This is a genomic window from Reichenbachiella carrageenanivorans (assembly GCF_025639805.1).
GTDB lineage: Bacteria > Bacteroidota > Bacteroidia > Cytophagales > Cyclobacteriaceae > Reichenbachiella > Reichenbachiella carrageenanivorans.
On sequence record NZ_CP106735.1, the window covers coordinates 2,904,216 to 3,365,588 of the forward strand.

Sequence of the window (461,373 nt, forward strand, 5' to 3'; positions counted from 1 at the left end):
GATATTTTCGCCATCAAAATTCACGGATACTTCGGCATCATTATTAGAGGCTAATCGATACGTGAGTGATCGCTGTCCAAACTGAATTGCATCACCTACTTGACCTGTTTCACCAAATTGAGTTACTTCACTTTGGCTGAGTCTTAGTCTGACGAAATTGCCGTTGATTCTGATTTTCATATCCTACTGCTTTACTTGTTGAGTTTCTAAAATTACATTTTCTTTTCCTGAGTAGATATTAAATGAATCTTTTTTCAAGAATCCAATGATTGTGATGTGCTGTTGCTGGGCTAGTTCGATGGCCAAACTCGATGGTGCGCCGAGTGCAACAATAGTTTTGATACCAATCATGGCTGATTTTTGAACCATTTCGAATCCCATTCGGCCACTGAGCCAGAGTATTTTATCTGAAAAATCCATTTGTCTCATGCCACACACACCAATAAGCTTGTCGAGAGCATTGTGTCTACCTATGTCTTCTCGTAAGATCAAAAGCTTGCCCTCTTGATCGAATAGCGTGGCAGCATGGAGTCCTCCGGTATACTTGAAAGTATTTTGATGTGCTTTTAGTTGATCGTTAAGATTGAGGATCATGTTTTGATGAATTTGTGGAGAAGTGCCCGAAGGAGTAGGTAGTTCACTCGAGATCGCTTCGAGCACGGCTTTGCCACACACCCCACAGCTCGATGTGGCGTAAAAATTTCGCTGGAATTTTTTGGGGTCAAATAAAATCTCGGTGTTTAATTCTACTTTTAGCGTGTTTTCGGGGTGTTTGGCTTGCATACAGTATTTGGCAGCAAGTATGTCTGTATTTGATTTTACGATGCCTTCCGACAATAAAAAACCTCTAGCCAGCTCTTCGTCTGCGCCTGGCGTACGCATGGTGACGGCTAAGGAAAACTCCTTTCGTTGAGTGCCTAGGCCATAGCCTACTCGGATTTCTAAGGGCTCTTCGCGTACGATTAGGTCGTTGACTTCTGTTGTCTTAGTGTTTACCTTTAGTATTTTGGCTGTAGATATGCCTAATGTGCTCATGCGTGTACAATTTGAAGGATAAAGTTAATGAGCTTGGGCATAACTATTCAATCAATCCATATCTTTGAAATTCAATGACTGAAATACAAATCAAAGTAGTGGCTTTTGGTATCGCTAGAGATATCATCGGAGGTAGGGGGGTAGATCTAAATCTGGCTTCAGGCTCGACAGTCGCCCAGGCTATGAACCTGCTGAAAGATAGATATCCAGCTTTTGAGCAGTTGGCTTCGCTGCAGTTAGCCATCAACGAAGAATATGTGCCTTCGGATCGTGAGATTCTGGCTGGTGATGAATTAGTACTTATTCCACCCGTGAGTGGCGGTTGAAACCTTAAGGAAAAGCAATGATTGAAATTACCAAAGATAAGATAGAGGTAGCGAAATTGATCGCTGCTGTATCAGATGAAGGAGCTGGTGCTACAGACGTGTTTGTAGGTACTACGAGAAACAAAACTTCTGATAAGCCCGTCGTTAAGTTGGATTTTGAAGCTTACGAACCGATGGCAATCAAGGAACTCCAAAAGATAGTAAATCGAGCCAAAAGCCAATGGCCAATTTTAAAGTATGCTATCTCGCATCGAGTGGGAGTAGTAGAGATCGGTGAGGAGGCGGTAGTAATAGCTGTGTCTACACCACATCGCAAGGCGGCTTTTGAATCCTGCAAATTTATAATCGACGAACTCAAAAAGACGGTGCCTATCTGGAAGAAAGAAATATTCGAAGATGGCGATGTCTGGGTTGCTGCACATCCATAATCGGAGTTAACCCAAAATCTTTAGTGCCTCATTATACTCTTCTGGCGTATTTACATTTTTCAATACAGACGCGTCGTCTAGGTGTATCATTTCAATGTCTTCGTTGATCAAAACTTTGCGTGGGCAAGAATATCCCAAACTCAAGTAATGCAACAGATGTCCATATGCCTTGGGCTCCCAAAGCGTAATCAATGGCTCGGGAAAATCCGTTTCAGGATTGTAAAAAGCTGTCGCTATTTTCGATGGGTTTCGTTTTGAGGTAAGGAGTGCCAGAGTCTCTTTGGTGAGAAAAGGCTGGTCGCAGGCTGTCACTAGCCATGCCGCATTGGGATCGGAGCGGAAGGCTGATAAAATGGCGCCATAAGGTCCAAGACCCGTAAACGTATCTGCAATTTGATTGCTGGTGCCGTTTGTCAATTGATCAGCTCTAACTGAATAATAGGCTTCGTCGGTAGTTTTTGTTAATAAGTCAAACATAAAATCCTTTTGACTTTTACCGAAATAGTTGATTTCACTTTTGTCTCGCATCATTCGGGTGCTTTGCCCTCCAGCGAGCACAAGACCTTTTATATTGGGTGCCGACAGTTTCATCTCTCTTTGGAGAAAAGCATGAATGCCATGGGTATCGTCTATACTGAGCTGAGGGATGTTGTCGAAATCAAATAGGTGCGTTTGGATATAATCAGGCGCTTCTACTTCTTCTATTTGAAAGAGTATCAGCGCCACGTTGGTGAGCTTGTGAAGTTTTTTCTCCAGAGACTTTCTAGAGTCGATGACCAAAATTTGCTTCTGACCTTCGAAATGATTGCCATTGACGAGTATCAGGTCTTGGTCTGCAAATTTGCGTTTATAGTCAAATGGAGTGAGTTCACCCATTTGATCGAACCGGTGAAAATCAATCTTATCAACGTACTCTAAGTGGTTGCCGTACTGTAGCGAACTACCGTCGAGGCTAGAGGCATCGTCTGCGCTTTTGTGGTCGGCATCTACGTAGGCGATTTTGTGCTGACTGGCTAGTCCTTCGCTGATTTGCTTGGCTAGTTTTTTTATTTCCCCGCATGGGGTGCCTAGTATGGCATATTCATTTCTGCCGAATGTGCCCAGGTCAGGACGAGCAATTTTTGCGTGTTTTTGATGTTTTTTAGCCATTGTGTTTGAAGTCTTTTTTGCCGCCTGTTTTAGCTATAAGTCTGGTTTCGGTGATTACTATATCATGAGAGAGTGCTTTGCACATGTCATAGATTGTGAGTGCTGCTAGTGAAGCTCCTGTTAGGGCTTCCATTTCTACGCCAGTTTTGGCTGATATCCATGAGGTACATTCGATCTCTACTTCGAGTCCATTTACTTTGATGGCGAAGTCGCAACCGTCTAGTCCGATCGGGTGACACAGTGGAATCAACTCTCCTGTTTTCTTGGCAGCCATAGTGCCAGCTATGATCGCAGTCTGAAATACAGGGCCTTTTTTTGAGTGAATTTCTCCCTCTTCTAGTCCTTTCATAATCTCTGCAGTCAGCCGTACGATACTTCGTGCAGTGGCCGTACGTAGGGTGATTTTTTTGTTAGATACGTTGACCATTGCAGGGTTGTTGCTAGCATCTATGTGAGAAAATTTTTCGTTTTTCATCTTTCTTAGTGAGATAGGAGGAGAGTTGTTTTTAATTTACAAACGAGTGATAAAATTAGAGAATCTGATATGATATCTGTAGATGAAGCCAAGAATATTATTGATTCACAGTCTATTCAGTGGGGGGCTATTAGCCTGCCTATAGAGGAGTGTATGGGCGAGGTGCTTGCAGAGGACATCTGTGCGGATCGAGATTTTCCTCCGTTCGATCGGGTGGCGATGGATGGTATTGCGGTTAGTTTTGATGCTTATGCTACAGGGTGTCGCACCTTTCAGGTACAAGAGGCACAGTTGGCAGGAGTGCCTGCTGTTTCGCTGAAAAGCGATCGATATGCCATAGAGATAATGACAGGAGCAGTATTGAGTGGCAATTGTGATTTGGTGATCCGTTATGAAGACTTGGAGTTTTATGAACAAGATAGGACTAAGTGGGTGAGAGTTTTGGATGAAGGAGCCAGCCGATGGAAAAATATACATCGTCAAGGCAGTGATCAGCAAAAGGGAGAGTTATTGATTGCAAAAGGTGTGGTAGTTACTGCCGCTGAGGTTGCTATCATGGCTACTGTGGGGCGTAGTATGGTATTGGCCAACAAGAAGCCAAAAGTCGCCATAGTATCTACTGGTGATGAGTTGGTGGAAGTAGCCGAAGTGCCATTGTCTTATCAGATCCGAATGTCCAATTCAATAGCTATACAGGCTTCATTGTGTCAAGTTCGTATACCAAATCAGCGTTTTCATTTGCCAGATAGTAAGGAGCAATTGCAGGCTAAGGTGGAAACAATTCTACAGGAATTTGATATAGTTCTTTTAAGTGGTGGCGTGTCTAAAGGAAAGGCGGATTATTTGCCAGAAGTGTTAGAAGTACTGGGTGTAAGGAAGATGTTTCATAGAGTAGCCCAAAAACCAGGCAAGCCGTTTTGGTTTGGGATGCATACAACAGGCAAGCCAGTGTTTGCTTTTCCGGGCAACCCTATTTCTACTTATCTTTGTTTTAGGGTGTACTTTTTGCCATTCCTTATGCAGAGACTGGGAAGTCCAATGCATGAGAAATGGGCACTTTTACAGGAGGAGGTGACTTTCAATCCTGATTTAGGGTATTTTGTACAGGTTAGGAGTGAGGTCAGGCCTGACGGCACAGTGGCTGTTTGGCCTGAGACAGGTAATGGTTCAGGGGATTTGGCTAATTTGGCTAAGAGTGATGCCTTCTTATATCTGCCTGCTAAACAAAGTAGATACCTAGTGGGCGAATTCTATCCGTATTATTCGTTTGATATATCTAGTTTGGCGTAGATCAGATCTGCCGTTTTGAATGGGTTGAATGAGGCCATCTCTTCTTTACATCCTAATAGACTTAGGAATAAAACGTAAAACGAGAAGCTAAATGCAAATCTTTTGTAACGTACTAAGTTATTCATCTCCAAATATTTATATTCTCCCAACCCTCTTTCGTTTGGGCTCAAACGAAATTGATTGGTTTAAACATAATATTTTTCCCTAATAAGATAAATGCTGCTGCGTATTGATCAATACGCAGCAAAAGTACAGTGCCTAGGCATATTCACCAACTTTTATGTTGGGATATATCTCAGCGTATGTCTTGATTTGTTCTTGATTGATTCTTCTATACACGTGATGCCTTTTGATTTTACCGATAGCATTTACTCCAGTTGCTCCCATAAACTCGACAAAGCTATTGACCGTTTCATTATGAAATTTGGCTACACGCACTTTTTTGTCGGTAACATTAAGTCCTTTTATCAAATGATTTTGTTGGGTGGCAATTCCTGTTGGGCAGTGGTTGCTATGGCACTCAAGTGCTTGTATGCAACCCAAAGCTAGCATCATGCCACGGGCACTATAACATGCATCAGCACCTAGAGCAAAAGCTCTGAAAACATGAAATCCAGTGAGAATTTTGCCTGACGCAAGGACTTTAATTTCCTTTTTTAAATCATACCCTCTCAAAGAGTCGCAAACAAAAGCAAGTCCGTCTCTAAGTGGCATTCCGATACTGTTGGAAAATTCTAGGGGTGCAGCACCTGTGCCTCCTTCACCACCATCTACAGTGATAAAGTCTGGTGTAATGCCTGTGTTTTGCATGGCAATGCACAAATCAGTGAATTCAATTTTATTACCAACACAAAGTTTAAACCCTACAGGTTTCCCATCAGAAAGATCTCTTAGTTTTTTGATGAAATGCATCAATTCTATTGGATTGCTAAATGCACTGTGCGCAGGAGGTGAATCTACTCTCGTATGTGGTTCTACGGCACGAATAGCTGCTATTTCTTTGGTGTTTTTAATGGCAGGAAGGATACCGCCATGGCCTGGTTTTGCGCCTTGAGACATTTTGATTTCAATCATTTTGACCTGCTCTTGTGTGGCCTTTTCTTTAAACATGTCCTCGTTGAAAGTACCATCTTTATTGCGGCAGCCAAAGTACCCTGTGCCAATCTGCCAGATTAGATCTCCTCCGTGTTTAAGGTGAAACTGGCTGATGCTCCCTTCTCCAGTATTGTGTGCAAAGTTGCCAAGCTTGGCTCCACCGTTTAGAGCTTCAATTGCACGATTGCTCAAGGCTCCATAGCTCATGGCGGATACATTGAGGATGCTAGAGCTGTAGGGTTGTTTGCAGTCAGATCCACCGATCAATACCCTGGGGTGTTCGTCTAACTCAGTATGGTTTATTGGGTGCATGGAGTGGTTGGCCCATTCATAGCCATCCTGGTAGACGTCTATCTTAGTGCCGAATGGATTGGTAGAAAGTGCTCCTTTTGCTCTTTGATATACAATAGAACGGTACATTCGATTGATGGGAGCACCGTCTGTTTCTGATTCGATGAAATATTGATAAATCTTGGGCCGAAGATCCTCCATGACATAGCGTAGTGCGCCGAGTACAGGGAAGTTATTTCTTAAGGTATGTTTTTTGTCTAAAAGGTCGGAAATACCGAGGGCAATAACAGGCCCAACTAGCGCAAAACTCCACCACACCCAAGGGAAATATAACGAGAGAATAATGAGGGCTAGGGAGGTTACAATGGCAAGTCCAATGAATTGATTTCGCATAAGTAGAGGTTATAAATGATTAAAGTCAAATTAGTCAAATTATCCCTCTCATGCACAAGATGTGCGGAAATTATATATAATCGAGTTAATTTCAAAATAGATGCAACCCTACTTAAATTAGGTAGTCTATAAGTTAGAATTTCGATAATCATTGGAAATAGGAAATAAGGACATTCATTATCATTTGGTAGAGGCAGCAAAGTGCCAAGACCAAGCAGCTCAATTTGAACTTTACAACTTGTATGTAAAAGCTATGTTGAATGTGAGTTATCGGATTGTGAATGATCGTGACGAAGCTGAAGATGTGATTCAGGAGGCTTTTATCAATGTGTTTAAAAACATTGATAAATATAGAGGAGATTCTACTTTTGGAGCTTGGGTCAAGCGTATTGTTATCAATGCATCGATCAATGTACTCAAGAAAAGGAAGTTGGATTTTGTGGAAATGGAGCAGGCAGATGGCGCTATAGATGAATCGGAAGAGGAGGTGGAAATAGCCTTGGATTTGTCTGCTATCAAATTGACCATTCAGGAACTGCCAGAAGGTTTTAGAACTGTGTTGACGCTCTACCTGTTGGAAGGTTACGATCACAAGGAAATAGGAACAGTATTAGGTATTACAGAGTCGACTTCAAAATCGCAGTTTAATCGTGCAAAAAAAAGGTTGAGGGAGATTCTAAAAGAAAGATATCAGTATGAAAGATAAATTAGAAACATTCATTCAATCGCATCGGGCCGAGTTCGATGATTTGGAACCAAGACCAACTACCTGGCACAAGATCCAACAGGAATTGGCACCAGTCCAAGCGAAGAAGGAGTATGCTTGGTTGTGGAAGGCGGCAGCAATTGTATTTCTGTGTATCTCTGTGGGCTTGGCTATAGAGCGAACTATGCAGACAGCGACGAATACCATGCCCGTAGCTCAGCAGACCACGAAAAATCCATCTGCAGAATTGAGAGAAGTGGAAGGCTACTATACCCAACTCATTTCACAAAAGCGAGCAGAAATTAAAAGTGTGATTGCTCAAAAGGGACTTGCAGATGTTGATCTTTTGGAGGATATGGAGCAGTTGGACCAAATGTATGCCAAGCTTAAAAAGGATTTGAAAAAAAACCAGAATGATGAGCGAGTGATCAATGCCATGATTCAAAATCTACAATTGAGAGTTGAAATTCTAAGTAAACAATTGAGGGTTTTAGAACGAATAAGTAAACACGAGAAAGATGGAAAAATTAGCGTATAGCCTTGTTATAGGGGTGGTCTCAATAGGACTGCTTGTACAGACGGCAGTAGGAGGTGGGTTGGACTACGAAAAAAGTCGTGAAATCTCGAAGAGCTATCAGGTAAACTCGGAGGTGAAGTTGGAAATCAGCAATACCTTTGGTCGGGTACATATCAATACCTGGGACAAAAACGAAATCACGGTAGACATAGAAGTGATTGCTAGGATGAATAGTGAGAGCCGAGCACAAGACTTGCTGGATAAGATCACAATAGATATTGAACAAAGCCCATCACAGATCTCGTTTGATACCCGTCTGGGTAAACTGAAAAACAGAGATAGAGAGGAATTTGAGATCAACTATCAGGTGAATATGCCAAAAGCTAATCCGCTCAAATTGAAAAATAGCTTTGGTGCCAACTATATTGGCAATCGCACAGGAACTAACGAAATCGACATCTCATACGGAGAACTACGAATCGAAGAACTGCTGGGTGAGACGGATATCAAAATCTCGTTTAGCGATGGGTTTATTCAGAATATTCAAAAAGGGGAATTGGAGATTAAGTATTCTGAAGTAGACATAGAAGAACTCGGCATGGTCAAGATGGAGCAAGGTTTTTCTGATGTGGAAATAGAAAAAATAGAAACCATAGATCTGACTAGCAAATATGGAGATATGGAGATAGGTACGGTAAAAGGGATCAAGGGCTATGTCGGGTATTCGGATTTTTCCATTCGTAGGCTAGAAATAGAGATGGACATAGAATCGGCCTATAGTGGCGATTTTACAATTGATGAAGTGGCTAAGGGTTTTAGTGAGATCTTGATCGATGGTAAGTTTGGAGACTACCGTATATCCTTCGAAGACGGTGCTAGTTTCAAGTTTGATGTGGCCTTGAGTTTTAGTGATTTCAGTTACTCTGGTCTACCATTAGATTTTGATTATAAGATCAAAGAGGATTTTAAAGCACAATACAAAGGAAAAATGGGCAACGGACAGTCAGGCTATATCAAAATAGACACCAGTTACGGAGACGTTCGGTTCCGATAAAAAAACAACAACTCACAAACTCAATTTGCGTAAGATGAATCTTATGCACAGATTGAGTTTTTTTATTCTCGCCTTCCTTATTTATACGTTTCTTGACTACTACGTCTTTCAGGCGGTTAAAGTAGTAGTAGCTCATTTTTCCTCAATGGGAAAACTATTAATCTATGTGCTTTATTGGTCACTCACCGTTTTTTCCTTTGCAGCCTTATTTGCTTTTGGTTTGGTAGACCCTTCTAAATATCACAACCTTCGTGTTTTTTTGGCTACTGCAGTGTTTATGAATGTTTTGGCAAAACTGGCTGCAGGTCTTTTTGTATTTGCCGATGATATCATTCGACTTGGGAGGTATGTATATCAAGGGGTGTTTCAAAATGGAGTGCCTAACCCAAGTGCCGAAAACGGGATGTCTCGTTCCGATTTTTTATCAAAATCTGCACTGATTGCTGGGACTGTGCCTATTGCGGCGATGAGTTATGGTATCATATCAGGAGCTTACGACTATCGAGTACGGAGGCGAACGGTCGCCCTGCCCAATTTGCCCAAGGCATTTGATGGTATTCGAATCGGACAACTATCGGATATCCACAGTGGTAGTTTTTACAATAAAACTGCTGTGCAAGGAGGTGTAGATATGCTCAATGCCGAAAAGCCGGATTTATTCTTTTTTACAGGCGATTTGGTCAATAATGAATCGAAAGAAGTGGCTGATTATCTTCATATTTTCTCCAAAGTACAGGCCCCTGTAGGTAAATTTTCTGTTTTGGGTAATCACGATTATGGAGACTACAAAGCATGGGCTTCCTCATCAGAGAAGCAGAAAAACCTAGCTCAACTCATCCAATCACACAAAGATATGGGCTGGGATATTTTGCTCAACGAGCATCGTTACCTTGAAGTAGACGGAGATCGATTGGCCATTTTGGGTGTAGAAAACTGGGGTGCCAGAGGTTTTGCTAAATATGGAAATCTGGCCAAGGCGACCCAATATGTAGAAGCCGACACTAAAATCTTATTGTCGCACGACCCGAGTCATTGGGATGCGCAAATCAGGCCTCAATATGGAGATATTGACCTTACTTTGGCGGGGCATACGCATGGGTTTCAGTTTGGAGTAGAGATCGGCAACTTTCGGTGGAGTCCATCGCAATATTTATATAAGCAATGGGCAGATCTCTACACAGAAGGCAACCAGCATTTGTATGTCAATCGTGGCTTTGGTTTTCTGGGCTATCCAGGTCGAGTGGGTATATTGCCAGAGATTACTATTTTAGAGTTGAAAAGAGGATAGTATTTTCCTTTGTATTTAATTCTTGATTTTTTGAGCAATCATGCAATCTTATTTGTTGGATCTGAAATATAATCGTAATATTGCGATATAATATTTTCAGATTATATAAAACGAGCAGGTATACACTATGAAAATCTACGAATCCTTACGTGAGACTATCGCTTCATTGAAGCCAGAAGACGTAACAGAAGAGCGTAAGCAAACTTTGCAGCCATTAGTTGCTTATATCCAAGAAAAAGTAACGGCCAAAGAAGAAATTAGAATCAATTTTATCTGCACGCACAACTCCCGCAGAAGTCATTTGTCTCAAGTCTGGGCACAGACCATGGCTGCACATTTCGAAATTGCCAACGTGTTTTGTTATTCTGGAGGCACAGAAGCTACGGCGCTTTTTCCAGTAGTGGCCGAGACTTTGAAAGAAACAGGTTTTCAAATACAGACTTTGTCTAACGAAAACAATCCCGTGTATAGCATCAAGTATTCAGATAATGAACATCCAATCATTGGGTTTTCGAAGAAATTGGACGATGCTTTCAATCCGACTTCTGGATTTGCAGCGATCATGACTTGTTCGCAGGCAGATGGCGGGTGTCCATTTATCGCTGGCGCGGAAAAGCGGATTCCGATTACTTTCGACGATCCTAAGGCATTTGATGGTACACCACAACAAGCCGAAAAATATATGGAGCGCAGTATGCAAATCGCTACTGAGTTATGTTATGTCTTTTCTCAAATCAATTTATAAACATGGAATCAGGTAAAAAATTAAGTTTTTTAGATAACTATCTTACCCTTTGGATCTTTTTGGCGATGATATTGGGTGTAGGTATTGGGTATTTTGTACCCTCTTTTCCTATGAAGATCAATGCCATGAGCAGTGGGGCTACCAATATACCGATTGCCATAGGGCTGATTTTGATGATGTATCCTCCTTTGGCCAAAGTAAATTATGCGCTACTGCCCAAGGTGTTTCGTAATACTAAAATCTTATCGATATCGCTGATTCTCAACTGGGTGATAGGGCCCGTGCTGATGTTTGTATTGGCGATCACATTTCTTCGAGATTATCCAGAGTATATGGTGGGTTTGATTTTGATAGGTCTGGCTAGATGCATCGCGATGGTGCTCGTATGGAATGACTTGGCCGAAGGGAGCAGCGAGTATGGTGCTGGTTTGGTTGCGCTCAATAGTATTTTTCAGGTCTTCGCCTACAGTTTTTATGCATGGATATTCATTACTATACTACCGCCGTATTTCGGATTCGAAGGTGCGATTGTAGATATATCGATAGCGACGATAGCAGAGAGTGTGGCTATTTATCTGGGTATACCATTTTTGTTAGGTATTCTGAGTCGTACCTTTTTAGTGAAATGGAAAGGAGAGTCTTGGTATCAAGAAAAATTTATTTCCACTATTTCTCCTCTCACACTTATCGCTTTGCTGTTTACTATCGTCATCATGTTTTCGCTCAAAGGCGAGTTGATTGTAGAAATTCCTATGGATGTGCTAATTATAGCTGTTCCGCTACTGGTATATTTTACCTTGATGTTTATCATTGGATTCTTTTTTACCAAAGCCATGGGTGCTACCTATGACAAAACAGCTTCAGTGGCTTTTACGGCTGCGGGCAATAATTTTGAATTGGCTATTGCAGTATCGATTGCTGTCTTTGGGTTGAATTCAGGGCAAGCCTTTGCAGGGGTAGTAGGGCCTTTAGTGGAGGTGCCAGCACTTATATTCTTAGTCAGAATGTCCTTTTGGTTGCGTAAAAAATATTTTGGAGCGGTCGAGGCTTAAGGCTTCGCCGCTTATGGCTATCTATTTTTGATAGAGTACTTTTCCATTCACGATGGTGTATTCTATTTCAGTGGTCAAAATCTCTTGTGCAGGTACTTTCATGATGTCTTTAGAGAAGATCGTGAAGTCTGCCAACTTGCCAATTTCTACAGAGCCTTTGATGTTTTCTTCGAAAGCACCATAGGCATTGTTGATCGTGTAGGCTTGTAGGGCTTGCTCCCTTGTCATGCGCTGGTCAGGTTCGTAGCCATTATCGGGTTTTCCATCTAGTGTTTGTCGGGTCACAGAGGCATAAAAACTGGCCAATGGATTGACTGGTTCCACGGGGGCGTCAGTGCCGTTCATTACGTTAGCACCTCCTTCGATCAAGGACTGCCACATATAGGCACTTTCTACAATTCGGCGTTCACCTAATCGATCGATGGCCCATGAGCGATCGGAGCTCATGTGAATGGCTTGCATAGATGGTATCACGCCAAGTGCCCCAAATCTGATAATGTCATCTGGGGCAACATGCTGTGCGTGCTCGATTCTAAACCTAGGGTTAGTCTTTGTAGTGTCGGATTTCAATACGATTTCATACATGTCCAATACTTCATGGTTGGCCCGGTCACCAATGCAGTGGGTGCAAATTTGGAATCCATTTTTGGTGCCTTGTTCGGTTACTCGCATGATGTGATCTGCAGGAGTGATTCTTAAACCTTGTACGCCAGGGGCATCGGTGTAGTCTTCTAATAACAGAGCGCCTCTAGATCCCAAAGCACCGTCCGCATATAGTTTGATCGACCGGATAGTCAAAAAATGATCGCCAAGGCCAATTTGAGGACCTGTAGTATACCATTCTTTTAGCAATTCTTTTTGACTGCCATCGAGCATCACATATAGTCTGATTTTAAGTAATCCATTTTTTAAGAAAGATTCGTATAGGTCTATTGTCTTTTGTCCCACACCTGCGTCATGAAAACTGGTAATGCCATTTTTAAGACAGGCTTCTATCGCCATATTGAGCATTTGTATACGACGCTCGTCTGATTCTTCGGGTACTACTTTTTTTATTAGGTCTTGTGCCGTTTCGTTTAGCATTCCAGTAGGGTTTCCTCCTAAATCTTTGTAGATATCTCCTCCATCAGGGTTTGCTGTTTTTTTATCTATCCCAGCTAGTTTCATGGCTTTTTCATTGGCTAGCAAGGCGTGTCCACTGGCATGACGAAGGAGTACGGGGTTGTTAGGGGAAATGTCAGAAAGCTTGTGATGGGTAGGGAAGCCATCTATCATGTTTTCGGGAAGAACAAACCATTTGTCTTGATGCCAGCCTCGGCCGATAATCCATTCTCCTTTTTTTGCTGTTTCTACTTTGGCTTTTACTAGTTCTACTATTTCGTCATAGCTTCTGGTATTCATTAGGTCGAGATTGAGCAGGTTGGCACCTATGCCCATCAAGTGTCCATGCCCTTCTATAAAGCCAGGGGTTACTGTTTTGCCTTCAAGGTCTATAATTTGAGTGGTGTCTGCTACCCATTGGTTGGCATTCACGTTGTTGCCTACATACACGATTTTTCCATCAGTCACTGCTACTGCTTCGGCTTTGGGTTCTGTCTGGTTTAATGTATATATGTTGCCATTAAAAAGGACTAAATCAGCCTTTGGGTGCTTGTCTGTGCACGAAAACTCAAGACATATAGCTACTAGGGCTATCAGATGAAAGGTAGAGCGCATTTTGCTGCTTAAAATTTGAACTAATCAAAAGGGTTAGAACATTAAGTTTACCATTTTTGTGGCTAATAATCAAAAAAATATTGAGCTACATTTAAAACTCAAAGATGAAGGTATATACAAAAACAGGAGACAAAGGAACGACAGGACTGCTTGGAGGTACTAGAGTTTCAAAATCGGCTTTGAGAATAGAGTCTTACGGGACAGTAGATGAGCTCAATAGTCATATGGGTATGGTTCGAGATCAGCCAGTTAATGCCTCACTTGTAGATGAATTGATAAACATCCAAAACACACTTTTTGTGATTGGGTCACATTTGGCATCAGATCCTGAAAAGTCTAAGGTGGTGATTCCTGATATAGAAAATAGTCAGATTGAAAAATTAGAAAAAGCTATTGATCGCATGGATGCAGAATTGCCTGAAATGCGAAACTTCGTTCTGCCAGGTGGACATATATCGGTTTCTACTGGTCATATTGCCAGGTGTGTGTGTAGACGTGCAGAGCGAATTGTTACTGGACTAGCAGCGCAGGAACCAGTGGAGGATGGTGTGACTATATATTTAAACAGGCTGTCTGATTACTTGTTTGTGTTGTGTAGATGGATGACACATCGCCTTAATGCACCAGAAGTACCCTGGAAACCTTGAAAAAAATTATAGCCTATTCAATAGTCAAATTCTTTATACGACAAGTATTAGAATGTCATTTTCATTAAATTTGCTATAATCAATGCCAAAAAAATAAATAGCAAAAAGATGACTGAAACGGCAGAATTTGAAATTAAGAAAATCGCAAAATCGCGAATAAGTGAGGTTGATTTTAATGATATTCCATTTGGAAAAGTCTATGCAGATCACATGTTTGTGGCTGACTTCGAAGACGGTGAATGGAAAAACATGAGAATAGAGCCTTATGGTAATCTATCGATTAGCCCTGCCAATGCAACTTTACACTACGGTCAGTCAGTTTTTGAGGGTTTAAAAGCGTATAAAAATAAAGCAGGTGAAATTTTGGTTTTTAGACCAGAGGCCAATGCCAAAAGAATGATCATCAGCGCGGAGCGTATGTGTATTCCGCCGATATCAGAAGAATTTTTTATGACGGCTTTGCGTGCTTTGTTGAAGTTGGACAGTGCTTGGATTCCTGGATTGGCAGATACGTCACTTTATATCAGGCCTGTCATATTTGCGGATGATCCGTATGTGGGTATTCGGCCGTCGTTGACCTATAAATTTCTCATTTTTACAGCACCAGTGGGTGCTTACTACTCTGAACCAGTCAATGTAAAAATTGAAACAAAATACACCAGAGCAGTTGCGGGTGGCGTAGGCTATGCCAAGACTGCGGGCAACTATGCTGCATCTTTGTACCCTGCGTTGCAGGCACAAAAGGAAGGATATCACCAGTTGATATGGACAGATGGACAGACTCATGAGTTTATCGAAGAAGCAGGCACTATGAATTTGCTGTTTTTGATCAATGACACTTTGATCACAGCACCTACTGGAGATTCCATCCTGAATGGTATTACCAGAGATAGCGTGCTGACTTTGGCCCGAGATTGGGGAATGAAAGTAGAAGAGAAAAGGTTGAGCGTGAAAGAGCTCGAAGCTGCCTTGAAAGCAGGGGAGGTAAAAGAAGCCTTTGGAGCAGGCACAGCGGCTACTATCGCTAAGATTCACAAGATCGGTTATAATGGTACTGATTATGTGTTGCCAGAAGAAAAGCCATTGTCTGACAAACTTTTTGATACGTTGGACAAGATCAAATTAGGAGAAGTAGAAGACACACACGGGTGGGTGTGTAAAATGTAATGCCAGCATTACGATATGAAACAAAAAAGTCCCAACCTATGGGACTTTTTTATGCTTTACATTGAAGTATTTTGTTTGTTCTTGAAATCTAAAAATTGACTCGGGCAAAAGCCATCCTTTCGACAATTTCAAATCCTCTATAGCGAGCTGGGTGCCATTTAGGGCCGTTTAGAAGGAGTTGTTTTGCATGATCGTTTAAGGTGGGGTGCAAGCTTCTAGTGACTACTATTTCGTGAATACTACCATCTGTTCTTACACTAAATTTCAGCTCTACATAGTCTTGAAATTCATCTGATTTCATTTGATTATTGGACTCAAAGTACTCAATCAATTTCTCAAACCCTCCTTCTGGATATGGCCATTCGGTTTGTTCATCATATCGATATACGTTGCCAAGTGTATCATAAGAAATGCCGTAATCAAGATCACCTTTATTGTGATATTCTATGAAATAAGGTTGGCCGTCTTCATAATATGCTTCATGTATGCCATGATTCAGACCTCCCTCAATTGTTCTTTTGTATGCAGTAGTCCCATTGCTATGAAAACCAATATCGATGCCTTTGCCATCTTTAACTAATTGATTTCCTAGAGAGTCAAAAATATTTACGATATAGGAATAATTGCCAATATATTTGATTTCGGATGCCAGCTTATTTCCAGAATAATAGTATTCCCACTTACCAACATTTTCATCGTTTTTAAAGCAGCCAGCTGATGAAATTGTCCCATCTTTGTTGTAATAAATGAATATACCCTGTTTGAGACTTCGATGGTAGGTGCCAGTCATCTGAGGAGTATCATCGACATAGTAGTCTACAATTTGTCCATGCCAATTGTTTAAGCTATCCTTTGTGCCTATTCTGTAATATTTGGCTTTATAGACAAGTGGGGTTGGATCCCAATTTTCATCATAGTACTCTCTTTCCTGTTTTAGACCTACATTATTGATGTTTATTACTTTACTGTTATCATCATTATAATTGAACCCTAGGGCATATTGAGGTCTTGCAGCGCCCATCAGTTTTTTATTGATGTACAGTATGCTATCCTTGTACAGATAAGAGTCATTCTCTAATAATTTCAAGAAATAATATATTTGTTGAGATCTATAATTAAAGAAATTATTAATAATCGCAGTATCCGACTGTAAGGCTAGTGGTAGATTTTCTATTCTTGAAAATTTGATTTTAATGGAATCAGGTAAGTTTTTTACTACGTTTATTTTTTCGGCTTGCTCTTGATGACTGAGATAGTCTGAGTTTAAGGCAGATCGGATATGACCGTCTTTGAGTTGCATATATTCGTAGGCTTCATAATATGTGCGCTGCGTCTGAGGAGCTATGAAGTAAAAAAATGCTGGCAATACCCAAAGGAGCCATTTTGAAATAGAAAATTGCTGAATATAGGTGAGTGAATAAACGCCCAATCCACCAAAAAAGCCACCGAGGTGAGCATACTGATCAATATTGAGTCGTTGGCCGATGCTGAGATTGATAATTAGAAAGACAATGAAGTTTATAATCATTGATTTTTTTTCAGCTTGTTTTCGTTTCCATTCATCCCAAAATTGATAGGCATAAAGACCGAATATAGCTCCACTCGCCCCTACGCTAACAATGAATAAATTCAAGTAGCAACTTGTAAGAGAAGCAATGACTCCGGAGAAAAAGTATAAATTTATAAATTCCCAAAAGCCAATTCTTTCTTCGATAATCCTCCCGATATAAAACAGGCTATAAATATTAATTAATAGGTGGAAAAAATTGCTATGAAGAAAAAGGGAAGTAATTAATCGATGGGGCTGGTGAGCCAAAGAATATGGAGCAAAATTAGCGCCTTCAGAAAGGAGACTGATATGAGTTATTTCATCTGATTGAAAATCAAATGAGATAATATTGATTAGGATTAGTAGGTAAGTTCCTTTGTGTGCTTTTAAGTTTTGTAGGCTTAGTTTAGGTATAGCTGGTTTTGCCATTTACTTATTATTAATAATGCCCACTCAATTCAAATTCCTCTTTATTAGAATCTAACAATTTACCGTCTTCGCACTTGAGCGTTCGGTGTGGGTAGTTGTTGATGAAATTGTGATTGTGAGTGGCCATGAGAATAGCTGTGCCGTTTCGGTTGATTTCTAAAAACAGATTGAAAATACCGTCGGCTACCTCTGGGTCGAGGTTTCCAGTAGGCTCATCTGCAATCAAGATCACTGGTTCGTTGATTAGGGCACGAGCGATTACCACACGCTGTTGCTCTCCTCCAGAGAGTTGATGAGGCTGTTTGTCTGCTGCTGCGCCTAAACCTACTCGCATTAATACTTCTGCTAGTCTGGTTTTGATTTTCACTTTGTCTTTCCAGCCAGTGGCCTTCATTACAAAAATGAGATTTTCGGCAACGGTTCGGTCTGCGAATAGCTGAAAATCCTGAAAGATGATGCCTATTTTTCTACGGAGGTAGGGCACATTTTTTGATTTCAAGGAGCTGATATCGAACCCTGCGACTTCGGCTGTGCCAGTGCGTAAATCAAGGTCTGCATATAAGGTTTTGAGGAGTGATGATTTGCCACTACCTGTTCGGCCTACCAGATAAACAAATTCGCCCTTGCCGATCTCAAAGCTGATCGAATGAAGTACGGCCTGATTTTCCTGATAGATGGTTGCCTCTTTTACTTCTACCACAGGGTTCGCACTAAATTCCATTGTACTTATATGTTTAAGGGTTGTATTTTTCCGAAAGGAAGTGAGTCAATCACTTGTTTGAGAGCTTCTTCCTTGCCCTCTAGACCATATTTGTCTAGTTTTTTTAAGGGCCGATCTGCTCGAAAATAGGCAATTAAAACGAAATCATCATCCCGTAGTTGGATATAGTCTGGTATTTTGGCTTTCCCTTTTACCTTAATGATATGCATTAGATAGTTGGCTGCGAGATGATGAATAGATGCGATTAGTTTCCTTTGCTGTGATCCGCTAGAAACTGTGCTAGTCCGCTGTCAGTCAGTGGGTGTTTGAGTAGTCCTGTGATTACTTTGAGAGGGCAAGTGGCCACATCGGCACCTATTTCTGCGCAGTGAATCAAATGCATGTTGTGTCTCACAGAAGCAGCAAGTACTTCAGTTTGAAGTTCTGGGTAGTTGCCATAAATATGCACGATTTGTTCGATCAATTGCAAGCCATCTACAGAGATGTCATCCAATCGCCCGATGAATGGGGATACATATGAAGCTCCAGCTTTGGCTGCCAATAAGGCTTGTCCAGCATTGAAGATCAAAGTGCAATTGGTTCTGATACCTTCACTGCTCAATGCTTTGATCGTTTTGATGCCGTCTTTGATCATTGGTACTTTTACCACGATTTTGTCATCGATTTTTGCAAGCACGTGCGCTTCTTTCATCATCGTTTCGTAGTCAGTGGCAATTACTTCTGCACTTACGTTGTTGTCTACGATATCACAGATTTTTTTGTAATGCGCCAAGATGTTGTCCTGACCAGTGATGCCTTCTTTGGCCATCAAAGATGGGTTGGTTGTCACGCCATCCAATACGCCTAAGTCGTACGCTTCTTGAATTTCGTCAAGATTGGCCGTGTCGATGAAAAATTTCATATTTTCTGTTTGTTTAGTGTGAATGAAATTGCTGTTGCAACAAAATTATATAGAAAAGGATCAATGAAATAGTGAACGAAGGAATTAATAGAATGGCTTTAATAGAAAAAGGCACTTAGAAATTCTAAGTGCCTTATAGTAGTAGCGGGAGCTAGACTTTTTAATCATTTGAAAATCATTTGGTTACAATAAATTAATAACATAAATAGAGTAAAAATGGAAGTATCAAAAACTAAAAAACAGCTTCAAATTCAGTCACTTGAAAAGCTAGACGAAATTCTTGATAATTATCAAGATCACTCTTTTTCACAACGGTTTCTTGTTTTAAACAGGGTACTGTTAAATTCAATTGAGGATCAGACAATTTCAGACCGTGAAGCATTAAATCTTGCTTGGCTGTTAGAAGAACTGCATGCTTGTATGTCTTCGAGACTTAAGGAGAGAGCCCTTTGCTTTGATATGAAAATACCAAGAGAAGCATAGTGATCTGATTGGCCATTGCCTCCCACACAAAACAATATTCAAATAAATTTTACCAGTTAACCGATTACTAAATATAAGGTTTCTATCAAAATTAAAGGCCTAAGTCTTCCATGATATCATCTATCTGATCCATGACCAAACGAGCTGTTCCTATCTTTCTTTCAATGTCTCTAAAAAAGACTTCTTTGGGATTTTCACAATTAAAAAATGTATCCTTTTGTAGTCTCATTTCCTTTCCTTCCTTAGAGTTGGCCTCTATCCTTAATCCTTTTACTTTCCCTGTTCTGTCTTTGCCATATCCAGCGAGAATAAGTCTTTCTTGATCACCATCAACGCGATAAACAATGCTGTGGCGACATTTGGAATCAAAAGAGCCATCTGGATTTTCCCATGCTACCCAACAGAGAACTACATCACCAACTTGATATCGTGCCAATTAGCAGTATAGTTTCTCGTAGATATCTAATTCTGGATCCCGCAGTTCTGGCATGTCCTCGAATGTTTTTGCAAGTCTCTCAAGGTCAAGCTGACTTGGTTTTTTCCCTAAGTCTGGGTAAATGTGTTTTTTGAGTTTTGATTCCATCTCATATACCAGGTGGTAAGTTGAGAATGCCTTATTTGCTAAGGGTCGAGATAAAAGAGTGGCTTTTGAAGGGTTGTAATTATTTTCTATTCTTCTTAAGAATAGAACCTTGTCTTCTAATAATAAATGGTAATCAATTAAAAAGTCTTCACTACAATTCACAATATCTCTGTCCAAATCCATAAATGCTTTTTTTACAATCCGGTGAGAGAAATATAACGCAATGTGTGCTATGAGCATCAAAGGCAATGTTATAGGTAACAGCATTATTTGTCCTACTATACCAAGCAAATAGTCTGCTACTTTATTAATAAACTCTATTGCTTGGGGTAGAAAATTTGTTATTGGATTAAGACCGAAATTCGAATCCAATCCATTTGAATATGTGCTGTGAAGAGCGTTCATTTCAATTGTGTCTATTTCTGCTGCTGATTCAATACTAACGTAAAGTTAGGTAAAAAGTATGTTTTTTATCAAAATATTGAAAAACGCTTTGTGTTTTCTGAATTCATGCATGGCCATCTACCTCACGCATGAATACCTTAAATATACCTCAATTTTTCAATTAAATGTGGTTTTAAATTAGTCTTGTAGCGTGTGCCATAGTGTGTGCTTTATTTTGCCACGACCCACCACGCTCCAAATTAGCAACAAAAAATGGGGGCTGATTTCAGTCCCCATCATTACAATATAAAATTACCAATCACTAATTATTTTACTTCTATAGATTCTGATTTTCCTCCACCCCGAATGGGATTCAGAGGAAATTTTTTTGTTTCTGAGTTATCTGGCATCACTCCCCATATCAGCGTGCCTGCTGCCAATAAACCAAGTACGCCAATAAAGATTTTGTTATTACTACCTGCGGTAAGTATGTTTCCTCCTGACCCCGACACGCTTACTGGCTTGTAGTTGTTGATTTGGGCGGCTTGTTGTTGAGCAATGATTTGTTTTTGTTGAGCTTCAGCGATCTTTTTTGCTGCGGCTGCTTGGGATTTTTGCTGCTCTATCTGTTTTATTTTGATATCGGCTTCCACTTTTTGTGCTGCTTTGATATACTCATCCAGTTGTGCCTGATATTCCTTGCTTATAACTACGGCTGCATCGTAGTATTTTCCTCTAAAAACAGCCCATGGCCCGTCCATTTTTTTCCATAATTCATTTTTGGAAAGTGCTTTTTCTAGTGTTTTAATTTTCAAATCCCTTAATTTGAATGGAGTTTGAGGAACTGTGATTTCAGCAATTTTTTCTAAAACACGTAACTCTTGTTCTACCTCTGTCGCTGCATTTTTTAGTTGTCTGGAATAATCTTCAACCTGTTCAATCTGCGCTGTTGTAGGATTAGGTTTGTTGCCTAATATTTTTCCTCCAATGGAAAGAATATTTACGCCAAGAGATATAGGGTCTAGACTACCTAACCCAGAAGAACCAGATAGCCCCCTTGTTTCTACGGAACTAATGTCCATCAATTCATTGTAGGTCATAGCTAGTCGATTTGCTTTTCTGATCCAATTTTAGGCAGATTACACTTTTTTTCTTTCCAGAAACTTTCGTCAACTCGAATTTTTAGCTCAGTCAAATAATTCCTGATCTGATCGATTTTTTCAATGTCTTCTCCTAATTCATCCAGGTCTTCTTCTACAAGTGACTCGAGGGTCTCTTGAGCGGTCTCTAGCATGCCTTCCATTGTTTGAAGATCATCTATATCAACTTGTCTGCCATCAAACCCATTAAGCCCATTAAGAGTGCTTTGGATGGTGTCGGCTGCTAGCTCTTTTTCGAATTTACAATTGTCAAATTCTACATTCCTCAGGTCGTTGATTTCTAATGCCTGATCGAGTAGATGGATTTTCGGACGTGCCCAATCAAAAACGAATGAATAACCTGGTCCAGATTCTTTAAGCTGTTCGAATTCATCTTGAAGAATACCTAGAATTTGAAAAACGGAATTTGTTTCGGTAACATCATCATTAAATTCAAAATGCTCTTCAATACGCCCTTTTAAATCCTCTATTTTGGATGCAACTTTTTCAACCTCTTCGAAATTCCATTTAGAACCCTCAACGTGCTCACGGATTCCTTCGCATAGATTTTGAAAATCTTTTATAAGGATCCTGTTGTCCTTCTCTTTTTGTACTGCTTCTTTTCGATCCAGACGCTCCAGTTCTTTTCTCTTGAGCTGATTGCTTTCGTGAATGGCACCAAGGGTAGAAGTGAAGGACTCTTCGTCTTCTTCAGTTATACCGGCTAGAGATAGACTTGCTTCGTGTTGTTCGATCCATCGTTTGACTGTGGCCTGTTTGACTTCGACGCTTTCTGCGATGTCTTCTAGTGAGTACCCTTCGTTATGCAGTTGTATGGCTTCTATAAATTCTGTTTTCATGATATTGTTGTTTGAATTTGCAATACTTAACGAATCTTTATAGCTGGGGCTACAAGACTTGGCCGCTTGCCGCACTTTTCCGTAGTTTACCTGCTGATAAAGTTTAAATAAATCATTCTTGCCGTATTCGAGGCCAGCCTAGTACGTCAAAAACCATTTCTACTTGCCTTAGAGTAAGTAGCTTAACGTTTCCTAAGTTTTTTTTCAGTTTTGGGTATCGACCTATCATATCACGCAATGATCTAGGGGAAACATCATATAGTTCTGCCAGATCCGCTTTGAAGTATGGTTTTAATTGGACACGGGTGCTATCGGTTCGTTCGTTGTTCTTCGATGGCATGAGTTCTTAGTATTTATTTTGGTTTGAATCCTCTAAAAATTTAATTGGTTGATCGATGGCTTGTTTTCCATCGGGGTTTGACAATTTTTTCTTCGTCCAGTTGAAAGCATAGTCTTTCCATTCGTCTGGGGTTTTTTCCAAATCAGACCTGAAGGATTTAGGGAAGTCGGAGAGTTTGCGTTTGATAGCTCCCTCGGAGGCATTAGTAGCCGAAATTAGATCTTTGATTAATTGTTCATTTTCAAGAATATCAATCTTAATCTCTGTGTACATATACTTTCCTTTCCTATCCTTTACTTTACTATCCTTTACTTTACTGGCTTGGGCAGTGGTATGAGCAGCGTTCTTAGCGTTGGTTGAAGGGGTGGTTGAAGCACTGCTTGAATTAGGTTTAATTTTGTTTTTTTTTTTCTACTCTCAGCGGATTTTAAACCTCCTTCTTTACCATGGCGAGATTGCATTTCTCTATAATCTTGTATCCCCTCCATATCTGCTTTAAGATCATGATGATAAAACTGATTCTCATCCAAGACAAAAATCTCGTATTTAGTTATAATTGATTTGCAAACTCTAATATCGATAGCATTGCGTTTGCACCATGCATTAATTTGCGCCAGAGTCAAAGAGAAACTTTTTTGCTTTGCTAATAATTCAAGCACTGCCATGAAAATACCATAACCTTCCCATCCGTGCTTTTCCATCATTTGTATGATGTTCATGCTTTCTAACATGTTCAGATGATGTTTGAAGTAGTAGGTGTGTAGTTTGGTAGCGTCAGACATATTGCCCCCCCTCCAATGGTTCAGATATAAAAGATGCGTGGAAGTGGGTGTGCTTGCGTGCATAGAAAAGTGCACGCATACCGTAAAAGTGTCTAAAATTGCTTAAATTAGCCATAATTGTTTTGTGATGGCGTGGTACTGGTAATACCACGCATAAGAAATCATAAAAGTGGAAAGTCGCCTATTTGGGCGGCTTTATTTGTTGGTAGGGGTCTTTAGGAATCGTTCGATTGACTCTCTCGTGATGTAGGCTCTTCGATCTCGTTTCACTCGATCCAGGCGGGCATCATTTATGAGTTGATGTATTTTGGTTTTCCCGAAATTGGTATCTGTGATAGGAAAATTAGGCTGATCTGGTAGCTCTTGCACGGCCATAGGTTCCTTTTGGACATGATGCCAGTCGCCTGATTGATCTTGCCATTTGGTGTATTGTCCTAAGAACTGTAGCCAGGCACTGCCTAGTCGTCCGTTTCTGTTTTTGGCAATGATTACCTCTCCTATTCCAGCGGTGGGGTATCCTTCCTCTGTTTCCATGATCTCGTAATATTCTGGGCGGTAGAGAAACATAACCTTATCCGCATCTTGCTCGATTGATCCAGACTCTCTGAGGTCTGATAGCTGTGGGCGTTTGTTTCCCCCGCGTGTTTCTACTGCGCGGCTGAGTTGAGATAGTGCTATTACGGGTATGTCTAGCTCTTTAGCAATGTTTTTAAGCCCTCTTGATATACTGGCTATTTCTTGCTCTCTATTGCCTCCTTGGTTTCCTTCTCCGAGTTGCATATAGTCTACGATCAGTAGTTTGATGTCGTGTTTTTTCTTGAGCATCCTGGCTTTGGTACGCATTTGGAATATTGATAGAGCTGCACTGTCGTCTACATAGATGGGCTTGTCTATCATGTTGCCAGATTTATGAAGTATTCGTTCTAGTTCGTATTCTTTTATGTTTCCGTTTCTCAAGCTCTCTAGCATGACTTCACTGTGCATGGCTATCATGCGTATGCCTATCTCTGTCCAGCTCATTTCTAATGAAAACATACCTACTGCCTGCCCAAACTCTGCGCAATTTTTCATAATACTGGCTACCATCGCGGACTTACCCATGGCGGGTCGTGCAGCTATGATGATGAGTTCTGAACTTCTAAAACCGCCTGTGATTCGGTCTAGTTCGGATAGTCCACACGGTACACCTATCACTTCATTGTTTAGATAGGCTTCTCGCGAGGCTTCTATTTGATCTACTAGAGATTTTACTACTTTTTTAGACCCCATGTCTACGTATGAGGAACTAGACAGCGTGGCCGATAGCTTGTATAGCTGCTGGTCTGTCCGCTCAATTAAATCAAATACGTCTTCTGTTTCATTGTAGGCCAGATTCACTATCTCCGATCCTAATTTTATTAAAGCGCGTTTGAGTGCCTGCTCTTTTATGATTTTAGAATGTGCATCTATATTGGCAGCGCTATTTACTCGAGTAGTAAGTGATACTACTGCGTGTGCGCCGCCTACAGTTTCTATATTTCCGTCTTCTCTGAGCTGTGCTACTACGGTCATTATATCCACTGGTTCACTTTTCCCAAAGAGTGTAAGTATGGCCTTGAATATTAGTCCGTGTGCGGGGCTGTAGAAGTCTTCTGCTTCGAGAAAACCTACCACGTGGTTGATGCTATCTTTTTCTAACATCATCGCTCCTAGTACTACTTGTTCCATATCTAGGTTTTGCGGTGGTACCTTTCCCAAAAGTTCGGTGTTATTGTTTTGCTTGGTCATTTTTTATTTTGGTTTGAATCCTCTGAAAAATTTAATTGGTTGATCGATGGCTTGTTTTCCATCGGGGTTTGACAATTTTTTCTTCGTCCAGTTGAAAGCATAGTCTTTCCATTCGTCTGGGGTTTTTTCCAAATCAGACCTGAAGGATTTAGGGAAGTCGGAGAGTTTGCGTTTGATAGCTCCCTCGGAGGCATTAGTAGCCGAAATTAGATCTTTGATTAATTGTTCATTTTCAAGAATATCAATCTTAATCTCTGTGTACATATACTTTCCTTTCCTATCCTTTACTTTACTATCCTTTACTTTACTGGCTTGGGCAGTGGTATGAGCAGCGTTCTTAGCGTTGGTTGAAGGGGTGGTTGAAGCACTGCTTGAATTAGGTTTAATTTTGTTTTTTTTTTTCTACTCTCAGCGGATTTTAAACCTCCTTCTTTACCATGGCGAGATTGCATTTCTCTATAATCTTGTATCCCCTCCATATCTGCTTTAAGATCATGATGATAAAACTGATTCTCATCCAAGACAAAAATCTCGTATTTAGTTATAATTGATTTGCAAACTCTAATATCGATAGCATTGCGTTTGCACCATGCATTAATTTGCGCCAGAGTCAAAGAGAAACTTTTTTGCTTTGCTAATAATTCAAGCACTGCCATGAAAATACCATAACCTTCCCATCCGTGCTTTTCCATCATTTGTATGATGTTCATGCTTTCTAACATGTTCAGATGATGTTTGAAGTAGTAGGTGTGTAGTTTGGTAGCGTCAGACATATTGCCCCCCCTCCAATGGTTCAGATATAAAAGATGCGTGGAAGTGGGTGTGCTTGCGTGCATAGAAAAGTGCACGCATACCGTAAAAGTGTCTAAAATTGCTTAAATTAGCCATAATTGTTTTGTGATGGCGTGGTACTGGTAATACCACGCATAAGAAATCATAAAAGTGGAAAGTCGCCTATTTGGGCGGCTTTATTTGTTGGTAGGGGTCTTTAGGAATCGTTCGATTGACTCTCTCGTGATGTAGGCTCTTCGATCTCGTTTCACTCGATCTAGGCGGGTTTCGTTGATGAGTTTGTGGATTTTAGTCCTTCCAAAATTTAGAATACTACATGTCTCTTTGATACTTAAGTATTCTTTTTGAAGAACATTATTCTCTCGAAGAATCAAATGCTTTATTTCTGCTATATCAGATTTCATGAGTTGAATCTCTTGATAAGCCTCTTTGGGAATTGCTATTAATGTATGTTCCATTTTCTCTGCTTTAATTTTACAAAGCAAGAGTAACGTTCAGTGTTGTTTGGATGCAAGAAAAAGTTGTGTTTGCAAGTCTCTTGCAATGTTTATAAATGTTTTGCAAGGAATTATTTTTTATAGCGCCAAGAATTGAAGACTTCCTTTAAATAATCTTGAAGATCTGGGTCAAGATTTCCTTTTTTTGGAATTTTGTTCCTTAACCCTGCTTCATTGATGAACCTATTATAGGTATCATAGCTGGTGTTTAAAACCTGGTTAGCAAAATCTTTTCTTTTTAGCGGGACAGGCTTTTTTTCGTTCTCTATGTGTTTCAGAGCTTCATTTATTTTCCAAATATCTATCTGTTTTGCATCGAGAATTTCTAAATAATGCAAAAGCCATTTTTGTGCCTTTTCATTAAATCTATAAAAGTCACCTAAATCTTTAAAAAGGTTTGGGTTAAGCAGTTGATCTTCTGGAGTGTATTCATCAACATTGAAGTAGGTTTTTATAATTTCTATTAAGTAATTGTTTTGATAGGATGATGTAAGTAATTCTAAATTGGGGATTATGTCCTCAACACGAAAAAATCTTTTTCCTGTTTCTTCAATAGATATTTGATCATAAAAAAGTGGACGTCCTTGTGAGAAAATATAATTTATCTTTCTTAATGCCTGAAGCCATTCAATGGCTTCATTATGGACGAAGGTTCGGGTTATGACTTTCATTACATCTAGTTGAAAGTCTTCATATATATTATCAAAATATTCGCTTTTATAGAAACCAATTTTTTTATTTCTTTCAATATCTTCTTTTATACCTATTATCTTTTTGTTCATAATTTTAAATCTATCCATCCACGCATGGCATTCGCTTTGCTCTGACGACCGTAGATCTCAGTTGTCGATGTTTTTTGATGACCGAGAGCTCTACCTACCTTTTTTATGGGTACCCCAAGTGATACCATCATTTCTGTAAAACTGTGTCGTGCGACTTTTGCACTTATTTCTTTATCTATTTCCAACTGACTCGCAATTGACTTTAGTTTTAAGTTGAATTTTTGATCAGAGATGAGCTCCTTGAACAATAGTATTTTACTTGGTTTCTTATCCTTATTCCAGGAGGAAAAACGATCTAGAATCTTTTGAGTGTCTGGAAAGATTGGAATAACGAATTCTTCATCATTCTTAGACCTGTGTCCTGCTATATACCTAACTGATTCTTCATTGTCTTCAAGTTTTATTTCTTCAATATTGGCGTGAGTAAGGTTTCGAATGTCCGAATAGTATAGCCCGGTCAGACAGCCAAAGAGAAATATGTTTTTGAAAAATTCATCTCTGGGATCAGGCAATGTAGTGTCTCGTAAAGCGCGAAGCTCAGCCTGGGTGAGTGATACCCTACGACTCTTTTCTTGTTTAATTTTAAGATCATCAAACATCAATTTCACATCCAATTTCACCAGACCTTCTTTTAAAGCTGCTCTATAGCATATTTTGAACTTATCAAAATGTTTGACACGTGTAACACCACGTAGTTTGCAATCCACGGCAAGAAAGCGCTCAAATTCGTAAATAAATGTAGGTGTGAGGTCGTCAAATCGAATGTCTGGTCTAAACTCATTGAGCCTTACTTCAAAACTCCTGTATGTCTGTACAGTGAGTGGTGAAAGTTTTTCTTCGTCACTTTTGCGCTTATTGATATGACGAATGTATCTATCAATAAATTCGTTGAAAGTTTCATTGGTTTTGGATAGCTGAAGATGTTCCTTGATTTCTTTTACAGTTAATGGATGTCCCATTAAGATTCTATCCTGAACCCAGTCTCTTGTATGGAAAAGAATATCTCGGATGATACGGTTGATTTCGGGCTTTAACACATACAAGTCTTGATGTGTGTCTCCAATCCAATCCCGTTTGTGAATAGGAGGGACTATGTCGAGCAGTGCATAATCTGTTTTTCCTTTGTGATATATTCGTAGATATACAGGGGATAGCCCTGATTTGGACTTGTAATTAAGTCTGTTGTGTACAACTGATATGGAAGGATATTTTTTCAATGCACTTTTTTATTAATAATAAAATTAATAACAAAAATGCGAATTTCCACGTATATTAGTGAACAATAAAAAACCCTAAAGCTCTAATGTATAGTGCTTTAGGGTTTGGTGAGATTCGTTAAAATCCTCTCTAGTAGCGGGAGCTAGACTCGAACTAGCGACCTTCGGGTTATGAGCCCGACGAGCTACCAACTGCTCCATCCCGCGATGTTTGTATTTGTGTTGAATCAAGGCTAGAAAGTCATAAATTCACTAGTTTTTCCCTCAATTGCGATGCAAAAGTAGAAGTCTATTGATTAAAAAACAAGTACCTTTGGGTTTATTTTCTAATATGAGCGAAACTAATTTTAAGTCAGGCTATGTGAGCATCGTGGGTAAGCCTAATGTAGGAAAATCTACTTTGATGAATGCATTAGTAGGTGATAATTTATCCATCATCACATCCAAAGCACAAACCACCCGACATCGGATAATGGGTATACTTACTGGAGACAATTTTCAAGTAGTTTATTCAGATACGCCTGGTTTATTGAAGCCGCAATATACCCTGCAAGAATCTATGATGAAGTTCGTAAGTGCTTCCTTAGAAGATGCGGATTTGGTGCTTTATGTGGTGGAGCTGATGGAAAAGCAAGAGGACGAGGAGATGCTAGATCGTATCATTGCCAGCGGTTCTCCAGTGATCATGGTGATCAACAAGTCTGACCTCAACAAAGGTTCTCGCCTTACTGATAAAATCGACTATTGGCAATTGCTATATCCAGAGGTGGAAATAATGAGCGTGTCTGCTCTGAATAAAGAAAACATAGACCTACTGTTTGCTCGGATATTAGAATTGATGCCAGAGCATCCTGCTTATTTCCCAGGGGATACCCTGACGGATAAGCCAGAGAAATTTTTTGCTTCTGAGATCATTAGAGAGCAGATATTTAAAAATTATAAACAAGAAGTGCCCTACAGTACAGAGGTTGAGATTGAGTCTTTCAAAGAAGACGAGGAGATCATTCGCCTGCGTGCGGAAATATATGTAGAGCGAAAATCGCAAAAGGGAATCATCATAGGTAAAGGGGGAGAGGCCATTAAAAAGGTGGGGACAGAAGCTCGATTGCAAATGGAGAAATTTTTCGGCAAGAAGGTCTTTTTGGAGACTTTTGTGAAAGTGGCTACCGACTGGCGCAAGAAAGATAGCTTACTCAAAAAATTTGGCTATAAAGGCTAAATCACTTTACATCTTTTCTTAGATCTAATAGCTTTGCGCGCAGTTGTTATGCACCAAATGAATTCAGATAAAGTAAAAACTAAGCCTTTCCGATTGATTGTAAATAGACTTTATGTCCTTTATGTGGGCTTGGTTTTTATACTCACTTTCTTGCTGGGTACACCTATAGTTTTACTTGCTTTTTTGTTAAAGACAGATCGATTGGCATTGTTGGTCAATCACTACTGGGCGCATATTTTCTTTTTGCTTATTGGCGTCCCGATTCAGGTTGTCCGTAAAGGCAAGCTAGATCATCAGGCTAATTATATCTTTTGTCCCAATCATTTTTCTTTTCTGGATATTGCTACCATGCCTTTTGTACCTGTGCCATTCAAGTTTGTGGGAAAGGTGTCTATTGTGAAAGTGCCCTTGCTGGGGCTTGTGTTTAAGCGATTTCATATCACTGTAGATAGGACTAGGTTGAGAGATCGGTATGCCACCTATCAGAAAAGCATCGATGCACTTCGGTCGGGGTTTTCCTTAACCGTTTTTCCAGAAGGGGGGATAAGGGCCAGCCAGCCTCCTCAGATGGAAAATTTTAAAGAAGGACCATTTCGTATGGCTATTGAGACAGGAACGGCTTTGGTGCCAGTCACATTAGCCGATAATTGGCATATCTTCCCCGACGACGGGCAGTTTCTGCTGAAAAGGAAAAAATGTAGAATGGTCATTCATGAACCCATCGACCCTAGAGGCTATACACTAGATCAGTTGCAAGATTTTCAAAATGACGTACATCACATCATTCAATCAGAATTAGACCGATTGAATTCCTGATTCCAATAGGATTGATGGCTGTGATTGTTATATTTATTTTTTGGTTGAATTCAGCCCAATACTCCATTTTATAATAGAAGAATGATCATAGATCTAAGAAGTGATACCGTAACTAAACCATCTGATGAAATGCTACAAGTCATGATGGCTGCCGAAGTGGGAGATGATGTGTTTGGCGAAGATCCTACCATTTTGATGTTAGAAAATAAAATTGCCAAATATTTCGGTAAAGAAGCAGCTATGTTTTGTCCTTCTGGTACCATGGCTAATCAAATAGCTTTGAGGATCAATACGCAGCCACAGGATGAGATCCTATGTGATCGAACTTCTCATATTTATAATTATGAAGGAGGAGGAGCAGCATACAATTCTATGGTGTCTATCAAATTACTGCATGGAGATTTGGGCCGCTTTACAGCTAATGATGTGAAAAAGAATATCAATCCTGATGACATTCATTATGCGCGTACTTCTTTGATCGCTATTGAAAATACTGTAAACAAAGGTGGGGGTAGTGTTTTTCCGCTAGATGTCATCAAAGAGATTGCCAAAGTGGCCGTAGCTAATAAGTTGAAAATGCATTTGGATGGTGCACGGATTTTTAATGCGCTGGTGAGCTCAGGCGAAAGCGCCCTAGATCATGGTAAATGTTTTCATACACTTTCGGTTTGTTTCTCCAAAGGATTGGGTGCGCCAGTAGGATCTGCTTTAATTGGTTCTAAAGAGGCTATCGGTCGTGCACGTCGGGTCAGGAAAGTAATGGGGGGAGGTATGAGACAGGCAGGCTATTTGGCCGCAGCTTGTATATATGCTTTGGAAAACAATGTGGATCGCCTTAAAGACGACCATCGGAGAGCCACGCAATTGGCCAATTTGTTTGAGGATAAAATGTATGTGGAAAATATCGTGTCTGCAGGGACTAATATCGTTATAGTGACTCTGGCTAAAGATAAGCCTATGAAGCAACTGCTTGAGGCATGGAAAAAGCGAGGCTTACTGGCTGTGCCGTTTGGTCCTAATGAAGTGCGCCTAGTGACACATCTCAACTATACCGATGATATGCTTCAAAAAACGATGGAAATATTGGCTTAACTTTCTGTTGCTTCAGCAAAAGTCTTGAATTGATTCATAAACTTAAGCGTCTGTTTAGGAAAAGCACTTTTCATAAAAAAGCCGATCAATTTCATAAATCCAGAAAATTGAAACTCATTTTCAGAGACCCATTGGGTTTGATGATCACTGGTGGCCACAAACCTATTAGAAATGAGGTTATACACTCCTTTGGTTTCGTAGGTAGCTACAAGCTCTTCTGGTAGCGTGTTTTTAGCAATGGTCTCTATCATCTCTACTTCTCGTTTGCCCATTTTATAGTGTAATTTGGCTTTGGATCCAGGCTGACTGGGTGCTCCACTCAATGGCTCAAAACTAACCAAGTCTGGCTGCCATTTGGGCATGAGTTCTGGGTTGTCGAACAGTTCGATGACTTTCGCTCTTGGTAGGTCTATGAGTATGTCAACAGTGTATTTCATGAGTAGTGTATTTGTTTAACCAATATAACTATTCATGCGTCAAAATAAAAGCGGCACACTGATCAGATCCATGTGCCGCTTTTGTTATTTTATAGCCAGATTATACAACCACATTGATGATTCGTTTCGGTACGATAATCATCTTTTTGGGTGGTTTGCCTTCTGTCCACTTGAGCACGGCTTCGTGTGCCAATACTTCTGCTTCTATTTCTTCTTTTGACTTGTCTATCGGGAAGGAGATTTTAGCTCTCACTTTGCCATTGATTGATATCGGATATTCATGTGAGCTCTCTGTTAAGAAGCTTTCGTCAAATGCAGGGAATTGTGCCAAACTCACGCCGCCAGTATGTCCTAGCTGCTCCCATAATTCCTCGGCTAGGTGAGGAGCAAAGGGAGATAGCGCAATCACCAATTTCTCCAGCACTTCTCGCTTGTTGCATTTCAATGAAGTCAGTTCATTCACAGCAATCATGAGCGTACTTACCGAAGTGTTGAGCGACAGGTTGTTGATATCTTCTTCTACTTTCTTGATCGTCCTATGGATGATTTTTTGTTCCTCTTGTGTAGGCTTGTCGTCAGATACGGCGAAGTTTTCTTCACTGTCGTGAAATAGCCTCCAAAACTTCCTTAGAAATTTGAATACGCCATCGATGCCGTGTGTATTCCAAGGCTTGAATTGCTCTAAAGGCCCCAAGAACATTTCGTACATGCGGAGTGTGTCAGCGCCGTATTTCTCTATGATGTCATCAGGATTCACTACGTTGTATTTCGATTTCGACATCTTTTCTACTTCGTAGCCACACAGGTACTTGCCATTTTCTAGGACAAACTCTGCATCCTTCAAGTCAGGTCTCCACGCTTTGAATGCTTCGGTGTCGAGCACATCATTATTTACTAAACTGACATCTACGTGCATTGGCGTGGTGTCGTGCTGGTCTTTTAAGTTTAAGGATGCAAATTTGTTGGTGCCTTTCACACGATAAACAAAATTTGATCGTCCCTGAATCATGCCTTGATTCACCAGTTTTTTAAATGGTTCCTCTTCCTTTGCAAATCCTTTGTCGCATAGAAATTTGTTCCAAAATCTAGAGTAGAGTAGGTGGCCTGTGGCGTGCTCAGTGCCGCCAATATATAAATCCACATCTTTCCAGTAGTTCTGAGCTTCGTCCGATACAAATTGTCCGTCGTTTTGTGCATCCATGTATCTGTACCAATACCAGCTCGACCCTGCCCAACCAGGCATCGTACTCATTTCTAGTGGATAAGCTTCGCTAGATCCTTTCGGTGTATAGGTAAATCCTTCGGCTCTAGCCAATGGAGGATCGCCATCTTCGGTAGGTAAGTATTTGTCGATCTCTGGCAATACGATTGGAAGGTCTTCTTGTGCCACAGGATATGGAATACCATCCTTGAAATAGATCGGAACAGGTTCTCCCCAATATCTCTGTCGAGCAAAGATGGCGTCTCTGATTCTGTAATTGATTTTGCCACTACCAATGCTATTTTCTTCCAGGTAAGCAATTGCCTTGTCAGTTGCCTCTTGAAAAGTAAGGCCTTCCAATATGCCTTTGTTGATGATCTTGCCTTCCTTGGTAGGGTCAGCTATTTCGCTTACATCCATTCCGTCATATACAGGAAGTATGGGCAGGTCAAAATGTTTGGCAAAGTCAAAATCTCTCTGGTCACCACCAGGTACCGCCATTACTGCGCCAGTACCATATCCAGCGAGTACATAGTCTGCGATCCAGATTGGCATACGTTCATTGTTGAACGGGTTGATGGCGTACGCACCTGTAAATGCACCAGAGACAGTCTTCACGTTGGTCATGCGATCACGCTCAGATTTGTTTTTGGCCACTTCTACATAGTCTTGTACATGTTTGCGCTGCTCGTCTGTTGTGATTTTTTGGATCAAATCCAACTCTGGGGCAAGTACCAGAAAAGTCACTCCGCATACGGTATCAATTCGAGTAGTGAATACTGTGATTTTATCCTCATGCCCTTCTATGGCAAAGTCCATTTCAGCTCCTTTGGATTTGCCTATCCAGTTGCGCTGCATTTCTTTGAGTGGCTCAGGCCAATTGACTGTACTGAGTCCTTCGAGTAGACGCTCGGCGTAGGCAGTGATGCGCATGCTCCACTGCTTCATGTTTTTTCTTACTACAGGAAACCCGCCTCTTTCAGAAAAGCCATCTTTCACTTCGTCGTTGGATAGCACGGTTCCCATTTCTGGGCACCAGTTTACAGTGGTTTCGGATAGATAAGTGAGTCGGTACCGTAGTAATATCTCTTGTTGTTGAGCTTCTGAGTATCCAGTCCAATCTTCAGCAGAAAAATGAGTTATGTCCTCATCGCAAGCCGCATTTACGCCCGTGTTTCCGTTTTGTGCGAATAGTGTAGTAAGCTCATCTATGGCTCTGGCTTTGTTTGTATTGTAGTCATACCAGCTATCAAAGAGCTGGAGAAAAATCCACTGTGTCCATTTATAGTAGTTAGGATCGCAGGTTTGTACTTCTTTGCTCCAGTCGAAGGAGAAGCCTATATTTTTTAATTGTTCCTTGTATCGAGCGATGTTTTCTTCGGTCGTTACGGCTGGGTGCTGCCCCGTTTGGATGGCGTATTGTTCGGCAGGCAAGCCAAAAGCATCAAAGCCCATAGGATGTAGGACGTTGAATCCTTTGGACCTTTTGAACCTACAGACAATATCGGAAGCAATATAGCCCAGAGGGTGGCCTACGTGTAGCCCTGCTCCAGATGGATAAGGAAACATATCCAAAGCGTAAAATTTTGGTTGGTCTGGTTTTACTTCAGCCTTAAAAGACTGCTGCTCTTGCCAGTATTGTTGCCATTTTTTCTCAATGGTTTGGAACTCGTATGATGCCATTTGTCTGTTGGTACTGTTTGGTATAAGTGCGCAAAATTAATAGGTTTATTGAATTTATTGGTTAGATTATGCTTGTAGTCTAGCGTAGGTGTTTGGGTGGTTTTTAATGCCACCTTCTGGTGCTAATTCTAGCTTATATGATCTTCCAGTGGATTCAATAAAATGAAAAAGGCAGTTGCCTAATTAAAGGAACTGCCTTCTGAATCTAGTAGCGAAGACGGGAGTTGAACCCGTGACCTCAGGGTTATGAATCCTGCGCTCTAACCAACTGAGCTACCTCGCCGTGTGATTTTTCGAGGTGCAAATCTAGCCATTGTTTGTTTATTAGCAAGTCTTTGTAAAAACTTTTGATACATTCGTATAAAATTAATACATTGAGAACATTAGAAATTGATATTTAGAATATGAGCAAGTTCAAATTTGTAGGGGAATATGAGATTAGAGCATCGAAAAAAATGCTATATCCATACTTGTCAACAGCAAGTGGGCTCGCCCAGTGGTTTGCTGACGATGTAAATATTGATGAAGACAAAACCTTTACCATTATTTGGGACGGGGAGGAGAATAAAGCTAAGATGGTTTCGCATCGAACCAATTCTCAAGTAAAATTTGAATTTGTATCGGATGATGAAGAGCCTAGTTATGTGGAGTTCAAAGTAGATATGAATGAGATGACCCAATCCGTGTTTATCAGAGTGACCGATTACTCAGATATGGATGATGAAAATGAACTCCAAGACTTATGGGAGAGTCTAATGACTAATCTTCGGGAAATAGTAGGTGGATAGTCTAAGCGTGTTCGAGACGAACCACAATCCCATCACAAACCGCGCATTTCCCAGCGAATAAGCCTGGTTTGCCATGTTCTTCTTGGCATTTTACACACCAATATCTTCCGCATGATCGGCAATGTAGAGTAGCTCTTTTCTCACATTTATTACAGTTATGCATGATTCCTCTTGTTTGTTCTAAATATAATAAATAATTGGAAACACATCTTTTTTGTTCGTGTAGATTAAATGTGTTTTGATGAAATAATTTAAAACAAAAGGAACTTTCATAAGGGAATGGTAGTATTAGGGTATGAGTGCTTTATAAAAATTAGTAGCTTTGTGAAGCTCGGTTTTACAAAAAATATCAAGTAATGAAGAAGACTTTTCTATTGAGTATCGGTTTAGTAGTAGTTGGTGTGTTAGCAGTATTAGAAGCTGCAGCTCAAGACAGCAAGGGTTTTGTAGCTTCTCCCAATGAAGGATGGATGGTGAATGTAGAGGAGGCTTATAAGTTGTCGGAAAAGACAAACAAGCCTATTCTTGCTAATTTTACAGGGAGTGACTGGTGTGGTTGGTGCAAAAAATTGAAAAGTGAAGTCTTTAGTAAACCTGAGTTTAAATCATGGGCTAAAGAGAATGTAATTCTGTTAGAATTGGATTACCCAAGAAGAGCCGCATTACCTGAAGCCCAAGTGAAGCAAAATGCTGAATTGCAACAAGCCTTTCGTGTGACAGGTTTTCCTACGATTTGGATGTTTGATTTGGATAGACCCGATGGCGAGCGTTTTCAAATCGAAGCATATGGAAAAACTGGGTATGCTGCTGGTGGACCTAATGCATATATCAAAAATTTGGATAAAATGATTGCACTCAAGCAGAAGAGTGTCAAATAAACGCTAGTAGTTTATCTAGCGTTGAATCCTCTCAGTTTTATTTGAGTCAATTTCCTTTTGGTATCGAGAGGAAAATCGCCCTTCATCATCCAGTCGTAGTAGCCAGGTTCTGCTTTGAGAATATCTTCTACGGGCTTGTGGCGGTGCTTTCCAAAGTTGAATACCTCTACGCCCTTGTCGTTGGTCACGAATCTGCCTGCTAGATCTACCATGTTTGCTGCAGATACTTCGTGGAGGCTTTTCATGTCATTGGAGATTTTGCCAATTACTTTGCCCATAGGGTTTACTACTTCTTGTCCGTCGTATTTTTCTATTTGAGCTTTGATGACTGCTGCTGTAGCTAAGGTGTCTGCTTCGGCACTATGTGCGCCATCAAGAGATTTGTCACAATAGAACTTGTAAGCGGCTGTTAGTGTCCGTTTTTCCATCATGTGGAAAATCTTTTGTGCATCTACAAATTTTCTATTAGAGGTATCAAATTCTACATCTACCCTTAAAAATTCTTCCACCAAAAGCGGAATGTCGAATTTTAAACAATTGAATCCACCCAAGTCACAACCTTGAAGAAATTCAGATAGACTTTTAGAAATGGATTTGAAAGTAGGGGCGTCCTTTACGTCTTTGTCGTATATGCCATGAATCATGCTGGTTTCGACAGGAATAGGAATCGTAGGGTTGATTTTCATCGTCTTGATGATTTCTTCGCCATCAGGCATGATTTTCACCACAGAGATCTCAACAATGCGGTCGGTAGATATGTTGGTTCCTGTTGTTTCCAAATCGAAAACTGCCAGTGGATTTTTTAGATTTAATTGCATTGCTGTTAGTTATATGATGGTGAATCAGTATGTCTGATTATTTAGTAATAGTGTTGGCGATAGAGCCTAAGTCTAACCCGCCAAATGTGCCAGAACTCATGAAAATCAAATTCTGGTTTTTCCAGTCTTTACGGAGTAAATGTGCCTGTAGTTGGGTGCTATCGGTAAATACCTGAATGTCTTTTCTATTAAAGGCTTTTCTGATATCTTCTTCGTTGATGGCAGTATAGTTTTTTTCTTCGATTAGCTTTTGGTCAAAGAATACAATGGCTTCGTTTGGTGCCTTAAATGTGTCTTTGTAATTGCCTAGGAAAGCTTTGTTTAGACTGCTGAAAGTATGTAATTCATAACAGGCGATGAGGTTTCTATTAGGGTGCAGCTCTTTGAGTGCGTTTGCAGTAGCCTCTAGTTTAGATGGCGCATGGGCAAAATCAGTATAAACAGCAGTATTTGAATTTTCAGACAGTAGGTTGTTCCTTTTGTATGCTCCTTCGAAGGAGGCTATTGCTTCGTAGAATTGTGCGCGACTGATGCCTATTCTCTTGAGTAGTGTTCTGGCTCCCTCAAGGTTTTGCATGTTGTGTTTGCCAAAGAGTTTGACAGGAGTTTCTTCATTCAAATAAAACCGCCCATTTTTCACTTTGTAATTGGGCGTTTCATATGGGTCAGCTTTTACATCAGTGCGCTCTTTGGTAGCTATTTTTTTTGCATACGCATCTTCTGTGCAGTAGATCAATGATCCTGCTTTAGGTGTCTGATTAGCAAGTTTTTCGAATTGAGCAAGGTAGCTATCTTCGGTAGGGTACACATTGATGTGATCCCATGCAGTACCACTGATCAAGGCAATGTGATGGTCGTATTTTAAAAATTTGGGTTCTAGGTCTAGTGGGGAAGTGAAGTATTCATCACCTTCTATTACGATGATTGGCGCATCAGAAAGTTTGATTGTCTCTTCAATGCCTTTGATTTTGGCTCCTACTACATAGTCGAAATCTCGATTCCAGTAATTTAATACATGGATGATGGAACCTGTGATGGTAGTTTTGCCATGACTGCCTGCGATTACGATTCTTTGTTTGTCGTCAGACTGTGATCGGATAAATGCAGGGTAAGACCAAATTTTAATGCCGAGTGCCTGTGCTTTGAGTAGTTCGGGGTTGTCTGCTTTGGCGTGCATGCCCACGATCACAGCGTCTAGCGAATTGTCGATCAGATTGGCGTTCCATCCCATTTGTGTGGGTAGCAAGCCGTTCTCATTTAATAAAGAAGCCGCAGGGTCATATATCTTGTCGTCGGAGCCGCTTACCGTCATGCCCTTCTTTTTTAGGGCTATAGCCAAACTGCTCATAACTGCGCCTCCAATGGCAATAATGTGAATTTTTTGATGAATTTGACTCATGCAGGTTTTGAATTTTTTCAAAAATAAGACAATTAGTAAGGTGTACAAATTAAACCTCTCCTTAAAATTTCATCAACAATATTATGATTGTATTACGTTTATTAATGGACTAGCTGGTTCAAATGATATGTTTTAGTGGCTTAGGCATTAGTCTGCCATTTTATGGTTTGCTTCCATAGTAGATAGGTTTTCAATGACTTAAGTAGATGATGTTTCTTGTCTAAGTGGGGTTAGCAATGGAATGATATACGTTGTGAAATTCATTGTGGAAATGTTGTTATTAAACCACCCTAGGTTTTGAGAGAATACATCATCTGTTTGCATAAGTTTGCTTTTCGAATACACACTAGAAATTAATCCTAGATTTCTTTTATAAACAATTATGGCCAATATAGATTCTCCAGATCAAGGAAATGTCAGAAGTAAAGCAGGTGCTAGAAAGAGCAACTCGTCCAAAGCGGGTTTAGTACCACTGGGGAAATTGCAGCCTCAGGCTGTAGATATAGAGGAGACGGTGCTAGGTGCATTGATGTTAGAAAAAGATGCTTTGACCACAGTCATTGATATTCTCAAGCCACAAAGTTTCTACGATGATCGACATGCCAAAATATATGAAGCTATTGTTCAGCTTTTTAATAAGTCAGAACCAGTAGATATCATGACTGTTACGGCTCAATTGCGTAAGAATGGCACGTTGGAGATGGCAGGAGGAGCTTATCATATTGCTAACCTGACGACAAGAGTCAACTCAGCAGCTAATATAGAATATCACGCCAGAATCATCACTGAGCAGGCGATCAAAAGAGATTTGATTAGAATCTCGGCTAAGATTCAAGAAGATGCATTTGAGGATACAGAGGATGTATTTGAGCTATTGGATAGGACAGAACAGGCCTTGTTTGAGATTTCGGAATCCAATATAAAAAAGAATTATGCTGGAATGCAGCAGTTGATGCATGAGGCTATTATGGAAATAGAAGCCAGAAAAGAGCATAAAGATGGTTTGACTGGTGTACCTAGTGGTTTTACAGAGCTCGACCGGGTGACTGCAGGGTGGCAACCTTCGGATTTGGTGATTATAGCAGCCCGTCCTGCCATGGGTAAGACGGCCTTTGTCGTCTCGGCTATGAGAAATGCAGCAGTGGATTTTGGCGAGGGAGTAGCTATTTTCTCTTTGGAGATGTCTGCTATTCAGTTGGTCAATAGACTTATTTCTGCAGAAGCAGAATTGGAGAGTGATAAAATCAAGAAAGGTAACCTGGCAGATCACGAGTGGGAGCAGCTGGTTCACAAAACAGCCAGACTCACAGAAGCCCCCATATTTATAGATGATACGCCAGGTTTGAGTATTCTTGAATTGCGAGCGAAGTGTAGACGACTAAAGGCTCAGCATGACATCAAGATGATTATTATTGATTACTTGCAACTGATGTCTGGTGATTCTTCGAAAGCGGGTGGTGGTCCTGGAAATAGGGAGCAGGAAATTGCTTCTATATCAAGAGCACTTAAAGGAATAGCAAAAGAATTGAATGTGCCAGTGATCGCACTGTCACAGCTTAGTAGAGCCGTAGAAACCAGAGGTGGAGATAAGCGTCCTCAGTTGTCGGATTTGAGGGAGTCAGGATCTATCGAGCAGGATGCTGATATGGTAATGTTCCTTTATCGCCCAGAGTATTATGATATCACAGAGGATGAGGATGGTTTGCCTACAGCAGGTACTGGAGAAGTGATCATAGCTAAGCACAGGAATGGCTCGCTAGAAAATGTAAAATTGAAGTTTATTGGTCGATTCACCAAGTTTGCAGATCTGGATGGGTCTATCATGGGCGGGGATTATAGCGGAGGAGGATTCCCTTCTGCAGGTATTCCAGCGGAGTTTGATAGCGTACCTAATACCGTAACATTCCCTTCCAAAGCCAATGATGGAGATGGTGCTGCGTCTTCGGGAGATGCTCCTTTTTAAGTGTGAAAAATAGAATTGATTTAGTCCTTTTTTAGTTTTCTAGAATTAGAAATTCAACCCTTCTGTTTAATGCTTGGTTTTGCGGGCTGTTGTTGGGTACGATGGGTTGATTGCTGCCATATCCTTTGTACTCCAGTCTGAATTCATTCAGGCCTTTGGCAACCAGATAGTCTACCACTGCTTTTGCGCGAGCCTCGGAAAGCAATAGATTATATTCTCGCGACCCCACATTATCAGTATGTCCTTCTATTTCAATTTTCACCCTTCGGTGTTTTTCTAAATAAGTCAAAAGCTTGTTGAGCTCCAGATAAGACGACCTGAGAAGAGTTGCTTGGTCAAATTCGAAATAGATGTTTTGTAAGGTGAATTTCTTTCCGACTTCTGCAGGACCAAAATAGTCATCTTCTGGCTCGGTGATGGAAATTTGAGGGTCAGGATAAATAGACTCCATTGGATCTACGGGTCTTACCAATATATCGTCTATGAAATAATAAGCAATTTGAGGTTGCAAGTGTTTTGGGGTGCGTTTGTCACGTACCTGTGAGAATTTTCGTTTGGTTTTTTTAATCTTTAGTGATGAGTCTGGGGCAAATGTACCAATAGTAAGTGCAAGCTCGTCGCCCTCTGCTGTGAATGTACCAGAAACCTTAGTCCATCCCTCATGATCGTCTATCATGCGGTCTTTAGGGTTAGTGATTTGGGGTTTGTAATGATTGAAGTTCATAGCTTGCCAGTCAAAATTGGGCATATCTCTAGTAAAATACATGCCGATACTGTTGATGGCAAACTCACAGTTGTCGGCTAGGTTTACCCACATTTCCGCATAATATTTATGACCAGCTACTAGTGGCTTGGTGAGTTGAATCATGGCATATTCTCGGTGATTTTCGGGTACGTGCCAGCCTCTGCCACTTTTTGAGGTGAGGTAAGAAATTAAGCCAATATAAGCCTCGCCACCATGCGCAGGTTGTTCACCGAATACATTTTCAGGTGTACCCATAAAATCATTGATGCAGCAAGAATGAAAAAAGTCAGGAGATGGATCTGCTGTACCAAATGGAAACCAAGATTTAGTGAATTTGAGTTGATTCATGGTGAATGGGCATTCCCAGATTTCTTCGAAACCAGAGTTGATCACCATATTCTGACCCTGTGCTGATACGATCAGTAGGAGCCATAATGCTCCCAATAAAGTTCCATTTTTGACCATAAATGCAATATACCCATCGGGTACTATTTATAAAGCATCTCAATATTTGTTTTATTTATTCTTGTGAAAATTGTATTGAAAATGCAAGGTCAGATATAGCTCCAGTTTGTTGTTTAAACTTTGAATTGAAGCGACTGATTTGAAGTGATTTATGCTTGTAATAGATTTTCTAATGACGATTTTGGGTTTATGTTTGCAGCATGATAAGTACCACATCTTTGATGAAAAAGAAAAGTATAGGAATACTTCTGATGTATGCACTTGCTGTTGTCTTTTTTGTGGCTTGTGAAGAAGAGGTTGAGCCACTAATCAGCGACCCTTCGGTTAGTATTTTCTTTTTGAATAAAGACAGTCTAGATCAGGTTAATGTGATTATTGATTCTCTGTCCGAAGAGCAAGTGAAGTATGATACTGTAATTACTAACTTGGAAACTAGTGCCGACCAGTTGGTGGATAGATTGATTGTTATTACGGATTCCATTGCGAATGGAGGAGATTTGGATCAAGAGAGAGAACAGATTATTCATGATTTGGATACTTTGAACCTGTATTTGACAGGAATAGAACGAGAAGATTCAGTGGTGAATGCAACGAAGAGTGGTTGGAACTCTACAGCAGCTACTATTTCATCAGGGTTTCTGAAAGTGACTTCTATTGAGAATACTAAAAAGAGGCGCAGTATTGTATATGAAGAAAGTTCCTCTAATTGGAAATTGCCATTGGATATGCGAGCGAATGATGTTGATCTGGATATTAAAATTGCTGACCGTACATATCGGTTGGCAGTGGGTTATAGTAGGTCTACCGTTACGGATGAAAAGAATAAAGTAATTATTAGAACTTCGGATTTTGAAATTATATCGACGACTTTTAATTCTGCAAGCGTGACTTGTGGAGATTGTATCGATAGCCAAACGACCATATATGTCGAATTCTAAATGCATATCATTTGTCATATTGTTGCTGACAGCTTCGCTTGCGCAGGCACAGGAGGCTGCGTTGGCTAAAGAGACACTCGTAACTGAAGAAATGACCGAGAAGAAGATGCCTCTGTTTTCGTCTGTGGCCGTCTCGCTAGATTATGGAAAATTGTTTGGACAATTTTTAAAGACAGAATCTAAGTTTGAGTTTGGAGGACAGTTGGAGTTTAGAAATAAGTTGATCCTAGTAGGAGAATATGGATTTGCTACGCTCAACCCGAATGGAGCGTATCAAAATACTGACTATCAGTCAGAGGGCAATTATTTCCGAGTAGGGCTTGGGTATAAAATTGACATGAGTGCTAAAAATAACATCTATTTCTCCGCTCGTTATGCAAGAGCAGCCTATAGTGATAAAGGTACGATCGACATCGCGAGTGCTTCGGGTATTTATGACGATCTCATGGAGTCTTTTTATAGAAGAGATCTTTCTGCTCAATGGTTTGAAGTGGCTATGAGTTCGGAGGCTAGGTTATGGAAAGGGCTGTATGCAGGGTTTCATTTGCGCCTACGCATTATGGATAAATACGATGAACAGGAGCCGTTGGATGTTTATTCTATTCCTGGTTATGGGCGTACGTTCGATCGATCTATTCCTGCTCTCAATCTGTATTTGAAGTATGCCTTGGAGCGTTTTTGATAGCTCCTTGATTACTTGAATTAAAAAAGCTTAAACTTAATTGACCAGACCACTTGCAGGTCTGTTTTGCTGTGTTAATTTTGCGCATGGCAGAAAAGATTATCATCCTCGATTTCGGTTCTCAATACACCCAATTGATCGCACGTCGCGTCAGAGAGCTGAATGTTTATTGTGAAATACACCCCTTTAGTAAAATCCCTGAATTTGACGATTCTGTAAAAGGCTTGATCCTTTCAGGAAGTCCTTGCTCTGTGCGGCAAGAAGATCATCCAGATATCAATTTAGGAGCGTTAATTGGTGAAGTGCCCATTTTGGGCGTTTGCTATGGTGCTCAGCTGATCGCTCATAAATCTGGAGGCGAGATTATGCCGTCCAAGATTCGTGAATACGGACGTGCAAACCTGTCTAAGGTAGATTCAACTAATGAATTGCTCAAAGAGGTAGATATCAATTCTCAAGTATGGATGTCTCATAGTGATACGATCAAAAGTATTCCTGACAATTTTGAAGTCATTGCCAGTACACCGCATGTAGAAGTGGCTGCATTTCATAGCAAATCTCACCCTGTTTGGTGTATTCAGTTTCACCCAGAAGTGACGCATTCTACGGAGGGCAAAATCATTTTAAGAAATTTTGTCGTCCACATCTGCAAGTGTAGCCAAGATTGGACGCCAGACATCTTTGTGGATGCTACAGTGGCTGAGTTGAAAGACCAGTTGGGCAATGACCAAGTGGTACTTGGATTGTCTGGAGGCGTGGACTCTTCTGTGGCTGCCATGCTGATCCATCATGCGATAGGTAAGAACTTGCATTGCATTTTTGTAGACAATGGTTTGTTGAGAAAAAATGAGTTTGAAGATGTTCTGAAATCGTACGAAGGTATGGGACTCAATGTGAAGGGAGTCAATGCAGCGAAGGAGTTTTACAAGGCATTAGAAGGGCTTACAGATCCGGAAGAAAAGCGCAAAGCGATCGGTCGTGTTTTTATTGAAGTATTCGACGCCGAAGCTAAGAAAATTAAGAATGTAAAATGGTTGGGGCAGGGTACGATCTATCCAGATGTAATTGAGTCTGTTTCGGTGAATGGACCTTCTGTTACCATCAAGTCTCATCACAACGTAGGAGGTCTTCCTGCTAAGATGAATTTGAAGGTTGTGGAGCCTCTCAATACCCTCTTCAAAGACGAGGTAAGAAGGGTAGGTAGAGCACTCGAAATTGATGAAAAAATATTAGGTCGTCATCCATTTCCAGGGCCAGGATTAGGTATCAGAATTTTGGGAGATATCACAGCAGAAAAGGTGGAGATTCTACAGGAGGTTGATCATATTTTTATCAATGGACTGAAGGACAAAGGACTTTATAATGACGTATGGCAAGCAGGGGCTATGCTGCTGCCTATTCAGTCTGTAGGAGTGATGGGCGACGAGCGGACTTACGAACGAGTAGTGGCGCTAAGGGCGGTCTCTAGTGTGGATGGAATGACTGCCGATTGGTGTCATTTGCCATACGATTTTTTGGCAGATATTTCGAACCAAATTATCAACAAAGTAAAGGGAGTCAACCGTGTGGTGTACGACATCAGTTCAAAGCCGCCAGCTACGATCGAGTGGGAATAAACCCTGGTAAATATTAGAACTGATCTGATTGGATTAGTTCATTCAATTCTTTCAAAATCAAATCGCAGAGTTCTCGTAGCTCTGCGATTTGTTTTGGTATCATCTCTATATTTCTTGGTGCTTTGGCATTGGCTTCTAGTTCGCGAATGTGCGCTGATACTCCATCAATGTTTAGGAGCAAAAGCGAGGGTTTTAGCTTGTGCATCAGCCGCCCTACCTCATGCCACTTTTCAGCTTTCCCTTCCCGCTCTATGTCTTGGATCATCTCGGGTGTGTTCTTCACGATGGTCATGATCATTTCATAAATGAATTCTCTATCGTGATCACTGATTTCATATAGATAGGAGAGGTCAAGCGGAAGTTCGATTTTGACAGATGCCATTTTTACTGATGATATGTATGTGAAAATATGAAACTACAAAATAAATAGAATTCCTCATTTGATTGCTAAAAAGCATGATAAATGAATGGTATGATTTTGTTCGTTTTTACTGATAGATAAAATCTATCATTAGTGTTTATTGATTTATTAATCAGTTGTTTATCTCTTTTATATTAAACTATAAGTTGCATATTTTTTCGCCAGTTTTTTTGATAAGCAAAACCTCGGTAAGCTTTATAAGCTGTCTTTGCTTTGGTGGTTAAAAGCCTGCCGCTACACTTTCATTTCGAGTGATGTCAGGGGCACCTTCTATGGAGCCATCTTTATGTACCATGATACATTCTAGTTTGCCTAAGGCTTTACGAAATTCGATTTGGTGCCCTAGACTAGCTATTGAATCTAAAAGTGGTTGATCGAATTTTCCTTGCTCAAAATATACTTTGTCGGGCAACCATTGACTGTGAAATTTTGGAGCATTCACCGCTTGCTGCATGGTCATCTGATGATCTATAGTATTGAGTATGGTTTGATATACTGAGGTGATAATGGTGGACCCTCCGGGTGTGCCTAATACCATTTTAATTTTGCCTTCTTTTTCAACGATTGTAGGAGTCATAGAACTGAGCATTCTCTTCTCTGGTTCGATCGCATTTGCGGCTGTGCTGATCAGACCAAACTGGTTGGGTACGCCTGGCTTAGCACTGAAGTCATCCATCTCATTGTTGAGGAAAAAACCAGCGCCTTGTACGACTACTTTCGACCCAAAGTAGCTGTTTAAAGTAGTGGTAATTGCAATCGCATTTCCAGCTTGATCTAGTATGGAAAAGTGTGTGGTCTCCATACTCTCTATGACCTCTACTTGTCCTTCTTTTATTTGTGACGAGGGTGTTGCAAGGGACGGGTCAATGTTGGAGAATTTGGATTGATTATAGGCAGTACTAAGCAGTCGGTCAAGAGGCATCTCGACAAAAGCAGGATCACCTAAATAGGTCGATCGATCAGCATATGCACGGCGTTCTATTTCAATCATTTTATGGATGGTTTCACTTGTATTATAACCTGATTTTTCTAGGTCGTAAAACTCAGATCCTTGGAGCATTTGTAGTAAAGTAATGCCACCAGCAGAGGGAGGTGGCATGGTGATTATTTTGTGGTTTTTGTAAGTGCCAACGAGTGGTTTTCTCCATTTAGATTCGTATCTGTTAAGGTCTGCTTGAGTAAGTAATCCGTGACCTTTTTTGCTTTCAGAAATGATGCTGGCGGCGACCCACCCTTTATAGAATCCACTGCGTCCGTAATCTCTGATTGCGGTTAATGTTTTAGCAAGGTCTTGATTGATTAGTGTGTCTCCTTGGTTCCAATTTTCTTCTTTCGAATATGGTGTTTGCCTTTGATTTACTTGCAGGAAAGTAGTTTTAAATCGATTGAGTTCTTTTGCTAATGTTTTGTTGATGGCATGACCGTTTTTAGCTAAATCGATAGCAGGTTGAAGAATGGTAGCCAGTGGAAGAAGGCCATATTTTTCATGGATTTTGAGTAGTCCATCTACGGACCCAGGTACGCCTACGGCCAAATGTCCGACTAAACTTTTGTTAGGTACTACCTGGCCAGTGGAATCTTGATACATGTTTTTTGTGGCTGCTAGAGGTGCTTTTTCTCTGAAATCTAGCGTGCCTATTTCTCCATCATTGAGTCGGTATACGGCAAATCCACCACCGCCTAAGTTGCCAGCTTGTGGGTATACGACCGCAAGGGTGAAATGTGTAGCGACTGCAGCATCGAAAGCATTGCCGCCAGCTAGGAGGGCTTGCTTGCCTGCCTCAGATGCTAAGGAGTGGGCAGAGACCACCATTGCATTTTTGGTTAGCAGACCTGTTTCGGGTTGAGTTGTGTCTATTGTTGTGCACGAAGCATAAAGCCATGCGGTGATGGAAAAGAGGAGTATTTGTATTTTCATTCTGTGTATGGATTATTGATGCTCTAATTTAAACATTTGGAATATGGATGCGGAAGGATTATGTGCGAACCTAAATTGCGAAGGAAATCCTATTACTAAACTTAGGTAATGGGTAAATTGCCTCTCTAATAAATTTAGAATTATGAATAGACCTGATTTCGACGATATCTATATGGAACTGGCAGTCAACTTGGCTAAGCGTTCTCATTGTATCAAACGACACGTAGGAGCGGTACTGGTGAAAGAGACTAGAATTATTTCAATAGGTTATAATGGGCCTCCAGCCCATACGCACAACTGTGATGAAGAATTTCCTGAAAAAGGTTGTGACCGTGATTCGAAAGGCAGCTGTACGCTAGCTATCCATGCAGAACAAAATGCAATTTTGTATGCGGTAAAGAATAATGCATCGGTAGAAGGGTCGAAATTGTACGTGACTCTCTCGCCTTGTCTGTCTTGTGCCAGAATTATCTATTCTATGGGGATTTCAGAAGTGGTGTATCTTAAGTCCTATGCGGAATACAAAGGATTGAAATCAGATGAAGGAATAGATTTTCTTGAAAAATTTGGAGTTAGCTGTAAAAAATATGAAGGGGAGATCGCAAACCTGACGGCGCTTATTTAAAAACTAGGAAGGCTTAAAAAAAGGAAGGGGCTGCCTTTTGACGTGCAACCCCTAAACCAACCTAACCTAAACTTACCTCAACAACCTTAAATGTTGTAATTGAATGCTATATCTGATGTAACGATTATCGTGCCAAAAAGATTAAGCAATTCGAAAATATTTTTCTTTCTTTCGAAATTGTGATACAAAGATAATAAGCTGTAGCTACACACAAAACTATTGTGGGTAAAAATGTAATTTTTACGGATTTCTACTATTTATTAGGGGAATTACCTAGTTGGACGGAAGTATATTGGGTTGAATGGAACTATATCCTCCGTTATTATATTTTAGTCTTGAAAATAGCTTTTTAACTACTGCCTAATAATGGCTTATGCAAGAACAAAAACGTGTTGTAATAATTGGTAATGGGATAGCGGGTATCACTGCTGCTCGGCATATTCGCAAGCAGAGTGATTGTGAAATCTTGGTGATCTCAGGAGAGAGTGATTATTTTTTTTCAAGAACAGCACTCATGTATGTATACATGGGGCATATGGAATTCGAACATACGCAACCTTATGAAAACTGGTTTTGGGAGAAAAATAGAATTGAATTGCTCAAAGGCTGGGTGAGAAAGATTGATTTCGAATCTAAAACACTACATATCGATGAGGATAAAACATTGCCCTATGACACACTTGTCATAGCGACAGGGTCGGTACCCAATAAATTTGGGTGGCCAGGTCAAGATGCAGTAGGAGTGAGCGGCTTATACCATGCGCAAGACTTGGGATATATAGAGCAGCATACAAGAGAGGCTAAACATGCGGTAGTTGTAGGTGGGGGACTAATAGGTGTTGAATTGGCTGAAATGCTTCATTCCAGAAATATATCAGTCACTTTTCTGGTGAGGGAAAATAATTTTTGGGATACAGTGATGCCCGAAGAGGAAGCGAAGATGATCAATCAAGAGATTTTGGATCATCACATAGATTTGCGCCTTGAGACAGAGCTGAAAGAAATAACCACTGATGGAGAGGGAAAGGTGACAGGTGTAATAACTAGTACGGGCGAAAATATAGCCTGTCAATTTGTGGGACTGACAGTTGGAGTGTCCCCAAATGTCAACTGGCTTAAGGATTCTGGTTTAGAGATCAATCGTGGTGTATTGGTGAATGAATACCTTGAAACAAATAAGCCAGATGTGTATGCTATTGGAGATTGTGCTGAGCGCCGTACGCCTACTGAGGGAAGAAGGCCGCTGGAGCAAGTATGGTACACTGGTCGTATGATGGGTGAAGTAGTGGCTCGAACGATCACAGGAGATCGAACGGCTTACCGTCCAGGCATATGGTTCAATTCTGCTAAGTTTTTTAACATAGAGTATCAAACTTACGGAAGGGTGAAGCCACAATTGAAAAGTGGTCAGGAACAATTCTTTTGGCAATCAAAGGATCAAAAAAAATCACTTCGAATCGTATTCGATGAGCAGACGATGGCCGTACTAGGTGTGAATGTATTGGGGATTAGAATGAGACACGAAATTTGGGATCAGTGGATAGCTGCGGGCCGTAAAATCAACCAAGTGATGGCCGAGTTGGAAAGTGCCAATTTCGACCCTGAGTTTTTCAAGGCCTACGAATACGATATTCGTCAAGTGTTTAATCGTGAGTTTGAGTATATGACTGTACCAAATAAAAAAGCATCCCTTCTAAAAAGACTATTCGCATGAATTATAAATTAATCCAAAATATAGGTCTGATTATTTTTTTAGTTGGGTTTGGAGCCTTTCTTATCAGTTTTGGCAGTGAAAAGTATCAGCTCACTAAGCAAACTATAGATCAGGTAATCTCAGATCCTACCAAAGCAGGATTGGTGAAGTCATTTGGCGAAAGCCAACTGTTACGTTCCTACCCGAATGCTTTCATGTTCAATAGTGAACTTGAGATCCTGTTTAATAAAATCAATGATTTTCAGTTGGATCGATTTGGTCTGAGCAATGATAGAATCCATCAAATTGTGGAGGCGAATCAGGATGGAAATTTCACTATGGATCAGGCACAGCATGCTTTCCGAACGAAGGATGCCATTACAGGTTTTCAGTGGGAGTCTTTTCAGACTTATGGGAGTTGGCTCGATGGTCGGTCATTCGGTAGTACAGACGAGCTTAGAGAGGCCTTGCAGTCCGTGCAGCACAATATCGCACAGTATGGTGTACTCAATCAGAAAGGGTTCAATACTTACGAGATAAAAGAGCTTAAATTTCAGTTGACCAAGGCTTCTTCTGTAGGTTGGGTTTCTGCCAACAAAACGCTGGCTCTAGTCATTGTCTATGGCTTGAGTATTTTGGGTGCGCTGATGTATATCCTACCAAACAAAAAGATCTTAGGCCCTCCAGGTATTAAGAATGACGGTACTTTTCATAGTAAGACCAAAAATATCGGTTGGATTGGGATATTGTTGGGAAGCTTTTTGATTCTCTTTTATGTAGTGCTGTATTTCTATCCCGAATACATGACGAGCTGGATATTGATGGTAGACCCTGTGAGCCAGTGGCTCAAGGGAGCAGACGCAGGTCGTTTTTTCCTTTATGGATTCATTTATACTTTGGCTATTTTGGTCATGGGTGTGCGGATGACAATCAAATACCGCCATAGTAAGTATCAGCTTTGGAGAACCACTTCGGTTATGTTTTTTCAGTTGGCTTTTGCTTTTCTCATTCCTGAAATTCTCATGCGATTGAATCAGCCTTATTTTGATTTTAAGAATATATGGCCATTAGACTATGATTTCTTTTTTGATAATGAGTTGAATGCGTTGATCAATCATGGAGGATTGGGTTTGTTTATGCTTGGTTGGGGAGTAGGGCTTACCGTGTTGGGCGTGCCTATAATGGTTTATTTCTTTGGTAAGCGGTGGTATTGTTCATGGGTGTGCGGGTGTGGCGGCTTAGCCGAAACATTAGGAGATCCTTTTAGACAATTATCTGATAAGTCATTGAAAGCCTGGCGATTCGAGCGAATATCCATACATAGTGTATTGGTGTTTGCCGTCTTGATGACTGTAGCGGTATTGTACACGTACTGGACAGGCGAAAGTGAATTGCTGGGAGTGAGTTCATACAAGCTTCGGGCTATTTATGGTAGCTGGATAGGGGCAGGATTTGCAGGTGTGGTCGGTACAGGTTTTTATCCCCTAATGGGAAATAGAGTGTGGTGTCGTTTTGGTTGTCCTTTGGCTGCCTATTTAGGCTTGGTACAGCGGTTCCAGTCTAGGTTTAGAATCACCACCAACGGTGGTCAGTGCATCTCATGCGGCAATTGCTCTACCTACTGTGAGATGGGGATAGATGTGCGAGCATATGCTCAACGAGGAGAGAACATCGTAAGATCGTCGTGTGTAGGTTGTGGCGTTTGTTCTTCAGTGTGCCCTAGAGGGGTACTCAATTTAGAGAATCGTGCGGATAACAATCGATTCGAGACGGCGGGGTTGATTGGTAATGACAGCTTTCCTGAAATAAAAAAATAGCCGGGGAGGTGATCCACGGCTATCAAATGTTTTTGGTTTGAAAAACTTTAAACTGCGAAGCTTTCGCCACAGCCACACGTACGGGTGGCATTTGGATTTACAAACTGAAAGCCTTTTCCATTGAGGCCATCTGAAAAATCTAAAGTAGTGTCTAATAGATAAAAAAGACTTTTTTTGTCTACAATGACTTTAACTCCGTTAGCACCTTCAAAGACATCGTCTTTGTCAGTAATCTGATCGTCGAATGCAAGATCGTACATCAAGCCTGAGCAACCACCACCTTTGACGGATACGCGTAGGTTGTGATTATCTGTATGGCCTTCAGCCTTCTTCAATTCAACAATTCTGTTTTGCGCTTTTTCTGATACGTTCAACATAGTTTTTATATTTCTAATGGTATTTTGAATACCGATTTGAATGTCTATTTATAAAAGTACAAAACTCTTCGTGATACAGAAAAGTTTCACTTTTTTTGCAAATCTAACGATTTATTTAGAATCGGTTTAAATAATTAAGACCCAAAAATGAAACTAGAGCACATTGGTATTGCGGTGAAAAACCTAAAGGATTCAAACCTGCTTTTTGAACGGTTGTTTGGTCAGCCGAGTTATAAAGTGGAGCGTGTGGATTCCGAAAATGTATCTACTTCATTTTTTGAGGTGGGCGAATCCAAAGTGGAGCTACTAGAAGCTACCAATGAGGACAGCACCATAACTAAGTTTATAGAGAAGAACGGAGAAGGTATTCATCACATGGCTTTTGAAGTGGAGGATATCCATGCCGAGATGAAGCGGCTTGAAGGAGAAGGTTTTCAGTTGATTAATAAGGAACCCAAACGAGGAGCAGACAATAAATTGGTGTGTTTTTTACACCCCAAGTCGAGCAATGGTGTATTAGTGGAGTTGTGTCAAGAAATTAAAGTATAAGCATGTCAGAGCAAAAAAGAACAGAAATAGGCGAAATCGGAGAGTTTGGATTGATCGATCAGATCAGTGCCAAGTTTGCCACCAAGAATGAAACTACACTCAAAGGTATTGGTGACGACGCTGCTGTTTTTGGTTCGGGAGATTCTTTGCAATTGATTTCTACTGATATGCTCCTAGAAGGTGTACACTTCGATTTGTCGTATATGCCACTACAGCATTTGGGATATAAAGCCGTATCGGTCAATGTGTCTGATATTGCAGCTATGAATGGTCTACCTAAGCAAATCACGGTTAGTCTAGGGCTGAGTAATCGCTTTTCAGTGGAGGCGGTAGAAGAGCTGTACAAAGGGATTCAATTTGCTTGCGAGGACTATTCAGTGGATTTGGTAGGTGGTGATACGACATCATCGCCGTCAGGCTTAGTGATATCGATTTCTGTGATCGGGGAAGTAGCCAAAGACAAAGTAGTTTACCGAAAAAACGCTGAGGAAAATGACATTATCTGTGTGACTGGCGATTTAGGAGGTGCCTTTTTGGGGTTGCAAGTGTTGGAGAGAGAAAAGGCTGTTTTCAAGGCAAATCCAGACATGCAGCCTGATTTGGAAAAATACGATTTGATTGTGAAAAGACAGCTTAAGCCATCGGCGCGTATGGATGTGATTCATGAGTTGGGAGACCTTGGGCTGGTACCTACTGCTATGATCGATATTTCGGATGGACTGGCTTCTGAGTTGTTTCATATTGCAAAGCAATCGGAAGTGGGGGTGACGATCTATGAAGACAAGTTGCCAATAGCCAAGATGGCCTATGATACTGCTGTAGAATTCAATATGGATCCGATGACGTGTGCATTAAACGGCGGAGAAGATTATGAATTACTGTTTACTATTGGGCAGACAGATTTTGAAAAAATCAAAAATCACCCAGACATTGCTACCATTGGGTATATAGATAAGAAAGCCAACGGGTTGAAAATGGTGACTAAAAACAATAACACAGTAGCGTTAAAGGCACAGGGATGGAAGCATTTTTAGGCGTTTTAGCCTAGGTCATGCTTTAGGGCATATTTGACTAATCCAGCAGTGTTTTTTACGTCAAGTTTAGAAAGTAGATTCTTGCGGTGTGAGTTTACTGTATGATCGCTGATGTGTAGCTGTGTAGCAATCTCTGAGGTAGTGAACTCTGCAGTGATCAGTCTTATGATTTCTTTTTCTCTTTTGGTAAGAATCGGTACTTGCGTTTTTTTCTTGTCAGAAAACATCGTCGTCATAAACTTATCCTTTACTTCTTGAGAAAAGTATTTGTCGCCCTCGAATACAGTAGATATGGCAAGAAATAGTTCTTTCGGGTCTGCATTTTTGAGCAGATAGCCATCTACATCATTTTTAATCAGCTGCATCACCATTTCAGAGTCGCTGTGGGTGCTTACTACGATAGTTTTGGTCTTAGGGTACTTGCTTTTGATGTTTTTATTGAGGACGAGCCCGTCCATATTAGGCATACTCAAGTCTGTGATGACTATGTCGATAGGGGTTGATTTGATCAAATCAAGTACACCTAATCCATCCTTTGCTGTTCCTACGATATCAATGTGATCCTCTTTCTCTATGAGCACTTTGAGTCCTTCGAGAAACATGCTATGATCATCTGCTATTACCAATCTTATTTTTTTATCCATTGTCATGTGTTACTACGCTTTGGAGGAGGGGCACGTCTATACTTACGGTAGTGCCATGTCCAGGACTGGAGTCTATATGGATTTGTCCGTTAACTTGATTCACTCTGGAAGTGATGCTTTTCAGGCCAATTCCCAGGCTCATTTTCTTTGGGTCAAATCCATTGCCGTCGTCTTCGACCATTAGGTTGATTTCTGATTGGTTTTCGTTGAGTTGAATATCTACATGGGTGGGGTGTGCATGCTTGATGATATTACTCAATAATTCCTGAGTGACTCGGTAGAGTTCAAGTTTAGTATGGCTGGATAGCTGGTCTATCGCTTCTCTTTGCTGACAAATAAAGTCGATGGTAAAATCCACTCCCATGCGAAGCTCGTTGAGGTAGTTGTCTATCAATGTGGGCAGAGAAGAGTCTTTGACGGAGGGTGGCATCAGATGATGCGATAGGGTACGTACTTGGTCGTAGGTATTGTCGATTTGCGACAATACTTGCGTTATCGATGCTGAAACAGAAGCTTCGGGTATGCCGCTCAGGTTAAGTTTTATACTGGCTAGGTTTCCTGCTATGCCATCGTGTAGTTCTTGGGCGATGCGTTTCCTTTCTAATTCTTGCCCTTCTATATTGGCTTTCGAAGCTTTTAGTTCATTTTCCCGGATTAGTTCTTTTGTTTTTTGGGTATTAATTTCTTTTTGCTTTTGAGTGAGCGTATGTTGAACTTTTATTTTTTGAACATAAATATCTCTAATGAAGAGCAAGACGAGCAGGGCAATGATTACGCCAGCAATGGCTATGTTTCGGATGAGCGTTTGTTTGTTGAGTTCGGATTCTTGCAACTCTTTCTCTTTTTGTAATAGTAGAATGGCTTGTTCTTTTTTTTCGCTGTCAAATTGTGCCAATAGCTCATTGGTGTGTCGTTGATTTTCTTCGTTGCTCAGGCTGTCTCGCGTGTGTTCGAATCTCCAAAGGTGCTTCACTGCAGATTGGTAGTTTCCTAATCCTTCGTATGATAAGGCGATGTTGGCATGAATATAAGGCAGCATGCTGGGTTTGATGTAATCGTTTAGAGAGAGGCAATACTCAAAATAGGTGAGCGCGTGTTCGAAATCTTCCAGATTAAGGTAAATCAGCCCAATTTGATTGTATGAGTTCACTATACTAGCTTTTGAGTTTTCTTTTTTTCTCCTTTCCAGTACGTCAAGTCCATATATCAAAGCTCTTTCATATGACTGGCTTTCGATGTACGTTTGGGTGATTAGCTCCAAGGGTGAAATATCGCAATTTGGATTGTTTGTTAGCTCACAGAGCTTTATACTGTAGTCGAGGGTTTGAAGAGCCAAATCATACTGCTGTGTCCTGATATATACCAACGCTAAATTCGTGTTGCAAACAGACTTGGTATAAGGGTCGGTCATATTATTCAAACTCATTTGATAGTAGTAGATCGCTTGATCGTACTGATTTTGATCTAAAAAAATAGAAGCAATATTTTGGGTCAAATTAGGAATTTGATCAGTGTATTGTATTTTTTCAGCTAGAGCGAGTGCTTCCTGATATTCCTTCAGACTGCCTTGAAAATCGGATTGATAACGTAGAAATGTTCCCATCCACTTCTTACACAGTACCAAGTGGGTCGTATCTTTAGATACCAAACTAAGTCTAATGCCTTCTCGGAAATGTGACGCAGCTGAATCAAGCCCCAAATTGAAAAAGTAAGCCCTGCCAGTACTATAATGACCACGGATAATCCCCGACATATAAGCAATAGATTCACTCAATTGTAATGCTTGTCGTGTGAGAAGGGCGGCACTGTCAGGGGCAGTGCTGATAATCGATTCATAGTGGTCGTACATGGAGTCGATCTGAGTAGGTTTTAGATCGAGACCCTCTGCAGACCATACGGTATGATGCAGGAGTAATCCTATAAGTAAAATAAATACTGATAATCGCATAGCTGACCAGACTAACTGGAACGGAAAATTAATTGGATTTGCTCGATAATACACAGAAGAGGGGGAGCAATCTCTAATTTTTATCCCTAAAAGTAGTGAGATTAAAATTGGTGATTTTTAGGGGTTACGTAGGGTATTTTTCTCTTTTACCTTTGTAGGTATACATACACGGTCTGACCTAGATTGTTTTTTTATTTTCTACATCTTAAAATGTAATAATAATGACTCGTGATTTTTTGAACCTAAGAGATGATGAAATTGAATTGCTGTACGAAGCACCTGCTTTGGTTGCCTTGCTTATCGCAGGGGCAGATGGCAAAATAGATAGCAAAGAACTCAAAGCGGCTACAAAGTTTGTAACTGAACCTCGAGATTTTTGGGTTTCATATTTTTTAGAAGTAGGCGAAAGAATGCCAGTGATATTAAATCGCTGGACAGCTGCGGCTTCGAATGAAATGGATATGACCATGGCTAGAATTACTGTAGCCTTGAGACAGTTGAATGGCGTATTGTCCAAATTAGATGTAAAAGACTCAGTGAGATACTATGACTTTTTGCTTCAATTGTCGGAGAAGGTGGCAAGCGCATCTGGTGGAGTTTTTGGGTTTAATAAAATCAGCAAAGAGGAAGCAGCCTTATTGAATCTTCCGATGCTAGATAATCCTGTTCGCTATCAATTTTCCTAAGCAGACATATACGTGTTAAATTTCTATTTAAGAATATTTTTATTTCGGAATTAATAAAATGGCAGGCTCATTCTGCTATTTTTTTAAAATGCGTTTAACTTTGTTGACACTGAGTTAATGGGAGCATCAAGGGAATATGAATACATCAATAGAAATACCGAAAGATTCGAAGGTTTATTTGAATAAACCATATGTGCAGGTTTTTTGGAATCCCTTGAATAAGATCCTAACTAGCAGATGGACAGGATTTTGTACTTATGATGAGATCAAAGCCGTAGCTCAGCGCATTATTGATGCTGTCTTGTTTGAGGGAGCACGTAAAGTACTCTACGATGCTAGAGAAATCGAAGTGCTAGACGAAAATTCACAAAAGTATATAGCGGGCAATTTCACCAAAGAAATGATCAAAGTGGGAATTGAATACTCTGCTACAGTATTGCCAGTAGATATTTTTGCTAAATTTTCCGTCGACGATATTCAAAGTTCTATCAAAATCCCTGAAGCTTCACACAATAGGTTTTTTCAAAATATTGATGACGCTTCCGAATGGCTTAAAAGCAAATCTGCTTAACAATCATTAACGCCTCTTTTTTTAACTTCTCCTTTATTCCTTCGTAATTTCACATACGAAAAAATAAACGCGTACCTATGTCAAAGTATATCAAAACAGGGCTCGTCGCCTTTTTATCTGCAGGAATGGGAGTTTGGGTTTCTTTAGAATACATCAAATTCGAAGAGCTAAAGCAAGGTCATGAAGAACAAAACGTAGCAGCCCACCATCCATCAAACCATGCTAATTTCGTGAATGATCAAGCAGGATATGCCAATGTGCTGCCTGTGGAGGACTTTGTAGATGCCTCTGCACATTCTACCAATAGCGTGGTGTTTATCAAAAATCAAAGCGTAATCAATTACCGCACGGGACATTGGATGGATTGGTTCTTTGAGCCACGTTCTTCGCAGCGTGTCAGTACAGGGTCTGGTGTGATTCTGTCTGATGATGGCTACATTATTACCAACAACCACGTGATAGAGGGAGCTGATGAGATCGAAGTGGTGCACAAAAAGAGAAGCTACAAAGGGCATCTGGTGGGGGCAGACCCATCTACGGACTTGGCCGTGATCAAAGTGGACGTAGAAAATCTCCCTGCCATATCTATGGGGAGTTCAGCGGATCTCAATGTAGGAGAATGGGTACTTGCAGTGGGCAATCCTTTCAATTTAACCTCTACAGTCACCGCAGGAATTGTATCTGCCAAAGGTAGAAATATCCATATTCTTAAAGATAAATTTCCTATAGAGTCTTTTATACAGACAGATGCTGCGATTAATCCTGGTAATAGTGGCGGCGCACTAGTGAACCGTAATGGAGAACTTATTGGTATCAATACGGCCATATTATCTATGACAGGGTCATACGCAGGATATGGATTTGCTGTGCCGGTAGATATTGTAAAAAAGGTGTTTAATGATATCGTGCAATATGGAGAAGTACAAAAAGCATTCTTCGGTGCAGAGTTTGCCGATATAGACAATGAGGTGGCAAAGGAGCTAAATATCAATAGTCTCAATGGTGTGATTATCACTCATGTGCAAAAAGGCTGGGCGGCAGACAAGGCTGATTTAGAAAAAGGCGATATCATCACTGAGGTAAACGGCGAACCACTGTACGACAAAGTTCAGCTAGAAGAAATGATTGGCTACAAATATCCAGGGGATTTGATTCAGCTTTCTCTGAAACGTGGGAATAAGCAGGTGATCAAAACACTAGAGTTTACCAATAGAGAAGGAACCAAGGAGATACTGAAGCGATCGATATATGAGTCGCAATCTTTGCAAGCATCTTTCGAAGCGATTTCAAAAGCGGAGCGCGACCTGATGGGTATTGAGTCTGGTATCAGAGTGATCGAAGTGGGTAATGGTTTTTTTAGGAAATTGGACATTCCTGAAGGTTTTGTTATTACAGATATCAATCACAGCAAAATAACTACTCCTTCGGAGCTAGAAGATATCCTTGAAAAGATACGAGGCAAAGTAATTATTTCTGGAATTACTACGGGAGGACGTAAGATTTATTACCCTTTCCTATTCTAAGGGAGGGAGCGTAAAAAAAAATGAAAGCCTATATGGCTTTCATTTTAAATTTCTTTTTCAACTCTGAGAAGGAGGACCTAAATCGAGCGTCGGTATCAAGCATATCGTTGACCGACTGTAGGGCATGAATGACAGTGCTGTGATCTCTGCCTCCAAAATGGCTGCCGATGCTTTTGAGTGAGTGATTGGTGTAGTCTTTAGAAAAGTACATGGCCAGCTGTCTGGCGATCACAATCTCTTTCTTACGTGTCTTCGCTTTCAAATCGTCAGATGACACATTGAAATATTCAGAAACAGTTTTTTGGATGTAATCTATACCTACTTCTGATTCGATATTTTTCACGATCGATTTCAAAGTTTGCTTAGCCAACTCCAAATCAATATCTGTCTTATTAAGCGACGAGTGTGCGACCAAAGAGATCAGTACGCCTTCGAGTTCTCTGATGTTGGTGTCTACACTATACGCTAAGTATTCCAATACTTTGTCGTCAATGATCAAACCATCATCTTGCAGTTTTTTCTGAATGATAGCCAATCTGGTTTCAAAGTCAGGGTTTTGCAAGTCCGCAGTCAATCCCCACTTGAACCTGGAAACCAATCTTTCTTGAAGTCCTTGCAATTCGGTAGGAGGTCTGTCACTTGACATCACGATCTGCTTGCCGTTTTGGTGCAGGTGATTGAAGATGTGAAAGAAAATCTCTTGAGTTTTTACTTTATCCTTAAAGAATTGTACGTCGTCTATAATCAGTGTATCTACATTGAGATAGTAATTCGTAAAATCTTGAAGGTTGTTATTTTTGAGTGCTTCTATGAATTGGTTAGCAAATTTTTCAGAGGCTACATAGAGAACAAAATTGTCTGGGGTTTCCTCTTTTATTTTGTTTCCAATGGCTTGTACCAAGTGTGTTTTACCAAGTCCCACTCCTCCATATATCATGAGAGGGTTGAATGAAGTTACACCTGGTTTGGTCGCTACAGCATACCCAGCTGATCTGGCCAGTCTGTTGCAGTCGCCTTCTATATAGGTGTCAAAGGTGTTTTCTGGATTTAGGTTGGATTTCTGGTAGCACCCATCAATGGCCTGTAGAGCAAAAGGGCTTGCAAAACGTTGATTTTGATCCCCCTTGATTTGTCCAAATTTAGAAACACCATTTTTTTGAGCCAAATTAACGGTATATGGCTGATTAGACGAATTCCCTTTGTCTACGATCACGGAGTACTCTAATTTGCCTTCAGGGCCAATTTCGGATTGAATAGCTGCTTTAAGTACTTGAACGTAATTGTCTTCTAACCACTCGTAAAAGAATTGCGAAGGAACCTGTATCGTAAGTACCGGATGTGCGAACTTTATAGGAATAATCGGCTCAAACCACGTTTTGAAGCTCTGCTCGGGTAGTTTTGACCCGATGTATTCTAAGCACTTATCCCATATTCTTACATGCATTCGTTTAAATTCGTTGGTGGTTAAAAACTGATTTTTTTAACGTTTCTCTCTATAGCGGACATCAAATTTGAGAAAAAAATAGTTAACAAAAAAATCGAATGTATATTGACTTTTTGGAATGTCGGTCTATTTAATAGAGTAGCTAGTTTTTTTTTAATATTCTTTAAAAAATGCAATTTGTTGCAAGTTGTGAATAATTGCTTGTACGCTCTGGAATCAACGATTTATAAGAATTAATTCTCATTTTTTTCTTCTTCGTTTCGAACCGCTTAAATTGCTAATACAACCCCAAAATTATGATAAAGCAATACCGTTTTGACGAGTTTGACAAAGCGTCTAAATCCCAATGGACAGACAAACTCAATCAAGATCTTGGTGCTGATTTGGCACGGCGTATTTCTAGCTGGACTAGTGAGCGCAATCTAACACTTTCCGCCTATTATGATCAAGAAGATGTAGGGAAGGATATAAACGTCCCAGTAAGGCCTGTTGAGGGATGGAAATACATTGAGCCATTACATCCAGAACGTACCAATGCACAAGTTTTGGATGCGCTGATGAGCGGGGCAGATGGTTTGATGTTGACGGATAGCCATGTGAGACGGCTGAATAAAGTATTGGGCCAAGTAGCCCCTGAATACTGTACGTTAGCACTGAAGGCATCAGGTTTTCCTATTTATCATCAATTTGTGGAGTGGTGGATAGACCGACATCCCGAAAATGGGCAAGGAGAGGTATTGTTGTTTGGAGACAAGCAAAGAGCGGAGCAGTTCAGTATTATCTCAAAAGCATTTGATATAGGACATGCGCTTGGACATCGAACAATTCATATAGATGGTGCTTGGGTACAGACTCAGGGAGGCTCTAGTCATTTGGAACTCGGCTATATACTTTCGCAAAGTGTATATTATATCAATAGCCTTTTGGATTTGGGTTATGATATTCAGGTTATTGCTCGTGGTATGTTTGTGGCTACTAGCATGGGCTCAAGCTATTTTTTAGCATTGACCAAACTCAGAAGTATACGCTTATTGATAAGTCAATTGTTTAAGTTGTACGGCTTGTCAGAGGTATATACGCCTATTCATGCATCTACTTCTCTTTTTACAAAGTCGGCCTTGGATTCAAATACTAATTTTCTGAGATGCACATCAGAAGCGATGTCGGCGGTGCTGGGCGGAGCTGATTATATAAGTATCACTCCCGCACACGAATTGAAATCAGCCGATCGTATTGCAAGAAATATTTCCAATTTGATGAAAGAAGAATCATTGTTGGACAAGGTAACCGACCCGGCAGCGGGCTCATACTATTTAGATTATTTGACTGATTTGTTGAGCCAGCAAGCTTGGAATACTTTTCAACAAGTGGAAAAACGAGGAGGTTATGAAGTGGCCACTAAGGAGAAGTACTTTGAAAAAGAAATACAAAAGGATCTGGAATTTCAGCAAAGTAGATTAGCCTCAGGGCGGAGAAAAATGGTAGGAGTAAATGATTTTGGCAATCAGAGTGAAAAGGTTTCTTTAGCTACTTTGGACAATGACCGTACGACTATTTCTAAGAATTTTGAAGAAGTGAGAAAGCAGGTCGAAGCCTCTGTGGAAGGTCAAGGCGAAGCGTATAGGCCGGTAGTCTATCTACTGCCTGTAGGTACCAATGCTAAAATGATCACGGCTAGACACACTTTTGTATCTAATTTTTTCAATTGGGCTGGTTTTATAGTAAAACCTTATCAAGATGAGATATCTACTCCAATGATGGGGGTGGTTGCCTGTTGTGGTGCCGACGAAGATTATACAAAAGAGCAAATCGATAGCGCATTGAATGGAATAGATACAGCTTGTATCCTTATTGCAGCAGGCAACATCACCGAGGGATCGTCTTCAAAAATATCGACTTGGATTCACGCGAAAACCGATCGTTTGGAGGGGGTAATCAATATTTTGAACCAAATGGGTATCACATCAAATAGTTTACAGTCATGATCAAGCCAGATTTTTCAAAAATAGACTTCGATCAATTGGATTGGGGTAAAGCAGGACAGCAAGTATCGCCTGAAAGTTTTATGTCAGGAGAAGGACTTCCCATTCAGTCACGATATACTGCCGAAGATATTAAAGGAGCTCAGCACATAGGTTTTAGCGCTGGTTTGCCGCCTTTTTTGCGTGGGCCATATGCTGCTATGTATGCCTCTAGACCATGGACAATCAGGCAGTATGCAGGTTTTTCTACTGCAGAGGAGTCAAATGCGTTTTATAGGAGAAACTTAGCCTCTGGGCAAAAGGGGCTTTCGATTGCTTTTGACTTGGCTACTCACCGTGGCTATGACTCAGATCATGAACGAGTTACTGGGGATGTGGGCAAAGCTGGCGTGGCTGTAGATTCTATTTTGGACATGGAGATTTTGTTTGATCAGATCCCATTGGATCAGATGTCTGTGTCTATGACTATGAATGGTGCAGTGTTGCCCATTATGGCCTTTTATATTGTAGCGGCTGAAGAGCAAGGTGTTGAGCGTTCACAGCTTAGTGGTACTATTCAAAATGACATTTTAAAGGAGTTTATGGTGCGAAATACTTTTGTATATCCTCCAAAACCTTCTATGAGAATTATCTCAGATATATTCAAGTACACTTCTGAGCATATGCCCAAATTCAATTCGATTAGTATTAGCGGTTATCATATGCAAGAGGCTGGGGCAACGGCTGATTTGGAATTGGCTTTTACGTTGGCTGATGGGTTGGAATATCTCAGGACAGGAGTAAACGCTGGCATAGATGTAGACGTGCTCGCTCCACGATTATCTTTCTTTTGGGCCATTGGCATGAATCATTTTATGGAAATAGCCAAAATGAGAGCTGCTCGAGTTTTATGGGCCAAAATAGTGAAGACCTTTAATCCCAAAAACCCAAAATCGATGGCTTTGCGTACGCATAGCCAAACCTCAGGGTGGAGCCTCACAGCTCAAGATCCGTATAACAACGTTGCAAGGACGTGCATCGAAGCTATGGCCGCAGCGTTTGGTCATACCCAGTCCTTACATACCAATGCATTAGATGAGGCGATTGCGTTGCCTACTGATTTTTCAGCTCGGATTGCACGCAATACTCAAATCTACCTGCAAGAAGAAACGGACATTACTAAAGTCGTAGACCCTTGGGCGGGCTCGTATTATGTAGAGTCACTTACTGATCAATTGGCTCGTAAGGCATGGGATATCATCAATGAGATAGAAGAAATGGGCGGCATGGCTAAAGCCATAGAAACGGGTATGCCTAAGCTCAAAATAGAAGAGGCGGCTGCCAGAAAACAAGCCAGAATAGACACAAATAAAGAAGTAATTGTTGGGGTAAATAAATATATTACTAAGGAAGAGACGGATATTGAGTTGCTAGAAGTGGACAATGATGCCGTGCGTAAGTCACAGATTGAAAGACTTCACAAGTTAAGAGCTAATCGTAATCAAGCCGCTGTAAATCATGCACTTGAGCAACTTACTCATTGTGCTCGCACGGGGGAAGGCAACTTACTCGACTTATCGGTGAAAGCAGCAAGGGTAAGGGCTTCGTTGGGAGAAATATCTTCGGCAATGGAGGCTGCTTTCGGCAGGCATGTGCCTAAAACCTCAGCTGTATCTGGTGTATTTGCTAAAGAAGTGAAAGACGACAAAGACATATTAAAAGTAAAAGACCTAGTGGAGAAGTTTGAATCCTTAGATGGACGAAGACCGCGTATCATAGTCGCTAAAATGGGGCAAGATGGTCACGACCGTGGGGCTAAGGTAATTGCCACTAGTTTTGCTGATTTAGGCTTTGATGTGGATATTGGTCCATTGTTTCAAACGCCAGAAGAAGTGGCTAAACAAGCTGCTGAAAATGATGTGCACGTGATTGGAGCGTCAAGTTTGGCAGCTGGTCATAAGACGCTAGTACCTTCTTTGATAGCTGCACTCAAGAAATTGGGTAGGGAAGATATTATGGTAATCGCGGGAGGCGTAATACCTCCCAAAGATTACCAATTTTTATTTGATGCTGGGGTGTCTGGGGTTTTTGGGCCGGGCACTAAAATAGCCAATGCCGCTACAGACATCTTGCAAAAGTTGATTGATGACGTACAGCAATAATTATCGCTGTACGTACATGATTTCTTTTACAGCTTTTACCGTTCTTGCTACATTTGGAAGGATCTCTTCGATTAACGTAGGGGCGTAAGGTAGCGGCACATCTTTGTTAGTTATTCTGTGAATAGGAGCATCTAAGTAATCAAATGCTTTTCTCTGTACATAGTGACTGATCTCAGAAGAGATAGAGGCCAATGGCCAAGCTTCTTCTACGATAACCAGTCTGTTAGTTTTCTTTACTGATTCGATGATTGTTTGATAATCAATCGGTCTCACGGTTTTCAAATCAATTACTTCTGCATTGATGCCTTCTTTGGCTAATGCATCAGCAGATTCGTTGGCTACTTTCATGAATTTACCGAAAGAAACGATTGTTACATCACTACCTTGTTTTACTACTTCAGCTACACCGATTGGAGTCAAGTATTCTCCTTCTGGTACAAGTCCCTTGTCTCCATACATCAATTCTGACTCCATAAAGATGACAGGATCATTGTCTCTGATCGAAGCTTTCAACAAGCCTTTAGCATCTGCTGGGTTAGAAGGAACGACCACTTTAAGGCCAGGGCAGTTTGCATACCAATTTTCAAAGTTTTGAGAATGTTGAGAGCTCAACATTCCAGCGTTTCCTGTAGGGCCTCTGAATACGATAGGTACATTGATCTGACCACCTGACATCGACATCATCTTAGCTGCACCGTTGATCACCTGATCGATAGCAACTAGAGAGAAGTTGAAAGTCATGAATTCAATGATCGGGCGTAGGCCGTTCATTGCTGACCCTACACCAATACCAGCAAAACCAAGCTCAGCAATAGGAGTGTCAATTACTCGTTTCGCGCCGAATTCGTCTAACATGCCTTGGCTCACCTTATATGCACCATTATACTCGGCTACTTCTTCTCCCATGAGATATACGGATTCATCTCTTCGCATTTCTTCACTCATGGCCTCCCTTAGGGCTTCTCTGAATTGTAATTCTTTCATCGGAATTTATTTAACGTTTATAGCTTGGGTGCGTCGTTTGGTATTTTTCGCAATTCACCCCTAGTGAATTTTAAGATCGCTAAATTATGACAATGGGCTCAATATCGCAATCAAACAGAGATAAATAGGCGAGGGGATTAATAAAAAAAAGTCTCACTTCAATTAAGAAGTGAGACTTTTCATTCAAATGATTTGAAATCTTAGTTCAATGCTTCAGCAACTTGAGTTGCATAGTTAGCAAATTCTAGGTCGTTCAATGCTTTTTCCTTTAATTCAGGATCTATTTCGATAGCTGATTTTAAGCTAGCTAGCATGTCAGCATCGTTTCGTAGTCTTGCAGAAGCGATTGCAGAAGCATAGTATGCTTTTGCGAATTCAGCATCTTGCTCAGTTGCATTACCAAATCCAGTAACAGCATTCTCATAATCTTTGTTGAGCAATAAAGCCAATCCTCTGTTGAAAGCTACGCTTGTAGATTCGTTAGCAGTTTTCAAAGTTTCGAAAGCCTCATCGTACTCTCCTCTCTTGATTTCCAAAGAACCTTTTACTGCATTCATACCAGCAGCATGATCTGCAGATGGGCTTTTAGCTAGTCCGGCTACGATAGCATCGTAAGCCTGAGCTTTGTCACCTTGTAGTGTGTAAGCAGTTGCCATGTTGGCTTGTACTTCTGCAGCATCTTTCTTGTTGGCAGCAATTTCCAACTGAGTGATAGCCATTTCGATTTTAGAAGTTTTTTCATCACCTTCAGCAGCAATAGCCATTTCTAGATATAGTGCGCCTAAGTTGTTGTGTGCTTGCCAGCTACCGTCTTTTTTAGTTACTGCCAAGAAGATCGCTTCTCTTTCAGTCAAAGAAGGAGTTTGCATAGCTGCAAACATCAACTCTGGAGTAGATAATGTGTCAGCGCTAGCAGTACCTTCAGCTACTTGCTTTGCCAAGATGGCGATTTCAGCGTTTGACTTTTTCACTTTTACTGTCAAGACTTCAGTTTTAGCAGCTCTCAAGCCTGGGTAGATGTCTTTGAAGATTGCTTTATAAGAATCTAAGTTTTGCAAAGCTTTTTCTTTGTCGGCAAATACACCTGTTCCATTTACTACTTTCAAGATTTCTGATTTCTGTGTGTCAGATACGCCTTCGTATGCGCTCAAAGCGTCTTTGAAAGCGGTCCAGTCTTCAACTACAGGCTTCAAAATGAAGTTGATAGAATCAGCCAAGTCTTTGTAGTCATATCTTCTCATTTGGCTTCTGTAGTACTTTTCGATAGACTTAGCTCTATCTTCAGATAGATCAGAGTTTACTGTTTCAGTACCTTCAGGAGAGTGAGTACCTGTAATAGTTACTGTTCTAGTCACGTTTTTGTCAGCGATAAATGCTGCAAAGTCTTTTCCTTTTTGACTTCTAGTCTCAGAGCTTTTCAATAGAGAGCTGCCTTGATCGAAGAAGAAATCAACGTTAGTTGGTTCTAGTTCTTCTTTGTCGTTGTAACCGTGAAAAGCATAAGCAGGATATAATTCGTCTTCTACCAAAGTAGAAGTTGTGATGATTCCTTTGGCAACCTCAGCTCTTGGAGCTTCTTTGGTTTTGCCTTTTTGATCTACAGCTACACCTTGTACTTCCAACACACCTTGACTAGTTGCTGGATCGTATAGAAAGCTGTAAGAATCGCTTTTTCTTGAAGTGGTGGTTTTGCTGTCTGGAAAATCAGCAGCATCAAAAGTCATTTTACCTACTTCAACGTCGCTTTCGCCAGACTTGTAGTAAGTGGTTAGATTATATACGTATTTCTGTGGGAGCATTTTCGCAGGTAGTACTACAGACATGTCAACTTTAACAGAGTCGCCATGCAGTTCAAGTGGATTAGGTACTACGTCGACCTGCTGGGTCTCAGCAAGCTTTACCATGTTGTTCAGGGAACTACATCCTGATAACATTGTTAAGCCAACACATAAGGCTATTACAATATTCGATTTTCTCATTTGAATAATTGGTTTATTAAAATTGATATAACTTTTTGTACTTATTTTCGGAATAATTGCAATAATAGGGAAAAAATAAATATATCCTAAACTTATAGAAGACAAATAAATTGAGCGTTTTACCTTAATTTTGCAGCATTATGAAAGGAATACAGGATTTTTTTGAGAAATATGCTTTCGGGGTTTGTGCCAAGCTGGGGGAGAAGTTAAGGATTCCTACATCTAGCATTCGGCTATTCTTTATTTATGCGTCATTTTTGACTTTTGGATCCCCTTTGATTGTTTATTTGATGTTGGCTTTTGTGATGAATTTCAGAAAGCATTTGAGACGTAGACATTCACTTTGGTACTATTAATCGTAGACATTACTCTATGCCTTTGTATTTCTGTTGAGATAAACTGATTCTGGCAGACCTTCAATTAGGAATTTATTTTTAGGTTTGCACCTCAAATTTCACCATTACTCTATGCTATTAGAATTTGAAAAGCCTATCGCAGAGCTTGAAGAAAAATTGGCTGATATGAAAATGCTTGCTTCCAACACAGATGTGGATGTAGCAGAAGCCGTCAAGTCATTGGAAAATAAAATAAAAAAACTAAAAAAGGAAACGTTCGAGAACCTCACCCGCTGGCAGCGCGTGCAGTTGTCTCGTCACCCTGATAGACCATATACACTTGATTACATTTATGAAATCACAGATGAGTTTATTGAAATCCATGGTGATCGTACTGTAAAAGATGACAAGGCCATGGTTGGTGGGTTTGCCTCTATGGATGGTCAAACAGTGATGATCATTGGACAACAAAAGGGTAGAAATACGAAACAACGCCAGATGCGTAATTTTGGTATGGCAAACCCAGAGGGCTACAGAAAAGCCCTTCGACTGATGAAAATGGCTGAGAAATTTAATAAGCCTATCGTGTGTTTGATTGACACTCCAGGTGCTTTTCCAGGGTTAGAAGCTGAAGAAAGAGGGCAGGGAGAAGCGATCGCTCGTAATCTCAAAGAAATGTTTATGCTGAAAGTGCCTGTGATCTGTGTGATTATAGGTGAAGGTGCTTCTGGTGGTGCATTGGGTATCGGTATTGGAGATCGCGTGTTGATGATGGAAAATTCTTGGTATTCTGTGATTTCTCCTGAAAATTGCTCTACCATTCTATGGAGAAGCTGGGACTATAAAGAGCAAGCTGCGGAAGCTTTGAAGCCTACTGCCAAAGATATGATGGCTAATGGTATGGTGGATGGCGTGATTAAAGAACCTATAGGTGGTGCGCATGTGGATACTACAGCAGCAGCTAAAGAACTCAAGAAGGAGCTGCTATCAAGCCTGAAAGTGCTTGACAAACTGTCGCCAGAAGAACGCATCAGTCAACGTATTGATAAATTCAGTAAAATGGGTGTAGTAGCCTAATCCACTGAAACGATGATCAGATTTCTCGCTAAATTTATTTTCATTACTCTTCTAGGATGGAAGATCAAAGGGAGCATCTCTGATAAAACCAAAAAATGTGTAATCGCAATAGCTCCTCATACGAGCTATTGGGATTTTTTTATTGGTATAGTCGTTCGGCCAATCAATAACCTCCGTTCTTCTTTTTTGGTGAAAAAAGAAGTTTTCAAATTTGCCCCTATGGGCTGGGTAGTGAAACGCATGGGAGGTATTGCTGTTGATAGGGGTAAAAACAACAGTAGTTTGATTGATCAAGTTATTAGAATATTCAAAGAAAGAGAGGTGATGCGTTTGGCGATCACGCCTGAAGGTACTCGGTCTAAGGTAACGGAATGGAAAACGGGTTTTTACCGCATTGCAGTAGCCGCTAATGTGCCTATTATCTTGGTTAGTTTCGATTTCGCTAAGAAAGAAGTTGAATTCAAGGAAGAATTCCATCCGACAGGCGATATGACTGCCGATATTGATTATATCAAAAGCCAGTTTGTGGGGGTACAAGGCAAACATCCCGAACTCGGATAGACAGACTTCGATAACAGTACCAAACCCCAAATGGTATGACATTAATTATTTTTTTCCTTGCTGGTGCAGTATTACTACAAATAGGCATTCTGGTTTATTCGAGAAAGCTAAAAAAGAGTTGGAATAAAGAGGATGTACTCCATAAATATAATATCAAATCCAGAAGCGAACTTTTTGCTGCGTTAAATCGTCAGGACATATCAAAAGAAGATTTAATTAAGCTCAACGATATTTACATCAGGCAGAGCCACCAGCATGAAAGATTTTATTAAAAAAATTTTCTTGATCCCGATATGGATATATCAGTATAGTATATCTCCATTGTTACCATCAGCGTGTCGATTTTCTCCCACGTGCTCACAGTACACTAAGGAAGCTATCGAAAAACATGGGGTTTGGAAAGGCTTTAAACTAGGAGTAGCAAGAATAGCTAAATGCCATCCATGGGGCGGAAGTGGCTATGACCCTGTACCCTGATTTTTATCATGGAATATAATTAGCCAATACTTTTCAAAAGTAAAAACAACCTTATCTTTGTGATTCAAAAAATACCAAAGCACATTGGAAAAGAAGAACGGGTTTTATTGGTCGGATGAAAGAGAGCCGCATTTCAAGAGACGAAAAGAAATCATCGCTAAGCATCCAGAGGTAAAAGAACTGTATGGTATAGATAAGGGGCTCAAGTACAAAACACTTGGTTTAGTTATCTTCCAGTTGGCTACTGCACCATTTATTGCAGAACTGGCTTGGTACTGGTACCTTCCCCTAGCCTATATTTTTGGCGCTTCGGTGAGTCATACTATTTTCTTGGCTATACACGAGTTGAGTCATGACTTAGCTTTTAAGAAGAAGGTTTACAATCAATGGCTAGCCTTGGTGGCTAATATTCCAATTGTCGTGCCTTATGCCATGTCTTTTAAAACATATCATCTCAAGCATCATTGGGAGCAAGGAGATGAAAACAACGATACGGATTTGCCAACAACGGGCGAAGCCAATGTGTTTAAAGGATTTGTGGGTAAAATACTGTGGGCAACTAATCAGATTTTGTTCTATGCCTTTAGACCTATGTTTGTGCATCCAATCAAAATGGAAAAATGGCACATTTATAATATCATCTTCCAACTAGCTGCCATTAGTGTGTATTGGTATTTTGTAGGTACAGGAGCTATCCTTTACTTGTTGCTATCTATATTTCTTGCGGGGAGTTTACATCCTTTAGCTGCTCATTTTATTGCAGAGCATTATGTGTTTAAAGAAGGACAGGAGACGTATAGTTATTATGGTTTTCTTAATAAGCTGGCCTTGAATGTGGGGTATCACAATGAGCATCACGACTTTCCTAATATTCCAGGTACTCGATTGCCCAAACTCAAGGAAATGGCACCTAGTTTTTACGATAATCTATTTGTGCATAAATCTTGGATAAATGTGATTGTACAATTCATCGCTAACCCTAAGATCAGCCTAAATAGTCGAATCAAGCGAAACAATAGCATCTAGTAGGTTAAGATTATACTGACTAGAATAGATTCTCTCCACTAATCCGACTAATTTCGAGTTTAGAAATAAGCGATAAATTATGCGGATAGTTTTTATGGGTACACCTGAATTTGCGGTGCCCAGTCTACAAATTTTACATGAAAATGGCTACGATATTGTAGGTGTCATTACAGCACCCGATAAGCCAAAAGGTAGGGGGAAGAAAATGCAGGGTACCCCTGTGAAAGAATATGCAGAAAGTGTAGGACTTCACCTCTTACAACCTACCAATTTAAAATCTGAAGCATTTTTATCCGAGCTTAAATCATTAAATGCTGATTTACAAATAGTGGTAGCATTTCGAATGCTGCCAGAGGTCGTTTGGAATATGCCAGCAGGAGGCACTTTCAACCTTCATGGTTCATTACTGCCGCAGTATAGAGGTGCTGCGCCGATCAACTGGGCTATTATGAATGGAGAGACAGAAACAGGTGTGACTACATTTTTCCTCAAGCACGAGATAGATACAGGTAGTGTCATAATGCAAGAAAAGGAGGTGATAGCTAAAGAAGATACGGTAGGAGATGTATACGAGCGGCTTATGATCAAAGGGGCTAAGCTGGTATTGAAAACGGTACAGGCTATAGATGTGGGAACAGTATCCCTGTCTCCACAGATAGAATCGCCAGACTTAAAGGCTGCTCCCAAAATTCATAAAGAAACATGCGAGATCAAGTGGTCTCAAGAGAGTGAAACCATCAGAAATTTTATCAGGGGACTTTCTCCGTATCCAGCTGCATGGACAACACTGGGAGAAAAAAAATTCAAAATATATAAAACTAAAATTTCAGAACAATCGGCTGATGATAAGCCTATCGGTAATTATATCACCGATAATAAAACACACTTGTCTGTGAAGACAGGAGATGGGTGGCTCGACTTGCTAGAGCTGCAAATGGAAGGTAAGAAACGCATGATGGTGGAAGATTTGCTCAGAGGTTTTAAATTTGATTGATATGAAGATAGCACTGATAGCAGCGATGTCCAGAAACCGTGTGATCGGGATCAATAATGACTTGCCTTGGCATTTGCCTGACGACATGAAGTATTTTATGGAGACTACCAGAGATCATGTAGTGATCATGGGGCGCAAAAATTTTGATTCACTACCGCCTAAGTTTAAGCCGCTGCCCAATCGAACCAATGTAATTTTGACCAGACAGAAAGGCTATGAAGTGCCTGGTTGTACTGTTTTTCATGACATGAAAGACGCTTATGCCTTTGCAGAATCTCACGGAGAAAAAGAGCTTTTTGTAATTGGTGGTGGTCAAATTTATCAAATGGCAATCGCACAAGCAGATGTGATTTACCTGACAGAAATTGACGCAGATATAGAAAATGGGGAGGTTTTCTTTCCTGTAATGGGTGGCGAATGGAAAGAAGTTTCCAGAATTCATCATGGACAAGACGAGCGCCATGTCTACGCTTTTGATTACGTGAGATACGAAAGAGTATAAGGCCATTAATGATAGACTACCCCTTAATAAAATGAGCATGTTGAAATATTTTGAAAATAGAAATATCTGGATCACGGGAGCCTCTAGCGGTATTGGTGAAGGTTTGGTTAGGCATTTGAGCCAAGTGAAATGTAATTTGATTATCTCGGCTAGGAGAGAAGAAGAATTGGTTCGGGTGAAAAATGAGAATCAAAATGCAGCCACTATCGAAGTGCTTCCATTGGATCTCGCAGATGGGCCTTCGCTAGAAGCGAAGACCAAAGCTGCTGAGGCATTTTTTGGAGGAGTCGACATTCTATTTAATAACGGTGGGATCAGTCAGCGTGATAAAGTGATTCATACATCCATGGAAGTGCAACGTCAGATCATGGAGGTCAATTACTTTGGGACTATTGCTCTGTCTAAATATGTCTTGCCAGGTATGGTAAAACGCAAATTTGGGCATCATGTGACCGTCACTAGTGCAGTGGGGATTATCAGTACACCGTTGAGGTCGGGGTACTCTGCATCAAAGCATGCGGTACACGGATTTTTTGATGCGTTGCGTTCGGAGCATTTCGAAGACGGTATCAAAGTCACGCTTATACTGCCTGGCTATGTGAATACCCAGATCTCTTACAATGCTTTGATGGGGGATGGTACGCAGCAAAATAAATTGGACAAAGCGCAGGCGGCAGGGTTGACTGTAGATCAGCTTGTACATAAGATGTTGAAAAAGGTGGCTGCGCAGAAGGAGGAAAGTTACATTGGAGGTTTCAAGGAGGTGATGGGTATCTATATGAAAAGATTTTTCCCTAGTATATTTTCTATCCTTGTTCGCAAAATGGCCGTTACCTAAAGATAACCAGCCAGCTTGTAAGCTAGAATACCTACCCACTCCTTTGTGAGCGTGGTCCATACATTTAAAGCATTGAGTGAGGGAATAATGAGCTCCTCCGGTGTATACCTCAACGACCTTCCGTAGTGATCTGTAGGGAAAGGGACAACATGCAGTCCTACTTTTTTAAAACACTTTTTAGACCGATACATATGAAAAGCGGAGGTAATGAGGAGTATTTCGTCTTGCGTTTGTTTTAGTAAATCGGCGGTGTAAATCGCATTTTCTCGTGTGTTTCTTGCTTGATCTTCTATGTTTATATCTGTTTCTGGTATGCCACAGCTTAGTGCAAAACCTCTAAGTGCATGGCTTTCCTTATGACCTTCGAAGGTAATAGCTGCTGTTCCTCCAGTGATGACAATCTGATCAATAATCCCTTTTTGATAAAGATCAATTGCATGCACGATTCGATCTGATCCTTTATTGAACTGTACACGGTCAAATGGCGGACGATCTGGATTTGTGATACCAGACAATACAACACCATAGCGATAGTGACCATCAAGTTGATTATATGGGATGGCCTCTGGTTCCCAGCTGTTGATAATCAAAATAGAGAGCAATGGGTTGGTGAAAAATAAAAGCAAGAATACAGCGGAAGTATGTAACAGTTGACGGTACTTCTTTTGCTTCACCACCAGCGAACCGATCGCCACCCAAGCAATAAGGCTGACGGGCATTATCAGCCAATAGATGATTTTGGATAGGATGAAAAACATAGGCTTTTATTTGCCAAAGCTATTCACTACTTTTCTAAACCAATCAAAATAAAGCGATACAACGAGCAATAGTGACATCAGCCAGATCACTATTACGTTGAAGTAGAGCGTGTCGTAGTAGTTGCCCATAAAGTACTTCTGCGGTGCATAGAAATGTGATCTCATATCCAGTGCATGTTGAGGAAGTGCCACATAGTATATGGGGTATATTTTCTGAATGAGCTCCTTTTTGGTTTCCAAAAGTCGGTTTTCAGCTGTGCTGTTTTTCAAAAAGAAAGTAATGGCTTCATTTTCATTCCCTTTTCTCAATTCAGCAAAAGCGGCAGCCTTCTCTTCGGTATCAGTCATGGACTTTATTAAGGCATCACGATCAGCAGAGGCTTGCTTTAAGCGATTGTTATAGATCTTGCGCATGATTTGAACAAATCGCTTGGTGGCATCATAGGTGGATGTGTCGAACTTGCTAAGGGAGATGTTCTCTAATTCCCTGAACTTGTCTTTGGGGATACGAGCCAATTCCATTTCTTTTCTAAGCTCATTCTGGATAAGCTTTAACTTGTCATCTACCATTTGTTTTTTGTCGCTATCAGTAGATCCAAAGTTGGAATGTACATAGTCAAGATTAGCTTCTATAGCCGAGTAGAAGTATACACTTTTAAACTCTGAGTTGGCAATTGTTTGGTCGTATTCGAAAAGATGTTTTTCGTAGGCATTGTCTTTGAATTGTGTAACGGCAAGTGCTTCATAGCCCCATTTGGAAGCCATCAGTTCACCTATTATAGGTACTTTCTTTGAATTGCTTAGCCATGGGTGTAGCTTATCAAAATTTACCACTACACCACTCAAAATAAGCTGAGGGATAATCAATAATGGAATAAGGATGTAGATCGTTACGGCAGAATTGAAGGCTGAGGATATATTCAGTCCCATGATGTTGGCAAAACATGAGACACTAAACATGACCAGCCAAAACGAAAATGTCATGCCGTGGATGCCTAATATAGCATCTCCTATTACGACAAACATTAAGGACTGTAGGGCAGAGAGACCAAAGAGAATGGCCATTTTAGATACGAGATAACTCCATCTACTGAGGTTGAGAAAAGACTCTCTTTTCAATATTTTTCGATCCTTGAAAATTTCTTCGGCACTCACTGTCAATCCCATAAAAAGCGATACAATAATGGCCATGAAGAAGAAGGCAGGGATGTTTGGGTTCTCTTTGAATACATATTCGCTAGACCCTTCGGGTACATATCTAATAATAAAAGCCAAGATAAGCGCCAACAAAGGAGCTTCAAGTAAGTTGATCGCTAGATATTGTTTGTTGCTTATTTTGGAAGCAATATCTCGACTGGCAAAAATCACAAGTTGTTTGAATCTGCTTGGAATTTTGAGTGTTTTTTCGGGTTCTTCATCCGATTCTTTGGCCGGTTTGATGTTTACTCTCTCGGTGAAATATCCGTTCCAGTCTTGCGGCGATATTTTACGTTGGTCAGTGAGTTTGCCATATTCATCTACCACTTTGGTCTCTATGATATTGAATATTTGCTCCGAATTCACATTGCCACATTCTATACAGGAGCCTGCTTCTTTGTCTATGAGATCTACAATGTTTTTGAAATAGATGACAGCTTCTACAGGATTGCCATAGTAAATCTGGTAACCACCTACATCGAGTATGACTAGTTTGTCAAACATCTTGAAAATCTCAGACGAAGGCTGGTGAATGACCACAAAGATCATTTTGCCTTTGAGCGAAAGCTCTTTGAGTAGATCCATGATGTTTTCAGAATCTCTGGATGAAAGCCCAGATGTAGGTTCGTCTACAAACATGACCGAAGGTTCACGAAGGAGTTCCAAGCCTATGTTGAGTCGCTTTCGCTGCCCACCACTGATGGTTTTCTGTAGCGGCGAGCCTACTTTTAAGTTTCTTGTTTCGCTCAGGCCAAGCGCAGATAAGGTCTTGTCGACCAATTCATTCAGTTCCTTATCATTCTTATTGGCAAAGCAAAGTTTGGCAGCGTAGTAGAGGTTTTCGGATACGCTGAGTTCTTCTACCAGCAAGTCGTCTTGTGGTACATAGCCTATGACTCCTTCTACTTTGCTTTTGTCTTTGTTGATATCAATGCCATTGATCCGGACAGAGCCATGCGAAGGTTTTTCATTGCCATTCAATACATTGAGTAGGGTGGACTTGCCTGCTCCACTGCCGCCCATCAACCCGATGAGTTTGCCAGAGCTTTCTGCTATCGTGATGTCTCTTAGTCCTTGGTGCCCGTTAGGGAAAGTGAACCCTAAATTTTCTGCTACAAAGGAGATTTTGGCTTGAGAACCTTCTTCTCTGAAAGCCGACACCACATCGCTATAGTAAATGGGGTCTATTTTACTGCTTCTGATGGTGCTACCAGAAGAGAAGACAATGATTTTATTTTTTCTTACATGTATGCCATTGAGTGTAAGGGCAGATTCTCCCATGTATTTCATAAAATACATTTCTAGTGCGGGAAGCCTAAAGAAAGCGAGATAACCAGATAGAAAAGCACGTTTGATGTGCTTTGATGACGAATTGAGGCCTCCATTTTGACTGTCGTCTATGATTAGAATATTCTCTGCATTGAGCTGAGAACGTTCTTTGGTGACTACAAATGATTTGATGTGATCTACTGCTTTGTTTGAGAAGTGGAAGGCCTCACCAATGAGAAGTAGTAGCTCTTGTTCTCTGTCGGATATCTCACCATCGGCCATGATGACTTCAAGTACTTTTAAGATAACGACGATTTTTTGCTGCTGAGTGAGCTCTTGATTGACCTGTTTGGCTAGTATAGATATTTCTTTCTTTTCGCTGAAAGAAACAGCCCGTTCACTAGACATATGGCTAGTCATCTGATCGAAGAGTTGCATGTATTTGAGACTATCGCCTTTGCTGAGGTTTTCGAGCAAAAAGTCTTCGATTGAATTTCTTTCGTCCTCGGTGACGTCGTCCTCTTTAGCCACTATCGCCAATAAGTGGATGATGGCTTTTAACAGTTGTTCACTCATAGTTTAGATCGAGTTATTGAGATGGTTTTGATCAATAAATATAGGTCAAATTGGGGCATAAATAAAAAAAGCATTGAATGTATAGTTCAATGCTTTTTACTCCGGTAGAATGGCGGATTATCTTACCATTTCGGCTCTGATTCTTTTTACCTCTGCGATGATGTCTACCAACATGTCTTTGTTCAAAGTGAAGTTAGGATCACCTTCAGCAATTTTTTTGTCGATTTCAGCAAGATCTTCTTGATACAATACTCTCAAGATGTCGAATTCTGCTACTACACCAGCAATGGTGTCATCGCTTTTTAAGTCTTTCAAAAGTTTAACTACATCGTTCAAAGGCTCTTTTTGATCGATGATGATTTTTACCAATGGCTCCAAAATCAAGTTTCTGCTCGCTTCAGGGAGTAGATCTTCAGGGTAGGTGTCGATCACCATTACTGACAAGTACAATCCTTCGATGTAGCTACCAGAAAGAATCAAAGCAACCGTTTGTAATCTATCTGTTGCTTCCAGTTTTTCTTCTGCTACTTCCATCGCATAGTTGATCAGGTTAGCCAAAGAGTCTTTGTTGCCCAAGTTTTTTTCAAATCTTTCCATCAAGTCCAATTCGAAAGCTGATGCAATGCCGATTTGATCTGCCAGCTTTTGACATGCTTCCATGTATTTTAAAGCATCTTGTACTTGATCATAAGAAGATAAATACCCAATGTCAGTAGCATACGCACCCAGGTTCATAGCTGCTTTATCAGCTACATTTTCGTATTTAGATACGTTGTCAATACTATTGATTAAATCTCCGTTAAAATCAGATCCAGTAGCCTGAAGCATATAAGGTACTTCTGATGGAGGGGGCATGTCGTGCACCACTTTGTCAATTTCATTGAGGAGTTGATTTTCAGCCTTCTCAAATGCCTCAGCTTCTGCTTCAGCAGCTACTTTTTTGGAATTGCTTCCGCAAGAACAAATGAAAACTGTCAACGCCACGGCAAAGCATAGGTTGATGGATTGTTTATAGTTGATCATTAGTTTGTGTTTTATGAATTTCTCAATGCCAATTTTAATATATTTTTGACTGGATATAAAGCGCAGTATCAATTAATTTGAGCAGAACAGCTGTGATCTTTCGTTTTCTTATGAAAATAAAACTATACATCATAATGACTGTCTTGATAAGTGGGGTATACAAACCCGCAATGACTCAAGAACTAACACAATATTTTTACTCAGACGGTGCGTTGAGCTCCGAAGGCGTGCAAGATGCTACGGGCAAACAAGGAGAGTGGAAATTCTATTATGCTGAAGGGCAGATCAATGTAGTTGAGAATTATAAAGCCAACGAGCTAGAAGGGGTGTCGCTTTCATATTATCAAAACGGGCAGTTGAAGAGTGAAGAGAATTGGCACCTTGGACTGCAGGAAGATAGCGCATACTATTATTATGAGACAGGGCAGCTACACCGAAAAGGTATGTATATAGCCAGTTTGTATACGGGGATTTGGCTCTCTTACCACGAAAATGGCAGATTGAAAAGTAAAGGAGGGTATGCCATGGGACTACCCGATGGGTTGTGGGAGGTCTATGCTGAAGATGGTCTAATATTGCAAAAAGGCTACTACAAAGAAGGAAAGGAGCATGGATATTGGGAGTTTTATGATGGCAACGGACGGATCAATTTTTCAGGTAGTTACCAAAACGGTAAAGAAATAGGTGAGTGGTACGAGTATTCTCGCAAGGGGAAAAAGAGGCTTTATTATGACTACTCTGAAAAATAACGCATGACGGTAAAGGACTTGGAAAGACAGTACTTCAACTTGTACAATTAATCTCCTGCATATCTTTCATACTGACTAATAACCTGATTAAAATCATTGATTAGTGAATTGGCCATCTGGTTAATCTCATGGGTGCTTATGGAAGAAAGTTCTGAGCAGAATCTTTGCCATTTTTGTTCTATGTGTAGGATTGTCGATTGGGCATTGGATGTATTGATTTTGGAGCTTTTGATTTCCTCTAGCTGTTGGCTAAATAGGCTGATACATTGTTTAATGGTCACCTGATCGTCCAGCATATGTGCATTTACTATTTTCATCAAAAGCATGCGCTGACTACCCGTCTTATTGATCAATATGGACAAGGCTGTAATCTCATTTACTAGCCCATTGAGCTCACCTAATTTGTCTATGGATTGCGCACTCATGTTTTGAATTTCGCTGACTAATACTCGGAAAGGAGCACCTTGCGAGCTGTTAAGTTTGCTGGCATGGATAGCGGCGTTTATTGCTACGATGTTGGTTCTTTTTGAGAAATCATTGATGCTGCCGATTACACTATTGAGACTGTTTTTTATGGACATAACAAGCTGGATGACTACGTAATTATTGAACGCAATCATAGCCAAAATACTTAGTTTATATTTCTTTACTACTTTGTATCTTGTGTTATTAGTGGTTAATGCATGTTGATATATGCGGTATGACAGAAATGTACGAATTGGACTACGTAGTTTTTCTGTAAGTTCCTTAAGGCTTTTATTGAGTTGGGTGTGTTTGAGCCAATTGATTGATCCTTTTTTAGAGTTTTAGAATGTTAGCTCAGAGTGCGCCTTTGCCTAATTTGTCGATATTAGCTATTCGAAAAGATTGTTTGCCCTCGATAGGGGAAGTACTGGTTTTGTTTGACCTAATGATAAACCAATTGTAAGAAATCAAATCCTGAACTCATGCATCAACAAGCCAAACTTCTCTTTCTTTTTATGTTTCTATGGCTCGTGTCCAAGGCGCAAGGCCAAAATGGAAAACGAACCGAAAATACCGTTTTGAAATTGGACAAGGGAGAAAATCCTTATTCAAAAAGAAAGTCTGCCTGGCTGGTGAAAAATGGCTTTGATGTGGACGTCTATGATTGGCAAAACAAAGAAATCAATCAGCAGTTGAAAGGAGCCTTTGATCAGCGAACCTCAGCTTATGTCTGGGGTGTTGTGGGACTGGCTAGTGCTGTGCAGTTGGGAAACCAAATGATCAACAATGATGAGGGGAGGGGCTTTTGGTTCACCGCATCAGTTACGTCAGGGGTCATTGCTTCCATTCAATCTTTCAAGGCAAAGAAGAGAGTGAAGCAGGTCAATATTTGGCATCAAAATTTGGATAGTGTCAATCAAGACAGCGTTTCTGCACTATCAATCCATAAGCATTATCACCTACCAAGCCCATACAAGCCTTCAAAAAACAAATATTTATTAAAAAATGATTTTGATCTCTATGCTTATCATTGGGACAATGAAGAAATCAATTTGCAGTTGGACAAGGCCTTTGAGTTAAGAAGTACAGGGCAGGTTTTGCTTGGCGTGTCTTTGGGGAGTTTTTTTCTGGGCGCATTATACAAACTTGCAGGAATGCTTGCAGATGAAAACGACAAGGGGGGGAGTGCTGGTAGAATAGGCACTGGTCTATACATAGCATCGGGAGCCATGGTTACAGGTTCGATCGTCCTGACTAGTTTGGCTCAAGGCAAAGTACGAAAGGCTGAGCAGCAAAGAATTCTATTATCTACCCAGTAAAAAGTGATTGCTTGTTGTTGAGGACTACGCAATCACCTTGTACTGAACTTCATCCATTGCTTCCAATTTTTCTAGTAGACCATTGTTGGGCTCAATCTTTACTTTTCTGGAGAGTAAGTTTACTTGCATATTGGCTTCCTCATCTACGATGTCAAGCTTGAGCAAGCTATTGCCTGCATATTGGGTGGTTAGTTTTTTGATTTCAACGATTAGGTTTTCATTTACGTCTTTGAGATTGATTCTTAAGTTCAAACCCTTAGTTTTTTCATCTCTGATTTCAGTGAGCAGGTGCATGGATTTTACTTTCAGCTCTAGTTCTTCACCTTTCCAGCGGTTTTGTACGCCACATTGAAAATAAAGGAACCAACCTGTTTCGAAATATTCTTTGAATTTGATGTAATCGTCTGAAAACAAGAAAAAAGTAAAAGAATCTGTAAAATCCTCCAAAGTAATGGTGCCAAAGGGTTTGCCTGTCTTAGTTACACGATGACCGACAGCTGAGACTTGCCCGCCTATTTTGATACTGCCTTTCTTTTGTAATTCAGCCAGATCGCCGTTGAGCTCTTTGATGGTGGTGTTGCAAAATTGTTCAATTTCAAACTTGAACTGATCCAATGGATGGCCAGAGATGTATAGCCCGACTACTTCTTTTTCGATCCTTAGTTTTTCTAACTCACTAAATGGCTCTACAGCTGACACCGTAGGTGTAGGTACAGATACGCCAGATTCGCCACCGAAGAGTGATGCCTGTGCGCTGGCTTCTTCCTGTTCCATTTTGTTGGCATACTTAACGGCTTTTTCGATCAGGCTAGGTTCGCCGTCGTCAGTGATCAGATATTGGCGTCTATGGTAGCTTTCAAAGCAGTCAAATCCTCCTGATTGCGCTAGCGCCTCGAGCGTTTTCTTATTTACAGAGCGTAGATTGATTCGAGTAACGAAATCAAAGAAGTCTTTAAATTTCCCATTGGCTTCTCGTTCTTCAATGATCGAGAGGGCGGCTGCCTCACCTGCACCTTTGATGGCTCCCATGCCAAATCTAATCTGCCCTTCAGTGTTGACTTGAAAAAAAACACCTGATTCGTTTACGTCAGGGCCAAGTACTGGTATTTTACGTACCCGACATTCCTCCATAAAGAAGCTGACTTTCTCTATGTTGTTTTGGTTGTGCGTGAGTACGGCTGCCATGTATTCGGCAGGGTAGTGGGCTTTGAGGTATGCGGTATGGTAGGCCACTACCGAGTAGCAAGTTGAGTGAGACTTGTTGAAGGCATAGGCAGCAAAAGCTTCCCAGTCTTTCCAAACCTTCTGTATCATTTTCTCCTCGTGTCCGCGTTCGAGACACCCCTCTACAAACTTGGGTTTTAGCTGATCTAGGATGGCCTGGATCTTCTTACCCATCGCTTTTCTAAGCATGTCGGCTTCACCTTTGGTAAATCCAGCTAGCTTCTGAGAAAGTCGCATTACTTGCTCCTGATAGACGGTAATGCCATAAGTCTCGGCTAAGTATTCTTCCATCCCTTCGAGGTCATAGACGATCTCCTCAGTGCCCATTTTTCTGGCAATAAAGTTAGGGATGTACTCCATTGGTCCTGGTCGATAGAGTGCGTTCATTGCGATCAAATCCTCGAATCTATCCGGCTTCAGCGAGCGCAAATGCTTCTGCATGCCGGGCGACTCAAACTGAAACGTACCGTTGGTCTCGCCACGCTGGTACAGTTCGTAAGTTTTTTTGTCGTCGAGCGGAATGTCGTCGGGAATGATCTCTATACCATGTCGTTTTTTCACGTTGGCGCAAGCTGTCTTGATGATCGATAGGGTTTTGAGTCCCAAAAAGTCCATCTTCAACATGCCCGCACTTTCGACTACACTGTTGTCGAATTGAGTGACAAGCAGATCTGAATCTTTGGCTACACCTACAGGCACGTGTAGTGTAATGTCGCTTGGCGTGATGATAACCCCACAGGCATGAATACCTGTATTTCTCACAGATCCTTCGAGTACCCTTGCTTGCTGTATCACTTCAGATTTCAATCCATGACCTGTTTCCATGGATTGGAGTTCTTTCACTTCTTTAAAGGCCTTGTCTAAGCTGATTCCAGGCCTTTCGGGAATGAGCTTGGCAATAGAATCCGTTTCAGATAAGGGCAGCTCCATCACACGACCAGAATCACGAATGGAGGATTTGGCAGCCATGGTGCCGTAGGTGATGATTTGTGCGACTTGTGTTTTGCCATATTTATCGATCACGTATTGGATGACTTTGTCGCGTCCTTCGTCGTCAAAGTCAATATCAATATCGGGTAGTGATACACGGTCAGGATTTAGAAAACGCTCAAAAAGTAGATCGTAAGCGATCGGATCTACATTGGTGATGCCGATACAGTAGGCAACAGCCGATCCTGCAGCCGATCCACGACCAGGACCTACGGATACACCCATCTCTCTCGATTTGGTGGTAAAATCCTGCACAATTAAGAAATAGCCTGGATAACCAGAGTTTTCAATGGTTTTTAGTTCAAAATCAAGTCTTTCTGTAATTTCATCTGTGATTTCACCATAGCGCTTTTTGGCACCCTCGTAGGTGAGGTGGCGAAGAAAATTGTTCTCGCCTCGTTTGCCTCCATCTTCTTCATCTTTGGCGTCTTTAAATTCGTTAGGGATATCGAAGGCAGGCAATAATACATCTCTAGACAATCGATATTCTTCTACCGAATCAATAAGTCCTTGGATATTCTCAATTGCTTCAGGGATATCTGCAAAGAGGGCTTTCATTTCCTCTTGGGTTTTGAAATAATACTGGTCGTTGGGCAGGGCATCTCTATAAGCTCGTCCTCTGCCTACTTCGTCATTGATACTCTTTCCATCTTTGATGCAGAGTAGCACGTCGTGTGCTTTGGATTCATGCTTGTCCAGATAGTGTACATGATTAGAGGCAATGAGTTTGATGTCATGCTTCTTCGCAAACCCTTGGAGAATATCATTGAGGTGGTTTTCCTCATCGAGACCGTGTCTATTGAGCTCGATATATAGATCCGCACCGAATAGCTCTTTCCACCATAAAAGAGCCTTTTCTGCTTGTTCTTCTCCTTGGTTCAATGCTAGAGAAGGGACTTCACACATCAATCCGCCAGTGAGGCAAATCAAGTCATCTTTGTATTGCTTGATTAGTTCTTTGTCAATCCGAGGATAGAAGCCATAGAGGCCTTCCATGTGTCCTAGAGAGGAAAGTTTGGCTAGGTTGTGATAGCCTTTTTTGTTTTTTGCCATGAGTACAATTCTGGTCATTCGATCAGGACTGTCCTTGGTGAATTTGAGTGTTTGACGCTCTTCTGAAATAAAAAATTCCTGGCCAAGAATAGGTTTGATACCTTCTTTGATGGCTCCTTCTACAAAGTGATAACCACCATACATGTTGCCCAAGTCTGTGAGCCCTACTGCGGGCATGCCCAGCTCTTTGGCTTTGGCAATGAGTGGTTTGATCTTTGGGGTGGCCTGCAAGACCGAAAACTGCGAATGAACATGGAGGTGGCAGTAAGGAGACGTGATTTCTTTGGCGGCATCTAGGTCGATGTCTATGCCTTGTTTTTTGTCCTTTACGGCAAAGTTGGCGGCAGCTAAGTCTGGTGCCTCATATTTGATATCCTCCTTGGTCGTATCGTCCAATGGCGCGATCACGCCTTCGGTCACTAGCCCAAAGAAACACTTGGCGGTAGCATCTACATCGTAGGCGGCATCGTGCGCATCGTCGAAGCCTACCCCAAAGAGTTTGGTATGTAGCTCGGTGAGGGTAGGCCATTTGAATTTGCCACCTCGGCCGGGGATGGCTACAAATTCTGTAGACTCATCTTTGGTGTCGATAGCGTCTACAGTAGATAAGTCATTGTTCCTTTCCTTACGCAGGTATTCTGCGCCCACGATGTTGAGGTCAAACTCTACATTGTGCCCAATTACTGCTTTGATTTTCGTCAGGTCTTCGGAGAAGATGCTGAGGACTTCATTTAGATCATGCCCTTCTTCTTCGGCTCTTTTGGTAGAGATACCGTGAATTTTTTGCGCATTGAAGGGAATGGTGTATCCCTCTGGCTTGATGATGTAGTTTTTGTCGCTGATGAGCGAACCGTCATTTGCATGTACTTGCCAGGCCAGTTGTACCAATCGAGGCCAGTTATCTAAGTCCTCTAAAGGTGCATTGTAGTTTTTGGGTAAGCCAGTGGTCTCAGTATCAAATATCAGGTACATGGGTGCTCTTTGTTTTTTGTCATTTCGACCAGAGAGAAAAATCTAAACGGTAATGATTGGTGAATCTATGGTTAGATTTCTTCCTGCATTCGAAATGATATGGTGGTATTTCGTAAGTGCGAATCGGACTTTAAAACTAGAAATTTTGGCTGGATATACGCTGGATATTGGGAGGAAGTTTTCCACAGTGGATAGAACTTTTCTGCAGTGATGACTTTTAGGAAAGGCCTATATCTAATTAACCTGCTATGATATAATTTTCACCTTCTGTATACTTTTTGGTATTAAGGAAACTTCTCACTTCATCTCGCCGACCTCTGTTGGTAATGTAACTAAGGATGAACGGCTGATCAGACAGGGAGATTTGCTCAAAATGCACGCAGGGATAGTGCGCCAGTTGTTTGGTCTTTTTGATGTCGATGTAGCCTGCTATTGTTATTCCTTCTTGAAGGAGGAGTTGGCTTCTTTTGAAGCCTAGCTTGCCAGCACCCCAGATCCAAACTTCTTCTTGATTGATGCTTATCAGATGTTGAGCCAAGTACTTAGTTTTGATGTTGAAAAAGGCATCTGTATCGTAGCGGTCATCGGTGCGAGTGAGTCGATGTGGGCTGTCGTGCCAATCGAGTAGGGGGAGGGGCAATTTTTCGATTTTGTGATTTTTAGAGGTAGTGCGGAGAAACCACTCGTAATCTTCAGGAAAGTTTCCTTCTCTTAGATAGCCAACCTCATCGAGAATAGATTTTCTAAACATAAGCGTAGGGTTGACTATAGGAAATTCTACGAATCGATTGTGGTAAATATTGTCCCATGAGATTAGGCTATTGCTCCATTGTACGAAGTGCTCAAAGTCATCTGGTGTATCTTTTTCTGATTGGTATTTGACTTGTGTGGCGGAGATGGAGAGGGAAAGATTGGATTCAAGGTGGTTAAATTGTCTTTCGAGTCTTTCTGGGTGAGCGACATCATCGGCATCCATGCGGGCGATGTATTTGCCAATGGCGGCTGCCATGCCTGTGTTGGCAGCGAAGACTACGCCTTGGCATGGTTCAGTAAGTAGTTTGATTCTCGGGTCGCTGCTGGCTAATTGTTTGGCGATTTCAGTGCTGTGGTCGGTCGAGTTGTTGTCGATCAGAAGCAGCTCGAAGTCTGAGTAGGTTTGATTGAGGATGCTTTGGGTGGCTTCCTTTAGCGTGTGTGCGGCGTTGTAGTAGGGTAGGATGACGGATAGATTCATCATTTTTATATGAAACAAAAAAAGATTCACCTCGCTGAGATGAATCTTTTTTTATTGGTTAACAAAGGGTATTACTTATTGAAGAGAAATGCCACAAGCATCAGCAAATTCTAACAACTTGGCAAGGTCACCTAAGTCAAAATCATCGTCTTGGAAAGCATCATATTCATATTCTCTGGATACTTTTCCAATAAAGCATTCGCAATCTTCCTTGTCTGTACCTTCTTCAACGCAGTCGCTTACAGCTTCATCTACTTGTTCTTGAGTCCATTTAGAATCATCGTCATCATCTCCACAAGAAGTTGCGATAAATAAAACTGGCAGAATGAATGCTGCCATCATAAGTGCATTTTTAAACTTATTCATAGTTTGATTTAGTTGAAAGTTGACTGGGAGCTGTTTTGAAACTCCAGTATTAAGTGAAAAAAAACTGTTTCAAAATGATGTCAGTATATTTTTCTATAAACAGTTCTCCTTTTATGAGAAATACTAACTTTTGAAACAGTCTTTTTAAAAGTGCCTCTTAGATGTTATCCGACGAAGCCTTAGCTGCTAGATATTCTCTATTCAACCTTGCAATGTGAGTCACGCTGATCTCTTTAGGACAAACGGCCTCACAAGCTTGGGTATTGGTACAGTTGCCAAAACCTTCTTCTTCCATCTGAGCTACCATGGCTTCTACTCTTGAATGCCTTTCTACTTGTCCTTGTGGCAATAAAGCCAGTTGAGAAACTTTGGCTGCCGTAAACAGCATCGCAGATGCGTTTTTGCAAGCGGCTACACAAGCGCCACATCCGATACACTGTGCGGCATCCATGGCTTCATCGGCGATCACTTTAGGAATCGCGATTTCGTTGGCATCAGGCACGCCACCTGTATTTACATTTACATAACCACCCGCTTGGATGATTCTGTCGAATGAACTGCGGTCTACCACCAAATCCTTGTGCACAGGGAAGGCAGAGGCTCTCCATGGTTCGATCACGATGATATCACCATCCTTGAAGCTTCTCATGTGAAGCTGACAAGTGGTTACGGCATCTTTAGGGCCGTGAGGTTTTCCATTGATGTATAGTGAACACATACCGCATATGCCTTCTCTACAATCATGATCAAAGTGTACAGGATCCTTTCCTTCTCTAGAAAGGTTTTCGTTCAACACGTCAAGCATTTCAAGAAATGACATGTCAGGGGACACGTCCGAAACATCGTATGATTCGAATGCACCTTTATCTTCAGCGTTTTTCTGTCTCCAGATTTTTAATTTCAGATTCATATCAGTTCTTATTTATAGCTTCTTTGAGTCAATTTCACATTTTCGAATTCGAGTTGCTCTTTGTGTAGTTCTTCTTCTTGGTCTTCGCCTTTGTATTCCCAAGCGGCTACATAAGAGAACTCATCGTCAATTCTGAGTGCTTCTCCTTCAGGGGTTTGTGACTCTTCACGGAAGTGACCACCACAAGATTCCTTACGGTTCTGAGCATCGTCGATCATCAATTCTCCTAGTTCAATGAAATCAGCTACTCGATTTGCTTTCTCCAAAGACATATTCATTTCTTCGTTTTCGCCAAGCACTTTCACATTGCTCCAAAACTCTTTTTTGAGCGCTTTGATCTTTTCTTTAGCAATTTTCAAACCTTCTTCGTTTCGTGCCATCCCACAGTATTCCCACATGATGTGGCCCAGTTCCTTATGGAAATCATCTACCGTCTTGTCTCCATTGATGTTGAGCAGGGTGTTGATCCTTTCTTTGACGGCAGTCTCTGCTTTTTGGAATTCTTCGTGATCCGTAGAGATCTTGTCATATGGCATGTCTGCCAGATAATCACCAATAGTATATGGCAATACGAAGTAGCCATCCGCCAATCCTTGCATCAAAGCACTCGCGCCTAGTCTATTGGCGCCGTGGTCTGAGAAGTTGGCTTCACCAGCAGCGTATAATCCCGGAACGGTAGTCATCAGGTTGTAATCTACCCAAAGTCCGCCCATGGTATAGTGTACCGCAGGGTAGATCATCATCGGCATTTCGTATGGGTTGTCACCTGTGATCTGTTCGTACATATCGAACAGGTTGCCATATTTTCCTTTGATGGTTTCTAAACCATCTCTTTTGATTGCGTCTTTGAAGTCTAGGAATACTGCGAGTCCGCTAGGGCCTACGCCACGGCCTTCATCGCACATTTGCTTGGCATTTCTCGAAGCCACATCTCGTGGTACCAAGTTGCCAAAGGCAGGGTATTTCCTTTCTAGGTAGTAATCTCTGTCTTCTTCGGTGATCTTAGCTGCGTCTGCTGCTTTCAATCCCTTTACGGCTGTCTTAGGTACCCAGATTCTTCCGTCGTTTCTTAGAGATTCAGACATCAAGGTCAACTTAGACTGATGATCGCCTGATACAGGAATACAAGTAGGGTGGATCTGGGTGTAGCATGGGTTGCCAAAGAATGCGCCTTTTTTGTGCGCTCTCCAGGCAGCGGTCACGTTAGATCCCATGGCATTGGTAGATAGGAAGAATACGTTGCCGTACCCACCTGTGGCTAATACCACGGCATGGGCGCTGTGTGATTCGATTTTGCCTGTAATCAGGTTTCTAGTAACGATACCTCTGGCCTGGCCATTTACAATCACTACGTCCAACATCTCTGTTCTGGCATGTAGCTGTACTTTGCCAGATGCTACTTGTCTGCTGAGTGCACTATAAGCACCGAGTAGTAATTGCTGTCCTGTTTGGCCTCTTGCATAGAATGTACGAGAGACTTGTGCACCACCAAAAGATCGGTTGGACAAGGTGCCTCCATATTCTCTAGCGAAAGGTACGCCTTGTGCTACGCATTGATCTATGATGTTGACCGATACTTCAGCCAGACGGTGAATGTTGGCTTCCCGACCTCTATAGTCACCACCTTTGATGGTGTCATAGAATAGTCTGAATACTGAATCACCATCGTTTTGATAATTTTTTGCAGCATTGATACCGCCCTGAGCGGCAATACTGTGTGCCCGTCTTGGGCTATCTTGAAAACAGAAGGACTTGACGTTGTAGCCGAGCTCACCAAAAGAGGCAGCAGCGGCGGCACCAGCTAGTCCAGTACCTACTACGATTACGTCATATTTTCTTTTGTTGGCAGGGTTGACCAGCTTGCTTTTGAATTTGTGCTTGGTCCACTTCTCAGCTAACGGTCCTTCAGGTATTTTGGAATCTAAAGCCATTATATATAGGTCTTAATTTTTTCTAAATTGATTTATCCTCTTAAAAACATGATGATCGGAATGCTCGCAAATCCTAATGGAATCAGGATAGAGTAAAGCAAACCAAGCTTCGTGATGAAAGGAGTGTACTTTTTGTGATTAAGCCCCATGGACTGAAAAGCACTAGAGAAGCCATGCGAAAGGTGCAAGCCTAAGAAGATCATACAGATCACATAAAAACCAGCAAATAGTGGCTGCGCGTAAGTAGCGGCTACGATCTGATATACGTCTTTGTATTCTACGCCGTCATAGGTAGTAAATGGGATGGCTCCGAATTTGAATTCAAACCAAAATCCTTTGAGGTGAGCGATGATAAAGATCAGAGTAATGATCCCTAGCAATGCCATGTTTTTGGATGCCCAACTACTCTTAGAGTCTTTGGTAGGTACTTTGTATCTTACATTTCTAGCGGCTTTGTTCTTCATCGTAAGTATAATGCCATCGATGATGTGCACTATGATAAAGAAGAAGTTGCCATAAGAAACGACCTTAATGAAGGGGTTGTGAGCCATGCTCGTCGCGTAGATATTAAACGCCTTACCGCCATCATTAAAAAGTAGCTGTAGGTTTCCAGCCAAGTGTATGACTAGAAATAAAATTAGAAATAGCCCAGTCAGTGCCATCAAGAGTTTTTTGCCGACGCTGCCTGAAAGTGTTTTTGTAAACCAACTCATACTTCGATTGTTGAAAATTTAGATGCTAATGATGCCCCAAATATATAGTTGGGGCGCATACCAAGCAATGGAATGCAATATTCAGTTTTAGTATTTAGACTAATTATAAATTAGGATGAGGGAGTGTTGTGAAAATCAAAATTTTGAGGCCAAATAATTTAGAGATTGCTAGATCATTTTCGACTACAATGCCGTTTATCTTATATCTTTAAACCCAAAGATTCTTTTGCTATTGGATGATCATGGTGCTCAATGGCTAGGGGATGAGGCAAAATGATTGTTTCAGCAATGAATTTGAATAAAAAACTGACTTTAATGAATTACCATTCGATACTTAAAATTGCAGGGCTATTTTTTATCTCAGTATTTTTTTGTTTGGAAAAATCATATGCTACCCATATTAGGGCAGGGGAGATCATTGCCATAAGAAGTTCTAATACTACACTCACGTATCAGTTTACGGTTAAAGGATATACAGATACAGGCTCTACAGTTATATTTGGTGGGGGAGAGTTGGATTTTGGAGATGGTACGATAGTCACACTATCCGAGGCCTCCTCTAGCAATGGTACAGTACTACTAGAAGATGAAGTAGCTTATAACTTCTTCGAAATTTCACATACCTTTTCTGCTCCAGGAAAATATACCATCCGCTATGTAGAGCAAAACAGAAATGCAGGAGTTCAAAACATGTCTAATTCTGTAGATACTCCTTTTTATATCGAAACGACTATTTTGATTGATCCATTCATTGGGTTGAATAATACACCAGTATTTCTCGTGCCTCCGATAGATAAAGGAGCAGTAGGGGCTGCATTTTTGCATAATCCTGGTGCTTACGATAGCGACGGAGATAGTTTGTCTTATCGCCTGACTGTACCTAAGCAAGCGCTAGGACGTGAAGTGAATAATTATATGTCGCCTGCCGATCCTTCGTTTTACGATGATTATTTGCATGGCAATGAAGAGCTTACGGATGTTCCAGTGTTTAATATTAATCCCATTACAGGGAGTTTGACTTGGGATGCACCAGGAAGCGCCTGGGGAATACAATATTGCTTTTATAGTAGATGAATGGCGATTAAAAGAAGGCGCTTGGTTCTTGTTGGGTTCGCTTACGCGCGATATGCAGATCATCATAGAAGATACTGACAATGAACGGCCAGAAATAACCCCGCCACCAGATTTGTGCGTGGAGGCTGGTACGACCATCAATGAGACGATTACTGCCATGGATCCTGATGGACATAAGGTGAAAATAGAAGCTTTTGGTGGCCCATTTGAACAGGGAGAAAACAGTGCGAAAATTACTCCAGAGGGGGTGTTTCAAAATTCGCCTGCAAGTGTATCTTTTCAGTGGAATACGACCTGCGAGTCTGTGAGAGAAAGGCCATATGAAGTGCAGTTGAAAGCGACTGATCTACCTGAATTAGGGCCAAAGTTGGTGGACTTCAAAACATGGAATATAACGGTGGTGGCGCCGGCACCTACTGGCTTGATGGCTGACATACAGCCAGGTAGGACAGTACAACTGGATTGGGATTCTTATGCAGGATGTATAGGAGCGAGCAAGATGCAGATATGGCGTCGTGTAGATTCGTATGATTTTCTAGCCCAAGATTGTAATGTAGGGCTTCCCGAATCTGCTGGCTACCAGTTGATAGATACAGTAGCCATTGCAAATACCTCGTACTTTGATGACAATCATGGGATGAGGCTCGCACCAGGAGCCAAGTACTGTTATCGGATTGTAGCGATCTTTCCAAGTCCTGCTGGTGGTGAGAGTTATGCCTCCACGGAGGTTTGTGTCGAGATGGGACTCACGGCTCCAATCATCATAGAAGTGGATGTAGAAAAAACTAAAGAAACTGATGGACAGATTTTCGTGAAGTGGCAGTTGCCAGAGGATTTGGATTTGAATGACTATGAATACGAAATCGTACGATTTACGGGAAAGAGTGGGTTTAGCAATCCAGATACTTTGCAGTCGGCCATACAGTATGTTCCACCAATCAATACGCTATCTTATACCGATACAGGGCTAAACACCCAATCGAATGCTTATCATTATGTAATCAATATGATGCTAAAGGGAGAAACAACTCCTATTGATTGGTCTGCGTCAGCTTCGTCGGCATGGTTGGAGGTGAGTGCTACTACTGAGGCCATTATTTTGAACTGGGAAGCCATAGCTCCATGGTCCAACATTGTACAACCAGATGTGACTGATCCTGTCGATAAATATTATCATACCATATATAGGTATGAAGATGATGGATTTATAAATCCAGCGAATTTGACTTTGGCAGATTTCGACTCATTAGTAAGTATGGATGTGACTCAGGAGGGGTTGCATTACGAAGACATTAATGATGCAGCTGATAATCCCTTGAATTCTGATTTGGTTTACTATTATTATGTAGTGACTAGAGGGAGTTATGGTAATGATTTGATAGAAGACCCAATAGTAAACAAATCTCAGTTCAACTCAGCACAGCTCGATGATGGTGTTGCGCCTAATTGTGCCCCAGTGTTGACGTTTGATGCAGATTTCGATTGTACTACTTATTTGGCTAATCAAAAGTGCTCGTTTTCTAATTTCTTTAGAGATCTCAATTGGGATTATGATTTTGGTGCATGCGACAATGATGTAAAATCATATAGAATTTATTTTTCAGAAGATGGATCGGAGGAAGGATTTGGAGAGAAGGGGCAAGATTATGTGGCTGAAGTGCTAGGTACTTCTTACACCCATACAGGTTTGGCTTCGTTCAAGGGCTGTTATAGAATAACAGCTGTAGATAAGGCAGGCAACGAAGGTGACTGGGATGTGGAGCAGACTATTTGTGCTGATAATTGCCCAAATTATGTGTTGCCAAATGCATTCTCGCCAGACAATGATAGCCAGTCTATCAACGAAACATTTACTCCCTACAATGACGTGGTGAATAATAAAGACGTCGCCAACTTCGACTATTCCCTATGTCCACGTTTTGTGGAGCATGTCGAGTTCAAAGTTTTTGATCGTGCAGGAGGAGTCATTTTTGATTTCAATTCTGCCACTACGGGTGGAGAAGGACAAAGTGTGAATAGTATTTTGATTAATTGGGATGGTGCTACCAATACTGGACGTGAATTGCCCGCAGGCGTGTATTTTTATGGCGCAGATGTGACATTCGATTTATTGGATCAAGAAGACAACAAAAAGACATTTAAGGGATGGATACAAATACTCAAATAAATCCACTTGTGCTTTACGATGGTGTTTGTACTTTTTGCAATAGCTCAGTCAATTTTATTCTGGATCATGAGCGCAATTCTTCCTTGCACTTTGCACCGCTACAGTCCGAAACTGGCCAGGCGATCCTCAAAGCTCATAATCTTCCGCTGGACTATACGGATAGCTTACTCTATGCAGTAAATGGACAACTTTCGACGCATGCCAAGGCGGCGTTTAAAATAGCTACTTATCTAAAATCGCCATGGCGATGGGTAGCTGGTTTTGGAATTTTACCACCGTTTATTACCAATTTTTTCTATAACCTAGTAGCCAAGCATCGGTACAAATTGATGGGGCAAGCCGATGCCTGTATACTTCCTTCTCCAGCAGTCAGAGGTCGGTTTTTAGATTGATTTGTTTTTGGTTTAAGTTTGCGACCAAATTTTTAATCAATTACAAAATGAAAGCATACGTATTCCCAGGACAAGGCGCTCAGTTTACCGGTATGGGTAAAGATTTATATGAGAGCTCAAGCAAAGCCAAAATACTTTTCGATAGTGCAGATCAAATTTTAGGTTTTAATATTACTAAAATCATGTTTGAAGGTTCTGCAGATGAGTTGAAAGAGACAAAGGTGACTCAGCCAGCTGTTTTTATTCACTCAGTGGTTTCTGCTTTGGTCAATGATGACTTTAAACCAGAAATGGTAGCAGGACATTCTTTGGGAGAATTTTCAGCCTTGGTGGCCAACGGTACATTGACTTTCGAAGACGGTTTGAAATTGGTCTCGCAGCGCGCACAGGCCATGCAGAAAGCTTGTGAGCTGAATCCATCTACGATGGCAGCTATTCTAGGATTGGAAGATGATAAAGTAGAAGAAATTTGCGCTAGCATAGAAGATGTGGTAGTAGCGGCCAACTACAACTGCCCAGGCCAATTAGTAATATCAGGGTCCAATGCAGGTATCGAACTGGCGTGTGAAAAGATGAAAGAAGCAGGTGCTAAAAGAGCCTTGCCATTGCCGGTAGGTGGAGCGTTTCACTCTCCACTCATGGAGCCTGCCAGAGAGCAATTGGCTGCTGCGATCGAAGCAACTGTATTTTCTCAGCCGATTTGCCCAGTGTACCAAAACGTGGATGCCAAGGCACATAGCAGTGTAGACGAGATTAAAGCTAATTTGATTGCGCAGCTCACGGCACCTGTACGATGGACGCAGTCAGTAGAGCAGATGGTCGCCGACGGCGCCACAGCATTTGTCGAATGTGGGCCAGGGAAAGTGCTTCAAGGGCTGGTAAAAAAGATACACAGAGAAGCTGAGGTAAGCGGAATCTAATCAGAGGTCTTTTGTCTACTTCCGATTGAGGAGAATAAGCAGCTCTTTAAAAGTCATCGGACATTATAAATGTTCGATGACTTTTTTATATGGTATTGGGCTGCCTCATTCGTAGCCTTTACATATCAATAGTAGCCACGCATTTCAGTTCTATGGCGATTGGTGTGGGAAGGTTATTAATTTCTACCGTGGTTCGGCAAGGTTGATTATCCTTGAAGTACTCTGCATAGATCTCATTATAGACTTTGAAATCATCTTTCATATTGGTGAGAAATACCGTCACATCTACGAGCTGATCCCAAGACGAACCAGCAGCCTCTAGTATCAAACGAATGTTTTTGAATACCGAATGACATTGAGCCGCTATGTCATAGGATTTGATATTGCCTTCGGAATCAAGCGTAACACCAGGTATTTGTTTAGAACCTCTTTGGCGAGGGCCTACACCAGATAGGAACAGGAGGTTGCCCACTTTTCGGGCATGAGGGTAGAGTCCTACTGGTTCTGGAGCTTCGTTGGCGTTTTTTATAGATTCGTTGTTCATCTTTTTGGGGGAGATTTAGGCGTTCATTAAGCTTTCTATTTCTTCTGCATGTATAGGGATGTTTTTCATCAGGTTGCGGTGTCCGTCTTTAGTGATCACAATATTGTCTTCTAGACGAATTCCAATTTGTTCTTCTGGGATATAAATACCTGGCTCTACGGTAAATACCATGCCTGGTACGAATTTTTTATAAACGCTAGCCACATCATGTACATTGAGTCCTAAGTGGTGTGAGGTGCCGTGCATAAAATACTTCTTGTAGGCAGGCCAGTCCGGATCTTGCTTTTGTATGTCTGTTTTGCTGATGAGCCCAAGTGTTATGAGCTCTTTTTCCATGATTTCGCCAACGGCCTTGTGATATTCTGGTATGGTGTTGCTAGGGGTGAGGAGTTCAGTCGCCTCATTTTTCACGCGTAAGACTGCATCATATACTTGTCGCTGTCTTTTGGTAAACTGCCATTCGTAGGAATGACTCGTGTCATATCCGCATTGTAGTTGGCATATGATGCCGCTACGTCGAATAAAATCACATCTCCGTCATGGCATTGTTTGTTGTTTTCCACATAATGCAATACACAAGAATTGGCGCCAGCTGCTATGATGGGGTCATAAGCGAATCCTGTAGCCCGATTTCGTAAGAACTCATAGGAAAGTTCTGCCTCTAATTCATATTCCCACACACCAGGTTTTGTAAATTCTAAAACCCTTCTAAATCCAATCTCAGTAATGTCGCAGGCATGCTGGATCAATTCTATTTCTCGAGGTTCTTTTACACTGCGGAGGTCGTAGAGGTGTGGGGCCAGTCGTTCGTATCGATGGAGTGGAAAATTGGCCTGACACCATTTTACAAATCGATCTGTACGTGTTTCTACTTGTGAGCCATTGCGGATGTGTTCGTTGGTGTCTAGGTAGATGTATTCGCTTTCTGCCAAAATGATGTTCAAAGCTGCTTCAAATTCGCTGAGCCACTTTACGGTTTTGATGCCAGAGGTTTCTTCTGCTTCTTGTTTGGTGTATTTATGACCTTCCCAGACGGCTATTTCTTCATTGGTTTCCCGCAAAAAGAGGACTTCTCTGTATCGTTCGTCGGGAAAATCGGGAGCGAGCAATAAGATTGATTCTTCTTGATCGATTCCTGTTAGGTAAAATAAATTGGCATCTTGTCTGAACGGCATAGTACCGTCTGCAGAGGTGGGCATGATATCGCTGGAGTTGAGTATCGCTACTGCCCTAGGTTTTAGCTTGGCGCTAATTTTTTTTCGATTGGCAATGAATAGGTCTTGTCCTATAGGTAGATATTTCATGGTTGTATCATTTTTGTTTTTGGATAAACAGGTTGCAATTACTAGCTGTGAGTAGCATGTGAATTACATAGGTAAATCTAACTTTTCTTACGATCGAAAACGGGCACGTAATACTTTTTTTGGCTTTTCTGTTGAACTAGTCTGACACTTGGTATACGAACCCAGTATAACCGTGCAAAAATATTGAATCATTCATTTCGAATGATCGGCCATTTCTCGCTTGCAAAATGTATAGCTTTGTGCCTTCGAATTGAGTTATATGATGGATTACGAGTTGTGGGAATTGCCCAATGGGATCAGGGTGGTTCATAGACAAGTTTCAAATACTAAAATTGCCCACTGTGCACTGATGCTAGATATCGGTAGCAGAGACGAAGAACCTCACCAGCAGGGGATTGCTCACTTTTGGGAGCACATGGCTTTCAAAGGTACACAGCGTAGAAAAGCCTTTCATATTATCAATCGTCTCGAATCACTAGGAGGTGAATTGAACGCCTATACTACTAAGGAAAAAATTTGTTTTTATGCCGCCGTGCTGGACAATCACTTGGACAAGGCCGTGGACTTGCTGACAGATATTACCTTCAATTCTATTTTTCCAGATGCTCAGATCAATAAGGAGCGTCAAGTTATCCTAGAAGAGATGTCTATGTATGCAGATAGTCCAGAAGATGCGATTCAAGATCAGTTGGACTGCTTAGTGTTTAAAGACCATCAGTTGGGTAATAATATCCTAGGCAATTCGGAAAGTGTCAAGTCTTTCAATCAAAGAGATTTTCTAGACTTTGTCAGTGAAAACATCGATACTCATCGGATGGTATTTTCTTCCGTGGGTAATTATTCTTTGAAAAAACTGAAGAAAATCATAGAGAAAAACCTCCTGTCTATAGATGCTATATCCTGTGTGCGCGACCGGAAATTAGTAAACGGCTACAGTCCTCAAAATGAAGACTTGAAAAAAGATATTTCGCAAGCACATGTTGGTATAGGTTGTCGCTCGTTCAATATTTACTCAGAGCAAAAAGTGCCTTTCTTTGTGTTAAACAATATTTTAGGAGGCAATGCGATGAATTCGAGACTCAATTTGTCTTTGAGGGAAAACTATGGCATGGTTTACAATATTGAATCTAATTTTCAAGCGTTTACCGATACAGGTATGTTTTCCATTTTTTACGCTACTGAGCCTGCCAATTTGGAAAAATCCTTGCAACTCGTACAGAAAGAAATAAATAAACTCATGGAGGTGGAGCTGGGTTCTAAACAACTTCAAACTGCCAAAAATCAGATCAAAGGTCAGTTGGCTATGTCAGAAGAAAACCATCAGAATTTTATGCTGATGATGGCCAAAAGTATTTTGGACTATGGGAAGATAGAGGGACTAGATAGCGTCTTTGGAAAAGTGGATCGAGTCACTCGCTCACAACTTCGACAGCTGGCCAACGAACAGCTGAATTTCGATCAAATGAGTATCCTCAAATATTTGCCGAGCATAGGAGACTAGACCGTTTGGATTGGTTATTTAAATATTTAAATTTCAAAGGAGAAATTGTAATAGATATTTATGAACTACTGGCTAATCAAATCAGAACCTAATACTTACTCTTGGGACGATTTTGTGAAATTGGGACGAGATCATTGGGATGGTGTACGCAACTATGCAGCTCGAAAGCATATGCGAGAGATGGAAGAAGGCGATATGGCTTTGTTTTATCACAGCGTCAATGATAAGTGTGTGGTAGGTGTAGCCAAGGTGGTACGAGAGCATTACCCAGATCCTACGACCGACGATGACCGCTGGGTAGTCGTAGATCTAATGCCCGAATTCAAACTAGATAATCCTGTTACATTAGAGCAAATCAAAAATGATAGCCGCTTGTCTGAAATGGTGTTGGTCAATAACTCACGCCTTTCTGTACAGCCAGTCAAAAGAGAAGAATTTGATCTGATATTATCATTAGGTCAAAAATAACCGTATAGGGTAGAAGCAGGCTTGAAGGTTTGCACGGAGAGAAAAACAAATGAATAGAGCCACATATATAACGGTGTTATTGATCCTCGGACTTCAAACTTTGGCGCTAGGCCAAAAAAAGAAAAAGGATGCTGTGCAGGATACAACCGAACAAGAATCGTTCATTGTACAGCCTAAACGTATAGAGTTTGAAATAGGAAATAAAGATGAGGATTTTATAGTCATCTCTGCACAGGAAAAAGGGCTCCTAGTAGTAAAGCAAACAACTAACCGGACGGAGACGGGTTTTGTTTGGGAAATGTATTTGGTGGATAGTGCGTTGAGTGTGGTTTGGAATCGTGCTTTGTCTATCAATTATGGATCGGTATTTTTGGGTTACGACTATAGTGATCATGGTTTTTTCTTGCTTTTTGGCAAGTCTCAATACAAGCTCGATGATATGACTGTCTATCAAATGGGGCTGGCAGGCGAAGAAATATTGTCTTATAAAGTGAATTTGGCCTTGCCATTAGAACTAAGTCATTTCGAGGTGGTAGCCAATAGTTTGATTTTTGGAGGATATTCTAATATGCGTCCTGTTATCACAGTTATAGATCTGGACGACCCAAAACCCAAAGTAATGCCGGGTATTTACAATAACAACAGTAGCATCATTGATGTAAGAACGGATAAGAAAACCAACAATTTCACAGTGGTGATGAGTGAGCAAACACAAAGTAAACAAGTGACTGTGTCGCTAAAGACCTTTACCGAAAAGGGTGAAATTGTACATACAGAAACACTCGATACCGAGTATGAAAAAAGCCTAGTCGACGGTGTATCTACTAGTTTTGATAATGGTACCCAGTACGTGGCAGGTACATATTCAAAACGCAAGTCGGAGTATTCTAGGGGGCTGTATCTAGCCAAACTGAATTTGGGTAAGCAGGAGTTTATCAATTATTATGATTATGCTGAGTTAGGAAATTTCTTTTCCTATATGCGAGCCAAAAGAGAAAAAAGAGTAAAAGAAAAAATAGAAAGAAAGAAGGTGAAAGGGCAGAAAGCCAAGTTCAACTACAGGCTACTTATCAACGATATCATACAGAAGGATGATGAGTATGTTCTGATAGGGGAGGCTTATTATCCAAAATATTCCAGTTATGGTAATAATAACTTTTATAACCAGAATGGTTTTGGTGCTAGTAATGGTTTTGCCAACCCTAATTTCATTGGCTATAAATATACCCACGCAGTAGTGGTGGGCTTTAGTAAAAAAGGAGAGTTGCTTTGGGATAATAGCTTTGAAATCAACGACTTACTGAGTTATTCACTTAAAGAAAATGTGCAAATCAGCGTGGAGGATGAACGAATTGTTTTACTCTATGTATATGAAAATGTCATTCGTTCTAAAATCATTCAAAATGATGAGATTTTGGAAGGTAAAAGTTTTGACCCTATTGAGTTACATTTTAAATCTGATGAAATCAGAGAAAATGACAAAGAAATGGAAGGGTTGGAGAAGTGGTATGAAGGTAATTTTTATGCCTATGGTATTCAGCATATCAAAAACCTGAAAGACAAAGATGTAAAATTAAATCGTCGCGTTTTCTATATCAATAAGGTGCAATATCAATAATCTGAAATCTTCTCATAGAAATACTTTTATATGTGAATGGCTAATTTCTATATTTGCATAATCAAAGACACATGCAAAAGAGACTCCTTCTTAATAGCCAACACCTCAGTATCACCATCTCTCGTCTTTGCTATCAATTAATTGAAAATCATAATCAGTTTGAAAATACCGTATTGCTAGGTTTGCAGCCCAAGGGTATTTATGTGGCAGAGCGTATCAAAGCGAAGTTGGAAGAGGTGATCAAGAAACCCATTTCATTAGGATATTTGGATATCACTTTCTACCGAGATGATTTTCGTAGACGGGAAGAGCCATTGGCTCCTAACGAAACCAAGGTGCCTTTTATTATCGAAGATAAGCATGTGGTTCTGATCGATGATGTATTGTATACTGGTCGGTCGGTAAAGTCTGCCATGGATGCCATGGGAGCCTTTGGAAGGCCTGCTAAAGTAGAATTTTTAGCTTTGATAGATCGTGCCTATAGTCGCGATATTCCTGTGGAAGCTACTTATATTGGTAAGCAGGTCAATACTGTGCTGTCGCAAAAAGTCCTTGTAGAGCTTACTGAGCAAGGCAAGAAAGAAGATAAAATTTGGTTGATAGATAATTCGAAGAAATGAGTCAGTTGAGTAGCAAACATTTATTGGGTATCAAGGATCTTACACCTGATGATATCCAGTTGATTTTTGAAACAGCGGACAATTTCAAGGATGTGATCAATAGGCCGATCAAGAAAGTACCTTCGCTCAGAGATATTACCATCGCCAATGTTTTTTTTGAAAATTCTACAAGAACCAAACTTTCGTTTGAACTAGCAGAGAAGAGATTGTCCGCTGATGTGATCAATTTTTCCTCTTCGGGTAGTTCTGTCAAGAAAGGGGAGACTCTACTGGATACAGTAAACAATATCCTAGCGATGAAAGTGGATATGATCGTGATGAGACACTCTTCTCCAGGAGCACCGCATTTCCTCTCCAAGCATATCGATGCCAACATTGTGAATGCAGGAGATGGTACGCATGAGCACCCTACACAGGCTTTACTTGATGCGTTCTCGATGAGAGAAAAACTAGGAGATTTGGCAGGAAAGAAGATTGCTATCATTGGTGATATTATTCATTCCAGAGTAGCACTGTCCAATGTGTTTGCACTACAAAAAATGGGTGCAGAAGTGATGATATGTGGTCCAGCTACGCTGGTGCCTAAATACATTACATCGCTTGGTGTGCAAGTGGTGACTGATGTGTTTGAGGCTTTGCAATGGTGCGATGTAGCCAATATTCTTCGTATTCAATTGGAAAGGCAACATATCAAATATTTTCCATCTTTGAGAGAATACTCGCTCTACTTCGGAGTCAATAAACAAATGCTCGATCGCTTAGATAAAGAAATTGTAATTATGCACCCAGGGCCTATCAATAGAGGAGTAGAGATTACTAGTGATGTGGCAGATTCTCAGCATTCCATTATTCTCAATCAGGTCGAAAACGGAGTGGCTATACGTATGGCTGTATTGTATCTCCTCGCAGGAGCCAATAGATAAAAAAAGCTCTGAGGTTAGTCAGAGCTTTCGTGGTCAATAATAAGTTCTATTTTTATTTCTCTTCTATTTGACTGAGTCCATTTCTAATCAAAAACTCACCATAGAGCATTTTGAAATCTTCTACCTCTGGCGCTTGTTCTAGAATCCCTTCATATTGAGTAATGGCATCTAGAATAAGACCATTGTCTTCGAAGTACGAAGCAAGTACCAATTTGCCTAATGGCGTATCACTAGCTACTTCCGTTTTTAATTGTGATAAAGTGCCATTGATTTCGGTGATTTGCTCGTCAGAAAGTCGTTCTATGCCATAGTCTGGTGAAAACAAATCAGAGTTGTCTTTTACCTTAATATTGACAATCACCAGTTCTTCGTTGGCTAGATTCTCATCGTTCAAGTTGATCTGGATGTAAGGCTTAGTAGTTTCTGCTGTGATCAATTCTTCGTCAAAAATATTTTTCACGGTTACAATATAATAGGCGTCTTCTCCCACACTATTCCAACGGATAACAGCTGCTGGGTTTAGTACGCTTACCGAGTTTGGAAGCATAGCTGAAATAGCAGTGCTGCTCGATCTTTCTACTGCACCAGTAGCCTTCATGTTGGCTCTGTAATTAGAATTGGTATTTACGCCGTCATCATTGATTTTTTGAAGTACATAGTTTGCATACTTATTGGCTACAGATGTTTTAGCATTGGCTAGTTGAGTTTCCAGATCTACAATTTTAGTTACACCTGCCGTTCTTAGTTCTATGGTCTTGCCTGTTCTGTGCATCAATCCGATATAGGCCCCGTTCGAAGCTATGATTTCATCGTTTTGCATTAAGGTAAGACCTGGACGAAGAAATACTTCTTGTCCATTATCGGCTTTGTGTACTTTATTTGCGCCCTTGTTTGCCAAAACTCGAAATACATAGTTTTTAGACGTTTGTGCAAGCCCGAAGTGGCATATGGCGATAAAAAATACGGTAACAATGGCTCTCATAAACTTATAGTTTAACGATTTTAAGGAATAAAGTTATTGGTTGTTGAATATAGCGCAGTCTGTATTCAAAAGTATAGAATTTTCAATAAAAAAGGCCATACCGCTTTTGGTATGGCCTTGAATCTTAAAATCCTATTTTCTTATAGCAATCCATTCTTAATTAAGAAATCGTCGTATATTGTTTTGAAATCTTCTACTTCAGGAGAAGCCTTCAATGCTTTTTCGTATTGCGTCATGGCATCCAAGAGTAAGTTGTTTTCTTCGTAGAATGAAGCAAAGATCAAATTGTTTAGAGGGCTGTCGTCAGTGATTTCTGATTTTAATGCTTCTAGGTTTTCATTGATAGAAGCAGCATCGTCGGCAGACATTCTTTTGATACCGTAGTCTCCAGACTTGAGTTCAGCATTGTCTTTTACTTTTACGTTCAAGATCACTAGTCTCTCATTAGCCAATTGGTCGTCTTCGAAGTTGATGCTCAAGCTAGTATCAGTAGTTTCAGCGCTATAAATTTCTTCATCGAAGATGTTTTTGATGCTTATTACATATGAGGGGTTTTCTACCTGATCGGCTCCTTCCCATCTGATGATAGCTTCAGGATTCAATATATCTACTGAGCTAGGTAGTAATACGTTTAGAGAAGAACTGCTTGTTGCACGTTCTACAGCTCCAGTAGCCTTCATGTTTCGTCTGTAATTTGAACTAAGGTCTCCACCGTCATCACTCATTTTGTTCATTACAAATTGAGCGTATTTGTTGGCTACACTAGATTGATTGCTTGCAAGTTTAGTTTCAAGATCCGTGATTTTCGTTACGCCAGGGTTTCTTACCTCAATAGTTCTACCTGTTTTGTGCATCAATCCAATGTATGCACCTGATGCAGCTATTAGCTCATCACCAGACATTAATGTGGCTCCCGTTTTTAACGGAATGGTTTCGCCAGTTTGTCCCTTTTTTACCTGATTGGCTCCTTTGCTTGCCAATACTCTAAAAACAAAACTTTGTCCGTAGCTGGTATTGACTAGAAAGAATATCAGAAGAGAAGATGTTATGAATAATTTAGTTCTCATGATATATAGATTTATAGATTACAAATTTACAATTTCTTTAATTCGCGCAATTCGTTTCTGCCTTCTTTTGTAAACAGGTTAACAAATACGCCAAAGAATACTTCGAGCGCATCTCCAGCAATAAGGACTGCAAAAATGGTCCATGTCACATCTACTTTTAAATTGAAGTAGATGAATATAACCAAGCTAAGCGTAAATATTGCTGCTGCTTCGATCAACTGTATTAGTTTAGTCAATCCATCGTACCATTTGGGTACTACTTTATAGATGACAGTAAACAATACAATATTCAAATACAATATAATAAGTGCCAGTATGTAAGCATAATTCTCTCCCCATGCATTGATATAGTCTTCAGACATAATCATTGAAAATACATTGGCATGAACTACGCCTCCAAACATATCGGCATGCGTTTTGCCGACGTAATTTTTGTTGAGCGGTGTAAAATACACATCATCATTAGTTTTTCTATCTCCAAGTTCACTTCCAAGAAAACAGAAAATAACCGCCTTGCCTTCGATTAGGTCTGGAGCAAATTCCATTCCTAAAACTTGATACCAATCCAAAGCGAAGTAAGCAATTGGCGATTGTGTAGCTCCATAATCGAAGATGCTTCCTCGATAGTTAATGGTTTCCACATCATTACCACGCTCCAAAAATCGTTCCACTTTTTCAGGAGCCATATATTGGGCTATTTTTACAGCAAATGCCAGTTGTTCCTGACCATTTACTTTTTCTCTTACAGCAAACTCACGACACATTTTAAGGTCATCCTGATCTGCTGCGCCTGTGATGAAGTTGACAAATGCAGTTTCTCCATAGTCGAATAGAGGAGGGTAAGACACTTCTAAAGTATCAAAGTCGTCATCATCGTCTAGGTTCACTAATTTGCTATACATGACTAGGTTTTCTACTCGAGAAAAGGCATCGGCCAATTTTAGATCGCCAAGCGTGTCTTCTTTAGGGTTTCTAAAAAGCATATCCATGCCGATTACCTTTGGGTTGGCAGCATTGATGATATTAACCATTTCAGCTATGCCTGCCCGGTCAAGGTCTCCAATGTTTACTAGCACCAAATCCTCTTCACCCATGGGATCTTCTCGCAATTGGGAAAACACAATGTCCGTACTTTCCATATCGGCAAATACTTCTCCAATAGGGTCAAATACATCAAAGACTTTGAAGGCAATTACTTGATTAATGATAAAGGCGAGTAGGAGGATGAAAAAAAATGCATATATGGTCTCAAGCCAGAATTTTTTGAACATGTCAGTTTGTTATGATTAGTAAGAGTTATCTTTTGAATTTATGATTTAGATAATTGGTAGCCCCTTTCTCTTTCAAAAATAAAGCTATATTAATCTTGAATTAATTCAATTATTAATCGACCAACCTATCCAAATTATCTATAAACATAGGAAATCCAAGTATAAGAATTATTCCGATTCTTAAATTTTTGATAATTAGTAAACGGCTATGTTTTGATTGTTATCTTTATTTTTCACACAGACCTAATGAATGAAACGATTCGACCTTGATTATTACCTCAATGGCTTGAAAGCTGAAAATACAGTAGTATTGGCGCAAGCAATCACATTGATAGAAAGTAAAAGAAGATCTGATCAGGATTTAGGTGATTTGATACTCACAGAAATACTCAAAGAGGCAGAACCCTCTATTAGAATAGGAATTACGGGGACTCCAGGTGTAGGCAAATCGAGTTTTATTGAAGGATTTGGAAGTTTCTTAATTAGTCAAGGTAAAAAAGTGGCTGTGTTAGCTATTGACCCAAGTAGCCAGCGTACGGGAGGAAGTATCTTAGGTGATAAGACCCGAATGGAAATGCTGAGCAAGAATCCGAAGGCCTATATTCGCCCTTCGGCCTCTGGGAGTGCGCTGGGCGGTGTCAACAACCGTACGCGTGAATCGATATTGCTTTGTGAAGCAGCTGGGTTTGATGCCATTATTGTGGAGACGGTAGGTGTAGGTCAATCCGAAACGTTAGTAAATAATATGGTAGATTTCTTTTTGCTGATGATACAGCCGGGGTCAGGCGATGATCTGCAAGGCATCAAAAAAGGAATCATGGAAATGGCGAATGGTATCGTGATCAACAAAGCTGATGGCGATCAGGCCAAACTGGCCAAACGATCTAAAACAGACTTGCTAAGTGCACTTCATCTTTTTGCGATAAGTGATTCGGGCTGGCAGACGCAAGTTGAACTATGTTCCGCACTAGAGCATAAAGGGTTTGATAAGGTGTGGTCGATGATTTCTTCGTTTGAAAAGCAAATGAAAGGCAATGGATTATTTGCTCAAAATAGGTGTAGCCAAAATGTGACTTGGTTTGAGGATCGTGTAAATTTAGGGTTGTTGCAAGTACTCACCAGTCAGCCTGAATTGACTCGGCTACACCAGCAACTCAAATATAAAGTGCAGGAAAATGAGTGTTCGGTGTCTCAGGCAACAGCTGAGTTATTGGCACTGGCTAGACAACTGCTCGCTTAGCAAGAGTCAAATCTGCAAATTCGAAGGCCGTTTTGACTTCCTCACCAGATTTTAGTTTGTGTTCATAAGTATGAACGATGGTTTCATTGACCGTTATACTTATAGGTGTATTGAATATAGGGCCATCAAAAGCATAGGAATGAAATTCACCATTTTCACCACAAGGGTCTACTTGTGTGTCGAAAGCTTCGAGCATGGCTTGACTATACGTTTTGCCACAGATACTTTCAGGGAAAAGTGATTGCTTGGCGCAGCAAATTAGGGTTTTAAAATTTTGGTCTAGAAAATAATTAGCCAAGTCTTTAGTTTCTTTTTTCCATAAAGGATAGATACCTATGAGGCCATTGTCATGCAATAGTTGATCGCGGTAAGCTTTGAGGTCTTCTAAAAAAATATCACCAAACCCTATGTGATGAATTCCTTGTGATTTCAGATTTGAATAATACTGATTCAATGCCTTTTCATAGTTGGCATTGGTTGAGGCTGGCTCGATCGAGATGAAGTGAATGGGCAGTCCGATAGATTCCGCTTGAGCGCGAATGAGCTCTTGAGATACACCATGCATGGATACCCGGCCTGTTTCGCTAGAGATGGCTGTGTGTAGTTCTACGATTTCGTATTGCTCGTCGTTCATCAGCTGATGTAGCATCATGCTCGAATCTTTGCCGCCACTCCAACTGATAGCGATTGGTGTTTGGGTCATTTTTTATTGATATAATCGATAGAGTAAGTAGCGTCGTTTAAGCTGATTTTGGTCACGCTACCATAATCTATTTTGATAGTGAAGGTGTCTTTGAGAGATAAGTTGAGCACATGAGACAGAATGGCTCGGATGGGGCCAGCATGTGTGATGATCCCTGTGCAGGTTCTGTTTTGTGAAATAATGCCTTTGAAAATCTCTACCACTCGGGATTTAAGTTGTTCGTAGGATTCTCCTTTGGGAGGGCCTTGCGTCACGTATTTTTCCATCCAGAGGTTTAGAGCAGACTGTGGGATGCTCTTCCATTTTTTCATTTCCCAATCACCAAAGTTCAGCTCCATGAGTCGGTTCTCTTGTTGTACGGTAGTTTCAAATGTGTTGGCCAGCTGTGTGCATCTTTTCAGCGGACTGGAAAATATGTAATCAAAAGGCTTGTCTATGTTTTGATGAACTTGTTGGCTCTCAGATTCAAACTGAGCCGTAAGAGCAAGGTCGCTTTGTCCATAACAGACGCCAGGTTCAATTTTAGGCGTGGTATGTCTGATTAAATATATTTCCATAATATCAATATCGTCAAATAAATAGCTATCTCGGAGGTTTGCTGCACAGTACCTAGGCAATCGCCTGTATAGCCACCAATCCATTTTTTGAAGTAGCGAGACAAATACAATTTAACTAAAATAAGTACAGGAATGACTGACAAGAAATATAGATTTTGGAAATAGATCATTGGTGCAAGCCCAATGATAAGCGCCATCACAAAACTGCTGGTTTTCATCTGCTTGGCGACGGGTTTGGCCTTGGCGTCTTCATTGTCGCGGGCATATTCGTCGGTAAATATCATGTAGACGGCATTGGCTCGGCTGATGCTGTGCGCAGCAAATAGCACCATAGCGTTTTCGATCAGAGTGAGCGTGCGGCTCAGCTCCCACAGCAGGAGAAATTTAAAAATAATTATGAGTAGCATACCCAATGCGCCGTATGCACCTATGGCTGAGTCTTTCATGATTTTTAGAATCTTCTCTTTGGTCCAGCCACCGCCAAATCCGTCGCACACATCGGCAAATCCATCCTCGTGAAACGCTCCTGTGAGCAGGATGCTAGCGATCATAGACAAGACCACAGCAATACTTGTGGGCACGAAATGAGCTGCTCCAAAGTAAACGAGGCAAGCAAATCCGCCTACTACCCAGCCGATCAGCGGAAAGTATTTGGTGGCCTTGTTGAGCATGTCGGCCGAATGATCGACCCATTTAGGGCAGGGGATGCGGGTGTAAAACATAACCGCAGTCAGGAAGATGGACCATTCTCTTTTCATTACTTAATCTTTGTTGGATACGCCAGCGCTTTCGAAGCTAGCCATTTTGTTGATAAAATCTACGCTCGATTGTAAGAGCGGATAGGCCAATGCACAGCCTGTGCCTTCACCCAGCCGAAGATTCATTTTGAGAAGAGGATCAGCATCAATAAACTCCAACATCTGCTGGTGTCCAGATTCATCAGACTGATGACAAAAGATTGCATAATGTTGGATGTTGGGTTCGAGGGTCTGTGCGCACAGGTAGGCAGATGTGGAGATAAATCCATCTACCAACACGACCATGCCCAAAGCGGCAGCTTGCAGCATAGCACCTATCATCATGGTGATTTCAAAGCCACCTACCGCTTGCAATAAGGCAGCGGTGTCAGCTAGATGAGCATGTTTTTGTTGGACTTGCTTGAGTATGTCTAGTTTTTTTTGCCAGCCATCATCGTCTACACCAGTGCCACGTCCCACACATTTTTCTATTGGGATTTGGCAGATGTGACTCATGATCAGGCTTGCCGCCGAGGTGTTGCCGATGCCCATCTCACCAAAGCCGATGATGTTAGACCCTTTGGATTGAATGTCCCTTACGATTTCTGCTCCTTTGTTGATGGCATTGGTTAGCTGTTCTTTGCTCATGGCATTTTCTACAAGCGCATTGCCTGTGCCCATTGCTATTTTGGCATGGATCAGGTTTGGGCTATCGCCAAAATCGAAATTGACACCTGCATCCACGATGCTCAAGTCGATGCCTTGCTGCTCGCTGAATACATTGATGGCCGCTCCACCACCCAAAAAATTGAGCACCATCTGGTGAGTCACTTCTTGCGGATAGGCGCTTACGCCTTCTTTGGCCAGCCCGTGATCTGCGGCGAATACCACGATCGAGGGCTTCGTGAGTACGGGAGTCAAAGTCTGCTGAATCTGACAAATTTGTTTGGCTAGGCTTTCGAGCTGACCGAGTGCGCCCAGGGGCTTGGTTTTGAAGTTGATTTTGTGTGCAATCGCATCGTCTAGTTCGGTAGTAGGTTTAGGGATATCGTATGTAGTCATTATTTCAATTTTATAGGAAGACCAGATACCATGAAATAGGCAGTATTGGCAGCTTGAGCTATGTGCTGATTGATCCAGCCTTGCACTTCTACAAAATCGCGCCCGATCTGGGTGTCGCCATGCAAGCCCATGCCGATTTCGTTGGAGATGAAAATCAAGTGTCCTGAGTAGTTTAAAAGCTTGTTGAATTCGGCTTTGGCTAATGCCAATGCTTCGTTGCGATTCGACTTGGTTTTTGAGAAGAAATTGGAGAGCCAAAGGGTGACACAGTCGATCACGACTATGCGGTCTGAGGGCAAAACACTACTCAGGTCGAATTGCTCTTCGATATTGGTCCAGCGCTCGTCGCGCTCAGCTTGATGCCTTTTGATGCGCTCTTCGAAGTTGCTGTCGTGGGCTTTGGCTGTAGCCAGATAGATCGGGTGATCCGATAGCTCCAATGCCATGCACTGCGCATAGCTGGACTTGCCTGATCGCTCGCCGCCTGAGATGTAGGTGATCATATCGTTTGATTTTTTATTGCAAAATAAAAAGCAAGCTACTAATCCCAACAGGAATAGTAGCTCGAAATAGTTTGTTTAGTTGAAAGCGGCACTATTGGGGCCTATTCCAACTTCAAATTCGTCTAGTTTAGAACCATCAGCATTGTATCGTGCCATTTGACCTGCCGAAGAAAAATCTGGAGCTACAAATACGAGAAAATCATCTGTGGAAGGATCTATAGAAAAACCGTACATAGCCACCTCAATCACTCTGGTGATTTTCTTGGTGTCTTCAGTGGCGTCGGTGGGCAAAGTATAGATACCGTCATGGTACTTGAAGTAGAGCTGCGTGCTGGCTTGATTGATTTGAATGCTGCTTGCGCCGTACGATTTTTCACTCATGGCTAAAGAGAACTCGACTTCATCGTCTGTGTTGATTTTACTTAGGCTAGCTGCAGTTGAGTTTTCTAAATCTATACTCCAGTCTGCGTTGTATGCCGTGCTGCCAGACGAAGCTACCCAGATATTGCCCTTGTTGTCTGCTACTAGACTGTTTGGGTTGTCTCCTACAGTAATAGCACCCGTTTTCTCATCGGTATGGGTATCTATGATTGCTATGGTATTGTCATAGCCCCATCCGCCACTGTTTGCTGCATAGACTTTAGTGCCTACAAGGATCATTCGATTGGTGCCTTGTCCCACACTGATCGATTTTGTGATCTTGTTTGTACTCAGATCCAATACTTGGATGGTGCCTGACACGCCATCTGCACCCCAGTCAGATATATAAGCTTTGTTTTCATTGATACCTAAAAAATACCGAGGAGAAGCAATTCCATCTTCGGTATCTATAGTGGCCGTGTTGGTGTAGAGATCTTCCTCAAGCAGGCTAATCACCTCTACTTTTGCTGAGTTTTGTACGACGATGTATCCCTTGTCGTTGAATACCGCCATAGACTGCGCCTGATCTCCTAGAGGTTTTTCGTTGTTGGTGTCATAAAAAAGATCATTGGTGACTTTTTCAGTTTCTTTGTCAAAGTAGGAGAGGCTGGCATTTGCATTCCCAAAAGCACCTTCATTGACGATGAAAAAACCATCAGTTCCAGGTAATACGTTCGGCGAAGGGTTGTCGTCCGAACAAGAAGTCCATAAAATGGCTGATAACAAGATCAGCGAAAGCGACTTTAGTACATTAAATTTCATACTTACTTGTGTTATTTGAATTGATAGGTAATTGTTAATTTATAATTTCTTCCAGGCATGGGGTAGGCACTTCGGTTTTCGTAGGCCATATCCCATATATTGCTGACCTGCGCTATTGCAGAAAGGTCATGATTTTGGTTTTTCCACACCAGATATTTGAAGGTGAGATCACCTACTTGATATTTATCAAGGGCAAACCGTTCGCTGTTGTTGTCGTCGGTGTATTGCTTGCTGGTAAGCCTGTGGGTGTATTGAATTAGATATTTTTTGGCCTGATAGCCCAATGTTCCGTTGAATTGATGCACGGGTGTGTAGGGTAGCTGAAGACGATCGAATGAAATTGGAAACTTGCCTTCTGCGGGCTCCTTGGTCGCTTTTAGATAGTTGTACCCGTAGTTGAAATGAATTTTTTGTTGATTTGGAATTTCTAATTCAAAGTGACCTCGATACTCCAATCCGAAAGACCAAATCTCATTGACATTGATAGGAGTCCATCCAGAAGCCGAGATAGGTCTCCATTGAATCCAGTTAGAAATATTGTTGTAAAAAAGTGTAAGATCAGTCGTATGCATGCCATGCGATCCGAGTTTTGATTTTATCAAGCCGCCAATATCTAGGCTATGTCCATTTTCAGGCAATAAGTCAGGGTTGCCATGACTGTTGCCATGCCAATACAAATCATTGAAGGTGGGTAGTCTAAAGCTTTTAGCCCACTTGATTCGGAGTTGAGTATTAGCGTTGACATTGTATAAACCATTGATAGAGTATGAGATAGGGGTAGTGTCTGTGCCATCCAGTGTTTCTCCTACCGAAAGTCCAATATTGAGTTGGTCTGAAATCTCGAATGTGTTGGTTAATGAAAGCGAGGTCATTTGTCTGGAAGGTTTATTTGAGCCGTAGCTACTTGTTTCAGCTTGAGCAGCGTTGAAATTGATGGCTGATTCCAGATTCCAAAAAGGGAGCACTTCAGTATTGAATAGTATTTCTGAAATGGTGGAAAAAGAGTTGTTTTTGGATGGAGAATCAAATCCGTTGTTGTAATCGAGGTCATACCAAAAAGCGCCCGTTTTTATACTTAAAAAGCTTTTTTTACTGGCATATTCATACTTCAATGTAGCGCGGTGAAATTGGTCTGTTTGAACAGCCAAAGACCCTCCTCCAGCGGAGACTGGCCCTGGTATTTCTACTGCATTATCTTGAAACCAGTACTTGAAAGAAAGTATTTTGTTGGATCTGAACTGCCATGAAGATTCGGCAAGAACACCCCATTTATCAAAGCCTGCATTGGCCAGTGATTCGTTTTTTTGAGTATATCGGTTGAAATAAGGATAGTCATTGTCGGCTACTTGTTTGAATACTCTGATTTTAGAGAAATACTTGTCATTGGACGATTCTAGATTTATCCCGAGTAGTTTAGATCCAAAACTTCCGATTTGGCTGTTTAGTTGGATGCCTATGGGTTTGTGCTCAAATGTGGGTTTCGAAGAATTGATGTTGATAGAGCCTCCCATGGTTCCAGACCCGTTTATTGAACTGCTGCCTCCGTATTGTAAGGTGACATCATCGATAAATGTAGCAGGGAGTAAGTTTAAATCTGCACTACCATTCATGATGCTCTGCAGATTGTACCCATCCCAGAGGAGCGCGGAATGACTGCTGCCCGTACCCCTAAATGAGGGAGTGGCTAGCCCTGATTGACCATAGGATCTAATGTTGATTCCGGCATGTGCGGTGAGCACTTCGGCTAGTGTATAGCCAGGATTAAGCGCCAGCTGGGTCTTGTCTATAGTCTCTAGCTTGTCACCTTTTATGTTTTTCACCAGGCGTCCTTCCATTATTTGGACCTCCCGCAAAACAATGGTGGTATCAGTCTGAGCCATTGCCTCAACCGCGCCAAATAAACCAATAAAACAGACAGAAATAAAACGTCTAAACATCTTTGATAACTTATGTTATCAAAACCTCTTAGGACTGGTAAATGATGAGTAAATCCCGAAACACCATGAACTTCAATCCCCGAAAGCTCTGAATAATTAAGTTATTGGCAGGTCTCCTGGCTCTTCGAGATTTTTTTGATCGGCCTTCCCATGCGTGTGACGGCACAGTGGCTGTGGTGGATCAAAAATGACAACCCTTAAGGTCGTCCTCGAATTACAGTTGCGGGAACAGCTTCGGACTTTGCGCTAAGCGCCTCACCGAATTCCCTTTTAATTCCTGAGGATCCAATTCCTTAGGAAACCAATAATTGCCGCAAAGCTAGAGAATTAATCGAGGATCAAAAACAATTGGTAGAAACTAAATTTTCTGGAACCGAAAGCACCATGATTGTGCGTATTCGGGAAGAGTCATGTGTGAGAGCTGAATTAGAAGAAGATGTATCTTCTATTCCTGAAAATCTAGTACTTCTGAGTATGAGATAAAACTCAAATGATTAGCCTTACGCCTCCCATCTCTTCGATGCGATAAGGGAAACGGTCTCCTGGCGACCCTATAAACATGAAGTTGATCGGGATATTCCATTTGGACGACAGTTTTTTGATGAGTGTAGGTCCAAATTCGTCATGAATTTGAATGAATTCGATTTTGATTTCGGGATATTCTCGGTCAAGTACGTCTATATCTCTAAGGAATTCAGCGGGTAGGTTTTCCCCTTTATCCAAAACGGATACCACTTTCAAAGTACGTGTGTGCTCATTTTGTTTGATGTAGAGCATCACTTTGTTGAGCGTGGCTACGTCATCGTCTTTGGTGAAGTAGACAAACTTTTGAGAGTTGATTTTGTCTATACTTCTGTGAATGCCGCGATGTGCCGAACCGACTAAGTTTTCTATCGGCTTGAAAATGTATTTGATGATGTTGAGCAATAGCCGGAGTAGAAAAATTCTATTGAGCATGATGCCTACGATCAGTATCGTCGGGATGAAATACTCGAAGAATACCGTAAGGTAAGACGGGTTCATGATGGCATTGCCTATCGCTGCAGCGATCACCATACCTATGGCTACCAATAAGCCCAGCCAGGTGGAGTGCTCAGGTCGAGGTAAGTTTTTCCGTCTCACTTTCAGTAGGATATTGCCAATGCCAAAGAGTATCATTACTGACAAGAAGGCAATCGTATACACACCTGCTAAGGCTCCTAAATCACCCTGAGTGATAAAGAGAATGGATGTGCATAGTAGAAAAAACATAATGGAAATTCTGTATGTACTCCCTTTTTTGTTCCTTTTGAGTAAGAAGGGAGGCAGTATTCGGTCTAGCGTCATTCGCTCGGTAAGTCCGCCCACTCCAATAAACGAGGTAAGCACGGCACCGCTCAATACCAAAGCAGCATCCGTGGAGATGAGTACAGAGAGCCAGCCTCCTCCAGCTACGTTCCCCATGTGCGAAAGCAGGGCTTCCTGGTGTTCGGCTATCTCACCCATAGGGATGATTGCCAAGGCCATAAAAGCCATAAGAGGATTGAATACACTCACCACGATCCACATATTTCGTAATGTTTTTCTGAATACGCCTTCTCCTTGCTCCTCTACAAAATTGGCAGAGCTCTCGAATCCGGAAATCCCCAACATAGCGGCGCAAAATCCAAAAAATAAGGCGTTGATCAACCCTTCCTCGGTGGGTAGGGCATGATTGGCTTGGAATACTGACAAGCCGTTGTTGAACAAATACCAACCGCAGAAAGAGGACAAAAGGATTAGCGAAGTGAGGTGAAATAGAAAGATAACCACGGCGACTTTAGAAGACTCACCGATACCCATAATGGTAATGCCCATAAATAGCGCTAGCAAAATCACGGTAGCGATGACCACAGGCCAAGCCTCCCACAACTCATGTACATAGTGCATGGCTTCTGAGGCAGAGATCACAGCCGTAGCCATGTAGGAGAGGATGGTGAGTGTAGCGGCCAGCGAAGCTACAGATTTGCTGGTAGTGTTGAGTAGGGCATTGTAAGCACCTCCATTGAGCGGAAGTGCACCCACTACTTCTCCATATATTTTGCGAAACAGGAATAATACTGCGCCTACTGTAAGTAATGAAATCCAAGCGTATTGTCCAGCATATACAATAGTGAGGGCTGAAACATAGAGACAAGAGGAGCTGATGTCATTGCCACAAATGGCGGTAGCTGGCAATTCGTTTAGTTTTTTGGGAGTTGGTTTCACGGTGTTTGGATTGCTTTGAATGAAAGATAGCAGATATAGAAACCTTAGCAAAGGTTGATGAGCCTATATTTTTGATTATTCAAAGGGAGCAAATGGTTGTTTGACCAGAAGGAATGTAGTGATTCATTATACCTTTCGTAATATTTTCAACTTTTATGCAACTATTATTAGATACTGTACATCTACTAATTGTGAAACCGTAAGGTTTATGATACGTCTAGTTAGGATACATTACAAAAAAACCAAAGATCAAAACTTACACCATGGGACTATTAGGGCTGTTTAAAAAAGAAAAAAAAGGCAAAAAGGCTGCGCAATGTAGCGTATGTAAAGCACACATGGAACGAAACGAAGGCTATGCACTGACTACCACTCAAGTGATCACGAGCAAAACCTATTGGGATCATAAAATGGTAGAGCCAGAAACGATGTCTTATACCACCCAGCACTTCAAAGACAAAGACGAAAACGCGACTAAGATGCGAGGCATTATTTTCGAGAAGACGGCGGAGAAAGATCATACTTGGATCACCTGCGATACTTGTATCAAGCATTTTGATGTAGATCATGCAGAAACGCAGAGCCTGGCTGGCGAATGGTGGAATGCTGAAAATGGTCACAAAATACCCAATACTGGCAAAGCCATAGATCATTTGCCTGGCGAGGCATATGAGTCTATCAAACAATATGCAACTATGGAAGCTGGTGCTTCTTTGATTAGATTGTAAGCTTAGAATTTTATTTTTCTAAAAGGATAGGTGTTTATTTGTGTGATGAATAAACACCTATCCTTTTTTTTATGTCTGGCTTTTTTTAGTGCTTGTACCAGTAGCTCCAAGACTGAGACGACTGTCGCATCAGGTCAGATTTCGGAGATCAAGCAAGCTGAGCGTTTTCAGATTAGCTATGCGCATGGCGTGAAGGTAATCACCATAGACAAGCCATGGCAGGGTAGCAAAAAGCCTATTCAGTATGTGCTATATAAGGATTCTGTGCCTTCCGTTTTTCAGTCAGATGATTCATATATCAAAATCAAAACTCCTGTCAAAAGTATTGTTTCTAATCTGACCACCCAATTGGCACTGATGGAAGATCTAGGAGTGGCTGATCGGCTGATTGGCTTTGCGCAAACGCAGTTTATTTATTCCCCTTCGATTCTTGAAAAAGTGAAAAGTGGTGAAGTGAAAGAAGTAGGGCCAGATGGTAGTTTGGATATCGAAAGTATTCTAAATCTCAACCCTGATATTGTATTGGCATTCAATGCCAGTGCTGAAAACAGGCAATTACAAAAACTGGAAGAATTAGGTCTGAAAATAGTAATGAATGCGGGCTATATGGAAACCTCTTTACTTGGAAGGTTTGAGTGGATCAAGTTGTTGGGGCACCTTACGGGTACTGAAAGTTTAGCTAATGATATTTTTGATAAAAAAGCCTTGATTTATGATTCGTTGGTACAGTTGGTGAAAGGTATGCCTCAGCCTACTGTGATCACGGGTACTTTGTATGGTGGCACGTGGTTTATGCCAGCAGGTGATAACTATGGTGCTAATATTGTGACAGCCGCTGGTGGTGACTACCTCTGGAAAGAAGATAAAAATGCGGGCTGGTTGAGCATGGATTTTGAATCCGTCTACGAGCGTGGGTACAATGCCGACTATTGGATCGGCGTGGCTAGTTATACCTCGTTGGATCAGCTGAAGGCCGCAGATGAGCGTTATGCTGAATTCGAGGCGTTCAAAAATGGGCGAGTATATTCTTACATGGCGCGTGTAAACGAGCAGGGCGCCAATGATTATTTTGAGTCTGGCAATGTGAACCCAGAGAAGCTATTGGCCGATCATATCAAGATTATGCACCCAGAGTTATTACCCGATTATGAGCTCTATTATTACATGAAATTGGAATAGCCTCTTCATATACTTTAATTTCGCTCCCTAACTGTACGAATTTCCATTGAATAAACCCCTGATAATACTTCTCATTGTTTTTGTTTTCGCATTCTTGTTGGATGTGATGTTTGGGTCTGTGTTGATACCTGTGGGAGCCCTGTGGGACATTTTTAGGGGCGAGCCTGTGGCTCATCCAGCCTGGGAAGCTATTGTATTCAACTATCGATTGCCCAGAGCCATCGCTGGCGTGTTGGCAGGGAGTGGTCTAGGCCTAAGTGGCCTTTATATGCAGACTTTTTTTAGGAATCCACTGGCAGGGCCTTATGTACTTGGTATCAGTGCTGGTGCAAGTCTCGGAGTCGCTTTGGTGGTCTTTGGTGAGTCTATATGGTTGCTGTTTGGGTGGCAGTTTATGTCGGGGCTGTCCATGGCTTTAGGTGCTATTGTGGGATCGTTTTTGGTGTTTGCAGTTGTTTTGTTTTTCTCTTCCAAAGTACGAGACAATACTTCATTACTTATCATTGGGCTTATGTTTAGTAGTGCTACCAGTGCTATTGTGAGCATCTTGCAGTTTTTCAGTAACCCCGAAGACGTACAGTCTTATCTCATCTGGACTTTTGGAGATTTGGGTAGTGTCACCGTCAGTGAGTTGCAGGTATTAGTGCCACTCATTGTGTTGGGCTGGGTTGGGTCAGTCTTTTTGATCAAACCCCTCAATATTTTTCTTTTGGGAAACCAATATGCCAAAAATGCAGGTTTGAATATGACTTTGGCCAAATACAGTGTGATCAGTATTACGGCGCTTTTGTCTGGTACCATCACGGCCTACTGTGGGCCTATTGCTTTTGTAGGATTGGCCACACCGCACGTCGCACGGATGATCTTGGATACCTCAGATCATCGTCTGTTGATCCCGTTTGTAGGATTTCTAGGTGCCATTATTTTAATGCTTTGTGATGTCATTTCGCGTATGCCAGGTTTCTCTCATTCGCTTCCGCTTAATGCGATCACGTCGATATTGGGAGGGCCATTGGTGATTTGGCTCATTGTGAAACGAGGAAACATTTCTAAAAGCTTCTGATGACTTCACTCCATATCAACGACCTCAGTGTAGGCTACGCTACCAAAACCATAGCGAAGGATATTAACTTGACGCTCGGCGGAGGCAAGCTGGTCTGTTTGCTTGGGCAAAACGGAGTGGGGAAGTCCACACTTCTACGGACGCTTTCCAATCTGCAAGCGCCCCTTTCGGGGAATATTCACTTAGGAGAAAAAGACATTGAAAGTCTAGATAGGCGAGAACTAGCTACCAAATTAGGGATCATTACTACGGAGAAAATAGGAATGTCTAATATGACCGTGCGTGAGTTGGTAGCCTTGGGACGCTATCCATATACCAATTGGATCGGGCAGGAATCAGAAGAGGACACGCAGAAGATAGAAGAGGCTATCTCACGCTGTAGGATCAACTATATAGAACAGTCTAAACTCGCTGCGATCAGCGATGGGCAGTTTCAGAAGGCTATGGTGGCGCGCGTATTAGCACAGGATACAGACATCATTTTGATGGACGAGCCCACAGCTCATCTTGATGTCGTCAACCGGGTAGAGATGTTTCAATTGCTACAGGCCATCAAAAACGAGACAGGCAAATCTATTTTGATTTCTACGCACGAGTTGGATCTATCCATGCAGTTTGCCGATGAATTGTGGTTGATGAATTTTAACGCTCCGATCCTTACTGGTACACCTGAGGATTTGGGTTTGTCGGGAGAGATTGAAAAGGTGTTTTTTCATGAAGAATTTATATTGGACAGCCGTACTGGACAGGTGAAATTGAAACTCCAGCCTGAGAAGGAATACCATGTAGTGGGCGAAGAAAAACCTGCACAATGGGTGCAAAAAGCCTTGGAACGGAAAGGTTATGGCCTGAGTATAGATGGAGAGGTCATTGTTGTTGAGACAAAAGCACAAAGGCTTCATTGGAAAGTGGGAGCAATGGAAGGACATACTATTGCTCATTTGCTAGAGGTACTTGAGCAATCAAACTATAGAGATAAGTAATGAATCAAATACGAACCATTAGAGAAGAAGAAATAGTGCTGGCCAAGCATCTGCTGACTTTGGCTGGAAAGAACCCAGAGGAATTTATTTTTCCTGCGAAAGTGGATGATTATGAAGGAGGTGTGATGGGGAGTATCAATTTTACGCTTGGCGATTCTGGGGATTACGCTGGAGATATCATTCAGGTAGAATACACCGATCAAGATCGTATCCGAGTGGTCATCACATTGACACAAAATAGTAAAGGGGAATTGCTGGATATGGATTTTTGGAAAGAGAATTTCACCAAGCTGCTACAATATCCAAAACCCGATCAGGTCAGTATCAACACTAGGGGGATATAGATTCCTAAAGTGTTAGACGGGCAAACCCCTTAGGCCGACTTTCGTTTCTTTCTTTACTTTCTTACTTTTAGAAAGTGTCAAAAAACTTCAAAATATAAAGTTATGATCAAGCTAAAGGATATAGATAAATACGTCGATTCCAAGTTTCAGCGCTCATTTATTCTCAAGGGTATCGATCTTGAAGTAAAGGAAGGAGAGTTTGTGAGCATCATGGGGCCGTCAGGTTCTGGTAAGTCTACTTTGCTCAACGTCATTGGCATGCTCGATAGACCGTCGGCGGGAGAGTATTACTTTCGCGACGAACCAGTGCACAAATTCAACGAAAGAAAAACTTCAAACCTTCACAAAGAATACATTGGGTTTGTATTTCAGGCCTATCATCTCATAGATGAGTTGAACGTGTATGAAAACATAGAAACGCCACTGCTTTACCGTGGAGTTAAGAGCAAAGAGAGAGCCGCCTTGGTGGCCGAAATGCTCGACAAGTTTAGGATAGTGGCTAAGAAAGATTTGTTTCCCGAGCAGCTTTCAGGTGGGCAACAGCAGTTGGTAGGTATAGCTAGAGCATTGATAGGAAGACCCAAACTGCTACTTGCCGATGAGCCCACGGGCAATTTGCATTCTGAGCAAGGGGAAGAAATTATGCAGCTTTTCAAAAAACTAAATGATGAGGGCATGACGATTATTCAAGTGACACATGCTGAAAAGTGTGCCGAATATGGTTCGAGAATTGTTCGGCTCGAAGATGGCGCCATCATTAGTGATGGAAAATAGATGAAGCAAACAAACACAAAAAAACCGAAGTCACTCGCTTCGGTTTTTTTGTGCCTGATTGGGTCTGCCATGCTAGCTTGCCTATATTTGATTTTGTACGAAAAAAGGAGAACATTGAAAAAATATTCCATGATTAAGGAAGGAAAAATCAAGAAGATTATTAGTTGTGTAGCCTTGTGTAGCATGGTGTATTTTCAGGCTCAGGGACAAATGCCAGAGGAGGATCAGAAGCAGTTTGATGAAGCAATGAGCTGGATCGAAACAAATTTGGAGTATGTTTATCAAAACCCCTCTACTGGACAATGGTGGCATAATAAGTTTTTTTACAACCCTAAAAATGGTGAAATCAACATCAAAAATTCCAGTTCGGACGTACCTAATGCTACAGACAAGGAAGTGTATTTCGATCGAGTGGTGAGTCTTAGGGAACTGGATTTGACTTCGGTACATATAGAAGAGGTCAAAGAAAACAAAGGCCGTGTGGTGAAAGGAAAAGTGCTGCATATAGATGCCATTGGCAAAGCGCAGCGTATTCAGAAATTGTACAATGGCAAGCCTTCTTTTAAAGAGTTTTTTTTACAAATTCCGATTCCTAAATCCAATGCTGATTTTATTGCGCAAGCAGAAGACTGTAAGCGCCATTTTGAGACAGTGATCAGGCTGTCAGCCGAGGTATACCCTAAAACTGACTCGTTACAAAATACGGATGCTATTTTTGATCTTATGCCTGGCAAATACAACGGAACAGATCAGAGTACTTGCGAGATAGAAGTTTTATTTCCGTACACGATGGAATTAAGGTTTTTTCGGAAAGATCAGTTGTACAAAAAAAGTGTCATTACTTACGACAAGACCAATCATCATTTTGTGTATTGGATGGTTAATGTGGCTGGGAGTAGCCATTTTGATCTCAATTTGAGTTATGAAAGTCAAATAACCTTGGAAGCCAATACGCAGAGTTATACACTTGCTATGCCCAATAGCAATTACTTTTCGATCAGAGATGAAGGGACAACGATCAGCTATCATCGGGCTGATTTTTAATTAGGGCAGAGCCGGTTTTTGTTGTTTGTAAAAGGAATGATTTAAACTATAAACCATACAAATATGAAACTAGGCGCATTTTCTGTGAGCTTGAGCGTAAAGGACCTCAAGGTATCCAGAGTATTTTATGAGAATCTGGGTTTTGCTGTTTTTGCTGGAGGCATGGAGCAGAATTACCTGATTATGAAAAATGAACAAACTTTAATAGGATTGTTCCAAGGTATGTTTGAAGGGAATTTACTCACTTTCAATCCAGGTTGGAATCAGGAAGCTACGCCATTGGAGTCGTTCGACGATGTGAGGGCTATTCAGCAAAAGCTGAAGGAAAGCGGAGCTGATCTTATACAGGAGGCAGATGATAAAACCCAAGGTCCTGCGAGTATGATGGTGATGGATCCAGATGGCAATATGATCTTAGTGGATCAACATGTCTAAAGACTAGCCAGCTGAGTGAGGAGAAACGATGGAGAAGTCTCCAAGGGCTTATCCGTTGGTGACTCCTCGATTCGTTTGTTTATTTAACTTTCCGACTTTGGCAAAATGTTGGTCACGATTTTGACACGCTCAGGGTTGTTGGTTGCATTGCTCATGACGGTGATCACCTTGTTTTGGTGACCGATTTTTCCTGTGCTATTGAAAGTCACGTCTATTTTGCTGGATCCTCCTGGAGCTATTGGTTCTCTAGGCCAGCTAGAAGCTGTGCAGCCACAAGTAGTTAGTACATTGGTAATGACTACTGGAGCATCGCCAGTATTGGTAAACTCAAAAGTGTAGGCTACTTTTTCGCCTTGCTCGATATCGCCAAAGTCATGCGACATTTCAGAAAACTTGATGAATGGTCCCGGAGGGGTAGGAGCTACCAATTCTGCATCTTGTGCAGTGGCAGCGAACGATAGGCTAATCAAAACAGCCAAGGCTAATACATATTTCATTGTTAGTTATTTAGTTTTTTAACTCAACGTAATTCTAAAAGAATTTGGTGTCAAAATTAACGAGAAAAAGTTCATTTTTTGCTCGTGTGATGGCTGTGTATGTCCAACGGATAAAATCATTGTTGATTTCAGCATCGCCCAGATAGCCCTGATCCACAAATACGGCATCCCATTGCCCCCCTTGACTTTTGTGGCAAGTGAGCGCATAGGCGTATTTTACTTGTAGCGCATTTAGGTATTTGTCTTCCTTCATGGCTTCTTTTTGTTGCCTTTTGGGCATGCCCGCATAGTCAATCAATACGCTTTTGTAAAGGGCTTGATTTTGTTCTTGTGTGAGGGCAGGTGTATAGCTATGCAAGCCATCGAGTATGATCTTGGCTTCGAATGGCTCCGAATCGGGGTAGTCTGTTAGTCGGATTTCTACATCGGCAAACCGGAGCCCGTGTAGTTCTTCGGTTCTTTTTATTTTTAATACTTCCACAAAATCTCCATTGGCCAAAAAGCCAGAAGGCACCTGATCCGTAGCGAAGTTGTAGTTGTTCCGTGCGATCATGAGCAGATCTCCAGCGTCCAACTCATCCTCTTTGTAGAAAAGTGAATTTCGAATGTAGTGGTTGTACATCACAGCATTTTTATTGGATCGGCATATGATAAGGGTGTTTTCTAGCCCGTATTTGTCGTGTGCATAGCGGAGGCCGTCTTCCAGTTTTTCTCCCGTCATGCGGAAAATGTCTTTGTGCGATTTAGTGTTGAAATGAACTTTCTTTTCTTTTTTAGAAAGGCAATCTCGGAGGCTTGTCGCATTTAATAAAATACCGCTGTTTTCAGCCTGGCGGGTAATCTCAGTCAGCACACTTTCGATGGTATCTAGTCCATAGGTATCTGTCAGGTGCTCACGATCTAGCGCCATGCTTTTGTCTTGATGTACGGGAGGAAGCTGTGCTGTGTCGCCTACGAGCAGTAGTTTGTTGTCTTCATTCTCAAAAACGAACTGAATCAAGTCGTTGAGTAGGCTTTTGCTTTTGAAATCGGCCTCAGAGCTAATCATCGACGCCTCGTCTACAATAAATATGGTGTTGGATTGGTAGTTTTTGGTTTGACTAAATACAGGGCCTGTAGATTCTTGGTTAGACTTGGCTTTGTAGATTCTCTTATGAATAGTATAGGCTGTTTTCTTGGCATACTGGCTAATCACTTTTGCTGCTCGACCAGTAGGGGCTAACAGGACAAATTTGTAATTGAATAGTGGGAGCACCTTTACTAGCGTAGCTACGATCGAAGTCTTGCCTGTACCTGCGTATCCTTTCAGAATCATAGTTGGCTTGGTCGTCTTAGCAGCTATAAATTGGTCAATAGCTAAAAATGCATTGGCCTGACTGTCCGTCGGTTGGTGTTCAAACTTGTTTCTTAATATTTCGGAGGGTAGTGGCAAGAGTATTTGATTATTTTAGCGCAAGTATAGCCACCTCAGAGAATGGGATCAGAAGAAATCAAAAGTATTTTTGGAAATCAAGTGCGTGTCCGTGTCATGGGGGTCTTGGTTCAGAATGGACAAATACTTTTGTTGAATCATACTGGATTGAATAAAGAAGATGAATTGTGGTTGCCGCCTGGTGGAGGGGTGCAAGTAGGAGAATCGGCGACTGAGGCTTTGGTCAGGGAGTTTGAAGAGGAGGTAGGCTTGCAGGTTCAACCAAGTGCATTCTTGGGTGTGAATGAGTTTATAGCGCCGCCATTGCATGCTGTCGAATTATTCTTTGCAGTAGAACAAATTGGTGGTAGCTTACGGCTAGGTTTAGATCCCGAAATGAAAGGCCGCACTATATTGGAGGAGGCTCGATGGATGGGCGAAGAAGAGCTTAAATTGCTCAATAAAAACTGTCTCCATCGGTTGTTGCACGACATTGAATCGATGGATGAACTTTTTAAGATTCGAGGATTTTTTAATATTGGAAAGAATCCTTAAAATAGCATTTGCTTTAAGGCAGAATTACTCTAAAAAATATTTATACTTGCAAAAAATCGAAATTTAAGCATGGAGAAGACAAGAATAATCTCAATAAGTTTTTTAGTCCTATCGCTTTTCTTGGCGGGGTTTTTAGGCAACAGCATTTACAAATCGATTGATGATGCTGATAGAATAGCCACAATGGAACGCCAAATTATTGATAAGCTGATCATGATTAGAGAAGCGCAAATTGCCTACCAAGCAGTCAATGGTCAATATACTAGTGATTGGGATAAGCTGAAGAGCTTTGTGGATTCAGGTCAATTCTTTTTAACCTCAAAAATTGAACATATCATTACCTTAGATTATGGTGCAGATAGTGTTTATGTAGAAATAGATACATTAGGCACTGTAGCTGTAAAAGATTCATTGTTCTCTGCTGATAAGTATCCAAACTTTGATTTAGTAACGATGTCTATCGTACCTGGTACTACAGACAAAGAATTTGCTATGTGGGCAGACAAAATTGAAAAGAGTAACGTTAGAGTGGATGTAGTAGAAGTGTGGAATACCGCACCTGTTGATCCTAAGAGAAAAGAAGACAATGAAGCTAGAACCAAAAAGCCATTGAGATTTGGATCTAGAACAAGTATCACCACAGCAGGAAACTGGGAATAATATAAGATTTGGAAGCTATACATAGCGCAACATACAAACTCGTAAAAAGAATCAAAGACAGTAATTTTGATGTAGACCAACTACATAATTACTGTCTTTCGATGCAAATAGGGATTCGTGATTTTCAACTTTGCGTCACGGATACCCGTAACCACGCATGTCTATTGCTGGAGGATTATATCCTTCAGGATGTGAAGACGATCAATGCGAGGTTACAGGTATTAGCCAAATTATTTGAAAACCACCATTTGCTGATGGCTGGTTTTTGGCATTCTATTAAAGTCTCCCTAAAGAGTCATAAATTTTCATTGGTACCAGCCACACATTTTGTAGAGGATTCGGTCAGAGATTATTTGACGCTCAACTGTACCATCAATGAAAGTGTAGAGGGAGAATATACCTACAAACACAGTGCCTCTAACGTGGTCAATGCATTTGCTGGAGATAAGCGAATGGTCAATTGGATCAATTCTTTGTACCCTAATAAAGAAATTGAAGTGATTCACCAAGGTAGTGCTTTGATCGAAGGAATTTTGAAGTACAATACGCAGAGCGATACTAAAATCGTGTATTGTATTTTGGACCGTGGTATCATGCATATTTTTGTGTCAGAGAATCACAAATTGCATTACTATAATCAGTTCTCAATAAAGGAAGCCAAGGATTATTTAAAATATGTGATGCTGGTATTCAAGGAATTTAACTTGAATCAACGAACACAGAAAGTAATCCTATGGGGGAATATTGTACAAGGGTCTGATCACCACAAGATGTTTGCTAAGTATATCGGTAATATCTCTTTTGGTAAACGCCCTTCTAATCTCAAATTTAATTACCACTTCGATGAGGTAGCTGATCACCAGTATTTTGACTTGCTGAGTGTCTATCTCTGCGACTAAACCCTAGCGAGATAGATGGCGGACAAGAAAACTGCTCTTTTTCCAGGTTCTTTTGACCCATTTACCAAAGGACACGAAGATATTGTGCGCCGAGCCTTGAAGCTTTTTGATGAGGTTATTATTGCCATAGGGTACAACAGTGCTAAATCGCGTTATTTCGAAGTAGAGTATATGGTAGATCGAGTGAAATCCGCTTTTTCACCAGGCGACAATATTTCTGTGATTGTTTATAATGAGCTGACAGCCGACTTGGCTAAGAAAACGGATGCGACTTTCTTGATCCGTGGGTTGAGAAATACTACAGATTTTGAATACGAGAATAGCATTTCACAGGTCAATAGATACTTGAATGCAGAACTTGAAACCGTTTTCTTAATCACTTCGCCAGAGTATGCACACATCAGCTCTACGATTATTCGCGAAGTACACAAATACGACGGGGACATTAGCCCATTTATTCCATACGAGCTTTAATCTGCCGTTTGAAGTATACGAGCTCTGTATTTTTCAATTACACGTTCTATGGTTTTGTAAGAATGGAGTAAGGCTACGTCTACTTCCTTGTCTGTCATCCAGACGGTTTTTTGGATGTTTTCCTCCTTTTGTGGAGTCATTTGAGTGTCGTCCAGACAAGTCATGCGGTACCAAGATGTTTTCTTCAGTACATATTTTTTGTTGCGAATATACGTGTGCCAAGTAGCGCATATTTTTTCTTCCAACTGCACTTTTACACCAGTTTCCTCTTCTACTTCTCGGACAGCTCCTTCGTGTCGTTTTTCTTTCTTTTCTAGTTTGCCTTTAGGAATATCCCAGAGATCATTTCTGAGTATTAATAGGATTTTTCCATCTTTCTCTACGACTCCACCCGCAGCCTGTACGATATCGAATTTTCCCTTTAGGTATTCTTGTGCTTTGACTTTGTTTTTTACTCTGATTTCGATTTGCTTAATCTTAGTGTACTTCTTGTCGGTCATGATTTTGAGAAGCTTATTGATTGCTTCGTTCGACTTTTCTTTGATCAAAATCTTACCTTTAAGTTTGATGGCTTGTATATCGTCCACGTCACTATCGAGTACTACGTCAAATTTTTTATTAGACTCGCGTTCTCTGTCGCGAATCCTCACAGGAATATCGTTGATGTATATTTTCATTTCAATAAGAAGTACTTGCGAACATGGTTAAAAATCCTTGAGATTCACAATTTCACCCATTAATTTTTCTTCAATTTTTATAATTCATGAGTGCGGAGGAATCTTGATTTAAAATATTACTAATTTCGCCACATGATGAATAACGAATCAAATCTTCCACTAAGTGCTCAGATAGCCACAGAATTACTAGAGATCAAAGCCATCAAACTGCAACCAAAGGATCCATTTACATGGGCGTCAGGTTGGAAGTCGCCTATCTACTGCGACAATCGTATGACACTGTCGTACCCAGCATTGCGTACGTTGATTAAAAATGCTTTTGTGAAGGAGATTAAGGCCAAGTATCCCAATACTGAAATTATAGCTGGAGTAGCTACCGCAGGGATTCCTCAGGGTGCTTTGATTGCCGAGGAGATGGGATTGCCATTCATCTATGTGAGAGACAAAGCCAAGTCGCATGGTCGTACCAATCGCATAGAAGGGCAGGTACAGGAAGGTAAAAATGTATTTGTTATTGAAGATTTGATTTCTACAGGAGGAAGCTCGATTAGAGCGATTGAAGCTTTGAGAGAAGCAGGAATGAAAGTGCTTGGATTGGGCGCCATCTTTACTTATGGTTTTCCTCACGCAGATCGCAATTTGATGCAGGCTAAAGTTCCTCATTTTAGCTTGTCGGATTATCATTCACTATTGGATATTGCGGTGTCTTCGGATTTGATCCAAAGTGACGAATTGGATTCGCTCAACTCTTGGAGGATGGAGCCAGAAAACTGGAGAGGCTAGGCCGAACAAGTCCTCCTAGTAAAAGGAAGGATTCAGTAAACGTAAGATTCTACTCCAAAGGCTCAGTGCTAAAAAATCTTATTAGTTATTCATCAAATAAGAACATATAGAGTCCATTCACGCCAGTGAATATGATGCGACTCTTGTGAGTCTTTATGCTCAATTACCAAGTCTTCTGCTAGGTTTGTTTGGCTCAAGTAGGCAACCCCAAAGGGCTTTTCTCAAAGTCAATTTGGTGGTATGCTCTAATCTATATATTAAGGGATTTATGGAAGTATCCACTTAATACGTTGGTCAATGGTTCAATTCCTGTCATTACAATTTCAGCTCTTTACAAAAGGTTTAATCTACCAACAGAAAAATCATTATTTAAAACAAGCCGTTTAAGTGCTTTGAGGCCTGTTTTTTCGCTTTTCTGACTGATGGCTACATTGTCCTTATTGCTAGCTACATACTCCGAGGGCTAAAAATCAACATTTACATTGGTATAAATGAGAACCATAGATAGATTTTGTAAAGATGGTAAAAGAGACACGGAGAGTTTTGTTGATCGGGTTGGCGATAGGTAGTTTAGGCATCATAAGTTTTTTGAATGTCGGTCAAATCTCAAGAAAAATTCAATTCGATACGAGTATATCGAAGGATGCTACTGCAGCAGTTTTGCAGCAGTTTTTAGCTTACGACGAAAAACCATTTACCAAAGTCACTTTCGAAAAAGGTACTTATCATTTTTATCCAGATAAAGGGCTTGAATCTTTTTGCCATATATCTAATCATGATGATGTGTTGATAAGCACTGCATTTCCGATCACAAACAAAAAAAATATTACGATCGATGGACAGGGGTCTACTTTTATTTTTCATGGTAGGATGGTGCCATTTCTTATCGAGCATTCAGAGTATATCTCATTACAAAATTTGTCTATCGATTGGGCTCAGACATTTCACAGCGAAGCAGAAGTAGTCGCTATAGATGAGGCAAACCACACTTTTGATATTCAGATTTCAGACGAATACCCATATGAGATAAGAAATGGACAGGTGTATTTTATTAAAGAATATTATGAGCATACAATTGGTCAGTCTATTCTGTATGATCCTATGAGAAATGCTATTGCTTTTGATACAGAATCTTACACACCAGTAACCTCTTATACTAAGTTGCCAGTAGCTCAAAGAGCTACACCGATTATTCATAAATATAAGGCCGATCACAATGCGCCACCATTGAAACAGCTCAATAGGGAGTGGCAACTTGAAATGACCGAAGTGGCACCTGGTCGGGTACGTATTGCTAACCACAAAAAGAAACTACCACCAGTAGGAATGATTTTGGCAGCCAAAGGTGAGCAAAGTCAAAATCGAATAGCACCTGCTATTCGAATCACGCACACGGTAGGATTCAGTGCGAATCAGGTGAATGTACATCATGCTGGAGGCATGGGGTTGATTGCTGAAAATTCAGAAAACCTCACCCTCGACAATTTCAACGTGATACCTTCCAATGGCAGAATGGTGTCTGCTACTGCCGATGCTACGCATTTTGTAGGTTGTCGTGGGCAGGTAACGCTAAAAAATTGCACACTCAATAACCAGCTGGATGATGGTCTTAATGTGCACGGAACCTACCAAGAGGTTATGGATGTTTTAGGAGATCGACAGGTAGGCATACGTATTGGTCATTATCAGCAGCTAGGGTTTGAGATCGGAAGGCCAGGAGATCAATTAGGGCTGCTGAAGCTGGATGAATCCTTTTTCCCTTATGCTCAGCTTACTTTAGAAAATATAGAGGTATTGAATGGTAGGTATCAAATACTGACATTCAAAGAAAAACTGCCAGAGGATTTAGAATCAGGAGATTTATTAGAAAATCTAGATGCCTATCCAGAGCTGTTAGTAGAAAACTGTGACATCGGCAGCAACAGAGCGCGAGGTTTACTCATTTCTACACCTAAAAAATCTGTGGTAAGAAACAATAAGTTTCATACTGAAATGGAAGCTATTCTACTGCCAGTAGAGAGTAGCCATTGGTACGAATCGGGTAGTGCTTCTTCATTATTGATTACGGGTAATACTTTTCAAGATTGTACTCATAGTGGACAAAATAGGGGTGTTATTCGGTTGGTTACCGACGATGATAACGAAAATGTGGCTTTTAAAAACATCACTGTCACCCACAATACATTCAATCAATTTGATAATCTGATTTTAGAAATCAACAATACTGAAAAGTTTGAGTTTTCAGAAAATGAAATTAACAACTCAGGCACATTTCCTCAGCTTTTCCCAGAAAACCCTGTAGTTAAGGTGAGGTCTTCTAGCCAATTGGTATTTGAAAATAACATATATAGAGGTCGTGCGACTACTCTTTTCGAATCAGATGAAGAGGGAGCAGGCCTTACTTTTTAATAAAAATTCTAACGTAAATGAATAACATATGAATGAACACTTTACATTATTTTATTGGGCACTACGAATCGGATTCTTTTAAATGAGTGCTATTGCTAAGGCTGGTGGCTGTACGCCATGATTAAAAAAACAATAACAAAGACACTTAACAATATTATGGAACACAAATATTTACTTAACAAGCGTAAGCTTGTGAGCAGCACCTTGCTTATGGGACTGTTGATGCTCCTGACGGTACTTGGAGCTGTGGCTCAGGAGATGGTGGTAAAAGGTGTAGTGATGGATTCGGAAGATGGATCTACTATACCTGGTGTAAGTATCATCGTGAAAGGCTCACAAAAAGGAACGGTGACCAATATCGAAGGTAATTTTTCGATACAAGCAAACAAAGGAGACGTACTTCAGTTTTCTTTTATAGGGATGCTCTCTCAAGAACTGGAAGTAACAGGCAATACCATAAGCCTTAAAATGGAACCAGATGTAGAAACACTGGATGAGGTGATCGTAGTAGGGTACGGTACACAGAAGAAGAAGGAAGTGACAGGTGCAGTAGCACACCTTAAGGGATCAGAAATCAATGGCATCGTAGCATCAGATATTGGCGTAGCCTTGCAGGGGCGTATTGCTGGGGTCAACGTAGTCGCTAGCTCAGGTGAGCCAGGAGCTGCTTCTAACATCCTTATCAGAGGCGTAACCTCTATCAACGGTTCTAATACGCCACTATACGTGGTGGATGGTGTGCCACAAGATGGTGATCCCAGAATCCCAAACAATGAAATAGAGTCTATCGATGTGCTCAAAGATGCCGCTTCTGCTGCTATCTATGGTACGAGAGGTTCCGCGGGTGTGATTCTCATCACGACTAAATCTGGAGAAGCAGGGGTCACCAAGATCGATTTTAGCTCTACTTATGGCGTCAACAAGATTTACAACGAACTGCCATTGATGAATACAGATCAGGCTTTGTATTTCGAACAAAACTTGGACAAGTATTCGCCTGGAACCAAAGGCTCAGATATTGCGAAAAACCCAGCTTGGTTGCTCAATGATACAGACCTTCGGGATTTGGTACAGGTGGACAATGCCGCTACCATGACCTACAATTTGAGCGTGTCAGGTGGGCAAAAGGATTTTTCCTACAGTGCCAATTTTGGCTACTACGATCAGGAAGGTGTACTGGTCAACTCATTCTTCGAGCGGTACAATGGTCGGCTGACGACCCTATACAAAGGGGAAAAGCTATCGGTAAGATCGAGTTTGGCTTATACACATGAAAACAACGACCGCACGGGAGCAGGGCTATTGACCTACGCCATCAAATACGAGCCATATCAGCCATATATCGACAAAGATACCGAGTCAGTAGAGGTCGCTGGTGGTCCTTCGGAGACTAGAGTCAATAGCGTATTGCAAAGACTAAAAAGAGAAGACAATATCAAAACTGATCGGTTCAACGGAAGTTTGGATATCAATTATGAAATCATAAAAGGGTTGACGATAGGTTCTGTAGTAGGGGTAGGAGTGACCAATAGACTTTTTGATTCTTTTGTTCCACCCTATAGTGTCACCAATGTGCAAACTGGAGAGGAAGAAGTAGACCCCACCAAGTCGCTGGTACAAATGCGAACAGTGAGACAGACCAATTGGGCATGGACTGGTTTGACCAGATACAATAAGCGTGTAGGCAAACACAATTTCACTGCTTTGGCATCATTCACTTGGGATGAGCGTACCAATGAAGATTTTACCGCATATAGAGAAGGACTTACAGATCCCGAAATCAGCGTGCTCAACAATGGTACAATTTCCGAACGAGCCACCTCAGGGGTCAATTATACCATCCGAAGCTTCGGTTTGATCGGTAGACTCAACTATGATTATAAAAGTAAGTATCTGCTAAGTGCTAGTGTTCGTCGTGATGGTTCTTCCAAATTTGGCTCGGATAATCGCTGGGGAGTATTCCCCTCTGTATCTGTAGGTTGGAATGTGTCCGAGGAAGCATTTTGGGCACCTGTATCGGCAGTAGCCAATGCTTTCAAAATCAGAGCTAGTTATGGTACTGCAGGTAACGAAAGTTTTGCACCCTATGCCTATAGTCCGATCATCGAGTTTGGTACCGATTATGTGTACGGCACGGATATTAGTTATGGTGGTTCGCAAAAGGCTTACGCCAATGCTTTGGTACAATGGGAAACCAGTATTCAGTCCAACCTTGGAGTAGACTTAGGTTTGTTCAATGGCAAACTGACCGTGACTGCGGATTACTACGATACCAAGAAAAAGGACATGTTGTTTCCGATACGATTGGCACCATCCAATGGTGTGCCATCTCACTCTGGAACCAACCCTTCTAATCCTAACGTAATCCTAAATGTAGGTGATATGACCAACAGAGGATATGAACTGGCCGCCACTTATCGACTGATGAGAGGCCCATTCAAATTGAATATGGGGATGACCTTTGCTCAAAATAGAAACGAAATCACGACTATCAATGGCGAGTCAACAGTGATCTTCAATAATGGAGGAACTACCGTGACTGGTGATCCCAACTCTCAAGTATCTGCGACAGCAGTAGGGCATGAGGCTGGTTCTTTCTTCTTGCACAAGACGGACGGTGTCATCAATACGCCAGAAGAACTTGCGGCCTATCAAGAGATAGTAGGAACGGCAAAAATGGGAGATCTCAAATACGTGGATGTCAATGGTGACAGTGTCATCAATGTAGAGGATCAAGTCTATGCAGGTAGCGGTTTGCCAGATTATGAAATAGGTTTCAATATGAACGCTTCGTACAAAGGCTTCGATTTTGCCATGCAGTGGTACGCTTCTGTAGGGCATGAAGTCATCAATGGCAACGATGCCTTTGCCTATTCGGAAGGACGACACCAAGGGCTGATGAACATGTGGACACCCGTCAATACTTCGGCAGATTTGCCAATCTATAGAGGCCAAAGCAAAGCGCATCCCAACTACGGAGGTACGACTGACCTATGGTTAGAAGATGGTACCTACCTCAGACTCAAATTGGTAACGCTAGGCTATTCCTTGCCAAAATCTATCACAGACAAAGTGGGTCTAAGCCGAGCACGTATCTATGCTTCTGGTCAAAATGTGCTGACATTCACCAACTATACAGGGTATGATCCAGAAGTAGGTGGTAATAATATCAACCAAAGAGGAATGGATGTAGGTGTATATCCGGTGAGTGCTATGCTGCTCATGGGTATAGAAATTGGATTCTAAAATGATATCAGATATGAAAAATCAATTAGTAAAAAATATATTCATGATCCTCTGCAGTATAGCTGTATGGTCATGTAGCGATGAGGATTTTGGACTAGAACAAGTCAATCCTAATGGGCCGTCTACCGATAACTATTGGAGTAATTTAGATAGAACCGAAAGCACACTTATTTCTGCTTACAGTGGTCTCTTGCATCATGATTTATTGGGTATTATCCAAGAATCAGTGAGATCAGACTTGGCTTTTGCAACCATACGAACCAATCCATCTGGGCCGCTTACACAATGGTACTATCAGCAATTTTTGAATTCCGACCCTTCGTCTACCAAAAGGTGGGAGTCACAGTACAAGGTTATTTTCTTTGCCAATCAGGTCATCGAAGGGTTAGAAAATTTGCCTGAAGAGGAGAAGGCAGACCAAGCACGCTGGACAAACCAAATGGCACAAGCTAGGTTTTTGAGAGGACTCATGCATTTCTATTTGCACTCAGGGTTCAATAATGGCGAAATTATTATCAGAGATTATGTACCTACCTCGTTAGAGGATTTCAATTTGGAAACGTCTTCTTCAGAGGAGGTGGTCAAGTTTTTTAGAGCGGATTTGAAATACGCCTATCAAAACTTGCCTGCCCAAAACGACGATGGATCGGGTGCCTATAAAGCGACTGCTGGTGCGGCAGCTACGGCATTGGGTACCAGCTATTTGTATCAGGCAGAGTATGATTCGGCAATTACCGTTTTCAAGGATGTAATCAATAATGCAGATTATGGTTACCAGTTGGAGGATCATTCGGTGTTGTTTACAGAAGCAGGGGAGAACAATCGTGAAGCGATATTCGAAATCAATTATACGGTAGATTTCAAATTGGATGAGTCTCAATGGACTGAAGAGAGTTTATCTAGTCGTCTGGCTAGAGCTAGTGTGAATACTGGAAATGAAAGGTTTTCTCCTTCTGCTTGGATCACAGATGCCTATCAAAAAGAGCCACTCAATACTCAAGATGCTAGAAATTTCGTAAATGGAAATTTGAGACCTGTGTCGTTGAGAGCCTCGCAAATGATCGCTTTGGTACAGGACACAGTGACCTCATACTATCTCAAATCATCCGTGCCTCAGGGCATCGCTTTCAACAGTTTGACACCTTCTTATTGGAAAAAGTACACCAATCATGACATAGCGGCGTCTGAAGGTGATACTGGAGGTACCGATTGGAAATCAGGAAGAAACGTCACCGTGATGAGACTGGCAGATGTTCACTTGATGTTGGCAGAAGCGCTGATCCAGCAAAACAATGATATCGCTGGAGCCATCACGCATATAAACAAAATCAGAGATCGATGGGCACTCCAACTGATAGGGCCTGATCAGGCCACAGGCGACGATTATGACGGCGTGACGTATGATGCTACCACGCTTATGGAGCACCTGATGTACATTGAGCGACCACTGGAGCTATCTGCCGAAGGTCATGCCATTCGTACCATCGATTTGAGAAGATGGGGAGTCACCAAGCAGCGATTCGAAGAATTGGCTCAAGAGACTTATTATTTGACTGAGTTTGAATATAAAGACGAGGCTGGAGGAATTGCCAAACGCAACAAAGCCTACTTGAACAAAGGAGTCGCTCCAGGCAATGAAGAAGTGATCGACTACGAGTATGATCTGGCAGCGTCCAACTACATCGAGTCAGTACATGGTTACCTGCCGATTCCTTTGGAAGAAGAAAGAAACAACAGTTCACAATAATTTTAAAAGAGAACAAAATGAAGAATATATTTAAAATATCAGTTCTTATGTTTTCCCTATTCATAATGAGCTGTGAAGAAGAAGAGGACTTCAGTCCTCAGTACAGTGACATAAGTTGGTTTACTGGACAGCAGGGTGTGGCTACATTCAATTTGAGTGTCAATAATTATCTCACCTTTATGGACTTGTCGCAAAATGCCTTATCACACAAATGGGTAATTACTGACAGTAGCTATTTCTTAACACCAGAATTTACAGAAAAGGATTCGGTATATGATAAGTTTATCATTCCCAATGCAGGGTTGGAATCTGAGTCTTCAGATGTACATGTCTTGTTTTCTAAACCTGGGCAGCAAACCGTTCAGCTATACAATACCTTCGAGGATTCAGTGGCTTGGTTTTCTCTAGATACCGATACCTTGTATGCAGAGCAAATTGACGGCCTTTGGGTTATCGATACCACTTTTGTTGTCGACGTATTTGCTGATCTTGCACCAGCATTCAAGGTATATGCCGACGACGTAGAAGTGCTCAGCGTATCAGAAGACGACATGCCATCGCTGGCAGATACGGCCTCATGGCCTATGGTCAATGTAGAGGTAGGCGGTACACTCAAGTATGAGTCGGTGTCTACTACAGGTAGACCTACTGGCACCACATGGACACTCACATCTGGAGATGTCTCTGAGGAGAAAAGGGGCAACGAAGTAACGTTTCTATACACCAAATTGGGAGAATACTATGCAGGTGAGATGACCTCCAATCGAAGCGGTGATTTTATGCCTAGTGCAAATGCAAGCAAAATCATTCCTTTGAAAATCAAGGGTATTCCTTCGAGTCAGCCGTTTGTGTATTCAGGCAATCTGGTCGAGAATGGGGATGGAGCTATTACTTTTTCTGTGAGTGGAGAAGTCACTGAAAATTCTGTGAAAGGTACCGCAGGCAATTTTACTGTACATGTCAAGAATGGTGCGTTTGATCAAGATATTGACGTGTTAGATGTTACACTAGATCCCAACGACATGACTTCGATTGTATTGGCACTTACCGCTCCGATCTACAACACTGATACAGTCAAAGTATCATACGATGGATTAGGTAGTATCCAGTCAGTAGATACACGAGAACTGGAAGCATTTGGCCCAGAGTCATTGGCGCCGAGTTTTGAAGCAGGTGTATTGCCAGATTATTTCTCTGGGTTTGAGACCTTCAAGGACAACGTTAAAAATGCCTATTGTGAAGGGTATTTCGTAGGCAACAATAACGTACCCTTTGCCTGGTGGAACCGTGTGGAAGATATCACGCATTCTGGTTTGGCTGCTATGAAATTTGAGTCGCCAGCTACGGGGATGGATGGTAATAACATCATTCTCCAAGGTACCAATGTTAGAGACAAAGTCTTACCAGCACAGGCTTACCGTGCGTGCGTGTGGGTGTATATACCTACGGGTACCACACTGACCACACTATCACTAAAAAGTGCGAAGTATGGAGGGACACCTATAGTAGAGGCTGTTGATATCGCATCCGTGCCACGAAATACTTGGACACAGTTGTGCATAGATATTTCTTTTGATCTGGATACAGATAATCAAACGAGATTGGATTATGTATTTACACCAGGTCTGAACCCTGCTGATGCTGTGACACAGACCGTGTATCTCGATGATTGGAACCTCATTCCACTAGAGACAAGACCTTAATAGTTGATTTTAGTTGGTAAACTCTCATTCAGTTATTGAATGAGAGTTTACTGTTTTATTAAAAATAGAATTAAAGGAAACCACCTCAGTGATACAGGGGGAAAACTACAGATGAAAAGATATTATACATTGATAAATGCGTACGGAGTATGGTCTGCGCTATTTTCACTTCTTATGGTGTCGGCTACAGCATGTAGTCAGCAGCAACATGCCACTACAAAGGCCTCCCGGCCTAATATTATCTATATTTTGGCCGACGATTTAGGATATGGAGACTTGAGTGTCTATGGTCAGAAAAAGTTTCAAACCCCTCACTTGGATGCCTTGGCTCAGCATGGGATGAGATTTACACAGCACTATAGTGGATCGGCCGTATGTGCGCCTTCGAGGTCGTCATTACTTACGGGTGAGCATACAGGTCATACACCCATTAGAGGAAATAAAGAATTGGGTACTGAAGGTCAAATTCCTTTACCTGAGGCTTCTATTACCATAGCCGAAATGTTGCAAAATGCAGGGTACAAGACAGGCGCTTTTGGTAAATGGGGATTAGGTTTTGTGGGCACTGAAGGAGACCCAAATAAGCAGGGATTTGACGAGTTTTATGGATACAATTGTCAGCGAATGGCCCATAGGTATTATCCATCATACCTGTGGCACAATCAAGAAAAAGTATATCTCGAAGGGAATGATTACACACAAACGGTCACTTACGCTCCAGACAAAATTCAGGAAGCTACTCTTCAGTTTATAGAAGATCATAAGGATGAGCCCTTTTTTGCTTATGTGCCATTTGTGTTGCCACACGCCGAATTGATCTCACCAAACGATAGTGTTTTGGCGAGGTTTGAAGGCAGGTATATCGAAGACAAACCTTTTGAAATGCCACATGATTACCTGTCGGATTATGGGCCAGATATAGTACCCAAAAAATATTGTTCGCAGGCTACTCCTCATGCTGTCTATGCTACCATGGTCACACGCATAGACCAGTATGTAGCACAAATCATGGACAAATTGGAAGAACTGAATTTATCGGACAACACCATAGTGATATTCACAAGTGATAATGGGCCTGCAGTAGAAGGCGGTGCTGACCCTGATTTTTTTGATGGTACAGCAGGACTTAGAGGATACAAACGAGATTTGTACGAAGGGGGTATTCGTGCACCCTTTATAGCAGTTTGGCCTGGGCATATACCCGCAGGAGCCACTTCTACCCATGTGTCTACTTTTTGGGATATGATGCCTACCTTCGCCGAACTAGTCGGAGTGGAGGTACCAAGCCATACAGATGGTATTTCTTTTCTGCCTACACTACTGGGAAAAAGCGGCCAAGAAGTGCACGAATACCTGTATTGGGAATTTCCAGCGGCAGGTGGTCGCAAAGCCATTCGGATGGGACAATGGAAAGGTGTGGCTTATAACTTGACAAAGGGCAAGAAACGCAATTTTGAATTGTATAATCTATCCTCGGATCCAGCGGAAGCTCATGACTTGTCGGCAGATCACCCAGAGATAGTTGCCAAACTACAAGCAGCCATGCAGTCGGCTAGCTTACCTTCAGAACTTTTTCCTTTCGAAGACAAATAATTGATTGTTGTCAGGCTTAAACCGCCGATTGGTTCACACCTATTCTGGTTAGGTAGTTCTTGATCTTTCATTAGAATTATTAAGAAATAATACTATTTTTAGGTGTGAACAATCAATTCATGATATAATGGGAGAAAGGCATGTTGACGTGCGATTTTTTTTAATATTATTCCTGTCAATCGTTGGGATAGAAGTAGTAGCACAGCCATTAGATGCCAAGCTCACTTCTACACAAAACCTATCGATTTCGGACGGGTTGGCTCATAATGGAGTCACCGATATATATGAAGACTCTCGGGGGTTTGTTTGGGTCGCCACCTATGATGGCCTCAATCGGTATGATGGTTATGAGTTTAGAAAATATAAAAACACCCTTGATGAAGACTATTTGATCAGTAATAGAGTAAGGGCTCTCAATGAAGACAAGCGGGGGAAGTTGTGGATAGGTACCGACGATGGGATCACACTTTATGACTTTAGAAAGGATAAATTTGAGCACTTGTTTTCTAATGAAAACCCTGACGGTAGCAAGACCCGAACAGTGATTAGAAAGATATGGATAGGACAAGAAAATGACCCCATTATTTGTACTACTGAAGGAAATGGGATTCTATTATTCAATACAGACTACAAACTCACAGATCATGTACTACCTCAGGCAGAACTTGGCAAAGATCTCTTGATACTGGATGTGATCAAGGTGAATGGAGAGCAATATGTTTTGGCTACAAGCAAAGGACTCATACGCTTTGATCTGAGTAAAAATGAATTCACTAGAGTAGCTAAAGGCGTACAATACGCTAGTTCATTTTGGCCATTGGATGATACCTCTTTTGTAGTGACTACACCTGACGGATTGGTGTTTGTAGACCACAAATCTACAGAAGATAGTTTTGACGTATTAGCCATTACCAGAAGACTGGAGGGGTATAATTTCAATAGTGTGCAGATAGACCAGAATGGAAACCTCTGGGCAAGTATGTTGCATAATAGTATGTTGAAAGTAACAGATGCACGATCGCTCAAAGCAGGCGAAAAGTATTCTGTAGCTATAGCCCAAGAAAAAGAGGGCCTGAGAGCAAGTACGGTGTTTATTTCACCAAAAAATGGTTGTTGGTTAGGGACTTTCAACTTGGGTATTTATAGGTTCAACCTTCAGCCCAACCCGTTCATAAGCTACGTCGTGGACAAGAACAATCCGTATGGCATCCGAACCAATTTTATTTCGAGTGTTCTGCCATATGACGACAAGCGTGTTTTTATCTCTGCTGTTCGTGGGGGCATCGGGCTTTTCAATACAGAAAGTTTCGAATTTGAACCATTGCCATTCGACTTTCCCAAAAGAACTAACCAATTTATAGGTCATTTACTTATGGATTCTCATCAAGATATTTGGATGAAAATCAGTAACCTGGGAGTAGTAGTAGTAAGGCATGGGCAGCGCAAACTTGAGGTTATAGATGTAGGAGATTTCAAAGAGCTCAAAAATGGAGCCTCTCGTGGGTTTGTAGAAGATAGCCTTGGGAATATTTGGATAGGGGGACAAGACGATCTCTATAGGCTGTCGCTTGATAAAGACCGGAAAGTAAAAAACATAGAGTCTATCAATGCTCACCCTGCCTTAGAAAAAAACAAAATTTCAATCATACGTACCGTTTATGCCGACCCCCTTTTAGATTGTATATGGGTAGGTACGAGTGAGGATGGTTTGTACCGTATTTGGTTGGCAGGAGACAAACCATTGGAAGACCATGTTATAGAAAGGTATAAGCACGACAATAAAGATACTCATTCGCTGTCGAGCGACTTTGTGACATCCATCTTACGATTGCCAAACAACGATCTGTGGATAGGTACTGAGCGAGGAGGTATATGCAAGGTCATCAATAGTGAGACAAACCCAACCTTTGTGTCCTATTCGGAAAAACACGGATTATCAAACAATGTGGTGAAATCTATATTGTATGATGAGGAATACAACCTTTGGATATCCACTAATATTGGCCTCAATAAATTTGATACCAAAAGCAATACTTTTCGAGTATTCAGAAAAGAAGATGGTCTGCCGTTCGAGGATTTCAATTACCCTTCGGCCAGTATGAATAACGGAATCATGGTTATTTCTAGTCAGCGAGGGTTTATTACCTTCAATCCCAAGGACATACCCATTGTCGAAGAATTGCCACAGTTAGAATTCGGAGATTTCCGATTGTATAATCAAAGAATTTTGCCAGGTGATACGGTCAATAATTATGTGCTTATAGACGAGACTCTAGCATACAAACCTGAGATAGTGCTTCAATACAACGAAAATGTATTTTCTATAGAAGTATTGTCTCTTCACTTTTCTAACCCAAGTAATCACTACCTCAAGTACAAACTGGCTCCTATCAATGAAGAGTGGATAGAAGTGCCTTCTAGTCAAAACCATATTGCCTATAATGGTTTACAGCCAGGAAAATATGAACTTGATGTAATGGCTTCTAATACGTCTAACAACTGGACGGTTCCTAAAAAATTACAAATAGTCATCACTCCGCCCATCTGGAAGACACCAATTGCCTATGTGTTGTATTTCGTGCTTTTTGCCTTAGCCTGTTATATAGTGATCTATGTGATCACGAGGATCCAGTCGCTCAATCACAAGTTGCATATTGATCAATTGGAAATAGATAAAGTGAAAGAGGTCAATGAAGCCAAGCTTCGCTTTTTCTCTAATATTTCTCATGAGATCAAAACACCTCTAACGCTTATTTCAGGGCCTGTCAATATGCTGTTTGAACAGTTTAGAGATAATGAAAAAGTAAATGGAAAATTAGAGATTGTACGAAGACAGTCAAAAAAGATATTGCAGTTAGTCGATCAGGTACACGATTTTCAACGAGCAGATGTGAATCTCTTGAAAATGAATTACACATTATTTTCGTTCAACCAGTTTGTAGAAAGCTTAATGGCTGATTTTGAGTTTATGGCCTCTAGCGAAAATAAAAAACTGTCCGTACAATGTGGTGAAGATGAAATTTTTGTGTGGGCAGATCAAGACAAGTTGGGTAAGGTTTTGGATAATCTACTGAGCAATGCCTTCAAATACACAGTAAAAAACGATACGATTGTCATTTCATATTTCCGAAAAGGAGAGCACCTTATCCTTTCAGTAAAGGACTCGGGAAAGGGTATAGATACCGAAGACTTGCCTCATATTTTTGAGAGATTTTATCAGTCGCATGCTAAAAACAAGATATACTCTGGTGGATCAGGAATAGGTTTGGCTTTTTCCAAAAGGCTCATAGATATGCACTATGGCTATATCAGCGCCGAAAGCGAGCTGGGTCAAGGCACTACGATCACGGTGCGTTTGCCTGTTATTAGCGAGCAGACCTCAGAAGTGCAACACCAGTTAGAAAGGGAGGTATTGCAGATAGAAGAGAGTTATCAAAGAAAGGGGCTTGCATTTGAAGAGGTAGATCTTTCTGGTGTGGAGCTAGACAAGGAATGTGCAGACGCCGTCATTTTTTTTGCAGAGGACAATACCGATATGAGAGCCTTTGTGTCCAGTATTTTAGAGAATTTTTTTCAACTCAAAACTTTTACTAACGGACAAGAGTGTCTGGATGCCTTGGAAACAGAGTGGCCAGACCTAGTTATTAGCGATGTACTCATGCCTGAACTTAATGGTTTCGAATTGTGCAAAAGCATCAAAGAAGACATTAAAACCAGTCATATTCCTGTGATTTTGCTCACGGCTTGTTCTACCCTCGAAGATCAAATCAAAGGGATCAATAAGGGAGCGGATGCTTATATCAATAAGCCATTTGATGTACAGTACCTAGTCTCCACTGTCACGGGACTACTCAAGTCGCGCAAGCAACTGCATGAACGATTTCAGGTCGATTTGCCTCTGCGATTAGAGCGTACTCAGACCACAGGCAAAGACCATGCGTTTCTAGAAAAACTCTATAGCCTTTTGGCCGAAAATTTGGACAATGAAGAACTAGACATTAACAGTTTTGCTAAGGAGCTTTACCTCAACCGTACGCTTTTTTACCAAAAGGTAAAAGCGTTGACCAATCAGACGCCATTCGAACTGTTGAAAATGTATCGCTTGAAAAAGGCTGCTGAGTTTTTATTGCAAAAAAATTATTCAGTGAATGAGGTACATGCCAAGACTGGCTTTAAAAGCCGTACACACTTTGCCAAGTTGTTTAAAGCTAAATACGGAGTTTCTCCAGGAAAATACGCCACAGAGACCTTGAACAAATACTCAGGCACGTCTGAAAAAAACAATTAGAAACAAGGGCATATAGTGGGGCAAGAGGATCTCCATATCACCACTTAAGCCTGTGTGATTGGTGTTTTTTTACTTGTACTTACTCCAGACAACATCAAACGAACTATTAAATACAAATCTGGACAGTCTACATAGAATATTTGAATACAAAACAAAACTTAGAAAGCCCTTGTTGAGAGAGGCTTATGTTTAAATACTGATATGAAAAGACAAATAACACTAATGGTACTGGCTGTATTGTACAGCTTTACGATTTTAGGGCAAGGCCGTAAAAAACCTAATCTCATCATCGTGCATACGGATGAACACAATTTTAGAACTTTGAGCTGCTATCAAAAGTTACTTGCTGAAGATCAGGCTTTTGTATGGGGCAAGGGCAATAATGTGAATACCACAAATATTGATAAGCTAGCCGAAGAGGGGGCAATATGTACCAGCTACTATGCATCCTCTCCTGTATGTACACCCTCTCGTGCCTCCTTGGTTACTGGCTTGTATCCACAGGCGACGGGAGCTCCCAAGAATGGACTTCACTTGAGTGAAAATGTAACCACATTTGCTCAAGTATTAGAGGAACAAGGGTATGCCACTTCTTATGTAGGAAAATGGCACTTGGCAGGACACGATAAGTATAAATTTAATATTGCTTACAAGGCGGGTTTTTCGGACAATCGCTTCATGATGACAGGTGGGCATACCCCATATTTTCTACAGACCGCAAATGGAGTAAAACCAATAGGGGAAAGGGAGTTTGAAAAACTGGCAGATACAGATCGTAAAAATGCAGTGCATGTTACAGATTATTTTACTGATAAAACCCTTGAAATTCTAGAAAGAGATAAAGACAAACCTTTTTGTGTGATGCTGTCGATACCAGACCCTCATACACCAGATGTGGCTCCGGCACCTTACGACAAGATGTATGAAGCTATGAATCCTACTGCCCCGAAGACCATGTCTCCAGCGTTGGCAGCCAAGCGTCCTGCTTGGGGCAAAGCTACTTCTGACGATAAAAACGAAGGGAATAAGTTTGATGGTGAAGCGCTCAAACAATACTTTGGGATGGTGAAAAAAATAGACGATAGTGTGGGTAAAATATTAGACTTTTTAGAAGTTAATGGTCTCACAGATAATACCATCGTAGTATTTACCTCTGATCATGGAGATATGTTTTTCGAACACAATAGAAGAAATAAAGGTGTACCATATGAGTCTTCTGCCCGAATCCCATTTGTGATCAGGTACCCAGACAAGATTCCGTCAGGCAAGGTCATAGAGACCGCCTATACCAATGTGGATTTTGCGCCTACAATTTTAGGATTGATGGGAGCGAAAAATGAGATTCCGTTTCATGGGATCAATGCAGCAGCAGATTTTACTAGCAAAGACAAAAAGGTGGTTTCGGATCGTATCACATACTACGCCAAGTCTGGAGGATGGTGGGTAGCCGCTGTAGATCATCGGTATAAACTTGTGATTGACAAGAAGGAAGGACCTTGGCTGCTAGACTTAGAAAAAGATCCTGATGAGGTTATCAATTTCTATCACGACAAAAATTATGCAGCCACGGCAGACAAAATGCAAAAGGAACTATTTGTTCAGCTAGAAAAGTTTAAAGAGCCAGGTCTCGCTTCATCTAGCAAGCCCTTTATTGTAAAATAGGACCCGACAAAAAAGCGACGAAGTGGGGTGGAAAGTACCCCCACTTCTCTTTCTCATACAGAAGGCCGCTACTCTTCTTTCATTCTAGTAGGATGTTTTTGTGTGACTTGAGCCTGTCTTTTGACGCTCGAATACATCAAACGTATCTACAGAAACAAATCCTAGATAAGGATGAATCAATTTACATGGCTTGAAGTCACCAAATGGTACTGACCTTTTGTGATCTCGATTAGATACAAACCAGATGAAAATAGGAATAAAAAATTTACGATATGCTTGGCTTGTGGGACTGGTGTGTAGGTGTTTTTTTGCCCAAGCACAAAACATGAGTGATTTTTATACGGAAAAAAATCATCTGGTAGATGTGACAGTGTCAGTACTCAGCTATGGAGCAGATGGTACTGATACAGCCGAAGATAGCCAAGCTTTTCAAGAGGCTATAGACGCCGTTACCCAGCAGCCCAATGGTGGCGTAATACAAGTACCTGCAGGGACTTATTATGTGATGGATATATCGATGAAATCCAATGTGCATTTTGAAATCGACCATGAGGTCATTATTAAGCCACCCAAACGCACCGACACTAAAAACTATGGCATTTTTGATTTTGATGGCAATAATGAGATCATTCACCATGTAAGCATTCGAGGTATAGACGGCAGTTTTACAGTAGATCTTACGGGTTTGATCAATACGAATGTTCGTGTTTATTCTTTTGGTAATGTTGAAAATTTCTTGCTATCGGATTTTAAGACAGTAGATGAGCGAACTAAGTTTTCTACGGTGCAGATGGGTACTTCACCATACAATGACGGGTACAACTCCCCAGAAAACGGAGTCATACTCAATGGACATGTAGACAATGCCGACTATGGGTATGGGTTGGTTCAGACACAAGCAGCCAAAAACGTGTTGTTTAAAAACCTTTCAGGAACAGGAGGAGTCACGTTGAGGTTTGAGACGGGATATGTCAAAATGAATGAATTACAAATAGGGGGATTGTTCGACCTGGTAGGTAGAAATATTTCTAATGAAAATGGAAATGCAGCCCTAATGGTATCACCACACGAAACTAAAAATGGACATATCGATGTAGACGGAGTGACCTCCATCAGTAGTGGGTTTGCCGTTCGGTTGTCTAGCGGGTATGTACGTAGCGAGATGGGAGATATTACCGCCGGTTATTTTGCCAATACTTCAGTGATCAAGAATGTAAAGGCCACTTTTGGTACACAGGCTCAGTTGAAAGAAAAACACTTTTTGTATATGCCTTGTGACTTGAGAGGCTCAGTTACGGAATTCACAAACTACACAGGTTCTGTCAAGATATACCAAGGGCCATCTATAGCTGCTATGGTCAATACTTCAATAGGTACTGAGCCTGGCCATTTTCAAGTTGAGGTCACCAATGTGACTGCCGAAGGTTTTGAATGCCAAGTCAAAGCGGTGGTGACTGATGTCGATGGTGATGAGAATTGTACGGGGATACAAAAAGGGTGCCCAGCACAAAAAGAATTAACAATACTCAATACAGGTTTTTTTAGTCAATCTTTTCAGGTTTATCCCAATCCAGGCCAAGACTTGGTGTCTGTAGTAGCACCAGAGGGGACAAAGATCGATTCGGTTCAGGTATTTAGCATGATAGGAAATAGGGTGTTGAGCCTGCCTGTTCAGATACCTCAATCAATACTAAGTGTGGATTTTTCGCAGCTATCCAGAGGAACTTATGTGATTCAGGTATTTGCCGACAGAGGAAAGTCGTGGTCGCAAAAAATCCAGCTTACAAAATAACAGTAAGGCCCAATTAAGAAAGTGAGGAATGAAAGACTTTAAAAATGAAACAAAGGATAAAAAAATGATAAATAAGATAATTAATGCCATGACGCTTGTAGCAGTGGGATTGCTAGCTACGACTACTCAAGCACAAAACTTCAGTACAAATGGCAACCATGTTCGAAATGCCGTGATGGCAAAAGTGGATAAAAGAGATATCTTATACCTATCCGAGTTAGATGGAGCGGTGTCTGCTCATACACTTTCGGGTGAGCAACTATGGCGTCAGAAGTCTGATGATCCAGCTGTAATGTTTGAAATATTAGCCGCAGATATTACTGGAAATGGCAGCGAAGAACTACTGGCAGCTAGTGCCAATGGCAACATCTATTGTTGGCAAGCAAATGGGAAACTGCTGTGGAAATTTGCACCTGATCACAAAGTACGATTTTCAGAAATAGCTGTAGTAGGCAGAGGAAAAACAGCCAGAATATTTGCAGGAGGCAACGATTATCAACTCTACGAAATCAACACATCGGGAGAGCTCCTGTCCCAAACTCAAGTTAATGGTGTATTTAGAAAAATAGAAGCAGGAAATTTCTTGGAAGAAGGGAAAACGACACTGTTTATTATGACCTATGCTCATGATAAATACCGATGGGATGTTTTTGGTTTTATGGACCCTGATAGCAAACAAATGGTCAAATCTCTTTCAGACAAAAAAGCCCCTATCAAAGTACTCAGTCAAATGATGATGAACGATATGTCGGTAGATGATATCGATAAGGATGGGAAAGACGACCTGTTGATATTTGGTAATGATCGTTCTGCAGTATTCATAGGTCTCAATGGAAACTTCGAAGTACTGGCTACTTTTCTAGGCTCTAAAAAAGACTACCAACGATACGCTCAAGCGCAAGGTACTAGCCTGCTGCCCGTACGTGACGAAGTAGCTATTCAGTATGGAGGGAAATGGTATACATGTGACCTTAAAGGTCAGTTGGTTCAGAGTGGAGGAGAAAGATATGGTGCTATTGTCTATAACGATTTGATAGTAGACCCAGTTTCTCAGCAGCTCATAGCCGCTGGAGAAGTAGATGGAGGCAATGGGATTTATTTCTATTCTTTGAAAAAGGCGAATTGGCTGACACATGAGCCAGAACTACAAGGTCGCATGTTGACTGTCAAAAACAACCTCAATGTGCTCTATGATCAAGTGCTTAATTTTAAAATGCCAGAGTATCAAGTTCCGTCTGATCAACCTTGGGTTATGATTACGTCATTTGAAGAAGCACCAGAATTGAAAAAACTCAAAGGAGCAAAGATCGATTATGTGATTCAGGAGACTTGGCACGAAAGTACAGGGCGAGAAGATATGGTTGACGAAATAGGGAAAATAGCCCTTAGAAAGGACAAACGTGGAAAATATGTGCACTCACGAGAAGACATTCTGGAGCGAGTAAAGGCATTTGAGGCTCAAGGGCAGCCATTTACGCTATGGGCAGGTCATGGCAATGACCCCTTTTATCTGCGTATCGAGACTATGGAAGCAATATTAGCTGCCGCACCTAATACCTGTCGAGGGTTTGTATATGCAGAAATGGACAATGTAGATGATCCCAGAGTACAGTATTATATCAATGAATATGTGCCACGTTTGGCCGTAGCCATGAGAAAAGAAGGTCGATCTAAAATTTATTTCAGATATAAAAATATGTTTTGGGCGACTACCTCTCATCATGGGATCTGGCGAAAACTCTTTTTATCTGGTGACTATAGTGACATACTCGCTCCAGCTTCGGAAGATACAAGTTCGCGTACGCAAGAGATCAACCTAGCAGGGCGTGTGGGCTTGTTGATGGGAGGATATGTGGATGAGTTTGCCATGCGATTGGTCGATGACAATCCTACGAGCTGGAGACCGCTTTCTCCTGGTGGGCAACGCAGTATTTCTCCATTTCTTCGACAGGGCGTAATGATGGCTGCTTATAGCGCACATCACGGCATCATATTCGACAACAAATTTAGTGAAGCACCAGGGCTTAATATCTTCTTTTCGATGATGAAATCTGGCGTGCTGCCTTGGGTAGAAAAAGAAGATATCTTGTCTGTAGGTTCATGGCATTTGATACAAGACGTAGATGAAAATTTGATTAGTAAAGTGGATGATCATCATAATTTGAAGTTGTATGATGCTAGCGATACGGCTGCGGTTATGTCTATCGGTCAGATGCATTGGGCAGGAGCTAGCCTACCTGCACATGATTTTTCTAAAGTGGCTTTGGGAGTTGATTACAGGTGGCTCAACTATGTGCCCGAATTGCCCTATGGGATGGTGCCTATCGCACCGGTAGAATCCGCTCCGCAGTTAGAAAAGCAAGACATTCCATATCTAGTTAGTACCGCCAAATCAGGTGTAGTAGATGGCAAGCTCGTACACGCTTCGGCTTTTGCGCCTACCATACAAGAAGTAGTGACCAAGGGAAGTCGTAGCATGCCAGTTTTGGTGGCGGGTGCAGCGTGGTCGGCTATACGTATCGACGATACTCATACACGCTTGATTTTGATGGATCAAGGTTATTTAGATCCTCAGGATCGTCAGGTTAAACTTACTTTCAATGGAAAGCAGCCAATAGACGCGACGGATATTTTAAGCGGTGAAAAAATATCGCTTACTACAAAAGAAGTGAAGCTTACGGTGCCAGCAGGTTCATTGCGATTTATTGATCTGACTTACAGTAAATAATTTAAACAAACTCAATACTAGGAGGGCTGTATCCTCTATGATTGGTAATTAAGAATATGAATAAGATGAAATCTAAGGTAGAAAAAGGAGTATTTGTACTAATTATCATGATGTATGCATCTGTGATGATAGCTAAGCATCCCGCAGAAAAGGCACCTAATGTACTTCTGATAATGGTAGACGATATGAACGATTGGGTGGGTGCATTTGGAGGACATCCACAGGCGATCACTCCCCACATGGATGCACTGGCTGAAAAAAGTGTATTGTTTTCGAAGGCTTATTGCTCTGCTCCATTGTGCAACCCTTCGCGGACGAGTATGCTCACAGGGTATCTTCCGAGCACAACTCAGGTGTTTGGTAATTCAGAACATTTTCGAGAACTAGAAGGGTTTGAAAATACAGTGACACTGCCACAGTATTTTCATGCGAATGGATACAAAACAGCAGCCTCGGGCAAGATCTTTCATAGCCCACGGGGGCCAGCCAAAGTGCCAAAACCTCAGAGTGATCCAGGGTCTTTTGAGCAAGAGCGCAGAGGAGGACTAGGCGCTACATATCCAGATCAAGCTGATCGTTTTCAGCATGGGATCAACTTTGATATACTGCCACCATCAAGCCACTTGAGAAAAAGTTTTGATTGGCTAGGGGTAGAGGTGCCAGACGAGCAAACACAAGATTGGCAATCGGCTGAGTATGCTGCACAATTCTTGAAGGAATCACACGACAAACCATTTTTTCTGGCTTGTGGTATATTCAGACCTCATTTGCCATGGTATGCACCACAGCAATACTTCGACTTGTACGACGTAGATCAAATAGAATTACCCAAGATACTGGCTACAGATCTTGACGATGTTGGTAGTATAGGGTCAAAAATCGCGCAGAAAGAGCTTCACGATGAGCTTGTGCGGACGGGCAATTGGCAAGCAGCTGTTAGCGCTTATTTAGCCAATTTATCCTATGCAGATGCTTGTGTAGGGCATTTGCTAGACGCACTTCAGGCAAGCGATTACTTGGACAACACCATCGTAGTGGTGATGGGTGATCATGGCTGGCATTTAGGAGAAAAGTCCCATTGGTCTAAGAATACACTATGGGAGGAGTCGGCAAAGACACCACTCCTTATTTATGACCCCAGGCAAAAGGGAGAGGCGGCCGTATGCGAACGCGTGGTTTCACTGATAGATATTTACCCCACTTTGGTAGAGCTATGTGGCCTACCTACCAAATCCGATCTTGATGGACAAAGCATAGCGCCACTGTTAAAAAAACCAAATCTTACCTGGGAGCGTCCAGCGTTGACCTCAAAAGATAAAAAGATGCATTCTTTGAGGAGTGAACGCTACCGTTACATTGTTTATCCAGATGGATTCGAGGAGTTGTACGATCATGAAGTAGACCCCATGGAATGGAACAATATCGCCAGTGATAAGAAAAATATAAAGGTATTAGCGAATTTTCGAAAGGAGCTTTCAGCTCAAATAAAACCTTGATGGAGAGGTTGATGATTAAATAGGTATAATAGTAATTAAAGAGAATATGAATCATGTAATGAGCAAGCTGTTGCTTGCATTGGTATTGATCGGGTGGACGTCTGTCGCACAAGCACAAATTAAAAGAGAGCTAACCCCAACGCCACCGATGGGTTGGAACAGTTGGAATTGGTTCGGTAAAAAAGATATCAACGAAGAGCTGATAAAAAAGATCATCGACACTATGGTGGATGAAGGGCTCAGAGATGCAGGCTACAACTATGTGGTGATCGACGGAGGGTGGAGAGATACCAAACTAGGGCCTAATGGTGAGTTATTGCCACATCCTGTCAAATTTCCGAACGGAATCAAGCCTTTGGCTGACTATGCGCATGCTAGAAATATGAAAATAGGAGTGCATGTGGTGCCAGGTACACACGATTGTGGCGGGGACTTGGTAGGAGCGATCGGACACGAAGAGGTGCACATGCAGCAGTTTGTGGATTGGGAATTGGATTTTATTAAATTGGATCAATGCAAATTTGTGAATGATCCATGTTCTGATTGTCCAAAGACAAAACTGGGCTGGAGCGAGCCCAATGCAGAGGAAGTGTATAGAAAATGGAGCAAACTGCTTTACGAGGCGGATAGAGACATCCTATTCAGTATATCTGCCTATACCTATCGTGATTGGTATCCTGAAGTGTGTAATATGGCTCGTACCAGTTTGGATATACAATCTAGGATTCACCGAGGAGGTGCATACTTCAACCCTCCCGCAGAAATCAAAATGGCACATATGAGTGTAATGGGTATAGTGGAAAAAAACAATGCCGCAGCGGCTCATGCTGGTAATGGCTACTGGAACGACCCTGATATGTTAGCTACAGGTGTACAAGGATTGTCTATCAACGAACAAGAGGCTCATTTTGTGCTCTGGTGTATGATGTCATCGCCTCTCTTTTTGGGCAACGACCCTAGAGTCATGAGCAAGCACGAAAAGCAATTAATTCTTAACAAAGAACTTATTGCTATAAACCAAGACCCGACCGAACAGGGCAAGATCATCAAGAGAGAAGGCAATACTCAGGTATGGGCTAAGCAATTAAAAAATGGTCAAGTGGCAGTGATGTTTCTCAATCTAGATACTGCTTGTGAGCAAGAAATGACTATCGACTTGAAGGAGTTAGGGTTCAAAGGTTCTGTAAAAGTGAGAGATCTGTTAAAGGGTAAGGACTTGGGCGAATATGCTAAATCATTGTCTGCTACTGCTGAGACCAATCAGTGTAAGGTCATGCTGGTGTCAAAATAAGTTGGCTGTCTGATAGCTCCTGTAACGAAGTAAATAATAATTGAATAAAAAACTAATATACGATGAGAAACAGTAATCAATTGATCCTTGCAATTGGAGTATGGATATGGATTGTGTTTTTGCCAGTTTTACATACTTATGCCAAAACAAAAAAGACCGTTAAAGTGGTGTTTTTGGCAGGGCAGTCCAATATGGCTGGCGCGGGCAATTATGATGAACTTGACGAAGCAGACAAAGCTAGAGTACTGAAAGCGGCTGAGCGTGTCAGCCTAAGTTTCAATGGTAAGGCTATTGTTCCGTTGGCACCTTATGATAATAAGCCTACAGAAAAGTATAATTTCACCCAGCGATTTGGACCTGAGTTGTTTATTGGTGCTGTTTTGGCTGAAAAATACCCCGATGATGAGTTTTTGCTAATCAAAGTATCGCATGGGGGGACTGCTCTCTACGGGGCATGGAATCCCGAGTGGTCTGCGGAGCAGTCTAAGGAAGTAGAAAAAGGGGAACTGAAGCAAAACCTCAAGCTCTACGAAAAACACCTAGCGGCAATCGACGAAAATCTGAAACAGCTCCAAGCAGAAGGCAAATCGTATGAAATCTTTGGAATGTGCTGGATGCAGGGCGAAAACGATGCCGCTAAAGAGGTAAGTGCTCGGTCATACGCACAAAACTTAACAAAGTTAATAGCCTCTTATCGACAGCAATATGAAGTGCCCAAAATGCCATTCGTTTTGGCACAAATCAACTCCACCTATGGTAGATTTGATGAAGGCCCAGAGATGGTGAGAGGTATGATGCTGGCAGTAGCGAGAGAGGACAAATACGTGTATTGTATACCGACGACTACAGATAGAAGCTGGTCAGATTTTCCTAAACATTCCGATCAAGTGCATTACAATGCAGCTGGGCAAGCTCGCCTTGGGACTGCGATGGGAGAGGCCTTGATTAGCCTGCAGTAGGAGGTTTGAAATGTGCATGTAGAGTTGTTTTATTGATTAATCTTGCACTATACGAATATTGTAAATAAAGAAAAATAAAATGAAAATAATCGTAAGCAACCATCTTGTATGGCTTGCAGTGGTGTTTTTTTCGACTCAGAAGGTGCTTGCTCAGTCTGTATATCAACTGAAAAAGACAACCCAGTCGGTAGCAATAGACGGTGTATTAAACGATGACGCTTGGCTGACTACCGAATGGGTGCATTTAAATAATTTCTACTCAACAGAAACGATAGATGCTCGTCAAAAAACTACTTGTAAAATGCTGTGGGACGACGAAATGATCTACGTGTCTTATCGTAGTGAAGATAAGTATCTGACGGCTAGAGAAACGAAACGAGACGGAACACCATTCTTGGACGATTGTGGCGAAATTTTTATTTATCCTTTGCCTGTAGCCGATAAAATGCATTTTGGTTTTGAAGTAAACCTGTATAAAGCGGCTAATGATTTTATATTTATTTACGATTATTACCCAGGCAGTTTTGCGTCTGTCAAGTCGTACAATCCAGATTATCAAGTAGCAGTAAAGTGGGAAGGGACGCTCAATGATAATTCGGATATAGACACTGGCTGGACTATGGAAATGGCCATTCCTATTCGCTTATTCTATATGGTTGGCCCTTATGCTCAGGTAGAGCCTGGAGTTCGTTGGATGTTCAATCTGCTCAAGCAAGACCGCAATGATATAACAGGAGAAAGGCGAATATCGGCGACACTCTTCCCTTGTGAAGAACCATTAGGGGATGTACATAGCCCCAGCGCATTTGGTTTGCTTGAATTTGTAGATTAAGTATGTGTATTCCTGACTTCTAAAACTTCTCCATTACACCAAGTCCAAACAAGGCAAAATCATATTTTACAGGATCTATAGGGTCTAATTCACGCAAATGGGTAGTGAGTTCCTGTGCCGCAAGCCAGTCGGACGGCTTGCGGTGTAGCAAGCCGAGTCGCTTAGCTACTCGCTCTACATGTACATCGAGTGGACAGATGAGCTGATTTGGAGTGATGCCTTGCCATAGCCCAAAATCGACCCCTTTATTATCTTTTCTTACCATCCACCTTAGGTACATGTTTAGTCGTTTGCAGGCTGATTTACGTGCGGGAGTGGCGATGTGCTTTCGCGTACGATCTGGTGCGTCTGGATGAGCAAAACAGGTATTGTGAAAATTGATGAGGAAAGTTTCCATGTTCCCTGATTTTCCTAAAGTAAAAGCTGTTTCGAGTGAATCATGCTTTTGATAGTGAGCCTTTAGAATCGCGATAAAAAACAGCGTGTCTGTAGCGTTGAATGTACGGTGTTTGAAACTTAAAAATCTTTTCAAATCCTCCTCTTGATGATTGATAATGAAATCATGAGGTGCATGATCCATCATTTCTATCAAAGACTGACACTTGTTGATGATCGTTTTGCGCTGTCCCCAAGCCAAGATAGCAGCAAATAGCCCTGCGATTTCTATGTCTTGTTTTTTAGTAAACAAATGTGGAATTGAAATTGGATCTTCTGGGATGAAATCAGGTTGATTGTATTTCGCTACCTGTTCGTCCAGAAAGTCTTTCAGCTTATTCATTATCAGGTGTGTAGCTGGCTATAACGGGTGTTTTGAGGTCTAGTGCCCCCATAGCTTTGTAGGCTGCAGACGACAGTCTTACAAGCAAGGTGCGGTTCATGGCGCTTTCGGGTAGCTTGCCCACTACTCGTGCTTCGATACTTTGGTTCGTCATCTGGTTTTTGATCACTATAGTAGTGCCTAGAGGAGCCGTGCGGTGGAGTGCCAGATATTTTTGAGTGTAGTCGGTGTCTTCTATTTTCATAGCAAACCCTTCTTCCACAGTGGTCTTTAGTCCTTTGATATCGCTGGTTTTAGTTTTAAACTGGCTGTTGTCTGTTTTTACGTACAGTGTATCTAAGGTCGGTTTTTCAGGTTGGGTAGGAGGAATGACTATTTCCTTTTTAGCTATGGGCTCAATAACGACTTCCTTTTCTGATGCTATTACCGCTCCTTTAGATACGATGAGCTGTTGCCCGATAGACAAGGTATAGTCGGGTAGGCTGTTCCATTGCTGAATGTCTTCTATCTCTACTTGATACATTCTCGATATACCAAATAGTGTTTCAGATGGTTGAACAGTGTGATACTTATTCGTGTCAGAAGCTGGTGTAGAAGTTGTGCCTTTTACTGGTGCCAGATAAAGCGTGTCTCCAACATCTAAATGAGCATTTTCAAGGCTGTTGAGAGTAGATAGCGAGTCGACAGACATGTCATAGCGCCTAGAGATTGCGAAGAGTGTTTCTCCCTGTTGCACTACGTGTATGCGGGTAGGTGCTGGTTTTTCTGCTTCTGTTGGTTCAGGAGTACTCAGGTTTTTCTTTTTAGATAGTGGTACTCTTATTTCATCATACATTTTCAATCCGTCGGATTTCAATGTTGTATTTTGAGCATACAGTTCGTCTACAGATACTCCATACCTTTTGGCAATCGAATACAAAGTTTCCTTGGGTTCGGCGCGGTGGATGACATACTTCTTCCCTTTGATTTTTTCAGTACGCAAACTGTCTAAGGGACTCGAAGAGTAACCCATTTGGGCGAAGCCTATCAGAAGAAAGAGTAGAAGTAGTCTATAAATCATAAATATTGAGTGTGCTTTTTTGTGTGACAAATATGGCCTTATTTCTGAATATGAAAAAAGTGTCTTTTCCTATTCCAGGCAACTGGTCTTCCAGCAAAATCTGTTCCTTTATAGTCCCATCAGCTTCCAAAATAACCAACGTATTACTCAGTCCATTTTGCTTCTCTTCATAGTATGAGATGAGTGCATGATTGACTGTTTTTAAATATTCAATTTGCCTACAGGGAACAATGTTGTGCTTTTGAAAATATTGCACAAACCAAGTGAAATATTCTGAGGAATCGGGATATGCTGTAGCATAAATTATGCTAGGAAGAAGAGTAGAGTGTTCACGTGGCTCTTCTTTTTTTATTTCTGTACCTGATTTTAAGTCTATATAAATTTCTTTGTTGGTGAAGTGTGGGTGTGGTACTTTGATCCAGTCTAGCCCTGATTGGATGATTCGGGTGTTCATCATAGCAAAGGTAGGATCACCTCCGTCCCAACTGAAAGTGTAGATATTGGTTTTGTCAGGGTTATTTTGGTCGGAATACTGGATAAATAGCAATTGGCTTTTGTCGTATGATTTGAGCACCATGCCATGGTACGTTTCATCAAACGATATGGCTTGAATGATCTCCAAAAGCTCAAAAGAAAGGAGTAGGAAGGTTTGGGTTTTCGTTGCTACATCAGTGGTTTCGATCAAGAGCAACTGGTCGTCTTGGCCAGGAATAATAGACTTGATAGGAAAGTCGAAAGTAGCCTCGTGATGTGCATTTTTAACCGCCAAAATTCAATATTCTTTTAAGGGATGTGATAAATAATAAATATCTTTCGGGCAAATCTAAAAGTAATCCTTGATGTACAAACGTCTCCCTGTTTTAATCTTAATTTTCTTTGCACTACTTACGGGTTTGCAAGCACAAGACAGTACGGCTGTGAAACCGCTCGTGTTTTTGATGAAGCTCGATGCAGATATCGATCCAAGAACGAACCGCTACACAGAGCTGGCTCTTGATAAGGCCGTGGAGCAACAGGCCGACTATGTAATCATAGAAATGGATACCTACGGAGGAGCACTCAACGATGCAGACGATATTCGTACCCGAGTTCTTGAATTTGAAAAGCCCATTTATGTGTATATCAATAAAGATGCTGCCTCAGCAGGTGCTTTAATTTCTATTGCTTGCGATAGTATATATATGGCCAAAGGAGCCAGCATAGGAGCTGCCACAGTAGTGACTCAAGACGGAGCGGCCGCACCAGACAAATATCAGTCTTATATGCGGTCGATTATGCGCTCTACAGCCGAAGCCAATGGACGTGATCCTAAAATAGCTGAAGCCATGGTGGATCAGGATGTAGAGGTGGATAGTATATCTACTGAAGGCAAGGTCATTACCTTTTCTACTTCCGAGGCAATTAAACATGGCTTCTGCGAAGCACAGGTGAATAGTGTTGAAGAAATAATGAGTCGGTCAGGAGTCGTAGATTACGATGTTTTCGAATATGAGCTGACAGCATCTGAAAAAATCATTAGTATTTTCATCAATCCATACGTGAGTGGAATATTGATTCTGATTATCATGGGAGGGATTTATTTTGAATTGCAGACCCCAGGGGTGGGGTTTCCGATTTTGGCCTCTCTCATTGCCTTGATTTTATATTTCACTCCTTATTACCTCAATGGGCTGGCAGAAAACTGGGAAATCATCATGTTTTTTATAGGAGTGGTGCTACTCTTTTTGGAGATTTTTGTAATTCCAGGCTTTGGCTTGGCAGGTATCGCTGGGATTATGTTGATGGTGACCTCACTGACTTTGGTGATGCTCAACAACGATTGGTTCGATTTTTCATTTGTGCCATCAGGTCACCTGACCACCGCTGTATTGGTTACCTTCTTGGGTTTGATAGGTTCGTTTATTGTCATGTTTATTGGAGGTGTGCGACTTACAGAGTCAGGCATGTTCAAACGTATTGCTTTGGAAACTACCATGGATAAAGCCTCAGGTTACACGTCGAACTTTAAAAAGGGAAGCTTTATTGGAAAAACAGGGGTAGCATACACTATTTTGCGACCAAGTGGCAAAATAGAGATAGACCACGAAATCTATGACGCTTATACACGAGGCAATTACATAGAACAAGGGACTCCAATAGAAGTGATAGGGGAAGAAGGTACTTCACTCAAAGTAAAAGCCTTGGTTTAAAGATGACGAAAGAAAAACTATTGAAAATACTCTACTGGGTACTGTTTGGTGGAGCGGCATTATTTCTGTACTTCAGTGTACGAACCCAATTTTATCAACTCGAATATTCATTGGTAGCGTTAGCATTTTGGGGTGGTGCCTACTTCCTCAATCGGTTCGTGAAGAAAGAAGAAACAGAAGACCAATAAGATTGTGGTTTTTCCATAGCTAATAGATAGATAATCCTTTACCCACTTTCATTTGAATAATACTTCCCTAGTTTTGTCGATTAATCCCGATACAATGCTAGAAGCAGTAATATTTGATATGGACGGCGTAATTATGGATAGTGAGCCGATCCACTACGAGACCGAATTGGAGATCATCAAAAGATTCGGAGTGACTGATTATGCACCCGAAGATCATGCCAAATATGTGGGTATGCGTACTTGGGATCTTTGGACGGGTAATATTGCCAAGTATGGCTTGGATACCACGGCAGAAGCCCTCACAATAGAAGGGGATGAAGCCTATATCAATGCTTTGCGTGAAAAGGATTTTGGTCCAATAGAGGGGCTTTTACCTTTGTTAAATCGAATTCAGTCCAATGGTATACGTATGATCGTAGCTTCTTCGGCTTCGAGAGAGAATATTAAATTGGTTTTGGATAAATTTGCCATTACTGATTTTTTCGAGGGTTATGTAAGTAGCCAAGACGTAAAGAAGACGAAACCCAACCCTGATATATTTTTGCTTGCTGCCAAGACTTTGGACGTTAGTCCTGAGCACTGCGTGGTGATAGAAGATGCCAAACATGGCGTACAAGCAGCTATTTCTGCGGGTATGAAATGTATTGGTTATCGAAATTTGAATTCAGGTAATCAGGATTTGAGCAAAGCCCATATAATCGTAAATACACACGACAACATTGACCTGAAATTGTTAGAAGAATTGACAATTGATGCACTAAAACACTAATTTAATTATGTTTCCAAAAGTTAATCCCGCAGAAACCAAATCGTGGGAAGCCTTAGAAAATCATTACGAAGACATTTCGAAAGAACCCATCATCGACATGTTCGACAAGGATCCGGAGCGGTTCAGCAAGTTTTCTATCAAGTGGAATGAGTTTTTGCTTGACTATTCTAAAAACATCATCACAGACAAAACCAAGTCATTGCTAATGCAATTGGCCAAGGAATGCCAGCTGAAGGAGGCCATCGAGGCCATGTTTGTAGGGGAGAAAATCAACGAGACTGAAAATAGAGCCGTATTACACACTGCGCTGCGTAGCAATAGTACAGAACCATTAGAAGTAGATGGGCAAAACGTGCGCCCATTGATCCAAAAGGAGCTTCAGAAAATGGAAGCTTTTACTAAAAAACTACACGCAGGAGAGCTGAAAGGCTTTGATGGCAAGGTGATCAAAAACGTAGTCAATATCGGTATCGGTGGGTCAGATTTAGGACCATACATGGTATGCGAAGCACTCAAGCCCTATCAGAAAGAAAACATCAATTCGTATTTTGTGTCGAATGTGGACGGTTCTCACCTGTATCAGGTATTGAAGCAAGTGGATGCATCGGAGACGTTGTTTATCATCGCTTCAAAGACCTTTACCACACAGGAGACCATGACCAATGCCATTTCGGCAAAGGATTGGTTTTTGAAGGAAGCCAAAGACGAAAGTGCTATTGCGAAGCATTTTATAGCACTATCTACCAATCAGAAATCAGTAGAGGCTTTTGGTATCGACTCAGCCAACATGTTCGAATTTTGGGATTGGGTAGGTGGCCGTTATTCGCTGTGGTCGTCTATCGGGATGTCTATTGCCTGTGCCGTTGGCTTCGATAATTTTAAGGAATTGCTCAATGGGGCAGAGGAGATGGATAACCATTTCAGAACGGCTGACTTCGAAGACAATTTGCCCGTTATCCTAGCCATGCTAGGTGTGTGGTACAACAATTTCTTTGGGGCAGAGTCACATGCGATTTTGCCATACGACCAGTATTTGCATCGATTTGCTAGCTACTTGCAGCAAGGCGATATGGAGAGCAATGGTAAGTTTATCGACAGAAACGGAGAACCTATTGCTATCCAAACTGGACAAGTCATCTGGGGTGAACCAGGGACGAACGGTCAGCATGCTTTTTATCAATTGATCCATCAGGGAACGAAGTTGATTTCTTCAGATTTTATTGCTGCTGCACAAAGTCAGAACCCGATGAGCGACCATCATGAAAAATTATTGGCTAATTTCTTTGCTCAGACAGAGGCATTGATGAAAGGAAAGATGGAAGAAGTAGTGATCGATGAATTGCTGAAAACGGGAATGGAAGAAGAAGACATAGATTTCTTATTGCCATACAAGATTTTTGAAGGCAATCAGCCAACGAATTCATTATTGATCAAGAAAATTACACCACGCAACCTAGGTGCACTCATTGCCATGTACGAACACAAAATTTTTGTGCAAGGGGTTATTTGGAATGTATTCAGCTTTGACCAATGGGGCGTAGAGCTAGGCAAGCAGTTGGCTGGACAGATCTTGCCAGAGTTGCAAGGTGAAGAACCAGTGACTTCGCACGATGGATCGACCAACAGTTTGATCAATCAATGGAAGGAGTGGAGATAATCATTCATTAGACTTCCCTAATGTCTTTAAGTTTAGGGAAGTTTATTCAAACGAAACACACACATGAGATTAGCAGTCATAGCACACGATGGAAAGAAAGCCGAGATGGTTGGTTTTTTACTCCAAAATATAGAAAGAATAGCCAAGGCAGATATTGTAGCCACGGGTACTACAGGCTCGCATGCAGAGCGAGCAGGTCTAAAAGTCACTAAATTGCTCTCTGGGCCAATGGGAGGGGATGCACAGATAGCAACCCTAGTTGCGGAAGGCAAGATGGATTTGATTTTCTTTTTTCGTGACCCACAAGGCAAGCACCCACATGAGCCAGATATTCAAATGTTGATGCGTTTGTGTGATGTGCATAACATTCCATTTGCAACTAACCCTGCGGGTGCTCAGTTGCTCCTTAATGGATGGCCAGTAGAATAAAATCATTTAATACATAGTGAAAAGGCATTGATGGAAATACCTATAATCAGGGATTGTTCATCAATGCCTTTTGTTTTAACTTGGATTTCTGAATAGACCATAATCTAACTAAAAACCTAACTAACAATGACTGGAAGTGTTGCCCTCGACGTGGTGATTGGGCTCGTATTTGTCTATCTCTTATATAGCCTTTTTGCCACGCTTATCGCAGAAATTATTGCCACCAATCTGATGCTTCGTGCACGTAACCTTAAGGAAGCTGTCAACCGAATGATCAATGATGAAGAGGATGACGATGGTACTGGGTTTCCTCGACTTATGGAGGTATTCAATGTTTTTCCCAAGAATTATGTCAACGACTTAATTAAGAATTTTTACAATCACCAAGAGGTGAAATACCTAGGGCGCAAGGCCAATATTAACCCCTCGGTGATCAAGGCTTCTAATTTTGCCAAGGTTATTATAGATAAAATAAAGGCTGTAGGCGAGGGAGATACTGATTTAGAGAAAATCCAGTCTGGATTGGCTCGATTGTGTTTGCCAGAAGGCGATTCGGGATATGTGGAAGGAGCCCAGCGAATTTTGGGGCGCAAGACCGCCGAGTACATTCAAAGTATATGGCAAGATGGCGAGGAGGATCTGAAAATATTCAAGGCTTCTCTCGAAAACTGGTTTGATCGTACCATGGAGCAAACCACCCAATGGTACAAACAAAGGATGCAAAAAATTCTGTTGATCATTGGGTTTGGGCTGGCTTGGGTTTTCAATGTAGACACTTTTACTTTAGTGAAAACACTATCGGTAGATAAGGACGCCAGAGCCCAGATAGTGCAAATGGCGAGCTCATATATAGAAAACAATACCTTTCAAAAATATGCCCTGCTTACAGCGGATAGTCTGCGGATCAGTGGCGATTCTACTTTGGTTTTGGACTCGGCTACTCGGGTTTTGATCACAGATTACAATGCACGCTTAGACTCCCTTATGCGAGTCAATCAAGTCTTAAATGCCGATGCGTCTTCAGCAAATGCTGTTCTTGGTTTGGGCTCTTGGTTGCCAGATTCTTTAAGGCAAAACGAGGAGGGACAAATCCTATTTCCTGATTGGGTAAATGAATCGGTGGCTAAAAGAATTGTTACACCAAATGGAAAAAAAGAGACGTTTGTGTCTGTTTCTGTTGGTCAGAAGTGGCGCTATTTGTTTGGATTGCTTTTGGGGTGGCCTCGTTTGTTGGGCTATCTCATCACCGCTCTGGCTATTTCTTTGGGGGCTCCTTTTTGGTTCGATATACTCAATAAATTAATGAGGCTGCGTGGAGTAGTTTCAGAAAAAAACGTAAAAAATTAAACCTATCATCTAAACCTAATTAACCATGGCAAAATCAACCTATGACATGTATCTCCTTGAAGACAGTGAGCAGCCTGTCAGGCTCACCATATTCATTGGTCAAAATCAGCAGTGTACCACTCGTGTCCTGCTTGACGAGGAGGAGATTAAAATAGTAGATGAATCTTTTCAGCTAGAGTTGGGGACCAACCAGTCTTTAGTAGAAAAAGAATTGCGTATACGGTCGGTACTTACCGACGTGCAGACAGATTTTGATCTGGTGAGTCAGACAGTAGTCTTGTCGGGAGGAGAGCAGAAAAAAACATGGGCGATGGAGCAGGATTCAAAAGATGGTGAAAGTTACATTTTCACTACAGTTATTGGTTTTTACATTTAATCCTGCCGCTATGAGATACATACTTAGTTTTATACTGATGGCCTCCTGTGTGCAAGGTTTTGCGCAAGCGTCTGAGGACATCAATGTAGAAATGCTACAAGCGCCTTCGTCACCAGCGGCCAATTTGTTGGGGATTTCTGATGCCGACATTCAGCGGCCATCCGACAAAAACGAACTGGTGGGGATGATCCGTCAGTCGAGCGACAACTTTGCTGCATTGCCTACCAGTTTTGCGCTAGATTATGCACCTATCCGAAAGGATTTGAATGACTTTATGAATTACAACACAAAGGAAAATAGAGCCTACAAAAACTTGAATCTAGGGGCTAATCTTCGACAAAGTTTAGTGTTTTCGGCAGCTATGCAGTCGCTCGATTCGGCCAAAGATGATGTGCTTGTTTCTTCTCAGCAGTTTGGGTTTGGGGTCAAAATTTCATTGGCACGTGGTCAGTTGGATGGTGCTTTCGCTCAAAAAATGCAGAAAATAAGAGCCCTCAAAAGAGCGCTACTGCCATCGATGGATAGCCTCATAGAAGTTGGAAAAAAGGAGGCGGACCTTGCGTTGCGTGACAGCATTCGTCAGGAGATGCGCAAGCCTGCTAGCGAAAGAAGTATGCCCAAAGTGATTAAATGGAATCAGCAACGAGCACAGTTGGACAGTGCGATCAGCACTGCAGTAGAGGCTGAATACGCAGCCAATGAAGCTAGTTTTAAATCTATCAAGACCTTGGTGGAAGGGCTGTCTTATGATCGGTTCGGGTTCAAATGGGATTTGGCTGCGGGTATGGTGTTGGATTTTCCCAACAGTAGTTTTGACGACGGCACATTGAGTAAAGCAGGGATATGGACGGTGTTTGGTTATGAAACACGAGCGTCGGGTTTGTCTGTGCTTGGGTTAATCAGATACATGTACAATCCTGATAAGATCTATGCTGATGAAAACAAGGCCAATGTACTGCAAAGCAATGTATCTACCTTAGATGTAGGCGCTCGATTTATTGTGGGCAATTTCAATAAACTCTCTGCTAGTGTGGAGGCGATCTACAGATCTGCTACCGTGTCGGAGATTGAAAACTCATGGCGATTTACTATGAATACGTCTTATGATGTCGCAAAAGACCAGAAGCTAACTTTTATATTCGGTCGAGATTTTGATGGTACGATAACCAAAGATGGTAGTCTCATCGCAGCCTTGGCTTATGTGCGAGGCTTTGGCTCGAAACTGGAGTAGGTACTAGACTGTATAGTTTCTTGTGCCAAAGATGGAACTTCCAATTCTGACCATGGTGCTGCCTTCGCCTACTGCTATTTTGTAGTCTCCGCTCATTCCCATCGAGATTTCTTCCAGTGCTAATTGACTATGGGTGTAGGAGGTCTGGAGGGCTTCGAAAAAAGTCCTTAATCCAGCAAATTCATTTCGAATTAGGGTTTCATCTGGAGTATGAGTTGCCATTCCCATCAGTCCCACGATAGATATGTTTGGCAATTCATCTAGTACTCCTGAGTCGAGCAGTTCACGTACTTCGTCCATGCTAAAGCCAAATTTGGTATCCTCCATGGCAATATGAATTTGTAATAAACAAGAGATGATTCGGTTGTTTTTCTTGCCTTCTTTATTGATTTCTTTGAGTAGTTTGAGCGTGTCTACACCATGAATCAGATGTACAAATGGAGCGATATACTTCACCTTGTTGCGCTGTAGGTGGCCGATCATGTGCCATGCTATGTCTTTGGGTAGTGCCTCTGCTTTGTCTACTAGCTCCTGTACTTTGTTTTCACCAAAAGCCCGTTGTCCTGCGGAGTAGGCTTCTTCAATGAGGGTATTTGGTTTGGTTTTGCTTACCGCAATCAGTTGGGCACTAGTCCCTTCTAGTTCTTTTTTGATGGAGAGGAGTTGTTCTTTTACAGACATGAGAATGACTAGATTTCTTAATCGTGAATTAACAAAATAACAATTAACTGAGGACACTTCAATGACTATTTTCTACTAATTTGATGAAACTATTTTACCAACTAGTTGTTCATTTTACATGGCTATATTAGGAACCTTACTCAAGCGTGGCATTCGCCTTCGCGAAAGTTTAGAACAGGATTATACGTCTCCATTTGATTTGCAAAAGATGGAGCTGCGCAAGCTGCTCATTACTGCGAAGGACACTTACTTTGGCAGGTATTATCATTTCAAAAAGGTGCTCAACGGATTTAAAGAACCAGAGCAAGACTTGTTTTATACGTATTACAAAAGTCAAGTACCTATTCATGATTATAAAGCGATCAATGATGAGTGGTGGTCGCAGTCGCGAGAGGGGATCAAAGGGGTGACATGGCCAGGCAAAGTCAAGTATTATGCACTTAGCTCAGGTACTTCTGGCGCTCCTTCTAAGTACATACCAATAACCAAAGAAATACTAAAGTCGATGCAGAAAACGGGCGTGCGCCAATTATTAGCCATGTCTAAGTTAGAAATCGATTCCAAATATTATGAGACGGATATTTTGATGGTAGGAGGTAGTACAGATCTCAAATTCAATGGAACCTACTTTGAAGGTGATCTAAGCGGTATCACGACCAGTCAAATCCCTATATGGCTTCAGCGTTTTTATAAGCCAGGCAAGCGGATTGCCAAGGCACCAGATTGGGACTCTAAACTCGACGAAATGGTGCATAAAGCGAAGCAATGGGATGTAGGAGTGATCGTAGGTGTGCCCGCATGGATTCAGTTGTTGATGGAAAAAATCATAGCGCACTATCAAGTACAAACCATTCACGACATCTGGCCTAACCTCAAAATATTTGTGCATGGAGGCGTATCATTCAAACCTTATAAAAGAGGCTTTGAAAAATTGCTTGGAGAGCCGATCCATTACATGGAGACCTATTTGGCTTCAGAGGGTTTTATTGCTTTTCAGGACAAGCCTGAGCAGGCTTCTATGAAACTGGTGCTTAACAATGGTATATTTTATGAGTTTATTCCATTCACTAATTGCAATTTTGATCTGAGTGGCGAGTTGGTAGCTAATCCAGAAACTTTGAAAATAGATGAGGTAGAAGAAGGGCAAGAATACGCACTTCTTCTCAGTACCAACGCAGGAGCCTGGAGATATTTGATTGGAGATGTGATAGAGTTTGTGAATAAAAAAGAGACCGAAATCATCATCAAAGGTCGGACGAAGCATTTTCTTAGCTTGTGCGGAGAGCATCTGTCTTTGGACAATATGAACGAGGCTTTGGAGAAGACCGCCAGCCAGCTCAACATAGCTGTAAAGGAATTTACTGTCTGTGGCGAACCCTGTGGTTCATTGTTTGCGCATCGCTGGTATATTGGTACGGACGACCCAGTAAATCAAGGTCGATTTAAAAGAATGTTAGATGCCAACCTTCAGGCTTTAAATGACGACTATCGTGTAGAACGCTCTGCTGCACTCAAAGAAGTCCTAGTCGAATTTTTGCCTACTTCCATTTTCTATTCATGGATGAGTAGCCTGGGCAAAACAGGTGGGCAAAATAAATTTCCACGTGTACTCAACGAAGAAAGACAAGTCGAATGGAAGACATTCATTGAGCGAAAGCGAAACCCCACATATTAGTCTGTTTGGAGTAAGTGGAGAATAGGATACTATAAATAGTTATATTTTTTCTTAGTATAATTCGTTTCGTGCAATATTTAGAATAATATTGTATGAGACGATTAGCTATACAAGTATTATAAATCACCACTTATGCCACTTACTGCTTTAGCAGGTACGTTAGGAAGGAAGCGTGCCACTCATTTGCTCAGAAGAGCGACTTTTGGAGCCACCAAGGCACAGATTGACCAAGTGGCTGCCATGACGGTGAGCGAGGCCATGGATATCTTATTTGTAGCGGATGATCTTGGCGAGCCAGCATTTCCGATCGATCCAGCTACAGGTCAGGAGTGGATCACTCCTGAATTGACAGATGCCAATTCCGACGAAAGAGACTTGTTGCAATATTTTAATTCTTGGCATTTTGGACAATTACTTGCTTTGGGAGTGCCAGAAGCACAAGCCTTGTCTTATGCAACTCGAGAAAAGATAACCTTCCTGTTACACACTATTTTCACTACTATTGCTTCCAAGGTCAACAACAGCAAATCTATTTATTATCAAAATGCCCTTTTTAGGAAATTTAGTTTTGATGACAACGGAGATCCAGCTTTCAACTTCAAGACCTTGTCGAAGAAAGTCTGTGTAGAAAATGCCATGTTGCGATTTTTGGATGGTGATACCAATGTGCTGGGCAGTCCCAACGAAAATTTTGGGCGTGAGTTTTTAGAGCTTTTTTCTATAGGAAGAGGGTTAGAAGGGACATTGGCACCCTTACCAGCACCTGGCGATTATTTCAACTATACGGAGCAGGATGTACAAGCCGCAGCGCTTGTGTTTTCCGGATTTACTATAGATAAGACATTTGCCAATATAGATCCAGATACGGATTTGCCCAGAGGTGTGGTACGTGGCGGTACGATTGCTTCGTCTCACGACAATACTACCAAGCAGTTTAGTTACCGATTCAATAATGCCACAGTAACTCCTGATCCTACGCTTTTGGTAGGTGGTAAGGCTACAGAAGAAAGTGCTTTGGATGAGATAGACCAATTGATAGAAATGATCTATGGCGTGTCTGACGAAGCGGCTAGGAATATCTGTAGAAAGATTTACAGATTTTATGTCTATTACGATATAGATCAGGCTCTTGATGACGATATTATTGATAATCTAACTCAGACTTTCAAAGACAGCGGGTACAAGCTACAACCCGTACTGATGGACTTGTTTCAGAGTGAGCATTTTTATGAAGCAGGGGCAGGTACTGCAGATGATAATTTTGGCGGAATCATTAAGTCTCCATTGGATCTAACGCTAGGTACTATCCAAGCATTAGAGATAGAAGTGCCAGACTACACGACAGATTTAGATAATTATTATGCCTTTATGGGTGGTGTTCAACAATCTATGAATAGCCATGGTATGGTGTATTACGAACCGCCTGAGGTGGCTGGTTATCCTGCCTATCACCAATTTCCGATATACAACAGAAGTTGGATTTCTACTAACTATTTGGCTGAGCGATACCAGTTTATTCAACAGCTGATAGATAACAAAGAACCCGATGAACCAGGGAATGTTGGTGTAGATGTATTGTCGTTTGTCCAGAATAACTTTTCAGGAGTGGCTGCCGATGCCAAAGATTTGATTATTGAATTATGCCAGTATTTTTTACCAATGAATGACGGTTTGACTTTTAACCCTGCGGCCGATGATTTGTCAGAAATTACAGCCGAACGGCTTAATTATTTTCTAATGGCATTTTTATACTCGCCACAGATCGATACAGATCCAGAAGGTTCGTGGTCGTTTAGGTGGAACAATGCTGTAGACAATGAAGTGGTCGAACGGCAATTAAAAAACTTGTTTAACGCACTCATGCAGTCGCCCGAATTTCAGCTATCGTAAAGCCTATACCTATGAAAAGAAGAAGTTTCCTTAAGAAAATTCCATTGGCGGCTGGTGTTCCATTTGCGATCAGCGGAGTGCCTATCAACCTCATTGCGCGCAACAATTACTTTCGCCAGATGGCAGCTAGTAGTACCAATGACCGAGTGATTGTGATTTTACAGCTATTAGGTGGCAACGATGGGGTGAATACCATTATTCCTGTAGAACAGTACGACCAATACTATAACCGTAGAGCTAATATTGCGATACCAGAAAAGAACGGAGCAAGGCGATACATTCCTCTCGATGGTACGCTGGCTTCACCAGATCAGATTGGTTTGCATCCAGATATGCTGGGCATGAAAAGCTTGTATGACAATGGCCGAATGGCCGTGGTACAGGGAGTTTCTTATAAAAACAACAATGGTTCTCACTTTCGCGGACGCGATATCTGGAACATGGGTGGAGGTGTGGATGACTTTTATTCTTCAGGGTGGGTAGGGAGATACCTACAGAGCCAGTATGCGCCTAAGGTGTATCCTGATGACTTTCCCAATGCTAGCATGCCTGATCCATTGGCAATAGAGCTAGGGAGCGATGTGTCTTTGGTGTTTCACCAAAATGGTAATATTCCCTCGTCTATTTCATTGGGAGGCAATCCAGATAGTTTTGCCAATCTGATTGATAACCTCGAAGGATTTGTGGATCAGGGTAGTGACCCGAGAGGAAAGCCTCCAGCGTCCTTGCTCAACTCGCCGTATTGGAAAGAGATGAACTGGATTTTGGGCTTGGAAGACAAGTCTGAAGACTACGCGGCTCGTTTGCTTGAGATTTATAATAAATCTAAGGCTACGTCCGTGACTTATCCAGAAGTGTACCCATTCAATGCACCCGATGGGAGCAAGAAAAACCGACTGACGCCACAGTTGCAATTGGTTGCTAGACTACTTGACGGAGGAGGGCCTGGCTTGGGAGCCAAAACCAAAGTGTTTTTAGTGAAAGTAGGAGGGTTTGATACACATGCAGATCAGGTGGAGTCGTATGACCCTACCATGGGCAATCATGCTTCCTTGCTATACCATATTTCCTCTGCGATGAAAGCTTTTCAAGACGACCTGAAAGCGAGAGGGATTGAGGATCGTGTGCTGACGGTTACGATGTCTGAATTTGGGAGAAGAATAGGTTCTAATGGCAGCTATGGTACTGATCATGGAACAGGCGGTCCTATGTTTATCTTCGGCAAAGGAGCTAACCCTGGCGTGTACGGTACCAATCCAGATATGACTGCTAATAATGTGGGTATGCAGTATGATTACAGACAGATTTATGCCAGTATCCTTGAAGATTGGATGCAGGTAGACAAGCAGGTGATCACCGATGATATTTTCTTCAAAAACTATATAGATGGTACAGACGACGATGGCAAATCTTTAGTGAAAGCTCAAGTATCCAACTCGGTAATATCGGGTACAGAAGATTTCATTACTCAGCGATTTCACTTAAAGGAATGTTTTCCTAACCCAGCTAAAAAAACAACAACAATCGGATTTTATATCAATACACCAGCGATGGTAGAGCTGAGTTTGTATGATCAGCAGGGCAAGCTGGTGAAGCATATTTTGCAAGAGCAAAAGAGCATCGGAGAACATGAGGTCTCGCTAGATGTAGCTGATTTGCAGCCTGGTACTTATATCTATCGCATTTACGCAGGCTTATTGAAAGATTCTAAAAAATTAATTGTTAAACCTTAAACTTATGCGTCACATTACTCGATTGCTATTGCTTTTTCTTGTGCTAACATCCTATGTGGGGATGGCACAGCGAAGAGGACAACCTAAAAAACCACCCAATCCGTTGCAGCAGTTTTTGCAGACTCAGTTTTGGATCGGGCTCAAGGGCGGTCCTAATTTGACTAAAGCAAACCCTACCAACCTGTATTCTACCTTCGAAGGGGTTGATTTTGTAGACGATGAGTTGGAAAAGGATTACGACAATTTTAAAACGCTAGGCTCTCAGGTGGGACTTGAGTTTGTATTTTACCACAGAGGGTTTTCAGTTGCATTTTTCCCTAATTTCTCAAGGGTCAATTTTACGTATCATAATACTTATACCTACGAATCGGCTAGTAATGCTGCGGATAGAGTGGAGTTGAATTATGATCAGAAAAATCACTTGGAGTACATCGATTTGCCATTGATGTTTAAGTATGATTTGCTTCGAGAGAAATTCAGACCTTTTATTCAAATAGGTGGCTATTACAGTCGGCTGCTCAATGCCAATAAAGAGGTGTCGATCGAAAACAATGACACTGCTTCGGGGGCTACACAGTCGTATCAGCCACAGGCGATCATCGTAGGCGCGAAGGATATTTTCATTAATTCATCTTTAGGTATTATGGCGGGAGTAGGCGTTCATTATGATCCTGGAAATATTCGCCTTTCTTTCGATATCAACTACCGCTATGGGCTCAATAACATTGCGAATGCTGAAAATAGGTTTTCAGACAATCGACTGGCTGCTTCTGGGGATGCACTCGACGATATGTCGTTAGACAACCTGAGCATGAATGTAGGTGTGTTTTTCCCCATGAGATTTATTAGCAAGAGCTTCAATTCTGATTATTAAGCCATGATGAAATTAGTACTAAAAAATATGCTTTGGGGAGGTTTGGTGATGATATTCATTACTTCTTGCGACATCAAAGACAATAAGGATGTGGAGCCTTCAGCTTCATTTCTAAAGATATACGACAGCCACCAGTTTGATCATGCCATTGGGGCGGTTGACGTGGTGCAAAAGGAGGATGAGGGGTACTTGTTGCTTGGGAATTATCGAAGAGATGATACCAACTTCTTAGGTGTCTATGTGGCGTGTGTAGATAAAGAAGGTCAGTTTGTCAGAAACACTTATCTGCGAGATAACAATGTGCACCCTGTAGGAAAATTTCTTATGCTAGGTGGGCAGCGATACTTCGTGAGTATGGATGCCATTGGCTTGCATGCGTATCTCAACCAAGTGGATGACTCGGCACGCATAGTCAGTACGGTTGCTTTAGGGGTGACTTACCCCATGTATGCAGAGAACGATGGTGAGGATCAGTTTGTACTATTGAGTTATGACTCGGAGGATAAAAAATCAGTCCTCTCCCTAATGAATACCGACGGGGTAGTAGCCAGTCAGAGTACCTTTGGTATAGGTGCTGGTCAGGGTGTGGAGGAGCCCATCATCGATCACTTTACCCGTACAGGTAGAGAGTTGCCGTTTTTTGCTGGCAGAGTGAGCAATGGTCTGTATTATGCCAATGCCTTTTTTAATTATACACTTTCACTTTTGTTTACAGATCTGAGTAGCAATACCCCGTCTGGAGTAGTGCAGGGGCAGCAAGACGAAGGAGGAATTAGTGGTTTGCTGCCTCTAGATGGAGGACAGTTTTCACTTGCTAGGTTCAATTTTGGTGACCATTATGCTAATGCTCGAGAGACATTGAATACAGGGGGAATCAGCTCTGTAAATGCAATAGAAGGTAATCCTATGCTGGAATGGGAAACCGACGAAAAGGTGAAAATGATCAATATAACGCTGCAAGAAGTTAATTATACGGTCATTGCTACGACTACCAAAAATCAGCAAATCGTACTGCATATATACGATGCTGCTACAGGAGACTATATGGCTGTAGATTATCTGGGTTTTTCTAACCCCTATCAGCTAGGAGCTTTGACTCTGACAGAAGACAATGGACTGGCCGTCTTGGGTTCGACACAAGTCGTTGGTAAATTTCAACGTCTTTGTTTGTTTAAATTATCAGAGGGAGAATTGTTGAATGTATTGAATTAAGAAAAAAACCACGTATTTGAAGTGGATTACAGTTTCTCTATGAAGTAGTATGCAGTCCAAAAAGCCAGCGATAACCTCGTTAAGGTTGCAGAGGTAGGGAAGTGAAACTTTTATCGTTTGATTAGAGGCGATGGTTTTGACTGCTCTATCTTTGCATGAGAGGATGTGTTTTGAATGCCTTCTGATTCTAAAAAACTAATACTTTGATTGCATACTTGATAGGCCTTTCGGCTGGTTTGGTACCAGCGCTTTCTACTGGCCCCGTATTTCTTACTTTGGTGCAGCACGCCATAGACCGTGGGTTTAAGTATGTTATATATTTTATTCTAGGAGTAGCTTTGACCGATACGGCTATTATTATGATTACTTGGCTGGGTTTGAGTCAGATTACAGCTAGTGATCAGCCGCCTGCGGGCTTTTCTATAGGAGGAGGTCTATTACTCATTGCGTTTGGTTTGGTTTTTATCTTGAAAAAAGAAACCAAAGAGCGACCTGATCAGCTAGTCACGACTCCAGGGCATTTGCAGAAGTTTGGACTGTTTTCCCATGCCATTATGCTCAATGCGATCAATCCAGTCATTTGGGGCTTTTGGGCTGCTATTTCTAATTATGCCATTACAGAATTCAATGACACGACTAGTGAATTACTATTTTTTGCAGGAGTGCTAAATATGGTTTGGGTTACAGATTTGCTGAAAGCGTACTATGCTCAAAAGCTAAAGAAATATTTGAATGAGAAATTCAAAAAAATACTAAGAGTAGGAATTGGGCTCGTATTGATTGTGTTAGGTACAAAGCTACTAGTAGAGTATTATTTACTACAGTAAGTAAATCTGTCTGATTAGGTCATATATTCTTATCTTTTCAATATATTTATATAAACTTCAAATCTTAATAAAATATTAAAATCATCAATCATGAGAAAATCTTTAGTTTTTGCAATTTTGCTCATTGCACCGTTACTTTCTTTTGCACAATACACTGGCCCTAATGCGAAGAAAATTCATTTTACAGTAGAGGAGATATTGTCGAATGGAGCTAAATATGATAAAGAAGGTACTGCGGTTACACTTCATGGTTATATCATTGAGGCAGAGGAGGAGAGAGACACTTATGTTTTTAAAGATAGAACTGGAAAAATTAAAGTAGAAATTCCTCTTGATGGATTGCCCCACACTCCATTCGATGACAAAGATCTAGTGGTTATCATTGGCCATGTGAAGTCAAAAAAGGAAACTATCGTACAAGTAAAAAAGACAATGGTGCTTCATGTGAACTTAGAAGAACTTCGAAAAGAGCATCAGCAAATTAAGTCTATTGTGGATACTGGAGATAGTACAGCAGTAGCCACTCCTATGTCAAAAGAGGAAATGATGTCAGAGGATGCTGAAGAAGAAGTAACAAAAGAAACTGACGAGTAAACCTCAAATTACTAAAAATAAGAAAGGATCACTGTACAGCGATCCTTTCTTATTTTTCAGCTTTTAGTTTTTCCAGCGATAGCATTTCATCCCGCAGTCGGGCGGCTTCCATAAAATCCAAATCCTTGGCTGCTTTCTCCATTGCTTTTTTCGTCTTTTCTATCATTTTTTCAATGCCTGCTTTGTCCATATAGGCCACCACAGGATCAGCTGCAATATCTGGTGTATGTTCTTCAGCATAGTATTTTGGTTTATCCAGTTTTTTGGAATCGGCCACAGACGTTTGTCCCATAATAGCCTCCTTAGATTTTTTGATTGTCGTAGGCGTAATACCATGTTTGGTGTTGTATTCGATCTGGATCGCTCGTCTTCTATTGGTCTCGCTAATGGCCTTTTCCATAGACCCAGTGATTTTATCAGCATACATAATCACCATGCCTTTTTCGTTTCGAGCTGCCCGGCCTATCGTTTGTACTAGTGATCTTTCGTTGCGTAAGAAGCCTTCTTTATCGGCATCGATTATAGCTACCAAAGATACCTCGGGCAAATCCAAGCCCTCTCTCAATAGATTCACCCCCACCAATACATCGAATACGCCAAGTCGCAGTTCTCTTAATATCTCTACGCGATCTAGTGTGTCTACTTCGGAGTGGATGTATCTGGTTTTTACCCCCACATTGATCAGGTATTTGGATAGTTCTTCTGCCATTCTTTTGGTCAGTGTAGTAATCAATACCCGCTCATCCAACCGCACGCGTTCCTCAATTTCATCCATCAGATCATCGATTTGATTCAAGCTAGGCCGAACCTCGATGAGTGGGTCTAGGAGCCCTGTGGGTCTGATCACCTGCTCCACTACAATACCTTCTGATTTTCGGAGTTCATAGTCGCTAGGTGTAGCACTTACATATACCGTTTGTCCTACCAAGCCTTCAAATTCATCAAAAGTAAGTGGTCGGTTGTCCATAGCGGAGGGTAGCCTGAATCCATGATCTACCAAGTTTACTTTTCGGGCACGATCCCCACCCCACATAGCCCTTATCTGAGGGAGTGTCACATGACTTTCGTCAATGATCATTAAAAAGTCGTCAGGAAAATAGTCTAATAAACAGAAAGGACGGGCACCTTTTTCTCTTCTGTCGAAATAGCGGGAGTAGTTTTCTACACCAGAGCAATAGCCTAGTTCTCTCATCATTTCGATATCGAATTCGGTACGTTCTTTTAGTCTTTTGGCTTCGAGATATCGTCCTTCTTCTTCGAAGTAATTTACCTGTAATACCATGTCGTCTTGAATCTGGTTGATCGCTTGATGGAGTAGGTCTTTGCCAGTTACAAATAGGTTGGCAGGAAAGATGGTGACGACTTGTTCCTCTGAGAGTTTTTTGCCGGTTTCAGGTTCTATTCTTTGAATAGTTTCGATTTCATCACCCCAGAAAATGATGCGATAGGCAAAGTCGCCATAAGCGATAAAGATATCAACGGTGTCACCCTTTACCCGGAAGTTGCCTCTTTTAAAGTCAACTTCGCTTCGGCTATATAAAATGTCTACAAATTTGAATAGGAGCTGGTTGCGTGTGATTTGTTGGCCTACTTCTAGAGTCACTATGTTTTTCCCAAATTCTTCTGGGTTACCAATACCATAAATGCAAGAGACTGAAGCCACCACGATGACGTCTCGTCGCCCTGTTAGTAATGATGACGTCGCTGCTAATCGTAATTTTTCAATTTCTTCGTTGATACTTAGGTCTTTCTCAATGTATAGTCCTGTCGTGGGTAAAAAAGCTTCTGGCTGGTAGTAATCATAGTAGCTGATGAAATATTCAACCGCATTTTCAGGGAAAAACTGTTTGAGCTCACCGTATAGCTGGGCGGCTAGTGTTTTGTTGTGGCACAGTACCAATGCGGGACGGTTGGTATCTGCTATCACATTAGCCATGGTGAAGGTCTTGCCCGATCCCGTCACACCTAATAATACTTGAGCTGGCTCTCCATTCTTGAGCCCCTTTGTTAATTCACCAATTGCTGTTGGCTGATCTCCTGTTGGAACGTATGCTGATGTGAGTTTGAAATCCATAGGCGTAAATATCGACTAGACTATACGGAAGCACAAATGAAAAGTGGCACCATTCAAGCAACTTTGTGTATTTCTTTCTAATTTCAAAATCACGATTCACGGTTGTAAAAAAAGTATGCTTGTCAACATTTTAATTGTCTTTGTTCTTTTTGGTATTTTAATGCTTCTCTTTATTCCAAAATGGACACAGTCTGACCTATGGAAAGCCACACTGACCCCCTTGGCGTCTATCATAGGAAGTGGCTTTTTGATTCTTGGTCCATTGCTTCAAAATGAATTTGGAACATATGCCGTATGGGGTATGGTTTTTTTATGTGTAGCGGCCTATTTGATCGGTACTGTAGTGCGATTTAATATTGCATATGTGGAACCTGAACTCAACTCGGATGCTTGTCCCAGAGGTCTGCAATTGACAGAAAAACTGGCTGATATTTCACTCGTTTTGGCTTATGTAGTATCGATTACTTATTACCTCAACTTATTTGGTGCTTTTTTTATAAAAGCCTTTGGATATGAAAATTCCTTTGAGCAAAAGGTGGTTTCGACAACCGTAATATCCTTTATTGGGATTTTTGGACTACTCAAAGGATTAGATTTCTTGGAGAAATTAGAGAAGGTGAGTGTGAGTATCAAACTGGCAATTATTGGAGGTTTGCTCTTTGGATTAATGGTTTTCAATGGGAAAGCGATAGTCGCTCACGAATGGGAACTCAACGAACCTCATGTTAGTTTTAGCTGGAATAGTTTTGCCGTTTTGGTCGGTTTGATTATTACCGTACAGGGTTTTGAAACGTCGAGGTTTTTGGGCGAAAAGTACGATCAACAAACCCGAATCAAGTCCATGAAACGAGCACAATGGATTTCTTCGGTGATATATCTCTTATATATTGGTTTGTCTTTGATTAATTATGTTGGACCTACAGAAGGGGGGAGTTCAGAAACAGCCATAATCGATCAAAGCTTGGTAATTGCCACTATTTTGCCTGCTTTACTTATTGTAGCGGCCTTGGCTGCTCAGTTTAGTGCGGCGGTAGCAGATACCAATGGTGGCTCAGGGTTAGCCGTAGAGGTGACCAATGGAGTGGTCAAAAGTAAATGGGGCGTTTTTATAATTTGTGCATTAGGGGTAGGGCTTACTTGGCTGTTTGATATTTTTGAGATTATCTCTCTGGCCTCTAAAGCGTTTGCGGTATTCTATGGGATTCAATGTCTGTCGGCCATTCAGTTAGCTATTAGCAAACAGCTTTGGTTCAAGAGTGCGCTATTTGCACTCGTGTTTGTTATGTGTATGCTAGTCATATTTGTAGGCGTGCCAGCGGAATGATTTTAGCTATTCCAAATTTGCCATGAGGCTTCTGCTTGTCCTACCAGCATGGCGTAGCCATTTTTGATTTGAGCACCTTTATTGAGCCCTTCTTGTAAAAAGGCAGTTACTTCAGGGTTATAAACGAGATCAAAAAGTAGGTGTTTGTCTGTGAGTTGTTCGTATGGCAAGTTAGGTTTTGTATCTACGTCGGGGTAAGTACCCAAAGGGGTAGTATTTATGATGAGTTCATGTGTTCGAACCCAATCACCTTGTATAGCTTGTTCGTAGCTCAGTGTTTGGTCAGAAGCTGTTCTGGATATAGATAGAAAAGGGATGTTTAAATCTGTCAGTGCTTTTTTAATCGCTTCAGAGGCGCCACCAGTCCCAAGCACCAAGGCTTTTTTATTGGACAGGTCCCAGTTGTTTTTCAAGGAGTTGATAAAACCCGAATAGTCAGTATTATAGCCTTTTAGTTTTCCTTCAGGTGTGACTTTTATGGTATTTACTGCACCAATAGTGTTTGCATTTTCATCGAGCTCGTCTAGGTATGCCATCACTTCTTTTTTGTATGGGATGGTTACATTGAGTCCGACGAGATCATTTGTGTATTTCTTAATGAGAGTTGGAAATTCTGTAATAGTTGTTAATTCAAAGAGGTCATATTGATGGTTTTCAATTCCTTCTTTGGTAAATTTTTCAGCAAAATACTTTTTGGAAAAAGAGTGTTTCAAGGTTCTTCCGATGAGTCCGAATTGTCTCATGAGTGATTTTTTTCGTTAGATTTTTTAATCGCATATGCGATTTTTTCCATGATTACTACCATCATAAAACCGAGAGCCATATACAGTATGGCTTGTATGATCATAGGTGAGTGGCCAGTTTCGGCCATGTAGTCGGTAGGTAGAATATTTCTTTCGAAAATAGGTACTTGTATGCCGTGAGAATTGATTCTGAAAAGCTCAGCTTTTTTCCATGGCCATATCTTATTGAGGGAGCCAATCATAAAGCCTGCCAGTAGTGCAATGGCGTAGTAATGAAACTTTTTTAGAAACCAAGATATCAGCCTAGAGAAGGTAAAAAGCCCAATAATACAGCCAATAGCAAAAACTGCGATGGTACCCACTTCAAAGTTTTTGAGTGCAGACATGATAAAGGCATACTTGCCAAGAATAAGCAAAATGAAACTGCCCGAAATACCAGGCAATATCATAGCACAAATAGCTATGGCACCACAGATAAATACAAACCAAAGCGAATTGGGGGTGGTGGCAGGAGTAATCACTGTGACCATATAAGCTATCGCAATGCCTACAAGTGCTGAGAGCACTGTGTATCCATTCCATTTACTAATTTCCTTTGCTACTGATATAGAGGAAATAATAATGAGCCCAAAGAAAAAAGACCAAAGTTGGATGGGGTGCTCTTCTAAGAAGTAAGTAATGATCTTGGCCAGAGTGATGGCACTTAGTAGTATGCCTGAAACGAGAGGTAATAGGAAACCACCATTTATTTTGGCCCAAAAATTTTTGAACTTTAAGGAGAAAAGAAGTCGGAAGGCTTCTGCATCGAAGGAATTGATCGAATTGAGCAATTCCTCATAGATGCCAGTGATGAAAGCAATAGTACCACCCGATACGCCAGGTACTACATCTGCACTACCCATTCCTATTCCTTTTAGAAAGAGTAAGATATAATCTTTAAACGTACGCATAAGGTGGTTTGTGTGCTTATAGCTTGCCGCCTTCGTTTAGGAAATAATCGAAGGTGTCTCCTCTCAAGCCTAGTCGAAGTGTTTCCAATGGGATCACTTCAGAAGGAGCGATGTTGCCGAGGTTTACATTAGACCCTAACAGTTTAATGAAATATACTTGTTGTGATTTTTGAGGTGCTTCCCAAATCACTTTTTCCATTGGGATTTTGGTCAAGATCTCTTGAACCAATCCTGATCTTACTTCGCCAGAAGATCTGAAAAGACCTACGTTTCCACCTTCTCTGGCTTCTCCTATTACTTTCCAAGCTCCTGCATCTAGTTCTTTCTGCATTAGCTCTATCCATTGGTATGGAGGGATGATTTCATCCGCATCTTTAGAGCCTACTTCAGACAATACAGTTACATCTTTGGCTAGTGTTGTGATGTATTCACATTTTTTATTATGATCCAGAGTGATAGAACCATCCGATACTTCGGCGTGGTTGATATCATACTTTTCTAAGACTCTTCTATAATCATCAAATTGATCTCTGACGATGAATGCTTCGAATAAAGTACCGCCCAAATAAACAGGAATGCCAGCTGACTTATAGTAGTCTAGTTTTTTCTGTAGGTTATTGGTTGCATAGGAGGTCGCCCATCCTAGCTTGACGATATCAACATAATCTCCGCATGTCTCTATTAAATCTTCTGCCTGACGGACGCTTAAACCTTTGTCCATCACCATCGTGAAGCCTTTATCACGTGGTTTTACCGTTCTTTCAGGTATATTATTGAGAGTATAATTCATTCTAAGTATTCAATACGAAATCTTGCCGGTCGATTTTTTCAACCTGCAAATAAATTGATAATAGCCCTATTTGCAAAGGGTTTTAACGAATGATTTGGGGTAACTGAGTAATGTCTTATTTGTACTGCTGAATGATCTTGTACAAGGCCTTTTGAGTTTCCAATTTTGGGAAGTGATCATATAGGACTGTGTGTCCATCATAATCTAAAAACAAACCTTTTTCTAAGTAGGTGAAAGCCAGCTTGTAAGTCCCTTTTTCAATTAAATAAATAACCGCTTGGTAAAAAAGAGCCGCTTCGTCTGGCAGTTCTTCCAATCCATCGTGGAGAATATTCATCGCTTGCTCATGATCGCCTTGCTCATGATAGAGCAAAGACCATTTTACCCAAACGTCTACATTGCCAGGGTCCAATTGACTGGCCTCGTCGTATGCATCGATGCTAGAGATGACATTGCCCACCTTGTGTTCGGCTTCCGCCAATGCGATCCAATAGTCGGAGTTTTCCACACTCAATTTTAGTGCCTTGTTAAAGAAGTGTACAGCCTCGTACCACTTGTTTTGATGTCCTAGACATATGCCTGTGCAGTACCAGGCTTCATCGTAAAATTGGTCAAGTTTTGTTGATTTTCTGTAATATCTAATGGCCAAATCGTACTGCTCCATCTGCTCATATACTGAGCCAATGCTGAAATAGATCTCAGGTGTAGGACCTTCTAGTTCGAGTGTAGTTTTGAATGCATTCAATCCTTGCTCGTATTTTTTGAGCATCATCATGGAGTTGCCCATGTTGAAATAGGCCGAACTGTACTTATCATCTATGGCAATACAGTATTCGTAGGCATTGATTGACTCTTCGTACTTTTCTAATTTATTGTAGACGATTCCCAAATTGAACCAGGCATATTCTGAATAAGGATCTTTGTCTATGAATTCTTTGTAATAGGAAATGCTAGTTTCTAATTCACCAGTTACGTCTAAGCAGTAAGCCAGTTCGTATAGTGCATTTTCATTATTGAGGTTTTCTTCTAATGACTGTTTGAAAAAAGTAATAGCTTCTCTGTAGTCACCTCTATTTTGATAGGCCAAGCCAATACTGTAAAAAACCTCGTCTTTGTCTTCTGTTTGTTCAAGCGCTCTATCGAAACTAACGAGTGCTTCATCTATATCGCCATTTAGGATTTGAATATTTCCTTTGATAAGGAATATGTCTGAATCCCCTGGGTGTAGATTGCCTGCTTTTTCTAATATGTCTATGGCTATTCCATATTCCTGTAGGTTGGAGTAGGTTTGGGCTTTTAGTACCATAAACTCTACCGCATATGGGTACTGTTCTATGGCTAAATTTGTGGCTTTTAGTGCTTTTCTGTTTTTGCTTAGATCGAGGTAGGTTTGGATGATGGATTCATACTCCTCCGAAGTGAAATAAAAGGCTTCTTTATTCTCTCGAAACGATTCGTACTTTTTTACAAGTTCTTTCTCCTCGTTTCGTTTCTTATAATTCTCCTCCATTATCCAATAGCATTTGGTTGCAAAGATACTGAATGACTGATCTGCAGCATCATTATCATTCATGAAATATACTCATTAAGATTTAACTATGGAGTTGTTCGAATTGATTTTTCTAAGCCTTTATTTTAATTCGAAATCATTTAATTAATGATTTGTGGCAACTTATATTAATGATAATCAGTCAGATATATGAATTGTGGTTAGTGATTTATTTATGTCATATTTTTTGTCTGACGAATAGGTAGAAGACGGATGTCTTATGGTTCTATCCACTAAATTGTACTTTTGTCTAAATCAGTCAATAGTTGAAAAATGGAATACTTGCATATATTTTGGGAGGTGAGCGTGGGTTATCTAAATTGGTTTTTAGGCCAGCTAACCTTTCGGACTAGTGATGGCCTCTGGGGTAATTATTTTTATTTTCTGCTTTTGGTGTCTTTGGTGTTTTTTGGACTGGAGTGGATCAAGCCTTGGCGAAAAGATCAACCGAAGTTTAGATTGGACTTCTGGCTGGATGCTTTTTATATGTTTTTTAACTTTTTTTTGTTTTCAATTATTGCCTTTGCTGGATTGGCACAAGTAGGTGTGCAGTTTCTTTCTGATGTGTTAGGTTACTTTAACATTGAAAATATAGTGGCAATACAGGTGGGAAGTTTGCCTGCTGGTGTGCAACTGTTGCTCTTGTTTGTAGTCAAAGATTTTATCGAATGGCTCATACATCGGTTGTTGCATTGGTCGCCCAGATTATGGGAGTTTCATAAAGTGCATCACAGTGTCAAACAAATGGGATTTGCTGCTCATCTGAGGTTTCATTGGATGGAGAATGTGATATACAAATCGTTGGAGTACATTCCATTGGCTATGATTGGGTTTAGTCTTACGGACTTCTTTTTAGTACATGCGATTGCTATCGCTATTGGCCATTGGAATCACGCCAATTTCAATGTAAACATAGGCTTACTGAAGTATGTGTTTAATCATCCTGCTATGCATATTTGGCACCATGCCAAGCATTTGCCTGAAGATCGTCAGGCAGGGGTTAACTTCGGGCTTTCGCTGAGCATGTGGGATTATCTTTTTGGTACGAGTTATGTCCCAGAAAATGGAAGAGATATTGAATTGGGTTTTCCTGAGGATGATAATTTCCCGTCTGATTTCATCCATCAAAATCTACATGGCTTTGGGGTAAAAAAAAAATGAGGATGGGTAAGCTGGGCTATCCATCCTCATTTGGTTTCTTATTTGAGACTTTTTAGAAAGGTAAGTCGTCCGCTTCTCCGCTTTTGTCAGAGTTCAGCCATTCTGGTTCTGTGAGGTTGGCAGCGGCAGCGTCTCCAGATCCTCCTTGTGCTGGCGCTGCGTTCACGTTGTTAGCTGCGCCAATTCTCCATGCTTGTAGGGAGTTGAAATAAACTACTTCACCTTTAGGGTTAGTCCATTTTCTTCCTTTCAAGTTGAAGGCTATATCTAGTTCTTGACCGATATTAAAGCCGTCCAATTGTTCACATTTGTCTTGAATGAGTTCGAATTTGATGAATTCTGGATATTGTGGGTTTTCCGCGTATTCAACTACGAATTCTCTCTTTTTGAAACCACCAGTTCCGAAAGTGGCGGTGTCATACTTTTCAAGCAATTTGGCTTTAATTTCCATGGTTTATGTTTTTCTGATAATAAAGGGTTGCAAAGATGTGAATTCAAAAGGGAAACATCAATCATGTGGCTCGAATTTTACCCCCTTTTTTCTCAGATCAATCATAGGTGATTTTGTCGGTATCTGTCTTTCGCTTGACAGACTCTTGAAAAACCATGCCCTCGTCGAATATGTATACGGAATCTTTGGATATCGCACAGTAGCTCACTGGTAAGCCAGAAGGGGCATATTTGGAAAGGTAATCGAGTTCGATGTTTTTAGTCTTTTCCTGCATACTCATGATGAGGTCAAGTGGGGCAGAGGCCAGTATTTCTTCTGCGTAGTATTTATACCGCTTTTCTACTACGCTGCCATCTTTGAAAAATATGATGGTCTCTAATCCTTCAAGTGCTTTGATGTCTGCACCCTGTCTCAAAAAAGTAATGGCAAATTGTTCTTGTAGGTTTACTTTGTAGAAATTGAATCTAAAATCTTGAAGATTCATTCGATCAATTTCATCACCTAAGCTGTTTTTGACTGGGTCGGGTAAGTTCTCATAGTTAATTTGAGACATGCCATCGGTTTCCTGGGCTGATACATGTACTGCAAAGAAAATACTGCATAGCAGTAGCAGGGTAGTTTTTGTTTTCATAAAAGGCATTTAAATCAAAATATAAATTGGCCGCTGGTTGATTTAAATACAGGTGGAGGTAGTTAGGAAGGAATCGTAAGATATGATGGGAGAGGTAAAAATCCTAATCAAAAAAATGAAGAAATTAGGGAGTGATATTTAGTATTGAATAAGTGCAAAATGAAAAAGCCATTCCGATATTTCGGAATGGCTTTTTGTATTGTTATTAGTCTTTCGACTATGGATTTATGATTACATCATGCCACCCATGCCGCCACCCATAGGAGGCATAGCAGGGGCTCCTTCTGGTTCAGGCTGATCTACTACTGCAGCATCACTAGTCAGTAGTAATGAAGCAATAGAAGCTGCGTTTTCAAGTGCCAATCGAGTCACTTTAGTAGGGTCGATGATACCTGCTTTAAACATAGACTCATAAGTGTCTTTGGCAGCGTTGTACCCAAAGTCAGCCTTGCCTTCTTTTACAGCGTTTACCACTACAGATCCTTCGCCACCAGCGTTAGCTACGATCGTTCTCAAAGGAGCTTCGATAGCCATTCTTACGATGTTTACACCTGTATTTTGATCTTCGTTTTCCAAAGTCAAGCCATTCAAAGAAGCGATCGCTCTGATTAAAGCCACACCACCACCAGCTACAATACCTTCTTGTACAGCTGCTCTAGTCGCGTGCAATGCATCGTCCACTCTGTCTTTTTTCTCTTTCATTTCTACTTCAGTAGCTGCTCCGATATATAGGATAGCCACGCCGCCCGACAATTTAGCTAGTCTTTCTTGTAGCTTTTCTTTGTCGTAGTCAGAAGTAGTGTTTTCTACTTGCTGTTTGATTTGGTTGACACGCGCTTCGATGTCTTCTTTTTTGCCAGCACCGTTTACAATGATCGTGTTGTCTTTGTCGATGTTTATTTTCTCAGCAGTACCCAAGTATTCTAAGGTAGCATTTTCGAGCTTGTATCCTCTTTCTTCAGAAATGACAGTACCTCCAGTCAAAATCGCTATGTCTTCCAACATGGCTTTTCTTCTGTCTCCAAATCCTGGTGCTTTTACTGCTGCAATTTTCAAAGAACCTCTGATTTTGTTGACCACCAATGTAGCTAGTGCTTCACCGTCTACATCTTCAGAGATGATTACCAATGGTTTGCCAGTCTGAGCAGTTGCTTCCAATACAGGCAGCAATTCCTTCATTGTAGAGATCTTCTTGTCGTAGATCAAGATGTAAGGGTTCTCTAGTTCAGCTTCCATTTTCTCTGTGTTAGTCACAAAGTATGGAGAAAGGTATCCTCTGTCGAATTGCATACCTTCTACAGTTTTTACTTCTGTTTCGGTGCCTTTTGCTTCTTCTACAGTGATTACACCGTCTTTGCCCACTTTGTCCATGGCGTCGGCAATCATTTTGCCTATTTCAGCATCGTTGTTGGCAGAAACAGTAGCTACCTGAGCGATTTCGCTTGTGTCTTTGATCGCTTTAGATTGTTTCTTCAAGTCTGCAACTACAGTAGCTACCGCTTTGTCGATACCTCTTTTGAGGTCCATAGGGTTGGCTCCTGCGGCTACGTTTTTGAATCCGTTTCCGAAAAGTGCTTGGGTCAATACAGTAGCCGTAGTAGTGCCGTCACCTGCATCATCAGCAGTTTTAGAAGCTACTTCTTTTACTAGTTGAGCTCCCATGTTTTCCAAAGGATCACTTAGCTCAATTTCTTTAGCAACAGAAACACCATCCTTAGTTACGGTAGGAGCACCGAATTTTTTATCTAGTATTACGTTTCTACCTTTAGGTCCTAGGGTTACTTTTACTGCATCTGCTAATAAATCAACACCTCTTTTGAGGCCGTCTCTAGCGTCTGAATTAAAAAATATGTCTTTAGCCATTTTAAATGATCTTTATAATATTCTAATTAGAAATGAAATTAATAGGGTATTATAGGGTTCCGAATACGTCAGAATTTCGCATGATGAGATACTCAGTACCACCCAATGACAATTCAGTGCCAGAGTATTTTCCGTAAAGAACTTTGTCTCCAACTTTTACAGTCACGGGTTTGTCAGTTGTACCTTCACCAACAGCTACGACGATTCCTTCTTGTGGTTTTTCTTTGGCAGTATCAGGGATGATAATACCAGAAGCGGTTTTTTCTTCTGCAGCAGCAGGTTCAACCAAAATTCGATCTTCGTTTGGTTTAAAGCTTACTTTTGACATGTTTTTATAATTTTTATTTGATTCTATTATTAAGAAGTTACTAGAGGGTTCTAGCATTTCTTATGCCAATCGAAGGGGAGGCTTAAAAGTCGGTCAAACTTGCAGGAAAGGTGACAGGGGCGGAGTGGAGTGCCTAAAAATCTGTCAAGATTGCATTGAAGTGGATATAAAAAAAGTCCTAAACCAGATAGGTTTAGGACTTTTATATCTTTAGGAAAAGAGTGTGATTAATTTTCGCCTTCTGTCTCTTCTACTTCTAGTACTGCGTCATCTGCATTGCTTTCGTCAGTATTTAAATCCAAATTAGGAGCGATGGTTTTTTCTTGAGCACTTTCAATGTTAGGGCTTACAAATTCTCCTTGTCTCGATTCTGTGATCAAAAATTTAGTTGATAGTGTGAGGGAAATCAATGCGACAGCCAATCCCCAAGTCAGTTTTTCCAACAAGTCACCAGTTTTCTTTACTCCCATCAACTGAGAAGTGCCTGATCCGCCAAACTGGCTTGTTAATCCTCCTCCTTTAGAGTTTTGAGCCAAAACAACTAATACAAGCACTACGGCAACAAAAACTATCAATACTATAATCGTAGTAAACATCTATTTCTTATTTAATTTTTCAATTTGAGACGCAAAGTAAGCCTTTTTTTGAGGATTTTTCAAAATTAATTTTTTATAGATATCTATCGCCATGGCTACCTTGTCTTGGTTGACTAATATGGTTGCTAAATTCTCTGTGATCAAGTGATCTGGGAAGGCGTCATATCGTGCGGCTAAATCTTCTACAGGAGTGTTGTCTTGTAGTTTGTCTTTGGAAACCTGTATGGAAGGGTTTAGTTCGATAAACGAGTCAATCAGACTTGCTTGATCTATACTGTTCTTTTTTTTTGATTTAGACGCTTGGTCTACTTCTTTAGGTTTTTTTTTTCTGATGACGGGTCGTCATCTTTTTTTGGTGTTTTTTTGGTTGTCGTCTTTTTTGTGACTTTGGAGCCTATAGAGGCTGACATCCTAAACTTAGGTGAGGCTTTTTTAGAAGGTTCTTTTTTCTCTTTAGGTGTAGCTTTAGTCTTTGGTTCTGCTTTCTTTTTTGGGGTAGCCTTTTTAGCTGTACTGGCTTTTTTTGCCGTAGCTGGTTTAGCTGTAGTCGCAGCCTTTTTGGTAGTAGATTTTGTGGTTTTAGTTGCTGCTTTTTTTGTGGTAGTTTTTTTAGCCGTGGTCTTTGTTGCTGCTTTTTTCTCTGTAGTAGCTGCTGGTTTAGTCTCTTTTTTAACCTTCTCTTTTGTGAATTTGGTGCCACGTTTAAGTACTCCTAATCTGAATTTTTTCCCTGTTTTTGAGCTGCCAGGTGTCAGTTTGAGTTCTTGAATTTCTTTATCGATCTGGCTGAGTTCAGCCTCTGTGTCTTCTGTTGACTTGTCAGAAGAGCTGTCTATAGTGTTTTCCTCTTCTTCTATTTCATCTTCTAGCTCCTCTATTTCAATCGCTGCTTGAGGCTCTTCTTTCTCAGGTTCTTCCACTTCGATAGTAGTGGGCTCCACAGATTGCTCTATTTTGTCTGTAGAATCTGAGGTTTCTTCATCTGAACTGCTATCTTCTATGAATGATTCGCTATCAACTATGGCTGAAAGCTCATCTGACGATATGGTCGGCGTACTAGTATCTGGGGTTTCTTGTTTAGCGGATATTTCTTCTGCTGGTGAAGGTGCCGTTTCTTCAATTGCTTCTTTAGGCTTTTCTGTAGTTGCAGTTTTTGAGCTGTCAATAGATCCTTCTATCTCTTCAGCAGTATCCTCTGCTTTTTCATCTTCCTCTATGGCAGATTCTGCATCTACAATAGCAGAGAGTTCGTCCGAAGAAATAATGTCAATACTAGACTCTGCTTTTTTTTCTGTTTCTACTGCAGGAATTGGGTCTTGCTCGCTTGTAGATTTTTTTAGTTGCGTGTCTTTTTTTGCAATTTTAGAAAGTGCTTTGGAGATAGACTCTTCTTCGGCTTGTATCTCTTCGGCAACTTGACTTTTTAGTTTTTCGACTTCGTCGGATACTACATTTTTTTCTGATGCAGGTTCAGCAGGTTTTACTTCGTCGGCGAGTTCTGCAGTCTTAGGTTCTTCTACTAATTTGCTGGTTGGCTTGGCTATGGTTTCTGATTCAGGGCTATTTAGGTCTAGCGCCTTTTCAGTTGGGGTAGATGCAGTGTTTGGGTCTTCAATTACAATCTCCTCAGGGTGCTTTTTGTCATACTCCAGATAATGTTCTCGACTAGCTTTCCATTTTTCCAGATTAGCATAAATTTCTTTGATTAGCTCACTTTGTTCTTCGTCCGTGTTGAGCGTTGGGGCTTTACGTGGTGCTACAGATGTGGTCGCAGCAGTTTTTGTAGTTGGTTGTTGGCTGGTGGGGGTAGGAGTCGCTGTAGCCTTAGTTGGTTTTGCAAACTTGACTTTACCGAGGATGTAGTGTTTAAATATGTTTCTATTGGTCGAATAAATCGCCGCAGTACTCATCTTCTGTGTAGAAGAGGACTTCTTTAGGTTTCTGCTGGCATACGCTATCGCACAGTGCCCGCTTTGAAAATAAGGGTTTGCTTTGACGAGGGTTTCCAACTCTACAAAATCGGCATCTGATATGTTTTCAGGTGCCTTCATCAACTCTAGAAATGTTTGCTTATTCAAGGATGGCTCTCAGTTATGCGTAAGCGATAAAGATAACAAAAATTACCAATTGGCAACAGAAGAGTTGAAAATATCAAAAATGATTTGGTCGAAAATCTCATTTACGAATTCTTCTTCATTGGCGGATAAATCCTCTCTGTTTTGATCAAAGTCCTTGTAAAAGGAAAAGGTTTGGTCAAAATCAAATTGGTCGTCTTCTAGGTTAGCATAGGTGGCGGATACAAATATTGTAATTCTAGTCAGACTGGTCAAGTCTACTTTGCTGGGGTCTTCATTGGCTGATACCGCTACTGGTGTAAGTGTGTAATTGTCGATGCTACCTTCTAATTGCAAATCTCCTTCGCCGTTAACCAATACAAGGCTGGTGTTTTTGAGGTAGTAATCTTTGATCCTTTCGGTAAAGACGGCACTCATGTTGGAGGGGCCTAGTGGCGAATTGTTGTAAAACGTCTGAATCGAAATGGTTTTTACATTGGGCGAAATAGACGCGCCTGTGAATGAATACACTCCGCAGGAAGTATTCAATATGGCAAAAGCCACTAAAATGAAAAGACTAGTCTTCCAGTTCATAGTGTTTGATTTTTCTATATAAAGTACGCTCAGATATTCCGAGATCTTGGGCAGCGTATTTTCTTTTATTTCTATTTTTTCTCAAAGCACGAATGATTAGTTCCTTCTCTTTTTTCTCTATAGAGAGGGAATCATCCTGTTCTGTTTCGTGTGCGATGTCTTCCACCTTGTCGGAGTCAAAATCCTGATAATCGTCTTGGTTGAGTATGACGGGGGTATCCATTGGGTTTTCAGAAAAGTCTGAAAACTGCTCGTCTTTCAGCTCTAGGTTGCTAAATAGCTTGCCATGCTCTTTGATGATTTCGGCACGGTCGCTACTGTCACCAGCATTCTGCAGTACTAATTTCTTAAGTTCATTCATGTCCTTTTTCATATCAAAAAGGATCTTGTATAAAATGTCTCTTTCTGAGAATCCTTCACTACCAGCTGTGGCACCCGAGCGCTTGTCTAATAAGGCAGGCAAGTTGCTTATCTCTTGTGGAAGATATTTTTTCATGGTGTCCTCATCGAGCGTACGGTTCATCTCTAATACCGAAATTTGTTCTGCCAGATTTTTCAATTGACGAATATTGCCAGGAAACCTGAATTTCATGAGTGCTTCTTTGGCACCATCTGTCAGTTTGATTGCATCTACATGATATTGTTCTCCAAAGTCATAGGCAAATTTCCTGAAAAGTAGTTCGATATCCGATCCCCTCTCTCGGAGAGCAGGTACATATATTGGTACTGTGTTGAGTCTATAATATAGATCTTCTCTGAATTTCTTCTTTTCTACTGCATTGATCAGATTGACATTGGTGGCAGCCAGTACGCGTACATTTGTTTTTTGGACTTTTGAAGAACCTACTTTAATGAATTCTCCATTTTCAAGTACACGTAAAAGACGGGCTTGCGTACTCATGGGCATTTCTCCGATTTCATCTAGGAATATCGTGCCGCCGTCAGTTACTTCGAAGTATCCTTTTCTGGCTTCGTGCGCTCCTGTAAACGAGCCTTTTTCGTGACCAAAAAGCTCTGAATCTATAGTGCCTTCTGGGATAGCTCCACAGTTGATTGCGATAAATTGCCCATGCTTTCGCTTGCTTAACGAATGAATAATTTTTGAAAATGATTCTTTACCACTTCCACTTTCTCCAGTAATGAGCACACTCATGTCGGTAGGAGCTACTTGGGCGGCTACGTTGATGGCTTGGTTGAGCAATGGCGAGTTGCCAATGATCCCAAAACGTTGTTTGATGCTTAGAATTTCAGATTCTTTCACAAGTATGAGGGGTTAGTTTTCGACAACTGATGCCAATAGTGTGCCTGTGGTGACATCATTTACCTTCACATGTACATACTCTCCTTTTTTATACTCTCCAGCATCGAATACAGCTACGCGGTTGCAGGTAGTCCGACCTTGTAGTTGACTTTTAGACCTTTTGGAAAAACCTTCGATCAGTACTTTATAGGTTTTGCCGAGTGTCATTTTATTTCGTTCAATAGAGAGTTCTCTTTGCAAATTGATGATTTCGGTGAGCCTTCTTTTTTTAACATCCATAGGGATGTCGTCCTTGTATTTTTTTTCGGCCAGTGTGCCTGGTCTTTCGGAGTAGAAAAACATATACGAGTAGTCGTATCTCACGTATTCCATCAGAGACAAGGTGTCTTGGTGTTCTTCTTCTGTTTCTCCACAAAAACCAGCAATCATATCGCTAGAGATGCCACATTCCTGACCCAAGATTTCTCTGATTCGGTCGATCTTACTAATGTACCAATCCCTGTCATACGTACGGTTCATTCTTTCCAGTATTCTGGAATTGCCACTTTGGGCAGGGAAGTGGATGTACTTGCAGAGATTTTCGTATTTTTTCATCGTATAGAGGACATCGTCTGTGATGTCTTTGGGATGCGAGGTAGCAAAACGCACTCTTAGCAATGGGCTTACTAGCGCCACCATTTCCAGCAGGTCGGCAAAGTTGACGACTTCGCTTGCTTCACTTTTTTCTAATCTGGCTTTGTTATTTTGCTCTGGAGACCATTTGTAGGAGTCTACGTTTTGTCCCAGTAAGGTGACTTCTCTATAACCTTTGTCCAATAGGTCTTGAGCTTCTTTTACGACGGAATAGGGGTCTCTGCTTCTTTCGCGTCCACGAGTAAAAGGTACTACGCAAAAGGAGCACATATTGTCACAACCACGCATGATCGAAATAAATGCAGTTACACCATTGGAATTGAGCCGTACAGGGCTGATGTCTGCATAGGTTTCTTCACGAGAGAGGAAGGTGTTGACCGCCTTTTGACCAGTGCTTACTTCGTCTAGCATATTGGGTAGGTCTCGGTAGGCATCTGGGCCTACCACAAGGTCTACAATTTTTTCTTCTTCCAGTAGTTTTGATTTGAGGCGCTCAGCCATACAGCCGAGTACTCCAATGACCATTTCTGGATTTTTCTTTTTGTATTGATTGATTTCACTCAATCTATTTCTTACCGTGGTTTCAGCCTTTTCTCTAATAGAGCAAGTATTAAGAAACGTTACATCTGCCTCTTCGATAGATGAGGTTGTGCTATACCCTTCTTTTTTTAAGATAGAAGACACGATTTCACTATCGGAAAAGTTCATCTGACAACCATAACTTTCGATGTACAGTTTTTTTTGTCCGATGTTTTTCTCCTCTTTTGTAATATTAACGACGTCGCAACTTTCTTGCGTATTGTCAATAATATCTATATCACCAATTATCTCTTTCACCTGTACGTAATTTTTAAAAGATTGCAAAGATAAGGTAATCAAGACAAAATGTCAGACCTTATTTGGTTGCTAATTCAAATTCTTTTATCAATTGAAGTAATTATAATTTTAATCTTAGAATGCTTCATAATAGCCCATATTGAGTGATACTTTTATGCAGATGAGTATTGTGACTAATAAAATATTGATCTTTTGGGTAGGTGCTTTTTTGCTCCAACTATTTGCTTTTGCTTCCTTGGCTCAAGAGGAGTACTATATGGTATATCTGAAAATGGATATGCAAACTGCGCCATCCACTAGCGGGAGGGTTGTTTCAGGCGCTCAAAAACAATTGGATCTAAATGCACTTCCCAAGGTACTGGCGGTAGAACCATTGAGGTATGGAGGACAGTCGGCCTCTAGTCAAAGAACTTTTATCCAAAAGAGCAGATACCTTGATGGTATCTATAAGTTGAAGGTGGATACGACTGTTGATCTGGAAGTATGGCTTAGAGAAGTATCTGCCAACGAACAGGTGAAGTATGCGGAGGTGGAGGAGCCTGTTCAATTGTTACTCACACCCAATGACCCAAGCGTGCCTAGTCAAGACTATTTGACTAAGATAAAGGCCTATGATGCTTGGAATATCACTCAAGGAGATCCTTCTTATGTGATTGCGATTAGCGACAATGGTACTGATTATGATCATGAAGATCTTTTGGGTAATCTCTCCTACAATGTGGCAGATCCTGTGAATGGGATAGACGACGACAATAATGGCTACATAGATGATTATGTAGGGTGGGATCTGGCAGATGAAGATAATGATCCTCAAGGCGACCTGTCGGAAGGTGATGCTTCTCATGGGACACTGGTGGCGGGAATAGCCGCTGCGCAGACCAACAATGGTGTGGGCATAGCAGGCACAGGTTATCATAGTGTTTTTTATCCTATAAAAGTTTTTAGATCCTCTAATGGTTTCTCAAGAAATGCCTATGAATCCATCGTGTATGCTGCGGATCAGGGGTGTGAGGTGATTAATCTGTCTTGGGGAGTTGCGGCTACTTCTGGTTCGCAGGCCTTGCAAGATATTATCAATTATGCGGTGCTCGAAAAAAATATGGTGGTGGTAGCTGCCGCTGGGAATACGAATGCAGATTTGGATTTTTATCCTGCTTCTTACGATCATGTACTTTCTGTGGGGATGACTGATATAAATGACAATAAGCAAACTCATGCAACCTATAGCTATAAAATAGACCTGATGGCACCTGGGGCTTCTAACTACGCTACGGCCAATAATGATACTTATAAATCTGGTTCAGGATCTTCATTTGCGGCACCACAAGTGGCTGGTACGGCCGCTTTGGTGATGGACGCCTTCCCTGACTATAGTGCGATACAGGTGATGGAACAAATCAGAATGACCAGTGATGATATCTATGACGTGGGTGGCAATTCGATTTATGAAGGTAAGCTGGGCAAAGGGCGCTTAAATATGTATCGTGCAGTGTCCGAAAAAGAAGTAGCTTCGATAAGAAGTTATGGTTATTCCTACTCAGGGCCATTCGATAAGTTGTTGTTCAGAGATGATACTGTAACCGTTCATCTAAATTTCGTGAATATTCTGAGGCCAGTAAAAAATGCAGTAGTTCATATCAGTAGCACTTCTCCTCATGTAGAAATCCTTAATCATGCAGTAGCACTCGGTGCTTTAGAGACAATGGATTCTGTAAAAAATGTGATTGTCAAGATTCGTTTGACTTCGGATGCACCCACTAGTGAAAAGATTGGTTTTAGGATGACTTACACTGATATTTTGGGTTATGATGATTTCGAATACTTTGAGTTTACCACTGCACCTTCTTATCTGGAAATGAGTAATCAAAAAATAGCCATGATCGTAGAGTCGGATGGTCGACTAGGGCATATCAATGATGAGAGCAATCAAGGTTATGGACTGCTATACGATGGGCAGCAAGTCGCTCGGTTTATGGGAGTTGTGATGGGCACATCACCAGATTCTATTTCAGACAATGTCATCAATGATTTTACTGCCTATACGTACGAAGATGATTTGTCTGCTATTAAAAATATTAAATTCATTTCTCGTGATGAGGCCGATCTGTATAGTTTGGGTTCGTTGTCAGATGCAGGAGCTGACAAATCGCTTGGGTTGTTGATAGAGCAAGAGTTTTTGATTTGGAATGAGGCAAGTGATGCCGACTATCTAGTGGCAGAATACCGACTAACCAATACTACAGATAAGAGCAAAGCCAACATGAAATTTGGATGGTATATGGATTTTAATATTGGTGATTCCACCAAGAATTTTGTGAACTGGGAAGCCAGTCATCAGCTAGCCTACACGTATAGTATCGAAAATCCTGACCTGCTGATGGGGGTAGCTTTGATTACCAATCAAAATGTAATCGTCAATGCCATAGACTTGTTTGATCAGAATGAGTTGCCACTCGATATAGCCAATACATTTAGTGATCAGCTTAAATATGATATGCTCAATACCCAAAAGACCACTGCTGGGGATGCTGCAGGCTATGACGTAGCACAACTAGTGACTGCCGACTTGGGTACTTTTGCTGCTTTAGGCTCAGAAAAAATCGCTTATGCTTTGGTGTTTGCTACCGACTTGGCTACTCTCAAGGCCAACGTAGATAAGGCAACGGCTAAGTACAATGCTTTTTTGAATGCGCCACCGCTCAATCTGGTGGTGGGTGCCTGCGAAAACGAGGAACTACTTTTGGGTAATGAGGATCCTATAGCTGTGTATAGTGATGCGCTGGGAATTGATCTTCTGATGAGTGGCACAGATCTCAATTTAGGTTCTTTTGACCATAATAGTACGTTGTATTTTAAAGAAATCACGGGTGGGTATGAATCTGATGTTTACAAAATGCAGATATCTATAGCCAACCCACAAATAGACTTTAGCACTTCCCCTGAGATACTATATTTAGGAGACGATCCCAACAATGAAGTCCAGTTTCAAGACTTGAGTTTAGGTGGGGTAGTATGGAGTTGGAGTTTTGATAATGGCTCTTTTTCTTTGGTTCAAAATCCGAGAATTAGCTTCGATGCCGTAGGAAACTACTCCATTGACTTTACGGTGAGTACTGCCATCGGTTGTGAGGAGTCTTTGAATCGTACTTTCGTGGTAAAGCAGAGAGGGGTGAGTCCTGTTATTTCGGATCAAACGGTGTGTGAAGGAGCAGCAGTGAGTATTTCGGCAAGCAATTCTAATAGTCTTCGGTTTTTCAGTTCTAAGACTTCTGAGTTGCCTTTTTATGAAGGAGCCACATACGATATACCAGCACTTAACCAGAGCGTGACTTATTATGTGTCGTCAGATGCAGATACAGAGGAGAGTGCCAGAGTACCAGTGGTACTTACTGTAGATGCCGTGCATGCTGATTTCGAATTTCTACCAGATACTTTGGATATGAGTAGTGCCAGTCTGATTCGTGTCTTGGATAAGAGTACGGGTGGGACAGAGGTCGTTTGGAAGATGAATAATAAAATTACGGCAGGAAGTCAGTCGTTTGTGTATGATTTTGAAGGATTATCTAGTTTGTCTATTCATCAGCAAGTTACGAGTGTTAATGGCTGTGTATCTACCAAATATGAGGTCGTTCCTTTGCAAACAACAAGCAAAGGCGGAATTAGTGAACTGGATATTTGTGAATGGGAGCATGTGACCGCCAAGCCCCAGTTTGGAAGTCATTTTGTTTTTTATTCTGATAAAGATAAAACCCATATTTTGGATAAAGGAAAGGAGGCTGTCTTTGGGCCGATTCGTACAGATACTTCTTTTTTTATATCCAATATCACCCATTATTTGGAGAGTGATTTAGTGGAGTTTGAGATTGATGTAGATGAATTCGAAACCCAAATACTGGCGACGCCAGATAGCTTGCTGTTTGATCAGGGTAGAAATGCAACTTTTAGTATAGACAACAAGGAGGTGGTGAGCACCCGCTGGTTTCAAGACAATGGATTGCAAGCTTTCGTGGCTAGGCCTACTTTTAGCTATCAGCAGCCAGGTGATTATATGCTTACGGCGATTTCTAAAAATAAAAATGCCTGTGCAGATACGGCTACACTCTCTTATAAGGTTTATCAAATATTAGATGCAGCGCAGCACACCCAGTCTATCCGCTTATACCCCAATCCTGCTGCAGAAGTATTGACTATTCATACGGAGGCTTTGTTAGAAGATCTTGTGATCTTTGATGCTTTTGGTAGGGCATATACTTGCGCCTTACAGCAGTATGCTATGGGGCTATTTATTGAGGTGTCGCACTTGAGTCATGGAGTATATTTTCTACAAGGACATTCAGGTAATAATCACTTTAGTCTCAAATTTATCAAACAATAAAAGTAAAGCTATGCAGATACGCCAATATGCATGAGCGCATCTCCACGATTGATTACGGGATTATTGTTGATGGACAATACATGGCCGGTTAGGTGCGCTTTCATGGGGTGTTCAAATTCACCAAATGGCCCAGTGATCAGGCCAACTACGGCCCCTTTAGTTACTTCTTCGCCAGGCCTGAAAAACGAATGGTAGATACCTCCAGATTTGGCCCTTAGCCAAGAAGATTTTTTGATTAGTATACTGGTTCTGTTGGATTCGGGCGCTTCTGCTGTCATCTTGAGGTGTTTCATCACTCTCAAAAATCCATTTACCCCCTCATCGACAGCACTTTTTCTCAAGCGCTGAGATTCTCCTCCTTCATAGACCAAAATAGATTTGCCTTGCTTGGCGGCTTCTTTTCTGAAAGATTTTTCCCGAAAGGGGGAGTTGATAATGTATTTAGGCGAGAAGGCTTGAGCCAATTCAAAATTGTATGGATCATCTAGCATGGCTCGGATTTGTGGGTAGTTGTTGATCCGTGCCCCACCAGTATGAAAATCGATACCGAGGTCGATTAGTGGCAGAATGTCTTGTGATAATCGGTAGGCTAGTTGGCTAGCTAGCGAGCCATTTTGAGCCCCAGGAAAGGAGCGATTGATGTCTTTGCCTCCGTCGGTTACTTGTCGGGAGAAGTGGATAAAACCATAAATATTTAGGATAGGTATACATATGGTAGAGCCTATCAAAGGTTTGTTGAGCCCCTTGGCGACTATTCTTCGTACGATTTCTATACCATTGATCTCATCGCCATGCATGCCGCCAGTCACCAAGAGGGTAGGACCGGGTACCGTAGAGCGATGTACGATGATTGGGATGTCGATCGGTGTTCGGGTGGGTAGTTTGCCCACCTGAGCATCGATCTGTTTTTCTTCACCTGGAGCAATGGTTACATTGGCTATTTTAAAATCTTGTGGTGTCATAGATTAAGCATCTACTTTTTTCCTTTTCTTCAAACTATTAGTTTCAATGTACTCAATGATTTTTCCTGCGATATCTATACCTGTGGCTTTTTCGATGCCTTCAAGTCCTGGAGAAGAGTTGACTTCAAGGATGAGTGGCCCACGTTTAGACTGCAGCATGTCTACACCAGCGATTTTCAAACCCATGGCTTCTGCTGCTTTTAGGGCAGCTGTTTTCTCTGCACGTTTGAGTTTGATAATATTGGCGCTGCCGCCTCTGTGCAAGTTGGATCTAAATTCACCTTCTTTGCCTTGTCTTTTCATGGCACCTACTACTTCACCATTCACGATGAATGCTCGGATGTCTGCTCCGCCAGATTCTTCTATATATTCTTGAAGGATTACTCGGGCTTTCAGTCCTTCGAAGGCCTCTATGACCGACTTGGCAGCTTTTTTGGATTCGGCCAAGACTACGCCTAGGCCTTGTGTGCCTTCTAGAAGTTTGATTACTACAGGGGCATTGCCTACGAGTTCTAGGGTGTCGTTTTCCTCTTTAGAGAAATTCGTAAAGGCAGTTTTGGGCATACCTATACCTGACCTCGATAGAATTTGTAGGCTTCTTAATTTGTCTCTCGATCTGGTGATCGCTAGTGAACTAACAGCAGAGAAGACTTTCATCATTTCGAATTGTCTCACCACGGCCGTACCATAGAAGGTCACCGACGCACCAATCCGTGGTATGATGGCATCAATATTTTTTAGTTTTTGACCTTGGTAGTAAATAGATGGTCCTGATTCGTCGATGACGATGTCGCACTTTAGGTGATCTATGATGATGCCTTTGTGCCCTTTTTGCTCTATCGCTTCTAATAACCTTTTTGTTGAATACAAATTAGGGTTTCGAGATAGAATTGCGATTTTCATTTTGTGTTGTTTTTTAATTGATGCGATAAATTCGTTAAATCCACATCCACTATGTACCGATTGGCTAATAACTTTCGCCCCAGCAGTATAGGGAATTTCATTTCTGTACGGTCGGTTAGTGAAAAGGAGGTGTTGATCTGCTTTCCGAAAATCACGACAGTCGTTTTTATAATATATCTTTCTTCTACGTGACCAGAAGAACTTCTAATGTTTTTTGTTGTAAAATCAGAACTGTGAAATAGTGTTTCTTCGTCATTGCCATCTAGCGGGATGCTAAATACGATACTGTCTACACCATCAAAATCTCGATGCTCAATTTTAGAGCAATGTATAGAGGAGCGATTGGCTCCAGTGTCAATTTTGGCTTCAATGTTTTCAAGCCCAAATTCAGGTAAGTCTATTTTATCAATCCTTCCAATGGTCATTTTTTCCATAGGTAAAAACAAAATTTTAGAGTCACAAACAAGAATAATATAGGTGCACAAGTTAGTCTGCTTGAACGATTCAGGGGTATATATTGTGATATTTTCTTATAAATTAGAGTGTAGTTGAATGCGGTGATGTTAGCACATGGTATGTGCCTTTTGGAAAATATGTTTTAGGTGTAATTTTTCCCTTGAGTAATTAATTCTATACTTAAGCCGCTTCATGGAGAGCAGATTCTATCAGAATGTATTTGGTGGATTTTTCAGCGTGCTTGTTGAGTTAGAAGTTGACCTGATGGGTGGAGGATTTGTATAGAGGAGTAGTTGATAGCAAAGGTACTAGTGTCGTTTTTATGTTTGTGTTGTTTGTGAGAAAATTACTGCTGTGATTGAAATAGATGAGGCAGTAGATCAGTTAGCAATTTGTAGTTTGGTGGTTGATCTTTCGAAAAGGAATGGCAGGTCAATTGATGAACTTTGTGCTGAGCATCTATGCGGTGAGTACTTATGTTAGTAGAAACAGCAGCAGTCAATCATCCAACCATTAAGCTATGCAAAAAAAAGGATTCACGATTTTGGAGCAATGGATGACGAATTTCCAAATAGAAAAGGTGAAGCTAAAACTAAAAAGAGAACTATAATTGCCCTATGACTACAACCATCATTATCGTTTTCTGTTCTTTGTTGTTGATCGCTTATTTGTTCAATCTTACGTCAAAGCGAACTAAAATTCCGTCAGTCATCTTGCTACTGGTATTGGGCTGGGCTATCAAGCAAGGCACTGATTTTTTAGAGGTTAAAGTGCCTAATCTATCGGCTATTCTACCAGTGCTGGCTACCGCAGGTTTGATTCTGATTGTGCTGGAGGGGTCGTTAGAGCTGCGCCTCAATCGCTCTAAAATTTCGTTGATCAAACAGTCTTTTGTAGGGGCATTGTTGCCTATGATAGGTATGTCTTTTTTGCTGGCTTACTTGTTTTCTAGTATAAGCCATTTTCCTTTTCTCCAATGCTTGACCAATACCATACCGCTATGCATTATTAGTAGTGCGATCGCTGTGCCTAGCGTGTCGAATCTGTCTGAGTTTAATAAAGAGTTTGTGATTTACGAAAGCAGCCTGTCAGATATTCTTGGCGTTTTGCTGTTCAATTTTGTTTTGCTCTACGACAAGGTAGGGATGGCTTCTTTTGGTCATTTTAGTATCCAATTGATCGCTATCGTGTTTTTGTCCTTCGTGGCTACTATTGGACTGTCCTTGTTGATCAGTCGTATCGATCATCATGTCAAATTTATACCCATTATATTGCTGGTGATTCTGATCTATACCGTACTCAAGATCTATCATCTACCAGCTCTTATCTTTATTTTAATCTTCGGACTTTTTATTGGAAATGTAGAACGACTGAGGTGGTTTGCTTGGATCGATAAATTTCATGTAGAAGAACTTGAAAAAGAAAGTGAGAAATTCAAGGATTTAACCATCGAGTTGGCTTTTTTAGTTCGAGCTTTGTTTTTTATTCTGTTTGGCTTCTTATTGGAGACACCTGATATTTTGAATATTCAGACCTTGGCTTGGTCAGCTGGTATAGTTGCCCTTTTCTTTGGGGTACGTAGCATACAGCTATGGCTGTCAGGTTTACCATTCAAGCCTTTGCTTTTTGTCGCACCACGTGGGTTAATCACCATATTGTTGTTTATGAGTATAGCGCCATCGCTCAAGATTCCATTTGTCAACAATTCGTTGATCATTCAGATCATCTTACTGACGGCTGTAGTAATGACAGTTGGTTTGATGACATCAAAATCCGAAGATAAGGAAGATATAGAGGATGAAGGTGAAGAAAATATTGTAAAGATAGACGAGCAAGATATTGAGGAAGAGTATTAAATTTAAAAGAAGAAGTATCATTCTAAATCATTAGATCGATCATGAAAAAGACGACCTTCCTTTTGCTACTTATCAGTATATGCTTTGTGAGTGAGCGTTTGCAAGCTCAGGAATCAACGGAAAAAGAAGCAAAAAACAGCATCAGTATTTCTTTGGGACACACTCATGTGATCAAGGGGGTACGTGATGGTAAAAACCAGTGGCTTGCGTTGCCTTCTTGGGCGATAGATTACAACCGTGAGCTCAACGAATCATGGTATGTAGGCCTGCACAATGAGATAATCACCGAGGATTTTGAGGTAAAGTCTGCTAAAGAAGAAGTCATAGAAAGGACTTTTCCTGTTAGTATGGTGGCAGTTGTTGGCTTCAGACCCAAAGAGTATTTGTCGTTTATAGTTGGAGGAGGTGCTGAGTGGGCCGAAGAAGAAACCTTTCAAGTGATACGTTTGGGTGTCGAACCAGCCTTTCCTATTTCTGATTATATGGAATTAGTAATAGGAGCAATGTATGATTTCAAAATCAATGCCTATAACAGTTGGAGCATCAGCTTTGGTGTGGCACGAAAGTTTTAAAAAATATTTTGTTGTTCGGCATGGCTGTTGATAGTTGTTCGAATATAAAAAAGAGGTGCTTAGGCATCTGCCAATTAAATAATTCACATATATCGTTTACCTAATTTATTTCAAAATGAAAACTACAATGAACACCATAGGTTTTATGTTAGCCATGCTGCTAATCACCAACCTATCTTTTGCCCAAGTAAAAAGCGACTACGACAAGGAAGCGGATTTTACACAATACAAGTCATACACTTTTGCTGGTTGGCAAGATGATAGTGATAAAATTCTTAATGATTTTGATAAAAAAAGAATACTAGATGCCTTGAAATCTGAGTTTTCCGATAGGGGCATGGAATTGGTAGAAGCAGATGGTGATGCCGTGATTACGCTCTTCGTAGTAGTAAATCAAAAGACTAGCACGACCGCCTATACGGACTTCAATGGCGGCATGGGATATAGAGGCCGTTGGGGCTGGGGTATGGGAGCAGGTATGGCTACAGCTACTACTACCTATTCTGAAAATGACTACAACGAAGGTACGCTAGTCATAGATATGTATGATGCCAGTGGAAAGCAATTGATATGGCAGGGCGTGATGACCTCTACCGTTCAGGAAAAGCCAAAGAAAAGGGAAAAAACCATTCCAAAGAAAATGGCCAAACTGATGAAGTCCTACCCTGTGAAAAAGAAATAAAACAGAAATGAGGGTTTCTCTCCATATATGGGGGGAAACCCTTTTTTTAATCCCTTCTCTGGGAGTGAAAAAAAGACCACTGTAGCAAAGTGCGTAGAGAAACTGGACAACATTCTACAAGAGTCTTAACAATATTTTAACTTCACGTCTAAAATCAAATACATCATTCAAATAACCAACCCAAAGGGTTAAATCAATGAAAATACTGGCAATAGGAAGGAACTATGCAAAGCACATCGAGGAATTAAACAATGAAAGACCAGACGAACCCGTGGTCTTTGGTAAACCAGAAACGGCCATTCTTAAAAATAATGCGCCTTTTTATTATCCAGACTTTTCTACAGATATTCACTATGAAGTAGAGATTTTGCTCAAAATCTGTAAAGTGGGCAAAAACATTGATGAGAAATTTGCACACAAGTACTATGATGAAATAGGAATTGGAGTAGATTTTACCGCACGAGACTTGCAATCCAAAGCCAAAACAAAAGGGTTGCCCTGGGACTTGGCTAAAGGATTCAACGGCTCTGCGCCCATTTCCGAGTTTATATCGAAATCCAACTACGACTTGTCCAATCTCAATTTTGGTCTAAAAAAAGACGGGCAGGATGTGCAAGTAGGCAATACTTCTATGATGCTTTTTAGTTTTGATTACATTGTCTCTTATGTATCTAAATTTTTCATGTTGAAAAAAGGGGACATCATTTTTACAGGTACCCCAGAGGGCGTGGGGCCTATACAAATTGGGAACAGACTGGAAGCCTTTATTGAGGATAAAAAAATGATGGATTTTGAGATTAAATAAAATACTGCCCTTCTTATTTTTTATAGTTTTTGATGGACTGAGTCAAGACGTTCCGCAGCGTGGAGATTTCATGTTTCCCGTTCGCCCGAGACAGGAAAATTACTTGGCAGGTAGTATGGGAGAGTTGCGGTCTTCACACTTTCATACAGGGTTAGACATCAAAACCAGCGGCATTACAGGATTGCCCATATATGCTTCTGCCGATGGTTATATCCAGCGTATTCGAGTATCATTGGGAGGCTATGGCAATGCCTTGTATTTGGCACATCCTGAGACGGGAGCTGTGACTGTTTATGCACATCTCAAGTCTTTCAATGACGAAATTGCCGAATATGTACGTACACAGCAGTATGCCGAAGAAAACTTTCAGGTGGATTTGTATCCTGCCAAAAACCAATTTTCCTATAAAAAAGGGGAGATTATAGCCCTTTCGGGAAACTCTGGTTCTTCTTCTGGGCCACATTTGCATTTCGAAGTTAGGACTTTAAGCCACCGAGCACTGGATCCTTTGGATTACGGCTTCGATGAAATCGTGGATAGTCAGCCGCCAGTGTTGGCCTCAGTGGCTTTTGTGACTATGGATGCAGATGCCAGAATCAATGGCATGTATGGTCGGGTGGAGTTCGATGTAGTTACCGATGCGCAAGGCAATGCTTCTATACCAGAAGGCATCTCACTTTTTGGAAATATAGGAGTGGAGGTCTATGCGTATGATCAGTTTGACGGTGCTAGAAATAGAAATGGAATTCGTTTTCAAACTTTGATGCTCGATGGCAAGCCAGCTTTTAGTCAGCAAATAGATAAGCTAAACTTTGGCTTGCAGCGCAATATATTGGTGCACACCAATTACAAAAGATCACAAGAAGGTGGTAGAAGATTCAATAAACTTTATGTGGATCATGGCAATGGACTGAGGTTCTATGAGACCAACGAACAATCGGGTGTGCTCAGAATCTATGATCCTTTGGAGCATCGCATAGATATCCGATTGGAAGATGCCTATGGGAATATCAATCAAGTTAATATCAAAGTGAATGATAATGGATTTAGTAGGAGTAGGGATTTGAAACACACCTACGCATTGGACAGCAAAGGATTTGATGTGATGGGGCATTTGTTGGAGATAGAAAGTACAAAAGGACATTGTGATGCAATTTTCTATTTGAATGGGAATCCTGAGAAGGTAGACATGGCGTATTACACCAATACGAGTCATCACTATTTGTGGGATTTGCGAAACGGGTTGCCAGACTCTGCACAACTGTGCGAGAAGACTATATCTTTCAATTTGGCAGCGACTATTCCGTCTGAACAAAAAATAACATGGGAAGGTGAAGGGATTAGAATTGTATTTCCCAAGTATGCTTTGTTTGATACGGCATACCTGCATTATCAGAAGAGAAGGTTAGCGGATAGCTCAGAGGTTTTTGAACTGGACAATGCAGTAGTGCCCCTTCGGCAGTTTATAACCGTGCACCTTAAACCTACGGGTGTCTACGATATGCTAAAGTCTGGTGTCTATGCTTTGGATGGCCGTGGAGGGTTAGGTTTCGTAGGTGGTGATTGGGAAGGAGATGAGATGGTTTTCAAGACCAGAGATTTGGTGGCATACACGATAGCTACAGATAGTATTCCACCAGTCATTTCACAGAAAGTATCTCGAAAAGGGCGCTTAAAGTTTAAAATAGAAGATAAGATGTCAGGCATACATTCCGTCAGGGCTACGCTTAATGGAGCATGGTTACTTATGCATTTCGATGCCAAGTCTGGCTACATTTGGACCGACGAGTGGGTGGACGTGTCTGGGCAATTTTCCCTGGCCGTCAAGGATAATGCCAACAACATCACCCGTTTTGAGGCTACTTACTAGCCGTGAATACTTGTCAGTAGTAAAGCGGTTTACTCCTCAGTCAATATAAATGGGAAGCGTGTTTTGATATTCAATTATTTGAGATTAATTTCATGCATTGATGCCAAATCTGAATTCAAATAACTAACCAAAATTAAGGTCTGAATCAAAGTTTAGATCTATTGAACTTCCGATTTGATCACTTCTAAAAACTATTAAATAATGAAAAGAAAAATTGGAATAGCAATAGCAGCAATATTGTATGCTGGTATAGCAATGGCGCAAAAGCCAGTGGCGAGTTTTCCTTTTGAACAATATGGAGATCATTCGTTCATTAAGGTGAAAGTCAACGGTTCAGAAGAATTGGATTTTATTTTTGATACGGGAGATGGACTCACCGTGCTCAACATCGCCAGAGCAAAGGAACTAGGAATGGCTTCTGGGTCTGATGCCACTACTACTAGTGCCGAAGGAACTATTAGCGGAAAGCTAGTGAAACACAATGAGTTGACTGTGGGTGGTGCACCTATACACAACATCAAAGTGTATGAAACGGTATTGACACATTTGGAAATTAGCATCGGTAAAGATATCGATGGGATCATCGGATACGACATTTTAAAAAACTATGTGGTATCTATGAATTACGACAAAAAGAAGATCGACCTCTACGATCCTGCTACTTATAAGTATAAGGGCAAAGGCACGATGATGGGTATCAACTTGACATCTTTCATTCCGCACATCATGGGGCAGGTGACTCTAGAAAATGGAGAAAAAGTAATGGGTGAGTTTTTTGTAGATACTGGAGCAAAGGCTACGATAGACTTCAATACACCTTTTGTAGAATCCAATGATTTGACGTCTAAAGTAGGAGATAGTTACATCTATTTAGTTGCTGGCTTGGGAGATACGGAATATGAACATCATAGAGGCAGAGTGAAAAGTTTTGCTTTCGAAAATTTTGCTTTTACAGACATGCCAGTAGGACTGAGTCATGCCAAGAGTGGGATTCAAAATCACAAGAAAGTAGCTGGAATCATAGGTAGTGGCGTATTGAGCAAATTCAATATTGTATACAATTATGCTCAGAAAAAAATGTACTGGGAAAAATCAGACACTTATGATGATGCTTTTGTAGTGAATGCTTCAGGTATCGAATTACAATTGAGCAAAGACAAATCTCAGGTGCTGGTACATAAGGTGTTTGAAAACAGCCCTGCATTCGATGCAGGTATCGAAGTGGACACAGCGATAGATGCGATAGATGGTCAGAATGCCATCGACTTGGGCTTGGCCCAACTGAGAGATTTGTTGTCTGAAGACGGCGGGACGGTTGTGCTCACTATAGCAGGAGAAGAAATCGAATTACAATTGAAGAAGATGCTCTAAGCAATCTCCTCAACATACGATATCAATGGCTTGTAATATTTTATTGCAAGCCATTTTTATTTCTTCTTTAGTAATCGTCAAAGGAGGAGCAATACGCATGGCATTGTCGCAGAATAAGAACCAATCTGATAATATGCCGTCTTCAAGCAGTTGATGAATGATTTTATCTAGCCGTTCGAACGAATCAAAGGCAACAGCCATCATGAGACCTTTGCTTCTTACTTCTATAATTTGTTCGTGCTTGAGTAAGGAATGAAAAAGCGCTTCTTTTTCGGCTACTTGAGAAATGAGCTGTTCGCTCTGCAGTACCCTGAGTGTAGCCAAAGAAGCAGCGGCACTTACAGGATGCCCACCGAAAGTGGTGATGTGTCCAAGGATAGGGTCATGAGTCAGGTCGTGCATGATGTTTTTTGACGAGATGAATGCACCTATCGGCATACCGCCGCCCATGCCCTTGGCACAGAGCAAAATATCTGGCGTCACGCCATAGTGTTCAAAAGCCCAAAATTTGCCTGTACGACCAAATCCACACTGGACTTCGTCGAATATAAGTAGTGTTCCTGTCTTATTACAGCGTGCTCGTAAGGCTTCGAAATAGCTGCTGTCCGTTTGTCTTACACCCGCTTCTCCTTGTACGGTTTCTATGATCACGGCAGCCGTTAGGTCATCGATCTGCTCCAGATCTTCTGGACTACCAAACCCTATCTGATGGGTGTCTGGTAGGAGTGGGAGAAACGGTGCCTTGAGAGATTCGCCTCCAGCTACGGACAAGGCGCCCATAGTTGCCCCGTGATAGGCATTGCAGCATGATAGAACCTTGCTTCTGCCTGTATGCCTTTTCGCTAATTTTAGAGCCCCTTCGGTAGCTTCACTGCCTGAATTTACAAGAAATACGTTGTCCAGAGAGTCAGGTAGAGTTTGTGTGATGGCATGCGCCAATTGTACTTGAGGAGCGGTGACGAACTCTCCATAGACCATCAAGTGTAGATGTCGGTCTACTTGACTTTTGATTGCCTCTACTACCTTAGGGTGTCTGTGGCCAATGGTGCTCACACCAATACCAGAGATCAGGTCGAGATAGGCTTTGTTGTCTTGGTCGTACATATATACACCTTCGGCTCGTTCTATTTCGAGTGCTAGGGGTGACTCAGAGGTTTGACCGAGATGTTGGAGGAAGAGTTGTCTGTTGTTCATAAATAAAAAAAGCTGCCTAAATTTAATATAATTCAGGCAGCTCTAAAATTTTGTTGGAATTTGTCTTAGGCGTTCTTTCTTGCGATTGCTTTCTTAGCTGCTTCTACAATATTTTCTACGCTTAGACCATATTTTGCTAGTAGCTCTACTGGTTTTCCGCTTTCGCCAAAAGAATCATCTACACCGATAATTTCTAGAGGTTTGGGATTGTTTCTTGCTAGCAATGAAGAGATACTTTCTCCTAATCCGCCAGCTATCTGATGCTCTTCGGCAGATACTGCACAACCTGTTTTTTCTACAGACTCTAAGATCGCTTTAGCATCTAGAGGCTTGATCGTATGGATGTTGATGATTTCTGCGGAAATACCCTGTTCGGCAAGAATTTCTTCTGCTTCGATTGCCAACCATAGCATATGACCCGTGGCGAAGATAGATACGTCTGATCCTTCTACGAAGTTGATGGCTTTGCCAATTTCAAATTTCTGATTCGGATCAGTGAAAATCGGCCAAGCTGGACGTCCAAATCTCAAATAAGCAGGGCCTTCGTAATCCACAAGCGCCAAAGTAGCTGCTTTGGTCTGATTATAGTCGCAAGGGTTAATTACGGTCATGTTGGGGAGCATTTTCATCATGCCAATGTCTTCCAGTACCTGATGCGTAGCGCCATCTTCACCCAGCGTTAGCCCAGCGTGCGAAGCGCATATTTTTACGTTCTTCTCAGAGTAGGCGATAGACTGCCTGATTTGGTCATATACTCTGCTGGTAGAGAAATTGGCAAAAGTACCAGTGAATGGAATCTTGCCACCAATGGTCATACCAGCTGCGATACCCATCATATTGGCTTCGGCGATACCCACTTGTACAAATCTTTCTGGGAATTCCTTAATGAAATCTCCCATTTTCAACGAGCCGATCAAATCAGCGCAAAGAGCCACTACGTTAGGGTTTTTTCGACCAGCCTCTACGAGGCCAGCACCAAACCCTGATCTTGTGTCTTTTTTTTCTGTGTATGTATATTTAGTCATCGTCAGTCAAGATTTAGTAATCACCCAAAGTTTCTTCCAATTGCGCCAAAGCCTTTTCTAGATCTTCGTCGTTTGGCGCTATGCCATGCCATTTGTGAGTGCCTTCCATGAAGTCTACTCCAGCACCCATTTCTGTAGTCATTAGGATCAAAACAGGCTTTTCTTTTTTAGAAAGTGATTTGGCTAATTTCAAGTTAGAAACGATGTCTTCCATTTGGTTTCCGTTGGCTTCGATGACCGTCCATCCAAAAGCTTCCCACTTGGCTTTGAGATCGCCCATGTCGTTTACTTCACTGGTAGGGCCGTCGATTTGCTGGCCATTGAAGTCAACCGCAGCGATCAAATTGTCTACCTTGTTGCTAGCGGCAAACATGGCAGCTTCCCATACTTGACCTTCTTGCAACTCGCCGTCGCCCATTAGAGCAAATACGGTAGAAGTGTCTCCATTTAATTTCTTAGTCAATGCTGTGCCGATGGCTACAGACAATCCCTGTCCCAAAGAGCCAGAGGCGATTCTGATGCCAGGCAATCCTTCTTCTGTAGCAGGGTGACCTTGTAGGCGAGTGCCCATTTTTCTGAATGTGGCCAGCTCCTTTACATCGAAATATCCGCTACGAGCCAATACGCTATAAAACACAGGGGAGATGTGTCCATTAGACAAAAAGAAGACATCTTCGTTTTGTGCATCTGGATTGAAACCCTTGTCATGCTTCATGATGTGAAAATACAAGGCGACCAAATAATCGGTACAGCCTAAAGAACCACCCGGATGACCGGACTGAGCGCCATGAACCATACGAACGATGTCACGTCGGACTTGGCTTGCAATTGATTTTAATTTTTCTATATCTGGATATTGATCCATGGGAAAGTGATTTTTGACGCGAAGATATAATAGAATGGAATGAGATGCTAAATGAATCTAAAAGATATGCCCAACTTTCTTAGGAAATGACAGCGGCACACAAATAAAATAAACACAAAACACACCCTGTAGTCGCTTTATATCGTTCATATATTCCATATTTACCATTTCGGGTAGAGTAAGAAAAATAAAATCTAATATGAATTTGAAGGAATTGAAGAAGTTATTAATAGTAGGATGGTTGGGATTGTTGGCCTTTTCATCACAAGCTTATGTGCTCAAGGATTCTGTTACGGTATTGCAGCCAGAACAAAAGCACTCGATGGAGATTGGACTGACTATGGATATTTTGAGTAGATATCATTATCTCAAAATTGATATGAACGACTCCCTCTCAGCAGTCATATTTGATAATTATCTATCAGCTTTGGATGATAACAAAGCCTATTTTACTAAGTCAGACGTTGATTATTTTTCAAAATATAAATATAGACTTGATGACGATCTCAAAGAAAGAAATGTAGATGTGGCATTTCAGATTTTTAGAATATTTAGAGAAAGAGCTGAAACCAGAATCACCTACATACAAACCTTGATAGACGGAGGGTTTGATTTTTCGAAAGAAGAATCTATAGAGCTATCGAACGATGAGTTGCCATGGGCCATGAGTGAGGCGGAAATCAATGAACGATGGAGGAAAATTATTAAAAGTCAGGCATTGAACCTTAAACTATCTGGCAAAGACGATGATGGCATAAAAGAAACACTGACTAAAAGATATCAACGCTACCAGAAAGGTATTAATCAGTATAACTCGGATGATGTCTTTCAATTTTTTATGAATGCGGTAGCAGAAACGTATGATCCACATACCAACTACTTTTCACCTATTTCTTCTGAGAATTTCAATATCAATATGAACCTTTCCCTAGAGGGAATAGGAGCGAGACTTACACAAAGTATGGATTATACGGTGATCAACGAAGTGATAGCTGGAGGACCTGCATTCAAAAGCAAGCAGTTGCATAAGGATGATAAAATTATCGGAGTCGCCCAAGGTGATGAAGAATATGTGGATGTGATCGGGTGGAGGTTGCAGGATGTAGTGCAGCTCATCCGTGGCCCCAAAGGTAGTGTGGTACGTTTGCAGTATCTAAAAGGCGATGACGAAGCCATCGTGAATGAAGTGAAAATTATTCGTGAAAAAATCAATTTAGAAGATGAATCGGCCAAAGCGGAGATGATTCCAATTTCTAAAGGCAACAAAGTCTATAATCTAGGAGTGATCACTATCCCCAATTTTTACATGAACTTCGAAGATGCTAGAAATGGTGTGCCAGACTATAGAAGTGTATCTAGAGATGTGCAAAAGTTGATAGCAGACCTGCAGACTAAAAATGTAGATGGGATCATGATTGACCTTCGTTATAATGGGGGGGGGGCTTTACCCGAAGCCATCAACCTTACGGGCTTGTTTATAGACAAAGGTCCAGTCGTGCAGGTAAAACATAGTAACGGGGAGATAGATGTACAAAAAAACACTAACGGAGGCGTTTTTTACGATGGCCCATTAGCTGTGCTGGTCAATAGATTTTCAGCATCAGCGTCTGAAATCTTCAGTGCCGCTATCCAAGATTATCATCGAGGAGTGATCATAGGTGAGACTACCTTTGGTAAAGGTACGGTACAGCAGATGGCGGGCTTCAATAGATATTATCCTAATTATCCAGAGAAAATGGGCAATTTGAAATTTACACTTTCTAAATACTATCGAGTATCAGGGAGCAGTACGCAAAATATTGGAGTAACCCCAGATGTGGAGTTTCCTTCTGCTTTCGATGCGTCTGAGTTTGGAGAGAGCTCAAGGCCTAATTCACTCAAGTGGGATCAGATAATTTCGTCTTATTACAAGCCAACTAATAATGTGAATAAAGATATTGTAGGGCATCTGAATACGCTTTTTCAAAATGACCTAAAAACAGATGTGGATTTAAAAAACCTACAAAAAGATATTGCCAAAATGAAGGCCAATCAGGATCGTAAAGAGCTATCGCTAAACCTCGAAGAGCGCAAACAGGAACAAGATAAAGACACAGAAGAGAGTGACAAACAAAAGAAATTGTCCGAATCTGCTGGTCGTATCTATCAGGAGTACACCACGACAGAAGAAGATCAAGAAAAACTGCGTGAAGATCCTTATTTAAAAGAAGGCTTGAGGTTGCTCGCCGAATTAGTTAAGTAATCTATTTGATTGCCATGAACGGGTCATTGGTTTGGATAGGAGTAGGAGTAGCATTAAGTCTACTGCTCCTATTCAACCTTTGCTTTACGTTTTTATATGAGCGTCTGTTGTTTCAAGGTGATTCGCTGCCAGATGATTATTCCTTTAATTTTGATTTTGAATACCAGGAAATTAGGCTCCAGCCAGCACCTAACGTGCAACTTCATGGGCTTTTGCTCCAAGCCAAACAGGCAAAAGGGGTTATTCTATATTTTCATGGCAATCGAGGCAACCTGACGCGGTGGGGGCAGATAGCAGACGAAATCAGAAAAACATATACATATGATGTGTTGGTGATGGACTATCGAGGGTATGGCAAGAGCATAGGAACCCGTAGTGAGGCTATGCTATATCAAGATGTACTTACCACCTATGACTATGCACATGACGAGTTGGGTTATGACCAAGTCGTGATTCATGGCCGATCGATTGGTACGACTATGGCTACTTACCTAGCGGCGCATAGGCCAGCTAAGCAACTGATTTTAGAGACACCTATGACACGTCTTCGAGCGGTGATACCACTGCTCAATAGTTTGTTGATTTATAAACCATCGCTGAAGTATGAGCTAGACTCCAAAGCCAGGATCAATCAAATTAAATGTCCGATTTTGATCTTTCATGGTACTAAAGATAGGGTTGTTTCTTACGAATTAGGACTTGAGTTGTATAATGAAATCAATAGTGAGAGTAAAAAAATTATAACAATTAGTGGCGGTAAGCATAATAATTTGGATAGTTTTGAGATTTATCAGCTAGCTATGAGACGAATTTTGAATTAACGCCAAGGTGTTTCTTGGTTATATAGCTGAATGAAGAAGAAAATATTACCTCTCCTAATATCCCTTTGTTTAGGGTTTGTACTACATGCTCAGGATGTCACTGTTTACAACAGCCCACACAACCTAGACAATACCATTTCCAAGCTTTATTTTAGTATCGATAAGAATGGGTTTTCTTATGTGAATACGCAGGAGTATAAGGTCAATCAAAAAAATGGAGGAGGGGCAGGATTCAAAGGACGAATTCAAGTCATTAGTTTTGAGACCTCTTATATAGAACAATTAGCAGCATGTGAACCCACAGCTATGCTAGACATGCCTTTTAAAATTCTCGTATGGCAAGACGGAGATGATACTTTTTTGGCATACACCAATGCGTCACATTTGAATGGTAGATATATGATTCGCGGTTGTAATGATGTGATTAATGGAATCAATAAGTCGCTCATTAGAGTGGTCAATGACGCTATCAGAACTCACTGATGATTTTAGCAAACTGTCTGTAGAATTGCTGCGCTTTGTCTGATTAATTTCATTTATTTGCTTGTCAGAAATTAATCCCTTTAACCGTGGCCGTTACCTATCAGGACATCCTCAGTAATCTTAAGAATAATCAATACGCACCTGTTTATTTTTTGCAGGGCGAAGAGTCTTATTTTATCGATGAGGTGATCAAGTATGTAGAACAGCATGCCATGGATGAAGGCATGCGTAGCTTCAATCAAGTGGTAATCTATGGCAAGGATGCCAATATACCAGATATTATCAATCACGCCAAGGGGTTTCCTATGATGTCCGAGCGCAAGGTAGTGATCGTGAAGGAAGCGCAAGAAATCGCCGGGTTTGCAAAAGAAGAAAATGAGAAGATACTGATTAGCTATCTCGAAAACCCCCAGCCCTCCACAGTTTTAGTCTTTGGCTATAAATATAAAACCCTCGACAAACGTAAAAAGGTAGGGAAAACCATCGATCAAAAAGCAGTGATGATGACTGCTACCAAGTTTTACGACAACCAGATACCTGCTTGGGTAGAGTCATTTGTGAAGTCGAGAAAGAGAACCATCGATCAAAAAGCCCTACAGTTGATTGTAGAGAATATTGGCAACAACCTGACTCGTATAGCCAATGAAATAGATAAAATGCTGATCAATATTGGGGATGAACCCAAGATTACGGCAGAGCATGTCTATAAGAATATTGGGATTAGTAAAGAGTACAATGTATTCGAATTACAGAAGGCGCTCACGTTTAAGAATGTGATGAAAGCCAATGAGATTATTACTTACTTCAAATCTGACCCTAAATCGAACCCACTTATCCCGATCATTGCCAATTTGTTTTCTTTTTATAATAAGATTTTGTTACTGCATCATTCTAAAGACAAATCGGACAAGCATTTGGCATCTTTGTTGGGAGTGCATCCGTTTTTTGTGAAAGAGTATAATATGGCAGCAAGAAACTACCCGCTTGGAAAAGTGGTAGCCAATATACGTTACCTGAAGATTGCTGATATGAAGTCTAAAGGAATAGATTACCCAAGTCAGCCAGAAGGAGAAATCCTGAAAGAATTGATTTTTAATCTAATCCATTAATTTCGTTGTATTAAATTTAATACTTTCCATTAGCACGACGTTATACCATTATCTAATCTGATTATTAGCATTAAAATTAACATTTTGAATTCAGCAACACCTCTTCGAATCCCTCTCTTTATTCTGTTAATCATGCTGACCTTTAGCCTTAGTACAGTGGCTCAGCCCATCATAGATTTGCAGATGAGGTTCAATCACTCCAAGGATCTCTATCAAAGAGGAGCTTATAAAGCAGCTAGAGCTGAATTTACTCATTTGCTGAAGGAGCCTTATCTCGCGGAGGCGAGCTATTTTTTAGCTTCTAGTGCTATTAGAGCAGAGCAGTCGGATGGGGAACAGTTGATGACTGCTTTTGTGAAAAACTACCCTTTTCATAACTATGCGCAAAATGCCTATCTAGACATTGCAGATTTTTACTTTGGAAAAGGCGAATATGAAAAAGCACTAACTAGCTATAACAAATCAGACGGTTATCTGTCTAATGAGATGATATTCAAAAAGGGCTATTGCGAATTTAACCTTGAGAAGAACGAACAAGCCTTGAAAACCTTCAAAAAACTAGACGGAACATTTTCTACCTATCAAAATGATGCGGCTTATTTTAGGGGGTATATCTATCATAGCCGTGGGGATTTCAAAACCTCTTATGTATTTCTGAAAGAAGCATTTGAGTCTGAGAAATATCGTAAACCAGCGATGGAACTGTATGCCAGTACGCTTTATCAAAATGGAGAATACAAAGAGCTGATACAGTTGGTAGATGCCGAACTGACACCAGTAGACAACGGCGTGGTGCTCAATTTCCTGGCCGATTCACAATATGCATTGGAGAAGTATCGGTCGGCAGCAGCCAACTATAAGGATCTTTTTAAATCTTATGGTAAGCACAGAAACGAAAGGAACTATTTTAGAGCAGGCTACAGTAGTTTCAAAATTGAAAACAAGGACGATGCCATTGAATACTTGAAAAGATCTGCAGTAGCCGACGATAGTGTGGGCGCATATGCATCCTACTATTTAGGTGTGATCTATACCCAAAACAACAACCTGCCATTCGCCATTACCTCATTTCAAAATACTGCCAAATATCCTACAGTTATCAAGGAAGATGCCTTGTATCATCAAGCCAAATGCTTGATGGAGTTGCCAAATTTTCAAGGTGCTATAGAAGTGCTCAATACTTACCGTGAGGCCTACAACCCAGGAAGATTTTCGGTAGAAGTAAAGGAAATGTTAGGTACGGCTTATGCTCAAACCAATGATTACGACTTAGCGATTCAGCATATCGAAGGGCTAGAAAGACTCACACCACAGCTGAAGCATACTTACCAAAGGGTGTCTTTTCTCAAAGGAGTGGCTTTGTTCAATGACAAAAAATTTAGTCTGGCTGCTGAGATATTTCAGAAGTCGCTCATACATGACGAAGAACCAAATATTACGCAGCAAACATACTACTGGATGGGAGAGGCACAGTCGTTGCTGGATCAGCAGGAGGAAGCGTTGTTCTATTACAAAAGTGTGAGTAGAGGCCCTAGTCATGAAGTGTATATGAAGGCTTTGTATGGACAGGCATATGCTAGCTACAACTTGAAAGATTATACCAATGCCGCTCGTGCTTTTAAACAATTCGAAACGGCCTATACGAGCGATATCAATGAGAAATACATGGCTGATGTCTTATTGAGAATGGGAGATTGTCAGTTTGCACTGAAAGAATATCAGCGAGGTATCGATTACTATCTGAAAGCAGAAAAAGCAGGTAACAAGAATAAAGACCACCTTTATTTTCAAATAGGGTTGCTCAATAGATACCTAGACAATGATCTCAAGGCTAAGCAGTATTTTACCAAGTTAGTAAAAGAATTACCAGAGTCTTCTAAGGCGGATGACGCCTATTTTCAAATGGCACAGATAGACTTTGAAGAAGGCAACAACAAAAAAGCCATGGAAGCTTTTCGTTTGTTTATGGTCAAATACCCAAATAGCAATTTCATACCGTTTGCGTTGCTTAGTCAAGCAGTGGCCTTCGACAACGAAGGGCAATCACAGTCTAGTGTGTCCAACTACAAAGAGATCCTAGATCGATTTCCTAGACACCAGACAGCCAATAGTGCATTGCTTGGTTTGCAAGACAAAAACACACAAGGCAAATTTGATGATTTCGATGAATACTTGAGGAAATATAAACAAGCAAACCCGAATAGCGAAGCCTTAGAAAATATTGAATTTGAGACAGCTAGAGCTAATTATTATAGCCAGAAGTATGAGCTGGCCATTAGGGGATTCGAGGATTTTATCAAAGCATATCCTAAGAGTTCGTTGATTCCTGAGTCGCAATATTTGATTGGAGATGCGTATTACAGAAGAGAGCAGTTCGACAAGTCTTTGGTGTTTTTTAAAAAATTAGAAGATCAAAAGGACTTCTCTAAACATGCCAAGGTGTTGTATCGTTTGGCTTCTATAGAAAGCCTCATGGGGAATTTGGATAAAAGTAATGCTTACTATTATCAGTTGGGAGCGGTATCTACCTCTTCTAGAAATATCATCAATGTACACAGTGGATTGATGGAAAATCATTTTGAGGCCAGCGAATACGACTCTGCTATTTATTACGGTGATGCGCTCTTGAATAACCCGCGAGTGGGGGTGCTAGTGAGTGCACAGGCCAATTTGATTATTGGAAAATCTCAATATGAAAATGATAATTTAGATAAAGCACTGGAAAACCTTTTGCCGTTGGTGAATAATTCGCCAGACGAAAGAGGAGCCGAGGCTTACTATTATATCAGTAAAATTTATTACGATCAAGCCAAGTATGATCGGGCATTGGAAAGTCTTTTCATCTTGACCAATAATTTTCAAAACTATGAAATATGGCGAAGCAAAGCCTACCTCCTTATGGCCGATATATACATCGAAACCAACGAATTGTTTCAAGCCAAGGCTACACTTAATTCACTCATAGCGAATGCTACTTTAGAAGAAATAATAGCTGTAGCGAAGGTGAAACTCCAGCAGATTGAAAATACGATTGACTCAAACGAATAAGAAAAAGATAATGAAGATTAATATCAAACATATTTTTATTGCTTGTCTCATGGGGGTGTCGAGTCAGTCTGTCCTGGCCCAAACGGAGTTTAACATAGATGGGGAAGTGCAGGACGCAGAGGTTGTGATCGAAAAGGAGCGAAAGATCGAACTTAATAAAGAATATAAGTTATATGAATTCATCAAGTGGAAACCAGCTACGGCTACGCCAGTAGCCAAGCCGAGTGAGTTTAAATGGTACATCTACGACGTAGCCAATGAACCCATGCAGTTTGCGCCAGCCAAAGCAAAAGTGCAACAAAAGGAGAAAAGCTACCAGCATTATGGCAAAGCAGGTTTTGGCAATTATACCTCTCCGTTGCTCGATGTAAGCATGACCACAGCTGGTGATGCCAACCAAATGGTGGGGCTCAATATCAAGCATGAATCCTTCGGGACAGGAGAAGTAGACGGCAAGAATAGTGGGACGGCAGCATCAGAGATCAACCTTTATGGAGCAATGATTCGCGAGCAGATCAAATTGGAGTCTTCGCTCAATTATAGATTGGAGAAAAATTATTACTATGGATACCCTGAGGGTACTGTGGTGAATAATAGCGACATCAAGCACAATGCAAACTTTATCAACCTAGGTCTGTCAGCCACAGATAATCAACTGGAGGATGCTTGGTCGTACAGTGCAGGGGCCAATTTTAAACATTACTCAGACAATTTTGACGTAAGTGAAAACACCTTTTTGACTAGTATAGGTGTGGGCTATGGCGAACAGTTTTTTCTAGATACAGACCTCGCACTTTCTAAATATACAGATACAGGCATAGACGAGTCGCGCTCTTACGTGCGATTGAATCCTTATTACCGATTGACTATTCAAAGGCTTCAACTCGACGTTGGTCTTTCTGCGAGCTTTCAAAATGACGACATACCAGATTTGAGCAGTAGTAGGTTTTTTCCTTATGCCAAAGCAAGCTATTCGCTCACCGAAGATTACACCGTTTTTGCTAAGCTAGACGGGGGGTATACGTTCAACTCTCTCTATGATTTTGCACAAGAAGTCGGTTATTTAAATCAGGCTGTAGGTATAGTCAATTCACAACGTTCGTTTGACCTCACTGGGGGGATTACAGGCAATCTGATGGAACAGCTGAGCGTAACGGCTATGGTGGGTTATCAGTCGATAAAATACTTGCCTATTCTGCTCAATAATGCGGCAGATCAGTCTCGATTGGATTTGATCTACGATCCTGAGCATTCAAATGTTTTTACTTTTAAAGGCAGTGCTCAATACGAAGTTAATGATGCCCATCAGGTATCACTTGGCGTGAATGTTTATGGCTACTCTTCGAGCAGCTATGATCAGATCTACCATAGACCTACTTCGGAGATTCTAGTATCTGGTGATCATCAGATCATACCAAAGCTCAATGCCAAATGGAATTTTACTTTTACGGGTGGTTTGGTTGGTAGAGACCAAGCGACAGATACGGATATTATCCTAGATGCGATTCCTCAATTAGACCTAGGACTACATTATCAGCTCAAAGAACAGTGGGGAATTTTCTTGTCAGGAGAAAACTTGATCAATAAAAAGTATCAGCGTTATTTGTATTATACTCAGCGTGGTATTCAAATCAAAGGTGGTGTGACTTTTAGACTTTAGTCACCGCTCATCTTACCTGCAGTTTCGCTTGACTTTTTCTGCTTTTTTGCCTTAATTGTTAATTCAGCATTAAGGGAAAGTTATGAAAAGAAGTCTATTCATTACCATGAATTGTCTCGTCGGTTTTGCACTTTTTGCCCAAGACATCTCGGACAATGGTAAAAACCTTCACGATATTTGTCCAGCAGAGACCTGCACCTACATTACCTTCACTTCCACCATCTATTTCCCCTTCGAAGAAGACAAGCAATGGGAGATTCGGAATATGGAAATAGCCACTAAAAAGAGCGGCCATTTTATGGCTACAGGAGATTTGTATGTACATGGTTTAGACACAGGAGCGGCACTTTCGCTAGAGTTGGTTTTTATTTCAGAAGATGACAAAGAGCTGTACCGGCAAATCATTCCTGAGTTTGAGTTTTATAACGAGCCTACAGGAGCAGAACCTTTTTTTATGATAGGGCAGATGGACGAAGAATTGGCTAGCGTTGTCAGCTATGTAGATGTAGACATCAATGGCAGCCGACGCATGCCGTATTATGAGATTGCATCAGACTGCTATCATGCCTGCAAAGAACACCAGCTCAATGAAGCATTGAAAACCTTTCGTAAAGCCAAATAGGCTTAAATTCTAGCTTGATAAGTGTAAAGGTCGTAGTATCGACCTTCTTTGGCAATCAGTTCTTCATGCGTGCCTGATTCTGCTATCTTTCCTTGTTCGATCACCAGGATTTGGTCGGCCTGTTTGATGGTGCTCAGGCGATGAGCAATCACAAAAGTGGTTCGCCCCTGCATCAATGTTTTCAAACTTTCTTGTATAAATGATTCACTTTCCGTGTCGAGATTAGAAGTGGCCTCGTCCAGGATCAGAATTCTAGGATCGGCCAGTATAGCTCTTGCAATAGCGATACGTTGTCTTTGACCTCCAGATAGTTTTACACCTCTTTCGCCAATGACGGTGTCTAGGCCGTCTTCGAACCGATCAGTAAACTCCTGTACATGAGCTGCATTTACAGCTTGTAGTAGTTGTGTTTCGCTAGCCTCGGGTCTGGGGAAGAGTATATTTTCTTTAATAGTTCCTTCAAACAAAAAATCATCTTGCAAGACTACTCCCAGTTGTTTTCTAAAGCTTTCTAGTGTAATAGTAGACAAGTCTGTGCCATCCAATAGAATTTGGCCTGACTGTGGGCTGATAAAGGAGGCTACCAAACCTGCAATGGTGGATTTTCCTGAGCCAGATGTGCCAACTAGTGCGGTGACGGAACCAGAATTGGCCTCGAATGAAATGTCTTTGATTACATTTTTTTCTTCTTCATAGGCAAAGCTTACATTCTCAAATTTCACCTCTCCTTGGATGCGAGACATGTGGTGTGTGCGAGAGGGGTTTTCGGCTTCAGTAGTCATAGACATGATCTCTTCTGTGCGATCCAGCCCAGCAAAAGCTTCGGTGATTTGGCTGCCAATGTTGCTCATCTGAACGATGGGTGCGATCATAAAACCCAAATAGAGAGTGAAAGATAAAAACTCACCAAAAGTAAGTTCATCGTTGATGATCATATAGCCACCTATGCCCATGATGCCTGCAGTAGCCAGTCCAAGTAAGAAAGTAGCTGAGCTGGTAACCAATGCAGTTGAGGTTAAGCTTTTCTTCACGTTTTCATATAAACGTAAAGCGCCAGTCTCAAAAGTTTTAATTTCTTGTTCTTCAGCATTGAATCCTTTGATGACTCGGATACCGTTGAGTGTTTCTGTAAGTCGGCCTGTTACTTCAGCATTGATCTTGCCACGAGCACGAAAGATCGGTCGTATGTAGCTGAATGCCTTTAAAGAGATGACACCAAAAATGATCACTGGTACTAGTACATATACCGTCATCATGGGGCTGATACTAATCAATAGGCAAAGAGAAATAATGGCGGCCAATGATCCGCCAAAAAGCTGTACCAAACCAGTGCCGACGAGATTTCGTACGCCTTCTACATCACTCATGATACGAGAGACTAAGGCGCCACTTTTATTATTGTCGAAAAAGTTAATGGGTAGTTGGATGATTTGTTTTTGCACTTTTACGCGAAGTTGGGCGATGAGGTGTTGGGCTTCTACACTGAGCAATCGGGTGAGGGCAAAGCTCGTGGTGGCTTGTACTATTATCGAACTAACTACTACGATAAGTAGGGTCTTGAGTAGTTCAAAGTCTTTGTTGGTGATCACATCATCGATCAGGTACTTACTGGCACCTGGGAGAACCAGTCCTGACAGACGACTAATGATGATTAATACAAGTCCTATAAGGAGAAGGTTTTTTCTAGGAAGGACAATGGTCTTGAAAACGTGACGTAATGAAGCTTTTTGCTCACTCATAAGATAGGATGTAAAAAAAAATATTCTAATCTATTACGGCGTTTTTGCCAAATAGATTAGAATATCTGTGTAAGTCTTTTAAAAAGATTAATTCATAAAAATGAACCCGATGAATAATCCAACAGATTGTACATCTACATCTAGTTTAGAAGTTTTGAAAATGTGGTCGTATCGAGCACCTATATTGATGCCGCCACCAGCTACTCCGATGGGAATAAAGGCACCAATCTCTGGAGCAATTGAGAAGTGTGTGCTGGTTTCGCTCACATCGTAGATGCCAAAAGCTATTCTTTGATTCACGAAAGTAACCCCTGCGTTGGTGCCAATATATGGTCGGACGCCATAGTCTTCTCCAAGATAGAAATGAATATTAGCCATCAGCGGGTAGGTGTTGAGGTATCGATATTGTTTGCCTGTAAGATCAAAGATACCGTCTTCAGTTTCTATTCTTTGTGTGCCGTCTTGGGTGTCGTAGTAGACTTGCCATCCTCCTTCGCCCCCTACAGATAGGTAGTCGTAGATAAAGGCTCTACCGCCAATTCTTAATCCTCGGTAACTTTCATCTTCGATGAAATCTTGCAGGTCTCCAACAGGAAGCCCTACATTCCAATCGATGTGAAATACGGACATTTGTGCAGCAGCATTGAAATGAGTCAAGCCTGCTACTAGTGCTATAATGATATATTTTTTCATGGTCTTGATGCTTTATTTAGATAGGTAGTCAGCAGATTGCTCGAAAGCTTGGTCGACGTAGTTGTTGAGTAGAGAATGTTGTAGATTAGAGCGTAGGAGGCCGTCTATTGCTCCATTCCATAGTACATTTTGAGTGTCTTCTGTGCTAATAGAGGAATCTATCATGTGCATAAGGATGCTGCCAGATGAATAAGATACGACATAAGTAGGGGGGTAATATGGGCCATAGCCCCAGCCTCCATACCAGCCACCTCCCCAGCCCCAGCCCCAGCAGCCGTAGTAGCATCCTCCTCCACCTACTACGTAGTTGTCGGTGAAGATGATCTCAGGTATGATGATGAGGTCGGGTACGTTTTTGTCGCTTGGGTTTTCCAAGAGCGTGTAACCCAGATTTTTCATGTTTTTTTCTATTTGAGCTACCAAAGTGGTGTTGTAGTCGCCATCGTAGATGTCATTTTTATCGTCCCATACAACTTCTGTTACAGCAAAAGTAGTTTTGCTAGTAATGTCTGCCGAATTGGGTTTGAAAGTAACAATAGTGTCGAGGTCAGCAGTAGCTATATAGTCCTCTTGTGGATAGCAGTTGCTGAGGATCAGCATACATCCAAGAATGACAAAGTGATTGTAAAGCTTCATTTTAATAAAATTTGGTTTAGAAACGTTCAACAAAGTTAATCAACGATTGATCTATTCTAGAATAGAAGTTTGATTATTCCTCAATGACAACGGCCATCCATTTCAGGTCAGGACTTACCGCTAGTCTAGTCGCATCTGTGAGGTTGAAAGAGCCCATGTTGGCTATGAGTTGCCAGCTTTGGTCTGTTGCAGGGTTGAATTTGTAAATTTTCTTTTGGTCGCTGAGAAATGCTGTGCCATTCGCAGCCCACACCATATCTTCGGCTCCTTTGATGCACTCGGTGATGTAGGTGACTTTATCTGTATCTGGGTCGTAGCTATTGAGGTACCAGATATCGTCTGATTCTTTGTGTATGAAGCTAATTAGTTTCTCATCAGGAATCTTACTCAGTGATCTACCAGGGTTCATCATGATGATTTTGAATTGTGCATTTTTGGTGTTCCATTCTTGTAGCGATGGAGGGGAACCTACCACATAAGAGAAGACGGTCTTTTTGTCAAACCAGCAGTAGTAGCCTATTTTTTGCTCAGAAGGGATGATTTTGGGTTCGCCTCCTTTTAATGGATACATGGCTAGTACTTGGCTACCATCTTTGGCTAAGATAATGGCTGAGATGTGTTTTCCCCCTGGTGTGGGTTTGGGTGAGTATTCGCTGCTGGCCGTGTTGGTTAGTCGTACTTTTTCTTTGGTGGTTAGGTTTAGTTTTACTATGTCAGTCTGATTGTCGAAGGTGGCCGCATAGACTATTTCTTCATTGTTTAAAAAAGAAGGTTGATTGTCGTAGCCGGGGTTCTTACTGAGGTTAATGGGGTTGGCGAGTTTGTATGTGCCATTTTCTTGTTTTAGTTCAAACAAGAAGACTTCTGTAGAAGTCTGAGCCACTCCTAGAGTCTGTTTGGTCAAAAGTACTGCGGCGATGAGTACGGTGGATACAATGCTACGCATAGATTAAAAGTACAAATATTATTTCTTTTTCGACTGCTATTTTGATTTAACTGCGATGATAGCACCTCCAAGTACGGCTAACGCGCTAATTAAACCGGGCAATGAAAGTGTGTCTGGTGCAATCCAAGTGACTTCTAAATAGGCCAAAATAGTCATTGCAAAAATAGTAATGAGTGGATTTAATGTAATAATGATCCCTACTTTGTTTGCATCGGCATATTTGAAAGCCTCTCCCAAAAAGCTATACGCCACTAGCGTATTCAACCCTAAAAACAACATAAGTAGCCACATCCCTATATCCATTTGTAAAATACTTTGATAATCTACGAATGGGGCTAATGCAAATGTGGAAAAAACAAAGAGTACTAAATTAATCGCGCGTACAGGGTACTTGCTTACGAGTACTTTCTGACTGACAGCATATACTACCCAGCAGATGGCTGCTAGAAATACGATAAGGGAGCCTTTGTTGTACAAAGCTTTGCCTTGGTCTAGGGTATTGCCATGCTGATAGTGATAGAAAAAATAAAAACCACAAGCGGCGGTGGCTATGCCTGCTAGTTGACGCTTGGATACTTTTTCTTTAAATATGAAGATGCCTATGATTCCTACGATGAGAGGAGCCGACTGTATGATAATTTGGGCATTGTTAGGGCCTGTAAGGTGGATGCCTGTGATGTAACCCACGTAGTTGAGACAAAGTCCCAAGGCAGCTACTAGCGAGAGCCATGGAAAGGGCTTCATCGCTTGCCATTCGTCTGGTTTTTTGATTTTGACAAATGCAAAAAGGAAGACTCCAGCGGTCATAAATCTAAACCAAGAAACGGTGATTGGGTTGATCTCTGTTACAGCTACTTTGAGGGCGATCGCCAAAAAACCCCATAGTAAGGCAGTGAAGCAGGCGAACATAATTCCCTTTTTTTGATTTTTAGGTGTGTTTGTCATGGCAAATGTGTGGCGAAGATACGATGATTTATCGCTCTAGATTTGGTGCGGGCGTTAAGTATTTTTCAGATGCTCAACAAAGTATTTAAGCGCTACAAGCTCATCTCGAAGTAGGCCACATGGGTTTGGTAATAAAAAGCTTCAGAGAGGTATGAAAAACCAATTTTGGTAAGTACCTGCTGAGAGGCCTTATTGTCTAGGTCTGTGACGGCCACCAGTTTGTCGATAGCCAAATGAGCCTTGGCGTAGTCTACAATGCCTTTAGCCACTTCAGTGGCCAGTCCTTTTCCCCAGTAGGGTTTGTCTAGCCGGTAGCCCAGTTCTATATGGTCTGTGTTGTCCAGTTTTTTCAACCCACCCCAACCAATAAAAGAATTGTCGGATTTAAGATAGGCTGGCATCAGCCCAAAGCCGTTTTTATGGTATTCGGCCAGTCGAGTTTGTAGCCAGTGTTCGGATTCAGGTTTGGTTCTTGTTTTTCCACCTGTTATGTATTTTAAGATTTCAGGGTCAGAATCCAGGTGGCGGACTTGCGCCAGTGTAATCGTATCAGGCGAGTGCAGATTAGTTCTTTCGGTCGTGATTATCGGTGTGGAGTCCATGTGTTAATGCTGTATCTTAGCAAGTAAAACAAAATATTAAAGAGAATGAAGAACGGGATTATTTTTTCAATGTTACTCTGTCTCATTTTGGCTTGCGCTAAAAAAGAGGGTTCGAAAATATTGTCGCCTCAGCAATTCAAAAATCAAATTGTTAACGAAACAGAAACTTATCAAATACTGGACCTACGCACTGACGAAGAAGTGGCGCAAGGAATGGTGCCTACGGCCGAACAATTAGATTATTTAGAAGAAAAGTTTGATGCTAAGTTGAAGAAGTTAGACAAAAACAAAACCTATTATATCTATTGTAGATCGGGCAATAGAAGTGGAAAGGCCATGGCGCTTATGACCGAATTGGGGTTTGAGAAAGTATATGACATGCAGGGTGGTATGCAGGCTTGGGAATCGGCTGGGATGGAAATCGAAATGCCTAAATAGGCTTATTCGTATAGTAGATATTTTTTTCTCTTTTCCTTGAATAGATCTAGATCTGATTGCCAAGTGGCCCGAATGGCATCTTCTGTCCAGCCATCTTCGATTTGTTTGCGCAATTTTTTAGTTCCCGATAGGTTGGTGAAGAAGGCATTGAAGTACTTGCTTTTGTCTGGCATCTGCTCATAGCATTTGATAAGATATGATAGGTCTATTTGATTAGGGACAATCACTTGTCGCAAATCATACCCGTAGCATACTTTGTTTTCAAATTTCGGATATTTAGAGGCGGCAGGAATACTGATAGGTGTAAAAGTAAATGAACCAAAACTGGATTCAGGATAGCCTACTGTTTGAAATGGAAAAGAGGTGCCGCGACCTACGCTTATACTTGTGCCTTCAAACAAACACAGCGAAGGGTATAGTGCTATAGCCTGCTTATTGGGCAGGTTGGGAGAGGGGATGATGGGCAAGTCGTATGGCGTGTCATGTGTCCAATTCTGAACAGGGATTATCGTAAGCATTAGACTGTCTGCTCCTTTGAGCCAGCCTTCTCCGAGGATCATCAAAGCCAGTTCACCTGTAGTCATACCATACACGATAGGGATTGGGTGCATGCCAACGAAAGAGGCGTAGGCTTCTTCTAGTACTGGGCCGTCTATGTAGTGAGCATTTGGGTTGGGGCGATCTAGTATTATCAACTGTATGTCGTTTTCGGCGCAAGCTTCCATCATGTAGTGCATAGAACTGATGTAGGTGTAGAATCTGGCGCCTACGTCTTGTATGTCGTAGATCACCACATCTATGTTGTCGAGCTGCCCGTCTTTGGGTTTTGTGTTTTTTCCATAAAGGGAAATGATAGGCAGACCAGTAGTTTCATCGTAGCCATCTAGTACTTTTTCTCCATTGGATTGGTCTCCTCGGAAGCCATGTTCTGGAGCAAATATGGTGGTGACCTGTACGCCATTAGCGAGGAGCGTGTCTAGCAAATGTGTTTCGCCGATTTTAGATGTGTTGTTGACCAGTAGTGCAACTGTTTTACCTTCTAACTCAGGCAAGTATAGGTTTGTTTGCTCGGCGCCAGTCTGAATGGAAAGAGGCTGGAGCGGCTGGGCTTGGCAGCTCCAAGATAGCACACATGCTATAGTGAATGCGAGGTGGTTAAAGTATTTGACTATCATCAATAATTTTGACCCGATTTAATTATTTTACATCCTTTTTCGGAGTACTCAACGAATGTAATTGTAAAATTTGAATTTTCCCTATTTCATATCCAAACGTATCACTTCTGAGGCCAATTCGTCCTTTTCCTCGACTATTTCTAAGTTGGCCATCATTAGTATCAGTGCAGGGCTAGCCGCTATGATTTTGGCTTTTTTTATACTCGGAGGTTTTCAGCATACGATCAAAGAAAAAATTTACAATTTCAAAGGGCATCTAGAGATCACCAAATACAACATGGGCAATGCACTCGATGAAAAGTCGATTAGTTTTGATTCTGATTTTTATCAACAAAAGGCTCAATTCGAATTTGTCGATCATGTACAGGCTTTTGCTTTCAAACCTGGTTTGATCAAGACGGAAGAAGAGGTGGAAGGTGTAGGTTTTAAAGGTGTAGATAGTCAGTTTGATACGGTGAGATTTGGAGAGAATATGCGCCAAGGTCGTTTTATTCACCACCCCAAAGAAGGTTACTCCAATGAAGTGATTCTCAGTCAGCACATCAGCAATAAACTCCGATTGTCGATTGGGGATGAGTTTATGATCCATTTCGTGCAAAATCCACCAAGGTTTCGGAAATTGAAACTGGTGGGCATATACGAGACAGGGCTTGAAGAATTTGATAAAAGTGTGATGATAGGAGACCTCAGCATGATCCAACGTCTTAATGGCTGGAATGAGGATCAGGTTGGTGGTTTTGAGGTTTTTGTGAAGGATATTGGGCAAATTGATGAGGCAGAGGACATACTCTTCAATGCCATAGATGCAGACCTATACGTGGACAAGGTGAGCGATAAGTACAGTCAGATTTTTGATTGGCTGGGTTTGCTCAATCAGAACGTGACCGTGTTTTTGGGCTTGATACTCATCGTGGCATGTTTTAACATGATCTCTATATTGCTAATCCTAATTTTGGAACGGACTTATATGATAGGGGTATTGCAGGCATTGGGGGCGAGCAAGAGACAGATCAAACGAATATTTCTTTTTAAGGGCATTTTACTCGTAACCAAAGGACTGATCTATGGAAATGTGATCGCATTATTGATTGCATTGCTACAGGATCAATTTCATCTGGTGCCACTTGATGCGGCCAACTATTACATGTATTATGTACCGATCTCTTGGGATTACGAATCGTTGATCGGACTTAATGTGTTGACTTTTTTGGTAGTGACATTGGCATTGGGCATACCTATGACTGTGGTGTCTAGGATCAAGCCGATAACGGCCATTCGCTTCAATTGATTCATTAGTATATCCTTTCTTTGTGCGAGAACCTACGATGGAGTGGCAGACTTACAGCCTCTAGCTAAGCGCAAAAAAAACAGGTAAGCATAAAGAGCAGAAGCACTATTTCTGAGAGACTTTATTGATGAAGAACAACTATAGTGGTGATCTGTAATTTCTTTTAAAAATCAAGCTATCTATTTCTTACTTCCAATTAATCCTTTCAATTTTGGCGAATGGATTATCAGAAAATACTCGATGAAATTGCTATAGAAATAGCTGCCCTGCCCAATGACGGTGAAGTAGCTAATTATATACCTGAATTGGCGAAAGCTAACCCAGACAAATTCGGTATGCATCTCACTACGGTACGCAATGAGCACTTTGCTGTAGGCGATGCTGAAGACAAGTTTTCTATTCAGAGTATATCCAAAGTTTTTAGTTTGGCGATGGCCTTTTCTTTGATGGGAGAGAAGCTTTGGAAGCGAGTAGGAGTAGAGCCTTCTGGAAATCCCTTTAATTCGATCGTGCAGTTAGAGTACGAAAATGGAATACCTAGAAACCCATTTGTAAATGCTGGTGCACTTGTAGTGGTAGATGTGTTGCTATCCGAACTCCAAAATCCCGAAGAGGACTTGTTTGCCTTTGTTCGATCACTGACAGGCTCGACTGACATTACCTACAATGCAAAAGTGGCGCAGTCAGAAAAAGAGACTGGGTACCTCAATTCTGCTTTTGTCAATATGATGAAGGCCAAAGGTAATATCGTCAACGATACAGAAGAGATTTTAGACTTTTACTACAAACAGTGTTCTATCGAAATGAATTGTAGAGAACTGGCTTCAGCTTTCTTGCACTTTGGAGAAAATGGCTTGGCCTATAGTCACGCTGGGTTTAGCCTAACGAAAAGTCAGGTGAAACGCCTCAATGCACTGATGCTATCCTGTGGGTTTTATGATGAATCGGGTCAGTTTGCCTTCAAAGTAGGGTTGGCTGGCAAGAGTGGTGTAGGAGGAGGAATTGCGGCAGTGTTTCCAGAGGAGTTTGCTGTAGCAGTATGGAGTCCTAAGCTCAATAAAAAAGGGAATTCGGTAAGAGCTTTTAATAGCCTTGAATTATTGACAACCAAAACTGAATCGTCAATATTCTGACTATTTTCTCTAGCTAATAAAAAGACCTTGCGATCTCAATGTCTTTTGATCAAACGAGTATCAAATATAAAGCTACAGGTATAGCTTTCATTACTATGGTAAGTACGATGATCGGCTTTCTAACTACTTTCATGATCGTTTTAATTTAAGTATCTCTTACAAATATGTAGGATTGATTACATAATAGTAATTCGTACATTTTCCTAAATTTTCTTATAGGTAATTCTCTTAAATTGGATTATGCGTATATGATATGGTATTAATAGTGATTAATGCATCACTTATCTAAGGTGATGATTTGATAGTAGATGAAGTTTTATGGTACAATTTGGTGGGATTAATTGTACTATATTGATTTTTAAAACATGACCAATAGGTGATTGTACTATATGATTGTGATATTGTGTAATGTTAGAAGAGTCGGTCGCCAGATATTTAATTGGCAGAATGGTAGCAACATTAGTCCTGACATTTAAATTATTTTATCGCTAGTTTCTTTGTTATGTTTTTAGGAATGGCGTCTTTGTGGAGAGTGATACTTATTGTTTTCAAGCGCATGTATGATTCACTCATGTTGATGTACCCGTCGTTGGATATGTAGTTTGAATTGTTGCCCCAGCTGTTTTTTACCTTGTAGTAGGTGTTGCCTTTCTGATCTTTGAGCATGCCTGTGATGTGCATCAGGTGATCGTCTGTGGTGGTGTAGTTTTCGAATTCATCTTGTCGGTACTGCTGAGTCACGTCTAGCTCTGGATAGATTGCGTCTAATGCAACTTGGTTGTTTCTTTGGTCTGCTGGAATTACAGCAAGACCATGTTTGGCAGAAAAGGTCGGCTCACTCACGTCACAATCAAGCTCTACCGAATAGCCATTGGCTAAAGAGTGCTTGAGGGTTTGAATCAGCTCATCTAAAGGCAAGTTGTAAAAGCTGCCGTTGCTAAAATTGTCGGGGATATTAAGAATGAAACTGGAATAAAACGGCTCATGAGTAAATGAGGTGAGCGATACGTAATCATCAGGATTGATGCTTGTCATCTTTGAAAATGACTGAGGGGTATACGTTTTTCCTTCAAAGGTGAAAGTCTCTGGAGTCGCACCGATATATATGTCGAGCACGGCATTTATGGTGGCCCTCCATTTTTTACTTAGTTTTTTGTTAGGGTTTTCTACGTAAGTGGTCAGCATGGACTCGAGTATGGCTACCATTTCTTTATGGTTATGATAGCTGCTGCCAGCGTCTAAGCCATTGTAGGCGTCTTGTGGCACGAGTCCATTGGCTTTGATGGAATTGAGTACATCATGTGCCAGACCTCCTTCGCTAAAGTTGGCTTTACCTTGTCGCATGATGTAGTTTTCAGCCTTGTCCATGTAGGTTTGACGAACGGTATACATCTCTGACAAGTCAATGGTTTTGCCTGTTTTTCGGATGATTTCAGATTCTATAAAAGAAGATGCAGAAAAGCTCCAGCAAGTACCCGTTTGACCTTGACTGATGATGGGAGTAGACGCTAGGTCAACCGTTGTGGAAAATTCGTAGGTATCTTGAGCATGTATGCTCAAAGACAATGCTAAAGCTGCAAGAGTGAATAGATGTCGCATGATTTTATTTACCATTATTTGAATTCCGAAGATATGAAATCTTCAAAATTTTAAGTTTATCAGACAGTAGAGTTTGATGAACGGTAGGGCTTTATCCCAGTTTTATCAAGTACTCATCAATGAATTCTTGCTTTCTTTTGAGTCGATACTGCATGACCCAGCGAGGGTGGGGTACAGGTACGATTTTTTTGAAAAATCCATGTTTATCGTTGAGTTGTTTGAGGAATTTTAGGTTTTGCCCTTGTCCGATACTGTAGGCTACTGATGTATCTATAGAGAATTGGAGTTGCTTTTTTATCCAGCTGACCATGTCTGTTTCAAAAATAGATTCCCAATCAGGTAGGTCATAATAGTTGAGGTTTTTCCCGTCTCGTACATAACCTAGTGGAGACATTCCAGAAATATAAAATTGGCTATAGAAAGCTTGTACCCCACCGAAGGCAGCTATTATTTCATAGATAAACTTAGCGCTTAGCTCTTCCCTCTTTTGAAAGGGATTGGAGATGCCACAAACTTCTTCTAAGCGTATAGGGTCTGTAAAAGGCACACCAGTAACTCCACCACCAAAACGGCCAGGATTGATCCCGAAAAGCATTCTTCGGGTTTGGTAATCCGCATAGTATTTTTGGTAAAATTGAACGGTGCTTTCCCAGCCTTCAACTGTTTGGTAGGGGTTGAGCGTTACCACTTCTTTAGGAAGCAGAGCAGGAGGAGAGAGGGATTGGTAAAAATCAAGAATCTGATCAGACACTAACATAGTTATTACATTTAGTACTCAGTTCAGATTCTTGAGGTATTTAGTTTCTACGGTTCAATTCATCTCGCAGTTGGGCGGCCTTTTCATAATCCTCTTCAGCAAGTGCCTGATCGAGCATTCGATTCAATTCTTCTACAGAGTGCTTTTTGATGCCTTTGCCTTTGGCTTCCTCTTTAGGTTCGCTATCGGCAGAGGACATGGTGTCTAGTTCTTCTTCAAATTCATCGGTGACTACGATACCAGCTTCTTCCATCACTGCGGCATTGGTGTATATATCTGCGTCGAACCTAATACCAATGGCTATCGCATCCGATGGTCTAGCGTCTATATTCACTTTTTTGCCATGGCTATCGATACAGACGATCTTAGCAAAGAACACACCTTCTTTTAGATCAGAAATGATGATTTCTTTGACGTCGATCTCGAAATTGCCAGCAAATGACTTGAATAAATCATGAGTCATGGGCCTGTTGGGCGTGATCTTTTCAATTTCAATGGCAATGGCTTGTGCTTCAAACATGCCAATGATAATGGGTAGTCGTCGACCACCTTCCGATTCGCCTAACACCAGTGCAAATGAGCCTGATTGTGCATGGCTGGAGGATAATCCTATAATGTCCAGTTTTATTTTCTCCAACTGTCTAATTAATTGTTTAATGCCTTGATGGCTTCTGTTAATTTAGGTACCACCTCAAATGCATCGCCCACGATACCGTAGTCGGCTGCTTTGAAAAATGGTGCTTCAGGGTCTTTGTTGATTACTACAATGTACTTCGAAGAGTTGACACCAGCCAAATGCTGGATCGCTCCTGAAATACCTACAGCTATGTATAGGGAAGGCGCTACTTTGATGCCCGTCTGTCCTACGTGCTCATGGTGTGGCCTCCAGTCCATATCTGATACTGGTTTGCTACATCCAGTAGCTGCGCCGAGTGTCTTGGCTAGGTCTTCGATCATGCCCCAGTTTTCAGGGCCTTTGAGTCCTCTACCACCTGATACCACAAGATCAGCTTCAGGTAATAATATTTCTCCTGTTGCTTTTTCTTGTGAGGTTACTTTTACTTTGAAATCTGCATCTTCTGCATTCACAGCGAAGGCTTCTACAGCTGCGTCTGCACCGTCTTCTTTGATGATGGCCGCATTCTTTTTGATGCCTATTATTCTTTTGCCTTCGGTCAAATCTACATTGGCGAAAGCCTTGCCTGTATAGATACTACGCTTCACGGTGAAGCCGTTTGACGTGTCTGGCAGTTCGGTTACATTGGAAGCCAATGAAGCACCAATTTTGATTGCTAATCTTGCGGATACAGGATCGCCTAGTGACGATTTAGCTAGTACTATGGTTTCTGCACCAGTAGTATCTACGGCTGCTGCTAATGCCGAAGCATAGGCTTGGATATTTCCTTGTTTGTATTTTTCGTCGGCTACATGTAGTACTTTGTTTGCACCTGCTTTTCCTGCGGCTGCTAGTGCCTCTTGGCTCGCTTCGCCAAAGGCAATGGCTGTGACCTCACCACCTATGCCTGCGGCATAGCTTACCGCTTCCAACGACGATTTTTTGATCTCGCCTTCTGATATTTCTATGAATACTAATATGGACATGTCTATGATTTTTTGGGCTTAATAATTAGAGTACTTTGGCTTCGTTTTTCAACAGATCCACCAATTCAGATACGTTGTCCGCATCGATCATTTTTACGGCTCCTTTGGCAGGAGGCATTTCGTATGTACTCAATTGAGTCTTTGCCGTGTCGTCTGTAGGTTCTACTACATTGAGTGGTTTGGTTCTGGCAGTCATGATGCCTCGCATGTTTGGAATCTTCCATTCTGCTATAGGCTCCTGACAGCCCAATACCAATGGCAAATCAGCTTCTAAATATTCTTTTCCTCCTTCTATTTCTCTGGTCATTTTGGCAGTAGAGCCTTCGATGTCTAGCGTCATTACAGGAGAGAGTGACGGCATGCTGAGTAGTTCGCCTACCATGCTATGTACCACGCCACTATTGAAGTCGATCGACTCGCGCCCCATCAATATCAAATCATAGTTGCCTTCTTTGGCTGCTTGGGCTATCTGGTTGGCTACGAAGTAGGAGTCCTTAGGGAAGGCATTGATGCGAATGGCATCATCTGCTCCTATGGCTAGTGCTTTCCTCAAGGTGGGTTCGGTTTCAGCTTCTCCCACGTTGAGTACCGTGATACTCCCGCCAGTTTGTTCTTTGAGTTCTACGGCTCTGGCCAATGCGTAATCATCATATGGTCCGATGATATATTGCACACCCGTCTGATCAAACTTGGTATTGCCTTCAGTAAAGGCAATTTTGGAAGTCGTGTCTGGAACGTGCGTAATACAAACAAGAATCTTCATGTGTTTATTTATTAATGTTGCTAATTAATCTATAAAATTTTGAGTCCAATTGCGAATGATAGAGGACTAAAATCCGAGACTCAATGTGCCACGAATATAGCAAAATCGACATCAACATCATGGGAGAGGCTCAATATTAATTGAGGAAATGAAGGGCTATTAAAAAATGAGAAGAGTAATAAACACATGGATCTTATTGATGACCGACTGTGTATAAAAAGTAAAACTGGTTCATGTTTAGACCCAGCCTAAACATGAACCAGTTATGCATTACTTTATGGTTTTTTTGATCATACCGCACTTTAGCATCTTGTCGCCAAAGTATGGGTTTTCAATTTCTTTTTTAGTGCTAAACCAAAAGGCACCAGTGTTGTCGAGAGCCATAGGGCAGTAGCATTGGTTGAGTTCTCCAGATTCTACAGACCCTTCGAATACACTTTCCATGGAGTTGTTGAGTTCAGAAAATATAGCTCGGGCAGTTTCTATTTCGCCAGCATTTAAAATCCCATCTGCAAAACTTGCTTGTTGTTCTGTACTTTCGTCTGTTTTTAATGCCTTGCTCAGTTCAGCAGCAAATGTCTTGGCTGTTTCATAGTCTGTAGCTACTAGTGCATCTCGAAGTTTTTCGTAAGCGCTATAGATGGTTTGGATGCCTTTGCTTTTGAATTGTACGCCATCAGCGGCTGTTTCGGTTGCGACAGGAACTACGGCTTCTTTTGTTGCTTCTTCTTGGCTTTCTTTAGGGCTGCTGCATGCAGATACGAACAGGCCTGCTATGATCAGATAGGTGAATTTCATTTTGGTTTGATTTACGTTACGAGATCTTTTTGAAGAACCAAAATTAGATAATTTGATCTCAACTTATGGTTTGATGATTATAAAAATGGTATTGTCATAATTCAAGTGACTTGACAACTACTTTCATCTGATGTGTTTGTTTTTCGAAATATTCATTCCAGTATCGAGGTTGTTTTTATGTGTAGCTGACGAGGGCTTATTTTCTTTCTAATATGACTTGATCTTCAAATAGTCCATTGACTACTGTATGGGCATATTTGTTGATTTCCATAGTGGTTTGTTGATGTTTTTCTAGGTCATATTTGAAGTGGGAAATCCATACCAGTCCATTGCCGTCAAATTCGTTGTAGTCCATGAGATAGTAGAAATTGGCTTCTAATATTGTGTAATTGTGATTGGAGACGGTTTGAAGGTCATCATATCTGGATTCAAAGTATTGACCAAATTTGTAGCGCCCTTTGGCGTGGCTGGCGAGCTCTTCGTCGGTAATGTCTTCGTCGTCCGTGGAAATGTTTTTTACAGGAGTAGCTGTTAGCACACCATCAACTCCTAGAGAGTAGAGGTGCTTTTTGATCTCAGAACGATTGACTTCGTCTCCTGCAGGTTCATCTTCGAATAGGGTATATCCTGCTACTGCGGGTACTCCTTTAGATTTGAGATATTTAACGGCATCCTTTTCGAATTCCTTTTTGTCTTTCTCATTTTTGGCCATACCAAATACTGCTACCTTTCTAAAGTGACGAGACTCATAGTTAGGATTTTCCCAGACAGCATCTAGTACTAATGTTTGCGAAGTCGCACAACTAGCAAGTAGTATGATTGAAATGGAATAGTGAATGATAAAACGCATGTTTGAGCAAGATAAAGTGGCAATTGATTAAGTTATATTCAAGGCTAAAACTAATCAGTATTGCCTTAACTGGGGATACTTTGCTATTTTTAACTAAATAATATTACTGATGTCTAAGCTTATTCTCTTTTTATTTTTCCTAATCCTTGCTCCATTTATATCAACTGCTCAGATCAAGTCGCTTAAGGTTGGGGTTATTACAAATTATCCCAATCTTACTTTAGTAAGTTTTACAGTAATAACCATAGATGAAACTCAAAAGCTACTGGGAGGTGATGTGGCCATTGGTCAATTCGTAGCCACTGTGCTGAGCTACTTGAAGGATGGAACAAATGCCAAAGTGATCATGGCTAGATCCATCGATTATGATCGGACTTTTGTTTGCAGTTTTGATTACCCTCATGTTTGTTGCCGTTTTGTATCGTGTTTTGTTTAAAGTCAAATAGAGATGATTCCACAATCAGTACAACAATTGAATATAATGCCTTACCGCTATCACATCATATTAGTAGTGATACTGGTTAATATTCTCGTTCCAGGTTTTTTTCCTGATGATATTCGCACTGCATTTGTTGCACCTGCATTCAATGTGCTTTTGCTGGGTGCGTGTTTTTTGGTGATTCAAAGAATGAGAAAAGCAGCTATGTATATAGCTATGGCTGGTGTTTTGGGGGTTATATTCAATTGGTTCGATGGTTATACTGGACTGATTGGGTTATTGATATTATCCATTTATGTGCTGATTACAGCCTTTGAGCTGTTTAGTGATCTAGTGAGAAAAGAAAAGATAGGATTACCAGAGATTTTGGGTGCATTCGATGGTTATATGCTTATCGGGTATATTGGAGCTTTGTTGTGCCTTGCTATACATATCGCTGAGTCAGGAGCTTTTGCTCATGTGGTATCAGGTAGGGCAGGAGCACAGGATTTGTTGTATTTTAGCTATATCACCATGCTTACAATTGGATATGGCGATATAGTACCACTTATCCCCGCATCCAAGGGCTTATCAATTGTTTTAGGGTTGATTGGTCAGTTTTATTTGGTAGTAGTTGTTGCCACTTTCGTGGGAAAATTTTTAATACATTCAAACGAAAAATAATAAGTATAGAAATGAAGATGAAAAATAAATGGACGCTGATCGCCTTGTTGCTTGTTTCTCAGCTGGGGCATGCGCAATCATTGAGCGAATGGTATCAGCAATTGTCTCCTTCAGTTGTCAAAGTTATTATTTCCGAAAAGGAAATCAGACCCCAAGATGGTCAGATGGTAGATGCACAGGGCATCGGATCAGGTGTGCTGATTAGTGATGAAGGTTTGGTGCTCACGGCCTCTCATGTGGTGCAGACTGCCGACAATATCAAAGTGCAATTCAACGATGGAGAAACTATTCCAGCCCATGTGGTGGCTTCGGCTACTTATGCAGATGTGGCTACGATCAAACTGTCTTGGCTGCCCAAGGGAAAGCATCCAGTGAAGTTGGGTAATTCGGATTCTACTAAGGTTGGTGATGAAATATTTATGATTGGGTCGCCTTATGGATTAGACTATAGTCTCTCTGTAGGGTATATCAGTGGCAGACACATCAAAAATAAATTTGCTCATGGGCAGCCCGCTATTGAGTTTTTTCAAACAGATGCAGCCATCAATCATGGCAATTCGGGCGGTCCTATGTTCAACATGAAAGGAGAGGTGATCGGTGTGGCCAGTTTTATACTCTCCGAGTCTGGAGGCTTTCAAGGGTTGGGCTTTGCGGCTACTTCCAATGTCTGTCAGGCTTTGTTACTCGATAGCCCTACGCCATGGACAGGTATGGTGGCTGTAATGGTGGCTGGTGAGTTGGCCAGTGCATTGAATATCCCACAAGGAGCAGGTTTGCTTATCCAAAAGGTGACTTTGTTTTCTCCATTGGGTATGATCGGAGTGAAGGGAGGTAATATCCCTTTGGAGATCGCGGGCGAATCTGTCGTGATCGGAGGAGATGTGATTCTGTCGATCAATGGCATACCGCTGTCTAATGAAACCAACCTAGAACGAGCCAGAGAATCCTTTGCGGATTTGACACCTGGAGACTCTTTTGTTATTACCGTATGGAGGGGTGGCGAAAGAGAAAAATTGAAAGGTAAATTTGGAGATAACTGAGTCAGATAATTTGAACCTGCATGATGCATTAAGAAATCTATTTCGAGATTAAATAGCTTCAAATCAGACACTTCGTTTCGTTTTACTCATCACTATAGTGGTGGTGCTATGCTTTCTTCGCAAAACTTCCTGATTTATCGCTTTTTAACCGCTCATCACGAAGCCCTAATGCATCATGCAGGTTTAAGCAGTTAGTAGTTGTGCGTTTTTGCTAGCACGTGGAGGAAAATGACCTTTTTCTGTATCGTCATTACCCGATGATCGATCGGGTAACCTTCATGGACGGGTGTTACAGCGGGGTGTTATGCTTTTCTGACCTCCCTTCGTTGGGTTACCACTGTAATGACGTTTTTTTATATCTAATTGGCCCAATGAAGGAAATCCTAATGGGAGTTTATCCTTTTTTTAGCAGTTGCTCTCGCTTATATATGGCCAATCCGAGTCTTAATTTATCATAAGGCATCTTTTGCTCGAAGTGCTCAAAAAGAGGTTTGAGCTGCTCTGTTTCTCCTGTTTTAGCTATGCCTTCAAAAATTTGATTTTGTTCTTGTTTGCTGATGTAGCTCGATAACTCGATGTCCTGTCCTTGCTCGTAGAGCGTGGCCAGATGAGAGAAGATAGTGACGATATTCAGGTTTCTTTTCTTAGCGATTTCTTTAGGCTCCAGGCCATCTTTGAGTAGTTCGAAAGTCACCAGATGGGTTGCCCCTTTTATTTTCTCACCTTCGAGCGTTTTTTCTTTAATAAAGGTGATGATCTCATTGATAAACTCTCGACCATACTGGTCTGCTTTGCGCTGTCCTATACCAGATATATTGAGTATCTCGTCGTCTGTGGTAGGCCTGTGAATCGACAGCTCTTGGAGCGTAGCATCACTGAATACCAAATAGGCGGCTATGCCTTGGGCTTCCGCTAATCGCTTTCTGAGCGCTCGCAGACGCTCGAATAGGGCATCTGTTTGCTGCGCCTTTTTGGTAGGAGTAGTAGGCGTGAGGCGTTGCTTTCTTTCTTCTTGTGATTCTGGTTTACTTATTTTTACTTCTATTTCGCCATAGAGCGCTTTTTTGCCAAGATCGGTAATTCTCAGAATGTTGTGTTGGTCGAAGGCGATTTCTAATAAACCAAGATTTAGGAATTGCCCAATAAAGTGTTGCCACTCCATAAATCCATGGTCTTTGCCTACTCCATAAGTTTTGATGTTTTGATACCCCAGTTGGAATAAGTCCTGTCTGCCAGAGCCACGCAAGATATCGATGAGCATACGTGAACCCACTTTTTGTTGGGTACGAGCTACAGCAGATAGAGCCATCTGTGCTAGCTTGAGCCCATCCATAAACTCAGGAGGGTTTCGGCATACGTCGCAGTTGCCGCAGTCTTTTTCGAGTTGCTCGCCAAAGTAGCTAAGTAGGAGTTTTCTTCGGCATGAGGTAGCTTCTGCAAACTGCTGCATGCGTTGAAGTTTGGCCTCTAGAAGTTCTTTTTGTTCACCCTGCTCGATAAACTGTTTGAGTTGCATCACGTCGCTGTAGCTGTAGAATAGGAGGGTTTTAGAATTTAGTCCATCTCTGCCCGCGCGGCCGATTTCCTGATAGTAGCTTTCGAGGTTTTTGGGTAGGTTGTGGTGGATCACCCAGCGTACATTGGATTTGTCTATTCCCATGCCGAAAGCGATGGTGGCACATACCACTTTGAGATCGTCTCGGATAAATCGCTCCTGAACTTTGTCTTTGACTTGGGCATCCATGCCAGCATGATAAAAATCCGCATCTATGCCTTGCGCCTGCAGCTTGGCCGTTAGACTTTCTGTGCTTTTTCTACTTAGGCAATAGATGATGCCAGATTCGTCAGGTTGTTTTTTGATCCAGTTGATGATGGTCTCCACACGTTTCTGCGCTGGTCGTACGTTGAGGTTTAGATTTGGCCGGTCAAACGAAGCCAAGAAGGTTTTTGCATGGACGATATTCAGTTGGTTGAGGATGTCGGTACGGGTGGCTTTATCGGCTGTGGCTGTAAGTGCCATGACAGGCACTTTGGGGAACTGCTCTTTGATAAATTTGAGCTTTGTGTATTCTGGACGAAAGTCATGACCCCATTGTGAGATGCAATGTGCTTCATCTACGGCGATCAGGTTGAGCTTGGCTGATTTGAGTACATTGAAAAAATCTCTGGTCATTAATTTTTCTGGTGAGACGTAGAGTGCCTTGATCTCTCCAGCCATAAACTGCTCTTCTATCATGCGTTGCTGGCTGCCTGTGAGTGTGCTGTTGAGAAAAGCCGCCGATACGCCATTTTGGCGCAAAGCCTCTACCTGATCTTTCATAAGTGAAATGAGTGGAGAAATGACTAGGCAGGAACCATCTTGTACCAGCGCTGGGATTTGATAGCAGATGGATTTTCCGCCACCTGTAGGCATGATCACTAAGGCGTCTTGGCCTGCGAGTGCCTGACTAATGACTTCTTCTTGCAGAGAGCGAAATTGTCCGTAGCCGAAGGTTTCTTTGAGTATGGTAAGGGCTTTCGCCAATAGTTCGGTGTTGGGCAAGGTGGTACTTATATTCGTCATGTACTTGATAAGACTGTTCTCTCAGAAATGCCCTCAAAGCTAGTGAATATTGAAGAGTCTTTTGGTGAGTAAGTTGTATTGTTGGTGTTTTTGTAGAGGAGGAGTATAAGTGCTTGTTTCTTGTCGCTTAGCAATTACTTCTGGGATAAAGGGAGGGTGTATGACTTACTCATAGAGGCTTATTTAGACTTGATAAGCTCCAGAAGAATAGGTGAGTTCATAACTGTGCGAGTAAATCTCGAAGACTATGCCAAAAGGGTCTTCCACATAGACCATCTTGAAGGGTTTTTCATTTGGGTAATATTCGCGGATGGGCATACGTTGTTTCCCTCCATGAGCTACAATCTTTTGGGTCAATGCTTCAATATTTGGGTCTTGAACACAAAAGTGAAAAAGGCCTGTGTTGAATGGGTTGAAAGCGGGAGCTTCTTTTGTGCCATTAGGAAATGAAAAGAGTTCGATACCTATGCCGTCGGAGGTAGACATATGCGCGATTTCGAATTCATCCCAGTTTTCTCCAAATACATCAATACACATTTGTCCGATAGCTGTTTCTCTTTCTTTTTTAACTGTTGAAGGCGCCATGATCACATACCAGCCCATTACTTCTTGATAAAAATGAACGGCTTTTTCTATGTCTGGTACTGTGAGTCCGATATGTGAAAAGGATCTTGGGTATCTGGTTTCTTTCATGATACTTGTTTTTTTGAATGTCGTAAAATGCTGCAGATTAATCTCCAGTATGGATTAATGAATGGTGCGGTAAGAGCATACGATAATACCTATTTGAAGGTTGGTCGGATTTGAAATATATATGAGTTGAAATGCTGGTGATTTCGGTAATAGATAAGTGTGGGTTCTAAAGACAAAAAAAGCCTTGCAAATCATTGATTTACAAGGCTTTAATTCTAACTAAGAGCCCCCAGTCGGATTCGAACCAACGACCTACTGATTACAAGTCAGTTGCTCTGGCCAGCTGAGCTATGGGGGCAATAAATTCTTTTGTTTTGCTAACCCTTTTGGTTATTTGCGTGTGCAAAAGTAAGGTAGAATTTTTCTTCTGCAAGCTTCTCTAGAATTTAATTATCAACTTTTTTTTAAGCTACTGATTATCAATGTTCCGCGTAGGTAATCAACTTTAGCTCTTCTTTTAATTCTTCTAATTCTAGCTCTGCTTTTTTGATTTTTTCTTCAAAATCCTTCAACATCTCTGAAGCTGTTTTGGAATTAGCAAAGAAGCCTAAATTGTTTTTCCAGGTAGATACGTCTTTTTCTAGTGTTTGAATTTTGCGTTTGATCGAGTGCTCCTTGCGTTGGAGTTTGTGATCACCGTGAGGGCCTGATTTGATTTTGTTGATTCTTACAAGAGATTTCAATTCGGTCAATTCATCTTCTTCGAAATCTTTCGCCTGAGCAATCACATTGTTTAGTGCTTCTTGATACCTGTTTTGGATCGATTTGATCGATTTTTTAGGTACAAAGCCTATGTTGTTGAAGGCATCTTGTAGTTCGTACACTTGCTCTGGGAGTAGGTCTTCTACTCCAATTAGCGCTTCTAGTGACGTGCAGATTTCTTCCTTCTTTTTTAGATTGTCTTCATATGAAGATTCCATGTCTTTGGAATGTCCACGTTTTTTGTTGAAAAATTCATCGCATGCCGTTTTGAATTTTTTGTATATTTTTTCACGTTCTTTTTCCTGGTACAGGGCCTATTTCTTTCCAGTCTTTCTGCAGTGTCTTGTAGGCGCTGGCCGTTTCTTCCCAGTTTTCGTTATTTTGGAGTTCAACAGCCTTTTCTACTAGTGCTTGCTTGAGCTTGAGATTTTCTTCTCGTTGAGCATCCAGTGTTTTGAAGAACAGCGACTTGTTGTGAAAGAATGATTTGAAATCCCCCCAAAACCTTTTGTTCACCGCTTTGGCTTGATCTTTTGGCATGGCACCTACTGTTTCCCATTCTTTCTGAATGGCTAGCAGCTCCTTGGTTTTGGAATTCCATTCACCGATGTTGTCAGAGGTGAATTTGGCATATTCAGCGATCCTTTCAGCGATTTTAATTTTCTTCTCGTAGTTCTCACTCAATTCTTCCTTGAGGTGAGATACATAGTCTTTTCGTTTGGCATATACTTGATCCGAGGCAGCCTTGAACCGCTGCCAAGTATCTTCTTGTGCTTCTTTGGGCACGGGGCCAATGTGCTTGTACTCCTCATGTAGCTCATTCAATCGTTTGATGGCTTCATTTAGGTTTTCTAAGGCATCTAGCGATTCGGCTTGTTTGCACAAGTCTTCTTTGGCCTCAAGGTTTTTCTTTCTGTCGAGTTCTTTGAGTTCGAAGTAAATGCTTCTATGGTCGTAGTATCGATCCATAAGCGCATTATAGTTGGCCCACAGGGTACGATTGTGCTGGTGATGAACAGGTCCTATAGCCTTCCATTCTTCTTGCATTTTTTTGAGTGCGTTGATGCTTGATGTGTTTTCATCGTCATCCACAAACACTCTTAGTCTTTCGAGTAATGCATTTTTGAGTTCAAGATTACGTTCTTTCTGTTTCTCGTGCTCTTTGGCATTTTTGGATTTCTTTTCTCGGAGAATTTTGTAGTAGGCTTCAAACTTGATGGAGCATTCTTCGAGTTTGTATTGGAAGTCGTCTTTTGAACCTCCATCAGCTTCAAATCTCTTTAATGCTTCGGCGCGCTCTGCTTGGAATATTTCATCGTAGCTGCGCTTGATTGCTCCAATGGTGCGAACTTTTTTGAACCCATCTTCAGTGTTAGAGAGATCGGCGAGTGCTTGTGTGAGTTGCTCTTTGGTGTAGTTGGTGTAGTCGATTTCTTCTTCCTCATTTTCCTCCTCTTCCTTGTTGTCTTTCTCATTGGTGGAGTCAGATTTAGGAGTGGCGTCCGTTGGCTCTTCATTTTGGGGAGCGGCTTTGGCTATGGACTCAGCTACAGGAGTTGATGTTTCTGAGCTAGGCGTTTCTACGGGTGCCGTTTCTTCTACTTCCGAGGCTTCTGCTGCAGGTACTTCCTGCTTTTCGGCGGGAGTTTCTTGTGCGACTTCTTCTACAGCAGGAGCTGAGGCTTCGGGTGCAACTTCTTTTTCGGGTGAATCGGAGGTGGGATCAAGCGTATCTTCTTTTTCGTTTGTTAATTCAGGTTTGCCCTGAACAGCCCCCGGATTCGTTGATTTGTCATCAGTGGATCCAGTCATATCATTCTCTTTAGTCATAACTCTTTTTCTCTACTCTTTGCAATTTATGCAATTTTTATGGCATTAGTTCATATTTGGATCTGCGGGGTAATTAGCAAACATTTTGAACTTGCCACCTAGGCTTTTTAATACTTCTTTCCAAAGTGAGTTTTCATCAATGTCGAAAATATGACTAGCTGAGATACCTTTGTATACGATCCATGATTTGGCTTCTAGTTCTTCTTCGAGTTGGCCCGCAGCCCATCCCGAATAGCCTAAAAAGAACCTGAAATCTTCTGGCCTTAATTGTTTGAGGTCTATCATGGACAGCAACTGGTCATAGTCGCCTCCCCAATAGATGTCATTCCCGATCAGTTGGCCAGAAGGCATGGCTTCGGGGGCTCGATGAATAAAGTGTAGGGTATCTTGCTGCACGGGACCTCCGATAAAGAGCTTCTCTTTGAAATCAGAAATTTGATCGACTACATCCTCCAATAGTGCCGAGGAGGGTTTGTTCAAAACATAGCCAAATGTCCCGTTTTCGTCGTGCTCACAGATCAAGACGACAGTGCGTTCAAAATTGGGATCTGGTAAATAGGGCTCTGAGATGAGTACATCTCCGCGCTCAGGAGTGAATTTTTGTTTTGAATGAAAATAATCCATAGGCTCAATAATTTTAATGTAGTCGGGGAGATAGCGGCATGGCTTCCATGATTTTGCCTTCTATCTCGTTCATTTCCTTTAATCGTGTATATACTTCGTCTTCGTTAAAATAAATTAGGGCCATTTTCACAAACACTTCGCCGTGTTTGGCTTCCGATGCCCATAGGTCTCTGTAAAAATCCTTTAACTCTCCTGTAGGTAGGTTTTCGTAGATCAATCGAAACCGCTCAGCTCCCCTGTTTTCTACTATAGAGGCGAGGAGTAGCCGATCCATAAATCGCTCTTCACGCCCGCTTCTGCAGCTTTGGATGAGCTGCTTTACGTATTTGTCTTCACGGATCTCATGGTTGAGTTGGATGCCTCGTTTTTGCATGACCTGATAGACAGAACGAAAATGCTCAAGTTCTTCTACCGCGGTGTCGATCAGCTCTGGGATGATCTCTAGCCGATCAGGAAATTTGGCTACAAAGCTCATCGCCATCGAAGAAGCTTTTCGCTCGCAGTCGGCATGGTCTTGTAAAAAAGCGTCAAAATCATTCAAGACAGTGGCGACCCATTCGGGTGAGCTGTCGTAGCATAGCGGAACTCGTAACTGCATATTTTAAGATAATAATTTTAAGGTTCTGAATTAAGTATTGTAGATTATAATTGATGAATAATTCGCGACATGAGTTGATTTTAAAGGAGGCTTTACAAAGCATAAATCTAAAAAACAGATCTCTACAGTTTTGAATCTAAAATCTTTTCTATGCATAATTAATGATTTCAGTCATCTTTGTAGTACCTACGAGAAATAATAACAAAACGGATGGCAAAAGATTTTTTACATGGTATGAGAAAGGATTATGGAAAGGACTCTCTGACCAAGGCGAGTGTGCACCCAGATCCAATGGTTCAATTCGAAGAATGGTTTAAAGCCGCCATGAAGACCGATGGAGATGAAGCCAACGTGCTGACGCTATCTACATTGGGCGAAGACCAAATTCCTGAAGGTAGGATTGTATTGCTCAAATTTTATGCAGAGGATGGTTTTACCTTCTATACCAACTACACGAGCAACAAAGCCAAGCAGCTCGAAAAACACCCGTATGCTTCCATGACCTTTCATTGGAAGTCGCAAGAGCGGCAGGTGCGTGTGAAGGGTGCCATCACCCGAGTACCGGCAGAGATCTCAGACGAGTATTTCAAAGAGCGACCTATGGGGAGTAGGATAGGGGCCTGGGCGTCGCCACAGAGTCAGGAGATTCCCAATCGTGAGTTTCTCGACGAGCGAGTCGAAGAGGTTCAAAAGAAATTTGAAAACCAAAACGAGATACCAAGGCCCGACTACTGGGGGGGGTACTTGCTTACTCCAGTACGCATCGAATTTTGGCAAGGCCGACCCAGTCGCTTGCATGACCGGATCGTGTACGATCTAGTGGATGGACAATGGGAGACCAAACGTCTGGCACCTTAAATCTTTGTCAGCATCTAACCTATATCTGGAGCGATACGCTTATCAACAAAAGTATCTGGCAGCGTCTGATTACGGGCAGCCCGACCTGATTGTGGTATTGCCGTGCCACAACGAGCCAGATTTGCAGACTTCGCTAGAAGCTCTGGCGGCTTGCGACCCGCCCAAAGGCGAGGTGGCAGTGATCGTAGTGATCAATGCGTCGCAAGCCAGTACGAAGGAAGTAAAACAGCACAATGAGCAGACGCTTGCTGCTTGTCAGTCTTGGGTTTCGGCTCAGTCTGATCGTTATACCTTTCATTTTATATTAGAAAATGAGCTACCCAAAAAGCATGCAGGCGTAGGTCTGGCGCGCAAAATAGGCATGGACGAGGCTGTGCGAATGTTTGATGCGCAAGGACAGGATGGCGTGATCCTCTGTTTTGATGCCGACAGCACTTGTGAGCCTAATCTGCTGACAGAAGTAGAACGACTATTTGATGAAAATCCCAAAACACCAGGTTGTTCGATTCACTTCGAGCATCCGCTCGAAGGCACGTTGGTAGATGAAGTGTATGCAGGCATACTCAGTTATGAACTGCATTTGCGCTATTATGTAGATGGACTCAAATATGCTGCTTTTCCGTATGCCTTTCAGACGATAGGCTCAAGTATGGCGGTACGATCTTCGGCTTATCAAAAGCAAGGCGGCATGAATCGTCGCAAAGCTGGAGAGGATTTCTATTTTTTACACAAGATCATTCCTTTGGGAAATTTCAAAGAGCTGAATACGACTAAAATCATCCCATCGCCGCGTCGATCAGATCGGGTGCCGTTTGGTACGGGTCGAGCCATCGGGACATGGCTCGACGAAGGCAAGTCTGAATTGCTCAGTTACGATCCTCAGGTCTTCGAAGTGCTCAAAAATTTCTTTGCAACGGTCGACCCATTGTATCAATCTAAGGAAACTGAATTTGTTTGGAATCATTATCCCCAGTCCATTCAGCAGTTTATCCCTTTGGTAGAATTTAGGCCTCAAATCAATGAATTCAATGCGCAGGCCAATTCTTTAGCCACTTTCCAAAAGCGGTTTTACCAATGGTTTGACGGCTTCAAAGCCTTGAAATTCGTACACTTTGCGAGGGATAAATTTTATCCAAATGTGCCTATCGCCGAAGGGGTAGATTGGCTATTTGAGACCCTAGGCAAGAATTCCCAACCTTGGGATTTGAAAAGGAAGTTGGTGGAGTTGCGAGTAGAAGATAAAACCCACTCATGAATCCTCTCAAATCATAGGAGAAACAAAAAGCTCGACTAGTTTTGCGCGCTCATCTCTCAATTCTAAAATACAATCCATGTTTAAAGCGAATGCCCTTTTAATTCTATTTATTTTCTCATTTTTTTCAACTCAAGCACAGACCAAAGAAGAGTTTATTTCATTTTTAAAAGATATGAAAGAGACCTTGGATGATTCAAAATACTTGGGGTGGAAATCGGTAGATAAATCTAGCATCTTGGATTCGGTCTATTTTTCAGAAACTTCTGTAGAAGAAGCAAAACGTAGGGCGTTCAACTTCTCCAATAGCCTCTATTTTTCTTCCAACAACAATGAAATTTATACTTATAGCGAGTATCCTTTTGGTAAGTATTACTATGATAGCATGCGGGTCACGCTAGAGGATGGGCAGCAGTTTTATACGGGTATCGAAGATGGTGGTCATTTTTCCGAAGGAAGCTTCGCATTTGATCCAGATACTTTAAACAGTCCTGTATCTTCCGTATCCGGCAAGGTCAGGTATTGGTACCCTGATCGGGTTAAAGTTTTTACTTTCGATAAAAAGAATCTAGGCAAAAAAATCTGGAAGGAGGGCATCTATGCCCAGCTTCTTGAATTGGAAGATAATTTCCTCAAAGTCAATATCGGCCCAGGCGATTCATTGAGCTACAGCAAATACTATTCTACAGGTTACTTGGAGATGAGGGTTTATGCCTTGAATGACAAACAGGAGGACATCAGTAGGGTGTTTGGCACCTCTATGAATAGCATGGAAGGTCTGTCGGAATTGATAGATATGGTCATAGAAAAGGGCAAAGACGAAACCGTGGATGGAGAAAAGCTCGGTGAGTACATGTCTGGACTCGCTGAGAATGAATTCGCAAATCCAGGGGTGAATTTTGCAGCGTCAGTAGAAGGAACGATTGACCAAGTGATGGTGGTGGTAAGGCTGGAAGATGATTGGGACTATGTGGAGGATTCGGTGGTGATCGTACCGGAAACAATAGCTACCGAAGGCTGGCAACGAGACGGAGACGTGGCGCTCAATAGCGATCAGATTCATGTGAGCTTTAGAGAGGTAACGGCAGACCAATTGATTGCTCAATCCACCATGAAGGCATCCAATCATTACAATGAATACCTAGAGATCTATCAGCCTCGGGTAGACTTACGACTCCCATGGATAGACAATGAGTTTTTAACTGGGTATCAAGATTTGGAGGTAGAACTCACACATGTCGAGTTTTATAAAAACAAAAAAATGCTACCCGCCAGTGTGGAATCTTCCAGAATGAATACCCCTGTATATTACGGTTTTTTGGGTACGCTAGAAAAGGAAAAGGCGATCGCCAACCTCGTGAAAGGGGAGTTTTCTTTTGACTATGCTACTCAAGTGCAGCTCAGAAAGTTGGAGGAAAGCCAGTACACCATAGATCACCATTCGATCGTCAGTATCCCATGGGATGCTATGGGCTATGCGGACAGTAGAGATTTTAGAAGTCATATGGCTGGCCAAAAAGTATGGGCCAAAAATAGCTCAGGAGACTGGCTGGTGATGATCGATGACAATTTCTATTTTAAAGAAAGGACGAATAGCGTCAACTACTGTTTCGCTGGTCAGGTGACGGAGGTCTTTGTGGCAGAAATCAAAGAAGGAAAAGAACAAATCCGAATACCATTTGATTTGGAGATACAGCAGCCAGACTAAAAGGGGATTGTTCTTTTGTTTTTTTCCAATGCTTGCTTCTTATTTTCTTTTTTGCAGAATTTGACACCTTATATCTGTGGGTTTGGGTCACATCAAAGCAGCTACTTTGAGGTTAGTCGTCTATTTATTTCTCGATAGTGCTGATTCTGGCATTGCTTCGGAAAGCTCGCAAGGGCATTCGTGCCTACACCATGTTAGAGACCTTTTTCTAGACTATTTAGGATTGATGCAATTATGATTATAGCAGGAATTAAAATCATCGCATGATATACAAGTTTAACTTGGGCATAATACCTTAAGTTAGTTTTAAAACAGATCCATGGTCCTAGTTCAAAATAATCACGTTGTTCGACTCTGAATTTTTTATAATCAATACTTTCATGATTGGGATAACCCTCGAGTACTGCCTGATACTTTTTACTTATCATTTTACAGAATTCATGAGTATCATCTTCGCTGCTATTTTGTAGAGTCTTGAATATTCTAAGTTCGTCATAAAGAGCTGATACCTTTAGAGCACATTCTTGAAAATTCCGAGCTCTAATTTTAAAATCTTGAGCAGCTTCCATTTGACTGAAAGCTAGTAATAAAATCGATATTGTCGTTGTTCCGAATGCAATCAAATTATCACTAATCATCGATTCTCCGGTAATTTTATATACTGACAAAAGTCCCAAAATGATTAGATACGCTGAAAGAAAACCAATTGCCTTATTTGATAGGTTATTTTGAGTTAAAAGCCTTGTGCTAGATCGAAAGCGAATGGATTTAGTTGACCAAAACTTGTAGTTAAGTTCTTCCAGATATGTCTTATTGAGATGGTTTTTATGTGTTGGAAATTTTGATTCTTTTTCTGCCATAAAATTTCGTGGTCTCTAACCAGCTATCCGCTGTGGTGCTTGACGTGCAGTTTGTTTCGGATACAATGTAGGAAAATCTTCGATTCTCATCGCTATTTTTTTATTTAGTGAGGGAAATCGAAGATTTTCCGGTGCAAGTAGAAAGCAGAGCCGCTCAAATCAGCAGAGAATGCCATGGATTGATTAGGCTATGTTATGCTCTTTTTTCATCAACCACAACAGCGTCAACAGTTTCATTATCATCTATTGATATTAATCTGGTTGTTTCTTTTAGTTTTTTACTGTTGTTTAATGTTCCTTCTTCCATTTGAGATATGACAATGTCAAAATCTTCTGAGTATTTCTGGTCATTCGAAAATAAAATCAACTTGTGTTTTATTTTTTTCGTCTTGGTACTAATTTCAGTAATAAGATCATTCAGTGTAATTAAATTAAACTTAACAGATTCTTTTAAAGCCTCAACTAGCTTCATCGATTCTTCAGTATCATCACTTTTGGCGTTCACCATATTTAATGTATTATTTATTTTATCGCAGGTCGAATCAAATTTTCTATGCAATTCTAGTAGCGACATCAATTGTGGCGAAATAAGCTCTCTAAACGTTATACCATGCACAATTAGTTTCAGCTTGTTATTGGCTTCATCAGGCTGGATTTTATCAAATGTTAAATCTTCAATAACATCATCAATGGCTTGAATAATAGGTCGGTTCTTTTTTAAGCCTAAAAGAATTTTTACTATGTAATAAATCCCAAAAAACAGTAATCCTACCTTCAAGGTTGTCAAGGAAACATATTCAAAAGCAGGTATTGATTGTAGTAGTCCTATCAAAATTACTATAGGAACTCCCTTTAAAATTAGACCAGCTAATTTGACGTATTTATTTTGCTTCGATTCATTTTTTTTCATTAAATGAATGGGGGTATATGCCATTATTACATATGCAATCATAGCGAAGGCAATGATGTAAAATAGAACGTTAAATGTGGTTTTGAAAAAACCTTCAAGGTAACCAAGGTAATTTACGGAGTAGTATAATAATCCAAACACGCCTAGTTCATAGAAAAACGAAAACCTCAAAGAGGTTATCTCGGATTTTAAGAAAAAATATGTTGTTTCTTGAATCTTAGAGCCATTTTCTGTTGAATTGTCAAACACAAATTTGATATAGGGATAAACGAAATATACTATGAATCCTATTTTGATTGCAGTGTTGTAATCCAAAGTATCAGATCTAAATAAGCTCACAAATATCCAAACAAGTGTTACCAATGCTCCTTTTAGAGCCCAGATTGTCCATCCTGGTTCGTTCAGTTTTTGATTCAGGTTATTTCTATAGAAGTAAAGAGACTGTAATGTTTCTATTTTGGTCATTTGGTAGGAGATTGTAGATTAGTTATTTCTCTTTTATTCTGTTATCCCAAATTCGCATTAAATGACTCGAGAAAACAAGTAGTTCCCAAGCCTCAATAAGATTCATGTCGACATTTGCGTGTGAAAGGGGGTTTCTAATTCCTCGCATAACTCCTGCGAAAATGTTCATATATCCGTCCTGTTTATTGACACCACTCTCTGTATCTGTTAGGCAGATCTGGATAGTTGGATTATTACCGTTTTTGTTCGATACTGAAAAGGCATGACGCATTAGTTTCTCTCCATCAAGTTCCTTACTAGAAATTGTCTTGTATTCGTCTTTAATTTGAGAGTTCAGTTCTTTGAATGCAGCAACAATCGCATCTGAATACAACCCTTGATCAAATCTTGGTTTAGCAAGTTCATGGATTTTAGGATGAATCATGCTCCAGTCTAACTCTGTTGATCTACTTTCCTTCGTTTCAGATAAATAATGGAGATAGCTCTCTTCAACTTCGAATATGTCAGTTAAGCAAATTGATCTAATATCTCCTTCACAATTTTGAGGCTGACCACTAAAAATATACCGTCTAAGAAAACTTGAATGCCGAAGCAGGTAGCCTTTTTGAAATACCTCTGATGGAATAAGTCTACCTAGTCGTTCCAGTTCACGGCTATAAACTTCTTCAAGTGCTACTAGTGCATCAATATGTGCATTTTGATCAAACTTCTCCTTGAGTTCAATAGCAACTCTGTGTAGATGTCTAAACTGAATGATTGCTTCGTTGTTTGCTAGTTGCATTGTATTAATCCTAACGCCTGTGTATAGATCGTGCGTTTTGGTGAAGATAATGCTTCGGATTCAAAATAGCCAAATCTCTGATTTGGTCTATACAATTTTTGATTCAAATAGATCACATCTGAGATATGGCGGTGCTTCCAGAAAGCAGAAAAACTCACTCAACAATCTACATAGCATGACTCTTATACACCATGTTATCTTCCTTTTTTTAGATTATGCTTAATTAAATAATATATTGCGATGAGAAACCTGATTAACCTAATGGAAGCAGAAAAGTTCACATTCAAATACAGGGGTGATTTAGAATATATTGATTTTGATACCCTGTATACCAGCCAATTACATTTTGCTGAGTTCATACGTGAAGTTAAGAACAGCTTAGCTCCAGACTATGACCTTAAAATAAAACTACGAGCATTACCACCTGCTAGCTTTCCAATTGAACTGTTTATAGATTTTAAACAGGTAACAAATTTGATTACCTCAGGGCAAGATATTCTAAATAATGTAGGAGGTATTGCTGGGTCTGTTGTGGTAATTATAGAGCTCTATAAGCATCTAAAAGGGAAGAAATCTTCTAAAGAGGAGATAGGAGAAAATAATACAACTAATATTTATAACGTTAAAGGTGATGTTTTTGTGATTGATAGTTCTATTTATAGCGCAATTAAAAGCAATCCTAACATACAGTCTGAGTTGAAAAATGTATTTGACAAAGTAGATAAAGATGATGATGTTGAAAGTATTCAGTTATTAGATAGTTCGAATGAGGAGTTATCTTCTATACTAAAAAATGAGTTTGAGTATTTCGACGTGAAAGACAATTTGTTTGAGGATACGGAAGGGATTGAAAGAGAAAAGTATAAACTTATCGAATTTGCTAACTTGAATATATTCAAAGTGGTCTTTTCAAAAGGGTTTAAGTGGCAATTTTATTACAAGGGGATTAAGATTAATGCTGAAATAGAGGATAATGACTACTTGATAAAAGTCGTTAAAGGCAGTATGAGTTTCTCTAATGGGGATATTCTTGTTTGTGACTTAGCCATAAAACAAGTATACAATGAGTTTGCAGGGACGTACGAAAACAAGGAATACAAAGTCACTAAAGTTCATAAAAGAATACTCCGAGCCGAGCAATTAAATTTAGAAGATTAGTGGAAGATAACGCCTGTGTAGGACGATGTGCCCTCACAGCTTGATTAAAGTAGAAAGATAGCCGATCCGCGCACAACCACAAAAGCCTGTTTAGCCATTACGTTTGATTTAGACCGCCAAGGAAACCACGAATGCGTTCTCGGTATTCTAGAGATTCCGCGAGGAGCGGCGGTGCTGATTCTGGCATTAATTCGGGAAGCTCGCAAGGGCATTCGTGCCTACACCTTGTTAGAGAGATTTTTCAGTCGATTTAAGCTGAATCGTGATGGTACCGTTGCTAATTGAAACATCTGCATATTGATTTACAGCCATTTGGAGTGTTACAACGAAAACAAAGACTAGCCCCAATGAAGTAATAACTTTATAAAGTGGAGTGTCATACTTTTTAAGATGTTCGAGGGCCATATAAACTTTATCACCTTTACTGATGGCAAACACTTGCCCGCTCATGTTGGAGCTGCCTTTACGTATCGTATAGGTTATGGTATCACCAGCTAACACCTCGTTCATGAAACTATCTGAATCGAATCCATTATCAAATTCGAGCGGGCCGGAAATATCAATATATGTATGATTTACTCGATCCAAAACAACTTTTTTTCCATCTTGGCTGGCTGTTATGTGAGGGTTGTGCTTTAACAGTGCGACTCGAGTAGTATAGTCGTCAGGGTTGAAGTTAAGAAGTTGTGATTTGAGAGCAATGCTTGTGAACCATACCATGCCTACTATGGAAGCTAACCACATCAAGATTCGACTCCATTCATGTTCAAGTCTAAATCTTCTCTTTGGCTTAACTAGTTTAATTCTCATCAGTTCTCTCTAACATCCAGGTATCAACCACTAGTGGTTGATATATCCCTTATGTTTTAGTTTTAAAAGTATTCTTTTTTCTCAGAAATGCTGCGGTTAGGTCTGGCTGCTAGACAAACCTAAAACAAGAATACCAAAATAAAGAGATGAAAGCAAGAGGGAATGGTATGTGTCCATAACATTAGTCCATGGATGTTTAAAACATTGCCTCGCTTTCGTACCTTCGCACTCTTCTCTATAGATAGATTAGCATTTCATGAATATATACGAACAGATTGTAGCTGAAATTTGCTCAGCGAAGCACATAGTCATTACTTCTCATAAGTCGCCAGATGGAGACTCGGTAGGTAGCTCGTTGGGCCTGTTAAGGTTTATCGAAAAGCTGGGGCGTTCGGCTATGGTCTGTCACCCAGATGCAGCGCCAGATTTTCTGGAGTGGGTGGGACTAGCACCTATATGGCTCATGACCGATCAGCCAGAGGAGGTTACTGCTGCCTTTGAAAAAGCCGACTTGATTTTCTCTTTGGATTACAATGCTACAGATCGTATCGGGTCAGATATGCAAGCATTGCTAGAAGCGGCTACTTGCAAGAAAGTGATGATCGATCACCATCTCCATCCGCAGGATTTTGCCACGCTGATGGTATCAGAGACTTCGTCGTCGTCTACCGCACAGCTCATCACCGAGCTGGTGGTGCAGTCGGGCAATGAAGCCATGCTGGATGAGCACATCGGTACGCCGCTCTATTTGGGTATTTTGACCGATACGGGTAGTTTCCGATTTCCAGCAGTACAGCCACGTACGCACGAGCTGTTGGCCAAACTATTGGCGGCAGGCGTACAGCACCACCTGATTCACGAAGTGCTCAACGACAATAATACGGCGAGTCGCTTGCGTTTGCAGGGATACGCCATGAGTGAGAAGTTGGAGATATTGGAAGATTACCATGTGGCGCTTATTCCTTTGACTAAAGAAGAACTAGCCAAGTATAATTATCAAAAAGGCGATACTGACAGCTTGGCCAACTTGGCCTTGTCGATCAAGGGCATGAAAGTAGCCGTGATGCTGGCCGAGCGTGACGGCATAGTGAAGATGTCTTTCCGATCCAAAGGCGACGAAAATCCAGTCAATACCCTGGCTGCCGATCACTTCAGTGGCGGAGGACACGCCAATGCAGCTGGTGGCATGAGCAATTCGTCTGTAGAGGAGACTTTAGTCAAAATTAAAAAAGTGATTCCTGACTATTTCGAGAAGGAATAGCACTGGAGGGGTGATTGCGAGATAGATTTAGTTTAGTAGTAAGAGTAGTCTGGTATTTAGGCCTGTGGTACGACCTTTTACACCCATTTGCTCCACTTCGCCATATCTGAAATTGAAACTTACATTGGCAAATTCGGTAGGCCACCAGTTTAACCCAAGTGAATAAATATTCATAAGACCATAATTGATGTTTCGATCGATGAGGTCGTAGTTAGAAAATCGTGCGGTGAGTTCCCAAGCTCCTCGGCCGCCTTGGTTGACGCCAATAGCCACTGGAATTGGGCTGGTAGTGCCGTTATTGTAGCGATAGGAGCGATGCTCTCCGCTCAGTATCCATGAGCCCGTGATTTGAAATTGATTGAAGTTGAGGCTTTCCGATCCAGAGACATCCAAATGGTTGAAGATGTATTCAGAAAAAATCCAATAAGGCCCCATCATCCAGCCTATTTCTGCGCCTGTGAGGTTCATGCTGTTGGTAGAGATGTGGTCAGTTTCGATGAAGTTGATAGACTTGTTAAACTCTGGAGTGATGCCATATTGTGCGCCATTGTTGCCGTTAGAGTATCGGTTTGATACCCCAATATGAAGTAGGTTATTGCCTGTTTTTGATGCCCAAGGCACTCCAGTGACTCGGCCTACCACTACGGTTTCGTTGTCTGAAATGCCTCCATCTTTTTCTATAAATGGATTGAATACGCCAGCAGCCCACGACATTCTTTTTTTGAGGAGATTACCGCTGAGTTGTGCTCCTATGTTTCGTCCTGGCTGAAAGGCGTCGGAGGCTCTTTCCTGCATAGAGTTGAATAGGGAGGAGGGTACTCTTTCGATAGACGAAGGTTCTTTTTGTTTTCCAATGCTTAATGTTACCTGTTTTGGCAATGGGATATCCAAACGGTAATCATAGAAAGTAAGATTGTTGAGTTCACTATCTTCAAAGCCTTTTTCAAAGGCGTTTGTAGCCACGAATACGGTATAGCTCCATGGTTTTTTGAGAAATTTTACTGTGCCAATGGCTCCAAACCGTAAGCCTCTTATTTCGCCACCTGCGTTGGATTCGAGTGATCCTATTTGTGTTTTGCTATCGTCATTTTGCGAAAGCCAATACAGTCGGTCCATCGCAAGCGCAGCAAAGAATAGCCCTTTGAAATGTTTGGTGTTCCAGTGGTTCCACTTACTGCCGTCGCTATAGTTGACAGGTAGCGCAAAGGGTGGTGGAGTGTATGCAAACCACTTGATTCTTCCGTAGGGATCTTTTTGATTTTCAGGACTACTGTTGTCTTCTTCCAATTTATTGATACGGATATTGCCATCGTAAATAGCGAAAATAATGTGTGGTTCCATATTGAGCCATAAGTCAAAATTCTTACGAGGATCCTTTTTTAGGATAAGAAACTTTGGGGCGGTGTCGATAGTTAGGTTGCCGATTAGATATCCACCTTTAGCATCTAGGGCTATGCTATTTTCTTTTTTGGTCAAGACCTCAGACGACACCAATTCTAGTTTGTCGTCAATGATCAATAGGTTGACATGAAAAAGAGATGAATCAGAGCTGTTAGTGATCACATTGACATTTCTGATGATAAGTGTTTCCTCTTTGTTAGTTTGTGCGAAAGCGCCACTGCAGATCATCAATAGCAAGCATGTTTTTGCTATAGCCTGCGTGGGCCAAAAGGAAACCATTTGTATTGTTGAGCTTTTGGGATTCATACAGTTGGATGGTCGTGTATAGGGAGTAAAACCTGTTTAATTTATGAATATTTTGATTGACTGTAAGATTTCTTGATGAGAATTTCAAAAAGGAATTAACAACAAAATATAGCCTGCTGCTATAGCTAAATCAGGAAGGCTTCATAATAAATCTATGGTTTTACAGATACCTTTTTTTGGTCGGGGTATCTGTATTCAAAAAAATGTTGCAGGAGCTAGGAGTCAAGCTGTTGTGAGTAGCTTTTGCTTGTCAGCATGGCAGAGTGGTGAGGAGTGTGTAGATGCGGGGCTACTTTATTCGATCCAAGGCTATATTAAAATGTGCTGATAGCGAATACGATGGTCTTCGGTTGGCTCTCAATGGGTAGAAATTAATCTACTTTTTTCTTCTCCAGTTCGCCTCTCAAATACTGATTGTATTCGTCGCAAGTGAGTTTGCCAGACAATCCAGAGTAGGGGCAGGTTTGATACACCGCACCAAATTTGCCTGGAGTGATCAATACGCCCGTGCCATTGCATAGCGGACAGTGCATGTAGTCAGAGGGGCAGTCGAAGTAGCCCTGGGTAGTTAGCTGTTTTTGTGTGCGGTCTATTTCGTCTTCTCGTTGCTTGCGAAAAGCTTCATTAGCTAGCTCGATATAGTTGCTTACCTCGTCGTAATACTGGCCTGTGGTGCCTTTCAGTTCCATGTATTTGTTTAGCCAGTTGATAGCCTGTTTGTATTTGCCTAGGTGGTAGGAGTTTCGGCCAAAGTAGTAGGCCAGATTGCTGGGCAGCTTGGTCATCTTGCTTAACGCATCTCTGAAAAACTGATCCGCCGCTTCGTAATAGCCGTTCTCCATGGCTTCCACACCCCGATCCATACTCGTGAGAGCATCACGTTTGATGATGCCTTGTGCGCTAGATACTTGCCAGCTCAGGGTGAGGATAAATAAAACAACAAGGTGCTTAGATAGCGACATAGGCGATGTTATGATTAGATAGTAAAGGAAGTCTCAGTATTCAATAGTTCTTTCTTTGTCATTTCAAGCGATCGTGAGAAGTTATAGCAATTTGCACGCCGTTTTGAATTTCTCGAATTGCTAAAATGAGCATAAAGAAGGACTGTAAAGTGTAATGCATGATCCTCAAATAAGGTTGCAAATTAGAGTAAGTCGTTAGAAAACGATAGGATAATTGTAAAATTCAATAGTGTTTTCTTGAATAATTGAAAATGTTATATTTTTTTCTTGTAGATGTTTTGATATTAAAAATTTGATTGGCACTTTTGAGACGTTAAATGACACTATGAACAACACAAGAACATTTTTCTGGAACTATTATTACTTTTATTTCTATGCGGTAGCAAAGGGGTCGAAAGAATAGTTCTTTAGTGTTTTTGAAGAAATATAGCAAAGCCCCGGAATTATTCGGGGCTTTTTTTTTACCAAAAATTGGAAATTTTTTAAAACGACAAATGGAAATAGGCATACAGGGGGTAGAGGGATCATTTCACAACGAAGCGGCTAGTGCATACTTCGAAGGCAAAGAAATCAAGATCCAACCATTTCATGACTTCCGGTCTTTGGCTCAGGCAATCAATGCCAAGCAGCTCGACTATGGAGTGATGGCTATAGAAAATACCATCGCTGGGAGCATCTTGCCCAACTATGCCTTGATCAACGAGTACGACCTAAAGATTACAGGTGAGATCTATACGAGAATAGAAATGACCTTGATTGCGCATAAAGGCAAGACAGCAGCAGATTTGGATCAGGTGTTTTCTCATCCGATGGCCTTGTTGCAGTGCGCAGATTTTTTGGCAGACTATCCGCAGATCAAGCTGACAGAGTACGATGATACCGCAGACAGTGTGCGCATGATTCGCGACAAGCAACTGCTGAACGCAGGAGCCATCGCCAGCAAAAGAGCAGCAGAGCTATTCAATATGGAGATATTGAATACCAATATAGAAACCAATAAGAAGAACTATACGCGTTTTTTGATTATGAAAAGCCGTATGAATGGTCAGGATCATAAGCCGCAAAAGGCATCTTTGAGAGTGATCACCAAGCATGATCCAGGATCATTGGCAGATGTGTTGCAGATATTCAAGCTCCATGGGATCAACTTAACAAAAATTCAATCTATGCCCATATTAGGCAAACCTTACCAATATGCATTCAATATTGATGTGGTATGGGAAGATTATGACAATTATAAAGATGCGCTTCACGCTTTGAATAGTAAAGTAGAATTGGTGAAAGTGCATGGAGAATATATAAAAGGAAATATACCAACGGTATGATAGAGGTAGCAAATAGAATTGCGGAAGTAAAGGAATATTACTTCTCCAAAAAACTCGACGAGATCAGAGAGATGAATGCTCGTGGCTGTGATGTGATCAACCTAGGGATTGGTAGTCCTGATTTGCCACCTGCCAAGCAGGTGACGGACAAATTGGTACAAAGTGCCAGTCAGCCCCATACACATGCTTACCAGTCGTATCGTTCTATTCCAGAACTGAGAAGCGCCATATCGGACTTCTACAGCAGGCATTACGATGTGCAATTAAATAGTGCCACCGAGGTGCTGCCGCTCTTGGGGTCGAAGGAAGGCGTTATGTACATCTCCATGGCTTTTTTAAACCCTGGAGACACCGTTTTGATACCTAATCCTGGCTATCCTGCGTACCGTACGGCAGCAGATATGATGGGAGCAAAGGCCGTATATGTTGATCTGAAAGAAGAAAATAGCTGGTTTCCTGACTTGGAAAACCTAGATCCAGAAGTATTGACTTCTGCCAAAATGATGTGGGTGAACTACCCCAATATGCCTACTGGACAAAAGGCTTCTGCAGAGATGTTTGTGAAGTTGGCCGCGTTTGCGCAAAAGCACAACATCCTTGTGGTGAATGACAATCCATACAGTTTCATTCTCAACGATCAACCCATGAGCTTGCTGTCGGCATCAGGTGCGATGGAAAACTGCCTAGAGCTCAACTCCATGAGCAAGGCCTTCAATATGGCTGGTTGGAGAGTAGGTATGGTTTGCGGACGCGAAGAATATGTGAATGCCATCTTGAGAGTAAAGTCAAATGTGGATTCGGGGATGTTCAAGCCTGTACAAGAAGCGGCTGTGGAGGCACTCAATTTGCCTGATTCGTGGTTTGATGAGGTGAATTTAGAATATGCTCAGCGTAGAAAATTGGCAGAACGAATCTTAGATATACTGGGTTGTACCTATGACGCTAAGCAGTCTGGCATGTTTGTGTGGGCAAAAATACCAGTAGGTCAAAAGAGTGAAGATTTTATAGAAGAGGTTCTACAAGAGCGTTTTGTGTTTATCACACCAGGAACCATCTTTGGGTCTAATGGCGAAGGATATGTGAGAATATCGCTTTGCGCCAATAAAGAAATGTTTAATACAGCCATCGAAAGGCTAGAAATGGTAAAGGCATGATCGTATCTATTATTGGCTTGGGATTGATCGGAGGATCAGTAGCCTTGAAGCTCAAAAAGAGTGGATTTGCAGATCAGGTGATCGGAGTAGACCTCAATGATGAACATGCGGACATGGCCAAAAAAATGGGGCTCGTGGACGATTGTTTGGTCTTGCCTCAGGCATTGTCGATTGCCGATTTGGTGATACTAGCCATTCCGGTAGACTCGATTAGAAAACTGCTGCCTAGCGTGCTGGATCGTATTGATGAGCGTACGACAGTCATCGACTTGGGTTCTACCAAAAGCGGTATTTGTGAGGCGGTCTTGGGTCATCCCAATAGGAAAAACTTTGTGGCGGCTCACCCCATCGCTGGTACAGAAAACTCTGGGCCAGAGGCGGCGTTTGATTCGCTATTTGACGGAAAAACAGGCATCATTTGTGATGCAGATGAAAGCCAGCAAGCATCATTCTTATTGGCAAAAGCCTGCTTGGAAGCGCTCGATATGCATGTGGTGGAGATGGGTAGCAAGTCGCATGATCTGCACATTGCCTATGTCTCTCACCTGTCGCACATCAGTTCGTTTGTCTTGGGACAAACCGTACTGGAGATCGAAAAGGATGAAGCCACTATTTTCAATATGGCAGGTAGTGGATTTGAATCTACCGTGCGACTAGCGAAAAGCTCACCTCAGATGTGGGCGCCAATATTCAAGCAAAATCAAAAACATATCTCAGCCTCGCTGGGAGCGTATATAGAAAATTTACAGGCATTCAAAAATATGATTGACAGTGGCGAAGAAGATGCCATGATCGATTGCATGAAAAACGCCAATGACATTCGACGCGTGTTGGATGGAATCAATGACAAATCGAATAAAAAAGAAACACTGAATCAAATTATTTAAGTAATAAAGACATGGACGTAAATTTAACTTTATCCCCACTAGAAAATTGGATCGAGGGACTCGAACAACCACTAGTGATCTCTGGGCCTTGTAGTGCAGAAAGCGAAGAGCAGGTATTAGAAACTGCCAGACAATTGAAAAAATACACCAATATCAAAGTATTGAGAGCGGGTATTTGGAAGCCAAGAACTAGACCAGGTGCATTCGAAGGCATCGGTGTGGTAGGATTGAAGTGGTTGAAAAAAGCCAAAGAAGAAACTGGTTTGCTAACTGCTGTAGAGGTAGCTACTGCTGAGCACGTAGAGCTAGCATTGAAATTCGGTGTAGACATCCTTTGGGTAGGTGCTCGTACGACTGTGAATCCATTCGCAGTGCAGGAAGTAGCCGACGCTTTGAGAGGTTATGACGTGCCAGTATTGGTGAAAAACCCAATCAACCCAGACCTACAATTGTGGATCGGTGCATTGGAGAGAATCAACCAAGCAGGAATCACCAAACTAGGAGGTATCCACAGAGGCTTCTCGCCAATGAGTGGTTCGCAGTACAGAAATGATCCATCATGGGAGATTCCGATCGAGTTGAAAAGAATCATTCCTAACCTACCTATCGTTTGTGATCCAAGTCACATCGCAGGCAACAGAACATTGATCGAGCCGATTTCTCAAAAGGCATTCGACATGCAAATGAACGGGATCATGATTGAGTCTCACATCGACCCAGACAATGCTTTGAGTGATGCTAAACAGCAAATCACACCTAAGACATTGGCAGGTATCTTGGATCGATTGATCATCAGAGAGCCAAACACTGAGAACGTTGATTTCGAATTGAGATTGAAAGAATTGAGATCTAAAATCGATAAAATCGACAACGAATTACTCGAAGTAATGGGTGCTAGAATGCAAGTAGCTGAGGAAATAGCGATGCATAAAAAAGAGCACAACATCACCATCTTGCAAGTAGGTAGATACGAAGAGATCATGAACGACAGAGTGAAGAAAGGCAAGAGCGTATTGTTGAAAGAAGATTTTGTGAAGCATTTGTACGAATTGATTCACGACAACTCTATCAAGAGACAAACAGAAATTATGAACACAGAAAACGCATCAGGAGAAACTGCCTAAGGTTTTCTTCAATGTATAAAAAGCCGGATCGCCTCAAGGTGGTTCGGCTTTTTTTGTGTTTTGGAAGATCATTATTGAAATAATTCAAATATCACAGAGGTCTACTTTGAATTAAAAATCTATTACTATAGATTTGCACCTCGAAATTTAATAGCAGAACAATGGCTGTAACAAGATTAAAAAGAAAAGGAAGAAGAAATAAAGTGGTTGCAAAGGGTAAAGTGGCTCGAATCCAAAGATTGAGTGCTACTCCTGTAATCAAGCAAGTAGACATAGAAGAGTTAAAAGCAGGTTTTAAATCTGGTGCCGCCAAAGCAACAAAAGCTCCAAAGGAAGAAGCGAAAGCTCCTGAGGCTGCAGTAGTTGAAGCTCCTGCTAAGAAGGCTGCTCCTAAGAAAAAGGCTGCTGAAACTGAGGGCAAACCTGTAGCTAAGAAAGCTGCGGCTAAAAAGCCAGCGGCTAAAAAAGCTGCTCCTAAGAAAGAAGACAAAGAAGAAAAATAATAAGCATCACGCTTACACTCAAGAAACCATCCTGTGGATATACGGGATGGTTTTTTTATGCTCAATTTTGGATAGTTTTAAGATGCTTGCCTATAAGTAGCCTGGATCAGTCTGTATAGATGAGGGATTACTATATCGATAATTGATTGTCAAATTCAAATACCATCCTTTTTATCAAGAAAAGGATGAGCCTCCATGGCTTTAATGGTGGTAATTAATATTAGTTAAATTGGATATATATTCAGATTCGCCCCCAGATACGGAGTGATCCAGCAGTCTGATCCTACTTAATCAATTGAATGAGCTCTATCAAATGGACAACGATATCTACCATCATCCCTTCACTGTTTCGTCAAAAGACTGTACCAAGCACAAAACCATCAAACTACCTAATCTGCTAGATCATATGCAGGAGGCTGCTTGGGCAAATGCTACGTCGCTGGGCTTTTCTACCATAGACCTGATGGAAAAAGGGATTACGTGGGTGATGAACCGGATGCGAGTAGAAATCCATAGACTGCCTAGTCATAAGGAGCACGTGAAAGTAGAGACTTGGCCAGCTGGGATGGATAAGTATTTCACCAAACGTGACTTTAGGGTCTGGGGTGCTCAGGATGAATTGCTCGTAGAGGCTACTTCCAACTGGCTGGTGATGGATATTGTTACTCGGAAGCTAATCGCCATTCCTGAATACATCCATGAGGCTAAATTTGTGACAGATAGAAATAATGTGCCTCCTATTGCCGATAAGGTGAAGTACGAACAGGCTAAGACTACACATACCAGAGCTGTTCAGGTGTCTTGGTTTGATATCGACCTCAACGATCATGTGAATAATATCAAATACTACCAATGGGTATTGGATAGCCTAGGGGGAGAGTACTTGGAGCGTCATGCGCTAAAAAAGATAGACATTACCTTCAAGCATGAAGGTAAATACGGAGATGCATTTGTGTCCAAGTCTTATTTTGACGATAGTCAAAAATGCTGGCTGCATAGCTTAGACCACGCACAGTCAGGTGTTGCTCATGCTATTGCTAAAAGCTGGTTTGAGTGACTTTTAGAGTTGATTCATACAAGCTTAACAAAATTTAACATCATCGGATTTCCAAGGCTTGAAAATTTACATTTGGATTTTTATAATTGCGACCTCAGTGTAAATATTTGTAGCAATTAATCTGTATGAATACATGTCGATAGTAATTGAAAATCTGACCAAAAAGTACGGAGAACAAAAAGCAGTAAACAACATCTCGTTTGAGATTAAGACGGGAGAGGTAGTTGGTTTTTTAGGCCCTAATGGTGCTGGGAAAAGTACTACCATGAAGATGATCACCTGCTATATGTCTCCTAGTGCTGGGGATGTGAGATTAGACAATCGGTCTATTTTGGATCAGCCCGAAGAAGTAAAGAAAAAGATTGGCTACCTGCCAGAAAACAACCCACTTTATACTGATATGCCTATTGTAGAGTATCTGAGGTTTGCCGCAGAGATACAGGGCGTAGCAAAATCCAAAATCTCTTCTCGAATTGCCGAAATGATCGAGATGTGTGGTTTGGGGTTGGAAAAGCATAAAAAAATAAATGAGCTCTCAAAAGGATATAGACAACGAGTAGGGTTGGCGCAAGCCATGATACATGATCCCGAAGTGCTCATTTTGGATGAGCCTACCACAGGGTTGGATCCCAATCAGATCATCGAAATCAGAAAGTTGATCAAGAAATTAGGGAAAGAAAAAACAGTGATATTGAGTTCGCACATTCTTTCAGAAGTGGAGGCTACTTGTGATCGTATTTTGATTATCAATAGAGGAAGAATTGTGGCAGACGGTTCGTCGGAGACTTTGCGAAAACAATCACAAGGTCAGGAATTGCTGACCGTGCAGATAGAAGCCACCAACGACGAAGTGAAGAAGGAACTCCTCGGTCTAGCTACGGTAGAATCAGTGACACCCGTAGACGGCAAATCGGGGTATTTTACTGTACAGAGCAAGCCTGATCATGCTTCCAGAAAAGCCATTTTCGATTTGTGCGTAAGCAAAAAATGGTACCTGATGGAAATGACTGGCATTGAGACACAGTTAGAAGATGTATTTAGAGATTTGACGAACTAAAAAAAAACTAGAGATGAACAAAATTTGGATTATCGCAAGGAGAGAACTGGCCTCATTTTTTGATTCGTTGATTGCCTATGTAATCATCATTATGTTTTTGGGGTTTACTGGTTTTTTTACTTGGCTCACAGGCAATAATGTCTTTCTAATGGGGCAGGCTAGCTTGCAAGTGTTTTTTCAGATCGGATTCTGGACATTGTTTTTCTTCATTCCAGCATTGACCATGAAGATGCTAGCCGAAGAAACGCGTTCGGGTACGATAGAACTACTCAGTACCAAAGCCATTTCTGATTGGGAAATAGTAGTGGGCAAGTTTGTAGCCTGCTTACTGCTGGTCATTATCGCGCTTACATGTACCATTCCTTATTATGCTACGGTGAGCCAGCTTGGGTCTATAGATCATGGAGCTGTAGTGGGGGGCTATTTGGGCTTGGTGCTGCTTTCGGCTGGCTATATCAGCATTGGATTATTTGCCAGTTCAATCACCAACAACCAGATCGTAGCCTTTCTTATTGCACTATTGATTGGTGTTTTCTTTCACTTGCTTTTCGACATCATGGGTTTTAGCCTGAGAGGAGCAGCAGGGCAGGTGCTCAACTACCTAAGCATGCGGACACATTTCGACTCGCTGTCTCGAGGGGTGATCGATAGTCGAGATCTGATTTATTTCTTTTCGGTCATAAGTATAGGACTCACCTTCGCACAGGCTATGCTTTCCAGAAGAAATTGGCAATCCTAAATGCCAAGTGTAAGTAATTTTAAAGGATAAAGAATTTTAAAAGATGAAGAAAAATACTGTAATAATCAGGTTGATGGTGTTTGCACTCATTTTAGTAGTGATAAACATGATTTCTTCTAAGCTGTATTTTCGATTGGATTTTACCGAAGATCAGCGTTATACGTTGAGTAAGGCTACGGACGATATTTTGACCAATTTGGATGATGTTATCACTGTTAAGGCCTATTTTTCAGAAGACTTGCCTACGCAATTGATCAGTAATAGGCAGGACTTTGAAGATTTGCTCCTTGAGTATGAGAATAGGAGTAAGGGCAATATTGTTTATGAATTTATCAGCCCCAACGAAAGTGAAGAACTAGAGGCAGAAGCTCAGCAAAACGGCATTCAGCCTGTTATTATCAATGTGTCTGAAAAAGATCAGGTACAGCAGCTCAAGGCTTATATGGGAGCGGTACTTTTGAAAGGTGACCAAAAGGAAATTATATCGGTGGTACAGCCTGGGGTGGATATGGAGTACAGTTTGACAACATCGATCAAAAAACTGTCTGTCACGGACAAACCTAAAGTTGCTTTGTTGCAAGGGCATGGGGAGCCGATTATACAAGAGGTGTCTCAATTGGCACAGCAGCTATCGGTGCTATATGAGGTAGAAACGATCAATTTGACTGAAAAAACAGAGGTGCCTTCCTACGTGAGAACACTCGCTATCATCAATCCTAGTGACACGATTTCGGCTATTGAGTTTTCTCGGATCGACCAATTTATGAGTCAAGGAGGAGCCGTGTTTGTAGCCTATTCTAATATGAATGGAGATCTTCAAAGTGGTCGCTTGAGCAAAGGTGCGGACATTGGTTTGGAGGCTTGGCTAAGAGGTAAAAAAGTGAATTTAGGTAGCCAGTTTGTAGTAGATGCTCAGAGCGGTTCGGTCACTGTTCAGCAAAACAATGGGATGTTTACTTATAGGTCACAAATCAAATTTCCTTATTTTCCTTTGGTAAATGATTTCCCAGAACACCCCACAACAAATGGTTTGGAGGCTTTGATGTTGCCTTTCGTGAGTGGAGTTAGTTATACAGGCAATGACTCTACAGTATCTTATAGCCCATTATTGCTGACCTCGGAGATGTCTGGTCTAGCCCCGACACCATCTGGTGTAGATATACAAAAAAAATGGACACAAAATGATTTTAGAGAAGGACCACAGACCTTGGCAGTGGCACTAGAAGGGGCCTTGGCTGGCAATCAATTGTCGAAATTGATTGTGGTGGCTAACGGTCAATTTGTTGTCAACGGCAATCCACCACAGCAAATCAGTGAGGATAATGTTAACTTCGCTTCCAATGCCATCGATTGGTTGTCTGATGATACAGGGTTGATCGAATTGCGAACCAAAGGCATTACCAATAGGCCGCTAGAATCAGTAGAAGATAGCGCCAGAGAAATGCTCAAATACGGTAACGTACTCATACCGATCTTACTTGTACTCATCTATGCGTTTATTCGCAGGCAGCAATACAAAAGCAAAAAACAACAATGGATGGAAGGAAATTTTTAATCAGCTGAGTCATGAAGAAATTATCTAATATCAAATTAATAAGCGTGTTGGTGGCCTTGTGTCTAATCTACTTCGTTGTAGACTTTACGGGAGGAAAAAGTAAAAGCAAATCACTAAAGTCAGAATTAGTATCTATAGATACGGCCAAGGTGACCCAAATCTATGTAGATGGAGCCAGAGGTAAACAGGTGCAATTAGATCGAGTACAAGGGGAATGGGAGCTTACCCTGCCCAATGACAAAAAGGTATTGGCCAGTCCTAGTGCGGTAGATAATGCACTTTTTGCTTTGAATAGCATCAAGCCGTCGAGAATAGCAACCAAATCAGAAGCCAAATGGAAAGACTACCAAGTGGACTCGACGGGCACTAGGGTGAAAGTTTTTGAAGGAGGGGACCAAACTTTGGATCTAGTGATTGGCCGGTTTGGAATGGAAGGTCAGCGAGCATACCATACCTATGTGAGGCTCTACGACGACAAAGAAGTATATGTAGCCAAGGATTTTATGGGCTTTTCAGTTTCGGCAGATCCTTCAGCTTATAGAGATCAAGTATTGGCGAGAATCAACAAAGATTCTGTGGCATCGATTACTTTTAATTATCAAGCTGACTCATCGTTTAGACTGGAGCGAGTAGGGACTGCATGGCAAGTCAATGGTGAGCCAGCCGATTCGGCGGTTGTTGCCAAATATTTGGGAGGACTCAATTATGTGTCGGGCAAAGAGTATATGGACGAAGAAAACAAATTGACCGTGCCAGTCATGTCGGCTGCTGTAGATATGAATGATGGTTATACCGTCTTGTTTGATGGTTATCAGTTAGAGGATGAGTGGGTGTTTCACTCGTCTACCAATGAGTCTGGTTATTTCAAAGACATGGCTATTTTAGACAAAGTTTTTGTTGGGAAGTCGGAGTTGAAATAATAAGCCGATTCATTAGGATGAAAAGCGAGAACTATCTCCAGTTCTCGCTTTTTATGTTTTGTACCGCTCTCATGATGTCTTTTTGGCTGATTTGCCCTACGAGCTTGCCAGTTTCGTCTAGTACGGGAAATCGTCTGATTTTTTTCTCCAAAAACATTTGAGCAGCCTCAAAGATGTTTAGACCTGGATGAATGGTGATCACGTTTTTTGCCATATGATCGCTCACTTTACCGTCCATGATGGGGTGGTTATGGTACTTGCCTTTTACCACTTCCTTCAGACAATCCCCTTCTGATATTATACCACAGAGTTCTTTTTGGTCATTGACCACAGGTGCCCCTGAAATTTTGTGTTTGAGTAGTTGCTCCACTACCTCCATGATCGACTGATCAGGGTGAAAGGTGATGAGTCTCGTAGACATATAATCACTCACCGAGACGGGTTGTGTTTCTATCGTGTCTTCTTTTGTGATTTGTGCTCCTTTATAATTTTTTACCATGGCTAGAAGAATTTGGTTGCCCTAATAATTTACTCAAAATCGAGCGTATTAGCAATAGCGATGTTTTCACACTAAAAAGAACGAAGCCATCTGATCATTGGGGAGATTTGTAAATGATCAAATGAGCTTCGTCATCACCAAGATTTTTTAATAAAAGCTAGGCTTATTCATCTCTCAATACTTCCGAAGGGTTTGAAATAATGACTTTATAAAAATTACTCAGTACGGTCAGAGAAGAAATGACCAAAGCCAATAAACCTGCCACTAAATAGGGCACAATGCCAATGCTGATGCGATAAGCAAAGTCATCGAGCCAGCCTTCTACGAAGTAATAGCTCAATGGTATGGCTGTAGCAAAAGCGATTACGATGAGGAAAAATTGTTCTTTGTAGCCTACATAAAACAACTTGAGAAAATTTGCTCCCAGTACTTTTCTGATTCCTATTTCTTTCATTTTTTGCTGCGCAATAAAGGAAGCCAGCGCAAACAGTCCAAGGCAAGCAATGATGACCGTAAGCACAGCAAACGTACCCAGTATCGATCCCATGTTGTTTTCTGCTTGATAGAGTTTTTTTAGTTCATGGTTGAGCATTTTGTAAGTGAATGGTACGTTGTTGACATGGGCTTTCCATACTTCTTCTAAATGAGCCATCGTGGTGGCGTCTGTGTTATTTAGCCGAATGGCCACATGGCGAACAAAGAAATTGCCATTGTTGTTTTGTCTGTTTCGACGGACATCCAGTGCAAATGGCCCAATAGGCGAATGCAATGATTTGTAATTAAAGTCTTCAACAACACCTACTATTTTTTCATTGCCGCCGCGAGAGACCATGCGTTGGCCTATGGCATCTTGTGGGTTGGAGTAGCCTAGTGTCTTAGCCATCGTTTTGTTGACCAGCATCGAGAGCGAGTCCTCACGAGCATATTTGACAGAATAGTCTCTACCTGCGATGATTTTCATACCCATTGAGGATACAAACTCCTCATCCACAACTAGAGCAGGGTAGTAGTTCCATTCGCCGGCAGTCATGCCTTCGTGATTAAACTCGTGATTGTTGTTGTTTACCGCCAAGATGTCACTCATTACGGTTACGTTTTCAATAGACGAGCTACTCATGAGCTGGGTTCGAAAGGCATCGTAGGATTGCCCAATACGAGTACTAGATACATCCAAAACCATGATTTTGTCCGCATCAAACCCGTAGTTTTTATTGTTGAGCAAGGCCAGTTGATGGTAAGTCACATAGGTGAAAATGATCAATACGATGGCGATGGTAAACTGCGCGATCACGAGTACTTTTCGGAGTATTTTACCACTGCCTTGTGAGATCATTTTTCCTTTGAATACGACCAAAGGATCGAATGACGAAATGAAAAAAGCAGGATATACCCCAGATAGGAAACCGATCAAAAAGACAATACCTGTCATGATCGAGAGCATTTTTAAGTTTAGCAACTCGAAGATGCCAATTTCGAGCGTAGGCTCTAACAAAGAAATAGAGATCACCGATAGTACCAATGCAATGAGATAAGCAATAAAAGCAATGATGATAGACTCTGCTAAAAACTGGATAATGAGTTGGCTTTTGGTGGCGCCAGAAACTTTCCGAACGCCTATTTCTTTGCCTCGCAAGAGAGAATAGGAAGTGGATAAGTTTACGAAATTCACCATTGCTATGATCAGTAAGAAGACTGCACACGAAGCAAAAATATAGACATATTTGATGTCGCTATTGGGTGCCATTTCAAATTCTAAATGCGACTGTAAGTGAATGTCTTCAATAGGCATCAACTGATGAGAGATCTGATGCTTGGTGCGATCGTCATAATACTTTTGAATAAAGCCAGGTAGCTTGGCTTCAAATTGTTCGGGGTTGATATTGGGTGCCAATTTGATGTATGTCCAGGCGGGGTTCCATATCCAGTTGCGCTGCAAGAAAGGAAAAGGATCTGTAGTAGCCATCGAGTGCAGCATATTAGCTTTGATGTGCGAAACCGAATTTTGTCGAAAGACGCCAGTGATTTCAAATGGGTTTTGAAAACCCACACGAGTGATTTTTTTACCTATCGGATTTTCGTCTCCCCAGTATTTTTTGGCAAGACCTTCTGAGACAACAGTCGTCCAGGGCGCAGTCAGTGCGGTGTTCTTGTTCCCCTGTATCAAGGAGAAGTCGAGCATATCGAAAACCGACGAGTCGGTAAAGTACACGTGCTTCTCGTTGTAGAGCTCTTGGTTTTCTAATTGGATGGTTACAATTGGGTTTTGAAAATCAAAAAAGCGAACCATATATTCGATATCATCGGGAAAATCTTTGAGTAGAAACTTGCCTGTATTGGGTGGGCAGCTCGATGAGTTTTCGGTGAAGTTGTCACTTTTTATCATTTCATGGATACGATAGATTCGTTCCGAATCGGCATGACCCGTGTCGTAGCTCAATTCTTTTTTGATGTATAAGGTGATAAAAATGAAAGCCGAAAGGCTAATGCCGAGGCCAAGAATGTTTATAGATGAGATGAGTTTGTTCTTCGATAAACTCCTGAGAGTTACCTTGATGTAGTCTATTAGCATGAGTTTGAGTTTTTGATTACAACCTACAACGTAGGTGAGCCTGTATGGTTGATCATTTTACATGAGCGGTGTTTTTTGTTTGCCCAAAAGCAATAATCAGAAGTCTAATAGCCACAACGCCATTGGTCCATAGGATGCGGAAAGATCATGCTCTTGTGTTAGCTGCCCATTACATTCAGTGTAGATACATAAAAGTCGGGGTCGATATGGAGTGATTTTGGTTGCTTGACTTCGATGCTTTGCCAGCCTGTATTGGCTTCGAGCCATATATCTACACCATCTACAGATACTTTCACTGGTAGGTCAAAGCCTTCGACTACGCCAGACCAGCGATAAAGAATGTGATCATCTTTTAGTATATATTCAAATACAGGCAGACTACTTTTTCTCAGGTATTGATCAAATACATATTGAAAATCTCGATCCGCTTGCTCGCTGATGAAGCCTTCTATTTGCTGGGTAGTTACGGTTTGATGGTAGAAGGTTTCGTTGAGTCCTCGTAGGATGTTGCGCCATTTGGCATCGTCGTTCACCACTTGCCGTAGGGTGTGTAGCATATTGGCCCCTTTGGGATACATATCTCCAGACCCATGGGCATTCACGCCGTAGTCGGCGATGATGGGCATGGTGTCGTCGATACCTGCACGCAGCCCACGGATGTATTCGGCGCCAGCCGCTTTGCCATAGAAGTATTCGGTGAATAGCCCTTCGGAATAGGTCGTGAAGCTTTCGTGTATCCACATGTCGGCCATGTCTTTGTAGGTGATATTGTTGGCAAACCACTCGTGCCCACTTTCGTGAATGATGATGTAGTCCCATTTCAGGCCCCATCCTGTACCAGACAGATCCGTGCCTTTGTAGCCGTTTTGGTAGCCATTGCCATAGGTGACGGAGCTTTGGTGCTCCATGCCCAGATATGGTGCTTCCACAAGCTTGTAACCGTCTTCATAAAAAGGATAAGGGCCAAACCAATATTCCAGTGCTTCTAATGTTCGAGGGGCATCTTTGAACTGTTTTTTTGCTTTTTTTAGGTTGTCCCGCAGTACATAGTAGTCTAGATCTAGTTTGCCTTTTTCGCCTGCGTAGCTTTCTCCAAAATGCACGTAATCGCCAATGTTGATGTTTACGCCATAGTTATTGATCGGATTGTTGACAAACCAGTGGTAGGTCTTGGTGCCGTTCTTGTTGTCATCTACGCCGCGGGGTCTGCCGTTGGATACATCTATCAGGTGCTTGGGTACGGTGATGCTCATGAGCATACTATCTACTTCGTCGTACATATGATCTTTGCACGGCCACCAGAGGCTAGCACCAATGCCTTGACATGACGATGCTATGAAGTCGTTGCCATTGTTGTCCTTGTTCCAAGTGATGCCTCCATCCCAGGGCGCATTTTTCGCTTCTAGGGGCTGGCCTCCATAGCTGAGGAGGAGGCTGTTTACTTCTCCTATTTTTTGCTTTTTTACTAATTCGATGAAATGAGCCGGGCCTTCTTTAGTGAATTTTAGGTTTTGTCCATCTTGGCTTGCACCTTTCAGTTCCATAGGGGCTTGCAGATCGATTTGAATGACTTGGTATTCGGATAATACTTTGTAGTCTACTTGGTTGGTGCCTTCCAGTGTTTTGCTGGCAGGGTCTACGTTCATGCTTAGGTGATAGTAGGTGAGATCCCACCAAGCGCGCTCTGGAGTGATAGATCCTCGCAGGCTGTCTAGACGGCTGTAGGTGGTGTCATGCTGGATTTCTTGGGCCGATTGCAATATGATTATGGACGATAGTGCAGTAAATAAAAGAATGGCTGTTCGTTTCATAGGAGTCTCATTGTTCGTAGTTCAAATGTAGCCATAAACCGATGGGCACTAATGAAGATACAAAGGATTCCTGTCAATAGAACTTTTCTTCCTTTGGAAGGAAAAAAGAAATGATAATTGGTTTTGATGGCCTGTCTTCGTTTCATGCGTTAGTCTACTCATTTCATAAATAAGAACTCGGAATTTGTTTTTTGGAAATTGAACATTTCATAGTCCATGCCCTGAGGGAGTTGATTACCTTTGGTTGACAGTCGCAAGACCAAAACCTAACCACTATTCATAACCACGCAGTATGTCAATTATTAAAATAAACGGAGCAGATATCTATTACGAAATTCATGGGATCGGGCCAGAGACAATTGTTTTTAGTCACGGTTTGCTCATGAATGGCAGGATGTTCAAGGCGCAGGTTGATTATTTCAAAGCGCGTTATCGATGTGTGATATACGATCATCGTGGGCAAGGTAGAAGTGAGGTGACTGCCGAAGGATACGATATGGAATCTCTTTCTATGGATGCCATTGAATTAATTAAAGCTCTAAAGCTTGGACCTTGTCATATGGTAGGATTGTCTATGGGAGGGTTTGTGGCCATGCGGTTGGCAGTTCATCATAGTGAATATATCAAATCCTTGCTATTGGTGGAGACCTCAGCAGAAGAAGAGCCTAATAAGTTTAAGTATAATGTGTTGAAAACCATCGTCAATTTATTTGGCGTCAAAGCCGTGATCAATAAGGTAATGCCCATCATGTTTGGTCAGACTTTCTTGAAAGACCCGATCAGAAAAGAAGAAGTAGATTATTGGCGAAATGAAATACTGGCCAATGAAAAATCCATTACCAAGTCGGTGGCAGGTGTGATTCAGCGAAACGCAATCAGTAGTGAACTGGGCAAAGTATCTATGCCTACACTCGTCATAGTAGGGGATGAAGACGTGGCTACCACCGTAGAAAAGGCTAAAAACATCAAATTGAAAATTCCACAAGCACACTTGGCTACGATCAAGCGAGCAGGCCATTCTTCTACCATCGAAGAGCCTCGTCAGGTCATCGATGCCATAGAAGTATTCTTGAATGGTGTCCATTAAATAGCGTATGTCTTGACTATTTTGTTGGGGGCGTAATCATGATGTGCGCATTGTAAGTGCCAGGAAACATGATCCAAGGTCCACCAGGTACCATGGGTTTGAGGGGTAGACCTGTAGACTCCTGAGTAGCCCAAGGGATATAGACCACATATCTAAGTTGGGCGTTTTCTACCAGGCCAGTAGTTGAATTGTATTTTGCTTCTTTGCCGTAGAGTACATGTAGTGTGGCCGGTTGCTTTGGCATATTGAGAGTGCCCGCTTTGGCTTCTTTTGATCTGATTTCTTCAATTTCTTTTCGGTTCTTTCCTTCGGCTTTTAGTTCACGACCCCTAGTCATAAAATCGGCCAGACTGCTGTGGTAGCAGACGGCTTTAAAACCCGCAATGCTTGGATCGTTTGCGAGACATACAAGATCGTTCGTTCCTTTTCGAAGTGCTATTATTTCATTTTTTTCATTGTATCCCAAGACGGTGGCGTCGGCGCGTAGTTCCTCTGGTCCAGCTTGTATGGTAGCGGCGATTTGTTCAGCTTCTGATGGCGTTTGAGCTGGCAATATTTGACTAATAAGTGACAAGAGAGTGAATAGAAGGGGTATTGGTTTCATCGTTGTGGTTGTTTGTTTCATGGAAATCTAGTTAAAAATAATTTATCATTTTTTTGTAATATCAAAGAACCTACATACTTTACAGTATAAATTATTCTAATATAGTACAATGAAACAAGGTAAAATTAAGTTCTTCAACGAGTCTAAAGGATATGGATTTGTCGTTGATGATGAAGATTCAAAAGAGTATTTCGTTCACATATCTGGTCTTGTAGACCAAGTGAAAGAAGGAGATGCGGTGACGTTTGATTTAAAAGAAGGTAAAAAAGGTTTGAATGCGGTTGACGTAAAACAAGCTTAATTAATATCTAATTTTTATTAAAGGTATTTGGTCCCGATTTATCGGGACTTTTTTTGTTTCAATTTTATTGGCATGCTATTCAGGGATTAGTTTGTAAAGTTGGGGGAATTACTATATCGATAATTGATGCCCAATCAAAATATCCTTTTTATCAAGAAAAAGGATGAGTCTCCAGGTTTTTTGGTGGTAATCGAAATTACTTAAACTAGATGTAAATTTAGGTTCACCCCCAGAAATACGAAGTGAACCATGGGTACCCCTCTCAGGTTTGTAGCTGTTTCGTTCCTTGTATTTTTCGCCGATACGCCAAACGGTATATTCAGTAAGTCATCAAGAATGGCCCATTATAAGGATGATTAATTATATAAAAACATTCAAAAATGAATAACATCATCGTATTAGGTGGTGGTATGGTAGGTAGCGCCATGGCCATCGATTTAGCTAAAAACAATAAAGTAACTGTAGTTGATTTTAATCAGGCAGTGCTAGTCAAACTGCAGGCCAAGTCTCCGGCTATTCAGGTGCAGGCTCTTGACGTGACCAAAGAAGCTGATTTGAAAAAGTCCATAGAACCCTTTGATATGGTAGTCTGCGCTGTGCCTGGGTTTTTGGGCTATCAAACGCTTACTTGGATACTAGAAGCACAAAAAAATGTAGTGGATATTTCATTTTTTCCTGAAGATGCTTTGACGCTGAAGTCATTAGCAGAGGCTGGTGGAGTCACTGCCATTGTAGATTGTGGTGTAGCACCAGGTATGAGCAATCTTGTCTTGGGTTATCACAATGAGAGCATGAACATCGAACATTTTGAATGTTTGGTCGGAGGATTGCCCAAAGTGAAAAAGTGGCCATTTGCTTACAAAGCACCTTTTTCGCCAGTGGATGTGATCGAAGAGTATACCCGGCCAGCACGATATGTGGAAAACGGCCATGTCCTAACCAAACCAGCTTTATCGGATGTAGCCCACCATGATTTTGATGCAGTGGGTACGTTAGAGTCCTTCAATTCGGATGGGCTGCGTTCGCTTTTGTTTACGATGGGTCATATTCCAAACATGATAGAAAAGACTCTCCGTTACCCTGGGCATGTGGAGTATATCCAAGTCCTCAAGTCTAGTGGTTTTTTTGAGACCCAGCCCATTGAAGTAAGTACAGGAGTACTAGTCAATCCATTGGATTTTACCTCAAAAGTACTTTTTGATGAATGGAAATTAGGGGAAACCGAAGAGGAAATGACCGTGATGCGTATCACAGTGTCAGGAAAAAATGAATCAGGAGATAAGGAAACCATCATCTATCATCTACACGATTCCTACTGTGCAGATACCCAAACGTCTTCAATGGCACGGACGACGGGCTACACCGCAACAGCTGCTGTGAATCTATTGCTTCAGGGGAAGTTTGGCGAAATAGGGGTGTTTCCTCCAGAGCAAGTGAGCAACCATGACGGTTGTTTTGATTTTATTTTACATTATCTGAGTGAGCGTGGCGTAGTTTACCGTAAAGAAACTATTTTAGGATAATTTTCTTAATACTAAGAATCTTATGAGCATATGGTAGGGTAGGGCTTTTAATTGCCTAACTTTGCGACTTATCATAAAATTTTCAGATTGAATACTTTCTCAGAACTCGGGCTTGAACCAAGGTTGGTCGATGCTCTTAACGATTTAGGCATTGTTAAACCCACCCAGATTCAGCAGGAGGCCATTCCGATACTTCTCGATTCTATGCAAGACTTTATTGGTCTGGCACAAACGGGTACCGGAAAAACCGCGGCCTTTGGATTGCCTTTGCTTCAGGTAGTCAACGAAGACTCCAATACCTGTCAGGCAATTGTACTTGCACCTACTAGAGAACTCGCACAGCAGATTGCAGAAGGCTTGAATAGCTTCGCTAAAAACATACGTAAATTGAAGATCGAAGTGGTATTTGGAGGAGCTGCCATTACCAACCAAATCAAAGCACTCAAAGCCAAGCCTCAGATTGTAGTAGCTACACCAGGTCGATTGGTAGATTTGATCAATCGCAAAGTGATCAGCATGAGTTCGTTGAGCTATGTGGTGCTAGACGAAGCTGACGAAATGCTTAACATGGGCTTCAAAGAAGAGCTTAACAAGATATTGGCAGATACACCTGCTGAGAAAACAACTTGGTTGTTTTCTGCCACCATGCCTTCGGCCATCACCAACATTGTAAGTACTTACATGAACAATCCGAAAGAGGTTTCGGTAAAAAGTGGCGTAGAAGTAAACAAAAATATATCTCATCAATACTTGGTAGTAAAGATGAGTGACAAACTAGAGGCTATCAAAAGAGTATTGGATGTCAATCCTAATTTTTATGGAGTTATGTTTTGCCGAACTAAAATTGATACGCAAAACCTAGCTGATGACATTAGTCGTGCGGGTTATAGAGCAGAGGCCTTGCATGGAGATCTTACCCAGAAGCAGCGAGACGCTGTGATGCGCAAATTCAAGGACAGGTCATTGTCTATGCTCGTAGCTACCGATGTGGCTGCTCGTGGTATAGATGTAAATGACGTGACACACGTGATTCACCACAGATTGCCAGACGAATTGGAGTTTTATACCCATAGAAGTGGTAGAACAGCCCGAGCAGGTAAAAAAGGAATCTCTATAGCCTTGGTAAGCAAAGGTGAGGTAAGGCGAATTGGAGATATAGAACGAAGATTGAAAATCAAATTCGAAAAAGAGTTGATACCTACGGCTGACGAGGTGATGTCTTCTCGTATGGACAATTCTTTGAAGTTGATCGCTGATTATGAAATCAAAGGTGAGTTGCCTGCAGACTTGAGAAAGCAAGCTCAGGAAATGTTTACCGCTCTATCTAAAGAAGAATTGGTAGATAAGCTTTTGGCTCAAGAGTTATCAAAAGTTAATATCTCTAACAGTGGAGACCTTAATCAAACAGAAAATAGTAGATCTAAAGAAGGGGGTAGAGAGCGATCTAGTGGCACACACGCCAGATTGTTTATCAACCTAGGGAAAATTGATGATATATCTAATGCCGAATTGCTCCATATGATTTGTGACATCTCTGGTGCAGACAAATCTAAGATTGGTAAAATAGAACTGCAGCAAAAAAGAGCCTATTTCGAGGTGGAGAAAAGTATTGCCAATGATGTTATGGGCAAATTCAAAGGCTACGAGTTTGAAGGTAGAGAAATCAGAGTTAATGAAGAGGAGCAGTCTTCTAGGTCTGGTCATGCTCAGCAACGAGGCTATCAGGATAGAAAACGACGTGGTTCTGGAGGCGGCGGCTCAGGAAGGTCTGGTAGATCAGGTGGTTCCGGACGCTCTAATAGTGGCGGAGGCCGTTCGGGCAGATCTGGTGGACGTAGACGCTGATACTCTGAAGGTCAGACTAATTTTTCATTATATTGTTGTGTACAACGGTTTCATGTGCTTCTAATTGAATAATTAGAGTATTGACTTGAAGTATTTCAATAAATATTTTCAAGATCCGTTTGATAGGTCGGTATTAAACTCGTATCTTTAGAGTCCGCCTGTATTATTTTATTAAAACTTGTTGAAGATTATCTTCCAAATTTTAAAATAATGCAACCCAACATCCAAAATGAGCCTTCCCTAGACTATGAAGCTCAACTAAAGCGTGTAGACTCCATGTTGAAATATGCGATGGAGTCGCGAGTGAGTAGTGTCAAAGATGCTATAGATCTCACTATTCAAGCACAGGCTAAGTGCGTGTCGCTAAACTATGCGCAGGGTCTTGCGCAGTGTTCTTGCCAATTGGGATTGTTTTATATGATCATTGGTGATCATTTGGCTGCGCTCGAGTACTCACAAGATGCCCTCAAGTTATTTACAGAGTTGGCGAGCAAGCAGGGTATGGCTGATGCACTATTCAACATAGGTAGCATTGAATACAAATCCACAAAATATCACAAGGGACTAGAGCGTTTTTACGAATGTTTACGGATTCAGCGAGAGATCAAAGATGTCGTGGGGGAGTCAAGAACATTGAAAGCGATAGGATTTATTTACGAAGCTTTTAACGAATACGATAAAGCGTTAGAGACGTATCAGAAATGTCGTGAGCTCAGTCATTTGAATAATGATAAGAATGGAGAGTCTAATGCTTGCAATCCGCTCTCTGGTATATATCTAAAGCGTGGTGATTATAAGAATGCGCTAGAGACCATCAATACCAGTATCATACTCAAAAAAGAAACGGGCGACAAACGAGGGTTGGCTTTTGCATGGTATGGCAAAGGGAAAATCCATCTTCACCTTAAAGAATATGAAGAGGCACGAGGATACTTCCTGAAAAGTTTGAAGGTGCACAATGAAGTGGGGGATAAGATGGGGTGTGGTATGAGTATGACCAAGTTGGGGCAAGTATGCAAATCGACAAATCAATATTCAGAAGCCAAGAAGTATTTTCATGAGGCTATAGCACTAGGGGAATCACTTGACAATTTACAATTGATGTATAAAGCCTATTATGAATTGTTCGACATTGCCATGAATGATAGCAATGAGTCTGAAGCATTGGCTTTTCATATCAAATATCACAATTATAAAGAGCAGGTGCTCAACTCCGAAACCAAGAGTAAGATTAAAAGTTTGGAGTCGATGTGGAAGATGGAGTCTTTGGAGTCCGAAGCCCGTTTGCAGAGAGAAAATAATTATGCCATAGAAAAGAAAAATGAGGAGTTGGATAAGTTTTCTTCTCGAGTATCGCATGATCTTCGAGGACCGATTTCTTCATTGATGGGATTGTATGATGTAGTAAGGAGTGAAATCAGTGATGAGAATGCTTTGAGGTACTTTCAGCTTTATCATCATAGAATTACTCGCATCAACCAGACCATCATAGATCTACTGGAGCTTTCTAAAGTCAAAGATTGGCAACTGTCTTCTACCAGAATTGATTTTGATGAGATGGTGGCCGACTGTATAGAATCATTCAGTTATTTGCCAGGGTTTGATAAAATCCAATTTGACATTGAACTCGACAAAGAAATGGAAATAGAATCGGACAGGAGTTTGATGAATACCATCATCCAGAACCTGATCGAAAACAGCATAAAATACGCTCGGCAAGATATCGACAATCCTTTCGTGAAAATACAAGTCAAACAGACCGCGGAGGACTACATGTGTGTGATCGTAGAGGACAACGGGATAGGGATAGAAGAGGAATATCAAACGAAGGTGTTTGATATGTTTTATAGAGCCAATGATGAAGTACAAGGGTCAGGTTTGGGGATGTTTATCTTGAAGTCTGCTGTAGAGAAACTAGAAGGAGAAGTGAGTTTGATGAGTGAGGTGAATAAGGGAACTAAGTTTGTTGTCTTATTGCCTATTTTGGAAAATTTAAAAAAAGAATATCTTGGTATCTGATGCCAAGGTTTGGATATAAGTATTAGAGAAAAAGCAATAATTATGAGTAAAAAAGTAGATAAAATAGACAATCCACTCGAAGACATGGATAATAGTGAAATTACGAATGTAGATCCAACCAAAATCGGAGGACTAGATAGGAATGTGGCAGAGGAATTTGATGAGGGAGCCCTTGATTGGACTAAAAGTCGAGGAAAAAAGAAAGATCAGAAATAGGTCTTTTTAAAAGCAGCGTTCAACCAACTACTAAATGATAAAAAATATTAGCCCTTATGGGTTCATTGTGCTATTGTGGATCTTGGGTACCTGTCAGCTTTATGGACAACCTGAAGTTGACCGTTTAAAAAACGTATTGAAGAGAACTACGGATAGGAAGAGTGAAGTTGATATATTCCTCAGGCTATCTCGCATTTCGGACTATCCAGATCAGTCGCTAGTCTACGCCCGAAAGGCTTTACGCTTATCTCAAACCTTAGGGGATTTGCATTCGACAGCTGTTTGTGATCAGGAAGTTGGGAGATGGTTGTTCAAAAATAAACGTGATTCAGGTGAATTTTACTTGAACCAATCCATTGCATTATTCGAATTAAACAACAATCTGAAAGGTCAGGCACGTAGTTATTTCTATCTGGCAGATGGGATGGAAAAATACCAACAATTCGATTCGGCACTATTTTTTTATCATAAAGCGATACAACTCGCCGAAGATGCAGTCGATGCCTCAGGTATAGCATTGTATCATTTGGAACTAGGCAACTTAGAAACACAGCGAGGGAATATAAAATCTGCCCTGAGGCATGTGCAAATGGCCAATGAATACTACGACCGACCAGCTCATATGGATAGTGCATGGATAGCTTTCAATAGCTTAGGGGTGATTTATAATGAAATGGGTTTATACCCAGAAGCATTAGAATATTATTTGAAAGCCTATGATTTGGTAGTAGCGCATGGCGATCAGGAAGGAATGATTTTCTTAGCGAATAATTTGGGGCTGATCTATCATGAGTTGGGTAAGTTAGAAGAAGCACATAGCTATTATGCTAAAGCCATGGAAGAGGCACATATGAATGGAAAGAAGTATGAAGAAGCTATGCTTTTAAATAATCTGTCGATCATCTATAGCGAAGAAGGTGACACGCTCAAAGCACTAAAAACACTACGGAGAGCACATGACCTTCAGGTCAAGCTGGATCAGCAGTGTGACTTGGCCTATACCTGTGAGGGACTGGGTGAGGCTATGGCTTGGAAGGGCAGAATGGACTCTGCAGATTTTTACTTTAAGAAAGCACTCGATTGGGCTATTCGATGTGAACTGGTGGGATGTCAGACTAGCATATATAGGAGTATGGGGGTGTTGGCTAAAAGAGTTCGGGATTTACCTAAAGCTGAAAAGTATCTTCTAAAGTCTCTCGAATTAGGTATTAATTCTCACTATGGTGCAGAGATAAAACAATCTGCCAAGGAGCTTTATAGTTATTATCAATCAACGAACCAGACCAAGGAGGCTTTGAAGTATCATTTGATGTTTAGCAATATCAAAGATTCTTTATTCAATGCAGAGTCGACTGAGCGAATTGCTCGTATGACAGCAGAATATGATTTCAGAAGAGAGTTGGAATCGTTAGCGTATGAAAAAATGAGAGACGAAATGCTTTTGAATGAAGAACTTAAGCAAAAGCAAACTTATCAGAATAGTATTTTGGTGGTGTTGGTGCTGACTCTCTTGCTTGTGGCTGCTATGGGACGATCGTATTATTTGGTCCAAAACCACAACAAAAAACTTACAGCTCTCAACGAAGAGAAGAACACCCTAATGGGTGTAGTAGCTCATGATCTGCGCAGCCCGCTTAACAACATCAAAGGGCTAATGTCGCTAGTGAAAATGGAGAATACGAATCTGTCTCCAGAGCAAAGTCATTATTTTCATTTGCTAGACGACACCATGGAGCGTATGCGCGATATGATAGATCGGGTGCTAGACGTGAGTGTAGTGGAGGATATGAAGGTCAACCTGAATTTGAAAAAGGTGGATTTAGGGCAGGCCATGAATTTTGTGGCAGGCAATTTCGAGTTGTTGGCTAGCAAAAAGTCGATTCAGATTCATAGCCAAATAGCTACGGAGAAACATTATATCTTAGCAGATTATAACTATCTGCTGCAGATAATAGAAAATTTACTGTCGAATGCCATCAAGTTTTCTCAATCGAATAAAAACATCTATCTGACAGCAGAGCAAAATGATGATGGAGAGGTGATGGTTGTCCGAGATCAAGGGCCAGGAATCAGTGAAGAAGACTTGCCAAAATTATTCACCAAGTTTCAAAAACTAAGTGCTAAACCTACAGATAATGAACAGTCTACTGGCTTGGGCTTGTCTATTGTGAAGAAGTTTGTAGATGCAATGGATGCTGAAATCTCATGCGCTAGCGAACTAGGTATAGGCACGAGTTTTATTGTGAGATTTAAGGTCATAGAGGACCAAGACCTGATCTAATTAAATTATTTTCCAGATTCGTCTATGCGAGTCATGTATTGACGAAAACGATTTTCAATCTTATTCAACCGAAGTATATCTGTCATTTGGTCGTCGCCTAGCCCATTGATGAGCACTGAAGTGTATGCGCTACCCTCATTAGATATCTTATAAGCAATTTTGTGATCATTCTTCTCAGAGAAAAAGTAATTGCCACTGAGGATGTAGTTTTTTAAATGTAACTGACTGATGGGCTGTGATTCTAATTTTGCAAATTGTGTTCTGGCTTTGTCAAATTCGGCCATAGATCGTTCCATGTCACCTAAATGAAAGTAGGCTAGACCGAAAATGTCATACATCTGCCAGTTGTCATCAATGATTTTTTCTAATTCACCAAACCTCTTCACTGCAAAATTGGCTAAGTAAATGGAGGTGTTATTCGGCTCAGACTCATCATAGGTAAGTAGCGAGTCTCCAATGATCTCAAGCGCCCTTAGAGAAATACTTGATAGCGTTTTTCGTGATTCAGCAATTAGAGGTTTGGTTGAGTTGTCTTGAAACTGTATGGCGCGAGCCATTTCTTGTAGGCATTGCTCTATATGACCTTGGCTATTAGATATTTGAGCGAAATCAGCATTTTCGAGGTCTTTATTTAAATATGCAGTTCGTATTATAGCTAGATAAGCATAGGCCAGAGATAAATCTTTGCCACTAATTTCATATTTTTCATCGCTTACCACTTTCGTAAAACTGATCATGGCATCGTGGTAGCGATTGTTTTTGATGGCGGAGAGCCCTTGTTTGTAATTTTCTGTCTGAGCCAAAACTCCTGCGTGCGTGAGAAGTATAAGTGCCAGAGTAAGCAAAGTAGAGGTGGCCTTATTCATAAAGTAGTGTTTTTGATTAGCGTAGGGGTTAGGTCGCCTATTCAATAACCGCCACAATCTTTGTATAATAATTTGCAGATGCAATACAAATGATCATAAATACTTAAACTTTACGTGTTTGCACGGATTGTTTATAGGTAATTTTCCTATTGTTTTCGCAGAATATATTATGTTTTTTGTCAGGATAATTATTTATCTATGCTCAGCAAAGAAGTATATGATGTACTTATCTTTGTTTTTTTATTATCAAAAAGATCTTATGAAATACTTTGCTAAAACATTACTTGTATTCACTATTCTTAGCTCATCAGTGATGGTTTATGGGCAAGGAGGTGAAACCTACGTGACAACGGGAGGAGAGTGGATATTTTCCTTTGGCGGTTCTGGTGATGACGGAGCTGTTCGATTCAGTCCAGTGGTCAATTTTCAAATCAATGTAAATAAAGATGTAAGCGATAAGTTTGGTTTTTATTCTGGGTTAGCCATTCGTAATGTAGGTTTTATCTGGGATGACCCAGATAGTGCCCAGATCAGAAAAAAATTCAGAACGTACAACCTTGGAATCCCAGTAGGTCTCAAGTTTGGTGATATGAATGGGATGATGCTATTCGGAGGGTATGAATTAGAAATACCATTCAATTACAAAGAAAAGACTTTTGTGAATGAGAAGAAGGAGGATAAATTCAATGTTTATTTTAGTGGGAGAGTGCCTCCTGTATATCACGCACTATTTGCTGGTGTGCAGTTTTATTCGGGCATCAGCCTGAAATTCAAATATTATTTGACCAATTTTCATGACCAGTCGTACACTGAGGTAGTCAACGGGGTGAGCGTGATGCCATACAAGAACTTAGATAGCAATGTGTTTTACTTGTCGTTGAATTTCAACTTGTTTAGGAATACAGACTTTCACTACAAGAAAATTGACAGAGATTTGAAGCAAGTGTCTATGAGATAACCCATAGCCTTCTTGAAGGATTAAAATCAAAGAGCCGCATATCTATTAGATATGCGGCTCTTTGATTTTTTGCATGTTTATTACAAACTCCAGCCTACGGTAGTTTGTATCACATAATCACTGTTTGGTATGTCGTCAACTTGAGGGTTACTGTCGTAGTTTAGGGTGTAGCCAGCACCGATATAAAAATCCTTTGGCAGGTCAAATTTCAAATCAATGTTGAAATTGATACGGGTTCGGTTCGAGTCGTTGAGACCATGAAAGGCTTGTACACCTGTGGTGGCCGTAAAGTCGCTCAAGCCGAAGGCTTGATAGTCTATGCTGAGGTAACCCTCAGTCGTAGATAGGTTTTCTTGATCTTGAATATCGTAATTTTCATTGTTCCAAGCGGAGCCTAGAGAAGTGGAAAGGTACATTTTGTGATTTCGAATCAGAAAATTACCAACCCCAATTTTGTATGTGCTTCGAAGTTCAAGCGATTGCTCATCGTTGGTCAGGTAGTCGGCACCAGCTATACCAAACCATGATCGTACAAAAAAGACTCTCAGGTTAGCTCCATAGTTATTTCTTTTAGTGGAGATCTGACTTGTGCCATCGTCTAGTTTGCTGTTTACAAAATTGAAATAAACATCTGGATTTATCTTTTCGGACAAATAAGAAGCATTGCCTCTCAGGGTTAGTTGTTTGTTATCATTGGCTTTTGAAAGTGTGTAGCCACCATCCAAAGAGAGACTGATACGATCCCAAAAGCCGCTATTGACAGATTTGAGATAAACCATTTGTAAGTGATTGTATTGCATGGTCTCACCTTCGTCTGTTAGAATCGTGATGCTTCCTTCCTTCATGGTGATTTGACCAGTGATTCTCTTGCCATTGGCCATGTTTATCATGTAAGTGCTTGTAGATGTAAAATTGACTACAGACTCCCAGTCCATCATGAAATTAGATTCGCTGTAGGGGGTTTCTATTTCAAGTACCCCATTGTTTAGTTGTTTTACACTTCCTACTATTTTATCTCCGTTACTTAACTCTACAGTGTCTTGAGCTTTCAATTGGAAAAAGGCGAAAAATAATATAAGGGGTAAAAGGTAATACTTCATAAAAAATAGGTTCTTAGTTTCTGTAATTATAATAAAAATATGGATTAGGGTTATATAGGTAGGTTGGAGGATTTAAACTAAAAACTCCAACCAACAGTGCTTTTCACAACATAGTCGGACTTGGCACCTTCAGTATCATCCTTTGAGTCAAAGTTGTAGGTTATATTACCTCCAATATAAAAATCTTTTGGTAGGTCAAATTTGGAATCAAGGGTTAGGTTGACTCGGTTTCTGTTTTCCTCAGTTATACTAGCAAAGTATTGAAATTTAGAGCTTAACCTTACATTTTTGATACCATATATGTTTAGTTCTACTTCTCCAAAGGTTTCAATACTTTGTTCAGATACTTGTTCTTCATGATCATATCGCTCTGTGTTTAAAGCAAACCCTACTGCACTGACGAGGTACATTTTGTGGTTTCTTACGATGTTGCGGCCAGCTCCCGATTGTATAGTCGTACGAAGGGCGAGGTTTTGTTCGTCACTTTTCAGGAAGTCTGATGCGCCAAGGATATACCAGCTTCGATTAAAAAAGACCTTAATATTGGCACCGTAGTTATTTCTGCTGGTTGCAATGGTGTCTTGCACCACGTTGTATAGCGTGTTTATATAGGAGTCTATATTGAGTCTTGTATACAGATAGGAAACTGCACCTGATACAGTTACTTGCTTAGTATTACTTGCTTTGGTTAATGAAAACCCTGCGTCAATATTGGCTGAAACCCTGTCCCAAAAACCTGCTTCCAGAGATTTGAGATATACGATATCTAAAGATTTGGCAAACATCTTTGATCCTTGATCTGGGTAGATAATCAGATAGTCTTCGTTGTTTGGGTCGGGGGATATGGTTCCGTTGAATCTATATTTATGCGAAAGCATAATAATGAAATCGGTTTCTGTTTTCATTGATTTTACATCGCTCCAATCGATGGTAAAATCATCTTCGCTGTATTCTGTCTCTACAGTCATTACACCGTTTTCGAGCACTTTTATTTCTCCAATCAAAACCTGATTGTTTTTCATAAAAACGGTATCCTGGTTCTGGCCAAATGAGAAGTGAAAGGAAAATAGGCAAAGACCAAAAAACAGGCGCTGTGTCATAGAGAGTAAATATTGGCAAAGTTACGAACCTATAGGTATACTCCAAACGAATGACTTGCTTATCCTGATTTAGCAAGGGTTAATTACTGCAATACGCGCAGCTCGATGCGTCGATTGAGTTCTCTGCCACCTTCTTCATCGTCATTGGAGGCGAGGGGCTGAGTTTCTCCATATCCTTTAGTGGTGAGACGTTTTGAAGAGATACCACGTGTGATGAGGTATTTTTTTACACTTTCGGCTCTGGCTTCTGATACACTCAAATTAGCTTCATGTGAGCCTATATTGCAGGTATGGCCACCTATTTCTACATTTAGGTTTGGATTGTCTTTCATCAATGCAGCTATCTTTTCTAGGGTAGGGATAGATTCTTGCTGATAGGTAGTGGAGTGTAGGTCAAAGTAAATATTGTTAAGAATGGCTTTATCACCAGACCTGAATTTGCTGCCCATCATTTCTAGCTTATCGTACGACTTGCTCGATGAGCTGGCTCCTTTGTATATGGAAGCAAAATCTGTGTCAAGATCAATATGCTCTGGTACGACCACATAAAAGTCCTTTTCGAATGTCTTATGATGCTCGTCGTGCGTGGACCTGATTTGTGTGCTGTGTAGGCGCTGTGAGCCTAAGCTGACTACAGCTATAAAATCCTCTTCTTCAAAAATCTCTCGTTCATAGTTGCCAAAGTTGTCGGTAACTATATCAAATGATTCATCTTGATACTTTAGTGGATGAAAGGAAACCAAGGCATTCGCCAAGGGTTCGTTCGTTTGTTGATTGTAGACTTTGCCTGTTGCTAATACTTTACCTTGTTTATGAAAAAAGTAGATGTCGTAGTCGCCATACCCATGAAGCCTGTTGGAGCTAAAGAAGCCTGAAATATTGTCTTCGTTGAGTTGGAAGTTGATTTCATCGTCGATAGAATTGATAGGAAATCCCATGTTTTCTGGCTTGCTCCAGAGTCCTGTCACAGGGTCTATCTCTGATTTGAATACATCATAACCGCCGACAGATTCAAGCCTGTCAGAACTGAAATATAACGTCTTGTTATCGTGCGAAAGGAAAGGTGCATCTTCGTTGTAAGCAGAGTTGGCCAGGCCAGGTAAAGGCAGCGGATCAGACCAAGTGTCATTTGCAGGATTGAAGGTGGATTGAAAGAGATCCAATTTGCCATTGTTGTCCTTGGCAGAAAAATAGATGATCGTTTCGTCATCGTTGATGAAAAAATGAGATTCAACCAAGTGATCTCTCAATTTAGAGTCGAATTCTTGAGGATTGCTCCACCCTGAGGATAAGGGCTCCGAAAAATATAAATCACCGCCATTGTCGTTTTTGTACATAAATAAACGACCATCATTGTTGACTACTTCTATTTTGGAATTGTTTTGATCAAAGATTCCCAGATTAGGCAAGGGCTTGGGTTGGCTAAATTGCTCGTTGGATTTTATGCTATGAAAAATTTGATACTGACCTTTTTCTATGCCGTTTGGTCTGGCGGATACAAAAAGTAGTTCGTCATGGTTGGCATAAAAGGCCGGAGACAAGTCGTCGTAGGCAGAATTGATGGGCTGGGGTAGTGGCTCTATTTCAAAATCATTTAGATCGGCGTAAAATGCTCGTGTTTTCTTGGTGCGTTCTAGCAAATCCTCAGATTCTTTTTTGATTTCGTTAGTTCGGTACACATCCATGTCTAAGAAAGCTTTGAAATGCTTTTCTGCCAACTCGAATTCGTATCTGCCATAGTGTATTCTACCAAGCCAATAATTGTAAAACTTGTCCGTAACGCCCTCATTTTTCTCGTACTCTATCAGAGAAGACATGTCAGACCCACGTCCCTTTGATAGCTGGTTGGCCACAAAGGAGTGATATTGCACATAATGGTTTTTAGGATAGTTTTCTAATATTTGCTTGTATAGCTCAAGTGCCTTAGGAAAATTTTCTTTGAAGAAATAATAGTCTGCCTGCTCTATGAGCTGCTTTTTGCTAAGCTTCTTGTTTGAATCTTGTGCCACCAGGTTGGGAAACACACATAATACCACTATTACTATTAATAAATACTTCATCATGCCATGCTGGAATTCTTGCTGCTACAACAAACCTAGTAAAAATAGTGATGGAATTGTCCTATTTTTTAGCTCTTTGAGACAAATTAAGAGGATGCAGTATGCGATTTAGGGGATTTGCTTATAGCATACGACGTGTATTGTGTGTTTTTATTCATTAAATCACTATACAAATCTGATTATCAGTAGATAGTATAGGTTGAACGGATTTAATTTATAGGCTTATAGATTTAGCCAATATGTGAGTTTCACTACGAGTGCTCGATTCTTTTCTTGTAAGTCAAAATTTTGATTGTTATCCATAGTGGCGTAGTTGTCGGTATAGACAATAAATAGGTCAGATACAGGTTTAAATCTCCATTGGAGCCGGGTGTTGATGTTGAAATTTTCTGCTTGTGTATTGTATTGTAAAAAAGAGGTAAGAAAGAGTTTTTTTGTCATTGTAAAATCAACCCTTGATCCAATCAAAATTAGATCGACACTGGTATAGGGTTCGGGCATATTGAGTTTGTTGTAGTTGATGTTGATGTTAAAGGCTGCAAAAGGCTGAATGCGGTAGCTAAGATCACCACCAAGTCTATACCTATAGCCATTGAAGTATTCGCCCAATTGACCTACTACACTATAGGTCAATTTCTTTCTAAGGTCTGAGTCGTATTGCATCCAGAGGTAGTGGTAGGTGTATTGGCTGTCTTTGGATAGCTCTTGGCCATCTGTATTGGTCGGATCGAAGGGGTCTAGTAGATAGGTGTATTGCCTGCGAAGAGAAGCATTGAGCTGCGAGGTGTTTTGAAATTGAAAATACTCATCGAGTCTTATCATTTGATCAGATTTTACCCTTTGCCTCGTAGGTTCAGTGTCACCCCAGAGGGTTTCCATGACTACCTGTGTCTGATGAAAGTTGATCGCACCACGGGTGGGGTAAAAGTTGCGGGCAGCTATGTTTTCTATCCTAAAGAGACCATTACGAGGTACAAATCCTACTTCGGCATTAAAGTTTTCGCCTACAGCTGTGTGTGCCCATTCTACTCGCCATTTTCTACCCTGATAAGCCAGCCAAAAAGAATGAGCATAATCGCCTCCATCTACACTGTCGCTATCCCAAGATTGTTGATACATGGTTTTTCCAACCCATTTGTTATCGGCTGAGGCCAAATTGTAATCGAATCCGAGTACTCGATTGTAGTGGTCAGGGGCAAAATCTGGGTTGTCGTTGGGGGCATCAAAACTCTGTTTGTTTACAAAGATGGCACCTATATTAGACCTGGCAAATACTTTGCGCTGCAGGGCAGCTACTGAGTAGTTGAATCCTGGTAGATTGATGTCTTCTATGGCTTCGGTTTGCATATTGAGTAGCCCCACTCTCCAATTATTGTCTAGTTTGCCGCTGAGGCGAGCGCCGTATAAGATTTTGTTGGGGCGAATTAGGTCATTGATCGTATCGTTGACGATACCTATTCTTCGGGAGAAAAAGGTTCGGGCATAATAGGGGTGCCCGAAGTTGGCAAATAGATCGGCATTTTCTAAGAAAAACTGCCGTTTTTCAGGAAAGAATAGCTCGAAGCGATCCAGATTAGTTACTTGTTGATCTACTTCCACTTGGGAGAAGTCGGGATTTACTGTAAGATCCAAATTTAGCCCTGAGCCAATGGCTATTTTGGCATCTCCCCCAAAGTTGACTTTGGATATGGAGCCATTTTGTTGGCTGTTTTGATAGTCTCTACTTATTTCAGTAGCAGTATAGGGGATGATTGAGATATTAGAGCCAGGCTTTTCCAAAGGCTGATCCCATTGTAAGATACCCATGAAGGCCAGTGAGTTGATGTCGTAGTTTCGAGGTATTTTTTGCCAAGTGGATTGTTCGCCTGCTTCGCTATCGAGTCTGTAAAAATTAATATTCCATTGGTCTTTGCCTTCTTTGAATCGAATCGACTTGAATGGAATAGCACCTTCTGCTACCCAGTAGCCAGAGTATTGCTTGGCTTCAGCATACCACTTGTTGTCCCACGACCATGAGGTGTCTCCAAAACCTCCCGCTATGAGCCCCTCACGTTGTACTCCGTAGGAGTTGACGCCAAATTGAAAAGCATTGGTATTGTCTTGAAAAGTGTCAAAAATAAGTGAAATACCATCGATGGCATCTCCTTCAAAGTCTCTTCTAAGAGAGGGTACCACATACTTTCGATTGTCGGACTGGTTATACATCTTGGCAGAAAAGTATAAAAACTGATCGTCGTAGGCCAGTCGGACTTCTGTTTGGGAATTAGCCGTTGAACTGTCGTTTGGAAAATACTGGTTGAACCCCTGTGCTATATCAGTCGACTGCCACACAGGTTCGTTGAGTACACCGTCCACACTGATGGTGACGTCGGTTTTTTGTATACGGTAGACCAAGTCCTGCCCGAAAGAGGGCAGGACGATACAGGCCATGAAAATAATGGTAAGTAGCTTTTGGATCAATGCTGTTTGTTTACTTAAATCGTCACAAAAGAAAACTTACTTTAGTGTTTTTTCTGCAACTATTTGGTAAACGGTCAATCTACAGGTTTGAGCCAGCTTATTTGATGATCAATACTATTGTGCTGCAGAGATACTGCTCATATATTCGTCGAACGTGCTGAGTTTGTCCACATAGCCATCGGGTTTCAATTCGATAATTCTGTTGGCAACAGTTTGTACAAACTCATGGTCATGAGACGTGAATAGTACGGTGCCAGGGAAGTCTTTCAACGCATTGTTGAAGGCTTGGATAGATTCCAGATCGAGGTGGTTGGTAGGCTCGTCTAGGATCAATACGTTGCCGCCAGCTAGCATCATTTTAGAGAGCATACAGCGTACTTTTTCACCTCCAGAGAGGACGTTGCATGTTTTGAAGGTTTCCTCTCCAGAGAAAAGCATTTTACCTAAAAAACCTCTAATATATACCTCGTCTTTTTCGCCTTCTGAGTACTGTCTGAGCCAGTCGATCAGATTTATTTTTTCTTTGAAAAACTCAGCATTTTCATTGGGTAAGAATGCCTTGGTGATGGTTTGCCCGAACTTGTATTCGCCTCCATCGGCTTTCATTTCTTCATTCAAGATTTTGAATAGCGCAGTAGTTGCCAATCCGTCTTTGGCTAAAAATGCAATTTTGTCGCCTTTATTCACAAAGAAATCTAGGTTGGCAAAAAGGGGTTTGCCATCCAATGATTTAGAAAGGCCTTTTACTTCAAGAATCTGATCGCCAGCTTCTCTATTTTGGTTGAAAATGATGGCTGGGTATCTTCTCGATGATGGTTTGATTTCTTCGATGTTGATTTTTTCCAGCAATTTCTTTCTTGAGGTAGCCTGCTTAGATTTTGCAGCATTAGCACTAAATCTGGCAATAAATTCTTGCAGTTCTTTTTTCTTCTCTTCTGCTTTTTTGTTAGCCGAACTTCTTTGGCTTAAGGCCAATTGACTAGACTCATACCAGAAACTGTAGTTGCCTGTGAAGATGTTGATCGCACTGAAATCGATGTCTGCCGTGTGCGTACACACTGTATCCAAAAAGTGCCTGTCGTGAGACACTACGATCACTGTATTTTTAAATTCTAATAAGAAATCTTCTAACCATGAAATGGTCGTAATGTCCAGGTCGTTTGTAGGCTCATCGAGGATCAGTACATCAGGGTTGCCGAATAGGGCTTGTGCCAATAATACACGTACTTTTTGGTTGCCGTTTAGGTCTTTCATCAGACGATAATGATCATCTTCTACAATGCCCAAACCACTCAAAAGTGCTGCTGCATCGGGTTCGGCATTCCATCCGTCCATCTCTGCAAATTTTTCTTCGAGTTCGGAGGTGCGAATACCGTCAGCATCAGAAAAGTCAGGCTTGGCATAAAGTGCGTCTTTTTCTTGCATGATCGACCATAACTCGGTGTGGCCTTGCATGACAGTATGAATGGCTGTCTCTTCGTCAAAAGCATGGTGATTTTGAGACAATACGGCCAATCTTTTCCCTGGGTCCAGTACGACTTGTCCAGAGTTGGGTGCAATTTCGCCAGATAAGATTTTTAGGAAAGTGGATTTACCTGCGCCATTAGCGCCGATCACCCCATAACAATTGCCTTGAGTGAATTTGATGTTGACCTCGTCGAATAGAATTCGCTTGCCGTACTGTAGAGAAACGTTATTTACTGATATCATATCTGCCTTCTTTTGAAGGCGCAAAGTTATCCCTTTTAATGGGCAAAAGAAAAATTAGTTCTAATATTGGCCTATAGACCAAAATTTAATTCGGATATGAAAGTAGCAGTAATAGGAGGAGGCGCAGCGGGTTTTTTTGCTGCTATTTCGTGTAAAACACATCACCCAAACGCTGAAGTTTTTATTTTCGAAAAGTCGTCGAAAACCCTCGCTAAAGTAAAGGTGTCGGGTGGTGGTCGATGCAATGTAACCAATGTTTGCGAGCCACAGTCCGATTTTCTTAAGCATTACCCTAGAGGCCAAAAGCAACTCAAAAAGACTTTCAACTACTTCAATAGACAAGATACGCTCGATTGGTATGAAAGCCGTGGTGTACAGCTCAAAGCAGAAGCCGATGGGCGGATGTTTCCTATTACAGATGATTCGCAGACCATCATAGACTGTTTGCGCCAAGAGGTAGATCGCTTGGGCGTGAAAGTTTGGATGAAAAAGGGGATTGCTACGCTGGTGCATAAAGCCGATCTGTTTGAATTGACTTTCGATTCTGGCGAAAGCCAAACGTACGATCATCTGATCATTGCCACAGGAGGGAATTCTAAAAGTGCTGGCTATGAGTGGTTGCGTCAAATTGGTCATGAGATCGTAGCGCCAGTGCCGTCACTGTTTACCTTCAATATCCCTGAGGCAGCTAAGCTGAAAGCACTGATGGGGCTGGCAGTGCCACATGCAGTGATCAAAATACAAGGGACTAAAATGATGCAGGAAGGGCCTGTGCTGGTGACACACTGGGGGCTGAGTGGGCCAGCTGTGCTGAAACTGTCAGCTTGGGGTGCACGTCAGTTGCATGAGTTCAATTACAATTTCAAAACACAAGTCAATTGGGCGGGAGCGATCAATGAAGAAAAATTGCGTGAGGGTGTAGCACAAGCGGTCGAAAGCCAAGCCAAAAAGAAAATCATTAATGCCAAGCCGATAGATATTCCGAACAGACTGTGGGAGTACTTACTAGATCGCATGGGGCTGGATGCTCATACCATCTGGGCCGATGTGAAGAAGAAGGATAAAAATCGTCTCATCAATGTGCTGCTTAATGACGAATATACGGTAGTAGGTAAAACTACTTTTAAAGAAGAATTTGTAACCTGCGGCGGAGTAGATCTATCAGAAGTGGATTTCAATACGATGGAAAGTCGTAAAGTCCCAGGGTTATTTTTTGCTGGGGAAGTGCTAGATATTGATGGGATTACAGGAGGGTTCAATTTTCAGGCGGCATGGTCTACAGGATTTGTTGCAGGTAAGTTAGGCCAGTAGATTTTTGTCAAATTTTAAAACATCTATCATTCTTATAAATTCTGACTGTGGCTGTGCACTTATAGAGATCTCTGTTTTAGTAATGGGGTGAATGAACCGTAACGCTACAGCATGTAGAAGCATGGTGCCCATTTGCCAGCGATCGAGAAAGAGTTTGTTTTGTTTGTTGCATCCGTGGGGTCGGTCTCCTATGATGGGATGAAATATGTGAGCAAAATGCTTGCGCAGCTGGTGCATTCGGCCAGTTTTAGGTCTGGCTTCTACCCAAGAGTATCGAGAGGTAGGGTGTTTGCCGAAAGGCACTTCTACTTCTGTTTGATTTAGTGTAGTGTAAGCTGTTTGTGCTTCCTGATTCTTGCCTTTATCGTTTGTTAGTGGGTAGTCGATCAGCCCTTCTGGCTCGGTGTATCCGCGAAGAATACTCCAGTATCTTTTTTCCATTTCTTCGTTTTCGAAAGTAGCTCGTATGGCTGTGAGTGCTTCTTTGCTTAGCGCAAATAGGAGTACACCACTGGTTTTTCGGTCTAGTCTGTGGGCGGGATGTACGTGTTGTCCGAGCTGGTCTCGGAGCTGCTGTACGGCAAATTCATCGGTGTTAGTAGCTATTTTGGAGCGGTGTACGAGAAGCCCATGCGGTTTGTTGATCGCCACATAATGTTCGTCTTGAAATAGAATCTCCAAATTTTTGGCTGCTGACATGTTTTTCTCTTCAATCATTTCGCCAAAAGTAAAAGTTTCTGTCGGCTATCTGCCGAAAACCTTGGGGGTTCAGTCCACAATTTATAATTTCAATGATTCAAAAAAATAATATCTGCCAATATGTTTTTTAAATACTTACTTCTGTGGGGCTGTCTGTTACTAAACGTTACTCTACAAGCTCAAATCCTAAATATCAATATACATGACGTCACCACAGACTCCTCTAACTATTGGTTGGGTCAATTAAATTTTAATTTTGAAATGGACAATCGTAGTCCCACACCAGACGAAGAGGCCTCTATGTTGGCATTGGAGTCGAGCCTTGACGTGGTGTATGTGTCAGATATGCATGCATACTACCTTGCAGGTCAACTCAATCACTATCAAGCTACAGGAGATCCAGTGATCAGTACAGGAAATACGCACGTGCGTGTAAATTTTTTAAGGAAACAGAGGTTGTCCTATGAAATTTACGCCCAATGGTTATTCGATCATAGTAGACATTTGAATCTCAGGTATTTGTCTGGTGGAGGGATTAAGTATCGATTATTCAAAACCGATATTTTCGAATTTGACATAGGAACAGGTGCCTTCTATGAATATGAAAAATGGGGAAATTTGGCTCGTGATGGATCACAGACTATCAATGAGATGATTAAGTCATCGAGTTATATCAAATCCAATATAGATCTCTCAGATCAAGTTAATTTGGCTTTTGTGTCTTTTTATCAATTCGGATATGATCAGGATATAGAAGAAGTGAGACAGCGCATCAGTGGCCAGTTGCAGTTGGAGTTCAATATCTCAGCGCATTTTGCTTTTGTGATAGAAGGAAACATACACTATGAAAACAAGCCCGTTATTCCAATTAATAAGACAATTTTCGGAATACAAAATGGATTGAGATACGATTTTTGATCTATCCTCTTTTAATAAAAGGGGAGCGGACGAATTACCCCCTTTTTATGTGATATTTCTCATGGTCGGTCGTAGGGTATTTATAGGATTTTTGATGAAACGAAATTATCATGAATAAAATCCTATTATTACTTATACCGCCTTTATCGTTTTTTGCTTGTGAGGTAGATAAGTTAGTCTCTAATGATCCCATCGAACAAAAAGTAGATAGTTTATTAGCTCAGATGACCTTAGCCCAAAAAATAGGGCAAACTGCTCAGCGAGGCACCTCTAGCCGGGTGAAAGGTGGACTATCTGAAGCGTTGAAAACAGCTGTGCGAGAAGGTCGCATTGGTTCTATGATCAATGTGATGAACAAAGGCTTTGTGGATGAACTGCAGCACATTGCTGTAGAAGAAAGCCCAAATGGTATTCCTCTCATATTTGCGAGAGATGTTATTCATGGATTCAAAACTATTTTTCCTATTCCACTTGGACAAGCAGCTACATGGAACCCCGAGCTGGTAGAAGTAGGAGCTAGGGTAGCTGCGATCGAGGCCAGTACCTATGGTGTGCGTTGGACTTTTGCTCCCATGCTGGATATCGCTAGAGATCCGCGCTGGGGCAGGATTGCGGAGTCGCCAGGTGAGGATCCGTATTTAGCCTCAGTACTTTCGGCAGCATATGTGCGAGGGTTTCAAGGCAACGACCTGACCGACCCAAGTAGCATGATTGCTTGTGCCAAGCATTTTGTAGGCTATGGTGCAGCCGAAGGAGGTAGAGACTACAATACGGCTATTATTCATGAGCCGCTTTTGCGCAATGTGTATTTCCCCCCTTTTCAAAAAGCAGTAGAAGCTGGTGTGCAGACTTTTATGTCTGGCTTCAATGAACTCAATGGAGTGCCTGTTTCGGGGAATCAATGGATATTAGGTGAGGTTCTTCGGCAGGAATGGAAGTTTGATGGGTTTGTCGTGAGTGATTGGAACTCTGTTACTGAAATGATCGATCATGGCTACTGTACCGACGAAAAGGAGGCAGCATTCAAAGCTGCGATGGCGGGATTGGATATGGAAATGACCAGTCAAGCTTATGAGCAATATTTAGAAGTATTGATAGCGGAGGGTAGGATTGACCTAGCTCGGCTCAACCGTATGGTTCGTGCTATTCTCAGAGTAAAGTTTCGTATGGGTTTGTTTGATCAGCCATATAGGGTGGATCGGTCGGGGGCTATCTTGTCACAAGATCATTTGGCGAAAGCCAAAGAAATTGCTGCCCAAAGTATGGTATTGCTGAAAAATGACAAGCAAACATTACCAATCACACAGTCGCAAAAAATAGCGGTGATTGGCCCTTTAGCTGATGCCCCATTAGATCAGCTAGGGACTTGGATATTTGATGGCGATCAGAAGGATTCAGTTACGCCAGTACAAGCCTTCAAAGAGGAGTTGGAGACGGAACGATTGAGGGTAGAAGCTGGCTTAGCATACAGTAGAGACCGATCCAAGGATCAGTTTTCAGCAGCTGTACGAGCGGCACGTGCGAGTGATGTGGTTTTGTTTTTCGGAGGAGAGGAAGCTATTTTGTCTGGTGAGGCGCACAGTAGAGCTCATTTGAATCTGCCAGGTGTACAGGAGGAGCTGATCCGAGTAATTAAAGATCAGACGGACAAACCCATTGTTTTGATTATACAGGCAGGTCGACCGATAGTGTTAGCAAACATCATTGATCAGGTAGATGCTATCTTGATGGCGTGGCATCCAGGTACGATGGCAGGGCCAGCAGTAGTAGATATACTTACGGGAGCATTCAATCCTTCTGGACGATTGCCAGTTACTTGGCCAAAGTCGGTTGGGCAGATTCCTATATATTACAACCATAAAAATACTGGTCGCCCTGCGGATAGCGCTTCTTTTGTAGGGATAGATAATATTCCTGTAGGCGCTTGGCAAAGTTCATTGGGCAATGACTCTCATTATCTCGACGATGGATTTACTCCGCAGTACCCTTTTGGCTATGGTCTGTCATATACCAATTTTTCCTATTCAAATCTAAACATTAGCCAAGACGTACTAAGTGAGGGGGACACGCTCAAAGTTACCTTCGATGTGACTAATGCTGGAACAGTAGCGGGCGTAGAAACGGCACAATTGTATATGCGCGATCATGTAGCTAGCCTGACAAGACCAATAAAGGAGTTGAAACGATTTGCTAGGGTGAGCCTAAGCCCAAACGAAACTAAAAAAGTAGAGCTGGTTTTGTCTACGAATGATCTTAGGTTTTATAAAAACGCTAATGAATGGGTGCTCGAACCTGGTGTCTTTTCTGTCTATGTGGGAGGCAATGCGCAAACCACTTGGGAGAAAAAGTTTAGGATAAAATGAAAAAGAAGTGATGGATTAAGATTCCATCACTTCTTTTACTATTGCTTCTAATTGCTCAGGACCTTCAAAAGGTTTTCGAACATATTTCTTCACGTCTATTTTGAGCTCGTCTGTCTCATATTCGAGATGAGAGGATACAATGACGATTTTAGGTTTCTCTTCTAGCGTAGAGATGGTTTCATACCCATCTAGGTAGGGCATCTCTATGTCTAGAAACAAAACTTGAGGTTTTAATTTAGATACGCCAACGGCTCCATCTATTGCGCTGCTGAAAGTGCCTACTAAGTCTATGCAGTCTACTTTTTCGGCTAGTTTTTTGAAAATTTCGAGATAAACTAAATCATCATCTATCGCAACACATCTATATTTCTCCATGGATTATTTTGGTGGTGTAGTTTTATTTGAAATCGCAATTCAATCTTAACCAATTTATTTTACTAATTGAAATTTACCTTCATAAATTACGAGAGAGTCTTGATATTTTAGCAAGGGAATTCTGTTGTGTTCAATATTTAACAAAACGGAATAATCTTGTGTGTACTTATAATATTTACCTAAATTGCAAGACTATTTCACAACGATAGACCTATTTTTTTAGAATATTTATAATTTATTTGGGAATGAATTCAATATTGACAGAAGTAAAGGACAAACTGGGAAAACCATATGAGGATTTTGAGTTTTTACTGGAAAGTTTGAAAGAAGTTTTGATAGAAAATGGCGAAGAAGCCATTGCTAATGAAATTCCCTTTATCAATAAATACCCCTTTGAAAATGGGATTCAGATGACTGACAAGCATATACAAATGTATTCGCTCGTTTTTCAACTGGTAAATATGGCAGAGGTAAATGGAGCAGTGCAGCATCGACGTGCGGTTGAAAATGAGAAGGAATTTTCTTCAGTAAGCGGACTCTTTGCCAACAACATCAAAGGGTTGTTGGATATTGGAGTAAGCGAAGACGTGATTCTGGACAAGATGCCTCAGATGCAGATAGAACCTGTACTCACCGCTCACCCGACCGAAGCCAAACGAGCAACGGTTTTGGATCACCATAGAGATTTATACCTATTGTTGGTCAGCTTAGAGAATAAGATGTATTCGAACAAAGAGCTGATGAATATTCGTCACAACATCAAATTGACCTTGTACCGGCTTTGGAAGACAGGTGAAATATACATGGAGAAGCCAGACTTGAGTTCGGAACTTCGAAACATTATTCACTACTTGGTGAATGTATTTCCAGAGGTAATTCCTGTTTTGGATAGAAGGTTGATTCAAGCGTGGAAGGCATGTGGCCTTTCCAAAGAAAAATTATTAGAAGGACACAGTTTCCCTAAAATCAGTTTTGGTAACTGGGTAGGTGGAGATAGAGATGGGCACCCACTAGTCACAGATACGGTAACCGCAGAGACACTAGAACAGCTTCGACTAAATGCTTTTGTTGTTATTAGGAGAAAATTGATTGCCCTGATTAAACAATTGAGTTTTACTTGTGAATTGGATGAGTGCAACCCTGCATTGAAAGCCAGAATAGAGGAAATGCTCGTGGAATTGGGGGAAATAGGAGAAGAGGCTTTGGGAAGAAACAAAGGAGAAGCCTTTCGTCAGTTTTCTAACTTGGTATTGGCTAAGCTGCCTGTAGATACTCAAAGAGGCCACGCCACTCAGTTGTCTGAGCATGCGGGTAGCTATATCTATGCTGATCAAATGATAGAAGATTTGAAATTGCTTCAACAAAGTTTGTTAAATTTCGGAGCCAAATCTATTGCATATGATGATGTCAATATTACGATTAGAAACGTACAAACCTTTGGTTTTCACTTGGCTAAGTTAGATGTTCGTCAAAACAGTGCCTTTCATGATAAGGCTATTGAGCAGCTCTTAGAAGCGGCTCAATTTGAAGAAACCAATTTCTCTGAATGGAGCGAAGAGAAACGATTAGCGTTTTTGAATAAGGAACTCAAATCGAACAGGCCATTCACACACCAAAGTGCTAAATTGGGAGAAAATGCCAAAGCAGTACTGTCATGCTATAGAGTAGTAGAGGCACATGTGTCCAAATATGGAGGCGAGGGCATTGGTTCATTTATCGTGAGTATGACCCGTTCATTGTCAGATCTATTGTCGGTTTATTTACTGGCAAGAGAAGCAGGGTTGACCATTCAGACTGAAGAAGGGCTGGTTTGTCAAATTCCAGTGGTGCCATTGTTAGAGACTATAGAAGATTTGGAGAATGGGCCAGAAATTTTGGAAGGATTCCTTACACATGATTTCACCATTCGTAGTTTAGATTATTTCAGAAGAGTAAGAAATTACAAAAACCTCCGTCAACAGGTGATGGTAGGCTATAGTGATAGTAACAAGGATGGCGGTATCATTGCCAGCCAGTGGAACTTGTACAAGGCTCAGTTCAAATTGAGTGAGATTGGTGAAATTTCAGGTGTGAAAATCACTTTCTTCCATGGCAAGGGAGGAACAATCAGTAGAGGTTCAGGCCCTACACACTATTTTATTAAGGCTTTACCTTACCAGGCCATTCAAGGTAATGTGAGGTTGACTGAGCAGGGAGAAACTATTGCGCAGAAATACGAAAACAAAGTAAACGCAGAGTATAACTTAGAACTATTGGTCGCGAACTCTTTGTCGAAAACCATACTTGACGAGCGTGAAGAAAGAAAGTATCATCCACTAGCGGATGTATTGGATGATTTGGCCAAGCAGAGTAAAGCACAGTACGAGGCATTGACACATCACGAAGGGTTTATTCAGTTTTTCAGACAAGCTACACCTATCGATGCCATCGAAACGAGCAAGATCGGTTCGAGACCTGCTAAGCGTACAGGCGCTAATTCATTAGAAGATTTGAGAGCTATTCCATGGGTATTTTCTTGGAGTCAGTCTCGCTTTCATATGACAAGTTGGTATGGAGTAGGTTCTTCGTTGAGCAACCTGAAGAAGTCCAACATAGAGAGCTACAAACGATTTAAAGAAGCTACACGAACAGATCCATTCGTTAGATATGTATTGACTAATGTGGATACTAGTTTGGCTGCTACAGATGAGTCCATCATTACGGCCTATGCCCAGTTGGTAGAGGATGATCAAGTGAAGACTGAATTTTTGAATATGTTTCTTTCAGAGTTGCAGTTGACTAGAGCCTTATTATTAGATCTATTAGGGGAGGAAATTGAAGTGCGTAGAGTTAATCATCATTTTTCTAATCACCTTCGAGCACCGCTTATGGCACATTTGCATGAGAAGCAAATTGACCTACTCAAGCATTGGAGAAAAGACAGAGCCAATGGTGAAAATGTGAACAAGCTGCAACGTGAACTTATGCTTACGATCAATGCAATAGCAAGTGCTATGCGCAATACGGGTTGATTTAGGACTAGTAATCTTACGATAGCTTGGCGCTTAGCGGGCTAAAAATTTACTATAGAGGTGTTTTTCACCTCTATTTTTTTGTCCAAATTTTGGATTAATCTATAATTATGAAGGGGCTGAAAGTTTCATGTCAAAAAACAAAAGCTTATATCGGATTGTAAAAGTGATCTTGAAGAGATAGACTTTTACCTCATCAGCTGGGTTACAATAGTTTTGGGATGTTGAGAGTGAAAGAGTCTTTTTGTTAAAAGCGAGTTAAGGGATTTGAGTGCAGCTAATAATACTTTTTTATAGTGCAGGTAGTGTGTAATGGAGGGTTAATGTTAGGTTAGGGAGGTATAGGGGCGTTCGATTTTTATATTACCATGGATTAAGAATATCGCATATTTTTAATCCATGGCCTATGCTACAGAAATAAGAGAGAGGTAAATACTCTTAGTTTTTCTTCTTATGAGAAGTTATTGATATAGGTTTTGCATTGATCCTCACCGCCAATAAACATAATGCTGTGACCTTTCAGTACGACCCAGTTTTGATCCTCTTTATTGAATTTTAGTTTCAATGTTCTTCCAGTGTCTTTGGTTCGAGAAAATAGTGCTTGTAACATGGCGCTGTGGTTTAGTTTAACATTTCTGTAAATTATTATAATTCAAATGTAGATAATCATATTGAATAAATAAAATAAAATGTTGAAAAAGTGCAATAATTTAATTTTCATATCAAAATATTAAAGGTAATCATCGATAAAATTCTATTTAACCTTAAAAGGGCTATTGTTAGATAATAATGGGTAAAAGGGTTTTTAGGCAGTTTGCGACCTGCTTAATGATAGCTTTATGAAGCTACGGATTTGAGGGAAGTTTGTCACAAAGAGCGGATAGGTTGTCGTCCTGACGACTAAAAAAATAGGCTGCAGAAAAACCCAATTCTTGGAGTTTTTCTACAGCCTATTGTAACTGCCTAATATTGTTTTTTATTTTCCTGCTTTGCTGAGGTTGATTTGCGCAAGTTCAAATCCAGGTGCTGCATTCAGCGCTTCTAAAAACAACTCTTTAGCTTTTGGGATATCTCCATCTTGCTGAGCCAATAGTGCCTTCAAGTTGAGTAGAGCAGCACGCATGGATACTTCTTGCTGTGTTTTGTCCAGTTTTGTGAATCTCATTTTGAGTTCGTCTATGTCGGATCGCTTGAGTAGAATATCGACAGACGTAGAAGACTCTGTGTATCGTTTGAGTTCGTATTGCATGAAAGCTACCTGATAGAGGGTGCGGCTGTCGTTGTTTTTCAGAAACAATTTTTCGTAATTGTCTAGGGCTTGATCCTTGGCTCCCAACTGATTCAATGCAATAGCACTTAACTCAAGTGCTACCTGATTGTCGGGGTTTAATACTAGGTTTTCCTTGGTGACTAGAGCTACTGATGGCATTTGGTTCAGATTGTAGTACATCATAGCTAGCGAATCTAAAACTGCCGATTGGTTGTTGCTGTAAAAAAGTAAATTGTACAGTGCCATTCGAGCTACTGGAGGGTCATTAAACTGCATGGCTAGTTCGTAGATAGCCATGTTTTTTTGTACATCTACATCTATAAAATTCAAAGAATCTGCCGATTGGGCATTTGTCTTGTTACATTGGAGAATTCCTCCAATGACAACCAATATGTATATTATTTTTTTCATAATCATTTTTTGAAAGCGTGCAAGCTAGCGACTAAAGCTTAATTGTCCAACCCTCTGGCAATGGCTATTTCTTGCATTAGTTTTTCTGCTTGTACTTTGTCGTTGTCTATTTTTCCTTCGAGAATAGCTTCTCTTATTTCGTTTTTGATATCACCAACGATCCTAGAGGGAGGGAGATTGTAGCGAGCCATGATTTCTTCACCAGAGATTGGTGGTTGAAAGTTACGTAACTGATCCCGCTCTTCGAGTTCAATCAATTTTAGTTTTACTTTTTTGAAGTTGGCTAAATAGCGTTTTACCTTCATCGGGTTTTTAGTTGTGATGTCGGCATTGCAAAGTGTCATCAAATCATCTACATCATCTCCAGCTTCAAAGAGTAGTCTTCGGATAGCAGAGTCAGTGATTTCATCCCGCACTAAAGCGATTGGGCGAAGGTGAAGGCGTACAAGTTTTTGTACATACTTCATTTTTTCATTCATGGGCAATTTCATGCGTTTGAAGATGATGGGTACCATTCGGGCACCCTTGTCTTCATGACCATGAAAAGTCCAGCCTGCTTTTTTATGAAATCTTTTGGTAGGTGGTTTGGCAATGTCGTGCAAGATAGCTGCCCACCTGAGATAGAGGTTGTCCGTGTTATCTGATATGTTGTCTAGAACCTGAAGGGTATGGTAGAAGTTGTCTTTATGAGACTTGCCTTCTCTCGTCTCTACACCATGCAGATCTACCATTTCAGGAAAAATATGGTGAAGCAGTTTGCATTGAAACAAAAGTTTGAATCCGTAGCTAGGTGTAGGAGAGAGAATGATCTTATTGAGTTCATCGATTATTCTTTCTTTTGATACGATTTTGATGCGATCTGCTTCTTTTAGAATGGCTTCGAAAGTGTCCGCTTCTATGTCGAAATTGAGTTGGCTGGCAAACCTGATTGCTCTCATCATTCGCAATGGATCGTCAGAAAAAGTAATGGCAGGGTCTAGTGGTGTGCGGATGATCTTTTTCTTGATGTCATTTAACCCATCAAATGGGTCGATTACTTCCCCATATGCACCATCATTGAGTTTAATCGCTAGGGCATTGATGGTGAAATCTCTTCGATTTTGATCTTCTTCAAGGGTTCCATCTTCCACGATAGGCTTTCTGGAGTCTCGCTGATAGGATTCTTTTCTAGCTCCTACAAATTCTAATTCGTGATCACCGTACTTCACCATGGCAGTGCCGAAATTCTTGAATACAGACAGGTTGTTTGTTTTTAATTCTTGGGCTACACGTTTAGCTAGCTGAATACCGCTGCCTACACAAACAAAATCTATATCTTTGGAAGGTCTATTGAGAATGATGTCGCGTACGAACCCACCAATCACGTAAGCATCAAGGTTGACTTTAGTGGCGCACTTGGCTACCGTGGAAAAGATTTCTTCCGGTAAGAGGTGTGATTTTAAATTCAATGAAATAAGCTTTGCTTCAAAATTAATTTTAATTTCTTAATAATGAGATAATACGATTTGTCATTGTTCAATTAATTTTGATTTCTTAAAAATTAGCCCAAATTAAACAACCATAATGAGCAAATTTATTCTAGCATTCCTACTAACCTTTACCTCTTTATTTTTATATGGCCAACAAGCCAGTCAGCCAAAACTGGTGGTAGGAGTGGTTGTAGACCAAATGAGACAAGAATACTTGTACCGGTTTGCCAACCACTTCGGAGAAGACGGGTTCAAGCGTTTGATGAATGAAGGCTTTGTATTTAAAAATGCTCACTTCAACTATGTACCTACTTATACTGGCCCAGGCCATGCTTCAGTATATACAGGTACTACTCCTCGTGTACATGGCATTATTGCTAACGACTGGTATGACAAGTACGCAAAGCAGATGAGATATTGTGTGCAGGATGATGAGGTGCAAGGGGTTGATTGTGAAGGTAAGATTGGTCGGCGTTCGCCAAAAAATCTGAAAACATCGACCATCACAGATGAGCTCCGATTGTTTTCTCAAAACAGGTCTAAAGTAATCAGCCTATCAATCAAGGATCGTAGTGCCATTCTGCCTGGTGGGCATCAGCCCAACGGCGCTTACTGGTTTGATGCCAAATCGGGTCAGTTTATTACCAGTACTTTTTATCGCGAATCATTGCCTGATTGGCTGGTGAAGTTTAATAAGAAAAAGCTAGCTGAGAAGTATATGAAAAAAGGCTGGGAAACCTACAAGCCAATAGCAGCTTATGTAGAAAGTGCCAGAGACGATCGCCCCTATGAGTCAAAAGAATTGGGAGGATTGAAGGCTGTTTTTCCTTATGACTTTAGTGAAATTGATAAATCAAAAAACAAAAATGAACTAATTAAATATACTCCTTATGGCAATCAACTCACTGTAGATTTAGCACTAGCGGCATTGACTGCCGAAGATTTAGGACGAGATGAGGTGACAGACATTTTAGCAGTTAGCTTTTCATCTACAGATTATGTAGGTCATGCATTTGGTCCTTATTCAAAGGAGGTTCAAGATACTTATATCAGATTGGATTTGGATTTGGCCAGGCTGATGAAGGCACTCGATGAGCAGGTAGGCAAAGGGCAATGGACGATGTTTTTGACCGCCGACCATGCTGTGTCTGAGATACCAGCTTATATGGCAGAAAATGGGCATGATACGGATTATGTGAATGAGACCGATTATCTGAAGATGGTCAACGAAAAGTTGATCACTACCTTTAACTCTGCGGAATTGATCGAAAATGTGAGAAATAATCAAATCTTTTTGAATAGAGAGGAGATCAAAAATAAAGGATTAGACTTCAAAGAGGTAAAAGCAGTTTTGGCTAATTTTTTGGTGGAAATGGAAGGGATTACCGCAGCATTTGATACACAAGAGATCGCCAACTACAATGGAGATGAACGCGATATCAAACTAATGGCAGCTGGGATCAATGCTCACATGTCGGGAGATGTGATCTTTGCCCAACGAGCAGGGTGGCTAGGCGAGTGGCATCAAAAAAATGGAGGGACTACTCATGGTTCTGGCTATAACTACGACACGCATGTACCTATGCTCTTTTATGGCTGGGGCATCAAAAATGGGAGTTCTGTCAACTATCACTCAGTTACAGATATAGCCCCATCTGTCTCTATGTTGCTTAATATCAAGTTGCCATCAGGCTGTACTGGCCAGCCAGCAGCTGAGCTGTTCGATTAATACTTGGATGATAGATAGTGGGTCAGTTTCACATTCCATAAAATCAACAGCATACCATAAAATACATCCTCAAAAGGAATAGTGCCTAGGCGGAGTCCTAGGTTTTCTTGGTCATTGTACCAGACGACTTCGTTGTCTATAAACGAACCTGTCAGAAGGCCATTGGTAATGGAGAAAGGGATCAGTAAAATGAGGTAAGTGAAGTAAAAAGGAGACAGGTCAGCTTTTAGAACCCACTGTAAATAAATCAAAGAGGCGATCAGAAGGAAAAAAGTACTGCTGGTGTAGTATCGATCATAATAAAATAGGAATAGCCCGCCTAGGCATAAGACCAGTGAAATAGTGATCCACTGGTTGGTGATCGGCGGTAGGGGTTGGATGCCTAATACGCCGAAGCAGTGATAGGTGAAAACGCAAGCATAAGGGATGCAAACGAAAAACAAGATTTCTTCTATAGGCAAGTTGAAGATGGAGACTCCAATGAGATAATCGGGGTTGAAACCCCAAACTCCAATGTGAGTAAAATAGCTATCCCATATTAGAAAAATAAGAGCTACTATGGCCATACTAGGGAAAAAGTAGCGCCATTTCTTATCGAATCTCAGCTTGGGGTGAAAACTGAAAATGAATGGGACAAGAATCGTAAAAAAGTCGATCATTAGATAGGTATAGGCACGCATCTATTTTGTTTTCTTTTGTTCGCTTAGGTACTTTTTTGGAACTACCAACATGCCAAAGCACTCACCATCTTCTTTGCCCAAATGTTTGTGATGAACTTTGTGAGCCTTTCTGATGGCTTTTAGGTAGGAGTTGTTGGACCTGGTTAGCCATTTGAAACGCTGATGTATGAATATGTCGTGGACGGTGAAGTACAGGAAGCCATAGAGTGTAATGCCCAGTCCAATCCATAAGCGAATATCATGAGCAGGGTTGTCTACCCCATAATAGATCAACACAATGCCTGGAATAGCAAAGAGTAGGAAGAAAAAGTCATTGTCTTCAAGAAACCCCTTCGAGGTTTTGATATGGTGATCTCGGTGCAAAAACCATAATAATCCATGCATGATATACTTATGGGTAAACCAAGCTACGAATTCCATAAACGCTGCTGTGGTGAGTAGTATGATGATGTTTCTTACCCACATGAGTTTTTGTGTTTTTCGATCACTTCTTCTACTATTTTTCTGAACCAGAAAGTGTATTGATTAGGCTGATTTTGTACGTCATGGAGCAAATCTGTGATGTTTATATACTTATAAGCCATCGCTTCTTGTTCGTTTAGTGCAGGCACTTCGTTGGCTATTCCCACAAATACATGATCTAGTTCATGCTCGATCAGCCCATTTTCAAAATCAGCTTTGTACAAAAAAGAAAACAGATGAGAAAGCTCGGTTTGCATACCCAGTTCCTCTGATAATCTACGTTTGGCAGCATTTAGGGTAACTTCGTTGGGGCGTGGGTGACTGCAGCAGGCATTGGTCCACAACCCACCAGAGTGATATTTATCTATCGCACGTTGCTGAAGGAGCATTTCTCCATCAGTATTGAATATGAAAATGGAAAATGCACGGTGAAGCTTACCTTGCTTATGAGCCGCCAATTTCTCAGATGTGCCTATCGCATTATCTTGTTCATCTACCAATACCACTTCTTCCATGTATTTAGTCGTTTCTATTTTGTAAATAATTGTAAATTAATTGATAGGTCGAAGAATCAGAGATCGACTGGATGTTTGTTGTAATGTAATCTTCGTCACTCTCTATCTGATTGCTATAACCCAAAAAAACAGGTACTCTTTCCTGCATAGATAATCGCAAATATCGTAGTTCTATATTGGTGTTGTGATAAATAATTAGACTATCCAGTGAGCTTTTTCCTTTGTTGAATTCGCTTAGTTTTTTATAGGGGTTGATTGCGTGTTTGGCTTCAAGAAAATGTATCATAATGCAATATCCTTGATTTGTAGGATGGGTTTGATTTGCATTTTCTTGACAGGTAGTTGCTAATTCGGACATGTACTTTTTGTCAGTAGCGGCCAATAGATATTGTCGCCTGAGTTTTTCTAATTCAGGCGATGAAAACCACAAGAAAATAAGTGCATAGGCTAGCGTCATTACATGATATTCAATTTGTACCTTATTATTGAGTCGAACATCAATCCAAATTTAGAATAATTAGGAATTCGTATACGTTCGTGCATGACTTTATTTGGACTCAATTTTGAGATTTTCTTAAACAACGATCGGTAATAGATATAAGCTAGATACACGCCTAGTTTGGCGCATTTAGGTAACCTTTTGATACCTACTAGCGCTTCGTTGAAATCCGCCAAAATGCCATTTTCTATATGAGTCTTGTCGGTATCAGAAAAGGACGCTAAATCGATTTCGGGAAAGTAGCTTCGGCCTAGTACTTCATAGTCTGCTTTTAAATCACGTAAAAAATTGACTTTCTGAAAAGCAGAACCTAGTTTCATTGCAGGCTCTTTTAGGCTTTCGTAGAGTTGGGTGTCGTTGTTGGTAAATACTCGAAGGCACATCAGACCGACCACTTCAGCCGATCCCAATACATAGGTATCGAAAGAAGGAGCGTCATATGCGGCTTTGGTCAAATCCATTTCCATACTTTTCAAAAAGGTATCTATCAGTTCCCATTCGATATTGTATTGGTTTACAGTGTCTTGAAAGGCATTGAGCACTGGGTTGATGCTGATTTTATTATGAATAGCAGCTTGTGTGTCTTGTCGTATTTCGTCCATCATTCCTTTTTGGTCGAATCCTTCAAATGAATCTACGATTTCGTCTGCAAGACGCACAAATCCATAAATGGCATAGATGTCATTATGAATTTTTCTATCTAGAAAATAGATGCCTAATGAAAAACTGGTGCTGTACTTTCTGGTGATTAGTTTACTTGTGGCTAGAGCCACTTCGTCATATATATGTTTCATAAGGGTGGTTGTTGAAATGGGATAATAGCTGTGCAGAGGCCACCTGACCAGAAATAATAGCAGGAGGTACACCTGGGCCAGGTACAGTGAGCTGACCACAGTAAAAGAGGTTCTTGATTTTTTTGTTGCCAATTTGCGGACGCATAAATGCGGTTTGCTTTAGTGTATTGGCTAGTCCGTAGGCATTGCCTTTGTAGGAGTTGTAGTCTTTTTTAAAGTCCTTGATGCAGTAAGATTTTTTTACCACTATCCTGTTAGCAACGCTATCTCCTGTGATAGACTCTAGTCTTTTGATAAGCAGATCATAATAGGTTTCTCTTAGCTCATTGGTGTCTTCTAGCCCAGGAGCCAATGGCATCAGTAAGAAAAGATTTTCGTCAGCTTCTGGTGCTACACTAGGATCAGTCTTTGAAGGGCAGCAAGCATAAAACAGAGGCTTTTCTGGCCATTTAGGATGAGTATAGATCTGCTCTGCATGTTGGTCGAAAGACTCATCAAAAAACAAATTGTGATGACTGAGGTTTTTTATCTTCCCTTTCACACCTATATAAAAAATGAGTGCTGAAGGAGATAGGACTTTTTTGTCCCAATAGTCTTCAGTGTAATTTTGGTTCCCTCCGTTGAGTATGTGTCGGTCAAAATGATGATAATCTATAGATGAGATAAGCCCATTTGTAGGAGCCCCTGCTACATCGTTAATGAGTCTGTTTTTGATGCCTATATGGTTTATCGTTTCATTAAAATGAAAATTAACCCCCAAGTCAGAGCATAGTTTGTACATGGCAGTGGCCAATTGACTAAACCCTCCCATAGGGTAAAAGGTACCTTGGGTAAAGCAGCTGTAGTTCATGAGGCTGTACAGTGAAGGCGTAGATTTGGCCGTTCCCCCAAGAAATAAGATGGGAAACTCCATGAGTGCTAGTAAGCGAGGATCTTTGAAGTACTTTCGGATATATGAATGAAAGGGTTTCCATGCACCAAGTTTGATCATCTGAGCCAAGAGAGGGATGGAGGTATATTCAAATATGGATGAAGATTTTTTATACACTAGGTTATTTACACCTACTTCATATTTGAGTTTAGCATCTGACAGCACTTTAGCCAATTTAGCTCCTGCACCTTTTTCTATAGATTCGAAAAGCTCAGCTTGTTTTTCTGTGTTGGCAGAAATGTCGAAATAATTATCAGGAGAAAAAAAGACTCTGAAGCCTGGGTCTAACTGCTTGAGTTCGAAATAGTCATGAACAGATCGGTTAAATCGGTTAAAAAATCTTTCCATGACATCTGGCATCCAATACCAACTTGGCCCCATGTCGAACGTGAAGCCATTCATTTGCCATGTTCTACACCTTCCTCCAGGATTTTCTTGGTTGTCAAAAACGTCTACAGGCACCTCATATTTGGCTAAAACAGCCGCTGCGGCTAATCCGCTCATTCCAGCTCCCAATACTGTTGCTTTCTTCATATTGGGAATTTAATAAATGTTTAACTATAAATAAAAAAAGTTAAACAAAATTAATCTTGGGAAGAAGTGCTGATTTGCTGGTGTGAATGGTTACGTTATGCTTTTGGGCGATAGATTCTGCTTGGTCATAATAACCTGGGCTAACCAATAGATCGATAGGAATACTAAGTGTATCTAAAGTTTGCAAATAAGTATCCAACTCTTCGTTGTAGTTGCTTAGTGTTACTGAACTTATGAGTCGGCTAGGTTTGACCTGCTGAATAGATTCTAATAAATTTTCGAGAGGGACTTTAGGCCCTAGATATATAGGGGAAACGTCCAAGTTGGAAAGGAGTGCATGGGTCAGTAGTAGGGAGAGCTCATGCTCTTCCCATTGAGGCAAGAACAAAATGATTTTCTTTTCAAATGATTTGGTTTGAGGTTTTGTGTGTGAGAAAAGAATTTTCCTGAAGTTAGAAGATAGAAAATGTTCGTGAGAGACTGTTATTTGCTCTCTTGCCCATAGGTTTCCTATTCTCTCAAGCAACGGGAAGAAGATGTCTGTAAAGGCGCATTCGAGATTTTTTTCTGCTATGATTTGAGTAGATACCTGATCAAACTTATATTGATCAAAATCGAGTGAAATGGTGATTAACTCATGGATATAATGATTCGCTTTTTCATTCCATTCTAAGCCATTCTTGAATTGTTCTAGTGCTTGATTAAGTTCGGATTTGCTCATCAAACTCAGCTGAGATATTTTGTAGTTTTGTTTTAATAATGAGCTGATGTTTAATATTTTCTTTAGGTCTTTGTCTGTATAGTACCGAATATTGGTTGGTGTTCGCTTTGGAATTACGAGTTGATATCTTTTTTCCCAAATTCTGATGGTGTGAGCTTTGATTCCAGAAAGTTTTTCAAGTTCCTTGATGGAGTAGGTCTTGATCGCTTTGTTAGACATACATTCGAATAAATCGTGATGAGATCATAGTTTTTTAGCGTCCGTAATTTACAAAATATAATTCACCATAGCTTCAAAACAATTTTGCTTGCCTCAGCAATGTACTTTATCTTAGTGCCCTTTTCAATCTGGCATTTTGGTAACACATTATATGAAACTTCTAAGATTCATTTTTGCTCTCGGGCTTACACTGCTATTCTTTTTTTATCTCAATCATAAGCAAGACAAAGTACCTCCTTTAGGTCATTTTCTGAGTCCATTTACGGGCTTTTGGCAGAATGGTGAATTAGACGGAATTGACCTTCCAGCAGAAATAGATGTCGATCAGCTGAAAGCCCCAGTACAGATCAAATTTGATGAAAATCAGGTGCCTCATATCTTCGCAGAAAATGACTATGACCTGTATTTTGCTCAAGGCTATGTCACAGCCTTTCATCGTTTGTGGCAAATGGAATTTCAGGTATTGGCAGCGGCGGGTCGCACTGCCGAAGTTGTGGGTGAGCGCCAATTGGATTTTGATCGGATACAGCGAAGAAAAGGCTTGGTCTACGGAGCTAAGCGATCACTGGAAGTGGCGGAGCAAGATCCACAGGTGATCAATATGATTCAGGCCTATACCGACGGGATTAACTATTGGGTCGATCAGCTGGATTATGAAGATTATCCCATTGAGTACAAATTGCTAGATTATGCACCCGAACCGTGGACCAATTTGAAAGTAATGCTTATGATCAAAAATATGGCTGATATGCTTTCTCGTGGAGAAAATGACTTGGAAAATACCAATGCATTGAGCGTTTTTGGGTTGGAAGATTTCAATAAGTTATTTCCAGAAACTTATAAAAACATAGACCCTGTCATACCTGCAGGTACCAAATGGGATTTTAAACCTATTTCTGTAGACCAGCCAGCCGTCAGCTTTCCTCAGGTTTTCACCAAAGAAGTGATCGAAAATCCAGACCCTAGAAACGGGTCTAACAATTTTGTAGTGTCTGCTGATCGGACAGCCAATGGAAAAGTACTGTTGGCCAATGAACCAGATTTGAGTTTGAACCTGCCATCGATATGGTATGTGATTCAGCTTCATGCACCAGGCATCAATGTGATGGGGGCTTCTTTGCCAGGCGTGCCTAGTGTGGTGGTTGGGTTCAATGATTCTATTGCTTGGGGCGTAACCAATGCCAAACGGGATGTGGTAGATTGGTATTATATCAAGTTCAGAAATGATAAAAGGGAAGAGTATCAGTATGACAACAAATGGCTTAAAACAGAAAAAGTCATAGAGGAGTTTAAGGTAAGAGAGGAAGAGAGTTTTTATGATACTATTGTATATACCCACTATGGGCCTGTAGCCTATGATAGAAACTTTTTAGGAGATGGAGATCGCATTAATCTGGCAATGAAATGGACGGCACATGAGGGCTCTAAAGAGTTTAAAACCTTCTATCAATTGAATAGAGCTGGAAATTATGACGACTTTATGTCGGCGCTAAAATATTACTCGGGACCACCACAAAACTTTGCTTTTGCCAGCGCTCAAGGAGATATTGCTATGACGATTCAGGGTAAATTCCCTGCAAAGTGGCAAGGACAAGGTAAATTTTTGTTGGATGGGAGAGATGCTAGACAAGAGTGGCAAGCTATTATACCTCCTGAGCAAAACGCAACAGCCAAAAACCCATTACAAGGATTTGTTAGCTCTGCCAATCAGCATCCAGTAGACTCTACCTATCCCTATTATGTATACGATTACAATTATGAATTTTATCGCAATAGGAGAATAAACGATAGGCTTAGGCTGCTTGATCGAATGACAGTCAAAGACATGATTCGCCTACAGAATGATAACTATAATTATAGAGCTTCTGAAAGTTTACCAATAATGCTAGATGCTTTGGATACAATGAAATTGACTGATACGCATAAGAAGGCCTATTTCCTTTTGAAACAATGGGACTACTTTGCTGAGCCAGAGTGGATCGCACCTACTATATATAAGGTCTGGTGGGATGAGTTGTATGCTTTGGTTTGGGATGAGTTTGATGAGCAAGAGCTTGCTATGTCAAAACCGCACGTGTTCAATACGATCTATCTCATGACCAATGAAGCTGATAGTAAGTTCTTTGATATAGAATCTACGAAAAAAACAGAGACACTTAATGACTTGATTAATGCTTCGTATGCTACAGCCATGAGCAAATTGGAAGATTGGAAAAACGAGAATGATTCAGAATATATTTGGTATCTCTATAAAAACACACGCGTGAAGCACTTGCTTGGGCTCGAGCCTTTCTCGTTTGAAAAGGTTAAAATAGGAGGCGACAGAAATATCGTAAATGCAGCGAGTGGACGGCATGGCCCCAGCTGGCGAATGATAGTAGAAATGAGTGCCAATGGGCCAAAGGCTTGGGGGATATACCCTGGTAGCCAAAGTGGAAACCCAGGCCATCCTAGTTATGGCGATATGATAGAAGACTGGGCAAGTGGCAACTATGCGCCTTTGCATTATTTAAAATCTGCTACAGATCAAACTGAGCATATTATTTTTTCACAAACCCTTCAATCAGAAAACTAATGCTATTCATATTCAGACTTATACTTATCGCATTATTCACTTATCTGTTCGCTTGGTTTACGCCATGGTGGATGGTCATATTTAGTGCTGCCACAATTGCCTTTTTCCTTCCTGGCAATAATTTGAATGCTTTCCTCAGTGGTTTTTTAGGAGCAGGTTTGATTTGGATGGTCATGGCATGGAAAATAGACTTAGATGTCAACTCTATTATGTCACTTAAAATGATCGCATTGCTCCCCGTTGATGATGTCAATATGCTAATTATAATCACAGCTCTTATTGGAGGGTGTGCAGGTGCATTAGGTGCCTTTTCAGGTAATAGTTTTCGCCAATTGTTCATTAAGAAAAAGGAGCAGAGTTTCTATAGCTAATCAGGATGTGCTCCAAAAGAAAAGGGTGAAGAAATCATTTCTTCACCCTTTTCTTTTGATAAATGATACTCATTTTGTAGTATTTTTTACTTTTATAATTAGCCGTATTAGGTTTAGTCGTTCGGAATCTATTACTTTAAAGTACCCTATCCGCCTGTCTTTTTTTTAACTAATATTATTCAATGAGTTATATAAAGTCAGCAGCATTGTGTTTCGCATTCGTGCTTTCATTACTTCCTAAGGTTGGTGCACAATCCAGCGAAAAAGGACTGCCTTTTATAGACTATTATTCTCCTTCAGATTATCGAGCAGGTAGTTTCAATTTTAACGTAATCAGAGATACTTTAGGGATTTATTATTTTTCTAATGATGACGGTGTACTGGTGTACAATGGTGTGGATTGGAACCTCATCAAGGTGACCAGAGAGAAATCCGTATATTGGCTACAGCAAGACAGCCAAGGAACGATTTACGTTGGAGCAGATGGCGAGTTTGGCTATCTACAAGCATCCAAAACCGGCAGACTCAGTTACGTGTCTTTGATGGACAAAGTAGATGCCAAGTACCACGACTTTGGTGCGGTATGGGAAGTGGCTTGTACGAGCAAAGAAGTAGTCTTTAGATCCAAAAAATACATATTTAGACTTGTAGGCAATGAGGTGAAAGTGTTTTTTCCGGCACACAACGAATTTGATATTGCCTTTACTGTGCGAGATACGGTCTATACTCGGAATAAAGGGGTAGGCCTCATGTACTTCGATGGCGATCAGTTGAAACTGAAAAAAGGAGGGGCATTTTTTGCAGACATGAAGGTAAATATTTTCTTGCCATACGGTGAAGATCTATTGATTGGATCGAGATACGACGGGTTGTATGTGTTGAAAAATGGTGAAGTGGAAGCGTTGAAAACGGAAGTAGACGATTTCCTGAAAGCGTATAAAATATATCATGGCTGTGTAACCTACGATGGCAATTATGCCTTTGCAGCATACACCAAGGGAGTGGCTATTTTAGATAAAAATGGCAAGTTGCTAGAAATGCTCGATGAAAATTCAGGACTGATAGACTTTCAGTATTTGTTTGTGGGTATGTTCGATGCCAACAATCTTTGGATTGCCAATGGAGTGGGAACCACCAAAGTTAAGACTCTTTCTCCTTTGTCTTTTTTTGATGAAAATAGAGGAATAAAGGATGTAGGAACAGATATTGTCCGATACAAAGGAGATATCTACGCTGCCACATTGAGAGATTTATTTTTGTTAGAAAAAGGAGGGTTTGGAGGCCAGTTTAGGAAATTTAACCCAGAGGATTTTTATGAAATCTATTCGCTCGATCTCATGAATGATGAGATGATTATAGCTTGTCAGCGAGGGCTCATAGCCTATGATGATGAGAAATTCAGGTTTCTAGACGAACGAAGAATCCATTACGCCAAGGTATCTAAAGATCAATCGGAAATCTATGTGGGCGTGGGGGAAATGGGCTTTGGGGTGTATTATCAAGAAGGCGAATCCTATCAATTAATTCGACTAAATGGTTTTAACGAGCCGATCAAAAAAATTGAAGAGATTGGAGATAAGATTGTTTTTGTGTCTAAATATGGTACCCTTGGAGTTGTATCACATCGAGTGGCGCAAGGAGTACATTACCTAAAGCTCGAAAAGGAGTATCAGGTAGGCAATGCGGCTATCGTACCTTGTGGAGACAAAATATTGGTGGTGGCGAGAGAAGGGTGGTATTTTATGGATAGCACAGGTTGGATCTCTGAGCCTCGTGAGTTGGCTTTGTCAAACAAACCCACTAAAATCATGCAAGTGGTGCCTGTGGGTGATGAGAAACTGTGGGTCAGTTATCAGGACGAAGAGCGGATCAATTATAATGAATATGTAGTGATGGGCAATGGTAAAATGAATGCTACGGGAGTGGCCTTTGGTTCGCATTTTCATGTAAACTCTTCCTATGCAGATCAAGATAGCGTACTTTGGTTTATAGGAGATGGAGGTGTGGTGAGATATGATCAGAAAATACCTATTACCATCCCAGTAGGGGATTTTACCTGTCATATCGATCGATTGGTATGGGACAAAGACTCACTGCTCTTTGAGCATGGTGCTGACATAGCACCTATTGTATTGCCTCATGATAAAACTGATATTCGATTTGCTTTCTTTACTAATGAAGTGAATGCCAGTGAAGAAAAGACTTTTCAGTACAGACTGGTGGGGAGTGATGACGAATGGTCTAAATGGTCGAGAGAGTCCAAAAAAGATTATACAGGTCTGAAGGCAGGGGAATATACCTTTGAGGTACGAGCTAAAAATGCAGTAAATCAAATCAGCAAAGCCGATGCGTTTCATTTTTATGTAGAACGACCGTGGTATTTGACTAAAATGTCCTTTTTCGGATTTATGGTTCTTTTTGTAGGAATTATATATGGGGTGTTCAGGATTAGAATGGCCAGCCTAGAGCAAGCAAAAGTTCGTTTGGAAAAGCAGGTGTCAAAACGTACTGCTGAGGTGGAAGCGCAAAAAAGAGATTTGGAAACCCAACGTGTGATCTTGCAAAATGCCAATGATACGAAAAATCAGCTATTTTCTATTATTGGACACGATCTAAGAAGTCCACTCAATTCTTTGCAGGGGCTTACGGATTTGATTCACCATTATCAGGCAGAACAGCAGCCAGAAATGGTCGATGAGCTTGTGGGGCATATGTCGGACTCGGTCAAGCGCTTACGTCATTTATTGGATAACTTGCTCACGTGGGCGCTCAATCAGTCTGGCAATTTCAAGGTGAATCCAGAGCTGATCAAAATTGATTTTTTTCTCAAAGAGATTATCTCTATTCTGAAAGAATCAGCTAAATCTAAGAGTATATCGATTACTCTTCATGGTGTGTCAGGCTGTCTGATCAATGCGGATAGAAACTCGCTTTCTACTGTGATTAGAAACTTGCTCAACAATGCCATCAAGTTTTCGAACGAAGGATCTGTTATTGAAGTAAGGTATACCTATGATCATGAAAAGACCATAATCAAAATTATAGACGAAGGTATCGGTATATCAGCCGACAAGTTGAGTGATATATTCGAACTGACACACTCCACATATGGCACCAACAATGAAAAGGGTACAGGGTTGGGTTTGGTGCTGGTGAGTGAGTTTGTGGCACTTAATGGTGGTACGATTGACGTGAGTAGTGTGCAAGGTAAGGGCACTACTTTTACACTTACTTTCCCTAATAAGTAATTGACCTTCGAGTCAGAGTAAATGGTTGTTTAGGGGGGAGTAAGTAGGTCTGTCGGGGAAGGCCGTATGAAGAAACTTTATTGCGTAAGTAAGTTAGAACTCAAAAACTCAATCATAAAATGCTCAAAAATTTCTTCAAGATTGCCTATCGAAATTTTATGCGTCAGCGTGTGTATAGTTTGGTCAATACCACTGGGTTAGCCATAGGTGTAGTCTGTTTTCTCTTGATCTTTCTCTACATCCATGATGAATTGAGTTATGATACTTTTCATAGCAAATCCGACCGAACCTATCGTGTTATTGAACATTTCGAAAGCGATGGAGTCGGTGAGCATTCTGCTAGTCAACCATTTCCTGTAGGCCCCACTCTACAGAGCGAATATCCAGGGCAAGTAGAGTATATGACACGTTTGTTCAACTTTCAATCCCCTTTTTTGGCTTTGGCTAATCGAACGCTGGATAGAAATTTTAACGAGCCAAATGTGTTTTTTGTGGATTCTACTTTTTTCGATGTCTTTGATTATGAGCTAGTTGTTGGGGATAAAAATACGGCTTTGGATGAGCCAAATGCCATTTTGATTACCGAATCTATGGCTAAGAAATATTTTAGTGATCAAAACCCATTAGGACAAAACCTTCAGTTTCAAGGAGAACAAAATCTAGTGGTGAAGGGTGTGCTGGCGGATGCGCCACTGAACGCACATTTTCAGTATGATTTTTTGATTTCTTTTGCTACCCTCCGGACACAATATCCCAATAGAGTGATAAAAGGCTGGTATTGGAATCCGTGCTGGACTTATCTGGTGCTCAAGGATCAGTCTGAGGCTGTTACACTCACTAGTATGTTTCCTGATTTTGTGCAGAAGTATTTCGATGAAGGGGTTCGAGATGATGTTGCATTAGAGTTGCAACCGCTTACAGATATTCACCTCAAATCAAAGTTGGACTATGAAATAAAAGCCAATAGCAATGAGAATAATATCTATGTGTTTTCAGCGGTAGCTGTTTTTGTTTTGCTCATAGCTGTGATCAATTTCATCAACTTGTCTACAGCTCGAGCCACTAAGCGAGCCAAGGAAGTTGGTATCCGCAAAGCCTTGGGGAGTTTGCGTCAGCAGCTCATCTGTCAGTTTGTATTTGAGTCTCTGTTGCAGACCGTATTTGCTATTGCTATAGCGATGATTGGTATTGTTTTTCTCTTGCCGAGTTTTAATGCTCTCACTGAAAAATCCATTACGCTGCTTACTTTTTGGTCGCCCTTGTACATCAGCGCCATGTTGGGTCTGATTTTATTTATAGGCTTGATTGCTGGTTTTTATCCAGCTTTTGTCTTGTCATCATTCAAGACCACGGAGGTGATAAAGGGAGGCAAGCTCAACAATCACGGCATAAAATTTCGCCGAGTATTGGTAGTACTACAATTCTCCATTTCTATGATTTTGATAGCAGGCACCATAATGGCGATTTTACAACTAAACTATTTACAAGACAGTGATTTAGGGTTTGATCAGAAAGCTGTAGTAATGATACCAGTGATCAAGACACCTATTGCGCAGCATTATGAAAACATGAAAAGTGAAATGTTGTCGCATGCTACGATCAGGTCTGTGACGGCCCTAGAAGAAGTCTTGGGAGCCAAGCATCAGGTAATGAACTATGAGTTTGAAGGAACAGAAAAATCACGGCCATATCCTCGACTTTTTGTGAGGCACGATTTTTTGAAGACGTTCGATATCCCATTACTGGCAGGGCGGGCATATGATCCTTCCTATGTGACTGACGATAGCTTGGCGCTCGTGGTAAATGAGACGATGATCAAGCAGCTAGGCTATGGCGCAGCAGAGCAAGGAGTTGGTAAGTCTGTGAAGCTTCAAGGTCGTTCAGGTAAAATAGTGGGAGTGGTGGAGGACTTTAACTTCACCTCCAAGCATCATCCGATGTCTCCCATTGCGGTAGATCTCTGGACCGCTCCTTTTACTTTTAACCTATTTATGAAATACATGGCTGTGAAAGTAGATCGAGACAATTTGCCAGCTTCTTTGGTGGTGATTGAGAAGACATGGCAGAAGTTTATACCGAGTCGTCCATTCGAATATTTCTTTTTGGAAGACCGATTGGCAGCGTCTTATAAGTCAGAGGCCAAACTGAGTATGATTACGACTGTCTTTTCTGGATTAGCCATATTAGTAGCTTGTTTAGGTTTGTTTGGATTGGCTACATTTACTATGGAACAACGAACAAAAGAGATTGGTATCAGGAAGGTATTGGGAATCAAAACAAGAGAGATTGTTTTGTTGCTTTCTAAAGACTTTATGGTATTGGTTGGTCTGTCTTTTATAATCGCCGTACCAGTAGCCTACGTTATGATAGATTGGTGGTTGGCTGGCTTTGCTTATCGAATAGACGTGGTGATGTGGCCCTTTTTAGTAGCAGGAGGCGCTACTTTTTCAGTGGCTATGCTTACTGTAGGTATACACTCCCTCAAGGCCGCAACGATCAACCCTGCTAGGACATTGAAATATGAATAGTCTTATTTAGAAGTTCTTGTGAGGTTTTTCAATAAAAGAACCTCGATCATGAGTAGCCAAAATAGTACTACAAACTCTAAGGAGACCATGATGTACCATTCGAAAGGATAAGTGAGGACAGTGGTATCAACCCCCAAGCTCATATATGTCAATAGCGCAGTGCCTAAAATGACTACGGCAAAAATAATCGAGAATGCTAAGGATAATTGTGGCGTTTTTTGAGCTACAAATCGCATGAGCATATAGCTATGTCTAAAAGCGATTAGCGTAGCGCCCAAGTAAAAAACTGCTGTTAATGGATTGGTAATGATGGAAAAAAATTCGAGCGGAGGGTTGATGGGGGTGAGGTAATCGAAATCGAATAAGTATCCTATGTATAGGATAGAAAACAGACCAAATCCGATATTCCAATATCTTTCTCCTTTTTCTAATCTAATCACTCTTTTTACGGTATTCAAAATGGATACTCAAAAATGCTAATAACGGCTGACTTATAAAAAGGATACGGAGATTAGCAGGTCGATTTTTTTAGTGATAGTCAAAGGGAGGCAAAAGAAAAGCCCTCTTACGAGGGCTTTTCATTGATGCATAATCCATCGGGCAATGGATTAAATCGTAATAAACACACTAATCGTTATTTTTAACCTCTTAGCTTTTGGATCAGCGCCAATGTCGCTTTCACCTTAGCAGTCAGTCCAGCGTAGTCATACTCGCCTTCAGAGTTTTTTACAAAAAGTTTAGATCCCATACCTACGCAATGTACGCCAGCGTCGATCCACCCTTTTAGGTTGTCTTCAGTAGGCTCTACCCCGCCAGTTGGCATGATGCTGCTCCATGGGAATGGGCCTTTTACAGCTGCCACGAATGATGGACCGCCTACTTGTGAACCAGGGAATATCTTCACTACTTCAGCACCTAGTTCTTCTGCGTATGATATTTCAGTCAATGAACCACATCCAGGAGACCAAGCAATTTTTCTTCGGTTACAAACCTTCGCCATGTCAGCATTCAAGATAGGAGATACCACGAAGTTGGCTCCATTCTGGATGTAAAGTGAAGTAGTACCAGCATCTACTACAGAGCCAATGCCCAAAATCAATTCAGGTGTTTCTTTAGCTGCAAACTTGTTGAGCTCGTTGAAAACTTCTTGGGCGTAATCGCCTCTGTTTACAAACTCAAAAACTCTTACTCCGCCTTCGTAGCAGGCTTTTAGTATTTTTTTACATACTTCAATGTCTTTGTGATAAAAGACAGGTACCATGCCTGTGGCTCCCATTTGCTGGGCTACTTCTATTCTTGTAAATCGTGCCATAACTTTATTTCCAGTTTAATATTTTGTTGAAATCATATGTTTCAGGGTTAGGTACTATTTTTTCGGCTTTCGCCAAATCAGCTTCCTCTAAGAAATGTAGATTGTTTAGGCTAAGTTTATAAATTTCAGCTTCTATATCCACCAAACGAGGAGGAATCACCCCGTCACTATTTTCAAATTCTGATAGAAACATAGGTTTGATATCACCACGTGAATTGGTCGTTACGATACAGCCTGTGTTGCCTTCATCATATAGTTTTTTTACACCTATTCCCAAAAGGGTGCAAAGTGTAAGGTCATAACCTATCGGGCGGCAGCATCTCAGCTCATAGCCGATCTCTACCGGTCGACTCTTGATTTCGATACCCAACGTTTTGAGCTTTTCTTGCACCAATACATTGAAAATATTGGACTTGCTCACATTGCCGAGCTCTGGGTGACCGTGTGCATCGTAGGTGAATAGGATGCCTGAGTCTTTGAGCTCTTGCTCATCGATCACATGAAATACCCCTTCGCTTACTAGTGCTACACCATAGTTGATGCCTTCTAATTTTCTTTTGATCATCGACGAAATGATCAGGTTTACCACCTTGTCGAGTGTCACCTTGGTTTTGTCGAACATCTCAGGGATAATCAACATGGGAAAGTGACAGGCTGAGGCGATCCCGAAAGCCAAGTGACCCGCCGACCTTCCCATGGCTGACATGATAAACCAATTTTGACTTGTGATGGCGTCTTCGTAGATTGTGTTACCGATCTTTACACCTTCGTCTTTGGCCGAATGAAATCCAAAAGTAGGATTCCGATCGGGCAGAGGCAAGTCATTGTCTATTGTTTTAGGTACGTGAATATTCTTCACATCTACCTTACTTTTCTTTAGATATTTAGCTAGTCGGTTGGCAGTACTCGCTGTATCGTCACCCCCTATGGTGACGAGTAATTTTACATTGTTGTCAATGAAAAATTTAGCATTAAAATCTTCTTCTTTAGGTTTGAATCTGCTCATTACAAGCGAAGATCCTCCTCTGCTGAAAATACGATCCGCATAAGCGAAATCAAAGTCGGTGACCTCAGGGTTTTCCGAAAGAATGCCCTTGTAGCCCCCATGCACGCCCAGTACGCGATAGCCATCCTTGAGAAAAGTCTTGGCTATGGTGCTCACCACGGTATTGATACCTGGAGCTGGGCCGCCGCCGCATATTATTGCAATGGATGGAATGGACATGTAGTTTTTAGTTTGTGGGTATGGGGTAAAAAGAAGGGCGATCTCGGTTTAAATATTCTAGGAAAAAATATAGATCGCCCGTTCTTATTTTGCTATCTGGCTACTCTACCTGATGCGTCTCCACCCATCAGTTTTTCAACCTCTGCTACCGTTACCAGATTAGCATCTCCTTTAATAGTATGTTTCAGACAAGACGCTGCTACTGCAAAATCCAATGCCTTTTGATCGTCCTGAGGGTAAGTCAATAGTCCGTAGATCAATCCACCCATAAACGAATCTCCACCACCTACACGGTCTACGATGTCTGTGATTTGGTACTGACGAGTCTCGTACATTTTAGTACCGTCGTACAATACGCCCGCCCATGTGTTGTGAGAAGCAGAAATACTTCCTCTTAGGGTGGTGATTACTTTTTTCGCTTTAGGGAATTTTTTCATCATTTGCTGACATACAGATAGGAAGGCTTCTGCTTTTACGTCATGCCCTTGTGTTTGTACCGTGATGCCTTCTGGCTTGATGCCAAAGTGCATTTCAGCATCTTCTTCGTTGCCTAGTACGATGTCGCAATAAGAAGTCAACTCACTCATGATTTCTTCTCTTTTCTTAGCATCACAGTAGTTCCAAAGTTTAGCTCTGTAGTTCAAGTCTGTAGATACAGTAACTCCCATGTCAGAAGCTACTTTTACTGCCTCTAGGCAAGCGTCTGCTGCGCTCTGAGAGATTGCAGGAGTGATGCCTGTCCAGTGGAAAAAGCCAGCATCCTTGAATACTTCCTTCCAATCTACCATGCCTGGCTTGATTTCGCACATCGCAGAGTGATCTCTGTCATATACGACTTTACTTCCTCTGCTTACTGCGCCAGTTTCTAGAAAATAGATGCCCAATCTGTCACCACCAAATACGATGTTGTTGGTGTTTACACCTCTTTTTCTCATTTCCATCAATGCACATTCGCCGATGTCATTCTTAGGTAGTCGAGTCACGAAATCAACGGGTACACCATAGTTGGCAAGCGATACTGCCACGTTAGATTCACCACCTCCGTATACTACGTCGAAGCTATTGGCCTGAGAAAATCTTAAAAATCCCTGTGGAGCCAATCTCAACATGATCTCTCCAAATGTTACTACCTTTTTCATAATCTTATAATGTTTTGCTTTTACCGTGTTCGTTAACGGGGCTTGTTAAAAAGAAAACCCCAGAGAAGAGGTTTTGTATACCGTGTTCGTTAACGATGAATACAAATGTAGTATATTGCTGGTAAACACAAAATCATTCGAGCTTTTTTTTAATATTTGCCGCCCATGAAAAGAATTACCATAAAGGAAATAGCCAAAAAAGCTGGCGTATCAGTAGGGACAGTAGATCGTGTCTTGCACAACAGGGGTGAAGTGGCAGATAAAACTAAAAAGCTGGTGAAGCAAATCGCCAAGGACGGTAATTACTCCACCAATGTATTTGCTCGAAATCTAAAGCTCAATAAAACCTATCGATTTGCTATCATCTTGCCTCAAGATAACGAATACTGGAAGACGCAGAGGCTAGGAATAGAAACAGCTGCTATGGAGTACGCTTCATTAGGAGTGGAATTGGATTTTTATACTTTCGATAGGCAAAATCAAGATTCATTTGTAGCGCAGTCTGAACGAGCTATGGAATCGATGCCAGATGCTGTGGTGATGGCTCCTTTGCTAGAGAAAGAAGCCAGTCAGATCTGCGGACAGTTGGATCTGGTAGGAATACCTTATGTGTTTGTGGATTCTAATTTGCAATCGGCCTCGCCGTTGGCCTTTATTGGACAGGATTCTGTGCAGAGTGGATACTTGGCGGCCAAGCTTTTGAATATAGGTCATCCAAAAGGACATCAGTCTTTGGTGATTAAGTTTAGAGATTTTGATAGCCTAAACAAAACGATTGATGAGCGTATTGCTGGCTTTAGAAAATTTTATAAAGAACACCACCTGAATACTGACCTGATAGAAGAGGTGGAAATAGGTTTGGATGAGGCGGCATTGCGTGAATGGTTTAAAACTAGACAAGTAGGTGATGCGCTCATATTTGTACCCAATTCTAGGTCGCACCAAGTAGCCACGCAAGCGGCGGCTGTGTTTGAGCCTAATAAGTATAGAGTGATTGGGTATGATTTGGTTCAGAAAAATCTAGAAGGTTTGAATGAAGGGCGAATTGAGTTTATCATCCATCAAAATCCCAAAACACAGGGGACACTCAGTATTCAGACTTTATATAGACACCTTATACTCAACTCTGAAATCAATGCTTCGCAATACATGCCCCTAGATATTCTTACAAAAGAGAATGTAGCCTTTGCAGATAATTAAGGTTTGTTTTTGAAAGAAATAGAAAGGGCTGTTTTTTATGCGAAAACAGCCCTTTTTTGTGAGTTGTCTATTGCTATAGACTCAACCTGAGTTGGCCTATAAGGATGGTTGAATCGTCTTTATAAAAAAATGCGGATTGATCTGGATATATCCAGTCAGTCTAAATCTTCAAATTGTCGACTACACATCTTATGCTGGGTGCAGCTAGCCAGTAATGGGTTTTTCAAGATACGTGTGGAGTTTTTTATTTCGTTTTTATAAGAACAAGTTAGTGGTGTACATTGATTGATTAATGATTGGTTAACCAATTAGATATTGCTATAATAAATCATATTAAAACAGTAGATCCATATTTAAAACAAATGCTTTCGGATCAAGGGCTTAAAAAATGTATACATTATGATAATGGTAATATGAAAGCTGTATTATGGCATTTTTTCTATTTTAAGCAGTATTTTGTTCGTAATGATGATGATTTGGTAATATTTAGATGGAAAAATAATTGTGCGATATCGCAGGTTTTTCTATGTATTTTTTGGAGGAGTAAAATATTTAATATAAATTGGTCAACCAATCTTTATAGTAAATGTTTGTAATATGGAATTACTAAAGAATTTTAGTCAAATAGTTATCGAGTCGCCAGTAGATCAGATTATCAGTCAGATTAAGCAGCTCATTACTTCAGGTCAATTGAAGCCAGGGGATAAACTTCCTTCCGAAAGAAAGTTGTGTGATGTATTAGGTGTAGGAAGAACGCACCTCAGAGATGCCATTAAGAAATTAGAATTTTATGGTATCCTCAAAACATTACCTCAGAGCGGAACGGTAGTGGCAGGTATGGGTATCACTGCACTGGAAGGGTTGATTTCAGATGTATTGAAGTTGGAAGGAGATGATTTTAGCTCGCTGGTAGAGACCAGAGTAATACTAGAGACTAATAGTGCTGTGCTAGCTGCCGAGCGTAGGACGGGTAATGATATTAGAGAGATTGAAAGAGCATTATTCGCTCATAGGGCGAAAATAGAGCAAAGTGATCATGCAGTAGAAGAAGATCTCATGTTTCACCTCAAAATTGCAGAGGCCAGTAAAAACTCAGTTTTGAAATCATTGATGTTGATAATAACACCAGATATTTTGTCGTATTTCAAACAGCATGACGTGTGTGGTGATGGCAGATCCACTAGAGCTGTAGAGCAACATGAGAAGATTTTAGAATATATAAAGAGTCAGGATACGGTAGCGGTGAGCAAAGTGATGAGAGAGCATTTAGGTGATATCCTTGACTATTCGAAAACGATACAAGTAGAACAATTATATAACTAAAAAAAAGGAAAAACAGACTATGATGAAATGACCTCTATATAAAAACAAAGATGGATTAACCAAGGGTTAACCCATCCGTAGCGGGAACGATTATTTAAATGTGTAAAATATCAATTTGGCCATCGGTATTTACATTTAAAAAAATCACGTGCTGATACAAAGATAACCAAGTAACTGTAACTCAACAGGCATGGTGCGTCTTTTTCTACCTATCTCCCCGCATCAGCACCTTACTATATACTAAGTATGAACAAAATCATTAAAGATGAAAAACACTTTACTATTATCAAAAAACTACCAGAAGCGAGCTTTTGCTGCGCTGCTGATAGTGTTGAATGCGATGATAATAACACCGGTATTCGCTCAGGATACTAAAATATCAGGGGTAGTAAACTCCGAAACGAATGAGCCTCTACCAGGTGTTACAATTATAATCCAAGGAACTACAAACGGTACAGTTTCGGATATAGAAGGAAATTTCTCTATTATGGCTCCTTCTGATGCCGTACTTGACTTTTCTTTTATTGGATATTTAAAACAATCTGTGTCTGTAAATGGCAGATCTACTATAGATATATCTATGGAGCCAGACGTTGAGCAACTCGAAGAAGTAGTTGTAGTAGGATACGGTACACAGAAAAAGTCTACAGTAACAGGAGCGATCTCTAAAGTAACAAACGAAAATTTGGATCAAATTGCGGTATCTAGAGTAGACGATGCCTTGATTGGTCAAGTGTCGGGTGTGAATATTCAGGCGACTAACGCCGAGGCAGGTGCTGCACCTACAATTACGATTAGAGGATTTGGATCGGTTAATGCTGATACGGGGCCAGCTGTGGTAGTAGATGGAGTAGTGGTTAGTTCTGATTTCCTTGGAAACATGAATATGAACGATATCGCTTCTTTTGAAGTATTGAAAGATGCTGCATCGGCAGCTATTTATGGTAGTGAAGGTGCCAATGGTGTAATCATGATCACAACAAAAAGTGGGCAGCCAGGCAAGACTAAGTTTAGCTATGAAGGTTTCTTCGGTTTCAAAGAAGCTTTTGGTAGCGATGACTATAAGAAGAGTATTAATGACTGGGCTGCCAAGGAAATGGAAGAAACTGGAGAGCTTAGCGAACAAACGCAACATGGTCTTATCATTTCTAAAGCTGCAGGTGGTTTAGATCGCGATTGGCAAGATGTATTTTTCGATGGCGGTATTATTCAGAGCCATGCTTTTTCAGCAAGAGGTGGTGATGACAGAACATCTTTTAGTGCATCTATGAAGTATCTTCATGATGAGGGTGTGGTAATTACGGATGACTTCAAATTGTTTACTGGGTCAATAAAAGTGGACACTAAGCTGAATAAAAAATTAAAATTCGGAATAAGTGCGACACCTTCTTATACGACAGCCAGAAGACTCCCTACATCAATACACAACCCAATGAGACAATCTCCATGGTTGCCGATTTATCATACTGAAGAAACGTTAGCGTTAGTAAATACAGATGACCCTAATGCTACTAAGTATTTTCCAGATCTAAAGCCAGGTGACTATGCTAGAGAAGATCATTTTGGGCCTATGGACGTAGATGGTGATGGTGATTTGGATGCTACAGCTCGTACTTCTGGTGATCAAAATCCATATGCACAATATGTAGAAAGAGAGCACATTGATGTTACTACTGCTTTGATCGGGGCTACTTATTTGAGCTACCAATTGGTAGACGGACTTACTGCAAAAACTCGTATGAGCATTAGCTTGGATCAACGTAAAAGAACCCGTTGGGATGGTAGCGAGTATCACCACAGTAACCCTGCTGAGTTTTATATTCAAAACAGATTCAGGACAAGAATTATCTCTGATAATATATTGACATACAATAAAGGTTTTGGCGATCATGACCTTGGTGCCATGGCTGGTTTGACGATTCAAAAAAGAACCAATGACTATAATGAGGTAGTAGGATCTGGCTATGCCAATGATCGATTGAAAAATTTGGCTGGTGCTACTTCAGTGTCAGAGCAATTAGAAAACCAAATAGTAACTACAAAAGTGGGATACTTTGCGAGAGTGAATTATTCGTACAAAGAGAGATACTTATTTAACGCCTCATATAGACGTGATGGAGGTTCTGTCTTTGGAATAGATTCTAAATGGGGTAGTTTCCCAGCGATTTCTGCTGGATGGAATGTACACAATGAGGACTTCATGTCGAGCAATAATATCCTGAGTATATTGAAATTGAGAGCTAGTTATGGTTTAACAGGTACTGAAAAATTCAACGTGGGAGATGATCTTGTAAATGCTTGGCCGTATTTGGCTTTGTTGAACAGTACGAATAACGCCGTTGTCAACGGTAGCGTAGCAGCAGGAGTTAGTCCGCTTAATGTAGCAAATACACTCTTGCAATGGGAAGGGTCAGCTGAACTTTCTATTGGGGTTGATTATGGACTATTAGGTAATAGAATTACAGGATCTGTAGATTACTACAATAGAGTAAGTGATAATTTGCTCTTACAAAACCCTGTATCCTATGGTACTGGTTTTAATGCTGCTATCGTGAACTTGGGTGAAGTGAGAAACAGCGGATTTGAGGTTGAACTAAGAACGAAAAACATAGTTACTAGCAAATTTGCTTGGAGTACCACATTCATTGCATCTACAAACAAAAATGAGTTGACAGCTTTTGGTGAGTCAAACGGAGCCTTGTTAGAAGATACATTCGGTAGAAATTCACAATGGATCAACGAGATCGGCAATCCTATTTCATCATTCTATGGATATGTAGTAGATAGATCTAAGCCTATTCCTAACGAGTATGTAACTACTCCTTCCGTTCCGATCAACGGACAAGGTCAAGATGTAGTCGTTGTGGATTTGAACGGCGATGGTATCATCTCTGATGCTGATAAGACAATTCTTGGAGATCCATACGCAGATGTACTTTGGAGTGTAACTAATGAGTTTAAAATAGGTGCATTTGACGTGTCTTTCATGTTCCAAGGAAGCTATGGTGGACAAATCAAAAACATTGGAGATGAATATTTCTACACTTGGTGGTTGGGTGCTACTACTAGTCCTCAGCAAATGGTGGATGACGGATTTGTATCACACACTTCTTTCATTCAGCCAAAGGTTCAAACAGACCAGGTAGTGCAGGATGCAGGTTATGTCTCTTTGCGTAATGTGAACATTGGGTATAGACTGCCAAAGGAATTGGTAGCTAAAGCTGGCCTTACAGGCGTAAGAGTATATGCGTCTGGTCAGAATTTATTCTATATCACATCAAACGAATACCATGGCTTCAACCCTGAGTATATCGATAATGATAACAACCCAAGACAATATGGGTCGCAAAGAGCTGGTACGCCAATCTTTAGAACATTGGCTTTTGGTCTAAGTGTTGATTTTTAATCTAAAAAGACAAAGTTTATGAAACTTAAAAAATATATATTATTAGCAATAACAGGTAGCATTTTTTACTCCTGTGATGTTGATGAGTTCCTGAATCCATTACCAGAAACTGCAGTAGTTGTTGATACTTATTTTCAATCAGATGCAGATGTGTTGACTGGGATTATTGGAATTTATGATGCCATTCAAGGCGTAAACGAAAATACAGACGGTGATGATGTGACTGTAAACAGAGGCATTCAGTATGAATACCTACTGACAGAGCATCGTTCAGATAATACCCGAAGTGCAACACTTGAGGGGTCTCGTGCAGATTTTCATAGGTATTTGACTAACGCAGACAACGAGCAGTCAGAAGACTATTGGGCCTCTATGTATGATGTGATTTTCAGAGCAAATAACATCCTTAATTTTATGGATGTAGCTGATGCTGGCAATGTAGCTAAATACTCAGCCGAAGCTAAATTTTTGAGAGCTTATGCTTATTTCAACTTGGTGAGATTGTATGGTGATGTGCCGTTGATCACTGAGGTGCTGATTCAAGATGACAAAGAAGCACTTTTTACTAGAGTAGATGTGTCTACTGTTTACGCACAGATTGTAGCAGACTTGACAGAGGCGGTTGCGGCTTTGGACAATACAAACAAAGCGAGAGCATCTAAAGCTGCTGCTCAAGGCTTGTTGGCCAAGGTCTACATGTCTCAACCTTCACCTGACTATGCGCAAGCCAAAACATTGTGTGAGGCTGTAATTAGCGATGGTAGCTATTCTTTAGAGCCTAACTTCAATGATGTGTTTTATTCGGAATTGAATAATGAAATCATTTTCGCTATTCAATACCTTCCGACGAACCCGTTTGAAAGTCAAGGGTTTTCTGCAGAGTTTACTTCTGCGGTACGTAAAGGCTTGCAAGACGGTCTGAATATGCCAAATGAGAATTTGATTCTTGATCTAAATGCATTTGGAGGAAGCAGAACTGCTACTAGTATCACTAATGTGCAAGGTTCGATAGAGGTAGCCAAATTTTTGCCAGATGGTAATGATTGGATTGCAGATTACGGTCCAAACCCTCGTAATGCGGGTAATGATTGGATTATACTTCGGTATTCAGATATCCTTTTGATGCATGTAGAAGCGATCATGGCTAGTTCATCATCAACAAGCAACTCAGCTGCCTTAGCTTCTTTTCAGTTGGTAAGAAATCGTGCAGGCTTGACTACTTCAGTAACGTCAATATCTAAAAACGAACTACTACGAGAAAGAAGGGTTGAATTTGCTTTTGAAAATCAGAGGTTTTTTGACTTACTGCGATTTGGTGTAGCAGATCAAGTATTGAGTGATCATGCTGCTGATATGGGATATACTGATTACAGTGCTAGAGCTTTGTTGCTCCCCATTCCTGCAAGAGAAATTAATTTAAGTAGTGGTCTTTTGACTCAAAACCCATAATAATACTTGATTATGAAAAATTCATTAAGTAATACTTTACATAAAGCAGCCAAGTACTTATTAGGCTTGGTAGCTATAGGATTGATCAACGCATGTGTTGAGGATGTTCTGCCTGGCGCAGGTTCTAAACCAGACGAGGTTCCTCCAGGAGCTAACTTTTCATATGCCTCTGATGCGGAAGATTTTAAAAAAATCATTTTTACAAACCTTTCACAAGAAGCAATATCTTTTGAGTGGGATTTTGGAGTACCTGGTGCTGAAGTACCTGATAGTGTTTTGACTGCTAAGGATCCAGAATTTACATATCCCGATGAAGATACTTATTCTGTAAAACTGATTGCGACTGACGGACTGGGTATAAGTGATACGATTACTTTAGAGGTAGTTGTAGTAAAGGGACCCTATTTGCCCGTCATATTAGAGGCTGGCTTTGAAGATGGTCAGCTCGATGGCGGTACTGGTGATGGTAGAGATGCCTGGAGATCTAAGACGTGGACTGCAGATGGAAACTCTTGGGCTGATGAAAATGCTGTTTTTGGTATTTCAGCGAGCCCTGTAACCTACGGAAGCCAGGCAGCCAAATTGGAGCCTCAGCCATCAAACCCTCGTCAGGGTTATCAGGAAATCACAGTAGATGCTGATCAAAACTATGATCTTTATTTCTGGTATACCATGAAAGATGGGGCAGACGACCCGTGGGCGACAGTTTCGATTGTAGGTGTGACAGACCATGGACCTATTACTAGTAAAGTAGAGGCACAAGCAGGTATTATCGCTTCAGTAACAGTGAAGGATGATTCTGAGCCAGAGGTTTATGTTCAACAGAAGCTTTCTTTTTATTCAGGAACTAATACGACTGTTGCTATTTATTTCTGGAATGATGGAAATGTAGAAACTAGATTGGATGAATTTTCTATTGAAATAGGATCTGCAGGTGCAGTGCCACCGTCAGTGTCTTTCACTGCTGAGCAGAGCGCAGTAAATTATTTGGAATATACTTTCGTAAATTCTTCAATAGATGCAGAGTCTTATCAGTGGGATTTAGGTGATGGAAACACTTCTACTGATGCATCTCCAACTCACACTTATGCAGAGGCCGGTATGTATACGGTTAGCTTAATTGGAACGAATGAAAGTGGACTTACCGCCGATTTTAGTACAACAATTGACATTCAAGATCCCGTAACGGCTGAGTTTTCTTATGCTGAAGGTGCTGATGTATTTACTATTGATTTCTCAGACGAGTCAGTGAACGCTGTAAGTGTTATGTGGGATTTTGGTGATGGTTACTCCTTTTCTACTACAGAAAAAAATGCGGACATTACTCATATATACACTGGAGGACCTGGGTTTTACATTGTTAAACTTACTTCTACGAGTAGTACTGGATTAGAAAGTGAAAAGTTAGAAACACTAGCTATTGGAGTTCCCAAAGTATTAGGAGGAGATTTTGAAGATACCGATACTGGAGATGATAGAGACTATTGGAAACCAGCTAGTTTCTCAGGGAGTGAAACGTCTACTACGCCATATGGTGGAAGTAGTGATGGAGCCTTCCAAACGTACGATGGTACAGATACTGAATCTAAAACAAGAGGAGCCAAGATTGATGCATCGAGATGTGCAGTTGATGCTTCTGGAAATGTAAGTACTGGTAATACCAGGTATGCATATCAGGAGATTTCAGGTCTTAGCGCTGGCGTAGAGTACTACCTCGAGTATTCATACAACAATTCTGGTGGTACTATAGTAGCAGGTGAGATCTTGGATGGTCACTTCGACGATGGTTCTAATGCCTTAGCTGCGTCACTTAATGGATCATCTTTAGTAGAAATTCAGGGAACAGCGGCTACTGGTGAAGATATTGGTAATAGTTGGAGAACGATTAGAGGGAAATTCACTGCTCCTGCAAGTGGCAATGTGTCTATTTGGATGTGGGCATTTGGTGGTCAGTCGTATTACGACAACATCAAGATACTTCCAGCTTCAATAGTAGATACTCCTTAATGATCTGATATTAAGTAGAGATAAATAATATCACCCAGGGTCCATCCCTGGGTGATATTTATAAAAAAATAAGAGTTCGTGTAAAAAAAAAATGGGCATTGCAGCAAGTAGAAAAACTGCGTCAATAAAAAAACAAAAACTAGAATGATTTATAGAAGTAAATGGATAGGTCTCAATGCAGTAATTATGAGTTTGCTCATGCTAGTCCTATTCACCACAGGGTGTGACACCCCAAGCCAATCACGAGCAACAGTAGCTAATGCAGAAGAATTGAAAGTGAAATTAGCATTAACCAACCCTGGTGATACTATTCTACTCGCCAATGGCGAATGGAAAGATGCTGAATTGGTGATCAAAGCTAAAGGTACAGCTGAGGCACCTATAGTAGTGATGGCAGAGTCTCTAGGAGGGGTGACTCTTACTGGTCAGTCTAATCTCAAATTAGCTGGTGAATATGTAGTAATCAGTGGTTTGTATTTTACTAATGGATATACGCCAACTGCTGAAGTGATTTCTTTCAGAATAAAAAAAGACGACCTAGCCAACAACTGTAGAATAACCCAAACAGTAATAGAAAATTATTCCAATCCAGAGCGTCATGACAACGACTACTGGGTAGGCATGTATGGTAAAAACAACCAATTCGATCACAACGCACTCGTAGGCAAAGGCAACAGAGGCGTGACTATGGCTGTGAGACTCAATACAGAAGAGAGTCTGGACAACAACCATCTGATCGATCACAACTATTTTGGCCCAAGAGAAAATCTAGGAGCCAACGGTGGAGAGACCTTGCGTATAGGTACCAGCCACTATTCCCTTTCTTACTCCAATACACAGGTGATCAACAACTACTTCGATCGATGTGATGGAGAGCACGAAATCATCTCAAACAAATCGTGCGGCAACTTGTTTAAAGGCAATGTATTCGACGAATGTGTAGGTACTTTGACTTTCAGACATGGCAATGAAAATATTGCAGAAAGCAATGCTTTCTTCGGCAATGGCAAACCTCATACAGGGGGGATTAGAGTCATCAACGAGAAGCAAAAAGTGATCAATAACTACGGCTATGGTCTTACAGGGCATAGGTTTCGAGGTGCATTGGTAGTGATGAATGGTGTACCCAACTCACCAATCAACAGGTATCACCCAGTGAAAGATTCTCAGATCAACAGCAATACTTTTGTCAATTGCGACTATGTGCAGCTGTGTGCAGGTAGCGATGCGGAGCGAAGTGCCGTGCCACAGAGCACCAGCATTTCAAATAATATTTTTTGGAATGAGTCAAAAAACGATGTGTTTACAGCGTACGATGACATATCAGGTATCTCATTTGATGGCAATATCCTAAGTCCTAATATCAAGTCGCTAGGAGCAGGGTTCAAGGCCGTAGATGCTAAGCTTGTCAAAGATGCTTCTGGCCTTTATTCGTTGTCAGATGCGTCAGTTACCGCTGGTATCACCAAAGAATTTGCAGTAGTGTCTAAGGCAGCTGCTGGTCCATCATGGTACACCAAACCCGTAAACGGGCCCACTTTTGGCTACGGCAAGCAAATAGAAGTGGCCGCAGATCAAGATCTTTTCAAAGCTATAGGAGAAGCAAAAGCTGGCGATGTAGTGCTGCTGGCGGATGGAGAATATCTACTAGAGAAAAAAGTAGCTGTCAACTATCCAATCACTATTCAGTCTGCTGGAAATGCCGTGATCAAATTTGAGAAATCAAACCTATTCGTTATCGAAAATGGTGGAAGCCTCAAACTGAAAGGTATCACTATCGACGGAGTAGAGTCGCCAGACTACGCTGGCAATGCTGTGGTAGCTACAAGCAAGTACTCTATGAATAGAAACTACAAGTTGTTTATCGAGGATTGTACATTCAGAGACCTCGATGTCAATCACTCTTTCAATATTTTGAAAGTTTACAAAAACACATTTGCGGACAGCATCATGATTACCAATTCTATTTTTGAAGATGTAAGTGGTACCATCCTAGAGCTGAACCAAGAGAACGATGACATTGGGATCTACAATGCTGAGTTTGTGATTATGAACAACAACAGCTTCAAAAACATTGGCAAAGAGGTGGTGAATCTACATCGTGGCGGAAGCGACGAAAGCACTTTTGGACCGCTCTTATACATCGATCATTGCACTTTCGATAAAGTAGGCTTTAGTGTGAAAAACAAAGGAGGAAAAGCCTTCTCACTACACGGTGTGCAGAAAACAGCAATCACCAACTCGGTGTTTACAGATATCAAGCCATTCAATATTTTTCATACCGTAGGAGAGCCGATCACTATGATCTCTGATTGTAGCATCGATAGATCAAAATTAGAGATCAGCGATAATACAGCAGAATTGAGCAAACTCAACTTGAGCGCAAGCGCAAAAGGGACTGACGATGAAAAAATAGGGTACAAGCAATGAGTATTAGATTTAGTTATATCAGTTTAGGTTTTAGTGTGGCTGTTGCCCTGATGTTGCTTTCATGTGTCGGGCATGAAGGCAATGAAGGACAACAGCGCCTAACTGACCCCACAGCACATCCACAGCTTACATTGACGTTACAGGGGGTAGAGCAGATCAAAACCAGTTTGGGACAGGTTCCATTGTTTGATCAGACTTTATCCGATGTTATAGCAGAAGTAGATGCAGAGCTGGCTAACGGCATAGAAGTGCCTGTGCCCAAGGATTTGGCGGGTGGCTATACGCACGAAAGGCACAAGAGCAATTTCTTTATCATGCAAAAGGCAGGTACACTATTTCAGATTACTGGCGATGATAAATACGCCGTGTACCTTAGAGATATGCTTTTGGCGTACGCCGAATTGTGGCCTACCATTGGCAAGCATCCAGCGGAGCGGTCTTATGCACGTGGTAAGCTTTTTTGGCAATGTTTGAATGACGCCAATTGGTTGGTCTATACCAGCCAGGGATATGATTGTATTTATGATTGGCTGGATGTGCCTACTAGAGAGAAGTTAAACAAAGAGTTGTTTAGACCATATGCAGAGTATGTTTCAGTTGAAAATCCTCAGTTTTTCAACCGAATTCATAACCACAGCACTTGGGGAAATGCGGCAGTGGGTATGATCGGACTGGTCATGGATGATGAAGAGCTCATCAATTGGTCTTTATACGGTTTGGATATTGAAGTGCCGGGAGATATTGTCAAAGACAATGATGGAGGAGATATAAAATTAGAAGGTCAGAAAGAAGCAGGGTTTCTTGCGCAGATCGATCATTCTTTTTCCCCTGATGGTTATTATACAGAGGGGCCTTACTACCAACGATACGCCATGTATCCTTTCCTGATTTTTGCAGAGGGGTTGGCTAATAAAAAACCCGAATTAAAAATCCTTGATTATCGGGATGGATTGCTCATCAAGGCGATCAATACTTTGATTAATCAAACCAATTCAGCCGGAGAGTTTTTTCCAATCAATGATTCGCAAAAAGGAATGTCACTAGCGTCTAGAGAACTGGTAAGCGCTGTGAGTATCGCCTATTACTATGGAGGAAATGACCCTGGGTTGCTCTCCATAGTGGAAGACCAAGGCCGAGTACCACTCAACAATGCTGGGCTTGCCTCTGCCAAAGCGGTAGCCGAAGGGAAAGCTAAAAAATACCAATACAAGAGTATGGAGTTGGCTGATGGAGCCGCTGGCGACGAAGGGGCTATTGGGATCTTACGTGCTGATGATTTGACTTTGGTGATGAAATATGCCAAGCATGGCATGGGGCATGGGCATTTTGATCGATTGGGCTTTTTGCTATACGACGAAACAGGTGAAGTCATCCAAGACTATGGTGCTGCCCGCTGGGTAAATGTTGAACACAAGGACGGTGGCGGATACCTCAAAGAAAATCGCAGCTGGGCCAAAGAGACTGTGGCACACAATACGCTGGTCGTCGACAAAGATTCTCATTTTGATGGAAATGTAAAGAAAGCGGATCAAACGGCTGGTATGCCATATTATTTTCTGTCTGGTGATGACGTACAAATAGTTAGTGCCAAAGAACAGAATGCTTACCCTGGTATTGATTTGCAAAGAACCATGGCAGTAGTCAGAATAGAAGAACTAGAGAGCCCACTGGTGATAGACCTGTTTTCGGTACAAGCACCAGAAGGATCAAGGTATGATTTACCTCTTTATTATGTAGGCGAATTCATGTCGTCCAATCAGAAATTCCAAACGAACAATGTGCTTTCCCCAATGGGTAAAGAGTCGGGCTACCAGCACTTGTGGGCGGAAGCTCAAACTACCCTAGAGGGTGACGTTTTTAGCATGACTTGGTTTAATAAAAAGAAATTCTATACGGTTACCTCTGTGGTAGAGCTAGGCGATGAAATGATTTTGACCAGAATAGGTGCAAATGATCCTAATTTCAATTTGCGCAGAGATCCTGGTCTTATACATCGCAGAACAGGTGGAAATACAGTTTTTGCAAGCCTTTATGAAATACATGGCAGCTATGATTATGCATCAGAGCGGCCTTTGAACTCATTCACTTCAGTAGCAACTATGAAAATATTGCATCAATCTGAAGCATATGTTGTTGTTCAGTTTCAGCTAAAAACAGGTGAACGCTATCAATTTGCTTGCTCTCTATTGAACGATAGCAAAACGGCAAAACATACGGTAGAAGATGCTAATGGGCAATGGCAGTGGCAAGGAATTTATAATTTGAAAAAGAATATTTAATAGGAAATGGAAAGAAATAGCGAAAAATATATTCTAACGCAACAAATGGAGTGGGAAGAACTTGGAGGAGGAGTTTCCCGAAAAATGCTTGGGTATGACAACCAGATCATGATGGTGCTTGTGAAATTTGAAAAAGGAGCTTTAGGTTCTCCTCATAGTCATTTTCATACACAAGCTACTTATTGCGTAGAAGGAAAATTTGAGTTTGAGATTGATGGTGTAAAACAGATATTAAATGCAGGGGATGGGGTTTATATAGAGCCTAACCTTTTGCACAGTGCAGTATGCTTAGAAGCAGGTAAATTAATTGATACGTTTAGTCCAGTGCGAGAGGATTTTCTTAGTGGAAACGGCGTGTCTTATTTTGGTGATAAAGACTAAACGATAAGATAATGAAGATAAAGGGACTTAGATGGTGGATCATAGGGCTGGTATGTCTAGCTACCGTAATTAATTATATTGATCGGTCGGCATTGGCGATCATGTGGCCTGATATCTCTAAGGACTTAGGGATGACCAAGACGGATTATGCACTGATCCTCAATATATTCTTAGTGGCTTATGCAGTAGGTCAGTCCTTGTCGGGCAAGATGTTCGATAAGATAGGTACGCGACTTGGTTTTGTGATTTCTATCACGGTATGGGGTTTGGCTACTTCTATCCACGCCATGGCGAGAGGGGTATTGAGTTTTAGTGTATTCCGAGTGTTGCTAGGTCTCGGAGAGGCAGGCAACTGGCCAGGTGCAGTCAAAAGTAACGCTGAGTGGTTTCCTGTAAAAGAAAGAGCCTTGGCGCAAGGGATATTCAATTCAGGGGCAGCCATGGGGTCTATTGTAGCTCCTCCAGTGATAGCTATTGTTTGGGTGATGATTGGTTGGCAGATGACTTTCCTTGTACTGGGGTTGTTGGGATTGCTTTGGGTTATTCCATGGTGGATCATCAACAAAAATGTACCGGCTAAACACCCATGGATCACAGACGAAGAAAAAGCACACATTCTTGCTGGTATGACTTCGAAAGCAGAAGATCAAGACAAACCAGGGTTGAGCATGACTCAGATCCTATCGCATCGAGAGTCTTGGGCAGTATTAGTTTCTAGATTTTTTGTAGAACCTATCTGGTGGTTATTTGTAGGCTGGATGCCAATTTACTTGGCTGATGTCTATGGCTTCAATGTCAAAGAAATTGGATTTTTTGCTTGGGTACCTTATGTAGGTGCTGCAGTGGGTAGTTTGTCTGGAGGGTATTTCTCTGGTCGTCTGCTTATCAATGGAGCATCAGTAGATCAAGCCCGAAAGAAAACGATACTTATCGGTTGTGTGATCATGTTCTTAGGACTAATCGCAACGATAGTAGCAGGAGATACACCTATTAAGTTTGTAGGTATTGTAGCCCTCGTGCTTTTTGGGTTCCAGTTTGTCATTAGCAATATACAAACGATCCCAAGTGATTTGTTTAGTGGTAAGTCAGTAGGCTCACTTGCTGGGTTGGGAGGTACAGTAGGTATATTTTCAGTAATCATTATGAACTTCTTAGTACCTGTGATTACTGACCTATACTCTTATACGCCCATATTTATTATGATCGCTTTGTTTGTGCCTTTGTGCATCCTGTCGATCTACTTTTTTGCGAAAGAAATTAAACCTGTGGATCAGGAAGGTTAAGGTATAAAAAATAAAAGAGGAGGTCTCAGTAGTATCAAATTGATCTCTGAGACAAACTGAAGTGTTTTATGGAATTAGTCGGTCGTTTTTAGTTGGCATTGAGGCTTGCGGCCAACGGGTCTCATTGAAAATTGAAAATGACTGTACTAATTCTTGGTTGATCTCTGATAGAAGTTTGGGGATTTGAGTGATTTAAATGGCACGATTTGATTTGACTGAGTCAATTCATAAAGTGAGCAGGTTTATTTTTTGTCGACCTACTGCATGAAGTCCATTTATCTAAAGGCAATCTACTTGAACCCTGGGTATGGGTGCTGCCCTCTTTTGGGAAAAGAATAAAATCCCACAGATAAGTAAATAATTGAAATTAAAATATAAATATCATGGTGAAAGATAAAGTAGCGGTCATTACAGGAGCTACAGGAGGTATCGGATTTGCAGTGGCAAAAAGATTAGGTAAAGATGGTTACACTGTTGTTTTAAACGGTATCGAGGATGAAAAAGGAGCAGAAAGGGTAAAAGAACTTGAAGCCGAAGGTATCACAGCAGAGTATTTCGGATTTGATGTTACAAGCGAAGCAGAGGTAACCGAAAACATTACTAAAATTGGTGAGAAATATGGTAAAATCGATCTTCTTGTAAATAATGCAGGTGGTCTAGGTGGTAGATCTAGATTTGAAGAAATGACAACTGAATTTTACAGATTTGTTATGGCTTTGAATCTTGACTCTGTATTTTTTGCTTCAAGAGCAGCGATTCCTTTCCTAAAGAAAGGAGAGAATGCATCAATTATCAATTATACTTCTAATGCTGGCTGGACGGCAGGTGGACCAGGCGCAGGTGTATATGCTACATCCAAAGCAGGTGTGCATGCCATTACCAAAGCACTAGCAAAGGATTTGGCTGAATATGGAATTAGAGTAAATGCGGTGTCTCCTGGTACCATCGATACCCCATTCCATGCACAGATCAAGGCGACTAAGCCAGAGATATTTGCTTCTTGGAAGAACAGTGTGTTGCTCGGAAGATTAGGTGAGCCAGAGGAAGTAGCTTCTGTAGTTGCCTTCCTTGGAAGTCAAGACGCTTCTTTTATTACAGCTGAAACTATCCAAATTGGAGGTGGTCAAGCTTTAGGAATCTAATTAGATAACTAAAAAAGGGGATTCAGAATGGAAGTCATTCGGAGTCTCCTTTTTGTCATTTCTTTTAAACCCAATTTCTCTGATGGTGAATATCAAAAAATCTAATGACCTAAGGTCTATAGTCTTAAAAGTGACTTATTTGTCCTTGTTTTGTCTGGTTATAGCATCTCATGCATGGGCACAGTCTGGAAAGGATTACAAACTGCCGAACATAGATTTGTCTCATTGGAAAGTGACTTTGCCCATTGGCGATAAAAAACCAATAGAAGTGAGTCCGCCAGAGATTCTAGGCTATGCGACCAATGCAGAGTTGAAACCATTCATGTACAACGATTCTACCGATGGTAGCTTGGTCTTTTATACCTATCCAGGTGCTACTACTGGCAATACCAAGTACAGCCGAACGGAGCTCAGAGAGCAGATGGTTCCTGGCGACAACAACACCAATTGGACCTTTGCCCAAGGAGGCCGAATGAAAGGTACGCTCTCCGTACCTGATATATCTAAGAAAGCAGATGGCAAGTTTGATAGAACCATCATCATGCAGATTCATGGACGTTTGTCCAACGAACAAAAGGAATTGATCGGTCAAAAAGATAATAACGCACCACCTATACTCAAAATATATTGGCACAATGGATACGTACGAGTGAAAACTAAGGTGCTCAAAGATATTAATGCTACTGGTAAAGCCATATTAGCAACTGATGCTTGGGGAGACGACGAAGGGTATAATTTTCCTCAATATGTAGGGCATGAACCATTCACGTTAGAAGTCCTAGTGACTGAGGGGCGAATGGAAATTAAACTCAACGACGGTAAACCTAAAGTCTATGAAAACATTCATATGAGAAAATGGGGCGTGTTTGAAAATTATTTCAAAGCAGGCAACTACTTCACCTCTTTAGATCCCAAAGCCTATGCCTATGTGAAATACTATGCATTAGAAGTAGATCATAACGTGCAGGCACCAGTGAAAGTCGAAAAGAAGAAAAAAAAGAAGAAAGAGAAGTCTTCAAAAGTTCGGATTTTGAATGGAGGGTTTGATCAAGCAGGGGAGCAAGAATATAGAGATCATTGGATCAATAAATCTTTGGGCGGTACGGTGCAAATCACCTCCAAACCTGTGCAGGCAGGAGAAAAAGCTGGTAAGCTTCCAGCTACAGGAGATCGAATTGCATATCAGCTTGTAAGTGTCGAAAAAAACAAGGACTATGAATTGTCCTTTTATTACACGCTCAAGACTTCACCAAAAGGTGCACTAAGAGCAACTATATTGGCAGGCGATGTCAATAGCAAAGCGCAGATTGAAAATGCGACCATAGTTTCAGAGGTGTTTGATAATCAATCAGCTAACAATGAATACGTCAGAGCAGAGGTCAAATTTAATTCGGGTGACAATGACAACATTGGCATCCTAATGGCTAATGAAAATGTGGAATGTAGATTTGATAGTTTTCAAATCAGAGAATCTAAATAATACAAAAATGAAGGAGAGAAAGAGTTGGAAGAATTGGATCATGTTTATGATGGTCATGGGAGTTGTTTTTTCATTTCAATCTTGTGGTGAAGATAGTGTGGAAGACACCATAGAAGAAGTAGAGAAAGAGGAAACGGACAACGAGAAAGAAGAGGAGGAAAAGAAGGAAACCGATGACGGACGGGTAGAAGGTGTAGATTATTTCTTGCCAAATATCGACTTGAGCCACTGGAAAGTAACATTGCCTATAGGCAACCCTACAGAGGTAGAGCCGCCAGCAATCAAGGACTATGCGACCAACGAAACCGTACTGCCGTTTATGTACAATGACTCAACCGATGGGAGTTTAGTGTTTTACTCATATCCAGATGCGACCACTACCAACACCAAATACTCTCGTACCGAATTACGTGAGCAGATGGTACCAGGTAGCAACAACACCAACTGGACATTTCCAGATGGTGCCTATATGAAAGGTACACTGGCTATCGATGACATCACCAAAGATGCTAGTGGTGACTACCATAGAGTCATTATCATGCAGATTCATGGGCGACTCACTAATGAACAAAGGAACCTCATCGGTCAGAGTGACAACAATGCACCTCCCATCTTGAAAATCTATTGGGAGGATGGTGAAGTTAGAGTGAAGAGCAAGGAGTTGAAAGACCCATCAGCCACCGATACAGAAATACTGAAAACCGATGCCTGGGACGACGACGACGGTGTCAACTTTAAGGAACATGTGGATTTTGATAAGTTTACCCTTGAGGTAAAAGTCTCTGATGGTAAAATGGAAATTACACTCAACGACGACGAAACGTTGACCTATGATGGTGATGATTTTGATCGATGGAACATATTCGAAAACTACTTCAAGGCGGGCAACTACTTTCAGAGCGAGGACGAAGGTTCTTATGCCAAAGTGAAGTACTATGAGTTGACCATTTCACATGACTAAAAGTACTTAGGTGTGCTTTTGTTTACAATATAGAAAAGTGGTATTAAGCTTGGCTGTGACTGTCCTGGTCATGGCTCAGGCTTGTACTCAACCTCAGCGTTACTCTCCCGTACCATATCCCCAAGAGTACGAGGCGCATCTTGACATAGTTTACAAAACAGTAGAAGACTGGCAAGGACGTCTCGATGTATATACCCCCAAAGTAAAAGACAATAAACACCCGCTCGTGATCAATATCCACGGTGGTGGGTGGAATCACGGAGTCAAAGAATCCCAAACCGGGTTTGGCTTCTTCTTCGATCAAGGCTTCGTAGTCGCTAATGTCGAATACCGACTAGAGTCCCAAGCCAAAGCACCAGCAGCCATAGAAGACGTACGGTGTGCGTTGATCTATCTACTCGATCATGCAGATGAACTGGCGATAGACCCAGACAGAGTCGTTTTGATGGGCGCATCTGCTGGCGGACATCTGGCACTCATGGCAGGTTTGCTAGGAAACAATAGGTCTCTAGATGGGGATTGTAGTTATGATCGTCAGATTCAGATTGCTGCGATTATAGATAAGTATGGAGTCACCGATCTCCTACCTCTAAGTGGATTAGGGTCTGCCAAAAAATGGTTAGGCGATCGAGCTCATGACCCTGATTTTGTCAAATCTGTTTCTCCTCTATATTATGTATCATCCCAGAGTCCTTCTGTATTTATTACCCATGGTGATGTTGATCCTATTGTACCTTATGCGCAGTCTATTGCTCTTTATCAGAAGCTACAAGCGGTAGGCGTTCAGACAGAGTTATTAACAGTGAAAGGCGGTTTGCACGGTAAATTCTCTAGTGAAGAGAAAAAGAAGTTCAATGAAGAGCTTTTGATTTTTTTGAAAAACCTAGACTTGATTTAGTACCCGCTAAATGATATTTTGGAATAAGCTAAAACTAATAATGCTCGCTTTGTAGGAGTATTTGCCAGGCTGTATCGGTTTGGCCTGCCTCAAGGTATTGCATAGCCAAGAGATGCAGTTCTCGATCCATACCTTCTTCGTCGTCACCAAAGTTTTCTAAGATGGCACTTACTTCGGGTGTTTTGGACATAGCCAATATTTCATCTTTGGTTGGCAGACTTTCCACATTGGCTAGTCGACCGAGATGGTTGCCTGTGAGTACTTGACTATGGCGTACGGATTCAGGCAACTGATCAAATCCGATTCCCATAGTACTGAGCGGTTTTGGGATTTCAAACATGGTATCTGCACTGGTTTTCGTGTACCAGTTGCCACCCATACGGGCGACCAACTCCAGTTTTGTGGGATCTATTTTATGATCTGTCGTGAGCAGGTGATCCTGTACATGCGCAAGTACCACTTCGCAAATAACCAAATTGCCCGCGCCGCCATTTTCTCCCAGTGGTTTTACCTCCAATACTTTGCATTCAAACGCTACAGGAGATTCCTTCACTCGGGGTGGTCGTATATGTTCAGAAGACACTTCCGTAAAACCCGCTTTTACGAATTCATTGACCCCATCACCATACTCAGTGCTGGTGAGCGACATCTGCTCCACGATGGGATAGTCCACGATATTGATTACTACTTCAGGTACTTTCAAAATATTGTCCAATGTGTGCTTGGTCGTATTGTCCCTGACTCGTCGAGCAGGAGAGAAGACCAGAATGGGCGGATTGGCACTAAAAGCATTGAAAAAGCTAAACGGACTCAGGTTGACATTCCCATTTTCATCGATTGTACTGGCAAAAGCAATAGGCCGTGGTGCCACTGCAGTGAGTAGTACTGAGTGAAAGTGTGCAGTAGATACGTCTTTGGGGTCGATAGTAGTCATGATAGTTTGTTGGTTCAGAATTTAAAATAGCATATTTTTAGAGGATCAGATTACACCATCATTCACTCCATTGGAATGTAATACAATTGCCATTTACACTTATTAGTGTGGAGTCATAAGTTTCAAATATTAAAATTATTTAGCGGGTAGCACTTTCGCTCTTACCTCACCAAACCCTATCCTTACACCCTCTTTTGACCCGAAGCCTTTCATCACCACCGTGTCGCCATCTTGGATGAACTTTCGCTCCGTACCATCAGGCATTTGCACGGGTTTGGAGCCTTGCCAGGCAATCTCTAGCATCGACCCATACTGATGTGGCTCAGGGCCACTGATGGTGCCCGATGCCATCATATCGCCCGCTTTTACGTTGCAGCCATTCACCGTGTGGTGTGCCAGCTGCTGTACCATATTCCAATACATGTATTTGAAATTGGATTCGCTCACTTTTTTACTTTTTCCTTTTTCAGTCTCAATGTAGACTTCCAAGTCAATGTCGTAATGGTGTTCTCCTTCATATGTCAAATAAGGCAGCACCTTGGGGTCTTGCTCAGGGCCGCTCGTGCGGAATGGTTCCAGTGCTTCGAGTGTTACAATCCAAGGGGAAAGATGTGAAGCAAAGTTTTTGGCGAGAAAAGGCCCTAATGGTACGTATTCCCATTTTTGCAAGTCACGTGCCGACCAGTCGTTGAACAAGCAAAGCCCAAAGATGTGATCTGCAGCATTTTTTGTGGAGATACTTTCACCCAGTTCAGAGCCTTTGCCTATGACAAATCCCATTTCTAGTTCGAAGTCGAGTAGCTTACATGGGTCGAAAATGGGCGGCTCATCTGTATTGGGTTTTTGCTGGCCTTTTGGTCTGTGGAAGTCCGTGCCAGAGACCACGATCGACGAAGATCGGCCATGATAGCCTACTGGCAAATGCTTCCAGTTGGGCATCAAGGCGTTGTCTGGGTCTCTAAACATACAACCCACATTGAAGGCGTGCTGCTCGCTAGAGTAGAAGTCCGTATAGTCACCGATTTGTACGGGGAGGCTCATTGAGACTTGTTGCACTTCCTTCAATATTTTGTTTCGATGAATGGTATTTTCACGTAAGCCGTCTGTAGAGCCCTCATCAAACAGACTTTGAATGCGTAGCCTAACTTGATTGGTGATGGGTTTGCCCAAGGCAATGAAATCATTGAGAAATTGCTTTTCAAATAGGCCATCAGGAAGAGCTAGGTCACTGAAATAGCCTTTATCTTGTAGTATGGCTAGGTTGATCGCATAGTTGCCAATTCGAGAGGCAGCATACCACCCACGTTCGTTTTTCACAATGCCAAACGGTATGTTTTGTATAGGAAAGTCTGATTCGTCTGTAACTGCAATCCAGGATTTATTCATTTTTTTGTGTTTTATTCTGTTTATAAAAAGACCTTCTCAAACTGTGCTCGTATCTGCACGACTTCGAGCACCTCAGTTTGGCTGCATTACAAAGTCCCTCTTACTTCTTGCTCTCTTTCTATGGCTTCAAACAGTGCTTTGAAATTGCCCTTACCAAACGACTGTGCACCTTTGCGTTGGATGATTTCAAAAAACATTGTCGGTCTTGGTTCTATCGGTTTGGTGAAAATCTGTAGCAAATAGCCTTCGTCATCTCGGTCGATGAGGATGCCCAATTCCTTTAGCGGTTCTAGGTCTTCGTCGATCTCACCCACACGGTCTAGTACGGTTTCATAGTATGTAGCGGGTACTTTCAAAAACTCCACGCCGCGTTCATACATGGCAGTGACGGTCTCTATGATGTTGTCCGTAGCCACGGCAATGTGCTGGATGCCAGCGCCAGCATAGAAGTCAAGGTATTCCTCTACCTGAGATTTCTTCTTGCCTTCAGCGGGCTCGTTGATCGGAAATTTGATCCGTCCGTTGCCATTGCTCATGACTTTGCTCATGAGTGCGGTGTAGTCGGTAGAGATGTCTTTGTCATCAAATGAAATCAGTTGGGTAAAGCCCATGACCTTGGCATAAAATTCCACCCATTGGTTCATTTCACCCCAGCCTACATTGCCCACCATGTGATCCACGAATTTCAAACCAATAGGCAAAGGGTTATAAGTGGTTTCCCATTTCTTAAAACCAGGAAGAAACACGCCCTGATAGTTTTTTCTTTCTATAAATAGGTGCACGGTTTCACCATATGTGTGAATGCCTGAGATTTTCACTTCACCGTGATCGTCGGTTTTGGTTTCGGGTTTTAGGTAGGGTTTGGCGCCTCTTTTTACTGTTTCATTAAATGAGTATTCGGCATCGTCTACCCATAGTGCTACTACTTTTACACCATCACCATGGTCGTCTATATGCTTGCCTACAGGTGTGCCAGCTTTGAGGGGAGAGGTCAGTACCAGCCTGATTTTATCTTGTACTACTACATATGACTCGTAGTCTTTGTTGCCTGTTTCCAGGCCAGAGTAGGCCAACGATTGAAAGCCAAAGGCCGTTTTGTAATAATGTGCGGCCTGCTTGGCATTGCTTACATAAAGCTCCAAATGGTCGGTGCCATTGAGAGGAAGAAAGTCTTCTGCGTCTGCAAATATTTTTTCTATTCCGTAGTTTGTGTTTTCAAGTCCTGTTGCCATTGTATTGTATTTTAGGGTTCTTTTTGGGTAAGGTTTAGGCTAGCCAGCTCTTGTGATAGTCTTTGATGAGTATCTTCATTGCCTCTTCTGTCACCATTAGCGGTTTGAAAGTATCCACCATTACGGCCAGTTCTTCCGTCTTGGTTTGCCCAATGCTACGCTCTGTAGCACCTGGGTGAGGCCCGTGTGGAATGCCAGCTGGGTGCAGTGTGATGTTGCCTTTCTCGATATTGTTGCGACTCATAAAATCACCATCTACATAGTAGAGTACTTCGTCGGAGTCTATGTTGCTGTGGTTGTACGGTGCGGGGATCGACTCTGGATGGTAGTCGTAGAGGCGGGGCACAAAGGAGCATACCACAAAAGCATCCGTCTCGAATGTCTGATGCACAGGCGGTGGCTGATGCACCCGTCCAGTGATTGGTTCAAAATCGTGTATAGAGAAAGCGTACGGGTAGTTGTAGCCATCCCATCCTACTACATCAAAAGGGTGACTGGCATAGATGTACTCGTGCATCATGTTTTGTTTTTTTACCTTCACGGTAAAATCTCCCCACTCGTCGAAGGTTTCTAGCTCGCTGGGTCTTCTTATGTCGCGTTCGCAGTAGGGCGCATGCTCTAGTAGCTGTCCAAACCAATTGCGATACCGCTTGGGTGTGTAGATCGGTCGTTTGGATTCTACTATAAATAGGCGGTTGTCTTCCGTGTCGAAATGTATCTGGTAGATCATGCCACGAGGTACAAGTAGGTAGTCTCCATAACCAAAGGTGATATTGCCCAATTGGGTTTTTAAAGTACCCGTGCCTTTGTGTACAAAAATCAGTTCGTCAGAGTCTGTGTTTTTGTAGAAATAGTTTGTTTGACTGTGTTTCGGAGCTGCCAGGATAATGTGGCAATCAGAGTTGACTAATATCGTTTTTCGACTTTTTAGATAATCGTTTTCGGCCGAGATTTTGAAGCCTTCCATGGCCAGAGAAAGCATGTTTTTCTCCTCTGCTATTTTCGGTGCCACGCTATAGGATTTGGCTACTTCCTTGACCATCGTGGGGCGATGGAGGTGATATAGGAGTGAGGACATGCCTTCGAATCCGATGGTGCCGAATAGCTGTTCATAATGTAGGCTGCCATCTGCTTTTTTGAAGGTAGTATGCCGCTTGTGCGGAATTTTACCAAGTTGATGATAATGTGGCATAATGGGTTAATGTTTAAGATTCGAAAATCTGTTCCTTATAAATTTACGAAGTCTATCGCTAGTTCACCAATTGCCCTAGTGAATTCTCAAAGGCAGTGTTGGTGAGTAAGGTTTTGGTTTTGTTGCGCTTGTGGATGCCTACCAGTGCCTGGCCGATCACTGATGACGTGTCGCTAAAAATGGCTTCGTCTGTCATATCTACTTCGCCCGACATCAGATAAGCAAATACGCGAGCCATCCCGCAGTTGGCAATGAAATCTGGGATCACAGATACGTGCTGGTCTGCATGCTCGCTGATTGGGCCGTAAAAGATGGCTTCGTCAGCAAAGGGCACATTGGCTCCACAAGAGATCACCTCAAGGCCTGAGTTGACCATCTGATCGAGTTGGTTTTGTGTGATCAGTCTGGATGCTGCCGCAGGAATAAATATTTCTGCATTTAGTTTCCATACTTGCGCATTGATTTCCTCAAAAGGAATCACGTCAGGACTGTTTAGCTGGTTGCCGTTTCTGTTGATGAACAGGTCTCTGATTTCTTCGAAAGAGAGCCCTTCTTTGTTGATCAAACCGCCTGCTCGGTCTATGATGCCTACTATTTTTACTCCCATCTGGGAGAGGTAGAAGGCTGCCGCTGCGCCTACATTGCCCCAGCCTTGTATCAAGGCTTTTTTTTCCGTGATGTCGCCACCCCACAGGTTGTAATAATGCCTGACAGCTTCTGATACACCGTAGCCAGTAATCATATCGGCTATGGTATATTTTTTGGCTGTGCTTGGTGTGTATTTTTCGTCTTCTATGATTTTGATTACGCCTTGTCGGAGCTGGCCAATGCGGTTTACTTTTTGGGCTTCGGTAGGGTGGAAGTGTCCAGTAAATACACCTTCTTGTGGGTGCCAGATCCCATGATCTTCTGTGATGGGGATCACCTCATGTATTTCGTCTACGTTTAGATCTCCGCCAGTGCCGTAGTAGTATTTGAGCAGGGGCATCACGGCCGCATACCAGCGCTGGAGTACACCTTCCTTGCGTGGGTCGGCAGGATCGAAGTTGATACCCGATTTGGCACCACCTATGGGAGGGCCTGAGATGCTAAACTTGATTTCCATGGTTTTGGCGAGCGATTCCACCTCGTGTTTGTTGAGTCCTTTGCGCATGCGTGTGCCGCCACCTGCGGCTCCACCTCGTAGCGAATTGATGACTACCCAGCCTTCGGCTTCGGTCTCCGCGTCCTTCCATTCGAATACGACCTCTGGTCGCTTCGATTCAAATTTGTTTAGTAGCTCTTTCATGAGTGGGTCTTGTCGTTGTCTCCTGTTAGACAGGAGACTCTTAGGGATTGTACCCTGATCGTTATATAATTTCTCCTAATTAATGATTGTACGAAATTATATTTTAGTTAAATTCAATGCTTTAATATTCTATGTATTTATCATTAATAAGAATATTATATTTTTTATTAACTATAAAATAGTGTTATATCCTTTTCGTGAACGAGTGTTCACATCATTAAATCATTTAATTCCAAAATGGCACACTTAGACGCTACCGACATCAAGATTTTGAATGTCCTCCAGGAGGAGGGAAGAATCACCAATAAGGCACTATCAGAGAAACTAGGCCTATCTACTACCCCCATATTTGAGCGAATGAAGCGCTTAGAAAAGGATGGAATCATTGCTAAATATGTAGCGATCCTTAATCACAAGAAGATAGATAGGAAGCTGGGTGTATTTGTATCGATATCCTTAAAGAATCATACACGATCTTATTTGGAAAAATTTATCGAAGAGATGAACCAGTATAAAGAAGTGCAGGAGGTATATCACATCGCGGGTGACTTCGATTATATGTTGAAAATCGTGACTAGCGACATCGAGGCTTATCAAAGTTTTATTCTTTCCAAATTGTCGGTCAATTCCAATATTGCCCATGTAAAGAGCCAGTTTGTGCTCTCTCGAGATAAATATACCACGGCTTATAAACTCGACTAAAACCATGAAAACAAAGCAGATCAATGGCCATACACATGAGGCCTATCAACCCGATCATTATTCTGAATCAGAGATGATCCAGCGCAGCAAGGACTACTATGAGTGGGCAGACCGTCGCCGTACGGTACGAGATATTTCAGACCGGCCAGTACCGAAAGTTATCATCGATCATATCATCAAAACAGCCTCTACAGCACCTTCTGGCGCGCACAAGCAGCCTTGGACTTTTTGTGTGGTGTCTAGCCCAGTCCTCAAACAAAAAATTAGAGCGGCAGCGGAAGAGGAAGAGCGAGAAAGCTACACCAACCGGATGAGTGACAGATGGCTCGACGATTTGAAGCCCATCGGGACGGACGATGTGAAGCCGTTTTTGGAGCGGGCGCCTTATTTGATTGTGGTATTCAAACGTGTGTTTGAACGGGACGAAGATGGAAAGAAGCACAACAATTACTATGTAAACGAGTCGGTGGGGATTGCTTGTGGTTTTTTGATTTCGGCGATTCATCAAGCTGGTTTGGTCACGCTCACGCATACGCCTAGTCCGATGAATTTTCTACAACAAATCTTAGAACGGCCAGACAACGAACGACCTTTTTTGCTTCTGCCTGTGGGCTATGCAGCCGATGAGGTGTATGTGCCACAGCTCATGCGCAAGCCTTTGGAGGAGGTGGCGGTTTATTATAAGGACTAGATGGCTGTATCTTTTATTGACTCATACAAACGGCAAGATAAGAGACTGTGCTATGTCAGTTGTGCACTTTCCCTTTGGATAAAATCTCTTAGAGTTGTGGGAGATTTGCCAGTGATTTGCTCGTAGAAGTGGGAGATGATAGGTTCTTTTTGAAACCTCGGGAGCAGGTGTAGCATCGTCATCACCATGATCATGCCTGTGGGCATGCCAGTCTTTTTTTTGATTTGAAAAAAAAGAAATGGATTTACGCTACGGTATTTGACGGGGTGATTACTGATTTCATTTATCAGCCGTTCTATGGTGTAGAAGCTTTCATTTTCATAGCCCGTGACTTCATAAGCTTTGTTTTTATAGCTCGTAAACTGAAGCAGCAGCATGGCAGCTACTTCGCCAATGTTTTCAATATCCACCCAGTTGAATTTGGCCTTGCCTGCCGGGAGTATGATTTGCCGACGGGTTTTTATGTCGACTAGCAAGGTGGTGGTGAGGTTTTGCATGAAATAGCTGGGGCGAATAAAAATATAATCCATACCCATTTCTTTGATCAGGATCTCGATTTTGTGATGAGGGATGACTTTACTCCGCTCCACGCCTTGCACGGAGAGAAATACTATTTCGCGGATCTTCAGTGCTTTGGCAGTAGATAGCAAGGGGCTGAAATATTTCTCCACATCAGAGATATGCGGAGGTCGTAGCAAAAACAGCCTGTCGATTCCCTCTAGTGCGTTGCTGTAGGTCTGAGGGTCCTCTAAGTCAAAACGAACAAAGTTTAGTTTGGGGAAGGTTTGAAAAATTTGTTGCGCTTTGGCCACCTCTCTGACTCCAGCTATGAGTTGATCATCTGTACTTAGTGTGGTGAGGTGGCGGATGACTTCTCGCCCTATATTGCCCGTGGCTCCAGTGATCAGTATCTTTTTCATAAACTCATGGAGTAACTATGGAGGCTGTTTCAAAAGTATAAATTGTTGTTTCTGGATGGATATACTTTTGAAACAGCCTTAAAATTTGGTGTTAAACCTGCTTTATGCATTTAGAATCTATTCCGAGCTTAAACAGTTTCAAAATCAGACGCTTCGTTTTACTCATCACCATAGCGGTGCTATGCTTTCTTCGCAAAACTTCCTGATTTATCGCTTTTTAACCGCTCATCACGAAGTCCTTAATGCATCATCCAGATTAAACCATTTTAAAATCGAGTAGCAATTCGCCTTCAATAGAAGCTTGCAAGTGATCGCCTTTGAAGGTTTGTCCTACGCCTACTGCTGGTGTGCCAGTGAATATAAGATCGCCCGGCTCCAATGTCATGAATTTAGACACATGAGCAATGATGTCTGCAAAATTGTAAATCATCAAGCTGGTGTTGCCATCTTGTAGTGGCTTGTCATTGATCTTCAAATCAAAGTTGATATTGGTCAAATCTGCAAAGTCAGCTACTGGTTTGAAAGCTGAGATAGGTGCAGCACCATCAAAACCTTTGGCTAGGTCCCAAGGGCCTTTTTTGTCGCGAGATTCGCCCAGTACGTCTTTGGCGGTGAAGTCGATGCCAATGGCGATTTCGGAGATGTAACCGTTGGCGTCCGCTAGTGCGATGTCTTTGCCTGTTTTTCCGATTTTCACTACCAGTTCTGCTTCGTATATGAGGTTTTCTGTGATGCTAGGAAATACTACATCTTTATTGTCGGTGACCAAACTAGACGCTGGTTTAGAGAAGATGATCTGATGTCCCGTTTTGTTTTCGCTGATTTGATCTGCGCTTTCTACGTAATTTTTTCCGATTCCAAGGATTTTCATGAGTTGAATTTTTATTAGTGAATGGGCTCCTGTTGAATTAAAAATTCTGGTGCAATTAAAGGGATTTTTGGGAGAATAATGAAAATCAAAACCGAAAGTAATTATTCAAATTTCTGCCCCTTGTAGCAGTACGGTTTGTCGGCGTCGGTAATGGCTCGCAGTACCTTGCATGGGTTGCCTACGGCGATTACGTTGGCAGGGAGATCTTTGGTCACTACGCTGCCAGAGCCTACTACGGTGTTGTCGCCGATCGAGATGCCTGGATTGATGACGGTATTGCCGCCGATCCAGACGTTGTTGCCGATAGTGATGGGGAGCGCATATTCGTATTCTTCATTTCTTTTTTCGTGATGTAGTGGATGGCCAGCGGTATAGAGGGCTACATTCGGTCCTATAAGTACATGGTGGCCAATGGTGACCTTGGCGCAGTCTAGGATGATGAGGTTGTAATTCGAATAGAAGTGGTCGCCGATCTCAATGTTGTAGCCGTAGTCACACCTGAAGGGTGGTTCTATGAAGAAGTTTTCGTGGGTTTTGCCCAATAGTTTTTTGATGACATAGTTGCGTTTGGTGAGTTCGCTGGGTCGGTAGTGGTTGAAGTCGAAGACCAGTTCTTTGGCCGCTTGTCGTTCGTTGAGCAGTTCTTCTCCGAAGGCCTTGTAAGGCTTTCCTGTCAGCATTTTTGTTTTTTCACTTTCCATGTTTTTTGATTGGTTATGTGTTGATTATAAATTAGACAAATCTGATAATTTCGACACTGATTTTTTTGAATTGGAAAAGAAAAAATCCGTTAGACTTGCTCTTGATTTGGCATTTCTAAGATGCTGAGTATAGGGGGCATCTGAAAACCGTATCAGCTCGGCAAGCAGGGATCAAGCATTACCAACCCAGAAGCTCTTTGAGTTTGGAATAGCCCGACGCACTTACTACCACTTCGTCGCCATTTTTGAGCTGTGCCAGATGCGTTTCTTTTCCATACTTGTCTATTTTGGCGATTTGTGATACCTGCACGATCGATGAGCGATGTACGCGGGCAAACTTCTTAGGGTCTAGCACCTGCTCCAAGTGTTTCATGGTTTGCTTCTTTAGGTGTTTTCCCTTGGCGGTAATGAGCTCTGAGTAATCGTCTTGCGCAGCGATACGGATGATATCGTCTGCTGGGATGATGTTAATTTTGGAGCCGTCTTTTACCACCACACGATGGGTAGGCGTTTGCAAATACTCTTGTACAAGCGATTCGGTAGGCATGGCAGGTTTGGGACTGCTCATGAGTGAGAGCGCTTTGGCTAGGCCATCGTCGAACCGCTTACGGTTGAAAGGTTTGAGCAGGTAGTCGGCCGCATGGAGTTCGAAGGCTTTGAGCGCATACTGATCGTAGGCAGTAGAGAAGATGATGACTGGGGGCTCATCGATCAACTCCAATAACTCAAACCCCGTGAGTTTGGGCATTTGTATGTCCAAGAAAATCAAATCGGGCTGTAGCGACTGTATCAATTTTAGTCCGTCGAAGCCATTTTCAGCTTCTCCTACCAGTTCGAAATCCTCGTGTGATTGTAGGAAATGTTTGATCACATTTCTAGCAGGTGGTTCGTCGTCGATGATGATTACTTTGTAGGTGCTCATGGTGCTATTGGGTTAGGGTCTATTTGTGGAATAGTCAGTTGTACACGGTATTGGTTGTCTATTTTTTCGGCTTGTAGCAAGTCGCTACTTTCATAGATGAGTTGCAATCTCCCCCGTACATTTTTAAGTCCGATGCCTTTGCCTTTGTGGGCCACAGTGTCTGCTTCGATACTGTTGAGAATAGATACCTGTAGTAGCTCATTGGCGAAAGCCATCTTTACTAGGATACGGCTGGTGGAGGTACTTTCATACACGCCGTATTTGATTGCATTTTCTATGAGTGGTTGCAGGATGAGGTTGGGAAGTTTTACTGTCTCGGGTATGTCTGTAGTGCCTTTGAAGGTCACTTCTAGTTTGTTGCCGAAGCGAAGTTTTTCTATTGCTAGGTATAGTTGGATGGTTTCCAACTCTTGCCTGATGGATACCAACTCCGTCTCAGCATGGCCGATCGTGTAGCGTAGAAATGACGACAAAGTCACGATCATCTCGTGTGCGTCTTCGGGACGAGTAAGGGTCAGCGAACTGATCGAATTGAGACTATTGAAAATGAAATGTGGATTGATCTGGGCTTTGAGCATGCTCAGTTCTGTCTCTTTGATGATCGATTGCATCTCGATTTCTTTGATCTGTTTCTCTTTATAGTTTTGGTAAAAAATCAATAAATGATAGATCAAGGCGACCAATAAATAATAAATGCTGCCAATGGAAACGCGCCACCACAAGTGTGTCACCGATGCAGAGCGTATATCACCAGGGATTTGTAGCAAATAACCCGATATGGCGTAGGAGGTAACGATCCACACGAATATCAAAGCTGTAGCGGTAGCCAAATGAGTCGTGAGGGTGTTCCACAGACTGCCAGACTCAAGCCCTGTGAAGCGGACAATAAACCAAATGCTCAAGCCTAATAGAGCGAAATCCAAACAATATACTACGGCCTCTGTCAGGGCGTGAAACCACGGTAAGTCAAACCCCCAATGTAGGAGCATGGTTTGGATGACGGTGAGTAGAACCCAAAATAGGCAATAAGCCAGTAGGTGTTCTTTGTTTTTGAGGATAGGGTTAATCATGCCGAGAGCTAGTAGTTTTTGATTTCTCCCCCACCAAATAGTACAAAGCCTTTGATGTGAAGCGTGTTGCCAGTCCCTGATTCGGTTCTTTTTGTAAACTTGCGTTTGTCGGTGACACCGCCAAATATAGCGGTGGTCTCTAGGTGGATCTCCCAGTCGGTGGGAAGCACGAAAGTGAAGCCGCCAAATAAGGCAAATACTTCTAGTGTGTGCTGTCCATTAGCTAACCTGGAGCCAGACAGGTCGTAACTAGATCCTCCGAATATGGCAGTTACTTGCCCACCTTTGAACTGATCAGATCGTACCTTGACTTCGCCACCGCCGAGGATGTTGGCATCATTCAGGTAGTCGAAGGAGTGACCTGAGCTCTGTCGCTTAAATTCTATTTTTCTTTTGTTTAATAATATAATCCCAGTCCCGATCAAGATGCCTGGCCATAAGATTTGGCTCAAGCCGATATTGATTCTGAACTCTTGCCACAGGTATTCACCAAATATGAAATACAAAGCCAAGCAGATCATGATGGCACCAGGGTATTTGTTGCTCTTGGTGGATATAGAGAGGATGCCTATCACGAAGATGATACCTTTCCAGTTGAAGGCCAGGTTGTGAATCTCCTCAGGTATGAGACCGAAATTGCCCAACAAAAAGATGCCGCCAAGTATCACAAGTGCTACCCCCATGAGGTAGGATCTATCTTCTTTTTTGTTTTGTCTCATTTGCTTGTTGGTTCTGATCTACAAGATACGACCAGTAGATTTGATTTTGAAATTTTATAGACCATGCTTGTTGTCTATAATAGAAGGAGGCTGTCTCACTTGCAGAGACAGCTTCACTTTGGTCTATTTTGAGTTTAGGTTTTTAGAGATAGTTTTTTACTTCTCCACCTCCGAATAGTACAGTGCCTTTGATGAGCAGTTCTTTGGTAGAGTCTGTCGGTGTTTCTGCGTTGAATTTTCTGCTGTCGCTGTAGCCTCCGAATAGGGAAGTGACCTCGATGCGTACATTCCAATCAGAAGGCACGATGAAATTGGCGCCACCCATCAGGACCATAAGGTCGATCTCCTGGGTGCCTTCGGCCAGGTCAGACCCGCTCAGGTCGTAGGTGCCGCCGCCCATGAGTACCGTGACTTTTCCTCCCTGAAAATTTTGAGACTGGATAGATACATCCCCACCGCCTAGTGCTGCAGTGATGTTGAGGTGATCCTTGTCGTTGGGTATTTTGCTAGACTCGTGATCTGCTTCGAAAATGTGGCCTTTGGCTTTCTCGGAATTACCTCTTCGGCTTATTATGACCAGCCCTATTATGATCAGAAGTACAGGCCAGAAGAGTTTGCGTGTGTCGTACCAGTGCCAGCCAAATTCGTAGGACATCACATCGGAGAGGATGAAAAAACCTCCCACGACGAGCAGGGTGAGGCCTGGGGTTTTGTTGTCTTTGGTGGTCAGAAAGACGGTGCCGATGAGTAGCATCAGGCCTTTCCAGTTGAAGAGGTAGTCCGAAATTTCGTAAGGAATCAGATTGAAATTGTCCAATAGAAACAGGCCGCCTGAGATGATGAGCAGGATGCCCAGGATGCTAGATCTTGAGCTGCCAGTTTGCGAGGTGTGAGGAGTGGTGTGTCTTGACATTTGTTTTGTGTTTATAATGATGATACAATAGTACGAGGTATCAAGTAGGACGCACTACATCAATCGGTCAAGCTGGATATACTATCGGTAAACTCGGATAGGACGGGGGTGGTGAACTCGTAGGGTTTCATTTTTAGTAATGATAGAATTACTCGATCCACTGTAGGTATTCGGAGAAATGTAGTGGTTTGTTGTTCTGAACAAACTTGATAGGAGAGGTGGTAGCTTTCAATTCATCAACCTAGGTGTATACGGTTTTGGTTATCATGATTAGGCATGTTCTCTTCATAAGAGTATCACTTTACGACTTTAAAGCATAATATCGAAATAGCTTACTAAGCTACCTTTTCAATAAAGAATTAAAAGGCTCTTGATCCCATCGGTTAAATGAATGCGTTTTGAGTAGCTGGAAAATTCATAATCGGATTAGCCACCGATTAACGATTAAGTTATTTTTTTAAACAAACTACATTAGTATGAAAACAAACAGACTACAATTTTTATTATTACTTTTTCTAAGTTTCATATTCATTTGGCCTACCCAAGCTAATGGATCCTTGGGAAGTGGGGACAATAAAGTCTATATACACTATATGGGATGGTTTGGATCTGGGCAAAATGGTAGACATTGGGACTACGGTACGGCTCAGGAGCCTCTCATTGGTTATTATGATTCCCAGTCTTGGGCTACTCATTTATATCATATTTTGTTATCCTCTGCTTGCGGTGTAGATGGAATGGTTGTCAATGTTAGAACCGAATATGATGAATCAAGTTTTAAGTCCATTTTTTCTTCGCTAAAAAGAATCACAGATCTTTCTCCAGGTTTTGATTATAGTATAGGCGTGAGCTATGATGATCAGGATAGAACACAACAATCAGCTGAAGCAGAACTACAATTTCTAAGAGATGAAATACTACCTGAGACAAGCAATTATTTATACAAGGATGGCAAGCCTGCAATCTTTATTTGGAATTATAATGGGTATTTATCTTCCAATGATTATAGAAATGCGGTATCAAATGTTTTTACAACTGAAACACCGCTCTTGTTAAGAAATGAAATTGATTTTAACATAGGCTCAGGAGTCATTGATTCGTATTACCCTTGGGTTCAGGGGTATGCCGCTGATGGTTCTGAATGGGGTAATGGGTATTTGAACTGGTACTATCAGACCATGAAAACTAGAAGTGAAATAAATTTTGGTACTGGAGCCGTATGGCCGGGGTTTGATGATCGACAGGCTAGCTGGGGCCAAAACCGCTGGGTGGATAGACGGGCTGGTGCAACCTATGAAGATACTTGGGATCTGGTTCATGCCAACAGTGCGGATTTGGATTGGGTGATTATAGAGACATGGAATGACTGGAACGAAGGCACAGAAATAGAACCGAATACAGTGGATGGATTTACCTATGTATTAAAAACAGCTGCAAACATTGCCGAGTTTAAAGGAGGTACTACATCTGTAAATAGTGGTTTGCTCAATGCGACAACCAAAATTTATGAAGCGGCAGCACTTATCGAATCCAATGCTAGAGATTCAGTTATATATTATGCCGTACTGGAACAAGCCATGATTGAGTTTATAGCAGGAGATGGCAGCTCATCCATCGCTTTGTCCGAAAACATAATATATGATTTAGGGGCTTGTACAGTGCCAGTTATTACTCCTTATGTTCAGATTAATGGTGGTTTGGCACAGAGTGGAGTTTATTCAGTGTTACTTAACGCAGGAGATACAGTTGCTTTTGATCCCAGATCTCCAACTACTGGTTCTTGGAGTTGGACAGGGCCTAGTCAATTCACTTCTCAGGATAGAGTAATTCATTTATCCAACCTATCAGTAGCTCATTCTGGAAATTACACAGCTACTCTTTTAGATAGTCTAGGGTGTAGAAACACTTATACCTTTGAACTTACCGTAAATCCTGTCATCCAGCCAAGCCCCTCTTATTATCTAGTAAATAGGTGGCAGGGTACATATTTGTATGACGCAGGCAATGAAGTGGGTTATGCTAGCATGAGTAGCGATTCTTTATACCAATGGCAACTGATCACAATTGATAATCACACACTCATTCAAAATGTGAGCACAGGTCATTATATAAATATTGAAAGCCTATGGGCAACGATAGAGTGTACCAGTGTGGCTACCAATTATTGGAGTGCTCATTGGTTTTTTGAGGATTACCAAGGCTATACCCGTATTCGAAACAGGTGGCAAGGTGCAGATTATATTCATATTGAAAACCTATGGGGTGTAGCGCAGCGGAGTAGTATTTTTGAAGGGGCTTATTCAGGGCATTGGTCTTTGGTGCCAGTAGCTACTTCTAGTGCTAGAATGTGGAACAAGCAAAATGATGAAAAAGTGGTAGAGGTAAATCAGAAGCCTTACCCTAATCCTTTCAAGAATCAAATCAACATAAGTATCAATACCAATAACAGAACTAAAATCCAGTTGGTCGACCAAGCAAACAGATTAATTTTTAGTCAAGAATATTATATTGAAGAATATGATAAAACAAATATTAAAATAGATGCTTCTAGCTTAGTTTCTGGGATGTACATACTGTCTATAGAAGAGTATGGTAAAATAACTTATCATAAAATGATTAAGGAGTAGTTAGGGTAACCGCCTTCATTAAAACCCTGAATAGCTATCTATTCAGGGTTTTTTGTTTACACACATGCTGTGTGATATAATTAACCCAAAAGTGTAGATGGGACTACTCTTTATCTAAAATATTCCTTTCGAGATTTGCCCCAGTTAGATGCCAATATTACGTTTATTCTTTAATCAGTTGATGGGTTTCTTTATAGCCATCACCTATCAGTTGAAGATAATAGGTCAAATGAGGTTGGAGCAGAGCAAGGGAGACTTGGCTTCCATTGGCTAGATCATGGGAGGAAACGAGTTGTCCATTAGCAGAATAGATCCTGGCTCTCTGGAAAGGATAAGGGGATTCGATTTGTATATAGTCAGCGAAAGGGTTTGGGTACACGCGGGCTTGGTGGAGCGGTGTTATTTCGCCCAATATGGTTTCAGGTCTTTCAAGCTGAAGTTTGTAAGTAGTAGACACGCCGTCATGGCTGACTACTATATTCCAGGTGTTTTTTTCTGTTTCGATAGTACTTATGGTGTAGGCTTCATTAGTCAGTCCTGCTACAGAGACTTGGTCTGAGTGATCTAGCGCAATCACATAGTAGAGTTTTTTAGGATCGAAACCTTCTATTTCTACGTTGTCGATTTTTATTCCATCCAAATAAGGAACTTCGATACTGCCTAAACCACCATCAGATAGTAGGGTCAATGTCTCGGTTACTGTACCTCCTTCGTATGCCCTGTCGGTAGGGAGGTCTAGCAATACTATTTTCGTACCAGCAGCTTCCCCCTCAATGTCAAAGCCCTTTAGTGTGACTTGCAATGGCGTACTAGGAAGCTCACCAATAGTCGTATTGGATCCTGATACAAACGATGGCTTAAGCCCCCTGTGTACAGGATTGGCAGCGGATACGTAGAGTTTTCCATCGGATTCTCGTAGCATCAGTATAGCTTTTTGGTTTACAGCTACTACTTGTCCTTCTCCATAGGTAAATGTACCTGGCTCATAGAAAACAGCTTCTAGGACTTGATCCGCTTGGTGATATACGGCTTGTATGTTGCTAGAATTGATAAGCGTAACAGAGGAGGTCTCCCTCACATAGTTTTTGAAATCTGCTAGTGAAATGTCAGGCACCACTTTGTATTCGTAGCTGTCGCCAAGTGGATTTATACCATGATTAATAGCTAGCTGAAACATATTGATCATACCTAGGTTTTTGTCTTCTGTACTGATGGCATTCTTGTAGTCTTTGTCTTGCATTAGCAATGGATTCAGTACACGTCGTTCACCGAGTAGTTTTATTTGGGTTGCTGCTTTGGCTTTTATGAAATAGCCCACTTCATCGTGCCATACCCACCCTTGGGTTTGTATGGTCAAATCTTTTATTGTGGTTTCGTTGAGTGGTATTGTTTGCGCGTCGCTCGCATCAACGGAATATACGATATCGCCTACACGTTGCATTTGATTGAGTGTAGTTCAGATTTCATCCGATCCAGTCTTAATTCTTTTCACCTCTTGCCCAAGGCATACCATTTCCTTTTCGAAAAAGAAGGTTCCTTTCAAGGCACCAGCACCATTGATAGGTACCCATGTGCCGTTTGTGTATTGGCCAAGCTTCATTTCCATGGCACCAGCTCCAAATTTATCATCTGCTACACCGCCAGAGAATAAAGAAATACCTCGAGTGGTAGCAGCAGACTTACCAGCATTGACAATGCCATTACGCTCTGTCGTAGTACCAGCTACTGTTTGGTAGTCTAGCCCCAGTCTGCTCAATCGGTATTCGTCGCCTCTTCTCAGGATTGATGTATAGCCACTGCCGAAGTGAAGGTGACATTTGACGTCGGAATTAGAACTGTCTTCAGGACCTCTTACACGTTGTGAGGTTCTACGTACAGCAATCGAGTAGTTGTCTCTTCGGTGTACCTGATATTCTGTATTCCAGAAGTACTTGTGTCCCTGTACTTCATTATATGTCTTGCTGGATGTTTCCCAAGAGGGGTCTATGTTGTTTATCAAATATTCGATCTGACTCCTATTGGCGAGCTTGTCTCCATATAAATCCACCAGTACTTCAAGATTTTCTATGACTTGTTCGGCTATATAATCGGTCCGTTCCAGCCAGTAGGAGAGTCTTTTTGGTGCAGTAGTGATTTCACAGTTGCCCTTGTATAATATCCATTGTAAACCTTCTATGATCGATGTTTCTACAAATTGAATTTTTTCCGTTTTGTATTCCCATTGGGTTCCTTTGATTATTTCACCTAGTGCTAGCACATCATGAAGCCAAGAAACTCCGTACATGCCCCAGTAGTTTTCATCTCCGTGGTGGGTAAGACTCCAGTCTGGCCATACACCATCAGTGCCGTTGATAGCCCAAGGGTCGAAATCAAGACTGGCATCATTTACAGCCATATAAATATCCATTTCGGTGGAGCTGTTGCTGAATACCACATGGCGCATGGCGTTGCCATATCTAAAGGCCCAGTTTGGTCCTCGGCTCTGAGGATTGTCTACTATGACATGATGGCAATAGTCTATGATGTCTTCAAACAAGGTTTGAATCGTAGTGTCACTCAATCGGTCTGAATGAAAATCATTGTACAACAACATGCCGATATAGGTCAGAAGGCCTGTTAGGTTTTCGTTGTGTGGATGATAGCTGAATGTCTCGTGATAGACGCTTTTGGGTGGGCGTTTATTGGCAAAATACCATTTTAAAGAATTGTAGACGAGCGTTTTGTATTCCTCTTTTCCATTGTGCTCGGAAGGGATTTTATTGGGATAGTAGGTGTTGTAGCCGTAAAGAACGGCTACGTTGGCCAAATCTACTAAATAGGCTTTGTGTAGGTCAAACTTAGCACTTGCATTCTCCTTTTCTGACTCAGAGATGTCTGGTAAGTCCGTTTTGTAGCTGCCGTTGGTGTTGAATTTGGCATATGAAGCTAGCAGTTTTGTGACGTCTGTCGTGTTGGTAGGCACAGCTCTTTTGTCTGCATCGATATTAAAATTACTGTCTGTCATTCGTGCTCTGATCACAGACAATGGATCATCTGCCTTGGTAGTAGAGGAGATCAAGGAGATGGTTGTGGTCAAGACCAATAGGTATTTTATCGTAATCGTGTTTCTCATGGCTTTTATATATTGTCGCCAAAAGAATTAAAATTTTCAAATGCAGCGGTGCACAATCGTTCATATAAACATCAAATACATCCGTAGTAATGATTGAGCACGAGTTGGTATTTTTTTCTATCTTCGAATGATATGAAACTTTGTTTATTTTTATTAACGATTTTACTCATGGCGAGCGATCCTCCTTATACTACATTCATATTGCCAGTAGGTACTGCCTATCGGGCAAAACTGTTAGACTTTGTACAGGTAGATAACCAAATTCAGGCGACCATAGAAGTGGAGCCAGAGATATGGGAAACTGTGGATATGGTTATGCTATTTCATCTACAGTGGAATGATAGAAATGAGGGAAGCGTGAGTGGGGATAAACCCGTTCAGATCAAAATGTTTTTGGGTCCAGAAGTTTACACTTCATTGTCAAACGAAAAACAACTTATTACAAATCGAAACGATTTTTTTCAGACTGATGAGAAGCATCCCATCCGGAGTGCGTATAGCTGGTATGCCACAGAAGTGACTGAGGAAGTTGAACTGCCTGATGTATTGAAAGACAAAGGCACTTTACGCGAAGGCTTCACGACCAAGTGGAAGGAAGCCTTGAAGTAACTATAACGATTGCCCGAGAGAGGCTAGCCTCTTGCTAGGAGTCATCCCTTTCATTGTGATCGATTGCTCATTCATGATGTAGCTCAGTTTGCCATCGGTAAGAAAAATTACCGCATTTGCACCTTTTTGAATATGAGCTTTGTCTTCACTTACCAAGAGAATGCTTTTTTGATATAATGCAGCATATAGAGGTCTGATAAGTCCTCCTTGAGCTTTGGATAAATAGACCAAATGACATTGATCGGCATCTTCTGTATTATTGATTTTAACAACTTCTAAGTCGTCTTTGCGTGCTGCAAATCTTACCAATTCTTCATAGACTTCGGAGTTGCCCATTACGCCTACTTTGATTACCGCAGGGCTGTTGGGCCATACGATATATTCTGTAAATTTATAGACTAAGAGTGCCTTAAATTTGTCTGATTCGTCGGCCATAGCCGATACACTCATAGACATACAAAGCAAAGCAGATATTAATAATTTCATTGTTAAATTTAGATAGCAGTTGAAATATAGGATTGATCAATTGATTCTTCTATGATGCAAAGATGTATTCATTTGATTAGGGGATCAATAGGGTATTCTCCGAATCTCTTAGGGTATATGCGTAAATTACTTACTGCGCATAAACCACAGTGTGATTCCTTCGCTTTTGTAGTCCCAGGTATGGTAGGTTTCAAAACCGTATCGCTCATATACTCGTTTGTTTTTGGCGATGGAAGTTTCGAGGTAGATGGGAAGATTTTGTTTCTCTGCTTCTGCAAAGACGGCTTTTTTTAGTTCATGGGCAGCACCATGACCTTTGCCTGCATCGCTTACGCCAAAGAACCAAAAGTAAAGAAAGTCTCCCGAGGCTGGTCTTTTGCTTTTGACATAATGATCCCTTTTTATTACTTTAAAAATCCGTTCAATACCTATGGCGGTGATCGCCAAGACGAGCTGGTTCCAGTAGTCTAAGAGGTTTTCTTTGTGGCTGTTGAATTTATAGCAGATGGCTACGCCTGTGCGATCGGTAGATAAAAAAATAGCTTTGCGCCTGAGTGCAGTCTTGAATACATACTTGGCCAACCAACGCATACGTTGGGGTTCTTTTTTGTCATTTTTGAGTATGGATCGTACGCTAGGGTTGGAGGGAAATGAATTTGCAATGATATCAACAATCAGGGATTCGTCGGCTTTGGTGGCTTTAGGCATGAGGTTAATTTTTTGCTGGCGCTAATTTAAACCGATATGCTGAAAAATGAAGATATAAAAAAGCCATTCCGATACATCGGAATGGCTTATCTCCTCAATTCTCCCCCTCAATAAAAATTAGGGTCTGACCCTAATGATCTTTTATTTCAATTTATAATTTAACCCCAATCCAAACATCGCGCCGATTTGACTACGAGTTACGTTAAACACTGGGCTGGTGTTGGCTTCGATGCCTTCGTTGAAAATGTCATTACCAAATACGTAGGTTGTCAATTGGCTGTCGAGCCATTTTTTCTCTACTCTCAAGTTGATGATGGTACGTTCACTGTCAGGAGCTATCGTTACGGCATTCGGATCAGGTTTTACTATGTTTTCAAACCGCTCTTGGTTTACAAGATATTTACCCTGCGTGTTGAACTGTGTACCGTAGATCATACTTGCACTTAGGTTTATCTGCTTAGGCAACTCAAAATCTCCTTTGAATCGGAATATATGAGAAGGTACCTTAGATACCGATGGAGTCAAGTCTCTTCCTGTGGTGGTGAAATCAGGGTTTTCTTGTTGTTCCCAAGTAGACTGTAGATATGAGTGTGTCATTTCAAAGACAACCCCATTTACAGGGATAATCTTCACTGTACTCTCAGTACCTAGGGTAGTCCCTTGTACATAGTTGCCATAGAGGTAGTATAAAGCCATTCTGTCTGGCTGGGTAGTAGATTCCTGAATAGTAGCGGCTTCATCAGGGGAGATTCCAATACCATCTTTTATTGTTGTGTGATAAAAGTTGGACTCGAAGGTCAACTGATTTTCGATATTGCCTCTAAAGCCTATTTCCCAAGTTCTGAAGCGAGTAGGTACCGTGTGAGAACCATTTTTTACTGCAGTACTTGTGGTGGCTTGTGGATTTTGACTCTTCATGAATTGTTCTGTGGCAGTGATCGTACCTAGGCCAGTAGGCGAGGTTACAAAAGCTTGGGCTTGTGCAGTAGCTGTAGCATCGTCTGCTCCATTAGATATGGCTGTGTCATAGACATCTTGATAGACAACCTGTGTCGCAGCGCCATTCCATTCGGCATCAGTAGGAGCTTGGTACAAGAACAAGTCAATGTTGGTGTTGTTGAATCCTGGCGTACTGAAAGATTGTGTAAATCCACCCCAGAAAGTCCAGTTTTCAGTTGGTAGATAGCTGATCTTCGCCATTGGAGAGAGGTAATATTCGTCGTTTACCAAAGAGTAATTTTCTGCTTTGATACCTAGTAGGAGGTTTACTTTCCCTCCAGCTAATTTGATTTTGTCCTGAATAAAAGCGCCTTTCAAAGATTCTGAACTTTGTGGATCGCTATAGTTGACACTACTAGGGTTGTTGATATTATGCACATCGAATTTGTTGATACGATAGTTGATACCTGCACTTAAATCATTGAAATCACCTAGTGAGATATTGTCTTGTATTTCAAAGTCATATGTACCGTTGGATACTTCAAAACCGCCTGCCAGTTTTTGGAAGTTATTTTCGATATTAGTAGATGCTCTTACAAAGAGGCTGTGGTTATCACTGAAAGTATGGTCGTACCTCAGGTTGCCTACCAGACGATTATCCGTTACATCTTGTTGTACCAAGACGTCATCCCCACTTAATGCAAAGTCGCTCCCATAGTAGCTGCTGTAGTCTATAGTTTTCAAAGTGTTGAAGTGAGAGTTTAGCGACAGTGTGCCATTTTCACTCAGTTTGTATTTGGCTTTCAAACCAAAACTGTACATGTCGATGTTGTCGTAGTCTTCGGTAAATCTGCTGTTGGCGATCACTTGATTACCATTCTGGTCTGTGCCAGCTAGTGAGCCAAATCCATCGAATAATCTCATTTTGGCGTACCCTGATACAGAGAAGTCTTCGCTGATAGCTCCGCCTGCTCTAATGCTAGTGGCTACATACCCCGCAGAGGCTGCTTCTGCACGAGCATTGATGCCGTCGTATTGATCAGGGTTTTTTGTGAAGATATTTACTACACCAGTGGCCGAGTTAGCACCATAGATTGTTCCTCCAGACCCTCTGATTACTTCTATTCTGTCGATTTCGTCTAGTGGAATATCGAAGTTTCTGAAAGAAAAAGAAGAAGCCATCAAGTCTTGAATAGGCGTACCATCTAGCAAATAAAGTACGGTTCCTGTCAGACCATTTGTTACTTGTGAGTAGCGAATGTTAGATTCTGCGTTAGAATATTCATCTTGTACACCCCAATAGCCAGGTACTAACCTGAGTACTTCGTGTAGAGTAGTAGCACCAGAGTGCTCGATGTCTTTTGATGTCACCACGTAGATAGAAGAAGACACATCTTGTAGTCGTTCTGCTTTTTTAGATACTGAAGTGATTTCGATATTCATCAAGTCTTCGAGCGACATGTCGAATATGCTATCATCTTCCTGCCCGTATAGATTGGGGCTCATGAGTATACTCATACAGAATATACTGCCAATTAGAAATTTGTTTGTAAGCTTCATTTTACTATTGTTTTGCGTGTAGCATCCCGCATCACCTAATTTTAGGTAATGAAAAATGCCAGGTTTTGAAATTTTAGATATGTGGGGTTAGATAGACTTGCCTAGAGCCAGTAGTTTGGAGCTAGGGATCATTTTTTTGTTTTTGATGCTCTTTTCACTGATCAAAAACCGAAGTTTTCCGCTTTCTAGGTAGAAACCGATGTCTGAGCCTTTGCCTACCATGTCGCTGTTGTCTGATACGACTAAAATGCTTTTACCGCCTATAGTTGAATCATAGCTGCTGATTTGTTTGTCTTGAGACTTTGGTAGAAATACAATATTGCATTTGTTGGCATCAGCAGGGGCATTGATGTTAACGACAGTCATGTTGCCCTTCGTTGCTGCAAAATTTGAAAGTTCTTGATAGACATCCGAATTGCCAGCTACACCTACGGTTACATTCTTGTTGCCAGATGGCCACTCGATATACTCTGCAAATTTGTATATAAACAAGGCCTTGAATTTGCTCTCTTGCGCCTGACTGGGGTAGAATAGGCCGAAGGTTAAGGCGACAACTATCCCAATGATTAATTTGTTATGCTTCATAGATAATTATTTTATTTTTGAATAATCTGTGGTCAGACTATGCTTCGTTTTTAGCAAGTTTGAATTTGCTCATGCTTTCCTTTAGTTCGGTGGCAACATGGGTCAATTGTTCTGATTTTTGGCTATAGTTTTCCATTCCAGAAGATAGTTCAGTGGCAGAGCTAGCTACTTCTTCAGTTCCTGCTGCTGTTTGTTCTGCAATCACTACTACGGATTCGGTAATGGATACTACTTTTCCAATGTCTGATTGCTGCGATTGTGTGGCATTCACAATTTCTTCTGAATAGGATAAGGTTCGGGTAGTTGAATCTGCAATTTCTTTGAATACCTCAGAAGCTTCGGTAGAGGCTTCTCTACCTACACGTACACTGGTATTCATAGTTTCCATCACTTGAGCGGCTTGCTCTGTATCTTTTTGAACATCAGCTACAAGTGTTTCGATTTGTCTGGCTGAGCTTCTAGAGTCCTCGGCAAGTTTTCTGATCTCCTCAGCGACTACAGCAAACCCTCTGCCAGCGTCGCCTGCTTGTGCCGCTTCGATGGCAGCATTCAAGGCCAATAGGTTTGTTTGTGAAGCGATCTCTGTGATCACACCCAATACCCTAGTGATTTCTTCAGATCGCTGTGTCAATACCTTAATCGAGTCATTGGTTTTTACTGCATAGACGGAAATGTCTTGCATGGTAGTGGCTACATTGTCTACCATTTCTTTTCCTTTCTTGCTACTGTTTACCCCAGATTTAGCAGCTTCATTGATATTGGCAGCTTTGCTACCCATTTCGTTGGATGAGTTTCTGATGCCTTCTACTAAGTTGGATGCTTCGTCTACTTTTACCACCTGATTTTGAGCTCCTGTGCTCATCTGCCCAATAGCAGAAGCGATTTCTCCAGTATTGGCAGACATTTCTTCGCTGGCGTTGAGCATTTCGGTAGAGGCTTCTTCTACCACTATGGCGCTGTCTGTGATTTGTACTAGAAGGTTATTCAGATTGCTAGTTGCTTTGTTTAGGTTGCTTACTAGTGTGTAGATGTCTCCCTTAGAATCTAGTAAGTACTTGTGTGTAAGGTCGCCATCAGCCAAGGCAGTTACGATTTTATTTACTTCTAAGATAGGCGTTGCTATAGAGTGTAGCAAGTGGTTGATCGTTTCGCTGAGCTCAAGCCATGCACCTTGCTTGGCTTGGGTAGAGATTCTGGTGTCTAGTCTACCATCTTCTCCTGCCGCTTTTACTACCTCATTGGTCTCGTTGATTACTTTTTTGAGATTGGTTCGCATAGAGAGTAGCGCATGACCAAGCACATCTTCTTCACTTAGTGCTTCGAAGTGCGCTTCTAAGTTGCCTTCTCCGATTTCACTAGCAAACTCAGAGGAGCTTTTGAACCCAAGAATCAATGAATTGATACCATAACTCATTTCTCCTATTTCGTCATTGTTTATCACATTAATAGCCTCAGGGATTACGCCTAGTCGGATTTGGGCTATTTTATCTTGTAATATTTTAATAGGCACAGTGATGTTTCGTGACAACCAGCTCGAGATGACTAGTGCAAATACAGCACCTACTAAACTTAGGATTAAAATGGCAATACCTAAGTTGGAAAATGATTCTTCCATGTCAGTACTGATTTGATTGGTCTCGTCAGACTTGAGCGCCATGGTCGCATCCAGTTTTTCGATCAATTCGTCACTGGTAGGTATAATGTTGCTTTCTACCAGATCCTCGCAGACAAACAAAGTCATGGCGTCCTCGTAGGCTAGTGCCGAATTGAGACTCTCCATGATTGTGCGCTGATCATTTAGTATACTTTCGAATGAAGTGATGATGTTGCCGATTACTTCTGCTTCTTCGGGATGAGTTGTCGAAGTGATAGTAAGTAGCTTTTCTTTGATTGCAGGGTAAGTCTCCAGATGAATGGTACGGAGTTTTTCCTTGTCTTTTTCATACCTACTTACATATACCCAGTTGGTAGAATAGGCCTTACTGTCTTTTATCAAATTGCGGAAATCACCATACGTGTTGAGTGTAGGGTAGACGTCTTTAGTGACTTTGTTTAGGAGGTTTATGCTGTTATTGAGCGTGTAGGATGTATATAGACCGTTGAATACGATTACACCAATAAGCACATAAAAACTAATACGGATTTTGCGTCCGATATTAAAGTTGAATTTAATCAGATTGCTTAGCTTCATTATTATGTTGGTTTTGGTTTTGCCTAGCCTAAAATATAGAAAGACAAACCAAGTTTTAAATTTATTATTTGCCCGCAGGGTTTCCTATTGAAAAATAATTTTCACAAAAGTAGTGTGTTGAACTTGAGTAAGGCAATAAGCGGAACCACTAAATTTTCATATAGGAGAATATACTTATAGCAATCGATTGGCAAAGGTTCTAAACTTAGAATGATTCTCCAATTTTGAACGCTATACTCCAATCGTCTTTTCCTATGGCTGCGTCTAGTCCCACATTCATATGATTTTTGGGAAATACGGTGTAGCGGAATCCTGCGCCACCTCCTGGGAGTATTATTCCATTATCTTCTTCATTGATGGCTTGCCATACGGTGGCCAATCCAGCAAATCCAACGAATCCAATTTTTTCGCCAATATTCCATCTGTATTCTGCTTGTATGGCCATTTTGTTGTTGCCTCTATATTTGCCTTGAGAATAACCCCTTATGTCTGTACGACCTACGATAAATTGCTGCTGAAAGGATAAATCGCCTATTCCTATCCCAGTATAAATTCTGGCCGCTAGTATATCACGCTTATTGGGCATTGATATGTATTTGTTGTAGTCGATTTCTATTTTGTTTGAAACAAACTCGTTTCCAATAAAAGATGGGTAGGTGGTCCATTTTAGGTTGACTTTTTGCCCACTTCTAGGGTAATATACTTGATCTCTATTATCGTAGGATAATTTAAGTCCTAGACCTTGAAGAAGTGTGCCGCTATCTTCTATGTCTGCATCAAAGGCTGTATTAGTTTTGTTGATAGAATAACGTATGCCACCAAATAGATTGCCAGCAATTCTTCTATCTACCAATATGATGAAAAATCGAGATTGCGTATTGTAGTCAATAAAACCTGCATCAGGCATATCTACATAAAATTGAAAATTGGATGAACCAAATCCGCCATAGGAGGTGATCCGCCAGCGGTCTTCCTTGAGATATAGTCGTTGAAAGTACATGGTGAACCAAGTTTTATTGGTTGTGTACAGGCCGAGTAAACTGGTCATCGAAGCAGGAGATACGGTGTCTTTTTTGTTGATAGGATACATAGCCATGGGCATGACGCCAAAAGCTGCGCCGAGTGATCTGCCATAATTGATGTAAGGCATGACTTTGAGTTCGAAAGACTGTGTAGAATCAGTTGGTGTCGACAAACTTTGACTAAAAACCTGAGTAGAGATGAAAAAACTCAGGATGAATAGTTTGTACATGGGCTTAGTGGATTTATAATATACTGCTTTTGATTACCATAAGTTTTTCTCTGGTCATGTCGTGCATGGAGTGAGGGATACTGCCTAAACCCAAGCCTGACGCATCGCGACCGCCAAATGGCATCCAGTCTACTCTAAAGGCAGTATGATCGTTGACCATTACTGCTGTAGCGTTGAGCTTTTTCACGGTATCTAGTGCGATGTCTATATTTTTAGTAAAGATAGACGCTTGAAAGGCGTAAGCCAAACTATTGGCTTTGGCTATGGCTTGATCTCGGTTGCTGTAGGTATAAAGGCAGACGACAGGGCCGAATATTTCTTGTGAAGAAACTTTGCTATCCTCTGAGGGGTTGAGCAATAGAGTAGGAGCATAAAAAGTATCAGAAATTTTCTTGCCACCACAAATGATTGTGGCTCCATTGGCTTTGGCTTCTTCTACCCACTCATGTACACGGTCTACTTCTTTGGGCAAAATCAGAGGTCCTACTTCCGTATCTTTATTTAGTGGGTCTCCAGATTTTAGACTTTCTACCTGAGATTCCATTTCTTCTATGACTTGGTCGGTAATAGATTCGTGTACGTAGATCCTTTGGACAGATACACAGACTTGCCCGGCGTGATAGAAGCCCCCTTTCACCAAGGCTGGAATCATCGAAGAGAGATCTGCATCTGGCTCTATGATCACAGGAGCAGCACCGCCATGCTCCAGTGCACATCGAGTACCAGGTGCTAGTTTGGATCGTAGATACCAGCCTACTTTGGCTGAGCCGATAAAGGAGAAGAAGTTGACCTTTGGGCTAGTAACTAGTAGTTCAGCCACGTCGTTGTTGCAGGGCATGGCTGTGCACCAGCCTTTGGGCAAGCCAGCGGCCTCGAATAGCTCCACCAATAGCAAACAAGTGAGTGGAGTAGTAGGGGCAGGTTTGATGATGACCGGACTACCTACTGCTATGGCAGGGATGGTTTGATGAATGATCAGGTTGATGGGATGATTGAATGCGCTGACAGAGGCCACGACTCCGATAGGTTCGCGCATCGTATAAGCCATGCGATTGGCAGAAGAAGCAGTATGTCCCATGGCTACTTCTTCGCCTTTTAGATGTCCCATGTTTTCGATGGCAAGTTTTACGCCATTGATGGCACGTGTCATTTCTACTTCGGTGTCCATCCAAGGTTTACCCCCTTCTTGCGTTGATGTTCGGATGATTTCCTCAGACCGTTCTGCCATTAGTATAGCTATTTTTTCGAGTATTTCTACTCGTTTGTACTTAGGTAGCCATTGAGATGGGTCTAGAAATAGCTCATGTGCCTGATCTATGGCTGTTTGCATTTGTTGGCTGTCGGCCAAAGGGATTTCCTTGATCAAGGATTGATCAAAGGGGGCAAATATTTTTAATGTAGACATATTATTTTGGAGGTTTTGGTTTTATAATGCTTCGGCTTTTTCTTTGATTTTGACATTGAGTATGGCATGGTTGAGCGAGTAATCCACGGGGCAGTCTATGACATGCACGCCTTCTGTATTCAGACATTTTTGTAAGGTAATACTGAAATCCTTATCGCTTTCGATCCGATGACCATAAGCACCATAGCTTTCGGCATATTTCACAAAATCAGGATTGGTATAATCTAGCCCAAAATTATCGAAGCCCATCCCTTCTTGTTTCCATTTGATCATGCCATAGGCGTTGTCATTGAGTATGATCACTACTACGTGCAGTTTTTCTCTCACTGCAGTTTCTAGTTCTTGGGAGTTCATCATAAACCCACCATCTCCACAGACTGCGATCACTTTTTTGTTTGGATGAATGAGCTTGGCAGCCAAAGCAGCTGGAAGCCCAGCCCCCATGGTAGCTAGTGCATTGTCTAGTAGCAGCGTATTGGGTTCGTAGCATTTATAGTTACGTGCAAACCAAATTTTGTAAACCCCATTGTCGAGCGAAACGATGCCGTCAGATGGCATGAGTTTTCTGATTTCATTTACGATACGTTGTGGGAGCATCGGGTATCTGTCGTCTTCGAAGTATTTAGAAATGTGTGATTCCACTTCTTCGTCCACTTTTTTGAAAAAGCTAAAATCCCAGTGTTTTTGCTTTGATACACCTTCCATGATTTCCCAAACTGAAGCTGCAATATCTCCCAATACATCTAGGTCAGGAAAGTACACTTGATCTACTTCTGCCGAAAAGAAGTTGATATGAATGACCTTTTTGCCGCCATGCTCCATGAAAAATGGCGGCTTCTCGATTACATCATGACCTACATTGATAATCAAATCCGCCTTGTCTATGGCATAGTGCAGGTAGTCATTGGATGAAAGTGCAGCTGTACCCAAGTGCTGATCGTGGCGATTGTCTACTACGCCTTTGCCCATTTGGGTGTCAAAGAAATAGATGCCTGTTTTTTCGATCAACTTGAGCAATGCATTGCCAGTTCTTTTTCTATTGGCTCCAGCACCAATTAGAATTAAGGGCATTTTAGAGGCTTCGATCATTTGAATGGCTTCTTTGATCGCTTTTGGATCAGGCGCGGGTCTGCGTACTTCTGGAACATTAAATACAGTTTCGTCTGCCATTTCAGCAGCTACATCCTCTGGGAGTTCTATATGCGCAGCTCCAGGTCTTTCTTCCGACGATATTCTAAAAGCCTCTCTGACGATAGAGGGGATGTTGTTGGCACTTACCACTTGTTTGGTGTACTTGGTGAGGGGGCGCATCATATCCACCACATCGAGTATTTGAAAACGGCCTTGTTTGCTTTTTTTGATTGGTTTTTGACCCGTAAGCATGAGCATAGGCATGGCACCCAACTGGGCATAGGCGGCAGGAGTGACCAAGTTGGTTGCTCCAGGCCCCAGTGTGGAGAGGCATACACCTGGCTTGCCTGTGAGTCGCCCATAGGTGGCTGCCATAAAACCAGCACCTTGTTCGTGACGAGTCAATATTAGTCTGATTTTTGAATCTTTTAGAGAGTTGAGAAAATCTAAGTTCTCTTCTCCAGGAATTCCAAAAATGTATTCTACACCTTCATTTTCGAGGGCTTGTACAAATAAGTCAGAAGCTTTGGTCATGTTTTTTTGTTTTTGATAGAGTTGTTTTTGAATTTAAGGGATAAGCTTTGGCATGCCAAGGTTCTTAAGAGATTTATGGTCGTTGGGAGTCAATGATCAGTATTTTTACTTACATTATTGAGCATTAACAAAGACAAAAATGGAAGATTTAATAGCATTTTTTACTCATGTGCCGATGTGGTTTAGAGCAACTATCCTGATTGGCGGACTCGTGGTATTTTGGATATGGGAAGGCCTATTTCCTCTTTTTAATTTTCAGTATCATAAAGCCAAACATGCAGGTGTCAACCTGTTCTTTACACTGACCACTATGATTATTGGGTTTGGTATGGCGGGGTTGCTTTTGTTGGCTTCGGATACGGTATCAGCACATCAGTTTGGTCTTTTGTATCTCATAGATCTACCGTTATGGTTGCAGGTGTTGGTAGGAGTGTTGCTGCTGGATTTGATTGGTGCGTATTTTATTCATTGGGTAGAACACAAAGTTAAGTGGATGTGGAAGTTTCATTTGGTACACCATACTGATACCACTATCGATGTTACCTCTGGTTTACGTCATCATCCTGGGGAGACCGTTTTTAGGATTTTATTTACCATTCTTGCCGTGATTGCAATTGGTGCACCCATGGGTACGATCATGTTATACCAAAGTTTATCTATTCTGTTTGCCCATCTGACCCATGCTAATAGCTCGCTATTTGGAAAATGGGATAAAACACTGTCTTACCTGCTAGTTACTCCCAATATGCATAAGGTGCATCATCACTACACGCAGCCTTGGACCGACACCAATTTTGGCAATATCTTTTCATTATGGGATCGGCTATTTGGAACTTTCCAGTATGTTGATGATATGAAGAAAATGAAATACGGCATTGATACTCACATGAAAGCAGAAGAAAATGCCAAGTTAACTAATTTACTGGCGATCCCTTTTCAGAAATATCGTGTGCCGCCCGAATCAAAATTTGGTTCGAAATGAGTAATAACCCACTACTTTGTCTGTAAGGTCACTAAATGACTTGTGGTAAACAATGATTTCGTAATTATTTTCCGTTTGATAGAAAGACCCTTCAAAATAGTAAGGATCTGCGGTCTGTGTATCATCTACCCAATACAAGTAGTCGTAGAGTCCTTGCTTAAGGAGTACTTTGCCTGTGTAGGATTGTGATGTGTTATCGTAGGTTAATTTGCTTTTATTTGATTTCTGAAAATCGTTGAATGCTCCCAATACGTACACGGGATGAGGCAAAGGGTTCGATTTTATTTGAAACTTAGTGAGCAAGTAATCACATTCTAAGTAATCGCCCATGGCTTCGGTAGAGGCAATGATATAGCCACCATTTTTATCTTGTATCATGGAGTAGGCTTGGTGTTTTCGGCTCTTGCCTAATATCACCTCGGCAGTTCTGGGGTCAGCATTAGGATCGACATGTGCCACATAAGCTCCTCTGAAACTGTAGCTTCTCAAATCGGCCGCCCTGAATTCGTTACCTCCCTTGAAATTGTTTTCTAAATTGAAATGTCGGTATTCTATAAGTGACTTATCTCTTCTGATGGCAGTGGGTTGTAGGCCAGTCAATATGTTATCCCAGCGTTGGTTTTGGCGAATGACTATTTTGAATTCAGTCCTAGGGTTAGATGCTTTGATACGACTATAAATAATATCGAAGTCGATTTGCTGATTGAAATCTCTCTCCATTACACCTGTAGATATTCTAGTAGAGGGTTGGATACTCACACTGTTGTCGTACACAATAAACCTTCTGGTAAGTAGTAAATCATCTTCATCGCCGTTTTGGTACACCTGCACGATGTAGTTACCTGTGGTTTTTACTCTTGGCATTTTAAACCAGTAGTTGACATATAGCGTCTTGGTATTGATGGAGTATTCGAAATCTCGCAGATCAAATGCATTGTAATCGTATAGAAATTCGATATCGTTGAGTACTGATTTAGTCCAGTCAGCATTGCAGTGTACAATTTTAGCTTGTACATCTATGTATTCCTCTAGCAAGAGGTCGAATTGGAGTAGTAAAGTTTCCGTGTTGCCTCTGGGTACAATGGGAGCACCTAGTTCTTGGTTTGGGTTGTTAGTGATGGGGTAGAGCTGCACCGAACCTACAAATGGCTCGTAGCTTTTATTGTCGTATATAATTTGTTTTTGCTGGGCTATAGAATTCGGGGCAATTTTTGCTAGGATAAGGAAAATAGTGCAAATACGCTGAAAGGCAGTCATAATGTGGGGATTGAATTTATTATTCAACGAAAGTACATTGGATTATTTTGAATAAAAACAAAATACTTTCCAACCCTTTGGAATCTCACTGTGTCTTACAGACAAACCAAAACCGAATTGCACTCCTATACGGATGGAGATGAACGAAAAGCAACTAATTAAGGGCTGTATAAAAGGAGAGAGGCAAGCGCAAGAGCAGCTGTATCAGCTGTTTTCTGCCCGTATGTTTGCCATCTGCCTGAGGTACACCAAAGCTCAGCAAGAAGCTGAGGATGTCTTGCAAGAGTCGTTTATCAAAGTATTCAAGCAAATAAAAAGCTATAAGGGAGAGGCGTCATTGGTGTTTTGGATCAAACGAATAGTGATCAATACGGCGCTCAATTCGCAAAGAGGTAAATTATATCTGTATCCAATGGTGGATGTAGAGGAATTGAAAACGACCTATGAAGAGGCGCATGATGTAGCCGACTATACAATGGAAGAACTGATGCAATTGGTAAAGGATTTGCCAGATAGCAGCCAGATCATATTCAATCTCTATGCAATAGAGGGGTACAAACATCAGGAGATTGCAGAGTTGCTCAATATTTCAGTAGGGACTTCAAAATCACAGTATTCAAGAGCAAAAGCGTTGCTAAGAGAGCGAATGAAAGGAAATAAAGTGAAATATGGAAAAGGCTGATAAGACATTCGAACAGCAATGGAGCCAAGCCATGGAAGGTGCAGAGGTGACTCCGCCTTCACATGTATGGGTAGGCATCGATGGTCAACTTGCGCATGCTCAAGCAGCTAATTATAAAAAACAGGCTGATTTTTATCGATGGGCCGCTGCTGCTTGTTTGTTTTTGGTTTCGCTGGTTGGTGGCTTGTACTGGATGGGTGGCGGTGAGACTGCAGATGACCTTGTAGTACATACTGAAGGTCAAATGCCTACATCACCTCAAATAAAAGACAACCAAGCAAGTGTTATGACATTAGCCGATGATGAGAAAAACGAAGACACGAATACATCAATGCAAAGTAGCAGTGCGTCCATTAGTTTGGATCATGTAAGTCATGCTGGAAATACAGCTTTGATTGAGTCGCCAGCAACACCGACTATAGCTCCAAGAACAGGGGAGTGGGAGGTGAAGTCATTACATAGAAGTGGTGTGGAAGAAGTACAATTGATGGCTATTTCTTCTAAAAAAACAACCATGCCATCTTTGGTGAGTCCTTGGCAAGCAAACCAATTGTATGGTGTGGCTAGGACTTGGGAAACGATTGATGAAGATAAAATGGAAAGCCCTATGTGGGCAGGCGTGAGCTTCAGTGCAGGATCTTTTGATCCAGGGTTTAGTGGAGGAGGTCAGCGGAGTATGGTTGTGATGAGTCAGTCGTCGAGCTTCTCTGCAGAGAGTAGCGCTCGAGTAAAGAGCCAATCTGTGGCTGATCCTGTCTATGCCAGTGGGCAGTCTGTGGCTGGTGGATTGGATTTGGGACGGAAATTCACCAAGAAAATCATGCTGAGTGGAGGCTTGCATTACAGCGCTTTTAACACAGGATCGGCGAGTAGTCAAACAGTGACTGACGAGTTAGACAATAGCTTTGCGCTAACCAATGCGACTACAGATACGAATTTAGAAGAGGCACTGTCGGACGGGCAATTGAGATTTGATGGGCAGCAGGTACAGCTAGCCAATGAATACCAATACATTACCATACCAGTCAAAGCTGGATATATCTTGCTGGATAAGCAATTTAACATCACAATTAATACGGGTGTGTCTAGCAACTTTCTGGTAGACTCTCAATTAGTGTCCAGTAGCACATCTAGAACATTGAGCAATGAGTTGAATACTTCTCAGGCTTATCAAAGTGTTTATTTTAATTTTTTAACCAGCGTGTCGTTTGGATATGTTTTCAAACAGCACTACCAGTTTTTATTGGAGCCTAACTACAATCAGGCATTAACAAACTTTACTAATACCAGTTATGAGGATCAGGCCAAACCTAAGAATATAGGTGTCGCCATTGGATTTAGGTATAATTTTTAAATTTCAGAATTATGATAACAAGAGACATCAAAGAAGTAAGCCAAAAGGCACTAGGAAAGTTGGTGATTTCCGGCCTCCTGTTTTTGTTTATGCTATCCATGTTGGCTCCTGGCTGCCGAGAAACCGAAAATTCGCAAGCGATGGCATACCAAGGGCAAGTGATTGCGTCATGCGTGGATCCTATCAGTCCATGTGAACCATTGATTAAAGAAATATTTTTTCAACTGGAAGAAGAAGTGATCGATGTGCCTGTATGAGTACAATAAAAAAGATTAGGTTTATAAGTAATTAAAGGCTAGCGACACGCTGGCCTTTTTTTATCTAGTCAAAATAACAGGGCGTGAGCTTACGTGATGAAAACATTAGGTAATTTTCTGCTTTAAAAAAATTTAACGATAACACTAATGAAGAATATTTTATCCCTTGTATTGGTTATAATGGTTGTAGCCTCATGTGCACCCAAGCTTTCATTTACTTGGACCAAACCCGGCTATGAAGTAGCCAAGTATCAGAAAATTGCCATTTTTTCAAAAACAAGAAATCTCCAAATCGCTTCGGAATTTCAAGATACTATGGTCGATTATTTGGCAGACAAAGGCATCACAGCTGTAGCAGGGTTGTCACTCTTTAGTCCTTCTCAATTGGAGACTATGGATGAAGGAGAAATCCATATGGCATTGCTTAAAGAGGGTGTGGATGGCGTGATATCAGTAGCAGTAGTAGACAAGGAAAAATCGACTGAATATGTGACAGGAACTAATACCTATATGTATGGGGGCTACGGGGGCTATGGTTTTGGTGGTTATTACGGATATAGATATGGACCAGGGTATTACGATCCAGGGCATTATCAGGAAACAACTACCTTTTTGTTGGAAAATCATTTTTATGAATTGAAAGAGGCCGATTCGAAAGAAGAAGCACTGCTTTGGGCTTCTCAAAGTATAATTTCAGACCCGACAAAAAGTATTGCCAGAACGTATTCTAAACTATTGGTGAATACACTGATAAAAGAAGAGATCATAAAATGATAAGAAATTCGAAAAGTTTGATTTAGCCATGTCGAATCAAACTTTTCGAATTTTCTATTAAGCCTACTGCTCCACTATTTCTACAATACATCTAAACCCCACGTCCGTTTTGTAGGCCTGAGTGTCGTCTTCTTCGAATATTGCCTCATCGGTATTAGGCGTCAGGTAACTGCCCCCAATAGCATAGCCTTCTGCTACCAATTCTTTCACATTTCCATAGAGGTTGTAAAACCCTCTGTCATTGGGTTCAAAACTATAGATATACTGAGGGATCATGATGGGCACGCCATCTGATTCATATTTGAGGTTTACGTTGTATCCAATAAAGGATGCTTTGACTAGCATGGACTCATCGGCAAATCTGTTTTTTACGATATCTTCCTCTATAAACAAACTGGCTTTTTTACTTACTTCGTGTGGCATGATTCGGATTTCTTCTGTTGTAGACCCTGCAGCTTTTAGCCACTCTGCTTTGGTGGGCAGTCTACCTGCAAATTTGTATTTTCTTGATTCATCGATGAGTATTTCCTGTAGACCTATGTTGAGTTTTTCTGCACGCCATTGGCAGTAGGTTTCGGCAGTTTCGTAGGTTACTGCTAGTACTGGGAAAAATGAAAATTCAGGGTTTTTGAAGTAGTTCAGTACATATTTGCTTTCTTGTTTGGGAATATAGGGTTTGTCTTGGTATCGCCCAGAGTCTTTTACCATAAAGAAGAGAAACTCTTCGAAATGTATGTTGGCCAATTCGGTTTGATCCAGAAATTTGCCTTTAGCAATGGGTAATGTGCCAGGCGGTACGATATAATTTTGGTTGTATAGTTCGGTGTCATTCCATTCAGAGTCTTTCCATGGGTCATATTTGCCTTGATAGAAAATTGTTTTTTCAGAATGTTTGTTGGCTTCGTATACCTGTAGCATTTGTCCAGAGGCTTCGGGATCATAGGTGTATATCGGCATGGCCGTTCGTTCGCTACAGCAGCTGGGGGCAAAACTGACAGGGTGTAGGTCTTGGGCGAAAGACAGTATCGGACAGAATAATGAAAGCAAGAGATATTTCATAAGAGTAGAATAAAGTATGGCGTCTAGCGTACGATCTTGGTCACGCATCTAAAACCAATGTCGGTTTGATAATCAAATGTTGTGGTATGTTCAAATAGCTCTTCATGAGAATTTCCCGTTTTGTAGCTGCCACCTATGGCGTACCCTTCTTGTAGGATTTCCTTCACATTACCATACATGTTGTATGTGCCTGTTGCTCGTGGTTCGAATCCATAAATATAAAAGGGAATGTCGAGTTTGATGGCAAATTCAGTCCCGTGATTGAGGTTTACATTATACCCATATACGGTAGTAGATGCTAGTATTTTTTCGTCAGCAAATTCATTAGCTATCACATCGTACTGAAGAAATTCTTGAGCCTTTTTGTTGATTTCATACGTGCGGTCTCTAATTTCCTTTGTGCTGTGTCCAGCAGCTCTTTTCCATTCGTGTTCAGATGGTAGTCGGCCTTCGTATCTGTATTTTTTGTAGGGGTTGTCGCTAGCTAAGAAATCTTTGAGATCTTCGTTTAGGTTTTTGGCTTTCCAATCACAAAAGGTTTTCGCGCTTTCTGCGTCTATACCCACTACAGGAAAAAAGTAAAACTCAGGATTATTGTAGTAGTTGGTCATGTATTTTTCATCCAATACTGGTACATACGAATCGTGAATGGCTTTCCCCGAATCACGATCTACAAAATGAAGAAATTCATGATAGTGTATGTTAGCCACCTCAGTGGCATCAATATATACTCTTTTGAAAAGAGGGATGGTTTGAGGAGGGACGATATAGTCCTGGAAATAGAGGATGTTGGCTTTGTTTTCTTTTTCCTTCCATGGGTCATAATAGCCGTTGTAATAGAGCGATTGTTCGGAGTATGCATTGGCTTCGTCGAGAAATAGATGGTCTATGGCGTAGACCTTATTGTACGTATAAATTTCACGATCAGTAATGGCAGACACAGGGCCAGGAGAGTCGGCAGTAGGGTGTTTTTTGGCTTGCGCCAATGCAGTTTTGCCCCAACCTATAACTGCCGTGCAAAAGAGCACAGTGGTGAGTTTAGTTATGTTCAATTTTTCTTCTTTAATGACTGCAAATCCATTCTACAGCTTCATCCATTTGTCCATCGTCAAAGCGTTTGAGTTCTGCTTTTACAAAATGATTGGCTAAACTGGGGAAAGATTTGATCAAGTTGTCTTCGGTCATAAATCCCACCTTGCTGATAAGTTTATGATGGTCTTTCACAAATTTGACATGATGAAAAAAACTGTCCAAATTATCCCAACCAGGGAACTTTTTGACCATGATAATGAGTCCTGCCAGCTTGCCGAAATCTTCAATATAATGATCCACTTCATCGGTTAGGTTTTCCATGTCAAACACAGAAATGGGTCCATTAATAGAAAGTATCACATAGCCTTGATCTTTATTTAGACTTAGGTTGATCATAGGTAAATAGACGTTTTGCTGCATTTAAAAGTACTAGAATTAATTTGAAATGAAAGAATAAGAGTAGTAGCTATTCGACGAATCTTTGTAGTTGTTATCATCAATCTTAGGATTGCTATAATAATTATTCATAAAATGCATTTAGATGAAAACATACAATCTCATTTTTCGACCCATTTTTTAAATGCCCCATACTATCTTAGCGGTTTGTACCAATTATGATTATGGAATACCTGTCGCAAATAAAAGAAGCCACTCAATACATTTTATCACAAACAGATTTTAAGCCTGATTATGGTGTCATTTTAGGTACGGGGTTGGGCGCTTTGGTCAACGATGTGCAAATCGTTCATGAGATCAATTATGAAGACATTTTACATTTTCCATTGTCTACGGTAGAATCTCATTCGGGCAAATTGATATTTGGTCATTTGGGTGAAAAAAGAGTGGTCGTGATGAAAGGTCGCTTTCATTACTACGAAGGGTACAATATGAAGGAAGTGACGTTCCCCGTCAGGGTAATGAAGATGCTTGGTATCAAAAAACTTATCATATCTAATGCCTCAGGTGCACTCAATCCAGCCTATCAGAAAAGCGAACTGATGGTGATCAATGATCACATCAATATGCAGACAGAAAATCCTTTGACAGGAAAAAATCTGGATGAAATGGGTGTGCGATTTCCTGACATGAGTGAGCCATATGAGCAATCTATGATCGATACGGCCATGCAGATTGCTGAAAAAGAAAATATACCTCTGCATCAAGGCGTTTATGTAGGAGTAAATGGCCCAAACCTTGAGACACGAGCAGAGTATCATATGCTTCGTGTGATAGGAGCAGATGCTGTGGGAATGTCTACCGTGCCCGAAAATATAGTGGCGAGACAGATGGATATTCCTGTTTTTGCCGTTTCTGTATTAACAGACTTATGTTATCCCGGCCATATTCAAAAAATATCCGTAGAAGAAGTGATTGCAGCAGCCATGAAGGCTGAACCTTACTTGACAAAGTTGATCAAGCAGGTGATCGCTGCAGATAAAATATAAAATAGTACGTATTAAATATGAGCTTAGAAGGAAGAGTAGCCATTGTAACGGGCGCGAGTAAAGGCATTGGATTAGAAATTGTGAAGCAGCTGCTAACCAAAGGGGTGAAAGTAGCGGGTTGGAGCCGCACGGACAACGACATCACGGATCCCAATTATCTATTTATATCTGTAGATGTAAGTGACCCAGAGAGCGTAGCGCACGCCTATAGGCAGACCGCAGAAATGCTGGGCGAAAACATTGATATATTAGTCAATAATGCAGGGTTTGGTATTGCAGGCCCTATGGATGAAATGGTTTTTGAAGATTGGAAAAGGATGTTTGACGTAAATGTGCATGGCATATTTTTCACATCTAATGCAGTTATTCCTAAGATGAAAGAATTGGATCGTGGCCATATCATCAATATCAGCTCTATCGCTGGTAGAAACCCAGTAAAAGGATTTGCGGGTTATGCAGGCACCAAACATGCTGTGACAGGTATTTCACATTCTATGTTTATGGAATTGAGAGATTTCGGGATTAAAGTGACTTGTATATACCCAGGTAGCGTCAATACCAATTTCTTTGATGATATCGATGCGGTAACAGCCAATGAGAACATGATGAGACCAGAAGATGTGGCCAGTAGCGTAGTCCATTGTCTGGAGACTCACCCTAATTATTTGCCAGTCGATTTTGAAGTGCGACCTTTGCGACCGAACCCAACAAAATAATCTTTAGATTAAATCAAAATTTCCTTGTCGATAGAAGTACAAAATCTGACTAAAACCTACGGGCAGCAAAAAGCTGTTGATGGCATCTCATTTTCGGCCAACCGAGGCGAGATCTTGGGGTTCTTAGGGCCTAATGGTGCAGGAAAATCCACCACGATGAAAATTGCCACGGGCTACTTAGGAGCTACCGCAGGGCAGGTGCTCATTGGTGGTATCAACGTAGCAGAAGATCCTATCAGTGCCAAGCGCATTACAGGCTACTTACCAGAGCACAATCCGCTCTATTTGGATATGTATATTCATGAGTTTTTAGCCTTTTCGGCCAAAGTGAACCAAATGAAAGTAGCAGAAATCAAGGCTGCAGTAAAGCGTGTGGTTGAGATGTGTGGTTTGACTTTAGAACAAAACAAGAAAATAGGTCAGTTGTCCAAAGGCTATCGCCAACGCGTGGGGTTAGCACAAGCACTACTCCACGACCCAGAAGTCTTGATTTTGGATGAACCGACTACGGGTTTGGATCCTAATCAGATTTTGGAAATCCGTAAGTTGATCAAAGAAGTGAGCAAGGATAAAACCGTGATTTTTTCTTCGCACATCATGCAGGAGGTAGAAGCACTTTGCGACCGGGTGGTTGTGATCAACAAAGGGCAGCTCGTGGCGGATCAGCCGATTACGGAATTCTCAAAAGGCCTTTCGGATGAAACTTGGCTACGTGTAGAGTTTAAGTCGGCCATCGATCAGAAGTTGCTAACTAAAATTATAGAAGTGACTGACGTACAAGCCGTGAGTCCCTGTATATACAAATTGCAAGTGACCAATAGTGAAGAGGCGAGAAGTGCGGTATTCAAATTGGCAGGGGAGAAGAATTTGCCCTTGGTAGGCTTACAAGAGGAGGAGAGCTCCTTCGACGAAATTTTCCACTTACTGACTAAAGAGAAATAAATGCTGGCGGTATTTGTAAAAGAAATTAATAGTTTCCTCAATAGCCTGATCGCATACATTGTGATAGGTGTGTTTTTGACTTCCATTGGGTTACTGATGTGGGTATTTCCAGAAAGTAGTATTCTAGAATATGGCTATGCCGATATGAGTACGTTATTCAATCTGGGGCCCTATGTTTTTATGTTTCTCATTCCAGCGATTACTATGCGATTTTTTTCAGAAGAAAAACGCACAGGTACCGAAGAGCTGCTAATGACCAAACCATTGACTACGCTTCAGATCATTTTAGGAAAGTACTTTGCAGGTTTTGCTTTGGTGTTTTTGTCAGTGCTACCCACGTTGTTCTATTTCTATTCGGTCTATGCTTTGGGCAACCCAGTAGGCAATCTAGACATCTCGGGTACGGTTGGCTCATACATTGGTTTGTTGTTGTTGGGAGGTGTGTTTGTAGCCATTGGCATATTTTCTTCAGCTCTTACCGACAATCAGGTCGTAGCCTTTGTTTTGGCAGTATTTCTGTGTTTTGTGCTATACTCTGGGTTATCATCGTTGGCTACTATCGATGTGTGGGGCGAGTCTTCTTTGTGGCTGCAGCAGATCAGCTTGGTTTTTCATTACGAATCGCTTAGTAGAGGCCTTATAGATATAGCAGATATCGTGTATTTTATCAGTGTAGTGGCGATTATGGTACTTTTTACTCAACTCAAATTGGACGCTAAGAAATGGTAAATCAGAAGCGAATAGAAAGCCTTTTGAGGTTGGGTATAGGTCTATTACTCCTAGTCATTTTAAATCAACTGGCAGGGATATACCCTATGCGATTGGATCTCACAGAAGAGAAAAGATATTCAGTCACACCAGCTACACGTGCGATGTTGGAAGACTTGCAGGATGTCGTATATATAGAGGTATTTCTTGAAGGTGAAATGCCAGCAGGATTCAAAAGATTGCGTAAAGCAATTGAAGAAACCTTGAGTCAGTTCGATTACTACGCCGATGGTTTGGTGAAAGTAGACTTTATAGACCCATCTGCTGCACTCAACGAAAAAGCCAGGAATGAATATTTTCGTTCGCTCATGCAACGAGGTCTACAGCCTACCAACCTCTCTTATAAGCGGGATGGAAATAAGACGGAAAAGCTGATTTTTCCAGGAGCCATCGTGAGCTACTATGGTCAGGAAGTACCTGTGACACTCCTTCGTGGGAGTCAGTCGGCTACTGCAGAAGAACGCTTGAACCAATCTATAGAAGGGCTGGAATATGAATTGGCAAATGCCATTCGAATCCTTTCTAATGATAGGAAAAAGACTGTAGCGCTGATCCAAGGTCATGGTGAACCAGATAGCCTGAATCTGGCAGGGTTGACCAATGCGCTTTTGGAAAAATATGATGTATTTAATGTTGACCTGAGTACAGGTAACAAAGATTTGGGTATATATGATGCGGTTATCTTCCCGAAACCTGCTACGGTCTTTTCTACAGAAGAAAAATACGAAATCGATCAGTATATCATGAATGGAGGGAAGACACTATTTTTTGTAGATGCCCTACGAGTAAATATGGACAGTGCAAGTGGAGAAGGGACTTTTGCTTTTCCGTATGAGTTGGGACTCGACGATATGTTTTTCAAATATGGAGTGCGTATCAATCGTGATTATGTGCAAGATATCGTGTGTGGAGAGTATCCGATTGTGGCGGGCAATATGGGTGATCAGGCACAAATTCGCATGCTACCTTGGCCGTTTTTTCCGATGGTCAATAATTTTGGTAATCATCCGATTGTAAAAAACTTAGATGCTGTTTCTATGAAATTTGTTTCTACGATTGATACAGTGAAGGCTGATGGTATTGAGAAAATCCCGTTGCTCAAGACCTCGCAATACTCTATGGTCAATCAAGCACCAGTGAAAGTGGCTTTCAATGAATTGAGAAAGAATCTTGATCCTGAACGATTCAATCAAGGATCGAAAAATGTGGCTTATTTGCTCAAGGGTAAATTCACTTCCATTTATAAAAATAGAATTTTACCGAAAGGCATAAACAAAAGCGAATTTAAGGGTACAGGTAAGGAAACTTCTATTTTGATTTGCTCAGACGGCGATATGATTCGCAACGAATTTAGTCTCAAAGATGGCACGCCCATGGAACTTGGACTGAGCCCATACAGTCAAATGAAATTTGCCAATAAGGATTTTGTGATGAATGCCGTCGATTATATGCTCAATGATCAGGGATTGATCGTTTCTAAAAACAAGTCACTGGCAATACGCCCGCTCGACAAAGTAAAAATAGCCAAAGAAAAACTGATATGGCAGTTGATCAACCTCGTATTGCCTATTGTATTGCTCGTTATTTATGGTGTTTTGAGGGCTTATTGGAGAAAGAGAAAATACGCAAGTTTTAAGTAAGGAGATGACTAAAATTAAGAAACTCAGTTTTGTTTTTGTAGCGCTTTTGGTGGTTTCCTTGGTGCTAACTTGGGTGGGACGAAAGGAAAAGGTGGTAGCTGTAGATAAAACTTTATTTGCGGTAGCAGACACCACACAGATGGTAAGTCTGGCGATTGCATCTGGTGCAGACCAAATTGTGATCAAAAGAGAAAAGAAGAGTTGGAAAATTAATGATCAGTATAATGCAGACCCGCAATTGATTTATTTGACTCAGCGTATTTTGAATGCCGTACAAACCCAACGTCCAGTGAGCCAATCCAACTTTGAATCTATCAAAAAAGAACTGCAGACGGATGGTAAATTAGTAACTGTAGGTTTCGAAGACGGTCATACGCAGCAGTTTTATGCAGGTGGGAATACAGCCAAAACCACGGCCTATTTTGGAAATGAAAGTTTAACTAAAATTTATACTGTGGCTATCCCAGGGTATAAAAGTTATCTGTCTGGTATTTTTGAGCTTTCGCTCAATCAATGGAGAGATCGAGTGCTTTTTGCTTCAAGCTGGCGGACTATTCAAGAATTGGAAATCAACTATACGAGCAGCGATCAGGAGAATTTATCCATACGTTTCGATCAGCAGTTTTTGGCAGTGAGAGGTGTAAGTGTGTTAGATACAGCTGCCTTGATGAATTACTTGCAGCCGTTGGAGTTTTTTCAGCTCAATGACTACCTCACGCCAGGCAATTTTCCGAAGTATGATAGTTTGCTTGATGAGGCGCCTATTGCCACAGTAAAGTTGCAAGACATCAATCCAAGTAACAATCGACAACTTGCGATCTATCCGAAAATAGCAGGAGAGCAATTCTATCTTGTCATGGATCAAGCAAATGAAATGATCGTAGTGGATGCTGTCCGGATGGAACGATTCTTGGTTGGTTCGTCTGCTTTCAAACGTCAAGAATAATCGTTCCCTTGAGCACTACACTCACAATCAAAAACATGGTTTGTCCGAGGTGTATCTCGGCCGTCAATCAGATTGTGAATGGCTTAAAACTCAAGGTGAAAGATATCCGACTCGGTGCAGTAGAATTGGATGAAGATGTGTTGGATGCCAAAACCATGATTGAGTTGGATCAAATGCTTTCAGAAAGCGGCTTCGAGCGGATAGATGGTAAAAAATCACAATTGCTTGAGCGAATCAAAACATTGGTTATACAAACCATTCACTACGAAAATCATTTCCAACTGACCATTAACTGGTCAGATTTTTTGTCGGAGAGGCTAGCTCATGACTATCATTACCTGAGTACCTTGTTTTCTTCTGTAATGGGTATCACACTAGAGCAGTACATTATCAAACAAAAGATAGAAAAGGTAAAAGAATATTTACATTACGACCAACTGGCTATAAAGGAAATCGCCTTTAAATTGGGATACAGTAGTGTGGCGCATCTTTCGGCACAGTTCAAAAAGGTGACAGGTATGCCTCCCTCAGCTTTCAAAAAAGGCAATTCGTCTGTAGATAGACAGTCACTAGACGGTATCCAATAATCATATAACAATCACTACGAATTGTGTAACTCCTAGCAAATAGGCTTGCATACCTTTGAGTCATAGATTTAAATATCTAGCGTTTTGTTATTTAGAACACAAGAGAATCTAAAAACAAACGACTAAACGTTAATGAAACCTAGAGTGCGATAGATGAGGCCTGTTTTGGCTCTTGTCTTCAATAGCGAATGAGGTCATGATTAAAATTAGATTAAGATGAAACATACCTATCGAGTCACCGGAATGTCCTGCAACGGATGTAAATCACATGTAGAGGAAGCACTTTTGCAATTGCCAGAAGTGAAGTCGGCCAGTGTAGAGTTAGCCGAAGGCACCGTGACATTGGAGATGTTAGCGCACTTGGAGCTAGCCCAATTGCAAGAGGTGTTGGCGGATTCGCAGTATGTGATTCATCCAGCGGATTATCCCAAGGAAGAGAAAAAACTAGCACCGATGCCCACGATAAGAGGTGAGAATTATTACTGCCCTATGCATTGTGAAGGGGAGAAAACCTATAGGCAGTTTGGGGATTGTCCCGTTTGTGGAATGGATCTAGTAGCAGAAGTAAGTGCTGCCAGTACATCAGCTACGGAATATACGTGCCCCATGCACCCAGATATAGTAAGTGACAAGCCGGGTAGCTGTCCCAAATGTGGGATGGATTTAGTGTCTAAAGAACCAGAAACTGCTGTCGAGGACAAGAGCTTTCAACGTTTAGTTAGGAAATTTAAAATAGCCACTGGATTTACACTGCCGATCTTCCTGATCGCCATGTCTGATATGTTACCCAACAATTCCATATATCAATGGATGCCGATTCAGTATTGGAATTGGGTTCAATTGCTCTTATCGATTCCAGTGGTGTTTTATGCTACATGGATGTTTTTTCAGCGTGCCTACACATCTATCATGACTAGAAATTACAACATGTTTACACTGATCGGTATAGGTGCAGGCGTAGCTTGGCTATTTAGTGTGTTTGGGTTGCTATTTCCAGAGGTATTTCCAGACCAATTTCGAACGGAGTCTGGAGCGATACACATGTATTTCGAATCGGCTACAGTCATTCTGACTTTGGTTTTGCTCGGACAAGTGCTAGAAGCCAGAGCGCATAGTAAAACCAATAGTGCGGTAAAGAAATTACTCAAGTTGGCACCCAATCGTGCAGTTAAAATTGTAGGTGGAGAGGAAATAGAAATTGCCATTAATGAAATAGTTGTGGGAGATCTCCTTCGAGTGAAACCGGGAGACAAGGTGCCTGTAGATGGGGAAATCAAAGAAGGGAATAGCACGATAGATGAGTCCATGATTACCGGAGAACCTATGCCTGTGGATAAACAGGCGGGCGACAAAGTGAGTGCTGGTACTATCAATGGCAAACAATCTTTTACCATAACCGCACAGAAAATAGGTGCAGATACCCTGCTTTCACAAATCATTGATATGGTGAATCAGGCGAGTAGAAGCAAAGCGCCTATACAGAAGCTGGCGGATAAAATATCTGGGTATTTTGTGCCTGCTGTGGTGGGTGTTTCGATTATTACGTTTGGTGTATGGGTTGTTTTTGGCCCTGAGCCTCAATTCGTTTATGCGCTAGTCAATGCCATTGCTGTATTGATTATTGCGTGTCCATGCGCACTTGGACTAGCCACGCCTATGTCCGTTATGGTAGGGGTGGGCAAGGGCGCTGAATTAGGGGTGCTAATTAAAAATGCAGCTTCGCTTGAAAGAATGAATAAAGTAGATGTACTTATCATTGATAAAACTGGTACAGTGACCGAAGGCCAGCCAACGGTAGAGGAGGTAGTGGCTTTAGGTTTTGATCAAACAGAACTGCTTCAGCAGATAGCTTCAGTTAATCAACGGAGTGAACACCCATTGGCGGAAGCCATTGTGCGATATGCCCAAGATGAGGGAGTTACACTACAATCGATCACCGATTTTGAATCAGTGACTGGCAAGGGGGTAACGGCTAAAGTAGGCGGGCAGCTGACTGCGATAGGCAATGAGAAACTTTTGCTGGATTATGAAGTTAAGCTAAATAATGTGGCACATGAATTTGCGAAAAAACATCAGTCAGTGGGACGTACGGTTTCGTATGTGGCTGTTGATGGTAGATTAGTGGGGCTAGTAGCTATTGGGGACAAGATAAAGTCCACCAGCAAACAAGCGATAGAGGACTTGAAAGCCAATGGAATAAAAGTGATTATGATGACTGGCGATCATATGCGTACGGCTCAGGCTGTGGGAGACGAGCTGTCGTTGGACGAAGTGGTGGCAGACTGTCTTCCTGCCGACAAAATGGAAAAAGTGAAAGCACTGCAGTCCCAAGGCCTAGTCGTAGCCATGGCTGGAGATGGCATCAATGATGCGCCAGCTCTGGCGTTAGCAGATGTGGGGATAGCGATGGGTACAGGAACGGATATAGCCATAGAAAGTGCAGCCATTACGTTGGTGAAGGGCGACCTACATGGTATCGTAAAAGCTAGAATACTGAGCGAAAAAGTGATGCGAAACGTAAAGCAAAATTTGTTTTTCGCTTTACTATACAATGGATTTGGTGTGCCCTTGGCGGCAGGCGTATTGTTTCCGTTTTTCGGTATTTTATTGTCGCCCATGATAGCTGCTTTGGCTATGAGTTTTAGTTCGGTATCAGTGATTTCCAATGCGCTCCGATTGAGAGTAGCTAAAATAGTGTAAGATTTTTGAGATCTTTTTGTCTTAATTTGCCGTACTTTATCTAATTAAATGAAACAGTTGACATCCATATTACTTGCTGCGGCCATGCTTTTTGGGAGTATGGGCTTTTCTATGGGGACCCATTTTTGTGGGGGCGAGGCGATGATGGATGTACTCGTGCTGGGGCATGAGCATATGGATTGTGGAATGGGTGATATGGATCAAACCTGTGAAGCCGATAGCCACACACTTACAATCAAAAAAGCGCCTTGTTGTGAAAATGTATATTGGTCGTTACAACTTGAAGAAGTATATGCACATGATATAGCTGCTGTGTCTGTACAGCCTATGATTGCTGCAGTGTTGCTCTACGATTGGTCTACCTCTCCTTGGCAAGAAGTGGAGTTGCTCAAGTTTTTTGTGCCGTATACCCCGCCACCACTCCGACGCGTACTTCGTGTCTTATACCAAACATTCCGTCTTTGATACTTGATCCGTTCGTCGAGAGTCTTTTTTGAGAAAGCTCTTGCCGTTTAGTTGTGTCTGATTTTTCAGACACTATAGATTTCTAAAGTATCAAAACCTATGTTGAATCGAATTATACGTTTTTTCTTAGCGCATAAGCTAGTCACTGTATTGCTTATGATCGTGCTGATTGGCTGGGGGCTTATCACAGCTCCTTTTGGTTGGAAGACTCTTTTTTTGCCTTCGGATCCTGTGCCTGTCGATGCTATTCCAGATATTGGTGAAAACCAACAAATTATTTTTACGCCTTGGATGGGGCGATCTCCTCAAGATATAGAGGATCAAATTACTTATCCATTGACGACTTCCTTGCTGGGTATCCCCGGGGTAAAATCGATCAGGAGTTCGTCCGTTTTTGGATTTTCGAGTATCTATATCATTTTTAATGAAGACGTAGAGTTTTATTGGTCGCGTTCGCGAATTTTAGAAAAGCTCAATTCGTTACCCGTAGATCTTTTGCCAGATGGGGTTCGTCCTTCTTTAGGGCCAGATGCTACAGCACTTGGTCAGGTCTATTGGTACACGATCGAAGGGCGGGACAGAGACGGAAATCCTACTGGGGGGTGGGACTTACATGAAATAAGGTCTGTACAGGACTTTTTTGTCAAGTATGGGTTGAATGCCGTGGAGGGCGTGTCTGAAGTGGCTTCCATTGGAGGGTTTGTTCAGGAGTATCAAATAGATGTGAACCCTGACGCACTCAATGCCTATGATATTTCGCTACAGCAGGTCATGGATGCAGTCAGGAAATCCAACAGAGACGTAGGTGCAAAAACCATCGAAATCAACCAAGCGGAGTATTTGGTGCGAGGGTTGGGGTATATAAAATCTATTGCTGACATAGAAGAAACAGTAGTGGACGTGTCAGCACATCACGTACCGATTACCATCAAGGATATAGCTTTAGTAACTCTCGGGCCAGCCACACGGAGAGGGCTGCTCGACAAGGAGGGAGCGGAAGTAGTAGGAGGTGTGGTCGTAGCGCGTCATGGTTCCAATCCACTTGCCGTGATCAACAAAGTCAAAGACAAAATCAAAGATTTGTCAGGCGGTTTGCCTAAAAAGACCCTAGCCAATGGTGTAGAAAGTCAGTTGACGATCGTACCTTTCTATGATCGCACACAGCTGATCAACGAAACGCTTGGCACATTGGAGGAAGCACTTTCGTTAGAAATACTCATTACCATACTGGTGGTGATCGTAATGGTGCTCAACTTACGGGCTTCTATCCTCATTGCAGGATTACTACCTATTGCGGTATTGATGGTGTTTATCGCCATGCGCTATTTGGGGGTAGATGCCAATATTGTTGCCCTTTCGGGAATAGCCATTGCTATCGGTACTATGGTGGACTTGGGTATTGTCCTGTCCGAAAATGTGATCAAACATATGGGCGAAGCTCCTAAATCGCAGCGACTCATTGATACGATTTATAAGGCGTCGGCCGAGGTGAGTTCGGCTATTGTTACGGCCGTGTCTACCACTGTTGTGAGTTTTATTCCCGTTTTTGCGATGGAGGCTGCCGAAGGAAAACTTTTTAGGCCTTTGGCTTTTACCAAAACTTTTGCCTTGCTCTCTGCTCTGGCCGTATCACTTTTGATTTTGCCTAGCATTGCACATTGGGTATTTGGTTTTAGCATTCACAAAAAACTCAAAGGCAAGTTCATTCATGGACTATTGTTAGTAGTAGGCTTGTTGATTGCAGTTTTTAACTCCGTCTGGGCAGGGGTTACGCTTATGGCATTTGGACTGGCGTGGTTTTTTAATCTGGCGATTAAAAAAGAGTATTGGATATCAACTAACCTTAAGGTCATCATTGTGGTCATTTCTGCTACTTGGCTTATGGCCAAGTCTTGGATGCCTCTAGGTGCTAATGCGTCAGTAGCTCTCAACTTTGTCTTTGTCGTATGGATAGTCGCTTTGATTCTTGGTGCTTTTTTGATGTTAGAAAAGTATTACTTGAAGGTGTTGTATTGGTGTCTAGACAACAAAAAAAAGTTTTTATCCATTCCCGTTTTTTTGATTTTGTTTGGAGTGACTACCTGGCTGGGTTTTGCGACTGTATTTGGTTTTGTATCCAATGGATTTGATTTGGCTGGAGTACAAATTCGTACCACCAAGATATGGTCGTCCATGGAGAAAACCTTTCCAGGAATAGGTAAAGAATTTATGCCTGCCTTGGATGAGGGGAGTTTTTTGCTCATGCCCACCTCTATGCCTCATGCAGGAATGACTCAAAACAAGCGTGTAGTTCAACAACTAGACATGTTGTTGGCCAATATACCAGAAGTGGAGCTGGCAGTAGGAAAGATGGGGCGTGTAGAGTCAGCACTTGATCCAGCACCGATCTCTATGTATGAAAACATCATCAATTACAAGTCTGAGTACATGGTCAATAAGAAAGGCCACAGGGTAAAGTTTAAAGTGGATGAGGATGGGAATTATAAAACCCAATCTGGCAACTACTTATCTGCTTTAGATGCACTTGACGCTGATCTGACTTTTGATGAGTTAGTACCCGACGACAACGGAAACTATTACCGAAACTGGCGCCCAGAGATTAAATCTCCAGATGATATTTGGAATGAAATTGTGAAGGTGACCAAAATTCCAGGCGTAACATCAGCACCTAAACTACAGCCCATCGAGACCCGCTTGATCATGTTGCAAACGGGCATGCGTGCGCCTATGGGAGTCAAGGTTTATGGGCCTGATTTGGCTACAATAGAATCGTTTGGGCGAGAGTTGGAGGTGATTTTGAAAGAAGTACCATCTGTCAAGTCTGAGGCGGTATTTGCTGATCGCATCGTGGGCAAGCCTTATATTCATCTTAATATTGATCGCCAAAAAATAGCTCGATATGGACTAAGTATTGAAGATATACAACAGACCATCGAAGCTGCGGTGGGTGGTAGGCAAATCACCAGTACGGTAGAAGGTCGCGAACGATTTCCTGTAAGGGTGCGATACCCAAGAGAGCTGCGAGACGACCCTGCCACTTTAGCCAAAATCTATGTACGCACCTCCACAGGCACACAAGTACCGCTGGGAGATCTTATCCATATTTCCTATGCGCAAGGTCCGCAAATGATTAAAAGCGAAGATACTTTTTTGGTAGGCTATGTGTTGTTTGACAAAAAGGATGGCTATGCGGAAGTAGATGTGGTAGAAGAGTCGCAGCGTTCTATTCAAAATAGGATTGATGAAGGGACATTGGTCGTACCTGCAGGTATTAGTTTTAAGTTTTCGGGTAGTTATGAAAATCAAATCAGAGCAGAGAAGCGGCTGGCGATCATCGTGCCATTGGTATTGATTATCATCTTTCTTATTCTCTATTTCCAGTTTAAATCCATTTCTACTTCACTGATGATTTTTATGGGGGTAGCCATGGCATTTAGTGGGGCATTTATGATGCTTTGGTTTTATGGTCAGGACTGGTTTTTGGACTTTTCTCTATTCTCTACCAATATGCGTGAGCTGTTTCAGATTCAGACGGTCAACCTGAGTGTGGCAGTTTGGGTAGGTTTTATTGCTTTGTTTGGCATTGCTACCGACGATGGTGTGCTCATCGGTACTTATTTGGACCAGAGTATGAAAAAGTACCAACCCGCTACAGCTGAGGAGTTGAGAGAAGCAGTGACTCGTGCTGGCTTGCGCAGAATCAAACCAGCCGTGATGACGTCGGCGACTACCATTATTGCTTTGCTGCCTGTACTCACTTCTACGGGTAGAGGAGCCGATGTCATGATTCCGATGGCAATACCAGCTTTTGGAGGGATGATCGTTGCAGCCATTACTTTCTTCGTTACGCCTGTGCTCTACTATTGGAGAGAGGAATATAAACTAAAAAAATCAACGAGATGAAGCGTGTGATATACTTTATAGGCCTGTTGTTTTGGCTGATGTCCAATACAGGAATGAGCCAAAGCTTGGACGACTATCTACTGGAAGCTGCTGAAAATAACCCAGGACTAAAGGGAGCCTATTTGCGATTTGAAGCGGCTATGGAGCGTGTAGATCAGTCCAATGCTTTGCAAGACCCTACACTTTCGTTTGGTTATTTTATTAGTCCGGTAGAAACTCGATTAGGACCGCAGCGAGTCAAAATTGGCTTGAGCCAAATGTTTCCTTGGTTTGGTACGCTGTCGGCCAAAGAGGAGGTGGCCAATGCACAAGCCGAAGCGGCGTATCAGATGTTTGTGGATCAACGGGATGACTTGTTCTTGCGTGTGAAAAAACTCTATTTCCTTTTGGCCGAAATCAATGAACACATTCAATGGCAAGAAGAGAATTTGAAAATATTAGAAACCTATAAGGCTTTGAGCACAACGCAGTTTTCTAATTCAAAAGGTAGTATGGTCAATGTCATTCGTGTCGATATTTTGATGGAAAGTGCCATGACTGAGATCATGATCAATAGAGAAAAAAAACAGGCTATTGAATATGCTTTTGCCACATTGCTCAACAGGCAAGAAAAGGCAAAAATTGTAGTTGAACCCTTCGAGAGCCAGATTTCACCTGTGATATATGACAAGGATAGTTTGCTGCTCTACAACCCTAAGCTCAAGGCTAAAGAGTTTCAAATTTCATCTGCGGAGTCTATGCAAAGGGTTGCCAAAAAACAAGGTATGCCTAAGATTGGTTTGGGGCTTGATTATGTGTTTGTAGGTGATCGTACAGATATTTCAGTTCCAGACAATGGCAAGAATGTAGTGATGCCCATGTTTACATTGTCTTTACCGATCTATCGTAAAAAATACAAATCTGCCATCAAAGAGGCTGAATTGACACAGATGACATTGGTAGCGGAAAAAGAAGAATTGGTAAATGGCTTAGTTTCATCCTATTATATGACAAAAAATGAACTGGAGACTGCCCAGCAAAGAATTGCGCTCTTTGATCATCAGATAGAAAGCACGTCGATAGCCATCGATTTGCTGTATTCGGCTTATGAAAACTCAGGGCAGGATTTTGAAGATGTGCTGCAGATGCAGCAGGAGTTGCTAAAGTACAAAATGGCCAAGGCCACGGCGATCAAACAATATAATCTCGCCAGTGCCCAACTCAATTATTTGATTGCTCATTCAAACATTACATCAAAATGAAAAAGATAGTAGAAAATAAATTCGCCCTATTGGCTTTTGCTGTGTTGTTGGGTGGTGTCATAGGGTGGTTGGTAAAACCCACTAACCAGTCGAGAGGTGAAGAAGCGCATGTGCATGAGGAGGGGACGGGCCAGACATGGACTTGTGCTATGCATCCGCAAATCCGTCAAACCGAACCTGGCAATTGCCCGATCTGTGGCATGACACTGACACCACTTTCGTCGGATACAAACACCGAAGACCCTGTAGAGTTAAAAATGACGCCCACGGCTATGCAGCTGGCCGATGTACAGACCGAAATGGTGACACTGAAAATACCTACCAAAATCATTAGAATCAATGGTAAAGTAAAAGCAGATGAACGATACGTTTTTACACAAACTTCTCATATTTCTGGTAGGATAGAACAACTGCTGCTCAACTATACAGGGGAGTATGTCTACAAGGGAAAAGTGATTGCTTATCTATATTCTCCTGAGCTGGTTACGGCGCAGAAAGAGTTGTTTGAGGCCTATAAAATCAGAGATAATCAGCCTGTATTGTATAACGCTTCTCGCGAAAAATTGAAAAAATGGAAACTTACTGATCAACAAATCGACGGTATTTTGTCCTCTGGTCAGCCGATGGAGAGTTTTCCTATACTATCGGATTTGACTGGTGTAGTTACCACTAAGAAGGTAAACCTTGGCGATCACATCAAGCAAGGAGCTCCGCTCTTTGAGGTGGCTAACCTGAACAAGGTGTGGCTGCTTTTTGATATTTATGAAAGAGACATGGCTTGGGTAAAAAAAGGTGATAAAGTGAATTATACCTTTCAGGCTTTGCCAGGAGAGTCGTTTGTCGGCAATGTCACCTTTATCGACCCAGTGATAGATGCGAAAAGCCGAGTAGCTAGGGCAAGAATTACCGTAGACAATAGGGACGGGCGATTGAAACCAGAAATGTTTGTAAGGGGTACGATCGAAGCACAGCTCACAGGTGGTGAAGCAAGTATTGTAATACCTAAATCGGCAGTGATGTGGACAGGTAAACGGTCTATCGTTTATGTAAAAACCAATGCTACGAATGGTACACATTTTATGCTTCGAAAGGTCACTTTAGGGCCATCTTTAGGAGAGTCATTTGTAATTACTGCAGGGTTAGAGGCTGGCGAGGAAATTGCCACGCATGGTACGTTTAGTATAGATGCTGCGGCACAGTTGGCTGGCAAACCTAGTATGATGAGTGTTGTACATACCCCCCGTGCTGCTATTCTTAGTGTATCAGCCAAACAAGCACTTGCTCCAGTATATCATGCCTATTTCGAAATGAAAAATGCATTGGTGGATGATAATTGGGAAGCGGCCAAGCAGGCGGGTATACAGCTCAAGTCTTCTGTAGAAGGTGTGGATATGTCACTTTTTTTAGGTTCATCTCATGGGGCTTGGCTGGCGTATCGTAGTGCTTTTCTCAAATCCTTAGCGCATATTCATCATCAGGCAAATGAGGAAGGCGTACGTGGTGTTTTTTTACAGGTCTCATCGCCAATGGTAGATATGACGGTAGTGTTTGGCCCATTAGAGGAAAGGATTTATGTGCAGCATTGCCCGATGGCAGAACGCAACAAAGGAGCCGATTGGCTCAGTTTAGAAAAGGAAATAAAAAACCCCTACTTTGGATCGTCAATGATCAGGTGTGGGGAGAACAGAATAATATTAAAATAGTGAAGGCGAATTTGAGAGACTCAGAATGAGATTTTAGAGAGCAAAATCTCATTAAAAAGCCAGTAGTTTTTTATTAGCATTTTATCATTAACTTTGGATCAAATTTGGGGTAGCTCATGCCTCATGCAGTTTTCAGAATCTACAAACTTAAATATACACTAGCGAATGAAATTTATAGTTTCTTCCTCTTACCTACTCAAACAGTTGTCTGCCATCAATGGCGTGATCACAACCAATCCAGTAGTTCCAATTTTGGAAAACTTTCTATTCGAAATTGCAGATGGTAAATTGACCATCACGGCATCTGATTTGCAAACCTCCATGATCACTGAGCTGGAAGTGGAAGCGAAAGAAAACGGAAACATAGCAGTACCTTCCAAGATATTGTTGGAAACGTTGAGAAACTTACCCGAACAGCCGGTAACTTTTAGTATCGATGAAGAAACTTATAGCATTGAGATCAATTCTGATAATGGTCGATATAAGTTGGCTGGAGAAAATGCTACTGACTTTCCTAAAGTACCTAGTGTATCTGATGGCAATGATGTGAATATCTCGTCAAGCGTACTTGGTAATGCAATAAACAATACCATTCTAGCAACTAGTAGTGATGAACTTCGCCCTGCTATGACTGGTGTGTATTTGAATCTGTCTGAAACGAATACCACTTTCGTGGCAACGGACGGGCATCGATTGATCCGATACAGAAGAGTAGATATTGCCTCTGAAAACGGCGCAAGTATGATCATTCCAAGAAAAGCATTGACGCTTTTGAAATCTACCTTGCCAAGTAGCAATACCAATGTAAACGTACAATACAATGTAGCCAATGCCTTTTTTAAATTTGATGGCATTCACATGGTTTGTAGATTGATCGATGAGCGTTTCCCAGATTACGAAAATGTAATTCCTGCGAACAATGACAATGAAATGATCATTGATAGAACGGAGTTGCTAGGTTCGTTAAAAAGGATTGCTATCTATGCCAACAAGACTACGCACCAGGTAAGATTAAAAATTACAGGAAGTGAATTGGTTATTTCTTCAGAGGATTTGGATTTCTCTAATGAAGCCAACGAGCGTTTGTCTTGCGATCACAATGGCGCTGATATCGAAATAGGATTCAACGGTAAGTTTTTGATTGAAATGCTCGCTAATATAGATTCTACACAGGTATCTATGAAGTTCTCTGAGCCAAACAAAGCAGGTTTGCTCTTCCCTGTAGATAAAGATGATAACGAAGACCTACTCATGCTCGTGATGCCAGTTATGCTGAGCAACTATTCGGCATAAGTCATAGCGTTATAAAAAAAAACTAAAGCCATCCTGATAGTAATCGGGATGGCTTTTTTTGTACTCCGAAAATAAGGCTAAGCTAATAGCCCAATGCTTGCTTCTCTTTTGCACTCAACTTGATGTAGTTGAAATCTTCCCAGAAATTTTCTGTGAAAGTAGAGGCTTGATTGAAGAAAATATCGTCTTGGGTTAATGCTTCAGATAATTGAGGTTTAGTTTTGATAGATTCGAAGTCAGTCACTACCAGTAGTGCCTCAAAAGTAATAGGTTCACCATTTTGATTCCATTCGCCTACATAGGATACACGGTGGATATACCAGCTGTTGTCCACTTCTTTGTATTCTTCTGTCCATTTTACTTTGTTCCAAAATGCTTGCCCTTCGAGTAGAGGCTCGTATTCTGCTCTGATCACAGCTTTACTTTCTACGTCGATATAGAGTGATCCACGGCAATCTGCTTTTTTGTTTTTGGGTTCGAAAGAAATTTGAAAGACTTCTTTGCCATCATACCAAGTTAGTCCTTGTTTGGAGAAGGTGTAGTTGGCTAGTTTGTCCATTTTAATGAAACTGTCTGTACGACGGGTGACTCCGTTGATCATGTCCGTGGCATGTCCGTGGATCAATGGCATGAACAAGGTGTCTAGTGACGCAAAGGTTTTTTTACGTGTTTTTCTGGCATGAATGCTTGCTTTCTCTTTGCTGTATACCGTGGGGTAATAGATGTCGAAAATACCTTCTGCCAAGTAGATACACTCCTTATTGGTGCTAACGGTTTCTTTGTAGTAGGAGGAGAGTAGTTGATCCGAAAATTCGTAGTTGATCTGTAGGTAATTATTGACATCTCTCAATACCTGATCAGCAGTAATTACGACTACTTCGTCGAGCATTTCGCTTTTGAGATTGAGTGCAATTGTCAGGTTTGTATTATCTTCATTCAATTGAATGGCTGCTGTTTCATAACCTATGTATTTCACGAGCATCAGATTTTCAGCCGCATGATAGTTTACTTGAAATACAAATTCCCCGTCTAGGTTCGTAGTCGTACCAGTATGGTTATATATGATGTTGGCGAAAGCTAAAGGCTGGTTAGTGGATTGATCAATAACCTTTCCCGATACTTTTAGTGAAGTGCCTTCTTTTAGGTCAGGAAGGTTGGCTAGACTGTTGTAGCAGATTGCGAGTGCTACAGACAACAGAACCGATAACTTCATGGTATGTATGCTCTAAATGGTGAATAATATTTATTCTTCCGTAGCTGATTATAGAATTATACCAATTAAATAGCGGGTCAATGCAGGGTGTAATTTAGATAAAAAAATATTAGAAAAGTACATTTTAGGGGATCAGAAAACCATTCTGTTTTGATTTTTAGATAAATTATATGTTTGAAAGTTATAATTTATACCAATATGATAAATACTATGATTTATGGAGTAGCCCATCAAGTATTGATCGGGTTTCAGGGTTTGAAGGTCTCGGAGCATGAGCATTTATAATATTTCCATTTGGGTCGATAAGGATAAACCTAGGAATGGTTTCTATTATATAGTCTTTCAAAAATATAGAATTCCAACTTTGGTCCGCAAAGAGCTGAATGCCTTTTAGCTCTTTGTTTTTAACCATGTCTTGCCATTTAGAGAAGTCTTTGTTGGCATCAATAGAGAGACTTACAAACTCAATTAGGGTATCGTTATATCTTTCTTGTAGCGTTTTCAAGGCCGGAATTTCTTTCAGACAGGGGTGGCACCAGGTAGCCCATATGTCCATGTAGATATATTTGCCACGGAGGTCTGTCAAGCTGATGATCTGGTTCGTGATGTCCTTATAGGCAAAAGGAGGAGAGGGCATGCCTTGGTTTAGCTTCCTTATTTTATTCATTTTGTCATTAAGACCAGCTAGGGTAGTTGAGTCTGGAGATAGGTTTAATATGCCTTGGTAGATTTGCTCTACGTTTTTTTGACCTATATTAATTTTGCGGACAAGCTCTAGGATGAGCTCTGTTTTTATGAGCTGTGTCGTATTCGCTTTGATGGACTCAAACGTAGCAGTGGTTTGGCCTCGCTCGATTCTTGAGCCTATATAACTTTTCAGTAAATTTCTATAGCTACTCAGGTTTTCAAAGTCTTGTTCGTTGCTCATATCGAGCTGCTCTAAAGGTTTTTCAAAATCCGCCGATACGGTGTAGTTGTAATCTTGGGTAGCATGCTGGTGGTACTTTTCGTAATGGGAAATATGGGTCAAATATGTGTAGGTTATATTTCTTTTTTCTTGGGACACAAAGTCTATGTCTACTATTTCGCTCACTTGTAGTAGTTTGAGTACTTGATCCGACCAGCCTTTTACTTGGCGTTCAAAATCAGTTTCATTGTAAGAGTAGAGAATTTGATCGGATGTTAATGTGTTTTCAAATCTGGATTTATTGGCTAAGTAGTTATTGACTTTCGTTCCTGTGCCTTTCCCAGAAAAGAATAAGGTGTTATTGAATTGAGATTGATTGGCTGATAGATGTAGGACATAGCCTTTATCAAGAAATATTTGTGCCTTTTCAGACCCACAATAAAAAGTATAGAAGCCCCTTGCTACACGAAGGGTATCTGAAAAAGTGCCATTGCTGTTTCTGTCTATGTCAGTGGAGAAATAGTCTCCTTTGATTGTTAGGTAGCTTGAGTTGGATTGGGTAACGGTGCCAGAAATAAGTACGTAGTCTGGAACTGATGTAGGCGAACAAGCCCAACTAGCACAGGCTATTAACACAGCATAGATTAATGAGTGCTCCTGTTTTATTAGCATAGGTAAAAGGTTTTTGAACTTGAAGAGCTTATTCTTTCGGTAAAATGATTCTGAATTTGGAGCCCTCGTTGAGCTTGCTCTCCACTTCAATTTTCCCGTAGAGTGCATTTACATGATTTTTTACAAGGTATAATCCTAGCCCTCTTCCTTCTTTTTTTCCATCGAGTTTTTCATAGATCAAAAATATTCGATTTTCATTGGTTTCGAGATCAATGCCTATGCCGTTGTCGCATACAGAAAGGATGTAATTGGTGTCTGTTTCCTGATATTTGATTTTTACCTTGGCTTGACCTTCATGCCTTCTGAATTTGATGGCATTATCTACTAAATAGAAGAGAATATTTTTGATGAAATCCGAGACAGATTTGAGCTGTGCATCTGGCATGATGTCAAACTCTACTAGAATGCCGTGGCTTTCAATTACATTTTTGAAATTGACTAATATATCATGTGCCATAGGGAAGAGATCGATCACTTCTCTTAGCTTCTTTTCGCCTTCTCGTACAGTGAGGGTTTGGTTGAGGTCTTTTATGATCAGGTCTAAATTGACCGTGCTTTGCTCGATGAGACCGAGTATTTCTAGATTGTCCGATGTCACTGAAGACTTGTCAAATATTTTAGTCAATCCCATCATGTTAGCTAATGGACTGCGGAGATTATGAGAGATAATAAACGCAAACTCTTCTAGGTCTTTATTTTGTTCTTTTAGTGTTTCTATGAGGTTTGATTTTTCCTTTTCGCTCTCTACCCTGTCACTAATGTCTTGTATGATACCATGCAACTCATTTCCTTCTATCAATGAATTTTGCTCGCCTACAAACGTGCTTCCGTCGCAGCGTTGGAAAGTCATTTGATAATCAGTGAGTTTGCCATTGGCATTGAGTTCGGAAAGCAGTTCGCCACGGTCTACAGGGTTGGTGTATAAGGCAAAACAGTTTTGCTTTAGTAGCTCTTCTTCTGATTCGTAGCCAAACATTTCTACCATGGATTGATTTACAAAAAGCAGTTCGCCTTTTACGTTGGATCTAAAGATGGCTACAGGTAGGCTATCTGCTAATAAATGGTATTTTTTCTTTTCTTGGAATAATGATTTGGAAATCTCTTTTTGAGTTGTGATGTCTTGGGCTGTGCCAAACAAATTGTTTGGTTTTTGGTTCTCATCGAAGATTGCTCTGCCTGTGGCTGCGATATATTTGATGTTGCCAGTATGTGTTTTTATTCTGTATTCCGTGCGGCGGACGATACGTCCGTTGAGGTGGTCTCGCATCGATTGATCAAAAACAGGCCTATCTTCATCAAATATGATTTGCCGTAGTTGGTCTACGTCAGGCCCGTTTTCTGGGTCTAGTTCGAAGATGGTATACATTTCTTCGGACCAAAATATTTCATTGGTCTGAGTGTTCCATTCCCAACTGCCGATCTTTACTTCTTGCTGTGCCTGCCTAAGCATAAACTTCAGGTTTTTATTCTCCTGAAGAAGTTTCTTATTAGGTGGTATTCGCTGCTTGAATCGGCGGTTCCATGCGCCATTATAAATTGAGTACACCCCGCTACTTAATAAAAGCATGCCTAGTAGGGTACTCACCGTACTTTGTATCTCCATAAATGCTACTCTGCGAAACAGGTACAGGTGGATGTACATTTCGCATTTATTAAAAACCTTTTCTTTCTCTTGTCTAATCTATATCAAAAGCATATTCTAGCCAAAGAATCAAATAAAACTTTAAACTGAGCTTGAATAAATAAGTTATAACTAGTTGATAATCAATGTATAAAGCTATTATTATTTTTCATAATCTTTAATGGAGTAAGTTGGTTTTAATTTATAGCTTCGCATTACTTTATAATAGACTGAAGACCAATGAGTAAATCAAGAGTAATCGGAGTAATACTGGCTTTGTTAGGCGTTGTACTTTTTTCCGCTAAGGCAGTGATCGTAAAAATGGCTTACCAGTATCCTGTCGATGCTGTCTCATTGCTTTTACTTCGTATGTTATTCGCCTTGCCCATGTATCTGGTAGTGGCTGTAGTGAAGCGACCAAAAGATCAAGCCGCCATGACCAAAGGAGTGTATCTATGGATTATAGGATTGGGAATAGTCGGCTACTATTTGGCCAGTTTGTTCGACTTTTTAGGGCTTGTCTATATCAAAGCTAGTCTCGAGCGGATTATCCTTTTTGTGTATCCTACTATTGTACTTTTTATATCTAGGGTATTTTTCAAAAAACAGATTACACGTCGTCAGTTGATCGCTATTGTGCTCACCTACCTTGGGATTGTTTTGGCGTTTGTCTTAGAGTTGAGACTGGATGGAGAAGGACTGATGATGGGTGTAGGACTGATCTTCTTGAGTGCCGTTACTTACGCTTCTTATATAGCCGGTAGCGGATGGCTTATTCCTAAAATTGGTGCGACAGTTTTTACCTCCTATGCCATGATCATTTCTTGCCTTTGTGTGATCATTCATTACCTATTGGTAGGTGACTTCAATATCACTAATTACCCTACAGAAGTGTATGTGCTAGGCTTTGTGATGGCTGTGTTTTCTACTGTTATTCCTTCTTATTTGGTATCACTGTCCATCAAAATGATTGGGGCATCTAGTTTTGCGATAGTGGCTAGTTTTGGCCCGATCTCTACAATCCTTTTAGCTAATTATTTCTTGGGCGAAAGCATCCATTATTTGCAGTGGGTAGGTACTATATTGGTAATGATTGGAGTGTTCTTTGTGACTAAGAAGGATTAAACAGAAAGCGCGATACATGATAATTGTCACCCGTGTTCTGTTATACTTTTTTATGGGATGGGTGTATATTTATAAGCGAAACGAATACCTAAATTAACTTCCGTGCTCAAAAAAATCATACCACCAGATGAATGGCTAGTGCCCGTGACTGTATTGGTAGGCTTGATCGTGGGGATGGGGTTTTATGTGATACACTTGTCTAAAGCAGAGGCCTACCTATCGGACGATCCAGTAGCGTGTATAAACTGCCATGTGATGACCACTGAGTATGTGACATGGAACCATAGTGCACATCGCAATGTGGCCACTTGCAACGATTGTCATGTTCCTCACGACAATGTCTTTAATAAATATTATTTCAAAGCAAAAGATGGTTTGTATCATGCGTCTGTCTATACACTACGTATAGAGCCGCAGGCCATTACGATGCGCCAACCAAGTAAGGAGGTGGTGCAAAATAACTGTGTACGCTGCCACATGGGGCAGGTCACGGATGTCAAAATGACTGCTTGGGTAGAAAGTCATCAAGAGAGCCGTACCAGCAGACTATGTTGGGAGTGTCATAGAGACACCCCTCATGGTCGTGTGAAGAGCCTGTCCTCGGTAGGACATCAGGTGGAGCCGCTTCCTGTCAATCAGCAGCAAAAGGAATTTATACCCCAATGGATAAAAGATCAACTGAAAAAATAATCAATCATGTCAAAACCTAAAATTAGACCTTGGATATTATTTTCAGCCACAGCAGTGGCTGCCTTTCTATTGAGTATGCTAGCCAATAGCATAATGAACAGAAAGGCCGAGTCAAAGTTTGCTTATGTGCCGCAGGTGATGATCGGTGACAACGAATCTCGAAATGCTGTTTGGGGGGAGAATTTTCCGAGGCAGTATCAGTCATTTCTTCGTACAGCAGATACCTCGTTTGTGAGTTATCAGAATGGAAGCAACGTAACCGATATGCTCGAAAAGAATCCTAACCTAGTCGTGCTTTGGGCAGGCTATGGTTTTTCTAAAGATTATGATGCGCCTCGAGGACATAGTTACGCCATTGCTGATATTCAAAATACATTGCGAACGGGTGGCCCCACCGAGCCAGGGCAAGGGCCGATGCCTGCCACTTGCTGGACGTGTAAGAGCCCAGATATCCCAAGGTTGATGAATGAAATAGGAATTGATGAATTTTATAAAGGAGCATGGTACGACAAGGGCGCAGAGGTGAATAATGCCATTGGTTGTGCAGATTGTCACAATCCCAAAACCATGAGCTTGAGAATAACCCGGCCTGCATTGATTGAAGCTTTCGAAGCTAGAGGAGAGGATATCAATCAAGCTTCTTATCAAGAAATGCGCTCGCTAGTATGTGCGCAGTGTCATGTAGAGTATTATTTCAATAAAAAAATCCCAGGTAAGGAAGGGATTCCTTATCTCGTTTTTCCTTGGAAAGATGGCATGACTGTAGATGCCGCGGAGCAATATTATGACGATATGGATTTTGCTGATTGGACACATGCAATCAGTAAAGCACCCATGCTCAAAGCTCAGCATCCAGGATATGAACTGTACAAACAAGGTGTGCATGCCAAGCGAGGTGTGTCTTGTGCGGATTGCCACATGCCGTATAAAACAGAAGGAGGGCAGAAGTATACCGATCATCATATTCGATCTCCACTAGACAATGTGACCAATTCTTGTCAGGTGTGCCATAGACAGGAAAAGTCAGACTTGGTAGGTGATGTATATGAACGACAGAAAAAAATAAAATCCAATGTAGAGGTGCTAGAACAACAGTTAGTACTTTTGCACGTAGAAGCTGGCAAGGCTTGGGAACTAGGAGCCACACAAGCAAATATGGAGGATATCCTTATGGATATTCGTCATGCGCAGTGGCGCTGGGATTATGCTGTAGCTTCAGCATGGTGGGTCGTTTCACGCTCCAGTAGAAGTAAGCAGGATCGTGGCTTCGGCTATTCATGTGGCTCAAAATGGGCGTTTGAAATTAGCTAGGCTGTTGTCTTCTTTGGGTTATAATGAAGTGATACCACTTCCTGATATTTCTACTAAGGCGAAAGCACAGGAATATATTGGGTTGGACATGGAAGAGTTGGAAAAAGAAAAAGACTATTTCAAAGAGAATATCATTCCTAAATGGTTGGAAGAAGCAAAGCAAAGAGAAGAAAAATTGGAAGTTGAATCAGTTTCACTAAACAATTGAGTAGAGGAATAATATAAAATGGTATTGAAATTTTTAAAACCACTGTTTTCAAATAAGTTGACAACAGTGCTCTTGGTTGTATATGCATTTACAATGGCATATGCCACTTTTCTAGAAAATGACTTTGGCACGCAGGCCGTGCTGTCTATTATCTATAAAGCTTGGTGGTTTGAAGTGATCATGATTTTACTAGCAGTCAATTTTGCTGGCAATATTTGGAGATACAAACTTTATCGAAAGGAAAAAATATCAATTCTGACTTTTCACGTAGCTTTCATCATTATTTTGATAGGAGCATTTGTGACACGCTATGTGAGTTTTGAAGGCTTGATGCACATCCGAGAAGGTGAATCTGTCAATGAAATCGTATCGCAAGATAGGTACTTGCAGATCGAGGTAAAAAAAGGAGAGGAGATAGAGAAGTACGAAAAGAAACTGAACCTCTCCGTGTTCAAGCAGCCCAATTTGATGATCCAAATGGGAGCGGCGGATGAAATCACGATAGAACCTAAAGCATTTGTGCCACAGGCCGAGCAGCAAGTGGTGCCCTCCGAAACTGGATCTACGGTACTCAAACTGGTGACTACCTCTGGCGATGGACGCGAAAACTTGTATTTGGCCTCTGGAGGAGCACTACTGATCAACAATTATCCAGTCACATTCGATCGGCCTGTAGATGGAGCCATCAATATTTTCAGCAAAGGAGAAGAGTTGTATATCCAGTCTCCATTCGAAATGAATTTTATGGTGATGGCTACGCAGACTGCTGGCATGTTGCCTAAAGATTCATTGATGCCCTTGAAGACACGCGCATTGTATCGAAGTGAAAATACGCAATTTGTGATACCAGAAGTCTATGACAAAAGTGCTATCGTGTATATGTCGGCCAAAGACCAAGAAAAAGGTAAAATGCTCGATGATCTACTGTTTGTTAAAATCAAATCTGATGACAGATCGCAGGAGATTTTGCTTAGCTCATTCGATGGCAATTTTAGCGAAAAGCAGCATTTAGAAATTGGAGAATATCATGTAGATATTAGCTATGGACCCAAGCCGATTGAGGTGCCTTTCTCTATTGAGCTTAGAGATTTTCAGTTGGATAGATACCCTGGGTCTACCAGCCCGTCCTCGTATGCGAGTGAGGTTACGGTTATCGATGGAGATACCTCTTTTCCTTATCGGATTTATATGAACAATGTCTTGGACTATGAGGGATATAGGTTTTTTCAAGCATCTTATGATAGCGATGCGAAAGGCACGGTACTCTCTGTGAATCAGGACTTTTGGGGAACCAACATTACTTATGTCGGATATACATTGATGACTTTAGGGATGCTCCTTACTTTGTTTGGGAAATATTCTAGATTTCAAACGATCAATAAAAAGTTAAGTCAATTGAAAGCTAAAAAAACAATGGCAACAGTGCTGCTTGTCTTGCTCGGGTGGACGACCACATATGCGCAAGAAGGGCATAGTAAATTCAATTTTGCACAGTCGCTCCTTACCAATGAAATAGATAAAACACATGCAAGCCAGTTTGGTGATTTGCTTGTGCAAGACATGGACGGGCGGATCAAGCCGATCAATACTTTAGGCTCAGAGTTTTTGAGAAAAGTACATGGGAAGTCATCTTTCAAGGTGTCTACGGGCGATTACACAGCCAAGCTCAATAGCGATCAGGTTTTTCTAATGATGCACGTCAATCCATTGGTCTGGCAGCAAGTGCCTGTGATCAAGGTAGATCCTGATGGAGGTAAAGAGATCATGGAAGTGATCGGGAAGCATGAAGACAAGTATTATTCCTTTATCGACTTCCTAGACAAGGAGGGTAACTACCTGTTGTCCGACATGGTAGATGAAGCCAGTCGTAAAAAGCCAGCTCTTCAGAATGCGTTTGATAAGGAGCTGATCAAAGTAGATGAGCGGTTCAATGTCTTTTTTCAGGGACTCACGGGGCACTACCTTAAAATATTCCCATTAGAGGGCGACCCTGCTCATACTTGGTATGCAGATAAGTTTGAGCAGCCCATTTTCACAGGAGAAGATTCGGTCTTTGTGAAAAAAATCATGCCCATGTACTACCAAAGCATCATGGAATCTGTACGCGAAAAAGATTGGTCTAAGGCAGACGAAATCTTAGGATACATCAAAAAGTATCAAGATATAAAAGGTGTAGATGTGATCCCTGATAGTAGTGTCATCAAGGCAGAATTACTGTACAATAAATTGAGACTGTTCAACCACCTATTTTCCTTCCTTTGGTTATCGGGTATTGCCTTATTGGTAGTGGCTATTATGCAAATATTCAAATCCGAGTCCAAAGCTATTTTGTTGACAAATAAAGTGTTGACAGGTTTGGTGTTTGTAGGCTTTCTAGCCTTGACATTCAACCTAGGATTGAGATGGTATGCATCAGATCATGCACCATGGAGCAATGGCTACGAAATGATCATTCTGGTAGGATGGGGCTTGCTCTTCTTTGCTTTTGTCTTCTACAAAAGATCGAATTTTGTGGTACCACTTGGTGCCTTGTTTTCAGGGACATTATTGTTTGTGGCATTCTTGGATTGGCTCAACCCTGAGATCACCAACTTGGTGCCTGTACTCAAGTCTTATTGGCTCAAAATTCACGTGGCTATTATCGTCAGTAGTTATGCCCCATTAGGTTTGTCAGCCTTGCTTGGCTTGCTTACCTTGATTTTTATGATTGTTGATAAAAAGAAAAATCCTAAGATCGCGATCAGCATCAAGGAGATGACTTACATCAATGAGATGTCGATGACCATTGGTCTTTTTTTACTCACTATTGGTACTTTCCTTGGTGGTGTTTGGGCTAACGAATCTTGGGGACGTTATTGGGGGTGGGATCCAAAAGAAACTTGGGCACTGATCTCCGTTATCGTGTATGCTACTGTGCTTCACCTGAGACTCATTCCGAAGCTCAATGATACCTATGTGTTTAATACAGCTAGTGTGGTGGCATTTTTCTCGATCATCATGACTTCCTTCGGAGTCAATTACTATTTGTCTGGATTACATTCGTATGCTAAAGGAGACCCATTGCCAGTACCTACATTTGTGTATTATACAGTAGCTATTATTATAGCCATATGTACATGGGCTTATTTTGCTAACAAGAAGAGTAAAGCGATGCAGTAACTGACCGTTTAAATGTTTGAGACGGAATTAGAAAAAATAATTGTACGTTTTGATCGCTTAGTGTCCGAAAGACAAGAGCTTTTAGAACAAAAAAAATCTCAGGAGTTGAGAATTCAAGAGGCTCAATCCAAATTAGGATGGAAGAGTAGATTGTTTGGTCTCAATAATGAATCAATCAGTACGTTGCAAGAGCAACTGAAATCTGTTGATAAAAAAGTAAGAGAGCTAAATCAACACCGAGTGTTAATCAGGAAAGAACTTTCAAAAATACTTGAAGTTCATCGGCCTGATTATCGTAAAATGCTAGAAGATCGACGCGTATTTTATCGCTTATATAAAGATTGTATACGTTTAGATGGAGTAGTTCGAAAAGCCCGTCAAGGTATTGTTGATGCTTTGTTTTTTTTGAGTTGGGAAAGGTTGCTCAACCATCCTGAAGCAAATTCAAAGTTGAAACAGTTTAAAAAAGAGATTTCAAAATTTCAAACCAGTTTACAAGAAGCTGAAACATTGACAGGAGACAAAGCCCTAATCAACTATCGGCTTAACGAATCATTAGGGTATGCAACACAAGAAGAGGCTATGCAGAGCTTCAATAAACTTTTAAGTCAAACCCAGTCGATCAAATCATGGACAGACCAGTATCTGACTCGCTCAAAATCAGCCATTCAATTTTACCGGAATCAATTCTTGCCAGAAGAGCTAAAAATGAATGAGTAAATAAGTACTAAGCGGCATTGTAGCCCTTGGGAAATGGTCGGTAAGCGTAGTGTTGCAGCACTTCTTCAATAGCCACTATCAATGCCTCATTAATAGGTAAAATCATATTACCTAGTTTGATGTCGATTTGAGCTAGACGCATATAATAGTCTGTGAAAATAGGTACTTTCAACCCCTGGTTAATAGCCGAGACTACCTCATTGTAATTGTCCTTTTGTCCTTCTTTTATGATTTTGCAAGTAGCCAATGTGAGTTGTCCTAGCTTGTTTCTGCTGGCTCCATAGCCAAACAACCTGCACATCAGTCCTCTGTGTATATAGTCGCCACAGTTGCCATGGTTTTGATCTGTGATAGATAGTGGGTTGTAGATATGACAAATCGAAAGGGAGGATTGCTCAAGAGCCAACAAGGTATCGTCTATTTGTCTGGTTTTAAATAAATGAAAAGCCCATGGTAGAAACTCTAATGGCGATACGCTAATGTCAGGTTTTGAGCAGCATTTGCCACAGCCTGAGAGACAGTGCAAATTAGCATGTGTATTAAATGTCAATATTTCCTGATCGAGTTGTCTAAACAATCGCTGGATTGACTTCACCTTCCGTACTATAGACATAGAATTTTAGGTAAAGCTACGCTGAGAAATATCAATGTGATGAATTCTTGTAGTTTTTGTTTTACAACAAGTATAACCCTGCTGGTATCTAAAATAGGCGTACTGCATATAGTATGCATGCATAATAAAAGGACATTCGTTTCATCAAGTCAATAAATACCATTAAAATTAAGGTTAGGCACTCAACCCAAAAAAAGAAACCATGGCGCACGATAAGTACCCTCATTTATTCGAACCTCTTGATTTAGGATTTACCACACTCAAAAACAGGGCTTTGATGGGTTCTATGCATACAGGGCTCGAAGAAACTAAAAATGGTTTTGAACGAATGGCTACTTACTTTGGTGAGCGAGCTAAGGGAGGAGTAGGGCTCATTGTGACGGGTGGGGTTTCCCCAAATAGACAAGGGTGGGTGGCGCCTTTTTCTGCTCGGATGACTAAAACCATTCATGCCAAAAGACATCAGGTCGTAACAGAGCGGGTACATGAGTTCGATGGCAAAATATGCATGCAAATCCTGCATGCAGGTCGCTATGGCTATCATCCACTGAATGTAGCCCCATCAGCTATCAAATCTCCCATTACGCCTTTTAAGCCCTTTGCCTTGTCTGATGGTGGTATTCGAAATACCATCAGTGATTTTGCTCGGTGTGCAGCATTGGCGAGAGAAGCGGGCTACGATGGTGTGGAGGTCATGGGCTCCGAAGGCTATCTTATCAATCAGTTTATTGCACAGCATACCAACAAGCGAACAGACCGCTGGGGAGGGAGTTACGAAAACCGTATGCGTTTTCCGATAGAGGTAGTCAAAGCAGTCCGAAAGGCTGTAGGAGATGATTTTATCATCATCTATAGATTGTCGATGTTGGACTTGATACCACAGGGCAGCCAATGGGCAGAAGTGGTTCAGCTCGCCAAAGAAATAGAAAAAGCAGGTGCCACCATGATCAATACAGGTATTGGATGGCACGAGGCCAGAATACCGACGATAGCTACGATGGTGCCTAGAGGTGCTTTTACTTGGGTGACCAAAAAAATGAAAGGGGAAGTAGATATTCCACTGATCACTACGAATAGAATCAATAAACCAGATGTAGCCGAGACTATATTGGCTAATGGAGATGCGGATATGGTATCGATGGCTCGTCCTTTTTTGGCGGATGCCGAATTGATGCTCAAATCGGAGGAGGGCAGAGAAGATGAAATCAATACATGTATAGGGTGCAATCAGGCCTGTTTGGACCATGTGTTTAAAAACAAATTGTCAAGCTGCTTGGTCAATCCACGGGCTTGTCACGAAACCGAACTCAATTATTTGCCAGCTTTTAGCCAGAAGAAGATCGCAGTAGTAGGTGCTGGTCCAGCAGGGCTGGCGTATGCCACAATCGCTGCAGAGCGAGGACATACGGTCACACTATTCGATGCAGCCAGCGAAATAGGTGGGCAATTCAATATGGCTAAAAAAGTACCAGGCAAGGAGGAGTTCTACGAAACCATAAGATATTTCAATAAACGTATAGCGCTCACTGGTGTGAACTTGCAACTCAATACTAAAGTGGATGTAGCGTTGCTATCAAATGAGAATTATGACGAAGTGATTGTGGCTACTGGAGTCAACCCTAGAAACCCAGGTATTGATGGGCAGGATCACCCTAAGGTGCTCTCTTATATAGAAGTATTGAGAGATGAGAAACCAGTAGGCAATAAAGTCGCTATCATCGGAGCGGGAGGAATAGGGTTTGATGTAGCGGAGTACCTGAGTCAGGAAGGCGAGAGTCCTAGTTTGAATGTAGAAGACTTCATGCACGAATGGGGAGTGGATACTAAAAATGAACAGCGCGGTGGTTTGACCTCTCCAGAAATGCCCAAAGCGAAGCGTGAAATAGTGATGCTACAAAGATCAGAGGGTAAGATGGGCGCTCGGTTGGGTAAGACCACAGGGTGGATACATCGTACCACACTCAAACACAAGCAGGTGCGAATGATTACGCATGTGACCTATGATAAGATAGATGATCAGGGATTGCATATTACAGTGAAAGGAAAAGAGAAACATGTCTTAGAGGTAGATCATGTGATTCTTTGTGCTGGACAATTGCCTGAAAACTCGTTAGTTGTAGGCCTCGAAGCCAGTGGAGTGAAGGTAACGAAGATAGGAGGAGCAGATGTAGCAGCTGAACTAGATGCCAAGCGAGCCATCAATCAGGCTAGTCGATTAGCAGCAGAGCTTTAACATAAAGAAAGAGTCCATATTAATGCGATATGGACTCTTTGTGTTTTTAGTCTTTCACTATGAATTTTTGCTTAGAAACCTTCTTGCTCAGTTTTTTGGCAAACTTGGCAATAGCTTCCTCTTCTTCTCGTGGGTCTACTCGCATCAGAATATCATCGGTCATTAGCTGTTTGGCTTCATTGATGTGATAAATGTCTGATTGAATCTCCATCCGAGTAGATGACACCGCATCAAAGTAATTGCCAAACTCATAGTCACCCCAAGAATAGGTTTGTCCTCCTCCAATTACTACACCACTGCTATTGGCTGAGGTAAAACCAGCACCTGTGTATTGTGATCTTTGATTGTAAGAGTATCCGTTTTCTTCTTTGGAATCAACCAATCGTACAACCAATACGCCATCAGCACCATGCTTGTGACAGACCGCAAGGACTTCATCTTTATTCAATCGATCGGAACCCACTAATCTGGTTTTGTAACTAGATACTGTAGAGATACCGTAATCGCCCAAATCATAACCCAATTCGTCTTCCAAGGTAATTCGGTTTTCTTTGGTTCGAACCAAAACGATAAGGAGTAGTTTGTTGATTTTTTCTTCAGTCTTAGGTCCCTTTTTTACCACCTCCAAACGAGGAGCATTGGCTTGAGCCAATGAGTAAGTCAGACTAACAAGTAGCAGGCAAAGGATCAAATGTTTTGTCGTGTTCTTCATTTCATATTTCAAATAAGCCTCAATATTAGTCAATACGTGGCATTCAAGGGTGTGTTTTATTGAAAATATGAGAATTAGAAAGGAGTGCCTGGACTTAAAGAGACAAGCAAATCGTACACCGATATGAAACCTTTTTCTACTAATACGTTTATCTTCGGGCGGTTTTAAAATAAGAAGACAAATGAAGGAGATATATGCCGAGGTGCTCACCATTGGTGATGAGCTATTGTATGGACAAATTTTAGATACCAATACCAAATGGGTCAGTCAAGAGTTGGACGATATAGGCATTAAGGTCAGAAGAAAAATCTCTATCGGAGATAAAAAACAGGAGATTCTAGAGGCACTTGACGAATGTCTGAAGCGCTCAGATATCGTTTTGATCACAGGGGGATTGGGACCTACCAAAGATGATATTACTAAAAAGACACTGGCAGAGTATTTTGATATGGAGCTAGCACTAGACCCTAGTGCATTAGAAGATGTAGAAGATATTTTTAAACGATTTGGGAAAGCACTTACCGAAATCAATCGTCAGCAGGCTTTTTTGCCAGAAGGTTGTAAGAAGATAAAAAATGAAAGAGGGACTGCTCCTGGAATGTGGTTTGAGCAAGGGCGAAAAGTAGTAGTGTCTATGCCAGGAGTACCTTTCGAAATGGAGGCCATGATGGCTAAGACTATTTTGCCTAAGCTAAAAAAACACTATACGCTACCAGTAATCGTACATAAAGTCATCAAGACAATAGGTATCGGAGAGTCTTGGTTGGCAGAGGAGATTAGTAGTTGGGAAGATGCACTGCCAGATCACTTGGGACTGGCTTATCTTCCTGGCAAAGGTCAGGTGCGTTTGCGTTTGACTGGAGTGGGAGAAAGCCGAGAAGAAGTTGAGACTGAAATGGATCAGCAAATCAACGAAGTGCTACCTAAAATCAAATCTTATGTGTATGGGTTTGGAGACATACAGATAGAAGATGCCGTGGGCGAACTACTCAAATCCCAGTCGCTTACCATCAGTACTGCGGAGAGTTGCACGGGTGGTTTTTTAGCTCATCGCCTGACTTCCGTGCCAGGCAGTTCAGAGTATTACTTAGGATCGGTCGTATCCTATCACAACGACATCAAAAAAGAGACTCTAGGTGTAGAAGAAAAAACACTAGAAGCATATGGAGCTGTGAGTGAAGAAACTGCCTCCGAAATGGCCGTTGGCATTCGTAAAAAGTTCAAAACTGATATAGGAATTTCTACGACAGGCATTGCTGGCCCTGATGGTGGTACAGAAGAAAAACCTGTGGGTACGGTTTGGTTGGCAATATCCTTTGGTAAAAATGTGTTCACGCGTAAAATTCAGTTGCCTGGAACACGGATTCTCAATATAGAATATACGGCTATTCATGCACTCAATTTCCTACGCCAAACCCTTGAAAAACCATGATTATTAGCCCTAAATCCAGTAACTTAGCCACTGATTAGATTCCGAAAACCGTAACAAAACATTATGGCCTTAGTAGAAATGATAATGCCCAAAATGGGTGAAAGTATTATGGAAGGAACCATCCTTTCGTGGCTCAAGAAAGTAGGAGATACCATCGAGCAGGATGAGTCTGTATTGGAGGTAGCTACCGATAAGGTAGATACTGAAGTGCCTTCTATTCATGCTGGTGTATTAAAGGAAATTTTGGCTAATGAAGGAGATGTAGTAGAAGTAGGCAAGGCCATTGCAATCATTGCTACTGATGGGGCGGAAGTATCGGCACCAGTCAAGCCTGAGGTTGTTGAAGAAAAGGTCGAAGAAAAAGCAGAGGCCCTAGTGGCTGAGGCTATAGCTTCTCATTCTGCCAGTGCAGCTCCTGCTCCTGTATTCGAAAAATCTACATCTGGAAAATTCTATTCCCCTCTCGTGTTGAATATCGCTAGAGAAGAAGGTATTCCTATGGCAGAACTGGAAGCATTGGCTGGTACAGGCAAAGAAGGAAGAGTGACTAAGAAAGATATTTTGGCCTATGTCAAATCTAGAGGCTCTAATGGCTCTCCTGTGCAGGCAGATACAGCGACCATTGCTAATAATGGTAGCGAATCAGCTGCACCTGTAGCTAATAGACCTGCTGCTATAGCGGCAGCAACGAAGTTTACAGGCGAAGATGAGATCATTGTTATGGACAGGATGCGTAAGATGATTGCAGAGCGTATGCTAAGTTCAAAACAGACGTCGCCTCATGTAACGTCGTTTGTGGAAGCAGATGTGACCGAATTGGTGAAATGGAGAGGAAAAGTAAAAAATGGCTTCATGGAGCGCGAAGGACAGGCACTTACCTTCACACCTATTTTTATAGAAGCTGTGGTCATGGCAATCAAAGACTACCCGATGATCAACGTACAGGTAGATGGGGATAAAATCATTCGAAAAGGATCGATCAATGTAGGTATGGCAGTGGCCTTACCTTCAGGTAATTTGATCGTGCCTGTCATTCATAATGCAGACCAGTTGAGTCTCAAAGGCATTACCATCAAGGTAAATGATCTAGCTAGAAGAAGTAGAGACAATAAACTGACACCAGACGATCTGAGCGGAGGTACATATACAATATCTAATGTGGGTTCATTTGGCAATGTTATGGGTACGCCTATTATCGTGCAGCCACAAGTGGGAATCATGGCTTTAGGAGCGATTGTGAAAAAACCAAGCGTAGTGGAAACCCCGCAAGGCGATTTGATTGGTATTCGTCATAAGATGTTTTTGTCGCACTCCTATGATCATCGAGTTGTAGATGGGGCACTCGGAGGGATGTTTGTACGAAGAGTGGCAGACTACTTAGAGAAATTTGATACTTCAAGAACAATATAATTGAACCTAGTATCAAGCAAAATCGGTTATCATTATTGATGATAACCGATTTTTTGTGTCGTAGTCTTCTCAGTTAGTTGGAGAACGATTGAATGCTGTTAATCAAACTGTGTTTCCACGTAGTTGAATTCTATACCTAGTAAATCGGCATAGTCTTCACCCGCTTCGAGCATATCTTCATCGTCTTCCTCGTAGTACCAATTGATAGAGAGTTTAAATCCTTTTTCTTTTACAAGATTTAATTTCCTGAAAATATCAAACAAACACTTGGATGAGCTGGTATTGAAATACTCGAATTTGAAATTGGCGATAAGGTTTTGCGTGCAATTTTGTCCAAATTCTTCCAAGTCACCGATGAGCTGGCTGTAGAATTGTATCGAATTTTCAGGACTTGATTTGCCTCTGAGCTCTAGCAACCCACGGTTGGGGTCGAAATATATTAGGGGTGTGATTCTAGTTGGCCTAACAATTAATTTTTCCATAAATCCTCCATCTTCTTTTCCCGCCAAAAGGCTAGTTGGTTGTGCCTGTTCTTCGCATATCGAAATACCAAAGTTTGCTTATTGATTTTACATGAGGTAATGGTGTAGAAAAGGGGATTTGGACAGATGTCTGTATATAACCTTTTCGCATAGTACAATTTTTCTTCGTCTGCTGCTAGACAGTTTCGATATTTTGTACAAAGCATACCGTTCTACCTTCTGGCTAATATATTCTTTTAGGTTTAAAATAGAAATAGAATAGATAAAATGTTTATTCATCATTTTGATACTGAATAGTAAATCTTTAGTTGATAATAACCAGACTTTTTATTCTTGAGATTGCTGCTTCATTTATCTTTGAGCGATGAGCAAACAAAATCTTTTGGTGGTAGTAGTGGGACCTACAGCAGTAGGGAAGACAGGGCTTACAATTGCTTTGGCTCAGCATTTTGGTGGCGACATCATATCTTGTGATTCTCGTCAGTTTTACCGAGAGATGGAAATAGGTACGGCCAAGCCCAGTCCAGAAGAATTGGCGCAAGCGTCTCACCATTTTGTAAATACCCACTCTATACATGATGATTATGATGCGGGTGCTTTTGCTGATGAGGCTGAGTGTTTGCTGGCTGATCTATTCAAGAAACAACAGGTGCAGTTTATGGTGGGAGGCTCGGGTTTATACGTCAAGGCATTTTGTGATGGTTTGGATAAAATGCCTGAGACGGACTTAGTACTAAGAGCGACACTCAATAAACAGCTAGCTGAAGAGGGACTGGAGGGTTTGCTTGCGGAGCTACAGTCTGCTGATCCAGTTTATTACGATCAGGTGGATCGCAAAAATCCACAGCGTGTATTGAGAGGTTTAGAAGTGATACGTTCTACAGGGTTGCCATATTCATATTTTCGTCAGGGAAAAACGACAAAAACACACGCATTTAAAATATTGAAAATTGGTTTGGAAATAGAGCGACCTGTTTTGTATGATCGAATAGATCAACGAATGGATGAAATGATAACCCAGGGTTTGTTTGAAGAGGCTCAAGTACTCTATCCTTATCGGCACAAAAATGCTTTGCACACAGTGGGCTATACTGAAATATTTGGCTATCTCGAGGGGCGGTATGATCAGAAGGAGGCTGTGCGGCTGCTCAAGCGCAACTCCAGACGATATGCCAAACGACAAATGACGTGGTTTAAAAGAGAGGAGGAAATCGTCTGGTTTAAACCTAATCAACTCGAAGAAATCATTAATAGGATAGAGCGGCAGATTGACTAATCTTTCGATGGACGGCTATCGGATGACTCTTCTGAAAGCCTTTACACTTTTTTTGTAGTAATCTGCATTTAGGTCAGATACAACTACACCTCTAGAGGTAGAAGCATGGATAAAATATATGCCGTCTGGTGTTACTGAAGTGATCATGCCGCTATGATACCATTTTTCACCTTTTGATTTGAACTTGAAAAAAACGATGTCTCCTTGACGCAAGCTAGGCCAACCGACCTTTTTGCCGTATTTGGATTGTGCTTGTGCCGTTCTGGGGATTTTATAACCAGCACCTGCAAAGGAATTTTGCATTAGTGCAGAGCAATCTATACCATTTTTGGATGTGCCACCGTATTTGTAGGGAGTGCCTGTATAGGTGTAGGCCGTGTCCACTACTTTTTGAATGTCAGTTTGTCTTCTTCGTTTCTTATTTTGTGCTACGGTCTGTCCTCCGATAAGTAGAAGAATAAGAACCAGTAGCCATCCAGTTTTTTGCATAGATCAAATTTTAACTTGGCCAATCAGTAATAATGCCAAATTTACTATCTCGTGTTTTTAACGTGGAAATCTGTTCAGGAATTTTACAATAATTATCTTTGTTGAAATTTTGTTTCTAAATAGAATCAAAATAGTATTTTAAAAAAAAGTAAAATTATGTCTTGGCAATTTGAAGAAGAAGAGCTCGTAGATGTATTGGAAGATGAGCAAGAAGACGAGGGTCGTACCCTTGTGGTGTTCAATGATGAAGTTAACTCGTTTGATCATGTGATTGAAACCTTGGTGAAGGTGTGCAAGCATGAGCGGCACCAAGCGGAACAGTGTACTTATATTATCCATTTCAAAGGGAAGTGCCTAGTGAAAAAGGGCACATACGATATGTTGAAACCCATGAGAGAAGGGATTGTAGACGCTGGTATCAATGCGGTGATTAATTAAAAAACTGAATGGAATTTCCAAGTGAATTGATAGAAGAGGCTGTAAAGGAAATTTCCAAATTGCCTGGTATAGGAAAAAAAACAGCTCTCAGACTGGCGCTTCATCTTCTCAAAGAAAAAGAAGCAGCGACTCAGTCGCTTACAGAATCTCTCCTCAGGCTAAGAAAAGATACCCAATACTGTGGGACTTGTCATGTGATCTCTCACACTACAGATTGTACTTGCCGAACCATAAATAGAGATGTGTCAGTGATTTGTGTAGTCGTAGATACACCAGATCTGTTGGCTATTAGGAGTACTGGGCAATATCAGGGTATGTTTCATGTGCTGGGAGGGGTGATCTCGCCTATCGAAGGCATAGGGCCAGAGGATCTGCATATACAATCGTTAGTGGATCGTATCCAAGCTGCTAATGGAGAAGTCAAGGAAGTGATATTGGCCTTGAGTGCCACCATGGAAGGAGACACTACTTGTTTTTACCTTTCGAGAAAGCTGGAAGGTACTGGCGTTAAAATATCAACTATAGCGAGGGGTATTCCCGTAGGAGGAGAACTGGAGTATGCGGACGAAGTAACACTTGGCCGCAGTATTGTGACCCGAACGAACTATTCTTCTGGAAGTTTGTAGTCTCTCTTTTACATTTAAGAATTTCTAGTCTTAGTCATTCAAATCTATTCCTATACAGCGAGCGGATGACGATCAGTAGATTTTTGAACATATTTTAACGCAGGTGTTAAAATTTATAACCTAATCGCTGTGCGATTGGTACAGACGTTATCTACTTTTGCTCCATATAATTACAAGAAATTCAATCAATGGAACACGTATCGGATAGAATCAAAAACATGGCAGAATCTGCCACTTTAGCCATGGCTGCCAAAGCCAGAGAATTCAAAGAAAAAGGAATAGACGTGATTAGCTTGAGTCTGGGAGAACCAGATTTCAAAACGCCTAAGCACATCCAAGAAGGCGCTAAAGAAGCCATTGATTCTGAAAAGTATTTTGCATACCCTCCAGTTAATGGTTATTTAGATTTGCGTCAAGCTATTTCTAAAAAATTCAAAGAAGAAAATGGGCTAGACTATGACCCCGGACAGATTGTGGTATCAAATGGAGCCAAGCAGTCTATCGTGAATGTGATGATGTCATTGGTCAATCCTGGAGATGAGGTAATTGTGCTTGCGCCATTCTGGGTAAGCTATACCGCAGCTGTAGAAATGGCTGAAGGTGTACCAGTAATCGTAAAAGGAGGTTTGGAAGATGACTTTAAAGCAACTGCTGCGCAAGTAAAAGCAGCGATGACTGAGAAGACTAGAGCAATCATTTTTTCATCTCCTTGTAATCCTACAGGTTCGGTATTTACTAAAGAAGAACTGTCGGCTTTAGCTGATGTAGTGAAAGAACAAGAAGGTGTGTATGTGATCTCTGATGAGATCTATGAGCACATCAACTTCTCAGGTGCACATGCAAGTATCGGTGCATTGCCTGGGATGCAAGACCGAACCATTACTATCAACGGTATGGCCAAAGGTTTTGCTATGACAGGCTGGAGAGTTGGGTACATAGGTGCTCCGACTTGGTTGGCCAAAGCATGTAACAAAATTCAAGGACAAGTAACTTCTGCAAACTGTAGCATTGCGCAACGCGCCACACTTACAGCCTTGACCACAGACTTGGGGCCTACACGTGCCATGGCTGAACAGTATCACAAAAGAAGAGCGTTGGTTTATGATTTGCTCAATGATATTCCTGGTGTAAAAACGAACATGCCACAAGGGGCATTTTATTTCTTTCCAGACGTAAGCAGCTACTTTGGCAAGTCTGATGGTAAGACTACTATCAAAGATGCCAACGAATTATGTTTATACTTGTTAAGCGAATCGCATGTTTCTCTGGTATCAGGTGAGGACTTCGGAAATGCAAACTGTGTAAGATTGTCTTACGCGGCATCTGAAGAAAACCTGAAAGAAGCTTTGAAAAGAATAAAAGAAACGCTCGCTAAGTTGAGCTAAACAATACCCTTAGAAAGGATTGCTGTGTATCAGCAATCCTTCTTTTCCTTCTCTTATTTGGACTGATTTAGTTAGTTTTAACCCTTCAATGACATCAGTTCGCAACCTTACAACTTACAGGTCTATACCTATCTATTTTAAGTGCCTTTTACTGACATTTTTAGTCATGTCTGGTCGTGTGGTCTATTCCCAAGAATTGCCTCAAGCTGAGCGTGGTGTATTAGATCTTAGGTCATGGCAATTTCAAAAAACAGAACCGATAGCCTTAGCAGGAGAATGGGAGTTTTATTGGAAGCAGATCTTGTATCCCACAGATTTTGATTCGTTAAAGATTTCCCCAAGTTTTAGAGAGTTTCCTAAGTTATGGAAGCGAGATGTTGTGGGTACAGATACCATCACGCCAGAAGGTTATGCTACGCAGCGCTTGCGCGTGATTGTTAATTCTGTTACGCCAGAGTTGGCGATTACCATACCTCATTTCTACTGTTCATATTTACTGTTTTTGAATGGTGAATACATAGGGTCTAATGGCCAGGTGGGAAAATCTTCTCAGACTTCTTCGCCGCATTGGCAGTATATGACTCGGGAGTTTAAGGTGACCTCGGACACTTTGGACATTGTCTTGCAGATTTCAAATTTTGAACACTCACGAGGAGGTAGCTTTTTTGATATCAAATTGGGGGAAAAGGTGAAGATGCAGACCATAGAGGGACGAGAAAAAGCTTTCGACCTGATCATGTCATCCAGTTTGTTTTTTATAGGCATGTTTTTCATGGTGCTGTTTTGGTTTGGTCGACATGAAAAGCAGATTCTCTACTACTCACTATTTTGTTTGTTTTATAGTTATAGATCGATAGGATCGGGAAGTTATACCCTGCATTCACTCTATCCTGAGTTGCCTTGGTTGCTCACGCTCAAAGCGGAATATATTACCATGTTTCTCGCAGGATTGTTTTTTACCTACTATTCATATTACTTATACAAAAGGGAGACATCTAGGTTCTTTGTGTTGTTGATTACGGTCATTAGCGTATCGTTTGTATTCTTTACTTTGTTTGCTCCAGTCAAGATGTTTACGCAGCTGGTCGCACCCTATTCCATTACGATATTGTTAGGCTTTTTGTATTTGATATTTACCTATGTGATGGCGGTGAGGCATAAAAGAGAGGGGTCACTCATGTCATTGATTAGTTCCTTTTTGTTGTTTTTGGTGATGGGCGCAGTTATATTGGAGTATTTTGGGATATTGAAAAACTCCATGTTATTTTATTTTGTAGGCTATCAGCAGTTCTTCTTTTTTCAATCCATTATTCTTTTTTATCGGTATAACCGAAAGATAGAAATAGCCAAAGAAAAAGCAGAGTCTGCGGCTCGCTCGCAGTCCGATTTCTTATCTATGATCTCGCATGAGATCAGAACACCTCTCAACGCAGTGATTGGTCTCACGAATTATCTCATTGGCGATAAGCCAAAAAAACAGCATGTAGATGATCTGAAAACGCTTAAATTTTCGGCCGAACATCTACATGTATTGATTAATGATGTGTTGGATTATAGTAAGCTAGATGCGGGTAAGATCGAATTCGAAGAAGTAGATGTGAATGTGGTAGATATGGCTCGTAACATTGTGAAAGGATTTGACAACAAAGCCAAGGAGAAGGATATTTATCTGAGTTTCTTGCATGACGATGAGATACCTAGTTTCATTGTTTGTGATGGACTCAGACTCAGTCAGATTCTAACCAACCTACTGGGCAATGCTATTAAATTTACCGACGAAGGAGGCGTAACTTTGAGTATGAATATAGTCATGCAAACGAAGAAACGAGTGTCCATCAAGTTTTCGGTCGAAGATTCGGGGATTGGTATTCCTAAAGACAAACTCAAAACAATATTCGATAGTTTCTCTCAGGCGTCTACTTCTACCACTCGTGAGTATGGAGGTACGGGGTTAGGGCTATCTATTACCAAGCGTATTTTGGATTTGCAAAATACCAAGATCAATGTTTTTAGTGTGGTAGGGCAGGGATCTAGATTTTATTTTACACAGACATTTGCAATCAGCGAGAATCAAGAAAAAGTGAAGGAGACAATATCAGAGGCGCATAATGATTTGGAGGGTAAGTACATCCTCTTGGTAGAAGACAACCCAGTGAATGTAATGGTTGCCAAGAAGTTTTTGTCTCGTTGGGACATCCAAGTGGATGTAGCCGAAAATGGGAGAGAAGCTCTCGAAAAAACAGCCATTGCAACATATGACTTGGTACTTATGGATTTGCAAATGCCAGAAATGGATGGTTATACAGCCTCAGAAGAACTTCGGAAAAGGGGGTATACGGTGCCGATATTGGCGCTTACAGCTTCTGTGATGTTAGATGTGGGAGATCGTGTATTTAAGGCAGGAATGAATGATTTTATAACCAAACCATTCGACCCAGGAGATTTGTATAATAAAATAAGACTACATATAGAGAAACAGAATGCTTCTAATCAGACCTTAAATTAAGGGCGCCAGTTTTTCACTGTTTCTATAAATACTTTTACTTTCTCAGGATTAATGTCTGGATATACACCATGGCCTAGATTGGCGATGTGTCGGTGACCGCCAAACTCTTCGAGCATCTGAATAGTTTGTTTTTCGATTTCGGCATCGGAGCCATAGAGTACACATGGATCCAGATTACCTTGCAAGGTTTTCTCGTCTCCGATCAATCGACGAGAAGCGGAAACGGCCATGTTCCAGTCCAATCCTATGGTTTCACAATTGAGTTCGCTCATTTTCTTACGTGCAAAATAGGCGCCTTTGGCAAATACTGTAACAGGTACAATGTCTATGGCATCACAAATTTTAGCGATGTATTTTAATCCAAATTCTTCGTACTGTGCTGGCGATAGAATACCTGCCCAAGAGTCAAATATCTGTACTAAATCTGCACCATATTTTATCTGCATTTGCAGGTATTTGATGGTGCTTTCGGTAATCATGTCGAGAAGGAGGTGCGAAAGTGCAGGCTCTGTGTAGAGCATCTTTTTAGCCTTGGCAAAAGTCTTGCTGCCTGACCCCTCTACCATATAAGAAAAGATGGTCCAAGGTGCACCAGCAAATCCAATAAGTGGCACACGGCCATTGAGTTCTTTCTTTGTGATTTTAATGGCTTCGGCGACATAGTTTAAATCATCCTCTGGCTCTGCAATTCTGATTTTTTTGAGGTCAGACTCGCTTTGAATGGTGTTTTCAAACCAAGGTCCTTTTTTTTCGATCATCTGATAAGGTAGTCCCATGGCTTCTGGGATCACCAAAATGTCTGAAAAAATGATGGCTGCATCTACACCTAAGATATCGACGGGTTGTATGGTGACTTCTGCGGCTAGCTCTGGTGTAGTTGCCAATTCTATGAAACCACTCACGCTGTCGCGAACTTCACGGTATTCTGGTAAAATACGACCTGCTTGACGCATCAGCCATACTGGTACTCTTTCGGTCTTTTCTCCTCTGGCGGCTCTTAGTAGTAGGTCGTTTTGTAAAATCATAGGTGCTATTATTATCCAGTCGCAAAGATAATAGGGGACAGGAGAATCAGCTGAGATGTACGGAGAAATTGCGCAGTATTTAAGCGCTAATTATGATCTGTAAGGCAGAGGTGTGTTTCTACGCCTTGTTTTGCTTGATCAAACTGTCGTATTGGGTGGTGATATACTGCTCGATAGTTTCATAGAATTCATCCAATTCCATTTCATCTAAATCGATCGTTTGCCTGCCTTGGTGAACCAAGTCTAGTTCTAGTTTGCTTAAAAATCCATCTGCCTTAACCAACTCTATGTTTTTGATGTCTTTGATCTGGATTGTACCTTCTTTTTCGTTGTTTTTGTATTCGATCAGATTGGCATTGAGTCGTAAAAAGTCGTTATAGTTATGAATGCCCGAAATCAATTTTCCTATAACGGGTGCAGCTAGGTTTACAACGGCCCAAGAGATAAAGTAAAATAGGTTTACTTTATAGTTGAGATATAGAAAGACCACAATGGCTGGGATGATCAAATAGATGAGCGCTTGTGCTTTTAGTTTGTTTCTGTGATTTCTAAATACGATTTCACCATCCTTAGGCTTCACATGAATGGGGAATAGGATTTCTTCCCAGAGAATGATCACCATAATAATGGCCGCACTGCTGACCAAAAACATGCCTAAATAGATGTTTGGTGAGTCGACGTTGGCATGGGAGTCAAATAACTGACCAGATAGGATAAATGCTAAACTAAATATGAGAATTAGAACGCCGATACTGATTTCTTTCGGCAGAGTAGGTCGAATGACTTTTTTCATTTGATTGGTCTGAAAGTGAAGTCACAATTTTAAATAATTATGTATACTGAATGATTCTCTTTTTTGCTAAAATTTGTTAATGATTATAAGTTTTCTTATCCATCATATTAAGCTTGTTATATTGATGATTGCTTTTTTTGAAGGAAAAAATGAAAAGTAGAGGGGAGAATGCCTGATGCCCTTTTTTATCTCATCTCAGGCGATTGAAAATATGAGAGAGGTGTTGAAAAAGTTTAAATTCAAGAGACTTATTCAATGGAAGAAGAATAGATCTCTTGAACCTCCTTTTATTTTAATTCTATATCAAACGGCATTCTTGCTTGTACGCCTTGGTATTTTTCTAGCTCTTGAATAGCGTCTATGTATTTGGCCATTTGGCCATAGTTTTTGTGAAAGATGCGTGTTTCAGTCTCGTCTAGTACCGTGCTGAATAATTCTTCCCATTTGGATTTGAGCTGAGGGTAGTAGGTGATGGCATAGTCGTCTGAGATGCCAGCGGCTGCAGCGGCTAACTGCACGGCGTCGTTGTACGTGCCTAATACGTCTACTAAGCCTCTTTCTTTGGCTTGGCGGCCCGTCCATACTCTACCAGAAGCTACGGCTTTGATGTCGTCTTGTGTCATGCGACGGCCTTCTGCTGCTTTCGATGTGAAAGTTTCATAACCTTGTTCTACAGAAGTTTGAATGATGTTTTTCTCTTGCTCATTGAGTGCGCTAGATACCCGGTATAGGTCGGAGAATTGGCCCGTACTCACGCCGTCGTTGGTGATGCCGAGCTTGTTTTCTAAGAAACTTCCCAAGTTAGGAATCATTCCAAAGATGCCGATAGATCCTGTGATAGTCATGGGCTGAGCCACTATTGTGTCGCAGGGCATGGAGAGGTAATAGCCGCCAGAAGCTGCCATGTTGGACATAGAGGCGATCACAGGTTTTTCCTTTTTGGTCAGCATGATTTCGTTCCACATTACATCGGAGGCTACCATAGAGCCGCCTGGCGAATTCACACGAATCACGACTGCTTTTACCCTTTTGCTTTCACGGGCCTTTTGAATGGCTTTTACGAATTTATCTGATCCTACAGTTTCCATATCCCCACTGCCAGATACGATTTCGCCATCGGCTACGATTACTGCTACTTTGTTGGAGGAGTAGTCATTGTCTACGGTTTTGATGTAGCCATTTAGTCGTATGAATTTGATTTTTTCGTCAGCGCTTAGACCTAATTCGGTTTTGATCATTTCTTTTACATCCGTTTCGTAGGCTACCTTGGTGACCAGCCCTAATTCAGCAGCATCTTCGGCTTTTCGTACCAGCATTTGATCTGAGATTTCTCGCAAACGATCAATTTCAATGTTTCGGGAGATGCTTATGTTTTTCAGAATATGATCGTAAATGTCGTTAACAAAAGATGTCATTTGCTCTTTGTTGGCAGCGCTCATGTCTTTTCGGAAAAATGGCTCAACGGCACTTTTGTATGTACCCACTCGGAATATTTGAGCTTCTATGTCGAGCTTGTCGAACAGGCCTTTAAAGAAAGTGACACTGGCATTCAATCCATTGAATTCAAGAGATCCAATTGGGTTTAAAATGATTTCGTCAGCTACCGAGGTCACATAGTAGTTGCCTTCTGAGATATACTCCCCATAGCTGTAAATAAATTTGCCTGAGCTTTTGAAGTCTTCTAATGCTAGTCTGATTTCGTTCAGTGCAGCGTAGCCACCACTCACATAGCCGTGTGAGAGGTAGATGCCTTTGATATTATTGTCGTTTTTGGCAGCGGCTATAGCGTCCAGTGTTTTCAAAAGCGGAATCTGCATTTCGTTAGGCCCAGCAAACAATTCTGCTAAGGGATCTTCAGCTACTCGCTCGGAGATCATCCCGCTGAGATTGATGTAGAGTACGGAGTTTTCTTCTACTACGGGCACTTCTTCTGAACTGGTGGCTACCAGTACACCGATCACCGCAGGGATGAAGAGAAACAAAAAGATCACGCAGAAGATAAACAGTGCTGTGAGGGTCGAAAGGACAGATTTAAAGAAGGACATAGATTTAGAATTCTTTTATTTTCTATTATTGCAAAACTATTGATTTCAGCTGTACGCTGACCCAGATTCAAATTAATTTTATGAACCAATGCTTCTTGCTATTGGGTACCAACATTGGTGACAAAGCGCACAATTTATTACAAGCAAGGGAATATATAATCGAACGCATTGGTGAAATAATAAAACCTTCTGCAATCTATCAGACCTCGGCTTGGGGCAAGGAAGATCAAGACGATTTTTATAATCAGGTTTTGTGTATCCAAACGGCACTTTCTCCTATGGACTTGTTAGTCGAATGTCTCGCCATAGAAAAGGACTTGGGTCGAATCAGGTTTGAGCGCTGGGGCGAAAGACTGATTGATATTGATATTTTGTATTTCGAAAATGAGGTGATCGAAACGGAAGACTTGAAAGTGCCTCATCCAGAACTGCAAAACCGTAGGTTTACTTTAATTCCCTTGGTGGAATTGGCTCCTGATTATACGCATCCCAAAATGAACCAGACCAACAAGCATTTGTTGGCATGTTGCACCGATCCACTTGAGGTGGTGAAAATTAACTAACTATGGCATATTATGAATATCTCTTGATTTTTGGTTCTGGGTTGATCGCCGGTTTTTTGAATGTGGTAGCAGGAGGTGGGTCACTACTTACTTTGCCTATTCTGATTTTTCTCGGCTTGCCCCCGGCAGTTGCTAATGGTACCAACCGCGTGGGTATCTTTCTGCAAAACATTTTTGCGGTCAGCGGGTTCAAGAGTAAGGGTGTTTCCTCTTTTCGATTCTCTATTTGGTTGTCTATTTCTGCTTTGTTTGGAGCGATCATCGGGGCCAAAATAGCTGTAGATATTAGTGGAGAGTTGTTCAATCGTATTTTGGCTGTAGTGATGATGTTGGTGATTGTGATCACGGTATTCAATCCTAATAAATCTGGTAAAGTACAAGAAGAGCTGATGAGCAAGGGCAGGCAGACCGCCAGTATCATAGCTTTTTTCTTTGTAGGTATCTATGGAGGGTTTATCCAGGCTGGTGTAGGTTTTATCATTATCGCTACGCTTACTTCGATCAACCATTTGTCATTGGTCAAAACCAATAGTATCAAAGTATTTGTCGCCTTGTTTTACACCATTTTTGCCTTGGCAGTATTTGCTTGGGAAGGTCAGGTGGATTGGGTGCTGGGGCTTACGCTTGCAGCAGGTACATCCATTGGTGGCTGGGTAGCGAGTCGTTGGTCAGTGAATAAAGGCGATAAATGGATTCGCTATTTCTTGATCGTGACGGTGACGTTGATGGCTGTCAAACTCTGGTTTTTTTAGGGTAGTGCTCCTGTCGTCTTCGAGTACCTCAGACTGACATGGTGTGATTGTGCCAATGTGTAGGTATTGATGCTTGAATACACTCTGCATGAGGAAGCTACATCGAAATTGCCGCCCTGAGGTACTCGAAGGGCAAAAGTGCAGATGGAGCTTTGCTTAACCCTTTACTTGCTTTATCGCAACAACGCTAGATCTTTGGGCGTGTCTATATCCACTTCAGCTTCGGGAAATGAAATTACTTGGGTGTTTTTGAAGTGTTTCTGAATTATTTTTTTTGCCCCTTGTTCTCCAGATAAACTTAATAAATCTAGAAATACTTTACGATCGAATAGTGCCGGGACTCCATACGATTGGTCGTAGCCACAGGCGGTGATCAGGTGGTCTGATTGCTGGTGTAGGAAGATTAACTCTTCTAGCATTTGTGAGGTCACATGTAGCTGATCACAGAGCAGGACCAAAACCGCTTTGGTGTAGCGATTTTTGTTGAGTACTTGCTGTATACCATAAGAAAGAGTACTACCCATGCCTTGTGACCAGTCTTTGAAGTAGCAGAATTGTGCTTTGGTATGGGCTAATACTGGTGCTATCTGCTTGTGTCTACTTCCCAATACGATTCTTACATCGTCAGAAACAGCGCTGGCAGTATCTACTATATTTTCCAATAGTGTCTTGCCTTTGTATGGCAAGAGTTGTTTGGGTTGACCCAAACGACTAGAACTACCTGCTGCCAATATCAATATGGTGGGCGTGGTACTAATTGGCTTTTCTTTTTGGGAAACAATTTTTAAGATACACCTGACGAAAGACTTGGTCTTCTTTGCCGTCTCTGTGGTGGATTGGCCCTGTACGATATTTGATAAATCCACCAGATCGGTTGGAGAATTTGGCCTGTATTTCACTGATGATAGAAAGGGCAATTTCGTCTGGCGTCTCTGCGCCAATGTCCAGACCAATAGGTGCATGAATTTTATTCATTTGCTCCTTGCTGATGTCGATATGGTATTTGTTTCTTAGGGTACTGAATAACTTTTCCGCTCTTTTCTTTGGTCCCAAAATCCCCATGTAAGGGGCATCACTTCCAATGATCTGACTCAGTACCTCTTCATCATATTTCAGATTGTGTGACATGAGCACTACCGCAGTGAATGGTGTGATTTTGATGTCTTTGGCCACAAACTCGCGCTTGCAGGGTTGCAACTGATCAGCAAGAGGAAAGTTGATCGGTACCAAGTGAGCCACGCATTCATCGGTCACTCTCACATTCCATCCGAGGGTGTGAGCCAGTTCGGTGACGGGTTTGGCATCGAAGCCCCCACCGAATATGAGCAAGTCTATTCCAGGTTGGATTAATTCGAAGAAGACTTTGATCGAGCCATTTGCAATGGGGTAGTCTTTTATTTGTGGTTTTTGGTTGTTGATTACCTCAAGGAGATCATTTTTAAGTAATTGATTAAGTAAGTCCGATTGACCTATGGTTTTGCTCAGGTGATTATATTCGACTGTTGAGCTTACAGGTATATCTGGCACATCAGATTCGAATACCGTAGCCATTGCACCGAGGTTGTCATATTTCAAAAAAGCCTCTAGCTGCGTAATAGGGTTATGATCGAGTGAAGCGTCTATGGGTTCGATGAGGATGTCGATGATGCCATTGCAACCCAAGCCAATGCCTAGCTGGTTGTCATCATCATTGGAGGTGTCGTAGGTGATGGTGCGGGCTTCACCGCTCAAGATCACTTGTCGTGCTTTTCTCAAAGCATCGCCCTCTAGGCATCCGCCACTGATGGAGCCCACCCATCGGCCGTTGTCTAGCATCAGCATACGTGCCCCAGGGCTTCGATAGGACGAGCCTTTTACTTGCACTACGGTAGCCAGTGCCGCTTTTCTTTTGGTGAAGTCAGTGGCTTGGTAGGCATTTAGTATGGTTTTAAATTCCTTCACTTTGATTTATTTCAATTGAGCCACGTCTTTAACGCTGATTGCTTTGGCTTTGCCTCCCCAGTTGTTTTGGATATAGTTCAATACATCGGCTACTTCCTGATCTGTAAGATCCACAGGATCCATCACGCCATAATAGGTGGTGCCATTCACGGTCACTTCACCTTCCAAACCATTTAATATGACTTTTACAGCTTTTGAAATATCATTTTTGAAATAGTCTGAATTAGCCAAAGGAGGAAATGCGCCAGAGATGCCCTCGCCATTATCCATGTGGCAGGTGACACATTCGTTGAGATAAACCTCTTGCCCTCGGGCTATACTTTCAGAAAGTGATTGGCCTTGGCTGTAAAAGCTGAATAGACACACAGCAGTAGTTACTACAATGATCTTCTTGGTGATATTCATTTTCATTATATCTTATTGATGTCAAATGGTAATTTTCTTATTCTCTGTCCTGATTCTGCAAATACGGCATTGGCTAATGCAGGGGCTAATGGAGGAAGGCCAGGTTCTCCTACACCTCCTGGATCTTCTTCATTTTTCATGATATGTACGTCTATTTCTGGTGTTTCGTCTATACGCATCATTTTATAAGTATTGAAATTTTGCTCTACCGCTCGCCCGTCTTTAAATGTGATTTCACTTTTGCAGGCTCCTAGAGCCATGATGACATTGCCCTCGGTTTGGGCTACGATCGTGTCTGAGTTTACTGTCTGCCCGCAGTCGATGACAGAAGTTACTTTTTTGACATAGAGTTTGCCTTTGGTATTGCGCGCTACTTCTACCACATGTGCACAAATGCTACCGAAGCACTCGGCTATGGCTACTCCTTTGTTTGCTCTGCTTTCTGTCCAGTCCGATTCTTGAGCTGCCTTTTCCAATACTTTAACAAACCGAGGGTGTTTTTGCAGCCTGTCTATTCTGAACTGCATCGGGTCTTCGCCCAATTCATTTGCCACTTCATCGATAAATGATTCATGAGGAAAAGCATTGGTCGATGAATAGACCGATCTCCACCAGATCACAGGTATGTTGAGTTCTACAGGGCTTACTTTGGTTTGGAAATTGGCAATGTCGTACTGTGTAGTAATGCCTTCTAATATATTATTTGGAAACTTGGTCTTATCTGCGCCTGGCCATTGAAAACCAATGGCTTGACCAGCCATGTGGTGCTTGAGAGACGTGAGTTGTCCGCCTTTGATACCAGCTTGCATTCGTGTGGCACAGCCTGTTCGGAAAGGGCCTTGTGTATTGTCGTCTTCTCTGGTCCAGACTACTTTCACAGGTTTTCCGCCAATGGCTTTGGATAGTAGTGCTGCTTCCACAGGAAAATCTATAAAGGCTCTTCGGCCAAACCCTCCGCCTAGAAAAGTAACGTTTGTTGTCACATTTTCGGGTTTTATAGCAAGGCTATTGGCGATGGCACCTTTGATCCAAATGGGGGCTTGTATGGAACCCCAGTAGGTACATTTGTCTCCTTCTACATATGCTACGCCATTCATAGGCTCCATGGTGGCATGTGATTCGTAGGGCAACTCGTATATAGCGTCCAATTGTTTCTCAGTATTGGAATAATCTTTGACGAAGTCACCCTCGTTGAGTTTTGTAAATCCTTGGTCTTCGATTAAAGCTGCATTGAATTTTGTATATATTTCCTCTTGATTGATACGCTCAAATTCGGAATTGTCCCATTCTATCTTGAGTTTTTTTCTAGCGCTTAAAGCGCTGTAGTAGTCGGTAGCCACTACAGCCACACCTTCTCTAGTATGGCTAAATACAGGCATTTCGGATTTGACTACATGTAGTACGCCGGGCATGGCTTCTATTTCTTCTTTATTGAATGACTTTACTTTCCCTAAAAAGTAAGGAGAACGCTCGATTGATGCATATGCCATGTTTGGTATTTTCAAATCCAAACCAAAAACTGCTTCTCCATTGGTCTTTAGCGGAGTGTCTTTTCTTGGTAGTGGTTTGCCTAGGATTTTAAAATCTTTGGATGATTTTAGTGGAGGGTTTTTGGGTGCCTCTAGAAGTGCCGCATCGGCAACGAGTTCTCCATAGTTGAAACTATGCTTGGTGTCTTTTTGATAGACAGTCCCTTTGCTGGCGTAGCATTGGGTTGGGTCTATATTCCATTTGGTAGCTGCGGCTTGGATGAGCATGATACGAGCAGCTGCACCCATTTTTCGAGAGGGTTCCCACGACTTGCGCACACTGTTGCTTCCACCTACGAGTTGATGTGCATATTTTTCTTTGTCGCCAGCCGCTTGGATGACTTGGATGTCGTCCATATTTACTTCCAACTCTTCAGCCAATAGCATGGGCATGGACTGGTAGACCCCTTGTCCCATTTCTGGCCTGTGATTGACCAAAGTGACTTGGCCTGTTTGATCTATAAATATGAAATCATTGAGCCCGGTGGCATCAAGGCCATCTAGTTCGTATTTCTGCACTTCGCCTTTGACTAGCCCAAAGCCTGATGAGATTCCAAGCGCTAATACAGAGCTGGTTACTCCCGTGATTTTAAGGAATTTTCTTCTTGATAGTTGATTTGTAGATTCCATGGCTTATTGTTTGGTGACTGACTTGATGGCTTTTCTAATTCTTGGATAGGTACCGCATCGGCAAATGTTGCCTTTCATGGCGCGGTCTATGTCGAGATCGGACGGTGTGTTGTTTCTGTTGAGTAGGGCAGCCGCCGACATGATTTGTCCCGATTGGCAATAGCCACACTGTGGGACTTGAGCTTCTACCCAAGCGAGCTGTACGGGGTGGTCATTGTTGTTTGACAGCCCTTCTATGGTAGTGATTTCTTTGTCTTGTGCAGCGGATACAGGTAGTACACACGATCGGACAGCATTGCCATTGAGGTGAATGGTGCAAGCGCCGCATTGAGCAATACCACATCCGAATTTGGTGCCAGTCAGCCCGATGTGATCACGGATGACCCAGAGCAATGGAGTCGTAGGGTCTACGTCTACTTCATGTTTTTTTTGGTTGATCAATAAGTTGAATTGAGCCATGTGTTTTGTCGATTGGAATGAAGTTTTTTGAAAAAATCTCATACAATAATAAGTAATTGCCGTTTCTAATTTTTTTCTTCGTGACAAACAACCATATCAAGCCTATCGATGGCGAAATAAAACTACTAAAATGCAAAAGCATATGACAGTACCAGATTGGAGTGAAATCAGACAACGTTATCAGTTAGTAAATCAACGGACGTATTTCAATACTCCTTCATTTTGTGCCATGTCGGATCGTACGGTGGCTGTGCAGGTAGACTGCTTGGAGCTGTTTCAGACGAAAGGTAATCAGCTGAACGAACAGGCACAACAGGCAGCTGAAGAAATCCGACAAATCGTGCTAGAACTGACTCATACTGACGATCATGAGGTGGCGATTATTCCTGATGTGAGTACAGCCATGAATCATTTGGCAGAATTGCTTCATGATTGTAAGAAAGTAGCTTTGCTGAGGGAGGATTATCCAGCGGCTAGTTCCCCATGGATTGTGCGTGATTTTGATATCACTTGGGTAGAAAGGCGCGACATGGCCTACGATCTAAAAGAGATTGAAGACGTGTTGAAAAGTGGGGTGCAGGTATTGGCACTCAGCTGGGTGATGTACAACTCTGGTGCCATATTAGATTTACAGGCGATTGGCGAGCTATGCAAGCAATACGATGTGATATTTATAGTGGATGGTACACAAGGGCTAGTGGCGCAGGATTTGGACCTGTCGAAAGCACACATAGATGTGATGCTCGTCACAGCTTTTAAATGGATGCTAGCAGGTTATGGTATTGGGGTGGCTATTGCCCGAAAGGGGTTTGTGGCCAAGCATCCTATTCGTGTAGCAGGTCAAAATACGATTGTGAATGGAGAGAAAAGTGCAGAAGACTTGACCAACTACCGATCAGGTATTGAGCGGTTTGAACTGGGACATGCCAAGATACAACAGGTGTTGGCTTTGGCGTGTGCACTTAATGAACTGAAAAGTATTGGTTTTGAAATGATTCAGCAGAGGACAGCGGAGCTAATGGGAGTGCTGAGGTCGTCGCTACAAGAAGGTGGTATTGATATACTGACACCAGCCGTGGCTAGTGCAAACATGCTCGTCATTGAAGGTACCGCTGAGCGGGCAGACCAGCTCAAGCAAGCGGGGATAGACTTTACTTATCGGCATGGATTGATTAGACTAGGTATTTATTTTTATAATAATGAAACGGACATCTCTCGATTAATTCAAGCGCTGAATTAATAATTAAAATCATTTGCGCTAATATTACCCTTAGAATATTCCTAGAACCCAGCACGTCTATTTGATCTATGCACAATCTCAATTTTAAGAAAGACTTTTTGCCACATTTGGCAGCTATTGCCATTTTTTGTTTGGTTACGGTTTTGTTTTTTGCACCCGTTTTTTTTGAAGGAAAAACACTGCCCCAGCATGACATCATGCAGTGGGAAGGCGGAGCCAAAGAACTGATAGACTACAGAGCCAAGACGGGAGAAGAAGGCCTTTGGACCAATTCTATGTTTAGTGGCATGCCAGGCTACCTAGTAGATGTGCAGTTTTCAGGAGATCTGCTCAAGTATTTACATCGTGCCTATGGTCTGTTTTTGATCTACCCGATGATGACCATATTTATCAGTTGTTTGTCATTTTATATTTTGCTATTGTCTATGGGAGTTCGCTCTTGGCTGGCTATAGCGGGTGGATTAGCTTATGGCCTTACGGCATTTTCAGTAATTGGAATCATGGCAGGGCACAATGCTAAAATTTCGGCAGTTTCTACTATGCCATTGGTGCTAGCAGGGATTCATTATGCATTCAAAGGCAAAAAAATGTGGGGTTTTGTGATTACGGCTATTGGTTTGGCGATCCATCTTCGTCCGAATCACTTGCAGATTACTTACTATCTGGTGCTCATTGTAGCGGCGTATGGAGTTGCACAGTTGGTGTTGGCTATCAAAGAGAAAACATTGTCTGATTTCATTAAGACAGGGGCTTTGTTGGTTGTAGCAGCACTGTTGGCTGTGGGAGCCAATTTTGGCAAACTCATGACCACTATGGAATATAGCAAGTATTCTACCCGTGGCAAATCTGAATTGACTCAGATGGGTGAGGCCAAGTCTGGACTCGACAAAGATTATGCTTTTCAGTACAGTAATGGCATATTCGAGCCGCTCTTCTTGATTATTCCTAATTTTTATGGAGGATCTGCAAGAGAGGATCTGGGTGATAATTCAAATTTAGAAGCTGCACTGAAAAAAAATGGAGCTAATCGTCAGCAGATCAAACAACAGGTAGAGGCTGCGCCAGCTTATTGGGGCAACCAACCGCTGACGGCGCCATATTATGCTGGTGCTATCATCGTGTTCTTGTTTGTGCTAGGTATGATCATACTAGACAACAAATACAGGGTTTGGATAGGAGGGGTGGTACTATTTGCACTTGTGCTCAGTTGGGGGAGCAACTTTAGTCTCAACTATTTCATCTTCGATTATTTGCCAGGATATAATAAATTTCGTTCGGTCACCTTTGCGATCATTGTAGTGGTATTCGGGATGATTCTCGCAGGTTTTCTAGGGTTAGAAAAGCTATTGTCATCGGATTTTAATAAACCGACACAAAAGAAATTTATGATTGCAGTAGGTAGTGTAGCAGGCTTTACATTGCTGTGTGCGGTATTTGCAGGTATGGGGAGCTACAGGGGGGCAGTAGATGCACAATTGGCTAATTACCCAGAGTGGTACCTTACTGCCTTGAGAGCGGATAGGGCTTCGCTGTTGCGAATGGATGCGCTGAGAAGCTTGATTTTTATTCTCTTATTTGTAGGCGTGTTGTGGGCTTTGATCAAAAATAAATTGTCCAAGCCTGTGGCTTATGGGTTGTTGGTTTTGTTTGTTTTTGTTGACCTATTTGGTGTGGCCAAGCGTTTTATCAATAGTGACACTTTCGTTAGGAAATCACGGCAGTCAGAATTTCAACTGACTGAGGCTGATCAGGTCATTCTAAAAGATAAAGACCCAAACTACAGAGTGATGAATTTGCTCAATCCATTTAATGATGCAAAGACCTCTTACCACCACAAGTCGATCGGTGGCTATCATGGCGCCAAGCTGGGGAGGTATCAAGAATTAATAGAACGATGCATAGCACCCGAACAGGGGCGAATCATAGCGGCTTTGCAGGGGGGGAGTTATGATTTTGGAGATATCGGAGTATTGAACATGCTAAATACCAAGTATTTCATTTTCGGCGCTTCGGCCAATGCTGTATTACCCAATACTTCGGCCAATGGCAATGCTTGGTTTGTAAGCGATGTACGTGAGGTAGGTAGTGCCGATGAGGAGATCAATGAATTGTCCCAGATCAACACCAAAGAAATAGCCGTAATTGATGAGACTAAGTTTAGCCTATCAGATCAAGTACCGGCCGCTAATGGTACTATTCAACTCGTCACTTACAAACCCAATTATCTAAAATATGAATCCAGCAATTCTGGCGATGGATTGGCGGTCTTCTCAGAGGTTTATTACCCGAAAGGGTGGACAGCTACCATAGACGGAGAGGAAGCTGCAATTTTGCGTGCCAACTATGTGCTGAGAGCCATGGAAGTTCCTGCAGGAGATCATGTGATCGAGTTTAAGTTTCAGCCACAGTCTTATGTGCTAGGTAATACGGTTACTTTGATTGTGAATATTCTCTTGATTGTACTTTTGATAGGTACTATTGGATTGTCAGTGATGAGAAAAGGAGAGTCATCAGTTGCCTAAATTCTGATAAAAAGTAACGCCAAATCCGCTGGATTTGAAGTTGTATTTTTCTTTGATAGCCTTAGCGGCTTGTGAGCCAAATTGTTGACGTATTTCTTTATTGTTAAAAAGTAACTTTATTTGTTTGGCAAAGTCTTTCGCATCACCTGCTTGATGCACTAAGCCCCATTTTTCTTGTTCGATTAAGTTTTTTTGTGCGGTACAATCGCTTACAAGCATGGGCTTGCCCAGCATGGCATATTGAAAAAGTTTGTTGGCGTAGGTAGTGTCGTGATGGATGTTTCTCAGGATTGGGCAAATTCCCACGTCAGCGACATTTACATAGTCTGAGAGAAGTTGTTCGGGCTGCCAGCCTTCGGCTGATACATGCGCTGATACTTTCTCTTTTTTGATCAAATCTTTTAGCATGGGGTCATTACTGCTTGCGCCTACGATGATGAGTTTAAAACAGGGGATGTCATTTATAATTAATGGGATAGCTTTAATGACTGACTCTAGGCCTCGCCTATTGCCTGTGTCGCCAATATAAAGTGCGTTAAAACTATTCGTAAATCTTGATGTGATGTTTTGATCGTAAAATGTCTTGACAAAGGATGTATCTGTAAAATTGGGTAGTACCCAGATTTTGTCAGTAACTATACCTGTGCGTGATTCTATTTCGGTTTTGGCGTCATGAGTGACTACCAGAATTCGTTCGGCTTGTTTGATGAATTTTTCTTCCTTCTTTTTCCAAGTTTTCGGATTGATTAATAATCGACCAAAAGCAGTTTGAAGATGAGGATAATACTTCATGATCTCTGGCACGTTTTCGTGTAGATCTAGGACTACAGGCAATTTGTTCTGTTGAGTGAGCCGAAACACAGGTTCGGCTAGGTACATGTTATGAAGGTGTAGTATATCGGCTTTACTATTCTGTAAAAAATCGGCCAACTTTGGTTTGATTAGTTGATGATACAAAGGGAAGGAGTACGCCAGTGCGGATAATTTGTACATCCAATTGGGTAGGTAGTAGCGGTGCACATATATGCCTTTGTATAGTTCTGTGTGATCTTTTTCTTTCTTATAAGTTACACAAAATAGATGTACTTCCATGCCTTCACTGATTAGGTGCAGTGCTTGGTTTTCTATGCGTGGATGGGTGGGGTACTCACCATGGAAAATCATTCCTAAGATAGGCTGAGTCATAGATGACTGAATTTTGAATATACTAAAGTTTCTATTTGCTCATACACCCTTCTTGAACTTTGATTGTCAGGATATTTGTGAAAACGTGCTTTGATCTGTTGACGAGATTCAGAGTCTAATGTAGGGTCATCCAAGTATCTTTTGATGTTTTCCAAAAAAGATTTGAAATCAAATACTTTAGCGCCAGGAGTGACAGTATTGAAATCAAAATTAAAACCACGATATTCACTAAACCATTCTAAATCATAGGGTACGAAAAGCGTTGGGGTGTCAATAAGTAGCCTGTCTATATACGAACTGCTGTAGTCTGTAATCAATAAGTCTACAATGGACATGATTTCATTGACTTCTTGAATGACATCGCCATCGCAAACTTTGAGCCATTCACTTTCCTCCAAATGATGCTTAGATAACTCATTTTTGTGAATTCTAAGAAGAATTACTGTGTTATTTGCAGATAAGAAGTTAATCAATTCATCTATGTTGAAATCTTTGAAAGGGAAAAGCTCCGTTTTACCAGAGTCTCTGAAGGTGGGAGCATAAAGCAATACTTTTTTGCTCCTTGTATAAGGAATGAGATCAATTATTTTTTCATTTTTCACGTAGGTAAAATCATTTCTTGGGTACCCCGTCACCCACATGTTTTCGAGTTTTGTTTGATAGCATTTGCTCATGATATGCTTTTCTTCTTCCGACATCACAACAAAGCCATCGAAGTCTCCAAGTGCCTTGCGTTTCTGTTTTTTAGTTAAGAAATGACTGTCGATACCAAGCTTTTTGATTGGGAAGCCGTGCCAGACATTTACGAGTGCTTTTTCAGTATTTACACATTTGAATGGAGTGACATCATATGGGCCGTGAGTGAGTATGAAAGCCTTGGCGCTAATGGCTTTGATCAATGCACGCCATGAATAGGCATATAAAAAATGGTCAGGGTAGTCTTTTTTATGTGTTTTGTAGGCTGCATAGTTTCTGGTGATAAAGTAACCTTTGAGAGGCGTATTCTCATTTAGCATATAGAGAAATAATGCTTTGCTATTGCCGTTCACATTAGTTCCTGCAGAACTACCTAGGATGATGTGATTTTTACGCTTTTTGTAAAATGCACAGACCATAATTTGTATGAATCTGAGCAACCACCCATATACTTTCAATAATTTTTTAAACATAAACCAGTTTAATGTAGAATGAATTTCAAAGCTAATCTTTTGTCGGTAATCAGAATATGATAGCATTGAAAAAGGTATTATTCTTTTCTGTGTATCTGTATTTCAATTGAAAACAGGAGTTGGAGTTAGCGATCAAGATTATTATATCATTTGAGTTGGTAAAATGAAAAATGCTATCTTCGCCACTTTAATAATTGATCTATGAGTGATAAAGAATTTTGGGAAGACTTTTATTCCAATAAAAAAGGAACCTTGGAACCCTCTTCATTTGCCACATATGTTTTTGAAGAAATCAAATTGTCTGGTAATTTGGTGGAGTTAGGCTGTGGAAATGGTCGTGATAGTATCTTCTTTGCAGAACAAGGGTTAGAAGTATTTGGGATGGATCAATGTCAAAGCACGGTTTCTAGGCTTTCTGAGTTGAATAAAGAAAATACTCGTTTTGAAGTGCAGGATTTTACGGCTTTAGGCGACTTAGGTAAGTTTGATAATGTTTATTCTAGGTTTACCCTGCATTCAGTAAGCAAGGAGCAAGCGAGCCGAACGTTGAACTGGGCTTACGGGGCATTGAATGATGGTGGCAAGTTATGTATCGAAGTTCGAAGTGTAAATGACGAGTTGTGTGGTCAGGGAACTGAGGTCGGAAAAGATGCTTATGTGACCGATCATTACCGAAGGTTTGTTCGAATGGATGAAATGCTTGAAGAACTCAGAGGGATTGGTTTTCAGATTACTTATTCAATAGAATCCAAAGGACTGGCCGTATACAAGGAGGAGGATCCATCGATTATTCGTATAGTCGCTACTAAGTAAATGGAGAGTATATCTCTATCCTTAGAGGTTATTTTGCGAAACTTCTACATTACTGTATAGCAGACTTTATTTATCTTGGAGGTATGGACCTGAGTATCATTATCCCTACACTCAACGAATCAGCCTATATTCAGCGTACTTTGAGTAGTATTCGTAGTAGAGCCTCAGGTCGATTTAGTTATGAAATCATCATAGTGGATGCAGGAAGCACAGACGATACCAAATCTATCGCAGCACGACTAGTCGATGTTTTCTATGAAGATGCCCATTTGGCTGGAGCCAAATATAAATCACTGAATAAAGGAGCAGCTATGGCCAAAGGTGATGATTTATTATTTTTAGATGCCGACACACTGTTGCCTTTAGCGTTTGATTTGCATATCAAGCAAGTATTGGAAGACTCAAAAATAGTGGGTGGAGCCTTTGAATTTCAAATGGATGGGCAGCGAAGGATTTATAGAATCATTGAATGGATTAACCGCATGCGCTATCGTATAGATCAGAGATACTTTGGAGATCAAGGGATCTTTTGCCGACGAGCAGACTTTTGGCAATTAGGAGGTTACCCTCCAGAACCCATTATGGAAGCGGCATATTTCTGCAAGCGTATGAGTCAGCAGGGACGGTTGGCTCTTGTCAAATCCCCCATTCTTACTGCTGCTCGGCGATTCGAAGCAGGGCAGGTGTTTCGGGTATTCTTCAAAGATACCTGGATTTGGATCCAGTTTACTCTTGGACTAGATGTCAAAAAATATGCTTCTGCCTACTGGCAAGAGAATAAAAATCGGGGATAACTTCTACGTATTTATTTTTGAAAGCTTTTGAAAATTGTGGTACTTGTGCTCGGAAATGAAAGTATGCTATTCGCCTGTAAAAAATGATAGTAACGTTCAATCAACTATGCGGAATTAATGAGCGAGGAGACGATCAAAGAAGTATTTGATATCATCGTCAATATGGAAGTGGTAAAGGCTCAAAAGGAGCAACCTCAGTTTGATGAGGAAGATGCCAGCGCTTCTATTGTAGATGCACTTAATATCGTGTCTGTAGCACTCGAAGACAGACAAGTCGAAATAGATAATCTAAAAGAGACGAATAAAGAATTACTACTTTCTTTGCAGGAAGTCAGTAGATATCAGTCTGCATTAGACATATCCTCCATCGTGAGCATTGGTGACAAGGATGGCAATATTATGTATGCCAATGATATGTTTTGTCAAATCTCAGGATATACCAAAGAAGAGGTACTAGGCAAAAATCACAACATTCTAAAATCTGGAGAGCACAAAAGAGTATTTTGGGATGGCATGTGGCAGATCATCAGTCAAGGCAATATCTGGCACAATGAAATCATGAACCTTAATAAGGAAGGTATAGGTTATTGGGTAGATACTACCATTGTACCTTTTTTCAATAGCTCAGGTAAGATTGTGAGCTATTTGTCTATGGGGCACGACATTACCAAAAGGAAAATACAAGAAGAGGAAGCCAAAGAGTATCATGTACAGCTAGAAAGTATCAACAAGAACTTAGAGCAATTTGCTCACACGGTTTCGCATGATTTGAAGTCCCCACTCAACAATGCCAAGGGGTTGGTGTCAATCATTGAGAGTTCGCTGGGCGATGATCAGCCAGCTGAAGTACAAGAGTATTTGATTTTACTCAAAAAGACCAATGACAAAATGCGCTCATTGATTGATGGTATTTTACAATATTCTAAAGCTAGTGGAAGAGAAGCTACGCTTGCTCGTATTGCCTTAGAGCCTTTTATACAAGAAGTGGCTGATACACTGACAGCCAAAGGTCAAGCCAAGCTTGTGTTTAAAAATGCCTTACCAGAAATCAGTTATAACGAAACGGTACTCAAACAGGTAATATCCAATCTGATGAGCAATGCCATCAAGTTTAATGATAAGGAGCAGTGTGTGATTGAGTTTTCAAGCCGAATGGACGATCATTATTACCACCTGTCTGTGACAGACAATGGGCCAGGCGTGCGCAAAGAAGATCAAGAAAACATGTTTAAACTCTTCAATAAAGTAAATCAGGACAAAACAAAAGATAGCTCTGGGGTAGGTCTGGCTACGGTGAAGAAGATAGTGAACGAAGCAGGAGGTAATATTTGGGTGAAATCTACATTAGGAGTTGGCACTACATTCACTTTTACGGTTAGGATCAAGCCGAAGGTTCATTGGTAAAATTTGACATCATCGATCCAAAACCGACGAGAGCCACCACCTAGTTGATAATCAACCCATCCAATCATTAATTGTTCAAAGACAGGGAAAATCCATTGATCATCTAAATCATGGGATACACAACCTTGGCCTTGTTTTTCTACGGTTAGCTCTTCAATTAAGGTGTCGTTGAGCCAAAATTTCATACGCTGGTTCATGCCATCAAATTGCCAGCCGATTTTCACCCATTGTTTCTCAGGTAGGCGAATAGGCGCATGTTGCCAGCAGTCAGATTTTTTGCCTTGGGTGTCGTAGTTGGCCATGAGCTGCTGCTTGTGTTGTCCCCCATATCTAATTTCACTTGTGTAGTCACGATCTCTCACGGGGCCACTGGCTTGCACCATCGTCCAGTGGATGCCATCTGGAGATGCCTCGTCTAACCAGAGCTGAAAAGACCCAGTGATACGGTTGTACATGAATGGAAACAGAGGAGTACCCGTAAGCCCCAAAAAAGCTCGTTGGTCATAACCTTCACCTGATTCGAAGTAGATGGACTGCTTGCCACTATAGCTTTTGATCGTATCTACGATTATCACGCCACCACCTTCGGTGCTCCATGGGCCGAGGGGAGCTGTGCCCACTTCATAATAATCGAACGTATCGTGAAAGAGCAGATCTCCATCTTCTTTGCAGGCTGTTTGAAATAAAGCAAAAACAGAAAATATGAGGCAGGTGGAAAATTTCATTCTATTTTGCTAGTTGATTTGGGTTGGTGAGTAATTCATGGACGGGACTACTTCTCTATCCTGATTAGATTCACTTTCATTCCAAATGACAGGAGAGCTTAATTTTTACTTGCGTTAAATAGCTTTTGTTTTTCTTCTTTGCTTAGACTTTCATACCCACTTTGAGAAATCTTATCAAGTATCTTATCGATCTCCGCTTGATCGGCCATGTTGTTGGCCATAGAACTTGATGGCTGTGATTTGACCGTTGTAGTTTTAGCTCTTTTCTGACTGCTTACTTTCATCTTGGGCTGGTGTACAAAGAAGCTTTTGAAAAAGCGCATTACACTACCGATCCATGCACCCCAGTCTGTGCCAGATTGCAATTGCTTGATGTAGACGAAGCCCATAAATGCGCCGCCTAGATGGGCAATGTTGCCTCCTGCATTGCCTCCTACAGAGCCAAGAAATGAAATTACAATGTAAAACCCGGCGATATATTTAATTCGAACAGGCCCAAAAAACATCAAATAAAAAGTGTAATTGGGTACCAGTGTAGCTGCTGCCACGGTGATGGCATAGACTGCTGCCGAAGCACCTACCATTCCGTGAAAGTTAGAATTTTCAGCATAATAAGGAACAAAATTGTACACAAACAAATAGAGAAGGCCACCAGAAATGGCACCTAATACATACAGATTGATTAGTTTTTGGTTGCCAATGTACTCTACGATCAACTTGCCAAACCAATAGAGTATGAGCATATTGAAGAGAATGTGAAAAATACTAGATAGACTATGTGCAAAGGCATAGGTGAGGAGCGTCCATGGTCTTAGTATGAAATCGGCAAACAAGGGTGGGATGGAAAATTGATCGTATACAAAGTCTGAAATGAAGGAGATGCCAAAGATTTTCCCGAAGACATTGAGTACGGCCAATACCAAAAAAACCACCACATTAATAATAATGATCTGAGGGAGCGCATTGTTTGGTCTGCGCCAGGCGTCCTTAAATTCATGTAAAATATTGTCCATCATATTTGCTGTGGTATTAAAAGTTTAATTTACAACTTCTGATTTATACTTCAATTGCTTTCTATGGTTTCAAATTGTCCAGGAGATACTTTGATAGGTTCAGGAAATCCTCTTCCTAGTACTTTCATCTCATCGGTATTGAGGCCGTCTTTATTATTAAAACCTTCATTCACTACCTTGTCAAAAGAATCTTTAGAATCCCAAACAACAATGTTTACGAAATTAAACTTGTTCTCGGTATTGATAGATCTATAAAAAGAAGAACTCACAAAACCTGGCTTGCTCTGAAAATAGCGTACATATTCGTTGCGAATATTGATGGCGGTTTCTTCCCATCCATTGGGCACCTCTAAAGAATTGATTACAGTAATGGTTTTCATTTATTAATAAAAATTGCCTCGTTGTCGCTGCCAGTATTTTAGAACCAAGAAGGCAATGAGCATACCACTCAGGTGAGTGAAGTGAGCGACATTGTCTCCTCCTGTGCGGTTGATCTCGGAATATAGCTCATATGCGCCATAGAAAAAGACCAAGTATTTGGCTTTGATCGGGATCGGAGGAAAGAGCAACATGAGTTCAGTATTAGGAAAAAGCATAGCAAAAGCAAGTAGTACCCCGAATACAGCACCCGAAGCACCAATCATAGGTGTGTTTGTCAGGTCTTTGTAAATTGTATTTACAATATCCACTGCCTGGCTGGTGTAGCTGGTATTTTCTGGTCGGTCATAATATTCATCTGCAAAGTCACCCACTTTGAGCATGTCAAATCTTCTAGATTTATAATTATGTGTATAGATATAGAAGTCGTCGGGGTTAGGGTTGGAGATGAAAGCCTCCGTGTCCTCGCTCAAGTCTCCTTTGCCGATGGTGTCTACCACTCCGTACAACACGCCTGCACCTATGCCAGTAATCAGATAAAAGGTCAAGAATCGCTTAGATCCCCAGACCCGTTCGAGCATTGGTCCAAATACTAATATCGCAAACATGTTGCTGATCAAATGCCACATGCCTGCATGAAGCCACATGTAGGTGACATATTGGAAAATATAGAAGTGGTCTGAAAAGAGATAATGCACTCCGAAAATGGGGGCGAGACTTATCTGAAGTACGTATTCTAAAAACAGTAAAACCCCATTAATGATGAGGATATTCTTGACGATAGGTGTCAGTTGAAACATGCGCTATTGATTAAAAAACTCTGCAATTTTTTCAAGACCCAATATAATAAATGTTGGGGTGCCATTTGGCGTATAGTTGGGTTGTTGGCAAGCAAAAAGTCGGTCTATTAATGTTCTTAACTCTATACTGTCATTTGAGATTTTTGTTTTACTGGCAGATCTTTTTGCTATGGATCTGGCCATGTTTTCTTGCGTACTCAGCGAGAGTTCTGATTTATTGAATTTGAATTGCTCTAATAAGCCTTCAAATAGTTCTTTTTCGTTTATATTTTTAATTTCAGCAGGGATGCCATTGATGGCAATGGTGTGCTTTCCGAATTCTTCGAACTCGAAACCCAAGGCACTGATTTCTTCTTTGAGCTCCATCACTAGAGAAAAATCGGCAGGGTTCATTTCTAGCGTTACTGGAAATAAGCTGCGCTGCGAAGCTCCAAATTTCTTGTGTAGTGTCTCTAGATATTTTTCATATAAGATTCGCTCATGAGCCAAGACTACATCTACGACCATCACTCCCTTTTTTACTTGTTTGAGGATGTATTTGTCATGCATTAGAGTTGGTTTAGCGCTCGATTCTTCTGGCTCTAAATTTACGCTTTGTTGGGTGTTGGCCTCACTCTGAAAGATCAATTGCGTATCCATTCCAGCCAGCTCTTCTCTTCTGATTTCGGCTGGAGTAGGTCTGGATTCGTCTATGGCCTGTTCATACATTTCATCCCATCGGGTACTTTTGCCTTGTTTGTCTAATGATTTGAAGCTACTATAATTGCCTTCAGATCTGCTGGGGGTATTGAAATGAGAATTATCGATGGCGAGATTTTTAAAATTCACATCAGATCCAAAATCCAAACTAGGCGTTACATTATGCGTGCCTAGTGCCTGTTTTACTGCGGCCTTGATGATGCCATATACGCTGCGTTCATCATCAAATTTCACTTCGGTTTTTGTGGGGTGCACATTGATATCGATATGAATGGGGTCCATTTCGATAAACAAGGCATAGAAGGGAAATTGTCCCTCTTGAATCATACCTTCGTAGGCGCCTTGTACGGCATGGTTGAGGTAGCTGCTTTTGATGAACCGATTGTTGATAAAGAAAAACTGTTCTCCTCGGGTCTTCTTGCAAAACTCTGGTGTGCCTATGTAGCCTTGCACTTTCAGCCAATGTGTTTCTTCTTGGCAAGTGATCAGCTGTTTTTGATAATTTTTCCCAAAAAGGGATACTATACGCTGGCTTAATTTACCAGCAGGTAGTTGATAGATTTCTTTTTCGTTTTGTGTAAACGAAAAGCTAATAGCTGGGTTGGATAATGCCACACGATGAAATTCGTCGAGGATATGACGCATTTCTACAGGATTGCTCTTGAGAAAATTTCTTCTGGCTGGCACATTATAAAAAAGGTTTTTTACCGCTATAGATGTACCCTGACTAGCAGAGATGGGTTCTTGTTTTTTTATTTCTGAGGCTTCGATGTGGATGAATGTGGCCAGTTCGGCGTCTGCTGTTTTAGATTTCAGTTCCACTCGGGCTACTGCGGCTATAGATGCTAGCGCCTCTCCACGGAATCCCATGGTTTTGATTTTGAAAAGGTCTTCGGAGGTTGCTATTTTGGATGTAGCATGCCGCTCGAAGCACATGCGGGCATCTGTTTCTGACATGCCGAGCCCATTATCTATTGCATGGATCAGAACTTTGCCTGCCTCATTGATAATCAGTTGAATGTGGGTGCTGCCTGCATCCACGCTGTTTTCTAGGAGTTCTTTTACTACAGAAGCTGGGCGCTGTACGACCTCGCCCGCCGCTATTTGATTGGCAATGGCATCTGGTAGCAGGTTGATGATGTCGGGCATTAATCTCTGGATTTATTTCTTCCTTTTAGTCTAAAATAGAAATAGAGTGGTGAGAGTAGTAGATAAACATAAAACACCTGATTGCCATAAAATACCCAACCCACAAAAGTCAAAAGCATGGCAGCGGCTATAAGCATCTGTACGACAGAAGCCTGATTTGATTTTCGTTCTCTCTTACGAAAGGCAGCACTGATGCTTGAAGTGTAGGATGGGGTATCGCTAGGGTTGTTTTGATTGGCTCGGGCAGCTTTGAGTTTGCCTTCTATTTCTTCTTTGATGGGGTCGTAGTAGCGCGGCTCGTAGTGAAACTGACTAAACTTACTGGTACGGATCAAAGAAGGAAATTTCATGAAGCTAAATTCTTTATTCTCAACAAATCAACTCATAAAGTTGACCATTTACAGAAAAAATGGCACTCTTTATGCAAGGCGTTGGTTGGTTATTTATATATATGAATAATTTTCTGTCTGGCTAGTTCAAATTAGTCAATACTTCAAAACCATTCTGTATGCAAACTTACTTAGATTCTATTTTATTACGGACATATATGCATAGAGTTGGACTTCTTTTTTGTTTACTACTTATAGGATTTGGCTCTAGAGCCAATGAAGTGCCTTCGGCAGTTCCAGTCGAAAAAGATACGCTGTTTACTAAGTGGATGAAAAGTAAATCTACGCTGCCTACCTTGTTTTATGAACTTGAGAACTTTAATGATTTCTCTGATAGGATAGAAGCAGAAAGTTTGATTCGCACCTATGGTATCGGTGGCGTAATAGTACCTAATGGAGATCAGGAGGAAGTGACACGCTGGGTGGCCAATAATGAGGTGCGTCTTGGCGAACCGCTTGTTCATATCGCGAACCTCTCTACTGTATTTGAGCTGCCTTTTTCAGGTTTGCCAGACTATCCTTCGGCTTTGTCTGTGGAGTGCTGGACTGATGATAGCCTGGTCTATCAACTGGGTCTAGCACATGCGTATACACTCCGAGGTATGGGCATAGCCATTGTTCAATTGCCGAGTTTGCCTACTTACTATAGTGTACACGAATACCACAAAATAGCTACCTATCTTAACGGTTTAAATGTAGGTCAGGTGAATTACTACTTTACAGGATCAGCTTTGTCTGTTTCAGCTAGGCAAAGCGAACTAGACCTACAGCAAAGTATGTGGTTAGATGCTCGTCAGATTGCAGAAAAGGGGCTGTTGGGTAAAAAAACACTTAAGAAGTATAAAAAGGCGACCAAAGATGATCGTTTAGTGGTGGCTAGAGCCAATGGTACACAGACATCAATCGAACAAATAGAAAGAGGAAGAGCGATTACTTTTATCTCTCGCACATCCAACCCTCAAACCTTGATCAATGCTATACTGGTAGACGGGTTGCCTAACAAAGGTTTTTATAAACAGCAGGTCAAGGAATATTACAAACTTTTGTATGCCACGCAGCATGTGCTAGACACTCCTGCGGACTCGGGGGAACGTTGGGAAGCTGTTCGTTCTAAGTTTTTGCTGAAAGATGTTACACTTATCCAAGACAGTTATCAGTTGCTTCCAGTTCGTCATTTGGGCAATAGAAAATTGTACACCTTGTCCAATGATTCCTCTTTCAAAAATTTAGTAGATAAGTATAAAACGGCCATACACTACCCGTTGGCTACATTAGGGCTTCGGGCAGATTCATTGGTGCAGATATTTCCTTCTGATGCTTTGATTTTGGTGGATCTCACTTCCGTGAATGAGCATGATGGCCTGATTGATTTGTTGATGCGATGCGATGTGCTCAATGCTCAGCGGCCAGTAGTCGCTTTTTATGAAGGGACAGGAGAGGTATTGAAAGATAATCAATGGCAAAGTGCTATGATATGGAATCCTGCTGATGATAACTCTAAGTTGCCTCTAATGGTGGAAACGGCTTTTGGAGCATTGGGAATAAATGGTGCTTTGCCAGGCTACTACCAAAGCGATTTTACCCGAAAGGGTGTCTCGTTCGAGTCTACGGGGCGACTAGTTTATCAGTTTGTAGAAAAGCCTAAAGTAGATCAGGCAATATTAGACAGGATAGACACGCTGGTGGCACATGCTATTCAGAAAGGCATGATGCCAGGCTGTCAGATTATGATGGTGAAAGATGGAGAAGTGGTCTACGACAAGAATTTTGGATACCTGACTTACGATAGCATCACACCGGTGCGATGGAATCATGTGTACGATGTGGCTTCAGTTACCAAAACGGTAGCTACAGTCCCGGCACTTATGCATCGGATGGAAACTGGAGGGATTCATTTGAATGGACATTTGAGTGAGTATTTATCGGTCTACGATTCTACGGACAAGGGTGATTTAACGGTAGATGATATATTGACACATCAGTCTGGACTCAAGTCTTATCTCCCTTTTTGGCAAAATGCAAAATACTTCTCAGATAGTGCTACTTTTTTATACAAACAGAGAAAGAGGAAACGGAAATACAATTACCTATCTATCAACTGGAATGACTCGATTCGGTCATGGATTGCACATTCTAAATACAATAGTCTGTCTAATAACGACGGCACATATCGATACCTCTACAGCGATCTAGGTTTTATTTTAATGAAAGATTTGGTAGAGGAAAACTGTGCATGTCCATTAGATCAGTCTGTAGATGAGCTCATCTACAGGCCGATGGGGATGGATTACACTGCCTTCAATCCCCTTAATAAATTCCCTAAGGAGCAAATCGCACCTACAGAGCAGGATAAGTATTTTAGAGCAGAATTGCTGCAAGGCATTGTACATGACAAAAACGCCGCCTTGCTTGGTGGGGTGAGTGGGCATGCAGGCTTGTTTTCCAATGCCAACGACCTGGCCAAATACATGCAAATGCTTTTGCAAGGCGGATACTATGGTGGTGAACGATATTTTTCTGATTCGGTCGTGCATGTATTTACATCTAAGAAAAGTGATAAAGACCGCCGTGCCATGGGGTGGGATAAACCTTATCAGTCTGTGGGTAATGCTTCGAAATACGCCTCGAATGAATCCTTTGGTCATTCAGGGTTTACAGGTACATTGGTGTGGGCAGACCCAAAATATAACGTAGTCTACATCTTCCTCTCAAATCGTATATATCCCGATCCTCAGAATTATAAACTAATACAAAGCAATACACGTACTAAAATTCACGACTTGATGTACGAGTCATTTCTTGATTTTGAAAAAATGGAGAAAGAAACGAACCCAGGGAGTTGAGATAATGTTGGGGATAGCAGGGATGTTAAAAAATACAGCCCTAATTTCGCAAGGAATAAGCCAACCCATTGAACTAATAAAATATTAAGCCATACATGAATATTGGAGTTGTATGTTATCCTACCTACGGGGGATCAGGCGTAGTGGCCACAGAATTAGGAAAGGCCATGGCTGCCGAAGGGCACAAGGTACATTTCATTACCTACTCACAGCCGACCAGATTAGATTTTTTTAATGAAAATTTATTTTATCACGAAGTAGATATCAAGCCTTACCCACTTTTTCAATACCCACCATATGAGATTGCTTTGGCGAGCAAGATGGTGGATGTGGCGAAGCGAGAAAAATTGGATTTGTTTCATGTGCACTATGCGGTGCCACATGCATCGGCGGCCTATATGGCACGTGAGATTTTGAAAGTGGAAGACTTGCATGTACCTTTTATTACCACCCTTCACGGTACAGATATTACCATTGTAGGCAAAGACGCATCATTGGAGCCAGTAGTAACCTTTTCTATCAATCAATCCGATGGTATCACGGCGGTGTCTAGTGATTTGAGAAAAGATACATACGACCAGTTCAAGGTCACCAAAGAAATACAGGTGATCCCCAATTTTATTGATTTGGATCGATTTAAAAAACAAAAGAAAGATCATTTTAAGAAAGCCATTTGTCCTAACGACGAAAAGTTGATTGTACACACGTCTAACTTTCGAAAAGTAAAGCGTGTACAGGATGTGGTAAAGGTTTTTAACGAAATCAGAAAAACCGTACCCGCCAAGTTACTTTTAGTAGGAGACGGTCCAGAGCGCTCTGCTATTGAAAAATTGGCAGAACAATCGTGTAGCATGGAAGATGTTCGGTTTTTGGGCAAGTTGGAAGCAGTAGAAGAGGTGCTGAGTGTATCGGACTTGTTTTTGATGACTTCCGAAAAAGAAAGTTTTGGCCTAGCTGCACTCGAAGCCATGGCGTGTGAAGTGCCGCTGATTTCGACTAATGCAGGAGGGTTGCCAGAGCTAAATGTCGATGGAGTGACAGGCTATTTGTGTGACGTAGGAGATATTGAGAATATGGCTAACAAAGCACTTGAGATACTAGATAAGGACAACTTACCTAAATTTAAGGAGGCCGCACTGAAGAGAGCTCAGGAGTTTGAGCTGTCCAATATTCTACCGATGTACGAAAATCTATACAAGCAGGTAATTACGGAATTTAAAGAGAAAATGGTCGTTAAATAGTTGTAACGTTCAAGCTATAGTCAAAAATGAATTGCTTGATATTGTATTTGTTTTAGGTTTATGGATATGTTTGCACTTCAAAACTTGATTTAATTGATATTCAAATTTTTTCATGGAAAACAAAGCTAAAAATTCTGGGTCTGGAAGGGTGTTTAAAAACCCCGTGTTGGAAAAACTAACCAGAACTCATATTTCAATGCCGCTGATTGCATTTTCTATTGTGTCTTCGTACTTGATATACAAAGGAACAGTAGAGTATGGACTGAATGCTATTACGCTAGTTTTGCTGTTTTTGGCTGGCACCTTGACCTTCACATTTGTGGAGTACTTGATGCACCGATTTTTGTTTCACATGCCAGAGACTACACCCGCTAGAAAGAAGGTGGTTTACACCATGCATGGTGTGCATCACGATCACCCTAAGGACAAGGACAGATTGGCTATGCCAGTGCCTTTGAGTTTGACTATCTCATTCCTGTTTTTCTGGATGTTCAGATTTGTAATGGGAGATTTAGTTTGGGGTTTTCTGCCAGGATTTTTGATGGGGTATGCAGGTTACTTGTGGATTCATTTTATGATTCACGCATTCCAACCACCAAAAAACTTTTTCAAGTTTTTTTGGGTACACCATGGCATTCATCATTATAAGCAGCCACAGCGAGCTTTCGGTGTTACTACCCCGATTTGGGATTTGGTATTCCGTACCATGCCGAATAAGTAATTCAAACTTACACTAACTAAAAAAGTAAACCCAAGAGAACTCTCTTGGGTTTTTGTGTTTTTAGAGCTTTTTATCTCTATGAGGATGTAGTGAGCGAGACGCAAGAAAAATGCTAAGAGCGATCTTTGGGTTTGTTTTTGTTTTTAGCTTTAGGCTCTAGGATGAGCCTGAACGTAGCGTCTCTGATAAAGAGAATCATGTCCTGTATTAACGTTGCGAATATGGGTCGATGTCCCGCCATTTGCTGTTGCTAATTTTTAGTTAGTGAGTAGGCTCATTAAATTTATTAAAATTAAATGAACATTAAACCACTTATATAGTTTAATGTATCGAGATTTAATATGAAAAGCACCGAATGATAGGTTATAGATTTACAGAATATATCCCTGAGAAAAAGGATACAAGTGATATTTTTGACAATTTGTGGAATATCTACCGCGAGTTGCTCCTGATCACTTCGGGTGATCCTAACGAGGCCTTGAGCTGGCTTACCAATCTCGATAAGCAGTACAATATAACAAGTGAAAATTACGGAATAGGTGATTTTATAGAAGAACTGAAGGAAAAAGGATATCTAGATGAAAATCATAGAAATGGTAAGTTGAAGATTACAGCGAAGACCGAAAATGATTTTCGAAAAAATGCGCTAGAAGAAATTTTTGGTAAACTAAGGAAGTCAGGTAAAGGCGATCATAATACCTTCCATTCGGGTAGAGGAGAAGAGAAAGGAGTAGATATACGCAATTTTCAGTTTGGCGACTCTCCAGATAATATATCAATCACAGATAGTTTGAGGAATGCACAGATTAATCATGGTTTTGGAGAGTTTATGCTCACCGAGGACGACCTCGAAGTGGTGGACAAAGAGTACAAAACCCAAACGTCTACCGTACTGATGATCGATATCAGCCATTCAATGATTCTCTATGGTGAGGATCGGATCACTCCAGCCAAAAAAGTAGCTATGGCTTTGTCGGAACTGATCCTGAGTAAATACAAGAAAGATACACTCGATGTGATCGTATTTGGTAATGATGCCTGGCAGATCAGCATCAAAGACTTGCCTTATTTGAGTGTGGGGCCTTATCATACCAATACCGTGGCAGGGCTGGAACTTGCGATGGATATTTTGCGCAAGCGAAAAAACCAAAATAAGCAGATCTTTATGATTACGGATGGAAAGCCTACTTGTATGAAAGTAGGCGTGAAGTATTATAAAAATAGTTTTGGGTTAGACCCTAAAATATTAAAGAAAACCATGAATCTGGGGGCGGCTTGCCGTAGATTGAATATACCAATTACCACCTTTATGATTGCAACAGACCCGTATCTGAAGCAGTTTGTGAAGGAATTTACAGCGGCCAATAATGGTAATGCTTACTATAGTGATCTGCAGGGGTTGGGAAACTTGGTGTTTGAAGATTTTAAGAAAAATAGAAGAAAGAATTTATAAATGATAAATGCATACGCAGACCTAAGTGCTGATGGTAAATTGGCTATTACTACACTAGGTCAACTCAAATCTGCTGGTTACGAATCACAATCTATCAAAGACGAACTGAGAACCAATCTAATCACTTCTATCGCAGAAGGAGTGGATGTGTTTGAAGGCATTTGGGGTTATGAAGATACCGTAATTCCAGATATAGAAAGAGCGATTCTGTCTCGACACAACATTAACCTGCTGGGGCTTCGAGGGCAAGCCAAGACCAGAATAGCAAGGATGATGGTTAATCTGCTTGATGAGTGGGTGCCATACGTGTCTGGTAGTGATCTCAATGATGACCCATTGCAGCCACTTTCCCAATTTGCAGTGGATTTGATTGCAGAGAAAGGCGAAGATACACCCATCAGTTGGATGCATCGACAGGATCGGTTTACTGAAAAATTAGCTACGCCAGACGTATCTATTGCCGATTTGATTGGTGATGTGGATCCGATCAAGGCAGCCACACTTAAATTACCTTATTCGGATGAAAGAGTGATTCACTATGGGTTGGTGCCTCGATCACACCGGGGTATATTTGTGATCAATGAATTGCCAGATTTACAACCGAGAATTCAGGTGGCTTTGTTCAATATCCTTCAAGAGGGAGATATTCAAATTCGAGGGTTCAAGCTGAGGCTACCGCTGGATATACAGTTTGTGTTCACCGCCAATCCAGAGGACTATACCAATCGGGGGAGTATCGTGACGCCGCTCAAAGATAGACTGGGAAGCCAGATTATTACCCATTACCCTAAGACGATTGAGATGGGCTTGAAGATCACACAGCAGGAAGCCGCACTTGCTAAAAATACTACAGGGTCTATTGTAATAAATGAATTGGCTAAGTTACTCATAGAGCAAATTGCTATAGAGGCAAGGAAGAGTGAGTACGTGGATGTGAAGAGTGGCGTATCTGCTAGGCTGACCATCTCTTGCTATGAAAATCTGGTGAGTGCCGTAGAACGACGGATGCTGAAAAACAAGGAGAAGGAAGGGCACGTTCGGATTGCAGACTTTATAGGTATCGTACCGTCGATTACTGGCAAGATAGAATTGGTCTATGAAGGAGAACAAGAAGGGGCGGGTATCGTAGCGCAAAACTTGATAGGAAAGGCGATTAGATCTTTGTTTGTGGATTATTTCACTGATCCAGATCAGGTGCGTAAGAATCGTGAGATGCGTGATCCATATAAGCCAATTGCTGATTGGTTTGGCAACAGCAATATGATAGACGTGCTGCACGATTATTCTAATAAAGCATATAAGAAAGAACTCGGCAAAGTGCCTGGGTTGTCCGATTTGGTAAACGAACAAATTAAAGAAAATAAAAACGAGGATTTCAAATGGTTTATGATGGAGTTTGTCTTGTTCGGGTTGGTAGAGTATAGCTACTTGAGCAAACACCCATTAGAAAACGGTATGAGAATCGACGATTTGCTTGGTAGTATGATTTCTGGATTCACGAATCCAGAGTCTGATTTAGAAGATGAGCTGTAGACAAGCGTAATCAATACCCAAATAGAAAAATCAGTATGTCTGAAATAATAAAAACCACAAAAATAGCTAGAAAATATGTGATGGGCTCTGAGACTATTCACGCGCTCAAATCTATCAGTATCACCATCAATAAAGGTGAGTATGTGGCTTTTATGGGGCCTTCTGGTTCAGGGAAGTCTACACTGATGAATATCATTGGCTGTTTGGATACTCCGAGTGCGGGTAGTTATATTTTGAATCATCAGGATGTGTCAGATTTGGATGAAAACGAATTGGCCGAAATTCGAAATAAGGAGATTGGCTTTGTTTTTCAAACATTCAACTTACTGCCACGCTCTACTGCTATGGAAAATGTAGCCCTGCCGCTGGTGTATGCGGGTATGAGCAAGTCTGATCGAGAAGAGCGAGCATTGGAAGTGCTAAAGGGAGTAGGGCTAGCAGAGAGAGCCACTCACCGACCAAACGAATTGTCGGGTGGACAGCGTCAGCGTGTGGCTATAGCTCGTGCCCTGGTCAATAATCCAAGTATTATTCTTGCCGATGAGCCTACAGGTAACTTGGATACCAAGACTTCCTACGATATCATGGAGCTATTTGAGCAGTTGCACGGTCAGGGCAATACCATCATCATGGTAACCCATGAAGAGGATATAGCTCAGTATGCCCATCGGGTCATTCGTCTAAGAGATGGCTTGATAGAGAGCGACGAGGTGAATCATGAAGTTCGAAAAGTAGAGAAGCCTGTAGTTCCTTCTTGATTATGTTGTGGTCGGATTAATCTTTGCGGTTTACAAAATCGAAGGCTTCATTGAGCTGAGATTTGTCGAAGTATCGCTCATGCCTTCCTTGGCTGGCCCTCTCAAAGAATAGGTTGTCGATCGGAACTAAGGTTTTGAGTATATTGGCGTGTGCTACAATGGCCAGATGCCCAAGCTTTTTGTAATTGCGCAAAGCCAAAAGTGAATCTTCCCAGAAAGCCTTCGTCTCACTTTTGCTGACTTTGAGCTCATCCAGTTTAACCAACACGTTTACTTGATCAAAACCTTGATCAAAACCTTGATCTAACTTTTGCTGAAAGAATTTCTGACATAGTTTTTCGTCAGTTTCTGTGAATCCTTCAATCACTTCTAGGGCTAATACTGCTGTGTCGAATGTTTCGAGTTGTTCCACCATGATAGGTATCTGTTTAGGTCAGTTTGCAAAATAGTAAATTATGCTATGTTAGACTTTTCTGCCATTCCATTTTTGATCCTTCCATGTTTTTTGTTGTGCCTTGGTTAAGAACGTCCAAGTGACTATTCTGCTGGATTTGTTGCCTTGTCCCATAGGGATAGTGTGTACGATTTCAGCATTGGCTTTTTCTAGTGCTTCGTAGATGCTGTTTAGGTTCGATTGCTTGGATACTAGAGACGAATACCAAAAGCAGGAGGTAGGAAATTTGCTGCTTTGGCGTACCATTTCACGGATGAATTTTTTCTCTCCACCGTCGCACCACAATTCGTTATTTTGTCCTCCAAAATTGAGTTTTGGCGTAGCCGTTTTGGTTTTGCTAAGGTTATTCACTTTGCGAAGCGATCCTTTTTTTGCTTCCTCGGCAGAGGCATGGAAAGGAGGGTTGCAGATCGATACATCTACCTGCTCTTCTTTGGTGATAATACCGTATATGATGTCTTTTGGCTCTTTTTGTAGTCTAAATTCCACCTTTTTTTTCAAGGCCCGATTTTGATCTACAATGCGTTGAGAGGAGGCGATGGAGTTTTCGTCTATATCCGATGCGATAAATTTCCACCCGTATTCATGTTGTCCGATGATGGGATAGATACAGCTGGCACCTACGCCTATGTCCAGACAAGTGATTTTGTCTCCTTTTGGGATTTTACCATAGTTGTGGCTACATAGCCAGTCTGCCATGTGGTGGATATAGTCGGCTCGTCCTGGTATAGGAGGGCAGAGGTAGCCCTCGGGTATGTCCCAGTCTACTATGTTATATTGGTTTTTGAGTAAGGCTTTGTTGAGCACTTTTACACTTTCAGGATTTGCAAAGTCGATAGAATCATCACCATGCAAGTTGGGGCGTATGTGTATCGCTAGTGAAGGTTCGCTAGCCACAAGTGCTTTAAGATCGTACCGTCCAGTGTGTTTGTTGCGCGGATGAATTTTTGGGGTGGATTTTACTTTTTTTGGTTTGCCTCCCATGGTAAGTTGTCTTTTATTTTAATAAATCTCAAAAGGTAAGTAGCCTTAGGTGTTTTTACTAGTAAGCTGACGAGCGAATTTATCCCTGTTGCTCTCTTAGATATGTAGCCAGTAGTTTTTCTAGTAGTTCGTCTTTCGACAAATGTTTCAGTTGGTCTTTAAACTCCTGTCGTGTAGCTGCGTCTAGCTTGTCGCCTACGGGTTTAGATTTGGCAATTTTCCCAGCCCACACCATGGCTTTGCCTACCAGTTGATCTTTTTGGCTAGGCACAGGCAAGGTTTTGAATGTCAGGTCGAGATCTTTTTTGATTGCGTCCCATTTTTCTCTTTCTTCAGGAAAAATAAAAGTAAGACTGATTCCAGTTTTTCCTGCACGAGATGTGCGGCCGCTTCGGTGCGTATATGACTCCTTTGTGTCGGGCATGTGGTACTGAAACACTACGCTGACATTGTCTATGTCTACACCACGAGAAGCCACGTCTGTAGCGATGAGCGTACTGATACTGCCCGCTCTAAACTGGTCCATGACCTTGTTGCGCAGGCCTTGCGGCAAATCGCCGTGGATGGCACCACAGCTAAATTTATTGGCGGAGAGTTGCTTGTAAAGCTTCTGTACTCCCGACTTAGTTCTACAGAAGATGATACATTTTTCGTTGCTGTATTTTTTGAGATACTGTAGTAGTGCATCCAATTTTTGCTCAGCGGCCAGTTCGATCAGCTGGTGCTGAATGCCTTTATTGGGCGTTTCGGCTTTGCCTATCATTACTTTTATCAAATCTTTGTGTAGGTATTTGTTGATAATCTCATTGACTTTGTCTGGCATGGTGGCAGAAAACAGCCAAGTAGCATATGAGCGATTGGCTGTAGCCAAAATTTTGTCAATATCTGTCTGAAATCCTTTGAAAAGCATTTCGTCGGCCTCATCGAATACCACATACTTGAGGGTTTCGAGATGAACCACATTGCGTTGGACAAGATCCATCAATCTACCTGGTGTGGCCACAATCACATGGGTGCCGTTGCTGAGGTCGTGGATTTGGGTTTTGAGTGACACCCCACCATAGATCGATTCGGTTTTGAGGTTGGGCATGTATTTAGACAAGAACGTCAATTCTTTGCCGACCTGCTCGCAGAGTTCGCGAGTGGGTACTAGTACCACAGCCTGTACTTTGCCAGAGTCCGCGTCTATACGAGACAGTAGTGGAGCGCCATAGGCGTAGGTTTTGCCTGTGCCAGTAGCTGATCTGCCAATGAAATCCCCCTCATGGGTGAGGAGAACGGGGATAGTTTTGGCTTGAATTTCACTAGGAATTTCGATAGCCTTTTCGGCCAATGCCTTTTTGATGTCTGATTGAATATTACTCGATGAGAACTTGTCCATGATGCATGCTGCGTTATGGCGGCAAAGCTAACGATATAAACAGTAGCGGACGTGGAGATTTTGCTAAGAGTTGTTGGCTACTGTGCACTCAAAACCGTAGAAAAAGTTATCTTGTCGGGCTAAAATATAGATGCGTCTACGAGTGAGGTAATTGAGATTTCGGGTGCATCTTTCGACTTGAACAAACCACTATACGAATGGAAGGATTTATTGTACTCCTGTTGATTGTGCTGCTGATTTTGCTAGTAAAGCTCATGGGACGAATAGATAAGGTAGATGCCAAAGTTCAAAGCGTCTATGATGAGCTGAAAGGTAGAAGTAATGCAGTGTCTGGTCGGCCAGTAGCTCAACCGTTGGAGGAATCTCCTAAGCCAGTTGAAAAACCTTCTGTGGCTCCAGAAGAGCCTGTCGTAGATAAAACGCCTGATGTTATCAGACAAGTGATTGCGCAATCACAAGCGCCCCAAGTTACCCCTGCGGCATTAGTGAAAAAGAAAAAAATAAAGGCACCACCCAAGCCTAGCTTTATGGAACGCAATCCAGATCTGGAGAAGTTTATTGGTGAAAACCTCATGAGTAAGATAGGGATTGTCATTTTCGTGATAGGTATGGGATTCTTAGTGAAACTCGGTATCGACAATGAGGTGATCACTGAAAGTATGCGTGTGGCGATTGGTGTGCTGATCGGAGGAGGTATGATTGGGTTGGCGCATTATATGCGAACTACTTTTTCCAAATTCAGTTCGATCCTGATAGGTGGAGCATTGGCTGTCTTGTATTTTACGATTGCACTAGCTTTTCATGAGTACGCGTTGCTTCCGCAGACGGCAGCGTTCATTATTATGGTGGTGATTACGGCATTTGGAGTGTTGTTATCCATTGCCTATGATAGGAAAGAACTGGCTGTATTGGCGATCATAGGTGGATTTGGTACGCCGTTTTTTGTGAGTACGGGATCGGGTAACTATTTGATGCTACTCACTTATATATTGATTCTTGACATTGGCATGCTCACCTTAGTCTATTTCAAAAAATGGAATGTGATCAATTATTTGGCCTATGGTTTCACCTATGTGCTTTTTATTGGAGTATATATTAGTGAATTTATCAATGATGAAGTGGGTGCTCGTTGGCCGTTGTTTTTCTTTTTGACAGGGTTTTATTTGATTTTCTTTTTGATGACCATCATTTACAATGTCAAAAACAAAAGAAAATTTAAGTATCCAGAAATTATCATGTTGCTTACCAATACCAGTTTGTATTTTGGATTGGGGTTAGCCATTATACATGGATATAAAGAAGGGTTGCTGAGTGGTCTGTTTACCGCTATGGTGGCAGTTTTCAATTTTGGGTTTGTTTATACTTTATACAAACGAAAGGACATTGATAAAAACCTGTTGTTTTTGCTTATCGGTTTAGTATTAACCTTTGTCAGTTTGATTGCACCT

397 protein-coding genes, 3 tRNA genes, 2 pseudogenes and 1 riboswitch (2 of these 403 running past the window's edge) are annotated in these 461,373 nt (G+C 41.3%); of the genes and pseudogenes, 209 read left to right on the forward strand and 193 right to left on the reverse strand.

The features are described 5' to 3' along the window. Together N7E81_RS11480 and fdhD are read right to left on the reverse strand one after the other, a co-directional pair. A protein-coding gene (locus N7E81_RS11480) for a DUF7009 family protein (protein ID WP_263049728.1) crosses the window boundary here: on the reverse strand, positions 1–180 show its 5' portion. 171 nt of this gene lie to the left of the window's left edge; the window shows 180 of its 351 coding nt (coding positions 1–180); its start codon is at positions 178–180; the stop codon falls past the left edge of the window. A 3-nt stretch (positions 181–183) separates the two neighbouring features. Further along, on the reverse strand, positions 184–1,035 hold the full coding sequence (fdhD, locus tag N7E81_RS11485) for a formate dehydrogenase accessory sulfurtransferase FdhD (RefSeq protein WP_263049729.1): 852 nt from the start codon (positions 1,033–1,035) through the stop codon (positions 184–186). Between the two features lie 74 nt (positions 1,036–1,109). On the opposite strand from fdhD, the gene N7E81_RS11490 reads away from it, so the two are divergent. Then, positions 1,110–1,361 (forward strand): MoaD/ThiS family protein, encoded by a 252-nt coding sequence (locus N7E81_RS11490; RefSeq protein ID WP_263049730.1) that lies wholly within the window; start codon positions 1,110–1,112, stop codon positions 1,359–1,361. Positions 1,362–1,378: 17 nt separating this feature from the next. Further along, complete coding sequence (locus tag N7E81_RS11495; RefSeq protein WP_263049731.1) at positions 1,379–1,789, forward strand: molybdenum cofactor biosynthesis protein MoaE; 411 nt, start codon at positions 1,379–1,381, stop codon at positions 1,787–1,789. A gap of 6 nt (positions 1,790–1,795) precedes the next feature. On the opposite strand, the gene N7E81_RS11500 is transcribed toward N7E81_RS11495, so the two are convergent. Both N7E81_RS11500 and moaC read right to left on the reverse strand, forming a co-directional pair. Continuing rightward, the gene (locus N7E81_RS11500) at positions 1,796–2,938 is read right to left on the reverse strand and encodes an NTP transferase domain-containing protein (RefSeq protein ID WP_263049732.1); all 1,143 of its coding nucleotides are present in this window, start codon (positions 2,936–2,938) and stop codon (positions 1,796–1,798) included. After that, on the reverse strand, positions 2,931–3,413 hold the full coding sequence (moaC, locus tag N7E81_RS11505; RefSeq protein ID WP_263049733.1) for a cyclic pyranopterin monophosphate synthase MoaC: 483 nt from the start codon (positions 3,411–3,413) through the stop codon (positions 2,931–2,933). Before moaC ends, N7E81_RS11500 begins: the two co-directional genes overlap by 8 nt. Positions 3,414–3,482: 69 nt before the next feature. Here moaC and N7E81_RS11510 point away from each other — a divergent pair, with 69 nt between their 5' ends. After that, positions 3,483–4,703 carry a molybdopterin molybdotransferase MoeA gene (locus tag N7E81_RS11510; protein WP_263049734.1) on the forward strand — a complete coding sequence of 407 codons (1,221 nt, stop codon included), beginning with the start codon at positions 3,483–3,485 and terminating at the stop codon, positions 4,701–4,703. A gap of 258 nt (positions 4,704–4,961) precedes the next feature. On the opposite strand, the gene N7E81_RS11515 is transcribed toward N7E81_RS11510, so the two are convergent. After that, positions 4,962–6,482, reverse strand: coding sequence for an FMN-binding glutamate synthase family protein (locus tag N7E81_RS11515; RefSeq protein ID WP_263049735.1), 1,521 nt, complete (start codon positions 6,480–6,482; stop codon positions 4,962–4,964). 151 nt (positions 6,483–6,633) lie between these two features. On the opposite strand from N7E81_RS11515, the gene N7E81_RS11520 reads away from it, so the two are divergent. The 6 genes from N7E81_RS11520 (at position 6,634) to arsB (ending at position 11,844) form a co-directional block, all read left to right on the forward strand. After that, the gene (locus N7E81_RS11520) at positions 6,634–7,188 is read left to right on the forward strand and encodes an RNA polymerase sigma factor (RefSeq protein WP_263049736.1); all 555 of its coding nucleotides are present in this window, start codon (positions 6,634–6,636) and stop codon (positions 7,186–7,188) included. Continuing rightward, a complete protein-coding gene (locus N7E81_RS11525; protein WP_263049737.1) occupies positions 7,178–7,726 on the forward strand; it encodes a hypothetical protein in 549 nt (182 codons plus the stop codon). Before N7E81_RS11520 ends, N7E81_RS11525 begins: the two co-directional genes overlap by 11 nt. Then, a complete protein-coding gene (locus N7E81_RS11530; protein WP_263049738.1) occupies positions 7,707–8,759 on the forward strand; it encodes a DUF4097 domain-containing protein in 1,053 nt (350 codons plus the stop codon). The genes N7E81_RS11525 and N7E81_RS11530 overlap by 20 nt, the downstream gene beginning before the upstream one ends. A 145-nt stretch (positions 8,760–8,904) precedes the next feature. Further along, on the forward strand, positions 8,905–10,047 hold the full coding sequence (locus tag N7E81_RS11535; RefSeq protein WP_317624041.1) for a metallophosphoesterase: 1,143 nt from the start codon (positions 8,905–8,907) through the stop codon (positions 10,045–10,047). Positions 10,048–10,174: 127 nt separating this feature from the next. After that, on the forward strand, positions 10,175–10,792 hold the full coding sequence (locus N7E81_RS11540) for a low molecular weight phosphatase family protein (RefSeq protein WP_263049740.1): 618 nt from the start codon (positions 10,175–10,177) through the stop codon (positions 10,790–10,792). A 2-nt stretch (positions 10,793–10,794) separates the two neighbouring features. After that, entirely contained in the window at positions 10,795–11,844 is a 1,050-nt protein-coding gene (gene arsB / locus N7E81_RS11545; protein ID WP_263049741.1) for an ACR3 family arsenite efflux transporter, read from the forward strand. Between the two features lie 21 nt (positions 11,845–11,865). On the opposite strand, the gene N7E81_RS11550 is transcribed toward arsB, so the two are convergent. Beyond that, positions 11,866–13,560 (reverse strand): amidohydrolase, encoded by a 1,695-nt coding sequence (locus tag N7E81_RS11550; protein ID WP_263049742.1) that lies wholly within the window; start codon positions 13,558–13,560, stop codon positions 11,866–11,868. Positions 13,561–13,664: 104 nt separating this feature from the next. On the opposite strand from N7E81_RS11550, the gene N7E81_RS11555 reads away from it, so the two are divergent. Then, a complete protein-coding gene (locus N7E81_RS11555; protein WP_263049743.1) occupies positions 13,665–14,207 on the forward strand; it encodes a cob(I)yrinic acid a,c-diamide adenosyltransferase in 543 nt (180 codons plus the stop codon). 108 nt (positions 14,208–14,315) lie between these two features. Then, positions 14,316–15,374, forward strand: coding sequence for a branched-chain amino acid aminotransferase (locus tag N7E81_RS11560; RefSeq protein WP_263049744.1), 1,059 nt, complete (start codon positions 14,316–14,318; stop codon positions 15,372–15,374). 88 nt (positions 15,375–15,462) lie between these two features. Here N7E81_RS11560 and N7E81_RS11565 read toward each other — a convergent pair whose 3' ends face one another. From N7E81_RS11565 to fsa, 4 genes are read right to left on the reverse strand one after another with little or no spacing between them, the layout of a single operon-like run. Then, entirely contained in the window at positions 15,463–17,352 is a 1,890-nt protein-coding gene (locus N7E81_RS11565; RefSeq protein WP_263049745.1) for a rhomboid family intramembrane serine protease, read from the reverse strand. 10 nt (positions 17,353–17,362) lie between these two features. After that, entirely contained in the window at positions 17,363–18,073 is a 711-nt protein-coding gene (locus tag N7E81_RS11570) for a cell division ATP-binding protein FtsE (RefSeq protein ID WP_263049746.1), read from the reverse strand. A gap of 5 nt (positions 18,074–18,078) precedes the next feature. Next, entirely contained in the window at positions 18,079–18,282 is a 204-nt protein-coding gene (locus tag N7E81_RS19405) for a fructose-6-phosphate aldolase (protein ID WP_263049747.1), read from the reverse strand. Positions 18,283–18,317: 35 nt separating this feature from the next. Next, positions 18,318–18,974 (reverse strand): fructose-6-phosphate aldolase, encoded by a 657-nt coding sequence (gene fsa / locus N7E81_RS11580; protein WP_263049748.1) that lies wholly within the window; start codon positions 18,972–18,974, stop codon positions 18,318–18,320. Positions 18,975–19,190: 216 nt separating this feature from the next. On the opposite strand from fsa, the gene N7E81_RS11585 reads away from it, so the two are divergent. Then, positions 19,191–19,457: a hypothetical protein gene (locus N7E81_RS11585; protein ID WP_263049749.1), complete on the forward strand. Its 267-nt coding sequence runs from the start codon at positions 19,191–19,193 to the stop codon at positions 19,455–19,457. Between the two features lie 91 nt (positions 19,458–19,548). Here the strand turns inward: N7E81_RS11585 and N7E81_RS11590 are convergent, their stop codons facing one another. The 13 genes from N7E81_RS11590 to N7E81_RS11650 all read right to left on the reverse strand — a co-directional run bounded on the left by N7E81_RS11590 (position 19,549) and on the right by N7E81_RS11650 (position 28,807). Further along, positions 19,549–19,893: a hypothetical protein gene (locus tag N7E81_RS11590; protein WP_263049750.1), complete on the reverse strand. Its 345-nt coding sequence runs from the start codon at positions 19,891–19,893 to the stop codon at positions 19,549–19,551. Then, complete coding sequence (locus N7E81_RS11595) at positions 19,894–20,445, reverse strand: hypothetical protein (RefSeq protein ID WP_263049751.1); 552 nt, start codon at positions 20,443–20,445, stop codon at positions 19,894–19,896. Positions 20,446–20,750: 305 nt separating this feature from the next. After that, positions 20,751–21,524 (reverse strand): hypothetical protein, encoded by a 774-nt coding sequence (locus tag N7E81_RS11600; RefSeq protein ID WP_263049752.1) that lies wholly within the window; start codon positions 21,522–21,524, stop codon positions 20,751–20,753. A gap of 2 nt (positions 21,525–21,526) precedes the next feature. Further along, positions 21,527–22,423, reverse strand: a complete 897-nt coding sequence (locus N7E81_RS11605) for a helix-turn-helix domain-containing protein (RefSeq protein WP_263049753.1) — start codon at positions 22,421–22,423, stop codon at positions 21,527–21,529. 346 nt (positions 22,424–22,769) lie between these two features. Continuing rightward, entirely contained in the window at positions 22,770–23,036 is a 267-nt protein-coding gene (locus N7E81_RS11610) for a hypothetical protein (RefSeq protein WP_263049754.1), read from the reverse strand. A 35-nt stretch (positions 23,037–23,071) separates the two neighbouring features. Further along, positions 23,072–23,608, reverse strand: coding sequence for a Lin1244/Lin1753 domain-containing protein (locus N7E81_RS11615; protein WP_317624042.1), 537 nt, complete (start codon positions 23,606–23,608; stop codon positions 23,072–23,074). A 132-nt stretch (positions 23,609–23,740) separates the two neighbouring features. Continuing rightward, positions 23,741–25,312, reverse strand: a complete 1,572-nt coding sequence (dnaB, locus tag N7E81_RS11620) for a replicative DNA helicase (RefSeq protein WP_263049756.1) — start codon at positions 25,310–25,312, stop codon at positions 23,741–23,743. Positions 25,313–25,315: 3 nt separating this feature from the next. Continuing rightward, positions 25,316–25,576, reverse strand: coding sequence for a hypothetical protein (locus N7E81_RS11625; protein ID WP_263049757.1), 261 nt, complete (start codon positions 25,574–25,576; stop codon positions 25,316–25,318). Positions 25,577–25,611: 35 nt separating this feature from the next. Then, entirely contained in the window at positions 25,612–26,148 is a 537-nt protein-coding gene (locus tag N7E81_RS11630; protein WP_317624042.1) for a Lin1244/Lin1753 domain-containing protein, read from the reverse strand. 132 nt (positions 26,149–26,280) lie between these two features. After that, complete coding sequence (locus N7E81_RS11635) at positions 26,281–26,562, reverse strand: helix-turn-helix domain-containing protein (protein ID WP_263049758.1); 282 nt, start codon at positions 26,560–26,562, stop codon at positions 26,281–26,283. A gap of 110 nt (positions 26,563–26,672) precedes the next feature. Continuing rightward, a complete protein-coding gene (locus N7E81_RS11640) occupies positions 26,673–27,383 on the reverse strand; it encodes a hypothetical protein (protein WP_263049759.1) in 711 nt (236 codons plus the stop codon). After that, the gene (locus N7E81_RS11645) at positions 27,380–28,600 is read right to left on the reverse strand and encodes a tyrosine-type recombinase/integrase (RefSeq protein ID WP_263049760.1); all 1,221 of its coding nucleotides are present in this window, start codon (positions 28,598–28,600) and stop codon (positions 27,380–27,382) included. The genes N7E81_RS11640 and N7E81_RS11645 overlap by 4 nt, the downstream gene beginning before the upstream one ends. 134 nt (positions 28,601–28,734) lie before the next feature. Next, positions 28,735–28,807 (reverse strand) — tRNA-Met (locus N7E81_RS11650). A 124-nt stretch (positions 28,808–28,931) separates the two neighbouring features. On the opposite strand from N7E81_RS11650, the gene era reads away from it, so the two are divergent. The 3 genes from era to N7E81_RS11665 all read left to right on the forward strand — a co-directional run bounded on the left by era (position 28,932) and on the right by N7E81_RS11665 (position 31,727). Then, positions 28,932–29,819, forward strand: coding sequence for a GTPase Era (gene era, locus N7E81_RS11655; RefSeq protein WP_263049761.1), 888 nt, complete (start codon positions 28,932–28,934; stop codon positions 29,817–29,819). Between the two features lie 57 nt (positions 29,820–29,876). After that, a complete protein-coding gene (locus N7E81_RS11660) occupies positions 29,877–30,635 on the forward strand; it encodes a lysophospholipid acyltransferase family protein (protein ID WP_263049762.1) in 759 nt (252 codons plus the stop codon). Positions 30,636–30,716: 81 nt separating this feature from the next. Then, positions 30,717–31,727, forward strand: a complete 1,011-nt coding sequence (locus tag N7E81_RS11665) for a threonine aldolase family protein (RefSeq protein WP_263049763.1) — start codon at positions 30,717–30,719, stop codon at positions 31,725–31,727. Here the strand turns inward: N7E81_RS11665 and N7E81_RS11670 are convergent. From N7E81_RS11670 to N7E81_RS11680, 3 genes are all read right to left on the reverse strand, one after another. Then, positions 31,724–32,164, reverse strand: a complete 441-nt coding sequence (locus N7E81_RS11670; protein WP_263049764.1) for an SRPBCC family protein — start codon at positions 32,162–32,164, stop codon at positions 31,724–31,726. The two genes, N7E81_RS11665 and N7E81_RS11670, sit on opposite strands and share 4 nt — an antisense overlap. Positions 32,165–32,264: 100 nt before the next feature. Continuing rightward, a complete protein-coding gene (gene leuS, locus N7E81_RS11675) occupies positions 32,265–35,048 on the reverse strand; it encodes a leucine--tRNA ligase (protein ID WP_263049765.1) in 2,784 nt (927 codons plus the stop codon). A gap of 209 nt (positions 35,049–35,257) precedes the next feature. Further along, positions 35,258–35,331, reverse strand: a tRNA-Met gene (locus N7E81_RS11680). 121 nt (positions 35,332–35,452) lie between these two features. Between N7E81_RS11680 and N7E81_RS11685 the strand changes: the two genes are divergently transcribed. After that, positions 35,453–35,836, forward strand: a complete 384-nt coding sequence (locus N7E81_RS11685; RefSeq protein WP_263049766.1) for an START-like domain-containing protein — start codon at positions 35,453–35,455, stop codon at positions 35,834–35,836. Positions 35,837–36,192: 356 nt separating this feature from the next. Then, positions 36,193–36,714, forward strand: coding sequence for a thioredoxin family protein (locus tag N7E81_RS11690; protein WP_263049767.1), 522 nt, complete (start codon positions 36,193–36,195; stop codon positions 36,712–36,714). An 11-nt stretch (positions 36,715–36,725) separates the two neighbouring features. Here N7E81_RS11690 and N7E81_RS11695 read toward each other — a convergent pair whose 3' ends face one another. Then, a complete protein-coding gene (locus N7E81_RS11695; RefSeq protein WP_263049768.1) occupies positions 36,726–37,532 on the reverse strand; it encodes a 3'-5' exonuclease in 807 nt (268 codons plus the stop codon). A 37-nt stretch (positions 37,533–37,569) separates the two neighbouring features. Further along, the gene (locus N7E81_RS11700) at positions 37,570–38,931 is read right to left on the reverse strand and encodes a UDP-N-acetylmuramate--L-alanine ligase (protein ID WP_263049769.1); all 1,362 of its coding nucleotides are present in this window, start codon (positions 38,929–38,931) and stop codon (positions 37,570–37,572) included. Positions 38,932–39,313: 382 nt separating this feature from the next. Here N7E81_RS11700 and dnaB (N7E81_RS11705) point away from each other — a divergent pair, with 382 nt between their 5' ends. After that, on the forward strand, positions 39,314–40,894 hold the full coding sequence (gene dnaB / locus N7E81_RS11705) for a replicative DNA helicase (RefSeq protein ID WP_263049770.1): 1,581 nt from the start codon (positions 39,314–39,316) through the stop codon (positions 40,892–40,894). 31 nt (positions 40,895–40,925) lie between these two features. Here the strand turns inward: dnaB (N7E81_RS11705) and N7E81_RS19320 are convergent, their stop codons facing one another. Then, complete coding sequence (locus tag N7E81_RS19320; RefSeq protein WP_317624043.1) at positions 40,926–42,083, reverse strand: OmpA family protein; 1,158 nt, start codon at positions 42,081–42,083, stop codon at positions 40,926–40,928. Between the two features lie 242 nt (positions 42,084–42,325). On the opposite strand from N7E81_RS19320, the gene N7E81_RS11715 reads away from it, so the two are divergent. The 3 genes from N7E81_RS11715 to guaA all read left to right on the forward strand — a co-directional run bounded on the left by N7E81_RS11715 (position 42,326) and on the right by guaA (position 45,340). Continuing rightward, on the forward strand, positions 42,326–43,042 hold the full coding sequence (locus tag N7E81_RS11715) for a hypothetical protein (protein ID WP_263049771.1): 717 nt from the start codon (positions 42,326–42,328) through the stop codon (positions 43,040–43,042). Beyond that, a complete protein-coding gene (locus tag N7E81_RS11720) occupies positions 43,029–43,724 on the forward strand; it encodes a DUF6048 family protein (protein WP_263049772.1) in 696 nt (231 codons plus the stop codon). Before N7E81_RS11715 ends, N7E81_RS11720 begins: the two co-directional genes overlap by 14 nt. 86 nt (positions 43,725–43,810) lie before the next feature. Continuing rightward, positions 43,811–45,340 carry a glutamine-hydrolyzing GMP synthase gene (gene guaA / locus N7E81_RS11725; RefSeq protein WP_263049773.1) on the forward strand — a complete coding sequence of 510 codons (1,530 nt, stop codon included), beginning with the start codon at positions 43,811–43,813 and terminating at the stop codon, positions 45,338–45,340. 13 nt (positions 45,341–45,353) lie between these two features. Here the strand turns inward: guaA and N7E81_RS11730 are convergent, their stop codons facing one another. Continuing rightward, positions 45,354–45,722, reverse strand: coding sequence for an Hpt domain-containing protein (locus N7E81_RS11730; protein ID WP_263049774.1), 369 nt, complete (start codon positions 45,720–45,722; stop codon positions 45,354–45,356). A 259-nt stretch (positions 45,723–45,981) separates the two neighbouring features. Next, positions 45,982–47,679 carry a gamma-glutamyltransferase gene (ggt, locus tag N7E81_RS11735; protein WP_263049775.1) on the reverse strand — a complete coding sequence of 566 codons (1,698 nt, stop codon included), beginning with the start codon at positions 47,677–47,679 and terminating at the stop codon, positions 45,982–45,984. A gap of 142 nt (positions 47,680–47,821) precedes the next feature. Here ggt and N7E81_RS11740 point away from each other — a divergent pair, with 142 nt between their 5' ends. The 3 genes from N7E81_RS11740 (at position 47,822) to N7E81_RS11750 (ending at position 51,814) form a co-directional block, all read left to right on the forward strand. Beyond that, positions 47,822–48,304 carry a deoxycytidylate deaminase gene (locus tag N7E81_RS11740; RefSeq protein ID WP_263049776.1) on the forward strand — a complete coding sequence of 161 codons (483 nt, stop codon included), beginning with the start codon at positions 47,822–47,824 and terminating at the stop codon, positions 48,302–48,304. Between the two features lie 373 nt (positions 48,305–48,677). Further along, positions 48,678–50,018, forward strand: coding sequence for an NAD(P)/FAD-dependent oxidoreductase (locus tag N7E81_RS11745; RefSeq protein ID WP_263049777.1), 1,341 nt, complete (start codon positions 48,678–48,680; stop codon positions 50,016–50,018). Continuing rightward, entirely contained in the window at positions 50,015–51,814 is a 1,800-nt protein-coding gene (locus N7E81_RS11750; RefSeq protein ID WP_263049778.1) for a 4Fe-4S binding protein, read from the forward strand. The genes N7E81_RS11745 and N7E81_RS11750 overlap by 4 nt, the downstream gene beginning before the upstream one ends. A gap of 47 nt (positions 51,815–51,861) precedes the next feature. Here the strand turns inward: N7E81_RS11750 and N7E81_RS11755 are convergent, their stop codons facing one another. Beyond that, on the reverse strand, positions 51,862–52,191 hold the full coding sequence (locus tag N7E81_RS11755; protein WP_263049779.1) for a HesB/IscA family protein: 330 nt from the start codon (positions 52,189–52,191) through the stop codon (positions 51,862–51,864). Positions 52,192–52,338: 147 nt separating this feature from the next. Here N7E81_RS11755 and mce point away from each other — a divergent pair, with 147 nt between their 5' ends. After that, positions 52,339–52,740: a methylmalonyl-CoA epimerase gene (mce, locus tag N7E81_RS11760; RefSeq protein WP_263049780.1), complete on the forward strand. Its 402-nt coding sequence runs from the start codon at positions 52,339–52,341 to the stop codon at positions 52,738–52,740. Positions 52,741–52,742: 2 nt separating this feature from the next. After that, complete coding sequence (gene thiL / locus N7E81_RS11765) at positions 52,743–53,774, forward strand: thiamine-phosphate kinase (protein ID WP_263049781.1); 1,032 nt, start codon at positions 52,743–52,745, stop codon at positions 53,772–53,774. A 5-nt stretch (positions 53,775–53,779) separates the two neighbouring features. Here the strand turns inward: thiL and N7E81_RS11770 are convergent, their stop codons facing one another. Both N7E81_RS11770 and N7E81_RS11775 read right to left on the reverse strand, forming a co-directional pair. Next, positions 53,780–54,418 carry a response regulator transcription factor gene (locus N7E81_RS11770; protein WP_263049782.1) on the reverse strand — a complete coding sequence of 213 codons (639 nt, stop codon included), beginning with the start codon at positions 54,416–54,418 and terminating at the stop codon, positions 53,780–53,782. Then, positions 54,411–56,366: a tetratricopeptide repeat-containing sensor histidine kinase gene (locus tag N7E81_RS11775; RefSeq protein ID WP_263049783.1), complete on the reverse strand. Its 1,956-nt coding sequence runs from the start codon at positions 56,364–56,366 to the stop codon at positions 54,411–54,413. Before N7E81_RS11775 ends, N7E81_RS11770 begins: the two co-directional genes overlap by 8 nt. Before the next feature lie 221 nt (positions 56,367–56,587). Here N7E81_RS11775 and N7E81_RS11780 point away from each other — a divergent pair, with 221 nt between their 5' ends. The 3 genes from N7E81_RS11780 to N7E81_RS11790 all read left to right on the forward strand — a co-directional run bounded on the left by N7E81_RS11780 (position 56,588) and on the right by N7E81_RS11790 (position 59,146). Continuing rightward, positions 56,588–57,052 (forward strand): hypothetical protein, encoded by a 465-nt coding sequence (locus tag N7E81_RS11780; RefSeq protein WP_263049784.1) that lies wholly within the window; start codon positions 56,588–56,590, stop codon positions 57,050–57,052. A 136-nt stretch (positions 57,053–57,188) separates the two neighbouring features. Further along, positions 57,189–57,623, forward strand: a complete 435-nt coding sequence (locus N7E81_RS11785; protein WP_263049785.1) for a hypothetical protein — start codon at positions 57,189–57,191, stop codon at positions 57,621–57,623. A 77-nt stretch (positions 57,624–57,700) separates the two neighbouring features. Further along, positions 57,701–59,146, forward strand: a complete 1,446-nt coding sequence (locus N7E81_RS11790) for a S1C family serine protease (protein WP_263049786.1) — start codon at positions 57,701–57,703, stop codon at positions 59,144–59,146. 28 nt (positions 59,147–59,174) lie between these two features. On the opposite strand, the gene dnaA is transcribed toward N7E81_RS11790, so the two are convergent. Further along, complete coding sequence (gene dnaA / locus N7E81_RS11795) at positions 59,175–60,590, reverse strand: chromosomal replication initiator protein DnaA (RefSeq protein WP_263049787.1); 1,416 nt, start codon at positions 60,588–60,590, stop codon at positions 59,175–59,177. 296 nt (positions 60,591–60,886) lie between these two features. Here dnaA and N7E81_RS11800 point away from each other — a divergent pair, with 296 nt between their 5' ends. Continuing rightward, entirely contained in the window at positions 60,887–62,575 is a 1,689-nt protein-coding gene (locus N7E81_RS11800) for a methylmalonyl-CoA mutase family protein (RefSeq protein WP_263049788.1), read from the forward strand. Then, positions 62,572–64,713 (forward strand): methylmalonyl-CoA mutase, encoded by a 2,142-nt coding sequence (gene scpA / locus N7E81_RS11805; RefSeq protein WP_263049789.1) that lies wholly within the window; start codon positions 62,572–62,574, stop codon positions 64,711–64,713. Before N7E81_RS11800 ends, scpA begins: the two co-directional genes overlap by 4 nt. Here the strand turns inward: scpA and N7E81_RS11810 are convergent, their stop codons facing one another. Together N7E81_RS11810 and N7E81_RS11815 are read right to left on the reverse strand one after the other, a co-directional pair. Then, positions 64,714–65,697, reverse strand: a complete 984-nt coding sequence (locus N7E81_RS11810) for a pyruvate dehydrogenase complex E1 component subunit beta (protein WP_263049790.1) — start codon at positions 65,695–65,697, stop codon at positions 64,714–64,716. It lies immediately after the preceding gene. Positions 65,698–65,897: 200 nt separating this feature from the next. Then, on the reverse strand, positions 65,898–67,601 hold the full coding sequence (locus N7E81_RS11815; protein WP_263049791.1) for an OmpA family protein: 1,704 nt from the start codon (positions 67,599–67,601) through the stop codon (positions 65,898–65,900). Positions 67,602–67,816: 215 nt separating this feature from the next. Here N7E81_RS11815 and N7E81_RS19410 point away from each other — a divergent pair, with 215 nt between their 5' ends. From N7E81_RS19410 to N7E81_RS11860, 9 genes are all read left to right on the forward strand, one after another. After that, entirely contained in the window at positions 67,817–68,032 is a 216-nt protein-coding gene (locus tag N7E81_RS19410) for a PspC domain-containing protein (RefSeq protein WP_263049792.1), read from the forward strand. Between the two features lie 111 nt (positions 68,033–68,143). Then, entirely contained in the window at positions 68,144–69,088 is a 945-nt protein-coding gene (locus N7E81_RS11825; protein WP_263049793.1) for an acetyl-CoA carboxylase carboxyltransferase subunit alpha, read from the forward strand. Positions 69,089–69,100: 12 nt separating this feature from the next. Beyond that, a complete protein-coding gene (locus tag N7E81_RS11830) occupies positions 69,101–69,649 on the forward strand; it encodes a 1-acyl-sn-glycerol-3-phosphate acyltransferase (protein ID WP_263049794.1) in 549 nt (182 codons plus the stop codon). Positions 69,650–69,684: 35 nt separating this feature from the next. Continuing rightward, positions 69,685–69,921 (forward strand): hypothetical protein, encoded by a 237-nt coding sequence (locus N7E81_RS11835; RefSeq protein WP_263053118.1) that lies wholly within the window; start codon positions 69,685–69,687, stop codon positions 69,919–69,921. Beyond that, positions 69,905–70,126, forward strand: a complete 222-nt coding sequence (yidD, locus tag N7E81_RS19415; protein WP_263049795.1) for a membrane protein insertion efficiency factor YidD — start codon at positions 69,905–69,907, stop codon at positions 70,124–70,126. The genes N7E81_RS11835 and yidD overlap by 17 nt, the downstream gene beginning before the upstream one ends. Positions 70,127–70,210: 84 nt before the next feature. Then, positions 70,211–71,152 carry a fatty acid desaturase gene (locus tag N7E81_RS11845; RefSeq protein WP_263049796.1) on the forward strand — a complete coding sequence of 314 codons (942 nt, stop codon included), beginning with the start codon at positions 70,211–70,213 and terminating at the stop codon, positions 71,150–71,152. Between the two features lie 79 nt (positions 71,153–71,231). Then, a complete protein-coding gene (gene fmt / locus N7E81_RS11850) occupies positions 71,232–72,146 on the forward strand; it encodes a methionyl-tRNA formyltransferase (RefSeq protein WP_263049797.1) in 915 nt (304 codons plus the stop codon). 1 nt (position 72,147) lies between these two features. Next, positions 72,148–72,648 carry a dihydrofolate reductase gene (locus tag N7E81_RS11855; protein ID WP_263049798.1) on the forward strand — a complete coding sequence of 167 codons (501 nt, stop codon included), beginning with the start codon at positions 72,148–72,150 and terminating at the stop codon, positions 72,646–72,648. Positions 72,649–72,685: 37 nt separating this feature from the next. After that, entirely contained in the window at positions 72,686–73,486 is an 801-nt protein-coding gene (locus tag N7E81_RS11860) for an SDR family NAD(P)-dependent oxidoreductase (RefSeq protein ID WP_263049799.1), read from the forward strand. Here N7E81_RS11860 and N7E81_RS11865 read toward each other — a convergent pair. The 3 genes from N7E81_RS11865 to N7E81_RS11875 all read right to left on the reverse strand — a co-directional run bounded on the left by N7E81_RS11865 (position 73,483) and on the right by N7E81_RS11875 (position 78,309). After that, positions 73,483–74,244 (reverse strand): YdcF family protein, encoded by a 762-nt coding sequence (locus tag N7E81_RS11865; protein WP_263049800.1) that lies wholly within the window; start codon positions 74,242–74,244, stop codon positions 73,483–73,485. The genes N7E81_RS11860 and N7E81_RS11865 overlap by 4 nt on opposite strands. Before the next feature lie 6 nt (positions 74,245–74,250). After that, positions 74,251–77,286, reverse strand: a complete 3,036-nt coding sequence (locus tag N7E81_RS11870) for an ATP-binding cassette domain-containing protein (RefSeq protein WP_263049801.1) — start codon at positions 77,284–77,286, stop codon at positions 74,251–74,253. A gap of 117 nt (positions 77,287–77,403) precedes the next feature. After that, the gene (locus N7E81_RS11875) at positions 77,404–78,309 is read right to left on the reverse strand and encodes a hypothetical protein (protein WP_263049802.1); all 906 of its coding nucleotides are present in this window, start codon (positions 78,307–78,309) and stop codon (positions 77,404–77,406) included. Between the two features lie 134 nt (positions 78,310–78,443). On the opposite strand from N7E81_RS11875, the gene N7E81_RS11880 reads away from it, so the two are divergent. Continuing rightward, positions 78,444–79,058, forward strand: a complete 615-nt coding sequence (locus N7E81_RS11880; protein WP_263049803.1) for a toxin-antitoxin system YwqK family antitoxin — start codon at positions 78,444–78,446, stop codon at positions 79,056–79,058. A gap of 47 nt (positions 79,059–79,105) precedes the next feature. Here the strand turns inward: N7E81_RS11880 and N7E81_RS11885 are convergent, their stop codons facing one another. Continuing rightward, complete coding sequence (locus tag N7E81_RS11885; RefSeq protein ID WP_263049804.1) at positions 79,106–79,639, reverse strand: hypothetical protein; 534 nt, start codon at positions 79,637–79,639, stop codon at positions 79,106–79,108. Positions 79,640–80,005: 366 nt separating this feature from the next. Between N7E81_RS11885 and N7E81_RS11890 the strand changes: the two genes are divergently transcribed. Next, entirely contained in the window at positions 80,006–80,842 is an 837-nt protein-coding gene (locus N7E81_RS11890) for a hypothetical protein (RefSeq protein ID WP_263049805.1), read from the forward strand. Positions 80,843–80,866: 24 nt separating this feature from the next. Here the strand turns inward: N7E81_RS11890 and dnaE are convergent, their stop codons facing one another. The 6 genes from dnaE to N7E81_RS11920 all read right to left on the reverse strand — a co-directional run bounded on the left by dnaE (position 80,867) and on the right by N7E81_RS11920 (position 90,235). Continuing rightward, complete coding sequence (dnaE, locus tag N7E81_RS11895) at positions 80,867–85,081, reverse strand: DNA polymerase III subunit alpha (RefSeq protein ID WP_263049806.1); 4,215 nt, start codon at positions 85,079–85,081, stop codon at positions 80,867–80,869. Between the two features lie 238 nt (positions 85,082–85,319). Next, positions 85,320–86,318 (reverse strand): glycosyltransferase family 2 protein, encoded by a 999-nt coding sequence (locus tag N7E81_RS11900; protein WP_263049807.1) that lies wholly within the window; start codon positions 86,316–86,318, stop codon positions 85,320–85,322. 72 nt (positions 86,319–86,390) lie between these two features. Next, a complete protein-coding gene (locus tag N7E81_RS11905; protein ID WP_263049808.1) occupies positions 86,391–86,681 on the reverse strand; it encodes a hypothetical protein in 291 nt (96 codons plus the stop codon). A 157-nt stretch (positions 86,682–86,838) separates the two neighbouring features. Beyond that, a complete protein-coding gene (locus tag N7E81_RS11910) occupies positions 86,839–87,591 on the reverse strand; it encodes a succinate dehydrogenase/fumarate reductase iron-sulfur subunit (protein WP_263049809.1) in 753 nt (250 codons plus the stop codon). Between the two features lie 8 nt (positions 87,592–87,599). After that, a complete protein-coding gene (locus tag N7E81_RS11915) occupies positions 87,600–89,522 on the reverse strand; it encodes a fumarate reductase/succinate dehydrogenase flavoprotein subunit (protein ID WP_263049810.1) in 1,923 nt (640 codons plus the stop codon). Positions 89,523–89,554: 32 nt separating this feature from the next. Beyond that, on the reverse strand, positions 89,555–90,235 hold the full coding sequence (locus N7E81_RS11920) for a succinate dehydrogenase cytochrome b subunit (RefSeq protein ID WP_263049811.1): 681 nt from the start codon (positions 90,233–90,235) through the stop codon (positions 89,555–89,557). A gap of 375 nt (positions 90,236–90,610) precedes the next feature. On the opposite strand from N7E81_RS11920, the gene N7E81_RS11925 reads away from it, so the two are divergent. The 4 genes from N7E81_RS11925 to fabD are packed head-to-tail and all read left to right on the forward strand — an operon-like array spanning position 90,611 to position 94,788. Beyond that, positions 90,611–91,309, forward strand: coding sequence for a hypothetical protein (locus N7E81_RS11925; protein ID WP_263049812.1), 699 nt, complete (start codon positions 90,611–90,613; stop codon positions 91,307–91,309). Further along, the gene (locus N7E81_RS11930; protein ID WP_263049813.1) at positions 91,260–93,476 is read left to right on the forward strand and encodes a gliding motility-associated C-terminal domain-containing protein; all 2,217 of its coding nucleotides are present in this window, start codon (positions 91,260–91,262) and stop codon (positions 93,474–93,476) included. Before N7E81_RS11925 ends, N7E81_RS11930 begins: the two co-directional genes overlap by 50 nt. Further along, on the forward strand, positions 93,455–93,868 hold the full coding sequence (locus N7E81_RS11935) for a thiol-disulfide oxidoreductase DCC family protein (RefSeq protein WP_263049814.1): 414 nt from the start codon (positions 93,455–93,457) through the stop codon (positions 93,866–93,868). Before N7E81_RS11930 ends, N7E81_RS11935 begins: the two co-directional genes overlap by 22 nt. Positions 93,869–93,915: 47 nt before the next feature. After that, entirely contained in the window at positions 93,916–94,788 is an 873-nt protein-coding gene (gene fabD, locus N7E81_RS11940) for an ACP S-malonyltransferase (protein WP_263049815.1), read from the forward strand. 118 nt (positions 94,789–94,906) lie between these two features. On the opposite strand, the gene N7E81_RS11945 is transcribed toward fabD, so the two are convergent. Further along, entirely contained in the window at positions 94,907–95,332 is a 426-nt protein-coding gene (locus N7E81_RS11945) for a RidA family protein (protein ID WP_263049816.1), read from the reverse strand. Positions 95,333–95,347: 15 nt separating this feature from the next. Next, positions 95,348–96,636 (reverse strand): annotated as a pseudogene (locus N7E81_RS11950) (aminopeptidase P N-terminal domain-containing protein). A gap of 259 nt (positions 96,637–96,895) precedes the next feature. On the opposite strand from N7E81_RS11950, the gene N7E81_RS11955 reads away from it, so the two are divergent. The 5 genes from N7E81_RS11955 (at position 96,896) to N7E81_RS11975 (ending at position 101,766) form a co-directional block, all read left to right on the forward strand. Beyond that, positions 96,896–98,137, forward strand: coding sequence for a M16 family metallopeptidase (locus N7E81_RS11955; RefSeq protein WP_263049817.1), 1,242 nt, complete (start codon positions 96,896–96,898; stop codon positions 98,135–98,137). Positions 98,138–98,197: 60 nt separating this feature from the next. After that, positions 98,198–98,605: an EVE domain-containing protein gene (locus N7E81_RS11960; RefSeq protein WP_263049818.1), complete on the forward strand. Its 408-nt coding sequence runs from the start codon at positions 98,198–98,200 to the stop codon at positions 98,603–98,605. A gap of 49 nt (positions 98,606–98,654) precedes the next feature. Continuing rightward, positions 98,655–100,223: a hypothetical protein gene (locus tag N7E81_RS11965; RefSeq protein WP_263049819.1), complete on the forward strand. Its 1,569-nt coding sequence runs from the start codon at positions 98,655–98,657 to the stop codon at positions 100,221–100,223. A gap of 71 nt (positions 100,224–100,294) precedes the next feature. After that, positions 100,295–100,843 carry a bifunctional pyr operon transcriptional regulator/uracil phosphoribosyltransferase PyrR gene (pyrR, locus tag N7E81_RS11970; protein ID WP_263049820.1) on the forward strand — a complete coding sequence of 183 codons (549 nt, stop codon included), beginning with the start codon at positions 100,295–100,297 and terminating at the stop codon, positions 100,841–100,843. Beyond that, positions 100,840–101,766 (forward strand): aspartate carbamoyltransferase catalytic subunit, encoded by a 927-nt coding sequence (locus N7E81_RS11975; RefSeq protein ID WP_263049821.1) that lies wholly within the window; start codon positions 100,840–100,842, stop codon positions 101,764–101,766. The genes pyrR and N7E81_RS11975 overlap by 4 nt, the downstream gene beginning before the upstream one ends. A 52-nt stretch (positions 101,767–101,818) precedes the next feature. On the opposite strand, the gene N7E81_RS11980 is transcribed toward N7E81_RS11975, so the two are convergent. From N7E81_RS11980 to N7E81_RS11990, 3 genes are all read right to left on the reverse strand, one after another. Then, on the reverse strand, positions 101,819–102,748 hold the full coding sequence (locus N7E81_RS11980) for a hypothetical protein (protein WP_263049822.1): 930 nt from the start codon (positions 102,746–102,748) through the stop codon (positions 101,819–101,821). Between the two features lie 140 nt (positions 102,749–102,888). Then, complete coding sequence (locus tag N7E81_RS11985; protein WP_263049823.1) at positions 102,889–103,815, reverse strand: hypothetical protein; 927 nt, start codon at positions 103,813–103,815, stop codon at positions 102,889–102,891. Positions 103,816–103,841: 26 nt separating this feature from the next. After that, a complete protein-coding gene (locus N7E81_RS11990) occupies positions 103,842–105,086 on the reverse strand; it encodes a CHASE2 domain-containing protein (protein WP_263049824.1) in 1,245 nt (414 codons plus the stop codon). A gap of 250 nt (positions 105,087–105,336) precedes the next feature. Between N7E81_RS11990 and meaB the strand changes: the two genes are divergently transcribed. Continuing rightward, positions 105,337–106,326, forward strand: a complete 990-nt coding sequence (meaB, locus tag N7E81_RS11995; RefSeq protein ID WP_263049825.1) for a methylmalonyl Co-A mutase-associated GTPase MeaB — start codon at positions 105,337–105,339, stop codon at positions 106,324–106,326. Here the strand turns inward: meaB and N7E81_RS12000 are convergent. The 8 genes from N7E81_RS12000 to N7E81_RS12035 all read right to left on the reverse strand — a co-directional run bounded on the left by N7E81_RS12000 (position 106,307) and on the right by N7E81_RS12035 (position 115,233). Next, positions 106,307–107,029: a Dph6-related ATP pyrophosphatase gene (locus N7E81_RS12000; protein WP_263049826.1), complete on the reverse strand. Its 723-nt coding sequence runs from the start codon at positions 107,027–107,029 to the stop codon at positions 106,307–106,309. The two genes, meaB and N7E81_RS12000, sit on opposite strands and share 20 nt — an antisense overlap. After that, positions 107,026–107,586, reverse strand: a complete 561-nt coding sequence (cobC, locus tag N7E81_RS12005; RefSeq protein ID WP_263049827.1) for an alpha-ribazole phosphatase — start codon at positions 107,584–107,586, stop codon at positions 107,026–107,028. Before cobC ends, N7E81_RS12000 begins: the two co-directional genes overlap by 4 nt. Continuing rightward, a complete protein-coding gene (locus N7E81_RS12010; protein ID WP_263049828.1) occupies positions 107,571–108,344 on the reverse strand; it encodes an adenosylcobinamide-GDP ribazoletransferase in 774 nt (257 codons plus the stop codon). The genes cobC and N7E81_RS12010 overlap by 16 nt, the downstream gene beginning before the upstream one ends. 3 nt (positions 108,345–108,347) lie before the next feature. Beyond that, on the reverse strand, positions 108,348–109,385 hold the full coding sequence (gene cobT, locus N7E81_RS12015; RefSeq protein WP_263049829.1) for a nicotinate-nucleotide--dimethylbenzimidazole phosphoribosyltransferase: 1,038 nt from the start codon (positions 109,383–109,385) through the stop codon (positions 108,348–108,350). Continuing rightward, on the reverse strand, positions 109,385–109,888 hold the full coding sequence (locus tag N7E81_RS12020) for a bifunctional adenosylcobinamide kinase/adenosylcobinamide-phosphate guanylyltransferase (protein ID WP_263049830.1): 504 nt from the start codon (positions 109,886–109,888) through the stop codon (positions 109,385–109,387). The genes cobT and N7E81_RS12020 overlap by 1 nt, the downstream gene beginning before the upstream one ends. A gap of 75 nt (positions 109,889–109,963) precedes the next feature. Continuing rightward, a complete protein-coding gene (locus N7E81_RS12025) occupies positions 109,964–111,070 on the reverse strand; it encodes a YncE family protein (RefSeq protein WP_263049831.1) in 1,107 nt (368 codons plus the stop codon). Between the two features lie 11 nt (positions 111,071–111,081). After that, positions 111,082–112,905 carry a TonB-dependent receptor plug domain-containing protein gene (locus N7E81_RS12030; protein ID WP_263049832.1) on the reverse strand — a complete coding sequence of 608 codons (1,824 nt, stop codon included), beginning with the start codon at positions 112,903–112,905 and terminating at the stop codon, positions 111,082–111,084. A gap of 191 nt (positions 112,906–113,096) precedes the next feature. Next, a riboswitch (cobalamin riboswitch) is annotated at positions 113,097–113,328 on the reverse strand. A gap of 165 nt (positions 113,329–113,493) precedes the next feature. Beyond that, positions 113,494–115,233 (reverse strand): APC family permease, encoded by a 1,740-nt coding sequence (locus tag N7E81_RS12035; protein ID WP_263049833.1) that lies wholly within the window; start codon positions 115,231–115,233, stop codon positions 113,494–113,496. A gap of 263 nt (positions 115,234–115,496) precedes the next feature. Here N7E81_RS12035 and N7E81_RS12040 point away from each other — a divergent pair, with 263 nt between their 5' ends. The 8 genes from N7E81_RS12040 (at position 115,497) to N7E81_RS12075 (ending at position 121,783) form a co-directional block, all read left to right on the forward strand. Then, entirely contained in the window at positions 115,497–115,961 is a 465-nt protein-coding gene (locus tag N7E81_RS12040) for a hypothetical protein (protein WP_263049834.1), read from the forward strand. Positions 115,962–116,006: 45 nt separating this feature from the next. Then, positions 116,007–117,140 carry an ABC transporter substrate-binding protein gene (locus tag N7E81_RS12045; RefSeq protein ID WP_263049835.1) on the forward strand — a complete coding sequence of 378 codons (1,134 nt, stop codon included), beginning with the start codon at positions 116,007–116,009 and terminating at the stop codon, positions 117,138–117,140. 46 nt (positions 117,141–117,186) lie between these two features. Then, entirely contained in the window at positions 117,187–118,203 is a 1,017-nt protein-coding gene (locus N7E81_RS12050; protein WP_263049836.1) for an iron ABC transporter permease, read from the forward strand. Then, the gene (locus tag N7E81_RS12055) at positions 118,203–119,186 is read left to right on the forward strand and encodes an ABC transporter ATP-binding protein (protein WP_263049837.1); all 984 of its coding nucleotides are present in this window, start codon (positions 118,203–118,205) and stop codon (positions 119,184–119,186) included. The genes N7E81_RS12050 and N7E81_RS12055 overlap by 1 nt, the downstream gene beginning before the upstream one ends. Next, positions 119,186–119,530 carry a DUF6984 family protein gene (locus N7E81_RS12060; RefSeq protein ID WP_263049838.1) on the forward strand — a complete coding sequence of 115 codons (345 nt, stop codon included), beginning with the start codon at positions 119,186–119,188 and terminating at the stop codon, positions 119,528–119,530. Before N7E81_RS12055 ends, N7E81_RS12060 begins: the two co-directional genes overlap by 1 nt. 102 nt (positions 119,531–119,632) lie before the next feature. Then, complete coding sequence (locus N7E81_RS12065) at positions 119,633–120,304, forward strand: ABC transporter ATP-binding protein (RefSeq protein WP_263049839.1); 672 nt, start codon at positions 119,633–119,635, stop codon at positions 120,302–120,304. Positions 120,305–120,433: 129 nt separating this feature from the next. Beyond that, positions 120,434–121,348 carry a hypothetical protein gene (locus tag N7E81_RS12070; protein WP_263049840.1) on the forward strand — a complete coding sequence of 305 codons (915 nt, stop codon included), beginning with the start codon at positions 120,434–120,436 and terminating at the stop codon, positions 121,346–121,348. Between the two features lie 63 nt (positions 121,349–121,411). Continuing rightward, on the forward strand, positions 121,412–121,783 hold the full coding sequence (locus tag N7E81_RS12075; protein ID WP_263049841.1) for a VOC family protein: 372 nt from the start codon (positions 121,412–121,414) through the stop codon (positions 121,781–121,783). A gap of 83 nt (positions 121,784–121,866) precedes the next feature. Here N7E81_RS12075 and N7E81_RS12080 read toward each other — a convergent pair whose 3' ends face one another. Continuing rightward, on the reverse strand, positions 121,867–122,280 hold the full coding sequence (locus tag N7E81_RS12080) for a DUF1573 domain-containing protein (protein ID WP_263049842.1): 414 nt from the start codon (positions 122,278–122,280) through the stop codon (positions 121,867–121,869). A gap of 34 nt (positions 122,281–122,314) precedes the next feature. Continuing rightward, positions 122,315–123,712, reverse strand: coding sequence for an ATP-dependent DNA helicase (locus N7E81_RS12085; RefSeq protein WP_263049843.1), 1,398 nt, complete (start codon positions 123,710–123,712; stop codon positions 122,315–122,317). A 42-nt stretch (positions 123,713–123,754) separates the two neighbouring features. Between N7E81_RS12085 and N7E81_RS12090 the strand changes: the two genes are divergently transcribed. The 4 genes from N7E81_RS12090 to coaD all read left to right on the forward strand — a co-directional run bounded on the left by N7E81_RS12090 (position 123,755) and on the right by coaD (position 126,279). Further along, positions 123,755–124,246, forward strand: a complete 492-nt coding sequence (locus N7E81_RS12090) for an NUDIX domain-containing protein (RefSeq protein ID WP_263049844.1) — start codon at positions 123,755–123,757, stop codon at positions 124,244–124,246. 69 nt (positions 124,247–124,315) lie between these two features. Beyond that, a complete protein-coding gene (locus N7E81_RS12095; protein ID WP_263049845.1) occupies positions 124,316–124,906 on the forward strand; it encodes a hypothetical protein in 591 nt (196 codons plus the stop codon). An 8-nt stretch (positions 124,907–124,914) separates the two neighbouring features. Continuing rightward, a complete protein-coding gene (locus N7E81_RS12100) occupies positions 124,915–125,805 on the forward strand; it encodes a DUF3822 family protein (RefSeq protein WP_263049846.1) in 891 nt (296 codons plus the stop codon). Positions 125,806–125,820: 15 nt separating this feature from the next. Further along, positions 125,821–126,279 (forward strand): pantetheine-phosphate adenylyltransferase, encoded by a 459-nt coding sequence (gene coaD / locus N7E81_RS12105; RefSeq protein WP_263049847.1) that lies wholly within the window; start codon positions 125,821–125,823, stop codon positions 126,277–126,279. Here coaD and N7E81_RS12110 read toward each other — a convergent pair. Further along, entirely contained in the window at positions 126,276–126,956 is a 681-nt protein-coding gene (locus N7E81_RS12110) for an NUDIX hydrolase (protein ID WP_263049848.1), read from the reverse strand. The genes coaD and N7E81_RS12110 overlap by 4 nt on opposite strands. 132 nt (positions 126,957–127,088) lie before the next feature. Here N7E81_RS12110 and pyrE point away from each other — a divergent pair, with 132 nt between their 5' ends. From pyrE to N7E81_RS12180, 14 genes are all read left to right on the forward strand, one after another. Next, positions 127,089–127,739 carry an orotate phosphoribosyltransferase gene (pyrE, locus tag N7E81_RS12115; protein ID WP_263049849.1) on the forward strand — a complete coding sequence of 217 codons (651 nt, stop codon included), beginning with the start codon at positions 127,089–127,091 and terminating at the stop codon, positions 127,737–127,739. A 519-nt stretch (positions 127,740–128,258) separates the two neighbouring features. Then, complete coding sequence (locus N7E81_RS12120) at positions 128,259–130,148, forward strand: right-handed parallel beta-helix repeat-containing protein (protein WP_263049850.1); 1,890 nt, start codon at positions 128,259–128,261, stop codon at positions 130,146–130,148. 156 nt (positions 130,149–130,304) lie between these two features. Continuing rightward, entirely contained in the window at positions 130,305–133,394 is a 3,090-nt protein-coding gene (locus N7E81_RS12125; protein WP_263049851.1) for a SusC/RagA family TonB-linked outer membrane protein, read from the forward strand. A 13-nt stretch (positions 133,395–133,407) separates the two neighbouring features. After that, entirely contained in the window at positions 133,408–135,141 is a 1,734-nt protein-coding gene (locus N7E81_RS12130; RefSeq protein WP_263049852.1) for a RagB/SusD family nutrient uptake outer membrane protein, read from the forward strand. Between the two features lie 17 nt (positions 135,142–135,158). Continuing rightward, on the forward strand, positions 135,159–136,844 hold the full coding sequence (locus N7E81_RS12135) for a hypothetical protein (RefSeq protein WP_263049853.1): 1,686 nt from the start codon (positions 135,159–135,161) through the stop codon (positions 136,842–136,844). A 111-nt stretch (positions 136,845–136,955) separates the two neighbouring features. Continuing rightward, positions 136,956–138,437: an arylsulfatase gene (locus N7E81_RS12140; RefSeq protein ID WP_263049854.1), complete on the forward strand. Its 1,482-nt coding sequence runs from the start codon at positions 136,956–136,958 to the stop codon at positions 138,435–138,437. 127 nt (positions 138,438–138,564) lie between these two features. After that, entirely contained in the window at positions 138,565–142,725 is a 4,161-nt protein-coding gene (locus N7E81_RS12145; RefSeq protein ID WP_263049855.1) for a hybrid sensor histidine kinase/response regulator transcription factor, read from the forward strand. A gap of 201 nt (positions 142,726–142,926) precedes the next feature. After that, the gene (locus N7E81_RS12150; protein WP_263049856.1) at positions 142,927–144,387 is read left to right on the forward strand and encodes a sulfatase family protein; all 1,461 of its coding nucleotides are present in this window, start codon (positions 142,927–142,929) and stop codon (positions 144,385–144,387) included. A 244-nt stretch (positions 144,388–144,631) separates the two neighbouring features. Next, positions 144,632–146,179, forward strand: coding sequence for a T9SS type A sorting domain-containing protein (locus tag N7E81_RS12155; protein ID WP_263049857.1), 1,548 nt, complete (start codon positions 144,632–144,634; stop codon positions 146,177–146,179). A 64-nt stretch (positions 146,180–146,243) separates the two neighbouring features. Then, a complete protein-coding gene (locus tag N7E81_RS12160) occupies positions 146,244–148,907 on the forward strand; it encodes a PQQ-like beta-propeller repeat protein (protein ID WP_263049858.1) in 2,664 nt (887 codons plus the stop codon). Between the two features lie 65 nt (positions 148,908–148,972). Then, complete coding sequence (locus tag N7E81_RS12165; protein ID WP_263049859.1) at positions 148,973–150,403, forward strand: sulfatase; 1,431 nt, start codon at positions 148,973–148,975, stop codon at positions 150,401–150,403. Positions 150,404–150,461: 58 nt separating this feature from the next. After that, complete coding sequence (locus tag N7E81_RS12170) at positions 150,462–151,694, forward strand: glycoside hydrolase family 27 protein (RefSeq protein ID WP_263049860.1); 1,233 nt, start codon at positions 150,462–150,464, stop codon at positions 151,692–151,694. A gap of 62 nt (positions 151,695–151,756) precedes the next feature. After that, positions 151,757–152,653, forward strand: a complete 897-nt coding sequence (locus tag N7E81_RS12175; protein WP_263049861.1) for a sialate O-acetylesterase — start codon at positions 151,757–151,759, stop codon at positions 152,651–152,653. A 79-nt stretch (positions 152,654–152,732) separates the two neighbouring features. Next, positions 152,733–153,485, forward strand: a complete 753-nt coding sequence (locus N7E81_RS12180; RefSeq protein WP_263049862.1) for a carbohydrate-binding family 9-like protein — start codon at positions 152,733–152,735, stop codon at positions 153,483–153,485. Positions 153,486–153,504: 19 nt separating this feature from the next. Here N7E81_RS12180 and N7E81_RS12185 read toward each other — a convergent pair whose 3' ends face one another. The 3 genes from N7E81_RS12185 to N7E81_RS12195 are packed head-to-tail and all read right to left on the reverse strand — an operon-like array spanning position 153,505 to position 156,092. After that, the gene (locus tag N7E81_RS12185) at positions 153,505–154,263 is read right to left on the reverse strand and encodes a TIGR02757 family protein (protein ID WP_263049863.1); all 759 of its coding nucleotides are present in this window, start codon (positions 154,261–154,263) and stop codon (positions 153,505–153,507) included. Further along, positions 154,256–155,323, reverse strand: coding sequence for a LysM peptidoglycan-binding domain-containing protein (locus tag N7E81_RS12190; protein ID WP_263049864.1), 1,068 nt, complete (start codon positions 155,321–155,323; stop codon positions 154,256–154,258). The genes N7E81_RS12185 and N7E81_RS12190 overlap by 8 nt, the downstream gene beginning before the upstream one ends. After that, positions 155,313–156,092, reverse strand: a complete 780-nt coding sequence (locus N7E81_RS12195) for a hypothetical protein (protein WP_263049865.1) — start codon at positions 156,090–156,092, stop codon at positions 155,313–155,315. The genes N7E81_RS12190 and N7E81_RS12195 overlap by 11 nt, the downstream gene beginning before the upstream one ends. A gap of 70 nt (positions 156,093–156,162) precedes the next feature. On the opposite strand from N7E81_RS12195, the gene N7E81_RS12200 reads away from it, so the two are divergent. The 8 genes from N7E81_RS12200 to N7E81_RS12235 all read left to right on the forward strand — a co-directional run bounded on the left by N7E81_RS12200 (position 156,163) and on the right by N7E81_RS12235 (position 163,509). Beyond that, positions 156,163–157,512: an NfeD family protein gene (locus N7E81_RS12200; protein ID WP_263049866.1), complete on the forward strand. Its 1,350-nt coding sequence runs from the start codon at positions 156,163–156,165 to the stop codon at positions 157,510–157,512. 2 nt (positions 157,513–157,514) lie between these two features. After that, positions 157,515–157,700, forward strand: a complete 186-nt coding sequence (locus N7E81_RS12205; protein WP_263049867.1) for a hypothetical protein — start codon at positions 157,515–157,517, stop codon at positions 157,698–157,700. 94 nt (positions 157,701–157,794) lie between these two features. Further along, positions 157,795–158,469 (forward strand): HAD family hydrolase, encoded by a 675-nt coding sequence (locus N7E81_RS12210; protein WP_263049868.1) that lies wholly within the window; start codon positions 157,795–157,797, stop codon positions 158,467–158,469. A 7-nt stretch (positions 158,470–158,476) separates the two neighbouring features. Further along, positions 158,477–160,126 (forward strand): glucose-6-phosphate isomerase, encoded by a 1,650-nt coding sequence (pgi, locus tag N7E81_RS12215; protein WP_263049869.1) that lies wholly within the window; start codon positions 158,477–158,479, stop codon positions 160,124–160,126. A gap of 63 nt (positions 160,127–160,189) precedes the next feature. Continuing rightward, entirely contained in the window at positions 160,190–160,555 is a 366-nt protein-coding gene (locus tag N7E81_RS12220) for a methylglyoxal synthase (RefSeq protein WP_263049870.1), read from the forward strand. Between the two features lie 126 nt (positions 160,556–160,681). Further along, positions 160,682–161,902: a hypothetical protein gene (locus N7E81_RS12225; protein ID WP_263049871.1), complete on the forward strand. Its 1,221-nt coding sequence runs from the start codon at positions 160,682–160,684 to the stop codon at positions 161,900–161,902. A gap of 25 nt (positions 161,903–161,927) precedes the next feature. Continuing rightward, entirely contained in the window at positions 161,928–162,278 is a 351-nt protein-coding gene (locus N7E81_RS12230; protein WP_263049872.1) for a hypothetical protein, read from the forward strand. Positions 162,279–162,288: 10 nt separating this feature from the next. Continuing rightward, a complete protein-coding gene (locus N7E81_RS12235; protein ID WP_263049873.1) occupies positions 162,289–163,509 on the forward strand; it encodes a hypothetical protein in 1,221 nt (406 codons plus the stop codon). A gap of 3 nt (positions 163,510–163,512) precedes the next feature. On the opposite strand, the gene N7E81_RS12240 is transcribed toward N7E81_RS12235, so the two are convergent. Beyond that, a complete protein-coding gene (locus tag N7E81_RS12240) occupies positions 163,513–164,190 on the reverse strand; it encodes a YggS family pyridoxal phosphate-dependent enzyme (protein ID WP_263049874.1) in 678 nt (225 codons plus the stop codon). A gap of 118 nt (positions 164,191–164,308) precedes the next feature. Here N7E81_RS12240 and N7E81_RS12245 point away from each other — a divergent pair, with 118 nt between their 5' ends. From N7E81_RS12245 to N7E81_RS12275, 7 genes are all read left to right on the forward strand, one after another. Continuing rightward, positions 164,309–165,865, forward strand: a complete 1,557-nt coding sequence (locus N7E81_RS12245; RefSeq protein WP_263049875.1) for a GH3 auxin-responsive promoter family protein — start codon at positions 164,309–164,311, stop codon at positions 165,863–165,865. Between the two features lie 132 nt (positions 165,866–165,997). Beyond that, positions 165,998–167,755: a DUF1800 domain-containing protein gene (locus N7E81_RS12250; RefSeq protein ID WP_263049876.1), complete on the forward strand. Its 1,758-nt coding sequence runs from the start codon at positions 165,998–166,000 to the stop codon at positions 167,753–167,755. Positions 167,756–167,766: 11 nt separating this feature from the next. After that, on the forward strand, positions 167,767–169,488 hold the full coding sequence (locus N7E81_RS12255) for a DUF1501 domain-containing protein (protein ID WP_263049877.1): 1,722 nt from the start codon (positions 167,767–167,769) through the stop codon (positions 169,486–169,488). A gap of 4 nt (positions 169,489–169,492) precedes the next feature. Beyond that, the gene (locus N7E81_RS12260; RefSeq protein ID WP_263049878.1) at positions 169,493–170,362 is read left to right on the forward strand and encodes a PorT family protein; all 870 of its coding nucleotides are present in this window, start codon (positions 169,493–169,495) and stop codon (positions 170,360–170,362) included. Between the two features lie 3 nt (positions 170,363–170,365). Continuing rightward, a complete protein-coding gene (locus N7E81_RS12265) occupies positions 170,366–171,574 on the forward strand; it encodes a hypothetical protein (protein ID WP_263049879.1) in 1,209 nt (402 codons plus the stop codon). A gap of 203 nt (positions 171,575–171,777) precedes the next feature. Beyond that, entirely contained in the window at positions 171,778–172,401 is a 624-nt protein-coding gene (locus N7E81_RS12270) for a LysE family translocator (protein WP_263049880.1), read from the forward strand. Between the two features lie 90 nt (positions 172,402–172,491). Beyond that, on the forward strand, positions 172,492–172,995 hold the full coding sequence (locus tag N7E81_RS12275) for a YgiW/YdeI family stress tolerance OB fold protein (protein ID WP_263049881.1): 504 nt from the start codon (positions 172,492–172,494) through the stop codon (positions 172,993–172,995). A 49-nt stretch (positions 172,996–173,044) separates the two neighbouring features. On the opposite strand, the gene uvrB is transcribed toward N7E81_RS12275, so the two are convergent. Then, positions 173,045–175,069, reverse strand: a complete 2,025-nt coding sequence (gene uvrB, locus N7E81_RS12280; protein WP_263049882.1) for an excinuclease ABC subunit UvrB — start codon at positions 175,067–175,069, stop codon at positions 173,045–173,047. Positions 175,070–175,229: 160 nt separating this feature from the next. Here uvrB and N7E81_RS12285 point away from each other — a divergent pair, with 160 nt between their 5' ends. Then, entirely contained in the window at positions 175,230–176,393 is a 1,164-nt protein-coding gene (locus N7E81_RS12285; RefSeq protein ID WP_263049883.1) for a hypothetical protein, read from the forward strand. A 2-nt stretch (positions 176,394–176,395) separates the two neighbouring features. On the opposite strand, the gene N7E81_RS12290 is transcribed toward N7E81_RS12285, so the two are convergent. From N7E81_RS12290 to N7E81_RS12305, 4 genes are all read right to left on the reverse strand, one after another. Continuing rightward, complete coding sequence (locus N7E81_RS12290) at positions 176,396–177,136, reverse strand: shikimate dehydrogenase family protein (RefSeq protein WP_263049884.1); 741 nt, start codon at positions 177,134–177,136, stop codon at positions 176,396–176,398. Further along, positions 177,133–178,086, reverse strand: coding sequence for a DUF368 domain-containing protein (locus N7E81_RS12295; RefSeq protein WP_263049885.1), 954 nt, complete (start codon positions 178,084–178,086; stop codon positions 177,133–177,135). Before N7E81_RS12295 ends, N7E81_RS12290 begins: the two co-directional genes overlap by 4 nt. Positions 178,087–178,102: 16 nt before the next feature. Beyond that, complete coding sequence (locus tag N7E81_RS12300; protein WP_263049886.1) at positions 178,103–178,876, reverse strand: phosphosulfolactate synthase; 774 nt, start codon at positions 178,874–178,876, stop codon at positions 178,103–178,105. A 115-nt stretch (positions 178,877–178,991) separates the two neighbouring features. Next, complete coding sequence (locus N7E81_RS12305; RefSeq protein ID WP_263049887.1) at positions 178,992–180,449, reverse strand: tetratricopeptide repeat protein; 1,458 nt, start codon at positions 180,447–180,449, stop codon at positions 178,992–178,994. Positions 180,450–180,698: 249 nt separating this feature from the next. On the opposite strand from N7E81_RS12305, the gene N7E81_RS12310 reads away from it, so the two are divergent. Continuing rightward, positions 180,699–181,586 (forward strand): sterol desaturase family protein, encoded by an 888-nt coding sequence (locus tag N7E81_RS12310; protein ID WP_263049888.1) that lies wholly within the window; start codon positions 180,699–180,701, stop codon positions 181,584–181,586. A 52-nt stretch (positions 181,587–181,638) separates the two neighbouring features. On the opposite strand, the gene N7E81_RS12315 is transcribed toward N7E81_RS12310, so the two are convergent. From N7E81_RS12315 to miaB, 9 genes are all read right to left on the reverse strand, one after another. Continuing rightward, positions 181,639–182,037, reverse strand: coding sequence for a DUF3127 domain-containing protein (locus N7E81_RS12315; RefSeq protein WP_263049889.1), 399 nt, complete (start codon positions 182,035–182,037; stop codon positions 181,639–181,641). 97 nt (positions 182,038–182,134) lie between these two features. Next, entirely contained in the window at positions 182,135–182,668 is a 534-nt protein-coding gene (locus N7E81_RS12320; protein WP_263049890.1) for a hypothetical protein, read from the reverse strand. A 231-nt stretch (positions 182,669–182,899) separates the two neighbouring features. Beyond that, the gene (gene groL / locus N7E81_RS12325) at positions 182,900–184,531 is read right to left on the reverse strand and encodes a chaperonin GroEL (RefSeq protein ID WP_263049891.1); all 1,632 of its coding nucleotides are present in this window, start codon (positions 184,529–184,531) and stop codon (positions 182,900–182,902) included. A gap of 49 nt (positions 184,532–184,580) precedes the next feature. Further along, entirely contained in the window at positions 184,581–184,859 is a 279-nt protein-coding gene (locus N7E81_RS12330; protein WP_263049892.1) for a co-chaperone GroES, read from the reverse strand. 227 nt (positions 184,860–185,086) lie between these two features. Further along, positions 185,087–185,455 carry a preprotein translocase subunit SecG gene (gene secG, locus N7E81_RS12335; protein WP_263049893.1) on the reverse strand — a complete coding sequence of 123 codons (369 nt, stop codon included), beginning with the start codon at positions 185,453–185,455 and terminating at the stop codon, positions 185,087–185,089. A gap of 305 nt (positions 185,456–185,760) precedes the next feature. Beyond that, positions 185,761–187,533: a V-type ATP synthase subunit I domain-containing protein gene (locus N7E81_RS12340; RefSeq protein WP_263049894.1), complete on the reverse strand. Its 1,773-nt coding sequence runs from the start codon at positions 187,531–187,533 to the stop codon at positions 185,761–185,763. Positions 187,534–187,575: 42 nt separating this feature from the next. Further along, positions 187,576–188,103 (reverse strand): LPS assembly lipoprotein LptE, encoded by a 528-nt coding sequence (lptE, locus tag N7E81_RS12345; protein ID WP_263049895.1) that lies wholly within the window; start codon positions 188,101–188,103, stop codon positions 187,576–187,578. Further along, positions 188,087–189,364: a sigma-54 interaction domain-containing protein gene (locus N7E81_RS12350; RefSeq protein ID WP_263049896.1), complete on the reverse strand. Its 1,278-nt coding sequence runs from the start codon at positions 189,362–189,364 to the stop codon at positions 188,087–188,089. The genes lptE and N7E81_RS12350 overlap by 17 nt, the downstream gene beginning before the upstream one ends. A 12-nt stretch (positions 189,365–189,376) precedes the next feature. Beyond that, the gene (gene miaB, locus N7E81_RS12355; protein WP_263049897.1) at positions 189,377–190,834 is read right to left on the reverse strand and encodes a tRNA (N6-isopentenyl adenosine(37)-C2)-methylthiotransferase MiaB; all 1,458 of its coding nucleotides are present in this window, start codon (positions 190,832–190,834) and stop codon (positions 189,377–189,379) included. A gap of 139 nt (positions 190,835–190,973) precedes the next feature. Between miaB and N7E81_RS12360 the strand changes: the two genes are divergently transcribed. Beyond that, positions 190,974–195,209: a S8 family serine peptidase gene (locus tag N7E81_RS12360; RefSeq protein ID WP_263049898.1), complete on the forward strand. Its 4,236-nt coding sequence runs from the start codon at positions 190,974–190,976 to the stop codon at positions 195,207–195,209. A gap of 8 nt (positions 195,210–195,217) precedes the next feature. Here N7E81_RS12360 and N7E81_RS12365 read toward each other — a convergent pair whose 3' ends face one another. From N7E81_RS12365 to N7E81_RS12375, 3 genes are read right to left on the reverse strand one after another with little or no spacing between them, the layout of a single operon-like run. Then, positions 195,218–196,171, reverse strand: coding sequence for a succinylglutamate desuccinylase/aspartoacylase family protein (locus N7E81_RS12365; RefSeq protein ID WP_263049899.1), 954 nt, complete (start codon positions 196,169–196,171; stop codon positions 195,218–195,220). Between the two features lie 3 nt (positions 196,172–196,174). Beyond that, the gene (gene rimK, locus N7E81_RS12370) at positions 196,175–197,074 is read right to left on the reverse strand and encodes a 30S ribosomal protein S6--L-glutamate ligase (RefSeq protein WP_263049900.1); all 900 of its coding nucleotides are present in this window, start codon (positions 197,072–197,074) and stop codon (positions 196,175–196,177) included. After that, positions 197,071–197,508 carry an ATP-dependent zinc protease family protein gene (locus tag N7E81_RS12375; RefSeq protein ID WP_263049901.1) on the reverse strand — a complete coding sequence of 146 codons (438 nt, stop codon included), beginning with the start codon at positions 197,506–197,508 and terminating at the stop codon, positions 197,071–197,073. Before N7E81_RS12375 ends, rimK begins: the two co-directional genes overlap by 4 nt. 639 nt (positions 197,509–198,147) lie before the next feature. Here N7E81_RS12375 and N7E81_RS12380 point away from each other — a divergent pair. From N7E81_RS12380 to N7E81_RS12405, 6 genes are all read left to right on the forward strand, one after another. Then, positions 198,148–199,386: a cation:proton antiporter gene (locus N7E81_RS12380; RefSeq protein WP_263049902.1), complete on the forward strand. Its 1,239-nt coding sequence runs from the start codon at positions 198,148–198,150 to the stop codon at positions 199,384–199,386. Positions 199,387–199,427: 41 nt separating this feature from the next. Continuing rightward, on the forward strand, positions 199,428–199,958 hold the full coding sequence (locus N7E81_RS12385) for a hypothetical protein (protein WP_263049903.1): 531 nt from the start codon (positions 199,428–199,430) through the stop codon (positions 199,956–199,958). 115 nt (positions 199,959–200,073) lie between these two features. Next, entirely contained in the window at positions 200,074–200,640 is a 567-nt protein-coding gene (locus tag N7E81_RS12390; protein ID WP_263049904.1) for a DUF4136 domain-containing protein, read from the forward strand. A gap of 196 nt (positions 200,641–200,836) precedes the next feature. Next, the gene (locus N7E81_RS12395; RefSeq protein WP_263049905.1) at positions 200,837–201,445 is read left to right on the forward strand and encodes a fumarylacetoacetate hydrolase family protein; all 609 of its coding nucleotides are present in this window, start codon (positions 200,837–200,839) and stop codon (positions 201,443–201,445) included. Further along, positions 201,432–203,315 carry a M23 family metallopeptidase gene (locus N7E81_RS12400; protein ID WP_263049906.1) on the forward strand — a complete coding sequence of 628 codons (1,884 nt, stop codon included), beginning with the start codon at positions 201,432–201,434 and terminating at the stop codon, positions 203,313–203,315. The genes N7E81_RS12395 and N7E81_RS12400 overlap by 14 nt, the downstream gene beginning before the upstream one ends. Positions 203,316–203,516: 201 nt before the next feature. Next, positions 203,517–204,686 carry an aspartyl protease family protein gene (locus N7E81_RS12405; RefSeq protein ID WP_263049907.1) on the forward strand — a complete coding sequence of 390 codons (1,170 nt, stop codon included), beginning with the start codon at positions 203,517–203,519 and terminating at the stop codon, positions 204,684–204,686. A gap of 9 nt (positions 204,687–204,695) precedes the next feature. On the opposite strand, the gene N7E81_RS12410 is transcribed toward N7E81_RS12405, so the two are convergent. From N7E81_RS12410 to N7E81_RS12420, 3 genes are all read right to left on the reverse strand, one after another. Then, the gene (locus N7E81_RS12410) at positions 204,696–205,880 is read right to left on the reverse strand and encodes an aspartate aminotransferase family protein (protein ID WP_263049908.1); all 1,185 of its coding nucleotides are present in this window, start codon (positions 205,878–205,880) and stop codon (positions 204,696–204,698) included. Between the two features lie 65 nt (positions 205,881–205,945). Next, positions 205,946–206,905, reverse strand: coding sequence for a transketolase family protein (locus N7E81_RS12415; protein WP_263049909.1), 960 nt, complete (start codon positions 206,903–206,905; stop codon positions 205,946–205,948). Between the two features lie 13 nt (positions 206,906–206,918). Beyond that, the gene (locus N7E81_RS12420) at positions 206,919–207,770 is read right to left on the reverse strand and encodes a transketolase (RefSeq protein WP_263049910.1); all 852 of its coding nucleotides are present in this window, start codon (positions 207,768–207,770) and stop codon (positions 206,919–206,921) included. Positions 207,771–207,969: 199 nt separating this feature from the next. Here N7E81_RS12420 and N7E81_RS12425 point away from each other — a divergent pair, with 199 nt between their 5' ends. The 7 genes from N7E81_RS12425 (at position 207,970) to N7E81_RS12455 (ending at position 217,755) form a co-directional block, all read left to right on the forward strand. Further along, positions 207,970–210,012: a carboxy terminal-processing peptidase gene (locus N7E81_RS12425; RefSeq protein WP_263049911.1), complete on the forward strand. Its 2,043-nt coding sequence runs from the start codon at positions 207,970–207,972 to the stop codon at positions 210,010–210,012. A 14-nt stretch (positions 210,013–210,026) separates the two neighbouring features. Next, positions 210,027–210,833 (forward strand): alpha/beta hydrolase, encoded by an 807-nt coding sequence (locus tag N7E81_RS12430; protein ID WP_263049912.1) that lies wholly within the window; start codon positions 210,027–210,029, stop codon positions 210,831–210,833. Positions 210,834–210,863: 30 nt separating this feature from the next. Continuing rightward, positions 210,864–211,316, forward strand: coding sequence for a DUF302 domain-containing protein (locus tag N7E81_RS12435; RefSeq protein ID WP_263049913.1), 453 nt, complete (start codon positions 210,864–210,866; stop codon positions 211,314–211,316). 86 nt (positions 211,317–211,402) lie between these two features. Continuing rightward, on the forward strand, positions 211,403–212,425 hold the full coding sequence (holA, locus tag N7E81_RS12440) for a DNA polymerase III subunit delta (protein ID WP_263049914.1): 1,023 nt from the start codon (positions 211,403–211,405) through the stop codon (positions 212,423–212,425). A 132-nt stretch (positions 212,426–212,557) separates the two neighbouring features. Beyond that, positions 212,558–215,473 carry a tetratricopeptide repeat protein gene (locus tag N7E81_RS12445; protein WP_263049915.1) on the forward strand — a complete coding sequence of 972 codons (2,916 nt, stop codon included), beginning with the start codon at positions 212,558–212,560 and terminating at the stop codon, positions 215,471–215,473. A 10-nt stretch (positions 215,474–215,483) separates the two neighbouring features. Then, positions 215,484–217,133, forward strand: a complete 1,650-nt coding sequence (locus tag N7E81_RS12450) for a TonB-dependent receptor (RefSeq protein ID WP_263049916.1) — start codon at positions 215,484–215,486, stop codon at positions 217,131–217,133. An 82-nt stretch (positions 217,134–217,215) separates the two neighbouring features. Next, complete coding sequence (locus N7E81_RS12455) at positions 217,216–217,755, forward strand: hypothetical protein (protein ID WP_263049917.1); 540 nt, start codon at positions 217,216–217,218, stop codon at positions 217,753–217,755. A gap of 2 nt (positions 217,756–217,757) precedes the next feature. Here N7E81_RS12455 and N7E81_RS12460 read toward each other — a convergent pair whose 3' ends face one another. The 6 genes from N7E81_RS12460 to N7E81_RS12485 form a co-directional block, all read right to left on the reverse strand. After that, on the reverse strand, positions 217,758–219,494 hold the full coding sequence (locus N7E81_RS12460; RefSeq protein ID WP_263049918.1) for an ABC transporter ATP-binding protein: 1,737 nt from the start codon (positions 219,492–219,494) through the stop codon (positions 217,758–217,760). An 87-nt stretch (positions 219,495–219,581) separates the two neighbouring features. After that, positions 219,582–220,187, reverse strand: coding sequence for a hypothetical protein (locus N7E81_RS12465; protein WP_263049919.1), 606 nt, complete (start codon positions 220,185–220,187; stop codon positions 219,582–219,584). Positions 220,188–220,199: 12 nt separating this feature from the next. Further along, positions 220,200–220,823 carry a DUF4136 domain-containing protein gene (locus tag N7E81_RS12470; RefSeq protein WP_263049920.1) on the reverse strand — a complete coding sequence of 208 codons (624 nt, stop codon included), beginning with the start codon at positions 220,821–220,823 and terminating at the stop codon, positions 220,200–220,202. A gap of 73 nt (positions 220,824–220,896) precedes the next feature. Further along, the gene (locus N7E81_RS12475; RefSeq protein ID WP_263049921.1) at positions 220,897–221,769 is read right to left on the reverse strand and encodes a TolB family protein; all 873 of its coding nucleotides are present in this window, start codon (positions 221,767–221,769) and stop codon (positions 220,897–220,899) included. Between the two features lie 36 nt (positions 221,770–221,805). Continuing rightward, positions 221,806–222,678, reverse strand: coding sequence for a DMT family transporter (locus tag N7E81_RS12480; RefSeq protein WP_263049922.1), 873 nt, complete (start codon positions 222,676–222,678; stop codon positions 221,806–221,808). A gap of 128 nt (positions 222,679–222,806) precedes the next feature. Continuing rightward, complete coding sequence (locus N7E81_RS12485; protein WP_263049923.1) at positions 222,807–223,316, reverse strand: GNAT family N-acetyltransferase; 510 nt, start codon at positions 223,314–223,316, stop codon at positions 222,807–222,809. A gap of 45 nt (positions 223,317–223,361) precedes the next feature. Here N7E81_RS12485 and N7E81_RS12490 point away from each other — a divergent pair, with 45 nt between their 5' ends. Then, positions 223,362–223,754, forward strand: a complete 393-nt coding sequence (locus N7E81_RS12490; RefSeq protein ID WP_263049924.1) for a rhodanese-like domain-containing protein — start codon at positions 223,362–223,364, stop codon at positions 223,752–223,754. 2 nt (positions 223,755–223,756) lie between these two features. On the opposite strand, the gene N7E81_RS12495 is transcribed toward N7E81_RS12490, so the two are convergent. Continuing rightward, positions 223,757–224,929 carry an exo-beta-N-acetylmuramidase NamZ family protein gene (locus N7E81_RS12495; RefSeq protein WP_263049925.1) on the reverse strand — a complete coding sequence of 391 codons (1,173 nt, stop codon included), beginning with the start codon at positions 224,927–224,929 and terminating at the stop codon, positions 223,757–223,759. 70 nt (positions 224,930–224,999) lie between these two features. Here N7E81_RS12495 and N7E81_RS12500 point away from each other — a divergent pair, with 70 nt between their 5' ends. Then, complete coding sequence (locus tag N7E81_RS12500) at positions 225,000–226,217, forward strand: ABC transporter permease (RefSeq protein WP_263049926.1); 1,218 nt, start codon at positions 225,000–225,002, stop codon at positions 226,215–226,217. 218 nt (positions 226,218–226,435) lie between these two features. After that, on the forward strand, positions 226,436–227,350 hold the full coding sequence (locus N7E81_RS12505; protein ID WP_263049927.1) for a glutaminase: 915 nt from the start codon (positions 226,436–226,438) through the stop codon (positions 227,348–227,350). A 477-nt stretch (positions 227,351–227,827) separates the two neighbouring features. Here the strand turns inward: N7E81_RS12505 and N7E81_RS12510 are convergent, their stop codons facing one another. The 8 genes from N7E81_RS12510 to N7E81_RS12545 form a co-directional block, all read right to left on the reverse strand. Then, a complete protein-coding gene (locus tag N7E81_RS12510) occupies positions 227,828–228,949 on the reverse strand; it encodes a C1 family peptidase (protein ID WP_263049928.1) in 1,122 nt (373 codons plus the stop codon). Positions 228,950–229,040: 91 nt separating this feature from the next. Next, entirely contained in the window at positions 229,041–229,706 is a 666-nt protein-coding gene (locus tag N7E81_RS12515; protein WP_263049929.1) for a uracil-DNA glycosylase family protein, read from the reverse strand. Positions 229,707–229,746: 40 nt separating this feature from the next. Next, positions 229,747–230,343, reverse strand: coding sequence for a bifunctional nuclease family protein (locus tag N7E81_RS12520; RefSeq protein WP_263049930.1), 597 nt, complete (start codon positions 230,341–230,343; stop codon positions 229,747–229,749). An 8-nt stretch (positions 230,344–230,351) separates the two neighbouring features. Next, positions 230,352–231,308 carry an electron transfer flavoprotein subunit alpha/FixB family protein gene (locus N7E81_RS12525; protein ID WP_263049931.1) on the reverse strand — a complete coding sequence of 319 codons (957 nt, stop codon included), beginning with the start codon at positions 231,306–231,308 and terminating at the stop codon, positions 230,352–230,354. A 25-nt stretch (positions 231,309–231,333) separates the two neighbouring features. Then, positions 231,334–232,071 (reverse strand): electron transfer flavoprotein subunit beta/FixA family protein, encoded by a 738-nt coding sequence (locus N7E81_RS12530; protein ID WP_263049932.1) that lies wholly within the window; start codon positions 232,069–232,071, stop codon positions 231,334–231,336. A gap of 270 nt (positions 232,072–232,341) precedes the next feature. Then, positions 232,342–232,869: a DUF3347 domain-containing protein gene (locus tag N7E81_RS12535; protein WP_263049933.1), complete on the reverse strand. Its 528-nt coding sequence runs from the start codon at positions 232,867–232,869 to the stop codon at positions 232,342–232,344. Between the two features lie 196 nt (positions 232,870–233,065). After that, positions 233,066–233,719, reverse strand: coding sequence for a hypothetical protein (locus N7E81_RS12540; RefSeq protein WP_263049934.1), 654 nt, complete (start codon positions 233,717–233,719; stop codon positions 233,066–233,068). Positions 233,720–233,981: 262 nt separating this feature from the next. Continuing rightward, on the reverse strand, positions 233,982–234,122 hold the full coding sequence (locus tag N7E81_RS12545) for a hypothetical protein (RefSeq protein WP_263049935.1): 141 nt from the start codon (positions 234,120–234,122) through the stop codon (positions 233,982–233,984). Between the two features lie 78 nt (positions 234,123–234,200). On the opposite strand from N7E81_RS12545, the gene N7E81_RS12550 reads away from it, so the two are divergent. Continuing rightward, positions 234,201–234,821, forward strand: coding sequence for a potassium channel family protein (locus N7E81_RS12550; protein ID WP_263049936.1), 621 nt, complete (start codon positions 234,201–234,203; stop codon positions 234,819–234,821). Positions 234,822–234,832: 11 nt separating this feature from the next. Then, the gene (locus tag N7E81_RS12555) at positions 234,833–235,861 is read left to right on the forward strand and encodes a S1C family serine protease (protein WP_263049937.1); all 1,029 of its coding nucleotides are present in this window, start codon (positions 234,833–234,835) and stop codon (positions 235,859–235,861) included. 394 nt (positions 235,862–236,255) lie between these two features. On the opposite strand, the gene recQ is transcribed toward N7E81_RS12555, so the two are convergent. From recQ to miaE, 7 genes are all read right to left on the reverse strand, one after another. Further along, positions 236,256–238,424: a DNA helicase RecQ gene (gene recQ, locus N7E81_RS12560; RefSeq protein ID WP_263049938.1), complete on the reverse strand. Its 2,169-nt coding sequence runs from the start codon at positions 238,422–238,424 to the stop codon at positions 236,256–236,258. A 183-nt stretch (positions 238,425–238,607) separates the two neighbouring features. Next, on the reverse strand, positions 238,608–239,117 hold the full coding sequence (locus N7E81_RS12565) for a lactoylglutathione lyase family protein (RefSeq protein ID WP_263049939.1): 510 nt from the start codon (positions 239,115–239,117) through the stop codon (positions 238,608–238,610). Between the two features lie 224 nt (positions 239,118–239,341). Next, positions 239,342–239,415 (reverse strand) — tRNA-Thr (locus N7E81_RS12570). Positions 239,416–239,536: 121 nt separating this feature from the next. Then, the gene (locus N7E81_RS12575; RefSeq protein ID WP_317624077.1) at positions 239,537–240,130 is read right to left on the reverse strand and encodes a DUF349 domain-containing protein; all 594 of its coding nucleotides are present in this window, start codon (positions 240,128–240,130) and stop codon (positions 239,537–239,539) included. Further along, a complete protein-coding gene (locus tag N7E81_RS12580) occupies positions 240,108–241,631 on the reverse strand; it encodes a DUF349 domain-containing protein (RefSeq protein WP_263049940.1) in 1,524 nt (507 codons plus the stop codon). The genes N7E81_RS12575 and N7E81_RS12580 overlap by 23 nt, the downstream gene beginning before the upstream one ends. 63 nt (positions 241,632–241,694) lie before the next feature. Then, positions 241,695–242,273 (reverse strand): YqgE/AlgH family protein, encoded by a 579-nt coding sequence (locus tag N7E81_RS12585; RefSeq protein WP_263049941.1) that lies wholly within the window; start codon positions 242,271–242,273, stop codon positions 241,695–241,697. A 13-nt stretch (positions 242,274–242,286) separates the two neighbouring features. Next, entirely contained in the window at positions 242,287–242,871 is a 585-nt protein-coding gene (gene miaE, locus N7E81_RS12590) for a tRNA-(ms[2]io[6]A)-hydroxylase (RefSeq protein WP_263049942.1), read from the reverse strand. 210 nt (positions 242,872–243,081) lie between these two features. On the opposite strand from miaE, the gene pdxH reads away from it, so the two are divergent. The 3 genes from pdxH (at position 243,082) to N7E81_RS12605 (ending at position 246,689) form a co-directional block, all read left to right on the forward strand. Continuing rightward, positions 243,082–243,729 carry a pyridoxamine 5'-phosphate oxidase gene (pdxH, locus tag N7E81_RS12595; protein ID WP_263049943.1) on the forward strand — a complete coding sequence of 216 codons (648 nt, stop codon included), beginning with the start codon at positions 243,082–243,084 and terminating at the stop codon, positions 243,727–243,729. A gap of 4 nt (positions 243,730–243,733) precedes the next feature. Continuing rightward, positions 243,734–244,984 carry a glycosyltransferase gene (locus N7E81_RS12600; RefSeq protein ID WP_263049944.1) on the forward strand — a complete coding sequence of 417 codons (1,251 nt, stop codon included), beginning with the start codon at positions 243,734–243,736 and terminating at the stop codon, positions 244,982–244,984. A gap of 76 nt (positions 244,985–245,060) precedes the next feature. Beyond that, on the forward strand, positions 245,061–246,689 hold the full coding sequence (locus tag N7E81_RS12605; RefSeq protein ID WP_263049945.1) for a hypothetical protein: 1,629 nt from the start codon (positions 245,061–245,063) through the stop codon (positions 246,687–246,689). 194 nt (positions 246,690–246,883) lie between these two features. On the opposite strand, the gene N7E81_RS12610 is transcribed toward N7E81_RS12605, so the two are convergent. The 3 genes from N7E81_RS12610 to N7E81_RS12620 form a co-directional block, all read right to left on the reverse strand. Continuing rightward, entirely contained in the window at positions 246,884–247,549 is a 666-nt protein-coding gene (locus tag N7E81_RS12610; RefSeq protein WP_263049946.1) for an SLATT domain-containing protein, read from the reverse strand. A 193-nt stretch (positions 247,550–247,742) separates the two neighbouring features. Beyond that, positions 247,743–248,924 carry a hypothetical protein gene (locus N7E81_RS12615; RefSeq protein ID WP_263049947.1) on the reverse strand — a complete coding sequence of 394 codons (1,182 nt, stop codon included), beginning with the start codon at positions 248,922–248,924 and terminating at the stop codon, positions 247,743–247,745. Between the two features lie 22 nt (positions 248,925–248,946). Next, positions 248,947–249,705 (reverse strand): TIGR02391 family protein, encoded by a 759-nt coding sequence (locus tag N7E81_RS12620; RefSeq protein WP_263049948.1) that lies wholly within the window; start codon positions 249,703–249,705, stop codon positions 248,947–248,949. Between the two features lie 261 nt (positions 249,706–249,966). Here N7E81_RS12620 and N7E81_RS12625 point away from each other — a divergent pair, with 261 nt between their 5' ends. Further along, positions 249,967–250,863, forward strand: a complete 897-nt coding sequence (locus tag N7E81_RS12625; protein WP_263049949.1) for a hypothetical protein — start codon at positions 249,967–249,969, stop codon at positions 250,861–250,863. A gap of 228 nt (positions 250,864–251,091) precedes the next feature. On the opposite strand, the gene N7E81_RS12630 is transcribed toward N7E81_RS12625, so the two are convergent. Then, positions 251,092–251,673, reverse strand: coding sequence for a hypothetical protein (locus N7E81_RS12630; protein ID WP_263049950.1), 582 nt, complete (start codon positions 251,671–251,673; stop codon positions 251,092–251,094). A 256-nt stretch (positions 251,674–251,929) separates the two neighbouring features. On the opposite strand from N7E81_RS12630, the gene N7E81_RS12635 reads away from it, so the two are divergent. Further along, positions 251,930–252,934: a DHH family phosphoesterase gene (locus tag N7E81_RS12635; RefSeq protein ID WP_263049951.1), complete on the forward strand. Its 1,005-nt coding sequence runs from the start codon at positions 251,930–251,932 to the stop codon at positions 252,932–252,934. A gap of 27 nt (positions 252,935–252,961) precedes the next feature. Here the strand turns inward: N7E81_RS12635 and N7E81_RS12640 are convergent, their stop codons facing one another. Both N7E81_RS12640 and N7E81_RS12645 read right to left on the reverse strand, forming a co-directional pair. Next, entirely contained in the window at positions 252,962–254,563 is a 1,602-nt protein-coding gene (locus tag N7E81_RS12640) for an OprO/OprP family phosphate-selective porin (protein WP_263053085.1), read from the reverse strand. A 449-nt stretch (positions 254,564–255,012) separates the two neighbouring features. Next, positions 255,013–255,603, reverse strand: coding sequence for a tetratricopeptide repeat protein (locus N7E81_RS12645; RefSeq protein ID WP_263049952.1), 591 nt, complete (start codon positions 255,601–255,603; stop codon positions 255,013–255,015). Positions 255,604–256,097: 494 nt separating this feature from the next. Between N7E81_RS12645 and N7E81_RS12650 the strand changes: the two genes are divergently transcribed. From N7E81_RS12650 to N7E81_RS12695, 10 genes are all read left to right on the forward strand, one after another. Next, on the forward strand, positions 256,098–256,928 hold the full coding sequence (locus N7E81_RS12650) for a prephenate dehydratase (protein ID WP_263049953.1): 831 nt from the start codon (positions 256,098–256,100) through the stop codon (positions 256,926–256,928). After that, positions 256,925–258,082, forward strand: a complete 1,158-nt coding sequence (locus tag N7E81_RS12655; RefSeq protein ID WP_263049954.1) for a pyridoxal phosphate-dependent aminotransferase — start codon at positions 256,925–256,927, stop codon at positions 258,080–258,082. The genes N7E81_RS12650 and N7E81_RS12655 overlap by 4 nt, the downstream gene beginning before the upstream one ends. Next, positions 258,079–258,969: a prephenate dehydrogenase gene (locus N7E81_RS12660; protein ID WP_263049955.1), complete on the forward strand. Its 891-nt coding sequence runs from the start codon at positions 258,079–258,081 to the stop codon at positions 258,967–258,969. The genes N7E81_RS12655 and N7E81_RS12660 overlap by 4 nt, the downstream gene beginning before the upstream one ends. A gap of 11 nt (positions 258,970–258,980) precedes the next feature. Continuing rightward, the gene (locus tag N7E81_RS12665; protein ID WP_263049956.1) at positions 258,981–260,093 is read left to right on the forward strand and encodes a bifunctional 3-deoxy-7-phosphoheptulonate synthase/chorismate mutase type II; all 1,113 of its coding nucleotides are present in this window, start codon (positions 258,981–258,983) and stop codon (positions 260,091–260,093) included. A 161-nt stretch (positions 260,094–260,254) separates the two neighbouring features. Continuing rightward, complete coding sequence (locus N7E81_RS12670) at positions 260,255–260,596, forward strand: hypothetical protein (protein WP_263053119.1); 342 nt, start codon at positions 260,255–260,257, stop codon at positions 260,594–260,596. A 313-nt stretch (positions 260,597–260,909) separates the two neighbouring features. Beyond that, positions 260,910–261,653: an acyl-[acyl-carrier-protein] thioesterase gene (locus N7E81_RS12675; protein ID WP_263049957.1), complete on the forward strand. Its 744-nt coding sequence runs from the start codon at positions 260,910–260,912 to the stop codon at positions 261,651–261,653. A gap of 133 nt (positions 261,654–261,786) precedes the next feature. Continuing rightward, positions 261,787–262,710, forward strand: a complete 924-nt coding sequence (locus N7E81_RS12680; protein ID WP_263049958.1) for an ATP-binding cassette domain-containing protein — start codon at positions 261,787–261,789, stop codon at positions 262,708–262,710. A 13-nt stretch (positions 262,711–262,723) separates the two neighbouring features. Further along, entirely contained in the window at positions 262,724–263,449 is a 726-nt protein-coding gene (locus tag N7E81_RS12685) for an ABC transporter permease (protein WP_263049959.1), read from the forward strand. A gap of 43 nt (positions 263,450–263,492) precedes the next feature. After that, positions 263,493–265,004, forward strand: a complete 1,512-nt coding sequence (locus tag N7E81_RS12690) for a GldG family protein (RefSeq protein WP_263049960.1) — start codon at positions 263,493–263,495, stop codon at positions 265,002–265,004. An 11-nt stretch (positions 265,005–265,015) separates the two neighbouring features. Next, entirely contained in the window at positions 265,016–265,924 is a 909-nt protein-coding gene (locus N7E81_RS12695) for a DUF4340 domain-containing protein (protein ID WP_263049961.1), read from the forward strand. 31 nt (positions 265,925–265,955) lie between these two features. Here N7E81_RS12695 and N7E81_RS12700 read toward each other — a convergent pair whose 3' ends face one another. The 3 genes from N7E81_RS12700 to N7E81_RS12710 all read right to left on the reverse strand — a co-directional run bounded on the left by N7E81_RS12700 (position 265,956) and on the right by N7E81_RS12710 (position 270,803). Continuing rightward, the gene (locus N7E81_RS12700) at positions 265,956–266,423 is read right to left on the reverse strand and encodes a CBS domain-containing protein (RefSeq protein ID WP_263049962.1); all 468 of its coding nucleotides are present in this window, start codon (positions 266,421–266,423) and stop codon (positions 265,956–265,958) included. Between the two features lie 163 nt (positions 266,424–266,586). Continuing rightward, positions 266,587–268,992 carry an FtsX-like permease family protein gene (locus N7E81_RS12705; RefSeq protein WP_263049963.1) on the reverse strand — a complete coding sequence of 802 codons (2,406 nt, stop codon included), beginning with the start codon at positions 268,990–268,992 and terminating at the stop codon, positions 266,587–266,589. 158 nt (positions 268,993–269,150) lie between these two features. Further along, positions 269,151–270,803 (reverse strand): M1 family metallopeptidase, encoded by a 1,653-nt coding sequence (locus N7E81_RS12710; RefSeq protein ID WP_263049964.1) that lies wholly within the window; start codon positions 270,801–270,803, stop codon positions 269,151–269,153. Between the two features lie 292 nt (positions 270,804–271,095). Here N7E81_RS12710 and N7E81_RS12715 point away from each other — a divergent pair, with 292 nt between their 5' ends. Beyond that, entirely contained in the window at positions 271,096–271,890 is a 795-nt protein-coding gene (locus tag N7E81_RS12715; RefSeq protein ID WP_263049965.1) for an alpha/beta fold hydrolase, read from the forward strand. Between the two features lie 16 nt (positions 271,891–271,906). Here N7E81_RS12715 and N7E81_RS12720 read toward each other — a convergent pair whose 3' ends face one another. After that, positions 271,907–272,494, reverse strand: coding sequence for a hypothetical protein (locus N7E81_RS12720; RefSeq protein ID WP_263049966.1), 588 nt, complete (start codon positions 272,492–272,494; stop codon positions 271,907–271,909). 109 nt (positions 272,495–272,603) lie between these two features. Here N7E81_RS12720 and N7E81_RS12725 point away from each other — a divergent pair, with 109 nt between their 5' ends. From N7E81_RS12725 to N7E81_RS12750, 6 genes are all read left to right on the forward strand, one after another. Next, on the forward strand, positions 272,604–272,795 hold the full coding sequence (locus tag N7E81_RS12725; protein WP_263049967.1) for a cold-shock protein: 192 nt from the start codon (positions 272,604–272,606) through the stop codon (positions 272,793–272,795). Between the two features lie 380 nt (positions 272,796–273,175). Further along, on the forward strand, positions 273,176–274,318 hold the full coding sequence (locus tag N7E81_RS12730) for a saccharopine dehydrogenase C-terminal domain-containing protein (RefSeq protein WP_263049968.1): 1,143 nt from the start codon (positions 273,176–273,178) through the stop codon (positions 274,316–274,318). An 87-nt stretch (positions 274,319–274,405) separates the two neighbouring features. Next, positions 274,406–276,163 carry a DEAD/DEAH box helicase gene (locus tag N7E81_RS12735; RefSeq protein WP_263049969.1) on the forward strand — a complete coding sequence of 586 codons (1,758 nt, stop codon included), beginning with the start codon at positions 274,406–274,408 and terminating at the stop codon, positions 276,161–276,163. Between the two features lie 210 nt (positions 276,164–276,373). Beyond that, on the forward strand, positions 276,374–278,182 hold the full coding sequence (locus N7E81_RS12740) for a tetratricopeptide repeat-containing sensor histidine kinase (RefSeq protein WP_263049970.1): 1,809 nt from the start codon (positions 276,374–276,376) through the stop codon (positions 278,180–278,182). A gap of 42 nt (positions 278,183–278,224) precedes the next feature. Then, positions 278,225–278,398, forward strand: a complete 174-nt coding sequence (locus N7E81_RS12745) for a hypothetical protein (RefSeq protein ID WP_263049971.1) — start codon at positions 278,225–278,227, stop codon at positions 278,396–278,398. Between the two features lie 34 nt (positions 278,399–278,432). After that, a complete protein-coding gene (locus tag N7E81_RS12750) occupies positions 278,433–280,679 on the forward strand; it encodes an ATP-binding protein (protein WP_263049972.1) in 2,247 nt (748 codons plus the stop codon). A gap of 5 nt (positions 280,680–280,684) precedes the next feature. Here N7E81_RS12750 and N7E81_RS12755 read toward each other — a convergent pair whose 3' ends face one another. Next, positions 280,685–281,545, reverse strand: a complete 861-nt coding sequence (locus tag N7E81_RS12755) for a hypothetical protein (protein WP_263049973.1) — start codon at positions 281,543–281,545, stop codon at positions 280,685–280,687. A gap of 259 nt (positions 281,546–281,804) precedes the next feature. Here N7E81_RS12755 and N7E81_RS12760 point away from each other — a divergent pair, with 259 nt between their 5' ends. Beyond that, positions 281,805–282,503 (forward strand): hypothetical protein, encoded by a 699-nt coding sequence (locus tag N7E81_RS12760; RefSeq protein ID WP_263049974.1) that lies wholly within the window; start codon positions 281,805–281,807, stop codon positions 282,501–282,503. Between the two features lie 80 nt (positions 282,504–282,583). Here N7E81_RS12760 and N7E81_RS12765 read toward each other — a convergent pair whose 3' ends face one another. The 5 genes from N7E81_RS12765 to N7E81_RS12785 all read right to left on the reverse strand — a co-directional run bounded on the left by N7E81_RS12765 (position 282,584) and on the right by N7E81_RS12785 (position 290,933). Then, positions 282,584–283,603 carry a DUF481 domain-containing protein gene (locus tag N7E81_RS12765; RefSeq protein ID WP_263049975.1) on the reverse strand — a complete coding sequence of 340 codons (1,020 nt, stop codon included), beginning with the start codon at positions 283,601–283,603 and terminating at the stop codon, positions 282,584–282,586. A 77-nt stretch (positions 283,604–283,680) separates the two neighbouring features. After that, positions 283,681–284,625, reverse strand: coding sequence for a DUF481 domain-containing protein (locus N7E81_RS12770; protein ID WP_263049976.1), 945 nt, complete (start codon positions 284,623–284,625; stop codon positions 283,681–283,683). Between the two features lie 161 nt (positions 284,626–284,786). Further along, positions 284,787–286,766, reverse strand: a complete 1,980-nt coding sequence (locus N7E81_RS12775; protein WP_263049977.1) for an OmpA family protein — start codon at positions 286,764–286,766, stop codon at positions 284,787–284,789. Positions 286,767–286,985: 219 nt separating this feature from the next. Next, entirely contained in the window at positions 286,986–289,223 is a 2,238-nt protein-coding gene (locus tag N7E81_RS12780; RefSeq protein WP_263049978.1) for a carbohydrate binding family 9 domain-containing protein, read from the reverse strand. Between the two features lie 114 nt (positions 289,224–289,337). Next, positions 289,338–290,933: an ABC-F family ATP-binding cassette domain-containing protein gene (locus N7E81_RS12785; RefSeq protein ID WP_263049979.1), complete on the reverse strand. Its 1,596-nt coding sequence runs from the start codon at positions 290,931–290,933 to the stop codon at positions 289,338–289,340. Positions 290,934–291,029: 96 nt separating this feature from the next. On the opposite strand from N7E81_RS12785, the gene N7E81_RS12790 reads away from it, so the two are divergent. Further along, positions 291,030–292,244, forward strand: a complete 1,215-nt coding sequence (locus N7E81_RS12790; protein ID WP_263049980.1) for a BaiN/RdsA family NAD(P)/FAD-dependent oxidoreductase — start codon at positions 291,030–291,032, stop codon at positions 292,242–292,244. Here N7E81_RS12790 and N7E81_RS12795 read toward each other — a convergent pair. After that, the gene (locus N7E81_RS12795; protein WP_263049981.1) at positions 292,233–292,961 is read right to left on the reverse strand and encodes a pseudouridine synthase; all 729 of its coding nucleotides are present in this window, start codon (positions 292,959–292,961) and stop codon (positions 292,233–292,235) included. The two genes, N7E81_RS12790 and N7E81_RS12795, sit on opposite strands and share 12 nt — an antisense overlap. Before the next feature lie 243 nt (positions 292,962–293,204). Here N7E81_RS12795 and N7E81_RS12800 point away from each other — a divergent pair, with 243 nt between their 5' ends. After that, positions 293,205–293,861, forward strand: coding sequence for a DUF481 domain-containing protein (locus tag N7E81_RS12800; RefSeq protein ID WP_263049982.1), 657 nt, complete (start codon positions 293,205–293,207; stop codon positions 293,859–293,861). A 110-nt stretch (positions 293,862–293,971) separates the two neighbouring features. Then, entirely contained in the window at positions 293,972–296,224 is a 2,253-nt protein-coding gene (locus N7E81_RS12805) for a glycoside hydrolase family 3 N-terminal domain-containing protein (RefSeq protein WP_263049983.1), read from the forward strand. 15 nt (positions 296,225–296,239) lie between these two features. On the opposite strand, the gene N7E81_RS12810 is transcribed toward N7E81_RS12805, so the two are convergent. Continuing rightward, positions 296,240–296,599, reverse strand: coding sequence for a LytR/AlgR family response regulator transcription factor (locus tag N7E81_RS12810; RefSeq protein WP_263049984.1), 360 nt, complete (start codon positions 296,597–296,599; stop codon positions 296,240–296,242). Between the two features lie 245 nt (positions 296,600–296,844). Here N7E81_RS12810 and N7E81_RS12815 point away from each other — a divergent pair, with 245 nt between their 5' ends. Continuing rightward, positions 296,845–299,610 carry a phosphoenolpyruvate carboxylase gene (locus tag N7E81_RS12815; RefSeq protein WP_263049985.1) on the forward strand — a complete coding sequence of 922 codons (2,766 nt, stop codon included), beginning with the start codon at positions 296,845–296,847 and terminating at the stop codon, positions 299,608–299,610. Positions 299,611–300,061: 451 nt separating this feature from the next. Here the strand turns inward: N7E81_RS12815 and N7E81_RS12820 are convergent, their stop codons facing one another. The 3 genes from N7E81_RS12820 to N7E81_RS12830 form a co-directional block, all read right to left on the reverse strand. Next, entirely contained in the window at positions 300,062–300,220 is a 159-nt protein-coding gene (locus tag N7E81_RS12820) for a hypothetical protein (RefSeq protein WP_263049986.1), read from the reverse strand. A gap of 366 nt (positions 300,221–300,586) precedes the next feature. Beyond that, positions 300,587–301,291, reverse strand: coding sequence for a tetratricopeptide repeat protein (locus N7E81_RS12825; protein WP_263049987.1), 705 nt, complete (start codon positions 301,289–301,291; stop codon positions 300,587–300,589). A 38-nt stretch (positions 301,292–301,329) separates the two neighbouring features. After that, complete coding sequence (locus N7E81_RS12830; protein ID WP_263049988.1) at positions 301,330–302,739, reverse strand: CCA tRNA nucleotidyltransferase; 1,410 nt, start codon at positions 302,737–302,739, stop codon at positions 301,330–301,332. A 115-nt stretch (positions 302,740–302,854) separates the two neighbouring features. Between N7E81_RS12830 and pafA the strand changes: the two genes are divergently transcribed. After that, positions 302,855–304,489 (forward strand): alkaline phosphatase PafA, encoded by a 1,635-nt coding sequence (gene pafA, locus N7E81_RS12835; RefSeq protein WP_263049989.1) that lies wholly within the window; start codon positions 302,855–302,857, stop codon positions 304,487–304,489. On the opposite strand, the gene N7E81_RS12840 is transcribed toward pafA, so the two are convergent. Genes N7E81_RS12840 through N7E81_RS12870 form a run of 7 tightly spaced genes read right to left on the reverse strand, consistent with a single transcriptional unit; the run spans position 304,486 to position 309,844 of the window. Next, positions 304,486–305,169 (reverse strand): lycopene cyclase domain-containing protein, encoded by a 684-nt coding sequence (locus N7E81_RS12840; protein ID WP_263049990.1) that lies wholly within the window; start codon positions 305,167–305,169, stop codon positions 304,486–304,488. The two genes, pafA and N7E81_RS12840, sit on opposite strands and share 4 nt — an antisense overlap. Continuing rightward, on the reverse strand, positions 305,170–305,634 hold the full coding sequence (locus tag N7E81_RS12845) for a sterol desaturase family protein (RefSeq protein WP_263049991.1): 465 nt from the start codon (positions 305,632–305,634) through the stop codon (positions 305,170–305,172). Next, complete coding sequence (gene idi, locus N7E81_RS12850; RefSeq protein ID WP_263049992.1) at positions 305,625–306,146, reverse strand: isopentenyl-diphosphate Delta-isomerase; 522 nt, start codon at positions 306,144–306,146, stop codon at positions 305,625–305,627. Before idi ends, N7E81_RS12845 begins: the two co-directional genes overlap by 10 nt. 4 nt (positions 306,147–306,150) lie before the next feature. Next, on the reverse strand, positions 306,151–306,603 hold the full coding sequence (locus N7E81_RS12855; RefSeq protein ID WP_263049993.1) for a hypothetical protein: 453 nt from the start codon (positions 306,601–306,603) through the stop codon (positions 306,151–306,153). Further along, complete coding sequence (locus N7E81_RS12860) at positions 306,603–307,439, reverse strand: phytoene/squalene synthase family protein (RefSeq protein WP_263049994.1); 837 nt, start codon at positions 307,437–307,439, stop codon at positions 306,603–306,605. Before N7E81_RS12860 ends, N7E81_RS12855 begins: the two co-directional genes overlap by 1 nt. After that, positions 307,423–308,904, reverse strand: a complete 1,482-nt coding sequence (locus N7E81_RS12865; protein ID WP_263049995.1) for a phytoene desaturase family protein — start codon at positions 308,902–308,904, stop codon at positions 307,423–307,425. Before N7E81_RS12865 ends, N7E81_RS12860 begins: the two co-directional genes overlap by 17 nt. A 40-nt stretch (positions 308,905–308,944) precedes the next feature. Then, positions 308,945–309,844: a MerR family transcriptional regulator gene (locus N7E81_RS12870; RefSeq protein ID WP_263049996.1), complete on the reverse strand. Its 900-nt coding sequence runs from the start codon at positions 309,842–309,844 to the stop codon at positions 308,945–308,947. 151 nt (positions 309,845–309,995) lie between these two features. Here N7E81_RS12870 and N7E81_RS12875 point away from each other — a divergent pair, with 151 nt between their 5' ends. The 4 genes from N7E81_RS12875 (at position 309,996) to N7E81_RS12890 (ending at position 318,566) form a co-directional block, all read left to right on the forward strand. After that, a complete protein-coding gene (locus N7E81_RS12875) occupies positions 309,996–312,419 on the forward strand; it encodes a penicillin acylase family protein (RefSeq protein ID WP_263049997.1) in 2,424 nt (807 codons plus the stop codon). Beyond that, positions 312,419–312,790 carry a hypothetical protein gene (locus N7E81_RS12880; protein ID WP_263049998.1) on the forward strand — a complete coding sequence of 124 codons (372 nt, stop codon included), beginning with the start codon at positions 312,419–312,421 and terminating at the stop codon, positions 312,788–312,790. Before N7E81_RS12875 ends, N7E81_RS12880 begins: the two co-directional genes overlap by 1 nt. 182 nt (positions 312,791–312,972) lie before the next feature. Further along, positions 312,973–316,038 (forward strand): ATP-binding protein, encoded by a 3,066-nt coding sequence (locus N7E81_RS12885; protein WP_263049999.1) that lies wholly within the window; start codon positions 312,973–312,975, stop codon positions 316,036–316,038. A 119-nt stretch (positions 316,039–316,157) separates the two neighbouring features. Then, on the forward strand, positions 316,158–318,566 hold the full coding sequence (locus N7E81_RS12890) for an ABC transporter permease (RefSeq protein ID WP_263050000.1): 2,409 nt from the start codon (positions 316,158–316,160) through the stop codon (positions 318,564–318,566). Between the two features lie 2 nt (positions 318,567–318,568). On the opposite strand, the gene N7E81_RS12895 is transcribed toward N7E81_RS12890, so the two are convergent. From N7E81_RS12895 to N7E81_RS12910, 4 genes are all read right to left on the reverse strand, one after another. Further along, on the reverse strand, positions 318,569–319,006 hold the full coding sequence (locus tag N7E81_RS12895; protein ID WP_263050001.1) for a hypothetical protein: 438 nt from the start codon (positions 319,004–319,006) through the stop codon (positions 318,569–318,571). 200 nt (positions 319,007–319,206) lie between these two features. After that, the gene (locus tag N7E81_RS12900) at positions 319,207–319,878 is read right to left on the reverse strand and encodes a bifunctional 4-hydroxy-2-oxoglutarate aldolase/2-dehydro-3-deoxy-phosphogluconate aldolase (protein WP_263050002.1); all 672 of its coding nucleotides are present in this window, start codon (positions 319,876–319,878) and stop codon (positions 319,207–319,209) included. 4 nt (positions 319,879–319,882) lie between these two features. Then, on the reverse strand, positions 319,883–321,103 hold the full coding sequence (locus N7E81_RS12905) for a 6-phosphofructokinase (protein WP_263050003.1): 1,221 nt from the start codon (positions 321,101–321,103) through the stop codon (positions 319,883–319,885). A gap of 92 nt (positions 321,104–321,195) precedes the next feature. After that, positions 321,196–322,242 carry a sugar kinase gene (locus N7E81_RS12910; RefSeq protein WP_263050004.1) on the reverse strand — a complete coding sequence of 349 codons (1,047 nt, stop codon included), beginning with the start codon at positions 322,240–322,242 and terminating at the stop codon, positions 321,196–321,198. A gap of 165 nt (positions 322,243–322,407) precedes the next feature. On the opposite strand from N7E81_RS12910, the gene N7E81_RS12915 reads away from it, so the two are divergent. From N7E81_RS12915 to N7E81_RS12975, 13 genes are all read left to right on the forward strand, one after another. After that, the gene (locus N7E81_RS12915) at positions 322,408–323,442 is read left to right on the forward strand and encodes a substrate-binding domain-containing protein (RefSeq protein ID WP_263050005.1); all 1,035 of its coding nucleotides are present in this window, start codon (positions 322,408–322,410) and stop codon (positions 323,440–323,442) included. Positions 323,443–324,039: 597 nt separating this feature from the next. Beyond that, positions 324,040–324,765, forward strand: coding sequence for a FadR/GntR family transcriptional regulator (locus tag N7E81_RS12920; protein WP_263050006.1), 726 nt, complete (start codon positions 324,040–324,042; stop codon positions 324,763–324,765). A 265-nt stretch (positions 324,766–325,030) separates the two neighbouring features. Further along, positions 325,031–328,171 (forward strand): SusC/RagA family TonB-linked outer membrane protein, encoded by a 3,141-nt coding sequence (locus N7E81_RS12925; protein WP_263050007.1) that lies wholly within the window; start codon positions 325,031–325,033, stop codon positions 328,169–328,171. Between the two features lie 18 nt (positions 328,172–328,189). Continuing rightward, positions 328,190–329,620, forward strand: coding sequence for a RagB/SusD family nutrient uptake outer membrane protein (locus tag N7E81_RS12930; protein ID WP_263050008.1), 1,431 nt, complete (start codon positions 328,190–328,192; stop codon positions 329,618–329,620). 12 nt (positions 329,621–329,632) lie between these two features. Next, positions 329,633–331,627, forward strand: coding sequence for a PKD domain-containing protein (locus tag N7E81_RS12935; RefSeq protein ID WP_263050009.1), 1,995 nt, complete (start codon positions 329,633–329,635; stop codon positions 331,625–331,627). 144 nt (positions 331,628–331,771) lie between these two features. Further along, the gene (locus N7E81_RS12940) at positions 331,772–334,057 is read left to right on the forward strand and encodes a chondroitinase-B domain-containing protein (protein WP_263050010.1); all 2,286 of its coding nucleotides are present in this window, start codon (positions 331,772–331,774) and stop codon (positions 334,055–334,057) included. Then, on the forward strand, positions 334,054–336,336 hold the full coding sequence (locus N7E81_RS12945; protein WP_263050011.1) for a heparinase II/III domain-containing protein: 2,283 nt from the start codon (positions 334,054–334,056) through the stop codon (positions 336,334–336,336). Before N7E81_RS12940 ends, N7E81_RS12945 begins: the two co-directional genes overlap by 4 nt. Before the next feature lie 6 nt (positions 336,337–336,342). Next, entirely contained in the window at positions 336,343–336,717 is a 375-nt protein-coding gene (locus N7E81_RS12950; RefSeq protein ID WP_263050012.1) for a cupin domain-containing protein, read from the forward strand. Positions 336,718–336,728: 11 nt separating this feature from the next. After that, positions 336,729–338,000, forward strand: a complete 1,272-nt coding sequence (locus N7E81_RS12955) for an MFS transporter (RefSeq protein ID WP_263050013.1) — start codon at positions 336,729–336,731, stop codon at positions 337,998–338,000. Between the two features lie 383 nt (positions 338,001–338,383). Then, on the forward strand, positions 338,384–339,142 hold the full coding sequence (locus tag N7E81_RS12960; RefSeq protein WP_263050014.1) for an SDR family NAD(P)-dependent oxidoreductase: 759 nt from the start codon (positions 338,384–338,386) through the stop codon (positions 339,140–339,142). Positions 339,143–339,224: 82 nt separating this feature from the next. Next, positions 339,225–340,622 (forward strand): polysaccharide lyase family 7 protein, encoded by a 1,398-nt coding sequence (locus N7E81_RS12965; protein ID WP_263050015.1) that lies wholly within the window; start codon positions 339,225–339,227, stop codon positions 340,620–340,622. Between the two features lie 7 nt (positions 340,623–340,629). Further along, entirely contained in the window at positions 340,630–341,583 is a 954-nt protein-coding gene (locus N7E81_RS12970; protein ID WP_263050016.1) for a polysaccharide lyase family 7 protein, read from the forward strand. Between the two features lie 55 nt (positions 341,584–341,638). Then, positions 341,639–342,481, forward strand: a complete 843-nt coding sequence (locus tag N7E81_RS12975) for an alpha/beta hydrolase (RefSeq protein WP_263053086.1) — start codon at positions 341,639–341,641, stop codon at positions 342,479–342,481. 34 nt (positions 342,482–342,515) lie between these two features. On the opposite strand, the gene N7E81_RS12980 is transcribed toward N7E81_RS12975, so the two are convergent. The 5 genes from N7E81_RS12980 to N7E81_RS13000 all read right to left on the reverse strand — a co-directional run bounded on the left by N7E81_RS12980 (position 342,516) and on the right by N7E81_RS13000 (position 348,513). Beyond that, positions 342,516–343,415: a flavin reductase family protein gene (locus N7E81_RS12980; protein ID WP_263050017.1), complete on the reverse strand. Its 900-nt coding sequence runs from the start codon at positions 343,413–343,415 to the stop codon at positions 342,516–342,518. 135 nt (positions 343,416–343,550) lie between these two features. Continuing rightward, positions 343,551–344,801, reverse strand: a complete 1,251-nt coding sequence (gene fahA, locus N7E81_RS12985) for a fumarylacetoacetase (RefSeq protein ID WP_263050018.1) — start codon at positions 344,799–344,801, stop codon at positions 343,551–343,553. A gap of 86 nt (positions 344,802–344,887) precedes the next feature. Next, a complete protein-coding gene (gene hppD / locus N7E81_RS12990) occupies positions 344,888–346,033 on the reverse strand; it encodes a 4-hydroxyphenylpyruvate dioxygenase (RefSeq protein ID WP_263050019.1) in 1,146 nt (381 codons plus the stop codon). A 34-nt stretch (positions 346,034–346,067) separates the two neighbouring features. Further along, entirely contained in the window at positions 346,068–347,225 is a 1,158-nt protein-coding gene (locus N7E81_RS12995) for a homogentisate 1,2-dioxygenase (RefSeq protein ID WP_263050020.1), read from the reverse strand. Positions 347,226–347,283: 58 nt separating this feature from the next. After that, positions 347,284–348,513, reverse strand: a complete 1,230-nt coding sequence (locus N7E81_RS13000; protein ID WP_263050021.1) for a Glu/Leu/Phe/Val dehydrogenase dimerization domain-containing protein — start codon at positions 348,511–348,513, stop codon at positions 347,284–347,286. 237 nt (positions 348,514–348,750) lie between these two features. On the opposite strand from N7E81_RS13000, the gene N7E81_RS13005 reads away from it, so the two are divergent. Together N7E81_RS13005 and N7E81_RS13010 are read left to right on the forward strand one after the other, a co-directional pair. Beyond that, entirely contained in the window at positions 348,751–349,215 is a 465-nt protein-coding gene (locus N7E81_RS13005; protein ID WP_263050022.1) for an Lrp/AsnC family transcriptional regulator, read from the forward strand. 4 nt (positions 349,216–349,219) lie between these two features. After that, positions 349,220–349,906: a nitroreductase family protein gene (locus N7E81_RS13010; protein WP_263050023.1), complete on the forward strand. Its 687-nt coding sequence runs from the start codon at positions 349,220–349,222 to the stop codon at positions 349,904–349,906. A gap of 50 nt (positions 349,907–349,956) precedes the next feature. Here the strand turns inward: N7E81_RS13010 and N7E81_RS13015 are convergent, their stop codons facing one another. From N7E81_RS13015 to N7E81_RS13045, 7 genes are all read right to left on the reverse strand, one after another. Continuing rightward, positions 349,957–350,826, reverse strand: a complete 870-nt coding sequence (locus N7E81_RS13015) for an NmrA family NAD(P)-binding protein (RefSeq protein ID WP_263050024.1) — start codon at positions 350,824–350,826, stop codon at positions 349,957–349,959. Positions 350,827–351,082: 256 nt separating this feature from the next. Then, positions 351,083–351,697: a fumarylacetoacetate hydrolase family protein gene (locus N7E81_RS13020; RefSeq protein ID WP_263050025.1), complete on the reverse strand. Its 615-nt coding sequence runs from the start codon at positions 351,695–351,697 to the stop codon at positions 351,083–351,085. Between the two features lie 101 nt (positions 351,698–351,798). After that, complete coding sequence (locus N7E81_RS13025; RefSeq protein ID WP_263050026.1) at positions 351,799–352,398, reverse strand: sugar O-acetyltransferase; 600 nt, start codon at positions 352,396–352,398, stop codon at positions 351,799–351,801. Between the two features lie 178 nt (positions 352,399–352,576). Next, complete coding sequence (locus N7E81_RS13030; RefSeq protein WP_263050027.1) at positions 352,577–353,320, reverse strand: LytR/AlgR family response regulator transcription factor; 744 nt, start codon at positions 353,318–353,320, stop codon at positions 352,577–352,579. Beyond that, on the reverse strand, positions 353,317–354,390 hold the full coding sequence (locus N7E81_RS13035; RefSeq protein ID WP_263050028.1) for a sensor histidine kinase: 1,074 nt from the start codon (positions 354,388–354,390) through the stop codon (positions 353,317–353,319). The genes N7E81_RS13030 and N7E81_RS13035 overlap by 4 nt, the downstream gene beginning before the upstream one ends. Before the next feature lie 8 nt (positions 354,391–354,398). Next, positions 354,399–355,109 (reverse strand): cell wall-active antibiotics response protein, encoded by a 711-nt coding sequence (locus N7E81_RS13040; RefSeq protein WP_263050029.1) that lies wholly within the window; start codon positions 355,107–355,109, stop codon positions 354,399–354,401. A gap of 142 nt (positions 355,110–355,251) precedes the next feature. Further along, positions 355,252–356,022 carry a cell wall-active antibiotics response protein gene (locus tag N7E81_RS13045; protein ID WP_263050030.1) on the reverse strand — a complete coding sequence of 257 codons (771 nt, stop codon included), beginning with the start codon at positions 356,020–356,022 and terminating at the stop codon, positions 355,252–355,254. A gap of 476 nt (positions 356,023–356,498) precedes the next feature. Between N7E81_RS13045 and N7E81_RS13050 the strand changes: the two genes are divergently transcribed. After that, positions 356,499–358,649: a T9SS type A sorting domain-containing protein gene (locus N7E81_RS13050; protein WP_263050031.1), complete on the forward strand. Its 2,151-nt coding sequence runs from the start codon at positions 356,499–356,501 to the stop codon at positions 358,647–358,649. 163 nt (positions 358,650–358,812) lie between these two features. On the opposite strand, the gene N7E81_RS13055 is transcribed toward N7E81_RS13050, so the two are convergent. Together N7E81_RS13055 and N7E81_RS19325 are read right to left on the reverse strand one after the other, a co-directional pair. Beyond that, the gene (locus N7E81_RS13055; protein ID WP_263053087.1) at positions 358,813–359,766 is read right to left on the reverse strand and encodes a polysaccharide lyase beta-sandwich domain-containing protein; all 954 of its coding nucleotides are present in this window, start codon (positions 359,764–359,766) and stop codon (positions 358,813–358,815) included. Then, positions 359,761–361,761, reverse strand: a pseudogene (locus tag N7E81_RS19325) (polysaccharide lyase family 8 super-sandwich domain-containing protein); the annotation flags it as partial. The pseudogene N7E81_RS19325 and the gene N7E81_RS13055, both read right to left, overlap by 6 nt. A 168-nt stretch (positions 361,762–361,929) precedes the next feature. On the opposite strand from N7E81_RS19325, the gene N7E81_RS13065 reads away from it, so the two are divergent. Continuing rightward, the gene (locus N7E81_RS13065) at positions 361,930–362,370 is read left to right on the forward strand and encodes a hypothetical protein (RefSeq protein WP_263050032.1); all 441 of its coding nucleotides are present in this window, start codon (positions 361,930–361,932) and stop codon (positions 362,368–362,370) included. Here N7E81_RS13065 and N7E81_RS13070 read toward each other — a convergent pair whose 3' ends face one another. The 8 genes from N7E81_RS13070 to N7E81_RS13105 form a co-directional block, all read right to left on the reverse strand. After that, a complete protein-coding gene (locus N7E81_RS13070) occupies positions 362,371–362,856 on the reverse strand; it encodes a YfiR family protein (RefSeq protein ID WP_263050033.1) in 486 nt (161 codons plus the stop codon). It lies immediately after the preceding gene. Positions 362,857–362,982: 126 nt separating this feature from the next. Further along, positions 362,983–363,564 carry an N-acetyltransferase gene (locus N7E81_RS13075; RefSeq protein ID WP_263050034.1) on the reverse strand — a complete coding sequence of 194 codons (582 nt, stop codon included), beginning with the start codon at positions 363,562–363,564 and terminating at the stop codon, positions 362,983–362,985. 141 nt (positions 363,565–363,705) lie between these two features. Then, positions 363,706–366,063 (reverse strand): TonB-dependent receptor plug domain-containing protein, encoded by a 2,358-nt coding sequence (locus N7E81_RS13080; RefSeq protein ID WP_263050035.1) that lies wholly within the window; start codon positions 366,061–366,063, stop codon positions 363,706–363,708. An 87-nt stretch (positions 366,064–366,150) separates the two neighbouring features. Then, the gene (locus N7E81_RS13085) at positions 366,151–366,648 is read right to left on the reverse strand and encodes a YfiR family protein (protein ID WP_263050036.1); all 498 of its coding nucleotides are present in this window, start codon (positions 366,646–366,648) and stop codon (positions 366,151–366,153) included. A 37-nt stretch (positions 366,649–366,685) separates the two neighbouring features. Then, positions 366,686–368,839 (reverse strand): methyl-accepting chemotaxis protein, encoded by a 2,154-nt coding sequence (locus N7E81_RS13090; protein ID WP_263050037.1) that lies wholly within the window; start codon positions 368,837–368,839, stop codon positions 366,686–366,688. 205 nt (positions 368,840–369,044) lie between these two features. After that, on the reverse strand, positions 369,045–370,091 hold the full coding sequence (locus N7E81_RS13095; protein WP_263050038.1) for a BamA/TamA family outer membrane protein: 1,047 nt from the start codon (positions 370,089–370,091) through the stop codon (positions 369,045–369,047). A gap of 13 nt (positions 370,092–370,104) precedes the next feature. Continuing rightward, positions 370,105–371,496: an aldehyde dehydrogenase family protein gene (locus N7E81_RS13100; protein ID WP_263050039.1), complete on the reverse strand. Its 1,392-nt coding sequence runs from the start codon at positions 371,494–371,496 to the stop codon at positions 370,105–370,107. 21 nt (positions 371,497–371,517) lie between these two features. Next, the gene (locus N7E81_RS13105; protein ID WP_263050040.1) at positions 371,518–373,161 is read right to left on the reverse strand and encodes an acetolactate synthase large subunit; all 1,644 of its coding nucleotides are present in this window, start codon (positions 373,159–373,161) and stop codon (positions 371,518–371,520) included. A gap of 139 nt (positions 373,162–373,300) precedes the next feature. On the opposite strand from N7E81_RS13105, the gene N7E81_RS13110 reads away from it, so the two are divergent. Further along, positions 373,301–374,143, forward strand: a complete 843-nt coding sequence (locus tag N7E81_RS13110; RefSeq protein ID WP_263050041.1) for a sterol desaturase family protein — start codon at positions 373,301–373,303, stop codon at positions 374,141–374,143. On the opposite strand, the gene N7E81_RS13115 is transcribed toward N7E81_RS13110, so the two are convergent. Next, complete coding sequence (locus tag N7E81_RS13115; RefSeq protein ID WP_263050042.1) at positions 374,123–375,400, reverse strand: type IX secretion system plug protein; 1,278 nt, start codon at positions 375,398–375,400, stop codon at positions 374,123–374,125. The two genes, N7E81_RS13110 and N7E81_RS13115, sit on opposite strands and share 21 nt — an antisense overlap. Before the next feature lie 139 nt (positions 375,401–375,539). Here N7E81_RS13115 and N7E81_RS13120 point away from each other — a divergent pair, with 139 nt between their 5' ends. The 4 genes from N7E81_RS13120 (at position 375,540) to N7E81_RS13135 (ending at position 378,467) form a co-directional block, all read left to right on the forward strand. Continuing rightward, a complete protein-coding gene (locus tag N7E81_RS13120; protein WP_263050043.1) occupies positions 375,540–376,082 on the forward strand; it encodes an RNA polymerase sigma factor in 543 nt (180 codons plus the stop codon). After that, the gene (locus N7E81_RS13125; RefSeq protein WP_263050044.1) at positions 376,069–377,436 is read left to right on the forward strand and encodes a hypothetical protein; all 1,368 of its coding nucleotides are present in this window, start codon (positions 376,069–376,071) and stop codon (positions 377,434–377,436) included. Before N7E81_RS13120 ends, N7E81_RS13125 begins: the two co-directional genes overlap by 14 nt. Positions 377,437–377,447: 11 nt before the next feature. Beyond that, entirely contained in the window at positions 377,448–377,693 is a 246-nt protein-coding gene (locus tag N7E81_RS13130) for a hypothetical protein (RefSeq protein ID WP_263050045.1), read from the forward strand. Positions 377,694–377,840: 147 nt separating this feature from the next. After that, on the forward strand, positions 377,841–378,467 hold the full coding sequence (locus N7E81_RS13135; protein ID WP_263050046.1) for a hypothetical protein: 627 nt from the start codon (positions 377,841–377,843) through the stop codon (positions 378,465–378,467). Positions 378,468–378,530: 63 nt separating this feature from the next. Here N7E81_RS13135 and N7E81_RS13140 read toward each other — a convergent pair whose 3' ends face one another. From N7E81_RS13140 to N7E81_RS13150, 3 genes are read right to left on the reverse strand one after another with little or no spacing between them, the layout of a single operon-like run. Next, the gene (locus N7E81_RS13140; RefSeq protein WP_263050047.1) at positions 378,531–379,574 is read right to left on the reverse strand and encodes a formylglycine-generating enzyme family protein; all 1,044 of its coding nucleotides are present in this window, start codon (positions 379,572–379,574) and stop codon (positions 378,531–378,533) included. Beyond that, entirely contained in the window at positions 379,550–380,578 is a 1,029-nt protein-coding gene (locus N7E81_RS13145) for a formylglycine-generating enzyme family protein (RefSeq protein WP_263050048.1), read from the reverse strand. Before N7E81_RS13145 ends, N7E81_RS13140 begins: the two co-directional genes overlap by 25 nt. Before the next feature lie 10 nt (positions 380,579–380,588). After that, positions 380,589–380,954, reverse strand: a complete 366-nt coding sequence (locus tag N7E81_RS13150) for a SpoIIAA family protein (RefSeq protein WP_263050049.1) — start codon at positions 380,952–380,954, stop codon at positions 380,589–380,591. 224 nt (positions 380,955–381,178) lie between these two features. Here N7E81_RS13150 and N7E81_RS13155 point away from each other — a divergent pair, with 224 nt between their 5' ends. From N7E81_RS13155 to dnaN, 13 genes are all read left to right on the forward strand, one after another. Continuing rightward, positions 381,179–382,003 (forward strand): purine-nucleoside phosphorylase, encoded by an 825-nt coding sequence (locus tag N7E81_RS13155; RefSeq protein ID WP_263050050.1) that lies wholly within the window; start codon positions 381,179–381,181, stop codon positions 382,001–382,003. Between the two features lie 17 nt (positions 382,004–382,020). After that, positions 382,021–382,719 (forward strand): SDR family oxidoreductase, encoded by a 699-nt coding sequence (locus N7E81_RS13160; protein ID WP_263050051.1) that lies wholly within the window; start codon positions 382,021–382,023, stop codon positions 382,717–382,719. 24 nt (positions 382,720–382,743) lie between these two features. Further along, positions 382,744–383,661 carry a gliding motility-associated ABC transporter ATP-binding subunit GldA gene (gene gldA, locus N7E81_RS13165; protein WP_263050052.1) on the forward strand — a complete coding sequence of 306 codons (918 nt, stop codon included), beginning with the start codon at positions 382,744–382,746 and terminating at the stop codon, positions 383,659–383,661. Further along, positions 383,662–384,390 carry a gliding motility-associated ABC transporter permease subunit GldF gene (gldF, locus tag N7E81_RS13170; RefSeq protein ID WP_263050053.1) on the forward strand — a complete coding sequence of 243 codons (729 nt, stop codon included), beginning with the start codon at positions 383,662–383,664 and terminating at the stop codon, positions 384,388–384,390. Next, on the forward strand, positions 384,384–386,069 hold the full coding sequence (gldG, locus tag N7E81_RS13175) for a gliding motility-associated ABC transporter substrate-binding protein GldG (protein ID WP_263050054.1): 1,686 nt from the start codon (positions 384,384–384,386) through the stop codon (positions 386,067–386,069). The genes gldF and gldG overlap by 7 nt, the downstream gene beginning before the upstream one ends. 4 nt (positions 386,070–386,073) lie before the next feature. Then, the gene (locus N7E81_RS13180) at positions 386,074–387,015 is read left to right on the forward strand and encodes a DUF4340 domain-containing protein (RefSeq protein WP_263050055.1); all 942 of its coding nucleotides are present in this window, start codon (positions 386,074–386,076) and stop codon (positions 387,013–387,015) included. Positions 387,016–387,023: 8 nt separating this feature from the next. After that, entirely contained in the window at positions 387,024–387,602 is a 579-nt protein-coding gene (locus N7E81_RS13185; protein WP_263050056.1) for a helix-turn-helix domain-containing protein, read from the forward strand. 216 nt (positions 387,603–387,818) lie between these two features. Beyond that, positions 387,819–390,302, forward strand: coding sequence for a heavy metal translocating P-type ATPase (locus N7E81_RS13190; RefSeq protein ID WP_263050057.1), 2,484 nt, complete (start codon positions 387,819–387,821; stop codon positions 390,300–390,302). 48 nt (positions 390,303–390,350) lie between these two features. After that, positions 390,351–390,767 (forward strand): HYC_CC_PP family protein, encoded by a 417-nt coding sequence (locus N7E81_RS13195; protein WP_263050058.1) that lies wholly within the window; start codon positions 390,351–390,353, stop codon positions 390,765–390,767. Positions 390,768–390,866: 99 nt separating this feature from the next. Then, the gene (locus N7E81_RS13200; protein ID WP_263050059.1) at positions 390,867–394,670 is read left to right on the forward strand and encodes an efflux RND transporter permease subunit; all 3,804 of its coding nucleotides are present in this window, start codon (positions 390,867–390,869) and stop codon (positions 394,668–394,670) included. Further along, complete coding sequence (locus tag N7E81_RS13205; RefSeq protein ID WP_263050060.1) at positions 394,667–395,911, forward strand: TolC family protein; 1,245 nt, start codon at positions 394,667–394,669, stop codon at positions 395,909–395,911. The genes N7E81_RS13200 and N7E81_RS13205 overlap by 4 nt, the downstream gene beginning before the upstream one ends. After that, positions 395,908–397,614 (forward strand): efflux RND transporter periplasmic adaptor subunit, encoded by a 1,707-nt coding sequence (locus tag N7E81_RS13210; RefSeq protein ID WP_263050061.1) that lies wholly within the window; start codon positions 395,908–395,910, stop codon positions 397,612–397,614. Before N7E81_RS13205 ends, N7E81_RS13210 begins: the two co-directional genes overlap by 4 nt. Before the next feature lie 165 nt (positions 397,615–397,779). After that, positions 397,780–398,907 (forward strand): DNA polymerase III subunit beta, encoded by a 1,128-nt coding sequence (gene dnaN / locus N7E81_RS13215; RefSeq protein ID WP_263050062.1) that lies wholly within the window; start codon positions 397,780–397,782, stop codon positions 398,905–398,907. 82 nt (positions 398,908–398,989) lie between these two features. Here dnaN and N7E81_RS13220 read toward each other — a convergent pair whose 3' ends face one another. From N7E81_RS13220 to N7E81_RS13230, 3 genes are all read right to left on the reverse strand, one after another. Further along, entirely contained in the window at positions 398,990–400,120 is a 1,131-nt protein-coding gene (locus tag N7E81_RS13220; RefSeq protein WP_263050063.1) for a carboxypeptidase-like regulatory domain-containing protein, read from the reverse strand. Positions 400,121–400,328: 208 nt separating this feature from the next. Next, complete coding sequence (locus N7E81_RS13225; RefSeq protein ID WP_263050064.1) at positions 400,329–401,699, reverse strand: TlpA family protein disulfide reductase; 1,371 nt, start codon at positions 401,697–401,699, stop codon at positions 400,329–400,331. 28 nt (positions 401,700–401,727) lie between these two features. Then, a complete protein-coding gene (locus N7E81_RS13230; protein WP_263050065.1) occupies positions 401,728–403,341 on the reverse strand; it encodes a sensor histidine kinase in 1,614 nt (537 codons plus the stop codon). Positions 403,342–403,560: 219 nt separating this feature from the next. Between N7E81_RS13230 and N7E81_RS13235 the strand changes: the two genes are divergently transcribed. The 6 genes from N7E81_RS13235 to N7E81_RS13260 all read left to right on the forward strand — a co-directional run bounded on the left by N7E81_RS13235 (position 403,561) and on the right by N7E81_RS13260 (position 410,533). Continuing rightward, positions 403,561–404,445: a DMT family transporter gene (locus tag N7E81_RS13235; protein ID WP_263050066.1), complete on the forward strand. Its 885-nt coding sequence runs from the start codon at positions 403,561–403,563 to the stop codon at positions 404,443–404,445. Between the two features lie 102 nt (positions 404,446–404,547). Further along, positions 404,548–405,135, forward strand: a complete 588-nt coding sequence (gene nrfH / locus N7E81_RS13240; protein ID WP_263050067.1) for a cytochrome c nitrite reductase small subunit — start codon at positions 404,548–404,550, stop codon at positions 405,133–405,135. Positions 405,136–405,141: 6 nt separating this feature from the next. After that, entirely contained in the window at positions 405,142–406,446 is a 1,305-nt protein-coding gene (locus tag N7E81_RS13245) for an ammonia-forming cytochrome c nitrite reductase subunit c552 (RefSeq protein WP_263050068.1), read from the forward strand. Further along, a complete protein-coding gene (locus N7E81_RS13250) occupies positions 406,397–406,654 on the forward strand; it encodes an ammonia-forming cytochrome c nitrite reductase subunit c552 (protein WP_317624046.1) in 258 nt (85 codons plus the stop codon). Before N7E81_RS13245 ends, N7E81_RS13250 begins: the two co-directional genes overlap by 50 nt. A gap of 24 nt (positions 406,655–406,678) precedes the next feature. Further along, entirely contained in the window at positions 406,679–409,813 is a 3,135-nt protein-coding gene (gene ccsA, locus N7E81_RS13255; protein ID WP_263050070.1) for a cytochrome c biogenesis protein, read from the forward strand. A gap of 12 nt (positions 409,814–409,825) precedes the next feature. Beyond that, a complete protein-coding gene (locus tag N7E81_RS13260) occupies positions 409,826–410,533 on the forward strand; it encodes a hypothetical protein (RefSeq protein WP_263050071.1) in 708 nt (235 codons plus the stop codon). A gap of 7 nt (positions 410,534–410,540) precedes the next feature. Here the strand turns inward: N7E81_RS13260 and N7E81_RS13265 are convergent, their stop codons facing one another. Next, positions 410,541–411,146 carry a YkgJ family cysteine cluster protein gene (locus N7E81_RS13265; RefSeq protein ID WP_263050072.1) on the reverse strand — a complete coding sequence of 202 codons (606 nt, stop codon included), beginning with the start codon at positions 411,144–411,146 and terminating at the stop codon, positions 410,541–410,543. 202 nt (positions 411,147–411,348) lie between these two features. Here N7E81_RS13265 and N7E81_RS13270 point away from each other — a divergent pair, with 202 nt between their 5' ends. Next, a complete protein-coding gene (locus tag N7E81_RS13270) occupies positions 411,349–413,379 on the forward strand; it encodes an NADPH-dependent 2,4-dienoyl-CoA reductase (RefSeq protein ID WP_263050073.1) in 2,031 nt (676 codons plus the stop codon). Between the two features lie 46 nt (positions 413,380–413,425). Here N7E81_RS13270 and N7E81_RS13275 read toward each other — a convergent pair whose 3' ends face one another. Then, positions 413,426–414,091 (reverse strand): hypothetical protein, encoded by a 666-nt coding sequence (locus tag N7E81_RS13275; protein WP_263050074.1) that lies wholly within the window; start codon positions 414,089–414,091, stop codon positions 413,426–413,428. Positions 414,092–414,272: 181 nt separating this feature from the next. On the opposite strand from N7E81_RS13275, the gene N7E81_RS13280 reads away from it, so the two are divergent. Next, complete coding sequence (locus N7E81_RS13280; RefSeq protein WP_263050075.1) at positions 414,273–415,523, forward strand: competence/damage-inducible protein A; 1,251 nt, start codon at positions 414,273–414,275, stop codon at positions 415,521–415,523. A gap of 63 nt (positions 415,524–415,586) precedes the next feature. Further along, entirely contained in the window at positions 415,587–416,933 is a 1,347-nt protein-coding gene (locus tag N7E81_RS13285) for a dihydrolipoamide acetyltransferase family protein (protein ID WP_263050076.1), read from the forward strand. A 98-nt stretch (positions 416,934–417,031) separates the two neighbouring features. Here the strand turns inward: N7E81_RS13285 and N7E81_RS13290 are convergent, their stop codons facing one another. After that, positions 417,032–417,442, reverse strand: a complete 411-nt coding sequence (locus N7E81_RS13290; RefSeq protein WP_263050077.1) for a DUF1987 domain-containing protein — start codon at positions 417,440–417,442, stop codon at positions 417,032–417,034. Between the two features lie 337 nt (positions 417,443–417,779). Between N7E81_RS13290 and miaA the strand changes: the two genes are divergently transcribed. Beyond that, on the forward strand, positions 417,780–418,691 hold the full coding sequence (gene miaA / locus N7E81_RS13295) for a tRNA (adenosine(37)-N6)-dimethylallyltransferase MiaA (protein WP_263050078.1): 912 nt from the start codon (positions 417,780–417,782) through the stop codon (positions 418,689–418,691). A 15-nt stretch (positions 418,692–418,706) separates the two neighbouring features. Here miaA and N7E81_RS13300 read toward each other — a convergent pair whose 3' ends face one another. Next, positions 418,707–419,180 (reverse strand): C40 family peptidase, encoded by a 474-nt coding sequence (locus N7E81_RS13300; RefSeq protein ID WP_263050079.1) that lies wholly within the window; start codon positions 419,178–419,180, stop codon positions 418,707–418,709. A 156-nt stretch (positions 419,181–419,336) separates the two neighbouring features. On the opposite strand from N7E81_RS13300, the gene N7E81_RS13305 reads away from it, so the two are divergent. From N7E81_RS13305 to N7E81_RS13320, 4 genes are all read left to right on the forward strand, one after another. Further along, positions 419,337–419,618, forward strand: a complete 282-nt coding sequence (locus N7E81_RS13305; protein ID WP_263050080.1) for an ATP-dependent Clp protease adaptor ClpS — start codon at positions 419,337–419,339, stop codon at positions 419,616–419,618. 8 nt (positions 419,619–419,626) lie between these two features. Beyond that, positions 419,627–420,244: a recombination mediator RecR gene (gene recR, locus N7E81_RS13310; RefSeq protein WP_263050081.1), complete on the forward strand. Its 618-nt coding sequence runs from the start codon at positions 419,627–419,629 to the stop codon at positions 420,242–420,244. 188 nt (positions 420,245–420,432) lie between these two features. Next, on the forward strand, positions 420,433–421,629 hold the full coding sequence (locus tag N7E81_RS13315) for a pyridoxal phosphate-dependent aminotransferase (RefSeq protein ID WP_263050082.1): 1,197 nt from the start codon (positions 420,433–420,435) through the stop codon (positions 421,627–421,629). 166 nt (positions 421,630–421,795) lie between these two features. Further along, positions 421,796–424,135, forward strand: a complete 2,340-nt coding sequence (locus tag N7E81_RS13320) for a response regulator (protein ID WP_263050083.1) — start codon at positions 421,796–421,798, stop codon at positions 424,133–424,135. Here N7E81_RS13320 and hemE read toward each other — a convergent pair. The 3 genes from hemE to sppA form a co-directional block, all read right to left on the reverse strand. Next, positions 424,132–425,160 carry a uroporphyrinogen decarboxylase gene (gene hemE / locus N7E81_RS13325; protein ID WP_263050084.1) on the reverse strand — a complete coding sequence of 343 codons (1,029 nt, stop codon included), beginning with the start codon at positions 425,158–425,160 and terminating at the stop codon, positions 424,132–424,134. The genes N7E81_RS13320 and hemE overlap by 4 nt on opposite strands. A 118-nt stretch (positions 425,161–425,278) precedes the next feature. Beyond that, positions 425,279–425,953 carry a heavy metal transporter gene (locus tag N7E81_RS13330; protein WP_263050085.1) on the reverse strand — a complete coding sequence of 225 codons (675 nt, stop codon included), beginning with the start codon at positions 425,951–425,953 and terminating at the stop codon, positions 425,279–425,281. A 287-nt stretch (positions 425,954–426,240) separates the two neighbouring features. After that, positions 426,241–427,998, reverse strand: a complete 1,758-nt coding sequence (sppA, locus tag N7E81_RS13335) for a signal peptide peptidase SppA (RefSeq protein WP_263050086.1) — start codon at positions 427,996–427,998, stop codon at positions 426,241–426,243. A gap of 80 nt (positions 427,999–428,078) precedes the next feature. On the opposite strand from sppA, the gene folK reads away from it, so the two are divergent. Together folK and N7E81_RS13345 are read left to right on the forward strand one after the other, a co-directional pair. Next, entirely contained in the window at positions 428,079–428,561 is a 483-nt protein-coding gene (folK, locus tag N7E81_RS13340; protein WP_263050087.1) for a 2-amino-4-hydroxy-6-hydroxymethyldihydropteridine diphosphokinase, read from the forward strand. Between the two features lie 2 nt (positions 428,562–428,563). Then, positions 428,564–429,313, forward strand: a complete 750-nt coding sequence (locus N7E81_RS13345; protein WP_263050088.1) for a sulfite exporter TauE/SafE family protein — start codon at positions 428,564–428,566, stop codon at positions 429,311–429,313. A gap of 173 nt (positions 429,314–429,486) precedes the next feature. On the opposite strand, the gene N7E81_RS13350 is transcribed toward N7E81_RS13345, so the two are convergent. From N7E81_RS13350 to N7E81_RS13370, 5 genes are read right to left on the reverse strand one after another with little or no spacing between them, the layout of a single operon-like run. Then, positions 429,487–430,044 (reverse strand): nucleotidyltransferase family protein, encoded by a 558-nt coding sequence (locus tag N7E81_RS13350; protein WP_263050089.1) that lies wholly within the window; start codon positions 430,042–430,044, stop codon positions 429,487–429,489. 22 nt (positions 430,045–430,066) lie between these two features. Further along, a complete protein-coding gene (locus tag N7E81_RS13355) occupies positions 430,067–431,254 on the reverse strand; it encodes an XdhC family protein (RefSeq protein ID WP_263050090.1) in 1,188 nt (395 codons plus the stop codon). A gap of 6 nt (positions 431,255–431,260) precedes the next feature. Further along, complete coding sequence (locus tag N7E81_RS13360) at positions 431,261–431,665, reverse strand: c-type cytochrome (RefSeq protein WP_263050091.1); 405 nt, start codon at positions 431,663–431,665, stop codon at positions 431,261–431,263. Continuing rightward, positions 431,665–433,818, reverse strand: a complete 2,154-nt coding sequence (locus tag N7E81_RS13365) for a xanthine dehydrogenase family protein molybdopterin-binding subunit (RefSeq protein WP_263050092.1) — start codon at positions 433,816–433,818, stop codon at positions 431,665–431,667. The genes N7E81_RS13360 and N7E81_RS13365 overlap by 1 nt, the downstream gene beginning before the upstream one ends. A 3-nt stretch (positions 433,819–433,821) precedes the next feature. Beyond that, positions 433,822–434,277: a (2Fe-2S)-binding protein gene (locus N7E81_RS13370; RefSeq protein ID WP_263050093.1), complete on the reverse strand. Its 456-nt coding sequence runs from the start codon at positions 434,275–434,277 to the stop codon at positions 433,822–433,824. Positions 434,278–434,407: 130 nt separating this feature from the next. Between N7E81_RS13370 and N7E81_RS13375 the strand changes: the two genes are divergently transcribed. Together N7E81_RS13375 and N7E81_RS13380 are read left to right on the forward strand one after the other, a co-directional pair. After that, positions 434,408–435,517 (forward strand): aminotransferase class V-fold PLP-dependent enzyme, encoded by a 1,110-nt coding sequence (locus N7E81_RS13375; protein WP_263050094.1) that lies wholly within the window; start codon positions 434,408–434,410, stop codon positions 435,515–435,517. 68 nt (positions 435,518–435,585) lie between these two features. Then, positions 435,586–438,039 carry a YfhO family protein gene (locus tag N7E81_RS13380; RefSeq protein WP_263050095.1) on the forward strand — a complete coding sequence of 818 codons (2,454 nt, stop codon included), beginning with the start codon at positions 435,586–435,588 and terminating at the stop codon, positions 438,037–438,039. On the opposite strand, the gene N7E81_RS13385 is transcribed toward N7E81_RS13380, so the two are convergent. Both N7E81_RS13385 and N7E81_RS13390 read right to left on the reverse strand, forming a co-directional pair. Further along, positions 438,028–439,224 (reverse strand): glycosyltransferase family 4 protein, encoded by a 1,197-nt coding sequence (locus N7E81_RS13385; RefSeq protein ID WP_263050096.1) that lies wholly within the window; start codon positions 439,222–439,224, stop codon positions 438,028–438,030. The two genes, N7E81_RS13380 and N7E81_RS13385, sit on opposite strands and share 12 nt — an antisense overlap. Beyond that, entirely contained in the window at positions 439,221–440,393 is a 1,173-nt protein-coding gene (locus N7E81_RS13390) for a CDP-glycerol glycerophosphotransferase family protein (RefSeq protein WP_263050097.1), read from the reverse strand. The genes N7E81_RS13385 and N7E81_RS13390 overlap by 4 nt, the downstream gene beginning before the upstream one ends. 201 nt (positions 440,394–440,594) lie before the next feature. Here N7E81_RS13390 and N7E81_RS13395 point away from each other — a divergent pair, with 201 nt between their 5' ends. From N7E81_RS13395 to N7E81_RS13405, 3 genes are all read left to right on the forward strand, one after another. Further along, on the forward strand, positions 440,595–441,206 hold the full coding sequence (locus N7E81_RS13395) for a class I SAM-dependent methyltransferase (protein WP_263050098.1): 612 nt from the start codon (positions 440,595–440,597) through the stop codon (positions 441,204–441,206). 83 nt (positions 441,207–441,289) lie between these two features. Next, positions 441,290–442,000 (forward strand): TIGR04283 family arsenosugar biosynthesis glycosyltransferase, encoded by a 711-nt coding sequence (locus N7E81_RS13400; protein ID WP_263050099.1) that lies wholly within the window; start codon positions 441,290–441,292, stop codon positions 441,998–442,000. Between the two features lie 117 nt (positions 442,001–442,117). Further along, a complete protein-coding gene (locus N7E81_RS13405) occupies positions 442,118–443,404 on the forward strand; it encodes a sensor histidine kinase (RefSeq protein ID WP_263050100.1) in 1,287 nt (428 codons plus the stop codon). On the opposite strand, the gene N7E81_RS13410 is transcribed toward N7E81_RS13405, so the two are convergent. The 6 genes from N7E81_RS13410 to N7E81_RS13435 form a co-directional block, all read right to left on the reverse strand. Then, on the reverse strand, positions 443,395–444,129 hold the full coding sequence (locus tag N7E81_RS13410) for a hypothetical protein (protein ID WP_263050101.1): 735 nt from the start codon (positions 444,127–444,129) through the stop codon (positions 443,395–443,397). The two genes, N7E81_RS13405 and N7E81_RS13410, sit on opposite strands and share 10 nt — an antisense overlap. 98 nt (positions 444,130–444,227) lie before the next feature. Continuing rightward, complete coding sequence (locus N7E81_RS13415) at positions 444,228–445,145, reverse strand: rhomboid family intramembrane serine protease (protein WP_317624047.1); 918 nt, start codon at positions 445,143–445,145, stop codon at positions 444,228–444,230. 47 nt (positions 445,146–445,192) lie between these two features. Then, on the reverse strand, positions 445,193–445,522 hold the full coding sequence (locus tag N7E81_RS13420; protein WP_263050102.1) for an antibiotic biosynthesis monooxygenase family protein: 330 nt from the start codon (positions 445,520–445,522) through the stop codon (positions 445,193–445,195). Positions 445,523–445,525: 3 nt separating this feature from the next. Then, complete coding sequence (locus N7E81_RS13425; protein WP_263050103.1) at positions 445,526–446,320, reverse strand: rhomboid family intramembrane serine protease; 795 nt, start codon at positions 446,318–446,320, stop codon at positions 445,526–445,528. 3 nt (positions 446,321–446,323) lie between these two features. Beyond that, positions 446,324–448,168: a DNA mismatch repair endonuclease MutL gene (gene mutL / locus N7E81_RS13430; RefSeq protein WP_263050104.1), complete on the reverse strand. Its 1,845-nt coding sequence runs from the start codon at positions 448,166–448,168 to the stop codon at positions 446,324–446,326. Next, on the reverse strand, positions 448,168–448,518 hold the full coding sequence (locus tag N7E81_RS13435) for a hypothetical protein (protein WP_263050105.1): 351 nt from the start codon (positions 448,516–448,518) through the stop codon (positions 448,168–448,170). Before N7E81_RS13435 ends, mutL begins: the two co-directional genes overlap by 1 nt. A gap of 158 nt (positions 448,519–448,676) precedes the next feature. Between N7E81_RS13435 and N7E81_RS13440 the strand changes: the two genes are divergently transcribed. The 6 genes from N7E81_RS13440 (at position 448,677) to N7E81_RS13465 (ending at position 457,106) form a co-directional block, all read left to right on the forward strand. Next, positions 448,677–451,400: a serine hydrolase domain-containing protein gene (locus tag N7E81_RS13440; RefSeq protein ID WP_263050106.1), complete on the forward strand. Its 2,724-nt coding sequence runs from the start codon at positions 448,677–448,679 to the stop codon at positions 451,398–451,400. Between the two features lie 95 nt (positions 451,401–451,495). Next, positions 451,496–452,641: an N-acetyl-alpha-D-glucosaminyl L-malate synthase BshA gene (gene bshA / locus N7E81_RS13445; RefSeq protein ID WP_263050107.1), complete on the forward strand. Its 1,146-nt coding sequence runs from the start codon at positions 451,496–451,498 to the stop codon at positions 452,639–452,641. Positions 452,642–452,753: 112 nt separating this feature from the next. Then, entirely contained in the window at positions 452,754–453,362 is a 609-nt protein-coding gene (locus N7E81_RS13450; protein WP_263050108.1) for a sterol desaturase family protein, read from the forward strand. A gap of 355 nt (positions 453,363–453,717) precedes the next feature. Further along, entirely contained in the window at positions 453,718–454,815 is a 1,098-nt protein-coding gene (locus tag N7E81_RS13455) for a vWA domain-containing protein (protein WP_263050109.1), read from the forward strand. Further along, positions 454,816–456,348, forward strand: a complete 1,533-nt coding sequence (locus tag N7E81_RS13460) for a P-loop NTPase family protein (protein ID WP_263050110.1) — start codon at positions 454,816–454,818, stop codon at positions 456,346–456,348. A gap of 35 nt (positions 456,349–456,383) precedes the next feature. Continuing rightward, entirely contained in the window at positions 456,384–457,106 is a 723-nt protein-coding gene (locus tag N7E81_RS13465; protein ID WP_317624048.1) for an ABC transporter ATP-binding protein, read from the forward strand. A 16-nt stretch (positions 457,107–457,122) separates the two neighbouring features. On the opposite strand, the gene N7E81_RS13470 is transcribed toward N7E81_RS13465, so the two are convergent. The 3 genes from N7E81_RS13470 to N7E81_RS13480 all read right to left on the reverse strand — a co-directional run bounded on the left by N7E81_RS13470 (position 457,123) and on the right by N7E81_RS13480 (position 459,925). Beyond that, entirely contained in the window at positions 457,123–457,521 is a 399-nt protein-coding gene (locus N7E81_RS13470; protein WP_263050111.1) for a SpoIIAA family protein, read from the reverse strand. Between the two features lie 48 nt (positions 457,522–457,569). Then, positions 457,570–458,544, reverse strand: a complete 975-nt coding sequence (gene rlmF, locus N7E81_RS13475; RefSeq protein ID WP_263050112.1) for a 23S rRNA (adenine(1618)-N(6))-methyltransferase RlmF — start codon at positions 458,542–458,544, stop codon at positions 457,570–457,572. A gap of 79 nt (positions 458,545–458,623) precedes the next feature. Next, positions 458,624–459,925 carry a DEAD/DEAH box helicase gene (locus N7E81_RS13480; RefSeq protein WP_263050113.1) on the reverse strand — a complete coding sequence of 434 codons (1,302 nt, stop codon included), beginning with the start codon at positions 459,923–459,925 and terminating at the stop codon, positions 458,624–458,626. A 197-nt stretch (positions 459,926–460,122) separates the two neighbouring features. Between N7E81_RS13480 and N7E81_RS13485 the strand changes: the two genes are divergently transcribed. Continuing rightward, positions 460,123–461,373, forward strand: the 5' portion of a protein-coding gene (locus N7E81_RS13485; RefSeq protein WP_263050114.1) for a DUF2339 domain-containing protein. The gene runs 1,098 nt beyond the window's last position; the window shows 1,251 of its 2,349 coding nt (coding positions 1–1,251); the start codon lies at positions 460,123–460,125; the stop codon falls past the right edge of the window.

Coding starts and splice junctions, on each gene's coding strand:
- N7E81_RS13480 (WP_263050113.1), bottom strand. CDS start 459,925: ATGGACAAGTTCTCATCGAGTAATATTCAATCAGACATCAAAAAGGCA.
- N7E81_RS12075 (WP_263049841.1), top strand. CDS start 121,412: ATGAAACTAGGCGCATTTTCTGTGAGCTTGAGCGTAAAGGACCTCAAG.
- N7E81_RS12315 (WP_263049889.1), bottom strand. CDS start 182,037: ATGGAAATTAAAGCCAAATTGCTTGAAAAGTATGACACCGCCACTTTC.
- N7E81_RS13195 (WP_263050058.1), top strand. CDS start 390,351: ATGAAACAGTTGACATCCATATTACTTGCTGCGGCCATGCTTTTTGGG.
- N7E81_RS13025 (WP_263050026.1), bottom strand. CDS start 352,398: ATGGAAAGTGAAAAAACAAAAATGCTGACAGGAAAGCCTTACAAGGCC.
- N7E81_RS12695 (WP_263049961.1), top strand. CDS start 265,016: ATGAAGAAATTATCTAATATCAAATTAATAAGCGTGTTGGTGGCCTTG.
- N7E81_RS11540 (WP_263049740.1), top strand. CDS start 10,175: ATGAAAATCTACGAATCCTTACGTGAGACTATCGCTTCATTGAAGCCA.
- N7E81_RS13270 (WP_263050073.1), top strand. CDS start 411,349: ATGGCGCACGATAAGTACCCTCATTTATTCGAACCTCTTGATTTAGGA.
- N7E81_RS12580 (WP_263049940.1), bottom strand. CDS start 241,631: ATGACTGGATCCACTGATGACAAATCAACGAATCCGGGGGCTGTTCAG.
- N7E81_RS11810 (WP_263049790.1), bottom strand. CDS start 65,697: ATGAAAGAATTACAATTCAGAGAAGCCCTAAGGGAGGCCATGAGTGAA.
- N7E81_RS13230 (WP_263050065.1), bottom strand. CDS start 403,341: ATGTACATCCACCTGTACCTGTTTCGCAGAGTAGCATTTATGGAGATA.
- N7E81_RS12385 (WP_263049903.1), top strand. CDS start 199,428: ATGAAAAAGACGACCTTCCTTTTGCTACTTATCAGTATATGCTTTGTG.
- N7E81_RS13160 (WP_263050051.1), top strand. CDS start 382,021: ATGAGCTTAGAAGGAAGAGTAGCCATTGTAACGGGCGCGAGTAAAGGC.
- pyrR (WP_263049820.1), top strand. CDS start 100,295: ATGCAAAAGAGACTCCTTCTTAATAGCCAACACCTCAGTATCACCATC.
- N7E81_RS13380 (WP_263050095.1), top strand. CDS start 435,586: ATGCACAATCTCAATTTTAAGAAAGACTTTTTGCCACATTTGGCAGCT.
- N7E81_RS12660 (WP_263049955.1), top strand. CDS start 258,079: ATGATCGTATCTATTATTGGCTTGGGATTGATCGGAGGATCAGTAGCC.
- N7E81_RS12065 (WP_263049839.1), top strand. CDS start 119,633: ATGATCAAGCTAAAGGATATAGATAAATACGTCGATTCCAAGTTTCAG.
- N7E81_RS13080 (WP_263050035.1), bottom strand. CDS start 366,063: ATGAAGCTTACAAACAAATTTCTAATTGGCAGTATATTCTGTATGAGT.
- N7E81_RS12840 (WP_263049990.1), bottom strand. CDS start 305,169: ATGCGTGCCTATACCTATCTAATGATCGACTTTTTTACGATTCTTGTC.
- N7E81_RS12175 (WP_263049861.1), top strand. CDS start 151,757: ATGAGAAACAGTAATCAATTGATCCTTGCAATTGGAGTATGGATATGG.
- N7E81_RS12635 (WP_263049951.1), top strand. CDS start 251,930: ATGAATATATACGAACAGATTGTAGCTGAAATTTGCTCAGCGAAGCAC.
- N7E81_RS12865 (WP_263049995.1), bottom strand. CDS start 308,904: ATGAAGAAAGCAACAGTATTGGGAGCTGGAATGAGCGGATTAGCCGCA.
- fahA (WP_263050018.1), bottom strand. CDS start 344,801: ATGAATAAATCCTGGATTGCAGTTACAGACGAATCAGACTTTCCTATA.
- N7E81_RS11990 (WP_263049824.1), bottom strand. CDS start 105,086: ATGTTCAAAAAATTCTGGCTTGAGACCATATATGCATTTTTTTTCATC.
- N7E81_RS12540 (WP_263049934.1), bottom strand. CDS start 233,719: ATGCGTTTTATCATTCACTATTCCATTTCAATCATACTACTTGCTAGT.
- N7E81_RS13150 (WP_263050049.1), bottom strand. CDS start 380,954: ATGATCAACCTAAGTCTAAATAAAGATCAAGGCTATGTGATACTTTCT.
- N7E81_RS12305 (WP_263049887.1), bottom strand. CDS start 180,449: ATGAATGATAATGATGCTGCAGATCAGTCATTCAGTATCTTTGCAACC.
- N7E81_RS12550 (WP_263049936.1), top strand. CDS start 234,201: ATGCCTTACCGCTATCACATCATATTAGTAGTGATACTGGTTAATATT.
- N7E81_RS12875 (WP_263049997.1), top strand. CDS start 309,996: ATGAAACTTCTAAGATTCATTTTTGCTCTCGGGCTTACACTGCTATTC.
- N7E81_RS13405 (WP_263050100.1), top strand. CDS start 442,118: ATGAGCGAGGAGACGATCAAAGAAGTATTTGATATCATCGTCAATATG.
- N7E81_RS12165 (WP_263049859.1), top strand. CDS start 148,973: ATGAAATCTAAGGTAGAAAAAGGAGTATTTGTACTAATTATCATGATG.
- N7E81_RS12000 (WP_263049826.1), bottom strand. CDS start 107,029: ATGACCCAAACACCAATCGCTATCAGTTGGAGTGGCGGCAAAGATTCG.
- N7E81_RS13065 (WP_263050032.1), top strand. CDS start 361,930: ATGGCGAGCGATCCTCCTTATACTACATTCATATTGCCAGTAGGTACT.
- N7E81_RS12505 (WP_263049927.1), top strand. CDS start 226,436: ATGGATTATCAGAAAATACTCGATGAAATTGCTATAGAAATAGCTGCC.
- N7E81_RS12145 (WP_263049855.1), top strand. CDS start 138,565: ATGGGAGAAAGGCATGTTGACGTGCGATTTTTTTTAATATTATTCCTG.
- N7E81_RS12510 (WP_263049928.1), bottom strand. CDS start 228,949: ATGCGACATCTATTCACTCTTGCAGCTTTAGCATTGTCTTTGAGCATA.
- folK (WP_263050087.1), top strand. CDS start 428,079: ATGAACCAATGCTTCTTGCTATTGGGTACCAACATTGGTGACAAAGCG.
- N7E81_RS11510 (WP_263049734.1), top strand. CDS start 3,483: ATGATATCTGTAGATGAAGCCAAGAATATTATTGATTCACAGTCTATT.
- N7E81_RS11975 (WP_263049821.1), top strand. CDS start 100,840: ATGAGTCAGTTGAGTAGCAAACATTTATTGGGTATCAAGGATCTTACA.
- N7E81_RS11500 (WP_263049732.1), bottom strand. CDS start 2,938: ATGGCTAAAAAACATCAAAAACACGCAAAAATTGCTCGTCCTGACCTG.
- yidD (WP_263049795.1), top strand. CDS start 69,905: ATGAAAGATTTTATTAAAAAAATTTTCTTGATCCCGATATGGATATAT.
- N7E81_RS12265 (WP_263049879.1), top strand. CDS start 170,366: ATGATGAAATTAGTACTAAAAAATATGCTTTGGGGAGGTTTGGTGATG.
- N7E81_RS12405 (WP_263049907.1), top strand. CDS start 203,517: ATGAAAAGAAAAATTGGAATAGCAATAGCAGCAATATTGTATGCTGGT.
- N7E81_RS12960 (WP_263050014.1), top strand. CDS start 338,384: ATGGTGAAAGATAAAGTAGCGGTCATTACAGGAGCTACAGGAGGTATC.
- N7E81_RS13180 (WP_263050055.1), top strand. CDS start 386,074: ATGACTAAAATTAAGAAACTCAGTTTTGTTTTTGTAGCGCTTTTGGTG.
- N7E81_RS12295 (WP_263049885.1), bottom strand. CDS start 178,086: ATGCGTACGTTTAAAGATTATATCTTACTCTTTCTAAAAGGAATAGGA.
- N7E81_RS13155 (WP_263050050.1), top strand. CDS start 381,179: ATGGAATACCTGTCGCAAATAAAAGAAGCCACTCAATACATTTTATCA.
- rlmF (WP_263050112.1), bottom strand. CDS start 458,544: ATGGGAGGCAAACCAAAAAAAGTAAAATCCACCCCAAAAATTCATCCG.
- N7E81_RS11815 (WP_263049791.1), bottom strand. CDS start 67,601: ATGGTAAAGCTTGCTGAGACCCAGCAGGTCGACGTAGTACCTAATCCA.
- N7E81_RS12615 (WP_263049947.1), bottom strand. CDS start 248,924: ATGACCAAAATAGAAACATTACAGTCTCTTTACTTCTATAGAAATAAC.
- N7E81_RS12455 (WP_263049917.1), top strand. CDS start 217,216: ATGAAAAGAAGTCTATTCATTACCATGAATTGTCTCGTCGGTTTTGCA.
- N7E81_RS12040 (WP_263049834.1), top strand. CDS start 115,497: ATGGGACTATTAGGGCTGTTTAAAAAAGAAAAAAAAGGCAAAAAGGCT.
- N7E81_RS13105 (WP_263050040.1), bottom strand. CDS start 373,161: ATGACCAAAGCTTCTGACTTATTTGTACAAGCCCTCGAAAATGAAGGT.
- N7E81_RS11775 (WP_263049783.1), bottom strand. CDS start 56,366: ATGCGATTATCAGTATTTATTTTACTTATAGGATTACTCCTGCATCAT.
- dnaA (WP_263049787.1), bottom strand. CDS start 60,590: ATGCATGTAAGAATATGGGATAAGTGCTTAGAATACATCGGGTCAAAA.
- N7E81_RS12845 (WP_263049991.1), bottom strand. CDS start 305,634: ATGTGGGTAAGAAACATCATCATACTACTCACCACAGCAGCGTTTATG.
- N7E81_RS12130 (WP_263049852.1), top strand. CDS start 133,408: ATGAAAAATCAATTAGTAAAAAATATATTCATGATCCTCTGCAGTATA.
- N7E81_RS13320 (WP_263050083.1), top strand. CDS start 421,796: ATGTCTGGTCGTGTGGTCTATTCCCAAGAATTGCCTCAAGCTGAGCGT.
- rimK (WP_263049900.1), bottom strand. CDS start 197,074: ATGAAAATCGCAATTCTATCTCGAAACCCTAATTTGTATTCAACAAAA.
- N7E81_RS11790 (WP_263049786.1), top strand. CDS start 57,701: ATGTCAAAGTATATCAAAACAGGGCTCGTCGCCTTTTTATCTGCAGGA.
- N7E81_RS11985 (WP_263049823.1), bottom strand. CDS start 103,815: ATGAGAACTAAATTATTCATAACATCTTCTCTTCTGATATTCTTTCTA.
- N7E81_RS12225 (WP_263049871.1), top strand. CDS start 160,682: ATGACTGGAAGTGTTGCCCTCGACGTGGTGATTGGGCTCGTATTTGTC.
- meaB (WP_263049825.1), top strand. CDS start 105,337: ATGAAACGATTCGACCTTGATTATTACCTCAATGGCTTGAAAGCTGAA.
- N7E81_RS12430 (WP_263049912.1), top strand. CDS start 210,027: ATGAACGGGTCATTGGTTTGGATAGGAGTAGGAGTAGCATTAAGTCTA.
- N7E81_RS11665 (WP_263049763.1), top strand. CDS start 30,717: ATGATCATAGATCTAAGAAGTGATACCGTAACTAAACCATCTGATGAA.
- N7E81_RS12525 (WP_263049931.1), bottom strand. CDS start 231,308: ATGTCCATATTAGTATTCATAGAAATATCAGAAGGCGAGATCAAAAAA.
- N7E81_RS11615 (WP_317624042.1), bottom strand. CDS start 23,608: ATGCACGCAAGCACACCCACTTCCACGCATCTTTTATATCTGAACCAT.
- N7E81_RS11720 (WP_263049772.1), top strand. CDS start 43,029: ATGTCGAATTCTAAATGCATATCATTTGTCATATTGTTGCTGACAGCT.
- N7E81_RS12155 (WP_263049857.1), top strand. CDS start 144,632: ATGAAAATAGGAATAAAAAATTTACGATATGCTTGGCTTGTGGGACTG.
- N7E81_RS12710 (WP_263049964.1), bottom strand. CDS start 270,803: ATGAAACGAACAGCCATTCTTTTATTTACTGCACTATCGTCCATAATC.
- N7E81_RS13285 (WP_263050076.1), top strand. CDS start 415,587: ATGGCCTTAGTAGAAATGATAATGCCCAAAATGGGTGAAAGTATTATG.
- N7E81_RS13425 (WP_263050103.1), bottom strand. CDS start 446,320: ATGTTTCAACTGACACCTATCGTCAAGAATATCCTCATCATTAATGGG.
- N7E81_RS13015 (WP_263050024.1), bottom strand. CDS start 350,826: ATGAAAAAGATACTGATCACTGGAGCCACGGGCAATATAGGGCGAGAA.
- N7E81_RS13435 (WP_263050105.1), bottom strand. CDS start 448,518: ATGAAATTTCCTTCTTTGATCCGTACCAGTAAGTTTAGTCAGTTTCAC.
- N7E81_RS12535 (WP_263049933.1), bottom strand. CDS start 232,869: ATGAAATTCACCTATCTGATCATAGCAGGCCTGTTCGTATCTGCATGC.
- N7E81_RS13245 (WP_263050068.1), top strand. CDS start 405,142: ATGTCAAAACCTAAAATTAGACCTTGGATATTATTTTCAGCCACAGCA.
- N7E81_RS12640 (WP_263053085.1), bottom strand. CDS start 254,563: ATGATCTGCAGTGGCGCTTTCGCACAAACTAACAAAGAGGAAACACTT.
- N7E81_RS12965 (WP_263050015.1), top strand. CDS start 339,225: ATGGTGAATATCAAAAAATCTAATGACCTAAGGTCTATAGTCTTAAAA.
- N7E81_RS12395 (WP_263049905.1), top strand. CDS start 200,837: ATGAAAATACTGGCAATAGGAAGGAACTATGCAAAGCACATCGAGGAA.
- N7E81_RS12300 (WP_263049886.1), bottom strand. CDS start 178,876: ATGAATTATACTCTCAATAATATACCTGAAAGAACGGTAAAACCACGT.
- fdhD (WP_263049729.1), bottom strand. CDS start 1,035: ATGAGCACATTAGGCATATCTACAGCCAAAATACTAAAGGTAAACACT.
- N7E81_RS12235 (WP_263049873.1), top strand. CDS start 162,289: ATGAGATACATACTTAGTTTTATACTGATGGCCTCCTGTGTGCAAGGT.
- sppA (WP_263050086.1), bottom strand. CDS start 427,998: ATGTCCTTCTTTAAATCTGTCCTTTCGACCCTCACAGCACTGTTTATC.
- N7E81_RS13070 (WP_263050033.1), bottom strand. CDS start 362,856: ATGAAATTATTAATATCTGCTTTGCTTTGTATGTCTATGAGTGTATCG.
- hppD (WP_263050019.1), bottom strand. CDS start 346,033: ATGGCAACAGGACTTGAAAACACAAACTACGGAATAGAAAAAATATTT.
- N7E81_RS12945 (WP_263050011.1), top strand. CDS start 334,054: ATGAGTATTAGATTTAGTTATATCAGTTTAGGTTTTAGTGTGGCTGTT.
- N7E81_RS13395 (WP_263050098.1), top strand. CDS start 440,595: ATGAGTGATAAAGAATTTTGGGAAGACTTTTATTCCAATAAAAAAGGA.
- N7E81_RS13140 (WP_263050047.1), bottom strand. CDS start 379,574: ATGCGTGACCAAGATCGTACGCTAGACGCCATACTTTATTCTACTCTT.
- N7E81_RS12310 (WP_263049888.1), top strand. CDS start 180,699: ATGGAATACTTGCATATATTTTGGGAGGTGAGCGTGGGTTATCTAAAT.
- N7E81_RS12645 (WP_263049952.1), bottom strand. CDS start 255,603: ATGTCGCTATCTAAGCACCTTGTTGTTTTATTTATCCTCACCCTGAGC.
- N7E81_RS12125 (WP_263049851.1), top strand. CDS start 130,305: ATGGAACACAAATATTTACTTAACAAGCGTAAGCTTGTGAGCAGCACC.
- N7E81_RS11565 (WP_263049745.1), bottom strand. CDS start 17,352: ATGGCAAAACCAGCTATACCTAAACTAAGCCTACAAAACTTAAAAGCA.
- era (WP_263049761.1), top strand. CDS start 28,932: ATGAGCGAAACTAATTTTAAGTCAGGCTATGTGAGCATCGTGGGTAAG.
- N7E81_RS13260 (WP_263050071.1), top strand. CDS start 409,826: ATGTTTGAGACGGAATTAGAAAAAATAATTGTACGTTTTGATCGCTTA.
- N7E81_RS13315 (WP_263050082.1), top strand. CDS start 420,433: ATGGAACACGTATCGGATAGAATCAAAAACATGGCAGAATCTGCCACT.
- N7E81_RS12715 (WP_263049965.1), top strand. CDS start 271,096: ATGTCAATTATTAAAATAAACGGAGCAGATATCTATTACGAAATTCAT.
- uvrB (WP_263049882.1), bottom strand. CDS start 175,069: ATGGATTTCAAACTCACATCAGCATACGTTCCAACAGGAGATCAGCCA.
- N7E81_RS11830 (WP_263049794.1), top strand. CDS start 69,101: ATGATCAGATTTCTCGCTAAATTTATTTTCATTACTCTTCTAGGATGG.
- mce (WP_263049780.1), top strand. CDS start 52,339: ATGAAACTAGAGCACATTGGTATTGCGGTGAAAAACCTAAAGGATTCA.
- N7E81_RS12210 (WP_263049868.1), top strand. CDS start 157,795: ATGCTAGAAGCAGTAATATTTGATATGGACGGCGTAATTATGGATAGT.
- N7E81_RS12390 (WP_263049904.1), top strand. CDS start 200,074: ATGAAAACTACAATGAACACCATAGGTTTTATGTTAGCCATGCTGCTA.
- N7E81_RS11560 (WP_263049744.1), top strand. CDS start 14,316: ATGACTGAAACGGCAGAATTTGAAATTAAGAAAATCGCAAAATCGCGA.
- N7E81_RS13360 (WP_263050091.1), bottom strand. CDS start 431,665: ATGAAAATGAATATCACCAAGAAGATCATTGTAGTAACTACTGCTGTG.
- N7E81_RS11555 (WP_263049743.1), top strand. CDS start 13,665: ATGAAGGTATATACAAAAACAGGAGACAAAGGAACGACAGGACTGCTT.
- coaD (WP_263049847.1), top strand. CDS start 125,821: ATGGCGGACAAGAAAACTGCTCTTTTTCCAGGTTCTTTTGACCCATTT.
- leuS (WP_263049765.1), bottom strand. CDS start 35,048: ATGGCATCATACGAGTTCCAAACCATTGAGAAAAAATGGCAACAATAC.
- N7E81_RS12135 (WP_263049853.1), top strand. CDS start 135,159: ATGAAGAATATATTTAAAATATCAGTTCTTATGTTTTCCCTATTCATA.
- N7E81_RS13075 (WP_263050034.1), bottom strand. CDS start 363,564: ATGCCTAAAGCCACCAAAGCCGACGAATCCCTGATTGTTGATATCATT.
- N7E81_RS11855 (WP_263049798.1), top strand. CDS start 72,148: ATGAAGATAGCACTGATAGCAGCGATGTCCAGAAACCGTGTGATCGGG.
- N7E81_RS13115 (WP_263050042.1), bottom strand. CDS start 375,400: ATGACTGCCTTTCAGCGTATTTGCACTATTTTCCTTATCCTAGCAAAA.
- N7E81_RS11595 (WP_263049751.1), bottom strand. CDS start 20,445: ATGAACGCTCTTCACAGCACATATTCAAATGGATTGGATTCGAATTTC.
- lptE (WP_263049895.1), bottom strand. CDS start 188,103: ATGAACTGGAAGACTAGTCTTTTCATTTTAGTGGCTTTTGCCATATTG.
- N7E81_RS12160 (WP_263049858.1), top strand. CDS start 146,244: ATGATAAATAAGATAATTAATGCCATGACGCTTGTAGCAGTGGGATTG.
- N7E81_RS13040 (WP_263050029.1), bottom strand. CDS start 355,109: ATGAGACAAAACAAAAAAGAAGATAGATCCTACCTCATGGGGGTAGCA.
- N7E81_RS12415 (WP_263049909.1), bottom strand. CDS start 206,905: ATGACTAAATATACATACACAGAAAAAAAAGACACAAGATCAGGGTTT.
- recQ (WP_263049938.1), bottom strand. CDS start 238,424: ATGACGAATATAAGTACCACCTTGCCCAACACCGAACTATTGGCGAAA.
- N7E81_RS13300 (WP_263050079.1), bottom strand. CDS start 419,180: ATGCAAAAAACTGGATGGCTACTGGTTCTTATTCTTCTACTTATCGGA.
- N7E81_RS11700 (WP_263049769.1), bottom strand. CDS start 38,931: ATGAGTCAAATTCATCAAAAAATTCACATTATTGCCATTGGAGGCGCA.
- bshA (WP_263050107.1), top strand. CDS start 451,496: ATGAATATTGGAGTTGTATGTTATCCTACCTACGGGGGATCAGGCGTA.
- N7E81_RS11550 (WP_263049742.1), bottom strand. CDS start 13,560: ATGCGCTCTACCTTTCATCTGATAGCCCTAGTAGCTATATGTCTTGAG.
- N7E81_RS12180 (WP_263049862.1), top strand. CDS start 152,733: ATGAAAATAATCGTAAGCAACCATCTTGTATGGCTTGCAGTGGTGTTT.
- N7E81_RS12925 (WP_263050007.1), top strand. CDS start 325,031: ATGAAAAACACTTTACTATTATCAAAAAACTACCAGAAGCGAGCTTTT.
- groL (WP_263049891.1), bottom strand. CDS start 184,531: ATGGCTAAAGACATATTTTTTAATTCAGACGCTAGAGACGGCCTCAAA.
- N7E81_RS12410 (WP_263049908.1), bottom strand. CDS start 205,880: ATGAACAACAGACAACTCTTCCTCCAACATCTCGGTCAAACCTCTGAG.
- N7E81_RS11660 (WP_263049762.1), top strand. CDS start 29,877: ATGAATTCAGATAAAGTAAAAACTAAGCCTTTCCGATTGATTGTAAAT.
- N7E81_RS12555 (WP_263049937.1), top strand. CDS start 234,833: ATGAAGATGAAAAATAAATGGACGCTGATCGCCTTGTTGCTTGTTTCT.
- N7E81_RS11870 (WP_263049801.1), bottom strand. CDS start 77,286: ATGAGTGAACAACTGTTAAAAGCCATCATCCACTTATTGGCGATAGTG.
- N7E81_RS11880 (WP_263049803.1), top strand. CDS start 78,444: ATGACTGTCTTGATAAGTGGGGTATACAAACCCGCAATGACTCAAGAA.
- N7E81_RS12220 (WP_263049870.1), top strand. CDS start 160,190: ATGAGATTAGCAGTCATAGCACACGATGGAAAGAAAGCCGAGATGGTT.
- N7E81_RS11730 (WP_263049774.1), bottom strand. CDS start 45,722: ATGGCATCTGTCAAAATCGAACTTCCGCTTGACCTCTCCTATCTATAT.
- N7E81_RS12450 (WP_263049916.1), top strand. CDS start 215,484: ATGAAGATTAATATCAAACATATTTTTATTGCTTGTCTCATGGGGGTG.
- N7E81_RS11525 (WP_263049737.1), top strand. CDS start 7,178: ATGAAAGATAAATTAGAAACATTCATTCAATCGCATCGGGCCGAGTTC.
- pafA (WP_263049989.1), top strand. CDS start 302,855: ATGAGCAAATTTATTCTAGCATTCCTACTAACCTTTACCTCTTTATTT.
- N7E81_RS13440 (WP_263050106.1), top strand. CDS start 448,677: ATGCAAACTTACTTAGATTCTATTTTATTACGGACATATATGCATAGA.
- N7E81_RS13420 (WP_263050102.1), bottom strand. CDS start 445,522: ATGAAAACCATTACTGTAATCAATTCTTTAGAGGTGCCCAATGGATGG.
- N7E81_RS12490 (WP_263049924.1), top strand. CDS start 223,362: ATGAAGAACGGGATTATTTTTTCAATGTTACTCTGTCTCATTTTGGCT.
- N7E81_RS11605 (WP_263049753.1), bottom strand. CDS start 22,423: ATGAAAACAGAATTTATAGAAGCCATACAACTGCATAACGAAGGGTAC.
- N7E81_RS11530 (WP_263049738.1), top strand. CDS start 7,707: ATGGAAAAATTAGCGTATAGCCTTGTTATAGGGGTGGTCTCAATAGGA.
- N7E81_RS12290 (WP_263049884.1), bottom strand. CDS start 177,136: ATGAGACAATTCGGACTCATCGGAAGAACCTTGAAACACTCTTTTTCC.
- N7E81_RS12465 (WP_263049919.1), bottom strand. CDS start 220,187: ATGAAAAAATATATCATTATAGCACTAGTAGCAGGCTTGACTCATTTC.
- N7E81_RS13030 (WP_263050027.1), bottom strand. CDS start 353,320: ATGAGCACCTACAAAGTAATCATCATCGACGACGAACCACCTGCTAGA.
- N7E81_RS11920 (WP_263049811.1), bottom strand. CDS start 90,235: ATGAGTTGGTTTACAAAAACACTTTCAGGCAGCGTCGGCAAAAAACTC.
- N7E81_RS13005 (WP_263050022.1), top strand. CDS start 348,751: ATGGCACACTTAGACGCTACCGACATCAAGATTTTGAATGTCCTCCAG.
- N7E81_RS12750 (WP_263049972.1), top strand. CDS start 278,433: ATGATAAAAAATATTAGCCCTTATGGGTTCATTGTGCTATTGTGGATC.
- N7E81_RS12730 (WP_263049968.1), top strand. CDS start 273,176: ATGAATAACATCATCGTATTAGGTGGTGGTATGGTAGGTAGCGCCATG.
- N7E81_RS12585 (WP_263049941.1), bottom strand. CDS start 242,273: ATGGATTATTTTCATTCAAAACAAAAATTCACTCCTGAGCGCGGAGAT.
- N7E81_RS11780 (WP_263049784.1), top strand. CDS start 56,588: ATGACTCGTGATTTTTTGAACCTAAGAGATGATGAAATTGAATTGCTG.
- N7E81_RS11860 (WP_263049799.1), top strand. CDS start 72,686: ATGTTGAAATATTTTGAAAATAGAAATATCTGGATCACGGGAGCCTCT.
- N7E81_RS12475 (WP_263049921.1), bottom strand. CDS start 221,769: ATGCGTAGCATTGTATCCACCGTACTCATCGCCGCAGTACTTTTGACC.
- N7E81_RS11610 (WP_263049754.1), bottom strand. CDS start 23,036: ATGTACACAGAGATTAAGATTGATATTCTTGAAAATGAACAATTAATC.
- moaC (WP_263049733.1), bottom strand. CDS start 3,413: ATGAAAAACGAAAAATTTTCTCACATAGATGCTAGCAACAACCCTGCA.
- N7E81_RS12805 (WP_263049983.1), top strand. CDS start 293,972: ATGAATAAAATCCTATTATTACTTATACCGCCTTTATCGTTTTTTGCT.
- N7E81_RS12625 (WP_263049949.1), top strand. CDS start 249,967: ATGGAAGCAGAAAAGTTCACATTCAAATACAGGGGTGATTTAGAATAT.
- N7E81_RS12425 (WP_263049911.1), top strand. CDS start 207,970: ATGAATTTGAAGGAATTGAAGAAGTTATTAATAGTAGGATGGTTGGGA.
- N7E81_RS11600 (WP_263049752.1), bottom strand. CDS start 21,524: ATGACCTACAATGAATTGATGGACATTAGTTCCGTAGAAACAAGGGGG.
- N7E81_RS11635 (WP_263049758.1), bottom strand. CDS start 26,562: ATGGAACATACATTAATAGCAATTCCCAAAGAGGCTTATCAAGAGATT.
- N7E81_RS11935 (WP_263049814.1), top strand. CDS start 93,455: ATGGATACAAATACTCAAATAAATCCACTTGTGCTTTACGATGGTGTT.
- N7E81_RS12630 (WP_263049950.1), bottom strand. CDS start 251,673: ATGAGAATTAAACTAGTTAAGCCAAAGAGAAGATTTAGACTTGAACAT.
- N7E81_RS12230 (WP_263049872.1), top strand. CDS start 161,928: ATGGCAAAATCAACCTATGACATGTATCTCCTTGAAGACAGTGAGCAG.
- N7E81_RS13205 (WP_263050060.1), top strand. CDS start 394,667: ATGAAGCGTGTGATATACTTTATAGGCCTGTTGTTTTGGCTGATGTCC.
- N7E81_RS12670 (WP_263053119.1), top strand. CDS start 260,255: ATGGCTGTAACAAGATTAAAAAGAAAAGGAAGAAGAAATAAAGTGGTT.
- gldF (WP_263050053.1), top strand. CDS start 383,662: ATGCTGGCGGTATTTGTAAAAGAAATTAATAGTTTCCTCAATAGCCTG.
- N7E81_RS12240 (WP_263049874.1), bottom strand. CDS start 164,190: ATGTCTGTAAAAGAACAACTCCTCTCCATCAAAAAAGAACTAGAAGGG.
- N7E81_RS13130 (WP_263050045.1), top strand. CDS start 377,448: ATGATAACAAGAGACATCAAAGAAGTAAGCCAAAAGGCACTAGGAAAG.
- N7E81_RS13090 (WP_263050037.1), bottom strand. CDS start 368,839: ATGAAGCTAAGCAATCTGATTAAATTCAACTTTAATATCGGACGCAAA.
- N7E81_RS12330 (WP_263049892.1), bottom strand. CDS start 184,859: ATGTCAAAAGTAAGCTTTAAACCAAACGAAGATCGAATTTTGGTTGAA.
- N7E81_RS12080 (WP_263049842.1), bottom strand. CDS start 122,280: ATGAAATATGTATTAGCCTTGGCTGTTTTGATTAGCCTATCGTTCGCT.
- N7E81_RS12820 (WP_263049986.1), bottom strand. CDS start 300,220: ATGTTACAAGCACTATTTTCTCGAACCAAAGACACTGGAAGAACATTG.
- N7E81_RS12995 (WP_263050020.1), bottom strand. CDS start 347,225: ATGCCACATTATCATCAACTTGGTAAAATTCCGCACAAGCGGCATACT.
- N7E81_RS12605 (WP_263049945.1), top strand. CDS start 245,061: ATGTTTAAAGCGAATGCCCTTTTAATTCTATTTATTTTCTCATTTTTT.
- N7E81_RS13375 (WP_263050094.1), top strand. CDS start 434,408: ATGCAAAAGCATATGACAGTACCAGATTGGAGTGAAATCAGACAACGT.
- N7E81_RS12935 (WP_263050009.1), top strand. CDS start 329,633: ATGAAAAATTCATTAAGTAATACTTTACATAAAGCAGCCAAGTACTTA.
- dnaN (WP_263050062.1), top strand. CDS start 397,780: ATGAAATTTATAGTTTCTTCCTCTTACCTACTCAAACAGTTGTCTGCC.
- fsa (WP_263049748.1), bottom strand. CDS start 18,974: ATGAAATTTTTCATCGACACGGCCAATCTTGACGAAATTCAAGAAGCG.
- N7E81_RS12785 (WP_263049979.1), bottom strand. CDS start 290,933: ATGATATCAGTAAATAACGTTTCTCTACAGTACGGCAAGCGAATTCTA.
- N7E81_RS12530 (WP_263049932.1), bottom strand. CDS start 232,071: ATGAAGATTCTTGTTTGTATTACGCACGTTCCAGACACGACTTCCAAA.
- N7E81_RS11770 (WP_263049782.1), bottom strand. CDS start 54,418: ATGGATAAAAAAATAAGATTGGTAATAGCAGATGATCATAGCATGTTT.
- N7E81_RS12185 (WP_263049863.1), bottom strand. CDS start 154,263: ATGAATAAGCTGAAAGACTTTCTGGACGAACAGGTAGCGAAATACAAT.
- N7E81_RS13385 (WP_263050096.1), bottom strand. CDS start 439,224: ATGACTCAGCCTATCTTAGGAATGATTTTCCATGGTGAGTACCCCACC.
- N7E81_RS13095 (WP_263050038.1), bottom strand. CDS start 370,091: ATGTACAAACTATTCATCCTGAGTTTTTTCATCTCTACTCAGGTTTTT.
- N7E81_RS11690 (WP_263049767.1), top strand. CDS start 36,193: ATGAAGAAGACTTTTCTATTGAGTATCGGTTTAGTAGTAGTTGGTGTG.
- N7E81_RS11685 (WP_263049766.1), top strand. CDS start 35,453: ATGAGCAAGTTCAAATTTGTAGGGGAATATGAGATTAGAGCATCGAAA.
- N7E81_RS12745 (WP_263049971.1), top strand. CDS start 278,225: ATGAGTAAAAAAGTAGATAAAATAGACAATCCACTCGAAGACATGGAT.
- N7E81_RS12095 (WP_263049845.1), top strand. CDS start 124,316: ATGGAGAAGACAAGAATAATCTCAATAAGTTTTTTAGTCCTATCGCTT.
- N7E81_RS12680 (WP_263049958.1), top strand. CDS start 261,787: ATGTCGATAGTAATTGAAAATCTGACCAAAAAGTACGGAGAACAAAAA.
- N7E81_RS12460 (WP_263049918.1), bottom strand. CDS start 219,494: ATGAGTGAGCAAAAAGCTTCATTACGTCACGTTTTCAAGACCATTGTC.
- N7E81_RS12790 (WP_263049980.1), top strand. CDS start 291,030: ATGAAAGTAGCAGTAATAGGAGGAGGCGCAGCGGGTTTTTTTGCTGCT.
- N7E81_RS12980 (WP_263050017.1), bottom strand. CDS start 343,415: ATGACTACTATCGACCCCAAAGACGTATCTACTGCACACTTTCACTCA.
- N7E81_RS12650 (WP_263049953.1), top strand. CDS start 256,098: ATGGAAATAGGCATACAGGGGGTAGAGGGATCATTTCACAACGAAGCG.
- N7E81_RS13345 (WP_263050088.1), top strand. CDS start 428,564: ATGGCATATTATGAATATCTCTTGATTTTTGGTTCTGGGTTGATCGCC.
- secG (WP_263049893.1), bottom strand. CDS start 185,455: ATGTTTACTACGATTATAGTATTGATAGTTTTTGTTGCCGTAGTGCTT.
- N7E81_RS13460 (WP_263050110.1), top strand. CDS start 454,816: ATGATAAATGCATACGCAGACCTAAGTGCTGATGGTAAATTGGCTATT.
- N7E81_RS13225 (WP_263050064.1), bottom strand. CDS start 401,699: ATGCTAATAAAACAGGAGCACTCATTAATCTATGCTGTGTTAATAGCC.
- mutL (WP_263050104.1), bottom strand. CDS start 448,168: ATGCCCGACATCATCAACCTGCTACCAGATGCCATTGCCAATCAAATA.
- thiL (WP_263049781.1), top strand. CDS start 52,743: ATGTCAGAGCAAAAAAGAACAGAAATAGGCGAAATCGGAGAGTTTGGA.
- N7E81_RS12010 (WP_263049828.1), bottom strand. CDS start 108,344: ATGAAAAGAGAATGGTCCATCTTCCTGACTGCGGTTATGTTTTACACC.
- N7E81_RS13410 (WP_263050101.1), bottom strand. CDS start 444,129: ATGAAATTTTCCACCTGCCTCATATTTTCTGTTTTTGCTTTATTTCAA.
- N7E81_RS12150 (WP_263049856.1), top strand. CDS start 142,927: ATGAAAAGACAAATAACACTAATGGTACTGGCTGTATTGTACAGCTTT.
- N7E81_RS13265 (WP_263050072.1), bottom strand. CDS start 411,146: ATGTCTATAGTACGGAAGGTGAAGTCAATCCAGCGATTGTTTAGACAA.
- N7E81_RS13365 (WP_263050092.1), bottom strand. CDS start 433,818: ATGGAATCTACAAATCAACTATCAAGAAGAAAATTCCTTAAAATCACG.
- N7E81_RS11785 (WP_263049785.1), top strand. CDS start 57,189: ATGAATACATCAATAGAAATACCGAAAGATTCGAAGGTTTATTTGAAT.
- N7E81_RS11745 (WP_263049777.1), top strand. CDS start 48,678: ATGCAAGAACAAAAACGTGTTGTAATAATTGGTAATGGGATAGCGGGT.
- N7E81_RS12205 (WP_263049867.1), top strand. CDS start 157,515: ATGACGAAAGAAAAACTATTGAAAATACTCTACTGGGTACTGTTTGGT.
- recR (WP_263050081.1), top strand. CDS start 419,627: ATGGAATTTCCAAGTGAATTGATAGAAGAGGCTGTAAAGGAAATTTCC.
- N7E81_RS12565 (WP_263049939.1), bottom strand. CDS start 239,117: ATGAAAGAAACCAGATACCCAAGATCCTTTTCACATATCGGACTCACA.
- N7E81_RS12285 (WP_263049883.1), top strand. CDS start 175,230: ATGCTTCTCTTTATTCCAAAATGGACACAGTCTGACCTATGGAAAGCC.
- N7E81_RS11515 (WP_263049735.1), bottom strand. CDS start 6,482: ATGCGAAATCAATTCATTGGACTTGCCATTGTAACCTCCCTAGCCCTC.
- N7E81_RS12665 (WP_263049956.1), top strand. CDS start 258,981: ATGGACGTAAATTTAACTTTATCCCCACTAGAAAATTGGATCGAGGGA.
- N7E81_RS12905 (WP_263050003.1), bottom strand. CDS start 321,103: ATGTCCATTCCATCCATTGCAATAATATGCGGCGGCGGCCCAGCTCCA.
- N7E81_RS13110 (WP_263050041.1), top strand. CDS start 373,301: ATGGAAGATTTAATAGCATTTTTTACTCATGTGCCGATGTGGTTTAGA.
- N7E81_RS13470 (WP_263050111.1), bottom strand. CDS start 457,521: ATGGTGGAACAACTCGAAACATTCGACACAGCAGTATTAGCCCTAGAA.
- N7E81_RS13000 (WP_263050021.1), bottom strand. CDS start 348,513: ATGAAAGAGCTACTAAACAAATTTGAATCGAAGCGACCAGAGGTCGTA.
- N7E81_RS12915 (WP_263050005.1), top strand. CDS start 322,408: ATGAAAAGAATTACCATAAAGGAAATAGCCAAAAAAGCTGGCGTATCA.
- pgi (WP_263049869.1), top strand. CDS start 158,477: ATGTTTCCAAAAGTTAATCCCGCAGAAACCAAATCGTGGGAAGCCTTA.
- N7E81_RS12885 (WP_263049999.1), top strand. CDS start 312,973: ATGAGTTATATAAAGTCAGCAGCATTGTGTTTCGCATTCGTGCTTTCA.
- N7E81_RS12700 (WP_263049962.1), bottom strand. CDS start 266,423: ATGGTAAAAAATTATAAAGGAGCACAAATCACAAAAGAAGACACGATA.
- N7E81_RS11910 (WP_263049809.1), bottom strand. CDS start 87,591: ATGAATCTGAAATTAAAAATCTGGAGACAGAAAAACGCTGAAGATAAA.
- N7E81_RS13275 (WP_263050074.1), bottom strand. CDS start 414,091: ATGAAGAACACGACAAAACATTTGATCCTTTGCCTGCTACTTGTTAGT.
- idi (WP_263049992.1), bottom strand. CDS start 306,146: ATGGAAGAAGTGGTATTGGTAGATGAACAAGATAATGCGATAGGCACA.
- N7E81_RS12970 (WP_263050016.1), top strand. CDS start 340,630: ATGAAGGAGAGAAAGAGTTGGAAGAATTGGATCATGTTTATGATGGTC.
- N7E81_RS11670 (WP_263049764.1), bottom strand. CDS start 32,164: ATGAAATACACTGTTGACATACTCATAGACCTACCAAGAGCGAAAGTC.
- N7E81_RS13050 (WP_263050031.1), top strand. CDS start 356,499: ATGAAAACAAACAGACTACAATTTTTATTATTACTTTTTCTAAGTTTC.
- N7E81_RS11640 (WP_263049759.1), bottom strand. CDS start 27,383: ATGAACAAAAAGATAATAGGTATAAAAGAAGATATTGAAAGAAATAAA.
- N7E81_RS13455 (WP_263050109.1), top strand. CDS start 453,718: ATGATAGGTTATAGATTTACAGAATATATCCCTGAGAAAAAGGATACA.
- N7E81_RS11915 (WP_263049810.1), bottom strand. CDS start 89,522: ATGGCTTTAGATTCCAAAATACCTGAAGGACCGTTAGCTGAGAAGTGG.
- N7E81_RS11570 (WP_263049746.1), bottom strand. CDS start 18,073: ATGGAATTTAGTGCGAACCCTGTGGTAGAAGTAAAAGAGGCAACCATC.
- N7E81_RS11945 (WP_263049816.1), bottom strand. CDS start 95,332: ATGAACAACGAATCTATAAAAAACGCCAACGAAGCTCCAGAACCAGTA.
- N7E81_RS13280 (WP_263050075.1), top strand. CDS start 414,273: ATGAAGGAGATATATGCCGAGGTGCTCACCATTGGTGATGAGCTATTG.
- N7E81_RS12880 (WP_263049998.1), top strand. CDS start 312,419: ATGCTATTCATATTCAGACTTATACTTATCGCATTATTCACTTATCTG.
- hemE (WP_263050084.1), bottom strand. CDS start 425,160: ATGATTTTACAAAACGACCTACTACTAAGAGCCGCCAGAGGAGAAAAG.
- N7E81_RS19410 (WP_263049792.1), top strand. CDS start 67,817: ATGAAAGGAATACAGGATTTTTTTGAGAAATATGCTTTCGGGGTTTGT.
- N7E81_RS12870 (WP_263049996.1), bottom strand. CDS start 309,844: ATGTCTAACAAAGCGATCAAGACCTACTCCATCAAGGAACTTGAAAAA.
- ggt (WP_263049775.1), bottom strand. CDS start 47,679: ATGAAAATACAAATACTCCTCTTTTCCATCACCGCATGGCTTTATGCT.
- N7E81_RS11930 (WP_263049813.1), top strand. CDS start 91,260: ATGCACCAGGAAGCGCCTGGGGAATACAATATTGCTTTTATAGTAGAT.
- N7E81_RS11695 (WP_263049768.1), bottom strand. CDS start 37,532: ATGCAATTAAATCTAAAAAATCCACTGGCAGTTTTCGATTTGGAAACA.
- N7E81_RS13400 (WP_263050099.1), top strand. CDS start 441,290: ATGGACCTGAGTATCATTATCCCTACACTCAACGAATCAGCCTATATT.
- N7E81_RS12705 (WP_263049963.1), bottom strand. CDS start 268,992: ATGCTAATAGACTACATCAAGGTAACTCTCAGGAGTTTATCGAAGAAC.
- cobC (WP_263049827.1), bottom strand. CDS start 107,586: ATGGAAATATATTTAATCAGACATACCACGCCTAAAATTGAACCTGGC.
- N7E81_RS11965 (WP_263049819.1), top strand. CDS start 98,655: ATGAATAGAGCCACATATATAACGGTGTTATTGATCCTCGGACTTCAA.
- N7E81_RS12620 (WP_263049948.1), bottom strand. CDS start 249,705: ATGCAACTAGCAAACAACGAAGCAATCATTCAGTTTAGACATCTACAC.
- N7E81_RS12375 (WP_263049901.1), bottom strand. CDS start 197,508: ATGGAAAAAATGACCATTGGAAGGATTGATAAAATAGACTTACCTGAA.
- N7E81_RS12495 (WP_263049925.1), bottom strand. CDS start 224,929: ATGATAGTCAAATACTTTAACCACCTCGCATTCACTATAGCATGTGTG.
- N7E81_RS12930 (WP_263050008.1), top strand. CDS start 328,190: ATGAAACTTAAAAAATATATATTATTAGCAATAACAGGTAGCATTTTT.
- N7E81_RS12320 (WP_263049890.1), bottom strand. CDS start 182,668: ATGAAAACAAAAACTACCCTGCTACTGCTATGCAGTATTTTCTTTGCA.
- N7E81_RS12170 (WP_263049860.1), top strand. CDS start 150,462: ATGAGCAAGCTGTTGCTTGCATTGGTATTGATCGGGTGGACGTCTGTC.
- N7E81_RS11535 (WP_317624041.1), top strand. CDS start 8,905: ATGGGAAAACTATTAATCTATGTGCTTTATTGGTCACTCACCGTTTTT.
- N7E81_RS12245 (WP_263049875.1), top strand. CDS start 164,309: ATGGCTATATTAGGAACCTTACTCAAGCGTGGCATTCGCCTTCGCGAA.
- N7E81_RS11490 (WP_263049730.1), top strand. CDS start 1,110: ATGACTGAAATACAAATCAAAGTAGTGGCTTTTGGTATCGCTAGAGAT.
- N7E81_RS12815 (WP_263049985.1), top strand. CDS start 296,845: ATGAATTCAATATTGACAGAAGTAAAGGACAAACTGGGAAAACCATAT.
- N7E81_RS12760 (WP_263049974.1), top strand. CDS start 281,805: ATGAAATACTTTGCTAAAACATTACTTGTATTCACTATTCTTAGCTCA.
- N7E81_RS12260 (WP_263049878.1), top strand. CDS start 169,493: ATGCGTCACATTACTCGATTGCTATTGCTTTTTCTTGTGCTAACATCC.
- N7E81_RS13390 (WP_263050097.1), bottom strand. CDS start 440,393: ATGTTTAAAAAATTATTGAAAGTATATGGGTGGTTGCTCAGATTCATA.
- N7E81_RS12740 (WP_263049970.1), top strand. CDS start 276,374: ATGCAACCCAACATCCAAAATGAGCCTTCCCTAGACTATGAAGCTCAA.
- N7E81_RS19405 (WP_263049747.1), bottom strand. CDS start 18,282: ATGCATATCATTAAGGTAAAAGGGAAAGCCAAAATACCAGACTATATC.
- N7E81_RS12955 (WP_263050013.1), top strand. CDS start 336,729: ATGAAGATAAAGGGACTTAGATGGTGGATCATAGGGCTGGTATGTCTA.
- N7E81_RS12690 (WP_263049960.1), top strand. CDS start 263,493: ATGAAGAAAAATACTGTAATAATCAGGTTGATGGTGTTTGCACTCATT.
- N7E81_RS11905 (WP_263049808.1), bottom strand. CDS start 86,681: ATGAATAAGTTTAAAAATGCACTTATGATGGCAGCATTCATTCTGCCA.
- N7E81_RS12810 (WP_263049984.1), bottom strand. CDS start 296,599: ATGGAGAAATATAGATGTGTTGCGATAGATGATGATTTAGTTTATCTC.
- N7E81_RS11630 (WP_317624042.1), bottom strand. CDS start 26,148: ATGCACGCAAGCACACCCACTTCCACGCATCTTTTATATCTGAACCAT.
- N7E81_RS11900 (WP_263049807.1), bottom strand. CDS start 86,318: ATGATGAATCTATCCGTCATCCTACCCTACTACAACGCCGCACACACG.
- N7E81_RS12950 (WP_263050012.1), top strand. CDS start 336,343: ATGGAAAGAAATAGCGAAAAATATATTCTAACGCAACAAATGGAGTGG.
- N7E81_RS11825 (WP_263049793.1), top strand. CDS start 68,144: ATGCTATTAGAATTTGAAAAGCCTATCGCAGAGCTTGAAGAAAAATTG.
- N7E81_RS12765 (WP_263049975.1), bottom strand. CDS start 283,603: ATGAAGTATTACCTTTTACCCCTTATATTATTTTTCGCCTTTTTCCAA.
- N7E81_RS11750 (WP_263049778.1), top strand. CDS start 50,015: ATGAATTATAAATTAATCCAAAATATAGGTCTGATTATTTTTTTAGTT.
- N7E81_RS11625 (WP_263049757.1), bottom strand. CDS start 25,576: ATGTACACAGAGATTAAGATTGATATTCTTGAAAATGAACAATTAATC.
- N7E81_RS12090 (WP_263049844.1), top strand. CDS start 123,755: ATGGGATCAGAAGAAATCAAAAGTATTTTTGGAAATCAAGTGCGTGTC.
- N7E81_RS12250 (WP_263049876.1), top strand. CDS start 165,998: ATGCCACTTACTGCTTTAGCAGGTACGTTAGGAAGGAAGCGTGCCACT.
- N7E81_RS13235 (WP_263050066.1), top strand. CDS start 403,561: ATGAGTAAATCAAGAGTAATCGGAGTAATACTGGCTTTGTTAGGCGTT.
- N7E81_RS11835 (WP_263053118.1), top strand. CDS start 69,685: ATGACATTAATTATTTTTTTCCTTGCTGGTGCAGTATTACTACAAATA.
- pdxH (WP_263049943.1), top strand. CDS start 243,082: ATGGCAAAAGATTTTTTACATGGTATGAGAAAGGATTATGGAAAGGAC.
- N7E81_RS12720 (WP_263049966.1), bottom strand. CDS start 272,494: ATGAAACCAATACCCCTTCTATTCACTCTCTTGTCACTTATTAGTCAA.
- N7E81_RS11715 (WP_263049771.1), top strand. CDS start 42,326: ATGAAAAAGAAAAGTATAGGAATACTTCTGATGTATGCACTTGCTGTT.
- N7E81_RS11960 (WP_263049818.1), top strand. CDS start 98,198: ATGAACTACTGGCTAATCAAATCAGAACCTAATACTTACTCTTGGGAC.
- N7E81_RS12255 (WP_263049877.1), top strand. CDS start 167,767: ATGAAAAGAAGAAGTTTCCTTAAGAAAATTCCATTGGCGGCTGGTGTT.
- N7E81_RS12920 (WP_263050006.1), top strand. CDS start 324,040: ATGGAATTACTAAAGAATTTTAGTCAAATAGTTATCGAGTCGCCAGTA.
- N7E81_RS12795 (WP_263049981.1), bottom strand. CDS start 292,961: ATGATTGAAGAGAAAAACATGTCAGCAGCCAAAAATTTGGAGATTCTA.
- N7E81_RS12515 (WP_263049929.1), bottom strand. CDS start 229,706: ATGTTAGTGTCTGATCAGATTCTTGATTTTTACCAATCCCTCTCTCCT.
- N7E81_RS11980 (WP_263049822.1), bottom strand. CDS start 102,748: ATGAGAGCCATTGTTACCGTATTTTTTATCGCCATATGCCACTTCGGG.
- N7E81_RS12610 (WP_263049946.1), bottom strand. CDS start 247,549: ATGGCAGAAAAAGAATCAAAATTTCCAACACATAAAAACCATCTCAAT.
- N7E81_RS11875 (WP_263049802.1), bottom strand. CDS start 78,309: ATGATCAACTATAAACAATCCATCAACCTATGCTTTGCCGTGGCGTTG.
- N7E81_RS13370 (WP_263050093.1), bottom strand. CDS start 434,277: ATGGCTCAATTCAACTTATTGATCAACCAAAAAAAACATGAAGTAGAC.
- N7E81_RS12770 (WP_263049976.1), bottom strand. CDS start 284,625: ATGAAAAACAATCAGGTTTTGATTGGAGAAATAAAAGTGCTCGAAAAC.
- gldG (WP_263050054.1), top strand. CDS start 384,384: ATGGTAAATCAGAAGCGAATAGAAAGCCTTTTGAGGTTGGGTATAGGT.
- N7E81_RS13135 (WP_263050046.1), top strand. CDS start 377,841: ATGAAGAATATTTTATCCCTTGTATTGGTTATAATGGTTGTAGCCTCA.
- N7E81_RS12445 (WP_263049915.1), top strand. CDS start 212,558: ATGCTGACCTTTAGCCTTAGTACAGTGGCTCAGCCCATCATAGATTTG.
- N7E81_RS12855 (WP_263049993.1), bottom strand. CDS start 306,603: ATGACGCTAGCCTATGCACTTATTTTCTTGTGGTTTTCATCGCCTGAA.
- N7E81_RS13210 (WP_263050061.1), top strand. CDS start 395,908: ATGAAAAAGATAGTAGAAAATAAATTCGCCCTATTGGCTTTTGCTGTG.
- N7E81_RS13020 (WP_263050025.1), bottom strand. CDS start 351,697: ATGAAAATCCTTGGAATCGGAAAAAATTACGTAGAAAGCGCAGATCAA.
- N7E81_RS12775 (WP_263049977.1), bottom strand. CDS start 286,766: ATGATGAAGTATTTATTAATAGTAATAGTGGTATTATGTGTGTTTCCC.
- N7E81_RS12025 (WP_263049831.1), bottom strand. CDS start 111,070: ATGAAATTTAATGTACTAAAGTCGCTTTCGCTGATCTTGTTATCAGCC.
- N7E81_RS12030 (WP_263049832.1), bottom strand. CDS start 112,905: ATGGAAGGACGCCTGGTGAAAAACATAAAAGGTGACAAGCTAGAGACT.
- N7E81_RS13200 (WP_263050059.1), top strand. CDS start 390,867: ATGTTGAATCGAATTATACGTTTTTTCTTAGCGCATAAGCTAGTCACT.
- N7E81_RS13305 (WP_263050080.1), top strand. CDS start 419,337: ATGTCTTGGCAATTTGAAGAAGAAGAGCTCGTAGATGTATTGGAAGAT.
- N7E81_RS12480 (WP_263049922.1), bottom strand. CDS start 222,678: ATGTTCGCCTGCTTCACTGCCTTACTATGGGGTTTTTTGGCGATCGCC.
- pyrE (WP_263049849.1), top strand. CDS start 127,089: ATGATGAATAACGAATCAAATCTTCCACTAAGTGCTCAGATAGCCACA.
- N7E81_RS13010 (WP_263050023.1), top strand. CDS start 349,220: ATGAAAACAAAGCAGATCAATGGCCATACACATGAGGCCTATCAACCC.
- N7E81_RS12055 (WP_263049837.1), top strand. CDS start 118,203: ATGACTTCACTCCATATCAACGACCTCAGTGTAGGCTACGCTACCAAA.
- N7E81_RS12380 (WP_263049902.1), top strand. CDS start 198,148: ATGACTACAACCATCATTATCGTTTTCTGTTCTTTGTTGTTGATCGCT.
- N7E81_RS12860 (WP_263049994.1), bottom strand. CDS start 307,439: ATGAAACATATATATGACGAAGTGGCTCTAGCCACAAGTAAACTAATC.
- N7E81_RS12140 (WP_263049854.1), top strand. CDS start 136,956: ATGAAAAGATATTATACATTGATAAATGCGTACGGAGTATGGTCTGCG.
- N7E81_RS12110 (WP_263049848.1), bottom strand. CDS start 126,956: ATGAAAATATACATCAACGATATTCCTGTGAGGATTCGCGACAGAGAA.
- N7E81_RS13035 (WP_263050028.1), bottom strand. CDS start 354,390: ATGATTAACCCTATCCTCAAAAACAAAGAACACCTACTGGCTTATTGC.
- N7E81_RS13085 (WP_263050036.1), bottom strand. CDS start 366,648: ATGAAGCATAACAAATTAATCATTGGGATAGTTGTCGCCTTAACCTTC.
- N7E81_RS12655 (WP_263049954.1), top strand. CDS start 256,925: ATGATAGAGGTAGCAAATAGAATTGCGGAAGTAAAGGAATATTACTTC.
- N7E81_RS11885 (WP_263049804.1), bottom strand. CDS start 79,639: ATGTCCATAAAAAACAGTCTCAATAGTGTAATCGGCAGCATCAATGAT.
- N7E81_RS12755 (WP_263049973.1), bottom strand. CDS start 281,545: ATGAATAAGGCCACCTCTACTTTGCTTACTCTGGCACTTATACTTCTC.
- N7E81_RS12470 (WP_263049920.1), bottom strand. CDS start 220,823: ATGAAGCTTTACAATCACTTTGTCATTCTTGGATGTATGCTGATCCTC.
- N7E81_RS12190 (WP_263049864.1), bottom strand. CDS start 155,323: ATGATTTATAGACTACTTCTACTCTTTCTTCTGATAGGCTTCGCCCAA.
- N7E81_RS12675 (WP_263049957.1), top strand. CDS start 260,910: ATGGACAACGATATCTACCATCATCCCTTCACTGTTTCGTCAAAAGAC.
- N7E81_RS11890 (WP_263049805.1), top strand. CDS start 80,006: ATGCATCAACAAGCCAAACTTCTCTTTCTTTTTATGTTTCTATGGCTC.
- N7E81_RS12200 (WP_263049866.1), top strand. CDS start 156,163: ATGTACAAACGTCTCCCTGTTTTAATCTTAATTTTCTTTGCACTACTT.
- N7E81_RS12485 (WP_263049923.1), bottom strand. CDS start 223,316: ATGGACTCCACACCGATAATCACGACCGAAAGAACTAATCTGCACTCG.
- N7E81_RS12045 (WP_263049835.1), top strand. CDS start 116,007: ATGAATAAACACCTATCCTTTTTTTTATGTCTGGCTTTTTTTAGTGCT.
- N7E81_RS12120 (WP_263049850.1), top strand. CDS start 128,259: ATGGTAAAAGAGACACGGAGAGTTTTGTTGATCGGGTTGGCGATAGGT.
- N7E81_RS13045 (WP_263050030.1), bottom strand. CDS start 356,022: ATGTCAAGACACACCACTCCTCACACCTCGCAAACTGGCAGCTCAAGA.
- N7E81_RS12420 (WP_263049910.1), bottom strand. CDS start 207,770: ATGGATCAATATCCAGATATAGAAAAATTAAAATCAATTGCAAGCCAA.
- N7E81_RS13100 (WP_263050039.1), bottom strand. CDS start 371,496: ATGTCTACATTAAAAATATTTGCCCCCTTTGATCAATCCTTGATCAAG.
- N7E81_RS12020 (WP_263049830.1), bottom strand. CDS start 109,888: ATGATCACCTACATCTCAGGCGGCGAGCGATCAGGCAAGTCCAGCTAT.
- N7E81_RS13330 (WP_263050085.1), bottom strand. CDS start 425,953: ATGAAAAAAGTCATTCGACCTACTCTGCCGAAAGAAATCAGTATCGGC.
- N7E81_RS13415 (WP_317624047.1), bottom strand. CDS start 445,145: ATGATGGACAATATTTTACATGAATTTAAGGACGCCTGGCGCAGACCA.
- dnaB (WP_263049756.1), bottom strand. CDS start 25,312: ATGACCAAGCAAAACAATAACACCGAACTTTTGGGAAAGGTACCACCG.
- N7E81_RS12900 (WP_263050002.1), bottom strand. CDS start 319,878: ATGGCACGATTTACAAGAATAGAAGTAGCCCAGCAAATGGGAGCCACA.
- N7E81_RS12435 (WP_263049913.1), top strand. CDS start 210,864: ATGAAGAAGAAAATATTACCTCTCCTAATATCCCTTTGTTTAGGGTTT.
- fmt (WP_263049797.1), top strand. CDS start 71,232: ATGCGGATAGTTTTTATGGGTACACCTGAATTTGCGGTGCCCAGTCTA.
- N7E81_RS12800 (WP_263049982.1), top strand. CDS start 293,205: ATGGACAATCGTAGTCCCACACCAGACGAAGAGGCCTCTATGTTGGCA.
- dnaB (WP_263049770.1), top strand. CDS start 39,314: ATGGCCAATATAGATTCTCCAGATCAAGGAAATGTCAGAAGTAAAGCA.
- N7E81_RS12890 (WP_263050000.1), top strand. CDS start 316,158: ATGCTCAAAAATTTCTTCAAGATTGCCTATCGAAATTTTATGCGTCAG.
- N7E81_RS11955 (WP_263049817.1), top strand. CDS start 96,896: ATGATGGATTACGAGTTGTGGGAATTGCCCAATGGGATCAGGGTGGTT.
- N7E81_RS13465 (WP_317624048.1), top strand. CDS start 456,384: ATGTCTGAAATAATAAAAACCACAAAAATAGCTAGAAAATATGTGATG.
- N7E81_RS13125 (WP_263050044.1), top strand. CDS start 376,069: ATGGAAAAGGCTGATAAGACATTCGAACAGCAATGGAGCCAAGCCATG.
- N7E81_RS12685 (WP_263049959.1), top strand. CDS start 262,724: ATGAACAAAATTTGGATTATCGCAAGGAGAGAACTGGCCTCATTTTTT.
- N7E81_RS11755 (WP_263049779.1), bottom strand. CDS start 52,191: ATGTTGAACGTATCAGAAAAAGCGCAAAACAGAATTGTTGAATTGAAG.
- guaA (WP_263049773.1), top strand. CDS start 43,811: ATGGCAGAAAAGATTATCATCCTCGATTTCGGTTCTCAATACACCCAA.
- N7E81_RS13120 (WP_263050043.1), top strand. CDS start 375,540: ATGAACGAAAAGCAACTAATTAAGGGCTGTATAAAAGGAGAGAGGCAA.
- N7E81_RS11740 (WP_263049776.1), top strand. CDS start 47,822: ATGAATAGACCTGATTTCGACGATATCTATATGGAACTGGCAGTCAAC.
- N7E81_RS12910 (WP_263050004.1), bottom strand. CDS start 322,242: ATGAAAAAGGTAGTAACATTTGGAGAGATCATGTTGAGATTGGCTCCA.
- N7E81_RS12060 (WP_263049838.1), top strand. CDS start 119,186: ATGAATCAAATACGAACCATTAGAGAAGAAGAAATAGTGCTGGCCAAG.
- N7E81_RS12070 (WP_263049840.1), top strand. CDS start 120,434: ATGATTAAGGAAGGAAAAATCAAGAAGATTATTAGTTGTGTAGCCTTG.
- N7E81_RS12365 (WP_263049899.1), bottom strand. CDS start 196,171: ATGACACCACAAGATTTTAAAATAGCCAATGTAACCATTGCTCCAGGT.
- scpA (WP_263049789.1), top strand. CDS start 62,572: ATGATCAAGCCAGATTTTTCAAAAATAGACTTCGATCAATTGGATTGG.
- fabD (WP_263049815.1), top strand. CDS start 93,916: ATGAAAGCATACGTATTCCCAGGACAAGGCGCTCAGTTTACCGGTATG.
- N7E81_RS12275 (WP_263049881.1), top strand. CDS start 172,492: ATGAGAAAATCTTTAGTTTTTGCAATTTTGCTCATTGCACCGTTACTT.
- N7E81_RS11800 (WP_263049788.1), top strand. CDS start 60,887: ATGATAAAGCAATACCGTTTTGACGAGTTTGACAAAGCGTCTAAATCC.
- miaE (WP_263049942.1), bottom strand. CDS start 242,871: ATGCAGTTACGAGTTCCGCTATGCTACGACAGCTCACCCGAATGGGTC.
- cobT (WP_263049829.1), bottom strand. CDS start 109,385: ATGACTACATACGATATCCCTAAACCTACTACCGAACTAGACGATGCG.
- N7E81_RS12545 (WP_263049935.1), bottom strand. CDS start 234,122: ATGAGGGTAATCAAAACTGCAAACAAAAGTCCGATCATAATCGATGGA.
- N7E81_RS13190 (WP_263050057.1), top strand. CDS start 387,819: ATGAAACATACCTATCGAGTCACCGGAATGTCCTGCAACGGATGTAAA.
- arsB (WP_263049741.1), top strand. CDS start 10,795: ATGGAATCAGGTAAAAAATTAAGTTTTTTAGATAACTATCTTACCCTT.
- N7E81_RS12940 (WP_263050010.1), top strand. CDS start 331,772: ATGATTTATAGAAGTAAATGGATAGGTCTCAATGCAGTAATTATGAGT.
- N7E81_RS13220 (WP_263050063.1), bottom strand. CDS start 400,120: ATGAAGTTATCGGTTCTGTTGTCTGTAGCACTCGCAATCTGCTACAAC.
- miaA (WP_263050078.1), top strand. CDS start 417,780: ATGAGCAAACAAAATCTTTTGGTGGTAGTAGTGGGACCTACAGCAGTA.
- N7E81_RS11495 (WP_263049731.1), top strand. CDS start 1,379: ATGATTGAAATTACCAAAGATAAGATAGAGGTAGCGAAATTGATCGCT.
- dnaE (WP_263049806.1), bottom strand. CDS start 85,081: ATGTACCTGATATTTGATACTGAGACCACTGGCTTACCCAAAAACTAC.
- N7E81_RS12825 (WP_263049987.1), bottom strand. CDS start 301,291: ATGAAAAAAATAATATACATATTGGTTGTCATTGGAGGAATTCTCCAA.
- N7E81_RS13450 (WP_263050108.1), top strand. CDS start 452,754: ATGGAAAACAAAGCTAAAAATTCTGGGTCTGGAAGGGTGTTTAAAAAC.
- N7E81_RS12725 (WP_263049967.1), top strand. CDS start 272,604: ATGAAACAAGGTAAAATTAAGTTCTTCAACGAGTCTAAAGGATATGGA.
- N7E81_RS11865 (WP_263049800.1), bottom strand. CDS start 74,244: ATGTTTTTCATCCTATCCAAAATCATCTATTGGCTGATAATGCCCGTC.
- N7E81_RS11585 (WP_263049749.1), top strand. CDS start 19,191: ATGGAAGTATCAAAAACTAAAAAACAGCTTCAAATTCAGTCACTTGAA.